Genomic DNA, 457944 nt, shown 5'->3' with positions numbered 1-457944 from the left:
TGTTGGCGATGTAATCGACCTTTTGCGTGCGCAGGTCGTGCAGCACCACTTCGGCATGGGGAAAGAACAGCGTGGCGATGGCATCGGCGATTGCCCGGAAGTTGTCCAGTGACAGCTCCTTCAGGGCCGGGTCTTTTTCGGGGGCATTCATACAGTAGGGCTCCGGGCGGCTTCAGCGCCCCGCATAACGGGGCTCTGAAAGTGTGACGCAATCGTGCCGGCACGTCACGTGAGGGCAATGATCAGCCCAGGCGAGCGGGGGAGAGCATGGCGGCGCTCAGGCCGAAGCGGCTCAGCTGCTCGGGCAAGGGGTGACCGCGCACCAGGGCGGCGCTGGCCTGGCCCATGGCCGGCGAGGTCTGGATGCCGTAGCCACCTTGTGCTGCAACCCAGAACAACCCTGGCACCTGCGGATCGAAACCGGACAGCAAGTCGCCGTCGCTGACAAAGCTGCGCAGGCCGGCCCAGGTGCGGGTCGGGCGGCGGATGGTCAGGGTCGTGGCTTCTTCGATCTGGTAAATGCCCATGGCAATGTCCAGCTCTTCAGGCTGCACGTCGTGGGGCTCCACCGGGTCGGCGTTGGCCGGCGAGCCGAGGAACATGCCGGCGTCGGGCTTCATGTAGAAGGATTCGTCGAGGCTGACCAGCATCGGCCAATGATGGATATCCACGCCCTCGGGGCCGGCGAAGATAAAGGCCGCGCGACGTTTGGGTTGCAGACCCAGTGGCTTGGCGCCGGCCAGTGCACCGATCTTATCGGCCCAGGCACCGGCGGCGTTGATGATGATCGGTGCGCTGAAGGTTCCAGTGCTGGTCTGAACTTGCCATTTGCCTTGGGCGTCGCGGCTCAGGTCCTGCACTTCGCAATCGGTGTGGACTTCACCCTGGTTGCGGCGGATGCCGCGCAGATAGCCCTGGTGCAGGGCATCGGTGTCGATGTCGCTGGCGGTCGGGTCGTAGATTGCGCCGTGGACTTTTTCCCGACGCAGGATCGGCAGACGCGTGCAGGCCTCATCGGCGCTAAGCAATTGCATCTCAGGTACCGTGGCTTTGGCACTCAGGTACTGATTATTCAATTCGGCCGCATCGCCGGTGAAGTCCACGGTCATTTCGCCGCGCGGGGTCAGCAGCGGGTGTTCGCAGAAGCCGCTGGGCGGGGCGTCGAAGAAGTCCCGGCTGGCTTGGGTCAGGGCGCGCACTTGCGGTGTGCCATAGGCGGCGGTGAACAGGGCCGCCGAGCGTCCGGTGGAGTGATAGGCCGGATGGGATTCGCGTTCGAGCACAACCACGCGACCGTGCTGCGACAGCCAGAATCCAGTGGAAGCGCCGGCAATCCCGCCGCCGATGATGATGAAGTCTGCGTGGCTCATGAACGTTTCCTGCTGATGGTTCGATGATTTCTGTAGGAGCCGGCTTGCTGGCGATAAGGACGTCGCGGTTGTTCAAGTAAAGCGCGGTGATGTTATCGCCAGCAAGCCGGCTCCTACAGGGGGTGTAGTCGTGTCAGTGCTGAAGACGATAGATGGCATTGGCCAGCGCAATGTCTTCTAGGCCAAGGCCGATGGAGCGGAAGAACACATGGCGATCGTAGTCTGGCCGCCGCACCTTTTCGCTGAGCAGGTCGGGCAGGTCACCGGCGATGGTGCTAGAGCTCCAGCCGTGTTGTTCACCGGCGATCAGCATTTCACCGGCCGAGCCCGGAGTGGTCAGGCGATAGTCGCAGAACACCTGCATGTCGTTGAGGCTCCGGGGCGGTACTTCGTGGGCACGCGGGGCGTTGGTACTGATGGAGGTGATCAGCGCCGGTTTGCTCAAGGTGGACGGATCGATCACCGGGCCTGCGGACGAGGTGCACAGCATGATCACATCGGCGTCGGCCATCGCGGCTTCGCGGCTTTCGGCGATGGTCAGGCGAGGATCGAGGTGGGTGATGTGGGCCTGTTCTTCGGCGCTGCTTTCGCGCAGGCCCGGCGAGTACAGGCTGATGCTCTGCCATTCGCGCAGGCCTTTCACGTAGTGCACGTGGGCCTGAGCTACTTTGCCGCTGCCGATGATCGCCAGGCGCTGGGCTTTGAGTGGCGCCAGGGCATCGACGGCCACGGCGGTGGTCGCGGCGGTGCGTGCGGTGGTCAGCTCGCCCGCATCGCACAACAGCAGAGGCTGACCGGTCTGCATCGACATCAGCAAGGTCCAGGCGGTGACCAGCGGCCCTTGTTCGCGCACGATGTAGGGTGACGTCTTGACCCCGTACACGCCATCTTCGGCCAGCACACCCAGGTAATTGATGAAATCGCCAGCGCCTTGTGGAAATTCCACCAACTGCTGCGCCGGCTGCACCGCTTGCCCGGCGGCCAAGTCGCGGAACAGTTTGCGCAGAATCTGCGGTACATCGACCTGGGCCAACAGCTCGCGGGCCTGAAGTTGGGTGATCACGTAAGGGGTGCTGGACATGGTCGGCTCCGGGAGCTGCTATTAAACTAATTTGTCCATTATGGACTTTTAGTTCTGTCTCGCAAGCGCTTGCCGATAAAAAGCCGATCCTGCACCTGCAGGAGCCGGCTTGCTGGCGATGACGGCGCATCAGCCGCCATTGCTGTTGAAGGTGAAACCGCTATCGCCAGCAAGCCGGCTCCTACGGGAAGGCTATGAATTTGGATCATAAAAAAAGCGCAGTCCGTTTCCGGCTGCGCCTCTTTTTGCACGTCGTCAATTAATGACGTTTGCGCTCAACTGCCCGCAATAGATGGGTCGGCGGGGTTTCACAGCTGATTTTGCGTCCCAGCTTTTCCTCGATGGACGGTAGCTGGTAGGAGTCGTCTTCACCGGCGAAGCTGATGGACACACCATCGGCACCGGCGCGACCGGTACGGCCGATGCGGTGTACGTAGTCGTCCGGGACTTCCGGCAGGGTGAAGTTGATCACGTGGCTGATGCCGTCGATGTGGATGCCGCGACCGGCCACGTCGGTGGCCACCAGCACGCGAATCTTGCCTTCGCGGAAACCTTCCAGGGTCTTGATGCGTTTGTGCTGCGGCACGTCACCGGACAATTGCGCGGCGTTGATGCCATCGCGCACCAGGCGTTCCTCGATGCGGCGCACTTCATCCTTGCGGTTGGCGAACACGATTACCCGCTCCCAACCGTTGTCGTTGACCAGGTTGTAGAGCAGTTTGTATTTGTCGGCGCCGGCCACTGCGTAGATGTGCTGCTCGACGTTTTCGTTGGCCACGTTGGTGACCTCGATTTCGACGATGGCAGGATCGGTGGTCCACTGTTTGGCCAGGTTCATCACGTCATCGGTGAAGGTCGCGGAGAACAGCAGCGTCTGGCGCTCGCTCTTGGGCGGAGTCTGGCGAATGATCTGGCGCACCTGCGGGATGAAACCCATGTCGAGCATGCGGTCGGCTTCGTCCAGCACCATCACTTCGACCATGTCCAGGTGCACGTCACCGCGCTGGTTGAAGTCCAGCAGGCGGCCCGGCGTGGCCACGAGGATGTCGCAGTGACGGGCTTCGAGGTGCTTGAGCTGCTTGTCGAAGTCCATGCCGCCAACGAATGTCATGACGCTGAGGCCGGTGTACTTGGTCAGGTCGGCGGCGTCCTTGGCGATCTGCACGACCAGCTCGCGGGTCGGGGCGATGATCAATGCCCGAGGCTCACCCATGTAGCGCTCTTTCGGCGGCGGGGTTTGCAGCAGCTGGGTGATGATCGAAATCAGGAACGCCGCGGTTTTGCCGGTGCCGGTCTGGGCGCGGCCGATGGCGTCTTTGCCGGCAAGGGTGAAGCCCAGCACCTGCGCCTGGATCGGCGTGCAGTACGGGAAGCCCAGGTCCTGAATGGCGTGCATCAGTTCGGGGGCGAGTTTGAAATCGTGGAAACGGGTTTTGCCTTCCTGGGGTTCGACGACGAAGTCTTCGAGCTTCCAGGGAATGATCGGCGCCTTGGGCTTGGGTTCGCGGCGCGGCTTGGCAGGTTTTGGGGCTTCACTGCGGGCCGGTTCGGCGATGGTGTCGGCGGCAGGAGCGGGTTTGGGTTCGCGTTTCGGTGCGGCGGCGGGAGCAGGGTGCCCGGCCTGGCTGGCGTCGTTGCGATGGCCGTGGGAAGGCGACGGCACGCTGGGGACTGGCGCGAGTTGCTCAGTCTCGCTTTTTCCGAACATTTTCTTGAGTGCTTTGAGCACGGTCATCTCATCAATTGGTTAAGGAATGTACGCCGGCCAGTGTAATGCAAGAAACGGGCGCGGCGTAGTGGGATGGATCAAAGGGCGCTTTTAAACAAAAACAGGCCTCTAAAACGTTTAACCCAGGCGTTCGGCGAGCCAGATACCGATGTCGCGAATTTCCTCGGGTAACACTTCATGGCCCATTGGGTACTCCTGCCATGTCACGGTGACACCATGCTGTTTCAGGTATTCGTAGGCCGTGCGGCCCATCGAGTTCTGGACCACGTCATCGTACTGGCCATGCAACGACAGCACGGGAATGCGCTGCTGGCTGGCGGACAGTTCAAGCGTTTCACTGAAGGTCGGTGCGTAAGTGGAGAGGGCCAGGACGCCCCCCAGCGGTCCCTGCCATTTCAGGAAGGCGGTGTGTAAGACCACGGCGCCCCCTTGGGAAAAGCCTGCGAGGAAGATCCGCGAGGCGTCTATTCCAACCGCTCGCTGCACATCGATCAGTTGGATGATCCGCTGCGCGGACTCTTCCAGTTGATCGCGGTTGATCGCGCGCGCCGGGCTCATGGCCAGAATGTCGTACCAGCTGGGCATCTCGTAGCCACCGTTGATGGTGACGGCGCAGGTTGGGGCCTGTGGCAGGACGAAGCGGGTGGTCAGCAACTTTTCCTGCAACGCTTCGGCCACCGGCAGAAAGTCATAGCGATCGGCGCCCAGGCCATGTAGCCAGATGACGCAAGCGTCAGCGGGCTTGACGGGTTCAAGAATCAGGGGCTCGGTCATGGCTGCTCCAAAAATGTGCGTGCGCTCTCAATCAGTGCGAGAGGTGAGAGCGCGTCGGGTTGATCAGTTACGAAGATGTCGCAAGGTTACAAGTTTTGCTATTGACCTGTCGCTTAACCGCTTAAGTGAAGGGTGTGGTACGGGCTTTGCTATAGGCAAGCTGGTACGAAAATCCCACATCTGTCGGTAACACTATCAGGCCATTTATGGCAGTGGGATAGCAAAAAATCCGGTGATGGATGTTCGCCAGTGGCCGCTACGGGCTTCGCGAACGTGAAAGGGCTACCGCCCGTTCGGCCGATTGGTGAGAAGTGAGTTGTCCATTATGTGGATTTTCTCCTACTAGACTCATGGCTACGGTCTCTACGTCGGTTGACCCCAAAACAAGCCAGCACGGGTCGACAACGCCTCAAAAGGGTGCGACAGGACTCACGCTCCGACACAACAAGAGCAAAAACTGGAGGTTTGAATGAAGATGTTGAAATCCACCCTGGCAGTCGTGACTGCAGCCGCAGTACTCGGCGTCAGCGGGTTCGCCCAGGCGGGTGCAACCCTGGATGCCGTGCAGAAGAAAGGATTCGTGCAGTGTGGCGTCAGCGATGGTCTGCCAGGCTTCTCGGTTCCGGATGCTACCGGCAAGATCGTAGGTATTGATGCTGATTACTGCCGTGCCGTTGCTGCTGCCGTCTTCGGCGACGCGACCAAGGTCAAGTTCAGCCAGTTGAACGCCAAAGAGCGTTTCACCGCGCTGCAATCGGGCGAAATCGACATCCTGTCGCGCAACACCACCATGACCAGCTCCCGTGACGCGGGCATGGGTCTGAAATTCCCTGGCTTCATCACCTACTACGACGGCATCGGCTTCCTGGTGAACAACAAGCTCGGCGTGAAAAGCGCCAAAGAGCTGGATGGCGCGACCATCTGCATCCAGGCCGGTACCACCACCGAGCTGAACGTTTCCGACTACTTCCGCGGCAACGGTCTGAAATACACCCCGATCACTTTCGACACCTCCGATGAAAGCGCCAAGTCGCTGGAATCCGGTCGTTGCGACGTGCTGACCTCCGACAAGTCCCAACTGTTCGCCCAGCGCAGCAAGTTGGCTTCGCCGAAAGACTACGTGGTTCTGCCGGAAACCATTTCCAAGGAGCCTCTGGGCCCGGTCGTGCGTAACGGCGACGACGAGTGGCTGGCCATCGTGCGCTGGGTTGGCTACGCCATGCTCAACGCCGAAGAAGCTGGCATCACCTCCAAGAACGTCGAAGCCGAAGCCAAGGGCACCAAGAACCCGGACGTCGCTCGTCTGCTGGGCACCGACGGTGAATACGGCAAAGACCTGAAAGTGAAGAAAGACTGGGTCGTGCAGATCGTCAAGCAAGTCGGTAACTACGGTGAAGTGTTCGAGAAAAACCTCGGCAAGAGCACTCCGCTGGAAATCGACCGCGGCCTGAACGCGCTGTGGAACAACGGCGGCATTCAATACGCACCACCAGTGCGCTGATGGTTCTTTCACCCGGCGGGCCAACCGCCGGGTGATGTTCTGTTCCATTATTTGCGGGGCACTACATGCAAAATTCAATCGGCGCACCAAAGCAGAGGTTAAGCCTCAGCGATCCGCGAGTGCGTGCGTGGGTATTTCAGATCATCACCATCGTGGCGGTGGTCTCCCTGGGCTGGTATCTGTTTGATAACACCCAGACCAACTTGCAACACCGGGGCATTACCTCCGGTTTTGACTTTCTGGAGCGCAGTGCCGGTTTCGGCATCGCTCAACACCTGATTGCCTACACCGAAGCGGACAGTTATGCCCGTGTGTTCGTGATCGGCCTGCTCAACACCTTGTTGGTGACCTTCATCGGCGTGATCCTGGCGACGATCCTCGGTTTCATCATCGGCGTGGCGCGCCTGTCGAAGAACTGGATCATCGCCAAGCTGGCGACAGTGTATGTGGAGGTTTTCCGGAACATTCCGCCGCTGCTGCAGATCCTGTTCTGGTATTTCGCGGTGTTCCTGACCATGCCGGGGCCGCGCAACAGCCATAACTTCGGCGACACCTTCTTTGTCAGCAGCCGTGGCCTGAACATGCCGGCCGCGCAGATGGCCGACGGCTTCTGGCCGTTCGTGGTCAGCATCGTCGTGGCCATCGTCGCCATCGTGCTGATGAGTCGCTGGGCCACCAAGCGCTTTGAAGCCACCGGCGAGCCGTTCCACAAGTTCTGGGTCGGCCTGGCCATGTTCCTGGCGATCCCGGCACTGTGCGCGCTGATCTTCGGCGCCCCGGTGCACTGGGAGATGCCGAAGCTGCAAGGCTTCAACTTCGTCGGAGGCTGGGTACTGATCCCGGAACTGCTGGCCTTGACCCTGGCGTTGACGGTGTACACCGCGGCGTTCATCGCCGAGATCGTGCGTTCGGGCATTAAGTCGGTCAGCCACGGCCAGACCGAAGCGGCCCACTCGCTCGGCCTGCGCAACGGCCCGACCTTACGCAAGGTGATCATCCCGCAAGCCCTGCGCGTGATCATTCCGCCGCTGACCAGCCAATACCTGAACCTGGCGAAAAACTCCTCGCTGGCAGCCGGTATCGGTTACCCGGAAATGGTGTCGCTGTTTGCCGGCACGGTGCTCAACCAGACCGGGCAGGCGATCGAAGTGATTGCGATCACCATGAGCGTGTACCTGGCGATCAGTATCAGCATTTCCTTGCTGATGAACTGGTACAACAAGCGCATTGCGCTGATCGAGCGGTAAGGAAAAGCGCATGACGACTCATACTTTCAAACCTGACATGCCGCCACCGAGCCGCAGTATCGGTGTCGTGGCATGGATGCGCGCCAACATGTTCTCCAGTTGGCTCAATACCCTGCTGACCCTGTTCGCGTTCTACCTGATCTACCTGGTGGTCCCGCCGCTGCTGCATTGGGCGATCCTTGATGCCAACTGGGTCGGCACCAGCCAGGCTGACTGCACCAAGAACGGTGCCTGCTGGGTGTTCATCCAACAGCGTTTCGGCCAATTCATGTACGGCTACTACCCGGTGGATCTGCGTTGGCGCGTGGACCTGACCGTGTGGCTGGCGGTCATTGGCGTGGCACCGCTGTTCATCTCGCGCTTCCCGCGCAAAGCGGTGTACGGGCCGGGTTTCCTGGTGCTGTACCCGATCATTGCCTGGTGCCTGTTGCACGGTGGCGTTTTCGGCCTGACCCAAGTGGCGACCAGCCAATGGGGTGGTCTGATGCTGACCCTGGTGATCGCCACCGTCGGTATTGCCGGCGCGTTGCCGTTGGGGATTGTCCTGGCACTGGGACGACGTTCGAAAATGCCAGCGATTCGTGTGGTCTGCGTGACCTTCATCGAGTTCTGGCGCGGCGTGCCGTTAATCACGGTGCTGTTCATGTCCTCGGTGATGCTGCCGCTGTTCCTGCCTGAAGGCATGAACTTCGACAAGCTGCTGCGGGCACTGATTGGCGTGATCCTGTTCCAGTCAGCCTACGTGGCCGAAGTGGTGCGTGGCGGTCTGCAAGCGATCCCTAAGGGACAGTACGAAGCGGCCGCGGCGATGGGCCTGGGCTACTGGCGCAGCATGGGGCTGGTGATTCTGCCGCAAGCCCTGAAGCTGGTGATCCCCGGCATCGTCAACACCTTCATTGCGCTGTTCAAGGACACGAGCCTGGTGATCATCATCGGCCTGTTCGACTTGCTCAACAGTGTCAAACAGGCCGCCGCCGACCCGAAATGGCTGGGCATGGCCACCGAAGGCTATGTGTTCGCCGCGCTGGTGTTCTGGATTTTCTGTTTTGGTATGTCGCGCTATTCCATGCATCTGGAACGCAAGCTCGACACGGGCCACAAGCGCTAAGTCGCTACCTTATTTAGGAAGTATTTCGATGAGCGAAGCAATTAAACAGCCTGTGAGCCCTGAAGGCATTATTCAGATGCAGGGCGTGAACAAGTGGTACGGCCAGTTCCACGTGTTGAAAGACATCAACCTTAACGTCAAGCAGGGCGAGCGTATCGTCCTGTGCGGGCCGTCGGGTTCCGGTAAATCCACGACCATCCGCTGCCTCAATCGTCTGGAAGAACACCAGCAGGGCCGCATCGTGGTCGATGGCGTGGAGCTGACCAACGACCTCAAGCAGATCGAAGCGATTCGTCGTGAAGTTGGCATGGTGTTCCAGCACTTCAACCTGTTTCCGCACCTGACCATTTTGCAGAATTGCACCCTGGCGCCGATGTGGGTGCGCAAGATGCCCAAGCGCAAGGCCGAGGAAATCGCCATGCATTATCTGGAGCGCGTACGCATTCCGGAGCAGGCGCACAAGTACCCGGGGCAACTGTCCGGCGGTCAGCAACAGCGTGTGGCGATTGCCCGCGCACTGTGCATGAAACCGAAAATCATGCTGTTCGACGAACCGACTTCGGCACTCGACCCAGAGATGGTGAAGGAAGTACTCGACACCATGATTGGCCTGGCCGAAGACGGCATGACCATGCTCTGCGTCACCCACGAAATGGGCTTCGCCCGTACCGTGGCCAACCGCGTGATCTTCATGGACAAGGGCGAAATCGTCGAGCAGGCGGCACCGAACGACTTCTTCGACAACCCGCAAAATGATCGCACCAAGTTGTTCCTGAGCCAGATCCTGCATTGATCGACGCTTGGCAGTGAAATAAACCCGGACTTGGTCCGGGTTTATTTTTGGCCATTAAAACATTCACTGACCCCCGTAGGCGCCGGCTTGCTGGCGATGGCGCCCGATCATTCGAGACCAGTGTGTCTGTCAGCCCGGAATCGCCAGCAATCCGGCGCCTACGGATATGTGTCGCGCTACAAGCTCGATGTCTGCGCCGCACCCCTGTAGGAGCCGGCTTGCTGGCGATGGCGCCCGACCATTCGACACCAGTGTGTCTGTCAGCCCGGAATCGCCAGCAAGCCGGCTCCTACGGATATGTGTTGCGCTACAAGCTCAATGTCTGCGCCATTCCCCTGTAGGAGCCGGCTTGCTGGCGATGGCGGCCGATCAGGCGACATCAATGAGGCTGGAGAAGAGCAAATCGCCAGCAAGCCGGCTCCTACGGATTTTGCGTGAATACGTTGTTCTCTTGGATCAAGTTGACTAACATGTCAGAAAATTCATCCTATGATTGGATGAAAGGGCGAATCCATGTCAGACATTGCTCCATTAGTGAAACGATCCCTGGTCGATCAGGCCCTGGATCAATTGCGTCAGCGCATCAACCAAGGTGTCTGGGTCGTTGGCCAGCGTTTGCCCACCGAGCCGGAGCTGTCAGCCGAGTTGGGTATCAGCCGCAACACCGTGCGCGAAGCCATGCGGGTGCTGGCGTTTTCCGGGTTGATCGAGATCCGCCAGGGTGACGGCAGTTACCTGCGGGCGGTGGTCGATCCGCTGGACACCTTGAAAGTGCTGTCGCAGTGCTCCCTGGAGCAGGCGCGCGAGACGCGGCACATCCTTGAAGTCGAGGCCATCGGCCTGGCCGCCTTGCGTCGAACAGAGGAGGACCTGGTGGCATTGCGCGAGGCATTGGGTGTCAGCGGTAGCCACTATCACGGCGATCTCGATACCTACATCGCCTGCGATCTGGTGTTCCACCGTCGCTTGGTGGACGCCGCGCACAACCCGACCCTCAGCGAGCTTTATCGCTATTTCTCCAGTGTCATCGGCGAGCAACTGCGCCATTGCCTGAACATCACCCCGCGCCGTCAGGAAGTGTTCGACCTGCACATCGAACTGCTCGAAGCCGTCGAGCAACGTGACCCGGAGCGGGCCAAAGCCTTGTCGAGGCAGTTGATCAATGAACCTTGAAACCGAGAACGCCATGTCCAGCCGCAACAGCCAGATCACCGAAGCCAAACGCCAGGCAGAGCTCGAAGAGTTACTGATCGACGCTGAAGCCGACGACGAACAGGTCCAGCAAAGTCACCCGGTTCTGCGCCGGCCGTGGCTGTTGCTGCTGGGGTTGATCCTGGTGGCGCTGAACTTGCGCCCGGCGCTGTCGAGCATGGCGCCAATGCTCAGCGAGGTGTCGAAAAGCCTCGGACTGTCGGCGTCGCAGGCTGGGTTGCTGACGACACTGCCGGTGTTGTGCCTGGGCTTGTTTGCGCCACTGGCCCCGGTTCTGGCGCGACGTTTCGGTGCCGAGCGCGTGGTGCTGGGTATTCTTCTGACCCTGGCGGGCGGGATCATTCTGCGCAGTTCATTTGGTGAAGTCGGCCTGTTCGCCGGCAGCGTGCTGGCCGGCGCCAGCATCGGCGTGATCGGTGTGTTGCTGCCGGGCATCGTCAAGCGCGACTTCCCGAAACAGGCGGGGACCATGACCGGTGTCTACACCATGGCGCTGTGCCTGGGGGCGGCGATGGCGGCGGGGGCGACCGTGCCGCTCAGTGAGCACTTCGATAAGAGCTGGGCGCTTGGCTTGGGGTTTTGGGTGATTCCAGCGCTGGCCGCCGCGATTTTCTGGCTGCCGCAAGTTGGCCAGAAACACGGTACGCATAACGTTGCCTACAAGGTTCGGGGATTGCTGCGTGATCCGCTGGCGTGGCAAGTCACGCTCTACATGGGCCTGCAATCGTCCCTGGCCTACATCGTGTTCGGTTGGTTGCCGTCGATCCTGATCGGCCGTGGCCTGACCCCGACTCAGGCCGGTCTGGTGCTGTCGGGTTCTGTGATCATTCAACTGATCAGCTCGCTGGCCGCCCCCTGGCTGGCCACCCGTGGCAAGGATCAACGCCCGGCGATCGTGATCGTCATGCTGATGACCCTCGGTGGTCTGTTCGGTTGCCTCTACGCACCGATCGAAAGCCTGTGGGGCTGGGCGATTCTGCTTGGTCTGGGGCAAGGCGCTACCTTCAGCCTGGCGCTGACCTTGATCGTGTTGCGCTCGAGGGACTCCCACGTGGCGGCCAACCTGTCGAGCATGGCTCAGGGCTTTGGTTACACGCTGGCATCCATGGGGCCGTTCGCGGTCGGTATCGTGCATGACTGGACCGGGGGCTGGAGCGCCGTGGGCTGGATCTTCGGGGTGATTGGCCTTGCCGCAATCGTAGCCGGCCTGGGTGCCGGGCGTTCACTGTACGTTCAGGTGGTCAGCGAAAAAGTCTGATCACAGGTAAACCACGTCCAGCGTCGCCGAACCGTCGAGATGCACCTCGGTACCCAGGTCCAATTCGGACGTGGGGGCGATCACTGTTTCGACAATTACTCGGCTTGTCAGGCTTTGGATGCCAATCGGGCCGGCGCTGCTGCCCGCAACGTCGGTGAATCCCAGATAGCTTCTGGCGCCAATCGGAATTGAGCGGCTGCTCGATGAACTCCAGGCCACCCCCCCGGTGGTGGAGTCGGTGCGATACACCTGCGGCCATTCATCCACCACCGTGCTGGCCGGATCGAAATTCAGCGAATACAGGCCAATTTTGTTGCCGCTGCTGTCGTGATTCAGGCCGTAGTAAATCTCGCTGTTGACGATGGCCGAGCCGTCGCGGTTGTCACGCATCAACAAGGCTAACCGCGCGGGACCGGTGCACTGGAGACTGAAATCGAGCGTCTGGTCCCGCAGTTTCGTGCGCTTGTCGAGGCTCAGGTCCTGGCGCGAAATTTTGCCGTAGTCGACCAGGCCGTTGTTCGACAGGCTGGGCGTGCAGGCGACGGGGGTGATGAGGCCGTTGACGGACAGGTCCACTGCAGAGGCAGCGAGGACGGTGGGGGCGGCGCTGATGAGCAACATGGTCGCGAATAAAGTGAAGTGCTTGTTCACGGATGAAAATCCTTTTCTTGGGGTTGCTTTGTTGATTGCCGGCATTGCCCAGGGTATGTATCCGGGCAAAGTCGGCTGCGCGTTACAGGTACTTCATTTCCAGGGTTGCCGAACCGTCCATTGCGACTTCGTGAGTCAAGTCCAGGCTGTCGGCTCGAGCGATGCGAGGTAAAACGTTCAGATGCATGTTCAGATCCTTGACCGCAATCGGCTTGGTCCAGTCATTGCTGGCGGCTACCGATAAGTAGTCACCACTCGCAAGCATCAGATAGTTATTCCAGGTAGCGCCATTATCCTTGGACGAAATCGTCTGCGCGGGTACACCGTCAGCCACTGCTGTATTAATAAAAAGAGAGTAATACCCCAGCTTTTGGGTTCCGTTGATCAAGCCCATTCCGAAAGTCCACGACGCACTACTTGAGGAGGAGCCATTTCTATTGTCGATGAGTTGAAGAGCAAGCAGGGTGCTGCTGGCACAATTCACGCCAAGCGTCAGAGTATGGTAATCGAGGCTGGTTTCGCTGGTGAGATTCAAGTCTTTGGATGAGATTTTTCCATAATCAACTACACCTCCATTGGATAGATTCGGCATACACGCTTGCGGAGTGATAGTCCCAGTGACGGTCAAGTCGGTGCTTGATGCCGCTAGTGCATAAGGCACCATGGTGATCAATACAGTGGTGGAGAGTGCTGCGAAGTACTTTTTCATCTTTGGTGCTCTTTCATTATTCGATGGTTTTCCCCCAGCACTGAACCGCTCACGCGTGCTGTCGTTGCGAGCGGTTCAGCGTTATGGCTTTAGAGGTATTTCATTTCAAAGGTGGCGGAGCCGTCGATAGTGACGTCGTCCGTTAAGTCAAGACCGTCGGCAGGGGCAATCCAGGTCTTGAGGCTAAGACCCATCACGAGGTTTTGTGCGGCAATCGGGACAAGGCCACCGACCTCGCTCGCCGATGTGATTTTGTTAGACGCTAGAGAAACCGCGCGAATCCAACTTGCCCCATTGTCAATCGACTCAATGGCTCCTGAACTTACACCGTCAGCAGTAACGGTCAGGATAACTGGCGCGTAGACGCCTATTCTTTGACCAGCCTGGGTCATTCCCACCCCAAAATTGATGCCGTCAGCGGCTGTTCCAGGTTTATTGTCGATACTATTAATCGCAAACAACATTGGCGCGTCACAATCGACGGTTAAGTCCATAGGGGTATCGGTTACCATTGTGTAGGTGGTCGGACTTAGGTCCTTCGCGCTGATTTTACCGATTTCGACCAGCCCGCCGGCGGACAAGCTTGGTGTACAAGCATTCGGTGTAATGGTGCCGGTGACAGTCAGGTCAACGCTCGACGCTGCCAGTGCAAACGGTGCAACGCTGATCAGTGCGGCGGCGGTAAGTGCAGCGAAGTAATTTTTTATCATTGGATGCGTCTTCATTTGAGAAAAGGTTTTTCTTGTCGAAGCTGAACCGCTCGCACAGGCTGCGTTGCGAGCGGTTCTGTGCTTTGGCTTCAGAGGTATTTCATTTCAAAGGTGGTGGAGCCTTCGAAGTTGACCTCGTCGGTCAGGGTCATACCGTCAGTCCTTCCGATCCAGGTCCTGATCTCCAAGTCCATCGTGACGTCTTTAGCAGTCAGCGGGATGGTAGGGGCAGAGGGAGCGCTGACCGAGAGGTACTGCGTGGCAGCCAGGAAAGGGGCGGCCACCCAGTTCGAGCCCTGGTCGGAGGATTTGATCGAGCGTGCGTCCTGCCCGTCCGCCAAAACGTTGAAAATATAGGGTATGTAGTGGCCGAGCTTTTCACCCGCCGGAGTCAACCCCAGCCCGAAATAAGGCGTGTCCATTGCTGTGTTGGGCCTGTTGTCAATTGCTTGCAAGGCGAATGTGGTCGGACCCTCGCATGCCACGCTCAGAGTTGTTCGCGGCCTTCCAATCTCGGTGTATTGAGTTGGCTTGAGGTCTTTTACTGAAATTTTTCCGAATTCGATGGTCCCTCCGTTAGGGAAGCTTGGCGTACAGGCACTCGGCACGATGGTGCCGGTGACAGTCAGGTCAACGCTCGACGCTGCCAGTGCAAACGGTGCAACGCTGATCAGGGCGGTGGCGGAAAGTGCTGCAAGGTACTTTTTCATTTTCTTACTCACTACGTTGGTTGTTTTCCTGCCTGTCCCGAGCGACTTGAACGCGCCCGGGCTCAGCAGGTTTGGGTTGGTTGTTACAGGTAAATAATCTCGATCGTCCCCGCGCCATCGAGGTGGATGGCGGAACTGAGGTCGAGGCCGTTAGTTGGGGCGATCACGGCGTCGACGGTGACGGTGGTATTGAGGTTTTGAACCATCACCGGTCCACCGTTGCTGCCAGCGCTGTCGGTAAAGCCCAGATAGCTGTTTTTGCCGATGGGAATCGGAGTGGAACTGGCGCTGCTCCATGCCACGCCACCTGTGGTGGAGTCGGTTCGATAGAGGCGCGCGTAGCTGTCGGCGCTGGCATCCGCTGGATCGACGTTCAGCGAGTACAGGCCGATCTTGTTGTTGCGGCTGTCCATGCCCAGGCCGTAGTAAATCTCGCTGTTGACCGTCGCCGAGCCTGAGCGGTTGTCGTGCATGATCAGCGCGAAAGAGGTGGGTGCGTCGCAGCTGACCCTCAACGTCAAGGACTTGGGCGGCAGGCGTGTGCTCTTGTCCGCGTTCAGGTCATTTTTGGACAGCGTGCCGAAGTCGACCATGCCGCCGTTGGACAGCATCGGTTCGCAGGCGGCCGGGGCGAAGCGGGCGCGCAAGGTTGCTTCGCGGGAGCGACCGGCAGCGATGGCGTCGAACACACCGCTCGCTTCCCAGGTCACCGCGTCACGCACCTGCATCCCTTGCTCCTGGACCCACGCTGTCACCTCAAGTTGTGCCGAGAAGCTGCGACCCTGCATGGGCACGCCAGCGTTCACCGGAACAACCCCATGATCAGGTCGCCAGATTAGGTTTGACGCGGTTTGTGCGGGGGACTGACCGACCCCGGCAATCAATCCGATGTCCACCGACTGACCATCGAGCACCGCGTCTCGAATACGCACCTGGTAGCTGCCGCGGTCGGCGAAGTGGAAGCGGTTGGCCGTCGCCGCCATGGCCCGATAAAACACACTCATGTCGACGGGGGCTGAACAACTCAGGGTCAGGCTCAAATGACGCTCGCCCAGGTTTCGCTCCGTTGATGCATCGGGGCGAACCGCTCGATTCATCAACCCGTAATCGAGCACCGGCTGGCTCAGGTTGAGCTGACAGTCGTCGGCAGAAGCCCAGGTGAGCGGCGTGAATCCGCTCAGCACCAGAGGGGCGAGGGTCACCAGCAAACAACGGGACAGGTTCATGAAGTCATCCTCAAAGGGCTCGGCACTTGGCGGGGGCGGTTTCGTAATACGCATTCGGGTCAGGCTCCGCCGGCAGTTCGAAAAGCAGTTCACAGCGCTCTATCCCCGGTGCGCTGATCCACAACGCAGGGATGTCGAGCACGTTGGGCAGAAAAACCTGACCGCCTTTCTGCACCAGCGTGACGAACTCGCCATCTTCGGTATTCACGACGGCGCCCATAGGCAGGGGCGCACCGTTGGCCGTGGTGACTTTGAGCAAGGCCCGGCGGGTCTTGTTGACGCCGAACTCGACCTTGTCGACGGCACCGCGACCGGCGGAAATCACCGCCAGGCCGTTGCTGATATCGGCGTTGCGCGGCAGGGTTTTGGTGTCGACTTCCACCGGGCTGCGACCGTAAGCCGACACCTGCGGCACCACCGCCTGACCTTGCCAGTCGGTCCACACCGGACCGCTCGGGGTCGAGACTTTGATGGCGCCCATGTCAGCCACCGAGAGCAGGGCGAAGGTGTCGCTCACCGGATAAGGCGAGAACGTCAGGCCACCGCCGTGCAACACCGCGCCACCCCGGGCACTGGCCTGATAGCTGGAGCGCTCCGCATCGCCTCGGGTGTAATTCAGGTCCAGCTGGGTGTAGCGCGGCAGCAGCGAAACGCCGGCGGTGGTCTGTACCTCCTTGTCGCGGGTGTCGTGTTCCACGCCGACCCGATAAGCCAGTTGGTCGTTGATCTGCTCACTCAAGCCCACGCCGCTGCGGTACTCGCCACCGGAGCTGCGTACCCAGGTGCGCGCCCGACGGTTTTCGCCCAAAGGAATACTGAGGTTCAGGTAGACGCTATCGTCATTGCCGTTGGCGCCGCTGACTTGCCACTCGGATGTCACCGAGACGGAAACACCACGGATGTTGGTGCCCCAGGAGGCGAGGGCGCGGCTGCTGCTTTGGCCATCGAATGAACTTGATTGGCTGAAGCCGCCGCTGAAGGCGCCGAGCCAGGGGTGGGACCATGACAGCGCAGCGCTTTGTTGGTCGCGGTAACGGGACTTGCTGTCGTCGCTGGTGTTATCGAACACCGCGTCTTCCAGTTCGCGGTAACCCAGGGTCCGGTAAGAACTGCCGGCGTTGAAGGCCCATCGTTCGCTTAACCGGTGCGATACGCTCAGGTCTGCCTGAAGCCCTTGGCTGGATTCCTTGCTGGCGTCGGCGCCGGTCAGCGTGGCTTGCACTTGAGTGTCGGGTGACGGCAGCAGACCCACCCCCACCCCCGCTGCGCGATAGTCTTCGGCACCGGTCATGCCTGCACTGAGCAACGCTTGCCGATGGACTGCACCGCTCCAACCGCCGCTGATCACCCACGGATCGCTACCGTGTTCATCGCCAATGTTGCGCACGCGACCGGCCGCCAATGAAAACCCCGGCGCCGGCAATCCGATACCGAGCATCGCGGCTGGGACGGTAAATGTGCGCTCGCTGCCATCAGCTTCCTTGACGGTCACTTCCACGTCGGAGCGGGTATTCAGGCGCCGCACATTGGTCAGTGCAAACGGACCGGCGGGCACCACTGTGGAATGAATCAGCGATCCGTTTTGCCGGACCTCGACCTGAGCCTGGCTGTTAGCGATGCCTTCAATGACTGCGCCCTGGCTTTCAACCTGCAAAGCCTGTTCATTGAGCACTTGCACGCCGGTGATCTGCGCACCGGCCAGCACCGGGTTGTAGAGATTGATCTGGCCGGCCTGCAGTACCGCTTCGTGGCTGGCGAACGTGCGTTGGGCATAGGCTGCGATGTGTGAGGTACGGGAGACGTCGTCCTGCCAGGTTTGTACCTGGCGGCTGCGCACGATCCAGTCGCCGGCATTGAAACCCAGTTCGGTGTTGGCCGAGGCGTAGCGACTGGAGTCAGCGCCGTAGTGACTCTGCAAACCGGTGACATCGTAATTGAGCAGGCCGGCGATGCCCCCGGTCTGATAGCCGGTGAAGTCCCGGGTTGTCGGGCGGATCGAGTCGGTTGGTACGATCAGCGACAGCGCCAGATTGGCAGGGTCTGGATCGATCACGGTTTGTGGCGCTGCGGCCAGAAAGTCGTGGCACTTGCCGTCATCCAGAATGCGATCGGGTACCGTCAGGTTGGCCTTGTCGAGCAGGGGACGATCAAAGCACAGTGCGCCCTGGCGATTGAACGTGGCATCCACACGTCCTCTGCGCTGACCATTGACGGAGAGTGTTACCGGGTGCTTTCCCGCCGTGAATCGCGGCGTCGCCATCAGCGAGGTGGCCAGCGCCGGATCGATGCCGCGCTGCAGCAGCGTGTTTTTGTCGAACGCGGCCAGCAACATGGGATCTGCCTGGGCGTCGAGCACCAGCAGCGTATTGGCCAGCAGCAATGCCGCTGTAGCCCGGCGCTGCAACTGATGAGGGCGAGCGTGCGGCCGAATGACAGGCATGGCTTCGCCACCACGGTAAATCGATACTGTGTTCATTGGGGTTCACTTGGGTTATGCCGGCGTGCTGGCCTGTTCGCTGTGGCTCAGATACACCTGGGGCAACGGCCGATGGCCGTCGCCTGGAACTTCAGCGCACTTCGTTCCTTCATTGCGCTGTCTGGGTGGTTTTCAGGATTTGATTGGCGCCTCGTAATGCGGCACCGCGAAGCCGTAGACCGTGGCCGGTTGTATTCGAATGGTGGTCGCAACGGCCCCCTTGACGGGCACGCTGAGTGTTTCGCCCGGCAGCACGTAGGTGCGCGGCAATAACGCGGAAGTTTCACCCGGCAGCAACAGCAGTTCCTGGGCCAGGCGCACCACGTAAGGCGTCGGGTTGTGAACGCTCAATTGATCTTTTTCCAGGCTCCAGGCCAGACCTGTCCATGGGGTGCGGTTTTGAGCCAGGCCTTTGGGATGAATGATCACCGGAAGGTTCTGCCGTACCGTTACGCCGACGCGCGCATGCCCGGCCTGAGCGGGCATGCGATCCTGCGGCATGCCTTCGAAAATCACCCGTTTCAGGCGTTGCGTGCTCAACGGCGTGGACGTTTGCAGGATGAATCGCACCAGTTGGCTCTTGGACGGTTCGACACGGGCCAACGGTGGGGTGACGAACAACAAAGGTTCCGTGTCTTCGGGAATGTCTTCCAGGGTGACATGCAACAAGGCCAGGCTTGCGTCGGTGTTGGTCACGGACACCGAAGCTTCGCCGTCGGCTTCGTTGACGATCACCACCGACGTGTCCGGTACCATGCCGTCGGCCAGGGCGCGGCTGCAGAACAGCACCACCAGCATCCCGAAAAAGACGCTCAGGTATCGAGCACCGTTGAAAAAAATCATGATTAAAAAGCCTGTGTCAAAGAAGCGATGAAAGGGAGCGTCAGCAGGGTTACAGGTACTTCAGGTCAAGCACGACGGCACCGTCTAACGGCACCTCCTGGTTGAGGGTCAGGAAGCTGGCGGCATTGATCGAGGTGTTGATGTGCAGGGTGGCGACCAGCAGTCGATGGGGCTCCGGCACCAGGGTGCCTGGCTTGGCGAAACCCATGTAGGTGTCCGGATAGGCGTTGTTTTCCGGGAACCAGGTCAGGCCCTGGTTGCTGGAGGCCAGCACCAGCGCGGGCTCACCGTCCGCCACCGCATTGCGCAAGTCCAGGCTGATTGTGCCCAGGCGCTCCTCTGGCGCATGGATGTTCCATCCCAGGCCGTATAAAAAACCGGGCCCCAGCGACGAGTCCGCCCGGCTGTCGACACCCACCAGTACGAAGAGCAGGGGAGCGTCGCAGTTCACGCTCACTTCCAGTTGCCGGCCGGGCAAGGGGCTCAGCTCGTGCTGATTCAAGCTGCGCGCCGGCACCTTGCCGTGGTCGACCAGGCCGTTGTCCGATAGCAGTACGTCGCAGGCGTTGGGGGTGATCTTGCCCATGACATTCAGTTCCACGTTGGAAGCTGCCAGCGCCACAGGCCGGACGCTGAGCAGGCAGAGTACGACGAGCATGTGTGAGGTCGCTTTTTTCATTTCGGTCTGAAGTCCTTGTCAGCACGGTGGAAGCGAGGGCGGCCCGGGTTTCCGGTGGTTTGCCGGATGTTCAGCCGCCCCGCGGGGTATCGGTGAATTACAAGTAACGCACAGTCAGGGTGACTGAACCGTCGATGGATACTTCGTTGGTCAGGGTCAGTTGATTGGTAGGGGCGATGTGCGACGCGATACGGAGGTCGGAAGTCCACGTCTGGAAGGGAATGGGGGTAAGGGTGCTGGTGTCGGCTACCGATATGATGCTGTTAGTTGCCAAGTCGGTACTGGCATACCAAGTCGAGCCACCATCCTCGGAAATGATAGTTCTGACCGTTGCGCCGTCGGCGATCGGTGTTGTCAACCAAAGACTCATGGCTCCCAGCTTTTCGTTGCCATTGATCAACCCCAGTCCGAACTTCGACGGGTCATTGCTGAAGGACGAGCCGTCGCGGTTGTCTTTGGCTTCAATGGCCGCAAGGGTCGCCGCGTCGCAGGTGAGCATGAATTGCACGGTTTTCGCCTTGAGCAATGTTGACTTGTCAGCGTTTAGATCCTTTGCAGAGATCTTGCCGTAATCCACCACCCCGCCATTGGACAGGCCGGGGGTACAGGCGCTCGGGGTAATGACCCCGGTAACCGTCAAGTCGACGCTGGACGCGGCGAAAGCGCTGGCACTGCCGGCCAGCAACATGGCGCCGAGGAGGATGTTGAGTGTCCTTTTCATGGTGTAACTCCTGAGTTTGGAAATAGTGGGTTTACAGATACTTCAGTTGCAACGTGGCGTGCCCGTCGATCGACAGTTCATCGACCAGGGTCAAATCGCTGGCCGGTGCAATGATGGTGAAGGCGCGCAGGCGCGCGTTCAGGTCCTTGATGGCGATAGGAGTACGTGGATCGTGGGGGGTGGCAAACGATGTCAGCCCGGCGTGGCCCAGGTAGGAAGAGGGCGCCCAGCTCGCGCCACCGTCGCGGGACATGATGGTCAGCACCGAAACACTGTCGGCCTGCGGCTCGAACACCCCGAACGCCACGCTGCCCAGTTTCTGGTCATCGTTGACCACCCCCAGGCCGTGGTACTCCGGCTTGATGGCGGAGCTGCCAGCGCGGTTATCCACTGTGGTCAGCGTGAAGAAGGTCGCGCCTTCACAATGCACCTCCAGTTGCATTTCTCCGGCTGGCAATCGGGTGGGCAGCAGCGGATCAAGATCCCTGGCCGTCAATTTGCCGTGGTCGACGATGCCGCCGTCCGACAATGTCGGGGCGCAGGCGCTGGGAGTGATGGTGCCTGTCACTGTGAGGTCAGTACTGGACGCGGCGAATGCCGGTGATGTTCCTATCAGCAGCAACGCTGCGGTCGGAAGGGATAAACGCTTTTTCATGTCTTGGCTTCGTTCCTTAAAGGAGGATTGTCGGGAGTCGCCTTGAGCGGTGAGGGCGCAATCTATCCATCGAGGTAGCCGAGTGAAATGCAACTAATACGAAAAGGAACGGAGCTCTGTACGAAAGAGCTTTTTTTGTCAGGAGGGGGGGGCTTCGTTGCGATGTCTGTAGTCCGTATCTGTGGTCTACGTAGTTTGAAAGTGTAGGAAGGCTCTTTTTGTTTTATAGGAGAAAATCCAGTTCCCTGTAATCACGGGATGAGGCGTTTTTGGGTGCGGAATTGGTCATTGTGATGGTGCGAGGAGGGCGCTATTTTTTCGCGCATTCCACTCACCAAACAGGATAAATCTGACAATGCGCGTAATCATCGCTGACGACCATCCTGTCGTTCGTATCGGCCTGCGGATGCTCATCGACCTGACCAGCAACTGTAATGTCGTGGGTGAAGCCGATGGCCCTGACAGCCTGTTGAGCGTGCTTTCCACCGTGCCTTGCGACCTCCTGATTACGGACTTTTCCATGCCCGGCAATCAGCACTCCGATGGGCTGAAGATGCTCGGCAGAGTGCGGCGTTGTTACCCGGCGATGCCGATCATCCTGGTCACGATGCTCTCCAACATCACCACGCTGAAGGTGGCGTTGGCCGAAGGCGTGATGGCAATCATCGCCAAAGGTGCGTCGGCGAAAGAGTTGCCTATGGCGATCAAAGCAGTGAGCGAAGGGCGGCGTTTCATCAGCGAGTCTTTACGCGTGGCGCTGCTTCAGTCGAAGGCCGACGCAGAGTCTGGTAGTCCGGTGTTATCGGCCAAGGAGCATGAAGTGGTGAGAATGCTTGCCAGCGGCATGACCGTCAGTGAAATTGCCGGCTACTTCAAGCGCAGTGTGTCGACGATCAGCAAGCAGAAAACCATGGCCATGCAAAGGCTGGGCATTTCCACGGACGTGGACCTCTTTGCGTATGCCCGGGACAGCGGCATGGTGCAATAGGCTTCAGCGCACCTGCGGGTATTCCCGTCACGAATGCCGGTAGTGTTCGGTGCGGATGTTGACTATCGTGCGGGCTATTTTTGAAAAACGTGCGTAACCCCAAGGAGCGTGTATGAGTGAGGCCCACAACGCAGTGATCACCCGATTCTACGAGGCGTTCCAGCGGCTGGATGCCGAAGCCATGTGCGCCTGCTACACCGATGACGTGGTCTTCAGCGATCCAGCGTTTGGCGAACTGCGCGGTCGTGATGCTGGCGACATGTGGCGCATGCTCACCACTCGGGCCAAGGACTTCTCCCTGACCTTCGACAACGTGCGCAGTGACGAACGCAGTGGTGGCGCCCATTGGGTGGCGACCTACCTGTTCAGCCAGACCGGCAATACAGTGGTCAACGACATCCAGGCACGTTTCGTTTTCCGCGATGGCAAGATTTGCGAGCATCACGACAGCTTCGATCTGTGGACCTGGTCGCGCCAGGCCCTGGGTTTCAAAGGCTTGTTGCTGGGCTGGACGCCACTGGTGCGCAACGCTGTGCGAGCGCAGGCGCTGAAGGGGCTGAAGGCATTCCAGGCCAGTCGCTGATAAGATCACGGCTTGTTTCCTTTCTAGCCTTGATCGCTCCATGACCACCGTCACCGAAAATCTTGTCGAAGCCGACTGCGCGGTGAGCAAGCCGTGGTTCGTCTACCTCGTGCGTGCGGCCAATGGTTCGCTTTATTGCGGGATCAGCGACGATCCCGTGCGCCGCTTCGCCAAACATCAAAGTGGCAAAGGTGCGCGCTTCTTTCTGTCCAGCCCTGCCATGGCGCTGGTCTATACCGAGCGTTGCCGCGACAAGAGTGATGCGTTGCGCCAGGAGCGACTGATCAAAAAACTCCGCAAAAGTGCCAAGGAATGTCTGGTGGCCAGTGCCGCCGCCGGCTTATCAATCTGACTGATCGGTTACCATCAGGCAGATCCGTATTCTGCTGATCGATTGCGCGTTAAGCTGAAGACTCCTTCTGAGTGCGGCGGAACCGAGCATGTCCGAGTTGATTCTTCATCATTACCCGACGTCCCCCTTCGCCGAAAAGGCCCGACTGCTGTTGGGTTTCAAAGGGCTGTCCTGGCGCTCGGTGAAGATCTCGCCGGTGATGCCCAAGCCCGATCTCACTGCCCTGACCGGTGGCTACCGCAAGACGCCGGTATTGCAGATCGGCGCGGATGTTTACTGTGATACGTCGTTGATTGCCCGTCGCCTGGAACAGGAAAAAGCCTTGCCGGCGTTTTTCCCGGAAGGTCAGGAAATGATCGCCGCGACCTTCGCTGCGTGGGCTGATTCGGTGGTGTTCCAGCATGCGGTCAGCCTGGTGTTTCAGCCGGAGTCGATCGCCGCACGTTTCGGTCATTTGCCACAGGAAGTGATCAAGGCGTTCCTGGCCGACCGTGCCGGGCTGTTCAGCGGTGGCAGCGCAACCAAGTTGAGCGCAGAGCAAGCGCGACACCAGTGGCCGACGATCATGTCGCGTCTGGAGCAACAGCTGCAACGCGAGGAGGGGGATTTTCTATTTGGCGAGCCGTCGATTGCCGACTTTGCCATGGCGCATCCGCTGTGGTTCCTCAAGGCCACACCCGTGACGGCGCCGCTGGTGGATCACTATCCGGCAGTGGCGGCCTGGTTGGCTCGGGTGCTGGGTTTCGGTCATGGGGCGTCGAGCGACATGAGCTCGGAAGAGGCGCTGGCGGTTGCACGTGATGCCATGCCAATTGCTGTGCCGGATGAGCAGTTTATCGATCCGAACGGGCTCAAGGCGGGTCAGCAGGTGGTGATTGCCGCGACTGACTACGGTGTTGATCCGGTGGCAGGAGAGTTGATGTTTGCTGGTCGTGAAGAGCTGATCTTGCGCCGTGAAGATGAACGTGGCGGGGTGGTGCATGTGCATTTTCCACGACTCGGTTTCCGCATCGACGCCCGCTGAAACACACACACAAACCTGTGGCGAGGGAGCTTGCTCCCGCTGGCTGCGTAGCAGTCCTTCTTTTGGGGTCGCTTCGCAACCCAGCGGGAGCAAGCTCCCTCGCCACAAGGGTTGTGTAAACCTGATGGATTATTTCAGTGCAGCCAGAATCCCATCCGGGTCATACCCGCGAATCAGCGTTCCATTCACATCGATGAACGGAATCCCGCCTCCGCCCAGCGCTTCATAGGCCTTGCGCGCTTCGGCGTCTTTCTCGATATCGAATTCCTTGTACGGAATGCCTTTCTGATCGAGAAAGCGTCGGGTCAGTTTGCAGTAGCCACACCATTCGGTGCTGTAGAGCACGACATTGGCCTTGGCCTGAATGTGCTCGGACACCACTTGCGAAGGATTGAACACCCGCTCGATCTTGCCCCAGTTCTGGTAAACCACGACCACCAGCAAAATCAGCAGGAATTTTTTCAACACGCTGCCGAGCATCAGTTGCGGCGCTTGAGCTGGTCAGTGAGCGAGGTCGGCAGGCCCTTGATGACCAGGGTCCCTGCCTCTTCGTCGTATTCGATTTTCGAGCCCAGCAGGTGCGCTTCAAAACTGATCGACAGGCCTTCGGCGCGACCGGTGAAGCGGCGGAACTGGTTCAGGGTGCGTTTATCAGCCGGGATCTCCGGCGACAGGCCGTAATCCTTGTTGCGGATGTGGTCGTAAAACGCTTTCGGCCGTTCTTCGTCGATCAGTTCCGACAGCTCTTCCAGGCCCATGGGTTCGCCGAGCTTGGCCTGGCTGCTGGCGTAATCCACCAGGGTCTTGGTTTTCTCCCGGGCGGAATCTTCCGGCAGGTCTTCACTTTCGACGAAGTCGCTGAACGCCTTGAGCAGGGTGCGGGTTTCGCCCGGGCCGTCGACACCTTCCTGGCAGCCGATAAAGTCGCGGAAATACTCCGAAACCTTTTTGCCATTCTTGCCTTTGATGAACGAAATGTACTGCTTGGATTGCTTGTTGTTCAGCCACTCGGACACGTTGATCCGCGCCGCCAGGTGCAACTGGCCCAGGTCCAGGTGGCGGGACGGGGTCACGTCCAACTGGTCGGTCACGGCAACGCCTTCGCTATGGTGCAACAGGGCAATCGCCAGATAGTCAGTCATGCCCTGCTGATAGTGCGCAAATAGCACATGGCCGCCCACCGAGAGGTTCGACTCTTCCATCAACTTTTGCAGGTGTTCGACCGCCACGCGGCTGAAAGCTGTGAAGTCCTTGCCGCCATCGAGGTACTCCTTCAGCCAGCCGCTGAAAGGAAAGGCGCCGGACTCCGGATGAAACAGGCCCCAAGCTTTACCTTGTTTGGCGTTGTAGCTTTCATTGAGGTCGGCAAGCATGTTCTCGATGGCGGCGGACTCGGCCAGTTCGGAGTCGCGAGCGTGGAGAACTGCGGGTGTGCCGTCGGGTTTTTTGTCGATCAGGTGGACGATGCAATGACGGATCGGCATGGGCTTCTCGGCTGGTTGAAGAGAGCAGGGCGAGCTCCCCGAAAAAGCGTCCAGTGTACCGTAAACTTCGAGCGTTCCCCTGTAGGAGCTGCCGAAGGCTGCGATCTTTTGCCTTTGATTTTTAAAAAAACAGGATCAAAAGATCGCAGCCTTCGGCAGCTCCTACATAGGGTTGAGGGGGCAATTGCGCGGCGACCGATGGCGCTTATGCGGTTTTTTCCCAATTTAGCGCAATAAAGCTGACCAAATGGGTAGCTAGAGGCGGATATTTCGCCGTCTCTGTGCTAGTTTTGCGCGGTCTTGCGCGAAGTCACTGCGTTAAGCGTGCAGTCAGCAAATGTCAGGTCGAACCAAACCCTGATTTCGGCATCTATAACCCGACTCGTCGTGGTTATCGCCGAGGGTGCCAGATCCAGAAGATCGGGCTCGATGGCTGACACTGCACTCTGCAATCCATATGAATTTGATAGGGAAGGAACACTAAATGGCTCTTACTAAAGACCAACTGATCGCCGACATCGCTGAAGCTATCGACGCGCCAAAAACCACCGCGCGTAACGCTCTGGACCAACTGGGCCAAATCGTTGCCGATCAGCTGGAAAACGGCGGCGAAATCACCCTGCCAGGCATCGGCAAACTGAAAGTGACTGAGCGTCCAGCCCGTACCGGCCGTAACCCTTCGACCGGCGCTGCCATCGAAATCCCTGCCAAGAAAGTGATCAAGCTGGTTGTGGCCAAAGCCCTGACCGACTCTGTGAACAAGTAAGACGCAGTGAAAAAAAACCGTGCACCGGAGCAATCCGGGCACGGTTTTTTTGTGCCTCAACTTCGTAGGAGCCGGCTTGCTGGCGATGACGGCGGTCCAGTCAACAATGAAGTGTCTGCCACACCGCCATCGCCAGCAAGCCGGCTCCTACAGGGGATTTGCGTCGCTCGCTTACTCACTCTTGCGTGTCCAGCGTTCGCGCCAAGCCTGTTGTTGCGCTGGGGGCTGGAACGTCCAGGCCACGAAACGGCTCTGCTTTTGGCCCTGGGACATTTCCACCACCTGGCTCTCCAGCGCACCGGCCTTTTTCAGCGCCGTCTGGATCGCGGGCAGGTTCGAGGCTTTTGAAACCAGGGTGCTGAACCACAACACCTGCTGACCCACCTGTGCACTCTCGCTGATCAGTTGCGTCACGAATCGCGCCTCGCCTCCTTCACACCACAACTCCGCTGCCTGGCCGCCAAAGTTCAGCACCGGCAGCTTGCGTTTCGGATCAGCCTTGCCCAGTGCGCGCCATTTGCGGCTGCTGCCTCGTGTGGCCTCTTCAAGGGAGGAGTGGAACGGTGGGTTGCACATCGTCAAGTCAAACTGCTCGGCGCTCTCCAGCAGGCCGAGCAAGATGTGCTTGCGGTTGCCCTGCTGGCGAACCTGGATGGCCTTGTTCAAACCGTTGGACTGGATGATGGCTTTGGCGGCGGCGATCGCAGTGGTGTCGATATCCGAACCGAGGAAGTGCCAACGGTAATCGCTGTGACCGATCAGCGGATAGATGCAGTTGGCGCCCGTGCCGATGTCCAGCACCTTCACTGATGCCCCGCGGGGGATTGTGCCGTCGTTGCCGGCTGCCAGCAGGTCAGCGAGAAAATGTACGTAATCGGCGCGCCCCGGCACCGGCGGGCACAGGTAGTCGGCCGGAATGTCCCAGTGGGCGATGCTGTAGAACGATTTGAGCAGCGCTCGGTTAAACACCCGCACCGCGTCCGGGCTGGCGAAGTCGATGCTTTCCTTGCCGTACGGATTGATGATCACGAACTTCGCCAGTTCCGGCGTGCTTTTGATCAGCGCCGGGAAGTCGTAACGACCCTGATGACGATTGCGCGGATGCAGGCTGGCCTTTTCACGCGGTTCCACGGTTTTGGCCGGGGTCGCGGCATCAGGCTTTTTACGCGCAGGTTTGGGTGTGCGAGGGGTGTTCATGGGCAAGGTCGATTCAGGTATGGCAAAAAGTGGCGGGCATTGTCCCATATTGATGCCAAGTACGCCGAACCCTGTAGGAGCGAGCATGCTCGCGATGGACGTCAACGATAACGTTGCAAGCCTGACACCCAGCGGTGCTCTCTGGTTCATCGCGAGCATGCTCGCTCCTACAGGAGGGGCGGGCATAAAAAAGGGAGGCCATTGCTGGCCTCCCTCTTTCATTGCGATTTGCCGTTACAGACTGGCAATCCGCGCATGCTGCTCGGCCAGTTTGCCCAAGGCTTGTTCAGCCTCGGCCAGTTTGGCGCGTTCTTTCTCGATCACTTCAGCGGGTGCCTTGTCGACGAAGCCCGCGTTCGACAATTTGCCGCCGACGCGTTGAACTTCGCCTTGCAGGCGCTGGATTTCCTTGTCCAGACGCGCCAGTTCCGCACCCTTGTCGATCAGGCCGGCCATCGGCACCAGCACTTCCATCTCGCCGACCAGCGCGGTCGCGGACAACGGAGCTTCTTCGCCGGCGGCCAGTACAGTGATCGATTCCAGGCGTGCCAGTTTCTTGAGCAGCGCTTCGTTTTCGGTCAGACGACGCTGATCTTCGGCACTGACGTTCTTCAGGAACAGCGGCAGCGGTTTACCCGGGCCGATGTTCATTTCGCCACGAATGTTCCGTGTGCCGAGCATCAGGCCCTTGAGCCACTCGATGTCGTCTTCGGCCGCCTGGTCGATGCGTGTTTCGTTGGCCACTGGCCAAGGCTGCAGCATGATGGTCTTGCCTTCGATACCGGCCAGCGGCGCGATGCGTTGCCAGATTTCTTCGGTGATGAACGGCATGAACGGGTGTGCCAGGCGCAGGGCGACTTCCAGTACGCGTACCAGCGTGCGGCGGGTGCCGCGCTGACGTTCAACCGGTGCGTTTTCGTCCCACAGTACAGGCTTGGAGAGCTCCAGGTACCAGTCGCAGTACTGGTTCCAGATGAACTCGTACAAGGCTTGTGCGGCCAGGTCGAAACGGAATTGATCCAACTGGCGGGTCACTTCGGCTTCGGTGCGTTGCAGCTGGGAAATGATCCAGCGATCCGCCAGCGACAGCTCGTAGGCTTCGCCGTTCTGGCCGCAGTCTTCGCCCTTGTCCAGTACGTAGCGCGCAGCGTTCCAGATCTTGTTGCAGAAGTTGCGATAGCCTTCGACGCGGCCCATGTCGAACTTGATGTCGCGACCGGTGGATGCCAGCGAGCAGAAGGTGAAGCGCAGGGCGTCGGTGCCGTAGCTGGCGATACCCTCGGCGAACTCCTCGCGAGTCGCTTTCTCGATCTTCTTCGCCAGTTTCGGCTGCATCAGGCCCGAAGTGCGTTTCTGCACCAGGGTTTCGAGCTCGATGCCGTCGATGATGTCCAGCGGGTCCAGGACGTTGCCCTTGGACTTGGACATCTTCTGGCCCTGGCCATCACGCACCAGGCCGTGAACGTAAACGGTCTTGAACGGAACTTGCGGGGTGCCGTCCTCGTTCTTGATCAGGTGCATGGTCAGCATGATCATCCGGGCGACCCAGAAGAAAATGATGTCGAAGCCGGTGACCAGTACGTCGGTGGAGTGGAATTTTTTCAGGAATTCGGTTTTTTCCGGCCAGCCCAGGGTGGAGAAAGTCCACAGGCCCGAGCTGAACCAGGTGTCGAGCACGTCGTTGTCCTGTTGCAGCGCAACGTCAGGACCGAGGTTGTGCTTGGCGCGTACTTCGGCTTCGTCGCGACCGACGTAGACCTTGCCTGACTCGTCGTACCAGGCCGGAATGCGGTGGCCCCACCACAGCTGACGGCTGATGCACCAGTCCTGGATGTCGCGCATCCACGAGAAGTACATGTTTTCGTACTGTTTCGGCACGAACTGGATGCGGCCGTCTTCAACGGCGGCAATCGCAGGTTCAGCCAATGGCTTGGTGGAGACGTACCACTGGTCGGTCAGCCACGGCTCGATGATGGTGCCGGAGCGGTCGCCTTTCGGCACTTTCAGGGCGTGATCGTTGACGCTGACCAGCAGGCCGGCGGCGTCGAAGGCGGCGACAATTTGCTTGCGCGCTTCGAAACGCTCCAGACCTGCGTATTCGGCAGGGATCTTGCCGTCGATGCTCTCGTTGAGCGTACCGTCGAGGTTGAACGCCTGGACCGCCGGCAGGACGTTGGCGTTCTTGTCGAAGATGTTCAGTAGCGGCAGGTTGTGGCGCTTGCCGACTTCGTAGTCGTTGAAATCGTGGGCCGGGGTGATTTTCACGCAGCCGGTGCCGAATTCAGGATCGCAGTAATCGTCGGCGATGATCGGGATGCGGCGGCCAACCAGTGGCAGCTCGACAAATTTGCCGATCAGGGCTTTGTAGCGTTCGTCGTTCGGGTTAACGGCCACGGCGGAGTCGCCGAGCATGGTTTCCGGACGGGTGGTCGCGACGATCAGGTAATCGTTGCCTTCAGCGGTCTTGGCGCCATCAGCCAGCGGGTACTTCAGGTTCCACAGGAAACCTTTCTCGTCGTGGTTTTCCACTTCGAGGTCGGAAATCGCCGTGTGCAGCTTGGTGTCCCAGTTGACCAGGCGCTTGCCGCGGTAGATCAGGCCGTCTTCGTGCAGGCGCACGAACGCTTCTTTAACAGCTTCGGAAAGGCCGTCATCCATGGTGAAGCGCTCGCGGCTCCAGTCCACGGACGAGCCGAGGCGGCGGATCTGACGGCTGATGTTGCCACCGGATTGATCCTTCCACTCCCAGACTTTCTCGAGGAATTTGTCGCGGCCCAGATCGTGGCGATTCTGGCCCTGGGCTTCGAGTTGACGCTCCACCAGCATTTGCGTGGCGATACCGGCGTGGTCGGTACCCGGCTGCCAGAGGGTGTTGCGACCCTGCATGCGACGGAAACGGATCAGGGCGTCCATGATCGCGTTGTTGAAGCCGTGACCCATGTGCAGGCTGCCGGTGACGTTCGGCGGCGGGATCATGATGGTGTAGGACTCGCCCGCGCCTTGCGGGGCGAAGTAATTTTCAGACTCCCAGGTGTTGTACCAGGAAGTTTCAATGGCGTGCGGCTGGTAGGTCTTATCCATGCGCGGCGGGACCCTATTGGCATTTATTCAGGAAAAGCCGATGAGTATAGCGGGGATAAAGTGTTACGCGTAGAGCGAGGGGCCAATGGATTGGGGAAAAATCGCGATTGGCTGGGGATGTGTTTTGTTTGTAAGGACGCCTTCGCGGGCAAGCCTCGCTCCTACGAGATCAGTGTCATACCTCAATTATGTGGTCGACACTGACCCTGTAGGAACGAGGCTTGCCCGCGATGGCTATCTATCAGGCAACCCGATTCAAATCGTTATGCCGCGTTTCCTTCAGGCACAGCACCGCGATCAAGCTCAGCACCGCCGCCCCGGACACGTACCCGCCGACATAGCTCAAACCACCCATCGCCACCAACTTCTGGGCAAAGAACGGTGCCGCCGAAGCACCGACAATCCCGCCCAGGTTGTAGGCCGCCGACGCGCCGGTGTACCGCACGTGAGTCGGGAACAGTTCCGGCAGCAGCGCACCCATCGGCGCGAAGGTCACCCCCATCAGAAACAGTTCGATGCACAGGAACAGTGCCACGCCCCAAGTCGAGCCCTGGGTCAGCAGTGGCTCCATCAGGAATCCGGAAAGAATCGCCAGCACGCCACCGATGATCAGTATCGGCTTGCGGCCGAACCGGTCACTGGCCCAGGCCGACAGCGGTGTGGCTGCGGCCATGAACAGCACGGCGAAGCACAGCAGGCCGAGGAAGGTTTCGCGACTGTAACCGAGCGTGGCCACGCCATAGCTCAGCGAAAACACGGTGGAAATGTAGAACAGCGCATAACACACCACCATCGCGCCGGCGCCGAGCAATACCGGTAGCCAATATTGGCTGAACAGTTCGATCAGCGGGATTTTCACCCGTTCCTGGCGGGCCACAGCGTTGGCGAACACGGGTGTCTCGTGGAGCTTGAGGCGCACATACAGGCCGACCATCACCAGCACGGCGCTGAGCAGGAACGGAATGCGCCAGCCCCAGGAACGGAACTGTTCATCGTTCAGGAGCATGGCCAGGGTCAGGAACAGGCCGTTGGCCGCGAGAAAGCCGATGGATGGACCGAGCTGCGGGAACATGCCGAACCAGGCGCGCTTGCCTTTGGGCGCATTCTCGGTGGCCAGCAACGCCGCCCCGCCCCATTCACCGCCCAGACCCAGGCCTTGGCCGAAGCGCAGCACACAGAGCAGGATGGGCGCCCAGGCGCCGATACTGTCGTAGCCCGGTAGTACGCCGATCAGCGTGGTACACACGCCCATCAACAGCAGAGAGGCTACAAGGGTCGATTTTCGACCAATGCGGTCGCCAAAGTGGCCGAACAGCGCCGAACCCAAGGGGCGGGCGAGGAACGCAATGCCGAAGGTGAGGAACGCCGAAAGCATCTGCGCCGTGCCGGAAGTCTGCGGAAAGAACACCGGGCCGATCACCAGCGCCGCGGCGGTGGCATAGACGTAGAAGTCGTAGAACTCGATGGCGGTGCCGATGAAGCTCGCGGTGGCTACGCGGGTGGCGGAGTTTGTCGGTTGCGCGGGTGTGGAGTCGCTGTAAGTCGTGCTGGTCGTCATGCGGTTATCCCTGACAGTCATGTGCCCCAGTGGAGCGAATTATTATGGTCGAACACCCAGGGATGTGGGTTTGCAGCGGGGTGCGGGTAGCACGGGTTAGAGCGGCTTGGGTAAGCGGCTCGATTATAGGAAGGAGGCTAACGAATCAACAAGGTCTGTAGGAGCCGGATTGCTGGCGATAGGGATTTCAAGCGCGCTATCGCCAGCAAGCCGGCTCCTACAGGGCCGGATTTCAGGCAACGGTTTTTGCGGTAGCTGTCTGCCAGATCAACACCCGCGTGACGCGATTGTCTTCTGTCTCAAGGATTTCCAGCCGATAACGGCCGATCTTCAGACACACCGCGCTATCGGGAATGGTTTCCAGTGCCTCGGTTACCAGGCCGTTGAGGGTTTTCGGGCCGTCGCTTGGCAGGTGCCAGCCCAGGCTCTTGTTCAGTTCGCGGATCGACGCGGCGCCATCGATCACCAGGCGCCCGTCGGCCTGTGGATGGATATGCGGATTGTTCATGCTTTGTTGGCTTTCGAATTCGCCAACGATTTCTTCAAGAATGTCTTCCAGGGTGACGATGCCGAGCACTTCGCCGTACTCGTCCACCACCATGCCCAAGCGTCGCTGCTGCTTGTGGAAGTTCAGCAATTGCAGTTGCAGCGGAGTGCTTTCCGGAACGAAATAGGGCTCGCGGCTGGCTGCCAGCAGCGCTTCGAACGTCAGGCTGCCATCGGGGAGCAAATGGCCGATTTGCCGGGTATTGAGCACTGCCTCGACCTGATTGATGTCACTGTGGAACACCGGCAGGCGCGTGCGCTTGTTCTTGCGCAATTGCTCAATGATCTCCTCGATGGGATCGTCGAGGTTGATCCCGTCGACTTCGCTGCGCGGTACCAGAATGTCGTTGACGGTGATGTTGTCCAGCGCATGGATGCCTGGCAGCGAGTGCGGGCGGCAGACGGCAGGTTCGCGATCGTCGTGACGCTCATTGGGCATTTCGTCTTCGCTCTGCTGCACGACTTTGACGGTGCGGGCGAACGGACGTATCAACAATTGGCTGATGGCGTTGAGCAACCAGGCTGCGGGGTAGATGATTTTCAAGGGCACTGGGAGCAAGGTGTTGCCCAAGGCCAGGATCGCATCCGGGTGACGGGCGGCGAGGGCGCGCGGCAGGTAGTCGGCGAACACCAGCACAATGGCGCCTGCACCGAGGCACGCGACCCATGGACCGTTTTCAGCCCAGGTGAATATCGCCAGCAAGGTGCAAATGACCACTACCAGCGTGCGGCACAGGGTATTGCAGAAGATCAGGCTATTGAGCGGGAAGCTCAGTCTGCCCAGTGGCTTGTCACTGGAACGCGAGGCCGTGCGTTTGGCCAGTACATGCAGGTGCGCGGATTCGATGGCAGAGAACAGCGCCGACCATAGAATCAGCAGAACCACTACTGCGAGCATCGGCCCTAAGGGCAAATCGTCCATTAATGCCGCCCGTCAGATGTGCAGGATGTATTCACGGACCAGCTTGCTGCCGAAATACGCCAGCATCAGCAGGCAGAAACCGGCGAGGGTCCAGCGAATGGCTTTGTGTCCGCGCCAGCCGAGGTGATTTCGACCCCAGAGCAGCACGCTGAAGACGACCCAGGCCAGGCAGGCCAGCAAGGTTTTATGCACCAGATGTTGCGCGAACAGGTTGTCGACGAACAGCCAGCCGGAGATCAGCGACATCGACAACAGCGTCCAGCCGGCCCAGAGGAAACCGAACAGCAGGCTTTCCATGGTTTGCAGGGGAGGGAAGTTCTTGATCAGTCCCGACGGATGTTTGTGCTTGAGCTGGTGATCTTGAATCAGCAGCAGCAAGGACTGGAACACGGCGATGGTGAACATGCCGTAGGCGAGGACCGACAACAGGATGTGGGCGAGGATGCCCGGCTCCTCGTCGATCACTTGCACCGTGCCGGCCGGAGCGAATTGCGCCAGCAGCGCCGTGATGGCGCCCAGCGGAAACAGTAGCACCAGCAGGTTTTCCACCGGAATCCGCGAGCAGGCCAGCAAGGTCAAGGCAATGACGGCGGCGGCGATCAGGCTCGAGGCGCTGAAAAAATCCAGGGCCAGGCCGACCGGGGTCAGCAGGTGGGCGAGCAGGCTGGCGCCATGGGCCAGCACGGCGAAGATGCCGAGCGTGACCAGCAGGCGTTTGTTGGCCTTGGCGCAGGAGGCCAGGCGAGTGCCCTGATAGAGAGTCGCAGCGGCATATAAGAAAGCGGCGGCGAGAGTGGTCAGCAAACTGGGTGACAAGGGGAGCATAAGTCCTGTTAGGCAAGCCCGAAAGTCGCTGAGTTTGGCATAGAACCCCTGCGGCACGAAAGACCGGGCAAGCTGACGGCGAGGTGTCCGCCAGGCGCAGTCTTCGCTATAATCCGCGACCTGCCCACGCCGCAGGCTCGCCGAGCACATGTTTAGTCCGGTTCGGGCCGCCATTATCCCGGTCTACACAGGGCCTGAAAGGATCGCGCAATGTTTGAAAACTTAACCGACCGTCTCTCGCAGACGCTGCGCCATGTCACCGGCAAGGCCAAGCTGACCGAGGACAATATCAAAGACACCCTGCGCGAAGTGCGCATGGCGTTGCTCGAAGCCGACGTTGCCTTGCCGGTGGTGAAGGACTTCGTCAATTCGGTCAAGGAACGTGCCGTCGGCACCGAAGTGTCGCGTAGCCTGACACCGGGCCAGGCCTTCGTGAAAATCGTCCAGGCCGAACTCGAAAGCCTGATGGGCGCGGCCAACGAAGACTTGAACCTGAGCGCTGTTCCGCCTGCCGTGATTCTGATGGCCGGCTTGCAGGGTGCTGGTAAAACCACCACCGCTGGCAAGCTCGCGCGCTTCCTTAAAGAGCGCAAGAAGAAGTCGGTCATGGTCGTGTCCGCGGACGTTTACCGTCCGGCGGCGATCAAGCAGCTGGAAACCCTGGCCAACGACATCGGTGTGACCTTCTTCCCGTCCGACCTGAGCCAGAAGCCGGTCGACATTGCCCAGGCGGCTATTAAGGAAGCAAAACTCAAATTCATCGATGTGGTTATCGTCGATACCGCCGGTCGCCTGCACATCGACGAAGAGATGATGGGCGAGATCAAGGCCCTGCACGCCACGATCAACCCGGTCGAAACGCTGTTCGTGGTCGACGCCATGACCGGTCAGGACGCCGCCAACACGGCCAAGGCCTTCGGTGATGCCTTGCCGCTGACCGGTGTGATCCTGACCAAGGTCGACGGCGATGCGCGCGGCGGTGCTGCTCTGTCGGTACGTGCCATTACCGGCAAGCCGATCAAGTTCATTGGTATGGGCGAGAAGAGCGAAGCGCTCGATCCGTTCCACCCTGAGCGTATTGCGTCCCGTATCCTCGGCATGGGCGACGTGCTCAGCCTGATCGAGCAGGCAGAAGCCACCCTCGACAAGGAAAAGGCCGACAAGCTGGCCAAGAAGCTGAAGAAGGGCAAGGGCTTCGACCTCGAAGACTTCCGCGATCAACTGCAACAGATGAAGAACATGGGCGGCCTCGGCGGCCTCATGGACAAACTGCCGAACATGGGTGGTGTGAACCTGGCGCAAATGGGCAACGCCCAGAGCGCGGCAGAGAAGCAGTTCAAGCAGATGGAAGCCATCATCAACTCCATGACCCCGGCCGAGCGCCGTGACCCTGAGCTGATCAGTGGTTCGCGCAAGCGTCGTATCGCCATGGGCTCCGGCACCCAGGTGCAGGACATCGGTCGCTTGATCAAGCAGCACAAGCAGATGCAGAAGATGATGAAGAAATTCTCCGCCAAGGGCGGGATGGCCAAAATGATGCGCGGCATGGGCGGTATGTTGCCCGGCGGCGGCATGCCAAAAATTTGAAAGAACTCGCCGGTCGTCGCACCGGCGCAGTCCCGCATGGACGCGGGATCTACAGTAAACCCGCATTCGGCGGGAGCTGACCGGCCGTTTTCAACGACGGCTCTATAGCAAATCTACATGGCGACCGATAGGCCGCCGGAAAAAGTCATTTGCAAAAGTCCGGATATTCCTTAGAATATGCGGCCTTTCGGGCCCCCATGCCCGCTGTGCCTTTAGATTTGCAGCACCGACTACAGGAACGATGTTCACATGCTAACAATCCGTCTTGCCCTTGGCGGCTCCAAAAAGCGCCCGTTTTACCACCTGACCGTAACCGACAGCCGCAACCCGCGTGACGGTTCCCACAAAGAACAGGTTGGCTACTTCAACCCTGTTGCCCGTGGTCAGGAAGTTCGTCTGTCCGTGAACCAAGAGCGCGTAGCCTACTGGCTGAGCGTTGGTGCACAACCTTCTGAGCGCGTTGCTCAGTTGTTGAAGGAATCTGCCAAGGCTGCGGCCTGAGCAATATGAACGCGACGCCAGCTGTTGCTGATGATTTGATCGTTATCGGCAAGATTTATTCTGTTCACGGCGTTCGCGGCGAAGTGAAGGTGTATTCCTTTACTGATCCGATCAAAAACCTGCTGAACTACAAGGCCTGGACGCTCAAGCGTGACGGCAATGTAAAGCAGGTAGAGCTGGTCAGCGGACGCGGGAACGACAAGTTCCTGGTCGCAAAGCTCAAGGGTCTCGATGATCGTGAAGAAGCTCGTCTTCTGGCCGGTTATGAGATCTGCGTGCCGCGCAACCTGTTCCCTGAACTGACCGACGGCGAGTACTACTGGTACCAGCTGGAAGGTCTCAAGGTCATCGATACCCTCGGGCAACTGTTCGGGAAGATCGATCACCTGCTAGAGACCGGCTCGAACGATGTCATGGTGGTCAAGCCTTGCGCTGGCAGCCTGGATGATCGCGAACGCCTGTTGCCCTATACGGAGCAATGCGTGTTGGCTGTCGACCTGGCCGCAGGCGAGATGAAGGTAGATTGGGACGCGGATTTCTAAGCGTGGCTAACTTGCGCGTAGAAGTGATCAGTTTGTTTCCCGAGATGTTCTCTGCCATCAGCGAGTACGGCATCACCAGTCGGGCGGTGAAACAGGGGCTCTTGCAGCTCACCTGTTGGAATCCGCGAGACTACACGACGGATCGACATCACACTGTGGATGATCGCCCATTTGGCGGTGGTCCGGGCATGGTGATGAAGATCAAGCCCCTGGAAGATGCTCTGGTTCACGCCAAGGCAGCCGCCGGGGAGGGCGCGAAGGTGATCTACCTGTCGCCCCAAGGCCGTCAACTGACTCAGTCGGCGGTACGCGAGTTGGCGAATCTGGATGCATTGATCCTGATTGCCGGCCGCTATGAAGGCATTGACGAGCGTTTTATTGATGCTCATGTCGATGAAGAGTGGTCGATTGGCGACTATGTACTGTCTGGCGGCGAGCTGCCGGCGATGGTCCTGATCGATGCGGTTACACGACTGCTGCCTGGAGCTTTAGGGCATGCGGACTCCGCTGAGGAAGATTCCTTTACGGATGGTCTGCTGGATTGCCCGCACTACACCCGACCGGAGGTGTATGCGGATCAGCGTGTTCCCGACGTATTGCTAAGTGGCAATCACGCGCACATCCGGCGTTGGCGTTTACAGCAGTCCCTTGGTCGGACCTTTGAACGACGCGCCGATCTTCTGGAAAGCCGCTCGCTTTCTGGAGAAGAGAAGAAGCTGCTCGAGGAATACATCCGCGAGCGGGACGATAGTTAACAACGTATCGATGGTAGATCCGACGATTTACCTTAGGAGCACAGCATGACTAACAAAATCATCCTTGCACTCGAAGCAGAGCAGATGACCAAAGAGATCCCTACCTTTGCCCCGGGCGACACCATTGTCGTTCAGGTGAAAGTGAAGGAAGGCGACCGTTCGCGTCTGCAAGCGTTCGAAGGTGTTGTTATCGCCAAGCGTAACCGCGGCGTAAACAGTGCATTCACCGTTCGTAAAATCTCCAACGGTGTTGGCGTAGAGCGTACTTTCCAGACCTACTCCCCGCAAATCGACAGCATGGCTGTTAAGCGTCGCGGTGACGTACGTAAAGCCAAGCTGTACTACCTGCGCGACCTGTCGGGTAAAGCAGCTCGCATCAAGGAAAAACTGGCTTAAGTCCAGCTTCCGATGCAGAAAAAAGCAGCCTACGGGCTGCTTTTTTGTTGCCTGTGATTTGTTCCGGACTCCGATTTTCTGTCCGACTCAAAATCGGATCATGGCTATCGCGGGCAAGCCTCGCTCCTACAGGATTGTGTTGAACACGGCACCGCAAATCGACGCAATCCCGTAGGAGCAAGGCTTGCCCGCGATTGCGATTCATCAGGCGCTTTCGATCTGCGGCTGAATCAACGCCAGCAACGTCCAGCCTGCCGACGGCGTCAACATGCTGTCCGGCGTCACCACATGCACCCAGCCAGTCGCATCGCGCATGAACAGCAGTGTCGCGCGATCGCCGTGCAGCGCCCGGTAATCGTCCCAGTCGAAGCCATCTTTCAATGTCGTGGTGTACAACTCGGCACCCTGGCTCATTTGACTGGCGAACTTGCCATAGGTCAGCGCCTCGCTGCCCAGTTGATTGGCTCGATGCTCCAGGCTGGTACGGTGCTTGTCGGAGCGACGGCTTTCCTGGCCGCTGGTCAGCCCGAACATCCGCTGATGGCCAAACTCGTGACGAAACCGCATCAACGCCAGCGTATTCATTTCGCCAGACGGTGAAAGCGCCAGCAAATGCCCGATCCCCACCAGGTCCAGATGCGCATCAGCATGTTGTGAGGCTGGATTGCCGAAGTAGGTGGGCAAGCCCTCCATGCGTGCTGCCCGGATATTTTCCCAGCTTGAGTCGGTCAGCAAAACACGGGTATCCAGCTGTTGCAGTGCTTTACCGAGGGTGCGTGCGGGGCCATTCGCACCGATGATCAGAAAGCCGCTGGGCGCCGGCTCCGCGACCTTCAGCAGGCGCGCCAGCGGGCGTGCCGTTGCACTTTGCAGCACCACGGTGCCGATAATCACCGCAAAGGTCAGTGGCACCAGCAACAGCGCGCCATCGTGCCCGATCTCGTCCAGGCGAATGGCGAATACGGCGGACACCGCCGCGGCGACGATGCCGCGCGGGGCAATCCATGACAGCAGTGCCCGCTCACGCCAGCTCAGGCTTGAGCCGGCCGTGCAGAGCAGCACGTTCAAGGGGCGTGCGATGAACTGAATGATCAGCAGCAGAATCAGCACCAGCGGCCCGAGGGCGATCAGCGCCTTCAGGTCCAGCCGTGCCGCCAGCAATATGAACAGCCCGGAAATCAGCAGCACACTGAGGTTTTCCTTGAAGTGCAGGATGTGCCGCACGTCCACACCTTTCATGTTGGCCAGCCACATGCCCATCAGGGTCACCGCCAACAGGCCGGATTCATTCATCACCTCGCTGGAGGCAATGAAAATACCCAGAACAGCGGCCAGGGACGCCAGATTATGCAAGTACTCTGGCAGCCAGTGCCGTTGGATGATTTTTCCCAGTACCCAGCCCCCAGCAATGCCGAACGAACTGCCGCACAGAATCACACCGCCAAAGGTGAGCAGGCTCTGCGACAGGCCGCTGTCGTCGGCACTGGCGATGATGAAGCTGTAGACCACCACGGCCAGCAGGGCGCCAATGGGATCAATGACGATACCCTCCCAGCGCAGGATGCTGGCGATCGACGCTTTCGGACGCACGACTCGCAGCATCGGCACAATGACCGTCGGCCCGGTGACCAGCGTCAGGCTGCCGAACAGGGCGGCCAACATCCAGTCGAATCCCAACAACCAATGAGTGGCCAGGGCGATGACGATCCAGGTTGAGAGGGCGCCGAGAGTCACCAGGCGCCGGACCACGCTGCCGACCTCGCGCCATTCCGACAAATGCAGGGTCAGGCTGCCTTCGAAGAGGATCAACGCCACGGCGAGTGACACCAGTGGCATCAACAACGGGCCGAACATTTCCTCGGGATCGAGCAAGTGCAAGGCAGGCCCGACGAGAATACCGGTCAACAGCAGAAACAAAATGGCTGGCAATTTCAGGCGCCAGGCCAGCCATTGACAGCCCAACGCCGCCGCACCAATCCCCCCCAACGCCAACAAAATCTGCTGTTCGCTCATTACCGCTCCCTGTTCCTTGAAATAGCGCGCTATGAAAGACTAGCGGTCGTTTTTAACGTCCATGCTGATTTTTGTGCGCAGGTGTCAATCTGCGCGATTTGAGTGCCCATGCCTGCCATCGATCATCCCCTGATAGACCAATTTCTCGATGCCCTGTGGCTGGAGAAAGGCCTGTCCGATAACACCCGCGATGCCTATCGCAGCGACCTCGCCCTGTTCAACGGCTGGTTGCAGGAAAAAAATCTGGAGCTGGCCAGTGCCGGTCGGGAATTGATCCTCGATCACCTGGCCTGGCGCGTGGAGCAAAACTACAAGCCTCGCTCCACCGCTCGATTTCTCTCCGGTGTGCGGGGTTTCTATCGCTATTTGTTGCGGGAAAAGCTGATCGCTGTCGATCCGACCCTTCGCGTCGATATGCCGCAACTCGGCAGGCCGTTACCCAAATCCCTATCGGAAGCGGACGTCGAAGCCTTGCTGGCGGCACCGGATTTGAGCGAAGCGATTGGTCAGCGCGATCGAGCCATGCTTGAGGTGTTGTACGCCTGCGGTTTACGGGTGACAGAGTTGATCAGCCTGACCCTGGAGCAGGTCAACCTGCGCCAGGGTGTGTTGCGGGTGATGGGCAAGGGCAGCAAGGAGCGACTGGTGCCAATGGGGGAGGAGGCGATTGTCTGGGTCGAGCGCTACCTGCGCGATGGGCGTGGAGAGCTGCTCGGCGGGCGCCCCAGCGATGTGCTGTTCCCCAGTCAGCGGGGTGAACAGATGACTCGCCAGACCTTCTGGCACCGGATCAAACATCAGGCCAAGGTCGCGGGGATCGGCAAATCGCTGTCGCCGCACACCCTGCGTCATGCCTTTGCCACGCACCTGCTCAACCATGGCGCCGACTTGCGAGTGGTGCAGATGTTGCTCGGTCACAGCGACCTGTCGACCACGCAGATCTACACCCACGTCGCCCGGGCGCGCTTGCAGGATCTGCACGCCAAACACCACCCTCGCGGCTGAGTGAAGACCCTTGTGGGAGCGGGTTACCCCGAAGTCTTGCGACAGGCGCATTCTGCCCCCACGAGCCTTATGTGATAGGCTTTGCCGGTTTGCACGATGGACGGTTATGACCCGGTGTTTTGCTACCGGCGTTCTGATCGTGCCATTTGTCCGCCTTCAGGAGTTCTCATGCGTCTGACCCAGATTTTCGCCGCCGCTGCCATTGCGTTGGTCAGCACCTTTGCCGTCGCCGATGACGCGGCCGACAAAGCCATCCGTAAAAGCCTGGAAGACCTCCAGCTCGAAGTGCCGGTAGAAACCATCACCGCAAGTCCGCTGCCCGGCCTATACGAAGTCAAGCTCAAGGGCAGCCGCGTGCTGTATGCCAGTGCCGACGGCCAGTATGTGGTGCAGGGCTACATGTTCCAGCTCAAGGACGGCAAGCCGGTCAACCTGACCGAGAAGACCGAGCGCCTGGGTATTTCCAAGCTGATCAATGAGATTCCGGTCGCTGAAACCGTGGTGTATCCGGCCATTGGCGAAACCAAATCGCACATCACCGTGTTCACCGACACCACCTGCCCGTACTGCCACAAGCTGCACGCCGAAGTGCCGGAGCTGAACAAGCGCGGCATCGAAGTGCGTTATGTGGCATTCCCGCGCCAGGGCCTCGGCTCGCCGGGTGACGAGCAACTGCAAGCAGTGTGGTGCTCGAAAGACAAGAAAGCGGCCATGGATAAAATGGTCGAAGGCAAGGAAATCAAGGCCGCCAAGTGCGATAACCCGGTGTCCAAACAGTTCGCCATCGGTCAGTCGATCGGCGTGAACGGTACGCCGGCCATCGTTTTGGCCGACGGTCAGGTCATTCCGGGCTACCAGCCTGCGCCACAAGTCGCCAAACTGGCGCTGGGCGCGAAGTAAATTCGCATCGTCACGGCAAGCCATGACGATCATGGTCCGGCAGCAACATCGCCGGGCCATTAATAGAGAGCCGCGATCCTGCGGCTGTTTTCACGGCCGGCCTTGCGTCGGCCGTTTTATGGGGAGTTCACAGTGAAACCGGTCAAAGTAGGCATCTGTGGGTTAGGGACCGTCGGTGGCGGTACCTTCAACGTACTTCAGCGCAACGCCGAGGAAATTGCTCGTCGTGCCGGGCGTGGGATCGAAGTGGCGCAAATTGCCATTCGCACGCCAAAGCCTCAGTTCCAAACGACCGGTATTGCGATTACCAACGATGTCTTCGAAGTGGCCACGAACCCTGAGATCGACATCGTCATAGAGCTGATGGGCGGCTATACCGTTGCCCGCGAGCTGGTACTCAAGGCCATCGAGAATGGCAAGCATGTGGTCACCGCGAACAAGGCGCTCATCGCCGTTCACGGTAATGAAATTTTCGCCAAGGCCCGTGAGAAGGGCGTGATCGTTGCGTTCGAAGCGGCCGTGGCCGGCGGCATTCCGGTGATCAAGGCGATCCGTGAAGGTCTGTCCGCTAACCGCATCAACTGGGTTGCTGGCATCATCAACGGCACCGGCAACTTCATTCTCACGGAAATGCGCGAGAAGGGTCGCACCTTCGAAGACGTGTTGGCCGAGGCCCAGGCACTGGGTTACGCCGAGGCCGATCCGACCTTCGACGTCGAAGGCATCGACGCCGCGCACAAACTGACGATCCTGGCGTCCATCGCATTCGGTATTCCGCTGCAATTCGACAAGGCTTACACCGAAGGCATCACCAAGCTGACCACCGCTGACGTGAACTACGCCGAAGCATTGGGCTACCGCATCAAGCACCTGGGCGTGGCGCGCAGCACCGCATCCGGTATCGAACTGCGCGTACACCCGACGCTGATTCCGGCCGATCGCCTGATCGCCAACGTCAACGGCGTGATGAACGCGGTGATGGTCAACGGCGACGCCGCCGGTTCGACCCTGTTCTACGGCGCCGGCGCCGGCATGGAACCGACCGCTTCGTCGGTGATCGCCGATCTGGTGGACGTGGTTCGCGCCATGACCTCCGACCCGGAAAACCGCGTACCGCACCTGGCCTTCCAGCCGGACTCGCTGTCGGCGCATCCGATCCTGCCGATCGAAGCCTGTGAAAGCGCCTACTACCTGCGCATTCAGGCCAAGGACCATCCGGGTGTACTGGCTCAGGTGGCGAGCATCCTGTCCGAGCGCGGGATCAACATCGAGTCGATCATGCAGAAGGAAGTCGAGGAACACGACGGCCTGGTGCCGATGATCCTGCTGACCCACCGCGTGCTGGAGCAGCACATCAATGATGCGATCGCCGCCCTGGAAGCCTTGGCGGGTGTGGTCGGTCCGGTGGTACGGATTCGCGTCGAGCACCTGAACTAAGCCGTTATCGTTCACCGGGCGTCGTAACAGGCGCCCGGCACTACGAACACTGTCCCAATGGAGTCAGTCATGCGTTACATCAGTACCCGCGGCCAGGCACCGGCCCTGAATTTCGAAGACGTCCTGCTGGCTGGCCTTGCCACCGACGGCGGTTTGTACGTCCCGGAAAACCTGCCACGCTTCACCCAGGAAGAAATCGCTTCCTGGGCCGGCCTGCCGTATCACGAGTTGGCTTTCCGCGTCATGCGCCCGTTCGTTACCGGCAGCATCCCTGATGCCGATTTCAAGAAGATCCTGGAAGAAACCTACGGCGTATTCGCCCACAACGCCGTGGCGCCGCTGCGTCAGCTGAACGGCAATGAATGGGTGCTGGAGCTGTTCCACGGCCCGACCCTGGCGTTCAAGGATTTCGCCCTGCAATTGCTCGGTCGCCTGCTCGACTACGTGCTGGAAAAGCGCGGTGAGCGCGTGGTGATCGTCGGCGCCACTTCCGGTGACACCGGTTCGGCTGCCATCGAAGGCTGCAAGCACTGCGAAAACGTCGACATCTTCATCCTTCACCCGCACAACCGCGTGTCTGAAGTACAGCGTCGGCAGATGACCACCATTTTCGGTGAGAACATCCACAACATCGCCATCGAAGGCAACTTCGATGACTGCCAGGAAATGGTCAAGGCGAGCTTCGCTGACCAGGGCTTCCTCAAGGGCACTCGCCTGGTGGCAGTGAACTCGATCAACTGGGCGCGGATCATGGCCCAGATCGTTTACTACTTCCACGCGGCCCTGCAACTGGGCGGTCCGGCGCGTTCGGTGGCGTTCTCGGTACCGACCGGCAACTTCGGCGACATCTTCGCCGGTTACCTGGCACGCAACATGGGCTTGCCGATCAACCAGTTGATCGTCGCCACCAACCGCAACGACATCCTGCACCGCTTCATGAGCGGCAATCAGTACGTCAAGGAAACCCTGCACGCCACCCTGTCGCCGTCCATGGACATCATGGTGTCGTCGAACTTCGAGCGTCTGCTGTTTGACCTGCACGGTCGCAATGGTGCGGCGATTGCCGGGCTGATGGACAGCTTCAAGCAGGGCGGTGGTTTCAGCGTCGAGCAAGAGCGCTGGACCGAAGCACGCAAACTGTTCGACTCGCTGGCTGTCGATGACGCACAAACCTGCGAAACCATCGCCGAGGTCTACGAGCAAACCGGTGAAGTGCTGGACCCGCATACTGCCATTGGCGTCAAGGCCGCACGGGAATGCCGCCGCAGCCTGGATATTCCGATGGTGATCCTCGGCACGGCCCATCCGGTCAAATTCCCGGATGCCGTGGAAAAAGCCGGTGTAGGAAAAGCGCTGGAGCTTCCTGTGCATCTTTGCGATCTGTTTGAGCGGGAAGAGCGTTGCACCGTGCTGCCGAATGACCTGAAAGCGGTACAGGCCTTCGTCAGCCAGCACGGCAATCGCGGCAAACCGTTGTAAATCAGACACCACCCTCCTGTAGGAGCAAGGCTTGCCCGCGATGGCGATCTCAAGGTCGCCATCGCGGGCAAGCCTTGCTCCTACAGGGGCACACCCTTCCTACCCGACAAACGCAACACCTCTGTTTTTTCCCTGTCATCTTCGCCATGCATGCTCAATCGACCAGAGACACAGGTCTGCCTGCACTCGGCATTCAGAACTTTCTTCTCGGGCTGGCGGTCATCTACTGTAGACACGCCCCAGACACTTCGTTTTCGGACTATTGAGTGGTGATCGAGATGGAAAGTATCAGTCTCTTGCTCGGTGAGGCTCTGAGCCCGTACCAAGTGACATTGACCCCGTCAGGCCTTCACGGCGAATGCCGGGTGACATTGAGCAATACGAGCGGCATCAAGGTGGTCGAGCGCGAGTTCAATCAGGCGCAGTTGACGGACAAGCGTTCACTGACCGATGTGGTCGATGGCTTGCACCGCGATGTGCTGATCGCCGAAGGACGCCTGGAGCCCTGTGTGATCGCGGCTTTACGCAATGCCGCCCAGGACAAGCTGATCGCCAGCCGAAATTGAATTTTCATTTGTGGGAACCTTCCTGCACCCACGTCAGTCAGACCCATTAACAGCAGGATCAAGCATTGTGCTCCGGTGCTTGTAGCTTGCTGCTACGGGTCTTTAGACAGGCCACGTTTAACCCCGAGTCGTTTCCCCACTTCTCGGGGTTTCTTTTTGCCTGGGATTTGTCAGTGCTTGGCCTGCTCCTCGAAAAACTGCCTTGAAGCTTCCAGGTATTCGCTGCGACTTTGCGGGTCAAGCCAGGCAGCGTAAGCCTCGCTAAGGTCATCACGAGGCAGGGCGCGCAACAGGTGATTGATCTCGAGGATTGCCTTTCGGCCTTGAGGGGTATCGGTACAGCCGATGTAACCGGACAGATACTTGCCAGTGCCGCGAATCGGGTAGAACAGCAATTCATCTTCGGCGATCCCGTGCTGCTCGGCCTGATAGCGGATTTCCGGTCGATAGCCCAACAGCAGTTGCAAGCGTCCGAGGCGTTGCATCTGCAACAGGCTGCCCAAGGCATCGTTGCCGTAATGGAGCGTCAGGACCTTGGGTGGTGCTTGTTTGAGCAGCGCATCGAGGAACTCGCCATAGTTGCGTTCGGCAACGATGCCCATGCTGACACTGCCCGTGGCGAGCAGGGCCGCCAGGTCTACCTCGCCGTCCTTGATGAAGGGTGTCAGAACGTCGCGATCAGCGCGCTTGACCGCCAAGCCATTGCTCATGGCACGAAAGACAGGAATGGAGAATGCAATCCAGCTTTCGCGCTCCTTGCTCCAGTTCAGTGCCGCATCGCAAACAAGGGCGGATTCGTGGAGCATCTGCAAGCCGCGCGCACGATTGACCTTCATCACGCTGTGTTGGTACTGCGGCATGCTGGCGATCAACCGTGATAACAACTGATCGATGACCCCCTGGCCTTTTTTCGGTCCGTCGAAAATGAACAGGGGCGGCAGATCACGCTTCAGCCAGAGCAGGGATTCCTTGGATTGGGCTGACGCGGGAGAGGCCAGAAAACTGATCAGCAGCATGCCCGCCAACGCGCACAATATCCGCCCGTTTAGGGGTGGGCGGTATGTGGGGCGCTGCGCAGGCAGACGTTTCAGCTCAGATGGCTCCGTCTTTGCGCAGCTGTGTGATCTGCGACGCATCATAGCCAAGTTCCTGGAGTACCTGAGCGTTGTGCTCGCCCAGTTGCGGCCCGACCCATTCACAATCACCGGGTGTCTCAGAGAGTTTCGGCACGATGCCCGGCATCTTGAAGTCTTTGCCATCGGGCAGCTTGGCCTGCAAGAACATTTCCCGGGCGAGGTACTGCGGATCGCTGAACATGTCTTCGGCGCTGAAGATTCGGCTGGCCGGTACATCGGCCTGATTCAGGTGCGTAAGAACCGCGTCCAGCGGCAATGAATTGACCCAGCGATCGATGACCCCGTAGAGCTCGTCGCGACGACTGTCACGCCCGTCGTTGCTGGCCAGCACCGGATCATTGGCCAGGTCTTCGCGGCCGATGATCAGCATGAAGCGTTTGAAGATCGCATCGCCATTGGCGCCGATTTGCACATGTTTGCCATCGGCGCTGGTGTGGATCGAGGAAGGGGTGATACCGGGCATGATGTTGCCGGTGCGTTCGCGGATGAATCCGAATAAGTCGAACTCCGGCACCATGCTTTCCATCATCGCGAAAATCGCTTCATACAGCGCCACGTCCACCACTTGCCCCTGGCCCCCATTGACCTCGCGGTGACGCAACGCCATCAGCGCGCCAATCACGCCCCACAGCGCGGCGATAGAGTCACCGATGGAAATGCCGGTGCGCACCGGTGGCCGGTCTTCGAACCCGGTAATGTAGCGCAAGCCGCCCATGGACTCGCCGACGGCACCGAAACCCGGCTGATCCTTCATCGGGCCAGTCTGGCCGAAGCCCGACAGACGGACCATCACCAGTTTCGGGTTGAGTGCATGCAAGGTTTCCCAGCCCAGGCCCAGTTTTTCCAGCACGCCGGGGCGGAAGTTTTCGATCAGGATATCCGCTTCACCCAGCAGTTTTTTGAGGATCGCCAAGCCTTCGGGGTGTTTCAGGTTCAGGGTCAGGGATTTTTTGTTGCGCGCCTGCACGAACCACCACAGCGAAGTACCTTCATACAACTTGCGCCATTTGCGCAGCGGATCGCCACCGTCCGGGGATTCAATCTTGATCACCTCGGCACCGAATTCAGCGCAGATGCGCGAGGCAAACGGGCCGGCAATCAAGGTGCCCAATTCAATGACTTTCAGACCTGAGAGCGGTTTGGCGGTGAGCGACATACGGGATCCTGTAGGACAAGAGACTGTGCGAATGCAGACTTTTAACATAGCCGACTGTCAGGCGCCCAAGGTAGATCGCCATCAATTCGATGATTGCCTGTCGCATCGGTTAGACTTGCCGCCTTTCCCCGTATCAAGAAGCCCGTTCATGGCCCAGCCGTCCACGACCTACAAGTTTGAACTGAACCTGACCGACCTCGACCGCAGCATCTACGAGAGCGTCAAGCAGACCATCGCCCGTCACCCTTCGGAAACCGAAGAGCGCATGACCGTGCGCCTCCTGGCCTACGCCCTCTGGTACAACGAGCAGCTGTCTTTTGGCCGTGGTCTGTCAGAAGTGGATGAACCGGCCTTGTGGGAAAAAAGCCTGGATGACCGTGTCCTGCACTGGATCGAAGTCGGTCAGCCGGATGCCGAGCGCCTGACCTGGTGTTCGCGCCGCACCGAGCGCACCAGCCTGCTGGCCTACGGCAGCCTGCGCGTCTGGGAAGGCAAAGTCATTCCGGCCATCAAAACCCTGAAAAACGTCAACATCGCCGCGGTGCCGCAGGACGTCCTGGAAACCCTGGCCAAAGACATGCCCCGCGTTATCAAGTGGGACGTGATGATCAGCGAAGGAACGATCTTCGTCACCGACGACCGCGGTCAGCACGAAGTCCAGCTGCAGTGGCTGGCGGGCGAGCGCGGCTGATCGCTCGCATTCGCCGCGTGTCATGCGGTTTTATCCCCTGTACTTGAGAGAAGCACCTGTCACCCCATGCGTATCGAACCTCGTCTGCTGCCCGAAACTTTGCCATTCCTCGGTGATATTCCACCGCTGCTGACCCGATTGTATGCCGCGCGGGGGGTGCAGTCCGAAGCCGAACTGGACAAGAGCCTGGCGCGGTTGATTCCGTTCCAGCAGCTCAAGGGTATCGAGGCGGCGGTGGATTTGTTGGTGGTGGCGCTGGAGCAGCGGCAGCGGATCCTGATCGTTGGCGACTTCGACGCCGACGGCGCGACGGCCAGTACTGTAGGCACGCTGGGTCTGCGATTGCTGGGGGCGGCGCATGTCGACTACCTGGTGCCCAACCGCTTCGACTATGGCTACGGCCTGACGCCGGAAATCGTCGCGGTGGCGCTGGAGCGCCAGCCACAGCTGTTGATCACTGTGGACAACGGCATCTCCAGCGTCGAAGGCGTGGCGGCGGCGAAAAAGGCCGGGCTCAACGTCCTGGTCACCGATCACCACTTGCCCGGCGATGAACTACCGCTGGCCGATGCCATCGTCAACCCGAACCAGCCCGGCTGCGAGTTCCCGAGCAAGGCGCTGGCCGGTGTCGGGGTGATTTTCTATGTGCTGATGGCCTTGCGCGCACGCTTGCGTAGCCTGGGCTGGTACGAAACCCGGCCTCAACCGAACATCGGCGAATTGCTCGATCTGGTGGCGCTCGGCAGTGTGGCCGATGTGGTGCCGCTGGATGCCAATAACCGGATTCTGGTGCATCAGGGCCTGGAGCGGATTCGTGCCGGACGAGCGCGACCGGGGATCAAGGCGATTCTGGAAGTGGCCAAGCGTGACCATGCACGCATCACCTCGACCGATCTGGGGTTTATCGTGGGTCCGCGCCTCAACGCGGCGGGGCGCCTGGATGACATGAGTCTGGGTATCGAATGCCTGCTTACCGAAGATGCCGGCCTGGCCCGGGAAATGGCCGCGCAATTGGACGGCATGAACCAGGATCGCAAATCCATCGAACAGGGCATGCAGCGTGAAGCGATGGCTCAGCTCAAGGATCTGCCGGTGGAATCGATGCCGTTCGGTTTATGCCTGTTCGATCCCGAGTGGCACCAGGGGGTCATCGGTATCCTGGCTTCGCGCATGAAAGAGCGCTATTTCCGTCCAACCATTGCCTTTGCCGATGCGGGGGATGGCTTGCTCAAGGGCTCAGGACGTTCAGTGCAAGGCTTTCATATCCGTGATGCGCTGAGCGTGGTGGCGGCGCAACATCCGAATCTGATCACCAAATACGGTGGCCACGCCATGGCTGCTGGCCTGACGTTGCCGGAAGCGAATTTCCCGCTGTTCGCCGAAGCCTTCGATGCCGAAGTGCGTCGCCAGCTGCGCGAAGAAGACCTGACCGGGCGCCTGCTGTCGGACGGTACTTTGGCGGTCGAAGAGTTTCACCTGGAACTGGCCCGCGCGCTGCGTCATGCCGGTCCTTGGGGGCAGCACTTTCCGGAGCCGCTGTTTCACGGGGTGTTCCAACTGGTCGAACAGCGCGTGGTGGGTGAGCGGCACTTGAAGGTAGTGCTCAGAAGTGAGTGCGGCTCGGTCAAGCTCGATGGCATTGCCTTTGGCATCGACCGTGACATCTGGCCGAATCCGACCATCAAGTGGGTGGAGTTGGCCTACAAGCTCGACGTCAACGAATTTCGTGGCAACGAGACGGTGCAACTGATGATTGCCCACATCGAACCGCGTTGACCCCTTCGCGGGCGAGCCTCGCTCCTACGGATACCGGTGACTCCTTCGCGGGCAAGTCTCGCGCCTACGGATATCGGTGACTCCTTCGCGGGCGAGCCTCGCTCCTACGGATATCGGTGAGCCCTTCGCGGGCAAGCCTCGCTCCTACGGATACCGGTGACTCCTTCGCGGGCGAGCCTCGCTCCTACGGATACCGGTGAGCCTTTCGCGGGCGAGCCTCGCTCCTACGGATATCGGTGACTCCTTCGCGGGCGAGCCTCGCTCCTACGGATACCGGTGAGCCTTTCGCGGGCGAGCCTCGCTCCTACGGATATCGGTGACCCCTTCGCGGGCAAGCCTCGCTCCTACGGATACCGGTGACCCCTTTGCGGGCGAGCCTCGCTTCTACGGATATCGGTGACCCCTTTGCGGGCTAGCCTCGCGCCTACGGATACCGGTGACCCCTTTGCGGGCGAGCCTCGCTTCTACGGATATCGGTGACCCCTTTGCGGGCTAGCCTCGCGCCTACGGATATCGGTGACCCTTCGCGGGCGAGCCTCGCTCCTACGGATATCGGTGACCCGTAGGAGCGAGGCTTGCCCGCGAAAGCAATTTCCCAGGCACCTGATCCCTCGGAACCCTCCATTGTCCCCCGATGTCGACTAGGCTCTAAGCACTGCTTGATTTTCCTTGTGACGTCTTGTCCAATTTTTTGCCCGCGGGGGCGGGTGCTGTGCCTTTTTCCTGTCACTCGTCGACTTTCAATCAGAACCCTGGAGCCTGACCACTGATTCGAGAGGTGCCCCATGAGTCTGCTGCTTGAACCCTACACCCTTCGCCAACTGACCCTGCTCAACCGCATTGCGGTATCACCGATGTGCCAGTATTCCAGTGTCGATGGCCTGGCCAATGACTGGCACCTGGTCCACCTCGGCAGCCGTGCCATCGGCGGGGCAGGGCTGGTATTCACCGAAGCCACGGCGGTCACCGCCGATGGTCGCATCACCGCGCAAGACCTTGGTCTGTGGAACGATGAACAGATCGAACCCCTGCAACGCATCACCCGTTTCATTGCCGCTCAGGGCGGCGTGGCCGGTATCCAACTGGCCCATGCGGGGCGCAAGGCCAGCACCTATCGGCCTTGGTTGGGCAAACATGGCAGTGTGAAACCTGCAGACGGCGGTTGGCTGCCGGTCGGTCCGTCACCGATTGCTTTCGACCCGGAACACACCAAACCCAAGCAACTTGAAGAAGGCGAAATCGCCGAGGTCATCCAGGCGTTCGTCGACGCTGCCAAGCGCGCACTCACAGCTGGATTCAAAGTGGTGGAAGTGCACGCAGCCCATGGCTACCTGCTGCATCAGTTTCTGTCGCCCCTGAGTAATCAGCGGCGTGACCAGTATGGCGGTTCATTCGAAAATCGTATCCGACTGGTGTTGCAAGTCACTGAGGCGGTGCGGGCGGTGTGGCCGCAGGAGTTACCGCTGTTCGTCCGGGTTTCGGCCACCGACTGGGTGGAGGACGGCTGGAACCCTGATGAAACCGTCGAACTGGCACGGCGTCTTAAAACCTTGGGTGTAGACCTGATCGATGTTTCGTCGGGCGGTACTGCCGTCAACGCAGAAATTCCAACCGGGCCCGGTTACCAGACTCGTTTTGCCGAGCGCGTGCGCAAGGAGGCGGAGATTGCCACCGGCACCGTCGGCATGATTACCGAGCCGGCACAGGCCGAGCATATTCTGCGCACCTGCCAGGCGGACATCATCTTCCTGGCTCGCGAGTTGTTGCGCGACCCGTATTGGCCACTGCACGCAGACGACGACCTCGGTGGTCGCAAGGCCGTGTGGCCAGCGCAATATCAACGGGCGACCCACCGTGATCAGCCCATCCACGAATCGGATCTACGCGACTGAGCGTAGCGATATTACCCCTGTGTAGGAGCTGTCGAGTGCAACGAGGCTGCGATCTTTTAAAGATCAAAAGATCGCAGCCTGCGGCAGCTCCTACACTGTTGAGCAATCAAGCCGCTTCGATCTTGCTGCGATTGCGTTCGACTTTACTCAAGTAATCCCTGAGCTTGTCCTGTTCCGCAGGGGTGGTAAACAAGCCGAGTTTGCTGCGACGCCACAGGATGTCCTGGGCGGTGGTGGCCCACTCTTCGCTGCACAGGTAATCGACTTCGCGGGTGTAGAGACCTCCGCCAATGTGTTCACCCATATCGTCCAGGCTTTGTACGCCTTCGAGCATGCGCCAGGTCCGGCTGCCGTAGGTGGTGGCCCAGCGACGAGAGATTTCGGTGGGAACCCAATCGTACTTGTCGCGGATCTGCGAGCTCAGGGCTTGCGGCGTGGTCATGTCTTCACCGCCCGGCAGGGCTTCATCGGCCGTCCAGCTCGGCAAAATACGTTGGAAGTACGGCGCCAGTTGCGCCAACGCCGACTCGGCCAATTTGCGGTAGGTCGTCAGCTTGCCGCCGAACACCGACAGCAGCGGTGCTTCTTCGCCGCTGCCCGACAGCGCCAGCGTGTAGTCTCGGGTGACGGCCGACGGGTTGTCGGATTCGTCGTTGCACAGCGGACGTACGCCGGAATAGCTGTGCAGGATGTCGTCGCGGCTGATCTGCTTCTTGAAGTGGGCATTGACCACTTTCAACAAGTAATCGGTTTCGCCTTCAGTGATCGCCACTTTGGCTGGATCGCCGGTGTACTCGCGGTCCGTGGTGCCGATCAGGGTGAAATGGTTCAGGTACGGAATGGTGAACACAATGCGCTGATCTTCATTTTGCAGAATGTGCGCATGTTCGCCTTCGTACAGCTTTGGCACGATCAGGTGACTGCCCTGGATCAGGCGGATGCCATACGGCGATTCCATTTTCAGGTCGTCACGGATGAACTTGGCCACCCACGGACCGGCTGCATTCACCAGCGCTTTGGCCCTGATCGAAAACAGGCTGCCATCGGCGCGTTCCAGGTGCAGATGCCACAGGCCCTTGGTGCGTCGTGCACTGACGCAACGGGTCTGGGTGTGGATATGTGCACCTTTTTCCCGGGCTGCCATGGCGTTCAGTACCACCAGGCGCGCATCGTCGACCCAGCAGTCGGAATATTCGAAGCCTTTGGTGATTTCGCTTTTCAGTGCGCTGTCCGGGCCGAACTTCAGGCTTTTCGAACCCAGGAGCTGTTCGCGTTTGCCGAGATTGTCATACAGGAACAGGCCGGCGCGGATCATCCACGCCGGACGCAGGTGCGGGCGGTGTGGCAGTACAAAGCGCATTTGCTTGACGATGTGCGGTGCCTTGGACAGAAGCACCTCGCGTTCGGCCAAGGCTTCGCGCACCAGGCGGAATTCGTAATGTTCGAGGTAGCGCAAGCCGCCATGGATCAGCTTGCTGCTGGCCGAGGACGTGTGGCTGGCCAGATCGTCCTTTTCGCAAAGGAACACCGAGAGACCACGGCCGGCGGCATCCGCTGCAATCCCCACGCCATTGATCCCGCCACCAATGACGGCGATATCGTAGACCTCGGCAAGAGGGGGCGCAGGCAAGGTAGAAGTGGGCATTGGCTAAGGCCTCGAAATTCTTTGATTTTTCTGTATTTGAATTCGAACATTAATGTTCATTTGCGAAAATACTAGCCCATAAAGACGCGCGCAGCCAGTCGACTTCGATTGAAAAAACTCATCGAAGGGCCGCGAAAGGAAAATATTCGAACATTGTGAAAAGCGGAGGAGGGAATTGCAGTGAGTTTTGTAGGAGCACGGCTTGCCGGCGATGGCGTACTCATGGTCGCCATCGCCGGCAAGCCGTGCTCCTACAGGGTGTTTATTCGCCCTTCGGGGTTAAACGACTTCCAACCGAATCTTGTGCTGATTCAACAACTGCGTCAGCGCCGGCACCGGTTGCTGATCGGTGACCAGGCAATCGATCAGGCTGATTGGGCCCAGGCGAATCATGGCGTTGCGCCCGAATTTGCTGGAGTCCGCCGCGAGGATCACCTGTCGGGCATTGGCGATGATCGCCTGGGACACCCGCACTTCCTGGTAATCGAAATCCAGCAGGCTGCCATCTTCATCGATGCCGCTGATGCCGACCAGGGCGAAGTCGACCTTGAACTGATTGATGAAATCGACACTGGCCTGACCGACCACACCACCGTCGCGACGCACATTACCGCCCGTCAGCAGGACATCGAAATCGTCCTTGGCGCTGAGCATCGAAGCCACGTGGAGGTTGTTGGTGATGATCTTCAGATGGCTGTGATTGAGCAGTGCGCGGGCGATGGATTCGGTGGTGGTGCCGATGTTGATGAACAGCGAGGCGTGATCGGGGATCTGCGCCGCAATGGCTTCACCGATGCGCTGCTTCTCATCGCGCATCTGATCGGCGCGCATGGCGTAGGCGGTGTTTTCCACGCTGGAATCGTAAGCCGCGCCGCCATGGTAGCGACGCAGCAGGTTGGACTCCGCCAGTTGATTGATATCGCGGCGGATGGTCTGCGGGGTAACAACGAACAGCGTGGCCATTTCCTCGATGCTGACATAGCCGCGCTCGCGGACCAGTTCGAGGATTTGTTGCTGGCGGGGAGGCAGATTCATGGGGCGTCCTTTGGGCTGCCGTGCAAAATTTGCCCATGATGCCGCAGGAATCGGCTCCCGACCAGTTACATACAGTTACCAGCCTGTGTGTCGGCTTATTCAGCCCCTTCCTGCGGCTCCCAGTCACGGGTGCGGCTGACGGCTTTTTTCCAGCCCGCGTAGAGTTTTTCTTTCGCGGCTTCGTCCAGCGTCGGTTCGAATCGACGCTCGATCACCGCTTTGCCACGCAATTCATCCAGGCTGCTCCAGAAGCCGCAGGCCAGGCCTGCCAGGTAAGCCGCGCCCAGAGCCGTGGTTTCGCGCATTTGCGGGCGCTCGACCTGGGTGCCGAGGATGTCGGCCTGAAATTGCATGAGGAAGTTGTTGGCGACCGCACCGCCATCCACGCGCAGTGCCTTGAGGCGTTCGCCGGCGTCCTGCTGCATGGCGTCGAGTACGTCGCGGGTCTGGTAGGCGATCGATTCCAGCGTTGCACGAATGATGTGATCCACGCGTACGCCGCGGGTCAGGCCAAACAGCGCACCACGGGCATAAGGGTCCCAGTACGGCGCGCCGAGACCGGTGAAGGCCGGGACCAGGTACACGCCGTTGCTGTCCTTGACCTTGTTGGCGAAGTATTCGGTGTCGTGGGCGTCGTTGATGATCTTCAACTCGTCACGCAGCCATTGCACGGTGGAACCGCCGTTGAACACCGCGCCTTCCAATGCATACGCCACTTCACCACGGGGGCCGCAGGCGATGGTGGTGAGCATGCCGTGAGTCGACTTCACGGCTTTGTCGCCGGTGTTCATCAGCAGGAAGCAACCGGTGCCGTAGGTGTTTTTGGCCTGGCCGGCCTCCACGCACATTTGGCCGAACAGCGCCGCCTGCTGGTCACCGGCGATACCGCCAATGGCGATGCCGCTTTTGGTGTGGCCATAAACTTGCGAAGAGGATTTCACCTGCGGCAGCATTTCCCGGGGGATATCCAGCACCTCCAGCATCTTCGCGTCCCACTCCAGGGTGTGGATATTGAAGAGCAGGGTGCGCGAAGCGTTGGTGTAGTCAGTGACGTGGACTTTGCCGCCGGTAAATTTCCAGATCAACCAGCTGTCGACGGTACCGAACAACAGCTCGCCGTTGCGTGCGCGCTCACGGCTGCCTTCAACGTGGTCGAGGATCCACTTGAGCTTGGTGCCGGAGAAGTAAGGGTCGGTGACCAGGCCGGTGGTCTCGCTGATGTATTGCTCGTGGCCATCACGTTTGAGCTGCTGGCAGATCTCTGTGCTGCGTCGGCACTGCCAGACGATTGCGTTGTAGATCGGGCGCCCGGTGTTCTTGTCCCAGACCACGGTGGTTTCACGCTGGTTGGTGATGCCAATGGCCGCGACCTGATCGTGATGCAGGCCGGCTTGCGCCAGGGCCTCGACCATCACGGCACTCTGGGTAGCGAAGATCTCCATTGGGTCATGCTCGACCCAGCCGGGTTGTGGGTAATGCTGTGTGAATTCGCGCTGTGCGGTGCAGACCACGTTCGCGTCGCGGTCGAAAATGATCGCGCGTGAGCTGGTCGTACCCTGATCGAGGGCAATGATGTAGTTCTTATTCTGGGTGTCGGTCATGTCGATTGCCTTGGACGAAAAAAGGGCTGAGGTCTGGCGCGCGATCTATTGGGCAGGATCATGCGCCAACGGTATCAAGAAATTCGCGGTTTGCCGTCAATGGCCGGTGTTGTGTCCTGTGTCGCAGGTACGGCGTTCGGCAGGTGGCGGGCGATGACTCCGCGATAAGCCGCGGCACCGAGGCAGGCGCCGACAATCGGCGCAAAAATCGGAATCAGGAAATACGGGATATCGCGCCCGCCAGTGAAGGAAATGTCACCCCAGCCGGCGAAAAAAGTCATCAGTTTAGGGCCGAAGTCACGGGCCGGATTCATCGCGAAGCCGGTCAACGGCCCCATCGAGCTGCCAATCACCGCAATCAGCAAGCCGATCAGCAGGGGCGCCAGTGGCCCTTTGGGCAGGCCATTGTTATCGTCGGTCAGGGACATGATCACGCCCATCAGAATGGCAGTGATGATGACTTCGACCAGAAACGCCTGGGACGTGGACAGGCTTGGATTGGGGAAGGTGGAAAACACCGACGCCAGTTCAAGGCTGGCTTCACTGCCGCGAACCATATGGTGAGTTTGTTCGAAATCGAAGAAGAGGCTGCTGTACAGCGTGTACACCAGCAACGCGCCGCAGAAGGCGCCGGCCACCTGAGCGAAGATATAGAGCGGCAGTTTGCGCTTTTCGAAGTCGGTGAAAATGCTGAGCGCAATGCTGACGGCCGGATTCAGATGGGCACCGGATACCCCGGCGGTCAGGTAGATCGCCATGCTGACACCGACGCCCCAGATGATGCTGATTTCCCACAAGCCAAAGCTGGCGCCCGCGACCTTGAGCGCGGCAACACACCCCGTACCAAAGAAGATAAGTAGCGCAGTACCCAGAAACTCGGCCATGCATTGGCTCGAGAGCGACGGTTGTTGTAAAGCAATAGTCATTGAAACCTCATTGTTTTTTTTGTCTGGCGCTTGCATTTCGATCAGTTCGAAGCGCGTTTTTCGCCGAGGCAGGATCCCCATCCTGTTCCCGGTTTACAGCTGGGTGCTGCGGTAGGACTTTTCGTACAGTTTCATAAACGAAAAAATATAGACAAGAAACGCTGCTGTCAAAGGTCGAAAGTGAACCGTTGGTCATAAAGAAACTATTCGTCTTGTGAATGATCTCGTTAAGGGGTGCGTGAATTCAGGTGCCTACGAGCTTTGGGGGCTGTGCCGCGATAGAGCCTTTTGTGGATCAATGTCCTAGAATCCGGCGCAGTATTTTTCTACTGCCGCCAAGTCTGGAGCTGTCATGACACCCGCATTGGATTTGCTGAAAAAGGTTCGGGCCGAACACCGAGTGCACAGTTATGAACATGACCCGAAGGCAGCGTCCTATGGGTTGGAAGCCGCCGAGAAGCTCGGGTTGGACCCGGCCCAGGTGTTCAAGACCTTGTTGGCGGCCAGTGAAAAAGGTGAGTTGCTGGTGGCGGTGGTGCCGGTGGGCGGGAGCCTGGACTTGAAAGCCCTGGCCCACGCGGCGGGTGTCAAGAAAGTCGAAATGGCCGATCCCGCGGCCGCACAACGTTCCACCGGGTATCTACTGGGCGGGATCAGTCCGTTGGGTCAGAAGAAGCGTTTGCGTACCTTCATCGACAATTCGGCCCAGCCCTTTGCGAGCATTTTCGTCAGCGCGGGACGTCGAGGGTTGGAAGTCGAATTGGCGCCCGCCGTGCTGGCCGAACACACCCAGGCGACGTTCGCTGATATCGGCCGTGCCTGAAGACTGACGCCTCCTGTAGGAGCGAGCATGCTCGCGATGGACGACAAGGCACCGCGGAGTATCAGGTACCCAGTGTTATCGTTCACGACCATCGCGAGCGAGCTCGCTCCTACACATCATGACAAAGGGAGAATGTTATGCAGCTTGAGTTTCACCAGGTCGACGCGTTCAGCGATCGTCCCTTCGGCGGTAACCCGGCCATGGTCTATCGGCTGGATGCCTGGCTCGCTGATGAATTGATGCAAAAGATCGCCGCCGAACACAACTTGGCCGAGACCGCTTTTGTCGTGCGCGAAGGACAGGGTTGGCACATTCGCTGGTTCACCCCGACGACTGAAGTGCCCTTGTGCGGCCACGCGACTCTGGCCAGCGCTTATGTTTTGTTTGACATCTACAAGGAGCCGGTCGAGCGCCTGGAATTTACCTGCAAGTCCGGTCCATTGAGCGTCAGTCGCGAGGGCGGGCGCCTGTGGCTGGATTTTCCGGCCATCGTCCCCTCGGAAGTGGGCGTGACCCTGGACGTCGAGCGCGCACTCGGTGTTCAAACCGTCGATGTGCTGGGTTCCAATGAGTTGTTTGTGGTGTTGGAGTCCGAGCAGGCCGTACTCGATTGCCAACCGGACATGGTTGCCCTGGCGAAGCTGCCCTGGTTGGGCGCCATCGTGACTGCCCGTGGCGGCAAGTACGATTTTGTGTCGCGCTACTTCGCGCCGGCCATCGGGATCAATGAAGACCCGGTGACTGGATCGACCCATTGCAGCCTTATTCCGTATTGGGCGAAGCGTCTGGGCAAGTCGAGTTTGACGGCTTACCAGTGTTCGACGCGGGGCGGTGAACTGTTCTGTCGCCTGGAAGGGGATCGGGTGAAGATTGGCGGGCATGCGACGCTGGTGGCCAGCGGTAAATTATTGCTTGGTTGATTTGCTTGTAGGAGCGAGGCTTGCCCGCGAAGGCGTCAAACCGGTCAATAATGATGTCGATTGTCGGTACGCCTTCGCGGGCAAGCCTCGCTCCTACAGGATTGGGGGGTCAGTTGGCGGTGCTGTACCGCCGAACACCGGATTCAACGAGCGGAATCTGCGCTGCCATGCTGCTGGAGGCCTGGAACAGCACTAGATGTTCCGCCGCCACGCGAATACCTACCTGTGCGCCAATCTGATGATCGACATGGCTCGGGAAGATCGACTCCAGCTGCGCGCCGGTCGGCATCTGCAAGCGATATAGCGTCGAAGCCCCCTGGAATGACTTGCCAGTGATCTTGGCCTTCAAGGCGCTGTCTGGCGCATAAACGATATCGTCCGGACGCAGCAACACGTCCACCGCGCCACCGACCGGCCAGGTGTAGGCACGGTTGCCGCGCAATTCGCCCAGTTCGGTTTGCACCGACTCCGGGCTGCTCAACTGGCCGCGAATGAAGTAACCCTGGCCGATGAAGCTGGCCACGTAAGGTGTCAGCGGTTCGTGGTACAGGTTGTACGGCGTGTCCCACTGTTCCAGCCGGCCTTCCTTGAACACTCCGACGTGATCGCTGACCGCAAAGGCTTCTTCCTGATCGTGGGTCACCAGAATCGCGCTGGTGCCACGGGTCTTGAGAATATCGCGCACCTCATGGCTGAGCTTGCGGCGCAGTTCACCGTCGAGGTTGGAGAACGGTTCGTCGAGCAGTAGCAATTGCGGCTCCGGCGCCAGGGCACGGGCCAGGGCCACACGCTGCTGTTGGCCACCGGAAAGCTCATGGGGAAAGCGCTTGCCGAGGTTTTTCAGGTTGACCAGTTCCAGCAGCTCTTCGACCACGCGATCCTTTTGCGGATGCTTGCGAATGCCGAAAGCGATGTTGTCGGCCACGCTCAAGTGCGGAAACAGCGCGTAATCCTGGAACACCATGCCGATGCGGCGCTTCTCCGGCGCAAGGGTGAACCCGGCGCTGGAGATCGTTTCGCCAGCCAGCTGGATATCACCTTCGTGCACCGGTTCGAAACCGGCAATGGCGCGCAGGGTGGTGGTCTTGCCGCAGCCGGAGGAGCCCAGCAGGCAACCGATGTCGCCGGCATTCAAATGCAGGTTGAGGTTCTGCACCACGCGCTGGTCTTGATAACCGCAGGCGAGGTTGCGCAGATTAAGCAGTAGTGGCTGGCTCATGCGTGGTGGTACGCCGGCTCGACCAGAAACTCAAGCAGGGCCTTTTGTGCGTGAAGACGGTTTTCCGCTTGATCCCAAGCCACTGAGCGCGGGTCGTCGAGCAGGTCGACGCTGATCTCTTCGCCACGGTGGGCCGGCAGGCAGTGCATGAACAACACGTCGTCGGCGGCCAGGTCGAGCAGGGCACGGTTGACCTGATACGGGGCGAACAGCTCAAGGCGCTTGGCGGTTTCTTCTTCCTGGCCCATGGAGGTCCAGACATCGGTGCTCACCAGATGAGCGCCGCGCACGGCATCTTTCGGATCGCGAACGACGGTTACCCGATCGCCAGCCTTGGCCAAGAACTCAGCGTTCGGCTCGTAGCCTTCAGGGCAGGCAACGCGCAACTGGAAGTCGAACTGGATTGCCGCTTCTATATAGCTGTTGCACATGTTGTTGCCGTCGCCGATCCAGGCCACGGTCTTGCCCTGAATGGAGCCGCGGTGTTCGAGGAAGGTTTGCATGTCGGCCAGCAACTGGCATGGGTGCAGGTCATCGGACAGGCCGTTGATCACCGGCACGCGCGAGTTGGCAGCGAATTCGGTCAGGGTGCTATGGGCAAAGGTACGGATCATGACGGCATCGAGCATGCTCGACATGACGATGGCGCAGTCGCTGATGGGTTCGCCACGGCCCAGTTGGGTGTCACGCGGGGACAGGAAGATTGCCTGGCCGCCGAGCTGGATCATGCCGGCTTCGAAGGAAATGCGGGTGCGGGTCGAGGATTTCTCGAAAATCATCCCGAGCACGCGATTTTTCAGGGGCTCGAACAGTACGCCGCGGTTACGCAGGTCCTTGAGCTCAACGCCTCGACGGATCACGCTGACCAGCTCTTCGGGCGTGCAATCCATCAGGGAGAGAAAGTGCCTTGCGCTCATCATTGACTACCTTTTTGCTACAAACCGCAGATGCTCAAAGCCTTGTTTAACGGAACAACGGGCGAGACCTGCGGCGTAAGCCGCACGGGGCGACGAAATAGGGGAAGGCGCGATCTTATAATTAAATGTCGCGTCTTACCAATAGGGCTACGGTTTTTAGGGGATTTCAGAGGGGCTACGGGATATTCGCTGTAGCACTTTTGAAGCCTGTTTCCTGACAGCAGCCAGGCATTTGTACACCGCGCCTGCGCCGCTTGGCAATCAAGAGGGGCGGTGGCGGGGTACTTGGGGTCGGTTTCTGACCTGTTATTCATTGTTCATCAACACGGTGTCCGGTCTGAAACATTTGCTAATGCAAAGTGCCCGCTTGGCCACGATTCAGTACCGGGCCGACGAGCACTGGCGGCTGATCGCGAATTGACCGGGATGCATGTCGCTCACGAGCAGATTGAAGCCCTCCAGCAAATCCAGTTGCAGACGCCACTCAGGTTGCCATCGAAGTGATCGACCGAGGTCATCTGTTGGCCTGATGGGCATCAATTCACAGCACGAACATCGCTGGCGCCGTCGCGGGGCAGGCGCCATAGTTTTGTTCCCGCGGCTGACATTGCCCGCCCAGAACAAGACAGAGACTGGCCATGACCAAGACTCTCCATCACCGTGCGTGCCACCTGTGTGAGGCTATCTGCGGCCTGACCATCGAAACCACCGAAGACGCCGGCAACGTACAGATCACCTCGATCAAGGGTGATCCCCTGGATACGTTCAGTCGCGGGCACATCTGCCCGAAGGCCGTGGCTCTGCAAGACATTCAGAATGACCCGGATCGCCTGCATCAGCCGATGCGTCGCGTGGGCAGCGAATGGCAGCCCATCGAGTGGGAGGATGCCTTCGAACTGGTGGCCGAACGCCTGGCGGCGATTCAGGAACGCCATGGGGCGAGCTCGGTGGCGGTCTACCAAGGCAACCCCAGCGTCCACAACTATGGGCTGATGACCCACAGCAATTATTTTCTCGGCCTGCTGAAAACCCGCAACCGATATTCCGCGACGTCGGTCGACCAGTTGCCCCATCACCTGACCAGCCATTTGATGTACGGGCACGGCTTATTGCTGCCGATCCCTGACATCGATCACACCGACTTCATGTTGATCCTTGGCGGTAATCCGCTCGCGTCCAATGGCAGCATCATGACCGTGCCGGATGTGGAGAAACGCTTGAAAGCGATTCAGGCACGGGGCGGCAAAGTCGTGGTGGTCGACCCACGTCGCAGCGAAACCGCGGCCATCGCCGATCAACATCTGTTTGTGCGTCCCGGTGGCGATGCGGCGTTGTTGTTCGGCCTGCTCAATACCCTGTTCGCTGAAGGCCTGACCCGTGACAGTCATTTGCCGGTGGACGGTCTTGATGAGGTGCGCGAGGCCGTCGCGGGATTCACCGCCGAAGCCATGAGCACGCTGTGTGCAGTGCCGGCCGAACAGATTCGCCAATTGGCGCGTGACTTCGCCCAAGCACCCACGGCGGTTTGTTATGGTCGCATGGGCGTTTCGACTCAAGCCTTTGGCACTGTGTGCCATTGGCTGGTGCAATTGATCAATCTGGTCACCGGTAACCTCGACAGTGTCGGCGGCGCCCTGTGCACCGAGCCGGCGGTGGACCTGGTGGCTTCCACTTCGGGGGGGCATTTCAATGTGTGGCAGAGCCGGGTTTCCGGACGCCCGGAGTACGCCGGAGAGTTGCCGGTGTCGGCGCTGGCCGAAGAGATGCTCACCGAAGGGCAAGGGCAGGTTCGCGCTCTGATCACCGTAGCGGGTAACCCGGTGTTATCCACGCCGAATGGCCGTCAGTTGGAGCAGGCGCTGGACGGGCTTGAATTCATGGTCAGTGTCGACTTGTACATCAACGAAACCACGCGTTACGCCGACCTGATCCTGCCGTCGACATCGGCATTGGAAAACGACCACTACGACACGACCTTCAATATGTTTGCGGTACGCAACGTGAGTCGTTTCAACCGGGCCATCCTGGCCAAACCTCAAGGTGCGCTGCACGACTGGGAGATTTTTGTCGGGTTGGCCAAGGCATTCGCCGCGAAGACCGGCAAGGAACTGAAGCCGACCGTTGCGCCGGCACAGATGATCGACCGAGGCCTGCGGATGGGGATGTATGGTGATGCCTCGGTGCACAAACTGTCGGTGGCGACCCTGTTCGATCATCCCCATGGCGTTGATCTGGGGCCACTCAAGCCCAACCTGGCGCTGCGTCTGAAGACCGACAATCAACGAATTCAGGCTGCTCCTGCCGTGATCCTTGCGGACCTGTCACGCTTTGCGGCGTTACAGACACCGGCTGCGGATGAGTTGTTGATGATTGGGCGCCGGCATGTACGCAGCAACAATTCGTGGATGCACAACTATCATCGCCTGGTGAAGGGCAAGCCCCGCCATCAGTTATTGATGCACCCGGATGATCTGGCCAGTCGCGGACTGAGCGACGGTCAGCGCGTGCGAGTCAGTTCGCGGGTCGGGATGATCGAAGTGGAAGTGCTGGGCAGTATGGATATGATGAAAGGTGTGGTCAGCCTTCCGCACGGTTGGGGCCATGCGCGACCGGGTGTGCAAATGACCATCGCCAGTGGCCAGCCGGGCTCCAGTGCCAATGACCTGACAGACGAATGCCAACTCGATGAACTGTCTGGCAATGCGGCATTTAATGGTGTTCCGGTGACCGTGGCGGCGGCTTGATCGTATCTGACGGAGAGACCGAGCATGGCGCTCGGCTTTCCGTTACAATGCGCCACCGTGCCGACCCATGAGTCGGAAAGTTCAGCCGAGGTGCTCCATGGATATCATCGAAACGATTAAAGAGCAGATTGCCAACAACACCATTCTGCTTTACATGAAAGGCTCGCCGAATTCCCCGCAGTGTGGCTTCTCCGCGAAAGCCGCGCAGGCTGTGATGGCTTGTGGTGAAAAGTTTGCGTACGTGGACATCCTGCAGAACCCGGAAATCCGCGCCAACCTGCCAAAGTACGCCAACTGGCCAACCTTCCCGCAATTGTGGGTGGCTGGTGAGCTGGTAGGCGGTAGCGACATCATGACCGAGATGTCGGCTGATGGTTCGCTGCAGGCGCTGATCAAAGACGCTGCCGCAAAAGCCGCAGCTGCAAAAACCGAAGCCTGATTTGCTCTTCGTAGGAGCGAGGCTTGCCCGCGAAGAACGATGACGCGGTTTTACAGATAAATCGAGTTATCGTTCTTCGCGGGAAAGCCTCGCTCCTACAAGGTCAAGCATAAAAAAGCCCCGCCTCTTCAAAAGAGAGCGGGGCTTTTTATTGCATAGAAGTTATTCGTCTTCACCCATCTGCGATTGCAGATAGTTCTCGAGACCGATCTTGTCGATCAGGCCAAGTTGGGTTTCCAGCCAGTCGATATGTTCTTCTTCGGACTCGAGGATATCTTCAAGCAGCTCACGACTGCCGAAGTCGCCAGCCTTTTCACAATAAACGATTGCCTCTTTAAGGTCGGCGTGACCGATTTTCTCGATGCGCAGGTCGCACTCAAGCATTTCCTTGGTGTGTTCGCCGATGTGCAGCTTGCCCAGGTCCTGGACGTTCGGCAGGCCTTCAAGGAACAGGATGCGCTTGATCAGCCTGTCGGCGTGCTTCATCTCGTCGATGGATTCGTGGTATTCGTGCTTGCCGAGCTTGTTCAGGCCCCAATCTTCATACATGCGTGCATGCAGGAAGTATTGATTGATTGCGACCAGCTCATTGGCAAGGATCTTGTTGAGATGCTGGATGACTTTAACGTCGCCTTTCATGGTGGGGTCCTGCCCTGTATTAGCTGTCTATAAACCAGAGTTTGAGCCGCACTATTAAGAGTGTCAAACCTAAGTTATTGAAACTTAAGTGAAAATTAATCGGAATAAGAATGTTTGTGTTCCGCGTCTAGAACCTAAGCAATTGATTTTCAGGCATAAAAAAACCGGACTTCAGTCCGGTTCTTTGAAATACGGTATTTATGCGGCGGTAAATTCTGCTGGATATGGAATCGCAGCCTGGGCCGTTTGCAGTTTGGTCAAAGTCTCGCGGACCACTTCCTTGGCGAGGCAGGCACATTTACCGCATTGACTGGCAACGCCGGTAGCCTGGCGGACTTCTTTGTAGCTGCAGCATCCTTCATAGATCGCATCGCGGATTTGGCCGTCGGTGACGCCAGTGCAGAGGCAAACATACATAAGTGAAGACCGTCGCTTGTTTATGTTTCGAATGCGATGGATCTTAATGTTAACGAGAATGATTGTCAAAGCACTTGATCAAGGCTTTTTCCCACGGCTGACGAACGGTTTTGGTTTGTAGTCCGGCTGGGCAATTCGCCATCGCGATTTTCACCTCTGGTGGAAAAACCGCTAAAGACAGTCCAAATACGCAGTGTATGATGACCGGTCTTTTCGAAAGGGGGTTGTGTCACAGGGCTGTCGCTTCAGGGTGGCAGGCTGGCGCAAACCCGGTTTTTCACGTTTCTACACCAGGAGATATCCAATGAGCGTACTCGTAGGCAAACAAGCCCCTGACTTCACCGTACCGGCCGTACTCGGCAATGGCGAAATCGTTGACAGCTTCACCCTGTCCTCGGCCATCAAAGGCAAATACGGCCTGGTGTTCTTCTACCCACTGGACTTCACCTTCGTTTGCCCGTCGGAGCTGATCGCTCTGGACAACCGCATGTCGGAATTCAAGGCCCGTAACGTTGAAGTGGTCGCTGTTTCGATCGACTCGCACTTCACCCACAACGCCTGGCGTAACACCCCGGTCAACAATGGCGGTATCGGCGAAGTTCGTTACACCATGGCTGCCGACATCAAGCAGGAAATCATGAAGGCTTACGACGTTCAGTCCGCTGACGGCGTGGCTTTCCGTGGCGCGTTCCTGATCGACGACAAAGGCGTTGTCCGTTCGCAGATCATCAACGACCTGCCGCTGGGCCGTAACATGGAAGAGCTGCTGCGTCTGGTCGACGCTCTGCAATTCCACGAAGAGCACGGCGAAGTCTGCCCAGCCAACTGGAAAAAAGGCGACAAGGGCATGAACGCTTCGCCAGAAGGCGTTGCGGCTTACCTGACCGAGCACGCTGCTGCTCTGTAAGGCACCTGCCAGATAAAAAAAACCGGCCCTTGAGGCCGGTTTTTTTATGGGCGGGATAAATGTGACCCCGCTTCTGTAGGAGCGAGCATGCTCGCGATGGTGGTTAACGTTAACGCGGGTAGTCTGACTTTCCGTGGTGTTCTTGCGACCATCGCGAGCAAGCTCGGCTCCTACAAAGAGCAAAAGCCAGCAGCACTCAATCGTCGAAATCTTCCCAGCCACCCATTTGTTTCCAGCGATTGACGATGCCGCAGAACAGCTCAGCGGTTTTCTCGGTGTCATAGCGAGCCGAGTGGGCTTCGCGACCGTCGAAATCGATATCGGCTGCCTGGCAGGCCTTGGCCAGTACCGTTTGGCCATAGGCCAGGCCGGCGAGGGTGGCCGTGTCGAAGCTGGAGAAAGGGTGAAACGGGTTGCGCTTCATGTCCAGGCGCGCAACCGCTGCGTTCAGAAAGCCCAGGTCGAAACTGCTGTTGTGTCCGACCAGAATCGCCCGCTTGCAGCCATTGGCCTTGAGCGCCTTGCGTACGCCACGGAAGATATCGTTCAGGGCTGCTTCTTCGCTCACGGCCATGCGCAGCGGGTGATCGAGCTTGATCCCGGTGAACTCCAGGGCTGCCGCTTCGATGTTCGCGCCTTCGAAGGGCTCGACACGGAAGAAGTAGGTGTGGTCAGGGTAAACGAAACCCTTTTCATCCATGGCGATGGTGGTCGCGGCGATTTCCAGCAGGGCGTCGGTGGCCGAGTTGAAACCACCGGTTTCTACGTCGACGACGACAGGCAGGTAACCACGGAACCTGGCAGCCATTGGATGGCGAGATCCGCCTCCGCCGCCATTACCGTCCTGTTCGTCGTCGAAATGGTCTTCACTCACGCGTGTTCCTCCAGCAGGCGCCAGCGCAGTTTTTCACCGGCGCGCAGCGGGATAACGGTCAACTCGCCAAACGGCAGGCTGGTTGGGGCGGTCCATTCTTCGCGAACCAGGGTGATGCGATCGGTGTTTACCGGCAGGCCATAGAAGCGTGGGCCGTTGAGGCTGGCGAAGGCTTCGAGCTTATCCAGTGCATTGCGCTGTTCGAAGGCTTCGGCATACATCTCGATGGCAGCAAAGGCGGTGTAGCAGCCGGCGCAACCGCAGGCGGCTTCTTTGGCATGCTGGGCGTGAGGCGCCGAGTCGGTACCGAGGAAGAACTTTTCGCTGCCGCTGGTGGCGGCGTCGAGCAAGGCTTCCTGATGCGTATTGCGCTTGAGAATCGGCAGGCAATAGAAGTGCGGCCGGATCCCGCCCACCAGCATGTGATTGCGGTTGTACAGCAGGTGATGCGCTGTGATGGTCGCGCCAACGTTGGCCGAAGCCGAGTTGACGAACTGCACGGCGTCAGCCGTGGTGATGTGCTCGAACACTACTTTGAGGGTCGGGAAACGCTCGACCACACGACGCATGTGCTCATCGATGAAGATTTTTTCGCGATCGAATACATCGACGTCGCCACGGGTGACTTCACCGTGTATCAACAAGGGCATTCCCACTTCAGCCATCGCTTCCAGTGCAGGGAAGATCTTGTCGATGCTGGTAACGCCGGAGTCCGAGTTGGTGGTTGCACCAGCCGGATACAGCTTGGCGGCGTGAATGAAACCGGTAGCCTTGGCTTCGCGAATTTCTTCAGGCTGGGTGCGGTCGGTCAGGTACAGGACCATTAGCGGTTCGAACCGGCTGCCAGCGGGGCGGGCAGCGAGGATCCGCTGGCGATAGCCATCGGCCTCGGTCGCATTGCGGACCGGTGGAACCAGGTTGGGCATGATGATGGCGCGACCAAAGGTGCGCGCAACATCCGCGACGGTATTGGTCAACACGGCACCATCGCGAAGATGAATATGCCAGTCGTCGGGACGCAGCAGGGTCAGGCGGTCGGACATGAGGGGATTCCAGGCGGGTCAAACTCCAGGGAATGCTACCGGAAAAGACACTTGCAGGCACTCGCTATCAAGTTTTGCCGCAAGCTTCCGATATCCAACAGGTATGCCGTTATCATTTGTGTGTCGGTCTTTTTGTTGTAGAAACCAGTGGAGCCTCCCGTGCGCCAGCGTTATTTAGCCTTGCTCAGTGTGTTTGCCTGCCTTCCCGCGATGGCGCTCACTTTCCAGACCCGTCTGGAGAGCATTGAGTGGACGGTCGAAGGTGACAAATTCGAATGCCGGCTGACACAGCCGATCACCGATTTCGGCTCGGGGCAGTTCGTGCGCCGTGCTGGCGAACAGGCAACGTTTCGCCTGAATGCATACAACGCCGTGATGGGCGGCGGTTCGGCCACCTTGCTGGCCGCGGCCGCGCCTTGGCAGCCAGGCCGAGGCGATATCAATCTGGGCACGGTGAGAATCGGCAGCGGCAATGTATTGTTCAACAGTTCACAGGCTCAGGCCGGCCGCTTGATCAGTGGTCTGATGGATGGACGCAGTCCGGTGGTTCGGCATTCCTCAGGTGATGGACGGGTGTCGGAGGTGCGCTTGTTGCCGGTCAGGTTCAACAAGGCGTTTGCTGACTATCAAGGTTGCGTCGCCAAACTCTTGCCGCAGAATTTCGATCAGGTGAAGCAATCCCAGGTCGGTTTCCCTGGAGGCGGTATCGATCTGGATGCGGCCGCCAAAGCCAGGCTGCAGGTGATGCTGGAATATATGAAGGCCGATCCGACGGTCAATCGTATTGAGCTCGACGGCCACTCCGATAACGGCGGCAATCGCCTGACCAATCGTGACTTGTCTCGCCGCCGGGCCCTGGCCGTCATGGAGTTTTTCAAGGCCAACGGTATCCAGGAGTCGCAGATCACTGTGCGCTTCCACGGTGAGAGTTATCCGCTGGTGCCCAACACCAGCAACACTAACCGCGCGAAAAACCGCCGGGTTGCGGTACGTTTGGAGCGAGGCGCACCACCGGAGCAAGTGGCCCCTCAATCCACCAGGCAGGCCACTTCGGCAACTTCATGACCGATTGGCCATCGTCGCGCCCTCGACATAATCTGTCGCTTCGTCGTCATAAGCTGTCGCGCCACTGTAAATTATTCTGCATGAGCGGTAGACTTCCCGGCTTTCCGTAGAACCCCGTGGAGTGATGGCATGGCGGACGTAAACAAGGTCGTTCTGGCGTATTCCGGCGGCCTGGACACTTCGGTGATCCTCAAGTGGCTGCAGGATACTTATAACTGTGAAGTGGTGACCTTCACCGCTGACCTGGGTCAGGGCGAAGAGGTCGAGCCAGCACGCGCTAAGGCTCAGGCCATGGGCGTGAAAGAGATCTACATCGACGACCTGCGCGAAGAGTTCGTACGCGATTTCGTTTTCCCGATGTTCCGCGCCAACACCGTTTATGAAGGCGAGTACCTGCTGGGTACTTCCATTGCTCGTCCGTTGATCGCCAAGCGCCTGATCGAAATCGCGAACGAAACCGGCGCCGATGCCATTTCCCATGGCGCCACCGGCAAGGGTAACGATCAGGTTCGTTTCGAACTGGGCGCCTATGCCTTGAAGCCGGGTGTGAAAGTGATCGCTCCTTGGCGCGAATGGGACTTGCTGTCCCGTGAAAAGCTGATGGATTACGCTGAAAAGCACGCGATCCCGATCGAGCGTCACGGCAAGAAAAAATCCCCTTACTCGATGGATGCCAACCTGCTGCACATCTCCTATGAAGGTGGTGTGCTGGAAGATACCTGGACCGAGCACGAGGAAGACATGTGGCGCTGGACCGTCTCTCCGGAGAAGGCTCCCGACAAGCCGCAATACCTGGAACTGACCTATCGCAACGGCGACATCGTGGCACTGGACGGTGTTGAAATGACCCCGGCTACCGTGCTGGCGACCCTGAACCGTATCGGTGGCGAACACGGTATCGGTCGTCTGGACATCGTCGAGAACCGTTACGTGGGCATGAAGTCCCGTGGCTGCTACGAAACCCCTGGTGGCACCATCATGCTGCGCGCGCACCGTGCGATCGAATCGATCACACTGGATCGCGAAGTCGCTCACCTCAAAGACGAGCTGATGCCCAAGTACGCCAGCCTGATCTACACCGGCTACTGGTGGAGCCCTGAGCGTCTGATGCTGCAACAGATGATCGACGCTTCCCAGGTCAACGTGAATGGTGTGGTACGCCTGAAACTGTACAAGGGCAACGTGATCGTAACTGGCCGCAAGTCGGACGATTCGCTGTTCGACGCCAACATCGCGACCTTCGAGGAAGATGGCGGCGCCTACAACCAGGCTGATGCAGCCGGCTTCATCAAGCTCAATGCCTTGCGTATGCGCATTGCCGCGAACAAAGGCCGCAAGCTGTTCTGATTGCTTTGAGCCTGTAATGGATTTGTGGCCTCGTCATCGACGGGGCCACAAACCTGAAAAAGATGCTTTTCTGATCCTGCAAAAAAACGGTCATTACGTCTGACCTGCCTGATACCTTCCCGCCTGTGAGTCACTGATTGGGTCTGCCTCACTGTTGGCAACTCTGATCGATGACCGTCACCCCATGTGAACTCAAGTTGTAGGCAACACAGAGGCTGCTGACACCGCGCTTTCTTGTCTGCCTGGAATATTTGAGTACGCGTTCTTTCAGCCAGTTGTCCGATTTCGTTTTCGTGAGAAACAGAATCACCTGTTGTTCCCGTGTCATTTGTATCCTCTCCAGCAAAGTGCCGAACTCCATTTTATTTTTCATCTGACGTGCATCGACGATGTGGAGGTCTTTCATCAGTTCGGGTAAGTGAATGTGATGCAGGTCTGACTGCGGGTGCCGTAAACCGAATTCCTTCGGTGGCGCCTGGGCGTTGCCGGGAGAGGAAGCAGGTCGCGAGTCACCCACTGAGGTCGTGTTTTCCTGCGGGTCAACAGTGTCCATCGCTTTCAGGAAGTGCTCATCCTTTTGAAAGTCCGAGGGCGAGTAAAGCGATCGATAATTGAAGTTGAGTGTGGCGAAGAATAAAAACAGCAGATAAAAAGGAAAGCTGATCAGGAACCAGACATAAATTTCTCTCTCCTGATCTTCCAAGAAGGGAAGAGAGAGGGCTGCCGATGTTTCAGACAGGGTTGCGAATATCGCAATTATTGTCATGGGGTTGGTGATTCTTTTTTTGAGTTTGATCATGTTTATTACTCATTGGTTTTTTGTTTGCTCGTTTGATTGGTGATGTTTGTTATTGGTATTCATGTTACGTCATTCATCTGTCTTGAGTGTCTGTATTATTTGACGCAGGTGTCGTGTTTTTTCTTGTGCGGTTGGCTGTTTTGTTTTTGGTGTTTCGTATTATTCATGATTGTTCGTGAATGTTTTTTTGCTGTAAGAATTAGTGGGTGCTCGGTGTGTGATCTTTCTGGTATTGATGTTGCGCTGGGGGTTTTGGTAGGCATAAGGGGGCGCAAAGTCGATTTACTCAAACTTTAAGCTTTGTTTTTTAGTTTCACGTGGATACAAAATAATGGTGAAAGCCGAAAGGCATTCCTGTGGAGACCGTTTTCACAGCGTTGTATTCGAGGGTGTTTTGTAGGATTAATCCGCGATTCTCGTAGGGAATGTCTCTCGGTGCAGGTCGCTGGGGGGGGCAGCATGCCATGGGTGAAACGACTAGGCTATTGTGCGGGCTCTAAAAATTCGAACAGCGAAAATTGGACTTGCCCATGAATAAAGTGCTGATCGTGGATGATCACCCCGTCATTCGTCTCGCGGTACGTATGCTGATGGAACGTCATGGCTACGAAGTTGTTGCGGAAACAGATAATGGCGTGGATGCATTACAACTTGCCCGCGAGCATATGCCGGATATTGTCATTCTGGATATCGGGATTCCGAAGCTGGACGGGCTGGAAGTTATAGCGAGACTTACTTCAACCTCCATGCCCATGAAAGTGCTGATATTGACTTCCCAGTCGCCAGGGCATTTTTCCATGCGTTGCATGCAGTCGGGGGCTGCCGGGTATGTTTGTAAACAGCAGGATCTCACCGAGTTGCTCAGTGCCATCAAGGCGGTTTTGTCCGGTTATAGTTATTTTCCCAATCAAGCTTTGCATACCGTGCGCGCCAGCCTGGGGAACGCCAGTGAAGCCGATATGGTCGATCGTCTGTCAGGGCGGGAGATGATGGTCTTGCAACAATTGGCCAGAGGCAAAACCAACAAGGAAATCGCCGATGGGATGTTTCTCAGCAACAAGACCGTCAGTACATATAAGACGCGCCTGCTGTTGAAGCTGAATGCACGCTCTCTGGTTGACCTGATCGAGCTGGCTCAGCGCAATGGGTTAGTGTGATTTTACATGGGGTAACGGTACGGGATGAACGGGCATCCATCGTGGTTCGGCACACAGTAAAAAGCCTCCGTTTCGGGAGGCTTTCAGATGTCATAAGTCAAAGTCGTAATCGGCCAATTGCTTCTGCAGTCGGCGCTCCTCCAGCAGATTGTCGATGGTACGGCGTTTGCTCAGGTTGGTTTTCGCTACTTCAACCACAGGTTCGGCATCATCGGCCTCACCTGGGGTGAAGTCGTCTTCTACATCCAGTTGCTCTTTGCCAGTGCTCATTTAGTTACTCCAGGCTAAGACTGCCTTTGGGGCTCCTTATATCGACAATCTCCCGGCGGGTAAAAAAGATTTTTTCAATCGATAAATCAATAAATCCAATAGTGTCTCAATCGTCCGAGGTCTTGTGCTTGTATTCGCACAAATCTTCTATCCGGCAACTGCCACAACGAGGCTTGCGGGCCAGGCACACATAGCGCCCGTGAAGGATCAGCCAATGATGGGAGTCGAGCAGAAACTCCTTGGGTACGAACTTCATCAATTTTTTCTCGACCTCGACCACATTCTTGCCAGGCGCAATGCCGGTGCGATTGCTGACCCGAAAGATATGGGTGTCCACGGCCATCGTCAGCTGACGGAATGCCGTATTGAGTACCACGTTGGCGGTTTTACGGCCTACGCCGGGTAGGGCTTCCAACTCCTCGCGGGTTTGCGGCACTTCGCCGGCATGCCGCTCCACCAGCAAGCGGCAGGTTTCGATCACGTTTTTGGCCTTGCTGTTGAACAGGCCGATGGTCTTGATGTATTCCGACAACCCCTCGACACCCAAGGCATGGATAGCCGCTGGGGTGTTGGCAACGGGGAACAGTTTTGCCGTGGCCTTGTTGACGCCGACATCGGTCGATTGCGCCGAAAGAATCACGGCGATCAACAATTCAAACGGCGAGGAATAGGCCAGTTCGGTCTTTGGTTCCGGGTTGTCTTCGTGCAGCCTGCGGAAAATTTCCAGACGTTTTGCGGCATTCATGGGCAGTGCTGTTCCTCGAAAACTGTCAGTGTGAAGGGGCAGGGCGGTGCCAGGCTTGCCAGGCGGCGATCAGCAATCCCAGCAGGATGAACCCGCCAGGGGCCAGTGTGGCCAGGCGCAAGCCTCCATCGGCGCTGAGCACCCAACCTTGCCAATCTGTTTGCGTCGCGAAAGTCAGCCACGGTAGGTGATTGCCGATTGTCCCGTTACCCATGAGCTCGCGCAGCAGGCCCAGGCCCACCATCAATACGCCGAACAGGCCACATAGGCGCAGTCGATCTTTTCGGGGGCTCTGGAAGAATCCAATTTGCTCCAGCACCACACATTGCAAGGCGATCAAGGCTGGATAGATCCCCATTTGTTGATGCCATTGCAGCGACCAGACTTGCGCGCCAAGTTCCGCACAACTGACCAAGGTAGTGGCGAGCAGTACACTTGCGAGCAGGTGTGTCGGCGGGAGCAAGCGCGATCGAACGACGGGCATGGCGAGGCCAAAAACACCGATCACTGCAATGAACATCAGATACAAGCCCAGACCATTGACCAGCGAACCCGTGGCGCCGATCAGCGGTGTGAGCATCAATGAGTTCTGCAGCAATGGCGTTTTACTCATGGGAAGCGCTCCCAAGCAGTTGTTGCCGGTGTTCATCGAAGTAGCGCAGCGCGTCGTGGGTCGCATTGATCACGGCTCTTGACGTGATGGTCGCTCCCGCAATCTGGTCGAATTGCCCCTGATCCTTATTCAACGCCCAGCCTTTGTCGTCCGGATCAGTTCGGGATTTGCCAGAAAACTGCTGAAGCCAGGCATTGGGCCAGCCGGCTATTCGCGCACCCAGCCCCGGCGTTTCCGTTTGCTTGAGGGTTTTCACGCCCGTCAGTCTGCCGTTAGCGTCGATAGCAATCAGCAGGTCGATGGCGCCTGCATAACCCACGGTTTGGCTGCGCAACAAAACGGCTTGCGTCTGGCCGGCCCTGGTTGCCCGATATCCCGCCAGCAGTGTGCTGGCGCCCAGGGTTGTATTCTCGAGCCTGAGCGGTTGTTCCAGCGGCTGATTGTCGTAGCTGCCAGCCGGCAGCAAATCCAGCAGATTGCGACTGTCGATCTGGCGTTGCTCAGCCGCGATCCGTGGCGCACCGCTGTGCTGGGCGAGCCACGTCAGGCCGATCCCGAGGGTGGCCAGTAACGCCAGGATGGCAATGCTCGACGCTCGGTTCATGGTGCAAGTCGCTCCTGCCTGGCGGTGACAAACCGCTCGAGTGCTGGAACACAAAGATTCATCAACAAAACGGCGAAGGCCACGCCATCCGGATAACCACCCCATGTCCGGATCAGATACGTCAGCAGCCCGACGCCCATGCCCAATAGCAGCCTTGCGCCAGGACTCCTGGCGCCGGACACCGGCTCGGTAATGATAAAAAATGCGCCCAACATGCTGGCGCCACTGAGCAGATGGAACAGGGGTGAGCCATGGGAGTCGGAGCCAGAACCGTTCCAGCACAACAGACTGATGGTGAATAGGCTGGCGAGCATTCCGACGGGTGCATGCCAGCTGATTACTCGCCGCTGTAGCAGAAACACGCCGCCGACGAGAAAGGCCAGGTTCACCCATTCAACACCGCGAGCGCCAAAGTGGCCGAATGCTGGGTTCGTCGAGAACAGTTCGTCCATCGTCAGGCTTTTGTTGATCCGCAGGCTGTCCAGTGCCGTGGCCCGGACCCAGGCGTCCGGAGCCTGTCCGAAACCGAAAACCTGTTGCACGCCACCCAACAGATCCATGCCGTGTGACGTGGGCCAATGGGTCATCTGTTGCGGAAACGCCACCATCACCAGAACGAAGCCGAGCATCGCCGGGTTGAACGGATTGCTGCCGACACCGCCATACAGGTGCTTGCCGAACACCATGGCAAGCGCGGCAGCACTGACGGTTAGCCACCACGGGCAATAGGGCGGCAAAGCCAGGGCCAAGAGCGTGGCACTGACGAGGGCGCTGCCGTCGCTCAAGGTCGGTTTGAGCGGCCGCTTGCGTAAACGTAGCACCGCCGCTTCAGTGGCCAGCGCACCGAAGCTCGCCAGCATGAGGTTGATCAATACTCCCCAGCCGTAAATCCAGAACAGCACCAGCATGCCTGGCAGCGTAGCCAGTAGTACCAGTTTCATGGCCTGCTGCAGGCGTAAGTCGACCGACTCAAGCGGTGGCATGGGCATCCACCTGGCGTTCGGCTTCGCTGACGGCTCGCTCCAGGGCTTGGACCTGCTCGGCAGGCGCTTCGGCGGCCTGAGCTTTTTTGAGTTCGGCGCGACGCATGGCCAACTGTATCTTTGCCCGATTCAGGTCGGCATTCTTTGCTGGCGCGGCGGCGGGCGCCGGAGCTGATGGTGCAACGCTTTCCAGCTGCGTCAGGGCCTGCTCGGCGGCTTCGAACTGTTGTTGTAGAACGATCAACTGCGACTGCTGTTCAAAGGTCGGTGGATGGCCAAAGGCCTTGAGCGACTTGGTCAGTTGCGCGCGACTCATCGCCAGATCGATCTTGGCTTTTTTCAATGCCGCATCGGCGTTGGCGGCCTTCTGTGCGCGAACGCGTTCAAGGGCGGCCTGCACCGGGTCGAGCGTCACTTCGCTGGGCTGGGCCGCACGTTGTGCACGGGCCTGGCGTTCGGCGGCTTTTTGCTGTTCTTCACGCTGCAGACGGGCGTTGCGTTGTTCAAAGCGGTGCCGTGCGTGATTGCGTTTGGCGGTGCGGGCCTGTTGTTCTTCGAGGCTTACGGCCAGACCTCCGACAATCGGCAACACCGTGGCCAGTGGCAGGGGGCGCATTTCGATGCAATCCACAGGGCAAGGCGCCACGCAGAGATCGCAACCGGTGCACTCATCAATGATCACCGTGTGCATCAGCTTGGCTGCACCGACAATGGCGTCGACCGGGCAGGCCTGGATGCATTTGGTGCAACCGATGCACTCGGCTTCGCGGATGTAGGCGATCTGCGCTGGAGCCGAACCACGGCTGGCATCCAACTCAAGCACCGGCACATTCAGCAGTTCGGCCAGGGCGTGTATGGTTTCGCTGCCACCGGGTGGACATTTATTGATCGGCTCGCCGCTGGCGATGCCTTCAGCGTAGGGCTTGCATCCGGGATGACCACACTTGCCGCATTGGGTCTGCGGCAAGAGGGCGTCGATGCGTTGAATCAGACTCATGTTTTGATCAGTCCGCTGAATCCGAGAAAAGCCACTGCAATCAGGCCGGCGCCGATCAGGTCGATCGGCAGGCCGCGAAAGGGCAGGGGGATATTGTTGTCGAGTGTACGTTGGCGCAAGTCGTTGAACAGGCTCAGTACCAGCCAGAAACCCAGCCCGGCCCCGAGACTCAGGGCTGTGGCCGCCAGAAATCCCTTGTCATCCTGAATATTGAGCAGCGCAACGCCAAGCACGCCGGCATTGCCCAACAGTAATGGCCAAAGCCCTTCAAACGAATGCTTCGGGCATACCCGGGGCAGTCCTTTGAGCAAGGGGGCGATCAGCAGCACGCTCAGGGGCACAAATACGAACAGGCGCAGCGACGTCAATTCCAGCGGCATCAGCAGCCAATGATAGAGCGCGTAACCGAGCATGCCGACAATCAGCATCAGGCAGGTTGTCGCGATGCCCAGGGCATGGACTTGCCGACGTTCACTGCCCAACAGCGGATCCACACCCAATGGCCAGTGCAACACGAGGTTGTTGATCAGGGCGGTGCTGATAAGTGTAAAGAGCAGTTCGGTCATGCGCTGTCTACCTGAAGCGTCCGCGTCCACACATCATTGGAAGCTACTGATTAAATCTGTAGGAGCTGCCGCAGGCTGCGATCTTTTGCTCCTGGAAAATCAAAGTCAAAAGATCGCAGCCTGCGGCAGCTCCTACCAGATGAGGGCAGGCTTGAGAGATAGTATGGGCCAGACATGAAAATCCCACAGTCGCGCCAGGAACGACTGTGGGATTGGTTCGCCGCTTTACCTTACTTGATCCGTTGACCCGGCTTGGCGCCGCTGTCAGGGCTCAGCAGGTAAATTTCTTCACCGCCAGGACCGGCTGCCATCACCATGCCCTCGGAGATCCCGAATTTCATTTTGCGGGGCTTGAGGTTGGCGATCATCATGGTCAGGCGACCATTGAGTTTGGACGGGTCTGGATAAGCGCTCTTGATGCCGGAAAACACATTGCGCTGCTCGTCACCGATATCCAGGGTCAGGCGCAACAGCTTGTCGGCGCCTTCTACGTGTTCAGCCTTGACGATCAGGGCGACGCGCAGGTCGACGGCCGCAAAGGTGTCGAACTCGATTTCCGGGGACAGCGGGTCCTTGGCCAATTCGCCATTGCCGGCAGGGGCTGTTTCGCCGGTGTCGGTCTGGCTGGCGGTCAGGTCTTCCTTCGAAGCGTCGGTCATGGCCTGCACCTTGACCGGGTCGATCCGGGTCATCAGCGGCTTGAACTCGTTCAACTGATGGTTGGCGAGCCAGAGGGTGTGGTCGTTCCAGGTCAGCGGTGCGACGTTCAGGAACGCCTCGGCATCGGCAGCCAGCAACGGCAGCACAGGCTTGAGGAAGATCACCAGTTGGCGGAACAGGTTGACGCCGGTAGCGCAAATGGCCTGGACTTCATCCTGCTTGCCTTCCTGCTTGTTCAGCGACCACGGTGCCTTGTCGGCGATCCAGGCATTGGCGCGGTCGGCCAGGGCCATGATTTCACGCATGGCGCGGGCGAAGTCGCGGGCTTCATAGGCGTCGGCGATGCCAGGCGCGGCGGCCAGGAACGCTTCGGTCAGCTCCGGCGCGGCGTTGGTGTCGACCATCAGGCCGGCATTGCCCTTGTGGATGAAGCCGGCGCAACGGCTGGCGATGTTGACGACTTTGCCCACCAGGTCGGAATTGACCTTCTGCACGAAGTCTTCGAGGTTCAGGTCCAGGTCGTCGACGCCACGGCTCAGCTTGGCCGCGTAGTAGTAGCGCAGGTATTCCGGCGACAGGTGATCCAGGTAAGTCCGGGCCTTGATGAAGGTGCCACGGGACTTGGACATTTTCTGGCCGTTGACGGTCAGGTAGCCGTGCACATTGATGCCGGTCGGCTTGCGGTAGCCCGCGCCTTCGAGCATGGCTGGCCAGAACAGGGCGTGGAAGTTGACGATGTCCTTACCGATGAAGTGATACAGCTCGGCGGTGGAGTCCTTGCCCCAGAACGCGTCGAAGTCCAGCTCCGGCGTACGGTTGCACAGGTTCTTGAAGCTGGCCATGTAGCCGATCGGCGCATCCAGCCATACGTAGAAGTACTTGCCCGGTTCATCGGGAATTTCAAAGCCGAAGTACGGCGCATCGCGGGAGATGTCCCACTGTTGCAGGCCGGCATCCAGCCATTCGGCGATCTTGTTGGCAACGGCGTCTTGCAGGGTGCCGCTGCGGGTCCAGGTTTGCAGCATTTCCTGGAAGTCCGGCAACTTGAAGAAGAAGTGCTGGGAATCCTTGAGCACCGGGGTGGCACCAGAAATAGCCGACTTCGGGTCTTTCAGGTCGGTTGGTGCGTAGGTCGCGCCGCATTTCTCGCAGTTGTCGCCGTACTGGTCTTCGGTGCCGCATTTCGGGCAGGTGCCCTTGATGAAGCGGTCGGCCAGGAACATTTTCTTTTCCGGGTCGAAATACTGCGTGATCGAACGCGTGGCGATGTGCCCGGCGTCGCGCAGCTTCAGGTAGATCTGGCTCGACAGCTCACGGTTTTCTTCGGCGTGAGTGGAGTGGAAGTTATCGAAGTCCACCAGGAAGTCGGCAAAGTCGGCGCTGTGTTCAGCCTGGACGTTGGCGATCAGTTGTTCCGGGGTGATGCCTTCCTTTTCCGCGCGCAGCATGATCGCCGAGCCGTGGGCGTCGTCGGCGCAGACATAGATGCATTGATTGCCGCGGTGCTTCTGGAAGCGCACCCACATATCGGTCTGGATATATTCCAGCATATGGCCGAGGTGAATCGAACCATTGGCATAGGGCAGGGCGCTGGTGACGAGAATCTTGCGTGGCTCGGACATGGGGCTCGGCTACTTGATGAAACGGAGGTCGGCCACTATAAAGCGCCGGCGCAGATTTTTCACCCTGTGAGCCCGTTTCATTGGATGAGTAACAAGGATTCATGCGCCGAACCATGGTCCGTAGGCGCACGGCTTGCCGGCGATGGCGTAGTCAAGTCAGCCATCGCCGGCAAGCCTGGCTCCTACAGATCTTTTCATCATCCCGCCCAGCGATCAGAACAGGTACGATATCCGCCATATTTCCCAGTCTTGTTACCGGAGTTGCCCATGAGCGCCGTCAATCGCGCAGCGGTGGAAGCCGTCCTTCGCCAATACACCGACCCTTATTTGAACCAGGATCCGGTCAGCGCCGGGTGCGTGCGCAACATCGACATCCAGGGTGATCGCGTCAGCGTCCAGCTCGAACTGGGCTACGCCGCCGGTCTGTTCAAGAGCGGCTGGGCGCAGTTGCTGCAAATGGCGATCGAAGGCCTGGACGGCGTGACGATTGCTCGCGTCGACGTCACCAGCGTGATTGCCGCGCACAAGGCCCAAGCTCAAGTGCCGGGCCTGGCCAACGTCAAGAACGTGGTGGCCGTGGCCTCCGGCAAGGGCGGCGTGGGCAAATCCACCACCGCCGCCAACCTGGCGTTGGCTCTGGCTCGCGAAGGCGCCAAGGTCGGTATTCTCGATGCCGACATCTACGGCCCGAGCCAAGGGATCATGTTCGGTATTGCCGAAGGCACCCGACCGCAGGTCAAGGACCAGAAATGGTTCGTGCCGATCCAGTCCCACGGTGTTGAAGTGATGTCCATGGCGTTCCTCACCGACGACAACACGCCGATGGTCTGGCGCGGACCGATGGTTTCCGGGGCCCTGCTGCAATTGGTGACCCAGACCGCGTGGGGCGACCTGGATTACCTGGTGATCGACATGCCGCCAGGCACCGGCGACATTCAACTGACCCTGGCGCAGAAAGTCCCGGTGGCCGGTGCGGTCATCGTCACCACACCACAGGACCTGGCCCTGCTCGATGCGCGCAAGGGCGTGGAGATGTTCCGCAAGGTCAACATCCCGGTACTGGGCGTGGTGGAAAACATGGCCGTGCACATCTGCTCCAATTGCGGACATGCCGAGCATTTGTTCGGTGAAGGCGGTGGGGTAAAACTCGCCAATCAGTATGGCGTCGAGCTATTGGCCTCGTTGCCGCTGTCGATGGTCATCCGCGAACAAGCCGATGGCGGCAAGCCAACGGTGATCGCCGAGCCGGACAGCCAGATCGCGATGGTTTACCAGGAACTGGCGCGGCATGTCGGCGCGCGGATCGTGTTGCAGGAAGCCGTGACGCCAGCGATGCCGAATATCAGCATCAGCGACGATTAAATAGCGACCTCTCTTCTGTAGGAGCACGGCTTGCCGACGATGGCGAATTCAAATCTGCCATCGCCGGCAAGCCGTGCTCCTACAGAACTATGGTGTTGCTTAAATCCGCAACCCGCCATCCATCTCCAGAATCCGACCGGTGTAGTAGTCGTTTTCGAAAATGTACGCCGCCGAATGGGCGATCTCTTCCGGTTTGCCCATGCGCTTGAGCGGAATCCCCGACGTCATCTTCTCCAACGCTTCCGGTTTCATGCCCAGGGTCATTTCGGTTTCGATGAAACCCGGTGCAATGCCGGCTACACGGATGCCATAGCGTGCCAGCTCTTTGGCCCAGGTCACGGTCGCCGCGGCGACGCCGGCCTTGGCGGCGGAGTAGTTGGTCTGACCGACGTTGCCGGCACGGGAAATCGAAGAGATATTGATGATCGCGCCGCTGTTGTTCAGCTCGACCATTTTCGCCGCGACTTCACGGGTGCACAGGAACACGCCGGTCAGATTGACATCGATGACCGCTTGCCACTGGGCCAGGCTCATCTTGGTCATCTCGCCGTCCTTGACTTTGAGCAGCAGGCCGTCGCGCAAGATACCGGCGTTGTTGATCAAGCCATGGATCGCACCGAAGTCTTGCGCGACTTGGTCAACCATGTGGGTCACTTGCTCTTCGTTGGCCACGTTGCACAGGTAGGCGCGGGCTTCGACGCCCTTGGCCTTGCAGGCTGCCACAGCGGCGTCGAGCTTTTCCTGATTAAGGTCGACCAGTGCCAGTTTTGCGCCTTTGGCGGCGAAATACTCGGCCATGGAGCGACCTAAACCCTGGCAACCGCCAGTGATAATGATTACTTTGTCAGTGAGTTGCATTCGCATGCCCCGGTGTCAGGTCTGAGTGGTTACCTTCAAGAGAGCCTCTCGATCTGCGCCTGATGTGGCTTGGCTGCACATGAGAACTGCCCCCGATGGCGAACTGAAACTTTCATCAGTCGCCCGTCCGTTTTTTTGACGGATTCTATATAAGGAGTCATAAATTGAGCGTTGAAGTTGCCAAGCATGCACGAGAATTGCTGCTCAAGGAATACCGTGGCGTCCTGTCGACGCTCTCAAAGGCCATGCCCGGTTTTCCGTTCGGCTCCGTGGTTCCTTACTGCCTGGACGAACAGGGCCGGCCGCTGATCCTGATCAGCCGCATCGCCCAGCACACCCACAACCTGCAAAAAGACCCGAAATGTTCTCTGCTGGTGGGCGAGCGCGAAGCTGAAGACGTGCAAGCCGTCGGGCGCCTGACCTACCTGGCCGAGGCCCAACGGATTGAGGACGAGGCCGCCATCGAAGCCGCAGCCGAGCGCTACTACCGTTACTTCCCCGATTCGCGCAATTACCACAAGGCCCATGATTTCGATTTTTGGGTGCTGCAACCGGTGCGTCACCGTTACATCGGCGGTTTCGGCGCCATCCATTGGGTCAACGACCTGACGCTGGCCAACCCCTTTGCCGGCAAGGCCGAAGTGAGCATGGTCGAGCACATGAATGCCGATCACGCCAAGGCCATTGCGCACTACGTCGACCTGGCGGGGCTGCCGAAAACCGTACCGGCGCAAATGGTTGGTATCGATACCGAAGGCATGCACCTGCGCATCGGCCAGGGCGTCTACTGGCTGCCCTTCCAAGCGCCTTGTAATACCCCGACACAAGTTCGCGAAGCCTTGGTTTTCCTGGCTCACGCCGAACAATGGCCGAAAAATGAAGTGGCCGACGCTTGAATTCACGAAACGGCGACGTCATCTAAGGTGAACTGGCAAGGCATTCTTGCGTTGAGGAACCATTTGATGCGCCCTTTTTTATTGCTCTTTCTACTGTTCCCGGTGCTGGAGCTGTTCGTATTCGTCAAGGTGGCAGGGGCTATCGGGTTTTTCCCGGCCCTGCTGCTGATCATTCTTGGCTCGATGTTCGGTATTTTCGTGTTGCGAGTTGCCGGACTGGCGACGGCACTGCGTGCCCGTGAAAGTTTGAGCCGTGGCGAACTGCCCGCGCAGACCATGCTCGAAGGTTTGATGCTGGCGTTGGCCGGTGGTTTGTTGATCCTTCCGGGCTTCATCAGCGACGTGGTCGGCCTGATCATGCTGCTGCCGATGAGCCGTCGCCTGTTGGCCAACAAGATGCGCCAGCGTGCCGAGGAACAGGCGATTCGCCAGCGAGCGTTCGCCGATGACCTTCAGCCCCGAGGTGGTCCTTCGCCGCGTGAACCGCTGGGTCGCGAGCCCAACGTGATCGAGGGCGAATTCGAACACCGAGATACCAAGTAACACCTTCGCGACACGGCACCTTCGGGTGCCGTGTTCGTTTGTGGGGAGTCGACCTGAAAATTTTTCGATCCCTGCCCTTGTAATAAGCTTATGCGCCCTTATGTAACGGTCACCGCAAGGTTTCTGGCAATCACGCCAGACAGACTTCCGCGTCTCGCTCGTCGAGCCGCACCCGGCGCCGCCGGACTTTGTTAAACCCGCCGGGACTACACCGGCCGATGAAAACCACAATTAGGAGAGATCGACAATGAAGCTTCGTCCTCTGCATGACCGCGTCGTCATCCGTCGCAGCGAAGAAGAAAAGAAAACCGCTGGCGGTATCGTCCTGCCAGGTTCGGCTGCTGAAAAAGCCAACCACGGTGAAGTTCTGGCTGTCGGCACTGGCCGCGTGCTGGAAAACGGTGAAGTGCGCGCACTGTCCGTGAAGGTGGGCGACAAGGTTGTGTTCGGTCCTTACTCCGGCAGCAACACTGTGAAAGTCGACGGCGAAGACCTGCTGGTAATGAGCGAGAACGAAATCCTCGCTGTTATCGAAGGCTGATTCCCCGCTCATTTTCCCGTTACTACAAAGTATTTAAGGAATATCGATCATGGCTGCTAAAGAAGTTAAATTCGGCGATTCCGCCCGCAAGAAAATGCTCGTTGGTGTCAACGTCCTGGCTGACGCGGTAAAAGCGACCCTGGGCCCGAAAGGCCGTAACGTGATCCTCGAGAAGAGCTTCGGCGCTCCGACCATCACCAAGGACGGCGTTTCCGTAGCCAAGGAAATCGAACTGGAAGACCGTTTCGAGAACATGGGCGCGCAACTGGTCAAAGACGTTGCCTCCAAGGCCAACGATGACGCAGGCGACGGCACCACCACCGCTACCGTTCTGGCTCAGTCGATCGTCAACGAAGGCCTCAAAGCCGTTGCTGCCGGTATGAACCCGATGGACCTCAAGCGCGGTATCGACAAAGCGACCATCGCGATCGTTAAAGAGCTCAAAGGTCTGTCCAAGCCATGCGCCGACACCAAGGCCATCGCTCAGGTAGGCACCATCTCCGCCAACTCCGACAACTCCATCGGCGACATCATTGCCGAAGCCATGGAAAAAGTCGGTAAAGAAGGCGTGATCACCGTTGAAGAAGGCTCGGGCCTGGAAAACGAACTGTCGGTTGTAGAAGGCATGCAGTTCGACCGTGGCTACCTGTCCCCATACTTCGTCAACAAGCCGGACACCATGGTTGCCGAGCTCGACGGCCCGCTGATCCTGCTGGTCGACAAGAAGATCTCGAACATCCGCGAAATGCTGCCAGTGCTGGAAGCCGTTGCCAAAGCTGGCCGCCCACTGCTGATCGTGGCTGAAGACGTTGAAGGCGAAGCCCTGGCGACTCTGGTTGTGAACAACATGCGTGGCATCGTCAAAGTTGCAGCCGTCAAGGCTCCAGGTTTCGGCGACCGTCGCAAGGCCATGCTGCAGGACATCGCCGTTCTGACCGGCGGTACCGTGATCTCCGAAGAGATCGGCCTGAGCCTGGAAAGCACCACCCTGGAGCACCTGGGTAACGCCAAGCGCGTAACCCTGTCCAAGGAAAACACCATCATCGTTGACGGTGCTGGCGTACAGGGCGACATCGAAGCGCGTATCGCTCAGATCCGTGCCCAGGTTGCCGAGACTTCCTCGGACTACGACCGTGAAAAACTGCAAGAGCGTCTGGCCAAGCTGTCCGGCGGCGTTGCAGTGATCAAGGTTGGCGCTGGTTCCGAAGTTGAAATGAAAGAGAAGAAAGCCCGCGTTGAAGACGCCCTGCACGCTACCCGTGCAGCCGTTGAAGAAGGCGTGGTGCCTGGCGGTGGCGTGGCCCTGATCCGTGCTCTGGAAGCACTGACCGAACTGAAAGGCGACAACGCTGATCAGGACGTGGGTATCGCCGTTCTGCGTCGCGCTGTAGAAGCACCGCTGCGCCAGATCGTTGCCAACTCCGGTGACGAGCCAAGCGTCGTGGTCGATAAGGTCAAGAACGGCGAAGGCAGCTTCGGCTACAACGCTGCGACTGGCGAATACGGCGACATGATCGAAATGGGCATCCTGGACCCAACCAAGGTTACCCGTTCGGCTCTGCAAGCCGCAGCTTCGATCGGCGGTCTGATCCTGACCACCGAAGCCGCTGTAGCTGATGCACCGAAGAAAGAAGGCGCAGCTGGCGGCGGTATGCCAGACATGGGCGGTATGGGTGGCATGGGCGGCATGATGTAAGCCAGCCTTACCCCGATACTAAAAACCCCGCCTGCGAAAGCAGGCGGGGTTTTTTATTGGGCATCATGAAATTCAAAGTCAAAAGATCGCAGCCTGCGGCAGCTCCTACAGATGTACACGATCAATGTAGGAGCTGCCGCAGGCTGCGATCTTTTGAATGGCTATCAGACGCCGACAGTGAGCTGGATTAACCGGCCCTTTCGCGGGCAAGCCTCGCTCCTACGGTCTTGAGTCGGTCGCGGTACTTGCACACGCTGTGGACTTGTAGGAGCGAGGCTTGCCCGCGAACAGGCCAGGTCAGGCGCTGACGGGTTTTTTATTGGGCATCATGAAATTCAAAGTCAAAAGATCGCAGCCTGCGGCAGCTCCTACAGATGTAGACGATCAATGTAGGAGCTGCCGCAGGCTACGATCTTTGGAATGGCTATCAGACGCCGACAGTGAGCTGGATTAACCGGCCCTTTCGCGGGCAAGCCTCGCTGCTACGGTCTTGAGTCGGTCGCGGTACTTGCACACGCTGTGGACTTGTAGGAGCGAGGCTTGCCCGCGAAGAGGCCAGGTCAGGCGCTGACGGGTTCTGTCTTGGTCACTCGTTCATCCTTGCCCGCCGGTCGATACAGAATCCAGTAATACGACCCCAGGCAAATCAGCCAGCAGAACACTGCCGTCCACACGTTGTGCGAAAAGAAGTGCGCGCCCTGCATCATTCGGCCAATGGAAAACACCGTTCCGAGGGTGAAAGCGAACACCAATGCCGCGCGAGCCAGTCGTGGGCGACGGTCGCGCAATACGAAAAACAGCGCAAACAAGGTGAAACCGGTCGCCGCATGACCGCCGGGCCAGCAGCGTCCAGGTTTATTGGTGTGTGGGCGAGGGCTGAGCAATTCACTGTAGGTTTCGTGTCCGCCGAATTGTTCGAGGCTCCACGGACATTGCACCGCCGTGACCGCTTTCATGGGCGTGACAAAAGACGTTGCCAGGCCTAGCGATAGCACGAGGCAACCTAATTCTCGTTTGAATGGTTTGAGCCTGGTTATGAAAAACGAACCGACAAAACCGAGAATGGCGAACACCGAAAAGGCGATGACCACTTGCTTGGCGCGGTCATGCAGGATGGTTTCGAGGAAGTAACTGTGTCGCCCGATAAAGTCCCCCGCGACCGGGTCATAGAAAAGGTTGGCCAAGTCCATGTCCAGCGAGGTCAGTTCGAGCAGGACCAGAATGATTGCCGTAACGGCGGGAATACCCAGGAACACCCATAAGTTGAGGGGGCGAGAGGCAGGGCGGACAACGGTTGATGACATGGTGGATCCTGGACAATGGAAAAAGCCCCGGGGCATCAGCCCGGGGCGATCCGGTTATCGTTCACTGGCTTGGTCGGCGCCCTCCTTGGGCACCCTCCAACCAAGCAGCTGTTGCTTGAAGCCATAACTGGCGGTTTGGTAATAGGTGATGGCACGGGTGATCAATGGGTCACTGGCGCTGGATTGTGATTCGCGACTTTCAGTCAAGGCTGCATCGTGACGACGCAATCCCTGGCGCGGGCTTAGGATCGCAAGGTCTTTACCGTCGAACAATCCCAAGTGCTGATAGTTGCCAACCACTACGCGTGGCGGTAGCGAATTATCCTGCAACAGATTACGCCCAAAGAACGTCGACTCATAATCCAGATTCAGCAGACCCAGCAAGGTGGGGGCGAGGTCGATCTGACTGGCCAGCTGTGCCGTCTCACGGGCCTCGATCAACTTCGGTGCATAAATGAATAATGGAATCTGGTAGTTGCTGATTGGCAGGTCTTCCTTACCGGCACTACCCGCGGTGTGGTCGGCGACGAAGACGAAAATAGTATTGTCGAACCAAGGTTTCTGACGCGCCTGATCCAGGAACTGGCCAATGGCGTAGTCGGTGTATTTCACCGCACCGTCGCGGCCGTTGCCAGACTTGATGTCGATCCGATTCTCCGGGTAGGTGTAAGGACGATGGTTGGAGGTCGTCATCAATTGCAGCAGAAATGGTTGTTGCTTGGCGTAGTCGGCGTCGGCCAGTTTGAGTGTCTGCTTGTAGAGGTCCTCATCGGCCATGCCCCAGGCATTTTTGAAATGAATCTCTGACTCATCGACGCTGCTCTGGTCGACAACGCGATAACCGTTGCCACTGAAGAAAGCATTCATGTTGTCGAAGTAACCGCGCCCGCCATAGACAAACACGCTGTCGTAACCCACGGCATTAAGCTGCTGGCCGAGGCTGGCGAAACCACTCTCACGACCCACGCGCTTGACGATCGAGCGCCCAGGAGTAGGCGGGATAGCCAGGGTGATGGCTTCCAGACCCCGATCGGTACGAGTGCCAGTGGCGTAGAAATTGTTGAAGTACAGGCTCTGCTTGCGCAGGGCATCCAGGTTTGGCGTCAGGTTGCGTTCGTCGCCGTTGCTGCCCATGTATTTGGCGCTGAAGCTTTCAATGGTGACCAGCACGATATTGGGCTTGCGTAGCGTGCCTGGGTTATCGATCTGTCGACGGATATCCAGCGGATCTTCCCCGATGAAACGGGCATTGGGTTCTTTCAGTTCGGCACGAATCTGTTGGGCGACGATCTCCGATGGCAGGGTGCTGTAGAACTGTGGATAGTCCAGTTCGTTATTACGGAAAGCGGCGAAAAACTGATAGGGGCCATTGCTTGCCAACTCGTTCTGATAGGCATTGCCGCCCTGGGCGCGCGGTGCGTCCTGGCTCAGCAGTTGCAAACTCAGGCCGGCGACAAGGAAAAGGCCCAAGGCACTGAGCAGGCGCCCGCGCAGCGGCGGTAAGGGTGCATCCAGCGCAGCATTGAAGGTTTTACGCAGTGCGAAGCTCAAGGCCACGGCCAGCACGGCGAGGATGCTCAGCAGCGTGCCGATCGGGTAAGACTCGAGCAGGTTGTTCAACACTTCGTCGGAATACACCAGGTAGTCGACGGCGATAAAGTTGAAGCGCACACCGAACTCATCCCAGAACAGCCACTCGGCGACGGCGGTGAAGAGCATTGCAAACAGGCTGACGGTGAGCAGTGCCTGAAGAAACCAGCGGTGTCCGCGGCGGCGCCACAAGGCAGACGGGCACAGCAGTAGATAAAGCCCCATGGGTAACGCTGCATAGGCAAGGAAACCCAAGTCGTAGAGCAGGCCAATACCGAACACTGACAAAAAGCCGCTGCCGGCCTCATCGAGATGGGTGAGGAGCAGAACGGTACGGGTCAGAAGAAAAATAATCAGCCAGCAACCGGTGACCAATAGCAAAAAGCGTATTGGCGCGGTCTTTAAAAAATCCATTATCTACTTTCCCTATTTATCGGGCGCGGGAGCATCAGCTATTCACTGTAGCCAAGGCGTGAATCGATAGTGAAAAACTTGTCAATCCAGCGCTTTGGTTGAGTGTATCGATTACTCGCGGGTCTTCCCCTAGCCGTGAGCCACACTTGGCCTTAAGCTGCGCGGGCCAAGACGGCCGTTTCTGTGTACGGAGAAGATGCCCATGCGAATTTTATTGGTTGAAGACAACCGCGATATCCTGGCCAATCTGGCCGACTACCTGGGGCTCAAAGGCTACACCGTGGATTGTGCGCAGGACGGCTTGTCGGGTCTGCACCTGGCGGCCACCGAGCACTACGATTTGATCGTGCTCGACATCATGCTGCCTGGCATTGACGGTTATACCCTGTGCAAGCGCCTGCGTGAAGATGCCCGCCGCGACACGCCGGTGATCATGCTCACGGCACGCGATCAACTGGATGATCGGCTGCAGGGCTTCAAGTCGGGTGCCGACGATTACCTTATCAAACCTTTTGCCCTGTCTGAACTGGCCGCACGCATCGAAGCCGTCATGCGCCGCACCCAGGGTGGTGGACGCCGTACCTTGCAAGTCGGTGATCTGAGCTATGACCTCGACACGTTGGAAGTTACTCGCGAGGGCCGGATGCTCAAACTCAACCCGGTGGGCCTCAAGTTGCTGGCGGTGCTGATGCAGAAAAGCCCACACGTATTGCGCCGCGAAATTCTCGAAGAAGCGCTGTGGGGCGATGACTGCCCGGACAGCGACAGCCTGCGCAGCCATGTCCATCAGTTACGCCAGGTGATCGACAAACCGTTCGCCAAACCCTTGCTGCACACCGTGCACGGTGTGGGGTATCGCTTGGCCGAGGGGCGTAATGGAGTTTAAACAGAGCCTTTCTCAGCGAATCATCATTGCCTTTGCGCTGATGAGCGCACTGGTGGCGGGCGCCTTTGCCATGGGCATTGTGGCGACTGTGCACCTGGTGGAGGAAAAGCTGATTTCAGCGGGGCTGGGCGGAGACTTGCAGCGTCTGTTGTTGATGGACAGTGTCTCGGACTGGAGTCATCGTCCTGAACCGGACCAGTTGTTTTACTTCAGCGGTGGACCGGGCGATTTTGAGTTGCCCAAGGATCTGCGGCACCTGGATCCGGGCTTTCACGAGGTGTTCCGCGAGCAGCTGTCGTATCACGCCATGGTTGAGGTCGTCGACGGTCGGCGCTATGTGCTGCTGCAGGATCAGAGCGATTTCGAAGAGCGCGAACGGGTACTGTTCGCCGTGGTGCTGGTGGGCTTTGTGCTCAGCCTGGCGCTGGCGGTTTTCCTCGGGTGGGTCCTGGCGCGCAAGGTCATGGCGCCGGTTGTGCGATTGGCCCGTCAGGTGCGTCATCGTGATCAATTGCTGGGTTTGGCGCCGCCTCTGGCGCCGGACTACGCCGCCGATGAGGTGGGCGAGCTGGCAGTGGCCTTCGACGTGACCCTCGGTCGCCTGCGTCAGGCGTTGACGCGGGAGCGAATGTTCACCAGTGACGTCAGTCATGAACTGCGCACACCGTTGATGGTGCTTGCCAGTTCCTGCGAACTGCTGCTGGAAAACCCCGGGATTGACCATCGCGGTCGCGCTCAGGTCGAACGGATCGCCCGCGCCAGTGAAGAAATGCGTGAACTGGTGCAAACCTTCCTGATGCTTGCTCGCGCTCAGCGCGAAGACGCCAGCATGTCACCCCAACAAACGTTGAGTGAAGTGGCCGACGGGTTACTCGGTCTATGGCGCACACCGATCCAGGACAAAGGGCTGAAGCTGATTTTCGAGCCTGGCACACCACAGGGCACGCGTTTTAACGCCACGTTCCTGCATGCGGTCATGGGTAACCTGCTGCGTAACGCATTGCACTACACGGAACAAGGCTTCATTCGACTGACGCTGTCGACCGACGGTTTTATGGTCGAGGACAGCGGTGTAGGTATTCCCGAAGACCAGCGCGAAGCGATGTTCGAGCCTTTTGTGCGAGGCAGCGAGAAGCGCGGTGAAGGCCTGGGCCTTGGGTTATCGCTGGTGCAACGAATCTGCGAGAACCAGGGGTGGAGCGTCAGCCTGACCCACATGGAGCCTAGCGGCTGTCGTTTTCAAGTGGAGCTGTATACGTCAAAAGCGAATTGACCGGCTGGAAAAAGCGCCTCCAGGCGGGGGTGCAACCTTGTAAAACCTCGAAATGATTTGGGGTTTTACACGACGATATTTTCACAACGGTATGACCTGACACTGACACGACGCTGCCTAAGGTGGTCGTCATCAGAAGTACAGGAGACCTAGGCGATGGCCGGCCCCATCAAACTTGATTTTTCCGAGAAATACGACGATCAGCACGCGCAACAGTACCTGATCAAACATCAGGATGGTGCCAGCCGTAAACTGTCCCACTGGCGTGACGAGCAACTGGCGCGTAAGGCACTGGCGCTGGTTGGCGAGCCGGGCCTGGTGCTTGATCTGCCATGCGGTGCGGGGCGTTTCTGGCCATTGCTAGCGGAAAAAACCAACCGGGTGATCATTGGCGCCGATAACTCCGAGTCGATGTTAAAGATTGCCATGCAGGCGCAACCGGCCGATGTGGTGAAACGGGTACAACCCTTGCACACGTCTGCATTCGACATCGCCTTGCCTGATAATGCCGTTGACAGCATTTTCTGCATGCGCTTGCTCCACCACATTGGTGAAGCCGAGCATCGACGGGTCATTTTGCGCGAATTCGAGCGCGTCACCCGTGACAGCGTGATCCTCTCACTGTGGGTAGACGGCAATTTCAAGTCGTGGAAACGCAAGCGTCTTGAACGTACGCGTGGGCAAGTCGGTTACCAAAATCGATTTGTGCTACCGGCTGCTACGGTAGAACAGGAATTTGAGGAGGCGGGTTTCCGTATTCAGGAACGTCTGGACTTTTTACCACTCTATGCCATGTGGCGAGTTTACGTATTACGCAAGAGGTAACAGGATGGCAGTGCAGTGTGCAGCAGGATCGGACGTTGTTTCCCAGGACCGTTTCGACTTTTTCTGGAATCAGCGGGGCGAATGGGTGGAAGAGCCCAATCTCCGTCGCGGAGGAGAAAGTGGCGTGGAGCGTGTCATGGGCAGTGATGGCCAACTGCTCTACGCCAAGCGCCAAACCGGACACACCTACCGCAGCCTGTTGCACCCGTTCGGTCGACCGACGGTGTTGCGTGAGCGTGATGCGCTCATGAGTGTTGGTCGGCTGGGTGTCAAAGTCCCGGAAATTGTTTTCAGCGGTGCACAGCCAGATCCCGTACACAAATGGCGCGCATTGCTGGTCACCCAATCACTGGACGGCTTCCTGGAGCTCGAACACTGGTATGCCGCTGGCGGTCGTGAGCGTCACGGCGAAGCGGTGCACGCGCGGATACTGAAGGAGCTGGCCGAGAACCTGGTGCGCATGCACAAGGGCCGTTGGCAACACAGTTGTCTCTATATCAAACATGTGTTCGTACGCGTAATTGGCGAGGGTGAGGCTGCTAAGATCGAGGTCGCTTTGATCGATCTGGAGAAATGTCGGCAGCGCTTGAGTGCCCGGCAAGCGGCAGCCCATGATATGAAGCAGCTACGTCGCCACTCGTCATTCAGCCCGATGGATTGGGAAAAACTCGTCTACTTTTATAAAACGGCGTTTGGCAGCGCCATCAAAGGTTTATAGCAATGAAACTCGAAGTTGCGCGAGGTTTGTTTTTGGTAGGAGCCTTGGCAGTCGCTTCACTGGCGGTGGCTGCCTGGGAGCAGCCGCGTATGCAGGTTCTTGGTTCAAGCAGTGGTGAACATTGTCCACTGCCACGGGTCGCCAAGGCATCGGCGGTGACCCATCCCGATAATGATTTATTGCTGTTCATTTTCGGACTCTCTCAAGGATTGAAGCCGCAAAGTTGAAAAGATTGAAGCCCAAATAAAAGGCCTCGCTGATGCGAGGCTTTTTTGTTGGCGATCACTCAACTCTTGCAAAAACCATTTTGGAAATGAGCTTTTGTGGCGAGGGGATTTATCCCCGTCCGACTGCAAAGCAGTCGTAAAGTCTCCACTCCGATTTTTGCAGGTCCATGATGGAAAAAATTTGGGGCCGCTTCGCAGCCCAACGGGGATAAATCCCCTCGCCACAAAGACACGCTCCCACAAAGTTAGGGGGCTTCTTTAGGCTTGTCGGGCTTTGCCAGCACGGTGTACACGCACGGCAGCACAAACAACGTAAACAGCGTACCAATCGACATCCCGGTCGCAATGACCGTGCCGATATCGAACCGACTCACTGCCCCCGCGCCCGTGGCGATGATCAACGGCACCATGCCGAATACCATCGCTGCGGTCGTCATCAAGACGGGTCGCAGGCGGATGGAGGCGGCTTCTTCCACGGCCTCGCGGGGCGTCAGGCCCTTGTCCTTGCGCAGCTGGTTGGCGAATTCGACGATCAAGATCCCGTGCTTACTGATCAGTCCGATCAGCGTCACCAGCCCGACCTGGGTGTAGATGTTCATGCTCGACCAGCCGAGGAACAGCGGGATCAACGCGCCGCAGATCGACAGTGGCACCGTCACCAGAATCACCAGCGGATCGCGGAAACTTTCGAACTGTGCCGCCAGCACCAGGAAAATGATGGCCAATGCCAGGGCAAAGGTGACCCACAAAGCACTGCCCTCCTGCACGTATTGTCGCGATGCGCCGGCATAGTCGATCGCGAACCCCACCGGTGCTTCCTCCCGGGCGATCTGGCGCACGGTATCAATGGCTTCGCCCATGCTGACCAGCGGTACGCCGGAAAGAATGGCGGAGTTGAGTTGCTGGAACTGGTTCAATTGCCTTGGCCGTGCCCGTTCCTTCACGGTGATCAGGGTCGACAGGGCCAGCAATTCACCCTGGGTGTTCCTGACGTAATAATTGTTCAGCCACTCAGGGTTATCCCGGAAGGGGCGTTCAACCTGGGCAATGACTTTGTAACTGCGACCTTCGATGGTGAAACGGTTGATTTCCGCTTCACCCAGCAGTGTTGCCAGCGTTCCACCCAGGTCCTGCATCGATACGCCCATCTGTGCGGCCTTGGCGCGATCGATATCCACCACGACTTCAGGTTTGTCGAACGCCAGGTCGACGTCGACGAAAGCGAACTTGCCGGAGTCCATGGCGCGTTTTTTCACCCGGTCCATCACTTGCAGCAACAACTCGTAGTCGTTGGCGGTGTTAATGACGAACTGAAACGGCAGCCCCTCGCCAGTGCCCGGTAACGACGGCAGGTTAAAACCGAAAACCTGCAGCCCCGGAATACCCGCAAGCTTGGCCTGAACCTGGGGCAGGATCTGCATTTGGGTCCGGCTGCGCTCGTTCCAGGGTTTGAGCAGGAAGCCGCCGATGCCCGATTGCACGCCGTTGAAGCCGTTGATCTGGAACGAGGAGTAGTACTCGGGAAACGCCTTGAAGATCGAGATGAACTCGTCGGTGTAGGTGTTCAGGTAGTCGAGGTTGGTCGGTTGCGGGGCGTTGGCCATCATGAAAATGATGCCCTGGTCTTCATCCGGTGCCAGTTCCGACTTGGTGAACTTGAGCAGCACCGGGATCAGGCACAGCACGATGACGGCAAATACCAACACCACTGGCCGAGTGTTGAGTGTGCCGTGCAGCAGGCGCTGGTAACGACGCTTGAGGTTTTCGAAAATCTGGTCGAGGCGATGGGCCAGGCCGCTCGGGTTTTCGTCATGTCGCAGCAGGAAAGCGCACATCATCGGCGACAACGTCAGGGCAACGATCCCGGAGATCACCACGGCACCGGCCAGCGTCAGGGCGAACTCCTTGAACAGGGCCCCGGTTAGCCCTGTCAAAAAGCCAATCGGCGCATAAACCGCCGCCAGGGTGATGGTCATCGATACCACCGGCATGGCGATTTCCCGGGCGCCTTCGAGGGCGGCATCCAGCGGCGTCTTGCCTTCCTCGATATGGCGGTGGATGTTTTCCACCACCACGATGGCGTCGTCCACCACCAGCCCGATGGCCAATACCATCGCCAGCAAGGTCAGCAGGTTGATCGAGTACCCCATCATCTGCATGAAGAACATCACGCCGATCATCGACAGGGGAATGGTGACCACCGGGATCACCACCGAGCGCAGGGCACCCAAGAACAGGAATACCACCACAATCACGATCAGCACCGCTTCGAACAGGGTTTTCACCACTTCATCGATCGAAGCCTGGATGAACAGCGTGGCGTCGTAGGCAATTTCCCCCTTGAGGTTTGGCGGCAGCTGGGCCTCAAGATCCGGCATGATCTTGCGCACTTCCTTGATCACGTCCAACGGGTTGGCCCCCGGCGTGGCCTTGATGCCGATGTACACCGAAGGCGTACCGCCGAAGGAACTGATGGTGTCGTAGTTTTCCGCGCCCATCTCGACCCGAGCGACGTCACGCAGCAGCACGCGACTGTCACCGTCGACCTTGAGCGGAATGGCCGCGAAGGCTTCGGCGGATTTGAGCTCGGTACTGGCGTTGATACTGGTGACCACGTACTCGCCTTTCACTTCACCGGCGGCGGAGAGAAAGTTGTACTGGCGCACCGCGTTGGTCACGTCGCTGGCACTCAAGCCAAAGCCGGCGAGCTTCACCGGGTCCAGCCACAGACGCATTGCAAACACCTGATTGCCGAGAATCTCGGCTTCGGCCATGCCGGGCAGGGTCGCCAGTTTCGGCTGGATGACCCGTGACAGGTAGTCGGTGATCTGCGGGTTGCTCAATTCCTTGCTGAAAAAGCTGATGTACATCAGCGCCGAGGCGTCGGCGGCTTCCTTGCTCAGGACCGGGTCTTCGGCGTCCTGGGGCAGCTGGTTCTTGACCTCGTTGGCCTTGGCCAGCAGTTCGGTGAACAACCGGTCGCTATTGGCACCGATGCGCGCGTAGATCGAAATCACCGAGAAGTTCTGCCGACTGACCGAGGTCATGTAGTCGATGCCTTCGGCGCTGGCCAGGCTTTGTTGCATCGGTTGGGTGATGTAGCCCTGGATGGTTTCGGCGTTGGCCCCGGGGTACGCGGTGGTCACCGTGATCAGGGCGTTTTCCATTTGCGGGTACTGACGCAGTGGCAACTTGCTCCAGGCCTGGAAGCCCAGCAACACAATCAGCAGGCTGACCACGGTGGCGAGCACCGGGCGGCGGATGAACGGATCAGTAAAAGCCATGGGAGGTTCCTTGATCAGTCAGCGCGCGGCTGGCTGTTCTTCTCGGCCAGCGTCTTGTCGTCGCTGATGGCGATGTGTGCACCGTTGTCCAGTTTGATCTGGCCAGCGGTCACGACCGTTTCGCCGTTTTGCACGCCTTTGGTGATCATCACCATGCCGTTGCGACGCTCGCCGGTTTCCACGAAGCGTCGTTCGGCGATCAGCACGGGTTGGCCCTTGTCATCTTTTTCCACACTGCCGTCTTCGGCTTTCTTTTGGGCGGCGACATAGACCGAGTTGCCATAGAGCGTGTAGGTGATCGCGCTTTCAGGCACGACGATGCGCCGTTGCGGGTCGGGCAAAATGACCTGCAAGCTGGCGAACATGCCAGGCAGTAACTTGCCATCGGGGTTGGCCAAGGTGGCGCGGACCTGCACGTTGCGCGTGCTGTTCTCGACTTTCGGGTTGATCGCAGTGATGGTGCCGGGAAATTCCTCGGTCGGAAAAGCCGCAACGATGATCTGCACCGGCTGGCCGACGGCAATCTTGGGCACCGACTGTTCGGGCACATAAAAGTCGACGTAGAGACTGCTGAGGTCTTGCAGGGTGGCAATCATGGTGCCGGTGGCGACGTAGTCGCCGACATCCACCTGACGAATGCCGATGGTGCCGCTGAACGGGGCGAGGATGCTTTTCTTGCCGAGTGCAGCCTTGAGCTGATTGACCGTGGCCTTGCTCTTTTTCAGGACCGCCGAGAGTCGGTCGAACTCACCCTTGGAAATGGCCTGGCTGCCGACCAGTTGGCTACCGCGGGTGTAATCCACCTGGGCCAGCCCCAGATCGGCCAGAGCGGTTTCGAGCAGGGCGCTTTCCACTGCACTGTCGAGGCGGACGATGGGTTGGCCGGCCTTGACCTTCTGCCCTGACTCGAACTGCACATCGACGACAGTGCCGTCGGTCTCCAGGCTCAGGTCCACGCCTTGCAACGCCTTGAGTGTGCCGACCGTGGGCAGGCGAGCCTGCCAGGGCCGTTCGATTGCCGTGGCCACGGCGACGCTGATGGGCGGTTTCGGTGCGGAAAAGCCCTGGATCATCGTGTAGATGGAGAAGGCTTTGTAGCCGGCCAGCACCAGCACGATCAGCAGCACAACACCCAACATGATCAGCATGCGGCGACGCAGCATAGTTCCAGTTCCTTGGAGAAATCAGGCGAGACAGTGGGGCACATTACCGCGACTGAGAAGGGTAATCCAACTGCCAGTTTTTACAGGTAACGAGGTATTAGATCGTGAAAACCCTGAAAAGATCGCAGCCTGCGATAGCACGCAAAACCTGTAGGAGCGAGCATGCTCGCGAAAAACGTCAGGTCAACGCGGCCATTCAGGCAGCCCGCGTCATCGTTGGCGTCCATCGCGAGCGTGCTCGTTCCTACACGGTCAGATGCAGATGGTTGTCCCAGAGCCCCGCCGGTAACTCCAGCGGTTTTGCAACAAGGTTTGTCTGGCGGCAATCGTAGTAACGGCATCGCCCCTGGCCCGAGGTCACGACAAAACCATCGGCCACTGCACCCACCCCGGCGCAATCGGGAAGGGGCGCGTCCAGGCGCACTTCGCCGCTGTCCAGGTCCCAGATGAAGAAGCGATTGCCCCGTGGCGCCGTCAACGCCACCAGGCGCAAGTCACTGTGCACCGCGACGCTTGCGGTGTAGTGCCCCATCGCTTGCAACTGGTGTTCGGGTACCGGGAACGCCACGAAGGGTTGGCCGGGGCGCTTGATCGCCAGCAGCTCCGAGCGCTCATGGGATGCCCCCATGAATTGCTGGCCGGCGACAATGGTACCGTCGCTGGCAATGCCCAGGTGGCGCACGCTGTTCATTTGCTGGGCGAGGGTTTCCTTGCTCAGCAGCGTGCCGTCGCGCTGCATCAGCACCAGGCTCGGCTCCATGGCGTTGAGGTTCATGTCGACGCGGCTTTCCGCCTCGGTGCGAATGCCGCCATTGGCCACCACCAGGGTTTCGCCGTCGGGCATCCACGACACCTGATGCGGGCCCAGGCCATGGGTGGAAATCTCGCCGCTGTGCACCAAGCGTTCACCTTCGAACTTGTACACACCGAGCAAGCCCCGACCGGGATCGGACGTGTCGTTCTCGGTGGCGTACAGCCAGTCGCCGCTCTTGTGAATCACCGCGTGACCATAGAAGTGCCGGTTCGGCCGGGACGTTACGGTTTGCAGCAGCGTACCGTCACGCAAGTCGATCAGGTAGCTCTCGGTCCCAGGACGACGAGCGACGAACAATGCAATCGGCAACGTCGGGTGGTTGATGATGTCGTGGCAGCGCTGGCCGACCTGGGTGGCAAACACCCGGGTGCCGTCCAGCCGATAACCGACGGCATAGTGATTGCCGTCGGTATCGTCCCGCGCCGAGAGCAACAACGGGCTCTGATCCTTGCGTTTGAACAGCGTCCAGCCGCCCAGCGTCACTGCTCCCAGCAGCAAACTACCTAAAGTCAGAGCCTGGCGTCGCAGCATGGCACTCGTCCTCATCAGTCACCGTCGTTGGCGTTGAAGCCCAGTTGGATGCCCAGCGCCTTGGCCAGATCGCTTTCGTGCAGGCGGTGGACGACGTTGAGGCTGTCATAGAGATCGTTGAGTTGCTGGCGACCGGCGTCGTCATTGAGCATTTCAGTCAACGAACGCTGGTTGCTGGCGAACAGTTTGAGCGATGCGGCGTAGGCGGCGTCGATCTTGTCGGCCAAAGGCTTCTGGTCGCTTGGCAGCAAGCCACGAATCCCTTTGTTGTCGACGCCTTCCCATACGGTTTTCGCGGCGGCAAGACTGGCTTCCATACCCGTCAGAGACGACTGACTGCGCCATGCATCAGCCTGGAACGGTTGTGGCACGCCCTTGGTCTGGCGCCCCATCGGCGTGCCGAGTTTTTTCTTCAGGCTGTCGAGGGCGGTGACCTGTACGCGCAGCAGGTCGGCGATGGCTTCGTGGGAGTCGGCATAACGCTGGTTGGGGAACTTGCTCAGCTGAGCCAGCATGCCGTCGGTGTTGTTCCAGGTTTTCAGAATCTCTTCGGCCAGTTGTTTCTGACGCTCACCGATGGCGACCAGCAACGGGCAGTACTTGGCTTTCTGCTCGGCGTTGGCCACATCAGGCTTGCTGTCGAACAGGATGTATTCGTAGGCCGACAGGCCTTGAACCACAACGCTGGACTTGGCCAGCTCGGCAGCATCGATCTGCGGCTGGGCCGTAACCAATTGTTCGACTTGACGGCCGACCAGGTTTTTCTTGTCCGGCCAGAACTGTATCTGCCACGAACGGTTACCTTCGGCCAGCGGACCGATCAGCAGCGGTTGCAACTCGGCCCAAGCTTTCTGCGCATGCAGGAAGTCGGTACGGGCGGTTTCCAGGGTTTCCTTGCCTTCGCAATAAGCGAGGGCGCTGACGGCCAGTTGGCGGTCCGCTTCAACCCAACGGGTATAGGTCGGCAGAATCACCGACTTGGCAATGGCCGCCGAGGTAACTGCCTGCGGGTCCTGTGGCGAACAGGCGCCCAAGGCGAGCGCTGCAAGGCTGGTGAACAACAATTTGGGACGAAACATGTCGGGCTCCCGCCGGTGGAATGGGTATTAAAGGGAATTCAGAAACGCCAGCAGCGCTGCACGCTGTTCGGCATTGAAAGTCAAAACCTGTTGCTGTGCCGCTTTCGCCTCGCCACCATGCCAGAGCACGGCTTCGAGCAGATTGCGAGCACGGCCGTCATGCAAATACTGGGTGTGACCACTGACCGCTTCGGTCAAGCCGATGCCCCACAACGGCGGGGTGCGCCAGTCGCGGCCACTGGCTTGGAATTCGCTACGGTTATCGGCCAGGCCGTCGCCCATGTCATGCAGCAACAGATCGCTGTAAGGGCGAATCACTTGATTGGCCAGCTCGGGCTCGGCGGCGTTGGCGGCGGTGGTGTATTTCGGTGTGTGGCAGGATTGGCATCCGGCCTGGTAAAACAAATTCTTGCCGGCCAGCACTTGCGGCGCGCCGACATCGCGACGTGCCGGGACCGCGAGATTGCGGGTATAGAACAGCACCAGGCGCAGGATGTTGTCGCTGACTTCCGGCTCGCCATCGGGGCCGTTGCCATTGGGGGCCTGTTTGCAGGCAGTCTGCGTGTCGGTGCAATCATCAAAGGGTCTCAGGCTGGTGGTGAGGCCCATGTCACCGGAAAACGCGTGGACATTTTGTTGATTGAGATTCGGTTGCCCGGCTTTCCAGCCAAAGCGCCCGAGGACGGTTTTTTGCTGTGCATCATCCCAGACCCGGTTCGGGCGACCGGCGATGCCGTTGTTTTCTTTCGCCTGCGCCTCGGCATTCGCCAGGATGGCCGCTTCCGGGATGGCTTCCAGCAGACCCAGGCCAATCATCGGCGGTGCCACCCGGGCTGAAAAACGGGTGTCGGGGTGCATCGGTCCATAGCCCAGTTGCGTGATGTTCAAGGTCGGTTTGCGCAGTTCGACTTCGGTGCCGTCCTTGAAGCGCACCGACACCGGTGTGTAATCAACCCGCACCTTGCCTTCCGGGACGACGCCAGGCACCGACATGTCCTGGAATTGCCCGCCGTAGACCGGCTCCGGCACCACGCCTTGTTGTTCGATGATTTTGGCGTAGGCAGGGGCATTGGGAATCGACAGGCGCACCAGCATCGACACCGCATTCTGTGCATCGGGCGCAGGCGGGTGACCACGGCCATCCTTGATATGGCAGCCCTGGCAGGCGTTGGTGTTGAACAACGGGCCAAGGCCATCACGGGCGGTGGTGGTCGACGGGGCGATCACCCAGGGGTTGCGAAAGAAACTGTTGCCGACACTGAAGTCCACGCGCCGCGAGGGCGGCAGGTTGGCTGATGGCAGCGAGAATGCGTTCTGATCGGTCTTGCGCACGGTCGCACTGCCCCCGGAGCGGGCTTCACCGGGTTCTGCCTTGGTAAAACGCGGGGCGTCATCGCAAGCACTCAGGCACAGGGCCAGAAACAGTGCGGACAAGCGAAGAGGCAGCGGGGGCATCAGACATCCTGCAACAGGGGCAAAATAAAGGCGCAAAGTCTAACAGGGGATGGGAATTTGAATAAGAGGAATTATCGTTTGCTTGATTTGGGGCACTACCTGCGAATCGCGATCCCCCGTAGGAGCGAAGCTTGCTCGCGAAAGCGGTGTTCCAGTCACCGTTACCGTTGAACATGACGTCGCCTTCGCGGGCAAGCCTCGCTCCTACAGTGGTCAGCGGGCATGAAAAAGGCGACCCGAAGGTCGCCTTTTTATTCAGCCAGCGTTGATCAGAATTCGTGATCAGCGTTGTCCGGGTTCAGGTCAGCGATGCCCAGTTTGCCAGCGGCCGCTTCGATCGAACCGGTCTGCTTGACCAGGGAAGCGATGGCGTCACGGACGATCTGGTTGCCAGCGGTGTTACCGGCAGCGATCAGTTGGTCGTAGTGCTCACCCTTGTTGGCGTGATCGACGATGACCTGCAGTTTGGCTTCAGTCGCGGCGAGGTCGGCTTTCAGCGCGGTGTCGGCAGCCGGGTCGGCCTTGGCCACCAGGGACGACAGGCTGGCGCCGGTCATCTTGGTGCCGTCGACGCGGGTATATTCGCCCAAGTACACGTTGCGAATGCCCTTGGCGTCGTAGAAGTGCGAGTTGTGGGTGTTGTCGCTGAAGCAATCCTGCTCGTCTTCAGGGGAGTTGGCTTCCAGGGAAACCTTCATGCGCTCGCCCGCCAGTTCACCCAGGGACAGGCTGCCCATGCCGAACAGCATTTTGCGCAGGCCGCTTTCAGCCGGTTCTGCTTCCAGGGTGGCGCGGTAGTTGTCGGCCACGTTTGGCTTCCAGTTACCAACCATTTCTTCCAGGTCGCTGACCAGCAGCTGGGTTACGGATTTCAGATAAGCGCGGCGACGATCGTTGTGACCGCCGGTTGCGCCTTTGCCTTCCAGGTAGTCCGACGCTGGACGGTTGCCGGCGCCAGGGCCGGTGCCGTTCAGGTCCTGGCCCCAGAGCAGGAATTCGATGGCGTGGTAGCCGGTGGCAACGTTGGCCTCGGAACCGCCCAGCTCGTTCAGGCTGGCGAGTTTTTCCGAGGTGATGTCTTTCACGTCGACCTTGTCTTCGCCGACCTGAATCTCGGTATTGGCGATGATATTGGCGGTAGCGCCCGGGTTACCCAGTGCGTGCTCGTAGGATTTGTCGACGTAGTCGATCAGGCCTTCGTCCAGTGGCCAGGAGTTCACCTGACCTTCCCAGTCGTCGATGATGGTGTTGCCGAAGCGGAATGCTTCGCTCTGCAGGTAAGGAACTCGGGCCGCGATCCAGGCAGCCTTGGCGGCTTTCAGGGTGTCGTCGTTCGGCTTGGCGAGGAAGGCATCGACGGCGGTTTGCAGGGTTTTCGCAGTGGATTCGGCATCGCTGTAAACCGCGAAAACCATGTCGGCGTAATGGGCGACAACGGCTTTGGCGGCGGCTTCATCGACCTTGCCGGCAGCGGCAGGTGCGGCGGCTGGCGTAGCCGGGGCAGTAGCAGTGCTGGCGGCTGGCGCAGGTGCGGCAGCTTTTTCTTTGTCTTTACCTTCGCCACAGCCGGCGAGGGAAATAGCGATGGCCAACAGACTGGCGGTAGCCAGAGGCATACGAATCATGGCGAACATCCTGCTTCGAGAGGGGTGGTATGGCGCGACCGGCGCGCAAAACTGCGACATAATGCAAATCTTTCGCATTATGTGTAAAGAGTTGTTCTTGGAAATATTTCTTATTCACAGGGTGAATGCTTTGACTCTGTAGGAGCGAGCATGCTCGCGATGGACGTGAACGATGATGCCGGGCATCTGGAAAAATGCGTCGCCTTCACCTTCATCGCGAGCGTGCTCGCTCCTACAGGTAAATCGGGGTTTACCAGATAGCGGCGTTACTGCGCTGGGCCTGTTTTAAGTAAGCGCCCAATTCCCTGGCCGGCAGGGGTTTGCTGTAGTGATAACCCTGACCTTCGTGGCAGCCTTCAGAGATGATGTACGCCTCCTGCTCGGCGGTTTCCACGCCTTCGGCAATCACCTGCATGCCCAGGCTCTTGCCCAACTGGATGATGGCGCGAACGATGGTCGCGTCATCGTCGTCATCGAGCAGGTCCTGCACGAAGCTCTTATCGATCTTGATCTTGTCCAGCGGCAGGCTTTTCAGATAGCTCAATGACGAGTAGCCCGTACCGAAGTCGTCGATTGCGATCAACGCCCCGGAACGACGCAGGCTGAGCAGGTGTTGTGCGGCGGTGCTGATGTCTTCCATCAGGCCGGTCTCGGTGACCTCCAGCTCCAGGCTGCGCGGCGGCAGGCGATACATCTGCAGCAGGTTGTTGACCACCCTTGGCAGTTCGGCGTGGTGCAACTGCACGGTGGACAGGTTCACCGCCATGCGCAGGTCGCTGAAACCCTGGTCGTGCCAGTCGCGCAATTGCTTGCAGGCCTGGTCCAGCACCCATTCACCAATGGCGATGATGGTGCCGTTCTGCTCGGCCAGGGGGATGAACAGGTCCGGTGGTACCAGCCCATGTTCCGGGTGTTGCCAGCGAATCAATGCCTCGACGCCCACCACCCGATGATCGCGATAGCTGATTTGTGGTTGGTAGACCAGATAAAACTGCTCGCGGGCCAGGGCATCGCGCAGGTCTTTTTCCAGCTCGCGACGGCGGCGCATTTCGGTGTCAACGCTGGCGATATAGAACTGATAGCGGTTGCGCGAGCGAGTCTTGGCCAGGGTCATGGTCTGCTCGGCTTTTTGCAGCAGCTTTTCGGTGCTGTTGCCGTCTTCGGGGAACAGGGTGATGCCAATGGTGGCACGCAGGCGAATTTCCTGGTGGTCGAGGGCGAATGCCGCTTCCAGGTCATCGAGGATGCTTTGGGCCAGTTCGGCGGCTTCGTAGGGCTGTTCGATATCGGCCTGCACGAGCGCGAATTGGTCGCCACCAAGGCGAGCGAGGGCGCCCAGGCGTCCACTGTGTGCCCGCAGGCGATCGGCCAGGGCCAGCAGCAACTGGTCGCCCGTCTGGTAGCTGAACTGCTCGTTGATGCCCTTGAAGTCATCAAGACCGACACAGAGCACTGCAACGCGACGTTGCAGCTTGCCGGCATCTATCAGGATCTTGTCCAGTTGCGATTGCAGTTGCTGGCGGTTCGGCAAGCCCGTGAGGAAATCGTACTGGGCCATACGCAACAGGCTGTTTTCTGCTTCGTGACGCAGATGGGTGTTGCGCTCGATGGATTCCAGCAACTGGTTGGCGGTGTTGATCCAGATGCCCAGCTCGTTTTTCTCATGCCCCTTGAGCAGGGGGATTTTGTGCTCGCTGGGGCGATCCGGATTGATTTCGGTCAGGTGCTCGATGATCCGCGACAAGGGTTTGGTCAGTAGCCAGTGGTAGACCAGATACAACACCAGCCCCATGGCCAGGGCGCGTAACACGCCGGAAATGAAGATGATGACCGAACTGACGATAAAGCCTTGCCCGTAGGTTGCCGTGTCGAGGGTGATGCTCAAGTCACCGTAGTACTCGCTGTACGGGCCGCGTCCGACCAATTGGGTGGTGAACGTGCGCTCCTTGCCCAGGATCAGGTCGGTCAGCCAGCGGCTGTTGGACTGCTGCAAGTCGCGGGATTTTTGCGCGAGCATGGCTTCATTAGGGTGGCCGATGGACGCCTGGCGTACGGCGTCGTCCTGAAACAGGCCTTCGATCACCTGCATGCCCATTTCCCGGTCCAGGCTATAGACGGCCTGGGTCGAGGGGTCGCGGAACATGTCGAGGATGCGTTCGGCATCGTTGGCGACGGCCTGGCGTGTTTTATAGGCATCGAAAACGATCTGTGCGCAGCTCAAGACTACGCCGACGATCAATGCCGACAGGAGCACGACCCGGAGCAACTTCACCGACAAGCTGTTCTTGAGTTCCAGCTTCAAAGGGTTATTCCTTGTTCCGTGCGGGTAGCATCAAGTTGCCATGAGTATTGGCAATCCCGTGATGGCAGTCAAAGGGACAATCATCCATGGGGAATTTTGCCTGCAGCTTGGCCGATATGCTGCTGTCCGGGTAATTGTCCGATTAGCACTGTGTCGGTTGTCGAGTCCTTCAACTTGAGCCGGATATGGAGATATTTTCCTTGGGTTGATGTTAGACGGCTGTGGGGTTGGGGCAAGGGGTTGAGGGCTGGTTTCATCGTCGGACATTGGCCCCCTTTGTAGATTCGCGCGATCTTTTTGACCTTGGCGGCTTTAGGGCCGACCAGGTTGTTGGTTGTTTGGGTGTATATCCATTGCTGCGGTAACGGCGGCTGGCGGTTTCGCCCTTACGGCGACTCACTTTTTTGACAAACGCCTCAAAAAAGTAAGCAAAAAAACGCTCGCCCCGAACGTACGGCCCCTCGCCGAGGCTCGGGGTTCCTTCGCTCCGGCATTCATCCGGGGGCATCGCCCTCCGGTTGGCTTCGCTGGCACCTACATGCGATGGGTTCGACTGCGTCGAACGGCGCTGCGCGCCAATCCCCGGATAAACGCCTCCACTCAGCCTCCCGAAGGGGCGGGTGGATCAAGATCAAAAGCTGCAGGCGAGCTGACACTCGGCCTGTTGAGTGGTGAAGAGCGGGGGGGGGACACCCATGTGCTTTGTGCCTGTGCCTTGTGCTTTGTGCTTTTGTAGGAGCGAGGCTTGCCCGCGATGGCGGCCTGACAGCCGACCTGTTACTCACGGATGTACACAATCCAATGTAGGAGCTGCCGAAGGCTGCGATCTTTTGATCGTGCTTTGAAAGATCGCAGCCTCGTTGCACTCGACAGCTCCTACAGGTCCGCAGGTGGGCACATGCCGGTGTGTGAGTTTGCCGCGAGCGACCTGACCTTTGAGGTTGTACTCCATCCAAATGTAGGAGCTGCCGAAGGCTGCGATCTTTTGATCGTGCTTTGAAAGATCGCAGCCTCGTTGCACTCGACAGCTCCTACAGGTCCGCAGGTGGGCACATGCCGGTGTGTGAGTTTGCCGCGAGCGACCTGACCTTTGAGGTTGTACTCCATCCAAATGTAGGAGCTGCCGAAGGCTGCGATCTTTTGATCGTGCTTTGAAAGATCGCAGCCTCGTTGCACTCGACAGCTCCTACAGGTCCGCAGGTGGGCACATGCCGGTGTGTGAGTTTGCCGCGAGCGACCTGACCTTTGAGGTTGTACTCCATCCAAATGTAGGAGCTGCCGAAGGCTGCGATCTTTTGATCGTGCTTTGAAAGATCGCAGCCTCGTTGCACTCGACAGCTCCTACAGGTCCGCAGGTGGGCACATGCCGGTGTGTGAGTTTGCCGCGAGCGACCTGACCTTTGAGGTTGTACTCCATCCAAATGTAGGAGCTGCCGAAGGCTGCGATCTTTTGATTGTGCTTTGAAAGATCGCAGCCTCGTTGCACTCGACAGCTCCTACAGGTCCGCAGTTGGGCACATGCCGGTGTGTGAGTTTGCCGCGAGCGACCTGACCTTTGAGGTTGTACTCCATCCAAATGTAGGAGCTGCCGAAGGCTGCGATCTTTTGATCTTGCTTTAAAGGATCGCAGCCTTCGGCAGCTCTCACACACACCCATAAAAAAAACCCGGCCAAAGCCGGGTTTTTTGACTGGCATTCAAGCTTAAGCGGTGAAGGTTTTGCCTTCGAACTGCTCAGCCACGAATTTCCAGTTGACCAGGTTCCAGAACGCTTCGACGTACTTAGGACGCAGGTTGCGGTAGTCGATGTAGTAAGCGTGTTCCCAGACGTCGCAGGTCAGCAGCGGGGTGTCGCCGTTGGTCAGCGGGTTGCCGGCGCCGATGGTGCTGGCCAGGGCCAGGGAACCGTCAGCTTTTTTCACCAGCCAGCCCCAGCCGGAACCGAAGGTGCCGATGGAGGTCTTGCTGAACTCTTCCTTGAACTTGTCGAACGAACCGAAAGCAGCGTTGATCGCTTCAGCCAGTGCACCGGTAGGTTGACCGCCAGCGTTTGGCGCCAGGCAGTTCCAGTAGAAAGTGTGGTTCCAGACCTGAGCGGCGTTGTTGAAGATGCCGCCCGAGGAAGTCTTGACGATTTCTTCCAGGGTTTTGCCTTCGAACTCGGTGCCTGGCACCAGGTTGTTCAGGTTCACGACGTAGGTGTTGTGGTGCTTGTCGTGGTGGAATTCCAGAGTTTCCTTGGAAATGTGCGGCTGCAGTGCATCGTGTGCGTAAGGCAGTGGCGGCAATTCGAAAGCCATGGTGGATCTCCTAATCAGGTCAGGTGCGGTGAGCGCAAGGCCGATCACGGGCGGCCAGACTAGCGCCGGTGAGTTTGTACTCTTTGCGGCGCAGGTCTCGGATCATAGCACCGGGGGGGCGGCATAACCACGCAACAACTGTGTGGAATAGAGGTTCCAGAGCCGTTTGGAATAACTCAGCCAGCCATGATCAGTTGCAGCGCTACAGCGAACATCATCACCGCCACCAAAAGATCGAGGATTCGCCATGTGCTGGGGCGGGCCAGCCATGGCGCCAGCCAGGCGGCACCGAGTGCCAGGGTGAAAAACCACAATAAGGAAGCACTGGCCGCGCCGACCACATAAGCGCCGGGCTCGGTTTGTTGCGCACCGAGGGAGCCGATCAACAAGACAGTGTCCAGGTAAACGTGGGGGTTGAGCAGGGTCACGGCCAACGCACTGAGCATCACTGCCCGCAGCGAACGAACGGTCTGATTTTCACCCTGTTGCAGGCTTTGTTTTGAAAATGCCCTGCGCAGTGCCTGACTGCCGTACCAAATCAAAAATACCGCGCCGCCCCAGCGGGCGACCGCCAACAGGGTCGGATTCTGCGCCAGCACCGTAGCCAGGCCGAACACCCCGGCAGCCACCAGGATTGCATCGCAGGCCACGCAGAATGCCGCTACCGGCAAATGGTGTTCACGCCGAAGGCTCTGGGCCAGGACGAAAGCATTCTGGGTGCCGATCGCCATGATCAGTCCGAAAGCCACCAACAGGCCGTTCACATAACTTTGCCACATGGTGATTACTCCGCGTTGGCTGCGAGGTCGCGCAGCACTTGCATGGCACGTTCGGCGTCGGCCTGGCCGACGAACAAATGGTCGTGGTAGTAGCCGGCGATCACATTGCAACTGATGCCGGCCTTGCCCAATGCCGTGGCGAAAGCGGCGGTCAGGCCGACGGCTTCGAGGGCCGAGTGCACGTTCAAGGTGATCCAGGCCGCGACGTAATCGAAACTGAAACCCGCACGTTCGGCGCAAGAGCGTTCGAGAATGACCGTCAGGCCCTCCTGTTCGCGAAAGCTGCCGATGATGTCCAGTCCTGTGGGTAACTGCCCGTCGCGCAGGGTGCAGAACACGTAGTCGCCGGCGTTGAGTTGCGGGCTCATGCTGCGCAGCAGCGTTGCCAATGAAGTTTCGCCAGCCATGTCGGTGTTTCCTGTTCAAAAGTTCTTGCTGGCCATTTTCCGGCAGGACGCTGTATAAGAAAAACCAATAGTGCTGATCGCTCATTAGGAAAACTGATGTTCGACTATAAATTGCTTTCTGCCCTGGCCGCGGTGGTCGAGCAGGCGGGTTTTGAACGGGCCGCGCAGGTGCTGGGTTTGTCGCAGTCGGCCATCTCTCAGCGCATCAAGTTGCTCGAAGCACGTGTGGGCCAACCGGTTTTGGTGCGGGGCACACCGCCGTCGCCGACTGAGATCGGCCGGCGTCTGCTCAACCATGTGCAACAAGTGCGTCTGCTTGAGCGCGACTTGCAAGGACTGGTGCCTGCGCTGGACGAAGAAGGTTTGCCGGAACGCCTGCGTATCGCGCTGAACGCCGACAGCCTGGCGACCTGGTGGGCACAGGCCGTGGGCGACTTTTGCGCAGAGCAACATCTATTGATGGACTTGATTGTCGAAGACCAGACGGTCGGCCTCAAACGCATGCGCGCAGGGGAAGTGGCTGCTTGCCTGTGTGCCAGCGAACGACCGGTGGCCGGCGCGCGCAGCGTGTTGCTTGGGGCAATGCGCTACCGGGCGTTGGCCAGCCCGGCCTTCATCGCCCGACATTTTCCACAGGGTGTGCGGGCTGACCAATTGGCGCGCACCCCGGCGTTGGTCTTTGGTCCGGATGATTTTTTGCAGCATCGCTATTTGGCGTCACTGGGGGTCGATGGTGGATTCGAACACCACTTGTGCCCATCGTCCGAAGGTTTTATCCGTCTCACCGAAGCCGGCCTCGGCTGGGGGCTGGTGCCTGAACTGCAGGTTCGCGAGCAACTGGAACGCGGAACTTTACTGGAGCTGTTGCCAGATAAGCCGATCGACGTGCCGCTGTACTGGCATCATTGGCGCAATGGCGGCCAGTTACTGGGCTTGCTCACCGATCAATTGGCGCGTGCGTCGAAGCAATGGCTGGTGCCGTTGGGCTGACGGGCAGCGTCAAGACACGCAAGCAATACGCAAAACGAAATATTCGGAGCAATACATGAAAATTCTGGTCACCGGCGCAAGCGGCTTCATCGGCGGGCGCTTTGCGCGTTTCGCCCTGGAGCAGGGCCTGGACGTGCGGGTCAATGGTCGCCGGGCCGAGGGTGTGGAGCATCTGGTACGCCGTGGCGCCGAATTCGTCCAGGGCGACCTGAGCGATCCCGAACTCGCACACAAGCTGTGCTCCGACGTCGAGGCGGTGGTGCATTGCGCCGGTGCCGTCGGCCTGTGGGGGCGCTATCAGGATTTTCATCAAGGCAACGTCCAGGTCACCGAAAACGTGGTCGAGGCCTGCCTGAAACAGCGGGTTCGACGACTGGTACATCTGTCCTCGCCGTCGATCTACTTCGATGGCCGCGACCACTTGGGCTTGACTGAAGAACAGGTGCCCAAGCGCTTCAAGCATCCCTACGCCGCGACTAAATACCTGGCCGAGCAAAAGGTTTTCGGCGCCCAGGAATTCGGCCTGGAAACCATCGCGCTGCGCCCGCGTTTCGTGACCGGTGCCGGTGACACGAGCATTTTCCCGCGCCTGCTGAACATGCAACGCAAGGGACGCCTGGCCATCATCGGCAACGGTCTGAACAAGGCCGATTTCACCAGCGTGCAAAACCTCAATGAAGCCTTGCTCAGCAGTTTGCTGGCCACGGGGTCAGCCTTGGGCAAGGTGTACAACATCAGCAACGGAGCGCCGGTTCCGTTGTGGGACGTGGTCAATTACGTCATGCGCAATATGGAAGTCCCACAGGTTACGCGCTACCGTTCCTTCGGCTTGGCCTACACCGTCGCCGCGCTCAACGAAGGCGTGTGCAAGGTATGGCCGGGCCGCCCCGAACCGACCTTGTCGCGACTGGGCATGCAGGTCATGAACAAAAATTTCACCCTGGACATCAGCCGCGCCCGGCATTATCTGGATTACGACCCCAAGGTCAGCCTGTGGACCGCCCTCGATGAGTTCTGCGGTTGGTGGAAGGCCCAGGACATTCGCTGAACGGCCCCACACTGAACCGGCTCTGGAGTTGAGGGTCAATCGGTGCGGCGGTGAGCGTTATACTCGCTGCATCAAGCCATCACCGTTTCACAAAGGTTGATTCAATGTCCATGCGTAACGATGCCAACGACGACTTCGATGTACCGAGCCTGCGTGCCGACAGCCTCGACGACGATGATTTTGTGCCCACCACGCGTACCTCCGTGCATTCGCGCCCTGCGCCCGTAGTCAAGGTTAAAAGTGCGAGCACCGGGCCATTGTGGGCACTGGTGGGCGCGTTATTTTTTGCGTTCGCAGGCTTGGCCTGGTGGAGTTTCCAGCAGATTTCGCTGATGGAGCAGCAACTGGTGGCGACCCAGGAAAGCTTCGCGCGCATCAGTGAGGAAGCGGCGGGGCGCTTGCAGGACATTTCCGGCAAGGTCGTGGCCAGCCAGACCAACGTCACCAGCGACAGCGAAGCCTTGAAGCTGCAAATCCGGCAGTTGGAAAGCAAATTGCTGGATCAGGGCAAGCAGCAGCAAGGCGTGGCGGGTCAGGCTTCGGACTTGGACAAACGCTTGGCGCAGATGACCGCGCAAACCACTGAACTGGACAAGCGCCTCGCTCAGATCACCACTCAAGGCACCGAGCAGCAGAGCGTCAACACGCAATTGCAGGCCCAGGTCAAAGTCTTGATCAGCGACGTGGCGGCGTTGAAAGCTGCCCCTGCGGACACTGAGAAATTCGACGCCCAGCTCAAAAGCCTCGGTGCCGACATCAGCGCCTTGAAGAAGCAAGGCAATCCGAGCGCCGCCATCGATCGACTGGAGCAGGAGGTCGTGATCCTCAAGAGCCAGCAGGACAATCGCCCTACGCCGGCTCAAGGCGCGACCAACACCGCGGAGTTCGACGCTTTCCGCAGCCAGGTCACCCGCAATATCAACACCCTTCAAGCGCAGATCCAGAACCTGCAACAGCAACTGCGCGCAAGGCAGTAAAAGTCAGGGAATGCGCTCCTACAGGCTGAATGTCCTATAAGCCCCATTGCCGTCTACGCTCTTGGAACACCAACAAGAGCGGGGGATGAGCAATGGGTTTTCTGCATAAGTTAGCCTGGCTGGGCGGCATGCTTGTGTTGTGCCTGGGCCAGGTTCAGGCCGCCGGGACGGAAAAGGCTGACAGTCAGGCCGCCATCGCCTTGCTGGAAAAAGCCCTGGCCTACTATCACGACAATGGCGACAAGGCCTTCGCCGCGTTCAGCCGCCAGGGCGAGTTCGTCGACAAGGATCGCTATGTGTTTGTCGTCGATACCAAGGGTGTGATGCTTGCCAGCGGCGGGCCATCGGCAGCGTTGATCGGCCGGGATGTGTCGCAGGTGCTTGAGCCGGATTTGCAGAAAACCTTCAAGGACGCCCTGAGAGTGCCGGAGGGCAATGGCATTCAACAGGCGGAATACCGCTGGCAGAACCGGGCCGATGGCAAGGTTGAGCGCAAGCACGTGTACTACCAGCGCGTCGGCCAGCGGATTCTCGCGGTTGGCTACTACCTGCCACGGGCGTCGGCGGAACAGGCCATGGCCTTGCTCAATAAAGCGGCCACCGACCTGGCCAAAGACGAGAAGGGCACCTTGACGGCAATCAACACCCTCAAGGGGGGCTATCTACAGGACGATTTGTACGTGTTCGTCGTCGATCTCGACACCCAACGTTTTATTGCCCACGGCACCAACCTGCGCTTGATCAACACCGATTTCGGCAAGCTCAAGGACCCGGAAGGCAAACCGGTGGGCGAGCCGATGCTGGCGCTGATGAGCAAGCAGGATTATGGCGAGTACGAATACCGCTGGAAGAACCCGGTGACCTTGAAGGTCGAGGACAAGCATGCCTACCTGAAGAAGGTCGGGCATTTCATGGTGGCGGTGGGGTATTACAGCCCTTGAGCTTGTGGTGTTTGGGCTGATGCCATCGCGGGCAAGCCTCGCTCCTACGGGACCTTATCGTGCCCGTAGGAGCGAGGCTTGCCCGCGATGCAGGCGACTCGGTCTGACTACCGAACCTTGTCTTCGCGCCCGCGCAACAACATGTTCGGCATGGCAATCGCCGCCGCCAGCCCCAACAGCGAAACCCCCGCGCTGACCATCAGCAAGTGCCGGAAGGTCAGCAGCAGTTCAGCGCGCAAGGCGTCCTGTGCATTTCCCGGGGCGGCATTCAAGCCGTCGAGCAAGACATTGCCCGAATGCCCCTCGTTGATCAGCGACGAACCGGCCAGGTGCGCGAAGCTCGAATCCTGCAACAGCGCCAGCAGCAATGCGGACATCAACGCCACGCCCACCGCACCGCCCAGCGAACGAAACAGGTTGGTGGTGCTGGTAGCGACCCCAATGTCCCGTTGTTCCACGGAATTCTGAGTGCCTACCAGCGAAGTCGGAAATTGCATGCCCGAGGCGATTCCGCTGAACAGCATGAACAGACTGCTCAACACAAAGGCCTGGGGCGGGCTGAAGGCCATGCCGAGGATCGAGATCGGCATCAGGATCGCACCGGTGAGAATCTGCGGTTTGTAGCGCCCGGTCACCGAGGTGCGGCGCCCGGCAAAATAGGCCCCAATCGGCAAGCCCATGGCCAACGGCAGCAGATGCAACGCGGCGCTGTCGGCCCCGGCGCCGGTCACGCTCTGGAAGCGCAGCGGCATCAGCACGATCAGCGAAATGGCCTGGAAACTGGTGAAGAAAATCGTGCACCAGCACAGCAGGGCATTGCGGTTGGCGAACAGGTGCATCGGCAGCAACGGCTCCGGTGCACGTCGCTCATGCCAGACAAATACCGCCAGTACCAGCAGGGCACATGCAAACAGACCGAGCACTTCGCTGCTGCGCCATGAATGCCCTTGGCCGACCTGAGTAATACCGAGCAACAGCGCGGTCAGGCCGATAATCATCAGCAGCGTGCCGAGGTAATCGATGACCGGCTTGCGCTGCGGAATGGGTAGCCCCACCAGATTACGCCGGGCTACCCACCAGGCACCGAGGCCCAGGGGCAGGTTGATCAGGAACACCCAGCGCCAGGACAGGTATTCGGTCATGTAGCCGCCGAGCACGGGACCGGCCACGCTGGCCACCGCGTACATGCTGCTGAAATACCCCTGGTAGCGACCCCGTTCGCGCGGCGGCACGATGTCGCCGATGATCGCCTGACTGACCGAAATCATCCCGCCGGCGCCGATGCCCTGGAGAATCCGCGCCAGCACCAGTTGTTCCATGCTCTGGGCCATGCCGCAGAACAACGACGCCAGGGTGAACAGGCCCATGCCGAACAGCATCAGCTTGCGCCGCCCGTACAGATCACCCAGTTTGCCGTAGATCGGCACCGCCACCGTCATGGCCACCATGTAACCGGAAATCACCCAGGCCAGCAGGCTGACGTCCTTGAATTGCGCGGAAATGGCCGGCATCGACACGGCGACGATGGTCTGGTCCAGGGCGCCGAGAAAAATCGCCATCATCAGGGCGACCAGTACGCTGCGAATGGCCGGTTTGGACGTTTCAGGTTGGTTGAGATTGGTCACGGGAGAACCTGCGGGCAGTGAAGGTCCCGCACGGGGTAAAGGCGAGCGGGGATGCTCGCCAGTGTAAGTCGGTAGGAAGCTATTCGATAGCCTCATAAGGAAGCCCGACGTAATTTTCTGCGATGGTTTTTCGACCGGCCTCCGAGTCGACGAAGTACGCGAGCTCCGACTCGGCGATGCGCTGGCTGAAGGCATCATGCTCGTCGAAACGGTGCAGCATCGAGGTCATCCACCAGGAAAACCGTTCGGCTTTCCACACCCGTCGCAGGCAGATTTCCGAGTATTTCCCCAATAAGTCGACACGGCCTTCGCGGTAGACCTTCAGCAGAATGTTGAACAAGGTACTGACGTCGCTGGCCGCCAGGTTCAAGCCTTTGGCGCCGGTGGGTGGGACAATGTGCGCGGCGTCACCGACCAGGAACATCCGTCCATACTGCATCGGTTCAACCACGAAGCTGCGCAGTGGCGCGATGCTTTTTTCGATGGACGGCCCGGTCACCAGGTTGTCGGCCAGCGCCTGCGGCAGTCGGGTCTTGAGTTCGTCCCAGAAGCGTTGATCGGACCAGTCCTGGACCTGTTCATCGGCCGGGACTTGCAGGTAATACCGGGTACGGGTCGCCGAGCGCATGCTGCACAGGGCAAAGCCTCGTTCGTGGCGGGCATAGACCAACTCGTCGTGGACCGGCGGGGTGTTGGCCAGAATCCCCAGCCAGCCAAACGGATAGACCCGTTCGAACACCTTCAGGCACTCGGCGGGAATCGATTGTCGTGCCACGCCATGGAAACCGTCGCAGCCGGCGATGTAATCGCAATCGAGGCGATACTGCTCGCCGTCCTTCTCGAACGTGACGAAGGGTTCGTCGGTTTTCATGCCATGGGGCACCACGTTGCTGGCCTGGTAAATCGTCTGCGCGCCGACCTCCCGACGAGCGGCCATCAGGTCACGGGTGACCTCAGTCTGACCGTAGACCATCACCGTTTTACCGCCGGTGAGGGTGTGCAGATCGATGTGCACCTGCCGCCCGTCGAGGGCCAGTTCGAAGCCGTCATGGACCAACCCTTCGGCGTCCATGCGTTGACCCACCCCGGCTTGGCGCAACAGCACTACCATGCCTTGTTCGAGGACACCGGCCCGGATGCGCCCGAGGACATAATCCGGTGTCTGGCGTTCGAGAATCAGGGTGTCGATACCGGCGTTGTGCAGCAATTGACCGAGCAGAAGGCCGGAGGGACCGGCACCGATGATAGCAATTTGGGTTTTCAGCATTTTCATTGTTGTTATGACTCGCAAGCTCCACGCGACCAGAGTCGGTGAATGATTTTTATGGATCGAGTGCTTGCATTTTTCCCTCGCGGGTCTGTCAATTGAAGGTGAAAACTGAGCCGATACCTGTACATTTTGCCAATTGGTGCGATTATCGCCCTTCATCTTTTCCGAGGCCTGGATTGAAGTGATGAACAAGCCTGACCTGCCTTCGATTCCAGTGTTCAAGCTCTACGGTGAAAGCCTGGATTGGCCAACCCCGGACTTGCTGCACTGTGAAACCATTTCCAAACGCAGCCGCGAACATCAATGGGAAATCAAACCCCACCGTCATGCCGATTTATGCCAGTTGCTCTTCGTTTTCAAAGGTCAGGCAGAGCTTGAAATCGAAGGCAAACGTACGCAACTGAACGAACCGGCGATCCTGGTCATGCCACCGCTGTCGGTGCATGGCTATCGTTTTTCCGAAGACGTCGAAGGATTTGTCGTGACCCTGGCCGCGCCATTGGTCGCCCATCTGCAGGCGCAACTGGGGAATTCGGTGAATGCCCTGGCCCAGGCTGAAAGTTACCCGGCTGGCAAGGACAGCGAGTACCTCAACAGCCTGTTTGCGGCCCTGCAAACCGAATACACCGGTCACCAGCCAGCGCGGGAAATGCTCATGCATTCGCTGGTCAGCGTGATCATGGTGTGGGTCAGCCGCCAGGTGATCCAGCGCCACTCGGCCAGCCAACGACCGCAGCGGGCCCGGGAATACCTCAACGGTTTCATTCAACTGGTGGAAGAGACCTATCGCCAGCACGTCAAGGTCGAAGACCTGGCCCATCGACTGGGCATTTCCGTGTCCCACCTCAATGGCACCTGCCGAGAGCTGGCAGGGCAGCCGGCGTTGCAGATCATGCATGAACGGCAGTTGTTGGAGGCCAAGCGTTTGCTGACGTACACCAGCATGACCATTTATGAAATGTCGGATGTGTTGGGTTTCTCTGACCCGACCAACTTCACGCGCCTGTTCCGACGCCGGGTGGGGATTTCGCCCAAGGCCTTTCGCGATCGCCTGAAGGCCGATCAGGACAAGCAGACCTGATCGTCAGCGCAGGGCGTTGAGGGTCGCGTTGTGGGGAATGCAGCGCTCGAAATTGCAGCTGGCGTATTCACGGGGCAGGTTACGCAACTGCTCCACGCGCCAAGCCGCTGCGCCATACAAGCCAAGCGTGACCGCGCAGGTGATGAAAATGGCGAGGTACCTTTTTGTTTTGGTGTTCATGGCATGGACCTCTGAACGAATACCCTTAGGTATTACTTTGAGCATAGGTCAGCGGGGGGGAGTTGCGTAGGAGCTGCCGAAGGCTGCGATCTTTTGATTTTGTTTTTCAATGGCATTGAGAAGACCAAGATCAAAAGATCGCAGCCTTCGGCAGCTCCTACAGGCCGATATCCCACGCGGGTTTCTCGGGAAATCTCTGCACCAGAAAATCCAGCACACTGCGCAATGCCGCCGGCATGTGCTTGCGTGAGGCATACACCGCGTACACGTTCATCTGCCGGGGCTCTGCCCGGGGCAGCAGGCGCACCAGTTCGCCGCTGTGGATGTGCGCCCCGGCCTGATAAGTGGGCAGCATCGCCACCCCGGCGCCGGCCATCGCCGCGCGCAGCAACGTGCTGGCTTCGTTGGCGCTGATGTTGCCCTGCACCGGCACTGAAACCTGCTCGCCGTCCTGTTCGAAATGCCAGAGGCTTTTGCCGAAGTAGGAGTGGGTCAGGCAGTTGTGCTGGCTCAGGTCCTCGACCCGCTGCGGCGTCGGATGCTCACGCAGGTAAGCGGGGGAGGCGCAGATCACCGAACGGCAAACGGTTAGCCTGCGTGCGATGAGGTTGGGGTCCAGGTCGCTGCTGGTACGAATCGCCAGGTCGATACGTTCGTCCACCAGATTCACCGTGCGGTCGAGCATCTGCAGGTCGATGCTGACGCCGGGGTAGCGTTTGACGTACGCCGCCATGGCATCGGCCAGTTGCGCCTGGCCGAAGGACGTACTGACGCTGATCCGCAACAGGCCGCGCGGCGCCTCGTCCGGCTCGCTGACGGCGGCTTTCATATCGGTGCTCAAGTCGAGCATCTGTCGACAACGGGGCAACACCTCGCTACCGGCGGCGGTCAGGCTCAATTTGCGGGTAGTGCGGTGCATCAGGCGCGCGCCGACCCAGTCCTCCAGTTCCGCCAGATACCGGGACACCACCGGTCGAGACAGTTCCAGATGATCGGCGGCGGCCGATTGGCTGCCTAGATCAACCACCGTGACGAACACTCGCATTGCTTGTAGACGGTCCATGATTTGCCCGATTTCAGAAACAAACTATGGTCAATAATCGCATTTTTTGTACTGAGTCAGGCAACTAAGCTCTGCTCCCATGTACCTCTGCCCCCCTGTAGGAGCGAGCCTGCTCGCGATGGTCGTCAACGATGACGCGTGCTTGCTGGTTAAACGCGTTGCCCTTGCGATCATCGCGAGCTTGCTCGCTCCTACAGGAGGCGGGTTTTCCATTCTGATATCGGTGTGAACAATGATCGGCTTTACCTCTCTCAAACGCGTTTTTTTGGCCACCGCCCTCGGCTTTGCTGCCCACGCCAATGCATCGACGCTTACGCTGGACGTCTACAACCCCGGCGACAAAGCGATTTTTCCGGTGACCTCGGTATTGGTCAGCGGTGAGAAGGACGCCATCCTGGTGGACGCGCAGTTCGGCAAATCCCAGGCCGAACAGGTGGTGGAAAAGATCCGCGCCAGCGGCAAGCAACTGACCACCATCTACATCAGTCACGGCGACCCGGATTACTACTTCGGCCTCGACACCCTGACCGCCGCATTCCCCAAGGCCAAAGTGCTCGCCTCGCAGCCGACCGTGGATCACATCAAACACACCGTCGATGGTAAACGTGCGTTCTGGGGGCCGAAGTTGGGGGCCGACGCGCCGGGCAAAACCATCGTGCCGGAGGTGCTCAAGGGCGACAGCCTGATGCTTGAAGGGCAGAAGTTGCAGGTGGTCGGTCTCAAGGGCAAGCAGCCTGATCGCAGCTTTGTCTGGATTCCGTCGATCAAAGCTGTAGTCGGTGGTGTGGTCGTGGCCGAAAACATCCACGTGTGGATGGCCGATACCCAAACCCCGCAGTCCCATGCCGATTGGTTGGCTACGCTGCATTCGATTGAAACCCTGAAACCTAACACCGTCGTGCCAGGTCACTACCTCGGTGAGAGCGCCCGATCCCTGGCTGCTGTGCAGTTCACTGCCGACTACATCAAGGCCTTCGACGAAGAAACCGCAAAGGCTAAGGACTCTGCCGCGCTGATCGCCGCCATGAAAAAACGCTACCCGACCCTGGGCGAAGAAAGCTCGCTGGAGCTGAGCGCCAAAGTCGCCAAGGGCGAGATGAAGTGGGGCGAGTGATTTTCTGTTGTCTCAGGATTACCTGTGGCGAGGGGATTTATCCCCGTTGGGTGGCGCAGCCACCCCCGAACATTTCAGAAGATCTGCGATGCCTGATTTGCGACTGCTTCGCAGCCGAACGGGGATAAATCCCCTCGCCACAAAAAGCAATTGCGCAGCAATTGATACGCACATTTAAGCCAACTGGAGAACGTCATGAGCAAAATCGTAATCATCGGTGCCACCGGCCGTGCCGGTAGCCAACTGCTGGAAGAAGCCCTGCGTCGCGGTCACAGCGTCACCGCCATCGCCCGCGATCCTTCGAAAATCGGACAGCGTGAAGGCGTCGTCAGCAAGGCTGTCGACGCTCTGGATGCTGCCGCGCTGCGAGCGGCAATCTCCGGGCACGACGTGGTGATCAGCGCGGCGCATTTCGCGACGCTGCCAGCCAGCGCCGTGATCGGGCCGGTGAAGCAGGCCGGGGTCAAACGCTTGCTGGTGGTGGGCGGTGCCGGTTCGCTGTTGTTGCCGGACAGCACGCGGGTGATCGACAGCCAGGGCTTTCCAGAGGCGTACAAGGCCGAGGCCAGCGCCGGTGCCTTGTTCCTGGAAAACCTGCGTCAGGAAAAAGAGTTGGACTGGACCTTCTTGTCGCCGTCGGCAGAGTTTGTCGAAGGCGAGCGCACCGGCGCGTTCCGGATCGGCCAGGATGATTTGCTGGTGAGCAGTGAAGGGCGCAGTTGGATCACGTTCGCCGATTATGCGATTGCAATGTTGGATGAAGTGGAATCGCCGAAGCATTCAAAACAACGGTTCACAGTCGGCTACTGACACGACATAGCCCCCATGTAGGAGCTGCCGCAGGCTGCGATCTTTTGATTTTTAAAAAACAAGATCAAAAGATCGCAGCCTGCGGCAGCTCCTACAGTGATGAGGTGTCAGCGCGATTGCGCCTGCTCCACCAACCACCCCATCAACTCGCGCAACTTCGGCGAAGGTGCGGGTTTTTCCGGGAAAACCAGGTAATACGCCAGCCCGGTTTTTACCTTCAGTTCGAAGGGCATGACCAGCCGTCCGGCATTCAGGTCATCGCCAATCAGCGACCAGTCGCCAATCGCCACACCAGTGCCCTGGGACGCCATCGACATCGCCAAGTCCAGGGTTTCGAAATGCTGGCCCTTGCTGATATTGGTCAAATGCACATTCGCTGCTTTCAGCCAGGCCTTCCAGTCCCGTTCATCGCGGGTGGGGTGCAACAACAAGTGTTGTTGCAGATCAGCCGGCGTCTGCAAGGCCAGAGACCCTTCGAGCATGGGGCGTGAACAGACGGGCGTCAGTTGTTCATCGAACAGCAGGCAAGACTCAAGGGAGGCGTCCGGCGGCGTCCCGTACATCACCGCCGCGTCGAATTGCTCGCGGTGAAAGTCCACGCCGTGCTTGACCGTGGTAGTCAGTTCCACCGGTACGTCCGGCCGCTCCTTTTGCCATTGCAGCAAACGCGGCAGCAGCCAGCGCATCACACAGGTCGGCGCCTTGAGTTGCAGGGTTTCGCGCTTCTCGCCGATCTGATCCACCGCCTCGTCGATCAGGCCGAAAATCTGCTGGACCCGTGGCAGCCACTCCCGGCCCTCGGCGGTCAGGTCCAGGCCTCGGGCCAGACGAACGAACAATTCATAACCGAGAAAATCTTCCAGCCCGGCGATCTGTCGGCTGACCGCGCCCTGGGTGATGTGCAGTTGCTCGGCGGCCCGGGTGAAATTGCAGCACTGCGCGGTAATCAGAAAGGTGTGCAGCGCCGGCAGAGGAGGCAGTCGTTTCATTGGGATCCAAGGTATGACGTGAGGACATGGCTAGTATGACTTTTTATCCATTGTTGAGGCTACGTGTCGCCCGTTCCAATGAGGCCATCCCTGGACCTGCCCATTCATCATAAATACTGCGCAGGCCCGGCGTCTCAAACGAACAAGAAGGGCAATGACATGGCGACGTGTGGCGAAGTATTGGTCAAGTTACTCGAAGGTTACGGGGTCGAGCAGGTGTTCGGCATTCCGGGCGTTCATACCGTGGAGCTGTATCGCGGGCTGGCCCGTTCGAGCATCAACCACGTCACGCCGCGCCATGAGCAAGGCGCCGGTTTCATGGCCGACGGCTATGCCCGCACCAGTGGCAAACCGGGTGTGTGCTTCATCATCACAGGCCCTGGCATGACCAACATCACCACCGCCATGGGCCAGGCCTATGCCGACTCGATCCCGATGCTGGTGATCTCCAGCGTGCAATCGCGCAGCCAGTTGGGCGGCGGTCGCGGCAAGTTGCATGAACTGCCGAACCAGAGCGCGTTGTGCGCTGGCGTCGCGGCGTTCTCTCACACCCTGATGTCGGCGTCCGAACTGCCGGGCGTACTGGCCCGTGCTTTTGCGTTGTTCCAGGCCGGTCGTCCGCGCCCAGTGCACATCGAAATCCCGTTGGACGTGCTGGTGGAAGACGCCGATGACCTGCTCGCCAGCCTGCCGGTGAGCATCGACCGCGCCGGTGCTGCACCGACTGCTGTGAGCCGCATGACTGAACTGCTGGCCGGCGCCCAGCGTCCGCTGATCCTGGCCGGTGGCGGTGCCATCGATGCCGCCGCCGAGCTGACCGAACTGGCCGAACTGCTGGACGCGCCCGTAGCGCTGACCATCAACGCCAAAGGCATGCTCGAATCCGCTCACCCGCTGCTGATCGGTTCGACCCAGAGCCTGGTCGCCACCCGTGCTCTGGTCGCCGAAGCCGACGTGGTGCTGGCCATCGGTACCGAACTGGCCGAGACCGACTACGACGTCACCTTCAAAGGTGGTTTCGAGATTCCCGGCAAGCTGCTGCGCGTCGACATTGACCCGGACCAGACCGTGCGCAACTACCCGCCGCACGTCGCATTGGTGGCTGACTCGCGCAACGCCGCCCAGGCCTTGCTCAGCGCCTTGTCGCACAAGTCGCTGGCCGAGCGCCGCAACGATTGGGGCCAGGTGCGCGCTGCCCGCCTGCGCGAAGAATTGGCGGCCAGCTGGGATGAGCCGACCCTGGCCCAGACCCGATTCCTGGAAACCGTCCTGCACGAATTGCCAGACGCCGTCTTTGTCGGCGATTCGACCCAACCGGTCTACACCGGCAACCTGACGTTCAACCCGGAGCGCCCGCGTCGTTGGTTCAACTCATCCACCGGCTACGGCACTCTCGGTTACGCCTTGCCGGCGGCGATTGGCGCCTGGCTCGGTGGCAGCACTAAAAACGGTGCACGCCCACCTGTGGTGTGCCTGATCGGCGATGGCGGCCTGCAATTCACCCTGCCGGAACTGGCCAGCGCCGTGGAAGCGCGTACTCCGGTGATCGTGCTGCTGTGGAATAACCAGGGCTACGAAGAGATCAAGAAATACATGGTCAACCGCTCCATCGAACCGGTGGGCGTGGATATCTACACCCCTGATTTCATCGGTGTCGCCAAGGCCCTGGGTTGCGCCGCCGAAGCGGTCAGCGATGTCGAGCACCTGCGCAGCGCCTTGCGTGCCGCCAGTGATCGTCAGGGCCCGACCTTGATTGAAATCGATCAGACCGCTTGGACTCAGGCGGTGTCGAAATGACTTTTCCAACCACGCTTGATGGGCTGTACATCGACGGTCAATGGTCGGCGGGCAATGAACACCTGCGGGTGATCAACCCGGCCACCGAAGCGCTGCTGACCACGGTCGTCGGCGGTGATGAGCACGCGGTCGAGCAAGCCGTCAGCGCGGCGACCAAAGCCTTCGCCGACTGGTCGAAAACCACTGGCGCCGAGCGCGGCGCAATCCTGCGCAAGATCGCTGCCGGCGTGTCGGCCCGTCGTGAGCGCTTGATGCACTTGCAGTCGAGCAACAACGGCAAACCGCAGTTCGAAGCGGCCATCGACGTCGATGACGTGATCGCCACCTTCGAGTACTACGCAGGTCTGGCCGAAGGGCTGGATGCCAAGCAGGACAGCACTGTCGAACTGCCGAGCGAAGACTTCAGTGCTCGTCTGCGCCGTGAACCCTGCGGTGTGGTCGGCTTGATCGTGCCGTGGAACTTCCCGATGGTCACCACCGCGTGGAAACTCGCCCCGGCCTTGGCTGCCGGTTGCTGCGTGGTGCTCAAGCCTTCGGAAGTGACGCCGCTGCCGGAGCTGGAACTGGCGGCGATCATCGCGCAAGCCGGGTTGCCGGCCGGTGTGTTCAACGTGGTGTGCGGCACAGGCCTGGCCGTTGGCGCGCCGCTGTCGGCAGACCCGCGCATCGCCAAGATCTCCTTCACCGGCAGCAATGCGGTGGGCGTGCAGGTCATGCAACGCGCAGCGGAAACCGTCAAAGGCGTGAGCCTGGAACTGGGCGGCAAGTCTTCGCTGCTGGTGCTGGCCGATGCCGACATCGACCTGGCTGTGGACGTAGCTTGCGGCGGTGGTTTCTTCAACGCCGGGCAAATGTGTTCCGCCACCAGCCGTGTGCTGGTCGCCGATGAACTGGCCGATGAATTCATGAGCCGTTTGAAGGCCCGCGCCGAAGCCATTCGCGTGGCCGATCCGTTCGACCCGAACGTGGAAATGGGCGCGCTGGTCAATCAGGCGCAGTACCAGCGTGTGCTCGGCCACATCGATCGCGGGTTGAGTGCCGGCGCCAAACTGGTGTGTGGCGGTAATCGTCCAGCGGATCTGCCGCGCGGATATTTCTTGCAGCCAACGATCTTCACCGACGTGCCCCTGGACAGTGCGCTGTGGTGTGAAGAGATCTTCGGCCCGGTGATCTGCGTACATCGTTTCAGCTCTGAAGCCGAGGCGATTGCCCTGGCCAACGACAGTCAGTTCGGTCTGGTCGCCAGTGTCGTCACGCGCAATGCGCAAACGGCGGATCGCGTCGCCAACGCCTTGCAGGCGGGACTGGTGTGGATCAACGCACCGCAAGTGATCTTTCCGCAGACCGCCTGGGGTGGCTACAAACAGAGCAGCATCGGCCGCGAATTGGGGCCGTGGGGCTTGCAGGCGTTCCAGGAAATCAAACACGTGATTCGCGCCGTTTGATACCTCTCCTGTAGGAGCGAGCATGCTCGCGATGGACGTCAACGATTACGTGGGGCAGCAGACAGCCCGTGTCGTCCATGCGCCTATCGCGAGCATGCTCGCTCCTACAAAGAGGCATGCGCTGATGTCATGGCTTCAATGAGTTTTTATCGATAGTCAGGTGTTTTACACGACCTCAGGATGAACCCGTCGGCTCAGCCAAAACCCCGTGAATAGGGGGGTAAACACTGAACCGACGCACAGATGCACGGTTGCTACCAGTCTCATACTTACAAAAATAAATGGGAGTCCGTAATGGGCGAGCACGATCTGAACAGACGTCAATTCATCAAGACCGTGGGCGTAGCCTCGGTTGCAGCAGCGGCCATGAGCATGCCGTTCATCAAGGCCAATGCCAGCGATACCCGCTTTGCCGGCAAGACCCTGAAACTGCTGACCTGGTCCGATGACACGGGCCTTGCAGCACTGCGCAACATCGCCGCGACCTTCGAAGACAAGTACGGTTGCAAGGTCGTCGCCGACCGCACCGGCAGTACTTCGGAAATGGTCGCCAAACTCAAAGCCGGCGGTGATCGTCCGCAGTACGACATCATCACCCTGGCTGGCGTCGGCGCCGAAGGTCTGGCCGCCGCCAACCTGCTGGAAAAACCCGACCTCAACCGTATTCCCAACCTGGTCGACGTACCGGAGAAATACCGCACCGGCGCCAATGGCCACGGAATCGGTTACCTGCTCTGGTGCAACAGCCTGGTCTACAGCACCCGCACCCAGAAAGAAGCGCCGACCAGTTACGCTTCCCTGTGGGACGCCGACCTGGCACCGAACATCTTCCTGCCGCCGCCGAACTGGACTGAGGCCATGGACCTGATCATCATCGCCGCCAAACTGGCCGGTGGTGACGAGCACAACATCGAGCCTGGCTTCAAGAAACTCGCCGAGCTCAAGGACCGCGTGGTGACCCTGGGTGAAAACCCGAACCAGATCGCCGAGCTGTTCCGCACCGGCTCCCTGGACATGGGTGGCTTGTACGCACCGGCCTTCTTCCCGAAACAGATTCGCGACCCGAACTACGGCCTGAGCGCCACCTTCGGCATGAAGGAAGGTTTCTACACCGACCTGATGCAGTCGGTGATGCCGAAGAACCGTCCGGGTGACACCGACATGGCCTACGCCTTCATCAACCACTCCCTGGACCCGCTGGTGCAGGGCAAGATGGCTGAAGACATCTACAACGGCCCGGTCAACGCCAAGGCGATCATCTCCGCCGAAGCACGCAAGAGCCCGTACATCCTGACGCCGGAGCAGATTGCCGAGAAGGCGATCATGCACGACAACGCCTTCCTGGCCACCGTGCATGACCAATGGATTCGTCGTTACACGGAAATCTTTTCTTCCTGATCTGAATCGCGGGGAGGTTCTTCGAACCTCATCGCGGGCAAGCCTCGCTCCTACAGGACCACCGCCATACCCGTAGGAGCGAGGCTTGCCCGCGATCGAGTGCGCAGCACTCGCCAAGATCTTCCATTGACGAGACCCTTGCTATGGAACACCAACCTCTGACCCATCCGGTGAGTGCCGCCCCCGTGCGCGCCGATCGGGGTGTTTCGCCGACGACGCGTGCCTGGTTTTTCCTCTCGCCGTCGATGCTGTTTCTGGGCGTGCTGATTGCCGCCAGCCTTTTGGTGCTACGCATGAGCGTGGGCACCAAGGGCGCGGAATGGTCCGGCTTCAGCCTGGCCAGTTACGCCCAGTTGCTGGAACCCTATTACCTCAAGTCCCTGCTGCTGACCCTGCGCCTGGCGCTGATCAGTGCGGTGATCGCAGTGCTGCTGGCAATCCCGGTGGCCTACACCATGTCGCGCCTGACGTCGCCGTTTGTGCGACGCATATTCCTTGCGGCGGTGTTGCTGCCGTTGCTGGTCAACCTGCTGCTGCAAAGCTATGGCTGGCTGGTGATTCTGGGGCCTGGCGGAATGCTCAATCAGGCGCTGATGGGCCTGGGCCTGATCAAGCGCCCGATCATGCTGCTCTACAACCAGAACGGCGTGTTGATGGGCCTGGTGCAAACCGCTTTCCCGCTGGCCGTGCTGCCGATTGCCAGCGCCATGCGCGGCGTCGCCCGCAGTTACGAAGAAGCCGCCGCGACCCTGGGTGCCAGTCGCTTGCAGGTGTTCCGCCAGGTGGTGTTGCCGATGAGTCTGCCGGGCATCATCACCGGCGCGACCCTGGTGTTCGCCTACAACGCCAGCAGTTTCGTGGTGCCGCTGCTGCTGGGTGGCCGTCGCGTGCCGATGCTGGCGGTAATGGTGCATGACCAGATCGCCCCGCTGATGAACTGGCCCGCCGCGTCGGCTGCCGGTGTGGTGTTGATCGTCACCACGCTCGCGATCATGACCTTGTCCGAATACATCACCGGCCGTCGCCGGCGCATGCTGGAGGCTTCGCAATGAGTACCCTGACCAACAAGCGCCAGTCGCTGCTGCCGGGTGAAACCGGCAAATTCGCCGGCACCCTGTCGGGCATCATCCTGTTTCTGGCGGTACTGCCGATCCTGACCATGATCGTCATGTCCTTCAGTGGCGCATCGAACCTCGACTTCCCGCCCAGCAGCTACAGCCTGCAGTGGTACAAGGCCGCCTGGCACACCTTCGTCTCGCCGGACGCCAGCGATGTGCTGAGCCTCGGCCAAGCCATGGCCACCAGCCTTTTGGTGTCGTGCCTGACCATGATCTTCGCCACGCTGATTGCCGTGCCGGCAGCTTATGCTCTGACGCGCTGCGAGTTCCGCGGCAAGGCCGTGGCGCTGCAACTGATGTCGTTGCCGCTGGTGTTTCCGATGGTGGTACTGGGCCTGGCGTTGTTGCTGGTGTTCGACAGCCTGCCGTTCCACATGACCACCTCGCGGCTGGTGATTGCCCACGTGATCCTGGCGCTGCCGTTCGTGGTGAAAAACTGCACGGCGGCCATGCTGTCCATCGGCAGTGAAGTGGAAGAAGCCGCGCAAATGCTCGGCGCTTCACCGCTGCGGGCGATTGTCGACGTGGTGGTGCCGTTGATGAAGTCGGGGATCCTGGCGGGCATGCTGCTGGCGTTCATCGTTTCGTTCAACGAATTCACCGTGACCTATTTTCTCTACACCATCGACGTGATGACCGTGCCGATCTGGATGTACAGCCGCACCGTGTCCTCGCTTGATCCCACCGTATTTTCGTTTGCCGTGCTGATCGTGCTGATCGACTTCGTCCTGATCTGGGCGTTGGAGAAGTTAGTCGGTGAAGGCGGCGTTTCGTTCTGATTTCTTGAGGTGATTTATGTCTGGTCTGATTCTGGAAAACGTCGAGAAACACTACGGCTCGGCCTGTGCGGTAAAAGATGTGAACCTGCATTTGCCCGAGGGCAAACTGGTGTGTTTCCTCGGCCCTTCGGGTTGCGGCAAAACCACGTTGCTGCGCATGATCGCCGGTCTTGAAACCCTGACCGGCGGCGAGATCCGCCTGGACGGCGAGGACATTGGCCGCACCCCGGCGCACCTGCGCAATTTCGGCATGGTCTTTCAGTCCCTGGCGCTGTTCCCGCACATGACCGTGGGCGAGAACATTGCTTATCCACTGAAACTGCGCGGGGTCAGCAAGGCTGATCAGCAGGCGCGGGTGGTGGAGTTGCTGGAACTGATCCAGCTGCAACCGATGATCGATCGTCCGGTGGCCAAGTTGTCCGGTGGGCAGCGTCAGCGCGTGGCAATTGCCCGGGCGATAGCCTCGCACCCGAAAATCCTCCTGTTGGACGAACCGCTGTCAGCGCTGGATGCCAAGCTGCGCGAGTCGATGCAGGTGGAAATCCGTCAACTGCAACAGCGCCTGAACATCACCACCATCATGGTCACCCACGATCAGCGCGAAGCCATGACCATGGCCGATATCGTTGTCGTGCTGGGTGAGCATCGAGTGCAGCAGGTGGGCACGCCGATCGAGATCTACCGTCATCCGGCCAACGAGTTCGTTGCGGACTTCATCGGCTCCGGCAACATCTTCCCGGCCACGGCGCTGGGCAATGGCAAGGTCAGCCTGCCGGGCGGCGATGCATTGGAAGTGCCGATCTGCAGCAGCATCGTGGTGGGAGAGAAGGTGAAGATGCTGATTCGCCCAGAAGACCTGCAACTGTCGGCGCCGCAGGCGACGGCGGGCAACCGCTTGTTGGGCAAGGTGACGTTCGTGCGTGATATCGGCGCGACCATCGAGACCACGGTGGAGTGTTCCGGGGTGTCGTTCACGGCGCTGAGCACGCCGTGCCAGGGGATTGGTTTGAGCATCGGGCATCCGGTGTCGGTGACCTTGCCGGCGGAGGCTTGTCGCGTTTTGGGTGCTTAGAACGCATAACCCATCCGTAGGAGCGAGGCTTGCCCGCGAAGAAGTCGACTCGGTGCATCTGACAAACCGCGTTATCGATCTTCGCGGGCAAGCCTCGCTCCTACAGGGGATGTGTGTCGCCTGTCAGACGCTTAGGCGCAATCGCGCCAGATCCCGCAGCGGCGGTGCGCCGAACAACCGGCTGTACTCCCGGCTGAATTGCGACGGGCTTTCATACCCGACTCGATATCCCGCCGCCGACGCCTCCAATCCTTCAGCCAGCATCAAGCGACGCGCCTCCTGCAAGCGCAGTTGCTTTTGATACTGCAACGGGCTCATCGCCGTCATCGCCTTGAAGCGGTGATGCAATGTCGACACGCTCAGGTTCACTTCCTTGGCCAGATCATCGATGCGCAGCGGCTGTTCAAAGTTGCCGTTGAGCCATTTGATCGCCTGGCTGATGCGATGGCTCTGACTGTTGGCAATGGCGATTTCGTACAGTCGATGGCCTTGCTGGCTGCGGAGCAGGCGATAAAGGATTTCCCGGCGGATCAGCGGCGCGAGCATGGCGATGTCTTTGGGGGTGTCGAGCAGCCGTGCCAGGCGCAGCACGGCGTCGAGCATCGCGCTGTCGAGGCGCTCTACATACAGCCCGCGTCCGGTTGGCCGGGTCGGTACGCCGATGGGCCCGGCGTCGGCAATCAGCGCGGTGATTTCCGCCGGGTCGATGTCCAGTCGCACGGCGAGGATCGGTTCTTGCGCCGAGACATTCACCACCCGACCGCTGAGCGGCATCGACACCGAGACCACCAGGTAATGCAGCGGATCGTAGTTGAAGTACTCGTCAGCCAGCCGAACTTCCTTGCGCCCCTGAGCCATGATGCACAGCGCCGGTTGCGCGAGTACCGGGGCGAACTCGTGGTTCTGGCTGTGGCGCGACATGAACAGTGAGTCGACAGCCGTGGCATAACTGCCATCTTCGGCGGTGTTGCGGCGAATGATGGCCGCCAGTTCCGCGCGCTGTTTCTCCATCTCGGCATCCAGCGGGTCTGGTTGCTGGTGTGACTGCTGGTGTGAAAAGTGATCGAGCGACGACATGCAAGGCATCCTCGTTTTGACGCATGGGGTAGTGAGCCGAGCTTAAGTTTGTGCAAGCGCGGGTGGTAGACACATCCTGCCTGATGCTTGCCTGATCCTGCACGGAGTTGCTCCCACACTGCGCGCAGAGGCCGTGCTTGAATCCAGATCAAACCCCTGTAGGAGCTGCCGAAGGCTGCGATCTTTAGATTTTATTTTTTAAGATCAAAAGATCGCAGCCTGCGGCAGCTCCTACACAAAACGCGTGTGGCAGCGGTTACACATTTTTACGGGTTGGCGATGCAGTCTCGCAGGATTGTGCAACGCGCCGGCAGAAATCGACTAACGACACAGGCGAATCGACCCTTAACCTTGGATCCTGTCGCAGCCCGTCCCTGGCTGCCACGCGACACCTTGGGAGGGTTGAACATGTCGAAGCAGATCCCCGTCAGTCATATGGCCTTTGTCCGGGCGTGCGCCGGGCGCTCGCAGGAACTGGGTGTGCGCCTGAGTGCGCTGATCGAGCCGTCCCGGGCCGCGCCAGGTTGCCTGAACTTTGCCTTGCAACACTCGCAATGCGATCCAGAGCTGTGGCTGGTTTCCGGTTTCTGGATCAATCAGCAGGCCATGACCGCTTACTTCAGTACCCCGGCCATGGAGGTGTTTGCCGAGCTGGTGCAGGAGTTGGTCGTCAACAGCCTGGATTTCCACACTTTCAAGGATGTGTCAGCAGCGCAAGCCCTCAACCAGTCCGGGGCGGCGGTACACAAACTGGCCGGTTGAGGGTTTAATGACAGCCTTCTCAACCAGCCAGGATGCGCGACATGGCACGCAAAGCCTTTGAAACCTTCGAAGCCGTATCAGCTGTAGTACCGGGCGAAGGCGGTTATCACGCCGCTATTGCCGTCAAGGCGTTGGGCGGTTCCGGCGCCCCGCGATTTCACAAAGTGCTGGAAGGGCAGGTTTTCAAGACTGCTCACGAAGCCGATGAAGCAGCCGCCAAAGAGCTGACCCGCCTCAAGAACGTCAAGGAAAATGCCGACCTGCTCTGGTAATTACCGGGCCGCTCCCGGTCGATACATCTTGAATAAAGCCTCAGGCCCCAGCTGGAAATAATCCGCCGGCCCGCCGCCGCGCAGAATCGGTTCTGCCGCGGCGGTGTCGTATACCCCATCTTTCAACAGCCATTTGGCGATGTGCACGGCGACCACTTCGCCGAGAATCAGCCAACTCGGCACCATGTTTCCATCCGCTCGCTGCAACTGAATGATCTGTGTGACCTTGCACTCGAAGGACACCGGGCTTTCAGCGACCCGGGGCACCGCAATGATTTTCGAGGCAACGGGGGTGAGCCCCGAAAGCTCGAACTCGTCCACTTCAGGCCCGACCATGGCGCAGCTCTGGTTCATCTGCTCGGCCAGGGGGCGGGTGGCCAGGTTCCAGGCGAACTCGCCGGTTTGCTCGATGTTGTTCAGGCTGTCTTTACGCCCGACGCTGGAAAAACCAATGATCGGCGGAATGTAGTTGAAGGCGTTGAAGAAGCTGTAAGGCGCCAGGTTCAGGTGGCCGTTGGCATCCTGTGAGGAAATCCAGCCAATGGGGCGCGGGCCGACGATGGCGTTGAACGGATCGTGGGGCAGGCCGTGGCCGTTGGCGGGTTCGTAAAAGTGGATGTCATCGGGCATGGGGGCATTCCTGGCGCTTTCGTGTGGCAGTCATGGTGCAAGGACCGACGACATTTTTCCAGCCAACAATGTTCCCCTGTAGGCGCTGCCGCAGGCCGCGATCTTTTGATCTTAAAAAACAAAGTCAAAAGATCGCAGCCTGCGGCAGCTCCTACCGGTTTTGTGACAGCCCGGATAGCGCGATTAGTCCGGCCTTTCGCCGGTGTGACAGATTTTTCATGAAGTGCTTACCCAATTTTCACCCGCTGATCTCCAGTCTGCGCACCGCGGCAAAACCCGAAGAAAACGCCGTCATGAAAACTGGAGCTCTATCCTCGATGAATAAACTTCCTCAAATCACCTTGGCGTTCTGGGTGATGAAAATCTGCGCGACGACTCTGGGGGAAACCGCGGGTGATTTGCTGTCGATGACCCTCAACGTAGGGTACGCCATCAGTTCTCTGATATTGATCAGCGTCTTTGTGCTGACACTGGTTACTCAGTTGATGTCCAAGACCTATAAGCCGGTGCTGTACTGGATCGTGATCCTGTCGACCAGCACGGCGGGCACCACGATGTCCGACTTCATGGACCGCACCCTCGAACTGGGCTACGCCACGGGCTCGATGATCCTGATTGCGATTTTGCTGGGGATTTTTGCTGCCTGGCGCCTCAGTGGCGATTCGCTGAACGTGACCAAGGTCCAGACGTTCCGTGGCGAGATGTTCTATTGGATGGCGATTCTGTTTTCCAACACCCTGGGCACTGCGCTTGGCGATTACCTGGCCGATGATTCGGGGCTTGGTTTCGCCGGTGGCGCGCTGTTGATCGGCTCGACCATTTTGCTGGTGGTGTTGCTCAAGTACTTCACGAAGATTTCGTCGGTGCTGTTGTTCTGGGTGGCGTTTGTTCTGACTCGACCGTTCGGCGCTACCTTGGGCGACTTCCTGACCAAGCCCCATGAGAAGGGCGGCCTGGATTTCGGCACCATCGGCTCGTCGCTGGTGTTGGCGGGGATTTTGGTGGTGATGATTGTGGGGGCTTCGATGGCGCAGAAGCGCTTCGGGAAACAGCCGGTTGCCGAGCTCTCCTGATCGACCGAGTTGCGGCCTTCGCGGGCAAGCCTCGCTCCTACAGGGACTATGCATTACCTGTAGGAGCGAGGCTTGCCCGCGAAGAGGCCGGTACTACCGACCTCGATATCGCTGTCAGTCAGTGACAATCCGCGAATGCTTCTGGGTGTCCTTCATGGTGACGTACACCAGCAACGACACGGCAATGCACGCGGTCACGTACCAGTAGTAGCCGGTTTCCATACCGATGCTCTTGAACCACAGGGCGATGTATTCAGCGGTGCCGCCGAAGATCGATACGGTCAGGGCGTACGGCAGGCCCACGCCGAGGGCGCGGATCTCGGTCGGGAACAACTCGGCCTTAACCACCGCGTTGATCGAGGTGTAGCCACTGACGATGATCAGCGCCGCCATGATCAGGAAGAATGCACCCCACCATGTCTGGACGGTGTGCAGTGTCATCAGGATTGGCACGGTGAAAATCGTACCCAGCACGCCGAAGGCGATCAGGATCGGACGACGGCCGATCTTGTCCGACAGGCCGCCGATGATCGGTTGCAGGCACATGAACAGGAACAGCGTGGCAGCGGAGATGGTGGTGGAGTCGGAAATGCTCATGCCGACGGTGTTCACCAGGTATTTCTGCATGTAGGTGGTATAGGTGTAGAACGCCAGGGTGCCGCCCATGGTCAGGCCGACCACGGTCAACAATTCCTTCGGATGGCGCAGCAAAGTGCGCATCGCGCTTTCCTTGGCCTTCTCTTTCTTGGTGAACGACTCGGTTTCTTCCATGCCGCGACGCAGGTACAACGCAACGACGGCACACAGCGCGCCGATGGCGAAGGGAATGCGCCAGCCCCAGGCATACAGCTGTTCGGTGGTCAGGGTTTGTTGCAGCACGATCAATACGCCCAACGCAATGAGCTGGCCGGAGATCAGGGTCACGTACTGGAAGCTGGAGAAGAAGCCACGACGCTCCTTGGTTGCCATTTCCGAGAGGTAGGTGGCGGAGGTGCCGTACTCGCCACCGACCGACAGGCCCTGCAGCAGGCGGGCGAACACCAGCAGGATCGGTGCGAAGATACCGATGGTTTCATAGCCCGGGCTCAGGGCGATCAGCAGCGAGCCGAAACACATCAGATAAACCGAGGCCATCAGCGCCTTTTTGCGCCCGACTTTGTCGGCGTAGAGGCCCATCAGCCAGCCGCCGATCGGACGCATCAAAAAGCCCACGGCGAAGATCGCAGCGGTGTTCATCAATTGTGCGGTGGAAGAACCGGCGGGGAAAAAGGTCTTGGCGAAGTACAGGGAGAAGGCGGCATAGACGTACCAGTCGTACCACTCGACCATGTTGCCGACAGAGCCGCTGAAAATCGATTTGATGCGACTGGCAGTGGTTCTTGGCTTGGCGGTCACGGCAGCCGACCCAAGGGGCAGGGCGTTGGAGTTATCCATTGAAGGATCCTTCATTTAATTGTTTTTGTGGAGCGCGGTTAAACGCAGCCTGCGGGGGCTATAGCAGGAGCTGTGCCAAGAGGGAGAGGGCCGGTTTAGAGGGGGTAAGTCGTTTTTGTGAGCGGAAATCCGCTTATTCATGGTGGGTGTTAAGCGGAAAACCGCCGAAAAGATCGCAGCCTTCGGCAGCTCCTACAGGATGTACGCCCATCCCATGTAGGAGCTGCCGAAGGCTGCGATCTTTTGGTCTTGAGGGGCAATTACAAAAACATCTCTCGGGTCAGCCCATGCCGCTGCATCTTTTCATTGAAGGTGCGACGCGGCAGTTGCAGTTCCTCGAGTACCGCTTTGACATCACCTTTATGTCGGGTCAACGCCGCGCGCAGGCACTGCGCTTCAAAGGCTTCCTGTTGCGCGGCCAGTGACTGCCCCGGCTCGATGCCGGCCGGTACAGGCTCGCCAAGCCCCAATACCTGGCGTTCGGCCGTGTTCGCCAGTTCGCGCACATTACCCGGCCAGTCGTGGTTCAGCAGATGACTGAGCTGTGGACCGCTCAAGGGTGAAAAGGCGCGGCCCAGACGCTCGGCGGCGTTGCGGGCAAAGGACTCGTACAGCAATGGAATGTCTTCGCGGCGCTCGCGCAATGGCGGCAGGCGCAGCTCGGCGACGGTCAGACGATAGGCCAGGTCCTCGCGAAAGCGCCCGGCCCGCGCTTCTTCGAGCAGGTCCGGTTTGGTCGCGGCGATGATGCGCAGATCCACGCGGATACTCTGGTTCGACCCCAGGCGTTCGAGCTTCTGCTCCTGCAACACCCGCAGCAATTTCACCTGCTGCGCCAGGGGCATGCTTTCGATCTCATCGAGAAACAAGGTGCCGCCGTCGGCGTATTCGAGCTTGCCGATGCGCTTGCCCTGGGCACCGGTGAAGGCACCGCTTTCGTGGCCGAATAGCTCGGCTTCAAACAGTTGCTCCGGGATGGCCGCGCAGTTCAAGGCGACAAAAGGTTTGTCGGCGCGGGGGCCGAAGTCGTGCAAGCAGCGGGCGACCAATTCCTTGCCGCTGCCGGTTTCGCCACGGATCAACACGTTGACCGGTAAGGTGGCCAGGTCCAGCACTTGCCCGCGCAACGTCTGCAAGCTGCGGGATACACCGAGCAGCGTGGCATCGAGCTTGGCGCGGTTATCGGCCTGTTCGTGCAGGGCACGGTTTTCCAGAATCAGACGGCGCTTGTCCAACGCCCGGCGCAGGCTGCCGAGCAGGGTGTCGGGGCTGAAGGGTTTTTCCAGAAAGTCATAGGCGCCATCGCGCATGGCATCGACGGCCATCGGCACATCGCCGTGGCCAGTCAGCAGGATTACCGGCAGGTCGGCATCGCGCCGCTGCACCTCGGCCAACAGCTCCAGACCGGTCATGCCGGGCATGCGCACGTCGCTGAGGATCACCCCGGCAAAATGCTTCGGCAACTGCGCCAGGCATTCGTCGGCACGGCTGAACAGTTGCACGTCGAACCCCGACAGGCTCAGCCATTGCTCCACGGCGCTGCGGATGCTGCTTTCGTCGTCAACCACCATCACAGAATTCAACATGAACCGTGGGCCTCCAGATCGATGGGCAAAGTCAGGGTGAATATCGCGCCATTTGCATGATTGTCGGCCGTCAGGCGACCGCCCGATTCGTGCACGATAGCGAAAGAAACCGCCAGGCCAATACCCAGTCCATCGCCCACCGGTTTGGTGGTGAAAAACGGATCGAACACCTTGGACAGGTTTTCTTCGGCAATGCCGCTGCCGTTGTCGATCACGCTCAAGCGCCACAGTTGTTCTTCGGCTTCGAGGCGGATTTCCAGGCGCTTGCAGGGTTTGTCCTGCATCGCATCCAGGGCATTGCGCAGCAGGTTGATCAGCACCTGTTCCAGGCGAATCGCATCGCCACGCACCCAGGCCGGACGCGTCAGATGCAGCACCGTGCTGACCTGTTCGTCGCGCATTCGCGTGTCGAGCAGGTGCAGCGACTGGTCCACCACCGCCGCCAGGTCCAGGCGCTCGCGCAAGCCGCTGGGGCTTTTGCGGGCGAAGGTTTTCAAGTGGCCGGTGAGGGCGGCCATGCGGGTCAACATGTCATCCACCGGTTTGAGCGCCTTGTACGCGTCATCGACCCGGCCGTGATCAAGCAGCAGCCGCAGCGTCGCGAGCTGCATGCGTTGCGCCGTCAGTGGCTGGTTGATTTCGTGGGCCAGTGCTGCCGACATCTGCCCGAGGGCGGCGAGCTTGGCCGACTGCACCAGGCCGTCCTGGGCGGTGCGCAGCTCGCGAGTGCGCTCTTCTACCAGTTGTTCAAGCTCCTCGCGGCTGCGCTGGCGCAACTTGGCCAGGCGCCAGCGCTGGTTGAGGAACAGCAACAGAAACACCAGGGTCAGCCACAATCCAGCACCCGCGAGTGCGGCATTGCGGCTGTCTTCGAAGGCGGCTTGCGGGCGGCGCAGCAGATGCAGCGTCCAGCCTTCGGCGGTGAGTGGCAGGGACTCCCACAGATAATCGGCTTTGCCATCCGGGCCGTTGACCCGTACCAGTTCACTGTTGTCGTCGAAGTGACGCAACGATTGGTACTCAAGTGGCGTCAGTGGCTGTTTGTTGTATTGGCGAGTGGCCTTGAGTTCGGCGCGGTCGCTGTCGCTCAGCGGTTTCAATTGGCGATAGCGCCAGCCCGGCTGGTTGGCGATGAAGACGATCCCGCGTGCGTCGCTGACCAGCAACGTGTCGCTACCCTGGCTCCACTCCCGTTCCAGTTCCGGAAACTCCAGTTTCACCACCATGGCGCCGAGAAACTGCCCGTCGTCGTTGGTCACGGCACTGGACAGGAAATACCCCGGAATACCGCTGGTCACCCCCACGGCATAAAACCGGCCGGTGCCTTGGGTGCGGGTCTGGTTGAAGTAGGGGCGGAAGCCATAGTTGTGGCCGACGTAACTGCTGGGCAGGCGCCAGTTGCTGGCGGCCACGGCGAGGCCGGTGCGATCGAGCAATTCCAGGGTCGAGGATTCGGCGGCGCCGTTGATTTTTTCCAGTTTGCGATTCAGCACGTCCTGTTGCGCGAGGCTGACCGGGCCTTTGAGCGCATCGCGTAATTGCGGGTCCAGCGCCAGCACCGAGGGCAGGGCACGGTAGCGCTCGATCAAGGTATGCAGGGATGTGGCGTACAGCGCCAATTGTTGATTGGCACGGGCGGCGTCGTCGACCAGGGATTGGCGCACGGTATGGCGCATGGCCAGGGTGGCGGCGATGGCGGCACCGGCGAGGATGACCAGGGTATAGAGCGTCAGGCGCAAGGGGCGGGATGACAGGAACATGCAGGCCTTACACATGGGGTACGGAGGGGGCGCACCATAGCATGAGCGTGTTGGCCTTTGTAGGAGCGAGCATGCTCGCGATGGATCTGAAATCACCGCGGGGTGTCAGGCTTTACGCGTTATCGTTGACGACCATCGCGAGCATGCTCGCTCCTACAGGGAATTGGGGGCAATAAAAAAGGCGACAGGGGATAAGCCCTGTCGCCTTTTTCGGTCAATCGAGGTGCTTACTGCACTTCGACGGCCAGGCTTTCACTGATCTTTTGCTGCCAGATGGCAGGACCGGTGATGTGTACCGACTCGCCTTTGCTGTCGACCGCAACGGTCACTGGCATGTCTTTGACGTCGAACTCGTAGATCGCTTCCATGCCCAGTTCGGCGAAGGCCACCACGCGGGATTTCTTGATCGCTTGCGCCACCAGGTAAGCCGCGCCGCCCACAGCCATCAGGTAAACGGCCTTGTGGTCCTTGATCGCGTCGATGGCGGTCGGACCGCGCTCGGATTTGCCGATCATGCCCAGCAGGCCGGTTTGCTCGAGGATCTGACGGGTGAACTTGTCCATCCGCGTTGCAGTGGTCGGGCCCGCTGGGCCAACCACTTCTTCGCGAACCGGATCAACCGGACCGACGTAATAGATGAAGCGACCCTTGAGGTCCACCGGCAGGGTTTCGCCCTTGTTCAGCATCTCGACCATGCGCTTGTGCGCAGCGTCGCGACCGGTGAGCATCTTGCCGTTGAGCAGGACGGTTTCGCCCGGCTTCCAGCTCTGCACTTCTTCCGGGGTCAGGGTGTCGAGGTTGACGCGACGGGCCGACGGACCGGCTTCCCAGACGATTTCCGGGTAGGCGTCCAGCGGTGGCGCTTCCAGCGACGCCGGGCCGGAACCGTCGAGCACGAAGTGCGCGTGGCGGGTGGCGGCGCAGTTCGGGATCATGCACACCGGCAGGGATGCGGCGTGGGTCGGGTAGTCCATGATCTTCACGTCGAGCACGGTGGTCAGGCCGCCCAGGCCCTGGGCACCGATGCCCAGCTGGTTGACCTTCTCGAACAGCTCCAGGCGCATTTCTTCGATGCGGTTCTGTGGGCCGCGAGCCTTCAGCTCGTGGATGTCGATGGATTCCATCAACACTTCCTTGGCCATCACCGCGGCTTTTTCGGCGGTGCCGCCGATGCCGATGCCCAGCATGCCCGGTGGGCACCAGCCGGCGCCCATGGTCGGAACGGTCTTCAGCACCCAGTCGACGATCGAGTCGGACGGGTTGAGCATGGCCATTTTCGACTTGTTCTCGGAACCGCCGCCCTTGGCCGCCACGTCCACTTCCACGGTGTTACCCGGAACGATGGAGTAGTGGATAACGGCCGGGGTGTTGTCCTTGGTGTTCTTGCGAGCACCCGCCGGGTCGGCGAGGATCGAAGCGCGCAGGACGTTTTCCGGCAGGTTGTAGGCGCGACGCACGCCTTCGTTGATCATGTCGTCCAGGCTCATGGTGGCGCCATCCCAGCGCACGTCCATGCCCACGCGGACAAACACGGTCACGATGCCGGTGTCCTGGCAGATCGGGCGGTGGCCGGTGGCGCACATGCGCGAGTTGATCAGGATCTGTGCCATGGAGTCACGGGCTGCCGGCGATTCTTCGCGCAGGTAGGCTTCGTGCATCGCCTGGATGAAATCCACGGGGTGGTAGTAGGAAATGAACTGCAGGGCGTCGGCAACGCTCTGAATCAGGTCGTCTTGCTTGATCACGGTCATGAGTCGCGCTCCTCTAAAAGACGGGAACATTCAATAAGGTGCTTGCAGCTTGGGTGCATCGGTCGGTTGCAAGCACCTTTCAAGGCACGCCGGGTATGCTGGCGCGACGCTAAAAAGGCGCGGCAGTATACCTCGCCTCGGTTCCCTACACACCCGCCGGGCGTCATTCGTTGGTCGCATAGATACATGTAACCGCTGTAGGAGCTGCCGCAGGCTGCGATCTTTTGATTTTGCTCCTGGCTTTGAACAGATCAGGATCAAAAGATCGCAGCCTGCGGCAGCTCCTACAGAGGCCAGTCATTCACCCGCAGAAAATCGATGGTCATTTATCGGCCACGCCACTAAAGTGACATACGGTCTGTAGAGTAGGACGCTCTACCAGCCTCCTTTCATTCGGTGAGTCAACGATTGACCCATAACGCCATCCAGCGCTTGCTAATCAAACGTTTTGCCCTCGCGGCCGGCACCTATGCGCTGGCATTGCTATTGGTGTGGCTGGCGTTTTTTACCGACCACTATGAAGACTCGCTGGCGGGCATGGCCATTGGCAGTGCGCTGGTGGTCATCAGCCAGGCGGCGCTGTTCGCGCTGTTTTATTCCGGCCGCAACCTGCGGTTTACCGACCCCAGTCTGACCGAAGCCCAAGTGATGTTGGGCCTGGGCTGGCAAACCTGGTTGATCGCCCATTTGGATGATGCGCGCGGGGCGTTCCTGGTTTTTTATGTATTGATTCTGTTGTTCGGGCTGTTTCACCTGTCCCGACGCGCATTCCTGCGCTGTGCCTTGCTGGTGTTCTTCAGTTTCAGCGCGATCACGCTGTGGGAGGCTTATCACTTCCAGCTGCCCGACCCGGCCCTGGCGGCCTTGCAGGTGTGCGTGCTGTTGATTGTCCTGGTCTGGCTGGTGCTCTATGCCGGTTATGTTCAGGACTCGCGCCATCGCATACGCCAGCGGCGTTTTGCCTTGCAGGCGCACCAGGACACGCTGCGCGGGATGATGCGTCAGCTCGAAGATCTGGTGGCCACCGATGAATTGACCGGCTTGTTCAATCGTCGACATTTCCTGCGCCTGGCCTCCCGTGAGCTCAATGCCATGGATGCTGGCGTCGTGCACGGCCTGGCGCTGATCGATCTCGACCATTTCAAACGCATCAACGACCTGCACGGTCATGCTGCCGGCGATCAGGTGCTGCAAGCCTTTGCCGGCGTAGCCACCGCTTGCCTGCGCGACGGTGACGTCCTGGCCCGCTACGGCGGCGAAGAGTTCGTGATCCTGCTGCCCGATTGCAATGCTGACAGCCTGACCTCCTGTTGCGAGCGGCTGCGCATCGCGTTCACCGATGTCGAGTTGATGGGGCTGAATGTTCGCAATCTCAGCCTGTCCGCCGGGATGACCTTGCTGGCGCCAGGGGACGACCTTGACGATGCCTTGCAGCGTGCCGATCAGGCGCTGTATCGGGCCAAACGCGACGGGCGCAACCGTTGTGCGGCGGCCTGGGAAAACGTCGATGCCTGAGGTGCGCGTCGGCGAACGAGTTTGGTCAGTCGCGGCGGGGAGTAATCTGCTCGATGCCCTGAATCAGAACGGCGTGGCAGTGCCCTATAGCTGCCGCGCCGGCAGTTGCCATGCTTGCCTGGTGCAATGCGTGCAAGGGCTGCCCAGCGACAGCCGTCCCGATGCCTTGAGCGTGGAGCAACGCCAGCAGGGCTGGCGCCTTGCGTGCCAGTGCCAGGTGGTCGAGGACTTGCAAGTGCACACCTTCGACCCGCAGCAGGACGGCCGCCCGGCGGAGGTTGCTGCCGTCGATTGGTTGAGTGACAACGTCTTGCGCCTGCGCCTGACCCCGCAGCGTCCGTTGCGCTACATCGCCGGCCAGCACCTGGTGTTGTGGGCAGGCAACGTCGCGCGGCCGTATTCCCTCGCCAGCCTGCCGGAAGATGACCGTTTTCTGGAGTTCCACCTCGATTGTCGCCGGCCGGGGGAGTTCAGCGATGCGGCACGTCAGTTGAAGATTGGTGATCCGATCCGTTTAGGTGAGCTGCGCGGCGGGGCCTTGCATTACGACCCGGATTGGCACACCCGGCCCTTGTGGCTGATGGCCTCCGGCACCGGGCTGGGGCCGCTGTTCGGCGTATTGCGCGAAGCGTTGCGTCAGGATCACCAAGGCGCCATCCGCGTCATTCACCTGGCCCATGATGCCAACGAGCATTATCTGGCCAAGCCCTTGCAAGCCATGGCCGCCAGCCGCCCGAACCTGAGTATTGAACTGTGGACTGCGGCCGAGCTGCCTGAAGCTTTGGCGCAACTGCGGCTTGTTTCCCGGCAAACCCTGGCCCTACTCTGCGGAGCCCCCGACAGTGTCGATGCCTTTGCTCGATGCTTGTATCTGGCGGGATTGCCGCGCAATCAACTGCTGGCCGATGTGTTCCTGCCCCGTGGTTGAGCGCTGATTTTTCATTGGGGTTGAAGAAGTCTGTGGCGAGGGAGCTTGCTCCCGCTCGAGTGCGCAGCGCTCGTCAGATGATGGGGCTGCTTCGCAGCCCAACGTCGGAACGCCGCCCGGAGCAAGCTCGCTCGCCACAGTAAACGCCCTCGGACAAGGACCTGCCATGACCGACGCCATCCTGATCGAACGCGAACGCGGCCTGCTGACCCTGCGCCTCAATCGCCCCGAAAAGAAAAACGCCCTGACCCGCGCGATGTACAGCCACTTGGCCGAGGCGCTGAAGCAGGCCGACTGCGACCCTGAAATCAATGCGGTGCTGATCACCGGTTCCAGTGAATGCTTCACGGCCGGTAACGACATCGCCGACTTCATCCAGCAACCACCGGGCAACCTCGACAGTCCGGTATTCCAGTTCATGCTCAATCTGTTCGAGTGCCGCAAACCGGTGGTCGCCGCCGTGGCCGGTGCAGCGGTGGGCATCGGTACGACGCTGTTGTTGCACTGCGATCTGGTGTACGTCAGCCGTGATGCGCGGCTGCGCATGCCGTTCGTCAACCTGGGTTTGTGCCCGGAGTTCGGTTCCAGCCTGATCCTGCCGCGTCTGCTCGGACAGACCAGGGCTGCAGAATTACTGCTGCTCGGCGAAGGCTTCAATGGTGAGCAGGCGGCCGCTTGGGGCATTGCGACCCAAGCTCTGGACAGTGGCGAAGAGGCCTTGGCCAGGGCGCGGGAGATGGCCCTGCGGTTCGAGTCCTTGCCGCCGGAGGCGGTGCGCATCAGCAAGCAATTGATGAAGGCCCCGGATCGGGAGTTGCTGAGAAAGGTAATAGAAGAAGAGGGCGCGTTGTTCACCCAACGGTTGCGTTCGCCGGAGGCGATGGCGGCGTTGGTGGGGTTTATCAACAGGCATTGAGTGTTGCGACGACCGATCTGACGCCTTCGCGGGCAAGCCTCGCTCCTACAGACGGAGGCGATCCCGTAGGAGCGAGGCTTGCCCGCGAAGAGGCCGGATCAGGCAGCACATCATCCAAAGGATCAGAAAAAAGAAAGCCCCGCCATTCACATGGCGGGGCTTTTGTCTTTCAGCAGCCGGTCACTCAGACCTGAGGATCGCCAACGTGCAGGATTTTCATGCCGTTGGTACCGCCAGTGGTGTGGTAACTGTCGCCCTTGGTCAAGATGACCCAGTCACCTTTCTCCACCACGCCACGCTTGACCAGCTCGTCGATGGCCTTCTGGCTGACTTCATTCGGTTTCAGCGAGGCCGGGTCGAACGGGATGGTGTACACGCCACGGAACATCGCCGCGCGAGCCTGGGCTTCGCGGTGCGGGGTGAACGCGTAGATCGGCACCGAGGAACGGATACGCGACATGATCAGCGGGGTGTAGCCGCTTTCGGTCAGCGCGATGATCGCCTTCACGCCCGGGAAGTGGTTGGCCGTGTACATGGTGGCCAGGGCAATGCTCTCGTCGCAGCGCTCGAACGTCTTGCCGATGCGGTGGCTGGAGGTCTTGCTGGTCGGGTGCTTTTCAGCACCGATGCAGATGCGCGCCATGGCCTGCACCGCTTCGAGCGGGTAGGCGCCGGCGGCGGACTCGGCCGAGAGCATCACGGCGTCGGTGTAGTCGAGCACGGCGTTGGCCACGTCGGACACTTCGGCGCGGGTCGGCATCGGGTTCTGGATCATCGACTCCATCATCTGGGTCGCAACGATCACTGCCTTGTTGTGACGACGTGCGTGCAGAATGATTTTCTTCTGGATGCCCACCAGCTCGGCATCGCCGATTTCCACGCCCAGGTCACCACGGGCAACCATTACGGCGTCGGACGCCTGGATCAGGTCATCGAGGGTTTCGTCGTCGGCCACGGCTTCGGCGCGTTCGATCTTCGCCACCAGCCAGGCAGTACCGCCGGCTTCGTCGCGCAGTTGACGGGCGTATTGCATGTCGGCGGCATCACGCGGGAAGGAAACAGCCAGGTAGTCCAGGTCCATCTCGGCAGCGAGCTTGATGTCGGCCTTGTCTTTTTCGGTCAGGGCCGGTGCCGTCAGGCCACCACCGCGACGGTTGATGCCTTTGTGGTCCGACAGCGGGCCGCCGATGGTCACGGTGCAGTGCAGTTCGGTGGCGGTGGCAGTTTCAACGCGCATCACCACGCGACCGTCGTCGAGCAGCAGCTCGTCGCCCACGCCGCAGTCCTTGACCAGGTCCGGGTAGTCGATGCCGACCACTTGTTGGTTGCCTTCGGTCAGCGGATGGCTGGTGGAAAAGGTGAACTTGTCACCAATCTTCAGCTCGATGCGCTTGTTGGCGAATTTGGCGATACGGATTTTCGGGCCTTGCAGGTCACCCAGCAGGGCGACGAAGCGGCCGTGCTTGGCGGCCAGGTCACGCACCAGCTTCGCGCGAGCCTTGTGCTCGTCGGGGGTGCCGTGGGAGAAGTTCAGGCGGGCGACGTCCAGGCCAGCCAGAATCAGCTGTTCGAGAACTTCCGGTGAGTTACTGGCCGGGCCAAGGGTGGCGACGATTTTGGTACGACGGACGGACATGCAAAGACTCCTGAGTTCAAGCGCTGAGTGAGGCTACTATGGTCCGAAGGTGTAGTCATTGTTCGTATGCACTACTTTTTTTTAAGAACTTTGTTTTTCCTTTCTTTATGGCGCGCGGCAACTTTGCGCCTGGCCGGCTGAAGATTTCCGCCCGGGGGTCGATATAGCGTTCAAGACAGGAGATCCCCCATGCGATTCATGCTTATTGCCGCCCTTGCCCTCTTCAGTGTGACGGGCTGCACCCGTTTTTCGATGGATCATCATTTGAACCTGGCCTATAGCGCCTATGACCGGGGCAACTGCGAGCAGGTCATGCTCGAATTGTCCAAAGTAGAGCGCGCCAGCCGTGCGCGGCCTTACGTGTGGCCGGAAGTGTCGATGATGCGCGGTCAATGCCTGGAACGGCAGAAAATGTTTATCGATGCCGCCCAGACTTACCAGTTCATCATCGCCGCTTATCCACAAAGCGAGTACGCCTATCGCGCCCATGCCCGCCTGGAAACCCTGGCGAGCCTGGGGCATTACCCGCTGCGCAGTTCCGCGGCAGTGCGCCCGACGCAGTTCTGATGCTGGTCGTCATCCAATAGCTGGCCGACCGGTGGCGGTGAGCTATAGTCCAATAGTTCGGTTTAGAGTTTTGTTTCTAAACCGACGCAACACCTGTGATCGGCAGGAGTAAGCGACAGCGGTTGACGGACTGTCGCACCAGGATCGGGGAGAGCGGGCCGTATCTGCCTGGGACTATCCGCCGGCAGGCCTGTTCCGAAGCATTAGTGCGGCCCTGCTTAAGGGCCTTGCGTAGCGAATTCAGCATGTTCACTGACCGCCGGATCGAGCGGCATCAACTGCCGTATTTTCTGAAAGTGTTCAACAGCATCACCGACAAACCCATTGGCTTTCTGGGCAATGTGTCCGAAGACGGGCTGATGTTGATCAGCCACTTGCCGCTGATGATCGGCGTGGACTTTGACTTGCGCCTGAAAATCCCCGCCAGCGAAGGCGGCCAACAGGTCATTGATCTGCGGGCGTGTTGTTTGTGGTGTCACGAAGATGCCACGCCTCACCATTACGACGCCGGGTTCAGCCTGCAATGGGCTCCACCGGAATATGGGCAATTGGTGCGGGCGTTGAAGCAGTATTTCAGTTTTCAGACGTTGTCGGCGTCTGCCTGAGCAGAGGTAACCGCGTGGCAAATGATGACCTGTAGGCGCCGGCTTGCTGGCGATGGCGTTCGTGAAATCGCCATCGCCAGCAAGCCGGCTCCTACAAGGTCATCTCGGGGTAATATCAAACACTCCCGCTACGTTTCCAGCTCAAATACTGCGTCACCAGCTGCGTACCCAGTTCACCGGGCCGCACATCCAGCACCGGAACACCATGGGCCCTCAAGCGCTCATGCAGCTCGGCCCGTGCATTCAAGAAATCCACCGTCCCGCAATAGACCAACGCCTCAGGCAAGGTCAGCACTGGTGTCTCCCTCAGGCTGTCGAGCACCTCTTCGCGCAGGCTGGCGACCAGCACCCGATGCTGCGTACTCAATCGTTTGAGCGCCGTGAGCAGCTCTTCATCGTCCTCGTCCCGCAGGTTGGTCAACAGCACCACCAGTGCCCGGCGTTTTTGTCGGGCGAGCAGTTGAGTGATGGCCGCTTGATAGTCGGCGCTGCGCTGGCTGCTGTTCAGGTCGTAGACGGCGTTGAGCAGGACATTGAGTTGCCCGCTGCCCTTGACCGGGGCGAGGTAGCGCGGTTGATCGCTGGCAAAGGTGCACAGGCCGACCGCATCACCCTGGCGCAGCGCAACGTAGCTCAGCAGCAGGCAGGCGTTGAGTGCGTGGTCGAAATGCGCCAACTCGCCGTCCTGGCTGCGCATGCGCCGGCCGCAGTCGAGCATGAAAATGATCTGCTGGTCACGTTCGTCCTGGTACTCCCGGGCAATCGGCGTGCGTTGACGGGCGGTGGCTTTCCAATCCATTTGCCGCAGGCTGTCACCCTCGCGAAACTCGCGCAGCTGATGAAACTCCAGCCCTTGGCCGCGGCGTTGACGCTGGCGCACGCCGAGCTGGCTGAGCCAGTTGTCCACAGCCAGTAATTGGCCACCGTAGAGGTGGGCGAAGTCGGGATAGATGCGGGTGTGACCTGCTACGTTCAGCAAGCGCTTGTTCGACCACAGGCCCAACGGGCTCGGCAGGTTGACTTCGCAGTGTTCGAAGCTGAAGTGACCGCGTTTGAGCGGGCGCAGGCGATAATCGACCTGGCTGCGTTGGCCGGGCTGCAATGGCACCGACAATGGCAAGTTTTCGAAACTCAGCCCGCCGGGCACATGGTCGAAGAGTGTCAAGTGCAGTGGTTGCGCAAAATCATGCTCAAGCTCCAGTTGTACTTCACTCCAGCGACCCAGGGCCAAGCTGCCGGGTAGGTGCCGTTGCAGGTGGGGCGAGGGCAAGCGTTTGACGCGCAGGGCATCGAGCAGTGCCAGGATCAGCAGCGCTAAAAGCAGACCCCAGTTGATTCGTGACAGTGAGGGCGGCACTGCGAAGTCCAACGCCTGCAAGGTGCCCAGCACGATGCCGATGGCCAGCAGTGCGGCGAGCCAGAGCAGCAGCAGGCGTGTGGGTTTCATTGCGTGACCCCCTGCAGGCAGATCAAGGGATCGCAGCCTTCGACAGCTCCTACAGGGTCGTGCGTGCGGCGTAGGAGCTGCCGCAGGCTGCGATCTTTTACCTGAATGACGATGGTCACAGGCGCGGTGCCGGTACTTGATCGAGCAGCTGTCGCAAGACTTGATCCACCTCCAGCCCTTCGATATCCAGCTCCGGCGCGATGCGCACGCGATGCCGCAGCACTGAGAGGGCACAGCCTTTTATGTCATCGGGAATCACGAATTCGCCGCCACGCAACAAGGCCTGGGCCCTCGCGCAACGCACCAGGGCAATCGAGGCCCGGGGCCCGGCACCCAGGGTCAGACCGGGCCAGCTGCGGGTCGTACGGGCCAGGCGTACTGCGTAATCGAGTACTTGATCGTCCAGCGGCAGGTCACTGGCGATACGCTGCAAGGCCAGCACATCCTTGGCCTGCAACACCGTGCGTAGCGGCTGCACGTCGAGCATGTCGGCGCGGGTCGAGCGACTGACCTGACGCACCATCTTCAACTCCTGTTCGGCATCGGGGTAGTCCATGCGCACCTTGAGCATGAAACGGTCCAGTTCGGCTTCCGGCAGCGGGTAAGTGCCTTCCTGTTCGATGGGGTTCTGCGTGGCCAGCACCATAAACGGTTGCACGATGGGCAGGGCACGGCCTTCGAGGGTGACTTGCCGTTCCTGCATGGCCTCGAGCAGCGCGGCCTGGGTTTTGGCCGGGGCGCGGTTGATCTCGTCGGCCAGCAACAGGTTGGTGAATAGCGGGCCCTTGCGCAGTTTGAATTGCTCGGTCTGCAAGTCGTACACCGCGTGCCCGGTGACGTCGCTGGGCATCAGATCAGGCGTGAACTGGATACGGGCGAATTCGCCACCGAAACAACGTGCCAGCGCCCGGACCAACAAGGTTTTACCCAGGCCCGGCACACCTTCGAGCAACACGTGTCCGCCGGCAATCAGTGCCGTGAGCACGTCGTCGATCACACTGTTTTGGCCGATCACGGCCTTTTGCAGTTCGCCACGGATCGCTTGAGCCAACTGACTGGCACGTTGTCGTTGCGTAGTGGCATGGCTGGCGGCAGCGGGCTCGATCGGTTCACTCGTCATAAGGCGTTCCTCAAGGTTTGCAGATGGGCGACCTGACGACTGAATTCAGCGCTGGTAAGCCGCTGCTTTGGTCGCGGGCTCATGGCCTGGCTGATAGCGCGTGTGGGTTGGCCGGTCAGGCGCGCAAGCACCAGCCATTGTTCGGCGACGCCGAGTTGGTCATAACCGGGGTGACGATGGCGGACACGGCGCAGAATGTCTTGCTGCAGCGCTTGCAAAAGACTGTGCTGGCCGTTTCGACGCAACATGAAATCGGCACTGGCGCGCAGATGCTCCTGCAGTTGCCGACGTGCTTTCGATGCCGGTTCTTGCAGTGGCCCGTGGCGCACGCCGGCGTGCCAGAAACCCAGGCCAATCAGGGCAATCAAGGCGACCAGCGCCTGAGGGAAATAACGCAGCAGCAACGTCCACAGGCTGTCGTGTTCAGTGTCATACAGCAGGGTTACGCGGGTGTCGGCGGTCAAATACCAGAGCAGCCAGGCGTTGTCATATCGGTCGATGGCCGGGGTTTTCCACAGGTCGGCATCGGTCACCACGATGATCGAACCGAGCCCGTGGTCGAGCTGCATCATGTGGGTGGCCTTGCCGCTGTTGGCCCAGGTCTGGGCCAGGTTTTTCGGGTCTTCCAGATGGAATGCGGTATCGAAGCTGGCGTAGGCCGGCGCGTCTTCGTCTTCCAGGTACAGCTTGGTCAGTTTCGGGTAGGGGTCATTGCCGTTTGCGTTTTCATTGTCGGGCGGCGAGTCCTTGAGATCTTTGCTCAAGAATTGGTGCAGTTGTACGCGGTCGAGCAGCAAGTCATTGCTTTGCCCGGCCTTTTCATCCCACAACGACTGGGCGACGAACAACAGCCGACCACCCGCCCGGACCCAGTTCATCACCTGATCGATCTGCCGTGGCGTCATGTTGTAGCGGTCCCCCAACAGCAACAGACTGTGCTGGCGCGGCTCCAGGCTGGGCAGGATGTCGAGGCTGTTGGCATGGCTGACGGACAGGCCCTGTTTGCGCAGGAAGTGTTCGGCGGCCAGGTAGGGATTGGCCTGGGCTTCGGGCGAGGGGCCGTGATCGACTTCAGCCTTGTAGGGCGTGGCCTTGAGGTACAACCAGAGACTCAGCGTCGCCAGCAGCACGACGATCAGTGCGCCGAGCATCAATGGCCAGGCGCGGCGGTTCAACGGTTTGCTCCCGGGCCGAACAGGGTGCGCCAGCCATCACACAGTTCCTGCTGCAAATGTGCGGCGGGCAGGCGGTGCCCATAGGCCATGTTCTGCCAGTGCCGAGTCAGGTTTTGGCTGAACATCAGCAGGGCCGGTTGCTGCAATTGCTTGACGCGCTCCAGCACCTGGCCTTCGGTGTCGGCGTCTTTGAGTGCGATGTTGAAGTCGTGCAGCAAATGGCTGAGCAGGGCACGATAGAGCAATCCCAGTGCTTCCCGGGGTTGGGTTTGCCAGAGGCTTTCGGCCGTGGCGGCGATGTCGGCGGGCAAGGTCTCGCGGTTGATGTCCAGGCCGAACGCCTGTTGCGGCATCGGTCGGGTGGCTTTTTTAGCCGTTGGACGACGGCTGACAAAGGCCTGTAACCCGTCGCGGTAGCGCCAGATCAGCAGGCCGACGGCGGCGATGACGGTGCCCCACAGCATGACCTCGATCAGGCTGGCAACGGCGCCGAAGCGCTGGCTGTTAAACAGCTCGAACAGCGCCTTCAGCCAACCCGGAGTGTTGTTCTCTTCCAATGTTTCAGGGCTGGCGTTGTCTTCGCCAAATCGATAACGGGTGACCGTTTCCTTGTTCTTGAACGGCGGTTGATCGAGGATTGCCTTGATGCTGTCCCGAGATGCCTGACTGGTCAGTGGCTGCTTCAACAAGCGTGGGCTTTCAGGTGAAGGGATTGGCTCTGCGGCCAAGGTGGGGTGCCCAGAGGGCATCATCAGGATCGCTGCCATTGCCAGGGCGACGGCGGCGCTGCTCAGGCGCTGGCGCAAGCGACGGAACACCAGTTCGATGTCCCAGGCTTCCAGCACGGTGCGCCGGTTCAGATAGAGGCTGAAACCGCAGGCCACGTAGATCGGTTCCCAAAGCACCAGCACCAACGCGTAAAAAGCGTTGGTCAGGTGCTCCAGCCAGTGCCAGTCCTGGGTCGCAGCGTTTATTAACGACTGCCAGCTCCAGTCGAGGGCCACCTGTTGCGGCAGGAGTAGATAGAACAGCACCATCAGCCCGATCCACAGGGCGGTTTCCAGGTGCACGCCAATCAACGTCAACCACCGTGCCGCGCCAGCGTCGCGTTGTAACAGCACCTGCAAACGCTGTTGCCGTGCCTCACCCGACAGGCCTTCGAGTTGCACCACGGGCAGCAGAAAGCTGCGAGTCAGGCTCAGCCGTCGCCAGGTCAGACTGGCCAGCAGTTGCGGCTTGAGCAATCGTGGCCATTGGTAAAGCGCCTGCTTCAATGTGGGCGTTTCACCGAAAATGGCCTTGGACAGGATGTACAGCGGCAGGCGCTCGAAGGCCGGTTTCAGCCACCAGAAGATGAACACGGCGAGGGAGGGCGACTCCCAGAACATCCAGGTCAACAGCCCGAACACTGGCAAGGTGACGATGGCCCAACTGGTCATCAGCAGTCGCCAGTGGCGCTGACTCAACAGCACCCCAAGGTCCATGGCTTCCCAGGTGGGGCGTGGGCGGATCACTACGCTGGCATCACTCAGGCGCATGACGAACCCGCCCGGCAAACAGCAGATAAACCGCGACCGACAGCCACAGCATCGCTCCGACCAGGTATTTGGTCATGGGGGCCGGTGTCGTCATCGACGACCAGTAGGCTTCGATGAATGCTGCGATCAGCAGGAACAGCATGACCCCGCAAATCAGCAGCACACTCTTGCGCGCGGCCAGGCGCAAGGCCTCGGCACGAGGCAAACGTCCCGGCGCAATCAAAGCCCAGCCCAGTTGCAAGCCGGCGGCTCCGGCCAGGGCAATGGCGGTCAATTCGAAGGCGCCATGGCCGATCACGAAGGACCAGAAGGTTTGCCCGTAACCGATTTGTGTCAGGTGCCCGGCCACTGCGCCGATCATCAAGCCGTTGAAGAACAGGAAAAACGCACTGCCCAGACCAAACAGCAAACCGCTGGCGAACGTCTGAAAGGCAATCCCGATGTTATGCATGATGTAGTAGCCGAACATCACCCAGTCCTCACTGGCTGCCCGTTGCGCCGAGCGACCCAGGTGACCGGCCTGCGGGTCGTACATGCTCTGCATTTCGCTGACCTGTTCGGCCGGGATCAGGTTGTAGATCAGGTCTGGAAAAAGATAAACCAGCCAGGCGAATCCGATCAGGCTGCCGAAAAACATCAAGCTGGCGGCGAGGACGAAGCGCCATTGCTCACGCACCAGCCGGGGGAAGTCCGCGAGGATGAAAGCCAGTACTTGGGGCCCCAGTCGGCTGCGGTGGCGGTACAGCTGTTGATGCCCGCGCAGGACGTGTTGTTGCAACGAGTCAATGAGAAAACTGCTGTAGCCGCGCTCCCGGGCCAATGCCAGATGTTGGCAGATGCGTCGGTAATCGCCGGGAAAACTTTCGGCTCCTTTGGCGTTTCGGTCCCGCTCCAGCCGCTCCAACAGGAAGGAAAACTGCTCCCATTCGGCCATGTGCCGATGTTCAAAAAGACTTTGCTTCATGCCGGACCCAACAGGCCGCGGGCGATGCCATTGAGTTCGGACACCGCTTGTGACGGAGGAACCTGCAACGGCTGCGCCAGGATCGATGCCAGTTCATTGACCCTGGCATTGGAGAGTTCGGCCTGGCGTTCGGCGAACCCGAGGATGGCGCGTTGCTCGCTCAGCGTCAGGTTAAAGGCTGGGCGGCGCGGCTGTGCGGGTGGGAGTTGTGGTCGCGTGAGCGGTTGTTCGCGGTAAATTACCAGCGTACCGGCGGCGATGTCGCCGAGGCGTTTGAAGGCAGGGTGTTGCAAGCAACTGATGGCCCCGAGGAAGTATCCGAAAGGCAGCAGATCGACAACGCGCAGCAGGTTGCGCAGCAGCGAAGCGGACCAGTCGATGGGGGTGCCATCGTCTTGCACCACGCACAGGCCCATCCACTGCTTGCCCGGTGAACGGCCCTGGTTGAGCACTTCAAACAGCACCATGTACCACCAGCTCACGCCAAAGATCAGCAGCGAGCCGAGCCCTGCGCCGAGTTTTCCCAGCATCGCCAGGGCAATGAACAGCACGCCGAGGATCAAGCCGCGCAATGCCAGGTCAATGGAAAATGCCAGCGCACGGACCATCAACCCGGCCGGACGCAGTGGCAAGTCGATGCCTTCCGGCGTTTCGACCTGATACCGCGTGTCCAGTGGCGGGGACAGCGATGCTTTCCTTGGCAGTGCTGCAGTCTCGAGCATGGGCAACCTGATGATGTGGCCTGATCGGGAAAGTCTCTTCACCCGATGCTAGCAGCCCTGCCGGGAAACACGACATCGCTGTGTCTTGCCATGTCATCAAACAGAGGTGATTGAATGACAAGATGACTGGCCGCAACAGGACATGAGCACCTAGACTTCGCCGATATTCTGTTCAGGAAACGCCTGTGACCTCCATCTTCTGGTACGACTATGAAACGACGGGCATTAACCCCCGTTGCGATCGCCCACTGCAAATGGCGGGGCTGCGTACTGACTTCGATCTCAATGAAATAGACGAGCCGGTCAACCTTTATTGCCAGCCCAGTGAAGACATCCTGCCGCACCCGGCAGCCTGTGCGATCACCGGTATTACCCCCGGCCGCTTGTCCGAACAGGGCCTGAGCGAAGCCGATTTCATGACCCGTGTGCACGCCCAACTGGCAGCGCCCGGCACCTGCGGCGCGGGTTATAACACCTTGCGTTTCGACGACGAGATGACCCGCTACAGCCTGTACCGCAACTTTTTCGACCCCTACGCGCGGGAATGGCAGGGCGGTAACAGTCGCTGGGATCTGATCGATGTGGTGCGTGCCGCGTATGCCTTGCGCCCCGAGGGGATCGTCTGGCCAACGGACGAGGAGGGCCGAGTCACGCTCAAGCTCGAACGTTTGACCGCCGCCAACGGTATCGATCACGGCAACGCCCACGAAGCCCTGTCGGATGTTCGCGCGACCATCGCCCTGGCGCGTTTGATCCGGGAAAAACAACCGAAGTTGTATGACTGGTTGTTCAAGTTGCGCAGCAAACAAAAGGTGCTGGATCAGATTCGCCTGTTGCAACCGATGGTGCATGTGTCCGGACGCTTTTCCGCTGCACGCCATTACGTCGGTGTCGTACTGCCCCTGGCATGGCACCCGCGCAACAAAAACGCGTTGATTGTCTGCGACCTGCACCTCGATCCACAGGGGTTGCTTGATCTGGATGCCGAGACCTTGCGCCAGCGCCTGTACACCCGGCGCGATGATTTGGCTGAAGGCGAGTTGCCAGTGCCGCTCAAGCTCATTCACATCAACAAGTGCCCGGTGGTGGCACCGCTGGCGGTACTTCGCCCGCAAGATCAGCAACGCCTGGGGCTGGATATGGCGCTGTATCGGCAGCGCGCACTGCGGCTAAGTGACGCTCCCCAAGTTTGGCAGAATAAAGTTCTGGACATGTATGCCCGGGAGGAATTTGCGTCCAGTCAGGATCCGGAGCAACAGTTATACGATGGTTTTATCGGCGACCGCGATCGGCGATTGTGCGAGCAAGTGCGGACGGTCGATCCGCAGCAATTAGCAAGAGAGAAATGGCTTTTCGATGATGAACGTTTGCCAGAGTTGTTGTTTCGATATCGCGCACGTAACTTTGCGGATACGTTGAGTTTCGAAGAGCAAGAGCGTTGGCGACTATTTTGTCAGAAGCGTCTGTCAGACGTGGAGTGGGGAGCACCCAATACCCTTGAAAGTTTTGTGGAGACTGCAGCCCAATTGGCGCTTACTGCGACTCCGTTCCAGCAAGAGGTGCTCGATGAGTGGCAGGAATATGTTCAGGAGTTGCGCAAGCGCTTGAATCTTTGAAATCGAAAATGAACGGAGCTGAACTCCGGACATAAAAAACGCCAGCGTTATGCTGGCGTTATTTTATGTCGCAAATCTGTCTGCGACAGGCAGTGCGGCTTAGCCCAGCAGGGTAGCCCAGCCTTCAACCACGTCACCGCCCCACTTGGCTTTCCACTCTTTCAGAGTCTTGTGGTTGCCACCTTTGGTTTCGATGACTTCGCCATTGTGCGGGTTTTTGTATTGTTTAACTTTGCGAGCACGTTTGGTGCCGGTAGTTTTTACTGCGCCGCCGCGTGGTGCCTTGGTTTTGGATTCTGGATCCAGCAAGGCGATGATGTCACGCAGGGACTTGGAGTATTCGCCCATCAGGGTGCGCAGTTTGCCTTCGAATTCCAGCTCGGTTTGCAGTTTGTCGTCTTGGGACAGGTTCTTCAAACGAGCTTGCAGCTCTTTAATAGCTTCTTCGGTGGCGCGATATTCGTTGATCAAGGACATGATTACTACCTTATGTAGAAAGCAGGATGGCAGGGGACAGTGCGGCAATAATAGTCAGGGTATTTCATCAAGTAAACATTAAAGCGGCGTTTATTTAATTTAATGACGGCCAATTCGCCCACTTTAGGTGTGCAGTTAAATAATTCGAAGCGGCTGCTACAGATGTTCACAATTCAATGCTGGAGATAGCAAGCAACACTGTCATGACACCGCCCTTGCGTGCTGGAAGAGCCCTCGACGACCATCGGGCAAGGCATTACGTGATCAATACTGCAGACTTGCTGCGCAATCGTTAGAATGGCGGCCTTTGCGAAGTTCTGGAGTTTCCCCCTCATGCGCACTTTTCGGCTGGTGATTTCTTGCCCGGACCGCGTCGGCATCGTTGCTAAAGTCAGTAACTTTCTGGCGTCACATAACGGCTGGATCACTGAAGCGAGCCATCACTCGGACAATCAGAGTGGCTGGTTCTTCATGCGTCACGAAATTCGTGCCGACTCGCTGCCTTTCGGTATCGAAGCCTTTCGCGAAGCGTTTGCGCCAATTGCCGAAGAATTTTCGATGGACTGGCGCATCACCGATACCGCGCAGAAAAAGCGCGTGGTGTTGATGGCCAGCCGCGAGTCCCACTGTCTCGCCGATTTGTTGCATCGCTGGCACAGCGATGAACTGGACTGTGAAATCGCCTGCGTGATTTCCAACCACGACGACTTGCGCAGCATGGTCGAATGGCACGGTATTCCCTACTACCACGTGCCGGTCAACCCGCAGGACAAGGAACCGGCCTTCGCCGAAGTTTCACGCCTGGTCAAACAGCATGATGCCGAGGTGGTCGTACTGGCCCGTTACATGCAAATTCTGCCGCCCGAGTTGTGCAGCGAATATGCGCATCAAGTCATCAACATTCACCACAGCTTCCTGCCGTCGTTCGTCGGCGCCAAGCCGTATCACCAGGCGTCCATGCGTGGCGTGAAACTGATCGGTGCGACCTGCCACTATGTAACCGAAGAGCTGGACGCCGGTCCGATCATCGAACAGGACGTGGTACGCGTCAGCCACAGCGACAGTGTCGAAGACATGGTGCGTTTCGGTCGTGACGTCGAGAAAATGGTGCTGGCCCGCGGTTTGCGTTATCACCTGGAAGATCGGGTGCTGGTGCACGGCAACAAAACCGTGGTGTTCTGATTCCGTCACGATACGGTTGAAAATCGAAGGGCCTGGGCGTTCAATCACTCCAGGCCCTTCGTCGTTTTGCATTGAGGACATCATGGCCGATCCACTGGACAAAGCTACCTCCAAGGCACCCGCGACATTGGGCGAGGGCTGCTTGAGCCGTTACGACCCGGATGACATGAGCCCGGAAGATGGAACCGAATTTCCGGGGGCGGCCGAGTTGTGGCAGCAGTTGCAGGATGAGTCCGACGACAAGGATGAGTCGGTCTGAAAAGATCGCAGCCTTCGGCAGCTCCTACATTGGAATACGGTCGATTGTAGGAGCTGCCGAAGGCTGCGAGCTTTCAAGCTTGTTTAAACTTCATCAACTTCTTGAGCAGCGGCCGACCCAGCATCAATAAAAACACCGGCCCACCCACCAGCAAATAAAAGTAATAGGTCACCGCTCGCCAGATCAGGATCGCCGCGGCTGCGGTCGATTTACCCACCATAGGCGCCAGCAGCGCCGCCGACGTCAGTTCGGCCGCACCGGCTCCTCCGGGTAATAAGCTGAACTGTCCTGCACTCAATGAGAGCATCTGGATCAGAAAGCTCCAGGCCCACTGCAAATCCGCTCCAAGCCCTCGCAACGCCAGATACAGCACGCTGTAACGCAAGATCCAATGCAGGCAGGTCAAGGCAAATACCTTGATCAATGTCTGAACGGGCAGCTTCAGTGTGTCGGAAAACGCTGCCAGAAAGTGCAGGAGCTTTCGTGCCCAGCACATTCGGGTGGTGGACTGGACGTTGATCCGAACGAGAAGTCGACCACTCAGTCGAATCAGCAAACGGTGGTAGCGGGCTGCGATCACGCAACAGACCAAGCCAGTGAAGATCGAGAGGGTACTGACGATCAGCAGCCATTCCATGCGCTGGCTGAGGTGTTGGAACAGCGCATAAACCAGGATTGCACTCAACGCGCAAAGGAAAAACAGCAGATCGCTCAACTGATCCATGGCAAACACGGCGCTGCCTCTGGCCGGACGCACGCCATTGCGCGCCAGCAACGCCATGATGGTCAGCGGTCCGCCGCTGCCGCCGGGGGTGGCGCAATAGGCAAATTCGGCGGCCATCACCACGCCAAGGCTTTTGACCGGGCTCACTTTGTCGCGCTGATCTCCCAACAGCAGCCGCAGGCGCACAGTGTTGACGATCCAGCACAGCAGGATCATGCCAAACATCACCAGCAACCCACTCCGTGGAAACGTGTTCAACCGCGACCAGGTTTCGTTGCCGCCCAACAACCAGGGAATCAGCACCGCCGCGAGCAGGCCGATCAACAGCACGATCGCGCGACTCACGCCACGCGTCCCATGCGGGTGTCTTGCAGAGCCAACCAGCGTGACTTGGTCATCGGCATACGCCCCTCATCCAGCAGACGTTTGAGGGTTTTCAGCCACCAGGTGCGTGAGAGTTCGTGCCGCATATCCACGGGGTGCAAGCCCAGCCGGATGACCGGCGCTTGCTGCCAACGCCGTTCGAGTTGATCGCTGACCAGCTTCGACAGACCACGGCGCCAGGCGCTGCGCGCACTCCAGACCAATCCGGGCGCCGCGAGCGGCGTGAAGTCCGGCAAGCGATAGAGGTGTTGCGCATCGCTGGTGTAGCGCAAGGGTAATTGCCGCAAGGCTTGCCGCGTACCTTCTCTCATCAGCCAGGCCGGCGCGACGAAGCCCTGCAGCGGCCATTGGTAACGCTCGAACACTTCAATACCAGCGTGCAGTCGAGCAAGCGCGGCATCGGGGGGCAGGCTGTAGAACTCAGCTTCGTGGGTATAGATCCGGCGCATGAACCAGTCCCGGGGATTACTCGCCGATGGTCCGTCATCGCAATGAAAGTAGCCATGCAGTGCCAGTTCATCACCCCGCTCGAGACGCTCGGCGAGCTGATGGCGAAATCCAGGATGGGCTTGCAGGGGGCTGTGCTTGTGGAAATCCGGCACCACCAGCAGGGTCATTGGCACATTGCCCAGTGCATCGACGGCTTCGACAAAGGGCTGGTAATCGGCCCAGGATTGCGGCGTCACGTCGTGCAGAACCAGCAGCAGGCTTGTTGAATTCATGATCTCAGCCATTGGCGACCCGGGGCCATTGGCTTCCGAGCACGGCGTGATAGTGGTTCAGCAGACTGTCGACCACCGTATCCCAGGCGTAAAACCGCTCGACATGACGTCGTGCGCGTTGACCGAGGGCTGCGCTGCCTTGGCTGAATAACTCGCGCACGGCATTCGCCATGGCTACCGGATCGTTGGGGGCACACAACCGGCCACATCGATCGGTGATGATCTCCTCGAACGCGCCGGCCGCCACGGCCACCACGGGAATGCCGCAGGCCATGGCCTCCAGAACCACCAGGCCAAAGGTTTCCTGGTCGCCGGCATGTAGCAATGCATCGGCACTGGCCATCAGGCGGGCTATTTGTGCAGCAGGGCAGAATTCATCGATGACGGTGACATTGCGCGGCACGCTGGTCGGCATCGATGAACCGACCAGCAGCAAGTGATAGCGTCGTACCAGGTGCTTCATGCATTCGAGCAGGACCGGCAAGTTTTTTTCCTTGGAGCCGCGCCCGGCAAAAATCAGCAGGTGAGTGCTGTCGTCCAGGCCCAGTTCGGTCCGCAAACCGACATCGCGGGCATCGGGATGAAACAGTTGCAAGTCGACGCCCAAAGGCTGCACGAAAACGTTCTTCACGCCCAGGCCGGTGAGTTTTTCCGCCATGACTCGACTTGGGGCCAGCACTCGGTCGAAGTTGCCGTAGAGTTTGCTGACATAGGCTTCGACGTTGGGGGTAACCCAGTGACCCATGCGGTTACTGACCAGCAGCGGCAGGTCCGAGTGATAGAAACCAATCACTGGCACATCCAGTTGCCGGCGCGCATCCAGGGCTGCCCACGCAGTGAGGTAAGGGTCGCCGACCTCGATCAGGTCGGGTTGCAGGTCGTGGAGGACATGGCGCCAGGGCGCGAGACGAAGCGGGAAGCGATAGCCCTTGCCAAAGGGAAGTGCGGGGGCCGGAACAGTGTAGATGCCATCCTTTTCACTGAAGATCGCTCCGGGGATCAGCAAGCTGTGGCGAATATTTGGCCTTGTGCACAGGCGATGATGCTTGGCATCCAGATACGTCCGCACGCCACCGCTGGCAGGGGCGTAGAACATGGTTATGTCCGCGATATGCACGATGAACATCCCTCCGGTCCGTTAATCTCCTTGGTTGACCTTAATGAAGAATAGATGTTCGGGTGGGGTTTTGCGGGTGTCAGGCAGGCATGTGGTGCCTGTGCGGGCTCCTTCGCGGGCAAGCCTCGCTCCTACAGGTTTTGTATGTGCAATTACATTTGGATATTGCGCAAAACATTGTGGGAGCGGGCTTGCCCGCGAAGGGGTCGGTCCTTGCGCTAGATACGGAAACTGCCGACCAATTGCTTGAGACGCGCCGCCTGCTGCTCAAGGTCGGCACAGGCACGCAGCGTCGATTGCAGGTTTTCCACCCCTTCCTGATTCAGCGTATTGATCTCGGTGATGTCGACATTGATCGACTCCACCACGGCGGTCTGTTCCTCGGTCGCGGTGGCCACCGACTGGTTCATGCCGTCGATTTCACCGATGCGCAGGGTCACGCTGCTCAGACGCTCGCCGGCCAGATTGGCGATTTCCACACTGTCCTGGCTGTGGCGCTGGCTGTCGCTCATGGTGCTTACGGATTCGCGGGCACCGACCTGCAACTCTTCGATCATGGTCTGTACCTGTTGCGCCGACTCCTGGGTACGGTGGGCCAGGTTACGCACTTCATCGGCCACGACCGCAAATCCGCGCCCGGCTTCGCCCGCCCGTGCCGCCTCGATGGCGGCGTTGAGCGCCAGCAGGTTGGTCTGCTGGGAAATACTGGTGATGACTTCCAGAATCTGTCCGATGTTCACGGTTTTGCTGTTGAGCGATTCAATGTTGCTGCTGGAAGCGCTGAGCATGTTCGACAGCTGATTCATCGCAAGAATGCTGCGATCCACGACTTGCTGGCCATCTTCGGCCAGGTTGCGGGCATCGCTGGCCTGATTCGACGCTTGCGCGGCGTTGCGGGCGATTTCCTGGGCGGCAGCGCCAAGCTGATTAATCGCCGCTGCGACGCTGCTGGTGCGCGAGGCCTGCTGGTCGGAGTTGAACATCGATGAGTTCGACGCCGCCACCACGCGCAATGCCACTTCGTTGACCTGCCCGGTGGCCGAGGACACCTCGCGGATCGAGCCGTGAATACGCTCGACGAAGCGGTTGAACGCGGTACCGAGCAAGCCGAATTCATCGTTGTTGACGATGGTCAGGCGTTTGGTCAGGTCGCCTTCGCCGTCGGCAATGTCGGCCATGGCGCGGGTCATGAGGTGCAGGGGTTGAATCAGGATACGGATCAGCATGCCGAGCAGGGCGATGATGATTACCACGGAAATGACCGTGGCAACGACCGCCGATGTACGGAATTCGCTGAGCATCGAGAACGCTTTGTCTTTGTCGACCGACAGGCCGATGTACCAGTTGACCGACGACAGCCCTTTGATCGGCGTGAACGTCACGATACGGGTTTTGCCGTCGACCTGAATTTCGCTGATTTTGCTGCTGATGGCTGGCGTATCCTGCGGATACACATCCTTGAGCGTTTTCATTGCCAGGGTTTTGTCTGGATGGACCAGGATCTTGCCATCCGAACTGACCAGGAAGGCATAACCCATCCCGTCGAAGTCCAGTGAATTAAGGCTGTCGGCGATCACTTGCAAGCTCAGGTCGCCACCGACGACACCGATGTTCTGTCCATCTTTGATCACACTGTCGACGATGGAAATGACCAATTGACCAGACGCCAGATCCACATAGGGTTCGGTCAAGGCCGAGTTGCTTGTGCCTTGCGCGCTCTTGTACCAAGGGCGGGCGCGTGGGTCGTAGCCATCGGGCATCTTGCTGTCTGGGCGGATGATGAATGTGCCGTCCTTGCTACCCAGGTAGGCGCCCATAAAGGTCGAGGTTATGGATTTTTGCACTAACAGCTGGGAGACGTTTTCGGGGGCAGGATTCAAGGCGACGGTTTGCGCCAGGTTTTCAATCAGCAGGGTCCGGCCGTTGAGCCAGGTCTGGATGTTGTTGGCAGTGACCCTGCCCATCTCCTGTAGATAATTGTCCAAGTCTTGGCGTATGGCGTTACGTTGCAAATAGTCGTTGTACAACGAGAACGAGGCAAAGGTGGCAATTACGATGAGCGCGGCGGCAAGCAGTATCTTATGACTGAAGCGCAGATTTTTGTTCATGGCTTGGGGTTCCGCTAAGGTCTTATATGCCGGAGGCGTGTTTTTACAGGTGCACGCGGCAAGGCATGGGTAAAAAGTGAATTTCCGTCTGTCCTTAGGGAAATATCCGACCGAGTTGTCAGACTGGTCTGTCGTAATGTCTATCGGCCGATCCTGACAAAGATTAACCATTGGGTGACCAAATGCCTGACTCACTGCAACTTGTTATCGGCGCCGATCTTTCCGGGCAGCCGATTTCCCAGGCCATGCGCCTGGCCAACCGTCACGGTTTGATCGCAGGTGCTACCGGGACCGGCAAGACCGTCACCTTGCAACGCATGGCCGAAGCCTTCAGCGATGCCGGTGTGGCAGTGTTCGCCGCCGATATAAAAGGTGACCTGTGTGGTCTGGGTGCTGCGGGCAACCCCCAGGGCAAGATCGCCGAGCGAATCGCCGGGATGCCTTGGCTGAACCACAAACCGGCGGCCTATCCGGTGACCTTGTGGGACATTCACGGGCAATCCGGCCACCCACTGCGCACGACCCTGAGTGAAATGGGGCCGTTACTGCTGGGCAGCCTGCTGGAACTGACCGACAGTCAGCAGTCGGCGCTGTATGCCGCGTTCAAGGTTGCGGACCGTGAAGGCTTGTTGTTGCTGGATCTCAAAGATCTGAAGGCGCTGCTCAATCACCTCAAGGACCACCCGGAACTGCTCGGGGATGATGCCGCGCTGATGACCACCGGCTCCAGTCAGGCCCTGTTGCGACGTTTGGCGACCCTTGAACAGCAAGGCGCAGAGGCGCTTTTCGGAGAGCCGGCGCTGCAGCTCGAAGACATTTTGCAACCGACCGGGGACGGCCGCGGGCGCATTCATTTGCTCGATGCCAGTCGACTGGTGCATGAGGCGCCCAAGGTCTACGCGACCTTTCTGCTGTGGCTACTGGCTGAACTGTTCGAGCAGTTGCCGGAGCGTGGCGACGCGGACAAACCGCTGCTGGCACTGTTTTTCGACGAGGCGCACTTGTTGTTCGCCGGCACGCCAAAGGCCTTGCAAGACCGCCTGGAGCAAGTGGTGCGGCTGATTCGCTCGAAAGGCGTGGGCGTGTATTTCGTCACGCAATCGCCGGGCGACTTGCCCGATGATGTGCTGGCACAGCTTGGGCTGCGTATTCAGCATGGCTTGCGCGCATTCACCGCCAAAGAACAGAAATCCTTGAGGGCAGTGGCCGACGGCTTCCGGCCGAACCCGGCGTTCGATGCCTTGTCGGTGCTGACTGAACTGGGCATTGGCGAGGCGTTGGTCGGAACCTTGCAGGACAAGGGCACGCCAGAGATGGTCCAGCGGGTCCTGGTGGCACCGCCGCAATCGCGGATCGGGCCACTGACCGAGGCCGAGCGCACGGTGCTGATTGGCGGTTCGCCGTTCAAGGGGCGGTATGACAAACCCATTGACCGCGAGTCGGCCTATGAAGTGCTGATGGGGCGCAAGGGCCTGGCGCCGGAAGCTGAAGCGGTACCCGACAAGCCGGCACCGCAGGAACCGAGCTTTACCGAGCAGGCCGGGGAGTTTCTGGGGACGGCGGCGGGGCAGGCATTGAAGTCGGCGATGCGCCAGGCGGCCAACCAATTGGGGCGGCAGTTGGTGCGCGGGCTGATGGGGTCATTATTGGGTGGAAGCAAACGCCGCTAAAAAGCCAAAGATCGCAGCCTGCGGCAGCTCCTACAAGGATCGGTGTAGGAGCTGCCGCAGGCTGCGATCTTTTGATCTTTTCTTAAACCTTGGGTCTGGCGTGGGCCGCCAACCGCTCCAGTGCCGCCCGCAGATTCGGATCGCTGATGCCATCGGCCGTAGCCTGAATGGTCTGCGCCGCATCGTTGGACAAATCCATGGTATGTCCGACAGCGCCACGTTGAACGGTGGGTGGCTGCACCTTGAACAGGATTCGCGTGAGGTTGGCGAACTCGTCAAACATCTGCAGTTGCCGTTGCAGGCGCTTTTGTTGGTAGCGCAGGCGCGTGGCCCAATGACCGTCAGTGACGATCAGCAATAAACTGCCCTCGCGCCACGACGCCACATGGCAGTGTTCGCGGGCGGCGGGTTGCAGTTGGCTTTCCAGCAGGCGTTGCAGATGGCCCAAGCGCTGGGCGTGGCCAAGAATGGCTTTGAGCGGCTTGGCTTCGCGAAGCAGGACGGCGGGTGCTCTGGCCGTGAGAGGGCGAAATGCCATGATCAGACACCTGAAGTAACAGAGCCGCCATGTTAGCAGAAAGCACCGCCTGCACCCGACCCATTGCTTTGCGCGCGATTTACCCATTAAATCAACCCATGACTTCTGCCTCGTATGACTTGAAGTTCAGCCATTTGCCCCTATTTTAAGTGAGCCCCGTCACAGCGCTGTGCCAGCATCGTGGAATAACGCCACTTTCCTCACCATCGTTTCCGGGTAGAATGCTCGTTCGCATGCGGCCATGAGGGCTGCACGGGCGACTCACGGGGCCGCCCTCCATCCCTTTAGTGTGGAAGATCCTGCCGATATGTTTGCGCCTTTGTTAAAGAAACTTTTTGGAAGCAAGAACGAGCGTGAAGTCAAACGCATGCTCAAGACGGTGCAACTCGTCAATGCCTTCGAAGAGCAAATGGTGGCCCTTTCGGACGATCAATTGCGTGCCAAGACAAATGAGTTCAAGGCTCGTATCGCCAAAGGGGAAACCCTCGACAAGCTGTTGCCCGAAGCCTTTGCGGTCGCCCGCGAAGCCGGTAAGCGCGTCATGGGTATGCGCCACTTCGATGTCCAGCTGATCGGCGGCATGACCTTGCATGAAGGTCGAATTGCCGAAATGCGTACCGGTGAAGGCAAGACCCTGGTGGCAACACTGGGCGTTTACCTCAACGCATTGTCCGGCAAGGGCGTGCACGTTGTGACGGTGAACGACTACCTGGCCCGCCGTGACGCCAACTGGATGCGTCCGCTCTACGAATTCCTCGGCCTGACGGTCGGCGTGGTCACGCCGTTCCAGCCTCCGGAAGAGAAGCGCGCGGCCTACGCCTCCGATATCACCTACGGTACCAACAACGAATTCGGTTTCGACTACCTGCGCGACAACATGGCGTTCAGCCTGGAAGAGAAATTCCAGCGCGAACTCAACTTTGCCGTGATCGACGAAGTCGACTCCATCCTCATCGACGAAGCCCGTACGCCGCTGATCATTTCCGGTCAGGCCGAGGACAGTTCCAAGCTGTACATGGAGATCAACAAACTGATCCCGCAGCTCGAGCTGCACATCGAAGAGGTCGAAGGCGAAGTCACCAAGGCGGGTCATTACACCGTCGACGAGAAGACCCGCCAGGTGGAACTCAACGAAGCCGGTCACCAGTTTGTCGAAGAGGCGCTGACTCGTCTGGGTCTGCTGGGTGAGGGCGAGAGCCTGTACTCGGCACACAACCTGCCGCTGCTGACTCACGTTTATGCCGGCCTGCGCGCGCACAAGCTGTTCCATCGCAACGTTGAATACATCGTGCAGGACGGTCAGGTCGTGCTGGTCGACGAACATACCGGCCGCACCATGCCGGGTCGCCGTTTGTCCGAAGGCCTGCACCAGGCCATCGAAGCCAAGGAACACCTGAACATCCAGGCCGAAAGCCAGACCCTGGCGTCGACCACGTTCCAGAACTACTTCCGTCTATACGAAAAACTGTCCGGCATGACCGGTACGGCCGACACCGAAGCGTTCGAGTTCCATCAGATCTATGGCCTGCAGGTTGTCGTCATTCCGACCAACAAGCCACTGGCCCGTAAAGACTATAACGACCTGGTGTTCCTGACTGCCGACGAGAAATACGCGGCCATCGTCAACGACATCAAGGAAAGCATGGCGGCAGGTCGTCCGGTGCTGGTGGGTACCGCGACCATCGAAACCTCCGAGCACATGTCCAACCTGCTCGTGAAGGAAGGTATCGAACACAAGGTTCTGAACGCCAAGTTCCACGAAAAAGAAGCCGAGATCATCGCCCAGGCCGGTCGTCCGGGTGCGCTGACCATCGCCACCAACATGGCCGGTCGTGGTACCGACATCCTGTTGGGCGGCAACTGGGAAGTGGAAGTCGCTTCACTGGAGAACCCGACGCCTGAGCAGATTGCCCAGATCAAGGCCGACTGGCAGAAGCGTCACCAGCAAGTGCTCGAGTCGGGCGGTTTGCAGGTGATCGCTTCCGAGCGTCACGAATCGCGCCGTATCGACAACCAGCTGCGTGGTCGTGCCGGTCGTCAGGGCGACGCCGGTTCCAGCCGTTTCTACCTGTCGCTGGAAGACAGCCTGATGCGCATTTTCGCCTCTGACCGGGTGAAAAACTTCATGAAGGCCCTGGGCATGCAGCCTGGCGAAGCGATCGAGCACCGAATGGTGACCAACGCCATCGAAAAGGCCCAGCGCAAGGTTGAAGGCCGCAACTTCGACATTCGTAAACAACTGCTTGAGTTCGACGACGTCAACAACGAACAGCGTAAAGTGATCTATCACATGCGTAACACGTTGCTGGCCGCCGACAACATCGGTGAAACCATCGCCGATTTCCGTCAGGACGTGCTCAACGCGACCGTCAGCGCGCACATTCCGCCGCAATCGCTGCCCGAGCAGTGGGATGTCGCCGGTCTGGAAGCTGCGTTGCAGAGCGACTTCGGTGTCGCGCTGCCGATCCAGCAATGGCTCGACGAAGACGATCACCTGTACGAAGAAACCCTGCGCGAGAAACTGATGCAGGAGCTCATGGCGGCGTACAACGAGAAAGAAGACCAGGCGGGCGCCGAAGCGCTGCGCACCTTCGAGAAGCAAATCGTTCTGCGTGTCCTGGACGACCTGTGGAAAGACCACCTGTCGACCATGGATCACTTGCGTCACGGCATCCACTTGCGTGGCTACGCCCAGAAGAACCCGAAGCAGGAATACAAGCGCGAGTCGTTCACGCTGTTCTCCGAGTTGCTGGATTCGATCAAGCGCGACTCGATTCGTGTGCTGTCGCACGTCCAGGTGCGTCGCGAAGATCCGGCCGAGGAAGAGGCGCGCCTGCGTCAGGAAGCCGAAGCACTGGCCGCCCGCATGCAGTTCGAACACGCCGAAGCCCCGGGCCTTGAGCATGTAGAGCCGATTGGGGAGGAGGTCGATGTGGCCCTCGCCACCGCACCGGTTCGCAACGAGCAGAAGCTGGGCCGTAACGAGCTGTGCTACTGCGGTTCGGGCAAGAAATTCAAGCATTGCCACGGGCAGATCCAGTAAACCCGTTCAAACGCTGAAATACCCGCGCCGCGACCGGCTCATGCCGTCGCGGCGTTTTGCCATTTAAACCACCGCGCTTGCTGACGCGGTGCAGACATCATCTAGTAAGGAGCGCATTCATGGCTGTTGGTCTTGGTCCTTTGCCAACGTTGCACCCGGTTGCCGGTTTTGAACTCGGTATCGCCTCGGCTGGTATCAAGCGCCCGGGGCGCAAGGATGTCGTGGTCATGCGCTGTGCCGAAGGCTCCACAGTCGCTGGCGTGTTCACCTTGAACGCCTTTTGCGCAGCTCCGGTCATCCTGGCCAAGCAGCGCGTGCAGGGTGCCGTACGCTACCTGCTGACCAACACCGGCAACGCCAACGCTGGTACCGGCGAGCCGGGCTTGGCCGCCGCCGAGCGCACCTGCGCCAAGCTGGCGGAACTGACCGGCGTCGACGCCAGTCAGGTGCTGCCGTACTCCACCGGTGTGATCGGCGAGCCGCTGCCGGTCGAGAAGATCGAAGGCGCGCTGCAAGCGGCCCTCGACGACCTGTCGGTCAATAACTGGGAAGCAGCCGCCACCGGCATCATGACCACCGACACCCTGCCCAAGGGTGCCAGCCGCCAGTTCCAGCATGACGGCGTGACCATCACTGTCACCGGCATCAGTAAAGGTGCGGGCATGATCCGCCCGAACATGGCGACCATGCTCGGCTACATCGCCACTGACGCCAAAGTCTCGCGTGATGTACTGCAAAACCTGATGCTGGACGGCGCCAACAAGTCGTTCAACCGTATCACCATTGACGGCGACACCTCGACCAACGACTGCTGCATGCTGATCGCGACCGGTCAGGCAGCACTGCCGGAAATCACCCGTGCCGAAGGTGAATTGTTCGCCAAGCTCAAGCAAGCGGTCTTCGAAGTGTGCATGGACGTGGCCCAGGCCATCGTTCGCGACGGTGAAGGCGCGACCAAGTTCGTCACCGTTGAAGTCAACGGCGGCGGCAATCACCAGGAGTGCCTGGACGTTGGTTACACCGTGGCCCACTCGCCGTTGATCAAGACCGCACTGTTCGCTTCCGACCCGAACTGGGGCCGCATCCTGGCCGCCGTTGGCCGTGCCGGCGTGCCGAACCTGGACGTGAGCAAGATCGACGTGTTCCTTGGCGAAGTGTGCATCGCCAGCCGTGGTGCCCGTGCCGCGACTTACACCGAAGCCCAGGGCGCAGCGGTGATGCAGCAGGAAGAAATCACCATCCGTATCGAACTGGGACGCGGCGATTGCAGCGAAACCATCTGGACCACCGACCTGTCCCACGAGTACGTGAAGATCAACGCCGAGTACCGGACGTAAGACCCCTTCGCGGGCAAGCCTCGCTCCTACGGGTACGATGCTGCTTCTGTAGGAGCGAAGCTTGCTCGCGAAGACGACTGACCAGACACTAAAAATGCCGGCCTGTCCCCCTCAAAAAAGGTCCCGAACATGTCCTTGCACCTGATCATCGGCGACAAACTGCTTTCCTCCTGGTCCCTTCGCGGCGCTTTGGCTCTCGACCTGACCGGCGCTTCCTATACCGAAGAACTGATCAAGCTGAACCAGCCGGACACCCGCGAGCGTCTGCTCAAGCATTCGCCGACCGGTAAAGTCCCGCTGTTGAAAACCGAGCACGGCACCATTGCCGACTCCCTGGCGATCGCCGAATATCTGGCTGAGCAATTCCCCGACAAAGGTTTGTGGCCCAAAGACACGGCTGCCCGCGCCCAGGCGCGTTCGGCCTGTGCGCAGATGCACAGCGGATTCTTTGGCATGCGCGGCAACATGCCATTCGACCTGAGCCATGACGCGCCGTTGGCCTCGGTTCCGGCCGATGTTCCGGCCGATGTTCAGGCCGATGTTCAGGCCGATATCGAGCGCATGTTGGCGTTGTGGGCTGAGTGTCGGGCTGCAGCCACCGAAACAGGTCCGTATCTGTTCGGTCGTGTAACCCTCGCCGACGTGTTCTTTGCACCTATCGCCGTGCGCCTGCGTACCTATCAGGTCAAGTTGTCGGCTGTCGACGCGGCCTATGTTGAAACCATCTACCAATGGCCGGCCTTCAAGGCCTGGCAGAAGGCCGGACTGGAGGAAATCGAGCGGTGAAACGCGTACACGTAGCGGCTGCCGTCATCCGTGATAGCAGTGGCAAAATCCTGATTGCCCGCCGTGCCGACACTCAGCACCAGGGCGGTTTGTGGGAGTTTCCGGGTGGCAAGGTTGAGGCTGACGAATCGGTCGAAACCGCGCTGGCCCGTGAACTGAAGGAAGAGCTGGGTATCGTGGTCAGCACTGCGCGGCCATTGATCAAGGTCCACCACGATTACCCGGACAAGCAGGTGTTGCTTGATGTCTGGGAAGTCTCGGCGTTCACCGGCGAGCCGCACGGCGCCGAAGGTCAGCCACTGGCCTGGGTGACCGCGCGCGAACTGTCGGGGTACGAATTCCCCGAGGCTAATCGGCCCATCGTCGCCGCGGCCCGGTTGCCCGAACAATACCTGATCACCCCGGAAGACTTGGAAGCACCGCAATTGCTGCGGGGGATTCAAAAGGCTATCGCCGGCGGTATCAAACTGATCCAGCTGCGCGCACCGAACGGTTATGACCCCAAGTACCGCGATCTGGCGGTGGATGCCGTGGGGCTGTGTGCCGGCAAGGCGCAGTTGATGATCAAGGGGCCGTTCGAGTGGCTCGGTGACTTCCCTTCAGCTGGCTGGCATATCACCTCTGCACAGTTGCGCAAGTACGCCGCTGCCGGTCGGCCATTGCCCGCATCGCGCTGGTTGGCGGCCTCCTGCCATAACGCCGAAGAGTTGGCACTGGCCGAGGAGATGGGGGTGGATTTCGTGACCTTGTCGCCCGTGCAGCCGACCCTGACCCATCCGGACGCACAGCCATTAGGTTGGGAACAGGCTTCGACCTTGATCGAGGGTTTTAGCCGACCGGTGTTCCTGCTCGGTGGCGTTGGGCCGGCAGAGGTGCAGAAGGCTTGGGCGGCGGGTGCCCAGGGTGTGGCGGGAATTCGGGCGTTTTGGCCTGAGGTTTGATCCAGCGCTGGATTGTCTGGCCTCATCGCGGGCAAGCCTCGCTCCTACGGGGTTTGTGTCGTTCACAAATATTGCGATCGACCCAAACCTCGTAGGAGCGAGGCTTGCCCGCGAAGGCGTCCTTACGTGCGCTGCTTAATTTTCCGGTTTCGCCGCCGGTTGCCACAAAATTTCCGCAATCCCCTGGCGCCGAGCTATCACCCGTGCCACGACAAACAACAAGTCCGACAACCGATTGATGTACGCCAGGCCAACTCCGGCCAAGGGCTCTACGGTATTCAAATGCTGACACCGTCGCTCGGCGCTGCGGGCCAGACTCCTGCAAACGTGAGCTTGGGCGATCAAGGCTGACCCCCCTGGCAGAATGAAATTCTCCAGCGGCCCCAGTTCCTCATTCCACACATCAATCGCTGCTTCCAGGCGTTCGATTTCTACGCTGTTCAACGCCTGATATTCCGGCATGGCCAGTTCACCGCCCAGGTCGAACAGCCGATGCTGGCAGGGCGCCAATACCTCGATCACTTCCTTGAGCCCCGGATGTTCGACGCTTGCAGCCGCCAGCCCGGCCAGCAGTACGCCCACCTGACTGTTCAATGAGTCGACCTCGCCGATGGCCTCGATCCGCGGGTGATCCTTGGGCACTCGGCGACCATCGCCCAGGCCGGTTTCGCCTTTGTCGCCGGTGCGGGTGTAAATCTTCGACAGGCGAAAGCCCATGGGTTACCTCGACAGTTGATTGAGTTCTTGAGAGACGACCGGGGTGCCGGTCAAGGGCAGGCGTAAGGTGAAACAGGTGCCTTGGCCCAGGGTCGACTGCACTTCCATTTGCCCCTTATGGTTGTTGGTGATGATGAAGTACGAGACCGAGAGGCCCAAGCCGGTGCCCTGGCCAATTTCCTTGGTGGTGAAAAACGGTTCGAAGGTCCGCTTGCGTACGTTTTCGCTCATGCCGATACCGTTGTCTTCCACCTGGATTTCCGCCCAGGGCGGATTGAGCCGGGTGCGCAGGATGATCCGCCCCGGCTCGCTGTCGTCTTCGCGCAGGTGGATGGCCTGGGCGGCGTTTTTCAACAGATTGAGCAGCACCTGTTCCAGTTCGTTGGCCGTGCCGGGCACCGGACCCAGCGCTGGATCGAACTGGCGAATGATAGCTTGGCCTTTGAAGTCGAAGCCGATCGCCAGGTCAAAGTCGTTGCCGGCGATCTCCACCGCTTGATCGATCAACGCCGGCAGGTCGCAGGGTGCCATTTGTCGGGTGCTGCGGCGGCTGAAGCTGAGCATGTGGGTGACGATCTTCGCCGCCCGGGCGCCAGCCTGTTGAATGCCATCGAGCAGCTGCGGCACTTCCCGCGCTTGCAGGTAGTCGTTGACGGTCGACAGCTCGATGCCGACCTGTTCGGCCTGTTCCAGGTTTTTCGGCAGATCGGGGGACAGGCGTCGGCGAATGTTTTGCACGTTGTGCAGGATGGCGCCCAGCGGGTTGTTGATCTCGTGGGCCATGCCGGCCGCGAGGCCGCCGACGGAGAGCATTTTCTCCGACTGCACCATCATTTCTTCCAGCGACAGACGTTGGGTGATGTCGTCGATCCGGATCACCACCCCACGCCCGGCACCGCCCATCAGTGGATAGAAGGTAAGGGCGTAATGTCGGGCGTCATCGTCCTTGACCCAGGTGACGCGCTCGATCTTGGCCACGGTGTGCTGTTCGACGGTTTGTTTGAGCTGCGGAAGAAACGGCTTGAGCGGCTCGAAAGCGAGGAAGATCGGCTGGTTCAGGGCTTCGTCCAGACGAGTGCCGGAGAGCGCGCTGGCTTCCTGGTTCCACTGCGTCACGTAGAGCTGTTCGTCGAGGGCGATCAGCGCCGAGGGCATGGAGTCGATGATGCTGTTGAGGTAGTTCTGGAATCCGGTGAGTTTTTTCTCGATCTTGCTGCGCACCTGGACTTCGAGCTCAAGCTTGCGGTTGGTGTGCCGGGTTTCCTCAGCCAGCCCCTGGGCCTGGTCATAGGCGGCCTGGGACTCATCCCGCGCCCGCTTGAGCTGCTGCTCCCGTGCCTCGATACGCGAGAGCATGGTGTTGAAGGCTTCGGCGAGGCTGCCGATTTCGTCGTGGTTGCCGCGGGAGGCGCGCAGGGCGTAGTTCTCCTCCCGGGTTACCTGGCGGGACAGTTCTTCGAGTTGATGAATCGGCCGGGTGATCAGGCGCTTGATCTGTCGCGCGATCACCAGCCATAGCAGCACACTGAAGATCAGGATGCCGAGGCTGGCGGTCAGGGTGCCGGTATAGAACGCCATGGGCAGTTCGCTGCTGGCCACCAATAGTAGATGCCCTGGGGCCGTGCCTGGACGGGGCAGGGTGATGACCTGGTTGCTGCGAAACTCGGTGGCTTGCCAGGCTTCGATGTGCCGGTAACGTTCCGGCAGGTTCAGGTGATCGCCATGCTGCAACTGCGCCAGACGCTCGCCCTTGCCGTCATACAGGGCCGCGGCACGCAGCGGTGAATAGCTGTTGAGCTCATCGAGCAGGCGTTGCGCGCTTTGTGGCGAAGCCAGTGCTTCGGAAATCAGGCTCGGATTGGACACCAGGCGGCCAATGGTTTGCAGGGCCTGGGGCGCCATGCTTTCCTGGGAGATGTAATACGCGGCGCTGATAAAGGTCAGGTTGGCGACCAGCAGGACGGTGGTCAACAGCACCAACAGGGCGGCCAGCAGTTTCTGGCCGACAGGAAGGTTTTCAAGGCGCTGGCGCAATGGCATCAGGTTTATCGCTGCAAAGGAACAAGTGGCCAGCGTAGCCGCTGCTCAGTCGCTGGGCAATCCAAGGCTGTCCAGGCGAGCGATCAGTCGCTGCTGTAACTGGTTGAGGTGTGGCAAGTTCAACTGGTGCCGGGTGGCGACTTTGCAGGCATGGCCCAACAAGTAGCTGATTTCGGTTCGGCGCCGGTTGCTGACATCCTGATACATCGACGAATAGTTGGCCGCGGTGGCATGGATCACCCGTTCGACTTCCTGTTGCAGGTTCTCGGCGGCAGCAGGCTGACCGCATCGCTCAAGCAGCTCGGTCAGTTCGCCGCAGAGGGTCGCGACCTCACAATGATGTTCCTGCAGTCCGCCGTTGCGGCACTCGTGCAGCACCGTCAATGGATTGATCGCACAGTTGAGTGCCAATTTGCGCCACAGACGGGTCAGGATGTCGGTGCTCCACTCATGGGGAATACCAGCATCGTTCAGGTCTTCCAGCCAGATCGGGGCGACGGGATGGCTGGCATCGCCCAGCCAGGTGAAGCCGTGGCCGGCAAACACCACGCGCCAGTCGCCATCACGGAAAGCGCCCTCGGTGCTGGAGGCGTAAATGCAGCGCGCCTGCGGCACCTGCGCCGCCACAGCGTCCTGACTGCCCAGGCCGTTCTGCAACAGAATCAGCTCGGCACCGGGTGCCAAGCGGGGCGCCAGTTGCGCTACGGCGTGTTCGGCGTCGTAGGCTTTGCAAGCGACCAACAGGCGATTGATCGGTTCTTGGTTGTCGGGGGTTTGGGCAGGCACCGGGTAGCGCCGGGCTTCGCCCTGTTCGACCAGTGTCAGTCCGCCAGTAGCCTCGTAGGTCTGTAAACGCGTAGCGTCGCGAACGATCAACCGTACCGGCACCTCGGCCCGTGCCAGGCGCGCGGCCCACAAGGTGCCAAGACTGCCGGCACCCAGGACATGCCAAGTGGTGGACATCAGCTTTTTGCTCTGTTTAACGCGCGCATGGACGGCTCGCAGTGAATGATGGGAAAGACCCGTTATAATCAGCGCGGATTTTTACCGCAAGCAGGCGTGCTCCATCGGTGCGCCTTTTATTTGGAGAAACTACATGCCGTCGTTCGACGTGGTATCCGAACTGGACAAACACGAAGTCACCAATGCGGTCGAGAACGCCGTCAAGGAACTCGATCGTCGCTATGACCTGAAAGGCAAGGGCAGCTTCGAGTTCAAGGAAAAAGACCTGACCGTCAACCTGACCGCTGAAGCCGATTTCCAGCTTGAAGCGATGATCGAGATCCTCAAGCTGTGCCTGGTCAAGCGCAAGATCGATGTGCAGTGCCTGGAAGTCAAGGACGCTTTTGCCTCGGGCAAGCTGATGAAGCAGGAAGCCGTCCTCAAGGAAGGTATCGACAAAGAGCTGGCGAAGAAGATCGTCGCTCACATCAAAGATGCCAAACTCAAGGTCCAGGCTGCCATTCAAGGTGAGCAAGTACGTGTCACCGGCAAGAAGCGTGACGATCTGCAGGAAGCCATTGCGGCGCTGCGGGCCAAGGAATTTGGCATGCCCCTGCAGTTCAACAACTTCCGCGACTGATACACACAGCGGGAACCTCTCGGCGTTTTCGGCGTCCGAGGCCCAAGTAACGGTAGAAACGGTCGACCCGAAAAAGGCTCGATCTTTTCTGCCGTTTATTTTTCGCGTGCCACGTGGCCGGAAAATCAGGAGAACGTAGATGGACTTGAATGCTGAAGTAGATAACCTGGTCAGGGTATCCCAGGCCTGGATCCCGATGATCATGGAGTACGGCAGCCGCGTGCTACTGGCGGTGATCACCCTCGCTATCGGCTGGTGGCTGATCAACAAGGTCACGCAGAAGCTCGGCGGTCTGATCGCCCTGCGTAATGCCGATCTGGCGCTGCAAGGGTTTATCAGCAGCCTGGCGAACATCATTCTGAAGATTCTGTTGATCGTCAGCGTGGCGTCGATGATCGGTGTGGAAACCACCTCGTTCGTGGCGGCCATCGGTGCGGCAGGCCTGGCCATCGGTCTGGCATTGCAGGGCAGCCTGGCGAACTTCGCCGGTGGTGTGCTGATTCTGCTGTTCCGTCCGTTCCGCATCGGCGACTGGATCGAGGCTCAGGGTGTAGCCGGTACTGTCGACAGCATCCAAATCTTCCACACCGTCCTGCGTACGGGCGATAACAAAACCATCATCGTGCCAAACGGTAACCTGTCGAATGGCATCATCACCAACACCAATCGTCAGCCGACCCGCAAGGTGGTGTTTGATGTGGGGGTTGATTACGAAGCGGACTTGCAGAAGGCCCGTCACGTATTGTTGGAATTGGCCAAAGATCCACGTGTTTTGGCTGAACCGGCACCTCAAGCTGTCATTTCTACCTTGGGTGATAGTTCGATCACTGTTTCCTTGCGCGTCTGGGTAAAGACAGCGGATTACTGGGATGTGATGTTCATGTTTAACGAACAGTCCCGTGATCGTTTGAAAAAGGCAGGTATTGACATCCCATTTCCACAGCGGGTTGTTCGTGTGGTTCAAGAGTCAGCAGTGCAGTGATTGATCTGTCCGTCCTTGTTTGACTTGTAGGTCAGGCAAGTTCTGCGTGGATCTGATCGATTGAATACACTGTTATCGCACCAACGAAAAAGGCCCATCCGAAGATGGGCCTTTTTTGATTACCGCGAACTAACTTTCTGCGATTACAGAATGTTGAGCGGGTAGTCGGTGATCAGGCGGAACTCAGAGATATCGCCTTCGCCTTCGTCGGAGTTGGCGGTGTGCCATGCTTGACGAATACGGAACGACAGATCTTTGGCTGGGCCGGATTGAATGACGTACTTGGCTTCCACGTTGGTTTCGTGGTGTTTACCGTCTGCACCGTACAGACCGGTGTAGGTGCTGTTCGATGGAGTGTTGGTACCGTCGATGTTCCAACCATTCACGTAACGGACCATGAAGCTCAGGCCTGGTACGCCGTATTCGGCCATTTTCAGGTCATAACGGGCTTGTACCGACTTCTCGCCAGGGGCGTTGAAGTCAGAGTACTGAATGGAGTTGGCGAGGAAAATCGAGTCGCCACCACGGTTGTTGTCACCCACACCGACGTAGTCGAACGGGGTGTCGCCGTTGACCTTCTGGAACGCCAGGGTCAGGGTGTGTGCTTTCAGGAACGAGTAAGCAGCAGCCAGGGAGTAGGCGGTGTTGCTGATGTCGCCTGCTTTAGCGTTACCGGTGTCTTTGGTGTTGTAGATGTTACCGTCGAAGTTGATCGAGTTGTCGCCGCCCAGTGCGAGGGTGTAGTTCGCGTTGGCGTAGTACTGGTTCCAGACGTCTTCGAGCTTGGCACCGTAGAGCGAAACACTCAGGTCTTCGTTGATGCCGTACTTGCCACCGAAGTAGTCGATGGAGTTGGCTTGCACGCCAGCGTAGGTAGCCCACAGGCTGCCGTCACGGCCGTTGCTGTCCTGGCTGGTCGCCGAGTAGAAGTGACCGCCTTCGAGGTCGAGGTCTTTGATTTCGCTGCTCTGCAGTTGGATACCGCTGGCAGTTTGGTGAAGGATACGGGAGCCGCCTACAGCGAACACTGGAGCAGTGCTTGGCTGCATGTCACCGATTTTCAGCTCGGTCTTGGAGATGCGGAACTTGGCGGCAGCGCCGGCTTTGCCCTGGCTGTTGTTGACTTCGCCATCATCGTCCACGGACATGTTGCCGGAACCAGCGTATTTGTCGGAACCGTCCAGTTTGATGGCCAGTTGGCCCCAAGCTTCAACGCCAACACCGATCAGGCCTTGGGTGTAGCCCGAGCTGAACACGCCCTGAATGCCCTGGGTCCAGTCTTTGTCGTCGGTTGCGCCGTTTTTCTTGTTACGGTTGTAGTAGTAGTTGCGAACCAGCAAGTCCAGCTTGCTGTCTTCAACGAAACCTTTGGCTTCGGCCTGGTCGCTTACGAAAGGTGCGGCTACTGCCAACTGAGTACTGGCTGCTGCTGCAACTGCCAGTGCGATCATGCTCCACTTCATCACGCGCATCGTGATTTGCTCCTTTGGTTTTTAGAAGAGTACTGCCGCTCCACCTGTTTTATTATCTGGGCGGCTCTTTCTTTTTGTGTCGGCGCAAACTTATATCACGCCGACAATATTGGCGATACTTGCGCATCTAACCTTTCAGCATCTTTACGACGGTGTCGTAATCAGCTTGCTAGATGTCGCAAATTTATGGCCTCGATGCAACCGGGCTGACAACTTTAGTGCTGTTTTTCTAGGCGGATGCATCGGTAAAAAGAGTCCCTGGTGAAACGTTTGAATCTCCATTGGGCTATCCTGCCACTGTTTTATTTAGTCTCAAGGCTTCCACTTCCAGCGGTGCCTCATAGACGATGTGGGTGTGAATGCAACAAACGTGCTCAAATCAGTAACCTGCCGAAGTTTTTTTCTGAAAGGCTGCCTGATGCTGCAAAAGCCTCATAAAACCGGGGGCTTCATCCTGCTGGTGCATGGGCTTGACTCCATTCTTTGCATCGTGTTGACCACCCTGTTACCGCTGCGTGACAACCAAAAATGTTACCGGTTCACCCCGCCAGTGAGTAATTGGCGGATGTTCGAAGGAGTCAGCGTAGACGCACTGTGCGGTTTTGGTGCAAAAAAATTCAATCGCTGTACTGAATTCATACAGATTGTCCTTTCTTGTAGGTGGAACGAATCGTTTCCGATTGGTCATTCCAGCGTTTTTGCACAAGGCCTTGGTGCCGTGATGGTGCATTTTCGTGGTGGGCGTCACATCTCGGGGCGAGTGGCTGGCCACTTGGTGTTGGTTTAGCGGGTTTTGCCCTTGCTTCGTCGTGAAGGCGGCCGGGTTCACAGGTATGCTGCCGTCCAGTCGCTTGGCGCACGGTCTCTCGAGTGGGGCGCTAAGCTTGAACATGATGGTCCGACAGGAGTGCGCGCAGTGTTCGCTTTAGATTCACGACTTCAACAAGACACCTTACTGATCGGCGATTTCCCGCTTTGCCGGTTGCTGTTGTCCAACGATTCGAACTATCCATGGTTCATCCTGGTACCTCGTCGCGACGATATCAGCGAGATATTTCAGTTGGATGTCGCCGATCAGCAGTTGCTATGGCAGGAAACGAGCGCGTTGGCAGAAACACTCAAGGATTCATTCGATGCCGACAAGCTGAATGTCGCAGCCTTGGGTAATGTGGTCAGTCAATTGCACATGCATGTGATTGTGCGCAAGCGCGAAGACGCCGCTTGGCCGGCTCCGGTCTGGGGCAGGCACCCGGCCAAACCTTACAGTGCCGAGCAGGTCGCCGCGATTCGCGAGCGACTGCGTCTGGTGCTGACCGAAGATTTCACGTTTCTGGAGGGTTGAATCATGAGCCTGGAAGAGCGCGTTACCGATCTGGAGAGTCAGTTGGCGTTTCAGGATGACACCATCCAGGCGTTGAATGATGTGCTGGCCGCGCAGCAGAAAGCCGTTGAGCGCCTTCAATTGCAAATCGCAGCGCTGCTCAAGCGCCAGGAAGAAATGGCTGGCCAGTTCGAGTCTTTCGAGGAAGAGGCGCCGCCACCGCATTACTGAAATGCAGGCACAAAAAAACCGCGAGCAATCAGGTTGCTCGCGGTTTTTTATTGCCTTGAATCAGCGTCGCGGCAGAGCAGCAATCACATCTTCGGCTTGCAGGCCCTTGTCACGATTCATGACGGAGAACTCCACGCGCTGGCCTTCGACCAGGACGCGGTGACCTTCGCCGCGAATGGCCCGGAAGTGCACGAAGATATCGTCGCCGGAGTCGCGGGAAATAAAGCCGAAGCCTTTGGAGGTGTTGAACCACTTGACGGTGCCGGTATCGCGGTTGCTCATGTCGTAGCTAGGCGTGGCGGCGGCGGGTGATGATTTGTAGAAGCCGATGGCCAGGTGCAGAACAACGGCGATCAGCGTTGCGACCAGGCTGAACAGAACGGCAGGTTGACCGGCAATCTCAGGCATGGGTGCAAGCAGCGTCAGGATTTGCAGGACGACCGCCAGGATCAGTAGCGCACTGACCAGGTTTTGCAGTTGGTGACGCGGACCTTTGTTCCAGTTGGGAATGACTGGAGCGAGGGTGAGGTTGAGCAGGCCGAACAAGGCCAGGTACAGCGCATCGGGTTGTTGCAGGTAAGGTACGGCTTCGGTTCGCAGGCTAGGGATGAAGGACAACAGCAAGGCTGCTGCGCCCATTAGCAGGTGGACGATTTTCAACATTTTGATTGACTCACGTTTAGACGGATCACAAGGAAGAGCTGATGGGGCACGGTTCGCTTCAGAACAAATAAGAAGAGGCGTTGAGCACGTATCCAGTATCAGCCTATGCGCAGCACCCGGAAAATAAGGGCGTCAGCGACACACCGCCTATTTAACAGCAAAGCTTGTGGCTACTCAAATCAAGGAGTCCAGCGGTGCGTCGGGGGCGATTTGTCGCAGGCCGGTGAGGTATCCAAGGCTGCGGGGCAGCAACAGGCTTGCTAGAGTGGTCCTGCACCTGTTGGATGAACTTCATCACCTTTAGGGGAAAAACATGGCAATCGATATCGGAATCAGTGAAGAGGATCGCAAATCCATCGTTGACGGGCTTTCGCGTCTGTTGTCGGACACTTATGTACTTTATTTGAAGACCCATAATTTCCATTGGAATGTCACTGGCCCGATGTTCCGGACCTTGCACCTGATGTTCGAAGAGCAATACAACGAGTTGGCGTTGGCCGTCGACTTGATTGCCGAGCGAATCCGCGCGCTCGGCTTCCCGGCTCCCGGCGCTTACTCCGTTTACGCGCGGCTGTCCTCTATTAAAGAGGAGGAGGGCGTGCCCTCAGCCGAGGACATGATCAAGCAACTGGTTGAAGGGCAGGAAGCGGTAACACGCACGGCGCGCGGCATTTTTCCGCTGCTTGAAAAGGTCAGTGACGAACCGACGGCCGATCTGCTGACCCAGCGCATGCAAGTTCACGAAAAAACCGCCTGGATGCTTCGCGCCCTGCTGGATTAGTAGTCAGTTGATGCGCGGATGATGCCTTGAGGGTGTTGTTCGCGCGTTGTCTTTGTCCGTCGAAAAAGCACCTGCCTACTGAGTGAGCTTTCGCCGTTCGGAGTAGGAAAATTCCGGGCGTAGGACGCTCTCCATGATCTGCCATCCGCTGTTGGCTTCTCCTACGCGGAGGGTCAAAAAGTCATCTGGATATAACTTTGCCCCCGCGGTTTTATAAGTGCGCAGGCCCTTATGGAAACCAAGGATGACAAAGGAGTGTCAGTGATATGGTTTATGACATCAGGCAAAAGGAAGCGAGGAACGGTGCGTTCAAGGGGATCAGAATTGATCCGTTTGTCAGTGAGTTCGATATGGGGCTGGTCCAGCCCTTGTCCCGGTCGGTGCGGTTGAATGGTTTCGCCACCTGCTTGCGGCTGGAGCAGGTTTACTGGGATATCTTGAGCGAAATGGCCAAGGTAAATTGCTGTTCGGTCAGTGCGTTGTTGTCTCACGTGGATCGCGAAGTGCATTTGCGTCACGGTGGGGTAAAAAACTTCAGCGCGCTGGTACGGGTGGTGTGTGTTGTGCATAGTCTCAAAGATGGTCGTTGCGAGGCCATGGCTCCGTCCCGGGGATGAAGGGGCGACGTGTCGATCTGTGCAGTCTTACGGCTGCACAGGCTGCATTTAATGGATATAATCCCGCTCTTTGCCGCAAAACCCAGCGTGTGCGGTAGCAATCTGATTGCCGAGACAACCCCATGCCGATGTACGATTACCAATGTGCTTCCTGTGGTCATCAGTTGGAAGCCATTCAAAAGATCAGCGATGCACCGCTGGTCGACTGCCCTGCATGCCAGGCACCTGAACTAAAGAAGATGCTGTCCATGCCGGGTTTCCGCCTCAGCGGTACCGGTTGGTACGAGACTGATTTCAAGACCGGCTCCAAGAAGAACCTGGCTGGCGGCGACAAAGCTGACTAGTGTCCATGCTCTGAGCCAACAGCCTTGAACTGAACCACACACGTGAGCGCTTGCATCGTCGGACATCCGACCATGTGCAAGGTCTCCAACCGAATGACGAATTACGAGAAGTGAAACCACGACCATGATGCGCAGCCATTATTGCGGCCAACTGAACGAAAGCCTGGACGGCCAGGAAATTACCCTTTGCGGATGGGTCCACCGTCGCCGTGACCACGGTGGGGTGATTTTCCTCGATATCCGTGATCGTGATGGTCTGGCCCAGGTGGTGTTCGACCCGGACCGCGCTGAAACCTTCGCCGTCGCCGATCGTGTGCGCAGCGAATACGTGGTCAAGGTCACTGGCAAGGTTCGCCTGCGTCCGGCCGGTGCCACCAACGCCAACATGGCTTCGGGCATGATCGAAGTGCTGGGCTATGAGCTGGAAGTGCTGAACGAAGCGGAAACCCCACCGTTCCCATTGAACGAGTTCTCTGACGTTGGCGAAGAAACCCGCCTGCGCTACCGCTTCCTTGATTTGCGTCGCCCGGAAATGGCCGAGAAGCTGCGTCTGCGTTCGCGCATGACCACCAGCATCCGCCGCTACCTGGACGAAAATGGCTTCCTCGACGTCGAGACGCCGATCCTGACCCGTGCCACGCCGGAAGGTGCTCGCGACTACCTGGTGCCAAGCCGTACGCACGCCGGTTCGTTCTTCGCCTTGCCGCAATCGCCACAGCTGTTCAAGCAACTGCTGATGGTCGCCGGCTTCGATCGTTACTACCAGATCGCCAAGTGCTTCCGTGACGAAGACCTGCGTGCCGACCGCCAGCCGGAATTCACCCAGATCGACATCGAGACCAGCTTCCTCGATGAAAAAGACATCATGGGCCTGACCGAAGGCATGATCCGCAACCTGTTCAAGGAAGTGCTGGGTCTGGAATTCGGCGATTTCCCACACATGACTTTCGAAGAGGCCATGCGCCGCTACGGTTCCGACAAACCGGACCTGCGTAACCCGCTTGAGTTGGTGGACGTTGCCGACCAACTCAAAGACGTTGAATTCAAGGTCTTCAGTGGTCCGGCCAACGATCCGAAATGCCGTGTAACTGCACTGCGCGTTCCGGGCGGGGCGAGCATGCCGCGCAGCAAGATCGACGACTACACCAAGTTCGTCGGTATCTACGGTGCCAAGGGCCTGGCGTACATCAAGGTCAACGAGCGCGCCAAAGGCGTCGAAGGCCTGCAGTCGCCAATCGTCAAGAACATCCCTGAAGCGGCCCTGAACGTGATCCTCGATCGCGTCGGTGCAGTCGATGGCGATATTGTGTTCTTCGGTGCAGACAAATTCAAAATCGTCAGCGAAGCCCTGGGCGCGCTGCGGATCAAGGTGGGTCACGACTTTAACCTGCTGACCTGCGAATGGGCACCGATGTGGGTCGTCGACTTCCCGATGTTCGAAGAGAACGACGACGGCAGCTTCACCGCTCTGCACCACCCGTTCACCGCGCCGAAGTGCACCCCGGCAGAGCTGGAAGCCAACCCGGCGACCGCACTGTCCCGCGCATACGACATGGTGCTGAACGGCACTGAGCTGGGTGGCGGTTCGATCCGTATCCATCGCAAGGAAATGCAACAGTCGGTCTTCCGTCTGTTGGGTATCAACGAAGCGGAACAGGAAGAGAAATTTGGCTTCCTGCTCGACGCCCTGAAATACGGTGCACCGCCACACGGTGGCCTGGCATTCGGTCTGGACCGTCTGGTAATGCTGATGACTGGCGCCCAGTCGATCCGTGAAGTGATCGCCTTCCCGAAAACCCAGAGCGCGGCGGATGTCATGACTCAGGCGCCGGGTCAGGTAGATGCCAAGGCATTGCGCGAACTGCACATTCGTCTGCGCGAAACGCCTAAAGCCGAGTAAGGCTGATCTGAAGGGCGCATCTTCGGATGCGCCTTTTCTTTATGGGTATGGTCGATATTTTTGTTTGCCGGCTGGCGCCTCAAGGCGCAGCGGGCAATGTTCCAAAGAGAATTCGGAGCGAGTTATGGCAGGTCATTCCAAGTGGGCGAACATCAAGCACCGCAAAGAACGTCAGGATGCCAAGAGAGGCAAGATCTTCACCAAGTGGATTCGTGAACTGACCGTCGCAGCCCGTCAGGGTGGTGGCGATCCAGGCTCCAATCCACGTCTGCGCCTGGCCTTGGACAAGGCCCTGGGTGCGAACATGAGCCGTGACATCATCGATCGCGCCATCGCTCGTGGCACCGGTGCTGCCGACACGGATGACGTGGTCGAGCTGACTTACGAAGGTTATGGGCCCGGCGGCGTGGCGGTGATGGTCGAGTGCATGACCGACAACCGCAACCGCACCGCGGCGGCAGTTCGCCATGCGTTCAGCAAATGCGGCGGTAACCTTGGTACCGACGGTTCGGTGGCGTACCTGTTCGAACGCAAGGGGCAGATTTCTTTTGCACCTGGCGTCGATGAAGACGCACTGATGGAAGCGGCCATGGAGGCCGACGCCGATGACGTGGTGACCAACGAAGATGGTTCCATCGACGTATTCACGTCGTTTGCCGGCTTCTACGCTGTACGTAACGCGCTGGAAGCAGCAGGTTTCAAAGGCACCGATGCGGAAATTGTCATGCTCCCGACCACCAGTGCCGAGCTGGATCTGGAAGGCGCGGAAAAAGTCCTCAAGCTGATCGACATGCTCGAAGACCTGGATGACGTGCAGAACGTCTACTCCAACGCCGATATCCCGGAGTCGGTAGCTGCTCAACTCGGTTGATGGCTTTGAAAAAAAGGTCGCAGAGTTCGGTGTGCTCTTCATGTAGGAGCTGCCGGAGGCTGCGATCTTTTGATTTTCAGCTTTTTATTTAAAAGATCGCAGCCTTCGGCAGCTCCTACACAGTTATCCTCAGGCCACCGCGATTTCTTTCTGCAGGCGTTATGACTTTAATTCTTGGTATCGACCCCGGTTCGCGCATCACCGGTTATGGCGTGGTACGCGATACAGGGCGTGGCTGCGAGTACGTGGCTTCCGGTTGTATCCGCACCGGTGCGGGCGAACTGTATGAGCGCCTGCAGATTGTCTATCGCGGGGTGCGGGAAATCATTCAGACCTACAAGCCTGTGACCATGGGCATCGAAAAGGTCTTCATGGCACGCAACGCCGATTCCGCGCTGAAACTGGGGCAGGCCCGTGGTGCCGCCATCGTGGCGGGCGCGGAAGAAAGCCTGGAGATAGCCGAGTACACCGCGACTCAGGTCAAGCAGGCGGTGGTCGGCACCGGTGCGGCCAACAAGGAGCAAGTGCAAATGATGGTCATGCACATGCTGAAACTGACCAGTAAACCGCAAATCGATGCCTCGGACGCCCTGGCGATTGCCATTTGTCATGCTCACACCCGTTCCAGTCTTCTGCCCCATGGCCTGGGGGCGGCACGCAGTCGTGGCGGGCGTCTGCGTCTCTGATAGCATCTGCAGTCAATTTTATGGAATAAGGGATTTGCGCCCGGGCTGGCGCAAAATCCTTGCTCTGTCAGTCGCTGGCCTTGTGCTGGCCAACGCTCAAGGATCTGTAACGTGATTGGACGCTTGCGCGGCACACTGGCTGAGAAACAGCCGCCGCACCTGATTCTGGATGTAAATGGCCTGGGCTATGAGCTTGAAGTGCCCATGACCACGCTGTACCGCTTGCCGTCGGTCGGTGAACCGCTGACGTTACACACCCATTTGGTCGTACGCGAAGACGCGCAGTTACTCTATGGCTTCGTCGGTAAGCGCGAGCGAGACTTTTTTCGCGAGTTGATCCGTCTTAATGGGGTGGGGCCGAAACTGGCCCTGGCCTTGATGTCGAGCCTGGAAGTCGACGAACTGATCCGTTGCGTGCAATCCCAGGACACCTCGGCGCTGACCAAGGTGCCGGGCGTGGGCAAAAAAACCGCCGAGCGCCTGTTGGTTGAACTCAAGGATCGCTTCAAGGCCTGGGAAACCGTACCCGCCATGTTCGCTCTGGTGCCGAACCAGCCGGACGGGCCTGCCCCGGTCAATACCGCCGAGAACGACGCGGTCAGCGCACTGATTTCCCTGGGTTACAAACCGCAGGAAGCCAGCAAGGCGATTTCCGCGATCAAGGAGAAAGGCTTGAGCAGTGAAGACATGATTCGTCGTGCCCTGAAGGGAATGATCTAAGTGATTGAAGCTGATCGTCTGATCGCTGCCACGGGTGGTCCCCGTGAGCGCGAGGAAGTCCAGGACCGGGCGATTCGTCCTGTCAGCCTGGCCGAATACATTGGCCAGCCGACCGTTCGTGAGCAGATGGAGTTGTTCATCCAGGCTGCCCGTGGTCGCAGCGAGTCCCTGGACCATACGCTGATTTTCGGTCCACCGGGGCTGGGTAAAACCACCCTGGCCAACATCATTGCCCAGGAAATGGGCGTCTCGATCAAAAGCACCTCGGGGCCGGTCCTTGAGCGTCCGGGGGATCTGGCGGCCTTGCTGACCAATCTTGAGCCGCACGATGTGTTGTTCATCGATGAAATCCATCGCCTGTCGCCGATTGTCGAAGAAGTGCTGTACCCGGCCATGGAAGATTTCCAGCTCGACATCATGATCGGCGAAGGTCCGGCTGCGCGTTCGATCAAACTCGATCTGCCGCCTTTCACCTTGGTCGGCGCGACCACGCGGGCGGGGATGCTGACCAACCCGCTGCGCGACCGTTTCGGGATCGTCCAGCGCCTGGAGTTCTACAGCAACGCCGATCTGTCGACGATTGTCAGTCGTTCGGCGAGCATCCTTGGCTTGCCGCTGGACCCCGAAGGTGCCTTCGAAATCGCCCGGCGTGCCCGTGGCACGCCGCGGATCGCCAACCGCTTGCTGCGCCGGGTGCGGGACTTCGCCGAAGTTCGTGCCAAGGGCCATATCACCAAATCTGTTGCCGATATGGCCTTGAACCTGCTGGATGTCGATGAGCGTGGCTTCGATCATCAGGATCGACGCCTGTTGCTGACCATGATCGAGAAGTTCGACGGTGGACCGGTCGGTGTGGACAGCCTCGCCGCGGCTATCAGCGAAGAGCGTCACACCATTGAAGATGTGCTGGAGCCCTATCTGATTCAGCAGGGCTACATCATGCGCACCCCGCGTGGTCGGGTGGTGACCCGGCATGCGTACCTGCACTTCGGCTTAAACATTCCGTCACGATTGGGTGAGATGCCCGTGGTAGACGAGTTCCTCGATGCCGTGGACGATTAATTAACTTTTGCGGGAAGATTTTTCGGGCATTGTGCTGTCCCAGGACCGTACTTTTGCGAGAAAGCCGCAGAACAATGAAAAACAGTTGCCTGGCCGGATTGGCAACCTGAGGAGTAAGCACTAGAGTATGCGCGCGCAAAACGGGCTTGAGCCTTTCGCACATCGTTGTCGCGTTTATTACGAGGACACCGATGCGGGCGGCATCGTGTATTACGTTAATTACCTCAAGTTTATGGAACGGGCTCGAACCGAGCGGCTACGAGAGCTGGGCTTTGCCCAGTCGCAGCTGGCAGGGGAGGACCTGTTGTTCGTCGTGCATTCCAGCGAAGCGCGCTATCACGCGCCGGCGCGACTGGATGACGAGTTGCTGGTAAGCGCTGAAGTAATCGAATTGAACCGCGCCAGCCTGCGCTTCAAACAGCAGGTCAGGCGGGCCGCGGATAATGCGCTGCTCTGCGAAGGGCAGTTTCTGGTGGCCTGTGTGCGCACCAACAGTTTGAAACCCCGGGCCATTCCCGAAGCTCTACGAGCGGCCTTTGCCGACGTGAGCGGCGCGGGTACACACTCAAAGCAGGAGATAAAGCGTGGAAGCTAACGTCGTCGACCATTCCTCCATGTGGAGCTTGGTCAGCAATGCCAGTATCGTTGTGCAACTGGTGATGCTGACCCTGGTAGCCGCATCGGTGACCTCATGGATCATGATCTTTCAGCGCAGCAACCTGCTGCGCGCCGGTCGACGTGCCCTGGAGAGCTTCGAGGAGCGCTTCTGGTCGGGCATCGATCTGTCCAAACTCTACCGTCAGGCGGGCAGCAACCCGGACCCGGATTCGGGTGTCGAGCAAATCTTCCGCGCCGGCTTCAAGGAGTTCTCCCGTCTGCGCCAGCAGCCAGGTGTTGATCCGGAAGCGGTCATGGAAGGTGTGGCTCGCGCCATGCGCGTTGCCATTTCCCGCGAGGAAGAAAAGCTTGAGCAGAGCCTGCCGTTCCTGGCCACCGTCGGCTCTGTCAGCCCGTACATCGGTCTGTTCGGTACCGTCTGGGGCATCATGAACTCCTTCCGTGGCCTGGCAACTGCCCAACAAGCGACTCTGGCCACTGTAGCGCCAGGTATTGCCGAAGCCCTGATCGCCACCGCGATCGGCCTGTTCGCCGCCATTCCGGCCGTTATCGCTTACAACCGCTTCTCCGCTCGCAGCGAAACCCTGCTGAGCCGCTACTACACCTTCGCCGATGAATTCCAGGCGATCCTGCACCGCAAAGTGCACACCAGCGAAGAATAAGCAGGTAATTTCCAATGGCTTTAATCGCTCGAGCCCGACACAAGCGCAAGCCGGTCGCCGAGATGAACGTGGTGCCTTACATCGACGTGATGTTGGTACTGCTGGTCATCTTCATGGTGACCGCGCCGATGCTCAATCAGGGCGTGAAAGTTGATCTGCCGAAGGTTTCCAGCGAAGCCTTGCCGCAGGACAACAACACCCAGGTCCTGACCATTTCGATCAAGGCTGACAAGACCTATTACTGGAATCTTGGCAGCGAAGTCGACACAGAGAAGCAACAAGACCGCGCCATGACCCTGCCGCAGATGACTGATGCGGTCACCAAGATCATCCGCGTCGGCAACGAAAGCGGCAAGCGTACCCAAGTCTTCATTCGCGGCGACAAGAGCGTCGACTATGGTGCCGTCATGGGTGCCATGGGCGGGTTGCAGAAAGCCGGGGTCGGTAATGTTGGCTTGATTACCGAGGCGCCCTGATGCAGCAACAGCGAGAGCCGTCCGCCTCGGAAAGCTACTTCTGGCCTAGTGTCTGGGCGATTGGCTTGCACGTGCTGGTGTTCGGCATGCTGTTTGTCAGTTTTGCCTTCACACCGGAGCTGCCGCCGGCCAAGCCTATTGTCCAGGCGACCCTGTACCAACTGAAATCGAAAAGTCAGGCAACCACCCAGACCAATCAGAAGATTGCGGGTGAGGCGAAGAAATCCGCCGCGCGCCAGACCGAAGAAGAGCAGTTGGAACAGAAGAAGGTCGAGCAGGAAGCGGTGAAGGCTGCGGAACAAAAGAAAGAAGAAGCGGCTCAAAAGGCCGAGGAAGCCAAGAAGGCCGACGAGGCGAAGAAAGCGGACGAGGCGAAAAAGGCTGACGAAGCCAAGAAAGCCGACGACGCGAAGAAAGCCGCCGAAGCCAAGAAGGCAGAAGAGAAACAATTGGCTGATATAGCCAAGAAGAAAGCTGAAGAAGAAGCCAAGAAGGCGGCTGAAGAAGAGGCCAAGAAAGCGGCTGCTGAAGAAGCGAAGAAAAAGATCGTCGAAGACGCGAAGAAGAAAGCCGCGGAAGACGCCAAGAAGAAAGCTGAAGCTGAAGAGGCGAAGAAGAAAGTCGCCGAGGAAGCGAAGAAGAAAGCTGCTGCCGATGCTGCGAAGAAGAAATCGCAGGACGCGGCGAAAAAGTCCGCCGAAGACAAAAAGGCCCAGGCCCTGGCAGATTTGCTTTCCGACACGCCACAGCGTCAGCAGGCCTTGGCCGATGAGCAGGGTGACGAAGTCGCCGGCAGTTTCGATGACCTGATTCGAATGCGTGCAGCGGAAGGCTGGGCTCGTCCACCTTCGGCCCGCAAAGGCATGACGGTTCAGCTGCAAATCGGCATGTTGCCGGACGGTACGGTGACTTCGGTCAAGGTGCTCAAGTCCAGTGGCGACGGTCCGTTTGACGCTTCAGCCGTAGCGGCAGTGAAGAATATTGGACGTTTGACGGAAATGCAGGGAATGAAGCCGAGTGATTTCGCTCCGTATCGTTCATTCAAGATGACATTCACACCTGAGGATCTAGCCCCGTGAGAAACCTCCTTCGAGGAATGCTCGTCGTGATCTGCTGCATGGCAGGGATCGCGATGGCAGATGAGAAAAACATTCTGGTCACCAGCGGTAGTGACCGGGCCACCCCGATCGCGGTTGTACCGTTCGGCTTCCAGGGCGGTAGCGTGCTGCCGGACGACATGGCTGAAATCATCGGTAACGACCTGCGCAACTCGGGTTACTACTCGCCTATTCCCAAGCAGAACATGATCAGCCAGCCAAGCCAGGCCAGCGAAATCATTTTCCGTGACTTCAAGGCGCTGGGTGCCCAGTACGTCATGGTCGGCAGCATCGTTCCGGCGGGCGGTCGCCTGCAGGTTCAGTACGCACTGTTTAACGTTGCCACCGAGCAGCAAGTGCTGACCGGTAGCGTGTCGGGTGGTGTGGATCAACTGCGTGACATGGCGCACTACATCTCCGACCAGTCGTTTGAAAAACTCACCGGTATCAAAGGTGCGTTCTCGACTCGTCTGCTGTACGTGACTGCCGAGCGCTTCTCCGAGAAGAACACGCGTTACACCTTGCAGCGTTCGGACTACGACGGTGCCCGCGCCGTGACCCTGCTGCAATCGCGCGAGCCGATCCTGTCGCCACGCTTTGCACCGGATGGCAAGCGCATTGCCTACGTTTCGTTCGAGCAGAAGCGTCCACGGGTGTTCATGCAGAACATCGACACCGGTCGCCGTGAGCAGATCACCAACTTCGAAGGCCTGAACGGTGCGCCAGCCTGGTCACCGGATGGCAATCGCCTGGCGTTCGTGCTGTCCAAAGACGGCAACCCGGACATCTACGTGATGAACCTGGGTTCGCGTCAGATCACCCGCGTCACCAACGGTCCTGGTATCAACACCGAGCCTTTCTGGGGTAAGGATGGGTCGACCATCTACTTCACTTCCGACCGTGGCGGCAAGCCGCAGATTTATAAAACCAGCGTGGGTGGCGGCGGTGCCGAACGTGTGACTTTCGTCGGTAACTACAACGCCAACCCGAAGCTGTCGGCAGACGAAAAGACCCTGGTGATGATTCACCGCCAGGACGGTTTCACCAATTTCAAAGTGGCGGCCCAGGATTTGCAGCGAGGTAGTGTAAAAATCCTCACTGATAGCACTCTGGACGAGTCGCCCACTGTCGCGCCCAACGGCACCATGGTAATCTACGCCACCCGCCAGCAGGGCCGGGGAGTCTTGATGCTCGTGTCCATCAATGGACGCGTAAGGCTCCCGCTTCCTACCGCACAAGGCGAAGTCAGAGAACCTTCCTGGTCCCCTTACCTGAACTGACGCGGCGCTTTACGTTTTACTTAACACACTGGGGTTCATTAGGAGTTTCACGATGGAAATGCTGAAGTTTGGTAAATTTGCTGCGCTGGCTCTCGCCATGGCTGTAGCTGTAGGTTGCTCGTCCAAGGGCGGCGACAATGCCGGCGAAGGCGCGGTAGATCCAAACGCTGGTTACGGCGCAAACACTGGTGCAGTTGACGGCTCCCTGAGCGAAGAAGCTGCCCTGCGCGCTATCACCACTTTCTACTTCGAATACGACAGTTCGGACCTGAAGCCAGAAGCCATGCGCGCTCTGGACGTTCACGCCAAAGACCTGAAAGCAAACGGCGCTCGCGTTGTTCTGGAAGGCAACACCGACGAACGTGGTACTCGTGAGTACAACATGGCACTGGGCGAGCGTCGTGCGAAAGCCGTTCAGCGCTACCTGGTACTGCAAGGCGTTTCCCCAGCTCAGCTGGAGCTGGTTTCCTACGGCGAAGAGCGTCCAGTTGCTACCGGCAACGACGAGCAGTCCTGGGCTCAAAACCGTCGCGTCGAACTGCGTAAGTAATTCGATATGCGAACGTGCCGTCGTGCTGTAACTGTTCTGGCTCTCAGCCTCGCGTCGCTTTCGGCGTGGGCTGCGGTTCCTGTGGTCGATAACGACTCCGGCAATGGCGGAAGCAGCTATCCGCCTGCAGGTTACGGTACGAACGGCGCCTATGCCGGGGGAGGGGTTTCGACCCCTGTCTCGGCACAGGGCGAGCTGTTCAACCAACTGCAATCCATGCAGCAACAAATCGAGCGCCAGCAAGGTGCAATCGAAGTGCTGCAAAATGATGTAGCGCGCATGAAGCAGGAAAGCCTGGAGCGATACCAGGATCTTGATCGGCGCATTGGATCCGGCGTTGCACCAGCCGCGACTCCAGAAAATTCTTCCACCGGTGGCGATTTGAATGCTCCCGGTGCAGCAGCGGGCGCAGCCGCAGCCGCGGGGGCGGCAGCCGCACAAGCACCTGCCGCGGGCAGCGAACCTGCAGATCCGGCGAAGGAAAAGCTCTACTACGACGCTGCCTTCGACCTGATCAAAGCCAAGGATTTCGACAAGGCCAGCCAGGCTTTCGCCGCCTTCCTGCGCAAATACCCGAACAGCCAATACGCGGGCAACGCGCAGTATTGGTTGGGAGAGGTCAACTTGGCCAAAGGCGATCTGCAAGGTGCAGGTCAAGCGTTTGCCAAGGTTTCGCAGCTTTACCCAAAGCACGCCAAGGTGCCTGATTCGCTGTACAAACTCGCTGATGTAGAGCGCCGCCTCGGTCACACTGACCGAGTCAAAGGCATTCTGCAGCAGGTGATATCCCAGTATCCGGGGACTTCCGCCGCTCAGCTGGCCCAGCGCGATCTGCAGAAAATGTAAGCCTGCTTGACCCGTTTCAAAGAAACCCGCGCTTGCCGCGGGTTTTTTCGTTAGAATTCACACCCTTTTTCTGAAACACGCTTTTTGGGATCTGCGCATTGTCGGGGTTCCTTGAAGTGCCTGACGGAGGCGGACAGCCTGTTTAGCTGTTACGCCCGTGGCGACTATGCAAGACACATTGAGAATCACCGAAGTTTTCTACTCGTTGCAGGGTGAAACTCGGACTGCCGGCTTGCCCACTGTTTTTGTGCGCCTGACCGGTTGCCCGTTGCGTTGCCAATACTGCGACAGCGCCTACGCGTTCACAGGCGGGACTGTCCGCACGCTCGACGATATCCTCGAGCAAGTGGCCGGTTTTCGCCCGCGCTATGTTTGTGTCACGGGCGGCGAGCCCCTGGCGCAACCTAATGCCATTCCCTTACTCAAGCGGTTGTGTGATGCCGGTTACGAAGTGTCGCTGGAAACCAGTGGTTCCCTCGATATCTCGGCGGTAGATTCCAGGGTCAGTCGCGTCGTCGACCTGAAAACACCAGGGTCGAAAGAAGCGCATCGCAACCGTTATGAAAACATTGAGCTGCTCACGCCCAACGATCAGGTGAAATTTGTCATCTGCTCGCGTGAAGACTATGACTGGTCCGTTTCCAAGCTGATCCAGTACGGTCTGGACCAGCGAGCCGGCGAAGTCCTGTTTTCGCCAAGTCACCATGATCTGAATGCTCGTGACCTGGCTGATTGGGTGGTGGCGGACAATCTGCCAGTGCGTCTGCAATTGCAGCTGCATAAATATCTTTGGAATGACGAGCCGGGGCGCTGAAATGACGGAACAACTGAACACTGCTCAAAAACGTGCGGTCATCTTGCTCTCGGGTGGCCTGGATTCGGCAACGGTCGTGGCCATGGCACGCGCCGAAGGTTACAGCTGCTACACCATGAGTTTCGATTACGGTCAGCGCTCTCACGCCGAGCTGTATGCGGCCGAACGTGTCGCCCGTGACCTGGGTGTAGTCGAGCACAAAGTGATTGGTTTGAACCTGAACGGCATCGGCGGTTCGGCACTGACCGACAGCAGCATCGATGTGCCGGAAGTGGCGGGGGAAGGCATTCCGGTGACTTACGTACCGGCACGCAACACAGTATTTCTGTCGCTGGCGTTGGGGTGGGCTGAAGTGCTCGGTGCGCGTGACATCTTTATCGGTGTGAATGCAGTCGACTACTCGGGCTACCCGGACTGCCGCCCGGAGTTCGTCGAGGCCTTCGAGCGTATGGCCAACCTGGCGACCAAGGCCGGCGTAGAGGGCCAGGGCTTCCGTATCCAGGCGCCGCTGCAAAACCTCAGTAAGGCACAGATCGTCCAGGCAGGCGTGAAGCTCGGTGTGAACTACGGTCTTACCGTTTCGTGCTATCAGGCCGATGATCAGGGCCGTGCGTGTGGTAAGTGCGACAGCTGCCGCCTGCGTGCGGAAGGCTTTGCAGCGGCCGGAATCAGCGACCCAACACCTTATTTTTGAATTATTTTAAAATAGGTGTTGAATAGTCCTTAAAAATCAGTATTATACGCGCCACCACACAGCGGGTCGTTAGCTCAGTTGGTAGAGCAGTTGGCTTTTAACCAATTGGTCGTAGGTTCGAATCCCACACGACCCACCATTTTCAAGCTGTTTTAAAAGTCTGGAAGGCCCACGAAAGTGAGGATTTCCGGATTTTTTTTTGCCCGCGATTTAAGTCCGCCCGATTCTGGGGCAGCACTGCACGACGCAGGTCAGAATCATCTTTTGCATCCTCGGGATATTCTGTAGCCTTGCGCAGCTTCAAAGCTGTCCGTGCCTGATGAATACTCACTTTCCCGGCGGTACCCTGATGGGTCCGGAGCCGGGTGTATACTCGACTTTCGCGCGAATGCGCCTGCAGGTCTTGCGAACATGACGCAGATTTCCGAACGCCTTCTGGTTCAAGCCCACCTCGATGCCAAGCAGCCCAAGCCGCTGACCGTCGATGAGGAAGCCTATTACCGTGCCGCCATCGCCGCCGAGCTCAAGGCTCAGGACGCGGTGTTGGTGGCTCACTTCTATTGCGATCCGATCATTCAGGCCCTGGCTGAAGAAACCGGTGGCTGTGTTTCCGACTCGCTGGAAATGGCGCGCTTTGGCAATGCTCATCCGGCCAAGACCGTGGTGGTCGCCGGGGTCAAGTTCATGGGCGAAACGGCCAAGATCCTCAACCCTGAAAAACGCATCCTGATGCCGACACTGGAAGCGACGTGCTCGCTGGACCTGGGCTGCCCGGTTGACGAGTTCTCCGCGTTCTGCGACCAGCATCCCGAGCGCACGGTAGTGGTCTATGCCAACACGTCGGCGGCGGTGAAGGCGCGGGCGGACTGGGTAGTGACTTCAAGCTGTGCGCTGGAGATTGTCGAAAGCCTGATGGACAACGGCGAAACCATCATTTGGGGGCCGGACAAGCATCTGGGCACCTATATCCAGCGCCAGACCGGTGCCGACATGCTGTTGTGGGACGGCGCCTGCATCGTTCACGAAGAGTTCAAGTCCAAACAGCTCGAAGACATGAAGGCACTGTATCCTGATGCAGCGATCCTGGTGCACCCTGAGTCGCCCACATCGGTGATCGAGCTGGCAGATGCTGTCGGCTCGACCAGCCAGTTGATCGCGGCGGCACAGACGCTGCCGAATAAGACCCTGATCGTCGCCACTGATCGTGGCATCTTCTACAAGATGCAGCAGTTGTGCCCGGACAAGGTCTTCATCGAAGCGCCAACGGCCGGTAACGGCGCTGCATGCCGCAGTTGCGCGCACTGCCCGTGGATGGCGATGAATACCCTTGAGCGGACGCTGAAGAGCTTGAAGGAGGGGGCGAACGAAATCTTCGTCGATCCGGCGCTGATTCCTCAGGCCATTCGGCCGTTGAAGCGTATGCTCGACTTCACCCAGGCGGCGCGGATGAAGTTGGCAGGGAACGCATAATAGCAAAATCAAAAGATCGCAGCCTTCGGCAGCTCCTACACGGTTAAGCGTAAACCCGTTGGAGCTGCCGCAGGCTGCGATCTTTTTTGTGGGCGTTACTTTTGTTTTTTCGGTATCCGCACAAGCCGGGTGTCGGAATACATGTCGTGCCAGCTGCGTTGCTGCTTGTCGAACAGCGACCAGAAAAATCCCAGGCCAACGCACAGCCATGAGGCGATCGACACCACAAAGCGCAGCAGCGCCTGCCACAGGCTGATCGCAGAGCCATCGGCATTCTGTACGCGGATGCCCCAGACCTGCATGCCCAGGGTCTGGCCGGAGTGGGTCCAGAACTTGGCGAAGAAGCCAAACAAAACGAACAGTAGAACGGTCGAGAGCAATGGGTCGCCGTCGAGCGCCCCGGACTCTGTGAGCGCGCGCATTTTGCCTTCACCGATGATCGCCATCTGAATCATCTTGTAGGCGCCGCTGGTGACGATCAGAAGGGCGGTGCACAGCAGGAAGTCATAGAACATGGCGGCCAGGCGACGACCCAGGCCAGCGGCAGGAAATTCGCCCTGGGGGGTTAGCAAGTGTTTCGACATGGCGGCTCTCGGCGGAAAAAGAAGCCATTTTACGGAATTGCGCGCACAAAAAAGCCCCTGATGTCAGCATCAGGGGCTTTTTCGTTACAGAAGATTAGCCTTCTGCTTGTACTTCGTCAGCCTGCATGCCTTTCTGGCCTTGCACAGCGATGAAAGTCACTTTCTGGCCTTCTTTCAGGCTCTTGAAACCGTTGCCCTGAATAGCGCGGAAATGCACGAACAGATCCGGACCGCTTTCTGGAGTGATAAAACCAAAACCTTTCTCGTCGTTAAACCACTTGACGGTACCGCTCTGACGTTGGGACATTTCTTATTTCCTTTGACGCTAAAATTAATGACAGTCTCTATCTCATGAGAGAGTACTGGGGCTGGGTTGCAGGAGAGTAAGAAGACGTCGAACGGGATGTAGCTAACTTGTAGGCTACTGCCCAGGTCACGATTCCAAGCGACCCATGCAAACACAGTGAACAAACTCTACGCCAACTACGGGAGAAAAAACAAGCCCCGCGAAGGCCCCGGTTTTCCTGTGTTCGCTGGCTTAGTCGGTTCACTAGTGCGGGCTTATACGATTACCTTGTTCAATTGTTTTCGAACGTTATAAGCCAAGTTCATATTCGAATGGAATGAAAGAGTGATGCACTATTTTATGGCGATTGCGTTACACATTAGTGCAGGCATAACGCAATCGCGTTACTTATAGAAACAGTCAATCAGCCGCGATAGTAGCGTTGTGGAACAAATGGCATTTTGCTTACAAGCAAAGGAACCTTTTTCCCACGAACAATTGCCCATACCGGTGTATCGATAGCGATATAAGCGCTGTCGAGATAACCCATCGCCAAAGGTCCGCCCAGGGTAGGCCCGAAACCGCCGCTGCAGACGCTGCCGATGATCTCGCCTGCTTCGTTGACGATCTCCGCGCCTTCTCGCACCGGGGTACGTTCTTGCGGCAACAGACCGACGCGCTTGCGGCTGACACCGTCCTGTTGTTGGGCGAACACGTTTTCAGCGCCGGGGAAGCCGCCAGCACGCGCGCCATCGGCACGACGCGGCTTGGAGATGGCCCACAACAGGCTGGCCTCGATCGGGGTGGTGTCGGTGTTCATGTCATGGCCGTACAGGCACAGGCCGGCTTCCAGGCGCAGCGAATCGCGCGCGCCAAGGCCAATGGCTTCGACTTCCGTTTCAGCCAGCAGGGCGCGGGCCAGGGCTTCGGCGTTGGCCGCTGGAACAGAGATTTCGTAACCGTCTTCACCGGTGTAACCCGAGCGGCTGACGAAGCAGTCCACGCCCAGCAGCTTCACGCGGGCGAACTGCATGAAGGTCATTTTTGCCACTTCCGGTGCCAGACGCGCCAGCACAGTGACCGCCGCAGGACCTTGCAGGGCCAACAGGGCGCGCTCTTCGAACAATGGCTCGATCTTGCACTGCTCGCCGATGTGCTTTTGCAGGTGCGCCAGGTCCTGATCCTTGCAGGCCGCGTTGACCACCAGGAACAGTTCGTCGTTACCCAGGTTGGCGACCATCAGGTCGTCGAGGATGCCGCCGGTTTCGTTGGTGAACATCGCGTAGCGCTGCATGCCCACCGGCAGGTCGACGATGTCCACCGGTACCAGGGTTTCCAGGGCCTTGGCGGCATTGGCGCCGGTCAGGCGGATCTGGCCCATGTGCGAAACGTCGAACAGGCCAGCCTGATCGCGAGTGTGCTGGTGTTCCTTCATCACGCCCAGCGGGTATTGCACGGGCATGTCATAGCCGGCGAACGGCACCATGCGCGCGCCCAGTTCGATGTGCAGTGCGTGCAATGGGGTTTTCAACAGTTGTTCGGTGGACATATTCAGCTCCTGAAAAAGTGCTTATGCAGATGAGCGCACGTCAGCACTCGATAATGTTGACCGCCAAACCGCCACGGGCGGTTTCCTTGTATTTGCTTTTCATGTCGGCGCCGGTCTGGCGCATGGTGCGGATGACCTTGTCCAGGGAGACGAAATGCTGACCGTCGCCCCGCATGGCCATGCGCACTGCATTGATGGCCTTGACCGAACCCATGGCATTGCGCTCGATGCAAGGCACTTGCACCAGTCCGCCAATCGGGTCGCAGGTCAGGCCCAGGTTGTGTTCCATGCCAATTTCCGCGGCGTTTTCCACTTGTTGGACGGTGCCGCCAAGGACTTCGCACAAGGCCCCGGCCGCCATGGAGCACGCCACACCGACTTCGCCCTGACAGCCGACTTCGGCACCGGAAATCGAAGCGTTTTCCTTGTACAGAATGCCGATGGCGGCAGCGGTCAGCAGAAAGCGCACCACGCCGTCATCGTTGGCTGTAGGAATGAAGCGCATGTAGTAATGCAGCACCGCCGGAATGATCCCGGCGGCACCATTGGTGGGCGCCGTGACAACGCGTCCACCGTTGGCGTTTTCTTCGTTGACCGCCAGGGCGTACAGGTTGACCCAGTCCAGCACCGACAGCGGATCGCGCAGGGACGACTCCGGGTTCTTGCACAATTGCCGGTACAACGCGGCCGCCCGACGTTTGACCTTCAAGCCACCGGGCAGGATGCCTTCGTTGCGGCAACCGGCGGCGACGCAATCCTGCATCACCTGCCAAATCTTCAACAGACCGGCGCGGGTTTCCGCTTCGGGGCGCCAGGCGCTTTCGTTGGTCAGCATCACCTGGCTGATGGACAGGCCGTAGGTGGCGCAGTGACCGAGTAGTTCCTTGGCGTTTTTGAAGGGAAAGGTCAGGGGGGTAGCGTCTTCGACAATGCGGTCGGCGCCCGCGGCATCTTCATCGACGACAAAACCGCCGCCTACCGAGTAATACTCGCGGCTGCGAATTTGCAGGCCCGCCGCGTCGAAGGCGCGAAAAATCATGCCGTTGGGGTGATAGGCCAACGGTTTGCGAATCATCGCCAGGTGTTCTTTCTCGTTGAACGCAATGCTGTGTTCGCCGAGCAAGTTCAAGCGCCCATTGCCACGGATGCTTTGCAGGCGCGCGGCGACGGTTTCGGTGTCTACGGTGTCGGGGTGTTCGCCTTCCAGGCCGAGCAGTACCGCCTTGTCGCTGCCATGGCCTTTGCCGGTAGCGCCGAGCGAACCGTAGAGCTCAACTTTGACGCAGTCGGTGGCCGTCAGCAGCCCTTCACGGCGCAAGCCTTCGGCGAAACGCGCTGCGGCGCGCATCGGGCCGACGGTATGGGAGCTGGAGGGGCCGATGCCAATCTTGAACAGGTCGAACACGCTTAACGACATGGTTGTTCTCCGGTTTCTTGTTATGAGGAGCACACCGAACCTGTAGGAGCATGGCTTGCCAGCGATGAACGATGACGCGGTTCATCAGATAGACCGCATAACGGCCATCGCGAGCAAGCTCTGCTCCTACAGGGTTAAGCGTAGTTCTTACGCGTCTTGATAGCTTTCGATCGACGGGCAAGCGCAGACCAGGTTGCGATCGCCGAACACGTTGTCGACGCGACCGACCGGTGGCCAGTATTTGCCTTCGATCAGCGAAGCAACCGGGTACACCGCCTGTTCGCGGCTGTACGGGTGCGACCACTCGCCGACCAGCTCCGCTGCGGTGTGCGGGGCGTTCTTCAGCGGGTTGTCGTCCTTGTCCAGGGTGCCGTTTTCCACCGCGCGAATTTCTTCGCGGATGCGGATCATGGCGTCGCAGAAGCGGTCCAGTTCTTCCTTGGATTCGCTTTCGGTCGGCTCGATCATCAGCGTGCCAGCGACCGGGAACGACATGGTCGGGGCGTGGAAGCCGAAGTCGATCAGGCGCTTGGCCACGTCATCGACGCTGATGCCGCTGCTGTCTTTCAGTGGACGCAAATCGAGAATGCACTCGTGGGCCACCAGGCCGTTGCTGCCGGTGTACAGCACAGGGTAGTGCTCTTCCAGGCGACGGGAGATGTAGTTGGCGTTGAGGATTGCCAGCTGCGAAGCGCGTTTCAGGCCGGCGCCACCCATCATGCGGATGTACATCCAGGTGATCGGCAAAATGCTCGCGCTGCCGAACGGTGCTGCGCAGACCGCGCCTTGCTTGTTCTCCATGTGAGCGTGACCCGGCAAGAATGGAGTCAGGTGCGATTTCACGCCGATCGGGCCAACACCCGGGCCGCCGCCACCGTGGGGAATGCAGAAGGTCTTGTGCAGGTTCAGGTGGGACACGTCGCCGCCGAACTTGCCTGGGGCGCAGAGGCCGACCATCGCGTTCATGTTGGCGCCGTCGATGTACACCTGGCCGCCGTTGTCGTGAATGATGCCGCAGATTTCGCGGATGCCTTCTTCGAACACGCCGTGGGTCGACGGGTAGGTGATCATCAGCGCGGCGAGGTGTTCGCGGTGTTCGATGGCCTTTGCGCGCAGGTCTTCGATATCAACGTTGCCGCGGGCATCGCAAGCGGTGACGACCACGCGCATGCCGGCCATTTGTGCGGTGGCCGGGTTGGTGCCGTGGGCCGACGACGGGATCAGGCAGATGTCGCGACGGTCTTCGCCACGGCTCTGGTGGTAGGCGCGGATTGCCAGCAGGCCGGCGTATTCACCTTGGGAGCCAGCGTTAGGTTGCAGCGAGATCGAGTCATAGCCGGTAGCGGCGCAAAGCATCGCTTCCAGTTCGTCGGTCAGTTGCTGGTAGCCGGCGCTTTGCTCGGCCGGGGCAAACGGGTGCAGGGCGCCGAACTCGGCCCAGGTTACCGGGATCATTTCGCTGGCGGCGTTGAGTTTCATGGTGCACGAGCCCAGCGGGATCATGGTGCGGTCCAGGGCCAGGTCCTTGTCCGCCAGCTTGCGCAGGTAGCGCATCAGCTCGGTTTCCGAGTGATAACGGTTGAACACCGGGTGGCTGAGGATCGGCGACTGGCGCACCAGAGCAGCCGGGAGGGTGCTTTCTACCGACGCGGCGAGGGCGGCGAAGTCCGGCAGCGCTTTGCCTGCGGCCAGCAGGGCCCACAGGGTTTCGACGTCGGCCTGGGTGCTGGTTTCGTCGAGGGACAGGCCCAGACGTTCGGCATCGACCACGCGCAGGTTGATCTTCTGCGCATGAGCCTGGTCGTGCAGCTTGGCGGTGTTAGCGCCGGTATTCAGGGTCAGGGTGTCGAAGAAGTGTTGCTGTTCAACGTTCAGGCCCAAGGTACTCAGGCCCTTGGCCAGAATCGCGGTCAGGTGATGCACGCGATTGGCGATCTGCGTCAGGCCTTTCGGACCGTGGTACACGGCGTACATGCTGGCGATGTTGGCCAGCAGCACTTGCGCGGTGCAGATGTTCGAAGTGGCCTTCTCGCGGCGGATGTGCTGTTCGCGAGTCTGCATCGCCAGACGCAGGGCCGGCTTGCCGAAACGGTCTACGGACACGCCGACCAGACGGCCCGGCATGTCGCGCTTGAACGCATCCTTGGTGGAGAAGTAAGCGGCGTGCGGGCCACCGAAGCCCAGCGGCACGCCGAAACGCTGCGCGCTGCCGATAGCCACGTCGGCGCCGAACTCACCCGGAGGCGTCAGCACGGTCAGGGCCAGCAGGTCGGCGGCGACGGCAACCAGAGCGTTGGCGGCGTGGAAGCGTTCGGTCAGTTCGCGGTAGTCGAAGACATCACCGTTGCTCGCCGGGTATTGCAGCAGGGCGCCAAAGAACGCGCTGACATCGGTCAGTTCACGCTCGTCACCGACCACCACGTCGATGCCCAGTGGCTCGGCACGGGTGCGCAGTACGTCGAGTGTTTGCGGGTGGCTATGCACGGAAGCGAAGAATTGATGGCTGCCCTTGTTCTTGCTCAGGCGCTTGCAGAAGGTCATGGCTTCGGCGGCCGCGGTGGCTTCGTCGAGCAGCGAGGCGTTGGCGATCGGCAGGCCGGTGAGGTCGCTGATCAGGGTCTGGAAGTTCAGCAGCGCTTCGAGACGGCCCTGGGAAATTTCTGGTTGGTACGGGGTGTAAGCGGTGTACCAGGCCGGGTTTTCCAGGAGGTTGCGCAGGATCGGCGACGGCGTGTGGGTGCCGTAGTAGCCCTGGCCAATGTAGGTTTTGAACAGTTGGTTCTTGCCGGCGATGCCTTTGATCATCGCCAGGGCGTCGGCTTCGCTCAGGCCGTCTTCCAGGCCGAGCACGCTGGTGCCCTTGATGCTGTCGGGAATAACGCTGGCGCTCAGGGCTTCCAGGGAGTCGAAGCCGAGGGTGTTGAGCATCGCTTGCTCGTCACCGGCGCGCGGGCCGATATGACGGGCGATGAATTCGTTCGAAGTCGTCAGGTTGACTTGGGTCATGTCAGTGTTCCTCAGGCGTCGGCTTGGGCTTTGATCAGACGGTCGTAAGCGTCCTGATCCAGCAGTTTGGCGACAGCCGATGCGTCGGCAGGCTGGAAGCGGAAGAACCAGCCTTCGCCCAGCGGATCTTCGTTGACCAGCTCCGGGGCACTGTCCAGCGCCGGGTTCACTTCCAGCACCTCACCGTCCAGAGGCATGTAAACGCCGCTGGCCGCTTTTACCGATTCCACGGTGGCAGCTTCAGCGCCTTGCTCGTAGGACTGCAGTTCAGGCAGTTGTACGAAAACCACGTCACCCAGCGCGTTCTGTGCGAAAGCGGTGATGCCGACTGTGACAGTGCCGTCAGCTTCGGTGCGCAGCCATTCGTGATCTTCAGTAAAACGCAATTCGCTCATGGAAAACTCCTAATGGGCCAGACTCGTCTGGTGGACGCGGTTGAATGCTTGGGCTATTGCCCTGATTTATGAGCGGATATGTAGCAAGAACGCGGCCAATGTTTATTTATTGTTATAAATCAATGAGTTAAGTGTATTTTTGGATTGAGCTAATCCATGGGTTGTAGCGAAATCGCTACAGCTGGGAGCGAAGATAAAAGCTGAAGTGGATCAAAGCCTTGCAAAGCGCAGGTCAGGCAGGGGTGTAGCGATATCGTTCCGCTGTAGCGCTTTCAGTACAGGTGGAGGTCGGTTTTGATGCGGGTGCAGCGCATCCGCGCGTAGGAGCTGCCGAAGGCTGCGATCTTTTGATTTTGTTTTTAAGATCAAGATCAAAAGATCGCAGCCTTCGGCAGCTCCTACAGGGAGGGGGTGTTGTTCAGGCCTTGTTGGGAATACCGTACTTGCGCAACCGGTGGGCGATGGCGGTGTGGGAGGTTTGCAGGCGGTTGGCCAGTTGCCGGGTCGAGGGGTAGCTGACGTAGAGTTTTTCCAGCAGGGTTTTCTCGAACTCTTCCATCGCCTGTTCCAGGCTGTCGACATCCTGGTCGCTCTGGCGTGCCACCGAGGTGCCGGCGATGTCGAGGTCGCCGATGTCAACCAGGCTGCTTTCGCAAATGGCCGCGGCGCGGAAAATCACGTTTTGCAATTGCCGCACGTTGCCTGGCCAACGGTTACCCAACAGGGCCGGATAAGTCCCCGGCGCCAGGCGGCAGACCGGGCGCTGGATCTGCGCGCAGGCCTGCTGCATGAAGTAGCGGGCCAACAGCAGAATGTCCTGGCCACGCTCGCGCAGTGGCGGGACTTCGACGTTGAGGACGTTGAGACGGTAAAACAAGTCTTCGCGGAACAGACCTTCGCTGACCATTTTTTCGAGGTTGCGGTGGGTCGCACTGAGAATGCGCACGTTGACCTTCACTTCGCGATCACCGCCCACTCGACGGAAGCTGCCGTCATTGAGAAAACGCAGCAACTTGGCTTGCAAGTACGGCGACATCTCGCCGATTTCGTCGAGGAACACCGTGCCCTGGTTGGCCAGTTCCATCAGTCCGGGTTTGCCACCGCGTTGCGCACCGGTGAAGGCGCCGGGGGCATAGCCGAACAATTCGCTTTCGGCGAGGTTCTCTGGCAGTGCCGCACAGTTCAACGCCAGAAACGGCGAGTTATGCCGCGCACTGATGGCGTGGCAGGCACGGGCCACCAGTTCCTTGCCGGTGCCGGTTTCACCCTGGATCAACAGCGGCGCATCGAGCGCCGCTACCCGTTTGGCCCGCACCTTGAGCGTGCGGATCACCGGTGACTCGCCCAGCAGTGCATCGAAACCTTCGGCGTGATCGTGGTGCAGCGCCGACAGGCGTTCACCAATGCGGTTGGGTTGATACAGGGTCAGCAGGGCGCCGGCATCGGTAATCGGTGTGGCGTCGAGCAACAAGGTCTGGCCGTTGACGGTGATTTCCCGTAGCGGCAAACGAAAACCGTGTTCGAGCAAGGTGTCGAGCAGGGCCGGGTCGGCGAACAGATCGGCGACACTTTCACCGGCCGGTTCGCGGCCGTACAGGGCAATCAACGCAGGGTTGGCCAGCAGCACCTTGCCCGCGCTGTCCAGTGCCAGCACCGGATCGGTCATGGCCGCCAGCAGCGCATCGAGCTGCAGGTGCCGACGCTGACCGGGCAGAATGTCGACCACCGTCATCGCCTGCACGCCGCGCACGCTGAGCAACGCATCGCGCAACTCTTCCAGGACGTCCGGGCTCAGGGTCGGGGCGTCGATGTAGACGTTGGGCGGGATCATTTCCACCGCATCCAGGTTGAGATTGCGCCCACCGAGCAGGGCCAGGACTTCCTGGGTGATACCGACGCGGTCGATGAAGCTGACGTGGATACGCATGGGGTGGTTCTGGATTCTGAAGTGCGGAGGGTGGCAAGTATGCCTTGGGGCGGGCGATTGGTGAAATCCTGCACACTGCGCACGCCGATGTTTTAACTGTGGGAGCGAGCCTGCTCGCGAAGAGGGAGTGTCAGTCGACATCAAGTTTGCCTGACAATCCGCTTTCGCGAGCAGGCTCGCTCCCACAAAGGATAATTTGGTCACATTGATCAATTTGAGGGGCACCATGAAACTGTCGCTGAAGTTTCAACCACCCTATGACTGGCCCGCCATGCTGGGCTTCCTGTCGGCGCGGGCGATTGCCGGGATGGAAGAGGTGGTCGAGGGTACTTATTCGCGCAGCATCGGCTTGAGGGGGATTCACGGCACCCTATCGATCACGCCTGAGGCGGCGGACTCACTGGCGCTGACCCTCGATTTTCCCGACCCGAGCGCCGTGCCCGAGATCGTCGCGCGCGTGCGGCGGATGTTTGACCTGGATACCGACCTCACCGCGATGCATCGGCACCTGAAGGCCGATCCGCTGCTGGCGCGGTTGATCGCCGAACGTCCAGGGCTGCGTGTGCCGGGGGCGTGGGACGGGCTGGAGTTGGCGATGCGTGCGGTGTTGGGCCAGCAGATCACAGTGACGGCGGCGATCAAGCTCGCGGGAAAATTGGTGGCGCAATACGGCGCGCCGTTGCCGTCGGCGCGAGGCGGTTTGAGCCATGTGTTTCCCGAGGCTGAAGTGTTGGCGGTGGCGGATCTCGCCGCATTGGGGATGCCCAAAAGCCGTGGTCGTACGTTGTCGGGCGTGGCCCAGGCGTTGCTGGACGATCCGTTGTTATTTGAGCCGGATCGGCAGGGGGGCGTGGCGCGGTTGCTGGGGTTGTACGGCATCGGTGACTGGACGGCGCAATACATTGCCCTGCGGCAATTGCGCGAGATGGATGGGTTTCCGACGGGGGATGTGGGGTTGATCAATGCGTTGGCGGCTTTGGAAGATGGGCCGGTGACGGCGCGGCAGTTGCAAGTGCGGGCTGAAGACTGGCGGCCGTATCGGGGGTATGCGGCGCAGTTGCTTTGGACGTCGTTGAGTCGGGTGGATTGAGTTTTGTGTTGATTGATCTGACGCCTTCGCGGGCAAGCCTCGCTCCTACAGGTCTTGCACTAAACCTGTAGGAGCGAGGCTTGCCCGCGAGGGCGATCTAAAGATCACCACCACTGCGCGCGATGGGAACCCAATTCGCATGCCGCAATCGCCCACTGCACTGGCGTCCCGGTGATCTTCAGCGGCACGTGCAACCGATGCGCCGGCCCCCAGGGTGTCTGCTCGACCAATATCCCCTGATCGCTTTCGTCCTCTGCTCGCAAAGGCTGATCGGTACCGGGCCCATGCTCGATCAACAACTTCGCCGTACGCGCCAACGACAGCCGCGCCGATCCACCACGCCCGTTGTTCAAACACTCCGCCAACAAACGGATCGCAGCGGCCGCCATCAAATACCCGGTGGCGTGATCCAGGGCTTGCACCGGCAAGGGCGTCGGCTTGTCCGCCAGCTTCCAATGCATGCCGGCGTCGGCAATACCGCTGCTCATCTGCACCAGGCTGTCGAAGCCGCGACGGTTCTGCCACGGGCCGCTCCAGCCATAGGCATTGAGGCTTACATCGATCAGGCCGGGGGCCAGTGTTTGTCGTTCGCTGACACCGTAGCCCAGACGTTCCAAGGCATCGGCGCGGTAACCGTGGAGCACGATGTCGGCGTCCTTGAGCAGGCTTTCGAACACACTTCGATCAGCTCTGTCCTGCAAGTCCAGGCGCGCACAGCGCTTGCCCAGGGTCATTTCCGGTATCACGCCCGGTTCGTTCCAGGTGGGCGGGTCGATCCGCAAGACGTCGGCGCCAAGGCCGGCGAGAAAACGACTGGCGACCGGTCCGGCCAGTACGCGGGTCAAATCCAGCACCTTGATTCCGGCCAGAGGCTGCGCCACCGAGCCTTGCCACGGTTTGGCGTTCTGTGGGTTGTGGGCGGTGAGCTGAATCAGCGGTTCGGCGTTCACGGCCTGACCCTGAGGGTGGGCTTGCCACTGCTCCCACGTGCGCATCTCGGCGGCGCACCCTCCGGCATCGACCACAGCCTGTTCCAGATCGTGCTTGGCCCACAGCTTCACTTTACTCGCCATCGCAGCACGGTCGGCACAGGCGCCCAGCACCGACTCGGCGGCGGCGCGGTGATGGGGTGCATTGGTGTGCAAGCGGATCCAGCCGTCCTTGGCGACGTAGTCACCGGCGATGGGGTCCCAGAGAGGCGGAACGCTCCAGCCCACGGGCCGCAACGAGCTGGAGAACCAGAAGGACGCCAGGCGTCGGTCGACGTCGAGGCCGGGCAAGCGTCCGGTTTGCTGGTGCAGCAGTTCGGCGGTGGCCTGGCCGGCAGCCGCGATGCTGGCACAGGCCAGGTCGGTGACGGCAAACGCCGAGGGCAGGGCGCCTGTGGAGGTGAATGGGATTGATGTGGGTGGCAAGCCGAGTGCGGCTTGAATGGACGTGAGTAGATCAGTCATCGAAGGCCCTCCGGAGCGAGAGGCCGAGCATAGATCAAAAAACAGCGTAATCGGATGAAAAACCCGTAGGCGCGAGGCTTGCTCGCGATGGCGTTGTGTCAGGCAGCAAATACGCCAATTGACACTACGCCTTCGCGGGCAAGCCTCGCTCCTACAGGGATGGTGGCTACACGCGGAACTGATCCATCAATTTCATTTGGTGAGTGGTCAGGTTGTTGAGTTGGCTGCTGATCTGCGCCGATTCGGTGGCCTGGCCCGTCAGGGTTTCGGTGACGGTACGGATCGCCGAGACGTTGCGGTTGACCTCCTCGGCCACGGCGCTTTGCTGTTCGGCGGCGCTGGCGATTTGCAGGTTCATGTCGCTGATCACGGTGACTGCATCGCTGATTTTGCTCAAGGCCTGAACCGCCTGCTGGATTTGACCGGCGTTGCTATGGGCCTGGGTCTGGCTCGAATGCATGGTGGCGACCACGCCACGGGTGCCGGACTGGATGCGCTCGATCACCAGGCGGATTTCTTCGACCGAGTCCTGGGTGCGTTTGGCCAGGTTGCGCACTTCGTCAGCCACCACCGCAAACCCGCGGCCGCTTTCGCCGGCACGAGCCGCTTCGATGGCCGCGTTCAGCGCCAGCAGGTTGGTTTGTTCTGCAACGTTGCGGATTACCTCCAGCACCGAGCCGATCTGCTCGCTGTTCACCGCCAGGGCTTCGACCTCCGTCACGGCCTTGCTGACTTCGTCCGCCAATTGATTGATGTCGCGGGTGCTGCGCTCAATGATCTGCATGCCATCTCGGGCCGACTGATCGGCACCCTTGGCGGCATTGGCCGCGTTCGACGCACTGTTGGCGACATCGTGGGCAGTGGCGCTCATTTCGTTGGACGCGGTGGCGACCTGATCGATCTCGCGGAACTGCAACTGCATGCCTTCACTGGTCTGACGGGCAATTTCCGAAGATTGGTCGGCGGTGCCTCGGGCGTCCGTGATGCTTTGCTTGATCTGCGCGATGGTCGGTTGCAGCTTGTCGAGAAAACGGTTGAACCAGCTGACCAGTGCGCCCAATTCATCCTTCTTGCTGTAGTGCAGGCGCTGGGTCAAATCACCGTCGCCGCTGGCAATATCCTTGAGCATCTCGGCCACGCTGTTGATCGGCCGGGTGACGCCGGATGCGGTGAGCCAGATCAGCAGCAGGCCGATCAGGCCGGCAATGATTGCAACGCCTATCGTCTGGATTGTACCGATTTGCCGGGCGTCTTCGAGTTGCCCTTGCAGTTTTACCGCGTCGGCCAGCAACGCTTGTTTTGGCAGGCCGATGACCACCGCCCAAGGCTTGGCGTCACTGATCGGGCTGACCGGGTTCACCGAGCGAATAAGGTCGCCCTGTTCGATAATCTTCGACTCACCGCCGCCGAGCAATTGCAGGATGTCTTTGCCTTGCGCACCGAGGGTATCGCCGATGTTCTTGCCCACTTTCGTCGCATCGGCGCTGAAAGCCGCCATCACGCCCGTGCCGGAGACGATCAGCATATGTCCGGCGCCGTTGAACAGCTCGCGCTGCGAGACGACCGCTGCCGCTTGCAGGGAGTCGAGGGCGATGTCGATACCCACCACGCCGATGGACTTGCCATCGACCAGCAGTGGCACGGAAATGGTGGTCATCAGCACTTCCTTGCCGCCGACGGTATCGGCGTATGGGTCGAGCAGGCAGGTGCGCTTGCTGTCCCGGGGGCAGGTGTACCAGACGTTGTAAGGCGTGCCGCTGAGGTTCAGGGTGGTCTTGGTCATGTCATCTTCGACCATTATCGTGTTCAGCGCTTCACCCCCGGCACGGCTCCAGTAAGTGGCGAAGCGGCCAATCTCGTTGGACTGGCGGGCGGCGTCACCGACGAACTCACTGTCCTTGCCGTCCAGGCCGTTGGGCTCGAATGCCAACCAGATGCCCAGCACCTTGGCGTTGCGCTCGAAGGCGGTTTTCAGGCTCTGATTCAACTCTTCACGCAGGGCACCGGGCTCAAGGGAGCGCTTGGTGGCCATGGTGCGCATGTCCTTGATCTGATCGGCCAGGGCGGTGACCACTGTCTGGGCTTCGCCGAAAGTCTTCTGCACCCGTACCGCTTGTTCGTCAGCCTCGGCCTGCAGCTGTCTCTGCACATTGACGGTGAGCATTCTGCTGCTGGAATCGCTGACCAGTTCATCATTCTGATTGGTCTGGTAGAGGTTCATACCCACGATCAACGTGACCACGCCAAGCAGGCACAGACCGGAGAGCAGGACGATTTTCAGGCGGATGGACAGTGAGTCGAACATAGGGCGAACTCGCGAATGGAGGATTGTTTGGCTGTGAGCCGTTGCGGCTCGACGCGCCAAATCCATTCAGCGCCGTTCAATTCCCATCGGCGTGGAGATGAGGTGCATGAATGGCAATCCGACGAGCGGTAGTGGTTGACCGTTTGCGCGGAAAAATGTGCCGAAAACTGGCCGAAAAACAGGGAAAGTCTCGGGAAGTATCAGGAGGGGTTGGGCAGTGATTCCGGCCGTGACCAGATCCAGAGATTGCCCAGGGTCATGCCGGCAATTGCCAGGTAAATCGGCCAGCCATGATCGAGCATCACCAGCATCAAGGTTGCACACAGCAACATGCTGACCGTGGCGCTGACCTTGGCTCGACGGGCAATGATCTTGCCGTTGCGCCAGTTGCTCAGAATCGGTCCGAACAGGCGGTGATTCTCCAGCCAGGCGCTCAAGCGCGGCGAACTGCGGGTGGCAGCCCAGGCGGCGAGCAGAATGAACTCGGTGGTCGGCAGGCCGGGAATGACAATGGCGATCAGGCCGATGCCGAGGCTGACATAGGCCAGCAGGCCGAAGAGCAGGCGGGTGAGTTTGGAGGTGGCTGGCATGGGCTCAGGCTTGATCGAGATTCACCTGTAGGAGCGAGCATGCTCGCGATAGAGGTCCAAACACCGAGGGGTGTCAGGCAGCCAGCGTTATCGTTGGCGACCATCGCGAGCATGCTCGCTCCTACAGGGAGGTGGGTTAGGCGAGTTCTGGGGCGTAAGCCTGTTCCAGCAACACAGTGAAGCGGTTGAAGGCATCGATGGCGCCTTTATCCAGCTGCGCTTCTTCCTCGGCACTGAGCTCCAGTTCATCAAGGGTTTTGACGAAGTTCTTCCAACCTTGTGCACGGCCGCCGGCCGGTTCGCCCAAGTGGCGGGCGCCGAAGGTTTCGCTCAAGCCCAGGCCCACGGCGCGCTTGATCAAAAACGCCGCGCCGAGCTTCGAGCCTTCGGAGACGAACAGCCAACCCAGGGCTTGAGCTTTGCCCGGATTCTTCACCGCACCGGTGACTGGCGCCGGCACTTCGGTGTCCAGGTCTGCCAGGTCCGCCTTGGCGGCGTCGGCACGGCAGCGCTCGGGCAGGTCGGAGACGATGGCAGTCAGTTCGGCATCGTTGTACAGCGCCACCAGTTCCGACTGGAACAGGTACTGCGCGACCACGAAACGGGCGAAGCTTGCCTGTGTTTCGAACGGTGCGTGGGCTTTGACCAGGGCATCGAGTTTGCTGTGGGGTTCGTGGGTAATCTGGTTCAGACGTTGCGAGCGCAAGGTTGGGCGTGCAGCGGTGTCCTGAGTGGTCATGGGGGAATCCTTGAGAAAAAAAGTGCCTGGTAACGAGACGAATGAGCAGGTGCCGGACAGTAAAAAAACCTCGCTGCGTGGCGTTCATCACACCGCGCAGCGAGGCTGTCCGGGTCAGATATCCCAGATCAAATTGACCGCGAAGTTACGGCCTGGCTGGGTCAGGCGATCGAGGTTGGCCGGTTGCGTCACCGAGGCTTCGCCGACGCTGTCGTAGCCACGCACGTCATCCCACAGCCAGTACTTTTTGTCGGTCAGGTTGTAGATGCCACCGCTGACGGTCACGTCGTCGGTCACCTTGTAGTACGCGCTCATGTCCAGCACGCCGAAGCCCGGGGTTTTGAACTGGCTGCTGACGCCGTCCGGCGATTTGAAGTTGCTGTCATCGACGCGATCCTTTTTCTTCACCAGGGTCCAGCTGAGCAGACCGCCATAGTTGTCCTGGTCGTAACCGAGGCCGAAGACGCCGGTCAGCGGGTTGACGCTGTTGAGCGGTTCGCCGTTGTCGTTGTTGCGACCGTAGGCGTAGGCCACCGAGCCCTGGGTGTAGAGGCCTTGCGGCGCACCGAAGGCGTCGAGGTTCAGGCGGCCCTTGATCTCGGCACCCTTGATGGTGGCGTGCTTGATGTTGGCGCTTTGGAAGGTCGGCTCGTCATAGCCAGGGGTCACGGCGTCTTCGTTGATGAAGTCGTGGTACTTGTTATAGAACACCGCCACGTCGAAGGAGCCCTGCTCGAAGTTGCCGCGCAGACCGGTCTCGTAGCTTTGGCTTGTTTCCGGCTCAAGGTTCGGATTCGGCTCCACGCGGTAGCCCGTGGTGGTGTTTTCGAACCGACCGTACAGCGCTTTGGCCGTGGGGGTGCGGAAGCCTTCGGCGTACTGGCCATACCAGGTGTAGTTGTCATTGAAGGCGTAGGTCAGGCCGAACTTGGGCGAGACTTTGTGCCAGGTCTTGTTGTCGTCGTTGACGGTGCCGCGACCGTCGGCGGCCACGGTGTTAAGGAATTCCTGGGTGATGTCCGGCTTGAGCTCGGTGTAGTCATAGCGCAGGCCCGGCAGGAAGGTCCAGTTGTTCCAACTGATCTGGTCCTGGGCAAACACGCTGTAGGTGTTGATGGTCGGATCCGGGAAGTCGCTGGATTTCTTCAACACGTCTGCGGTGCTGATCGCGCCGATGGCTGTGCAGCCGCGACCGACTGCCAGGCAAGTGCCGCTGCCGCTGCGCGAACCGGTGACCTTCTGCTGCTTGATCGTGGTGCCGTAGGTCAGCAGATGGTCGGTGTCGGCGATGCTGAAGGATTTATCCAACTGTGCGTCGAACACCCACTGCTTTTCTTCGTAGATCGTGTCCCGGGTACGCAGCACCTGGCGGGTGATCGGGAAGTAGAACTCCTCGGTGCTCTCATCGGTCTTGGCGATCTGGTGATTGAGGCTCCACTTGACGTTGTCCACCAGCAAGCTGTCGAGGGTGAAGCTGTGTTCCAGGCCAAAGCGCTCACGGGTGATGGTGTCGTTACCGGTGCGCCACTGGTACATGCCGCCAGGCAACACACTGGTCGGGATGGTGGGGGCACCCGCGTTGAACGGGCCGCCGTAGGCACTCTTCTGATCGGTGTCGCGGTCGTCCTTGTACTTCTCGTAGACCAGGCCCAGTCGTGCGTCATCCTGGTAATTCCAGCCGATTTTGGCCAGCACGTTGGTCGCCCGTACGTCTTCGGGGTTGGCGGCGGTGCGTGTCAGGCCGGTGCTGTTGTTGCTGCCGAAAGATTCGGTTTCGTGGCCGTCGCGCTGGCTGTAGTGCAGCAGACCGTCGAACTGATCGGCGCGCCCGGCGACGGTGGCGGATTTCAGCCAGCTGTCGTCGGCGGAGCTGTAGCCGGTCTTCAATCGTGCACCGACGTCCTGGCCGGGTTTGATGATGTCGTCCGGATCGAGGGTGAAGTAGCTGACGGCGCCGCCGATGGCGTTGCTGCCGTAGAGCACCGATGCTGGGCCGCGAAGGATTTCCACGCGCTTGATGATCTCCGGGTCGACATAGTTACGCTGAGTCTTGGCGTACGGACCGTTGAAGAAACCGTTGGGGATTTCAACGCCGTCAATCTGGGTCAGCACACGGTTACCGTCGATACCCCGGATGTTGTAGCCGCTGATCCCGCCACGGGTGCCGGCACCACCCACCGAGACGCCCGGCTCGTAGCGCACCAGATCCTTGATGGTATTGACGTTGCCGCGGTCCAGTTCTTCGCGGGTATGGACGGTGACGGTGCTGGGCACACTGTTGACGTCTTGCTCGTTACGCGTGGCGCTGATGGTCACCTGTTGCAGATTCAACGTGCCGGCGCTGGTGGGGCGTTCGAGCACGATGTTGTTGTTGCCCAGTTTGCGGTAGTTCAGGTGGGTCCCCACCAACAGGCGATCCAGGGCTTTTTCCGGTGGCAGCGACCCGCGCACACCCGGCGATGCCACACCCTCGGCCAGCTCCGCCGGCAAGCCAATCTGCCAGCCGGTCACGGCGGTGAAGTCATTGAGTGCCGAGACCAACGGTTGCGGTGCGATGGCGAACGAATAGTCGCCCATGCTGCGGCTCGGCTGTTCGGCGGTGGTGGCCATGGCAGGCGCGGTGCCGGCCATCAGAATGGCGGCGGTCAGCAGCGACAGCACGCGGGAAGGGGAAGAGGACTGGCGGGTGAGGCGAGAGGACATCGATAGCGCTCCGTGTCGCACGAATCTTTATAGGTGCTGATGGGCATCCAGAGATGCGAATCAATTGCATTGGCTATAACGAGACGTACGAGCTTCAGCTATCGAGTAAAAATAATTCTCATTTAGTTCAGGATGACCAGCGCCGGGTATTCCTTGAGCTTTGCCGAGGTGATGTGCGCCAGCGAGCGGACCACGTCCAGCGGCTGGTCGAGGCGGTAGTTTCCGGTGACGGCGACATCGGCCAACTGCTCATTGGTGTTGATGATCCAGCCCGGATAGTAACGACGAAGCTCCGCCAGCACCTGATTCAGCGGGCAGTTTTCGAACACCAGGCGACCCTGGACCCAGGCCAGATCAGTGGCGGCATCGAGCTTGGCCGGGCGGTCGAAACCGTTGGGGCCGATACGGATGCTTTCGCCGGCGGTCAGGCGCACTCGCGCGTCATCGCGGGTGGCACGCAAGTCGACATCCCCGCGTTGTACGCGAACCTGAGTCACGCCATCCAGGTAACGCACGGCGAAAGCGGTATCGCGAACGCTGGCGGTGACCGGGCCGGCATCGATCTCCAGCGGTTGGCCGCGATCGGGCTGCACCTCGAAAAACGCCTCGCCCTGATACAGGCGCGCCACCCGTTGCTGATCGTTGATGGTGCTGGAAAAAGCCGAGTTGGTGTTGAGCAGCACCTTGGAGCCGTCCTCCAGTTGCAGGCGTTGGCGTTCACCGACGACAGTCAGGTGATCGGCCTGCAGGCGCAGCGGCAGGTTACCGAAACTGAACAAGCCGAGGATCAGCACGGCAGCGGTGGCCAGGGGTTTCCAGTGTGGGCGAAGGCGCGTCAGGACGGTGACTTTGGCCGGGCGCGACGCCAGGCTTTGCGCGCATTGCGTGACTTGCGGGCCATTCCAGATCGCCTGGGCCGTGGCGAAGGCTTCGGCGTGCGCCGGGGAGGCGGCGAGCCAGGCGCGGAACTGGCGAGACTCTTCTTCACTCGGGCTGTCCAGCACGATCAGCCAGTCCATAGCCTGGTCCATCGCGTCTGCAGGGTCCTGCGCCGGGGAGGGCGAAGGGGAGCGGTGGGTGTCCGTCACGGTGTTTCCTCGGCAGTGTCTGTGCACGGCTGTTTTTTTAGTGAAGCGCAAAAGAGGGGCAAGGGTAGCCCTGATGAACAAAAGCGTCGAGACACGGGCGACTCATCGGCTGTTCGAGCGGTCGGCGACGCCGATGCAGATGCTCATGATCAGTTTCAGTTCCTTTTGCACGGTGCTGAGCGAGACGTCGAGCTTTTCGGCGATCTCCAGGTAGCTGTGGCCGTGCAGGCGGCTGAGGATGAAAATCTGTTGTTGGCGGGGGCTGAGTTGACCGAGGCGCACGTTCAAACGCTCCAGCAGTTGTTCGGCATGGGCGGCATCCTCGGCGCTGCTGGCGGGGGCGGCGACGCTTTGCACCACGTCCAGCGGCACGTCGTCGACCATGGTTCGCGAGTGGATGCGCCGCGCGCGCAAGTGGTCCAGCGCCAGGTTGCGTGCGGTCTGGAATACGAAGGGTTCCAGATGATCGATGGCTCGCTCGCTGAGCGCACGGGTCACCCGCAGGTAAGTCTCCTGCAGGAGATCCTCGGCGGTGCTGTGGTTGTTGACCATCCGCTCCAGCGTGCGCAGCAGGGACACTCGCTGGGTGATGAAGACGTCGTTGAAGCGCGATTGACTCACGGGAGGACCTGATCCATTTCGAGTTAATGATAATGCTTATCATCCACTCGAGTGGTCAAGTATTGATTTGTGAAGGATCAGGCACGGCCCTGCAAATATGTCGCGTAATCCGGAATCCGGTGCTCATGGGCCTGATCCATCAACGGGCTGCTGAGCAGGTAGTCGGCGCTGCATTCATTGCACGCCACGGGAATGTTCCAGACCGCCGCAACGCGCAGCAATGCCTTGATGTCCGGGTCGTGGGGTTGCGGTTCGAACGGATCCCAGAAGAACACCAGCATGTCCACCCGTTGCTCGGCAATTTGCGCGCCGAGCTGTTGGTCGCCGCCCAGCGGGCCACTGATCATGCTTTCCACGGGCAGATCGAGACGTTGTTGCAATAACAAACCCGTGGTGCCGGTGGCGACCAGTTCATGCCGGGCGAGCCGGTCTTTCTGGCGTGCGGCCCAGTCCAGCAAAAACACTTTGCAATGGTCATGGGCCACCAGGGCGATGCGTTTGCGCGCAGCGATGGTTTTTTCGGTAAAGCTGATGCCGATCATGGGTTGCTCCAAACGATGGCGATGACGCCATCACGTAGGAGCCAGGCTTGCCGGCGAAGAACGATAATGCGGTGTATCTGTAAAACCGCATTATCGTTCTTCGCCGGCAAGCCTGGCTCCTACGGGTGACAGCGGTGTCATGGGTGCAGGGTTACTCGGCGTTACACAGCGCCAGGCAGTTATCGAGCATGCGGTTGGAGAAGCCCCATTCGTTGTCGTACCAGGCCAGCACCTTGAGCAGCTTGCCGTTGGCCTTGGTGTGGTTGGCGTCGAAGATCGATGACAGCGGGTTGTGGTTGAAGTCGCTGGAAACCAACGGCAGGGTGTTGTAGCCAAGAATCTTCGAATGCTGGCTGGCCTGCTTGAGCAGTGCGTTGACTTCATCGGCCGATGCTTCGCGCTTGAGCTGTACGGTCAGGTCCACCAGTGACACGTTGATCACCGGTACCCGCACCGCCATGCCGGTCAGCTTGCCCGCCAGTTCCGGCAGCACCAGGCCGACCGCTTCGGCGGCGCCGGTCTTGCTCGGGATCATGTTCTGGGTAGCGGAACGGGCGCGGTACGGGTCGGTGTGGTAGACGTCGGTCAGGTTCTGGTCGTTGGTGTAGGCGTGGATGGTGGTCATCAGGCCGCTTTCGATGCCCAGTTCACGGTGCAGCACCTGGGCCACCGGGGCCAGGCAGTTGGTGGTGCACGATGCGTTGGAAATGATCTGGTGCGACTGGCGCAGAATGTCGTGGTTGACCCCATACACCACGGTGGCGTCGGCACCCTTGGCCGGCGCGGAAATAATCACTTTGCGTGCGCCGGCCGTAATATGCGCGGCGGCTTTGGCCCGGTCGGTGAACAAACCGGTGCATTCGAATACCACATCAATTTTTTCCGCGGCCCAAGGCAGGTCGGCCGGATTGCGAATGGCGCTGACCGCGATGCGGTCGCCGTTGACGGTCAGGCTTTCCTGGTCGTGCTGAACATCGGCGTCGAACGTGCGGTGAACAGTGTCGTACTTAAGCAAGTGCGCGTTGATCGCGCTGTCACCCAAATCGTTGATGGCGACGATTTGCAAATCCTGACGATAGCCTTGGGTATAGAGTGCGCGCAGAACGTTACGGCCAATGCGGCCAAAACCATTGATTGCGATTCGAAGAGTCATATGTCAGCGCCGCCGTCGTTTTGTTGTTGGAATTACAAGATTATTCGCAAAAAAATAGAAAACAAGCCTTTTTAGTGGCAATATTTTGTTCTATCTACAACGAGTGACCTGAATCAACTGGTCCAATTGGTCAACAAAACCGTCCGTCATCCCATCGACAACGGCTCTTGATCAGCATAGACAATCAGGTCGCCACATCCGTTAGCCTGGAGTTCTACACATGCATCCCCGCGTCCTTGAGGTCACCGAACGGCTTATCGCCCGCAGTCGCGCCACGCGTGAGGCTTACCTTGCACTGATTCGCGGTGCGGCCAGCGACGGTCCAATGCGCGGCAAGCTGCAATGCGCCAACTTCGCCCATGGCGTGGCCGGTTGCGGCAGCCACGACAAGAACAGCCTGCGGATGATGAACTCCGCCAACATCGCAATAGTTTCGTCATATAACGACATGCTCTCGGCGCACCAGCCGTACGAAGTCTTCCCCGAACTGATCAAAAAAGCCCTGCGCGAGATCGGTTCCGTCGGCCAGTTCGCCGGCGGTACCCCGGCCATGTGCGATGGCGTGACTCAGGGCGAGCCGGGCATGGAGCTGAGCCTGCCCAGTCGCGAAGTGATCGCGCTGTCCACCGCCGTGGCGTTGTCCCACAACATGTTTGACGGCGCGTTGATGCTCGGCATCTGCGACAAGATCGTCCCGGGCCTGATGATGGGCGCGCTGCGCTTCGGTCATCTGCCGATGATCTTTGTGCCGGGCGGGCCGATGGTCTCGGGCATTTCCAACAAGCAGAAAGCCGATGTGCGCCAGCGCTATGCCGAAGGCAAGGCCAGCCGCGAGGAACTGCTGGAATCGGAAATGAATTCCTACCACAGCCCGGGCACCTGCACCTTCTATGGCACCGCCAACACCAACCAGTTGCTGATGGAAGTCATGGGCCTGCACTTGCCGGGCGCGTCCTTCGTCAACCCGAACACGCCGCTGCGTGATGCCCTGACCCGTGAAGCGGCGCATCAGGTGACACGCCTGACCAAGCAGAACGGCAGCTACCTGCCGATCGGCGAAATCGTCGATGAGCGTTCGTTGGTCAACTCCATCGTTGCCCTCAATGCCACCGGCGGTTCGACCAACCACACCTTGCACATGCCGGCCATCGCCATGGCGGCGGGCATCCAGTTGACGTGGCAGGACATGGCCGACCTTTCCGAAGTCGTGCCGACCTTGAGCCACGTCTACCCGAACGGCAAAGCCGACATCAACCACTTCCAGGCGGCGGGCGGCATGTCGTTCCTGATCCGCGAACTGCTGGACGCCGGGTTGCTTCACGAGAACGTCAACACCGTGATGGGCCATGGCCTGAGCCGTTACACCATGGAGCCGTTCCTCGACAATGGCGAACTGGTCTGGCGCGAAGGCGTGACCGAAAGCCTCGATGAAACCATCCTGCGCCCGGTCGCCCGTGCGTTCTCGCCAGAGGGCGGTCTGCGGGTGATGGAAGGCAACCTCGGTCGCGGGGTGATGAAAGTCTCGGCCGTGGCTCTGGAGAACCAGATCGTCGAAGCGCCGGCCATGGTGTTCCAGGATCAGCAGGACCTGGCCGATGCGTTCAAGGCCGGTTTGCTGGAGAAGGATTTCGTCGCGGTGATGCGCTTCCAGGGCCCACGTTCCAACGGCATGCCGGAGCTGCACAAGATGACGCCGTTTCTCGGGGTGCTGCAGGATCGCGGCTTCAAGGTGGCGCTGGTGACCGACGGGCGCATGTCCGGCGCGTCGGGGAAAATTCCGGCGGCCATTCACGTCAGCCCAGAAGCCTATGTGGGCGGCGCTTTGGCGCGGGTGCAAGAGGGCGATATCATCCGCGTAGATGGCGTCAAAGGCACCCTGGAGATTAAGGTGGACGCCGAAGAATTCGCAGCGCGCACGCCGGCCAAGGGCCTGTTGGGCAACAACATCGGCACCGGTCGCGAGCTGTTCGGTTTCATGCGCATGGCCTTCAGCTCGGCGGAGCAGGGCGCCAGCGCCTTCACTTCTGCCCTGGAGACGCTTAATTGAAACTGGCTTTGGTCGGTGACATCGGTGGGACCAACGCACGGTTCGCGTTGTGGAAAAACCAGCAGCTGGAATCGGTCCAGGTGCTGGCGACGGCCGACCATGCCAGCCCGGAAGAGGCGATCAGCCTGTACCTGAGCGGGCTGGGTCTGGCGCCGGGGGCAATCGGTTCGGTGTGCCTGTCGGTGGCCGGTCCCGTGAGCGGCGACGAGTTCAAATTCACCAACAACCATTGGCGCTTGAGCCGCAAGGGCTTCTGCCAGACCTTGCAGGTGGATCAGTTGTTGCTGGTCAATGACTTCTCGGCCATGGCCCTGGGCATGACCCGTTTGCAACCGGGCGAATTCCGCGTGGTCTGCGAGGGCACGCCGGAGCCGATGCGCCCGGCGGTGGTGATCGGTCCGGGTACCGGCCTGGGCGTCGGCACCTTGCTTGATCTGGGTGAAGGACGTTTTGCCGCGCTACCGGGTGAGGGTGGTCACGTCGATTTGCCACTGAGCAGTCCGCGTGAGACTCAACTGTGGCAACACATCTTCAGTGAGATCGGTCATGTCAGCGCAGAAACCGCGTTGAGTGGCGGCGGCTTGCCACGGGTCTATCGGGCGATCTGCGCGGTGGACGGTCATGAACCGGTGCTCGACACCCCGGAAGCGATCACCGCTGCGGGGCTGGCGGGCGATCCGATTGCCCTGGAAGTGCTCGAACAATTCTGCTGCTGGCTCGGTCGTGTGGCCGGCAACAACGTACTGACCACCGGTGCGCGCGGCGGCGTGTACATCGTTGGCGGGGTGATTCCGCGTTTCGCCGATTTCTTCCTCGAAAGCGGTTTTGCCCGGTGCTTTGCCGACAAGGGCTGCATGAGCGATTACTTCAAGGGGATACCGGTGTGGCTGGTGACGGCGCCGTACTCCGGGTTGGTGGGGGCGGGGGTGGCGCTGGAACAGTCTTGAAACCGCGTCGTTCCCTTCGCGGGCAAGCCTCGCTCCTACGGAAATGCCGCGTCGGCGCCTTCGCGGGCGAGCCTCGCTCCTACGGAAACAGTGCAGCATCTTGTAGGAGCGAGGCTTGCCCGCGAAGAGGACCTCACAGACACCAAAGATTTACGCTCGATCAGGCATAATCCGCCCAATTCCAACAACAAGGACGCCTTCGAAGTGAGCTCAGTCAACAAATCGATTTTGTTGGTCGATGACGATCAAGAGATACGCGAGTTGCTGGACACCTACCTGACCCGCGCCGGTTTCCAGGTCCGGACCACGCCCGATGGCGCCGGATTTCGTCAGGCATTGAACGATGAGCCGAGCGATCTGGTGATCCTCGACGTGATGCTGCCGGACGAAGATGGATTCAGTCTGTGTCGCTGGATTCGCCAGCATCCCAAGCGTGCCCAGGTACCGATCATCATGCTCACCGCCAGTTCCGACGAGGCCGACCGGGTCATCGGCCTGGAGCTTGGCGCCGACGACTATCTGGGCAAACCCTTCAGTCCCCGTGAATTGCAGGCCCGCATCAAGGCCCTGTTGCGCCGTGCCCAGTTCGGTCAGGAGCGTAACGGCGGTGAAGTGCTGGCCTTTGATGACTGGCGGCTGGACATGGTCAGCCATCGGCTGTTTCACATCGATGGCGAAGAGGTGATTCTGTCCGGCGCCGATTTCGCCTTGCTGAAACTGTTCCTCGATCACCCGCAGGAAATCCTCGACCGCGACACCATTGGCAATGCCACCCGTGGCCGTGATTTGATGCCGCTCGATCGCATCGTCGACATGGCAGTCAGTCGCCTGCGCCAGCGTTTGCGCGACACGGAAAAACCGCCACGATTGATCCGCACCGTGCGTGGCAGCGGCTATCAACTGGCAGCCAATGTGGTTGTCAGCAATGGTCACTGAGCCCCTGCGCAAACTGGCGCGACGGGTGCCGATGCCGCGCTCGCTGCTCGGGCGCATGTTGCTGTTGACCCTGCTGGCGGTGTTGTTCGCCCAGACATTGTCGAGCGTTATCTGGGTCTCGCAATTGCGCGCCACCCAGCTTGAAGGCCTGGTCACCAGCGCCCGCAGTCTCGCCCATTCAATGACCGCCAGCGTCAGTTACTTCCGCTCCTTGCCGGTGGCGTTTCGACCATTGGTGCTCGATCAGCTGCGCAGCATGGGCGGTACGCGATTCGTGGTCACGCTCAACGACAAACCCCTGGGCATGGAAGTGCTGCCGATCACCCCGCGCAAGGCGGCGGTGATCAAAGCGGTGGATGAAGTGTTGCGTCAGTCGCTGGGGCAGGACACCGATATCTCTGTCACCTTCGTCAGTCCCGAAGACCTGAGGATTTTCAATGGCGGCCTTAAGCTCGATGAGTTGCCGCGCTCCTGGGCGCACTACGCGCTGACCCTGGAGCCGGTGAACCCGCCGGTGCTGGTGACGCAGATCCAGATGGCACCCGGCGAATGGTTGTACATCGCCTCGCTATTGCCCGAGCCCTACACCAGTCTCGAAGAGCAAGGCCTACCGGCGCAGCAGGTGTGGTTCATCGTCCTCACCAGCGGTTTCCTGTTGTTGTTCATTGGCCTGTTGGTGCATTGGCAGAGCCGGCCCCTCAAGCGCCTCGCGCGGGCTGCGAGGGACCTGTCGCTGGGTGCCGATGTCGAGCCGGTGGCCGACGGTGGCGGCAGTGAAGTGGTCGAAGTCGGCCGCGCCTTCAATACCATGCGCGAGCGCATCAGCCGCTACCTGACCGAACGCAGTCAATTGTTCAGTGCGATTTCCCATGACCTGCGCACGCCGATTACGCGGTTGCGGCTGCGGGTCGAATTGCTCGAAGACGAGACGCTGCAAGCCAAGTTCGGACGTGATCTGGACGAACTGGAGCTGCTGGTCAAAGGCGCGCTGCAATGTGTGAAAGACACGGACATCCATGAAAACATCGAGCAGGTGGACCTCAACTACGTGCTCGACTGCCTGGTGGAGCCGTACCTGGCGCCGAACGGCAACGGTCGCGTGACCCAACAAGGGCGGGCGCTGGCCACCTATCCGGGCAAACCGCTGGCACTCAAGCGCTGCATCGGCAACCTGATCGACAACGCCCTGAAATACGGACAGAACGCCCACCTGCACATCGATGACGACGACAGTGCGTTTGTGCTGCATGTCGACGACGAAGGCCCCGGTGTTCCGGAGCAACGGCTGGAGCAGGTGTTCGAACCGCACTTTCGTTTGGCGGGGCAGCAGCAGGGGTATGGATTGGGGCTGGGCATCGCCCGCAACATTGCCCATAGCCATGGAGGGGAAGTGAGTCTGCAGAATTTGCGCGAGGGTGGGTTGCGGGTGACCTTGCAATTACCCCGTACCATCGACTGACCCACAACACCCCCGTAGGAGCCGGCTTGCTGGCGATGGCGCCATCGAAAACACCATCGCCGTAGGAGCCGGCTTGCTGGCGATGGCTTCATTGAAAACGCCATCGCCAGCAAGCCGGCTCCTACAGGTACGTTTGTCACCATTTGGTGACATAACGCGCCCCCTTCGTTACAAGCCCACCCTGGCCCGTTGTTTAGACTGCCCCTCAGTCATAACAACAAAAAAGGCCACCTCATGGATCACTTCCAACCTGCTTTCAGCAGTTGGCTGACCGCACCCACCCATCAGCAATGGCTCGCCGCCGAGGGCTTGCGCCTGCTGGCGTTTGCCAAGGCTTCGAAGCTGCCTGAAGGCTTTGGCAATCTCGACGAACGAGGTCGCCTGCCGGCCGACGCGCAAGCCGAAACCATGAACACCGCACGCATGACCCACAGCTTCGCCATGGCCCATATCCAGGGCCAGCCAGGTTTCGCCGAGCTGGTGGACCACGGCATCCAGTCTCTGCGCGGACCGTTGCGCGATGCCCTGCATGGCGGCTGGTTCGCGGTGGCCGAACACCGCGACGGCAACACCGGCAAGAACGCTTATCTGCATGCCTTCGTGGCGCTGGCTGCCAGCTCCGCGGTGGTTGCGCAGCGGCCCGGCGCGCAAGCCTTGCTCGATGATGCGATCGACATCATCGACAGGTATTTCTGGAGCGAGGAGGAGGGCGCGATGCGCGAATCCTTCAACCGCGACTGGAGCTGCGAGGAAGCCTATCGCGGCGCCAACAGCAACATGCACGCCACCGAAGCCTTTCTCGCCCTGGCCGACGTCACTGACGATAACCGCTGGTTGTGCCGCGCCCAGCGCATCGTCGAGCGGGTGATTCACGGTCACGCCGCCGCCAATGGCTATCTGGTGGTCGAGCATTTCGACCGTGACTGGCAGCCACTGCGCGAATACAACCACGACAATCCCGCCGACGGCTTTCGACCTTACGGCACTACGCCGGGCCATGGTTTCGAATGGGCGCGGTTGCTGCTGCACCTCGAAGCGGCTCGGGTGCGGGCGGGGATGCTCACGCCGGGCTGGCTGGCCACTGACGCGCAAAAACTCTTCGAGCAAAACTGTTTGCACGGCTGGGATGTCGACGGCGCGCCGGGCATTGTCTATACCCTCGACTGGGACAATCGCGCGGTGGTTCGCCACCGCCTGCATTGGACTCATTGCGAAGCCAGTGCTGCGGCCAGCGCCCTGCTAAAGCGCACTGGCGATGTGCAGTACGAGCACTGGTACCGGCAGTTCTGGGAGTTTTGTGACCAGCATTTCATCGATCGCTGCGATGGCAGCTGGCACCACGAACTCGACCCGTTGAACCGCCCGAGCGCCGATATCTGGGCCGGAAAACCCGATCTGTATCACGCCTGGCAAGCGCTGCTGATTCCGCGCCTGCCCCTGGCGCCGAGCATGGCCACTGCGCTGGGGCAGTTGTCCCAGAGCGCTGCTGTATAAGCTGCTGTGTAACCATGTGGTGACATTCGCGCGTCCCTTCGTTACCTGCGAAGGGGCATCCCCTGTTTAGAATCCCATGCAGCGCAAGCACCAGACTTGCAACGCATAACAACAAGAAAGGTACTACTAGATGAATGCGATTTCTCGCCTCGCTACTGTCATTTCTCTCGCCTCCCTGGTTCCATTTTCCGCGTTCCCGATCAGTGCTCTTGCCGACGATGCCAAAGGCTCGGTGGAAGTCGTTCACTGGTGGACGTCCGGTGGTGAAAAGGCAGCGGTCGATGTCCTCAAGGCCCAAGTCGAAAAAGACGGCTTCACCTGGAAGGACGGCGCAGTCGCCGGTGGTGGCGGTTCCACGGCCATGACCGTTCTCAAGAGCCGCGCCGTAGCTGGTAACCCACCAGGCGTTGCCCAGATCAAGGGGCCGGACATTCAGGAGTGGGGCAGCACTGGCCTGTTGAGTACCGACACCCTCAAAGACGTCGCCAAGGCGGAAAACTGGGACGGCCTGCTGTCGAAGAAAGTCTCCGACACCGTCAAATACGAAGGCGATTACGTGGCCGTGCCGGTGAACATCCACCGCGTGAACTGGCTGTGGATCAACCCTGAAGTGTTCAAGAAAGCCGGGATCGACAAGGCCCCGACCACCCTCGAAGAATTCTATGCCGCCGGCGATAAGCTCAAGGCTGCCGGCTTCATCGCGCTCGCCCATGGTGGCCAGCCTTGGCAGGACAGCACCGTATTCGAAGACGTCGTACTGTCTGTGATGGGCGCCGAAGGTTACAAGAAGGCCCTGGTGGACCTGGATCAGAAATCCCTGTCGGGAGCTGAAATGACCAAGGCCTTCACCGAGCTGAAAAAGATCACCACCTACATGGACCCAAACCGCGCCGGTCGTGACTGGAACATTGCGGCCGCCGAGGTCATCAACGGCAAGGCCGGCATGCAGATGATGGGCGACTGGGCCAAGAGCGAGTGGACCGCGGCGAAGAAAGTCGCCGGCAAGGACTACCAGTGCGTAGCGTTCCCGGGCACCGATAAAGCCTTCACCTACAACATCGACTCGCTGGCCGTGTTCAAGCTCAAGGCCGATCGCAAGGGTGACATCGCCGCGCAACAAGACCTGGCCAAGGTCGCGCTGGGCACCGACTTCCAGAAAGTTTTCAGCATGAACAAGGGGTCGATCCCGGTCCGTACCGACATGCTGAACGAAATGGACAAGCTCGGCTTCGACGCCTGTGCCCAGACCTCTGCCAAGGACTTCCTGGCGGACGACAAGTCCGGCGGCCTGCAACCGAGCATGGCGCACAACATGGCCACGTCCCTGGCCGTGCAAGGCGCAATTTTCGACGTGGTCACCAACTTCATGAACGACAAGGACGCCGACCCGGCCAAGGCCAGCGCCCAGCTGGCGTCGGCGGTCAAAGCGGCGCAGTAATCCCCAGCACGAAGTAACCCCTGTAGGAGCAGAGCTTGCTCGCGATGACGGACTGACATTCAAAAGAGATGTCGACGGTTATACCGCTATCGCGAGCAAGCTCGGCTCCTACAAGGATCCGTGCCGTTCTCAAATTCTCTTCACTGGATTATCCCGATGAGCTCTGTGGCGGTTTTCAGCAAAGCCTCACCGTTCGATGCGCTGCAACGCTGGCTACCCAAATTGGTACTGGCGCCGAGCATGCTGATCGTGTTGGTTGGCTTCTACGGTTACATCATCTGGACGTTCATTCTGTCCTTCACCAACTCCAGCTTCATGCCGAGCTACAAGTGGGTCGGCCTGCAGCAATACATGCGCCTGATGGACAACGACCGCTGGTGGGTCGCGAGCAAGAACCTTGCGTTGTTCGGCGGTCTGTTCATCGGCATCAGCCTGGTGCTGGGCGTGCTTTTCGCGGTGCTGCTGGACCAGCGCATTCGCAAGGAAGGCTTCATCCGCACCATCTACCTGTACCCGATGGCGCTGTCGATGATCGTCACCGGTACGGCGTGGAAATGGCTACTCAACCCAGGGCTTGGCCTGGACAAGATGCTGCGTGACTGGGGCTGGGAAGGCTTCCGCCTGGACTGGCTGGTGGATCAGGATCGCGTGGTGTACTGCCTGGTGATCGCCGCTGTCTGGCAAGCCTCCGGCTTTGTCATGGCGATGTTCCTCGCCGGCCTGCGGGGTGTCGATCAATCGATCATCCGTGCCGCGCAAGTCGACGGTGCGAGCCTGCCGACCATCTACCTGAAGATCGTGTTGCCGAGCTTGCGCCCGGTGTTCTTCAGCGCCTTCATGATCCTGGCGCACATCGCGATCAAGAGCTTCGACCTGGTGGCGGCGATGACCGCTGGCGGCCCTGGCTACTCCTCCGACCTGCCGGCGATGTTCATGTATTCCTTCACCTTCAGCCGTGGCCAGATGGGCATCGGTTCGGCCAGCGCCATGCTGATGCTCGGCGCCGTGCTGACCATCCTCGTGCCGTACCTGTACTCCGAGCTGCGAGGCAAACGCCATGACTAATCAACTCGGCAAACAATCCCTGAGTTTCAGCCGTATCGCGATCTACGCCACCTTGCTTTTGGCTGCGGCGGTGTACCTGGTGCCGTTGGTGGTGATGTTGCTGACCAGCTTCAAAACCCCGGAAGACATTCGCACCGGCAACCTGCTGAGTTGGCCGGCGGTGATCGACGGCATCGGCTGGATCAAGGCCTGGGACGTGGTCGGCGGCTACTTCTGGAACTCGGTGAAAATCACCGTGCCGGCGGTGCTGATCTCGACCTTCATCGGTGCCATGAACGGCTACGTGCTGTCGATGTGGCGCTTCCGAGGTTCGCAGCTGTTCTTCGGCTTGTTGCTGTTCGGCTGCTTCCTGCCGTTCCAGACCGTGTTGTTGCCGGCATCGTTCACCCTCGGCAAGTTCGGCTTGGCCAACACCACCACGGGCTTGGTGCTGGTGCACGTGGTCTACGGCCTGGCGTTCACCACGCTGTTCTTCCGCAACTACTACGTGAGCGTGCCGGATGCGCTGGTCAAGGCTGCGCGGCTCGATGGTGCGGGCTTCTTCACGATCTTCTGGAAGATCCTGCTGCCGATGTCGATCCCGATCGTGATGGTCTGCCTGATCTGGCAGTTCACCCAGATCTGGAATGACTTCCTGTTCGGTGTGGTCTTCGCCAGTGGCGATGCCCAGCCAATTACCGTGGCCCTGAACAACCTGGTCAACACCAGCACCGGGGTCAAGGAATACAACGTTGATATGGCCGCCGCGATGATCGCCGGGCTGCCGACACTGCTGGTCTACATATTCGCTGGCAAGTATTTCCTGCGTGGGCTGACGTCCGGCGCGGTCAAGGGGTAGAAACATGGCAACTCTCGAATTACGCAACGTCAACAAGACTTACGGCGCCGGTTTGCCGGACACCCTGAAGAACATCGAACTGAAGATCGATGACGGGGAATTTTTGATCCTGGTCGGTCCGTCCGGCTGTGGTAAATCAACCTTGATGAACTGCATCGCCGGGCTGGAAACCATCAGCGGCGGCGCGATCCTGGTGGACGATGCCGACATCAGCGGCATGAGCCCCAAGGATCGTGACATCGCCATGGTGTTCCAGTCCTATGCGCTGTACCCGACCATGAGCGTGCGCGACAACATCGCCTTCGGCCTGAAGATTCGCAAAATGCCGACTGCTGACATCGACGAAGAAGTCGCACGGGTTTCCAAGTTGTTGCAGATCGAACATTTGCTCAGCCGCAAGCCCGGCCAGCTCTCCGGCGGTCAGCAACAACGCGTGGCGATGGGCCGTGCACTGGCACGGCGGCCGAAGATTTATCTGTTCGACGAACCGCTGTCCAACCTCGACGCCAAGCTGCGGGTCGAGATGCGCACCGAGATGAAACTGATGCACCAGCGCCTGAAAACCACCACGGTCTACGTGACCCACGACCAAATTGAAGCCATGACCCTGGGCGACAAAGTGGCGGTGATGAAAGACGGGATCATTCAGCAGTTCGGTACGCCCAAAGACATTTACAACAACCCGGCCAACCTGTTCGTGGCGAGCTTTATCGGGTCGCCACCGATGAACTTCATCCCCCTGCGCCTGCAACGCAAGGAAGGGCGTTTGCTGGCCTTGCTCGACAGCGGCCAGGCCCGCTGCGAGCTGCCGCTGGGCATGCAGGACGCCGGCCTCGAGGACCGTGAAGTGATCCTCGGCATCCGTCCGGAGCAGATTGTGCTGGCCGGCGCCGAGGCCAATGGATTGCCAACCATCCGCGCTGAAGTTCAGGTCACCGAGCCGACCGGGCCAGACACCCTGGTTTTCGTCAACCTCAACGACACCAAGGTCTGCTGCCGCATGGCGCCCGACGTTGCACCGGCGGTGGGCGAGACCCTGACCCTGCAATTCGATCCGGCGAAAGTGCTGCTGTTCGATGCCAAGACCGGTGAGCGACTGGGGGTTGCCGGTGTGCCGAAAGCCGAGAGTCACGCGGCCAACGTGGCTCAATTCAAAGGCCGCTAAAGATCAAAAACCGTAGGAGCCGGCTTGCTGGCGATCGCTATCCGACATTCAACATCGATATTGATGGTCGGGCCGCCATCGCCAGCAAGCCGGCTCCTACAGGGGGGAATCCGTGGCGGGTGGCCTGTCGCCGGTCACAACCGATGTAACCGCGTTAGTGAAGAAAAACTTAATAAAAATAAAACGAGGAAGTAGGGATGAAGAAGAACAACAACGCTCAGCTTATCTGTCAGTTATCAGCCGTTGCGGCCATGATGCTGGCCGGCAGCGTTCACGCGGCTGAAGCGTTCAGCGCCGATTCCGAATGGATGACCGGTGATTGGGGTGGCGAGCGGACCCGGCTGATCGAGCAGGGTATCGACATCAAGATGGACTATGTCGGTGAAGTGGGCGGCAACCTCCACGGCGGCTTTAACGACGACAAGACCGCGCGTTATGCCGACCAGTTTGGCCTGGGGGCGGCGCTGGATCTGCAAAAGCTGCTGGGCTGGGATAACACTCAAGCCAAGATCCAACTCACCAACCGTAACGGCGAAAACATCTCCAACGACCGTATCGGCGACCCGCGTGCCGGCACCTTGAGTTCCTCCCAGGAAGTCTACGGTCGTGGTCACATGGTTCGCTTGACCCAGTTGTGGATCAAGCACCAGTTCCTCGACGGAAAACTGGACGTCAAGGCCGGTTACTTCGGCGAAGGCGAAGACTTCAACACCTTCCCTTGCGAGTTCCAGAACCTGGCGTTCTGCGGTTCCCAAGTGGGTAACTGGGCGACCAACATCTGGTACAACTGGCCGGTCAGCCAGGCGGCGATCCGCGTGAAGTGGAATATTTCGCCCGAGTGGTATGCGCAGATCGGCGCCTACAACCAGAACACCTCGCAACTGGAGCATGGTAACGGCTTCAAGCTCAGCGGCAGTGGCACCAACGGCACCGTCCTGCCGGTTGAACTGGTCTGGCTGCCTAACCCTGGCAACCTGCCGGGCGAATACCGTGTCGGTTACTACAAGAGCACGGCCGACGCCGATGACGTCCGTAAAGACGATAACGGTAACGATGCGGCAACCAGCGGCAACGCCTTTCGCAGCCATGACAGCAAGCATGGCTACTGGTTCGTTGCTCAACAGCAGCTCACCACGCACAACGGCGACGCATCCCGCGGTCTGAACATCGCGGCCAACGCCACCTTCCACGACAAGGACACCAACGTCGTCGACAACTATCAGTCGCTGATGTTCGTGTACAAGGGGCCGTTCGATGCACGTCCGAAAGATGACATGGGAATCGGTTTCTCCCGTATCCATGTCAACGATGATGTGAAGAAAAACGCCGAGCTAACCAACGCCGCCAATGGCGTCACCCAGTACGAAGACCCGCTGTTCTCGCCGCTGCGCGAGACTGAGTACAACTACGAACTCAACTACGGCTTCCACGTCACCAACTGGCTGACCGTGCGTCCCAACCTGCAATACATCACGCATCCGGGCGGTGTGGATGAAGTGGATAACGCGCTGGTCGCGGGCCTGAAAATTCAGTCGGTGTTCTGACGCGGTTGCGATAAGCTCCTCACCATGTGCGCATTTTGCGGACAGCCATGGCTGTCCGCTTTTTTTTGTGTGGCGTGAGCGCGCTGTGATGAGGGCTTTTGTGGTGAGGGGATTTAGCGAAACGTCGCACCGCCCCTCTGGGCTGCACCGCAGCCCCCAAAAAATGGGACTGCTGCGCAGTCCAACGGGGATAAATCCCCTCGCCACAGTGGGTCACTGGGCGCAAAAGTAAATCAGTACACTCATGTTTTTCAGGACCGTGGCACATGCTTGAGCATCCGCTACAACGCTTCTTCAAATCCTTGCGCGAACGGCCGGTGTTTGCGTGGGAGCGCTATCAGAAGCGCGACGTGCTAGTGATCGATCATCCGCTGTGCCAGGCGGTGTTCAGTCGTCAGGGCGCGCAGTTGCTGCACTTTCAACCCAAGGGCCAGAAACCGTGGTTGTGGTGTGCGGCGAAGTGGCCGCAGGTCGGGGCCATTCGCGGTGGCGTGCCGGTGTGCTGGCCGTGGTATGGCCGTCATCCGAGCGAAAATGCCTGGCCGTCCCATGGCTGGGCGCGCTTGCTCGACTGGAAGTTGATCGACAGTACAAGCGACGACGATGGTGTGCGCCTGCACTGGCAGCTCGAGTTGTGCGACTGGCAGGTGGACCTGCACGCGCACCTGGGCGAGCGTATGGATCTGCGCCTGAGTACCGAGCATCACGACAGTTTGCCCTGTCAATTGAGCCAGGCTTTGCACGCCTACTGGCGTATTGGTGATGTCGGTGAGGTAGCGCTGTCTGGGCTCGATGGTGCGCAAGGTTACGACCAGTTGAGCCGGCAGGTTTGTCAGCAGGAAGGTGAGTTGCGGGTCGATGGTGGTTGCCAGCGGGTGTTCCAGCACGAGGGCGAATTGCAGCTTAACGACCACGCCTGGCAGCGGGCGTTGTGCATCGATACCGGCGAAACGGCGGACACAGTGGTCTGGCATCCGGGGTCGCGGCCGTTGTTGGGAGTGAGCTGGAATGAGATTTCGGAGTTTGTTTGTGTGGAAGCGGCGAGCGGCGGCACTGACAGCCTGTGCCTGAAGCCGGGAGAGAGGGCGCATTTGAGTTTGCAGGCGCGGGTTGGGGTGTGATTTTGCGGTGTTGCCGCTGACGCCATCGCGGGCAAGCCTCGCTCCTACGGGTTATTGGGTGTTCGCGAAATTCGCGTAATCCTGTAGGAGCGAGGCTTGCCCGCGATGAGGTCCGATCAGGCAATGAAAATGCCGGTCTAGTTGAACTCGTCACCCACCGGATACCGGCTGGCATTCAAGCTCTCCTTGATTTTGCGCAAGTGCGGCTGGAAATCCACGCCCCGACGCAAGGTCATGCCGGTGGCGAGCACGTCCAGCACGGTCAGTTGAATGATCCGCGAGGTCATCGGCATGTAGATGTCGGTGTCTTCCGGCAACGGAATGTTCAGGCTCAGGGTGCTGGCCTTGGCCAGGGGCGAGTTCTCCGCGGTCAACCCGAGCACCGACGCGCCGTTTTCCCGGGCGATGCGCGCCACTTCCACCAGCTCGCGGGTACGTCCGGTGTAGGAAATGATCACGAACAGCTCGCCGGTGTGCGCCACCGAAGCAATCATGCGTTGCATCAGCACGTCGGCATGGGCAGTCACGGCCAGGTTGAAGCGGAAGAACTTGTGCTGCGCGTCCAGGGCCACAGGGGCTGAGGCGCCGAGGCCGAAGAAGTGGATCTGCCGGGCCTGGATCAACAGGTCGACGGCGCGGCTGATCAGGTTCGGGTCCAGCGCCTGGCACGCGCTGTCCAGGGACGCGATGGCGCTGCCAAAGATTTTTTGGGTATAGGCTTCCGGGTTGTCGTCGGCCTCCACCGCGCGACTGACGTAGGCCGCACCGCTGGCCAGGCTCTGGGCCAGTTGCAGCTTGAGTTCGGGGTAGCCGCTGACGCCGAACGAGCGGCAGAAACGGTTGACCGTCGGTTCACTGACCGAAGCGGCCTGGGCGAGGGCGGCGATGCTGAACCGGGTGGCCTGCTGTGGGTTGAGCAGGATCACCTCGGCGACTTTGCGTTCGGCCTTGTTCAGCTCTTCAAGGCGATTCTGGATCTGCTCCAGTAAATTTCGCACGCGGTCCATATGGATTTCCTTGATTCACCTGCGCCGATAAGCGCACGGCTAATGCAAAAAGGGCCTTTGTAGCGGCCCGTAACGGTGGCCTATCCTACTGATGGCTCCGACCGACCACCACTCGGAATCTGTATTTTGCGAAAATGTTGTGGTTATTACTACATTTTCCCTTGAGTGATGCCTTGAAAAAAGGTATTTGTAGCTTAACTTGATAAAAGAACAAACATCATGCTCTCGATTACGGTTGAACCGTGCACCTTTGCCTTGTTCGGCGCCCTCGGCGATCTGGCCCTGCGCAAGCTGTTTCCTGCCCTTTATCAACTCGATGGTGCCGGTTTGCTGCACGAGGACACGCGGATTATCGCGCTGGCCCGTGAAGCTGGCAGCGAGCAGGAGCATTTGGCGTTCATCGCTGCCGAGCTGCGCCGCTACGTCGGTGCCAAGGAGCTGGATGAGGCCGTGGTCGAGCGTTTCCTCGCACGCCTGAGTTACCTGCACGTCGACTTCCTCAACGCCGAAGACTATGTCGCCCTCGCTGATGCGGCGGGCAGCGCGCAACGGGTCATCGCCTATTTCGCCACGCCAGCTGCGGTGTACGGTGCGATCTGCGAGAACCTGGCGAAGGTCGGCCTGGCGCAAAACACCCGCGTGGTGCTGGAAAAGCCCATCGGTTCGGACCTTGAGTCCTCGCGCAAGGTTAACGACGCCGTGGCGCAGTTCTTCCCGGAGAACCGCACCTATCGCATCGACCACTACCTGGGCAAGGAAACGGTGCAGAACCTGATCGCCCTGCGATTCGCCAACAGCCTGTTCGAAACCCAGTGGAACCAGAACTACATCTCCCACGTGGAAATCACCGTGGCCGAGAAGGTCGGTATCGAAGGGCGTTGGGGCTACTTCGACAAGGCCGGCCAACTGCGGGACATGATCCAGAATCACCTGCTGCAACTGCTCTGCCTGATCGCCATGGACCCGCCGGCCGATCTGTCCGCCGACAGCATTCGCGACGAGAAGGTCAAGGTCCTCAAGGCCTTGGCGCCGATCAGCCCGGAAGGCCTGACCACCCAGGTGGTGCGCGGCCAGTACATCGCCGGTTACAGCGAAGGCAAAGCGGTGCCGGGTTACCTGGAAGAACCCAATTCCAACACCCAGAGCGACACCGAAACCTTCGTCGCCCTGCGTGCCGACATCCGCAACTGGCGCTGGGCCGGCGTGCCGTTCTACCTGCGTACCGGCAAGCGCATGCCGCAGAAGCTGTCGCAGATCGTCATTCACTTCAAGGAACCGTCGCACTACATCTTCGCCCCCGAGCAGCGCCTGCAAATCAGCAACAAGCTGATTATCCGCCTGCAGCCGGACGAAGGCATTTCCTTGCGCGTGATGACCAAGGATCAAGGCCTGGACAAAGGCATGCAGCTGCGCAGCGGTCCGTTGCAGCTGAACTTTTCCGACACCTGGAGCAGCGCTCGCATTCCCGATGCCTACGAACGGTTGTTGCTGGAAGTGATGCGCGGCAATCAGAACCTGTTTGTCCGTAAAGATGAAATCGAAGCGGCGTGGAAGTGGTGTGACCAGTTGATCGCCGGGTGGAAAAAATCCGGTGATGCGCCCAAGCCGTACGCGGCCGGGTCCTGGGGGCCGATGAGCTCTATTGCACTGATCACGCGGGATGGGAGGTCGTGGTATGGCGATATCTGATTTGAAACTGCCTGCGGGCGTCAGCGCTCATTCGTTCAAGAGCCCCGTGCTCTTGGCCGAAGGCTTGGCACTGAACGTGGCCAAGCAACTGAGCGACGCGATCGAGGCCCAGGGCACCGCGACTCTGGTGGTGTCAGGCGGGCGTAGCCCGGTGGCGTTTTTCCAGCACCTGGCCAAGCAGGCGCTGGACTGGTCGAGCGTTGTGGTCAGCCTGGCCGACGAGCGCTGGGTGCCGATCGAGCACGCCGACAGCAATGCTGGCCTGCTCAAGAAGTACCTGTTGCAGGGGCCGGCGGCCAAGGCGCAGTTTCTGAGCCTGTACAGCGCCACCGCTAACCTTGAACAGGCGGCCGAACACGCCGATCGCTTGCTGGCCGAATTGCCGGCGATTGACGTGCTGGTGCTGGGCATGGGCGATGACGGCCACACTGCTTCGCTGTTCCCCAACAGCCCGAATCTGTCCGAGGCCCTGAAGGCCGACGGCAGCCGTCGTTGCTACCCGATGCTGGCGCCGACCGTGCCGCATCAGCGCCTGACCATGAGTCGCGCGCTGCTGGCTTCGGCCAAACACAAAATTTTGTCGATTTCCGGTCAGTCCAAGCTGACCACCCTGAGTTTCGCGCTGGCCGGTGACGATGTCGCCGAAATGCCGGTGCGCGCATTTCTGCAACCCACGTTAGAGATTTACTGGTGCCCATGAGCCAAGGAACAGCCGCTATGACAAACCCATCCCCGACCGTATCCATGGCGGATAAAGTTGCCCTGATCGACAGCCTCTGTGCCAAGGCGCGGATCCTGCCGGTGATCACCATCGCTCGCGAGCAGGACGTCCTGCCGCTGGCCGACGCCCTCGCGGCCGGTGGCCTGACGGCTCTGGAAGTGACCCTGCGTTCGCAGTTCGGCCTCAAGGCCATCCAGATCCTGCGCGAACAGCGTCCGGAGCTGGTGACCGGTGCCGGTACCGTGCTCGATCGCCAGATGCTGGCTGCGGCCGAGGCGGCGGGTTCGCAGTTCATCGTCACGCCGGGCATCACCCGCGATTTGCTGGAAGCCAGTGTCGCCAGCCCGATTCCACTGCTGCCAGGCATCAGCAATGCCTCGGGCATCATGGAAGGCTACGGCCTGGGTTATCGCCGCTTCAAGCTGTTCCCGGCGGAAGTCAGTGGCGGCGTCGCGGCCATCAAGGCCTTGGGCGGACCGTTCGGCGAAGTGAAATTCTGCCCGACCGGCGGCGTGGGTCCTGCCAACATCAAGAGCTACATGGCACTGAAAAACGTCATGTGCGTGGGCGGTAGCTGGATGCTTGATCCGGAGTGGGTCAAGAACGGCGACTGGGCCCGCATTCAGGAGTGCACCGCCGAGGCCTTGGCGCTGCTGGACTGATTGCTTCACCCTACACCTCGTTGTGTGCTTTACGGCTTTAACGGTGCGCTTGGTCGGTGCGCCGTTTTTTTTTGCCTGCGAAAAAGCGGTGGCACCTTCAATTCTGATGTCGACTGACCGGCCGTCATCGCGGGCAAGCCACGCTCCTACAGGTGAGGTGGTCGTACGCGAAGGGTCGGCCTGGCAATAACCCCTATAGGAGCGAGGCTTGCCCGCGAAGAACGATAACGCGGTGTGTCTGGTGGACCGCGACGCGACCATCGCGGGCAAGCCACGCTCCTACAGGTGAGGTGGACGTACGCGAAGGGTCAGCCTGGCAATAACCCCGGTAGGAGCGAGGCTTGCCCGCGAAGAACGATAATGCGGTGTGTCTGGTTGACCGCGACGCGACCATCGCGGGCAAGCCACGCTCCTACAGGTGAGGTGGTCGTACGCGAAGGGTCGGCCTGGCAATAACCCCTGTAGGAGCGAGGCGTGCCCGCGAAGAACGATAACGCGGTGTGTCTGGTGGACCGCGACGCGACCATCGCGGGCAAGCCACGCTCCTACAGGTGAGGTGGACGTACGCGAAAGATCGGCCTGGCAATAACCGCTGTAGGAGCGAGGCTTGCCCGCGAAGAACGATAACGCGGTGAGTCTGGTGGACCGCAGCGCGACCTTCGCGGGCAAGCGACGCTGCTACAGATCAGCGCAATTGCTTCAGCGCTGTGGCCAACCGCTGTATGTGCTCGGCGGTCGTGGTCAGCCCCGGTGTAATCCGGATGCACGGCCCGCATGCCGCACCGGTGCGCACTACGGTGAACAGGTTGTAGTCCTTGAGCAGTCGCTCGACCATCGTTTGCTGATCGGCCTGTTCGGTAAAGCGCATCGAGGTGATGCCGCAATACAGGCGCGGGTCGTCCGGCGTCAGGACTTCGATTCCTGGCAGTTCGCGCACCTCGCGCACCCACAGGTTGCGCAGGTAGTTCAGGCGTGATCCTTTGGCGGCCGGACCGCCCATGGCGTGATGCTCTTCGAGCACCAGTGGCAAGGTCATCAACGCGGGGATGTTCGGTGTGCTGTAAGGGGTGCGGCCGCGAATGTCAGTGACCGGGAAATGCATTTCGCCCATGTCCGGGTCGATGTCCACCAGGCGTTCAGGGGCGATATAGATAAAGCCCAGGGTCAAAGGCGCGCCGATCCATTTGTGCAGGTTGTAGGCGGCGAAATCGATTCCCAGCTCATTGAGATCGAATTCCAACTGGCCCAGCGCATGGGCGCCGTCGAGGATCACATCAATGCCATGTTCCTTGGCGGCAGCGGCAATCGCCTGCACGGGCATGATCAGGCCGGTGCGGTGAGTGACGTGGGTCAGGGCCATCAGCTTGAGTCGCGGGTAGCGCGCGAAGGTTTCGCGGTAAGTGGTCAGCAAACTGTCGAAACTGGCCGGGTGAACGTGCTCGATCTCGATCACCTCGACACCGCGATGTTTGGCCAGCCAGCGCATGGCGCCTTTGACGGTGTCGTATTCCAGATCGCAGAACAGCACCTGGTCGCCCGGTTGCAGGCGATTGTAGTTGCGGATCAACGACTGCAAACCATCGGAGGCATTGCGGGTGAGGGCGACGGCTTCGGTAGGTGCATCGATCAGTTTGGCCACCAGCGCCTGGATCTTCACACTCTCGCCTTGTTCGAAGCGCTGACGCACGTGAACGGAATTGCCGCGATTGATCAGTTCGATGTTGCGCTGATACTCCTCCACCACTGTGCGCGACATGCGTCCGAAGTAACCGTTCTCCAGATTGACCGGGCCGGGTTGCTGGTCGTAGCGGTCGGCAAAGGTTTGCCAGAAGGCTTCATCACGGGCACGGCGGGTGTTGTCGGGCATGGGGTTACTCGATCGGAGGCGGGAGGAGTGGATCAGTGGCGAGGAGCCGGTTTGCCATGTTTGGCGCGCAACGGTTCAAGGAGTTCCGATAAACCGTTGTGATCGATTTCATGCATCAGGGCCAGCAAACCACCCAGTTCTCCATGAGGAAAGCCTTCGCGGGCGAACCAGTTCAGGTAAGGCCCCGGCAAGTCCGCAATGATTCGCCCCTTGTATTTGCCGAAGGGCATCTCGCGGGTGATCAGCAGTTCGAGTTTTTCAGGGTTCATGGCTCAGTTGTCTTGATTCATCGGGTTTGGAAAATACAGGCATTCTGCATGCAGGCCAATTGACAGATCATGCAAAAGAAACGGATGCAGATTTTTTGAGTAAATCTAACTAGTTGAAATTAAACGAATAATTCATCTTTTATAGGCTGGCATGCGCTCTGCAATGAGTCAGTCATCTTTCATCAACCGCAAGGAATTGAAAAATGACCGACATGAATAAAGAAGCGATTGCTGTACTTAACGACCTGATCGAAACCAGCAAGGACGGACAGAAAGGGTTCAAGACGTGCGCTGAAGATATCAAACACCCTGAACTCAAAACCCTGTTCGTGCAACGCTCCAATGATTGCGCCACGGCTGCGGCGGAATTGCAGAGTGCCGTGCGTTCGATGGGTGGCGACCCGCAGACGTCCACCAGTGTCAGCGGTGACATGCACCGTCGCTGGGTCGACGTGAAGTCGATGTTCACCGGTAAGGACGAAGAGGCTGTGCTCAACGAAGCCGAGCGTGGCGAAGACCATGCGCTGAAGGCTTATCGCCAGGCCATGGAAAAAATCAGCAAGCACAACCTGGTGGGCATTCGTGACATCGTTGAGCGTCAGTATCACGGCGTGCAGCGTAACCATGATCAGGTAAAAGCCCTGCGTAACCAGGCGCGTGCGCGTTCATAAGCAAAATAAAAAATCGCAGCCTGCCGCATGCCCCTGTAGGAGCTGCCGCAGGCTGCGATCTTTTGATCTTGCCCTTTATTAATTTGAAGCCGCCAAAAGATCGCAGCCTTCGGCAGCTCCTACATGGACTGCGGCATCAGCCAATTGTGATTTCAGGCGGCTGAACCAGGGTCACACTCTGCTGCTTGCGTGGCGCGAGGATTTCCGCCTCACCAGCCACCACCAATTCATCACGCTGGTTAAATACGTTGGTAGCGATGCGCACGCGAAACTTCGGTAGCTTTTCCAGGATTTCCAGGCGTACCGTCAGGGTGTCGCCGATCTTCACCGGCTTCTGGAAGCTCATCTGCTGACCAATGTAGATCGTACCTGGCCCAGGCAACTCGCAGGCAACGGCGGCACTGATGAGTGCACCGCTGAACATGCCATGGGCGATGCGCTCCTTGAACATGGTGCTGGCGGCGTATTCGGCGTCCAGGTGCACCGGGTTGTGGTCGCCCGACATCGCGGCGAACAACTGAATGTCACGTTCTTCGACCTTCTTGCTGAAGCTGGCGGTCTGGCCGACTTCGAGCGCTTCGTAAGGGGTGTTGGTAACCTGGCTCATCTATCTGGACTCCTGTGACGAAAAAAGAGAATCACGAAAACTATTCGCTACGGTGGGGCCGAGGCGTGCTCAGGGTCCGGTGGATCCAGGCCAGCACGTCGGCGGTCACTTCATCGCGGTTGGTTTCGTTGAACAGTTCGTGCCGCGCCTGCGGGTAAACCGTCAGTTGCAAATTCTTACTGCCGGCTTTGCACAATGCGCCGGCCAGATCTTTCAGACGTTTGCCTTCGCTCACCGGATCACATTCGCCGCCGATCACCAGCAACGGCAGGCCCGGATCAATCTGGGCGAGATTGGACGCTTTGCTGATTTGCTGCAACCCACCCAGCAAATCGATCCACAGTTGATTGGTGCAGCGAAAGCCGCACAGCGGATCATTGGCATACAGGTCGACTTCTGCCGGATCGCGGCTGAGCCAGTCAAACGACGTGCGTGCGGGTTTGAACTTCTTGTTGAATGAGCCGAATGACAGCCATTCGATGAGGGCGCTGCGTCCCTTGGGACCCTGGCGCAGGCGTTCGAGACGGGCAATCTGGCGGGCCGCACGATAAAGCGCCACGGGCTGGAAGTTCGAGCCGCTGAGAATGGCGCCGTGCAGGCTGGCGCTGTGATGCAGCAGATAGGCTTGGGCGATGTAGCTGCCCATGCTGTGGCCCAAGAGCACGATGGGGGCGCCGGGATGTTGCTGGCCGATGTGCTGGTTGAGGCACGCCAGATCACCCACCACCTTGGCCCAACCGTCGTTATCGGCGAAATGACCGAGGGTTCCGTTTTCGGCAGTTTTGCCATGTCCGCGCAGGTCCGGGGCGTACACACCATAGCCGTGATCGCAGAGTTTTTCCGCCAGGCGCGCGTAGCGGCCGCTGTGTTCCGCCATGCCATGGGCCAGCAAAATAACCGCCCTGGGGCTGCCTGCTGGCAACCACTGGTTGATGAAAAGGCGGCTGCGGTCACTGGTGGTCAGCCAGAACGTGTCGTGGATCATCGCGATTCCTTTGCTGTGGGGCCTTTGTCACACACCTAATTGTAGGAGCGAGCCTGCTCGCGATGGTCGACTGAACACCGCGGGGTGCCAGACTGTCAGCGTCTTCGTTGACGACCATCGCGAGCGAGCTCGCTCCTACAGTGATTTCGTCGATCAAGTCATGGTTGCACTGTATAGCGCATCCTCCACCAAAACGTCCGATCAGGCTGCGCCACGGCGGCAAGATTCACGCTATCTATGACACCCGTGCGCATATTTGCCTGATTCGCCATAGCTGCTAGTGTCCGTGAAGCTCCGCTTTTCTGCGTTTCGAGCAACAAGGAAAAATGACAGAAAAGCGGCCCGGATAGGCTCAGGTAAAGAGGACAAGAACAATGCAACCTGATTTCTGGAATGACAAACGCCCGGCCGGTGTGCCCCTGGACATTGATGTCGCTGAGTACAAGTCGGTCATCGAGGTGTTCGAACGTTCCTGCAAGAAGTTTGCTGATCGCCCGGCGTTCAGCAACATGGGTGTCACCCTGACCTATGCCGAGCTGGAGCGCTACAGCGCAGCGTTCGCCGGCTACCTGCAAGCCCACACTGACCTGGTGCCGGGGGATCGCATCGCGGTGCAGATGCCCAACGTCCTGCAATACCCGATCGCCGTGTTCGGCGCCTTGCGTGCGGGGCTGATCGTGGTCAACACCAACCCGTTGTACACCGCGCGGGAGATGCGTCATCAGTTCAAGGATTCCGGAGCCCGGGCGCTGGTGTACCTGAACATGTTCGGGCAGAAAGTCCAGGAAGTGCTGGCCGACACCGATATCCAGTACCTGATCGAAGCCAGAATGGGCGACCTGATGCCTACCGCCAAGGGCTGGTTGGTCAATACCCTGGTGAGCAAGGTCAAGAAAATGGTCCCGGCCTATGCCTTGCCCCAGGCCATTTCGTTCAAGAGCGCGCTACGCCTGGGTAAAGGCCAGGGCATCAAACCGCTGAAGGTCGGCCTCAATGACATCGCCGTGCTGCAATACACCGGCGGTACCACCGGCCTGGCCAAGGGCGCGATGCTGACCCATGGCAACCTGGTGGCCAACATGCAGCAGGCGCGGGCCTGCCTCAGCCAGTTCGCCAAAGACGGCCAGCCACTGCTGCGCGAAGGGCAGGAGGTGATGATCGCGCCGCTGCCGCTGTACCACATCTATGCCTTCACAGCGAATTGCATGTGCATGATGGTGACCGGTAACCACAACGTGCTGATCACCAATCCGCGAGACATCGGTGGCTTCATCAAGGAACTGAAGAACTGGCGGTTCTCGGCGTTGCTGGGGCTGAACACACTGTTCGTGGCACTGATGGACCATCCGGAGTTCAAGACCCTGGATTTCTCCAGCCTCAAGCTCACCAACTCCGGCGGCACCGCGTTGGTCAAGGCCACCGCCGAGCGCTGGGAACAGCTGACCGGTTGCCGCATTACCGAAGGCTACGGCTTGACCGAAACCTCGCCGGTGGCCTGCACCAACCCCTACGGCGACAAATCGCGTATCGGCACGGTCGGCCTGCCGGTGCCGGGCACCACGCTCAAAGTCATCAACGACGAAGGGGTCGAGCAGCCACTGGGCGAGCGCGGCGAGCTGTGCATCAAGGGCCCGCAGATCATGAAGGGCTACTGGCAGAAACCCGAGGCGACCCACGAGGTGCTGGATGCCGAGGGTTGGTTCAAGTCTGGTGACATCGCGGTGATCGATCCGGATGGTTTTGTGCGGATTGTCGATCGCAAGAAAGACATGATCATTGTCTCGGGTTTCAACGTGTACCCGAACGAGATCGAGGATGTGGTCATGGCCCACCCGAAAGTCGCCAACTGCGCGGTCATCGGTGTGCCGGACGAGCGTTCGGGGGAGGCGGTGAAATTGTTCGTGGTGGCCCGTGAAGCGGGGGTCAGCCTTGAAGAGTTGAAGGCGTACTGCAAGGAAAACTTCACCGCGTACAAGGTGCCCAAGCACATTGTCTTGCGTGAGACCTTGCCGATGACGCCAGTGGGCAAGATTTTGCGGCGCGAGTTGCGGGATATTGCCTGATCGATAAATGGCCTATCCCTGTAGGAGCGAGCATGCTCGCGATGGACGTCAACGATAACGCGCCCTGTCTGAATGATCGCGTTGTCCGGACGTTTTTCGCGAGCATGCTCGCTCCTACAGTTTTTGAAGCCCCGGTTTTCGGGGCTTTTAGCGACATATAGGTTTTTTGCTCTAAAATGACCAGCTGTTGTTCTTGAGTCACAAAAGTGACCATAGAGGCTGCTTTTGGCTCTGGTCGACCCCATTTAAAGCTGCTACTCTCGGCGCGCTTTGTGACTTCTCGGCCTAGTAAAAAGCCAGACTCACCTGTAAACAAACACCAATAATAATCGCATCAAATGCGGTGCTGAATTCGCGTTGCTGAGGAGTGGGCTTCCATGAACGTAGACTTTTGGAAGGATAAGTACCCCGCTGGAATTGCTGCCGACATCAATCCAGACGAGTACCCGAATATTCAGGCAGTGTTGAAGCAATCCTGCCAACGCTTCGCCAACAAACCGGCGTTCAGCAACCTGGGCAAGACAATCACCTACGGTGAGCTGTACGAACTGTCCGGTGCCTTTGCCGCGTATCTGCAACAGCATACCGATTTGCAGCCGGGCGATCGAATCGCCGTGCAACTGCCCAACGTATTGCAGTACCCGGTGGCCGTCTTCGGTGCGATCCGCGCCGGGTTGATCGTGGTCAACACCAACCCGCTGTACACCGCTCGTGAAATGGAGCACCAGTTCAACGACTCCGGCGCCAAGGCCCTGGTGTGCCTGGCCAACATGGCGCACCTGGCCGAGACCGTCGTGCCGAAAACCGGGGTCAAGCACGTCATCGTCACCGAAGTGGCGGACCTGCTGCCACCGCTCAAGCGCCTGCTGATCAACAGCGTGATCAAGTACGTGAAGAAGATGGTGCCGGCCTATCACTTGCCCAAAGCCATCAAGTTCAACGACGTGTTGAGCAAGGGCCAGGGCCAGCCTGTGACCGAAGCCAATCCCGCCAGCAGTGATGTGGCGGTGCTGCAATACACCGGTGGCACCACCGGCGTGGCCAAGGGCGCGATGCTGACCCACCGCAACCTGGTGGCCAACATGCTGCAATGCAAGGCGCTGATGGGCTCCAACCTCAACGAAGGCTGCGAGATCCTGATCACACCGCTGCCGCTGTACCACATCTATGCCTTCACCTTTCATTGCATGGCGATGATGCTGATCGGCAACCACAACATCCTGATCAGCAACCCGCGGGACTTGCCGGCGATGGTCAAGGAACTGTCGAAGTGGAAATTCAGCGGTTTCGTCGGTCTCAACACGCTCTTCGTAGCCCTGTGCAACAACGAAGGCTTCCGCAAGCTGGATTTCTCCGCGCTGAAAGTCACCCTGTCCGGCGGCATGGCCCTGCAACTGGCAGCCGCCGAGCGCTGGAAAGCGGTGACCGGTTGCGCCATCTGTGAAGGTTACGGCATGACCGAAACCAGCCCGGTGGCGACCGTGAACCCGATCCAGAACATCCAGGTCGGCACCATCGGCATTCCGGTGCCGTCGACCCTGTGCAAAATCGTCAATGATTCGGGTGTCGAGCAACCCATGGGCGACATCGGTGAACTGTGCGTGAAAGGTCCGCAGGTGATGAAGGGCTACTGGCAGCGCCAGGAAGCCACCGATGAAATCCTCGACAGCGATGGCTGGTTGAAGACCGGTGACATCGCGCTGATCCAACCCGATGGCTACATGCGCATTGTCGATCGCAAGAAAGACATGATTCTGGTGTCCGGTTTCAACGTCTACCCGAATGAACTGGAAGACGTGCTGGCGACCCTGCCGGGCGTGCTGCAATGCGCAGCTATCGGCGTGCCGGACGAGAAGTCGGGCGAGGCGATCAAGATCTTCATCGTCGCCAAGCCGGGCGTGACCCTGACCAAGGAACAGGTGATGGAGCACATGCGCGCCAACGTCACCGGTTACAAAGTCCCACGCGCCGTGGAGTTCCGCGATGCACTGCCGACCACCAACGTCGGCAAGATATTGCGGCGTGAGTTGCGCGATGAAGAGCTGAAGAAGATCAACGCGAAGAAAGCCACCGCGTGATCAACAAAAAGCCCCGCAGATGCGGGGCTTTTTGTTGGCTATCAGGACACCGTGATCCTCTGTAGGAGCGAGCCTGTTCGCGATAAACGCCCAGACAACGCGGACATCCAGGCAGCCCGCGTCATCGTTGACGTCCATCGCGAGCATGCTCGCTCCTACGGGGCCGGGGGTTATTGACGGAACGGCGCGAAATTGACGTTGGTGCCCGCCGGGCGCATGTCCTGCAGGTACGAGTCCTTGTCCGCGCTCAGCTCCAGGCTCAGGGCCGCCTTGCGCTTGCCCTGGTTGCGCACCACCAGGCCTTCGAGCTTCTCGCGCAGGAACACCGTCGGCACTTTCAGGTGCAGCAGTTCGTCGGTCGCCGGGGTGTGCATCAGCAGGTGAATCCACTCGTACTGACCCACGGCCAGGCGCGACACCGGGATGTCGAACCACCAGATGTTGCGGTTGCGGTTCAGTTCGGTGAAGTGGCAGTTGTTGACGCCAAGCACAGCACCGCCGAGTTCCTGGTTTCTGCGGGCAATGGCCTGCTTTTTATCGAGTTTCATAACATTCCTGCGGGGATTGGATCGTCAGCGTCATCGCGCCGATAGGTAGCGCATTCTCGGGGGTTGCCGGGCAAACATAAAGCCCAACCTGCATTGAGCGATGAAATGCCCCGGGAAAATAAATGAAACTCCCCGCAAAAGCCCTCGGTCAACCTTGTGTAACGACTTTCCTCCCCTTGAAAGCGACGCAGGAGAATCACCATGGGCAGCACAAGCGATAAAGTGAAAGGCATGGCCAACGAAGCGGTCGGTAACGTCAAGCAAGGCGTCGGCAAGGCCACCGGTAATGACAAAATGCGCGCCGAAGGCGTGATGCAAGAAAAGAAAGGCGAGGCCCAGCAAGCGGTCGGTAAGGCCAAGGATGCGCTGAAAAAAGGTATCGACAAGGCTTGATCCTGTCTTTGACGAAACCACGCTGCGGCCATCCACGGATGGCCGTTTTTGTGTCAGCCTGAACTTGGGCGATGAAATTGTTTCAAAGTCGCCAGGTAGGCTACTTTGATGAAAGAAAACGGCCCCTGAGTCGCCACGACTTCAACCCAATCCTGTATGCGGCGAATGGAGACGCGAATGATTTTCCCGGACATGAGAGGCCTGCCACTGCACCGTGTGATGATGCGCACGGTTAGCGAGTTCCTCGAGGACGAGATGTCGACCTATGCCTCGGCGCTGGCCTATCAAATGCTGTTTTCGCTGTTTCCCTTCATCCTGTTCCTGATCGCCCTGATCGGCTTCCTGCACCTGCCGGATTTCTTTTCCTGGCTGCGCCTGCAATCGGAACTGGTGTTGCCGCCGCAGGCGCTGGAACAGGTGAACCCGGTGATCGACCAGCTTCAGCAATCCAAGGGTGGCTTGCTGTCGGTGGGTATCGTGATCGCCCTGTGGACCGCCTCCGCCGGCGTGCGCCTGATGATGAGTGCGATGAACGCCGCCTACGACGTAGTCGAAGGTCGCCCGGTGTGGAAGCGGTTTCCGCTGTCGATCATCTACACCGTCGGCATCGCCGGCATGCTGTTGGTGGCCGCCGCATTGATGGTGCTCGGGCCGCAGGTCATGAGCTGGATCGCCGAGCAGGTCGGCCTCGAATACTTCATCGTCACCCTGTGGTCCATTGCCCGCTGGCCGGCGATCGTGATCCTGCTGATGGTGGCCGTGGCGCTGATCTACTACGTGATGCCAGATGTCAAACAGGAGTTCCGCTTCATCACGCCGGGCTCGGTGCTGGCGGTGGTGGTGTGGATCATCGCGTCTCTGGGCTTCGGTCTGTACGTCAAGGAGTTCGCCAACTACAACGCCATGTATGGCAGTATCGGTGCGATCATCGTGCTGCTGTTGTACTTCTACATTTCCGCCGCGGTGCTGCTGCTCGGCGCGGAAATGAATGCAGTGATCGAGCACATGTCCCGCGAGGGCAAGGAGCCTGGCGAAAAAGTCGCCGGCGAGCATGGCCCTGCTTTTAAAGGGAAGCATGAAGAGAAACACCACGTTTCCGGACTGGGCCGTGATCACTCCAAGCCACCCACTGACGAAGTCATCAAATGATCCGTGAAATCCTGAAAATGGGCGACGAGCGCCTGCTGCGCATCGCCCCGCCAGTGCCCGCTGCAATGTTCGACAGCCCCGAGCTGTGGCAACTGATCGACGACATGTTCCAGACCATGGAAAGCGTCGGCGGCGTTGGCCTGGCGGCACCGCAGATCGGTGTCGACCTGCAATTGGTGATCTTCGGCTTCGAGCACAGCGAACGTTATCCGGACGCCGACGCCGTGCCGCAGACGATCCTGATCAATCCGCTGATCACGCCGTTGAGCCCGATCATGGAAGAGGGCTACGAAGGTTGCCTGTCGGTGCCTGGCCTGCGTGGCGCGGTGGATCGCTATCAACACATCCGCTACGAAGGGGTCGACCCCAAGGGCGAACCCATCGTACGCATTGCCTCCGGCTTCCATGCACGGGTGGTGCAACACGAATGCGATCACCTGATCGGCCGTCTATACCCGTCACGCATTACCGACTTCAGCAAGTTCGGGTATACCGAAGTGATGTTCCCGGATCTTGATCCCAACGCAGACGACTGACTCCACTCTAAAAAACACCACAAATCCCTGTAGGAGCTGAGCTTGCTCGCGATGACGGAGTGTCAGTCAGCATTGATGTGACTGGCACTCCGTCATCGCGAGCAAGCTCAGCTCCTACAGGGGGTGTGTCGTGTTTAGATTTTGGGTTCCAGGCCCATGGCAATCATCGGCTTGCTGCGGGCATAGCGGCTCAAGCGCTCGACCATGGCGTAAGGCATCGACGGATCGAAGGTGAAGCCACGATGCTCATAAAATCCGCGTAAATCCGGGTGGCAGAACAGCCACACCGGCAGATCGAGTCCCTTGACCGCTTCGGCAATCAGGGCCGCAGCAACACCTTGTTCGCGACAGGCCGGATCGACAAACAATCCCGTCAGCCAATGCCCTCCGGCCACCGGGCGCAAGCACAGCGCCGCGATGATCTCCTCACGCCTGGCGACCCACAATTGCGCGTCGCGCACCGCTTTCATCGACGATTGGTGGGCGCGATAAAACTTGTTCATCAACGGCCATAGCGACTCATCGAGCCGGGAGTAACGGGTGCTGTGCATGGGACTAAACTGTTGGAGGACAAGCGCGCGATTATAAGAGAACGCGCGCACCGGGACAGGTCAATTCCTGTCTTCGCACCCCTGGCGAGTGGAGTACGCATCATGGCCAAAGGTATCGAGTCAAAAAAAGAGCTGAAGAAAAAGCCGGCGAAAACCGCCATTGAAAAACGTGCCGACAAAAAGGCCAAAAAACTGAACGTGTTCGGCCATTGAAACCGTTTGACCCTGTAAGAGCTGCCGAAGGCTGCGATCTTTTGATCTTGTTTTTAAAGATCAAAAGATCGCAGCCTTCGGCAGCTCCTACAGGAAGCAGCAAAATAATCTGCAAGAAATGCCGGCGTCGTTGCACAGAAGGGTATTGGTCCCCGATCCGAGCAACGCCATGCCTCATTACTTCGATGACGTCCACCGAAAAGAAATCGATACCCTGCGTCAACGCTTCACCGCCCGTACCGAGTGGCCGACCTGGCTGCTGTTGATCGGCGTGTACGGCGCCTGGTTCGTCCTCATTCTGAGCAGCCATTCATTGGGCCTGTGGGGGAGCACGCTGCTGCTGATTCCCGTGGTGGTGCTCTGGCTGTCGGTGCAGCACGAACTGCTGCACGGTCATCCAACCCGTTGGCCTGCATTGAACAAAGTCATGGGCTACGCACCGTTCGCCGTGTGGTATCCCTACACGCTGTATCGAGACAGCCATTTGCTGCATCACCGCGACGAAGACCTGACCATCCCCGGCCGCGATCCGGAAAGCCGGTATTTGAGCGCCGAGCACTGGCAGCGCAGTTCCTTGTTCGAAAAAGGCGCGCATTGGTTGAACAAAACCGTGCTCGGACGCTTCGCTCTGGGTGCGCCACTGGCCTTGCTGGGGTTGGCCAGGGAGGAACTGCGACGGCTCAAGGCTTTTGAACGTCAGGCCTGGCTGATGTGGCTCAGCCATGGTGCGTTGACGCTGTTGATGCTGTTGTTCATCGCCCATTACAGCCTCTTGCCGGTGTGGCACTACCTGTTGCTGGTCAGCGTACCGGCGCTGTCGATTGCGATGATTCGCTCCTTCTATGAACATCGCCCGCATGCGGCACCGGAACAGCGCACCGTGCTCAACGAAGCGGCGTGGCCCTGGCGTTGGCTATTCCTCAACCTCAATTTGCACCTGGTGCATCACGACTTGCCGGGGCTGCCCTGGTACGACTTGCCCCGGGCCTATCGGGCGCGTCGCGCACAATGGCTGGCGCGCAGTGGCGGGTTTCTGGTGCAGGGCTATGGGCAGCTGTGGCGCGAACACGGACTGAAGGCGATTGATAGCCCGCGGCATCCGTTTCATTGATTGCAAACACATTCCCCTGTAGGAGCGAGCCTGCTCGCGATTGCGCCAGGTCAGTCGGCACCATTAGCGTCTGACGCGACGCTATCGCGAGCAGGCTCGCTCCTACAGGAGGATCATCGTTGCATGGGAATTTCTTGATGACTCAACACTTCGCCGAACTGCAGATGTATGTCGCCCCTGATTCTATCCGTCAGGCCAACGAGCGCTGGCTGGCGCGTATCTTCGAGCGACTGGGCGCCACACGCCGCAGCGCCGAGGGGTTGTCCTTGAAGGACCTGTGGCTGTCCCCGCACTTGCTGGTGACACAAACCTGCGGCTATCCGCTGATGACCGCGTTGCGCGGGCAGGTCCGGGTGCTCGGTCGCCCGCGCTATGAACTGCCGGACAGCAGCGGTGGCAACCATTGCAGCCTGTTGCTCAGTCGCGCCGATGACCCGCGGCGAACCTTGCCGGACTTTTTTGGCAGCCGTGGCGTGATCAACAGTGAGGACTCCAATAGCGGCATGAACCTGCTGCGCCAGCGACTGGCGCGGCTGCATCGCGACGGGCAATTTTTTGGTCAGGTCAGTATCAGCGACAGCCATCGCGAAAGCCTGCGTTGGTTACGTGAAGACTTGGCGGACCTGGCGGCCATCGACAGCGTGACCTTCGCCTATCTGGCACGGTACGCCGCAGAGGAGGTTGCCGGATTGCGGGTGGTGGGGCGCAGTGCCTTGAGCCCGACGTTGCCGTTCATCACCGCAGTGGGTGTGAGTGATGAGCAGGCTGAAGACATTCGGCGGGTGATGAATTTGGCCTTGGACGAGTTGCCGCAGGTGGCTGAAGTGCTGGGATTGCAGGAGGTGTTGGCGGCCAGCGAAAGCGACTACCAGATCGTTTTGGATTACCAGCAGCAAGCGCAGTTGTTGGGTTACGGAGTTTTGCGTTGACTCTAGATCCTTCGCGGGCAAGCCTCGCTCCTACAAGCGAAAGCAATCTGCCAAACACCACATTTTTATATTCTATAAATGAATAAAGAAATTAATTTTAAATATTATTAATGAATAAGGCTCCTTGCTAGGATCGCGTCACCGGACGACCGGACATTCAGCGACCCCTAACCTTGGAGCCTCTATGTCCGGCACCGACCTTTCCCATCGCAACGACATGGGCGGATTGTTCCGCGCTCATTACCCCTGGCTGTGTGCCCGATTGCGCCAGTATCTGGGCAGCGCCGCCAGTGTAGAAGACATCGCCGCCGAAGCCTTCGTGCAGTTGCTCGAAGCACCGCAATCGATATCGATCCGCGAGCCTCGCGCGTTGTTGACCACCATCGCCCGCCGCTTGATTTATCAACTGTGGCGCCGTCGCGACCTGGAGCGCGGGCACCTCGATCGGCTGCGGCAGGTTGATCAATCTTCAACGCCTTCGCCCGAAGAATTGGCGCAACTGACCCAGGCGCTGCAGGGCCTGGACCGCACGTTGGCGCGCCTGCCCGGCAAGGTCAGGGCCACCTTTCTATTGTCTCGGGTCGACGGCCTGACCTATCCGCAAATCGCTGCCGAACTGGGCATTTCCCTGAGGTCGGTCAGCGCCTACATGACCCGTTCCGAGGCCCTGTGCGCACGGCACAGCGCCAATCACTTGCTCAATCGCCATTTACAAGACAAGAGGTCCGCATGAGATCGATCAAAACCCTGCTCGGCAGTTCGTTGCTGGCCCTGAGCCTGATGGCTCACCAGGCACCGGCGGCGGAAAAAACCACGCCAATCCACTTCGGCGACATCACTTGGGAAAGCGGCAGCCTCATCACCGAGATCCTGCGGCTGATCGTCGAGAAAGGTTACGGTTACCCGACGGACACGCTGCCGGGCAGCACGGTCAGCCTCGAAGCGGCGTTGGCCAAGAATGACATTCAAGTGATCGGCGAAGAGTGGGCCGGGCGCAGTCCTGCGTGGGTCAAGGCCGCTGCCGAAGGCAAAGTGTTTGGCTTGGGCGACACGGTCAAAGGCGCCACCGAGGGTTGGTGGGTCCCGGAATACGTGATCAAGGGCGACCCGGAGCGCGGCATCAAACCCCTGGCGCCGGAGTTGAAGTCCGTGGCAGACCTGGCCCGGTACAAAGACGTGTTTCGCGACCCCGAAGACCCGACTCGCGGACGCTTCCTCAACAGCCCAACCGGTTGGACCTCCGAAATCGTCAACAGCCAGAAGCTCAAGGCCTACGACCTGACGCAAAGCTTCGTCAACTTCCGCACCGGCTCCGGCGCCGCGCTGGATGCTGAGGTGGCGTCGTCCATTCGTCGTGGCAAACCAGTGCTGTTCTACTACTGGTCGCCAACGCCGCTATTAGGCCGTTTCAAACTGGTGAAGCTCGATGAGCCGCCGTTCGATGCCCAAGCCTGGAAGACCCTGGCCGACGCCAGTAACCCAAATCCCAAAGGCACCCGTTCGATGCCGGCCAGCCTGGCCATTGGTGTGTCTGCGCCGTTCAAGGCGCAGTATCCGGACCTGGTGGCGTTCTTTGAAAAAGTCGACTTGCCCATCGATCTGCTGAACCAGACCCTGGGGCAGATGAGCGAAAAGCGGCAGAAGCCCCGTGAAGTGGCCGAAGCGTTTTTGCGTGAGCAGCCGCAGGTGTGGAAGGGCTGGGTGCCGGGGGAGGTGGCTGGCAAGGTGAGTGCCAGCCTGTAGTTCAGTGTTGCCTGTTAGATAGCTTTCGCGAGCAAGCCCGCCACACAGGATTTCCACGGACCTGTAGGAGCGAGCAGGCTCGCGATCCGCTTCACCCCATCCCCCCGGCTACCGCCGTCTTCATTCCCATTCTCAAACACCCATTCCAGAGCGGTTTTGGATCTAACCGCTGAACCGATTTTGTCCTCGATGATGGCCGACTAGTGGCCTTGCTTAGCCTTGATGGCTGTCTATGCTCACTCGTAACAAACTGTGTTGGTCGCAATCGCATGTCAGCGATTGAGGCCGTGAGAGTGCGCAAACCAAGGCACCGTCACCCAACAAAATGGACCGATCCGACAAATGGAATTGCTTATGAGCACGTTAGGGCTTGCCCGGCTCCGGGCGATCAAGAGAAGGATGCCTTGATGAGGACGTCGCTATAAGGACCCTCCGATTCAACATCAATTAATTACCTGACAAGTCCTTCTTTTGGAGGGCTGCGCGTACCTGTTCCTTGGAACGTAGTGGTGGATGGGAAAGACCCGTTACTTTCATTTATCGAAAGATCGCGCTTGAGGTGATACGACCATGTTCAACCTGCATAACAAGGCTGACCTGCTGGAAATCGAACGCTTCAGTTGCGCGCTGACCGAGGCCAATGCCAAGTTGGCTGCTATCAGTCGTTCGATGGCGATGATCGAGTTCACGCCGGATGGCATTGTCATCGATGCCAACGACAATTTCTGCAGTGTCATGGGTTACAGCGCTGAGGAAGTACGCGGCAAGCATCACCGGATTTTTTGCGAGGAGGCGTTTTACCGCAGTGAGGCGTACGCCAAGTTGTGGCGTGACCTGGCACGGGGTGAAGCGGTGAGCGGCACTTTTTCCCGATTGAACAAAAGCGGCAAGGAGATCTGGCTCGAAGCCAGCTACATGCCGGTGTACGGCCCTGATCGCCAGGTTCGCAGCGTGATCAAAGTCGCCACGGACATCACCGATCGGGTCAACAAGGAGCATGAAAACCAAAGCATGCTCTCGGCGATCAGTCGTTCCATGGCCGTGATCGAATTCACTCCACAGGGCAAGGTGATTAAGGCCAACGACAATTTCCTCAAGACCATGCATTACTCGCTCAACGAAGTCCTGGGGCAGCACCACAGCCTGTTCTGCCACCGCGCCGAAGCCGAGTCGTCGGCCTATAAAGCGTTCTGGGCATCGCTCAATCGTGGCGAATATCACTCGCACCGTTTTGAACGCAAAGACAAGCATGGTCATACCGTCTTTCTGGAGGCGTCCTACAATCCGCTGTTCGACGCCAAGGGTCGATTGTACAAAGTGGTGAAGTTCGCCAGCGACATCACCCGCCAGATGACCACCCTGCAAACGGCCGCGGAATCGGCCCACAGCACCTCGGTGCAAAACGACGCCTGCGCGCGCAAGGGGTCCGAGGTGGTGCAGCAGACGGTGCAGATCATTCAGGACATTTCCAAAAACTTGAACGAAGCGGCGCTGAGCATCGATGCGGTGAGCAAACAGTCGGACATCATCGGCACTATCGTGCAGACCATCCGTGGCATTGCCGATCAGACCAACCTGCTGGCGCTCAATGCTGCCATTGAGGCGGCCCGGGCCGGGGAGCATGGGCGAGGGTTCGCCGTGGTGGCCGATGAAGTGCGCAGCCTCGCGGCACGCACCAGCCAGGCGACCCTGGAAATTGTCGATGTGGTGCGCAAGAACCACGACTTGTCGGTGAGTGCGGTATCGAGCATGCAATCGAGCCTGAGCCGGACCGGGCTCGGGGTGGAACTGGCGAACGAGGCGGGGGAGGTGATCCTGGAAATCCAGCAAGGCTCGCGGCATGTCGTGGATGCCATCAGCCAGTTCAACTCGACGTTGCAGCTGAACTGACGCAACGCGAACCCGTAGGAGCGAGGCTTGCCCGCGAAGGCGTCATGGCAATCAACATCGATGTTGCCTGACACACCGCTTTCGCGGGCAAGCCTCGCTCCTACAGGGATGTGTTGTTCGCGATCAAAGCGACGCCAGGAATTTATCCACGACCTGCGCCTTATCCTGATCACCACTTTGTTGCGCTTTCTCTGCCTTGGCGATTTCTGCCTTGTCCTGCATACGCTGGGCGATTTCCTCGCCGATTGCTTTCTGCTTCTCAGGCGGCATGGCGTCGACTTCTTCCTGGGTCAGCCCCATCTCTTGCAGAATCGAATCGCGCATACGCTGTTCCGGGGTTTTGCTCATGTAATCCTTGAATTCGGAAGTGGCCGAGCCGTCCTTGATCCGATCCTTGGCATCATCCGGCAGCGACGGGTTGCCCGCTTGCAGATTCACGCGGGTCTTGGCGAATGCCTCGTCGACGTTGTCGCTGATGCGCGTGGCTTCGCTGACCTGTTGTGTGGCTTGCCCGGTGGCGGATTCCTGAACTTGCGTGTTTGGAACCTGCATGTTGTTTTGCAGGGCCTGGGTCATGACGCTTTGCAAACCGGCGGCGGCTTCGGCGGTGGGATCTTCACCGGGACGCTTGGGGAGGGGGGTGACCAGGTTTGATTTTGCACTGACCAACATGATGGGAAGCCCTTGTAGGTTATGGCGGTGCAGTGTGTTGAGCAAATACTGTGCCTTAGAAATAAATTATATAAAAATCAATAAGTTAAGTTAATTTTTGTAACGGCGAAGGTGAAGCATAGGCAAGCCTTTGCCGGCGGGCGGCAAGGCCTGGAGTCCCGTTTGTTCAAGGCAGGCCGTTGCAGCAGTGTTTGAGAAAACCGGCATGCTGGGCCAGGCGCTTGAAGTAATCATCGACGGCAGGGAGGTCGGGGCGCTCCATGGGCGTCATGAGCCAGCGATTGACGGACAACCCGATGACAATGTCGGCCAGGGTAAATCGGCTCCCGGTGACATAGGCCTGGGTGCTCGCCAGTTGATGTTCAAGGATGGCCATATTCTGACCCCAGCCACGAATGCCGACCTCCAGGCGATGCGGGTCCTGGAATTCCGGGTCTTTGCGCACCAGCGACATGAAGGCGTACACCCATGAGGCATTGAGTTCGATGGCCTGCCAATCCATCCATTGATCCACTTTGGCGCGGGCGGCCGGCTCGCTGGGCAGCAGCTCGCTGTGGTGATGGTGGTGCTTGCCAGCCAGGTAGCGGCAAATGGTGTTGGACTCCCACAGCACCCCGTTCTCATCGATGATCACCGGCACCTGCGCGTTGGGATTGAACCTGAGGAATTCCGGGCTGTGGGTCGAGGCAAAGCCGCTGCCCCAATCCTCACGTTCGTATGGCAACCCCAGCTCCTCGCACGTCCACAGGACTTTCCTGACGTTGATCGACGAGGCTTTGCCGAGAATTTTCAGTGCATGTTCCATGGAATGACTCCATCCAGAATGGCGTATAGACAAGTGTAGGAGCTGCCGCAGGCTGCGATCTTTTGATCTTGCCTTTAAAAAACAAAGCCGAAAGAACGCAGCTTGTCGCCACGACACCGATCAATCAGAACCGCAACTACGGTGTCGCGCGATTATCGCCATGCTGCTGGGTAAAGCCCCAGAAACACTTGTTTCAAGGGCGAGTCGGGCGTTGCCAACTGCTGAATATGCCTTGTCATCATGTCGCTCAGTACGGCTGTACAGGAGAACTCTTTGCCCATAAGTCGCGCCTGCCAATCGCTAAGGGTGCTGGGCCCAATGAGCGCTTTATCCAACTGCTGCACCTCATTCAGCAGGGCTGAGGCGTAGACCCTGAGCGCTTGCGGCGAGTCTGTCTCTGAACCAAACAAGGCACTTGAGCTGTAACGAGTAAACATCGTAGCCAGGACCAGCATCAAGCGCGCCCGATTTGTCTGAGTATCGTCAAGGCGCAGGGTATTCGCGGCTTGCCACAGCGCTTCCTGGTGCGCGGGCTGTAGATGTACACCGCCGTCATTTCCTTCTATCCCTGTCCAGAGTGCTGAAAAGTGCTCAGCCAATTCACGCTGTTGCAAGGGGCTCAATAACTTCTCGGATACTCGTTGGCACTGTTGGGCTTCAATAAAACGCTGAGCATGTGGCGAGCTGGCGAGGACCGTGTTGACCAATTGTCTGGCAACCTGACCACCGATAATGGACAGGTATTGCGCCTTCAGAAAGGGGCTTACGGCATAGGTCTGGTCGAGATCAGTCGGTGCCACATTGTCGAAAGCCGAAGCTGAGCTGTGGCGTTCAAATTGGTACAGCTGCTGTAGAGATACTTGCGTGCTTGTGGAACTAACCAGCTTTTGGAACTGGTCGGATTCGAGTGCCACTACGCGAAGGCCATCCTCGGCACTGAAAAGGTAAGTTTCATCCGACAGCCCCGGCTCTATCGCCTCGATTGCAGGTAAGGCTGTTTGGAGTATCGGATCGGCCAGGAGTCTCTGGCGCAATTGATTGGCGAGAAGCTGTTGCTCTACTTCATCCGGAGATTGGGTCGCAGCGTACAGTAACTGGTTGACTGCCCCTTGGTATTTGGGGGCAGCCCAATCCAGAGTGAGCGCCCGGTTTAGACGTTCCAGAACAAACGAAACATCCACTTCATTCGGATTCAGTAGTGCCTGGTTTTTATTTTCCATCCAGCGGGGCAACAACCGCTTGTCAATGAATCCGGCAATGGTCTCATCCTCTGCATAGGCCGGATTCCTTAACAGTACGTCGGCCAGCGAAGTCCAGGAGCCTTGCAGCTTTTCGTCGGGCAGCTTGTTGAGCTGTTCGATTACCATTGCCATGGCTGCAGTTCGCAGGGGTATGTATTCGTCCGGGATGCTGTCGATGGAGGTTAATACGCCATGACCATCATTGTTCAAATGATTGATGCGTCGATCAAACTCGTGTTCAGAAGATAAGCTCAGATGAATCGACAGCTCGGCGTCATCCAACCTGGCATTTTTAAAATTTGCGTAGACAAGGTCAACGTTCGTGAGCTTGGCGTGACTCAGGTTTGCGTTGGATAAGTTCGCATCGTCAAACCTGGTGCCGTGAAAAATTGCACCGCAGCAGTCAGCGTGTTCAATATTGATGGTTTCTAATTTGGTGTAACTCAGGTCAGCGTTCGTAAATTTCGCATTTGGCATGCTGCTGTCGCGAAATTCAGCATGTCGTATTGTTGTATCAATGAAGTTCACTGCTTGTGCGTTAAAGCTAAGAAATGCACAGCCGGAAAGATTCGATTGGTTGAACGTGTATTTGACTTCCTCTTTTGACGAAAATTGTGCCCCGCGCAAGTCTCGCTGGCTAAAGTCGGATAGTTGGCGCCAAGGTAGTTCAGATGTATCGCCTGTGCGGAGCATCCAGTTTTGTACCAAGGTCGGCAATTTATCGAATGAAGTTTGATCGGTGAATATTGACTCTCTCCTTAAGATTGGCTGCTGAATGGAAAGTTTAAAGAGGTCCTTGGTTAGTTTATTTAATAGTTGGGGGCGGTTATTCGAAAGCTCAAGCTTGAATATTGAGAGTAGCACTCTGGTTATTGAGTTGAGTTCGACACTGTATTCAGGTTTTTCTTTACCCGTTTCAGGAGTTGACAAGCTGTGGTGCGCGCAATTCAACCAGTCCAATAAATCGTAAATATCACCTTTTTGCTCTGAAGTAGCAGTCAGCTCATTGCGGTTCAGCGCTTTTTCGACATCTGTGAACCAAGGATTCATATTGTGCGGGACGTGGGGTTTTGGATCTGTAAATGCAGAGGGAGAGTTCTGTGTTTGTTCTAATTTTTGGCTGATTAACCCGCTTGGGGGCACACTTTCTCCGCCGCCAGGCGAGGGCGCGGAAGACATGAAAGAGCAAATGGCAGGTAAGGTCATAGGTATCCATCCGATTGGCAAGGCCGAAAACTGCTTTCGACCACTCTCTGCGTAGTGCCAGCGATGGAGCTATCACAAAGGGCTCTTTTCAAACAGAAGGCGGTGGTGCAGGAAACAATCCGTCCCAGACCGGACTTGAGCAGCCGCTGGGTGTGTTTTCCTGGAGTACCGGTTGCCTTATGAGCCAGCCTTGAAGCTGTTGGCCGATGAACACTGGGGTCGATTCGATGCATTCACCCTGGGGCGCGATTCTGGCCTGATCCACCGACACAAACAGTGGGCCCGGTAGATCGAACTGGGTCGTGGATCGGCTCTCAAGTCCCGTATCCTTGCGGGCAAAACATGAGTTCCTGCGACCGCTCCGGTCGGTTGTCATCACGCCGGCTTCTTCCAGATTGGCATGCCAGACATTCATGACAACAGCCGGCCCCTGATCTTTCGGGTGTGCGGCAAGGCAGCTTTTGATGGCCGGCATGAAACGAGGGTCGCTTAAAAAAACGCTCCAGTCGTCTGGCTCTGAGGCGTGCACCTGGGACATCAGCCCTGAGAGGGCCAGCAGTAAGGCCCCGGTGACTATCTTGCGCATTGTGTGTGTCCGCCTGAAAAGGAGAGGGGCGGATTCTGCACGCGTGGTTCGTGCGGGGCCGGGCAAAGGTGTTTCAAAATGCGGATAAGCAGACCAATGACCACCTGTGGTGAGGGGATTCATCCCCGTTGGGCGAGGGGGCTACTTGTGGCGAGGGGATTTATCCCCGTTGGGTTGCGAAGCAGCCCCGACATCAGGCGATGTGTTTTGTATGAAGGATCGCAGTGCCAGGACTTGGGGTTGCTTCGCAACCCAGCGGGGATAAATCCCCTCGCCACAGACAAAATCTTTGCCGACGGATCAGGTGCTTTCGCGCACCTTCAACTCAAACCCCATGTCTTGCACCGGTTTGGCCACGGTGTTGCCGGCCATCAGCGTCAGCATCTGCTCCGCCGCGCGGCGGCCAATGGCTTCGCGCGGGGTGCTGATGCTGCTCAGGCGCGGCACCATGTGGGCCGAGCCCGGCAGGTCGTTGAAGCCGAGAATCGCCACCTGCTCAGGAATCTTGATGCCGCAGCGCAGGGCTTCGAGCAGGGCGCCCTGGGCCAGGTCGTCGTTGCCGAAGAAGATGGCATCGACATCCGGGTGAGTGGCGATCATCTGCAGGAACAGCTCGCCGCCCAGGCCGACCGACGATGGGCGCGGCGTCAGGACTTCCAGGGCCGGGTCATACAAACCGGCCTTTTGCAGGGCGCGACGGTAACCTTCACCGCGCAGCAGCGTGCGCTGGTCGAGCTGCGCGCCAATGTAGGCCAGGCGCTTGCGGCCACGGGACAGCAAGTGCTCGGCGGCGGTTTCGCCGGCGGCCAGTTGCGAAAACCCGACGCAATTGAGCCCGTCAGCGCTGTCCAGTTCCATCATGTACACGCAGGGAATGTTGCTGGCTTCGATCATCCGTCGCGAACTTTCGGTGCGGTCGAAACCGGTGAGCAGCAAGCCACGGGGTTGATAGGCCATGTAGTTGCGCAGCAGGTTTTCTTCTTCATCGCGCGAATAGTGGAAGTTGCCGATCAGCACTTCGAAGCCCTTTGGGCGCAACACCTGATGAATGGCTTCCAGGGTGTCGATGAACAGCAGGTTCGATAGTGACGGCACCAACACCACCACCGAATGGCTCTGGGCGGAGGCCAGGGCGCGGGCGGCGGAGTTGACCACGTAATTGAGTTCACGGGCCGCGTTCTGGACTTTTTCCACCAGTTCCGTGGCCACTGTGCTCACGCCGCGCAAGGCGCGGGAGGCGGTAATCGGGCTGACGCCGGCCAGTCGCGCGACTTCATTCAGGGTAGGGCGGCCAGTGGTGCGCGTATTTTTATCGTTCTTGATTGAGGTCATCGACGGCTTGCCAAACAAAATTCAAGGCACTAAGGTAGCGCTGTCTCGATGCAGCTGCAAATGCGTGAGCGAGGGTTCGCCTGATCCTCGCTTTTTGGCGTTGAGAACGAACATGCTGCAACCCACAAAATGACAAGAAAGGCGTCGGCAACTCCTGCTTTTGGTCTAGTGTCATAACTGGCAAAGGTAGCGCTGTCTGCGCGCTGAGGTGTTACATGAATCATCCCATCACCGCCCTGGTCATCATGGGCGTTGCCGGTTGCGGCAAGACGTGCGTCAGCGAGGCCTTGTGCCAACTGAGCGGCGCCACTGCCATTGAAGGCGACTCTTTTCACCCTGCCGCCAATATCGAAAAGATGAGCGCGGGTATCCCCCTGAACGATGAAGACCGTGCCGGCTGGCTCGACAGCCTGTGCGATGAACTGCGCCGTGTCGACGCCCTGGGCCAGCGCCCGGTGCTGACCTGCTCGGCGCTCAAGCACATTTACCGCGAACGTCTGCGCAGCGCCTTGCCGGGCCTGGGTTTCGTGTTCCTTGAGTTGACCCCCGAAGTCGCCGCCGACCGTGTGTCCCATCGACCGGGCCACTTCATGCCGTCGACCCTGATCGACAGCCAGTTCGCCACCCTCGAATCCCCCGTCGGCGAACCGTTGACCCTGGCATTGGATGCTTCGACCCATAGCGTCGAGCAACTGGCGGTGCAGGCTCATGTCTGGTGGCAGGCGAACGGCCTGAAGCAAGCGGTATGAGTGTGCTTGCAAAGACAGCGCTGTCCTCGCGACTTCTGATTAACCCGCTTTAATAACAACAACAACCAGGAGACACCCCCAATGTTTGGCATGTCCCACGAGACGTTCCTGCTGCTCGATGCAGTGGTCACGGTGATCGGGCTTATCGTCCTGATTACCAAATTCAAGATCCACCCGTTCATTGCCCTGACCATTGCTGCCGCATTCCTCGGTCTGACCTCCGGCATGCCGATCGGCACCATCATCAAGGCCTTCCAGGACGGCTTCGGTGGCGTGCTCGGTTTTGTCGGGATCATCCTCGCGCTGGGCACCATGCTCGGCAAAATGATGGCCGAGTCGGGTGGGGCGGACCAGATCGCCCAGACCCTGATCCGCGCCTTCGGCAAGGACAAAGTGCAATGGGCGATGATGTTCGCCGCGTTCCTGGTCGGCATCCCGCTGTTCTTCGAAATCGGCTTCGTGCTGCTGATTCCGCTGGTGTTCATCGTTGCCCGTCGCACTGGCGTGTCGATCATCAAGATCGGTATCCCACTGCTGGCTGGCCTGTCCGCCGTGCACGGCCTGGTGCCGCCGCACCCGGGTCCGCTGCTGGCCATCGGCGTGTTCGGTGCCGACATCGGCAAGACCATTCTTTACGGCCTGATCGTGGCGTTGCCAACGGCGATCATTGCCGGTCCGATTTTCGGTACCTTCATTGCCAAGCACATCCCCGGCCATCCGAACCAGGAGCTGGTGGATCAACTGGCCCGCGAGTCAGATTCCGCCGACCTGCCGAGCTTCGGCATCACTCTGGTCACCGTGCTGTCGCCGGTGTTCCTGATGCTGCTCAAGACCTTTGCCGACGTGGTGCTGCCAGACGGCAACTTCTTCCGTACCTTTATGGACCTGATCGGTCACCCGATCTCGGCGCTGCTGCTGGCGTTGCTGTTGTCGCTGTACACCTTTGGCCACAAGCAGGGCATCGGTTCGCAACAGATCCTCAAATGGCTGGATGCGAGCCTGGCGCCAACCGCCGCGATCATTCTGATCATCGGTGCCGGTGGTGGCTTCAAGCAGATGCTGGTTACCAGCGGCGTGGGTGACGTGATTGGCCACATGGCCGTGGCTGCACAGATTTCGCCGATCCTGCTGGCCTGGCTGGTGGCGGCGGTGATTCGTATCGCTACAGGTTCTGCCACCGTGGCAACCATTACTGGCGCGGGCATCGTGGTGCCGGTGGTGGGAATGATTCCGGGGGTGAACCGTGAACTGCTGGTGCTGGCCACCGGTGCCGGCTCGCTGATCCTGTCCCATGTGAACGACGCCGGTTTCTGGCTGGTCAAGCAGTACTTCAACATGACCGTGGCGGAAACCTTCAAGACCTGGACCGCGATGGAGACCATTCTGTCGGTGGTGGGGTTGGGCTTTATTCTGTTGTTGTCGTTGTTCGTTTAAGCGATTCGCCAGACACAAAAAAACCGCAGCGATGCGGTTTTTTTGTGGGCGGATAATCCCCCTGTAGGAGCTGCCGCAGGCTGCGATCTTTTGATCTTGTTTTTAAAAGCAAAATCAAGAGATCGCAGCCTTCGGCAGCTCCTACAGGGAAGTGTGTCAGGCGTTGGATTTGGTGACGAGCCCATCCGCCCGGAACATCCCGCGAATCCCGCGCACGGCCTGGCGAATCCGGTCCTGGTTTTCGATCAGGGCGAAGCGCACGTGATCGTCGCCGTACTCACCGAAACCCACGCCCGGTGAGACGCAGACCTTGGCTTCAGCCAGCAGTTTCTTGGCGAACTCCAGCGAACCCATGTGGGCATAGGCTTCGGGAATCTTGGCCCAGACGTACATCGAGGCTTTCGGGTTCTCGACCATCCAGCCCAGTTCATGCAGACCCTTGACCAGCACGTTGCGCCGCTGCCGGTATTGCTCGGCGATGTCGAGCACGCATTGCTGGTCGCCTTCGAGCGCGGCAATCGCCGCCACTTGCAGCGGGGTGAAGGTGCCGTAGTCGTGGTAGCTTTTGATCCGCGCCAGGGCGTTGACCAGTTCCGGGTTGCCGACCATGAAACCGATGCGCCAGCCCGCCATGTTGTAGCTCTTGGACAGGGTGAAAAACTCCACCGCGATGTCCTTGGCGCCGGGCACCTGCATGATCGACGGGGCTTTCCAGCCGTCGTAGACGATGTCGGCGTAGGCCAGGTCGTGCACCACCAGCACATCGTATTGCTTGGCGAGGGCGATCACCCGTTCAAAGAAATCCAGCTCCACGCACTGGGCGGTGGGGTTGGACGGGAAGCCGAGAATCATCATCTTCGGCTTCGGGATCGAGCCGCGAATCGCCCGTTCCAGTTCGGCGAAGAAATCCACGCCCGGCACCAACGGCACCGAACGCACCTGGGCGCCGGCAATCACGGCACCGTAGATGTGGATCGGGTAGCTCGGGTTGGGCACCAGAACGGTGTCGCCCTGGTCAAGGGTGGCCAGCATCAGGTGCGCCAGGCCTTCCTTGGAACCGATGGTGACGATGGCTTCGCTTTCCGGGTCGATGTCGACCTCGTAGCGATCCTTGTACCAGTTGGAAATCGCCCGACGCAGACGCGGGATCCCCTTGGACGTCGAGTAGCCGTGGGTGTCTTCGCGCTGGGCGACGGTCACCAGTTTTTCGACGATGTGCGGCGGGGTGGCGCCGTCGGGGTTGCCCATGCTCAAGTCGATGATGTCTTCGCCACGACGACGGGCGGCCATCTTCAGCTCGGCTGTGATGTTGAAAACGTAGGGGGGGAGTCGATCGATGCGCGCAAAGCGGCGCGGCGAACCTTGTTCGGCCATTGTTGCCTCGGATAACGTAAGCGCCCGGAACCGTCCGAGCGACGCTGGTCACTGCGGTGACCTGTGGCGGAATGTAAGGGCAGGTGTGGCAGACTGTCCAGCCTCCATGTAAACAAATTTTTCCGAAGGAAGCGGTTCGATGGAATTTAGCAGTGGCTTCTTGCTGAGCCTTTCGCTGTGCCTGGACATCGGCGTGGCCAACATCGCGATGATCACGTTGGCGATGCAACGCGGCTATTTTCAAGGCTTTGCGCTGGGGCTGGGGACCTGCGTAGGCGATCTGATCTACGCCGTTCTGGCATTGGCCGGCATGACCGTTCTGCTGCAATACGAAACCGTGCGCTGGGTGTTATGGATCGGTGGTTCAGCCCTGCTGGTGTACTTCGCGGCGAAGATGATTTATTCGGCAATTCATCACGAGGCGCTGCTGGCCGAGACCGCCGAGGTCGGCCACAACTCCCATCGCAAGGAATTCTTTCGCGGGATCTTCCTCGCGATGTCGTCGCCCAGCGCGATTCTCTGGTTCGCCGCGGTGGGCGGCACCCTGATTGCCCGGTCCGGTGGCGGCGGCCCCCTCAGTTCGGCGTTGTTTCTTGGCGGGTTTCTCTGTGCCGGACTGCTCTGGTCCGCCGGCCTGTGCTTCGCCGCGAGCCACGGAGGCAAGCTGTTGGGCGACAAGCTGCTGCGTTATTCCTACCTGGCATCGGCGGCGATCTTCTGCTATTTCGCGGTGTACGTGATCCTATCTGGCTACAACGAGTTTGTCGGTGCCGCTGCCGCCCGGCAGTTGCAGGCCCTGTAAGTGGGCGAATCGGGTTTGACCTCTATACTCCCTGCCGAACCCACTTTTTCACTTCAGGAGTCGAGCCATGGATGAGCAAAAACGCGTCGAACTGGCAGAGCCTCGCTTCGAACACGGACACTTCCTGCTGATCGCAGGGCTAGGCGGACGATTTACCCAGCAAACCACCCAGGACATTCCCGCACTCTGGGAAAAATTCATTCCGCACATCGGCAATATTCCGGGGCAAAAAAGCGAAGTCACGTACGGCATCTGCTGCAACGCAGATGGCAAGGGCGGCTTCGAATACATCGCCGGTGTCGAGATCGCCAAGCTCGACGACCTTCCCGATCAATACCGCTGGGTTGAAGTGCAGCCGCAGCACTACGCGGTGTTTGAACACAAAGGCTCGCTGGATCAATTGCCGCAAACCTTTCAGTACATTTGGCACACCTGGCTGCCGCAGTCTGGCCGTGTGGCAGCGGATGCTCCGGAATTCGAACGCTACAGCGAAGACTTCAACCCGGCTCTCAAGACCGGCAAGCTGGAAATCTGGTTGCCCATCAAAGCGTGATCCCTCGCGTCGGGAGGCGGATCGGACGATTCGTCTCTCGATGTCATGCCCGGGCTGAATTATGATTCCCGGCTATTCCTCTGTTTGCGACCCGCCATGAACACCGTCATCCGTAACGTCACGCCTGCCGATCTGGACCGCTGCTACGCCATCGAAACCCTTGCCTACGAAGGTGACGAAGCCGCTACCTACGAGAAAATCGCCACCCGTATTGCCACCTGGCCCGAGGGGTTCATCGTGGCCGAGGTGGACGGCGTGGTGGCCGGCTTCATCAACTCCGGCGCGGCGTTCCAGGTGGAAATGTCGGACGAGGCGTTCAAGGAACTGATCGGCCACGACCCGGCAGGCCCAAACGTGGTGATCATGTCGGTGGTGGTGCACCCGGATTACCAGGGGCAGGGTTTGGCGAAGCGGTTGATGGGTGAATTCATCGAGCGCATGCGCGACATGGGCAAGGCGACGATTCATCTGATGTGCAAGGAGCGGCATATTCCGTTGTACGCCGGATTTGGCTTTGCCTACATCAAACCATCGGCCTCCGACCATGGCGGCATGGCGTGGCATGAGATGGTGCTCAATCTCTAAACGAAGTCCCGTGTAGGAGCTGCCGCAGGCTGCGATCTTTTGATTTTGACTTTTAAAAGCAAGATCAAAAGATCGCAGCCTGCGGCAGCTCCTACACGGGGCGGTGTTTCAGAAGATCAATCCCATCCGGCGCTCATAGCCAATCCGCCCCCTGTACGCCTCGCCGCTGTCGACAAAGCCGTACCGTGCATAGAGCGCAATCGCCGATTCATTGTCCGTATCCACCGACAACTCCAGCCCGCTGATTTCCGGCCAGGTCTGGCGCGCCATTTCGGGCAATGCTTGCAGGCAGGCCTTGCCGTAGCCCTTGCCTTGAGCCCGTTGGTCGACCTGAAGCGCGTGCAATGTAGCGCTATGCTCATTGGCCCAGGCCGGCAACACCGGCGGGCGCTTGAGCAACAGGAAGGCTACGGGAATATCGTCCGCCAGCAGGGTAAATCCCTTGACGCCTGGGCCGGGACGGGACAGCAACGTGTGTAAGGCGCCGTGAATATCGCCGGAAAACCTGATCTGCTCCGGGAGAACCTCTATCGCCTCGACCTGCTGGCGCTGCAGCGCAGTCAGGCTTTCGTAAGGCACGAGTCGGGCGGTCATGGGCGGGTCCTTGTTCCTGCACGAATGAGCTTCGGATTCTAGCGATTATGGTGCTTTGGAATTTTTTTATTTCACCTGTCGATTCGCCGGATCACCAGACGACTAAGGGTGACTTCACAATAAAAACCACGGAGAACCACCATGAGCGCAACCCATGAAATCCAGACCCTCATCGACAACTATCGTCAGGCGGTCGTCGCCAAGGATGTCGATAAAATCATGAGTTTCTATAGCGAGGACATTGTCTCTTTCGACGCGGTCAAGGCCCTGCAATTTCGCGGCAAGGCCGCCTACCGTGCGCATTGGCAGGCCTGTATGGAAATGTGCGCCGGCCCGCACAAGTTCGACTTCGACCACATGAACATCGTGGCCGACGAACACATCGCCTTCGCCCATTGGCTGGCCCACTGCGGCGGCACCAACGACAAGGGCGAAACCCAGGCCTGCTGGATGCGCGGTACCGCCTGCTATCGACGCGAAGCCGGGCAATGGCGCATCGTTCACGAACACTGGTCGGCACCGTTCGACATGCAAAGCGGCGCGGCATTGTTCAATCTGGAACCTTAAGTTGAACCCTTCGGTCAGGAGAGCGCGATGAAATATTTATGCCTGGTCTACAGCGATGAGCGCCTGCTGCATTCGCTGCCGGAGAGTCCCGACGACGCCGAGTGCATGGCCTATGCCGAGTCGGTCCAGGGCAGCGGCCGCATGGTTGCCGCCGAGGCTCTGGAGTCGGTGCAGACCGCCACCACCGTGCGCATGCGCAACGGCAAGTTGTCGATCACCGATGGCCCGTTTGCCGAAACCAAGGAGCAACTGGCCGGCTTCTACCTGATCGATGCCAAAGATCTGAACGAAGCCATCCAGGTCGCCGGTGACATCCCGGCGGCGCGGGTCGGCAGTGTCGAAGTGCGCCCCGTTCGTACATTGAATGTCTGACATGCCGGAGTCGGTAAAGGCGCAGGTCGAGCAGGTCTATCGCCAGGAATCGCGGCGCATTCTGGCGACGTTGATCCGCCTGCTCGGCGACTTCGACCTCGCCGAAGAGGCCTTGCACGAAGCGTTTTTCGTCGCCGTCGAGCGCTGGCAGCAAGACGGCGTACCGGACAACCCGCGCACTTGGTTGGTGTCCACCGGGCGCTTCAAGGCCATCGATGTGCTGCGCCGGCGTGCTCGCTTTGCCGCGTCACGCCCGCTGTTGATCGCGCAACTGGAGGCGCTGGAGCAGGCCGACTGGAGTGACGAAGACGTGGAAGACGATCGCTTGCGCCTGATCTTCACCTGTTGTCACCCGGCGCTGGCGGCGGACGCCCAGGTGCCGTTGACCTTGCGTGAAGTCTGCGACCTGACCACCGAGGAAATCGCCCGGGCGTTCCTTTCAGCACCCGCCACCATCGCCCAGCGCATCGTGCGCGCCAAGGCGAAAATCCGCGACGCGAAAATCCCTTATCAGGTGCCGTCCCTGGCCGAGCTTCCCGAGCGTCTGGACAGCGTGCTGCGGGTGGTTTACCTGGTGTTCAACGAAGGCTATTCGGCATCCATCGGTGCGCAAGTGACCCGCGAGGACCTGACCCGCGAAGCGATTCGCCTCGGTCGCTTGTTGATGGAGTTGCTGCCGGAACCGGAGGTCATGGGCCTGCTGGCGCTGATGCTGTTGCACGAGTCACGGCGGGTGGCCAGAACCTCTGCCAGCGGCGAGCTGATCTTGCTGGATGAACAGGACCGGACGTTGTGGGACTGCCAGATGATCGCCGAAGGTTGCGCGCTGGTAGAGCAGGCGTTGGGCTCCGGGACCTTCGGCCCGTATTGCCTGCAGGCGGCGATTGCGGCGGTGCATGCTGAAGCGCCATCGGTGGATGAGACCGATTGGGTGCAGATCGTCGGACTCTACGACGTGCTGTTGCGCGCCGTGCCGTCGCCAGTGATCGAATTGAACCGGGCGGCGGCGTTGGCCAAACGCGACGGGCCGCAGGCCGGGCTGACGCTGGTGGAGGCAATTCTGGATCGTGGAGAGTTGCTGGACTACCACTTGGCGCATTCGGCGCGGGCGGAGTTTTGTCGGCAGTTGGGACGGGTTGATCAGGCGCGGCAAGCCTATGAGCGAGCGCTGGAACTGACCCGGCAAGAGCCGGAACGGCGGTTTATCGAGGCTCGGCTTAAGGCGTTGGGATGATGTGATCTCACGGGCCTCATCGCGGGCACATTCAACATTGTTGGCGTCTGACACTCCGCCTTCGCGGGCAAGCCTCGCTCCTACAGGTTCAGGTCAGATTCAAATCGTGTGATCGACTCACTACTGTAGGAGCGAGGCTTGCCCGCGAACAGCAACACCGCTATTCCAGCATCTTGCCCAGCAACCAGCTCCCCGCCGGCCCCGGCGGATTCAACCGCGACCACAACGCATCCACATACACGGTTTTCGGCCAGCCGCGCACTGGCAGTTCCTGTAGCGATCCCGGCCCGAATCGCTCTACCAGCCAGCGCGGCAATGGCGCCCAGCCGAAGCCACCCTGAGCCATTTCCAGCAGCATCAAATAACTCGGCGCCGACCAGACACGCCCCTTCGCCCGGCTTTCATACGGATTGACGATCGTTGCCAGGCGCAATTCGCGGTGTTGTTGCAGCACGTCCTGATCAATGTGCGCCAGCGTGGCCAACGGATGCCGGGGCGAGACGAACAGGGCGATTTCCGTGCGTTCGTCCACCGTCGAATTGACCAGGTCCGGCGGGTAACTGTCCTGCATTTCGGCGAAGGCCACATTCGCTCGACCGCTCTGCACCAGCGCCACCAGGTCGTCGCATTCGGCGATCAGGCATTCGAGTTCAAGGTCCGGATAACGCTGCTCGAAGGCACTGAGTGCCGCTTCGAAACGGTCGGACTGGTAGGTGTCAGACAGCGCCACCGTCAGCTTTGCCTCGACGCCTTGGGACAGTTGACTGGCGGTCATTTCCAGACGCCCGGTGGCGGCCAGGATCTCCTCGGCCCGCTGCAGCATCACGTGCCCGGCCGGGGTCAGGGTGGGTTTACGGCTGCTGCGGTCGAACAACTCCAGGTTCAGATCGATCTCCAGGCTGGCCACCGCTGCGCTGATGGTCGACTGGCTACGGCCCAACTTGCGCGCCGCCGCGGAAAACGAGCCTTGGGTCGCGGCCTGGACGAACGCCTGCAACACTTCCTGAGAGGCCATGAACTATCGCCTTGATCGATGGTTATTGGTTATGAAGTATCGGTGTGATGACCGACCATGGCAACCATCGCTATTGAGGAGGTTGGTCATGAACATCAACAAATCCATCACCGAACGTATTTTTCAGGCCATCGGTTTCGAACTGCTGGCCATCCTGATCTGTACGCCGTTACTGGCCTGGATCATGGACAAGCCGATGCTGGACATGGGCGCCGTGACGATCGCCATGGCAGCGCTGGCCCTGGCGTGGAACGTGATTTTCAACGGGTATTTCGATCGTGTGCTCAAGCGCTTTGCCATTGCCCACAACGCCTGGACGCGGGTGGTGCATGCACTGTTGTTCGAAGGTGGCCTGGTGGCCCTGGGCGTGCCGCTGATTGCGTGGTGGCTGAACATCAGCCTGTTGGAGGCGTTCGTGCTGGATATCGGCGTGCTGCTGTTTTTCCTGCCGTATACCTACGTGTACCACTGGGTATACGACGTGACCCGTGCCCGCTTGGTCAATGCATAACCCTGTAGGAGCCGGCTTGCTGGCGATGGTGGCGCATCAATCAACATTAATGGCACCTGACGCATCGCTATCGCCAGCAAGCCGGCTCCTACGGGGGGCACTCAGAAAATTTGGGTGAACAGCCAGTACAGGCTGCCCGACAGCACAATCGCCGCCGGCAAGGTCAAAACCCAGGCCATCAGCAGGTTGCGGATGGTCTTCATCTGCAAGCCGCCACCGTTGGCGACCATGGTCCCGGCGACACCCGAAGACAGCACATGGGTGGTCGACACCGGCAAGCCGAACATGTCGGCGGCACCGATGGTCAGCATGGCCACGGTTTCCGCCGAAGCGCCTTGGGCGTAGGTGAGGTGGGTCTTGCCGATCTTCTCACCGACGGTCACCACGATGCGCTTCCAGCCCACCATGGTGCCCAGGCCCAGGGCGATGGCCACGGCGACCTTCACCCACAGGGGAATGAACCGGGTGGAACTGTCGATCTGCTGCTTGAACAATTGCAGCTTGTCGCTGGTATCGGCGTCGAAGTTGCCGACTTTGTTCTTGTCCATCAGGCGAATGGTTTCGCTGGTCAGGTACATGTCGTTACGCACGTTGCCCACGGCCTCGGCCGGTACTTTCGACAGCGAGCCGTAACTCTTGACCTGAGCACCGATGGAACCGGTCAGCGCGGCGAGCGCTGGCACCAGTTGTGGTGTCGCTTGCTTGTTGCGCACGTAGTCGGACAGCACCGGGCGTGGGTCAGCCGGGGCCGGCAGCGGTGCGCTTTTCACCAACGCTTGCTGGGTGACTTCAGCCACAGCGGCAAACTGCAATGCCTGATCCGCTGGCATGGTGCGGTTCAGCGCGTAAGCCATCGGCAGGGTGCCGACCAGGATCAACATGATCAGGCCCATGCCTTTTTGGCCATCGTTGGAACCGTGGGCGAAGGACACACCGGTGCAGGTCAAGATCAACAGACCACGAATCCACCAGGGAGGCGGCGTGTTGCCTTTGGGCGCCTTGTACAACGCCCGATTTTTCACAAAAGCGCGCAAGGCCAGCAGCAACAGCGCGGCACAACCGAAGCCGACCAGCGGCGAGAGCAGCAGCGCATAGCCGATCTTGATCGCCTGTGCCCAGTCCACACCGCTGGTGCCGTCGCGTCCGTGCATCAGCGCATTGGCCACGCCGACGCCGATGATCGAGCCAATCAGGGTGTGCGAGGACGACGCCGGCAAACCCAGCCACCAGGTGCCGAGGTTCCACAGGATCGCGGCGATCAACAGGGCGAAGATCATTGCAAACCCCGCGGATGAGCCGACTTGCAGAATCAACTCCACCGGCAGCAGGGCGATGATGCCGAACGCCACCGCACCGCTGGACAGCAGCACGCCGAGGAAGTTGAAGAACCCGGACCAGATCACCGCGAAATTCGGCGGCAGCGAATGGGTATAAATCACCGTGGCCACGGCGTTGGCGGTGTCGTGGAAACCGTTGACGAACTCGAAGCCCAGGGCAATCAACAGCGCCACGCCCAACAGCAGGAACGGCGTCCAGGTGGTGACTACGGTGCCGATGGCGTTCACATCGCGCATCAAGCTGTAGGCGGTGAACAACAGCCCCATGGCCAGTACCGCGAAGAAAATCACGAGGGTGAACAGGCCGGGTTTTTTATCGAGCTGCGGTTGACTGCTGCTGACGGGCGTCTGTGCGGCGGAGAAGGAGGGCGTAGCCATGCCGGACATTCCTGGAGAGGGGAGGAGTATTCGTCATGATCGTCGCGAAGTGTTACATAAAAGCTGCTCTGGATCAGGGTTTGGGTTTTTCCTGTAGCCACTGATCGGAAGATCACACATTCCTGTAGGAGCGAGGCTTGCCCGCGATGAATGATTACGCGGTCATTCTGTTACACCGCGTCGTCTCGATCGCGGGCGAGCCTCGCTCCTACAAGGGTTGTGTTCGTTCAATAATCGCGCCGTTTGCGAAACGCCCAGCGCCCGGCGATCACGGTAAAGGTCGCGACCAGCGCCACCAGGATCCAGAACCCTTCCGGGTCTTGGGAAAGCGGCACGCCACCCACGTTCATCCCGAAAAAACCGGCAATGATGTTGATTGGCAGCGCCAGCACCGTGACCACCGTCAGGGTGAACAGGGTGCGGTTGCTCTGCTCGTTGAGGTTGGCGGCGATTTCTTCCTGCAACAGCTTGATGCGTTCACCGAGGGCCGTCAGGTCGTTGATGATCAGCGCGAACTCCTCGGTGGATTTGCGCAGTTCCTTGACGTCTTCCTTTTGCAACCAGGGCGGCGGGCGGTTGAGTAGGCGCAGCAGCGAGCCCGGCTCCAGCGCCAGCAGGCGTTGCAGGCGCACCAGCACCCGACGGTTGGCGCCCAGTTCGGCGCGGTTGGTCGACAATCGCTGCGACAACAACTCGTCTTCCACCTGATCGACGCTCAGGCTGGTCTTGCGCACGATCTGGGTCAGCACTTCGCCCTGATCGCGCAGCAAGTGCACCAGCAATTCCAGCGGCGAACGAAAGCGCTCGCCGGCCTTCACCGACGAGCGCAACTTGTCCACCGAGTGCAATGGCTGCAGGCGCGCGCTGACGATCAGCCGACTGCGTACACAGACCCACAATGTCGAGACATCCGAGGAGACCATGCTGCTGAGGTTGAACACCACATCGTTGACGACCGCCAGCAACGCCGAGTCGACGTGCTCGATGCGGGTCGAGCGCGAGCCTTCATGCAAGGCTTCGAAAAACTCGTCGGGCAGTTCCAAGTGGCTTTTCATCCAGCGCTCGCACGCGGCATGGGCCAGGTTCAGGTGCAGCCAGAGGAATTGCTCTTCGTCTTCCGGTTGTTGCAGGCACTGCAAGGCCCTGGCCGAATCGATCTCCTGCCCGCGCTCGCCGGGACGGAAACTGAACCCGTACAGCAAGCCGAACAGATCCGGGTCGCGATGGCTTTGATCGATGCTGTGGTTCATGAGGACTCGCAAGGGGAGGCGCCTGTCGCGGGTTTTACAGGTTCACTTGAGCCCCATCATTGCAAGGCTGTTTGACGGTTTTGTGACGGTTGCGTGGCGAGCATGGCGTTTGTATCCGGGTTGAGGCCGAGTCGGTACACAGTCGATCTCAAGTGCTGGCATGCGATGTCGATGATGGGGGAAACCTGAACCCATATTGGAAGAGCGCCATGGTCAGCATCACCAACGTTACGATTTCGCCAACCCTTTCCACACCATCGACGACTTCAAGCTCGGCGGCCAATAGCGCCACTGAAGGCACCCCGGCGGCGACCACCACCGCTGCAACCCCCGACAGCGCAAAAGTGGCTGCCGGGGGCGCGCCGGCATCGGGTGACAGCAGCTCCAGCAGCAGCGAAGAATCCGATTCGGTGAAGGAGCTGCGCAAGCAGATCGCGGAGCTGCAAAAACAGCTGCAGGAGCAACAACAGCAACTGCAAGCGGCCCAGGCCAAGCGGGAGGATGATGCGGCCAAGGCCAGCGCCGTGGCGTCCGCCCAGTCGCAGGTCGCGGCGACGTCTGCGTCGTTGCAGAGCGCCGCCGCGGAGTTGTTGCAGGCGCTGACGGATTCTTCTTCCAGCACGTCGGGAGCGTTGGTGAGTACATCCGCCTGATCAATCCATCAGGCGCAAAAAAGCCGCACGAATTGAACTTCGTGCGGCTTTTTGCTGTGTGCATCAGTCGTCTTTTTTGTTTTTCAGGACTTCGCCGGTGGCGGCGTTCAGGTCCACGTCCCATTTAACGCCTTGGGCGTCTTTGAGTTCCACTTCGTATTCGTAGAGGGTGGTGTGGTTGTCCAGGTCGCTGTCAGTAATGGTTGCGCCCGGGTGCAGCTTCAACACGATCTGATTCAGCTCTTCCAGCGGCTTGATCTTGCCGTCCTTGACCAATTGAGGGATCTGATCGACTGGCACGTCTTTAGCCTGTGCCAGGCCGGCGGTGAGGGTCAGGGTGGCAGCGGCGAACAGGGCAGTCAGGGTTTTCATCGAGGGCATTCCTTGGGGGAGCTGTTTAAGTGAGCTCAGCTTAGTTGTGGCAACTTAATTCATCCTTAAATTCTCTTAACCGTATCGCCTTCAAGCGCTTCGCGGGCAAGCCTCGCTCCTACGCGGTTGCATATCGATGTGTAGGAGCGAGGCTTGCCCGCGAAGAATTCAACTCGGTTCCGGGTCAATACCCGTTGTTTTTCAACACCTGATCAACACTCGCTGCCGCCGGCCGTTTATAGAACTTCAACAGCTCACTGGCACGATTGGTGAAAATCCCATCGACGCCCGCATCCATGACCTTCTGATAGTCCACTGCCTCGTCGAGGGTGTAGACGTGCACCAACAGGCCCTGGTCGTGGGTGTACTGATTCATCCAGGGTTGCACCAGGTCCGCGTAACTCTGATCGCCACCGTGGGTCAGCGCCGCGGACGGGCCGGTGCCGATTGCGCCCTGAGCCTTGGCATAGTCGACCCAGCGCTGGAATTCGGCTTTGTCTTTGGGTTGTTGTTTGGCGTAGTACGCAGCCTTGTCCTTCTCGCCGGAATCGGTAAACGCCACCTTGGAGGCAGGCTCGATATTGCCCTCACCGACCCACAACAACAGGATCTTGGGCACCCGTGGCATTTCCTTTTGCAGCAGTTCGAGGCTGCTCTTTTCGAAGGTTTGCAGGATCACCTTGCCTTTGCCCTGGCCGACCGCCAGTTCGCTTTTGGCCAGTTTCGAGCCGGTCGGGCTCAACCAGCCACGGTCCTGAAGTTTCGTTTTCAGGTCGCGCTCGATACCGGGAAATTGCTTGGGCTCCTTGGTCTCGATGTACAGGCCGGGTTTGTGCAGCGGGTTGCTTTGGGCGATGTCGATGATTTCATCGAGGGTCAGGATTTTCAGGCCCGTGTAGGAAGGCCGCGCACGATCCGGGTACGCGGTGTTGAACCAGCTACCGGCATCCAGGGTTTTCAGTTCGGCCATGGTGAAAGCGTTGGCCGGGCTGTCTTTGCGCTCGGGGAACTTGATCGCGACGTCGGTGGTGCGTTGCAGGTTGTTGTCGTGAAGGGCGAACAGCACGCCGTCCTTGCTGCGTTGCAGGTCCATTTCCAGGTAGTCGGCACCCAAGTCGCGGGCCAGTCGATACGCGGCAGCGGTGGATTCCGGCGCGTCGAACGAGGCGCCACGGTGGGCAATCACTGCCGGGTGCGGGATGCCTAGTCGGGTGGCCCGCGCCGAGGGACTGGGCTCGCTCGCGGCCTGTACCTGGCCGAAGCTAAGCAGCAGGCTCAGCATCAACGCGCTTTTGGTGAAGGTGGCAGACATGGTCGAGATCCTTTCGCGAGGGTTTTCAAAGACGTCCCTTTTAACAACACAACGTTGCCGACGCTATCGCGAGACCGACATAAAGCTGTTTAAAGCTGATGTTCGTCAGCGTTTTTGTGTGTGTGTTTGCAGTAGGCTTGGCCGGTGCAAACTCCCCGGCAGAGGGACATCCCTTCGCACACCTTGCGTGTAAACCAACAATCACTTGTCGTGAGGTTTCCATGCGCATCACTTCCCAGCTCATTTGCCAGGCGGCTGACCAACTCAACGGCTTCGTGGGCCTCAATCGCAAGACGGGTCATTACATCGTTCGCTTCAGCGAGGACGCCTTCGGCATGGATGTGGCGGACGACGGCATCATTCCCACCCGTGAGTTCGTCTGGGTGCCCGGCCCGGAACAGACCATGACGCTTAAGCGTGAGTTGATCCAGTTGCTGCTGGATCAGAACATCGATGAGCGGATCAACATCAGTGAACCGCTGCGGGTGTACATGAACCGGCGGGATGTGCCGGAGATTTCGGCGGTGCGCAGGTTGGTGTCGGGCTCTTAGATTTGTGTGGTTTATTCGGGCCTCATCGCGGGCAAGCCTTGCTCCTACAGATTTATCTCGTACGCACATGGCGTGATCGACTGAAAACTGTAGGAGCAAGGCTTGCCCGCGATGGCGGCCTCAACAGCAGCACAAAACTTAAAGGTTGAACTCATACGCCCGCTCAACCTTGCACACCCGCGTATGACACCGCGCATACCAGGTCGACCGCCCCCGCTCGCGAATCGCACTGTGCTCGGGATGATGCTTCCACGCCAAAATCGCCGCCTCACTGCTCCAGTACGACACGGTGATCCCCAATCCATCCTCGCCCCGGGCTGACTCCACACCGAGGAACCCCGGTTGCTCACGTGCAAGCTCCACCATGCGCGCAGCAGCCTCGGCGTAACCCTGATCGCCCTCGGTGCGCAGCGAGGTGAAGATCACTGCGTAATACGGCGCGGCTGGCGTATGGGCGATCATGACCGCAGCTCCTTGCACGCTTCGACCAAGGCCCGCACCAGCGGCGGTAACGTGCCCTTGAGTGCTGCGCGTTCTGGTTGGAACAGTGTGGCGACAAAGAAGGGATGAGTGTGGAGTTCAACCGCTCGCAGACCTTGTGTCTCATCACGGCCAACGGCCTGAAGACCCTGCTGGAGCAATGCCTGCTCGAACTCAGGATTCACCCCGTAGTTGCAGCGATAGCCTTCACGAATTTCCGAGGTTTCATACGCTGTGGCGATCAACGAACCCTTGAGCAAGTGAATGCTGTCGGTGACTTCTACCAACGAACAGGTCAAAGGCGTGAGCAGGGCCCGCGATGCGTTGGGCGAAGTCTCCGCGTGCTCGGCATCCTCCCAGCCCAATACATGGCGGGCGTATTCGAGTACCGCGTGCTGAAAACCGCCGCAAGTCCCGAGAAAAGGTCGTTGATGTTCGCGGGCAAAACGAATCGCCTGTAACGCGCCGTCCCTGTTGCGATAGGGGCTGGCGGGAACACACCAGAAGCCGTCGTACTCATCGAACGGGGTGTTGGCGTTGATGCTGTCGGTGGCCAGCCATTGACCCTGTACGTTCAGGCCGCTGCGTTCGGCGACCATGTCGAGCGCCACGGGAATCGCCTGGTGGGCGGTGACTTGCGGGTCGTGATCGCCGATCAGGGCGATGCGGATGTCCGGGTGAGAAAACGTCGTGTCCATGTGGTTTTCCTTGTGTAAGCGATTGCTTTGTGGCGAGGGAGCTTGCTCCCGTTGGGTCGCGAAGCGGCCCCAAGTGCGACGACCGCTGCGCGGACGAACGGGAGCAAGCTCCCTCGCCACAGTTATTCAGGGCGTTGGATTGCCCGTTTCTGGCGCCCACTATAGATTGGCGTTCACGCATTCAATATTGGCGTTATTCCAAGTGATCAATGCAGCGACGCACTATCGATTGGACTACCCGGACCTGGCCCTGATTCTGGCTTTGGTACGCGGCGGCACGCTGGCCAGGGCTTCGCAACTGATGAAGGTTGATGTCTCGACGGTGTTTCGTGCCGTGCGGCGGCTGGAAGCCGCGCTGGGCCAGCCATTGTTCGAGAAAAGCCGCGCCGGCTATTTGCCCACCACGCTGGCGCAGTCCCTGGCCACGCAGGCGGAACGGGCCGAGCAGGCGCTTGAAGCGGCGCGCATCGGCGTGGAGCAGGGCGGTGAAGTTATTAGCGGCACTGTGAGGCTGACGTGCACGGATTCGGTCTTGCAAGGTTTGCTGTTGCCGGCGCTGGCGCGGTTCATGCCGAATTATCCGGCGCTGATCCTCGAACTCAGCACCTCCAACGACTTCGCCAACCTCAGCCGCCGCGATGCCGATATTGCCCTGCGCTTGACCCGCTCACCACCGGAGCATCTGGTGGGGCGACGTCTGGCAGAGGTTTCCTACCGGGTGTGTGCCAGTAGGCGTTACCTGCAATCGGTCGGTAGCGAAGACTTGGCTGCATTGACCTGGATCGCCCCGGACGACTTCCTGCCCGATCACCCGACGGTGGCCTGGCGCCGGCAGGCGTTGCCGGGTGTGATGCCAGGGTATCGCTGCAACAGCATGCTGTCGGTCACTGAGCTGGTGCGTGCCGGGTTGGGCGTGGCCGCGTTGCCGGACTTTTTGATTGGTGAAGGATTACAGGCGTTGGGCGAACCCTTGCACGGTTATGACACAGCGCTGTGGCTGCTGACACGCCCGGATTGTCGCGCGTTGCGCTCGGTTGTGGCGCTGTTCGACGAGCTGGGGCGGGCGCTGAAAATGGCGTGAAGGTGCTTGGACCTCTGCCTTATTTTTCAATCTAAACATTGTTTCATCTTTGCTCGGCAGCTATCGAGCGTTCGACCTCGCCAGTGACATTGTCACTATTTACAGCTGATAACACGCCAGAAACATATCCAGCGCCGATTCCACCACCGTGCTTTGCATCTCGGGTGACAGGCTCGGTTGTCCCATGGAAATCTGCGGCCAGAACGCGAAGGATTTGAGCAGTCCTTGAACCTGTTGCGCGGCAAAGTCAGGGGCGACCGCTTTGAGGCGCCCATCGGCCTGCGCGGCGCGAATCCACACCGTCAGGTTTTCTTCACGCTCACCCAGGCGGGTCACCATGCTCTGGGCGCGTTCGGGCGAATGGATGGTGGTGGCGATGGCCACTCGGGCCAGATCAAGCAAGTTGTCATCACCGAGCATTTGCAGTTTTGCGGTCAGCAAACGCTTTAATTGGTCGCGAAGCGGCAGGTCGGAGCAGTAGGGCGTTTCCTGTTCAGCGGTCACCCGAACCCATAATTGGTTGAGGATCTCGGCAAACAACTCGTCCTTGCTGGGGAAGTGGTTGTACACCGTGCGCTTGGACACGCCAGCCGTGGCGGCAATCTTGTCCATGCTAGTGATCTCGAAACCGTTGGCACGGAATTCGGCAATCGCCGCTTGAATGATGGCTTCGCGTTTTCGGTCGGTCAGGCGCTGTGGAGCTGTCATTAATTGGGCTTCGGCAAGGTTGGATGAAAAACTACACTTGGCAGTTTACTTGTGATCGGCTTTGATGCAACCTTGAAACTACACTGTGCAGTGTAATGTTTTGTTAATCCTGCACGGTGATAACTAGAGTTTCGGCTGATGCGTGCGTGCCTTGGCCATTTATCGTCCCAAAGCGGAAAATCGTGATACGAGCGGTTTTTCTGGAGTCATTCAGTCATGGCCAACTCAACTTCCTCGACGCAAAGCGCTGTCAGCTCCCAAGCGTCCCGTCAGACAGAAGGGCAATTCCGTAACCATGCGCCGTTCAAGCGCGAAGGCTTTCACAAGACTCTGCGCATCCTGTGGAACGTGATCTTCCACAAACCCCATGACACCCGTCCCAACGCACCGATCCCGGTGCAGCCCCTGACGCAGGCGGCGCTGATCGCCGCGCCAAACCACAGCGTCTATCGTCTCGGTCATTCCACCGTATTGCTTAAACTGCGGGACAAGTTCTACATCACCGACCCGGTCTTCGCCGAGCGCGCTTCGCCCGTGCAGTGGGCCGGACCGAAACGGTTTCACCAACCGCCGATCAGCCTGGAGCAATTGCCGCCGATTGAAGCGGTGATCCTGTCCCACGATCACTACGATCACCTGGACCATCAGGCAGTGCTCAAGCTTGCCGACAAGACCCAGTACTTTCTCACTCCGCTGGGCGTGGGCGATACCCTGATCAAATGGGGCATCGACGCTCGCAAGGTCCGGCAGCTGGATTGGTGGGAAGGTACTGAGGTCGACGGCCTGCGCTTCATTGCCACGCCGTCGCAGCACTTTTCCGGTCGCGGTCTGTTCGACGGCAACAGCACCCTCTGGGCCTCGTGGGTGATGATCGATGGCGACACGCGGATCTTCTTCAGCGGCGACAGCGGTTACTTCGATGGCTTCAAACGCATCGGTGAGCAGTACGGTCCGTTCGACCTGACCCTGATGGAAACCGGCGCCTATAACGTCGAGTGGCCGCATGTGCATATGCAACCGGAACAAACCCTGCAAGCCCACCTTGATCTTAAAGGTCGCTGGCTGCTGCCGATCCACAACGGCACGTTCGATCTGTCGATGCACGCCTGGTACGAACCCTTTGACCGCATCCTGGCCCTGGCCTGGGAACGCAGTGTGACGATTGCCACGCCGCAGATGGGCGAAGCCTTCAACCTGATGCATCCGCAACGAGGCGGGGCTTGGTGGTTAGCGGTCGAACAGCAGGTGTACGAGGATCAACGAAGCCTCGGCTGAAACTACAAACAGGTAGGAACCTTCGTACGAGAAGCGGCGATCTGTAATGACGGATAATTTCGGCCGCTTCTGTAGGCTGAAAAACCGGGTGAAATCATTCACTCGCTATCAGTCATAAGGACTTTTACATGGATGTAACGTTAAGCAGCTGCATGACGCGGCTGGCCGCCATTGCCCTGTTCTCAATGCTGGGCAGCGCAGCCTGTGCGAGGGTTCCGGATCCCGAAACCAGGCTGGAATATTTGAGTGTCGATGAAATCAATCAGCGCATGGATCGCGGCCAACTGAATTCCGTCACGCTGCTCCGACACCTGTTACAGCGGATAGAAAGGCTGGACAAAAACGGGCCGGCGATCAACGCGATCATCGAACTCAATCCCGATGCCTTGGCGATGGCCGAGGCAATGGATCAGGAACGAAAGGGCGGTTACATCCGGGGGCCAATGCATGGAATCCCGGTATTGCTCAAAGACAATATCGATACCTCCGATCAAATGCAGACCACTGCGGGTTCACCGGCCATGGTCGGTGAACCCGCCGCGAAAGATGCCTTCATTGTGGAACGCCTCAGGGCCAGCGGGGCGGTGATTCTTGGAAAAACCAATCTCAGCGAATGGGCACATTTTCGCGACCCAACGCTCCCCAGCGGTTGGAGCGGACGCGGCGGACAAACCAAAAATCCGCACCTGTTGAGTGGCGATCCCTGTGGTTCCAGTTCAGGCTCCGGCGCAGCCACCGCAGCAGGCTTTGCGCCGCTGGCCGTTGGCACCGAAACATCAGGCTCGATCATCTGCCCGGCGTCCTTCAATGGTGTGGTGGGCCTCAAACCCACGGTGGGGCTGTTAAGCCGCAGCGGCATCATCCCGGTTACTCACAAACTCGATACGCCCGGCCCTATGGCCCGCACGGTGCGCGATGCCGCACTTCTGTTGAACGCCATGGTCGGCAACGACGCTGCCGATCCGGTTGAAAAACCACATAACCTGGAGAAGGTGGACTTCACCGCAATGTTGCGTCCAAACGCACTGGCCGGGCGGCGCATCGGTTACCCCGCCAAGTTTGATAGCGGTAATTTGGCCCTACTGGCCGATCCCCAGTTTTCCCGAGCGTTGGAACTCATGCAGGCCGCGGGGGCAACATTAATCCCTGTGGAACTGGTTGACCCGCGTTCGAAACAGGTGGATGAGGCGTTCCACATGGGCATCAAGCGAGACCTGCCTCGTTACCTGGCGACTCGAACAGGCATTCCTGCCCAGACATTGGAAGACCTTGTGCTTTTGAATGCCGCCAACGTCGAGGGTCATAACCAGGACACATTGATTGCTGCGAGCAAGGTCGCCTTCGATGAGCCAACCTACAATCAGCTCTGGCAAAAAATTAAAAGTGAAAACGCCGCTGTGATCGACCAACTGCTGGCAACCCACCAACTGGATGCTCTCGTATCGGATGTCGAATCCCCTGCCTTGAATGTCGTACCGCTGGCGGGTTATCCCGGCATCATGGTGCCTTCCGGAATAGACGAAGACGGCGTTCCGACTTCGATTCTCTTCTACGGACCTCGCTGGAGCGATGCCAGGTTGCTGGCATTGGCATACGGTTATGAACAAGCGTCGCTTGCTTGGCGGGCGCCGATGTTCAAGCCATAACCATCACCCCTGTAGGAGCGAGCAAGCTCGCGATGGACGTGGACGATAACGCGGGCTTGCTGATGGAACGTGCTGCCCTCAAGTCCATCGCGAGCATGCTCGCTCCTACAGGGGGCGATGCTGATTACCGAATGTTTACTCCACCATCGCAAAATCCGCCCGCCCCACCGGATTCGGCGTCGATCCTTTCACATTCATCCCACGCCCCGGTGCGAACCCCGGGAAGAACACCAACCCCTCCGATTCAAACCGATACGCCAACGTCAACCGCGTGACATCCATCACCTCACGTTCCGCTTCAAAACGCTGAATGGCCTCCACCGATACCCCGGCCTCCCGAGACAACTCCTCCACACTCCAACCCAGCATCGCTCGGGCTTGGGCGCAGTGGGCCGGGGTGAATTGGAAGAGGGCGATACGCTCCAGGGTGATTTTCATCGCTTGAGAGGCCATGGTGTTCTCCGGACTCGGGGTGTTGATCCAAAATGTACTGTGTTTTTGTACAGTTGTTTTGGTTCCGGATCAAATTGATTTTTTGATTTGTGCGACTTTGTCCCGTTCAGCCAGACGGACGGCGGAGTCTTGGATTCGGTAAGCTTTTTTCGAAGGAGTGAGTTTTATGTCATCGATGATGCTTCACAGGTGCGCATCCTATGGGCTTGAATGGGTTGACGAGAGCGTACGGCAAGACTGACAACTGCCATCACCAGCCTTCTACCAGAGAATCAGGATGTTGATCTTCAACTGCAGCGAAGCGGCCAGTAACTTCTTCAGCCGTGTGCACAAAGGCAAGAAAATTACGCCAGTAGAAAAACCGCCATCGCCCGTCATCGAGGACGATGAGGTGAGTGAGCTCACCGAGCAGTGGCTGGTTCACGCCACCACGGTGCAACGCAAACATGTGCTGTACGTCATTCACGTGCAAACCCGTTATTGCATGATTTTCGCGGACGCGAAAAAGGCGGATGTCGAGGGTTTCATTCGACGTTTTGCGGACCGTTGGGTGGAGGGGCTCATCCGGCATGCCGGGAACCATGACATCCTGCACTGGGTTGATGCTGAGCAGATGATGGAGCGCTTCCAGGAGGGTTGCCGCGAGTACGTCTTTTACAAACGCAGTCATCGCGGTGCGCAAAAACATATCAATGAAATCTCATGGATTTTCGAAGACTGCGCCGCCGAATGGGGGACCTTACCTTCAGACGAGTTTTCTGCCGGACGCTTCGATGGCGATATGAATGACACCCCCCGAGGCAGCAAAGGCCACAAGGACTTTTACTACCCGGATGAGGAAATGGTCGCTCATTGGTTGCACCGTTACTGCGGGCTTGATGAGTCAGGGGTTAATGCTGCCCTTGAACGACGTAGGGAAGTGAAGCGGGAAATACGGGCGTTCGAAGTTGAACTCAGACGCCAAGAGCAATGAGCGATTGAGAGATCGTTGGAGGTCCTAACCTTCCAGTCCCGGTGCCTCCCGCACAACCAAGTGATCCAGGTTCTCGATGTTGGCACTGAACACCCCGAACGTCTGCTCGGGGTTTTTCTTGCTCGGCACCTGCTTCAGCTCCGGCGTCGCCCCATAAAAGAAGCAATACAACTCCCGCCCACTGTCGATGGCATGCTTGATCTCCGCCAGAAACGCCTTGCGCTTGCGATAGCCCTCGATCAGCTTCTTGCTCAGGTAAACATTGACCGAATACGGCTTCTTCTCGAACCAGACCTTCTTCTCGAAATCGATGCGAAAACTCTGGGTGTAGTCCTTGATTTCCTTGATCCGGCCCCAGTAAATCAGCCCCTTGTTGTCTTGCAGATACTCGATCTTCTTGAAAAACGCGCTGTAGGTTGCGGTGTGCTCGCCGATCTTCAACGGCATGCGCTTGAGCAGTTCCTTGTCCTCGAAATTCGAGACAAAACACTCCACCGGATGGGCGAAAACATGGGTCTTGTCCGGTGCCGAATCCTGGGCGGAAGGCTCGACACTACTGTCCGCGGGATATGTTGTCGGCTCCTCCCTCACAACGTCCGACACGATCTCCGAGCTGTGGGACTTGCGCACATACTGACGCCGAGTCAGTAACAACTCCGACGGAAAATGCTCCTCACGCCCGTCATCCGTTTCCGTCTCCACATCTGACGCCGTCGACTTCAAGCTCCCATAAGCACACCCCTCGACATGCCGCGTACTCGGCAGGTTCTTGAAATGGGGCGTGCGCACATAGTTCACATTCTTGGCGTTAAACGTCCCCAGCTCATTTGCTGAGTTAAACGCCAAACGACAAGCATCGTTGGGGCACTGGAAATGCTCCTGGGCGGAATCGAACGCCACCGTCTCGTCGAAATTGAGATCGCGTACGTCGTAGATCGACAGCTTGTCGTCGAGGCTGAGGCAGTAGGCGAGGTCGAATTTCATGGAAGGACTCGGGTCCGTGAGGGGAAGGGTATTAATAGCGGGAGGTCGGACGAGTTGCACTCACTGTTTTCAACACCCCCAAAATCAGTGACAACCCACCAAACCTGTAGGAGCGAGCATGCTCGCGATTCCCAAACCCACCACAACCATCAAGCCATCCACCAACCCGTGGCGAGGGGATTTATCCCCGCTGGGCCGCGAAGCGGCCCCAAAACCAGTAAACACTGAACATCAGATAAACCGCGATATGCTGGATGGCGCTTGCTGCGCAGCCGAACGGGAGCAAGCTCCCTCGCCACAGGTTTTCTTTGGTTTTCTTCAACTATCACTGCTGGTTAGAAACAGTGTTAGGTTGTCCGGGAGTGATATGGCGCAGGTGTGCTCGATTGCATTTATTTGTTTTTCCGTCAGTTCGTAGTCATATAAATAATCTTCTTCACTTTCCCAGTTCATTAATGCTGCTAGCTCGTCGCTGAGAATCGTCAGTGTTTTTTCGTATGAAGCAAAATCATCTCCGTCGCGTACTCCCATAATTTTGTGCTTCAAGGTTCAATCCTCCGTGTTGGATCTGCAGGTTTGTTCTGAAATCCTGAGTTATGGTCGAACTCACCCAAATGTTTCCCGCGCTTGTTGTATTTCTCCAGTGCACCGTGCTGAAAGTCCCATTCGTAAATCGTGCCTGATTCGTCCTTCCAGCGAGGGCGTAAACCACCACCCTTCATACGCGTTTTAGGTGGGGCCCATTTTGCACTTGGGAACGCGGGTAGTGCGCCCGGTTTTGGGTGGTACTTGTGAGAGATGCTAACAACAACATAAACCGGCCTAACCCCCGACCCCACCGGAAACACCAGAATGAAATCCTTGTACTCCGGCGGGTAGATCGGGTTCACGATGATCGCGTCAGCGTGTTTGTTCGGCGGAAAGACCCATATGTGCGGCGCTTGCGGAGCGGCTTCCAGTTTCGGAATGCCAAGGATGTCGGCGCCGTCGACGGCCGGGGTCCAGATCAGTTCGATACCTTCACCGAGATCGGCGACGTACTGGCTGCCGCGGGGCGCGATCTGCACGACAGCGACCATTTCCCAGTCAAGGTTCTTGCCGGTGTAGAAGGCGTAGCCCTTGAGGCTGCCGTCGGCTTGCTGTTCGACCTGCAGGCGCATGCGCGAGCGGGCCTGCTTGAGGGCACGGAGTTGCTCTTCGGTGTAGAGAGCGCTGTCGCCTAGGCTGGGTGTCCAGAACACGGCGACAAGGCCGGCCAATGCAGCCGTTGTCGCAGTACCGAGCGCAGCGGCGGCGCCAAGGGTCGGAGTGCGCAGTGCAAGCCGGCCAACACCCAGCGCAACAGTCGAGCCGCTGATCGTTTGCAGATTCAGCAGCCCTTCATCGTCGACCTCGCGAGCACCGAGCCAGGCGATTTCGCCGTAGTCACTGAGGCTGTCGGTGGGCACCATACCCGAGGGATTGGCATAGCTGATAATCGCGTCCGGCAGCTTGCAGGACTTGGCGAAGACGCAACCGTGAGGCGTGATGGTTTGTTTTTCCTCGACCACGTCACGACGGCGCATGAAGGCTTCTTGCCTGGCGAGCATGGCGTCGTAGTCAGCTTGCAGGGCGTCGAACACGGCCATTTCATCGGCCGTCATGTAGCGGTAATTGACGTGATGGCCATCGCCGGAGGGCGGGGTTTGAATCAGGGGGAGGTGCTTGTTGCGAGCCACTGACTGTCCTTGTGAGTTCGTCCATCGGCAGCCCCGGATCAGGGCTGCGCGACGTTAACGAGCGGGACGGTTTGTGGCTGTAGGACGGGGCTTCGATGACGGTAGGCGTTGTCTCTGATACTCAGGATCGCAGAGCAATGCTCCTACGGCTCATTGGTTTTATAGGCTTGAGAGTGTTGTCAGTAGTTGCCTGTCATCAAACTGTGGCGAGGGGATTTATCCCCGTTGGGTCGCGAAGCGGCCCCAAAACCAGCAAACGCAGTACATCAGATCAGCCGATTTGCTGGATGGCGCCTGCTGCGCAGCCGAACGGGAGCAAGCTCCCTCGCCACAGGATTTGTTCGTTTACTTACTCACGTTCCAACCGTTTCACTTTTAAATAAAGCGAAGTGGTGAACGCCTCTCGATCGCTCGAATGGTGACAACGGCGATGACAGTTCGGACACAGCGCAACAGCATTGCTTGGCCTGTCTGAGCCGTCTTGTGCCAAATGCTTAACGTGATGAACCTCAAGAAACGGCCGGCCATCCTTTTCGAACGGAGCCGGTTCGCCACACCCTTCGCATTTGCCTTCCGCCTGTTGGCGAACCCAAGCTCTGACTTCTGGGTCGCGAAAATATGACTTCCCGTTGGACGTCGTTTGAACAGGTTTCTCAATCCCCTTCGGTTTAACTTTGATCGGTTGCCGTTCAAGCTTGGCTGCTCGTCGCTCCAGAGTTGCCTCGTCCGCAGTCGGGGCAAAATCTTCGGGAACTGAAGGCTCTAAAGCATTGAGTGCTTCGCGAATGCTAGTTGCAACATTGGCGCCGACATTTCTAGCGGGTTTATAGCCCTCAATACGAGCCCGCCCGAGTTCAACCAATACGGTAGAGATGTTCTGCATTCGAAACTCAACCGAGCCTTTGGTCCGACCAGCTAATGCCCCTTCGCGCAGTACCCGATTTTCGTAAGCCTTGTTGATCGCCTGACCATTCTGTTCGCGAGACAGCATGCTGAGGTAGGCATCGACCGCCGCTTGAATCTCTGCGGCACTCCAATCGCTGTTGCTCTTTTCCGTATCCATACAATCGCCGAGGGTTGAGTTCCCACGGACGATACTGAGTGGCCATCACGGCTGTCTACGAAAATTCCTACATAAAAAAACGACAAATCTCACGAGTCCCCCTACAAACGCATCACCTAGCTATCGGGCGCTTCGACGGCTGAATCGCCTGCACAACTTTCCGCCACCAAGGTTTTGCCGCAGTTACTTGCCGTTGCGTCTGGTCGTTCAACCAAAACGGCATGTCCCGCAACCGAATCCAACCCTCATCCTGCCAATGCAGCAAGCTCAGCGACATCTCCGGCCAATCCAACACACTCAACATCGGCCTATCCGAATTTCCCGGGGACTTTGCATCGCGTAGGGCCGGCACCACCTGATGGGTCAACCACTCACGTAGTAATCGATTCCCAGGAATGTAGTGATACACCAGCAGTGCATACACACCGGACTCGCTGAGCATCAGCTGTTGTTCTGATTTACGGAAATACTCAATCCAACAAATGTGACGCTGGTCCTTATCCAGCTTGCTGACCGTGCGATCGCTCAGATGGACACCCATCAATCGGCCGACATCGCGGGCGCAGAACCAGACTTGGTTTTCGAGGAGGAGGGCGTGAAGGGGGAGGTTATGGCGAGTGAAGATTGTCGGGCTGAAGGATTCCTGCACGACCGGCCGTTGTGGGTTTTCTGCAGGCATATCCTTGACCTCTACGTGCGAAGTTGAAGAGGGCCGGAACCCGACGTAGAGGGATCTATGAAATCCCAACAAACTGTTCCTTTTGCACATAGCGCATTTGTGGCTGATGTCAGCATGCGTTCGATGTGATGGAAGTCAGTTTCTACGTTGGGCGTTTCTTAGGCACCTGCACAAATCTTAGGGCGGCTTGAAGTGGCCCTCAATACAGATCGTGCTGGAGTTTTTGTAGGAGTTTTAGTCTCTGGTGAGATTGTAAGTAGGCGTTTTCTTACCCAATAAAAAGCCCCGATCAGATCGGGGCTCTTAGAGGTTCGATTTGCCGATTTACATCGTCAAATCGCGGCTTGTTCTGGAATCAATCCCAGCTCAACGCACCACCGGTTTGGTATTCAATTACACGAGTCTCAAAGAAGTTCTTCTCTTTCTTCAAGTCCATGATCTCGCTCATCCAAGGGAACGGGTTAGTGGTCCCTGGGTACTCTTCCTTCAAACCAATCTGCGACAGACGACGGTTAGCGATGAACTTCAGGTAGTCCTCCATCATCGCCGCGTTCATGCCCAACACGCCACGAGGCATGGTGTCACGAGCGTATTCGATCTCCAGCTGAGTACCTTGCAGAATCATCTGGGTCGCTTCTTCCTTCATCTCGGCATCCCACAGGTGTGGGTTTTCGATTTTGATCTGGTTGATCACGTCGATGCCGAAGTTCAGGTGCATGGATTCGTCGCGCAGGATGTATTGGAACTGCTCGGCGACGCCGGTCATTTTGTTGCGACGGCCCATGGAGAGGATTTGGGTGAAGCCGCAGTAGAAGAAGATGCCTTCCAGAACGCAGTAGTAGGCGATCAGGTTGCGCAGCAGCTCTTTGTCAGTCTCGACGGTGCCGGTGGTGAATTTCGGGTCGGAGATCGAACGGGTGTATTTGAGGCCCCAGGTGGCTTTTTTCGCGACCGATGGGATCTCGTGGTACATGTTGAAGATCTCGCCTTCATCCATGGCCAGCGATTCGATGCAGTACTGGTAGGCGTGGGTGTGGATCGCCTCTTCGAACGCCTGGCGCAGGATGTACTGGCGGCATTCCGGGTTGGTGATCAGGCGGTAGACGGCCAGGACCAGGTTGTTGGCGACCAGGGAGTCGGCGGTGGAGAAGAAGCCGAGGTTGCGCATCACGATGCGGCGCTCGTCGTCGGTCAGGCCTTCCGGGTTTTTCCAGAGGGCGATGTCGGCGGTCATGTTGACTTCTTGCGGCATCCAGTGGTTTGCGCAGCCGTCCAGGTATTTCTGCCAGGCCCAGTCGTACTTGAAGGGCACGAGCTGGTTGAGGTCGGCGCGGCAGTTGATCATACGCTTTTCGTCAACGGCGACACGGGCGGAAGCGCCTTCGAGTTCGGCGAGGCCTTCGGCGACGTCGAGAGAATCCAGGGCGGCTTTGGCGCGGGCCACGGCGGCGGAGTCGGCAGCGGTCACGGCACGAGCTTCCAGGGCGGCGGCACCGCCGGCGCTGTCGAGACGGTCCATGGTGGCTTCAGCGGCGTGGCCGGCGTTTGCGCTCTTGGCCACTACTTCCGTGTCTTCTTTGTCGAATTCGTCCCAGCTCAGCATGACGTGTCGTCTCCTGCGTGAGGGCCAGATTGCCCGTGTGAAATGTGATGGTCTGGTTTTTCACACGGCGTACTGGCCGCGTTGGATAGCGTTTTTTGCAGCGGTTACACGCAGGCAAATAAACATAATTTTGTACGGGGTCCGAGAGCCATTGGCGGGCGCAGGAATCGGTGAGGACTCCGGCCGGGGCTTCAGACTGGCTGTCATCCCTGTAAGGGAATATTGCAGGCCCGTTTAAGGCGGCATTATAGGGAAATTTTTACGGCCGTGGTGGGGCGAATCCGCGCATGGAGCGGCCGAGAGGGCAGGTTTTTCGGTCAGAGCGAGGGTTTATGGGGCTTTGGCGAGAGCAGATTTTTTTTCGAAAAAATGGCTTGACTGCGTGATTGCTTAAAAAATGAGCGAAAAAAGGCATTTTTTACTACATCTTGTGTTTTGAATCGCTTTTCGACGACTCCAGACACAACTGAGCCCGACCGAAGTCGGGCTGAAATCGACCTTTAGCGCTAGAAGCAAAGGTGGCCGATTCGGTGCAGTCTGATCAGCCGCCGGAGCAGCCGTTACCCATGACGCTGTAGCGCAGAATATGGCGCTGACCCTTGGAGTCGTCATATTCCATTTTCGCCGGGACGACTTCGCAAACACTCGGAACTTCGCTCATGGAGATAACTTTGGCGATGTCCAGGTTCATTGAGTAAGTGTATTCCTCGATGGCGGGTTGTTGCTGCGCGACATCAGTCTGGACCTCGTCTGCCATGGCGGTTGCGCACAGACTGCTGAGGGCCAGTACCAATAAAGCTTTCATTTAAGTTTTACCTTTTTGAGGGCGAAGGGGGTCACGCAACCTTTTTAAGGTTGCGTGTGGAACTGCACTACTGGGTTTTGGGTTAACTGCCTTCGTGGGGGCTGTAACTGCGTTAACTCAGGTTGCCGGGTTGGCGAGGCGAATTTTAGGCGTGGGGGTGGCATTCATATAGGCGTGGTTTTGATAAACACCTTTGACAGATCCTGTAACAATCCCCAGAAGACCACCGGTAATCGCCTGTGTAGGAGCTGCCGAAGGCTGCGATCTTTTGATTTTGTTTTTTCAGCACCATTGCAAAGATCAAAAGATCGCAGCCTGCGGCAGCTCCTACAGGGGAGGGTGGTGGTGGGGGATTCAGGGCAATTTGTATGGGCTTGTTACTACCATCGTCGAATGGTTCTATAGGCACCGCCCGGCTAAAACAGTGGCCATACAAAAACAACTATTCCACCGAGGTAAGAAAGATGAGTGCGGCTTCTCTGTATCCCGTTCGTCCCGAGGTTCTGGCCAATACGCTGACTGATGAAGCGACCTACAAGGCCATGTACCAGCAGTCGGTCGTCAACCCGGACGGTTTCTGGCGCGAGCAAGCCAAGCGCCTCGATTGGATCAAGCCTTTCACCACGGTAAAGCAAACCTCCTTCGACGATCACCATGTCGACATCAAGTGGTTCGCCGACGGCACCCTGAACGTTTCCTACAACTGCCTCGACCGTCATCTGGCCGAGCGCGGCGATCAAGTCGCGATCATCTGGGAAGGGGATGACCCTTCCGAAAGCCGCAACATCACCTACCGCGAACTCCACGAACAAGTCTGCAAGTTCGCCAACGCCCTGCGTGGCCAGGATGTGCACCGCGGCGACGTGGTGACCATCTATATGCCGATGATTCCCGAAGCCGTGGTCGCCATGCTGGCGTGCACCCGGATCGGCGCGATTCACTCGGTGGTGTTCGGCGGTTTCTCGCCGGAAGCCCTGGCCGGTCGCATCATCGACTGCCGCTCCAAAGTGGTGATCACGGCCGACGAAGGCATCCGTGCCGGCAAGAAGATCCCGCTCAAGGCCAATGTCGACGACGCCCTGACCAACCCGGAAACCAGCAGCATCCAGAAAGTCATCGTGTGCAAGCGCACCGGTGGCGATATCAAGTGGAACCAGCACCGCGACATCTGGTTCGAAGACCTGATGAAAGTGGCTGGCACCGTGTGTGCGCCAAAAGAGATGGGCGCCGAAGAAGCGCTGTTCATCCTTTACACCTCCGGCTCCACCGGTAAGCCGAAAGGCGTGCAGCACACCACCGGCGGCTATCTGTTGTACGCGGCCATGACCCATGAGCGCGTGTTCGACTACCGTCCGGGCGAAATCTACTGGTGCACCGCTGACGTCGGTTGGGTCACCGGCCACAGCTACATCGTTTACGGCCCGCTGGCCAACGGCGCGACCACGCTGTTGTTCGAAGGTGTGCCGAACTATCCGGACATCACCCGGGTGGCGAAAATCGTCGACAAGCACAAGGTCAACATCCTCTACACCGCACCGACCGCGATCCGCGCCATGATGGCTTCGGGCACCGCCGCCGTTGAAGGCGCCGATGGCAGCAGCCTGCGCCTGCTGGGTTCGGTGGGCGAACCGATCAACCCGGAAGCCTGGGAGTGGTACTACAAGAATGTCGGCAAGTCTCGTTGCCCGATCGTCGATACCTGGTGGCAGACTGAAACCGGCGGCAACATGATGAGCCCGCTGCCGGGCGCCCATGCCATGAAGCCGGGTTCTGCGGCGCGTCCATTCTTCGGTGTGGTGCCGGCGCTGGTGGACAACCTGGGCAACATCATCGAGGGCGAGGCCGAGGGCAACCTGGTGATTCTCGATTCGTGGCCAGGCCAGGCCCGTACCCTGTACGGCGACCACGACCGCTTCGTCGATACCTACTTCAAGACCTTCCGTGGCATGTACTTCACGGGTGACGGCGCGCGTCGCGATGCCGATGGTTACTACTGGATCACCGGTCGAGTGGACGACGTGCTCAACGTGTCCGGCCACCGCATGGGGACTGCCGAGATCGAAAGCGCGATGGTCGCCCACCCGAAAGTCGCCGAAGCGGCGGTGGTCGGTGTGCCGCACGACATCAAAGGGCAGGGCATCTATGTCTACGTCACCCTGAAAAATGGCGAAGAGCCGAACGAGCAACTGCGCCTGGAACTGAAGAACTGGGTACGCAAGGAAATCGGCCCGATTGCTTCGCCGGATGTGATCCAGTGGGCGCCTGGCCTGCCGAAGACCCGTTCGGGCAAGATCATGCGCCGGATCCTGCGCAAGATCGCCACCGCGGAGTACGAAGGCTTGGGCGATATCTCCACCCTGGCTGACCCGAGTGTGGTGCAGCATTTGATTGATACGCACAAGACGATGAATGTGGCGTAAGTAGCGTTCGGCGTTATCGAAGCCCTGCCAGGTGTTGCGCCTGGTGGGGCTTTTTTGTGCCTGAGGGTTTTGCATGGATTGGGCGGGCCCCATCGCGGGCAAGCCTTGCTCCTACAGAGTCGGCGTCGTGTCGAAGGGTGAAGATCGACGCAAAACCTGTAGGAGCAAGGCTTGCCCGCGATGGCGGCCCATCTGACGCTGCATAAACATCAGCCAATAATTATCGGCTTCCCCTGTCAGTGCTTTCCCACTGTTACCCGACAGCTTTCAAGTTACTGAATGTGTAACCGCCTGCGCCGATGCGGGGCATTGGGAAACGCAAAATGCCAGCCATGGCGCATTTCAGGTGCTCAAAAAAATAACACCCCACGCCAAGCTTGCCGGATTAGAAGGGTTTGCCAATAATAGGCCCACAATTTGCTACATGTATCGGTTCACTGTCTTTTGCCTTTGCATGAATTTGCAGGGCTGTCAATGTGCCTAAATGGCATTCTCGGTGCTTCTGTAACTAGTTGTCGCATTGAAGAAATATCGGCCTCGGGCCTGTCGTTAGAATGCCGATCATTCGCTCGTCGTTGCCTGTGTTGAAAATTCGCACGCGCAATGTAGGACGCAGCAACGCTTTCCGGTTCCACTCATTCGCATATTGGGCTGTCGCTCACTCTGCCGTTTTAGCCCTTTTCCGATGGAGTCCCAAGATGAAGAAACTCGTGCTGCTTGGCGCCCTGGCACTGTCCACCGTGCTGTCCCTGCCAACCTTCGCCGATGAAAAACCTCTGAAAATCGGTATTGAAGCGGCTTACCCTCCATTCGCCTCCAAAGCACCGGACGGCAGCATCGTTGGCTTCGACTACGACATCGGCAATGCACTGTGCGAAGAGATGAAGGTCAAGTGCGTGTGGGTCGAGCAAGAGTTCGACGGTCTGATCCCGGCACTGAAAGTGCGCAAGATCGACGCGATCCTGTCGTCCATGTCGATCACTGAAGACCGCAAGAAGTCCGTGGACTTCACCAACAAGTACTACAACACCCCGGCCCGCCTGGTCATGAAGGCCGGCACTCAGGTCAGCGATAACCTGGCCGAACTCAAGGGCAAGAACATCGGCGTGCAACGTGGTTCGATCCACGAGCGCTTCGCCCGCGAAGTCCTGGCCCCGCTGGGTGCCGAGATCAAGCCATACGGTTCGCAGAACGAAATTTATCTGGATGTGGCCGCCGGCCGCCTCGACGGCACCGTGGCAGACGCTACGCTGCTCAATGACGGTTTCCTGAAAACCGACGCTGGCAAGGGTTTCGCCTTCGCCGGCCCGGCGTTCACCGACGTCAAATACTTCGGTGACGGTGTCGGTATCGCCGTGCGCAAGGGTGACAAGGCCGAGCTGGACAAGCTCAACGCTGCCATCGCGGCCATCCGCGAAAACGGCAAGTACAAGCAAATCCAGGACAAGTACTTCGACTTCGATATTTACGGCAAGTAAGTACGTCGCATCGACCCGTCCGAAATGGCGCAAGCAACAGGATCTCTGAGGTTTGCGCCATTTTTTCATCCCAACTTTCGAGGACCTGAATCATGTTGAAAGGCTACGGGGCTGTCATCCTCGATGGCGTTTGGCTGACGCTTCAGCTCGCCTTGTCGTCCATGGCCCTGGCCATTGTCCTGGGCCTGATCGGCGTGGCGCTGCGCCTGTCGCCGGTGCGTTGGCTGGCCTGGCTGGGCGATTTGTATGCCACGGTGATCCGCGGGATTCCCGATCTGGTGCTGATCCTGCTGATCTTCTACGGCGGCCAGGACATGCTCAACCGCGTCGCGCCAATGCTGGGCTATGACGAATACATCGACCTGAACCCCTTGGCCGCCGGTATCGGCACCCTGGGCTTCATCTTCGGCGCGTACCTGTCGGAAACCTTCCGTGGCGCGTTCATGGCGATCCCCAAGGGGCAGGCCGAAGCCGGCATGGCCTATGGCATGAGCAGTTTCCAGGTGTTCTTCCGGGTGATGGTGCCGCAGATGATTCGCCTGGCGATTCCGGGGTTCACCAACAACTGGCTGGTCTTGACCAAGGCTACCGCGCTGATTTCGGTGGTGGGGCTGCAAGACATGATGTTCAAGGCCAAGCAGGCGGCCGATGCCACCCGTGAGCCTTTCACCTTCTTCCTCGCAGTGGCGGCGTTGTACCTGGTGATCACCAGCGTCTCGTTGCTGGCACTGCGTCACCTCGAGAAGCGCTACTCGGTAGGCGTAAGGGCGGCTGAGCTATGATCTTCGACTACAACGTCATTTGGGAGGCCTTGCCGCTGTACCTCGGCGGCCTGGTGACCACCCTCAAGCTGCTCGCGCTGTCGCTGTTCTTCGGCCTGCTGTGTGCGTTGCCGCTGGGCTTGATGCGCGTGTCGAAAAACGCCGTGGTCAACATGACGGCGTGGCTCTACACCTACGTGATCCGCGGCACGCCGATGCTGGTGCAGCTGTTTTTGATCTACTACGGCTTGGCGCAATTCGAGGCCGTGCGCGAAAGCTTCCTGTGGCCCTGGCTGTCCAGCGCGACCTTCTGTGCTTGCCTGGCTTTTGCGATCAACACCAGCGCCTACACCGCCGAAATCATCGCCGGCAGCCTGCGCGCCACGCCGAACGGTGAAATCGAAGCGGCCAAGGCCATGGGCATGTCGCGGGTCAAGATGTACAAGCGCATTCTGCTGCCGTCGGCCCTGCGCCGGGCGCTGCCGCAGTACAGCAACGAAGTGATCATGATGCTGCAGACCACCAGTCTGGCGTCCATCGTGACCCTGATCGACATCACCGGTGCCGCGCGCACGGTCAACGCCCAGTTCTACCTGCCGTTCGAGGCGTACATCACCGCCGGCGTGTTCTACCTGTGCCTGACCTTCATTCTGGTGAAACTGTTCAAACTGGCCGAACGCCGTTGGTTGGGCTACCTGGCCCCGCGGAAGCACTGATATGGAACGCATCGATCATGTATTGCCGTGGAGCCATCTCGGCAGTGAGCGTCAGGTTTCGGTGTTCCGTTTCGGCGCTGGCGAGCGCAAGGCCTACATCCAGGCCAGCCTGCACGCTGATGAACTGCCGGGCATGCGCACGGCCTGGGCGCTGAAAAAGCGTCTGGCCGAACTCGAAGCCCAAGGCTTGCTCAATGGTGTGATCGAATTGGTGCCAGTGGCCAACCCACTGGGCCTCGGTCAGCTGTTGCAGGGCAATCATCAGGGGCGTTTCGAGGCCGGCAGCGGCAAGAATTTCAACCGCGATTTCGTTGAGCTCAGCGCGCCGGTGGCCGCTCGACTCGACGGGCATCTGGGCGATGATCCGCACGCCAACATCCGTTTGATCCGCCAGGCCATGAGCGATCACCTGGCGGCATTGCCAGAAGCGAGCAGCCAGTTGCAGGGCATGCAACGCGTCCTGCTCAGCCACGCTTGCACCGCCGATGTCGTACTGGATCTGCATTGCGATGCCGAAGCGGCACTGCACATGTATGCCTTGCCGCAGCATTGGCCGCAGTGGCGCTCACTGGCCGCGCATCTGGATGTGAAGGTCGGTCTGTTGGCGGAGGACTCCGGCGGCAGCTCGTTTGACGAGGCTTGTTCGTTGCCATGGCTGCGTTTGTCGCGTCTGTTCCCGGAGGCGCAGATTCCCTTGGCGTGCCTGGCGACTACCCTTGAATTGGGCGGTCAGGCCGACACCGGTCGCTTAGAGACCGAGGCATACGCCGAAGGCATTCTGGCGTTCCTCGCCGAGCAGGGCCTGATCAGCGGCGACTGGCCTGCACCTGCACAGGACGCGTGCGAAGGCATGCCGTTCGAAGGCACCGAATTGTTGTTCGCGCCGCATCCGGGCGTGGTGAGTTTTCTGCGTAAACCCGGCGAGTGGATCGAGGCCGGTGACGAAATTTTCGAAGTGATCGATCCGCTGGCGGATCGGGTCAGCACGGTGTGTGCTGGTACGTCCGGGGTGCTGTTTGCCATTGAACGGCTGCGTTATGCCCAACCCGGTTTCTGGCTGGCCAAGGTGGCGGGGCGCGAAGCGCTGCGTCACGGGCGCTTGCTCAACGACTGACTGACTGCTTTTTGTGAGAACCGACCGCATGTACAAACTTGAAGTCCAAGACCTGCATAAACGCTATGGCAGTCACGAAGTGCTCAAGGGCGTGTCCCTGAAAGCGGCGGCTGGCGATGTGATCAGCATCATCGGCTCCAGTGGCTCCGGCAAAAGTACCTTCCTGCGTTGCATCAACCTGCTGGAGCAGCCGCACGCGGGCAAGATCCTGCTCAACAATGAAGAACTGAAGCTGGTGGCGAACAAGGACGGCGCGCTGAAGGCTGCCGACCCGAAACAGCTGCAACGCATGCGTTCGCGCCTGTCGATGGTGTTCCAGCACTTCAACCTGTGGTCGCACATGACTGCGCTGGAAAACATTATGGAAGCGCCGGTTCATGTGCTGGGCGTGTCCAAGGCTGAAGCCCGCGAAAAGGCCGAGCACTACCTGAACAAGGTTGGCGTGGCGCATCGCAAGGACGCCTACCCGGGCCACATGTCGGGCGGCGAACAGCAGCGCGTGGCGATTGCCCGTGCGCTGGCGATGGAGCCGGAAGTGATGCTGTTCGACGAACCGACTTCGGCTCTCGATCCGGAGCTGGTCGGCGACGTATTGAAGGTGATGCAGGCCCTGGCCCAGGAAGGCCGGACCATGGTGGTGGTGACTCACGAAATGGGTTTCGCCCGTGAAGTGTCGAACCAATTGGTGTTCCTGCACAAAGGTGTCGTCGAAGAAAGCGGCAACCCGCGTGAAGTGCTGGTGAACCCGCAATCCGAACGCTTGCAGCAATTCCTGTCGGGTAGCCTGAAGTAATCGGGGGTGCCGTTGCGCACCGCGATGGTGCATGCTTCGCAGTCAAAAGGCTGGCCCCTATCCCCTGTAGGAGCCGGCTTGCTGGCGATAGCGATAGGTCTGTGCCAGGAATGCAAGCTGGCACACCGCAATCGCCAGCAAGCCGGCCCCTACGGGTTTTAAGATGTGCGTTCATTTACGGGCTAGCATTGGCCCATGCCTTCATCACTGTTCTTCGCTTCGGATCGCTTGCCCATGACTGCCCATCGAATTGGTTTCCTGATTTGGCCCAGCACTAAAGCACTGACGCTTGCGCTGGCTGAGGAGGCCTTGCGTGTTGCTCAGCGTGTGCATCCGGACGTGGTTTACGAACTGTCGTTCTTGCAAGCCGAGCCGTCGACCGAAAGCGCCTGGCAATTGCCTGGTGAAGCCTGGACCGGCAAGCTCGAAAACTTCCAGAAACTGTTCCTGCTCGCCGACGAGCCACCGACCACGCTGGCGCCGGCGCTCAGCAGTGCGCTCAAGCAACTGGTGCGTTCCGGTTGCGTGATCGGTGGCCTCTCGGCCGGTGTCTATCCCTTGGCGCAACTGGGTTTGCTCGATGGTTATCGCGCCGCCGTGCACTGGCGTTGGCAGGACGATTTTGCCGAGCGTTTCCCGAAAGTCATCGCCACCAGTCATCTGTTCGACTGGGATCGCGATCGCCTGACCGCGTGCGGCGGTATGTCGGTACTCGACTTGCTGCTGGCGGTGCTGGCCCGTGATCACGGCGCGGAACTGGCTGGCGCGGTGTCGGAAGAGTTGGTGGTCGAGCGCATTCGCGAAGGCGGCGAGCGTCAGCGTATTCCGTTGCAGAATCGCCTCGGTTCCAGTCATCCGAAACTCACCCAGGCGGTGTTGTTGATGGAGGCCAACATCGAAGAGCCGCTGACCACCGACGAAATTGCCCAGCATGTCTGTGTGTCCCGTCGACAGTTGGAGCGGATCTTCAAGCAGTACCTCAACCGTGTGCCGAGCCAGTACTACTTGGAACTGCGCCTGAACAAGGCCCGGCAGATGTTGATGCAAACCAGCAAGTCGATCATCCAGATCGGCTTGTCCTGCGGCTTCTCCTCGGGGCCGCATTTCTCCAGCGCCTACCGCAACTTCTTCGGCGCAACGCCGCGGGAAGATCGCAACCAGCGGCGCAGCAGCAGCCCGTTCGAATTGTCATCGGTGCCCTCCGAGCGCGGCTAACCTTCCTTCCCTGTGTAGGAGCTGCCGAAGGCTGCGATCTTTTGATCTTTTAAAAGCAAGATCAGAAGATCGCAGCCTCGTTTCACTCGACAGCTCCTACATAGCTCCTGCGGGAGTTGGTAAATCAAATCCCCTCCAAGCCTGCCGTTAACTGCCTCGTACAGTTAAACTGCGCCTTTGCGACCCTATATGTCGCATTGCCGTAAACCCGGGAAAAACCGGGGTTTGCGCTATAAGAAGTTGTCGCTTGGCGGCAAGGCTAGGCTGAAAACTGTCCTTACAATCCCCCCATCGCTCGCCAGTTTCAGGCGAGTGTTTTCTCTTCAGGAGACTCCGATGTCCGTTGAGCACGCTGCGGTACAACGCGCCGATTTCGACCAGGTAATGGTTCCCAACTACGCGCCTGCCGCCTTTATTCCGGTACGTGGCGAAGGCTCCCGCGTCTGGGACCAGTCCGGCCGCGAGCTGATCGACTTCGCCGGCGGGATTGCCGTTAACGTATTGGGCCATGCACACCCGGCACTTGTCGGTGCCTTGACCGAGCAAGCCAACAAGCTGTGGCACGTGTCCAACGTGTTCACCAATGAGCCGGCCCTGCGCCTGGCCCATAAGCTGATCGACGCCACCTTTGCCGACCGTGCTTTCTTCTGCAACTCCGGCGCCGAAGCCAACGAGGCCGCTTTCAAGCTGGCCCGTCGTGTCGGTCACGATCGTTTCGGCAGCGAGAAGTACGAAATCATCGCCGCGCTCAACAGCTTCCACGGCCGTACTCTGTTCACCGTGAACGTTGGTGGTCAATCGAAGTACTCCGATGGCTTCGGTCCGAAGATCACCGGCATCAGCCACGTGCCGTACAACGATCTGGCCGCGCTGAAAGCCGCCATTTCCGACAAGACCTGCGCTGTGGTGCTGGAACCGATCCAGGGCGAGAGCGGCGTGATCCCGGCTGAACTCGAATACCTGCAAGGTGCTCGTGAGCTGTGCAACCAGCACAACGCGCTGCTGATTTTCGACGAAGTGCAAACCGGCATGGGCCGTACCGGCCATCTGTTTGCTTACCAGCACTACGGCGTGACGCCGGACATCCTGACCAGCGCCAAGAGCCTGGGCGGCGGTTTCCCGATCGCAGCGATGCTGACCACTGAAGACCTGGCCAAGCACTTGGTCGTCGGCACCCACGGCACCACCTACGGCGGCAACCCGCTGGCATGTGCGGTCGCCGAAGCGGTGGTCGATGTGATCAACACCCCTGAAGTGTTGGCGGGCGTGAAGGCCAAGCATGACAAGTTCAAGGCACGCCTTGAGCAGATCGGTGAGAAGTACGGCCTGTTCACCAAAGTCCGCGGCATGGGCTTGTTGATCGGTTGCGTGCTGAGCGATGCCTGGAAAGGCAAGGCCAAGGACGTCTTCAACGCTGCTGAACAAGAAGGTCTGATGGTGCTGCAAGCCGGTCCCGACGTGGTGCGCTTCGCGCCGAGCCTGGTGGTGGAAGATGCGGACATTGACGAAGGCCTGAACCGCTTCGAACGCGCTGCGGCAAAACTGACGCAAGCCTGATAGACCCTTCGGCGCCTGACATATCAGGCGTCGAACCCAATTTTTATGCCGGGCCCCGATGTTCTGTAGGAGCGAAGCTTGCTCGCGATGGTGTGTCAGCCACCTTGATGTCGACTGACACACCATCGCGAGCAAGCTTCGCTCCTACAAGGGTTCGGTTTATTTCCTCAACAAGAGTTTTGAAAAAGGAGTGACACCATGCTGGTGATGCGCCCCGCGCAAATGGCTGATCTGGGCGAGGTACAGCGTCTGGCTGCGGACAGCCCGATTGGTGTCACTTCCTTGCCGGATGACGTTGACCGCTTGAGCGACAAGATCGCCGCGAGCGAAGCCTCGTTTGCCGCCGAAGTGAGCTTCAACGGTGAAGAAAGTTATTTCTTCGTTCTGGAAGACACCGCCACCGGCAAACTGGTGGGCTGCTCGGCCATCGTGGCCTCGGCCGGTTATTCCGAACCGTTCTACAGCTTCCGTAATGAAACCTTCGTGCACGCCTCCCGCGAGCTGAAGATTCATAACAAGATTCACGTGCTCTCCCAGTGCCACGACCTGACCGGCAACAGTTTGCTGACCAGCTTCTACGTGCAGCGCGAGTTGGTGGGGTCGCCATGGTCCGAGCTCAACTCCCGTGGGCGCCTGCTGTTCGTGGCCAGCCACCCGGAGCGCTTCGCCGATTCGGTGGTGACCGAGATCGTCGGCTACAGCGACGAAAATGGCGACTCGCCGTTCTGGGATGCCATCGGCCGCAACTTCTTCGACCTCAACTACGCTGAAGCCGAGCGTCTGTGCGGCCTGAAGAGCCGTACCTTCCTGGCCGAGCTGATGCCGCACTACCCGATCTATGTGCCGCTGCTGCCGGACTCCGCTCAGGAAGCCATGGGCCAGGTGCACCCGCGGGCGCAGATCACCTTCGACATCCTGATGCGCGAAGGCTTCGAGACCGATCACTACATCGACATTTTCGACGGTGGCCCGACCTTGCACGCTCGCGTCTCGGGGATCCGCTCGATTGCCCAGAGCCGCGTGGTGCCGGTGAAAATCGGCGAGCCGGTCAAAGGCGTCGGACGCCAATACCTGGTGGCCAATGCCCAGTTGCAGGATTACCGCGCGGTCATGCTCGAGCTCGATTACGCGCCGGGTAAACCCGTGACCCTGGACCTGGAAGCGGCCGAAGCCTTAGGGGTCGGCGAAGGTGCCAGCGTGCGCCTGGTGGCGGTTTAACGCCTGCGTCAAAAAATGCCTGAAAGCAGCGAGTTTCACGGGTGGCGCAAGCGGCCCGTTTGAGGAGATAGCATGATCGTTCGTCCCGTACGCAGCAGCGATTTACCCGCTCTGATCGACCTGGCCCGCAGCACCGGCACCGGTTTGACCACCTTGCCGGCCAACGAAGAGCGCCTGGCCCATCGGGTCGGTTGGGCCGAGAAGACCTTCCGCGGCGAAGCGGGGCGAGCCGATGCGGACTATCTGTTCGTGCTCGAAGATGATGACGCTCGCGTGGTGGGCATTTCCGCCATCGCCGGCGCTGTCGGCCTGCGTGAGCCTTGGTACAACTTCCGGGTCGGGCTGACAGTCAGCGCTTCGCAAGAGCTGAACATCTATCGCGAAATCCCGACGCTGTTCCTGGCCAACGACCTGACCGGCAACTCTGAGTTGTGCTCGCTGTTCCTGCACGCCGATTACCGCAGTGGCCTCAACGGCCGCATGTTGTCCAAGGCGCGGATGTTGTTCATCGCCGAGTTCCCGCAACTGTTCGGTAACAAGATCATCGCCGAGATGCGCGGTGTGTCCGATGAGGCTGGGCGCTCGCCGTTCTGGGAGAGCCTGGGCCGCCACTTCTTCAAAATGGAATTCAGCCAGGCCGACTATCTGACCGGCGTGGGCAACAAGGCATTCATCGCCGAACTGATGCCGAAATTCCCGCTGTACACCTGCTTCCTGTCGCCGGATGCGCGCAATGTGATCGGTCAGGTACACCCGGACACCGAACCTGCGTTGGCGATGCTCAAGAGCGAAGGTTTCAGCTATCAAGGCTACGTCGACATTTTCGACGCCGGTCCCGCGATCGAGTGCGAAACCGGCAAGATCCGCGCCGTGCGCGACAGCCAGGCGTTGGTACTGGCCATCGGCACGCCGGGCGACGACGCCACGCCGTTCATTATTCATAACCGCAAGCGCGAAGACTGCCGGATCACCGCCGCACCCGCGCGCTTCGCCGCCGGCACGCTGGTGGTCGATCCGCTGACCGCCAAACGTCTTCAACTCAACGCCGGCGATCAGGTGCGCGCCGTTCCGTTGTCTGCTGCTCGGGAGTCGAAATAATGAAGTCGCTATACATCGCAGGTGAATGGCTGGCCGGTCAGGGCGAAGCCTTCGAGTCGCTGAACCCTGTGACCCAGCAAGTGCTGTGGTCCGGTCAAGGCGCCACCGCTGCCCAGGTTGAATCGGCTGTGCAAGCCGCACGTCAGGCTTTCCCGGGCTGGGCTCGTCGGACCCTGGAAGAACGCATTTCGGTGCTGGAAGCCTTTGCCGCCGCTCTCAAGAATCGCGCCGATGAACTGGCTCACGCCATCGGTGAGGAAACCGGCAAACCCCTGTGGGAATCGGCGACCGAAGTCACCAGTATGGTCAACAAGATTGCGATCTCGGTGCAGAGCTATCGCGAGCGTACCGGCGAGAAGAGCGGCCCGCTGGGCGACGCCACCGCGGTCTTGCGTCATAAGCCACACGGTGTGGTGGCGGTGTTTGGTCCTTACAACTTTCCGGGTCATTTGCCGAACGGTCATATCGTTCCAGCGCTGCTGGCGGGCAACAGTGTGCTGTTCAAGCCCAGCGAGCTGACGCCGAAAGTCGCCGAACTGACGGTCAAGTGCTGGATCGAAGCCGGCCTGCCAGCGGGCGTGTTGAACCTGCTGCAAGGCGCTCGCGAAACCGGTATCGCCCTGGCGGCGAACCCTGGGATCGACGGTCTGTTCTTCACCGGCTCCAGTCGCACCGGTAATCATCTGCACAACCAGTTCGCCGGTCGCCCGGACAAGATCCTCGCGTTGGAGATGGGTGGTAACAACCCGCTGGTGGTCGATCAGGTCGCCGATGTGGATGCCGCTGTTTACACCATCATTCAGTCAGCGTTCATTTCTGCCGGTCAACGCTGCACCTGCGCACGTCGCTTGCTGGTGCCGCAAGGTGCCTGGGGCGATGCGTTGCTGGCGCGTCTGGTGGCGGTCAGCTCGAGCCTTTCGGTCGGTGCCTTCGATCAGCAGCCGGCGCCGTTCATGGGCTCGGTGATTTCCCTTGGCGCGGCCAAGGTGCTGATGGATGCCCAGGAGCATCTGCTGGCCAACGGTGCGGTGGCCCTGTTGGAAATGACCCAGCCTCAGGCTCAGGCTGCATTGCTGACCCCAGGCATTCTCGACGTGACCGCCGTGGTCGAGCGCCCGGATGAAGAGCTGTTCGGCCCCTTGCTGCAAGTGATCCGCTACGCTGATTTTGAAGCGGCCATTGCTGAAGCGAATGACACCGCTTACGGCCTGGCGGCGGGTCTGTTGTCGGACTCCGAAGCGCGCTATCAGCAGTTCTGGCTGGAAAGCCGCGCCGGTATCGTCAACTGGAACAAGCAACTGACCGGTGCCGCGAGCAGCGCGCCATTCGGCGGCGTCGGCGCCTCGGGCAACCACCGCGCCAGTGCCTACTACGCGGCCGACTACTGCGCGTACCCGGTGGCCTCGCTGGAGACGCCGAGCCTGGTGTTGCCGAGTGCACTGACTCCGGGCGTACGGCTTTCTTAAATAGCGTTATTGAATGCGTTGGAAGGTCCTGCGGACCTTATCGCCAGCAAGCCGGCTCCTACAGTGAACGTGTGCTCTTGTAGGAGCCGGCTTGCTGGCGAACGACCGCGAAGCGGTCGCCTGCGATCTTGCAGATGTCATTGATAAAAACAGATTCGTGGAGCCTCGCTGATGAAATCCTATGAAGTCAATTTTGACGGTCTAGTGGGGCCGACCCATAACTACGGCGGTCTGTCCTACGGCAACGTCGCGTCCCAGAGCAACAGCCAGCAGTCCTCGAACCCGAAGGAAGCCGCGCTGCAAGGCTTGGCGAAGATGAAAGCGCTGATGGACATGGGCTTTCAGCAAGGCGTGCTGGCCCCGCAGGAGCGCCCGGACGTGGCTGCACTGCGTCGCTTGGGCTTCAGTGGCACCGACGCGCAAGTGATCGAGCGTGCCGCCAAAGACGCGATGCCGTTGCTGGTGGCCAGTTGCTCGGCGTCGAGCATGTGGGTCGCCAATGCCGCCACCGTCAGCCCAAGTGCCGACACCGCTGATGGTCGCGTGCATTTCACCGCCGCCAACCTCAATTGCAAATACCACCGCAGCATCGAGCACCCGACCACCAGCCGCGTGTTGGGGGCGATGTTTGCCGACCAGAAGCACTTCGCGCATCACGCCGCCTTGCCGGCCGTGGCGCAGTTCGGTGACGAAGGTGCGGCCAACCACACCCGTTTCTGCCGTGAGTACGGCGAAGCTGGCGTCGAGTTCTTCGTGTTCGGCCGCAGTGCGTTTGATACCCGTTACCCGGCACCGCAGAAGTACCCGGCGCGCCAGACCCTTGAAGCCTCCCAAGCCGTCGCGCGCTTGCACGGCTTGAAAGAAGACGGTGTGGTCTACGCCCAGCAGAACCCTTCGGTGATCGATCAGGGCGTATTCCACAATGACGTGATCGCCGTGGGTAATGGCGAAGTGCTGTTCTATCACGAGGACGCGTTCCTCGAGACCGAGCAGATGCTGGCCGAGTTGCAGAGCAAGCTCGCCAAGGTCGGTGGGAAATTTCAATCGATCTGCGTACCGCGTTCTGCAGTCACCGTCGAAGACGCGGTTCGTTCCTACCTGTTCAATAGCCAATTGCTGTCGCGTCCTGACGGCTCGATGCTGTTGATCGTGCCGGAAGAATGCCGTGGCAACGAGCGTGTCTGGCAATACCTGCAAGGTTTGACCAGCTCCGGCGGGCTGATCCGTGAAGTGAAGGTGTTCGATCTCAAACAAAGCATGCAGAACGGCGGCGGCCCTGCTTGCCTGAGGTTGCGCGTGGCGCTCAACGAAACCGAACTGGCGGCGGTCAATCCAGGGGTTATCATGACGGCACCGTTGTACGGCACGTTGACCGAATGGGTTAACAAGCACTATCGCGACCGCATGACCGAAAACGATCTGGCGGACCCGCAATTGCTGCTTGAGTGCCGGACGGCACTGGATGAACTGACGCAAATCCTTAAACTGGGCGCGGTTTATCCATTCCAGATCAATTGATCGACGGTGTGCTGTCGGGCACGACAGCGCACTGCATCATCTCCAATGAGAGCGTAATCACATGAGCGACAAACTGCAGCTGATCCTTGAAGACACCGACGGCACGCAACTGGAAACTTCCTGCACCCGCGTCGCGGTCATGTGGCAAGGCAAAGAGCTGTGGATCCAGCAGGACGGCCGCGGCCAACTGCTGATCGGCGTGGACGTCGAAGAAGATGACGAGGAGTACGCCAACCTGCTGCTGCGCCCATTGGCGACTAACCTTGTAAGTCTGCAACTGGAGATGGAACCGGCTGACCTCGGCGACGAGGAGCACGTTCACGGCCCGGATTGCAATCACGACCACTAAGGAAATCGCTCTATGCTCGCCCTCGGCAAACTGCTTGAACTGACCCTCGCCGGCCGTGAACCGGCGGAGAAGACTCAACTGACTGTCGAAGGCGTGCGCATGCGCTGGTTGAGCGAGGGTGCGCTGGAAGTCCGGCCGCCCGAAGCGCGTGACAATGGCCTGGATCTGCTGCTGTCGGCAGGGATCCATGGCAACGAAACAGCGCCGATCGAATTGCTCGACCGGCTGTTGCATGACATCGCACGCGGCGACCTGAAGCCGCGTGCACGTATTCTGTTCCTGTTCGGCAACCCCGAAGCGATCCGCAAGGGCGAGCGTTTCGTCGAGCAGGACGTCAATCGGCTATTCAATGGCCGCCACGAACAAAGCAGTGGCTCAGAAGCGTTGCGCGCCTGTGAATTGGAGCGCCTGGCTGCCAGCTTTTTCAGCCTGCCGGGTCGCCAGCGCTTGCACTACGACCTGCATACCGCCATCCGTGGCTCGAAAATCGAGCAATTCGCGCTGTATCCGTGGAAGGAAGACCGCCAGCACTCGCGCCTGGAGCTGGCTCGCCTGCGCGCCGCCGGCATGGAGGCGGTGCTGCTGCAGAACAAGCCGTCCATCGTTTTCAGTTCCTACACCTACGACAAGCTCGGTGCCGAGGCCTTCACCCTCGAACTGGGCAAGGCGCGGCCATTTGGGCAGAACGCCGGGGTTAACGTATCCCTGCTGGAAACCCGGTTGAAACAGATCATCGAAGGCACCGAACCGCAGGCGACCGAGCAAGCCCTGGACGGTTTGCAGCTGTTCAGCGTGGCACGGGAAATCATCAAGCACAGCGACAGCTTCCGCTTGAACTTGCCAGTGGACATCGAAAACTTCTCGGAGCTGGAAGTGGGGTATTTGTTGGCCGAAGACATCGCCAATACCCGCTGGATCATTGAGGAGGAGGGCGCCCGGATCATTTTCCCGAACCCCAAGGTGAAGAATGGCCTGCGAGCGGGCATCCTGGTGGTGCCGACCAGCGACGAAAACCTGGCCTGATATTAAAGCTTGGCCTTGTAGGAGCGAGGCTTGCCCGCGAAGGCGATTTCATTTTCAACACTATGTTGAATGTTAAATCGCCTTCGCGGGCAAGCCTCGCTCCTACAGGGGATTTTTTGTTTAGACGGCTACCGCACGCGGCTCGGTGCGACGCAGGTTACGAATCTTCTGCAGCGTATCGGCACAGGTCTTCGCCGCTTCCTGACCCTTGTGCACGAAATGCTCGAAGAAGAACTTCTGGTGTTCTTCACCAGCATGGAAGTGGTGCGGGGTCAGGGACACCGAGAACACCGGCACTTCGGTTTCCAGTTGCACCTGCATCAGGCCGCTGACGACCGACTGGGCGACGAACTCGTGACGGTAGATCCCGCCGTCCACCACCAGGGCTGCCGCGACGATGCCGGCGTAACGACCGGTCTTGGCCAACAGCTTGGCGTGCAGGGGCATTTCAAAGGCGCCGCCAACTTCGAAGAAATCGATGTCGGACTCTTGATAACCCTGGGCAATCATTTCGGCGACGAAGCCTTTACGGCTCTGGTCGACAATGTCCTTGTGCCAGCACGCCTGGATGAACGCGACGCGCTCGCCGTGATGGTGTTTGCTTTTGCTGTCGATTGCGGTGGGTTGCATGTTCTGACTCCTGTTTGTGTAAAAAACAGGGCGTTATGAATCGAAGGGGATTTCAGGGTACGCACGCTCGCACGAATGCTGCGCAAGGCCCATCGGCAACAATCCCGTTCTCTCTTCATCCGGACTATGACCGTCGGCCCCGGAATCACACCGGGTCTGCTGACCTTGCTGTCGCCACCGCCGAAGCCGTGTTGCCACCAAGCGCTCGCGGGCTATGCGCATTGCGCGCAATTACCGCCGGTGGGGAGTTGCACCCCGCCCTGAGAACGTTTTCGCCGCCAGAATGTTTGGCGGCGCAGTGTTTTTATCACATATTTCCTACCTGCGCATGGATGCTTTCAGATGATTGCCATCGATTTTTTCGCTGGATTGATCAGCCTTTTCCTTGCTTAAGGGTTGATTATTCGCTGGCATGACCGCAGTAATTCCTACCTGAAAGGGATTTCCCCTGCTAACCGAGGCCAGATTCATGAGCGTTATCGATCTTCGCAGCGACACCGTCACTCAGCCCACCACTGGCATGCTCGATGCGATGGCCGCAGCGGCCACCGGGGACGACGTTTACGGTGAAGACCCGACGGTCAATCGTCTGGAAGCCGAGCTTGCCAATCGCTTGGGTTTTGCCGCTGCGCTGTTTGTCCCCACCGGTACCATGAGCAACCTGCTGGGTTTGATGGCCCATTGTGAGCGCGGCGACGAGTACGTCGTCGGTCAGCAAGCCCACACCTACAAATACGAAGGGGGTGGTGCGGCGGTGCTGGGGTCGATCCAGCCGCAGCCTCTTGAGGTACAGGCCGATGGTTCGCTGGATCTGGCACAGGTTGCCGCCGCGATCAAACCGGACGATTTCCACTTCGCCCGCACTCGGTTGCTGGCGCTGGAAAACACCATGCAGGGCAAGGTCCTGCCTCTGGAGTATCTGGCCCGAGCGCGCAGCTTTACCCGTGAACACGGCTTGCAACTGCACTTGGACGGTGCGCGCCTATACAACGCGGCGGTCAAGCTCGGTGTAGATGCCCGCGAGATCACCCAGCATTTCGATTCCGTCTCGGTCTGCCTGTCAAAAGGCCTGGGCGCGCCGGTTGGCTCGGTGTTGTGCGGTTCGACGCAGTTGATCGCCAAGGCGCGCCGTCTTCGCAAGATGGTCGGCGGTGGCATGCGTCAGGCCGGGATTCTGGCGGCGGCAGGCTTGTATGCGCTGGATAACAACGTTCAGCGTCTGGCCGATGACCACGCCAACGCTCAATTTTTGGCCGAAGGCCTGCGTGCGGCAGGTTATGAAGTCGAGCCGGTGCAGACCAACATGGTTTACGTGAACATGGGCGACCAGGCTGAGGCGATCAAGGCCTTTGCCGCCGATCGAGGGGTCAAGCTCAGTGCCGCCGCTCGTCTGCGAATGGTGACGCACATGGACATCAGTCGCGAACAAATCGAGCAGGTCGTCGCGACATTCGTCGACTTTTCGCGTAAGTGATAGCGTTAGCCGTCCAATTGACCGTTTCTATCGTATAAACACGCTGTACCCCGCGCGCAGGGCCGATATAATGCGGCCCTTTGCCGTCGTTTCGTCTGTTGACGTTTCGAACAGGCCTTTGGCCGCAGCCTCCGTGGAAGAACCTAATGAAAAGCGCAGAAATCCGTGAAGCCTTCCTTCGCTTCTTCGAAGAGCAAGGCCACACCCGTGTAGCCTCCAGCTCTTTGATTCCGGGCAACGACCCAACCCTGCTGTTCACCAACGCGGGGATGAACCAGTTCAAGGACTGCTTCCTGGGCCAGGAAAAGCGCGCGTACACCCGCGCCGTCAGCAGCCAGAAATGCGTGCGCGCCGGCGGCAAGCACAACGACCTGGAAAACGTCGGTTATACCGCTCGTCACCACACGTTCTTCGAAATGCTGGGTAACTTCAGCTTCGGCGATTACTTCAAGCGCGACGCCATCACCTATGCCTGGACCTTCCTGACTTCCGACAAGTGGCTGAACCTGCCTAAGGAAAAGCTCTGGGTCACCGTCTACGCCAGCGATGACGAGGCGTACGACATCTGGACCAAGGAAATCGGCGTTCCGGCCGAGCGCATGGTTCGTATCGGCGACAACAAGGGCGCGCCGTACGCTTCCGACAACTTCTGGACCATGGGCGATACCGGCCCTTGCGGTCCTTGCACCGAGATTTTCTACGATCACGGTGCCGACATCTGGGGTGGCCCACCGGGCTCGCCGGAAGAAGACGGCGACCGCTACATCGAAATCTGGAACAACGTGTTCATGCAGTTCAACCGCACCGCCGACGGCGTGTTGCACCCGCTGCCAGCGCCGTCGGTGGACACCGGCATGGGCCTGGAGCGGATCAGTGCCGTGCTGCAGCACGTTCACTCGAACTATGAAATCGACCTGTTCCAGAGCCTGCTGAACGCATCGGCCAAGGCCATCGGCTGCACCAACGACGCTCAGGCTTCCCTGAAAGTCGTGGCTGACCACATCCGTTCCTGCGGTTTCCTGATTGCCGACGGTGTGCTGCCGTCCAATGAAGGTCGCGGCTACGTGCTGCGCCGGATCATTCGTCGCGCTTGCCGTCACGGCAACAAGCTGGGCGCCAAGGGCAGCTTCTTCTATCAGATCGTTGCGGCCCTGGTCGCCGAGATGGGTGAAGCCTTCCCTGAGCTGAAATCCCAGCAGGCGCACATCGAGCGCGTGCTGAAAGCCGAAGAAGAGCAATTCGCCAAGACCTTGGAGCAAGGCCTGAAGATCCTCGAGCAGGATCTGGCCGAGCTCAAGGGTGACGTGGTACCGGGCGACGTGGTGTTCAAACTCTACGACACCTACGGTTTCCCGATGGACCTGACCGGCGACATCGCTCGCGAGCGCAGCCTGACCATCGACGAAGAAGGTTTCGAGCGTGAAATGGAAGCCCAGCGCGTCCGTGCACGTTCCGCCAGCTCTTTCGGCATGGACTACAACAGCCTGGTGAAGGTTGATGTCGACACCGAATTCACCGGTTACCACGCCACCAGCGGTTCGGCGAAAGTCGTTGCTCTCTATAAAGATGGGCAGTCGGTCAATGTATTGAATGAAGGCGAAGAAGGCGTTGTGGTGCTCAATCAGACTCCGTTCTATGCCGAATCCGGTGGCCAAGTCGGCGACTGTGGCTATCTGCAGGCCGGGGCTTCGCGTTTCGAAGTGCGCGATACCACCAAGACTGGCGGTGCTTTCCTGCATCACGGTGCCCTTGTCCGTGGCAGCCTGTTGATCGGTGCGCCGGTGGAAACCCACGTTGAAGCCGACGTGCGTCACGCCACTTCGCTGAACCACTCGGCCACTCACTTGCTGCACGCGGCATTGCGCAAAGTGTTGGGCGATCACGTTCAACAGAAAGGCTCCTTGGTGGACAGCCAGCGCCTGCGCTTCGACTTCAGCCACTTCGAAGCGATCAAGCCTGAACAGCTGAAAGCACTGGAAGACATCGTCAACGCCGAGATTCGCAAGAACTCCGCCGTTGAAACCGAAGAAACGGATATCGAAACCGCCAAGCAGAAAGGCGCCATGGCGCTGTTCGGCGAGAAGTACGGCGACAACGTGCGCGTGCTGAGCATGGGCGGCGATTTCTCCGTCGAGCTGTGCGGCGGTATCCACGCCAACCGTACCGGCGACATCGGCCTGCTGAAAATCATCAGCGAAGGCGGTGTGGCTTCGGGTGTGCGTCGTATCGAGGCTGTCACTGGTGCCGCGGCACTGGCTTACTTGAATGCGGCGGAAGAACAACTCAAGGAAGCGGCCAGCCTGGTCAAGGGCAGCCGCGACAACCTGATCGACAAGCTGTCGGCTGTGCTGGAGCGCAACCGCCTGCTGGAGAAACAACTCGAGCAGTTGCAGGCCAAGGCAGCCAGTGCGGCGGGCGACGATCTGTCGGCGCAAGCGCTGGACGTCAAGGGCGTGAAAGTGCTGGCTGTGCGTCTGGATGGCCAGGATGGCAAGGCGCTGCTGGCGCTGGTCGATCAGCTGAAAAACAAACTCGGCCGCGCAGTGATCCTGCTCGGCAGTGTCCATGAGGATAAGGTCGTACTGGTTGCAGGCGTAACCAAAGACCTGACTGGCCAACTCAAAGCCGGTGATTTGATGAAACAAGCCGCTGCGGCAGTGGGCGGGAAGGGCGGTGGTCGTCCAGACATGGCGCAGGGCGGCGGTACCGACGCTGGCGCACTGGATGCTGCACTGGCGCTGACCGTTCCATTTGTAGAGCAGGGTCTATAAGGCAGCGTGTCCGGCCCGCAGTCTAGTGGCGGGCCGCAACGCTGTTTGAGTGTTTATTTGGGCGCCCTTCATGGGCAGAGGCGGCTTTGAAATGGCTTTGATCGTACAGAAATTTGGAGGCACCTCGGTCGGCACTGTCGAGAGAATCGAGCAGGTCGCCGACAAGGTTAAGAAATTCCGCGATGCCGGCGATGACCTGGTGGTTGTGCTGTCTGCAATGAGCGGCGAAACCAACCGTCTGATCGATCTGGCCAAGCAAATCAGCGGTGACGGCCAGCCGGTTCCTCGCGAGCTGGATGTGATCGTTTCCACCGGTGAGCAGGTGACGATTGCCCTGTTGGCCATGGCGCTGATCAAGCGTGGTGTGCCAGCTGTGTCCTACACCGGCAATCAGGTACGGATTCTGACGGATAGCGCGCACAATAAAGCGCGTATCTTGCAGATTGATGACCAGAAGATTCGCGGTGATTTGAAAGCGGGTCGCGTGGTGGTTGTCGCCGGTTTCCAGGGCGTCGACGAGCACGGCAACATCACCACTCTCGGTCGTGGCGGTTCCGACACCACTGGCGTAGCGCTGGCGGCAGCCTTGAAGGCTGACGAGTGCCAGATCTACACCGACGTCGACGGCGTCTATACCACCGACCCACGCGTGGTGTCCGTGGCCCAGCGCCTGGACAAAATCACCTTCGAAGAGATGCTGGAAATGGCCAGCCTCGGTTCCAAGGTGCTGCAGATCCGTGCGGTGGAATTCGCCGGCAAGTACAACGTCCCGCTGCGCGTACTGCACAGCTTCAAGGAGGGTCCGGGCACCCTCATTACTATTGATGAAGAGGAAACCATGGAACAGCCGATCATTTCCGGCATCGCCTTCAACCGCGATGAAGCCAAGCTGACCATCCGTGGCGTGCCAGACACCCCGGGCGTTGCGTTCAAAATTCTCGGCCCGATCAGCGCCGCGAACATCGAAGTCGACATGATCGTGCAGAACGTTGCGCACGATAACACCACCGACTTCACCTTCACCGTGCACCGCAATGACTACCAGGCCGCCCAGGGCGTGCTGGAAAACACCGCTCGTGAGATCGGTGCCCGTGAAGTCGTTGGCGACACCAAAATCGCCAAGGTATCGATCGTCGGCGTTGGCATGCGTTCTCACGCAGGCGTAGCCAGCCGTATGTTCGAATCCCTGGCCAAGGAAAGCATCAACATCCAGATGATCTCGACTTCGGAAATCAAGGTTTCCGTGGTGATTGAAGAGAAGTATCTGGAACTGGCTGTGCGCGCCCTGCACACGGCTTTCGATCTGGACGCACCGGCCCGCCAGGGCGAGTGATGCGTTCGCCAAAGGGCGCGGTCTGACCGCGCCCTTTGTTTTTGAATGGCGTGACCCCCCGAAGCTGTTCTTTTGCTCGCGTTAGTCAATACTCTGGCATGTAGGCCTCGACCGAACCGGTTGTAGGCTTTTTGCCTTTTTTTTGCAGACTGTTGTCCCTGAAATGAAATGCGTGAGGAGAAAGGTATGCTGATTCTGACTCGTCGGTGCGCAGAAAGCCTGATTATTGGTGATGGCGAAATCACCGTGACCGTGCTCGGCGTCAAAGGAAATCAAGTGCGTATTGGCGTGAATGCCCCCAAAGAGGTGGCTGTCCACCGCGAGGAAATTTACCTGCGCATCAAGAAAGAGAAGGACGAAGAACCAACTCATTAATTTTTATCGTTTTTTATGTTTGCAAACGGGGAAGAAGCTGGTTAATATACGCCCCGTGTTGCGGAGAGCTGGCCGAGTGGCCGAAGGCGCTCCCCTGCTAAGGGAGTACACCTCAAAAGGGTGTCGGGGGTTCGAATCCCCCGTTCTCCGCCATTATTTTCGTAGTACGTTGTAATCTGGCTTTTTCGGTAAGTTGTTGAAATTACTAGAAAAAAGAGCTTTACAAAAAGATTCAACGGCCTATAATGCGCGGCAACAAATGCACTCGTAGCTCAGCTGGATAGAGTACTCGGCTACGAACCGAGCGGTCACAGGTTCGAATCCTGTCGAGTGCACCATTTAAGAGTTGTTTGCAGTGATGTGAATGGCTTGGCTTCAACCAGTTGTGATCTGGTATAAAAACACAAATGCACTCGTAGCTCAGCTGGATAGAGTACTCGGCTACGAACCGAGCGGTCACAGGTTCGAATCCTGTCGAGTGCACCATACAACAGAAAGCCCGCATTTATTGCGGGCTTTTTGCCGTCTGGGATTTGGCTTTTCCTTTCGTGCATCCTCTCTCATCGAATTCAATGTGTGCGCTGCGACCTCGCTTGGTTTCGTAGCGGTAGCTTGTGCTTGAGTTCCGAATGCTGATCTTGTCTGGCTTGCCGAGAGCGCTTTCCACATCTTTTTGGGTCATGCCCGCGATAATCCGCTGATTGATGATTGCTTCGCGCCGCTCTTTGGCGTCGATCAAGTTTCCGCATTTGTCTTCTGCCCTGCCGACGACGGTTAGGCCCTTCCTTTCAAATTTTGTGTCTGATGTTGGGCGAAATTCAGCTTCGGGCATTAGAGTTGTCATTGTGCTGCCTGGTGTGAATGTGCGGACCTCCTGGAGCGATAGGCTTTCGCTGGTCTTGCAGCTCAGCGTAGTGAAGGTGATGTGCCCATTGGTTGCCTCGCATCGGTGAACGGTCGTGGCAAAAGCCCAGGCAGGGCAGAGCAGGGGGATGAGTAAATGGCGACGCATGTTCGATGGCATCGAGTGTCCTCCGTGACGGTTGTTCTCAAGCGTAGCTTTCACATTTTTCCACTGCGGTGTGTTTTCTTTTCGGGATGAGTCGTCGCAGTTCAAGCGTCAGGAGGCTGCTCAAGTTTGTCTTGCAAGCGCTTGTTTCAGCCGCGATTTTTTAACATTTAAAACCATCAGGCGGTGTATCATTGCGCCCGTCAGCCCCGCCGGGGCTTGTGGAATACCTCCATGGACTTACCCAGTAGTTACTCAGTAAAACGTTTTTCCAATCATGAATTGACTGATTGATCCTTCCGGCGTACTCCACTGCTGGGAGTGGAGTTCGCCTATGTCTGAAATTGAAGTAAAGAAAACGCAGGAAAGCTTGCAGGACCGCCTCGCTCAAGTCGTTGAGTTGCTGCAGCGCCAGCGAGTGGTTGAAGACCTGACGCACCGTCAGGAGGGTCCGCATCACGACCTGGTCGAAAACCTGGTTCATCGGCAAAACCTTGTTGAGTTGCAACGCAAGCTCGATGACCTGCACTCCGCCGACGTCGCCTACATCCTTGAAGCCTTGCCGCTGGACGATCGTCTGACGCTCTGGCAATTGGTCAAGGCCGATCGAGACGGCGATATTCTTCTTGAAGTATCTGACTCGGTCCGTGAAACCCTGATCGCCGACATGGACGATCACGAGCTCTTGGCTGCGGCCAAGGACATGGATGCCGACGAACTTGCTGACTTGGCTTCCGAGCTGCCGCGAGATGTCGTCCACGAGTTGATGGAGACGCTCGACCAGCAACAACGCGAGCGCGTGCGTTCGGCTCTGTCCTATGACGAGGATCAAGTCGGTGCGTTAATGGATTTCGAGATGGTGACGATCCGTGAGGATGTCAGTCTTGAAGTGGTGTTGCGTTACTTGCGTCGTCTCAAGGAGTTACCAGGTCATACCGATAAACTGTTTGTAGTCGATTACGACGGTGTCCTCAAGGGCGTACTGCCGATCAAGCGTCTGCTGGTCAACGATCCGGATAAACAGGTTTCTGAAGTCATGGCCAGTGATCCGGTGAGCTTTCATCCGGATGAAGAGGCCTACGATGCCGCTCAAGCGTTCGAGCGTTACGATCTGATTTCCGCACCTGTGGTCGACAAGAATGGCAAATTGATCGGCCGTCTGACAATCGATGAAATGGTCGACCTGATTCGTGAAGAGAGCGAAAGCGAAGTTCTCAACATGGCGGGTTTGCGTGAAGAAGAAGATATTTTTGCGTCAGTCTGGAAATCTCTGCGTAACCGCTGGGCCTGGCTGGCAATCAACCTGATTACCGCATTTGTAGCATCTAGGGTGATCGGATTATTTGAGGGGTCTATTGAAAAGCTCGTGGCGCTTGCGGCGTTGATGCCGATTGTCGCGGGTATCGGTGGCAACTCTGGTAACCAGACGATCACCATGATCGTTAGGGCCATGGCGTTGGACCAGGTGAGCACAGGCAATACTTCGCGACTTATGCGTAAGGAGTTGGCGGTCGCTTTGATCAATGGTGTGATCTGGGGTGGTGTGATCGGCGTTGTTGCCTATCTTCTTTATGGCAGCTGGTCTTTGGGGGTGGTGATGACCGCCGCCATGACGCTTAACTTGTTGCTGGCAGCATTGATGGGGGTCTTGATTCCAATGACGCTTGCGCGACTTGGGCGCGATCCCGCGATGGGGGCCAGTGTAATGATCACTGCCATGACTGACAGCGGAGGCTTCTTTATTTTTCTCGGGCTGGCGACAATCTTCCTGCTCTGACTCTCTTCATTCTAAGCCCGCCATCCGGCGGGCTTTTTTATGGCTGAATTTCAGGCAAAAAAAAGCCAGCGATCAGGCTGGCTTGAGCTTTCGGAGAGAGTCAGGACGCGTCAGCGGCCATCTCTGCATCATGGGCAATAAGTGAAACGAGGGCGTTTTGCTGGCGGTGAGAGAGTTGGCGGAAGCGTTGCAGCAATTCGCGTTCGTGTAATGAAAGCTCGGGACTGTCCAGTCGCATGCTGAGTTCTTCGCCTAGGGCGCCTTCCTGAATAAGGCTTTGCTCAAGGCGCGCGATGATTTCGGAGTTCATGCTGCGATGATGATTGCGAGCCACCTCGGCAATGCGTTCACGCATTCCGTCTGGCAGACGTACGACGAACTTGTCAGCCGTACGGCTGGAATAAATTGCCTGTTTCAATGGGCGCATATATTTAACCGGTTAGTTCAGGGGAGCGGTTCTCGGGATTGGCCGCAGGATGTCTGATACGACAAGCGCTATGGCCAAATGTTCAACCTGAATTGAGAGAGGCCTGCATCATGCCTCAAAACAGCCATATCATTGGCGTCAATTCTGTGACAAATATGGACTGGGTAAAGGCGTTATGCCAGCACCAATTATCAGAAATGCGGACTGGTTTGGAAAGCTGGCTAATCCGTATCGCTGACCGCGTCCTCTGCCTGGCTGAAATTTCAGGCGGGCATTTCATGCGAGTCGATCACTGTGCCTTTCCCTTTATAGGATAGTGGCAAATGGCCGATTTACTAGAGCAGGGTATGTGGTCCAGGTCATTTAGGAAGGGGGTGGGGGATTTTTTCATCAGGGCTGGGTTGAGGGCTTTCGAGACGTATCTGACGGCTGTTTTTTTCTGCGTGACGAGGGGGGAGGTGCCTTCTGGTTTACTCGGTAATTCTTCTCTGGCTCTTAGGTCTATGTGCCTACACTTAAAAAGCCTATGGATGACATGACAAAGGCGGGCGTGCCCGTTAACATGCACGCCGTCTATCGCTCTGTGTATTCTCGCGGGCAATTTGTGTCTCAGTAGCTCAATTGGATAGAGCATCCCCCTCCTAAGGGGAAGGTTGGCAGTTCGAACCTGCCCTGGGACACCACCTTTCTGGATCTTTAGCCTCCTCCTTTTCTCCCTATTTCTATCATCGGCTGCTCTGAACTGCATTTTGTCTATTCTTGATTCCTTCTATCTATATAGACGGAGGGTGATTCTTGTCTTTTACGCATTATTTGTAGAAAAACCAAATCAGGGCTTGACGGCAGATTCTAGAGGCCTATAATTCGCCCCACTTCCGGCGCAGTCGAAACGGAAAACTCCTTGGTAAACAATGAGTTACGCAGTTTTCGACGGCAGGTTGCTTCAGGTCATCGAAGTCGAAAGGAAGTTGAAAAAGAGGTGTTGACAGCAGCGAGTAACGCTGTAGAATTCGCCTCCCGCTGACGAGAGATCGAAAGCGCAAGTGGTTGAAGTTGTTAAGGAAATCCTTGAAAACTTCTGAAAATAATCACTTGACAGCAAATGAGGCTGCTGTAGAATGCGCGCCTCGGTTGAGACGAAAGATCTTAACCAACCGCTCTTTAACAACTGAATCAAGCAATTCGTGTGGGTGCTTGTGGTATCAGGCTGCTAGTCAACAGATTATCAGCATCACAAGTTACTCCGCGAGAAATCAAAGATGTAACCAACGATTGCTGAGCCAAGTTTAGGGTTTTCTCAAAACCCAAAGATGTTTGAACTGAAGAGTTTGATCATGGCTCAGATTGAACGCTGGCGGCAGGCCTAACACATGCAAGTCGAGCGGATGAAAGGAGCTTGCTCCTGGATTCAGCGGCGGACGGGTGAGTAATGCCTAGGAATCTGCCTGGTAGTGGGGGACAACGTCTCGAAAGGGACGCTAATACCGCATACGTCCTACGGGAGAAAGCAGGGGACCTTCGGGCCTTGCGCTATCAGATGAGCCTAGGTCGGATTAGCTAGTTGGTGAGGTAATGGCTCACCAAGGCGACGATCCGTAACTGGTCTGAGAGGATGATCAGTCACACTGGAACTGAGACACGGTCCAGACTCCTACGGGAGGCAGCAGTGGGGAATATTGGACAATGGGCGAAAGCCTGATCCAGCCATGCCGCGTGTGTGAAGAAGGTCTTCGGATTGTAAAGCACTTTAAGTTGGGAGGAAGGGTTGTAGATTAATACTCTGCAATTTTGACGTTACCGACAGAATAAGCACCGGCTAACTCTGTGCCAGCAGCCGCGGTAATACAGAGGGTGCAAGCGTTAATCGGAATTACTGGGCGTAAAGCGCGCGTAGGTGGTTTGTTAAGTTGGATGTGAAAGCCCCGGGCTCAACCTGGGAACTGCATTCAAAACTGACAAGCTAGAGTATGGTAGAGGGTGGTGGAATTTCCTGTGTAGCGGTGAAATGCGTAGATATAGGAAGGAACACCAGTGGCGAAGGCGACCACCTGGACTGATACTGACACTGAGGTGCGAAAGCGTGGGGAGCAAACAGGATTAGATACCCTGGTAGTCCACGCCGTAAACGATGTCAACTAGCCGTTGGGGACCTTGAGTCTTTAGTGGCGCAGCTAACGCATTAAGTTGACCGCCTGGGGAGTACGGCCGCAAGGTTAAAACTCAAATGAATTGACGGGGGCCCGCACAAGCGGTGGAGCATGTGGTTTAATTCGAAGCAACGCGAAGAACCTTACCAGGCCTTGACATCCAATGAACTTTCCAGAGATGGATTGGTGCCTTCGGGAACATTGAGACAGGTGCTGCATGGCTGTCGTCAGCTCGTGTCGTGAGATGTTGGGTTAAGTCCCGTAACGAGCGCAACCCTTGTCCTTAGTTACCAGCACGTTATGGTGGGCACTCTAAGGAGACTGCCGGTGACAAACCGGAGGAAGGTGGGGATGACGTCAAGTCATCATGGCCCTTACGGCCTGGGCTACACACGTGCTACAATGGTCGGTACAGAGGGTTGCCAAGCCGCGAGGTGGAGCTAATCCCATAAAACCGATCGTAGTCCGGATCGCAGTCTGCAACTCGACTGCGTGAAGTCGGAATCGCTAGTAATCGCGAATCAGAATGTCGCGGTGAATACGTTCCCGGGCCTTGTACACACCGCCCGTCACACCATGGGAGTGGGTTGCACCAGAAGTAGCTAGTCTAACCTTCGGGGGGACGGTTACCACGGTGTGATTCATGACTGGGGTGAAGTCGTAACAAGGTAGCCGTAGGGGAACCTGCGGCTGGATCACCTCCTTAATCGACGACTCAGCTGTACCATAAGCTCCCACACGAATTGCTTGATTCATTGAAGAAGACGATAGAAGCAGCCCGAAATTGGGTCTGTAGCTCAGTTGGTTAGAGCGCACCCCTGATAAGGGTGAGGTCGGCAGTTCGAATCTGCCCAGACCCACCAATTTTGTGTGGGAAACGCCTGTAGAAATACGGGGCCATAGCTCAGCTGGGAGAGCGCCTGCCTTGCACGCAGGAGGTCAGCGGTTCGATCCCGCTTGGCTCCACCACTACTGCTTCTGAAGTAAGAGCTTAGAAATGAGCATTCCATCGAGTGATGGTGAATGTTGATTTCTAGTCTTTGACTAGATCGTTCTTTAAAAATTTGGGTATGTGATAGAAAGATAGACTGAACAGCACTTTCACTGGTGTATGTTCAGGCTAAGGTAAAATTTGTGAGTGACTCTTAAGAGTTTTGCGAATTTTCGGCGAATGTCGTCTTCATAGTATAACCAGATTGCTTGGGGTTATATGGTCAAGTGAAGAAGCGCATACGGTGGATGCCTTGGCAGTCAGAGGCGATGAAAGACGTGGTAGCCTGCGAAAAGCTTCGGGGAGTCGGCAAACAGACTTTGATCCGGAGATGTCTGAATGGGGGAACCCAGCCATCATAAGATGGTTATCTTGTACTGAATACATAGGTGCAAGAGGCGAACCAGGGGAACTGAAACATCTAAGTACCCTGAGGAAAAGAAATCAACCGAGATTCCCTTAGTAGTGGCGAGCGAACGGGGACTAGCCCTTAAGTGGCTTTGAGATTAGCGGAACGCTCTGGAAAGTGCGGCCATAGTGGGTGATAGCCCTGTACGCGAAAATCTCTTAGTCATGAAATCGAGTAGGACGGAGCACGAGAAACTTTGTCTGAATATGGGGGGACCATCCTCCAAGGCTAAATACTACTGACTGACCGATAGTGAACTAGTACCGTGAGGGAAAGGCGAAAAGAACCCCGGAGAGGGGAGTGAAATAGATCCTGAAACCGTATGCGTACAAGCAGTGGGAGCAGACTTTGTTCTGTGACTGCGTACCTTTTGTATAATGGGTCAGCGACTTATTTTCAGTGGCGAGCTTAACCGAATAGGGGAGGCGTAGCGAAAGCGAGTCTTAATAGGGCGTCTAGTCGCTGGGAATAGACCCGAAACCGGGCGATCTATCCATGGGCAGGTTGAAGGTTAGGTAACACTGACTGGAGGACCGAACCGACTACCGTTGAAAAGTTAGCGGATGACCTGTGGATCGGAGTGAAAGGCTAATCAAGCTCGGAGATAGCTGGTTCTCCTCGAAAGCTATTTAGGTAGCGCCTCATGTATCACTGTAGGGGGTAGAGCACTGTTTCGGCTAGGGGGTCATCCCGACTTACCAAACCGATGCAAACTCCGAATACCTACAAGTGCCGAGCATGGGAGACACACGGCGGGTGCTAACGTCCGTCGTGAAAAGGGAAACAACCCAGACCGTCAGCTAAGGTCCCAAAGTTATGGTTAAGTGGGAAACGATGTGGGAAGGCTTAGACAGCTAGGAGGTTGGCTTAGAAGCAGCCACCCTTTAAAGAAAGCGTAATAGCTCACTAGTCGAGTCGGCCTGCGCGGAAGATGTAACGGGGCTCAAACCATACACCGAAGCTACGGGTATCACTTAGGTGATGCGGTAGAGGAGCGTTCTGTAAGCCTGTGAAGGTGAGTTGAGAAGCTTGCTGGAGGTATCAGAAGTGCGAATGCTGACATGAGTAACGACAATGGGTGTGAAAAACACCCACGCCGAAAGACCAAGGTTTCCTGCGCAACGTTAATCGACGCAGGGTTAGTCGGTCCCTAAGGCGAGGCTGAAAAGCGTAGTCGATGGAAAACAGGTTAATATTCCTGTACTTCCGGTTATTGCGATGGAGGGACGGAGAAGGCTAGGCCAGCTTGGCGTTGGTTGTCCAAGTTTAAGGTGGTAGGCTGGAATCTTAGGTAAATCCGGGATTCTAAGGCCGAGAGCTGATGACGAGTTACCCTTTGGGTGACGAAGTGGTTGATGCCATGCTTCCAAGAAAAGCTTCTAAGCTTCAGATAACCGGGAACCGTACCCCAAACCGACACAGGTGGTTGGGTAGAGAATACCAAGGCGCTTGAGAGAACTCGGGTGAAGGAACTAGGCAAAATGGCACCGTAACTTCGGGAGAAGGTGCGCCGGTGAGGGTGAAGCACTTGCTGCGTAAGCTCACGCCGGTCGAAGATACCAGGCCGCTGCGACTGTTTATTAAAAACACAGCACTCTGCAAACACGAAAGTGGACGTATAGGGTGTGACGCCTGCCCGGTGCCGGAAGGTTAATTGATGGGGTTAGCTAACGCGAAGCTCTTGATCGAAGCCCCGGTAAACGGCGGCCGTAACTATAACGGTCCTAAGGTAGCGAAATTCCTTGTCGGGTAAGTTCCGACCTGCACGAATGGCGTAACGATGGCGGCGCTGTCTCCACCCGAGACTCAGTGAAATTGAAATCGCTGTGAAGATGCAGTGTATCCGCGGCTAGACGGAAAGACCCCGTGAACCTTTACTATAGCTTTGCACTGGACTTTGAATTTGCTTGTGTAGGATAGGTGGGAGGCTTTGAAGCGTGGACGCCAGTCTGCGTGGAGCCATCCTTGAAATACCACCCTGGCAACTTTGAGGTTCTAACTCAGGTCCGTTATCCGGATCGAGGACAGTGTATGGTGGGTAGTTTGACTGGGGCGGTCTCCTCCTAAAGAGTAACGGAGGAGTACGAAGGTGCGCTCAGACCGGTCGGAAATCGGTCGTAGAGTATAAAGGCAAAAGCGCGCTTGACTGCGAGACAGACACGTCGAGCAGGTACGAAAGTAGGTCTTAGTGATCCGGTGGTTCTGTATGGAAGGGCCATCGCTCAACGGATAAAAGGTACTCCGGGGATAACAGGCTGATACCGCCCAAGAGTTCATATCGACGGCGGTGTTTGGCACCTCGATGTCGGCTCATCACATCCTGGGGCTGAAGCCGGTCCCAAGGGTATGGCTGTTCGCCATTTAAAGTGGTACGCGAGCTGGGTTTAGAACGTCGTGAGACAGTTCGGTCCCTATCTGCCGTGGACGTTTGAGATTTGAGAGGGGCTGCTCCTAGTACGAGAGGACCGGAGTGGACGAACCTCTGGTGTTCCGGTTGTCACGCCAGTGGCATTGCCGGGTAGCTATGTTCGGAAAAGATAACCGCTGAAAGCATCTAAGCGGGAAACTTGCCTCAAGATGAGATCTCACTGGAACCTTGAGTTCCCTGAAGGGCCGTCGAAGACTACGACGTTGATAGGTTGGGTGTGTAAGCGCTGTGAGGCGTTGAGCTAACCAATACTAATTGCCCGTGAGGCTTGACCATATAACACCCAAGCAATTTGACTACTCGAAAGAGCATCAGATTGCGGTGTGTGAAGACGCAATGAACCGAAAGTTCGCGTAACTCGCAAATCACCGAAAGCTGTCACATACCCAATTCGCTGGAACGTCGCAAGACGGCCCGGCTCAAGAATTTCTTGACGACCATAGAGCATTGGAACCACCTGATCCCATCCCGAACTCAGAAGTGAAACGATGCATCGCCGATGGTAGTGTGGGGTTTCCCCATGTGAGAGTAGGTCATCGTCAAGATTAAATTCCGAAACCCCTATCTGCGTATGCAGGTAGGGGTTTTGTTTTGCCCGCAGGAAAGTGACGCGATTGGAACTTGCGCCACTTCCTAAACAGGCTGTATCACGAGACAACAGCGTGATTACACGCTTGTACCTTCAAGAGAACGCTACTACTGGCCGATAACCTTTCAGGTCAAAGCGATCTTCACTTCTCGCAGTTTTAAATCGTTATTGCAGTTCAAGAGAAATCGCTTGATAGCCTATGGCTACTGGCTATCATCTGCGCGCCGGAAGGGGCGATGAAGCTGATCTTGTTCATGTATTGGCCTTTCGGTTCTTCTTCTTAAATTGCCTGGAAATCTTCGATGCTGTCGTATCACCAAAAGAGTTTTCTGATCGTCGATGATTTTTCGGATTTCCGCAGTTCCGTCAGGTCCATGCTGCGGGAACTGGGTGTCAAGGATGTGGATACGGCCGACACCGGCGAGCAGGCGCTGAAAATGTGTTCGCAGAAGTCCTACGATTTCATCTTGCAGGATTTTCACTTGGGGGATGGCAAGAAGAACGGTCAGCAGGTGCTCGAAGACCTGATGATTGAGAAGTTGATCAGCCATGAAAGTGTGTTTGTCATGGTCACGGCAGAAACGAGTCAGGCCATGGTACTCAGTGCGTTGGAGCACGAGCCCGACGCTTATCTGACCAAGCCCTTCAACCGTTCCGGGCTGGCTCAGCGCCTTGAACGCCTGGAGCAGCGCAAGACCCTGCTCAAGCCAATTCTGCAGGCCCTGGATCGTGGAAAGCCGGTCGAAGTGCTCAACGCCTGTATTGCCCTGTGCAAGCAAGATATCCGTTACTCGCCCTTGTGCCTGCGTTACCGGGCCGATGCACTGCGCGACCTGAATCAGAATGAGGCGCTGGAGCGACTTTACGACAGCATCATTGCCGATCGACCTCTACCTTGGGCGTTTGCCGGACTAGGCAAGTTGCTGTTCAAGCGTGGTCAGGTTGCGCAAGCCAAAGGGGTCTATGAGAAGGCGCTAAAAGTCTTCCCGATGATGCCTGCACTCTACGACGGCATGGCGGATGTTTTAGTTGCCGAAGGCGATACCAAGGCAGCCCAGAAAGTATTGGAAGAGGCGATTCGCCTGTCACCATTGGCTGTGCGCCGTCAGGCACAGTTGGGCAAATTGGCGATGGCTAACGAAGATTTCGACACCGCCTCCAAAGCTTATCGCCAGGCTGTCAACCAGGGTGCTCAATCGCGCTTCAAGGACGCTGAAAGCAACCTTGGACTGGCCCATGCCTTGATCAGCAAGGGGAGCGAAAAAGGCTTGGATACCCGGACTCGACTTGAAATCAATACAACGCTCAGTGCCGTGGCCAAGGAAAATCCTACTGACCCCGGACTGCAAATCCGTGCACGGTTAATGAAGGCCACAAGCCTATTGCTTAACGATGCCGAGACAGCTGAAAAGCTGACCGAACAGGCATTGATGCGCCTCGATGGTATGGAGCAGTTCATGAGTGCCGAGGCGGCGTTGTTGGTTGCCAAGCAGTTGCAGATGTTGGGACAGGCAGAGGCTGGCACATCAATGCTTAAAAACTGTGCGGAAATTTACGGCGACGATCCGGCGGTCATGAAGGACATCGCGAAACTTACGGATGACCCGAGCATCCTCAACGCAAGCAATGCGGCAGCAGATCTCAATCGACAGGGCGTGCGCGTGTACAAGACCGGTCATCTGGTCGAAGCCCGTGACGTGTTCCGCAAAGCCCTGGCGCTGCAGCCGAAAAACATCAGTATCGCACTGAACATGGCACAGGCACTGCTGCATGGCACCGACACCAGTGTACCTTCGGCCGAACTCGAAGAATGTCGCGCTTGCCTGAAAATGGTCGGTTTGATGCCCGATACCGATGCGCGTTATCCGCGTTATCAAAAGCTCAAAAGCAAGGCGTTTGGCGAATGAACGACAATCAGCAGACCCTGGATTTCTCCACGGTGATCGCCTCCACTGTGCATGACATGAAAAACTCGTTAGCCATGCTGATGCAAGCCCACAGCCAATGGCTATCGAGCCTGCCTGACCCGGCACGGCATACCCCTGAGCAGGGGGTGATCGAGTTCGAGTTTGCTCATCTCAATGGCATGCTCGTGCAGTTGCTGGGGTTGTACAAGTTGGGTGTCAATCAGATGCCGTTGCAGCCGGCCTACCACGAACTGGATGACTTCATCGAAGCGCAGTTGGCCTGCCATCAGGATGTATTCGCCAGTCGTGGCATAGCGGCGACCTTTGAAGTCGACCCTATGAGCCCTCTGGGTTTCTTCGATCGAGAGTTGATCGCTTCCGTTTTGGCAAACAGTATCAACAATGCCATTCGTTATGCTCATCACGCCGTGTTGGTCAGTGCCAGTGACGAAGCCGGGCAACTGGTGTTGACCATCAATGACGATGGCGAAGGTTATCCCGCCCAAATGATCGAGCATCAATCGGATTACGTTCAGGGCATCAATCACAGCAGTGGTAGCACCGGACTGGGATTGTACTTTGCAGGACGGATTGCAGCATTGCATCAACGCAATGGCATCGGCGGGCGTACTGAAATCAGCAATGGCGGCCCGTTGGGCGGCGGTGTCTTCCGTCTCTATCTGCCTTGATTGTATTGCCTTGATTTGAAGCTTTTTGTTTGACGTTGCTTGATATCCCGAACACGTGGAGCCTATTTTGTACGGGTCGCCGTTCGCGGCTCGCACAATAACAAGGATTGCGTCATGACAAGCGATGGCCTGAGTTCATTCGCGGAGCGTTTGACGGGCATTGATGAGATTGAATGTGTTACGCCGGATTTGAATGGCGTGCCACGGGGTAAAGTGATGACCGCCGAGGGTTTCCTCGAGGGGCGACGTTTGCAGATGGCTCGAGGTGTGCTGCTGCAATGCATCATGGGCGGATATCCGCCAGCACGCTTTTACGGCAGCGATGACGGCGACCTTGCGCTAGTTCCTGATCCGGTGCAAATACATTCCTTGCCTTGGAGTAAGCAACCACGCGCCTTGGCCATTTGCGATGCGGATGAGCTGAGCGGCGCAAGCTCCAATCTGTCGACCCGTGGCCAACTCAAGGCGGTTATCAAACGCTACGAGACGCTTGGCCTGTCCCCGGTGGTAGCGACAGAGCTGGAGTTCTTTGTCTTCGCGCCCAACCCCGACCCGATGCAACCCTTCCAGCCTCCGGTTGGCCTGGACGGTCGACGCGAAGACGGCCATTGCGCGTTCAGTGTCAGTTCCAACAATGGCTTGCGGCCGTTTTTCAGTGAAGTCTACGAATGCATGGCGGCATTGGGTCTGCCTCGCGATACCTTCATGCATGAGATGGGTGTCAGTCAGTTTGAGATCAACCTGTTGCACGGTGATGCGTTGTTGCTCGCCGACCAGACATTCTTGTTCAAACATTTGCTGAAAGAAGTCGCGCTCAAACATCACCTTTCTGTGGTCTGCATGGCCAAGCCATTGGCACATACGCCAGGCAGTTCGATGCATATCCACCAGAGCATTGTTGAAACAGCAACGGGACGGAATGTGTTCAGTGATGAGGCGGGTCAGCCGACGGAGACTTTCCGCCATTTCATCGGTGGACAGCAGGCGTGCATGGCGGATTTCACCGCACTGTTTGCCCCTAACGTGAATTCGTATCAGCGCTTGTGCCATCCCTATGCATCACCGAATAATGCCTGCTGGTCCCATGACAATCGGGCGGCGGGTTTGCGCATTCCGGCCAGTGCGCCGGTTGCCCGTCGGGTTGAAAACCGTTTGCCGGGCGCCGATGCCAATCCGTATCTGGCCATTGCCGCCAGTTTGGCCGCAGGGTTGTATGGCATCGAGAACAACGTGGAGCCAAGCGAGCCGATTCAGGGTGAGTTTCAGGTCCCGGACTATCTTTCACTACCCTGTACCTTGCACGCTGCCCTTGAGCGTCTGAAACGTAGCCAACTGGCGAAGGAACTGTTCGGCAGCGAATTTATCGAAGGCTACATCGCTTCCAAGACCATGGAGCTGGCCAGTTTCCATGATGAAATTACTCCCTGGGAACGGCGTGTTCTAGCAACCCAGGCCTGACGCATCATCCATCTCGGGCTATCGTTTCGGTAGTTCGATTTCTCACCGCAAGGAGCCGCTCGGAACGCCGATGCGCCAAATCTGGAAACCTTTTCGAGCACTGTATTTCGCCTCGCTGATGATGCTGATCGGCTCCGGCTTGCTGAGTACTTACCTGGGCTTGCGCCTGGCGGCCGATCATGTCGACAGCCTGTGGGTCGGTGCGTTGATGGCTGCCAACTATTTCGGCCTGGTGCTGGGCGGCAAGATCGGTCATCGGTTGATTGCCCGTGTCGGGCACATTCGTGCCTACTCGGCCTGTGCCGGGATCGTCGGTGCGGCGGTGCTTGGGCACGGTCTGATTGACTGGCTACCAGCCTGGATATTCCTGCGGGTGATCGTCGGTCTGGGCATGATGTGCCAGTACATGGTCATCGAGAGCTGGCTTAACGAACAGGCTGAAGCTTCGCAGCGCGGTACCGTCTTTAGCGGTTACATGATCGCTTCGTATCTGGGGCTGGTGTTGGGGCAACTGATTCTGGTCATGCACCCGGGACTTGGCCTGGAGCTATTGATGCTGGTCGCCCTGTGCTTTGCATTGTGCCTGGTGCCTGTAGCGCTGACGCGGCGGATTCACCCGGCGCCGCTGCATCCGGCGCCTATGGAGCCACGTTTTTTCATCAAGCGCGTGCCGCAATCGCTGAGTACCGTGTTGGGGGCCGGTTTGATCATTGGCTCGTTCTACGGTCTGGCGCCGTTGTATGCCTCGCAGCAGGGGTTGTCCACGGAGCAGGTCGGTCTGTTCATGGGCAGCTGCATTTTCGCTGGGCTGGTAGTGCAGTGGCCGCTGGGCTGGTTGTCCGACCGTTATGATCGAGCCTTATTGATTCGCTGTTTTGCCTTGGTCTTGGCGCTTGCTGCGCTACCACTGGCGGTTCTGCAACAGGTGCCGTTAGAAGTGCTGTTTATCGCCGGCTTCGTCTGTTCGCTGGTGAAGTTCTGCTTGTACCCGTTGGCCGTCGCGTTCTCCAATGACCACGTCGAAGCCGATCGTCGAGTGTCTCTGACGGCCATGTTATTGGTGACCTATGGCGTAGGTGCCAGCATCGGGCCATTGGCGGCTGGGGTGCTGATGAAGTTGTTCGGCAGCCACATGCTGTATGCCTTCTTTAGCTTCTTCGCGTTGGTGCTGGTGTGGCGAATTCGCCCCAAAGCGGTGACCAATCTGCATCAGGTAGACGATGCGCCGCTGCATCACGTGGCCATGCCGGACAGTATGTCGAGCTCGCCGCTGGTCGCATGCCTTGATCCGCGAGTCGATGAGCAGGTGGTTCAGGATCAGATGCAGAATTCGGTGCCTCCTGAGCCTGAGACTGAGCCGGAGGAGCAATCCGATAAGCCCCCGGAGGATGATCCGGATTCAGGCAGGGAGCAAAGTTTCTCTGAAGCAAGGCCGTAGCGTACAGGCATAAAAAAACGGGCAGTCACCGCAAGGGACTGCCCGTTTTTGTTGGGGCGTTGTATCAGAAGTCGTCTTTGTCGAAGCGCCGTGCTTCGCGTTGCAACTGATAGACAAACCGCTCGACCTGCCGTTGCACCAGCCCGCTCATGTTATGGAAGCGAACACCGGCGAAGGTGGTGGAGATTTTTTCTTCGAAATGAAGGTAACGCAGCTCGACCGGCGCCATCATCTTGCCAAACGGCAGGGCGGCCATGAAGCGTTCATAGACCTGGCCCAACTGCAGGCTGCCTGTGATGTCGCCAGCGAAGCGCAATTTGCAGCCAGTGGCAGAGATGTCCAGCAATTTTCCGTCGATCGGTGTTTTTAGCTTGTCGCCAGCCAATTCGACATCGACCAGTTGCGCCAGCTTCAACGCTGCACGAAACGCATTGCGGCGTTGGTGGTAGACCACTTCATCGGGCAGGTTGCCACGGTAGCAACGACTTCCGCCGGATTCATCGATGGTCAGCGGGCCGTTGCTTTCCCAGGCAATGCGTACGCCTTCATGGAAGCCTTCGACCTTGAACGGTTCGCCAGCCAACAGGTAGCGTTCGCCGTCGCGGGGAATCATTTCGTCGAGGGCGATCATGTTGCTGTCACGGTCAATGTCTACCAGATAACTCTGGAAGCGCTGACTGCGCTCGTGGAACGTGATGATCAGCGGGTCATGGCTTTCTTGCAGTTGGCGAAGGTTGCCGGAGATTTCCAGAGGCGTGCTGAGCACCTTGGGTGGCTGCGGAGCATCGTCCGCATTTAAGGCATTGGACACGGTTAATCAATCTCCAGACAAATTTTGACTACGACTAGCCAGCATTTTGCCAGCATGTTACGTGTCTTGGTAGAGCGGGCTCATCAATGGGATCAAGCCTGACTGAGAGGGCGCGGTTTCACAAGCTTGGAAAATGTTCCGCTGGCGTCATAGAGCGCTGGAGGTTCACCGCCGGTAAGGATTTTCAGCTGAGTGGCCGTGGCGGCTTGCTGCACCCGTATCAACTGGCCATTGTTGGCATTGGCGGCCTGACATTGGGCCAGGAGGTCGGTCAGTACATCGCTTTGCGCCAGCAGCGATTCACCCACGCTCGATTGGCTGGCCAGTTGTTCCAGGCCACTGCGGTCGGTGGGCAGGTTGAGGCTGGCGAGGAGTTCGCTGCGCTTGCGGCCATGCTGTTCGAGCAAAACGATCAATGCCTGTTTTTGCGCCAGAATGTCTTCGAGCAGGTACATATCGCGACCATGCAAGGCGAGGGATTCGGTACGCAATAGCTCCAACAGTTGTTGCGTAGGAGCAAAATCGTCGGTGATCAGTTGCAGTAAATTAGTGTCGTGCATGGCTGGCCTTGGGTTTTAAGCGTCCAAAAGCCTGGCGCGGGCCGAGGCCTAGCGCTGGGCTTCGAAGTTGAGCAGTTTGCTGGCTACACGGTTGCTGTCGACTTTATAGCTGCCATCGGCAATCGCTGCTTTCAACTCGGCCACACGGGCTTTGTCGACGACAGGCTGATCGCGCAGCGTATCAGTGACCTTCTGCAACTGTTGAGCCTCATTGCTGAGATGTACCGATTCCCCGACTGTAGCGGTACCGACCTGTTCGGCCGGGGTATTCAGCGGCGCGGATTTGCCGGCATCGGCGGCTTCCTTGGCAACGCTGGTACGTGTACTACCTGTAAGTGACGAGGAGCTGTTCAAACGGCTGAAATCGATAACCATGATAAAAAAACCTCTGGGAATTTGGACGCTTGCCATGTTTTCGGCCATTCCCTAAAAAACTTTAGGCCCATTTATCGTTGAACTCGCGCGCGTCAGCGCTTGCCCGGCATGGGGCACAGTTTAGGGAACAGCCATGGTCGGCGCCACATTTCACGAACAGAGAATCTTGTATTACTCCCCTACATGGAAACTTCCACCTGCCCTGGCGCGGTGACTTGCGCCTTGATGACCCGTTGGGAGTTGAGGTTTTTGACTCGAATCTGTTCGCTCATGCCGCCATTGGACAGCGCCTCACCGGGCATGCGCACGCTGAGCGTGCCGCTACGGGCCGTAATGACCACTTGATCACCCTTGCGGATGACCTCCGCCTGCTCGAGGTGCACCAAGGTGATGACTTGATCGGCGACCATTGGTCGGGTAAGTCGTTGCCCGATGGCCTGATCCAGAGAGGTCAGATAGCCCTGGTTGATCGCGCTGATATCGCGTTCGCGCAGAATCACATCTTCAGGTTCGACAATTCCAGCACGCCGCAAGGGGCGTGAGGTGGTCACGACATCGCGAAACAGGCGCACTTGAGCGGGTACGAAGACGGTCCACGGAGAGCTGCCTTCACAGCGAACCTTGACCGTAACCCGCCCCAGCGGCTTGGCCGGACTCTCCAGCGAAGCTGTCAATTCCTTGTCGCACATCGGCATGCGCAGGCGGGGATCGAGCTGGTTGACCTGGATTTCGTAGCGACCTTGCGTTTGACTCGTCGCCAGATAGTCCTCTACGGTGAATTCAAGAAAGCCCTGAGTGACGCCGATAAGCATGTCAGGCAAGGTGACAGTATCGGCGAGGGCAGAGCCACCCGCATTGAAAAAGCAAGCGGCCGCCAGAACACCCAGCCATTTACGGCAAAGTGTGGTCGGGCGTCGAGAAAATGTCGGTTCTATGTTCATACGAAGATAAAAAGCAAGCGCCGTGCCGTTTAGAGATGAATGTGCGTCGCAACAACACTTAGCGTTGGTGTAGGAGTCTGGGCATGGCTGGTGTAATGGATTCGGTGAACCAGCGCACGCAACTGGTGGGGCAGAATCGCCTTGAGCTGTTGTTGTTCCGTCTCGACGGCCAACAGCTGTATGGGATCAACGTATTCAAGGTTCGAGAGGTGCTGCAATGCCCTCAACTGACGCTGATGCCCAAGTCCAGTCCCGTCGTGTGCGGCGTGGCGAACATCCGAGGGGCGACCATTCCGATCCTGGATTTGGCAATGGCAACCGGTTCGGGGGCTTTGAAGGACAAGAACAACCCGTTCGTGATCATCACGGAGTACAACACCAAGACCCAGGGATTCCTGGTGCGCTCGGTCGAACGCATTGTCAACATGAACTGGGAGGAGATTCATCCGCCACCCAAGGGCACCGGCCGCGATCACTACCTGACAGCCGTGACGCGGGTCGACAATCAGTTGGTCGAAATCATCGACGTCGAAAAGGTGCTGGCGGAAGTGGCGCCGACACCGGAAGCGATTTCCGTGGGCGTGGTGGACGTTGAAACCCAGCACAAGGCGCTGTCGCTTCGAGTGTTGACGGTCGATGACTCCTCGGTGGCGCGCAAGCAAGTCACGCGCTGCCTGCAAACGGTCGGCGTCGAAGTGGTGGCGTTGAACGACGGTCGGCAAGCGCTGGACTACCTGCGCAAACTGGTCGACGAGGGCAAGAAGCCGGAAGAAGAGTTCTTGATGATGATCTCCGACATCGAGATGCCGGAAATGGATGGGTACACTTTGACGGCCGAGATCCGCAACGACCCTCGCATGCAAAAGCTGCATATCATTCTGCATACTTCGTTGTCGGGCGTGTTCAATCAAGCGATGGTCAAGAAAGTCGGAGCCGACGACTTCCTGGCCAAATTCCGTCCCGATGACCTGGCGTCCCGGGTCGTCGACCGGATCAAAGCAGCAGACATCAGCTAGGGGCGTTCGGCTCCTGGTCAACAACGCGATTTAAGAGGCGGCAGCATTGTCTACGGGTAATTTGGATTTCGAACAGTTCCGGGTATTCCTGGAAAAAGCCTGTGGCATTTTGCTCGGTGAAAACAAGCAGTACCTGGTCTCCAGCCGTCTCAACAAACTGATGGAGCAGCAAGGTATCAAGTCCCTGGGTGAGTTGGTCCAGCGCATCCAGACCCAGCCGCGCAGCGGGTTGCGCGAGATGGTGGTAGATGCGATGACAACCAACGAAACCCTGTGGTTTCGTGACACCTATCCGTTTGAAGTCTTGAAGAACAAGGTGCTGCCAGATGCGATCAAGGCCAGTCCCGGCCAGCGTCTGCGGATCTGGTCGGCGGCGTGCTCGTCGGGTCAGGAACCTTATTCGCTGTCGATGTCTATCGACGAGTTCGAGCGAGCCAATGTCGGACAATTGAGGATGGGGGTGCAGATTGTGGCCACCGATTTGTCCGGCACCATGCTGAACAACTGCAAGACCGGCGAATACGACAGTCTGGCCATTGGTCGCGGTCTGTCACCTGAGCGCCTGCAGCGCTATTTCGATCCGAAAGGGCCGGGACGGTGGGCGATCAAGGCGCCGATCAAGAGCCGGGTGGAGTTCCGTTCCTTCAACCTGCTGGACAGCTATGCGAGCCTCGGCAAGTTCGACATCGTGTTCTGCCGTAACGTGCTGATCTACTTCTCTGCCGAAGTGAAGAAGGACATCCTGTTGCGCATCCATAGCACGTTGAAGCCGGGTGGTTATCTGTTCCTCGGTGCTTCCGAGGCGCTGAACGGATTGCCGGATCATTATCAGATGGTGCAGTGCAGCCCGGGGATTATTTACCAGGCCAAATGATTTGCTGTTGGCAATACAAAAAAAACGGGAGTCCTCAAGGACTCCTTTTTTATGCCTGGCACTTTTGCATCACGTAGGAGCTGCCGAAGGCTGCGATCTTTTGATTTTGTTTTTTGAGTAACAAGATCAAAAGATCGCAGCCTTCGGCAGCTCCTACCAGTACATGGGTGTCTTGGAGTGAAGCGGCAGAAAAGCGGCATCCGGCGGAAACAGGTTGCCGCTTTTCTGGCATTGCCGCATTGCCATCGTCTGCAAAGCCCCGGTTTACCGGGCTTTGTTGGTTTGGCATGGCGCTTGCTAAGTTCATCGTACGAAAAATCAGGTCACCCGAAGGTTTCCCGACATGAGCATCAGCTTCGATAACGCGCTCGGCATTCACGAAAAGGCGCTTAACTTCCGCGCCCAGCGTGCCGAAGTTCTGGCCAACAACATTGCCAACGCCGACACCCCGAACTACAAGGCACGGGATCTGGAGTTCTCCAAAGTATTGGAGGCACAGAACGATAAGGCCAAAAACGGCACGTTCGCCTTGAACATGACCAACAGCCGTCATATCGAAGCCGAAGGCCTGAGTAATGGCGACGAGTCGCTGATGTACCGCACGCCGATGCAACCTTCGATCGACCAGAACACCGTGGATGCTCAGCTTGAACAGTCGAACTACGCGGAAAACTCGGTCAACTTCCAGGCCAGCTTCACCCTGCTCAACAGCAAATTCAAAGGGCTGGTATCAGCCCTTCGCGGAGAGTAAGTCATGTCTCTATCCAGTGTTTTCAACATTGCCGGTAGCGGCATGAGTGCCCAGACCACGCGTTTGAACACCGTCGCTTCCAACATCGCCAACGCCGAGACGGTCTCATCAAGCATCGACCAGACCTACCGTGCGCGTCACCCAGTGTTCGCCACCATGTTCCAGGGTGGCCAGAGCGGCGGCAGCGATTCGCTGTTCCAGAACCAGGACGCCGCCGGTCAAGGTGTGCAGGTGCTGGGCGTGGTCGAAGACCAAAGCAACCTTGAGGCACGCTACGAACCGAACCATCCGGCTGCCGATGCCAAGGGCTACGTCTACTACCCGAACGTCAATGTGGTGGAAGAAATGGCCGACATGATTTCCGCGAGCCGTTCGTTCCAGACCAACGCTGAAATGATGAACACCGCCAAAACCATGATGCAGAAAGTCCTGACCCTCGGTCAGTGATAAGGGGCGACTCAGATGAGTGTTTCCGATACCACCAGTGGCTTGAGCCTCAACGACATTCTGGCCAACTCCTCGATCAAGACGACCAAGGATACTGACAGCCTGGCGTCGGCCGCGAGCAGTGCCACCGGTAACAAGGCCTTGGGCAAGGATGCGTTCCTGCAATTGCTGGTGACGCAACTGAAAAACCAGAACCCGCTGGAGCCTCAGGGTAACGGCGAGTTCGTGGCGCAATTGGCGCAGTTCAGTAGCCTGGAAGGCATCACCACGCTCAACGATACCGTGAGTGGTATTGCCGGTAGCTTCGGGTCATCCCAGGCACTGCAAGCCTCGTCGCTGGTGGGCCGCTCGGTTATCGCGCCGGGTGACAAGGCCGTGGTCGACACCACCAAAGGCATGACCGGGGAGGTTGTACTGCCGCAATCGGTGGCTGATGCCACGTTGAAGATTACAAACAAGGACGGCACTGTCGTTCGTACCATCGACCTGACCGATCAGAAAGCAGGCAACGCCAGCTTCACTTGGGATGGCAAGGACGACGCCGGCAACGTGGTGCCAACTGGTACCTACACCTTCGCTGCGAACACCACCATCGATGGCCAGGGCGTGGCGTTGGTGACTAACCTGCCTGCCACCGTCAACAGCGTGACCATCAGCCAGACCGGCGGTGAGTTGATGCTCAATCTGGCCGGGCTGGGCAGTGTCGCCCTGTCCAAAGTGAAAACCATTGGTATATAGAGCCGGCTAACGCGGCATAAAGGAGTGGAATATGTCTTTCAATATCGGCCTTAGCGGTCTCTATGCAGCCAACAAGCAACTGGACGTAACCGGCAACAACATCGCCAACGTGGCAACCGTCGGTTTCAAATCGTCCCGTGCGGAATTCGAAGATGTGTACTCGGCGTCCAAGCTGGGTACGGGCAGCAAGACTATTGGTAACGGCGTCCGCCTGGCCAACGTTTCCCAGCAGTTCACCCAGGGCGACATCAGCAACACCGGCAACGTACTGGACATGGGGATCAACGGCTCCGGCTTCTTCGTGTTGAACAACAACGGTTCGCTGTCCTATACCCGTGCCGGTACGTTCAAGGTCGACAAGGATGGCTACGTCACCAATACCGACGGTACCTCGCGCCTGCAAGGTTATGGCGTGGATGCCAATGGCAAGATCGTCAATGGCGTGCTGACCGACCTGCGCATCGACACCTCCAATCTGGCACCGAAATCCACCACTTCGGTTTCGTCGACGATCAACCTGAACTCTACGTCTGACGTCATCGATGTGGCGGCTAACCCATTCGATCCGAGCAAGACAGCATCCTTCACCAAGCAATTCAGTACCCCGATTTTCGATACTCAGGGCAACCAGCACACCATGGACCAATACATGGTCAAGACGGGGGCTAACACCTGGGACACCTACACTCTGATCGATGGTCGCAACCCGGATGGCAGCGATCCTACTGCTGCGGCAACCCCGCCAGTCGCCTCGACCATGTCCTTCGATACCAGCGGCAAGCTGGTTTCGGTCAGCACGCCGAACCCGCCGGGCGCCCCAATCGTCAGCCCTGATTTGAAAATCACTAACTGGACTCCGGGTACAGTGACCAACGGTGTATGGGCAGCCAACGGCGCCTCCGCCGACCCGGCGGGCGTGACCATTGCCATGGCCAACACCACGCAATTCAACGCTGACACCGCGCGTTCGATCCCTTCGCAGAACGGCTACGCCACCGGCCAGATCACCAACCTGACCATCGATGGTAGCGGTGTGTTCCTGGCCAACTTCAGTAACAATCAGACCAAGCCAATCGGTCAGTTGGCATTGGCCAGCTTCACCAATGAGCAAGGTCTGCAGCCAGTAGGCGGCACCAGCTGGAAAGAAACCTACGCCTCGGGTATTCCAGGCTACGACGCAGCGGAAACCGGGACGCTGGGCTCGATCGCTTCCAACTCCCTGGAAGAGTCCAACGTCAACGTGACCAACGAACTGGTCGACCTGATCAAGGCGCAGAGCAACTACCAGGCAAACGCCAAGACCATCTCCACTCAAAGCACCATCATGCAGACCATCATTCAGATGACCTGATGCGGGCTGGCTGAAAGCGCTATCCAAGAGGCCCCTCGAAAGAGGGGCTTTTTTGTGGCTGTCAGATTAAAAGATCGCAGCCTCGTTGCACTCGACAGCTCCTACATTGAAATGCGATCACTGTAGGAGCTGTCGAGTGCAACGAGGCTGCGATCTTTTGACTTTATATGGGGCAAAAGAAAACCCCCGATAATCCAGAGGACTGATCGGGGGTTCAGGTCAGCGCCTTCCGGCGCCTACCGGCTCAGCTTATTGGCAAGCTTCGCAATCCGGCTCGTCGATGGCGCAGGCCTTCGGTACTGGAGCTGGACCTGCTGGAGCGGCCAGGACCGAGTCATCACCGTGGTTGCCGCCGGCGGAGACCGCGTTGAGCTTGCCGGTGTTGATGGTCGACTTCTCGGTGCTGGTCGCGGCCAGGGCACGGAGGTAGTAAGTGGTTTTCAGACCACGGTACCAGGCCATGCGGTAGGTCACGTCCAGCTTCTTACCCGAAGCGCCAGCGATGTACAGGTTCAGCGACTGAGCCTGGTCGATCCACTTCTGGCGACGGCTTGCTGCGTCGACGATCCACTTGGTGTCCACTTCGAACGCGGTCGCGTAGAGCGCTTTGAGCTCTTGCGGGATGCGCTCGATCTGCTGCACGGAACCGTCGTAGTACTTCAGGTCGTTGATCATGACCGAGTCCCACAGACCGCGCGCCTTGAGGTCGCGAACCAGGTATGGGTTGATCACGGTGAACTCGCCCGACAGGTTCGATTTCACGTAGAGGTTCTGGTAGGTCGGTTCGATCGACTGCGAAACGCCAGTGATGTTGGCGATGGTCGCGGTCGGTGCGATGGCCATGATGTTCGAGTTACGAATGCCTTTCTGTACACGGGCGCGAACCGGTGCCCAGTCCAGGGTTTCGTTCAGGTCGACATCGATGTACTTCTGGCCACGGGCTTCGATCAGGATCTGTTGCGAATCCAGCGGCAGGATGCCTTTGGACCACAGCGAACCCTGGAACGTCTCGTAGGAGCCACGCTCGTCAGCCAGGTCGCAGGACGCCTGGATCGCGTAGTAGCTGACCGCTTCCATCGACTTGTCGGCGAACTCGACGGCAGCATCGGAACCATAAGGAATGTGCTGCAGGTACAGCGCATCCTGGAAGCCCATGATGCCCAGGCCGACTGGACGGTGCTTGAAGTTGGAGTTCTTCGCTTGCGGCACCGAGTAGTAGTTGATGTCGATCACGTTATCGAGCATGCGCACAGCGGTGTTCACGGTGCGTTGCAGCTTGGCGGTATCGAGCTTGCCGCCCACGATGTGGTTCGGCAGGTTGATCGAGCCCAGGTTGCAAACGGCGATCTCGTCCTTGTTGGTGTTCAAGGTGATCTCGGTGCACAGGTTCGAGCTGTGGACCACGCCGACGTGCTGCTGCGGGCTGCGCAGATTGCACGGGTCCTTGAAGGTCAGCCATGGGTGGCCGGTTTCAAACAGCATGGACAGCATCTTGCGCCACAGGTCTTTGGCCTGGATGGTTTTGAACAGCTTGACCTTGCCCGGGTACTCGGTCAGGGCTTCGTAGTACTCGTAGCGCTCTTCGAAGGCCTTGCCGGTCAGGTCGTGCAGGTCCGGCACTTCGGACGGCGAGAACAGGGTCCACTTGCCGTCATCGAAGACACGCTTCATGAACAGGTCAGGGATCCAGTTGGCGGTGTTCATGTCGTGGGTACGACGGCGGTCATCACCGGTGTTCTTGCGCAGCTCGATGAACTCTTCGATGTCCATGTGCCAGGTTTCCAGGTAGGCACACACAGCGCCCTTGCGCTTGCCGCCCTGGTTAACGGCAACGGCGGTGTCGTTGACTACTTTCAGGAACGGCACGACGCCCTGGGATTTGCCGTTGGTGCCCTTGATGTACGAACCGAGCGCACGCACCGGCGTCCAGTCGTTGCCCAGGCCGCCGGCGAATTTCGACAGCATGGCGTTGTCGTGGATCGCGTGGTAGATGCCCGACAGGTCATCCGGCACGGTGGTCAGGTAGCAGCTCGACAGCTGTGGACGCAGGGTACCGGCGTTGAACAGGGTCGGCGTCGAAGCCATGTAGTCGAAGGACGACAACAGGTTGTAGAACTCGATGGCACGGGCTTCGCGGTCTTTCTCTTCGATCGCCAGGCCCATGGCCACGCGCATGAAGAAGATCTGCGGCAGTTCGAAACGCACGCCATCCTTGTGGATGAAGTAACGGTCGTACAGGGTTTGCAGGCCCAGGTAGGTGAACTGCTGGTCACGCTCGTGGTTGATCGCCTTGCCGAGTTTTTCCAGGTCGAAGCTGGCCAGCTCAGGGTTCAGCAGCTCGTACTCCACACCCTTGGCGACGTAGGCCGGCAGCGCCTTGGCGTACAGGTCGGCCATTTCGTGGTGAGTGGCGCTCTCGGCAACGCCGAGGAAGCCCAGGCCTTCGGCACGCAGGGTGTCCATCAGCAGGCGGGCGGTCACGAACGAGTAGTTCGGCTCACGCTCGACCAGGGTGCGGGCGGTCATTACCAGTGCGGTGTTGACGTCGTTCAGGGCTACGCCGTCGTACAGGTTCTTCAGGGTTTCGCGCTGGATCAGTTCGCCGTCGACTTCCTCCAGGCCTTCGCACGCTTCGGTGACGATGGTGTTCAGGCGGCCCATGTCCAGCGGCGCCAGGCTGCCGTCGGCACGGGTGATGCGGATCGATGGGTGAGCGTTGACTGCTTGTTCGGCCGGGGTGTGGGCAGCACGCTCCTTGGCGCGGGAGTCACGGTAGATCACATAGTCGCGAGCCACTTTTTGCTCGCCGGCGCGCATCAGGGCCAGTTCGACCTGGTCCTGGATTTCTTCGATGTGGATGGTGCCGCCCGATGGCATGCGACGCTTGAAGGTGGCGGTGACCTGTTCGGTCAGGCGGGCAACGGTGTCATGGATTCGCGACGAAGCGGCAGCGGTACCGCCCTCAACTGCGAGAAACGCCTTGGTGATGGCGACGGTGATCTTGTCATCGGTGTAAGGAACGACAGTGCCGTTACGCTTGATCACGCGCAGTTGGCCAGGCGCGGTGGCGGACAGATCCGAATTCGAATCAGCGGCCTGCGGCAAGGTGCCCTGCGGGTTCTCGCGAGTTGTGTCGGTTTGCATGGGGGATTGTCTCCACATTCTCTATGTTTGTTTGGGCACCTTAACGATGCCCACCGTTCTGTCCTGAAAGCACTACAACCGACGTAGCGTCGGGCATAACAACTTCGAGACAGTAGGAAAAAGGCTCATGATGCCGCTTCCTTGCCGAAGTCTTTGACAGCGAGCCTGAGCTCGAAGCCGGATTCCTTTCAGGGGTGCCAGTTATGACTGCAACACCCGTACCGTCCTGGCCGTTCTGGCCTGAAAAAAACGGTGCCATCCGCACGTGCGGTTTGGGCTTGTAAAATCGTGCTTGGTTCAACCATGAACAGGCAATAAAGCGCTTGAGTTCAAGGTCTGAAATGTGGTTGGGCTTTTAAGTCAAAACCCTACATGTAGGGTTTTTTTTGCGCCGAGCTACAAGATAATGCGTTTTGGAGGGTGTTGCAATGTACTACCTGTGGATAAACCTGTGCGTAAATTGTGTGTGACAGAGCCAATCGGCGTGTAGGCCGCGATGCTGCTGGACCGAGCCTTTTTTCATCATTTTTCAAGGATCGAAAACGGTCGGATGGATTTTTAAGGGCGCGAACCCTATCACAAAAAACCGCCCTGTCCGAACGCATTTACCGGCTTGTGTTCTGTGCGGGCGACGTTTATACAATCGGCCTGCATGCAGTCAATCTAACCACCCCCATCATTACAAAAAGACGGGTGGACCCTTCCTTATTAGTGTTATCGAGAAACAGAGGTCATCCGTGGAGCAAGAAGCCTGGCAGGTATTGATTGTCGAAGACGACCAGCGTCTTGCCGAACTGACCCGTGATTACCTGCAAGCCAATGGATTGCGTGTGTCGATCGAGGGCAATGGAGCCTTGGCGGTGGCGCGCATCATCAAGGAGCAACCGGACCTTGTGATCCTCGACTTGATGCTCCCTGGTGAAGACGGCCTGAGCATTTGCCGCAAGGCTCGCGATCATTATGACGGCCCGATCCTGATGCTGACCGCACGCAGCGACGACACCGACCAGATCCTCGGCCTGGACCTGGGTGCAGACGATTACGTGTGCAAACCGGTGCGCCCGCGCTTGTTGCTGGCGCGCATCCAGGCGTTGTTGCGACGCAGCGAAGCGCCGGAGGCCGCCCCGGAAAAACAACGGCGTCTGCAATTCGGCCCGCTGGTAGTGGACAACGCGCTGCGCGAAGCCTGGCTGAGCGACAACGGCATCGAACTGACCAGCGCTGAGTTCGATCTGCTTTGGCTGCTGGTCGCCAACGCCGGACGAATTCTTTCGCGCGAAGAGATTTTCACCGCGCTGCGGGGTATCGGCTATGACGGCCAGGACCGCTCCATCGACGTGCGTATCTCGCGTATACGCCCGAAAATCGGCGATGACCCGGAGCACCCGCGGCTGATCAAGACCATCCGCAGCAAAGGTTACCTGTTCGTTCCCGAGGCCTGCGTAGACCCGTCCCTGTGAACTCGATCTTCCTGCGTATCTATGGTGGCATGTGTGCCGCTCTGGTACTGGTAGCGGTACTTGGCGTGTTGGCGTTGCACATGCTCAATCAGGTGCGTAGCGAGCAATACCGCGAGCGGCTGGCCCACGGCACATTTTCGTTGATGGCCGATAACCTGCAACCGATGAACCAGACCGAGCGGCACCGGGCGTTGCTGGTGTGGGAGCGTCTGTTGGGGATTCCGCTGGCGCTGAAAACATTCAACGAGACCGACCTCGACCTCACCCAGCGTACCCGTGTGCTGCGGGGGCAGGCGTTGGTGGAACAGACCGGTCCGCATGCGGCAAAGGTTTACCGCCTGGTCAGCGACAAGGAACAGCTTGTGCTCACGGGTGAAGTTCAGCAGATCAGTGAGCAATTGGCCCGTGCGACGATTTACCTGTTGGTCGACGAGCTTGTGCGCTACCCGGTGGGCGAGCAACCGGTGCGCCTGGCGCAATTGAAGAAAGACAAGGGCTTTGGTTTCGACTTGCGGCTGGTCACGGTGCAAGACGCCGACATGGACGAAGATCAGAGTCGTCGGATCTCTGAAGGCGACACGGTGATGGCCCTGGGCAAGGGCGGTGATTCGATCCGGGTGTTCGCCGGCATGGTCGGCACGCCATGGGTGCTGGAAATCGGCCCGCTGTACCAGATGAACCCTTATCCGCCGGAGTGGCTGGTGTTGATCGCGGCATTGGGCCTGACCCTCATCGGTTTGATCGTCTACCTGCTGGTGCGTCAATTGGAGCGGCGCTTGCGCGGCCTGGAAGCCGCGGCCACGCGCATCGCCAAGGGCAGCCTGGAAACTCGCGTGCCGACACGTGGCGCGGATTCCGTGGGACGGTTGGCGTCGGCGTTCAACGGCATGGCCGAGCATCTGCAGCAACTGCTGGCGATCCAGCGTGAGCTGGTGCGTGCCGTGTCCCATGAACTGCGCACACCAGTGGCGCGCTTGCGCTTTGGTCTGGAAATGATCGGTTCGGCCACCACCCCGCAAGCCTTGGAAAAATACTGCGAGGGCATGGATCACGACATCGAGGATCTCGACCGACTGGTGGATGAGATGCTGACCTATGCGCGGCTGGAACAAGGCTCGCCGGCCCTGAATTTTCAGCGTATCGACCTGGACGCGCTGGTCAATCAGGTGATCGAGGAGCTGGCGCCGTTGCGTGCCGATGTCAACGTGCAGCGAGGCTTGTGCCTGTCAGCCGCCGATTGTGACGATGCCTGGGTTGAGGCCGAGCCGCGTTACCTGCATCGAGCCTTGCAGAATCTTGTCAGCAACGCCATGCGCCACGCGCATTCACGGGTGACCATCAGCTATCAGGTGGGACAACAGCGTTGTCGTGTGGATGTCGAGGACGATGGGCCAGGCGTGCCGGAGGCGGCCTGGGAGAAAATTTTCACTCCGTTCCTGCGCCTGGATGACAGCCGTACTCGCGCTTCAGGGGGGCACGGATTGGGCTTGTCCATTGTTCGACGCATCATCCATTGGCATGAAGGGCGAGCGTTGATCGGCAAGAGCAAAAGCCTGGGCGGCGCTTGCTTCAGTCTGAGCTGGCCAAGGAATCAGGAGAGACGTTGAGTTATCTTTTGCCTGTTCAGGCCTCATCGCGAGCAAGCTTTGCTCCTACAGGTTTTGTGCCCACCACACACGATTCGTAGGAGCAAAGCTTGCTCGCGATGGCGTCTTCGGAAGCACTGAAGATTTTCAGGCTTTGATACTGACCAGGCTCAACAACTGCCCATCCTGCACCCCGAACTGCGCCTCCAGTTCGGTACCGTTACGCCATTCACTCGACAAGTCAGTCAACAACCGCAATCGCACTTCACCGACTTCGGTCCATTCCAGCACCTCGGCGTGTTCAAAGTAGAAGCGTCGCTGGACGATCGGGTACAGCGCCTTGAACAGGCTTTCTTTCACCGAAAAGGTCAGGGTCACCAGCAGTGCCAGTTGATCGCGACGCCCGGCGGCCATGCGCGCGAGCTCGGGCGGGGTGAGGATTTCTCCGGCCAGACGTTCGGCCCGTTCGGCATTGAGCAGGTTTTCCAGGTCCATGCCCAGAGCCCGCCAATGGTTTTTCCTGGCGACGATGGCGGCGGCGCGGCCGGTGCTGTGGGTGATCGAGCCGCTGATGTGCGCGGGCCAGACGGGGGCTCGGTCCTCGCCGATCGCCGGGCTGACGTTCAAGCCCTCCAGCTGTTGCAAGGCCGCCCGTGCGCAAATCCGCCCGGCGAGATATTCAGCCTGGCGCTTGGCGACAGAGCGCTGGATGCTCGCTGGCGCCTCAATGGCGCTTTGCTGGAAATCATTGCTGTGCAATTGCGAAGCATCGAAGTGGGTACTCAACAGCACCGTATCGGGCAGCACGAATGGTAGCGGCCAATGGGCATCGAGGGGTGTGCAGCAGGCGGGCAGGGCGGGGACGGAATTCATGTCGGGCATTTTGCCGGGTTGCCTCCTGACTGGGTAGGGCTTAAGGCTCTTGTGGCGAGGGGATTTATCCCCGCTCGGCTGCGAAGCAGTCGCAAACCTGAAGGCCGCAGTTTCCCAGCTGAAACGCGGTAGCAGGTTTTGGGGCCGCTTTGCAGCCCTACGGGGATAAATCCCCTCACCACATAAACCCTTTATCACAGGGTTTAACTGATCAGCTAAAGATCTTCTTGAAAAACGCCTGCATATCCGCCCACGACTTTTCATCCGCCGCTTTGTTGTAACCAATGTCCGGCCCGCCGTGATCACCATGGCTCAAGCGATCGGCGTCAGGATTGCTGAAGCCATGCTTGGCGCCGTCGAGGCTGACGAACCTGTAGTCAGCACCGGCCTTGTCCATCTCGGCCTTGAAAGCGGCAACGTTCTGCGGTGTCACCATACTGTCCAGCGCGCCATGCTCGACCAGGATTTTCGCTTTCACACTGCCCGGCGTCGCAGGCGCCTGGGTTGCCAGCGCGCCATGGAAGCTCACCACCCCGGCGAGCGGCACACCTTGGCGCGCGGCATTAAGCACAACCGCCCCACCGAAGCAGTAACCAATGGCCGCCACTTTATTCGGGTCGGTTTGCGGCTGTTTCTTCAACAAGTCGAGCCCGGCCAGAAAGCGCGCGCTGGACGCCGCACTGTCTTGGGTGGCGGCCTGCATGAACGCCATGGCGTCCTTGGGGTGCTCGGTGTTCTTGCCATCGCCGTACATATCGATGGCCAAGGCGCTGTAGCCCAGGGCGGCCAAGTCGCGGGCGCGGCGCTTGGTGTAGTCGTTGAGGCCCCACCATTCATGCACCACCACGACTCCTGGGCGCTGGCCTTTTATCGCGTCGTCGTAGGCGTAATAACCGATCAGTTTCGTACCGTCGGCACTTTGGTAAGGGATTTCCTGGGTTTTGATGGCGGCCTGACTAAGTCCGCTCAGGGCCAGCAAGAGGACAGCGAGAAATACACGCATGATTGGATCTCCTGTTTGATGTCGGTCGGAACAAACGGAACGGGTTGATTCAGCTTAGGTTCAGATTGCGTTCAGGGGGAGTTCAGGGCATGGCCCGTAACCTTGCCGCTACCCAATAGCGAACAGCGCATGAGGTCACTCCCTATGACTGGCTTGAAAAACCTGATTCTGGCGTTCACCGTCCTGGGCGTCAGTGTTGCTGCCCATGCTACGGACGATAACGGCAGACTTATCTCTGGGCAGACCGGCGATAAAGTCAAAAAGTCCGGCGTCCTGAAATACTCCAACGTGGGTGGCCTGGTCGCTCATGACAGTGCCTGGGGCATGCATCTGGCCTCGCAAGGCCGCCAGCACGATTACTACGCCACGTATGACAACGTGTCGGTCTCGCACAATGGCATTAAACTTCGTCAGGAAGACCTCAAAGGCCGCTACGATTTGACCTATCTGACCGCTTTCAGTGAACAGTCGTGATATTAGTCATTGAGGCGCGCGCGGCTTTGGAGCTTTTGAGTTGCAGGAGAGCGTTATGAAATTGCTGGTCGTCGAAGATGAAGCGCTGTTGCGCCATCACCTGCAAACCCGCCTCACGGAAAGCGGCCATGTGGTCGAGTCCGTGGCCAATGCGGAGGAGGCGTTGTATCAGACCGAACAGTTCAACCATGACTTGGCGGTGATCGATCTCGGCCTGCCGGGCATGAGCGGGCTCGATCTGATCCGTCAGCTGCGTTCGCGGGGCAAGACGTTTCCGATCCTGATCCTCACTGCGCGCGGCAACTGGCAGGACAAGGTCGAAGGCCTCGCCGCCGGTGCCGACGACTACGTGGTCAAGCCGTTCCAGTTCGAAGAGCTTGATGCCAGGCTCAATGCATTGCTGCGCCGCTCCAGCGGTTTCACCCAATCGACCATCGTCGCCGGGCCGTTGTTGCTCGATCTCAATCGCAAGCAGGCGTCCCTCGACGATCAACCGCTGGCGCTGACGGCCTATGAGTACCGCATCCTCGAGTACTTGATGCGCCATCACCAGCAAGTGGTGGCCAAGGATCGCCTGATGGAGCAGTTGTATCCCGATGACGACGAGCGCGATCCCAACGTGATCGAGGTACTGGTCGGTCGACTGCGACGCAAACTCGAGGGAACGGCCGGGTTCAAGCCCATCGATACCGTTCGCGGCCTTGGCTACCTGTTCAATGAGCGCTGCACTTGATTCGTTCGCTTCGTGTTCGATTGATGCTCGCCGCCACACTCCTGGCGGTGTTGTTCATGCTGGCGTTGTTGCCGGCGATGCAGGGCGCGTTCAGCCTGGCGTTGCAGGACTCCATTGAGCAGCGCCTGGCGTCCGACGTGACGACGCTGATCTCCGCGGCCCGGGTAGAGAACAACCGCCTGGAAATGCCGGCACAATTGCCCGACGAGCGCTTCAACCTCACCGATAGCCGTTTGCTCGGTTATATCTACGACCGTGAAGGTCACCTGGTCTGGCGTTCCAAGGCCACTCAAGAAGAGCACATTAATTACAAGCCACGTTACGACGGGCGCGGAAATGAGTTCGCGCGGATCAGTGAAGCCAATGGCCAGGAATTCTTCGTCTATGACGTCGAGGTCAAGCTGCTGGGCGGCAAAAGCGCGGCGTTTAGTATTGTCGCGCTGCAACCGGTTCGCGAGTACGAACAAACCCTCGAAGGCTTGCGGGAAAATCTCTATCTGGGCTTCGGCGCGGCTTTGCTGGTGCTGCTGGCGCTGCTCTGGATCGGCCTGACCTGGGGCTTGCAGGCATTACGCCGTCTCAGCCAGGAATTGGACGAAATCGAAAGTGGTCACCGCGAAAGCCTCAGCGAACAACATCCTCGTGAGCTGTTGCGCCTGACAGGCTCCCTGAACCGCTTGCTGTACAGCGAGCGCGAACAGCGCAGCCGTTACCGGGATTCTCTCGATGATCTGGCACACAGCCTGAAAACCCCGCTGGCGGTGTTGCAGGGGGTCAGTGAAGACATGGCGCAACGGCCCGAAGATCGCGATCAGGCCTGGGTGCTGCAAACCCAGATCGAGCGCATGAGTCAGCAAATCAGCTATCAATTGCAGCGCGCCAGCCTGCGCAAAAGTGGCCTGGTGCGTCATCAAGTGCGCCTGCGCCCGGTGCTGCAAAGCCTGTGCGACACGCTGGACAAGGTCTACCGTGATAAACGCGTGCGGGTGGTGCTAGACCTGCCGGAGGAATGTTACGTACCCATCGAGCAGGGGGCCTTGCTGGAGATGATGGGCAACCTGCTGGAGAACGCCTATCGGCTTTGTCTGGGCGAAGTTCGCATCAGCGTGCGGCAGATGCTCAGTGGTATTGAGTTGTGCGTCGAGGACGATGGCCCCGGCGTACCACCTGACCAGCGTGCACGTATCCTGCAAAGGGGTGAGCGCCTGGATCGCCAGCATCCCGGGCAAGGCATTGGCCTGGCGGTGGTCAAGGACATCATCGAAAGCTACAGCGCCAAGCTGACCTTGGGTGATTCGCCTTTGGGCGGGGCGGCGTTCAGGATTCAGTTTCCGGTGGCTTGATAGAAAAGATCGCAGCCTTCGGCAGCTCCTACAAGGTTTTGTGTCCGCCCCTAATGCTCCTGCGCCCGATACATCCCCGGTGTCAGCCCCGTCCACTTCTTGAATGCCCGATGAAACGCCGAAGGCTCGGAAAACCCCAGCTGCTCGGCGATCTGCTGCAAGGGTAGGTCGTTGCGGCTCAGGTGATAGATCGCAATGTCCCGGCGCAGATGGTCCTTTAACGCTTGAAAACTGGTGCCTTCATCGCGCAGATGCCGACGCAGAGTCTGAGGGCTGATGTGCAGGTGAGCGGCCACGGCTTCCAGGTCTGGCCAAGGGGCATTGTCGCGACTGAGTAAACGCCGCAACTGGCTGCTCAGGCTATGGCCGTCATCCGGTCGCGACAGCAGATCGGCTGGCGAACGCTGAAGGTAATGTTTGAGGGTGCGCTCATCCTGTAGCAACGGCATCTCGAGATAACGGCGGTGGAACAGCAGGCTGCTTTGCCCCGTCGCCTGCGTTGTTGTGGCGAAGACCAGAGGGCAGGAGAACAACAATTCATATTCCGCCCCGTGATCCGGTCGCGGATAACTGAACGAGGCCTGCTCCAGGCGAATGCGCTGGCCGATCAGCCAGCTGCCGAATCGGTGCCAGATGACCAATAGATATTCCGTGAGGAAATGGTCCGGATCCCAGAGCTGCGAATCGTCCAGGCTCAGTCGAATCATTTCGTCTTCGCGTGTCAGGCTCAGGCGCGGGGCATCAGGGAATAGGCTATAAAACAATAAGCCGCGTTTGAGTGCCCTCTCCAGAGTGCGGCAATGAATCACTGCATGGCACATCATCGCGAAGCTGCCCGATTTGCTCGGCGCTCGTCCGAACCCCAGGTATTCGTCGTCCAGTGCCATCCAGAGGGCCTGGATCAGTTGGGTGAACTGCTCTGGCGCGATGCGCGCCCGCGGCTCATCGAGCAACTCGGGACTGATCCCCAATTGCTGCAACAGACCCGAGTAATCGTGGCCTCTACGTTGCGCGCCGCGCAGGGCTGCACGGGCGAAATGACTGGCGATGGTGCGTTCGCGCATAAAAAGCAAATCCATCCATTGAGCGACGGATGGTAGCTGCGGTTTCAGCAGGCGAACAAGGCGGATATCCGCCAAATTGCAGGATGTGTTTTGGCTGATGGGCGGAAATCCGCCACTGCGTTGTAACGGTTTAGTGACGAAAAAAACCTGTAACCCCTGATGTCAAAGGGCTTGCAGCGGATTCACGGAAGGTGGCACGGGCTTTGCGATACAAGCGGTAGATGTCTGCCGTCGCGCAGCTCGAAAAAACAAATCCCTCCAGTGCAGGAGGGTTCGCAAATGAGGTGCGAAGGCAACAGATGGATGTTGTCGGCGCGTACTCTTGAGGAACTTTGCAATGACGACTCGTCAGCCACTGTACAAATCCCTGTATTTCCAGGTGATCGTTGCAATTGTCATCGGTATCTTGCTCGGTCACTACTATCCACAGCTCGGTGTGGCGGTAAAGCCACTGGGTGACGGGTTCATCAAGCTGATCAAAATGATCATCGCCCCGATCATCTTCTGCACCGTCGTCAGCGGTATCGCTGGCATGCAGGACATGAAGTCGGTCGGCAAGACGGGCGGTTACGCACTTCTGTATTTCGAAATCGTTTCGACCATCGCTCTGCTGGTCGGTCTGGTGGTGGTCAACATCGTTCAGCCGGGTAACGGCATGCACATCGATGTGTCCACGCTGGACGCCTCTAAAGTCGCGCAGTACGTTGCAGCGGGTGCTGATCAAAGCGTCATCGGCTTCCTCCTGAACGTGATCCCGAGCACTATCGTCGGCGCGTTCGCCACAGGCGATATCCTGCAAGTACTGATGTTCTCGGTGATCTTCGGTTTCGCCCTGCATCGCCTGGGTGCCTACGGCAAGCCGCTGCTGGACTTCATCGATCGTTTCGCTCACGTGATGTTCAACATCATCAACATGATCATGAAGCTCGCGCCAATCGGTGCCTTCGGTGCCATGGCCTTCACCATCGGTGCCTACGGTGTCGGCTCGCTGGTGCAGTTGGGTCAACTGATGGCCTGCTTCTACATCACCTGCCTGCTGTTCATCCTGATCGTGCTGGGTTCCATTGCCCGCATGCACGGTTTCAGCGTGCTGAAAATGATCCGCTACATCCGTGAAGAACTGCTGATCGTGCTGGGTACTTCTTCTTCGGAATCGGTGCTGCCACGCATGCTGATCAAGATGGAGCGACTGGGCGCGCAGAAATCCGTCGTGGGCCTGGTGATCCCGACCGGTTATTCGTTCAACCTCGACGGTACCGCGATTTACCTGACCATGGCCGCCGTGTTCATTGCCCAGGCCACCGACACCCACATGGACATCACCCATCAGATCACCCTGCTGGTGGTCCTGCTGCTGTCCTCCAAAGGTGCCGCCGGTGTGACCGGTTCGGGCTTCATCGTACTGGCCGCCACTCTGTCCGCGGTCGGTCATCTGCCGGTTGCCGGCCTGGCGCTGATCCTCGGTATCGACCGTTTCATGTCCGAAGCCCGTGCCCTGACCAACCTGGTCGGTAACGCCGTTGCCACCATTGTTGTGGCCAAATGGGTCAAGGAGCTGGACACCGACGTTTTGCATGCCGAGCTGGCTTCGGGCGGTCGCGGTATTGCCGATGAGCCTAAAGACGATGTATTGGGCCACGTCGAAGGGGTAACCCCAACGAACGCCAAGTAAGCCTTGTCGTAATGAAAAACCCGCTTCGGCGGGTTTTTTTGCCTGCAATTTGAGCGCAACGGTCAGCGTAACTGGCGCATAAGGTGATTGCTGCAAGTCGATCGGCTGCCTAGGCTGTGGGCATCGTAAAGGGAGAACGCTCATGCTCGGTCCACTGGCATCACTCAAGGTTCTGGATTTCTCGACACTGCTGCCGGGGCCATTTGCCTCGTTATTGCTGGCGGACATGGGCGCCGAAGTGCTGCGCATCGAATCGCCGACCCGCATGGACCTGCTGCGCGTGCTGCCACCCCACGATCAAGGTGTATCGGCCAGCCACGCCTACCTCAACCGTAACAAGCGCAGTCTGGCGCTGGACCTGAAACAGCCTGAGGCGCTGGAGGTGATCAAGCAGTTGCTGCAGGACTACGACATCGTGCTGGAACAATTTCGCCCCGGCGTCATGGAACGCCTGGGTTTGGGTTATGACGCCTTGAAGGCGATCAATCCGAAGCTCATTTACGTGTCGATCACCGGTTACGGCCAGACCGGCCCCTACAAGGACCGCGCTGGTCATGACATCAATTACCTGGCGCTGGCCGGGTTGGCGAGCTATACCGGCCGCGCCGACAGCGGTCCGTTGCCCTTGGGGGCACAGGTGGCGGACGTGGCTGGAGGTTCGCTGCACGGCGTGATCGGACTGTTGGCGGCGGTGATCGCCCGGCAGCAAACAGGGCAGGGGCAGCATCTGGATGTCAGCATGACCGACTGCGCGTTCAGTCTGAACGCCATGGCCGGAGCCGGATACCTGGCCTGTGGTGTCGAGCCGGGACGGGAAGAACAGGTGCTCAATGGCGGCAGCTTCTACGACTATTACCGCTCGCGGGATGGGCGCTGGCTCTCGGTGGGCAGCCTGGAGCCGGGCTTCATGAAGCCGTTGTGTGTGGCGTTGGGGCTTGAAGAGCTGGCGAGCCTCGGTCTTTCGCCGCAACCGACGCAACAGAAGAGGCTTAAGGACGCACTGAAAATCGAGTTCGAAAAGCATGACTATGCCGAACTGTGTGCGCTGTTTGCCGAGCTGGATGCCTGTGTCGAACCCGTCCTGAGCCTGGGTGAAGCGGTACGGCATCCGCAACTGCGGGCGCGAGAAGTGGTGACCCAGGTGCCACGCGGCGATGGGTCGAGTCAGGCGCAGATTGCGTGCCCGTTGAAGTTTTCAGAGGGGTTGCCGCAGCCAAGGCATGTTGGGGCTGCATTGGGGGAGCATACCGATCAGGTGTTGGGGGAGTTGGGGTATGGTGGCGAGCAAATTGAAGCGTTGCGGCGTGCCAAGGTGATTCTCTAGCGTCAGTACCGGCCTCATCGCGGGCAAGCCTGCTCCCACAGTATCGGAATCGTTCACACATGTTGTATTCAACGCCGAACCCTGTAGGAGCGAGGCTTGCCCGCGAAGACGTCCTTATTAACCCCCCAAATCCAACTACTCGACCCGCATCTCCCCACTGAACACCAACGTACTGCGACACCGCCGACACAAATACCGCCGCCCCTGTCTCACCAATCCATGACGCTGTGCCGAAAACGGGAAATCGCTGTCCGGACATGGGCATTTGTAGATGTAACGGGTCACGCTACGCCGCTTGACGTCGTAGGTGTGGCAACGATTGGGCGGTAATTCGTACACGCCGCGCATAATCAACTGCCACTCTTCGCCATGGGGCTGGATGCGGTCGCCGAACAGTTGATGGGCGATCAGGTGCGCCACTTCGTGGGCCACGGTCTGCTTGAGAAAGTCTTCGGTGTTTTCCCGGTACAACTGCGGATTGAAGCGCAGTAAGTTCTCGTGCAAGTGCGCGACACCGGCTTTTTGCCCACGCAGCTTGAGGCTCACCACGGGGCGCTTGAAAGGTCGCTTGAAAAAGGATTCGGCTTGTTGGAAACAGTCTTCGACGCGGGTATTGAGTTGCTCGGGCATGCTTGATGGATCTCCAGAGGCGTCGAGTATGCCGCAACCCCCGAACCTTGCGAATCGCCCAAGCGCTGAATGGTCGTTGTCGCCTCTGTTTTCACGCATTAAAAGGCCGCCTTGCGGCGGCCTGTGTTGGCAGATCTAGTTTTTGGGTGGTGAGTTGCTAATTAGTGTAGACCGGCCCCACGCCGAGTCCCCAGACAATGACAGTAAAGGCCATGATGGCCACCAGCACCACCAGGCCTACGGCGAGCACCGAACTGGAAAACAGAAAGCCCTCGTCAGTTGGAATGTTCATGAAAGTCGGTAACCCGACATACAACAGGTAAACGGTGTAGCAGATCGCGGCGGTGCCAACGATCATTCCCAGCCACAGGTGTGGATACAGCGCCGCCAGACCGCCAATGAACAGCGGTGTTGCGGTATAGGTTGCAAATGCAATGCAGCGGGAGAGGCTCGGGTTGGCGTCATAGGTGCGAGCCATCCAGTGGATGAACGCGCCCATTACCGCAACGCCACCCAGCATCGCCAGGTACGACATGATCGACATCCATAGTGCGCTTTCCATCGTCAACATCACCGGTGCCCGGCTACCAATCACCCAGCCGACCTTCGTGGTGCCGATGAACGCGGACACAGCGGGGATCGCCGCCAGAATCAGCGTGTGAGTCAGGTACATGTGGCTGATGCTTTCCTCTTGGTCGCCACGGATATCTTTCCATTCTTGGTCAGGGTGGGTGAAGAGCCCCACTACGTGATGGATCATGCCAGTCACTCCTCTTGTTTTTACCATCGCCCCCCAGCGGAGCGCCTACAAGCCAATGAGGCCGAGTAAGTCATAGGTCTGGATTTGTATGCGACCTTATGACGCAGTATAGGAAGGAGTTAACCTCACAAGGTGAGGGGGCTTAGAGCAAATTGCGCTGTAAATGACTCAGGTAATCGCGGTTGCATCTGTAGGAGCTGCCGAAGGCTGCGATCTTTTGATTTTTAAAAACAAGATCAAAAGATCGCAGCCTTCGGCAGCTCCTACAGGGACCCGAACATTCAGGAGGGTTGGCGATCCGTCGGGGTCCTTCGCCCCGGCGGTGTTTTTGCGTAAAATGCCCGCCTTTCGTCACACCTCACGGATTTCGCGTCATGGGCACTCTTACGGTCAACCAGAACAAACTGCAAAAGCGCCTTCGCCGTCAGGCCGGTGAGGCTGTCGCTGATTTCAACATGATTGAAGACGGCGATAAGGTCATGGTCTGCCTGTCCGGCGGCAAGTTATAAGCAAAGATTATTTTGTAAACCAGGAAACTCGTCAATTTTTGGCTTTAAAGCCTGCCGTATATCAGTTATCCCTTCCTCTAATTTGACAAAGCTCTCTCTCGTACTAATCTTCATTGACAGGTTATTGGACGAGGTATTTTGTCAATGAAAGTCAGACAATACCAATATAATTCGCTACCTTTCGTGTCCATAGTCGATGATTCGGATTGTCCGATTGACCCGTATGTTTCGTGTTATCTGAATGGGTCACTGTCTTCTAAAGCGCCAAATACAAGGCTTAGATACGCGAATGAATTGTTGTTCGTGCTTCAGTTCTTTTTTGAAAAAAAGATAAATCTTCCGGCGCGAGTTGCGTCTGGAAAGTTGATATCACACAAAGAGTACATGCAGTTTTATGACGCGTGTTGTTTAATCAGGAATGTGGTTGACTCAAGTTTAGGGATAAAACAGTTTCGATCAAGCGATAAACACCTCCGTAATGTTATTGTCGCCAATCAGAAAGGGATGGCGAAGGTATCAAATGAGACTTTGCAAGGACGCATCAGACGGCTGAGATACTTTCTTAAATGGTTGTTTGAACAGTTCCATGGTGTATACGGGGTTGAAGAACAACTGAATGATCGTTTTGATAAGCTGATTTCCAAAATTAAACTAGATGAAGAAGGTCTTGGGCGAAATTACGGACAAGAAATAAAGGATGCTGACGAGTCTGTGATTCCTGATGAGCTTTTCACAAAATTATTGGAAATGATAGAGCCTTCTTCACCTAATAATCCATTCAAAGGATCAAGAATTAGAAATTACTTAATAGTTAAGTTGTTAATTCGCGGAGGTATCAGGAGAGGCGCGCTAGCGAAGTCCAAGGTCTCAGACTTTCATTTCTACGGGACTTATGATCAGGTATCTGTATACCGCTCGGGAAACGACCCGACGGACTCTCGTACAGAAAAACCCAACCAAAAGACTAAGGCGCATCTGGCTACGGTTGGTCAAGATTTAATGTTACATGTTAAATTCTATATTGATCATGTTCGGTCAAAGTTTTCTCTGGCTCAGTATCATGATTTTTTATTGATCAGTGAAAATGATTCTAAAGGAACTGCAGGCCAACCACTTTCCTTAAAATCGATAAACTCAATATTTCAGACAATTTCTAAGGCTTTGGGGTTTCATGTCCATCCCCATATGCTCCGCCATAAATGGAATGAGCTTTATGATAAAGAGGCTGATCGTGCTGGAATTGATCCAGTTCTTCGTGAAGACGTTAGAAAATATGCGATGGGGTGGTCGCAAAATAGCACAATGGTCGACGTATATGATGATAAGCGCTTGGCGCTTGTAGCAAGGGAACTGTCGATAGCGCATCAGCAACGTATGGCGCAAAAAAAGTGAAGCACTTAAACGAATCGAAATCGACAAATGAAGCTGATAAAGTGCCTTCATTTTTTTCAGCCAAGTCTGGGTTGATGGTTAATGCTTTAGATGACGAATGGGTAATACTCCCAAATACAGGGAAAGGAGCGCGGGTTAGCGTTGGTTGGGTTCATACTTCCGATATGACAGAAACTGACAAAGAGTTAATTTTGGATGTGTTTGTCTATTACGTAAGAACCAAGGCTGCAAGCACCGCATGGGGAGTTGTTACCAATATAAGACCATTTATCTTGGGTGGCATACCTTCGTTAGATAAAGTTAAGGCGTTATGGAGTGGGTTGAGTACGCATAAGAAAAAGGCTCTTAATCAGTTTTTTGGTACTTTATCAAAAATGGGACATAAGAAATTTCATGGGTACCACAAATTCACAAGAGAGCATTTAGATAAAACTAGCGTTAATCCACTTGACTTGTCTACAGGTGCTTTTAACGGTGTAGAGTTTGATTCGCTGGCGAAGAAAATTAATCAAAACCTTCAGCGATTTAAGTGGAGTGTTGAGCAAGAGCTTTCCTTTTACCAGTCATCGATGCGTTATGGTGTTCTCAAAAATATGGTGACGACTAAGTTGTTGGTATCCATTGTACGTCGGCCAATCCAGATTGCGCTTTTGAAATGGTCCGATTTGATTCCCTCAGGTTCAAGTTTTCACGATTCGGCAATACGTAGTGTGGACGAGATAGGCAGCTTGGGGGGAGAGACGCTTCAGCTTAGGGTGTACATCGTTAAGTCTACGGGAATGCTTTTTTCACGGGAGCGTCCCGAGAGATATCCATTATATATTTCTGAAGAGTTAGCAAAAGTGCTAATTGAGTTTAAGGGAATAGTTTTCAAGGGGCTCAAGCTACTCATGACATCATCGAAGATTGACGTTGATGATATAGAGCTTCTGAAGTTAATGAACGATATTCCTATGTTTCCAGATGTAAGCCTTTTTTCTTTGGAAGTAGAGTCTCTAGACTTCTTAAAAAGTCTTTTTTCCTCCCGCTCAACTGCCTACCATGTATCGGAATCGACCATCACAAATGCCATCAGGTGCGTTCGTCCCAACTCTGATCGCGTAGCGGATTGTATAGCTAGTTCTAATAGGGTTCGTCATACCGTATTAACTCGAGGTGCACAAGATGGACTTTCCGCTGCACAATTGGCCAAAATAACCGGTGTAACTGTGCCAGCTGCACGGCACTACATCGACTTGGATTATAAGTCCAGACGGGAGATTGACTCAAAATATATAGGCAACGAATTTCTTATGGCTGCGTTTAGCGGCTCCTTAGCTTTGACCCAGGAAAGAGATGAAGTCATAGTTGACCATAATTTCAACCCTGTCGGTGGGGCGCGAAATGAGCGTGTATGCCATAATTGTTCCACAGTTATGGGGCGGCCATTGGGCTGTTATGGGTGTCCTAATTTCCGTCCAATACTTGAGGCAGATCACAGGTCAGTCTTAGAAGCGGCGGAGGATAAGCTTACGGTAAATCGTAGCGCCTTACTCAATCCTCTTCATACTCGAAGCATTGAAAAGCTCGAGCGGCAGATTGTTTGGGTTAAATTGACTATTTCCGTGTGCGATGAGACTCTTGCCAGGCAGCGCTCAATAGATGATTAATAAATATTTAGACAGATTGGAATCACTAATCTGTTTGTATCGTGAATCGGAATTCGTACAATTTGAGGGCCCTGGTGGAGAGAAGGCAGATTTCGATGATTTAATCTGGCACCACATCGATCCAAATAGCGGACGCTATAATAGGTTCCTCTGCGGAAAACATGGAAAAAAGGGTAAAAATTGCGGTAACCTGCCTAGCGATGCTCTACCTTACCCATATAGTTATTTGATAAAGATTTGGGTTATCGAAACAACCAATACGAATTTGTCTGTCAGTGAAAAAAAAGCTCGAACATCTGCCGCCAGAAAGATGTTGTCACGGATGGATGGCGATCTTTATGTTCAATCGGAGTCTTCAGTTCGCAGTCTTTTCTTAGGAAGTAGAACTGTTGACCGTCTGCGCCCATTTTTAGATTTCTGTGCTGATAAGGGATTGATGAGAAAGATTGATTTACAGGGTGTTGATGATCGAGACAGAACTGGGCATGCAAGTTTAGATAAGAAGCTGGAGAAACTTCCTGATATCAGTGCAGTTGTAGCCTTGGGTAATATTTTTTCAACAGTATTCGAGCATGTTGATGAAAAAGGAACTGTTCTCCCAGGTAAGGACGTAATGATCCATGATGCAATGGTTTTAACTTTTACCCTTCTATCTCTTGCATCACCTAACCGTACCTCTGCTGAAATTCCAGTTCTGCCTAAACAAGCACTTCAGTCTCACTCAGAGGGCGATGGGGATCCCGTTTATTATCTTAATTGGATTGGAAGCAAAGGATACAAAAATAATCGGAATCACGTACTTTCTGCGCTTGCTGAGCCAATTAACAAAGCCGTTAACTATTTTTTCAATGCTTGTGAGCCCGCCAGAATACTGTGCAGATTTTATGAAAAGCCTTCTGATAGTTGGAAAAGGTTGCTTGGGGATTTCGAGATTGAAACGGAGTTAAAGAAAAACTTGTCTCTGACTCAACAACCAAATCTTTTTACACTGGGCTATGCACTAGGCTTTTATGGTGTAGATGATTGTGTTCCGGTACTAAAGAAAGGGGCGGATTTATCGAGTACTAATGCCAAACACAGAGGTCGTTTTTTTGAAAATAAACCAATTTTTTCTTTGAGGCCTGATGATCAGTTATCTGTATCGAATTCTAAGAAGACTAAATTATCTGCTTTACCCTATCTATTCGGGTATACACAACTTCCAGAGCTATTTGTTGATAAAGACGTCGTCACGGTGGAAGAGGTGCAAAATTGGTGGGTGTCTTTTTATAGGAAAAAAATTCTACCCGAGTTTCCTCTTTCTTTCTCTACGGGTGAATCGAGCATTAAGCTTAAAAATGCTATGTTTTGCTTCTTGGGAGGTTGGTTTTATGGAGATTCAAAAAACTCAGGGGGAGGTGGAAAGATACTTCAGAAAACGAATTACGCAGTTGTCCCTTTGGCCTCATTAGGAAGCTCCATTTTAACTCGACTTTGTCCCCATGGACGTATGGATTCGCTTTTCGTTGACTATGGGTATTCCTCAGAGATACGGCTGACTCCAAATCAGTTGCGCCACCTAACAAATACTCTCGCTGATTTAAGTAATATTCCAGTTGAAATTATTACTGCTTGGTCAGGTAGGACAGATTCTGAGCAAACTCATACTTATATCCATACAAGTGATGACATAAAAGCAAGCCGAGTAAGCGCGATAGTAAATCCGCCTGAGTTCGACAAAAGTACAATTAGAACTTATTCTAAGGAGCAGCTTGCAACGGTTACGAATCTACCTGCTTCGATTACCTCGACGGGACTTTGTAGTCAAAATCTAAATGTAAATCCCTGCAATTATTTGAATGATTTCGTCTCCCAGTGTTTTCTTTGTCCAGAGGCTTGTTATATTGCAGGTGATGAGAGTGCTATCGAGCTTTTTGAGAAAGATTTAGGGTTTCAAAATGCGCGGTTAGATTCGGTGGCGGGTGATATTCGTTTGTCAGCTTCTTCGGCAATGAAAAGATGGTTTGTTATCCATTCTAGAAATGTACGAGTTCTTTCAATGTTGATTGATCTTATGAAAAGATGCTCCGTAGGTACAACAATTCGCTACTCTAACAAAGATTCTGAATTCAATTTGATTGATTTAAATACGAAGGTCATAAAAAAAATTGCATGTGCGCTCCCCGATTATGAGGCGCGTTTAAGAAGTTTGATCAAAGATAAAGCTCCGAACTCTAATACGGATACCAACCCTCAGTTACGTTCACTTTTGTCTACTTTTGGTCTGAATAATAAGGAGAAATGACGTGGTAGAACCAAAAATTTCTGCCCAGGCACAACGTAAGATAGAGATTATGCTGACCAAATGGACGGGTAAACTCACTTGGGAAGCACTGGTAACACGGGTAGAGCTTGAGCTTGCAATAAAAACGACAAGGCAAACTCTATGTACTTATGTGGGAATAGCTACATCATACAAAAACAAGAAAGCTCTACTTAGAGGCGCATCACCCTCGCTTTACACAAAAATAACAGCTTCTGATGTGGAGTTGGTTGAGCAGATAGAACACCTTAAGGCTGAGGTTGAAGTGCTAAAAAAAAATAATGCTGAGCAACTCCGAATGATTGAAAGGATGCTACTGAATGCAGAGACAATTCCCAATATAGATCTATATGCTTTAGTAAAGAGAAGGCCTGAAGAAATACAAAAGGACTAAAGTGTAAAATATTTATATTGTAATATATCTGTTTTATGTGACTTTTAGTGTGTGGCGAGCTTTTTATTTAGTAGGCTTAGTTGGTTGGATTTTCATGGTCAATCAAGTTTTTTGTCATTTAACATCTCATCTTTCATAAGTTTTCTACGGTAATAGTTCCGCTGGGCCACATCCAAGGCATTCGGCAATTTGGTACAGCTTTTCGACCGTAATATTGACTTCGCCCCGCTCAATTCGACCCATGTAGCTTCGATCAACTTGGCAAATCAGTGCGAAGAAGTCCTGCGATAGACCTTTTGCTTTTCTCGCTTGCCTGATCTTTTTCCCCAGTTCTTTCGCCAGATTCCCCATAGCCGCCTCGAATCACATGAGGAAAGACTATCGAGCGTTTGCGGACGAATCAGCCACGGACTATAATCCGTATTTTTGTTTAAAGGTCATTGAGGCGCCTGCATGAAACAAGATTTATTCGAATTCGACAGGCAGCTCCATTTCCTGCTTTGCGAGCATTTTTCCAGGGAATTCACGACCCGTCAGTTGAGAGACGCGTATGCGGCACTCCTTCCACCCTCAAGCTTTCGGCTCGCGGATGTACGCGTTTATGTTTATGAACAGATCCGAAGGTTGATTCGCGTTGGCTGGGTGGAAATGGCAGCGCAGCGCCAGAAGAGGGATCAGGTGTTTTGTATTCTGGAGATGCCCTTACGGCTGCAGCTCGTACTGGTTGATGGGAGCTTCTCCATGACTGTCGATTCTCTCGACGCTCCAGCTGATGAGGGAAGAGAAACACCATGCTCCGTGCCTAGCTCAAAGGAAAGGCAAGATGACCGGACCCTCCTTCAAGTGATGCTTAAGGAGACCCGGCTTGATCTGCTCTCGTCCTTGGGGGAGACCGAGCGGTACAAGCAGTTGTTTGAGGAGATTCCTCATTTGAAGGGTCGTTTTGAAGGGGTATACCTGGAAGCTCGCGATAGGAGCTCAAAGCTCCTTGGTCACGTTCGTGCAATCGAGAATACGCTTAAGGCGATTTCAGCCGCATGAACTCTACTCTCAGGTCATGGCAACACGACTGTATTACGTTGGCTGTACAGCACTACACCCAGCAACCTCATTTTTTTTGCCAAGCGACTCCAGGTGCCGGCAAGACGAAAATGGCAGCGGAACTGGCAAGGCAATTGCTGCAGCAAGACAAGATAGATTTGATTCTCTGCTTTGCTCCGTCACGGCAAACCATGGATGGATTTCAGAGAACATTCTCCTCCGTTTTAGGGAAGCGCTTGGATGGATTGATAGGTGCCGTCGGTGCTGCTTGCACGTACCAAGGAATGGAGTATCGAGATGCGGCGTTCTGGAAGCTGTTCGACGACTACAGGGTGTTCGCAGTTTTTGATGAAATCCATCACTGCGCCGGCCATGACTTGCTGTTAAGCAATGCATGGGGTCAGCAGATTGTTCAAAGGATTCAAGATCGCGCCACTTTCACTCTTGCCCTCTCAGGGACACCTTGGAGGTCTGACCAGAAAGCCATCGCGCTTGCTCGATATTCTCAGCCAGATGGGGTGTTGATCTGTGATTACCGATATGGTTTGCAGGAGGCAATCGCCGACGGCGTATGTCGGTCGCCGCGCATAGTCGTGTTGGATAACAACATGGTGAGATTAACTGAAACGCTATCCACAGAAGGCACCGTCACGACGTATCCGAGTATTGCCAAGCTACTCTCTGAGTCACCCGTGTCTTATGAAGATCTGCTGTTTCATGACGATATATTGCGGCAGATTCTGTCGTTAGGGTGTACAAAACTCTGCGATATCCGTGAGCGAAATCCGGAAGCCGGCGGCCTGGTGGTTGCGACAAACATTGAGCACGCTCATCACATAGCTGAGCTTATGCGTACCCAGGGAGAGGTGTGTCAGGTCGTGACCAATAAGACGCCAAACGCGCAGCAGGTCATCGATGATTTTCGACGCGGTGGCTGCACCTGGATTATTGCGGTTGGCATGATCAGCGAGGGGACGGACATACCCAGGCTGCAGGTTTGTTGTCATCTAAGTCGTATACGTACCGAACTGCACTATCGCCAGGTGTTGGGCAGAATCCTCAGGCGCTCAAGTGATGCGGATGAAAAAGCTTGGCTATATGTTCTCGCGGAACCAGCGCTCCAGCAGTACTCGGAGCGCTTGGCCGATGATCTGCCCCATGATCATGCCGTATTGAGTGTCGTGCGAGCTTCGGATTTTGAGTGCGATGACGAGATTGGCGACGGTCCTGAAGATCCTAGCACTATTGAAATCGCCATTTTAGGAGGTTCAATGGGCGGCGCCTTTTCTCGAGAGGGGGGCGATGACGCAATATCGATTCCTGGCTCATATGAGCCTGCATTGTATGAGCTCAACTTTTCGCAGCACTACCGAACTCAGCTTCTCAGTGTGTATTGAGCGCGTAGGGAGATCAACGAAGCCGTGCTTGGAAAAGCTCGGCTTCGGCCTCCCCTGAATTGGCCTAGCGGGCGACAGCGGCCTCCTAAAGCTCGTTTGGCGAGCGACAAAGCACTGTTTTGCCACCAATCTGAGAAGCCTGTCGTGCGAAAACAGAAAAACAAACGTAAGAAAAAGAAATTCATCAAGTCGTTGATGGCCAGCAAAATCACTTGTGAGGCGCGTGAATTGCTCGAAAGGCGTTCATCTCGCGCGAGTCGATTCCTGGATGCGATATTGGATGTCGATGCTGATCAATAGCTCGCATCACTTTCAAGGAGCGATGCGGATCGGAAGTTATACCGATAAATGGGGAGTATGGGGTGGCTATGTCTGCGAAAGATTTGCGTGCGAAGGCATACCATTCTTACCGAGCCCGCTTGGAGGTGGTCGTCCGTATTCCTTCAGCCGCGTCAGACCAAGATATCCACGAAATGATTAGGGTCGGCTTCCCGACCTGCAGCCTTGAGTCGTTTCTCAAATACTGCGGTGCAAGCCTTCTCGATTGTTCGGGCTTCATCTCTTCGGTATTGGCTGATGAGAATGCACCCGGTGGTCAGCGACTGAGTGCGAAAGATAGTGCGCATCTGTTTCGCATCGCACACATCGTCGCGCTCTCAGAGGTAATTTTCGGCAATGACGATAAGGCTCGGCGTTGGTTGATGTCTCCGAAGGAGAGTTTTTCTCACGCTACGCCGATAGCAATGCTTTCCAATATCCAAGGTGCTCAGGCAGTGGAGCAGGTGCTAATTCAAGCTGTTGAAGGGATTTATTTTTGACTCATTGATACTTAACTGATGATCTCAGCATGTGGAGGCTGATATGACAATGCCGTTTGAACGGACCAGGTCTGTGGCACAAACTCATGATTTTTTAAGGGAGCTTGCCCGCGATACAGACGTGCCGGGTCACATTAGAAAGAATGCTCAGTTTCTTTTGCGCCACTTTCCCACCAAGCGCGACGTTCTGCAGGCTGGCTGGATTGAAGAGCAAGCAAGTAATTTAGCGATAGGTACGCTTGGTCCCGTTTTTTGCTCATCAACTGAAGACTGGTAGTTGCGTAGTCTGTTAGGAACTAAGGCGCTTATTTCTGACATTGAGGCGGCCCCGAATGTCTGTCGCGGAAACGATATCAAACCGAATCAAACATATGAGGAAAGGCCGGCCATTCGCGGGTTCTGTATTCTCTCAGGTTGGGACGCGCACGTCTGTCGACAAAGCTCTTTCAAGGCTGGTGCAGGCGGGGAAGCTAGAGCGCGTAATCCGCGGTATTTACATGCGGCCTAAGGAAAGCAAAATCTTTGGGCGTGTTCGGCCCAGCCCGATTCAGGTAGTTAAAGCATTGGTTAGGCGACGTGGAGAAAAACTCCAGATCCACGGGGCAGAAGCTGTCCGACGTTTGGGTATCAGTACTCAAATGCAAGTTCAACCAGTCTATTACACGAGCGGTTCGACCCGTGAGATTCGAATTGGGAGTGCTGTGGTTCGCCTGCAGCACGTCTCCAGCGAGCACTTACAAGAAGCTGGTACGAGGGTAGGCGTGGCGCTCGTCGCGTTGCTCTACCTTGGGAGGAAAGAAGCTTCCATGTTGGTTATTCAGAGGATCTTACGATCATTGAGCCTTGAAGAATTCAGAAAGCTCCAGGCCTGTAGTAAACCGGAATGGATGCAGTCAGCATTGGAACGGGCTGCTAAAGACGTTGAGTGGCAACCTACGAAATTGCGCTCTACTTGACTATCCGCAGCGACAAATCCGATTCAATGACCCGACCGCCGTTTCGGGCCAGTTCGACTCGCTGCGCATGAGTTAGGTATTTACCAATCTAGTAAGCAATTCCGTGTTGTATGGCGACCGGGAACAGCCAGTCTAGGTGACCCTGGCCCGTGAAGCCCAGAGTGTCTGCTTCACGGTGAGGAGCTTCGGCTACCCCATCCCTGACCCTTTATAAGCTCCTTCAGTCCAGAAAATCGGACAATGAGGTGTCAGTTTAGCTTCCCCCAGACGGACGTCCGGACAATTCAAAACATTAGGTCCCAAAGTAGTTTCGCTTCAAGACTCTCAGCCTTTTTTGTTGCAGGTATCAATCAGCCACTCGCGAAAAGCCACGATCTTGGGCGAGTTTCTCTGCGTGTGTCGATAGCAGAGAAAATGCACCTCGCGCATGACCGGTTGGCAATCCTCGATGGCATACCTAACCAACGTGCCTCTGGCCAGTTCCTGTTCGGCAAACCGTACGCTTTCCAGTGCCAATCCTAGGCCATCCACCGCTGCCGCCAACGCCAGTGCGCCACGGTCAAATGAAGGTCGGTGCATGATTTCTGCAATGGGCTTGCCGTGCTGTCGGAAGAAGTCGTGCCATGAGAGTGGATTGAGTTGCGACTCGATCAGTGGAATGGAGGAGAGTTCGTTAAAACTGATCTCCGTCCTGCCGCCCATCAGTGCCGGTGCCCCCATCGGGCAACACTCTTCGACCCCCAGGCTCTCTACGCAGATGTCCGAGCTTTTGAGCGCAGCGCCGTAGGCGATCACCATGTCCAGTTCAGGATGTTTGTGTAGATCGATCGGTGTGGCACTGGAAGAAAGGTTGAGTGTGAATTGAGGGTACTGGGCGAAGAAATCTGTCAGGCGCGGACCCAGCCATTTGCTGGCGAAACTGGGGGAGCAATGGACGGCCAGTTTCTCCGTCTCTGCAAAGGGCCGAAGCTCGGTGCAGATTTGATCGATCGAGTCGAAGGCCGGTTTGATGACGCTGAACAAACGTCGGCCTTGGTTATTCAGTTCCAGATGCCTGCTGTGACGGATGAATAACGGGAAGCCGAAGTAACTTTCGAGGCTTTTGATTTGGTGACTGACAGCAGACGGCGTCTGGTGCAGTTCGGCGGCGGCAACGCTGAAGTTGCCGTGTCGGGCGGCTGCTTCAAAGGCTCTCAAGGCAACCAAGCTGGGACGATTACTCATTATTTTCACCCTGTGAAATTATTTCACAGCGCAGTGAAATAGCATCGTTTGTTCCCCTTTTCAAGCTTTGTGAAGGTAGAGCCTCCAACGAAAACAATTAGGGTTGCCCAGATGAACATCAGCGTCAAACAACCAGACAGCGGCTTGACGAATGCAAAGAACCGCATCTCGATTTATCAGCCAGAACAGGAAGGCCTGATCTATCCGGAGGTGCCCGAATTCAATAACCATGCCGAACATCGCAAGCACCTCAAAGAGCGTCTGGTCGCCGCCTGCCGCGCCTTTGCCTTGCAGGGTTACGACTACGGTTTCGCCGGCCACCTGACGGTGCGCGATCCGGAGTTTCCAGAGCTGTATTGGACCAATCCGATGTGCGTGCACTTCTCACAGGTCAAGGTTTCCAACCTGATCCTCGCCGACCATAACGGCAAGATTGTCGAAGGTGAATACGCCATCAATCGCGCCGGCTTCGTGCTGCACGCCAATGTCCATGAAGCCCACCCTCACATCGTTGCGATGTGTCATGCCCATACCGTCTACGGCGGAGCCTGGGCCAGCACTGGTTTGCCGCTGGAGCCGATCACCCAGGACGCGGCGGCGTTCTTTGAAGATCAGTTGGTGATTACGGCAGAAGCCGGCGCCGTGGCGGTCAAAACCGACTCTGGCAAATCCATCGCGTCGCTGTTCGGCAAGCACAAAGCCATCCTCCATCAAAACCACGGCCTGCTCACCGCCAGCACCCACAGCATCGAAAGTGCCGCGTTCTGGTTCATCGCGCTGGAGCGTTGCTGCCAGCAACAACTGATGGTGGCGGCAACCGGCATCAAGCCGAAACTGGTCACCGATGAGCGAGCCCGCTTTAGCCGTGAGAACGTCGGCAGCGACTACATTGGCTGGCTGCACTTCCAACCTATCTGGGGGCAATTGCTGGAAACCCAGCCAGACATGCTGGATTGAAACCTCAGTCACTCAACGTATTGACGATTTTGCACCCCTTGCAGCGTCCACAAGACCGGCAAGGGGTGAGACGCGAGCCTTATAAATTTAACAATGCTTGGAGGCGTCCTCATGAACACCCTTGCCGACCGTGCCCAGCCACTAACAGGAACACTAATAAATGCGGAAGACCTCATCTATAAAAAGGTGATGTTCCGACTCATTCCGTTCCTGTTTCTCTGCTATGTATGCTCCTATCTCAACCGTATTAACGTAAGTTTTGCCAAGCTACAAATGGCTCAAGACCTGGCCTGGAGCGATGCCGTTTATGGCCTCGGCGCAGGCATGTTTTTCATTGGTTACTTTGCTTTTGAAATTCCAAGCAACATCATCATGTACAAGGTTGGAGCCCGGCGCTGGATCGCACGGATCATGGTGACCTGGGGGTTGATCTCCGCAGCCATGATGTTCGTCAACACTCCGACGCAGTTCTACGTCATGCGGTTTTTACTGGGTGTTGCTGAAGCCGGATTCTTTCCCGCGATCCTCCTTTACATCTCCCAATGGTTCCCATCATCCAGAGGCGCCAAGGTCACAGCGCTGTTCATGGCGGCAATTCCAATGTCTGGTGTGATCGGTGCCCCGCTTTCCGGCTGGATCATGCATTCCCTGAGCGGAGTACAAAATCTCGCTGGCTGGCAGTGGCTGTTCATACTGGAAGGGCTGCCGACAATTATCGTGGGTATATTCGCTTACTTTTATCTTACCGATAGAATCGAGGATGCTCACTGGCTCAGCGAAGAGGACAAGAAGGTTCTCCGTCACAACATCGACAAGGAATCTACAGGCAAGCACCTTCACCGCATGATGGATGGGCTTAGAGACCCCAAGATATGGCTGTTGAGCTTTATTTATCTGTTCTTCACCATGGGATTATATGGCGTCAGCTTCTGGCTCCCCACGCTTATACAGGCTTCTGGTGTCACCGATTCGATGCATCTCGGACTGCTAACTGCGATCCCCTATGCGTGCGCTGTGGTCACCATGATTCTGGTAGGCAGGAACTCGGATCGTTTGAGAGAACGTCGCTGGCACCTGGCCGTACCTGGAGTACTTGCAGCGATAGGCTTCCTAATCAGCGCTTCGTTCCAGTCAGATATCCTGATCAGTCTCCCAGCGTTGTGTCTGGCGACAATGGGCGTAATGACCACTATTTCGCAATTCTGGACATTACCACCTGCAATCCTCACAGGCGCCGCAGCTGCTACGGGTATTGCATTAGCCAACTCCATAGGTAGTGCCTCGGGTTTCATCAGCCCCTTCATCATGGGCACGATTAACGCGGCCACACACAGCACCAGCGCGGGAATCATTATGCTCTCCGGCGTTCTAGTCGGTGGATGCCTACTCGTGTTTCTAGTCCCTAAAAAACTGCTGACTTACAAATAATATTTGAGGCCCTCTTTCAGAGGGTCTCTTATTTCTCCACCGTCAGCCGCTCATTTACTTGCCTCCTCAAACCACTACTTCCCGGATCTCAACCTGATCCTGGCAATGTGCCGTGCCGAGACGAAACACATGAGAACGATTCATTTACTGGGACTCTGCGCAAGCTTGCGGCGTGAGTCGAATAACGCAGTTATTTTGCGCACCATGGGGGATGAGTTGATGTCGCCTAACGCCTTTCTGCACATCCATCCTCTGCAGGATCTCCCGCTGTACAACGGTGATCATGATGTAGACGAGGTACCTGCACCGGTCGTGGCGTTGCGCGACGCCGTCAATCGTGTCGAGGGGGTGATACTGGCCTCGCCCGAATACAGCCACGGAATGTCAGGCGTGATGAAAAATGCCTTGGACTGGTTGTCCAGCCCTGTGCGCACATCGCCACTGACAAACAAACCGACCCTTACGTTGACGAGTTCGCCTGATTTCATCGGTGGCGCCCGGGCCCAGCAGCAACTCATAGAAACCTTATGGGCGATCAAAGCAGCCCTTGTACCTTACCCTCCCATAGTCATTACCAATGTGGAGGCCAAAATACGCGATGGACGTCTAACGGATTTGGCGACACGTGCATTTCTGGCTCAGGGAATTAAATCAATGGAGCAGTTGCTCCGAATGGATGCTCCGAAGCCAATGCTTACTTGGGCGTAGCCGCTCAGAAATAAGCAATGCTGTGGGGGATATTTAATATCCGCCCTATGCCAGGCGCCATATAGCAAGTTCTTTTTTCTATGTAGCAAATAAAGCCATAAAAATAATAACGGAGCCTTATAAGTGAGTAAAAACAATAATGCTGCATATATAGTGTTTCTCGGTATCGCCCTAAGTGGTAAAGCACATGCTGATTTTGTAAGTGACAGCAAGGCCAACTTAGGAATAAGGAACTTCTATTTTAGTAACGACAACCGTGATGGTACCGCTGCTCCTTCGAAAACCGAAGAGTGGGCGCAAGGTTTCATGCTGGATTTCAAATCGGGCTATACCGATGGTTTGCTTGGCTTTGGTGTCGATGGCCTGGGGCTGTTGGGAGTTACGTTGGACAGCGGCAGAGGACGGCACGTGGGCAGCACCATGATCCCCTCCGACAATGATGACCGTGCCGTCGACGAATGGAGTCGACTGGGGCTGACCGGAAAAGTCAAAATGTCGAAAACAGAACTTCGCTACGGCACCTTGATTCCAAAACTTCCAATTTTGGTCGCCAACGACGGACGCCTGCTTCCCCAAACCTTCGAAGGCGGGCAGATTACCTCGAGTGAATTCAAGGATCTAACTCTGACCGGCGGTAGAATCGAACATGCGACAGGTCGTGGCTCAACCGATCAAACAGGGCTGGCTGTGGCAGGCGGCACGCGAGAGAGCAACCAGTTCGACTTCGCAGGTGGCGACTGGAAACTCACCAAAGATCTGACCGCACAGTACTACTACGCAAAACTCGAAAACTACTACAACCAGCAGTTTTTTGGACTGACTCACACGCTTCCGATCTCGGACAATCAATCGCTGAAAACCGACTTGCGTTACTTCAAAACAGACGCGTCAGGAAGGAACAGTGCCGGCACCGCGGGCTACAAAATTAGCGGTTTCACTAGCGATGGGGATGGCGAGATCGACAACCGTACCTGGAGTGCCGCGTTGATTTATACCCTGGGAGGACACGCTATCACTGCAGGGTACCAACGCGTATCGGACGGCAGCAACTTCACTCAACTCAGTCAGGGCAGCCTAGTAGATAAGGGCGCCGGTGGAGCAAGCTTGTATCTGTATACGGATCGCCTGATCCAAAGCTTCACCCGCGCTGGCGAGCGCACAGCTTTCGGTCAGTACGCTTATGACTTCGCCGCTTTGGGTTTCCCTGGTCTGAAAGCGTCGATCGTGTACCTCTCCGGTGAACATATCAAGACAACATCCGGCGACAACCAGAAAGAGTGGGAAAGAGACATCAGCCTGGATTATGTCCTTCAGTCGGGGCCGCTCAAAGGTGTTGGATTCGGCTGGCGTAACGGTAAATCCAACAGCGACGCGGCTCGTAACCAAGATCAGAACCGAGGTTTTGTCAGCTATAGCATTCCGCTTATGTAACTAGATCCTGCGTGGCTAGTGCCCCGACTCGCAAGCAACAAGTTGTTTCCTCCGAGGAGCACCGTCGCAACCATAATCATTTCCCATTCTTCGCCGTCGCTGCGATTGGTTTGGCCTAGCAGCGGTGGGCGATGAATGCCTTGAAGGCCATGAAGCTTCGCGAAAATGACCTCGGCGAAATTGCACTCCACTTGACCACCCGCTTGCACTCCACTTGACCACTCATTTGCATTCGTTCTGACCACCGATTGCATCGGATTTGACCTGCACGCCTGGTAACCATGATCGGCATGGAGCGGCCACTCAGGCTAATGGACTGTATACATCGTTCCATCCACGCGGCTACGGTTCGCGTAAGGTGGGAGCTCTCAGAGCGTTTGCGCAAAATGCTTATCCAAGCCACTTTGCAACTGACACCTTTGCTCGGGGAGTAAAACATGGATGACTACGAAGAACACGACGAGGAAATTCCTTACCAGAACCCTGAAGACATTGGTCAGATGGCGATCTACTCGGCTCTAAACGGCTTGGTGTTCTTCGCAAACAATCTCGACTTCAGCAATCAAGCGATGAACCTCACGATTGTGGATGAGTTCATCATGGATCTTGAGTACGGATACCTTCGTAGTAAATTCGATGAGACAAACACACCTTACCAATCGATGTTCCTGTCTGCGCAGTCGCAGATGTGGATTTTCTCTGCTTACGAGCTGATGCGCACATGGCGCGAGAAAATCAGTAAGTACCTCAAAGCAGCAGACAATAGTGGGCTGCCGCTCAAGCTGAAGGAACTGCAGAAGCCCATTGGCTACGAGAACTACACGATCCAAAAACGCATAGATGAAATCAACCTGCTCATCGAGAATCCAGAGCTCGTTGAGACGATGAGGGTTGACCTAAAGCGTACTCAGATGCTGTTCATTCAGATCGAGCTCCTGCGAATGTCGCTCGCTAAACATCAAATGAGAAAGCGACCCAGTGCATCCGTCCTCACACCTACTGTAGGGTACATGAATCGCTGGTGTGGCTCCTTGGAGTACCAGATCAACAGCGGCCAAGTGATCTTGTGCAATCTGAGCCGCAGAGACATTGCGGAGGGGATTCGAGCAATACCAGCAATGACCGTCCCCTCCGACGAAGACCTCAACTCATTCGAAACTGCGATGCGCGGGCTTAATGATGACGTAGGCTGACTGCTTTTCCAGATTGATCACATTCATGTGCGCAACCTAACGCAGGAATGGCTCTCGATGCGTATCTAGCGTTCCAGGTCCAGGATGAGCCAGTTGAACTTGACGCTGGATACGCATACCGGCTTGTATGCACCAATACTGATTCGCAGAGGATGTGGGTACGGTGGGCAGGGGAGGAAATAACGGGGTGGCCAAGCATTTGCCGGCCACCACTATTGTCATTCAGAGATCGAGCAGCAGCGTACCGCTCGTTGCACGAGATACACAGCAGGTAAGAAAATCGGGTCTCTCGCTGTCATCGAGTATGAAATCCTGATGATCTACTACACCCGCCAGGTAGCGCACCTTGCATGTCCCGCACAATCCAGACTGGCAGGACGTTTCCACGAGATACCCGGCATTGTTCAGAGCCTCTGCCAGGCTCTCACTCGGCCCTACTTCCAGTTTCTCACCGGTGCTAGCGATCTCGGCAATGAACCCCCCGACAATCGAACACTCTTCAGTTTCCTTCTTGACCGGTGCCTTGAAATGCTCGAAGTGCACCGATCCGCTCGGCCAATGCTCTGAAGCCTCTTTGCATGCCTGCATGAAGCCCCCAGGCCCGCAGTAGTAAAGGTCGCATGCACCTTCCGGGTTTTTCAGGATCGAAGGGATGTCCAGCTTATTGCTGGGATCGCCACCATCGAAATGAAAACTGACGCGGCCAGATTTCGCTAACCCTTCGAGCTCCGCTTGAAACGCTGCGTATTCCGGCCCTTTGGCGCAGTAGTACATCTGGTATTCAATGTTTTGTGCTTCAAGTTGATGCGCCATCGACTTCATCGGCGTCACCCCGATGCCGCCAGCGAGAAGCACGACTTTGGCTGATCCTGGGTGTAACTCGAAATTATTCCTGGGTACGCTGACACGAACCCGGTCACCAACCTTGATGGTTTCATGGACAGCCGCAGATCCACCGCGACCGTTTGGATCCTTCAACACCGCGATCATGTAGCGATGTCTCTCTGATGGAGAATTGCACAGCGAATACTGACGAATAACGCCACTGCCGACGTGAACATCGATGTGCGCGCCGGCAGTGAATGGAGGCAAATTGGAACCGTCGGGAGAGACGAACTCGTAAGAGTTCACTCCGTTCGCTTCCATCCTGATTTGTTTGACCACCAGCTCCAGATGCGTTGCGGCAGTGTTATCAACTATTGCGTTCATACCTCACCTCGGCATTGCGCTTACGGCTTCCGGGATAAAACCTATCCCGGAAGCCGATGTGGGCTTTCTTGTTATTTTTTGAAGCTTTGCTCGAGTTGCTCAAGCCGCTCTTTGACGAATGTGGCCCGGTCGACACCTTTCAACTGATCGGCTTCGGTAAGAATTGCCACTGTTTCCTTGGCAAGGCGACGGCGGTTGGCAACCTCCTGCTCCACGGTATCGGCGATTGGCATTTCAAAAACGTTGCCGGTGCAATAGCTGTTGGGAGCCCCGTTCATCGAACGCAACCATTCGGCGAAACCGTGCGCGCCCGCTGCCGGATTGGTTCCGCGAATAGCGTCACGGAGCATTTTGCGGAATGCATAAACGCCGGCATCGAACTTGGTGGGGTTTTCCAGTTTGTGTACGGCAATAGGCCGCTGGGAGATGATCGCCTCATAATCACCAGGCGCGTATTGAGCGTCCTTGTAGATCTCACGTTCACGGTGATTCGTCGGGATCGGAGGAAGATCTTCCAGCTTGTACTTGCCGAAGCGCTCAGGCCTGCGCATGGCAACTTGGCCTTCTAGGAAGTCGATGGTCTCGTAACCCACCATGCTCTTGTCACCAATGCCACGCGTATCGATACCTGGCCCCATCACGCGCCAGCCCATCATCTTGCTGTTCTCGTCGTCGACTGGAACAGTCCACCGGACAATATGGAATCGACTAAAGAGTTTTTTCGCCGAACCATCTTCGGAGGTGTACGCATGCAAGCTCAGATTGGGCAGTACCTGATGTTGGATGCGCAGGAACATCTTGTCGTCATTCACACGACGTGCGCCGGCACAGGCCAGGCTTCGGCCTTGGTGCACAGGAATGAATTGCATGTCAGGCGCTACTTCCATGGAGGCTGCGCCGACCTCATCGAAGGTCGTGCCTTGGAAGTTCTTGTTCACTACGTTTTTGGCTGAGTGCAAGGCGGTAGGGTGGAAATTGTCTGCCGCGTTATCTTGAACTTGCATCCAATTGCAATGTTGGAAGTTGCTATACGGAACCAGCTCATCACCTTCGGCGACGGTGAAGTTCTCTTCCCATTCAGGGAACGGCGGCTCCTCATCTGGAGGGCCCATGTAGGCGAACACCAGGCCATGTCGCTCGAACGCTTTGTACGCGCCTTGGCGAATTGAGCAGGCATATTTTTCGGCTTCTTTTTCCTCACCCGCGGGGAAAGGAACGTGTAGGCAGGCGCCGTCGACGTCAAACACCATGCCGTGGTAGCAGCACTTGATACCGCGCTCTTGGATAGCGCCATATTCCAACGACGCTCCACGATGGCAGCAGTGGGCATGCAGAAGACCGATCTGGCCACTGCCATCACGGAACGCGACCAGCTCTTCACCCATGATTTTCAGGAAACGAGGGGTATCTGTCAGCTCTAGCGCCATACAGACCGGGTGCCAGAAGCGGCGCAGGTATTCGCCCATCGGCGTACCGGGGCCGGTTTCGGTTAGTTCGGGATCGTGTCCGGGCACATTATTAGTGTGGTACCCACCATAGGCGATGAGCTTCTTGGCAATGGGTGCACTTGCGCCGGTGGATTGTTTGGCTTCGTGCTGTTCGAATTTCTCGGTCATGACCTTGTCTCCGTTTTGTTTTTGTTTGAGCTCAGGCTACGGAACTCTGTATACAGATGTTTTGAACGCAATGGCGCTAAGCGAACTGCTTTTGAAGGTCGAGTGCTTTCCTCTTAATCAATCAGTTATGAGCTTGATCCACCAAGGCAGACGCTTTGATCCAGGGCATCATTGCTCGCAGTTGTTCACCAACGATTTCGATAGGATGGCGTTTGAGCTGATTTCTGCGTGCCGTCAGCAGCGAGTTTCCGGCCTTGCTCTCAAGAATGAATTGCTTGGCGTATGAGCCGTCCTGGATGAACGCAAGGACGTCGCGCATGGCCTGCTTGGTCTCGGGGGTTACGATCTTCGGCCCAGAGATGTACTCCCCGAATTCCGCGTTGTTGGAAATGCTGTAGTTCATGTTGGAAATGCCGCCTTCATAGAGCAGGTCGACAATCAGCTTCAGCTCATGCAGGCATTCAAAATAGGCGAGCTCAGGTGAATAACCGGCCTCCACCAGCACCTCGAAACCACCCTTGATCAGCTCCACCGCACCGCCACATAGAACCACCTGCTCGCCGAAAAGATCGGTCTCGGTTTCTTCGCGGAAATCGGTTTCGATAATGCCGGCCTTGCCGGAACCGATCGCCGAGGCGTAGGCCAGTGCGAGGTCTTTCGCGAGGCCGGAGACGTTCTGCGAAACCGCGATCAGAGCAGGAACACCACCTCCGGCGGCGTACGTTGAGCGCACGGTGTGACCGGGTGCCTTGGGCGCAACCATGAACACATCCAGATCGCTGCGCGGTGCCACTTGCCCGTAATGAATGTTGAAGCCATGGGCGAAGACCAGTGCTGCACCTTCCCGGATGAAAGGTTGCACTTCCCGGGTGTAGACCTCGGCAATCGACTCGTCCGGGATAAGGATCACCACCAGGTCTGCACCTTGCACGGCCTCTCTGACTTCCATGACCGGCAACCCGGCTTTTTCCGCCTTGTTCCATGTACTGCCGCCAGCCCGCAGCCCGACAACTACGTCGATACCACTGTCACGCAAGTTCAACGCTTGCGCATGCCCCTGCGATCCGTAACCGATGACAGCTACCCGTCGGCTTTCCAGCAGAGCCAGGTCGGTATCTTTGTCATAGAACACTTTCATTGGTAATCCTCTTCTGTCTTCGATATTCTGTCTTCTACATACTGTGTTCTGTATACAGATAACTCATTCTTGGCCTGGCTCACAAGAATGTCAATACACCCGTTGGAATCATTTTGGAGAACATGGACAATGAGCGTCGCTATCAAGCCACCGAAGGCTCCACTGACCGCTATGACAACGAAGCTGCAGAGAATCCAAGCGCGCCCCGACTATGTAGACGAGGTCTACAAGGCGCTGCTCGACGCAATCAGTGATGGAACGATGGCGCCGGGTGTTCGTTTCACGCAGGAAGAGATTGCCGAGCAAATGAACGTTTCACGTTCTCCTGTCTTGCAGGCCATTCGTCTGCTAAAAAAAGACGGACTGGTTCAGGACGCTCCCGGCAAAGGAGTTTTGGTTACGCCGCTGACAGTGGCCTCGATCCGAAACCTCTACCTGATCCGGGGCGCGCTGGACAACTTGGCCGCGAAAATGGCCGCAGAAAATCGCCATCAGATGGACCCGAAAATCATTGAAACGGGTCGTCGCGTATCCCGCGGCAAGGACCTTAAGGCGATGGTCGATGCCGACGTCGCCTTCCACCACGACATCTACGCCGCGTCAGGAAACCCACTGATCGCCGAGAGCGCGCAGGTCTATTGGGTGCACCTGCGTCGCGCGATGGGCACGGTGCTGCAGTCCTCCGCCTCCCAGCGTGAGTCCATCTGGGACGAACATGAAGCCATCGCCAAGGCCATCGCTGAAGGTGATGCGGTGAAAGCCGGAGAGCTGTCGGACCTGCACACCACCAAGGCACGCGAATACCTGGCCTCCCGCCTGGATGAGTACCTGGGACAGGGTGACGCTCATTCCCAGTGAGCTGACGTTGAACGCCCTGATCTAACACCGTCCGACATAACGATTCGGCGCCGATACGGGTACGCCCGCGGCGCCTCGCGGCTTAGCGATTCAACCCCTTCACATGAAGGGCTGGACGCTTTTGCGCGACTCTCCCGTTGAGTTCCAGTCACCACACATGTGAGTTATCCGGCCAATGGCCTCTGTTCTGAACATCATCCTTCCTGTCTTCGCACTTATTCTCAGTGGCTTCGCCTGTCGGCGGCTGGGACTTTTAGGGCCCAATGCGGCCACGGAAATCAACCGCATGGTGGTCTGGTTATGCCTGCCGGCCTTGCTCTTTGAAGCCATGGCCACAGTCGTATGGGAGCAGATCTGGCAGCCCGGATTCATCGCCACTTATGGGCTATCTACGATCGGTTTATTCTGCCTGACACTGGTGTGGCGCTTGCGACGCTCTGGCAATCTAGCCGATGCCAGCGTACTGGGGCTGAGTGCGTCCTATGCAAACGCTGGGTACATGGGTATTCCGCTGTGCCTACTGGTGTTCGGAGAAGCCGGCATGGAACCGGCCCTAATCGCTTGCCTGGTCGTGGTCTGCATCCTGTTTTCAATCTCGGTGGTCTGCATCGAAGTGAGCCTGCAGAATGAGAAGAACCTCTTCAAAGCGGTAGGCAAGGTAGGTTTGGCCCTGGCCAAAAATCCCATCGTGGTTGCACCGATACTGGGTGCGCTCTGGACGGCGACTGCGCAGCCATTGCCTACCGCTCTGCATCAGTTGCTCAAAATGCTGTCCGCCGCTACGGGGCCGTGTGCACTGGTTTCACTTGGACTGTTCCTCGCTCATCGACATAAGGGCAAAAAGGAGCGAGGCATGGGGCTGGTGCTCATCAAGCTGATTGCCCATCCACTGATAACCTGGGTGCTGGCGTTTTACGTATTCCGCTTGCCATTGATGTGGGCACAAGCCGCTCTTCTCCTGAGCGCCCTGCCTACCGGTACGGGGCCATTCATGCTTGCTGAGTTTTATCGCCGCGACGGTTCGTTGGTGTCCAGCACAATTTTGATATCGACCCTCGGTTCGCTAATCACCTTGTCGGCGTGCCTGTACTTCATTGGGAGCTAGGTTTTTTATAGGAGACCTAGAGAAATCCGGCGAGCCTACTGATCAGATACAGCTCGGTGAGCCATAGCTACCTTACTGAGCATATTCACTTCCCGAGAGGTTATCTGATAGCGCCTACGCCGAATTGCCCCAGGTGCCGAGATGTCGGTGACCCAGCCTGTTCCTAGCAAACCATCGCCTTTGCTGGATTTGCTTAGATTTGGAGGCAGGTCAGTCTCCCGATGTTTCTGACGTGAGGAAGTACGTCTTGTAGTCGGTATATCCCTTCGCTCCAATCACACCATAGAACGTGGAGTGATCGCTTGGTGCGAGTGGCCAACCGTTTTGCATCCGCTCGACCAAGTCCGGGTTGGCGATGTACGAGGTGCCGAAGGCGATTAGGTCATGATTGCCATTCTGCAGCTCGGCTTCTGCCAGCTGTGCGTTGAATCCACCGGCGCCGATGATTGTGCCTTTGTAAAGTGAGCGGAAGTGCTTGTAGAAGCCTTTCGGGAACGGCACTGCATCCAGCGTTGGTTGGTAGTTCAAGTGGACGAAAGCCAGTTCACGCTCGTTCAGCTCCGAGGCGATACTCTTCCAGGTAGCCTCTTCCTCTGGGTATGGACGCAGATCGTACAGACGTCCAAACGGTGAGATCCGTACACCTACGCGGAAACCGCCAATGGCATCTGCGATAGCATCGACAGTCTCCAGCAGGAATCGCTGACGGTTCTCGATTGACCCACCGTATTTATCGTTACGTGTGTTGATCTGGCTGCTCAGGAACTGGTCGAACAGGAAAGCGTTAGCGGCCATCAGCTCGACGCCATCGAATCCAGCTTCCACCGCGCGTAACGCCGAAGCAACGAAGTCCTCGGTGACACGGTGAATCTCGTCGATGCTCAATGCACGCGGGACGCTGGGGGCAACAGGACCAGCAACGCCAGGTGCGGTCCACGCGTAAACCGTAGTACCTACAGCCGGTTCGGCACTCGCCGAGACCGGTGCCACGTTGCCAGGCTGCAGCGACACGTGGGACATTCGACCAACATGCCACAGCTGGGCAAAGATCTTGCCGCCTTTGGCGTGCACGGCATCAGTCACTTCGCGCCAGGCGCGAGTCTGTTCATCGGTGTAAATTCCAGGGGTGTACAAGTAACCACGGCCTTCGTCAGAAATCGGCAGGCCCTCCGTGATGATCAGGCCGGCTGAGGCCCGCTGCGCGTAGTACAGCGCAGTCAGTTCTGTCGGGACGTTGTCTTCCGTCCGGGTCCGGGTCATTGGGGCCATGACTACCCGGTTAGCCAGTTCCAGGCTGTCCAGATTGTATGGAGAAAACAGCTTTTTCATGTGCAACCTCTACGAGCGAATAACTGATTCAAACGGCTTGCTTAGCTGGCCACGACTTCGAGTTTCGGCACCATACGGATCGCCTTGGAGAAGTTGGCGAGGTTCACGGAAGTCTTGGTGACGATGCGGTGCAGCTCCTCCACTTTCTCGGAAGGGGCATCGGTGTGGATGCGCACGACGTAGCTCATTTCGTCGAAGCCGGGGTTAACGCTTTCGTCCAGCCCCAAGAAACCGCGCAGATCAAGCTCACCATGGGTCTCGATTTCAAGGTTGTGGATGGTGATGCCCATAGCCGAGGCATTAACGACATAACCCACGGAGAGACATGCGTTTAGAGCGGAAATCAGCAGTTCCTGCGGGTTTGGGGCAGAGTTGGCACCCAGCAGTTCCAGTGGCTCATCAGCCGCGATCTTGATGTCACGTGGGTAGTCGGTACCGCTCAGGTGGAAGCGGTCGACGGTGGCCACGGTGCGGGTTTGATGCTCCCACTTGGTTTTGACCTTAAAGCGTGCGTGACGCTTGGATGGATCTTCAGCGACGCCCTGTGCGAAGGCTTGCAGAGCTGCGATATCAATGCCGTTGAGATGCTTGTCCATAGTCGAATCCTCTTAAAGTCATGAGTAAATAATCAGAAATTCAAGGCGGCCGAGGGCGATAACCCTGTCAGTGCGTGCAGCCGGAAATGGAGCAGCTGGATGCAGCGACGGCTTCTTCATCACTCGAAAGTTCTTCAACTGCTGCGCGGAGCACTTTGGTAAACACTGCGGGATCCTGAGCGCCGGAGATGTGCCGGCTGCCATTGATCACGAACAGTGGTATGCCGGTTCCAAAGATGTTGGCCGCGGCTTCATCACTGCGAATTGCGGCCTCTGTCGAATCGAATCCATGAAGATCAGATGCGCCCACCTCCGTCGCCAGATCTCGCAGGACCCGTTCATTGAAGATGTCCTTACCTTCGGTGGTTCCAGCCAGGTAAAGCCGCTCGATAAAGCGGGCTTGCAGCGTCGGATCAGAGATGGCCTTTGCGTACTGGTGAGCTGCGGAGGTGTCCCCGAAGCGCATGAGGTCAAACCGGTAGTCCAACCCTTCAAGCGAAGCATTTACTTGTACGGCCTTCATGAACACGTCCGCTTGTGCCTTGCTGCCGGTTTTCCGCACCAGTGCCTGGCTAAACGGGATCGGGTTCAAGCCATTGGCCAATCGATAAGCGCGAGGCACGATTTCAACTTCATGCCCAAGTGCATCAATGGCCTTTTCCAGGCGCTTCTTTGCTATCCAGCACCAGGGACAGACAAAGTCTGACCAGATCTCAACCGTAATTTTCTTCATGGAATCTCCTCTCATCTGCCTCTGCTGGATAATCTGCGAAAGCCCCCTCAGCTCTGAGGTTTGCTGTCCATGGCATCCAGGACGTGAGTGCTGTACACCACCGCCGCACCGGCGTTCAGGTTCACTGCCACAGCGAGGGCTTCGGTAACTTCCTCGATGGTGATGCCGAGCTTCTTTGCTTCCGCAGCGTGAAACGCGATGCAGCCGTCGCAGCGAGTGGTGACAGCGACAGCCAGAGCGATCAGCTCACGGGTCTTGGCATCGAGGTGATTGGTTTTGTTGCCAGCGTTACCGAGCATTGCCGCGCCACGCATGGTGTCAGGCGAATGTTTGCCGAACTCTTTCAGGCGAGCACTTACATCGGTGATGGTTTGTTGCCAGTTAGGCATGCTAGACATGATTACCACCCTACTAGTTGATAGGTTTGATTTGCCAAAAAATGGACCGACGCAGGTCGCGTATCGGCCCCTTGTATGCAGTGATCAGTACTCTGCAATCATCCGAATTACAGCCATATTCACAGTCTCACTGCTCTTGGTAGCCCAGTTGATGAAGCTTGACCCTTCAAGAATGCTGAGCAACAGGTGAGACTTCTCTCTGGATCCGCGCCCTTGGGCTAACTCTCCAGCAGCAATGCCTTCGTCTATCACTCTGGCCAACCAAGACAACTGCACGTCGAAGAATCGCTGTGTCAGACGTTGAAGCCCATCGGGCAATGCAGCCATTTCTGCGGCCAGCGCACCACACAACGGCAACAGACCACCTTCAGTACTGGAGTAGAAGAGCACATAGAATGCGTTGAGCCTTTCAATTGCACCTTTCTGATTGATCTCGATACGCTCGAACTCAGCCTGCACTCGCGAGACGTACTCTTCGACGATCGCGATCCCCAGGTCTTCCTTTGTCGGGAAGTGGTAGTGAATGCTCGCCTTGCGAATACCGACAGCATCTGCGAGATCGGCGTAGCTGAAAGCCGCATAGCCTCTCGTGCGCATGAATCCTTCAGCGGCTTGAATTAACGCATCCCGTGTTGCCAGTGTCATACATTCTCCTACCTTCATCGCTCGACCAGAAAAGAGCGATTCCGGCCATTACGCAGCGAGTTTACTTCCCTTGCTTTCGGGCAGCCATGACTCCACCGTCCACATCCCAGACTGCACCCGTCACCCAGGACGTCTTATCGGAGAGCAGGAACACGATGGACTCAGCCACATCACGCGGCGTGCCGTTGCGACCCAGTGGGTGGAAGTTGTGGAAATCATTCAGCGCACCAGCCAGCTGATCGCCGGGGATGAAACGCTCGAAGATTTTGGTTTCGACAATGCCTGGGCTGACCGAGTTGACTCGAATACCATGCTGGGCCAACTCACCTGCTGCGTGAGTGGTCAGGGCATCCAGACCCATCTTGGCCATGGAATAGGCCGAAGCCGGAACACCTTCAACAGCCTGGCGGGCTGCTACAGCGGTGACATTTACGATCGAACCAGGTTTACCTTGAGCGACCAACTGCGCCGCCACCTGACGCGTCAGGAAGAAGACGGCACGGTTCAGGTTGAGGAAGTTGTCGTAATCCTCAAGCGAGTGCTCGATAAATGCCTTTGGATAGTAGATGCCCGCAGAGTTGACCATCAGATCAATGTCCCCGTGGCTTGCGGCCAGCTTTTCGATCAGCGCCTGGACGCTGGCAAAATCAGTCAGATCTACCGCGTAGGCAGCGACTTTGTCTTCTCCCGCAACGGCAGCGAGTTGTTGGCGTGCAGCTTCGGCTTTTTCCGGGCGGTTGCCCACAATCACCACCGTACCGCCTTGTTCGGCGACCATTTGTGCGGTTTCGAGACCGATACCACTCGTACCACCTACTACCAAAAGCTTGCGACCTTTGAACTGCATAATGATGTCCTCTGTTTGTTTACCTACCAACTAGTAGGTAGATTATGCTTCGGACCAAAAGGTGTCAAGCTACCGCCTATCGCTGCAGGTAAAGGGGCGAGCTCTATAGACCTAAGGTGGGCTAACACCCGTTTTTTTACTGAGATGACGAAGTGGTTGGTTGAGTTCTATCGCTGGAAGGCAGGACTGCCCCGTACCGTCCTGATGTCCACTCTGGGTTCCTTGTCGAACCTAACCGGTCTGATGATCTGGATGAGCGCTAGGGCTGCAGGCGCTTGAGGTGCACGGCTGAAGGTTGAGCGGGGATGAGCGGAGCAGAGTATGAGGCTTTGCGGGTCTGGTTGATGATCCATCCTTTGACCCGCTCAAGCGGATCCAGCCTCAAACAAGTGGTGAACCTCGATGCCTATCTATTTCATCTCGCATCGATTGGAGCATGCTCGAAGCGTGGCCTGAGCGCCAAATCAGGTGAGTCTTTACACGAGCCACCTTTGGCGGGAGGGGAAGCGCTCTGACCAAGGCTTCTATCTGTACCGCCTTTAATACAGAAAGCGGCATGATCGCTACTCCTGTGCCGGCTGCGACACAAGCAGCAATGGCATGATATGACGCCAGCTCCAGGAATTTACACGGGACTATCTCACAGGTTTTCAGCCATTCCTCCAGTATCCGTCGGTAGGAACAGCCGCTGGCAAACGCGATGATAGTCGAGCCTTCGAGATCACGTGCATTAGCGACGGTACTGTTCTTGGCTACGATCAGAGCAAGTTCTTCAACAAAAGCTTCCTCGGCATCAAGGCCTGCAGTGGTGAACGGATCCGATACGAATGCTGCTTCTACATCCCCTCGGTGGACCTGAGCGATCAGCGCATCAGATGAGCCTGAAACCAATTCCAGCTGCACCTCGGGGAAACGTTCGTGATAACTCGACAGCAGCGGAGGAAGCCTCGCCGCGGCAGTGCTTTCCAAGGTACCTATCCGGAGTGTGCCCTGCAAAGTACCGCGTTTGAGGGCTGTTTCAGCCTCTGTAGACAGTCTGAGCAGCTTTTCAGCGTACTGATGAAGAACCTTGCCTTCTTCGGTTGGGATCAGCTTGCCGCCTGTGCGGTGAAAGAGCGCTACGCCTAGCCGCTCCTCTAGATTTTTCACCCGAGTGGTGATGTTGGACTGCACCCGATTCAGCTGGGCCGCCGCGTTAGTGATACCACCGTAGTCCACCACAGCTTTGAAGATCTGCAGGGAGTCCAAGTCCAGATTTCTCAATTCAAGAATCCTGTATGCCGATTATTCATTTTTTGAGAACTTGTTCGCAGCATACACTTCGCCTAGGTCAGGGGCGCAGCACTTGATGCCCCCCGTTCGTCAATGAGTCTGCTTGAGGCTGGAGAAAGTCCTATGCGTAAGATCGGTCTGATTGGTGGCATGAGCTACGAAGGGGCTGCGGTGTACTACCGGGCGTTAAACCAAGGCATCAACAAACGTCTGGGGGGGTTGCACTCTGCTCAAGTGCTGCTGCACTCAGTAGATTTTCAAACCATTGTCGACAAGCAGAAAGCCGGGGAATGGGAGCAGGCTGGACAGCAACTGGCTGACGTGGCCCGAACCTTAGAGAAAGCAGGTGCCGACTGCGTAATGATTTGCGCTGTAACCATGCACCTGGTTGCGGATGCTGTGGCCGCAGCAACGACGCTTCCCTTCATCCACATCGTTGATGTCGTCGCTGCCCGGCTGAAGGCGTCTGGACATCATAAACCGCTGCTCATTGCTACCCGCTACACCATGGAAAACGGCTTTTATCCTGCGCGGATGGCGAAGCATGGAATCGAGGTTTTGGTCCCTGATAGTGATGGCCGAGGTTTTGTTCACGACATCATTTTCAACGAGCTCAGCCTCGGGATTGTTCGGGAGGAGTCGCGAGCAGTGCTTCTCGCACTGATCGAAAAAGCGAAGGGAGAAGGCGCCGATTCCGTCATCTTCGGATGCACCGAAATTTGCCTGATTCTGGAGACAGACAAAGTTCCGCTTCCGGCTTTTGACTCGACTGCCATCCATGTCGAGGCGGGAATCGATTTTGCCTTGGAATCGTGATTTAGCTCGAATGCTCGCGTATCCAAGCAAGCGCTGCGTCCGCCGTGTAGCTGGCCGCGTTGGAAGTAGGCGCCTCGCAGTGCCATGCCGCGATGCGCACGACATAACTAAAAAGCTGCGAGGCTAACCTGTGGTTCCGAGACCGCGTCCAGTGCTGGGCGGGTCAGCCTCAGAAAACTTCTAGAGGGTATTGGGTAACGATTCGAACCTGATTAATGTCACCATCGGCTTGCGCCGAGTTAGCACGGTGAGTGGTCTGCATGACCGTAAACGAGAGGTCCTTCGCGGGTCCGCTTTGCACCACATATTTCACTTGGATGTCGCGCTCCCAGTGCTTGCCCCCATCTCCCAACGCCGCGTAGTAAGCGTAAGCCCCGTTGGGGTCGACTTTGGAGTTGTCGATGTTCGAGCCGCGGATATAACGGGTCATGAAGCTCAGTCCAGGTATTCCTACCGAAACAAAGTCAAAGTCGTACCGGGCTTGCCAAGACCGCTCGTTAGGGGAGTTGAAGTCGGTGAGGAAGACAGAGTTCGCCAGGTAGATTGAATCTCCGCCGCCCAGGTAGTCGAATGGCTGATCGCCATCGATGCGTTGGTAGGCGAGCATGAACGCATGCGCTCCAGTCTTGAGTCGGGCGTAGCTGCTCCAGCTGTCCGTATCGATCTTGCCAGCACGGGCGCTACCCTGATCCCGGGTGCGATAGAGGTTGGCACCGAGGTCCAAGGCATTCTGGTCATCAAGCATGAAAGTCTTTGATAGTCTGACGTATGTCTGGTCCCAGACGTCGTCGAACCGCGCATGGTACAAACTAAATAGCCCATTACCTGCAAAGGTGTAGTCGCCGCCAAAGTAGCTTGCGGAGCCATATGTCGTGCCACCGTATTCCGTAGACAGCTCTCCGTCGTGGTCGGTGCTCGCCTTGTTTCGAGTGGAATGCAGGCGACCGCCCTGAAGCGTCAGGCCTTCGATTGACGTGTTTTGAAGAGACGCGCCACGGAAGCTTTGTGGCAGCAGGCGCGAATCACCGTATTGGAAAACTGGGGTGACTGGGAAAAGATCCCCCACTTTGAGTTCTGTATCGAAGGCTCGAAGCTTGAGGGCTCCACCGGCAGCGGAATAGTCATCAGCGGCCTCGTTCTGGCTATTGAGTGGTAGCAGCCCCGTGCCTGAGGTGCCTTTGCCGCTGTCTAGTTTGATGCCGAGCAGTGCATGAGCGTCAACGCCGATGCCGACGGTGCCTTCGGTATACCCGGATTTGAAGAAGCCTTGGAAGCCTTGCGCCCATTCTTCGCGATAGCTTTGCTGACGGCCGTTAAACAAACCGTCGTCACGGCTGCGATAATCTCGATTGAAATAGTAATTACGGTTGATTATCTCGAGGGAGCTTCCCTCAACAAAACCCTCTTCCGGCTTAGTTTCAGTAGCCGCCAGAAGTGGAAAACTGATCATGAACAATGCGGTGCAAAGTCCGCGCTGAGTGTAAGAATGGGGCACGGTGATAGACCTCTGATTGTTTATTTTATTAGAGGGAACGGGAGTGTTATTTAAGTGCGTACTACGCTTGGCCTTGAAATAAGGCGGTATACCGCCACCAGGGGCAGAATTGATCCGCGCTAACCTTCAATCTTTTTTACGAGAAAACAACGGCAGCCTGCTGTAGTCCATATCGGCCTTAATCGCGATTGAAGTAGTAATTGCGGTTGATTGTTATGAGAGAGCTTCCTTCAATCAAAACCTGTTCAGGCTTTGCTTCAGTGGCCATCAAAAGAGGGGGGCTAATTATGAGCAATGCAGCGCAAAGTCCGCTTTGAGTGTAAGCATGGGACACAGTGATAGACCTCTGATTGTTAATTTTATTTAGAGGAGTGGCGGTTTTATGTAAGTGCTTACTGCGTTTTTACTTCAAGTAAGGTGGTATGCCGCCGTTAGGGGCGGCAATTATTCGCGCTCTTCAACTCCCTTTATGAGAAAATAAAGGTAACCCGCTGTAGCCCATATCGGCCTTGAGAATGCGCCCAGTCTCACTTTCAGTGATGTAGAGCGTGTTGCGGTCGCCGTCTCGCACACCGAATGCGCAATTGGTCGTCATGAGCCCAGCGCAGGACTGGATGCGGTGTATCGGTTGTCCAAGCCTGTCGAAGACCCAGACCACTCCAAGACCGGCATGACAAACATAGAGATTACCTTCGGCATCTACGGCGATACCGTCTGGTCCAGCCAGGCCGCCCGAAAGTTGGACAAAGATGCCCACCTTATTGATAGAGCCGTCGGGCAACACCGGCACTCGCCAGATGGCGTTTCCTCGTGTAGCGGCAACATAAAGAATGCGTTCGTCCGGACTGAAGGCTAATCCGTTGGGACTTGGTACGGTACCGAGCATGCGGGTCAGGTCATGCCCTTTGTTCATGTACACACGTCCCGTTGGATCGTGGAGTCCGGTAAGGCCTTGATCGGTGAACCAAAGTGAGCCGTCGGAGTGGAAAGTCAGGTCATTGCAGCCTTTGAAGCCTTCGCCATGTGCTCTTTGGAGGTGAGGGCGCACATGCCCCGATGAAGGGTCGAGGATCATGATCCCCTGACGATAGTCAGCGATGTAGATGGACCCGTCGGCATGTATGGCAAGGCCGTTCGGCTCGCCGTCGTACTCCGCCACTAACTCTATGGCCCCTTCTGGAGAGGCGCGGAAAATTTGTCCGTATGGAATGTTTACGAAGTAGAGGTTGCCCTGGGTGTCGAAGGCCGGGCCTTCAATGAAATTGGGCGTCGGAGTGCCATGGCGCATCACCCTTACCCATTCAGACGAACGCTCTTCCGTGCGATAGCGGCTGGGGAGTTCGGCGAAAACCGTCGTCTCGATTACAGGGGGGGCAGCGAACATAGAATGGTCTCCGATATTAAAATTCTTGTGCGGTGATACGAAACGATGACGAATGCTGCAGCAAATTGGGCTTACAACCTAGCAACCAGACTTCTTGGTGACGACCCAGACCGCACGCTGCGGGCTGGGTCATGTGGCGTTACGCAGGAATAGTCACTTGCCCTTCAAGGATCAGCGACTGCATGGCCTTCCCATGTCCGTCCACGCGCAATGACACTGCTATGCCGCCGCCAAGCGCTCCATGCATTACAAAATTCAGCGCTCGGGTACCAGGTAATTCGTAGCGTTGGATCTCACCCGTAACTAGCCCAGCGTAGAGGTCCCGGACCATTTCGATGGTGACTTGCTCGCGAATTACTTCCCAGTGTTCAGGCTCGTAGGGGATAAGCGAGACATTGGCGATGTCGCCTTTGTCTCCTGAGCGGGAAAAAGCAATTTCTCGCAGCGAAACCTTCCGGCTATTTTTGTAGGTCGTCATCTCAGGTCTCCAGGTAGGTGATGCTGGTGCGGATTCGATCGGCTGGCAGGTACACTGGATAAACCCCAAGAACGGGCTCTACCCGGCGCATTACACCGCCCCCACCAGCAGGCCCTTCAAGGAAGAGCCGCTCCACTTCGAGAGAGATGTTTTCGGCGGCCTCACGGGTCTCGCAGCGAGCGGCTACGCGCAGGCGCACGTCAGCCAGCTCGGCAGCATCGATCTGACGGAAGCTCTCGCCAACCATCGTATTAATGCCGTGTTTGTCGGTGCGGAGCTCGTGGACTACGTCACCCATCTGGGCAATACGCTTGTGAATAATCTGTTCAGCCAGTTCCGCTCGTTGCAGGCAACCGGCGGCGGCATACGAAATTTCAGCGACTACCTTGAAGCCCATGTCGACGGCCACCAGCACCTTGGCCATTTCAGGACGTGGGTTGCCTTTTGCGCCCGTGACTTCAACACGATCTGGACCAACCAACTTTGCAGTGACCTCAGTAAAGTCCGCAACGATGTCCAGGTTTGTATAGGCGGCTGGATCGTGCACTTCATACGAGACTTGTGCCGCCACGATGTGCTCATCAACGCGACCGCCGGTGCCCTCAAGCTTTGTCACGATTGCTGATCCGTCGCGGACCTCTGCGTACGGGTAGGGCAGATCGCCAAGGCCATCGACCACCCGATAAGGAGGGTCTGCGAAGTATCCGCCTGTCACATGGGTAGAACACTCCAGGAGATGCCCAACCAAGGTGGCATGCGCCACTCGGTCCCAGTCATCAAGCGACCATCCGAGAGCATGGCAGACAGAACCGACATACAGTGACGGGTCCGCCAGGCGCCCACCAACGACCCAGTTTGCGCCATTTTGTAACGCCTCAAGAACTTCCTTGGAGCCCAGATAGGCGTTGGCAGAACTGACGCGGGATCCAAGCTCGCTAACACGTTGACCCAGTTCTTCGATCATTGGATCGAGTTCACGGATCTGGGTGAGGACGTCATCGCCGGAAATCGCAGCCACCTTCAGCCCGCGGTAGCCCATCGCGGTCAATTTCTCATGGACGATTCGAGCGCCGGCTTCCACGTTCGCGGCGCCAAAGCTACCAACGATGCGCAGGCCCTCCGCTACAAACGGGGCGAATCGCTCAAGGATTTCTTCAAGGCGGCTGTCGTAGCCCAGGGTTGGATCCCCGAGGCGGCGCAGATGTGCCATGGCTAGGGTGCGCTCGGCTAAAGCGTCAAAGCACAGGTAATCAATTTTCCCGCTTCGAGCTAGCTCAAGCGCTGGCTCCAGCCGGTCCATTGCAAAGCCAGAACCGCAGCCAATGCGAGCGACCCCGTCACTAATCTCATTCAGCATGTTCTTTTCCTTATCAATGAAGAGACATGACCAAGGCCGTCGCGATAACGCTCAGCACAGAAGTGCTGATTGCCTTCGGAGGATGCGAAGTGCATGCAATATCGTGCTTTCTCTTGATCGACCTCAGACCTCAAAGCCATGATTGCATGCAATCGCTGGGGTATCAAGCCATTTTATCGGCTTAATAGAGCAATATTGTATGCGATCCTAATGGGTAGGCGACAAACAGCATACAATCGAGCTAATGTATGGCTGCCTTCCTGGGTCTAGATAGCAACTGCTGCCGTCTAGCCTGGTGTTACGCCGAATTGCTGCCGAGTAGGAAGGTGATCTGGCGGAAACCGGCACGGCCAAATCACGTCGCTAGGTGAAATTGCGTCTTGGTGAAAGCGCGGATGTCTGATTTCTGCAGTTTCGGATCGATTGGCTGATACGGTGCACTTTTCACTGCGCAAAGGCAGGTTAGGATCATCAATTTCACGGGGAGCCGACCACGGGGTCGAAAATAAATGACAGAGGAAATCATGATGGAAGCGGGCATGTCGCAGGATCAGTCAGTGATCGCTACCGATCCCAACGTCGGGGCTCAGAACCTTTATGACAGCATTCGCAATTCGATCCTCCGCGAGGAGTTTCCAGCGGGTCATCACCTCGCCGAGGGTAAATTAGCTCGACAGTGGGGTGTCAGCAGAACCCCAGTCCGCGTCGCGCTTGCAAGACTGGAAGGTGATGGTCTAATCAAAACTATCCCTAACCGGGGTGCTTTTGTTACGGGTTGGACAAATGCGGACCTTGAAGAAATCTACGCGATACGCATCCGCTTGGAACCGCTGGCTTGCCGGATGGCGGCTGGTCAGATGTCCACTTCAACCCTCGATCATTTGGACGGCGTTGCAGCGAAAATGATTCGACTTGCCCAAGAGGCGCAGCCGGGGTGGGTGGATGAGTGCACTGCGCTGAATGCGGAGTTGCACGACGCTATTCTGCAGGCGTCAGGTGCCAACCGCCTTATTTCGATAGTCCGTGCCATGACTGAAGTCTTGGTCGTGCGCCGCACAATAAAGCTGTATCCGCGTGAGGCACTGCTGCTTAACTTCAATCAGCACATTCAGATTCTACAGGCCATACGAGAAGGCGATGGCGCATGGGCTGAGGCCTTGATGACCGCCCATATTCTTGGCGGTCGCCATGCCATTTTTAGCGGCAAACAGATTCAGAACTGATCCATCACCATGCCTTGAGGCTAGCTCAGTACCTCTGAGGCATCGCTTGTATTAGCTACAAGCGATGCACAGAGGCATCTCAGGTCCTAGGGTCGTTCCGACTCGTCATTTGGTCCGCGATATAGTCCGCAATCACCGTCGCAATTCGCTCATCCTGGTCGAGTGGCCCGCCGGATACCCCGACTCCGCCCGCTATCTTTCCGCCGACGAATACAGGCATACCGCCTTTGAACATAACCAAAGGCTTGATATGGCTGGTTTCCAGACCGTACAGAGGTTGCCCCGGTACAATCAGTGGCAGCAGAGCATCTGATGCCGATTCGAGCGAAACGGCGGCATAGGCTTTACCGCTGGAAGCCTCGATGCTGACCAGGCGGGCTCCATCCAGTTTGGCAAAAGCCACCATATTCCTCCCCGCATCTAGCACCGTGACGGTATACGGTTCTTCTGCTTCGGGGAGCCATTGAGAATGCGCGTGGCGGATGGCGTCTGCAGCTATCTTGTAGGGTATGTTCATTGAGGATCCTCTTTAGAATTCAAGCCAAATTGCATGCTGCACGGGATACCAGGGCGCGATCATGGCGCTTGAACCAGCCACAGGTTTCTCGCGTAAATAGAGCAGTGATGACGAAGCCCAGCAACATGAGTCCTGACATGAAATAGAGTGCGGTGTGATAACCGGTGATTTGACCGAGTCCACCACCTAGATCAATGATTCCACCAATCACGTAAGGCCCGATTCCTCCGATATAGACTCCCGCGTTTACGATTGAAATGGCAGTCCCTGCCGCTCCCTCTTCGGCGGAGTCGAATGCAATGGCGTAGATGACGGTATAAGGCGCATTCAAAACCAAGCCAGCTACCGCTTGGATAAGGAGCAAGGTGCCTAGGCCAGATGAGGCGAATTGAAAAAGAAGCAACGCACCTGACAACCAGACGAAGATGAGCATCAAGCAGAATTTTCGACCTAGACGATCAGAGAGCCAGCCCCACGCAATTTGGCCAATTCCGCCAGTGATGGTGAACAGCACGCTATAAGCGATAGCGTCCGCAACGCTGTAGTTGGCAACAAAGGTCAGATACTGAGGCAGCCAAAAGCTCAGTCCGAAAAAGCCCACGATCGCAAGCAACGATGCCACGGAGATCGCTAGGATGTTGGGGTTCCGGATTGTATTTTTGAAGCGATTGGGCTGATGAGCATTGTTAACCGTCTCCGGATTCAAGGGAGGCGTTTCGCCTGCGGCCTTGATGTCTGCATGAAGTTTCTCGTATCGCTGCTTAGTACAAAAAATCCAATAAGCACCAAAGGCGACGATTACTGGAATGGGGAAGAGAAGGAAAACCAACCGCCAGTTCTCGTCACCGAATGTAGTAAGCAGCCAACTGATGGCGAGCCCACCTATAAGGGTCCCCCACGGGGAGGCCGTATGGTGGAGCCCTAGCGCGAAGCCGCGTCGCTGCTCTGACCACCATTCTCCGAGTGAGGTGACTTCCACGGATTCGCCCACACCGCCGATCATGTGCGATATGACCTGGAGAATCATGAATGACAACAGCGAAGCGCTCAGGAACGATACGCCACTCAGGAATGTGAACAGCGTGTAACCAATGATGATCGCTAGGTGCCTATATTTTCGTTTCCAACCATGACCGCCCTTATCGGCCCAAACCATACCTGGTATTGCAAGCAGCGCCGTCGAAACAGTAACAATAGTGGTATAAAAGCCGGCATCACTAGCACTTAGACCAAACTCGCGCGTCAACATCGGTAGCACACCGTAAAAAAGCATGCGCGAGTTCATGTCGAGAGCGAAGATAATCCAAAGTAAGATGAGTGCATGCCAAGAACCTCTTGGTGCTGCACCTCGAGCTTTGAGCGTGCTGACTGCAGATAGGCTTGTCATTGGCCTTCTCCTGGTTCATAACTTGGTTTGTTTTTGTTGTAAGTATTTTTGGGCACAGTCAGGCGCTCCTCGCATATAGCGTCAGGGCGATATATTGGGTAATCTGATCTCACATGCCGTATACAAGTGAGATCAGTTAGTCGTTGCGGTTGAAGCCGTCAGAGTTATGCTGCTGATTTATTAAGTTTGTAGTCCTCCTTAATAAGGTCGGCACATTTTTCGCCGATCATAATTGAAGCCGCATTCGTGTTGCCTGAAGTTATATTTGGCATGATCGACGCGTCCGCAACGCGAAGACCCTGAAGCCCGTGGACACGCAGCCTGTTATCGACAACTGCTGCTCTATCGCTTTTAGGTCCCATCCGGCACGTCCCACAGTGGTGATATGCCGATACTGCCGTTTCGCGGATATGCTCCAGAATTTCTTCATCAGTCTGGCAAGTTGCGCCAGGGAAAGTCTCGGCGACAATGAAAGGTCTAATGGCGTCGGTGTCGAACAATCGCCGCATGTATCTGAAGCCTGCGACGGCGGCATCCTGATCGCCTTTGGTCGCCAGATAGTTGACCTTGATCGCAGGCATGGCCAACGGGTCAGCACTTGTGATGTGCACATAACCAGTACTTTCTGGTCGATGCTGGTTAGAGATCGCCTGCACACCAGGGAACTTCTGCAAGCTACCAGTCGAGACATCGTTGGAGAACGCGCCGAAATGGATCTGAATGTCTGGTTGCTCCAGTTCAGGCTTCGTTTTGACGTTTGCGCCGATGGCGAAGGGAGGCCATGCGAACGGTCCGCCATGGTCGATTAGATATCGAACCATTCCGAATGCCTGCTGATGAAGCTTGCCGAGTTGATCATTGAGCGTAATCGGCTTGTTCACACGGTGCATGATCTTCGAGCACATGTGGTCCTGAAGATTCTCGCCAACGCCCGGAAGATCTACCTCGACCTTGATCCCCAGTTTCTGCAGTCGAGCGGCTTCACCGATCCCGGAGAGTTCCAGCAATTGTGGGGATTTAATGGCTCCAGCGCTGAGGATTGTCTCCCGCGCCCGGGCTTCGTGGGAGCTCCCAGCACGTTGGTATCGAACGCCTGTCGCGCGGCCATTTTCGACGATAACGCCGGTTACCACCGCATCCGTAATAATGTGGAGATTGCTTCGGTTTCTGTTCGGATGCAGGTAGGCAGTAGAGGTCGAAACACGTTCTCCGTCGCAGGTGGAAACGTCATAGTATCCAATCCCAAACTGCTGAGCGCCATTGAACCCATCATTGCGCGGTAGCCCGAGTTCCAATCCACCGGAGACTACCGCTTCGTTCAGCTCATTCCGCCATCCATTGGAACGGATTTTCATCGGACCGAAGTGCCCTCGGTATTCCGAGTCGCCCTGATCATATGATTCCAATTTTTTCATGTATGGAAGGAGGTCGGCATATCCCCAGCCAGGATTGCCTGCATCACGCCAATCGTCGAAATCCTGTCGATTTCCGCGGATGAAAACCATGCCGTTGATTGAGCTGCTTCCACCCAGCGTTTTTCCACGCGGCACGAAAGCTTTCCGGCCATTGATCCCTTCTTCTTCTTCTGTTTCGTACATCCAGTTGTACTTCGGATTCTGGAACAACCGAACGAAACCGACAGGCATTTTTAAGAAAATGTTTTTATCTTCGGGGCCTGCTTCCAGAAGAAGGACCTTTGAGTCTGGATTCTCGCTAAGCCTTGCAGCGATGACTGCACCGGCTGAGCCAGCACCTACTACTACAAAATCGTAAATAAGCTTGCTCATGGCAGCCTCTTGATCGTGTCGTCGCAATAATTATTCTTGTCACTAATGCGCAACAGCAGCTTGTTTTTATTGAATCAAGTGTTTCTTAGATCAACCCGCCGTCCACGACGATTGACTGACCCGTGATGTAGCTGGACTCATCCGATGCCATGTGTACGTTGACCTGAGCGATCTCTCTTGGATGAGCTTGTCGCTGAAGCGGTACGCTGACACTTAGCATGGCGTCTCTGGCCGCTTCACCGCCCAGGGTCTCAATTACTGGGCCATTGAATGACGTGTCGGTCCAGCCAGGGCAAACCACGTTCACTCGGATGTTGAAATTGCCAAGCTCCATCGCCAAAGCACGCCCGAAGCTAACGATCGCCCCTTTGGACGCAGAGTAAGCGGTCATTTTCGGCCCGCCACGATGGGCCGCAGTCGACGCGACCAAAACTATGGAACCGGAGCCTGCTTCACGAAGGTGAGGGATTGCATACTTGGCCGTCAAAAACGCGCCGGCAGCATTGACCGCCATGATGCGGTTCCAATCCTCAAGGCTCATCACTTCTGCGCATCCAGACAGCTGCATACCGGCACAGTTGATGACCGCATTGATGCCGCTTGCCTTTGCTGCTTGATCGAAGACGTTGCGGACATCGTCTTCTTTCGAGACGTCGCAAGACACAAATGCAACCCGGCCAGAGAATTCCGCAGCTAAATCAGCGCCTTTGCCAGCATTCAGATCAGCTGCGGTGACATAGGCACCTTCCTCTACGAGCAACCGGACGGTTTCGTAACCAATCCCGGAAGCTCCCCCGAACACAACTACATGTTTACTGCCCAGTCGCTGAGACATTGCAACTCTCCTGTGTATACCATTATCAATGGTAAACCCGATTTACTGGGCTTAATAGCCCGTACATGGTCAGGATTGCATACCATTTTGAAAATGTACACGAGTTTTCCGCTTCGGACCTCACACTGATCGACAGGCTGCAGTCGGATGCTCGACCTGCTATACGTTGCCGCCGGTTAGGCCCAATGGGGGATACGAGATATGTGGTTCACCGGCACGGGCCAGGTGCACTGTTCTCGCCGGCCCCACAGGCGCCCGTGAGCAGCGCGAACGACACCAGATAGACCGCGGTTCCCACTTGATGCACGGCCTCGGCCACTTCGGGCGTTACCCGATCCGCCGAATCCATCGCCGCCAGATATCGATCAATGCTGTGTTCGATCTGCTGCATGCGTGCCTTCACTTTGCCCTGAGTGAAGTTGCGGTCGCGATTATTGACGGCTTTGAATTTGCTGCCGTCGATGGCGATGATCGATTGGGAGAAGAGATTGAGGTTGAAACAAAGCACCAAAAATTGCCGGCAGACACTGCGAATAGCCTTGCCGTTGTCTTTGCGAAAGTCAGCGATGGTTTTGAAATCTGGAGCCAAATGCCCCGTCAGCCACATCAACTCGACGTTACGCTGGGCCTCACGCTCAAGCCGGCGGGTGGACTGAATCCGATTGAGATAGCCGTAGATATAGATCTTCAGCAAGATCGCAGGATGGTAGGCCGGATGCCCCGTGGCAGCAGGATCAACGCCTTCAAACCCAAGTGCACCCAGGTCGAGTTCATCGACGAAAACGTCGACCACGCGCTCTGGATTTTCTTCGGCTACGTAGTCGTCCAGACACTCCGGCAGCAACGTGACGTGCGTCCGAGCCTCACCTTCAATGAAGCGCTTCATGATCGTCCCCGCCACGATCTCGACGATCCGAAGGTTAGACAATCGCAGGCGTTTTCACACAGCCTGGACCCATAGCTGCCGGTCAGCAATGGCTAAAAATGGCCGTTTTCTGCCTGTGGCGACCGGCTGAAAACGGCCAAAAGTTGTCCTTCAGGGGGGGGGCAGGAGTCGGCCAAAATGGGATGCTTAAGTTGAATTCTTCTACACTTTAAAATCGAAAGGGGCAGCATTGGGGCCTTTGCCAGTTGAACCTGCTTCGGCATCTCGCCCCAATTAGTTAGGTGCAGCACCGGACGTGCTACCCATAAGATATGCTGAACATGTGGATTCTAAATCGGTCTTGTTGTAGCGAGCACGCCAAGCATGGATTTACCCGCGTGGTGCTTCTCAACGACTTCACCTACTTTTTCCTTACCAAAACCAATTAGTGCACCGCTGGCTACGCCCGCGAGCGCAACTGCCGGAGCACCTACGGCCAGGAGCGGGGAGAGTAAGGGAAGCATGACCGCCGATGCGACCAGTCCCGCGCCTAAGATGCCGCCTGTAAGGATCGCCGCTTTCTTCGGCGTGTACTTTGATTCAATATCCTTAAGACTCTTACGTTGCCGCTGCACCAGCGAAGCGAGGCCGTGGCTGACCTCTTTGATCATTTCATTCGTATCAATTGGGCCGGCGGATGCCAGTTGACTGGTGTATTTATTTAGTTCCTCTCGGAGCCACCGGTGTTCATTATTCGAAATTAGCTGAGCAAGAGTCGTTACAGGAATATTAGCGAGCCAGGATAGGCTGTCATCCTGCACCGCATGGAGCGTCTGAAGCGCCTGATCAGAAATAACATTTTTTGAACGGAGATCTCTTGCGTTTGCTTGGGCGATCTTTTCGAAATAGTGCCAGTGAACAGGCTGCGACAGAAGTGCCTGCGCCCCAAGCTCACTTGAATTCTCAAATAAATGGTATTGAGGACGTAGTCTTTCTAAGACGCCATTGAGGAGCAGTAGGCCGATGGGCATTCGTTTCATTTGATCTAAAATATGGAGCGAGCGCTTGCCCTCAAGCTCAACGAGATACTTGCTCGCCGCTTCGCTGGCGCTGAGTTGAATGCCGGGAGCCGCACCTGGTGGGACAAACAAGCCAGATGGCATCAGCGCCTCAAGGAATGCAGTTTCTTGTTTTCTTGAATATTCGAAGAGTTCTTCCATTGATTGAATCTGCCCGTGGCAAAATGGGGAGATCAACCGAATCGCCAACTGCTCAAAACCCATCTTGGTATGTGCATCGTTTCGCTCCAAGACCTCCTCAAAACTTGGAAAAATAAAAACAGCTGGCACGGGAAGCTTTGCATCTACTAGCGGGCGCAATTGCAGTATATGGAAGAGCTGAATGGCCAGTTGCAAGTATGCAGCGTTCAGGTTTAGATCTGAGCTTAAGAATGGATATATAGGATCCGGGATCAACTGTGTGTCTGCATAAAGTCCGGTTATGCGAACTGCATTGAGTGCGGATGGCCCAAAGTGACGCTGCCCACCCGTAACCAACCTCATTCCACCAAAATTCTTTGCTTGCTGGTAAATATTGGCGGAGTGACGATTATAGAATTCACCCAACTCATCCATTGCTTGGTTTACGGAGTTGGCGAATACGTCTGACTGATATTTAACACGCCACATCATCCGTTGTTTGATCTCGTCCTCGTCTTTGACCAAGTCGACCGAACGGCATATCAATGCAGCAAATAACGAACTGAAAAGGGCAAATAGTTCGGCTTGAACTTCGTTTATGGCAGTTGCTGGCTGATGGGCTTTATCCTTTAACGCTTCTGCTCTCTGTATCGACAGCGCTGCGCCAAAACTCTTTGCCATCAGTACGGTCTCTGTAGATAAACCTTTCGTATCTACCAATCCAGTAACCGTCAAAGGGGCAGCCAATAGCTCATCCGCATGGAATTGTAACGATGGAGGAAATTTCAGCTTCCCCTCTCTCATTGCCTTCCATACATCCAGAAGTCGCTGTGCAGTTTCGGGGCTGTCAAAACTGTTCATGATTTTTCTCAAATGACATTCTATGTTATTTAGTGATAGTGATTGTTCGTCGGTATAACATCAATATCAGCTTGGCGCTACCTATTTGCGGTTTAGTTCATTGACTGCTTATGGCTGATTGCAACTAGGCCACCTACGTCAGTTATGGGCCGATTAGCGACCAATTCGCATTGCGACTGACCCACCCTTGTCCTCCCTAAACCTGGAGGACAAGCCATGAACACTATCGCTTTACATCGCCATCAGCCTTGGAACAAGGGAAAGCTTGTAGGGCAGAAAGCACCGCTCCGAGTCAAAGATATCTGGGCCATTCGGGTCAGACTTCAGCTCGCGGAGAAGACACGGGATCTGGCTCTCTTCAACTTGGCCATCGATAGCAAACTGCGTGCCTGTGACTTAACCAAGCTGCGAGTACGTGACATTGCGCATGGGGAGCATGTTTCGTCACCGGCCATCGTGATGCAGCAGAAAACTCAACATCCAGTGCAGTTTGAAATTACTGAGCAAACACGAACAGTACTGGAGGCTTGGATGCGTCAGGCGCATCTTCGCAGTGAAGACTTTCTGTTCCCGACGCGATTGCATAACTTATATCATCTCTCCACTAGGCAATACGCTCGAATAGTCAAAGCATGGGTAACAGCCATTGGACTTGACCCGACGATGTACGGTACCCACACGCACGGCGAACCAAGTCTTCGTTGATCTATCGCAGGACCAAGAACTTGAGGGCAGTTCAACTCTTGCTAGGTCTTACGAAACTCGAAAGCACTGTCAGGTATTTGGGCATCGAGGTAGACGATGCTTTAGAAATGGCAGAGCAGACTGAAGTCTAATCCTCCACTGCGACGGTCTGGGCCAGACCGTCACTTTCCGACTCATTGTCGCTTGGGTCCTGGAATTTCACGATTGTCCGCACGGACTCATTCATAAGTGACAGGCCTCTCTGTGCTAATGGGTGAGCTTCCATCCCACTCCAGCATATCCCTGGTGACAGCTTTTTACCCAGAGCGGCTCTTGCCAGAGGAAACTCAGAAGCGCTTTAGTGCGGAACAATGGCTAGCTTATGTGAGGCTCGTACTCATCATCGTAGTGTGCGTACTCCGAGCACCTATCACATAGAGCCCCATTCTCCGCTTCGTAGCCCTCTAGGGAGGTGTGGCACCCGGAGCACTTCGGCGGCTGATAAGTGTAGCCACAGAGATGGCAATGCCCTTCGGATAGATCGAACATCGGAGCGCCGCAACTACCGCAGTCCGTGATGATTTCCTCGTCGTCGAACGGGTTCTCTCGGGTGGTTCGTAACTCCTCTTCCATCAACTCAATGAACGAATCTGACTGGTTGCATGCGAGGCAGTTGTATCGGAACTCCGAGTAGTCGAAGGGCACACCAGCCTGGAGGTCTTCCCGGTTAGGCTCAAGCAGCGGGGAACCACAGGCAGGGCATGAGCAAGCCTTGAACAACTCGCGGGTATGCGCCATGACGCCCAGGTCTTCCCACTGGCGCCGTACCTCCTCCAGATTGTGGGCAAAGAACTGGTGATTTCTCAGCATGACTTCCCAGGTCTCGCCTAGCAAGGCTGCCGGATTCTCTGATAGCTCGTGTGTAATGAAGTCCCGCAGGAGTGGGAACAGATCGAGCAAGAATTTATTGATCTCCTCCAGGGGATGCTTGGGGTGGAGGTGTTCCAGATCGTTCCGGCACCGTTGCAGAGTATTCACGGCTGTCCAATCAGTGCGGATGCCAAGACCCTCAAAGTGCAGTTCAATGTCTGCTACGTCGATTGTCTTGTTTCGTTCAAGCTCGGGACGCCACTCGATTACGCCATCTTGGTCACGGCAGGGTTTGAATTTCCTTGCCTTGTAGATGAGGCTGGCCGCATGTTCGGGAGAGTCCGCGAGCATTGCAATCCTGTACTTGAACAGCAGCAAAACCCCTGCGAAGAGGTTACGAGCGGATGAAACGGCTCGGAGGGGGTTCCCGTCATCACCCTGCGTGAGCTGGTAATCCTCAATCCCTAGCTGAATGGACGTTACAGCATTTTCCAGAACCTTCGCTCTATCCAGCGTAGGTACGCCCTTACCCGACATCGACCTTTTCTCCCTGAGCACCCCTTGGCGCAATAGGGGACGCACAATACCCTAATCCCATTACAACAAAAATAGGTGCCCCCAGGCGCGTCCTGGGCTGCCCTACGGCTGTGCCTTGGCTCGCTCCTGCGTGGGCCAAAGGAGTTACTTTGCCGTATGGCTGACCGTGTTAACGTCCACCCCGCCCAGGAGGATTTTCGAAAGTTCATCTACCTGGTGTGGAAACAACTCAACCTACCCGAACCCAGGCATGCTGGGAACAGAGCCGCTGCGCGAATTGGCCAGCGGCTCTGCGTGCCATCGCCGAGTGATCCGAGGGAAGCAGGGTTACACCCTCGGATCGCATGACTGCTACTCGTCCGAGCCATCTGTCTCGGCGAACAAGAATTTTCCGATGTACCAAACAGACCGCCCAACGTTGTGGATAAGCTGTTCTCCTTGCCGTAAGGGCGAGTTTTCTTCATCGATGCCCGCCAGCTTGATCGCGTCAGTGACCTTTGAGCCAGTCGGGTGTGCATCTCCCACTCGCATATCATAAGCACCGGCAATCTCAGCAAACACTCGCTTGGCTTTGGCGTCTCCAATTTTCTCCGCTAAAATACTTTGGAGTAATTTGTTTGAGCCGAGCTTGGCTTTTTCTTCGTGTGTAGAAAGTTTGCGTAGCTCGGTTATGTTGAGCCTGTCCGAGAATACGCGAATGATGTCCTTGGCTAGCCTGAGCAGGGACGCTCTGTCTTTGCTGGCAAACCTGGATATTTGCTGACCTGCTTCGAAGTCATCAATGTCGTGGCTGAACAGAGATACATTATATTTATCTCTAAAGCTGTCTTCCAGAAGTCTCATGCTTCCAAAAAACATTTCTTCAACAGCATGTGTAGATGCTGGTTGCGCTTTCATCTGTGCTTCAAGCAACTCATTTGATACTTTACCTTCAGGAGCTACATTATGCGCTGCCCAAACATGCTGCTCCCATGAGGCGAGGCGAGCGATGTCGTAAGCATATACGGTGATCAGATCAGAGCTGTTGATTCCAAAATGAGTTTTATATCCTGACGTGGAATGAATAGCTCCAGTTTCAGCGGTGTACCATGCCAGCTTGAATCCTCGATTGTTCAGAAGCTCGGTAACAACGCTGGACCGAAACCACAGCCAGCGACCCACGTCCTCGTTATCAAGCTCTGCTGACCTCATTCGCGTTCCATCGGTTTCCACGATGAATTGCGGTAGATTTGGATCCGCATCTCCACGAACGCGCTGACTTTTGGATTGGTGGTCTATCCACTCCTCACGCCAAAACTCCCCCTCTACCCGTACACCTTCATAGCCTCCACGGTGCCCATTTGAACTCTCATGGTCAGTGTTCGAGTCATTCTCAGGCCCCATCACAGGGGCGTCTTCATCCTCATCTACGTCAGTTCGCCAGGCTCGAAACATCGCCCAGCTTCCCCCAAAGACGTCATCAAGCTTGCGAATGATTAGGGTGAATTTGCCATTATCTCTTTCCTCATTGTGAGGCTGAAGATTCGAATATGCGCTGTCTTCTAATACAGGGACGTTTTCTACCCTCTGTCGGTAGTATGCAAGGCGAAGCGAAAGGTTCCTGGCTGCTAGATAATCAAGTAGAAACTCCCTTTTGATTTCTATCTGACGGTATTCGCCATCTTCACTCACGGTCTCGCGGGCCACGACAACGAAATTTTCTTCTGGTCTAACCCAATTGTCACCTTCTTTGATCAGGCGCAGCGCAACCACCAGGTCAGGGCTCAAAATCCATTTTCTACCACCGACAACAAGTTGCGGGTGTTCATAAATTAAGTTAATGCCTATTGGTTCTTTATCGTTGTATTGATACTGATCTATGGACGCATAATACCCATCTTCGTATGCATATGGCGCGACAGTGTGCCCAATGCCTATGTCGCTCCATCCAAGACGTTCTTCAACCAGCTGGCGATGCTCTGGCGGGAATGCAACGGAGCCGCAGCCGAAATATTCACTGACATGACCTACGTCTTTTACATCCCTTTTCTTGCTCTCAACTGACGCTCTCAAAGGAACCCACGCCGCGTTAGAAAAGGCCCTACGGGTTTCCTTGGTTTGCAGAATCCACTCTTCACTCATGGTTGAATTTCCGGTTTTAGTGATAGCACATTGTGAGTAAGCAGCGGCCTTCGCCCTGGCCTCACGACAGTATGGTCTGCGCAGCCCCTCGCTCGCTTACCTTAGCTCGGTTTACCAACCACTTTGGGTGGTTTTTCGAATGTCGCCCCCGTCAACTTTGGGTCGAAATCGGACCAAGACGAGCGTCCGCTTCTGGCCGATCTCAGCCCGTCGCCACCGTCAGCTTTGGGTTGGTCTCTACCGGCCATGTGCACAAACCGTGCTGGTCAAATCCAATGCAATTGGGTGGGCAAGTTTGTGCAATTGCCCATTAAGGCGACTACTCCTCAGCTAGACCGTAGCGGCTGAGATGTGGTGCTGCAAAGATGTTGCGCCATTGCTGACCATCAGGTCGAGCGAGACCAGAGTAAGGCTGATGATCTAATGCTGCCTGCCTCGATGTCCGAGAACAGTGGTTTGTCCATCACAACAAAGCAGATCCGCTCCAGATTTTTGAGACCCGCCATCGCTCGGAGGTAGCTCGATTCCCGTACCAGTTTTTACATCGGTCAACACTCTGGAGATGGGCTTCGCATAGGGCCAGGACGGCTGACGTGTTCTGCGGCATCTCACTATGGCCATGCGTTTCAAGTGACATAAATCTGTAGTACACGGTGTATAGATCCGACACCTCCGCCTCTTTTGCCTGTTCCTCAACCTGCAACGCCGTATTGTCCGCTTGGTGATCCATCCGATAATGGCTCGATCTCAACGCTTCACCCGATGCAAATGGTGGTGCTTGCCTGTCGCCATGGTGGGGCGGCGGGGCCAACCTGGCATGTCGCGCCCTAGTCAAGCTGAATGCAGTCGTTGGTCAGGGCCCCCTTAAAAGGCAGGCATAATCTTGTTATGATGCAGCTAACTCAGATGTCGTTCGCTTTACCTCTGTATCGAGTTTTAAGCGCGTAGATTGGATGCGAAGTGCGTGGCCAGAATATTTATTTTGTGTTGAGCTTTTCTGTGTTTGGTAGTGATGGTAGTTAACCACATCGATAAGTTAAAAGTGGCATGAGAGATACGGGTGTGGCCATTTTTGTATAAGTCTCTAAATTATTTGTCGGAAATAGTGTCATGATGATAGATGAAGGTACAGCGCAAATAAATAAAGCTGCTGAGCTACGTCGTAAAAAGCTGCGCGGTAATGTCGGAAAGGCCGTAGTAGATTACGCCATGATCGAAGACGGCGACAAAGTTATGGTTTGCGTGAGTGGCGGAAAAGATTCATTTGTGATGCTCGAAGCTCTATTGCACTTGCAGCGAGTTGCACAAATAAAATTTAGTGTCGTTGCTGTAAATCTTGACCAGAAACAGCCTGGCTTCCCTGAGCATATCTTGCCTGAGTTTTTCGAAAGTAAAGGTATTGATTATTATATAATTGATAAAGATACTTATTCTGTAGTCAAGCAGAAGGTGCCTGAAGGCAAAACGACTTGCTCTCTTTGCTCTCGACTCAGAAGAGGTACGCTTTATAGTTTTGCAGAGGAAATAGGGGCTACTAAATTGGCGCTTGGACATCATATGGATGATATGGTTGAAACTTTGTTTCTCAACATGTTTTTCCAAGCGCAGATGAAAGGGATGCCTCCTAAGCTTCTTAGTGACGATAAGAGGAATATAGTTATTCGGCCGCTCGCATATTGCAGGGAAAAAGATATAGCGAAGGTAGCTATTGATAGCGCATATCCGATAATTCCGTGTAATCTCTGCGGCTCTCAGGAGAATCTCCAGAGGAAAAAGGTTAAAGCTATGATTGCAGAGTGGGACTCGGTAAATCCTGGCTGTGTGGAAAATATTTTTCACAGTTTACAAAGCGTAAGTCCTTCCCAGATGGCCGATCGGAATCTATTCAATTTTATAGATCTATCTATTGACAGGTCGGGAGACCGGCCGGAATACAAATTTGAAGACGCAACGGTTTCATCCTCCAGCGTTGAAAATTGGATAAATGTGGTCCAAATTTTGTAAAGATCAAAAGTCGATTTTTGGGGTCGGGAAGGGTTTTTTGGTGTCGTATATCCAGAAAATTTACATTATCGATTTTTTTTGTAAAACATGTTTTTCTGAAAGCTCAGTGAAATCAAGAGGTTATGCCATGGTTATGCTGTCTGTTGGGTCTACCTTAGGCTATAAGGAAAAGACAGCTACACCATGCTTGATGTGCTGATGCACTTGCAGAAGGTCGCACCGATCAAATTCGAGATCGTGGCCGTGAACATGGACCAGAAACAGCCGGGTTTCCCTGAGCATGTGCTGCCGGCCTACCTGAAAGAGCTGGGCATCGAGTATCACATTGTCGAGAAAGACACTTACTCGGTGGTCAAGGAGCTGGTTCCGGAAGGCAAAACCACTTGTTCGCTGTGCTCGCGCCTGCGTCGCGGTACTCTCTACACCTTTGCCGACGAAATCGGCGCGACCAAAATGGCCCTCGGCCATCATCGCGACGACATCGTCGAGACGTTCTTCCTGAACATGTTCTTCAACGGTTCACTCAAGGCCATGCCGCCGAAACTGCGGGCCGATGACGGTCGCAACGTGGTAATCCGTCCGCTGGCCTACTGCAACGAAAAAGACATCCAGGCGTACTCTGACTTCAAGCAATTCCCGATCATTCCGTGCAACCTCTGCGGTTCCCAGGAAAACCTGCAACGTCAGGTGGTCAAGGAAATGCTTCAGGATTGGGAGCGCAAGACACCGGGGCGTACCGAGAGCATCTTCCGCAGCTTGCAGAATGTGATCCCGTCGCAACTGGCGGACCGCAACCTGTTCGACTTCACCAGCCTCAAGATCGACGAGACGGCGGCTTCGCGCTTCGTCAACGTGGTCAACCTCTGATCAAACTGTAGGAGCCGAGCTTGCTCGCGATAGCGGTGTGTCAGCCAACATTTGCGTTGAATGACACACCGCTATCGCGAGCAAGCTCGGCTCCTACAGGTTTTTCGTTTATTCCTCAGGAGAGGGCATGCGCGACTACAAGTGGCTGAACGAATACTGTTTGAACCGCTTCGGTTCGGCGGCTGAACTGGAAGCCCATCTGCCCGTTCCCAAAACCCCGGCGCAATTGCGTGACATCACCGACGATCGCTACCTGTCGACCATGGCACTGCGTGTGTTCCGTGCCGGCCTCAAGCACAGCCTGGTGGATGCCAAGTGGCCGGCCTTCGAAGAAGTCTTCTTCAAGTTCGACCCGGAAAAAGTCGTGTTGATGAGCGCTGAACACCTGGAGCGCCTGATGCAGGATGCGCGGATCATCCGCCACCTGGGTAAGCTCAAGAGCGTGCCGCGCAATGCGCAGTTCGTGCTGGACGTGGCCCATGAAAAGGGCAGTTTCGGCGCGATGATCGCCGATTGGCCCGTGACCGATATTGTCGGGTTGTGGACTGTGCTGAAGAAACGCGGCCATCAATTGGGCGGCCTGTCGGCGCCACGTTTTCTACGAATGGTCGGCAAGGACACCTTTGTGCCGAGCTACGACGTGGTGGCGGCGTTGAATGCACAGAACATCATCGACAAGGTGCCGAGCAGCCTGCGCGACCTGGCGTTGGTGCAGGATGTGTTCAATCAGTGGCATGAAGAAAGCGGCGGGCGGCCGATGAGCCAGATCTCGATGATGCTGGCCTACACCGTCAATCACTGAGCATAAAAGATCGCAGCCTTCGGCAGCTCCTACAGAAACACGCGATCCCATGTAGGAGCTGCCGAAGGCTGCGATCTTTTAATCAGGCGACGGAGGGTTCGCCTTCACCCGCCAGCTTGCGATTCAGCTGATACCGCCACCGCACATACAGCAGCGCCGAGCAGAACACCGCCAGGCTCGCGCCCATCTCCAGCAAGCCGAAGATCTGCCGGTTCGGGTCATACGCGGCCAATGCACCCTTGATGAAATACAGGTTCACCACAAAACACATCCACGAATGCCCGCGCGGGTTGCCGATAATCATACCGGGCGCCAACACCAGCAGCGGCACCAGTTCGATCAGCAAGATCACCCAAGGCCGGGCACCGTGCAGGTCGGCGACCAGCAGGTAGTAAATGCACAGCAGTCCCACCAGCCCGAAAAAGCACAGCAGACTGATCACGCGCATGGCCCGGACACGGGGTTCAAGCCATTCGATGGCGGGCAGGATCTTCGGCTTCTTGGCCACCCTCAGCCCTCCAATTTCTGTGCAGTCTTGGCCAGGCGCATACCCAGCGCGCGGCACAGTGCGACTTCGTGCGCGTCCAGGCCGCTCTTGCCATCGGCACCGGCGTGATGGCTGGCGCCATACGGTGTGCCACCGCCCTGGGTTTCCAGCAGCGCCGACTCGCTATAGGGCAGGCCGGTAATCAGCATGCCGTGGTGCAGCAGCGGCAACATCATCGACAACAACGTGGTTTCCTGGCCACCGTGCAGGCTCGCGGTAGAGGTGAACACGCCGGCTGGCTTGCCCACGAGGGCGCCGGTCAACCACAGGTTGCTGGTGCCATCAAGGAAGTACTTGAGCGGCGCCGCCATATTGCCGAAGCGGGTCGGACTGCCGAGCGCCAAACCAGCGCAATTTTTCAGATCGTCGAGGCTGGCGTAGAGCGCGCCCTCGTCCGGAATGTCCGGTGCCACGGCTTCGCATTCGGTGGAAATAGCCGGCACGGTACGCAAACGGGCTTCAAGACCGGCCTGTTCCACGCCACGGGCAATCTGTCGGGCCATTTCGTTGGTCGAACCGCTGCGGCTGTAATACAGCACCAGAATGTACGGCGCACTCACGGCAGCAACTCCAGGATTTGCTCCGGTGGGCGGCCGATGACAGCTTTGTCGCCGACTTCGAGAATCGGTCGCTCCATCAGTTTCGGGTTCACCGCGATGGCGGCGATCAGTTGCGCTTCACTCAGGTTGCTGTCCGCCAGGTTGAGGGTTTTGTACTCGTCCTCGCCAGTGCGCAGCAGTTGTCGGGCGCTGATGCCCAGTTTGTTCAACAGGCTCTGAATTTGTGCGGCGTCCAGCGGGGTTTCCAGATAGCGAACCACGGTCGGTGTCAGGCCACGGGCTTCGAGCAGTTCGAGCGCACCGCGGGATTTCGAGCAGCGCGGGTTGTGATAAAGCGTCAGATCGGTCATGAGCGGGTCGCATCTTGTGTAAGGTGGCAGCTATTCTAACTGTGCAGCGCGCAATCCAGAACCTTGGGAGGCAATGGGTCGCGGCCGTATTCTTTTTTCGACAAGGATCACGACATGACAAGGCGACTGGCAGCGGCATTGGCGATCATTGGAACGTTGATGCTGGGGGGCTGCGGTAACGACTACGGGATCGATCAGAATGGGCAGAAAGTCGCTGCCGAGCGCCTGGACAAGCAATGGCTGGTGCTCAATTACTGGGCCGAATGGTGTGGGCCGTGCCGTACCGAAATTCCTGAGCTGAACCATTTGGCCGATCAGCTCAAGGACAAGAAGATCGGTGTGTTCGGGGTCAACTTCGACAATGTGCAGGGCCAAGAGCTCAAGAGCGCCAGCGAGAAACTCGGCATCAAGTTCACCGTGCTGGCGCAGGACCCTTCCGAGATTTTCGATCTGCCACGCAGCGAGGCATTGCCGGTGACCTACATCATCGACAACAAGGGTAAGGTGCGGGAACAGTTGATGGGCGAGCAGACGGCGGCGGGGGTGATGGCGAAGCTGGAGGCGTTGCAGGCTAAAAACTAAAGCAAAAGATTGAAGCTTCTGTAGGAGCACAGCTTGCTGGCGATGGCGTCCTTGAGGCTGCCATCGCCAGCAAGCTGTGCTCCTGCGTGAATCGGGGCTCAACCCTCTTCAAGCCACCAGCGCAGTGGTGCGCCTTCAGCAGGCCAGAAGCGCATCTGCTCGACCTCCGAGACGTCCCAGCTCTGCACCTGTTCCAGCGCTTGAAGGAAGCGTTTTTCCTGCTCCATCAACGCCGGCGCGCAGAGTTTGCGGGTGCTGCCGATCTTGCCGAAGCTCAACTTGTTGCCTTCCAGCGTGTACGGCGCAAACCAGTGGTTGCAGCCACCGTTACCGTAAGCGCGCCCGTCGTCACCCAGGGTGATGGTCAGGTGGCTGTAATCCATCAGCGGGCGTTCGCCGATCCACTCCAGGATATAGCTGCGGTTTTGTTGCAATTGCACCGGTTCGGCGGCGCAGCCCACAAGGCCAGCGCCCACCATCGCGGACAGAGCGAGGCGTTTCATCACGCAGGCTCCTGGCATTTCGGGCAAAGGTGTTTCTCGTCGATGGACTTCCAGCCCAACTCGGCAATCCGCGCATTGGCGGCAGGCTTTTCGGCCTTGTTGCCCAGTTTGGCGTCGACCGCGAATTCGAAACTCAGCTCCTTGGCGCAGCTGTCGCAGTTCACCTTCCAGGTATGGATCGCCAGTTCGCCAAATACCGGGCCACTGGCCACCGCGACCCATTGGCCGGGCGGGTTGATCAAGTGGCGAACCGTTTCGACGGTCAGGCGCATGGACAAGTCCTTGGCACCTTTGAGGGTCACGACCAGCACGTCATTGTTGCGAATCGAGCCGCCGTTGCCGGTGACTTGATAACGCCCTGGAACCAGGGCGCGGCATTCGGTGAGGGTGTGTTGCGGGTTCATCAGGCTGTAGCGGAAATCGTGTTCGACCATGGGTCCTCCAAATATGCGCGATATGCTAGCACGGGCATACGCGCAGCATGGCGCGGGCAGATGACCTTCGATCAGGTTCAGTCGCCCTCTATACGATTCTCGGACTTGCCCGCCATCCAGGCTGCGATGTTGTGCAAGGTGGTCGCGGCAATCGCGCCCAGTGCTTCACGGGTCAGAAAGGCCTGGTGGGCGGTGACAATAACGTTGGGGAAGGTCAGCAATCGCGCCAGGACATCGTCTTGCAAGGGCAGGTCGGAACGGTCCTCGAAGAACAATTGTGCTTCCTCTTCATAGACGTCCAACCCCAGATACCCCAGTTGTCCATCTTTCAATGCGTCGATCAGTGCGGGTGTATCCACCAGGCCGCCGCGACCGGTGTTGATCAACATTGCACCGGGTTGCATGCGCGCCAGCGATTCACTGTTGATCAAGTGTCTGCTCTTTTCGTTGAGCGGGCAGTGCAGGCTGATGATCTGCGATTCGGCCAGCAGTTGCGGCAGGCTCATGTAGCGGGCGCCCAAGGCTTCGACCTGCGGGTTGGGGTAGGGGTCGTAGGCGAGCAATTGGCAGCCGAAACCGTTCATGATTTTGGCAAAGGTCGCGCCGATCTGCCCGGTGCCGACCACGCCGACGGTCTTGCCCACCAGGTCGAAGCCGGTCAAGCCATGCAGGCTGAAATCGCCTTCGCGGGTACGGTTGTACGCCCGGTGCAATCGGCGGTTCAGCGCCAGTACCAACGCCACTGCGTGCTCGGCCACTGCGTGAGGCGAGTACGCCGGTACACGCACCACCGCCATCCCCAGGCGTTTTGCTGCCGCGAGGTCGACATGGTTGTAACCGGCCGAACGCAGGGCGATCAGGCGTGTACCGCCAGCGGCCAGGCGTTCGAGCACTGGGGCGCCGAGGTCATCATTGATGAAGGCGCAGACCACCTCGTGTTGTGCCGCCAGCGCCACCGTATCCAGGCTCAGGCGCGCTGCCTGAAAGTGCAGCTCGATGCCGGCCGGCAGGTCGGCGGCAAGAAAACTGTCGCGATCATAGGTCTGGCTGCTGAAAAGTATCGTGCGCATGTGTTCTCCCTGAAAACTCACGTCTTGGCGTTCACACCGATGTAGGAGCTGCCGAAGGCTGCGATCTTTTGATCTTTAAAAAAAAGAAAAATCAAAAGATCGCAGCCTTCGGCAGCTCCTACATTAGCTGCTTACAGCGGCTGATGCCTTGCGCTGCATCAGGCATTGATACGCGCCTGGGCCGCCAGGCGGTTGATCGCCCGGTCGAGTTCTTCCAGGGCGCCAAAGGCTTTAGGATCCTGTTGCTTGAGCAGGGTTTCGCTGCGTTGGCAGGCAGCCCGCAGTTGCGGCACGCCGCAATAACGGGTGGCGCCATGCAGGCGATGAACGCGCTCGATCAGCGCGTTATGGTCACGGCTTTCCTGTGCCTGGCGGATCGCTTCGCGGTCGGCCTCCAGCGATGCCAGCAGCATTGCCAGCATGTCTGCGGCCAAGTCGGCCTTGCCGGCGGCCAGGCGCAAACCTTCTTCGTGATCCAGCACCTGCAGCTCAAAGCCGCTGCCGTGACTGTCGCCGGGGCGTTCCGGGCTCTGGTTGCGCAGTGCCAGACCGCTCCATTTCAACACCACTTGTGCCAGTTGCCGCTCGCTGATCGGCTTGGTCAGGTAGTCGTCCATGCCGCTTTGCAGCAAGGCGCGTTTTTCGTTGGCCATGGCGTGGGCGGTGAGGGCAACGATCGGCAGCGGGGTGCAGTGCCGTTCGCTTTCCCACTGGCGGATCGCTTCAGTGCTCTGGCGACCGTCCATGCCGGGCATTTGCACGTCCATCAACACCAGATCGAACGTCTCGCTCTGGACTGCTCTGATGGCGGCGTAACCGCTTTCCACCGCAAGCACCTTGGCGCCCATGTCTTCGAGCAGGGTTTGCACCAACAGCAGGTTGGCCGGGTTATCGTCGACGCACAGTACTTTCGGTGCGCGACTGGACACCGGTTCTCCGGGTTCGTTGCGGGCCTGGCGCGGGTTGACCAGATCAGACAGCGCACGCCGCAACTTGCGCGTGCAGGCCGGTTTGGCCTGGAGCTGGCTGTGCGGGTTGGGCACCGAGAGGTGGAACAGGGTCTGTTCCGTGGTCGGACACAGCACCAGCACTTTGCAGCCCAGGTGTTCGAGGTCCCAGATGGACTGGTTGAGGCGTTCCGGTGGCATGTCGTTACTGGTGACGCCCAATACCGCCAGGTCAATCGCCTGATCGGTCTGGTGGGCGCCTGTCACGCCATTGGTCAGGCTTTCCAGGGTATTGAAGGCTGTCACGGCCAGGCCACAGTCCTCCAGTTGATGTTGCAAGGCCTGGCGAGCCAGCTCATGGTTTTCCAGCACGGCCACGCGGCGCCCGGAAAGGGGCGGGCCGGGCAGGTCTTCGGCGTCGTCACGGGTTTTCGGCAAGTTCAGGCTGATCCAGAACTCCGAACCTTCTCCCGGCGTGCTGTCGACGCCAATCTCGCCCCCCATCTGTTCGATCAGCCGCTTGGAAATCACCAACCCCAGGCCTGTACCGCCGGGTTGTCGCGACAGCGAATTGTCGGCCTGACTGAAGGCCTGAAACAGCGCGCGCACGTCCTGGTTCGACAGGCCGATGCCGGTGTCCTGGATGCTGATGCGCAGCTGCACGCTGTCTTCGTTCTCCTCTTCGAGCATGGCGCGGGCCACGATGGTGCCCTCACGGGTGAACTTGATGGCGTTGCTGACCAGATTGGTGAGGATCTGTTTGAGCCGCAGCGGATCGCCCACCAGCGACAGCGGCGTGTCGCGGTAAACCAGGCTCACCAGTTCCAGCTGCTTGGCGTGGGCGGCCGGGGCGAGGATGGTCAGGGTGTCCTGCAACAGGTCTCGCAGGTTGAACGGAATGTGGTCGAGCACCAGTTTGCCGGCCTCGATTTTCGAGAAATCGAGGATCTCGTTGATGATCCCCAGCAAGCTGTCGGCGGACTTTTCGATAGTGCCCAGATAGTCGAGCTGGCGCGGGGTCAGCTCGCTTTTTTGCAGCAGGTGAGTGAAGCCGAGAATGCCATTGAGCGGGGTGCGGATTTCGTGGCTCATGTTGGCGAGGAACTCGGATTTGATCCGGCTTGCCTCCAGGGCCTCCTTGCGCGCCAGGTCGAGTTCGATGTTCTGGATTTCGATGGTTTCCAGGTTCTGGCGTACGTCTTCAGTGGCTTGGTCGATGCTGTGCTGCAGTTCTTCCTGGGCATTCTGCAGGGTGCCGGCCATGCGATTGATGCCGGACGCCAACTCATCCAGCTCGTGGCTCCCGAGGGGTGGCAGACGTGTTTCCAGATGACCATCCTTGAGTTGGGCCACGGCTTGCTTGATCTGGCTCAATGGCCGATTGATCGTGCGGCCCATGCGCAAGGCCAACAGCGCCGCCCCACACAGCCCCGCAGCGATCATCATCAAGCTGGCGAACAGGCTGCGGTAGCCGCGCAGCAACATGCCGTTGTGGGACAGTTCGAGTTCGACCCAACCCAGAAGGCGGTCGGCTTCATCGGGAATCAGGTCACCGGCCAGGTTGCGGTGTTTGCCGAACACCGGCAGCAGATAACGTGTCGCATCATTGCCACTGCGGCGCAGCATCTGCGAGCCGTCGCCCAGTGGCGCCTGATTGAGCATGGTCGGTCCGGCGTGGGCCAGTGGCGTGCGGTCTGGCGCGAGGAAGGTCACGGCACGTACATCTGGTTGTTCCAGGGATTCGGTGGCAATGCGCTCCAGCAGTTCGGTGTTCTTGTGCCCCATGGCCGGCGCCACCAACGGCGCCAGTTGCTCGGCGAGCATTTCGCCACGCTGCAGGAGTTGGGTTTGCAGGTCCGATTGCTGCATCCAGGTAAAATAGCCGCCCAGGACCAACGCCATCAGGCTGGTCGGCAACAGGGTCAGCAACAGCACTCGGCCTTTAATTCCCAGTTTTTTGAGCACGCCTCTCTCCTGCATCCGGCTATCAATAGAGCTGCACATGCGTCCGGCACGCGCCACTTGCGCAGTGTAGCGATTTGAAGGCGGGCAATCTTCGTAAAATTGATGCCGTCATTCGTCGCCCGGATCAGCACTTTCAAACCCGGATCGGTCCCTTGGCTTGCCCCGGGCGGCGCAATCTTGAATAATTGTCAACTGAGAATTATTTGCAGATACTCATGACTCCCAACGCCGCCACCCATCCCCGAATCCTGTCCATCGAAGACGACCTCGTACTCGGTGCCTATGTTCACGAGCATCTGGGCCGCAGCGGCTTTCAGGTGACCTGGTGCCAGAACGGCCAGGAAGGGTTGGACGCTGCCCGCCGGCAAGCCTTCGATGTGGTGCTGATGGATATCCTGTTGCCCGGTCTGGATGGGCTTTCGGTGCTGACGCAATTGCGCCAGAGCCATTCCACTCCGGTGCTGCTCATGTCAGCACTGGGCGCCGAAGCGGATCGCATCAGCGGTTTTCGTCTGGGGGCCGATGACTACCTGCCAAAGCCCTTCAGCATGGTCGAATTGCGGGTGCGTATCGAAGCGATCTTGCGCCGGGTGGCGTTAGATCGCCGGCCGACGCCGGTAGCCCTTGCCCCGACAGCGGACAGCCTGCGTTTCGACGATGAGCTGTTCGAGGTCTTTTATGGAGGTCAGGCGGCCGGCCTGACCCGCAGTGAATACCGACTGCTGGAAACACTGCACCGCAACGACGATGAAGTCTTGAGCAAAGCCTTCCTTTATCAGCATGTGCTGCAGCGGGGGTATGCGGCCCATGATCGTAGCCTGGACATGCACATCAGCCAGATTCGCCGCAAGCTCAAGGCCATCGGCTATACCGAGCGCGAAGTACGCACGGTGTGGGGCAAGGGCTACATCCTGAGTGTTGGCGATGAAATGTAAGTTGCCGGGGCGGTATTCGCTGTTCTGGAAGCTGGCCTGCCTACTGGTGGCTTTTTGTCTGCTGATGATCTGGCTGAGCTGGTCCTGGGGCCGGTACATGGAGGAGCGCAACCAGTTCCTGTCGGACGACGCCCGTCGCACACTGACACGCTACGCCGCTGAAGCCGAGCAGGCATGGCAACGGCGTCAGCGCGAGGGCGTCGATAGCTGGCTGCAAGGCATGCAACGCCGGGAAAAGAGTTGGGTCGGTGTTATTGGCGGTGATTTGCAGTCCCTGAGTAGCCAGGCGCTGACGGACAAGGAAATCGAACACCTGACCTTCTTGCGCGGCCTGGATTGGTCCATCCACAAGAAAGGCCGGCCGTGGATGCGTGTGCCGTTTCCCCGTGATCCGTCTGCCGGCAGCCTGGTGATCGAACTGCCCGCGCGCTTTGTCCCTGGGCACTATCGAGTGTTCTGGCGCGTGATTACCAACGGTGTGATTCCGGGACTGTTCACCTTGTTGCTTTGTGTGGGCCTCTATCGGTTGCTGGTGATCCCGCTCAATACCCTGCGCGAGCAGGCCAATGCCTGGCGTGCCGATCAGTTGAATGTTCGATTGTCGAGCCGTACGACCAATCGTTCTGATGAACTGGGTGAGCTGGGCTGGGCGTTCGACCACATGTCCGAACGCCTGCAAAGTACCGTGGCGCTTCAACAGCAATTGCTGCGCGACCTGTCCCATGAGTTGCGCACACCGCTGAGCCGCTTGCGGGTGGCCAGTGAAAGCGAGCAGGGGTTGGACGCCTTGCGCGAGCGAATCGGCCGTGAGGTCGATGGCATGCAGCGGCTTGTAGAAGACACTCTGCAACTGGCCTGGCTCGACACCGAGCGCACCCGTTTGCCTGACGAAGCGATCCAGATCCAGGTCTTGTGGGAAATGCTCACGGAAAATGCCTGCTTTGAAAGCGGCTGGCCGCAAGGGCAATTGCAGTGCTCGGTGGATTCGTCCTGCTGGGTGCGCGGTCACCTCAATACCCTGGCCCAGGCCTTGGAAAACATGCTGCGCAACGCGATTCGTCATTCGCCCAGGGGTGGAGTGGTCACGCTGGGCGGGCGGCGCGATGGCAAATACTGGCATCTGTGGCTGGAGGATCAGGGCGGCGGCGTGGCGGAGTCTGATCTGGAGCGAATCTTTCTGCCCTTTACCCGCCTCGATGGTTCGCGCCCGGGGGATGGCGGGTTTGGATTGGGGTTGAGTATTGCCAGGAATGCCGTGCAACGGCAGGGCGGAGAGCTTTGGGCGCAGAATACCGGGAGAGGGCTGCGGATGAACATGCGATTGTTGGCCGACGACAGCGGCGCGAGTGATGACGCCTTCGCGAGCAGGCTCGCCCGCGAAGAGGCCCACCTAACTACGACGCTCTGATTTTGCCAGAGCGTTCCCGAGATTCTGTACGACATTTCCCAAAGGGTATCACCGGTCATTTCAAGCATTCTTGACGGTTTAAGCTCACGCGTTTTCCCATGTTCAAGGAGCCAGGCATGACCGTACCCCAAGTTCCCGATAGCAAAACCGACGCCCGTTTCAATGAAGTGCTTGCATTGATTCAAAGTGCCAGGCGACAGGCCATTCAGGCGGTCAACACCCAGTTGATAGAGTTGTACTGGCAGGTTGGGGCTTACATCAGTCGTAAGTTGGAGAGGGCCGAATGGGGCGATTCCGTGGTGGGTCAATTGGCCGAGCATTTGGCTCAGACTCAACCGGGGCTGCGTGGGTTTACTCGACCCAATCTGTTTCGCATGCGTCAGTTCTACGAGACTTACCGGGGCGACGAGAAAGTCTCACCACTGGTGAGACAATTACCCTGGACCCACAATCTGGTCATCTTCAGCCAGAGCAAACTCCCGGAAGAGCGGGAGTTTTACTTACGAATGGCTGTTCAGGAAAAATGGTCGAAGCGTGAGCTGGAGCGCCAGTTCAAAGCAGCACTGTTTGAACGCAGCGTGACCCAACCGGCAAAAGCCTCCGCCGTTCTGAAACAAACCCACCCCTCGGCACTTGAGATATTCCGTGACGCTTACATGGTCGAGTTTCTCGACCTGCCCGGTGTCCACGCCGAAACTGATCTGCATCAGGGCTTGCTGGCGCGTCTCAAGGCGTTTTTGAGCGAGCTGGGCCGCGACTTCTGCTTCGTCGGCTCCCAATACCCAATACAAGTCGGCGGGCGTGATTTTGCGCTGGACTTGCTGTTCTTCCACCGCGGTCTTAACTGCCTGGTGGCCATCGAACTCAAGGTAGGGCGTTTCGAACCGGAGTATCTGGGCAAGTTGGGTTTCTACCTGGAAGCGCTGGATCGCGAAGAACGCAAAATCCATGAGAACCCTGCAATCGGTGTCTTGCTCTGCGCCAGCAAGGAAGACGAAGTCGTCGAGTACGCCCTTAATCGCAGCCTGTCGCCAGCGCTGATCGCGGAGTATCAAGTCCAGCTACCGGACAAACAGTTGTTGCAGGCCAAGCTGCATGAGTTCTATGCCTTGAATGTCGCACTAGCAGACGAAGGCTGAACCAGCCGCTTATTCCCATAAACCATAAGCACCACACTTTGCGTGATATGGCCTTGCGAGGTTTGCCGGTATGATAGGCGCCCCCGCAGTCTGGATTGCGAATACGCCATGACCTTGCAGTACCCAACCATCGCCGATTGCGTCGGCAACACTCCGCTGGTCCGTTTGCAGCGCCTGCCCGGCGAAACCAGCAATACCCTTTTGCTCAAGCTCGAAGGGAACAACCCGGCGGGTTCGGTCAAGGACCGTCCGGCGCTGTCGATGATCACCCGCGCCGAGTTGCGCGGGCAGATCCACGCCGGCGATACGCTGATCGAAGCGACCTCGGGTAACACCGGGATCGCGTTGGCCATGGCTGCCGCGATCAAGGGTTACAAGATGATCCTGATCATGCCGGACAATTCCAGCGCCGAACGCAAGGCGGCCATGACTGCTTACGGCGCCGAGTTGATCCTGGTCAGCCAGGAGCAAGGCATGGAAGGCGCCCGCGATCTCGCCCAGCGTATGGAAGCCGAAGGTCGTGGCAAGGTGCTGGATCAGTTCGCCAACGGTGACAACCCAGAAGCGCACTACACCACCACCGGCCCGGAAATCTGGCGTCAGACCGAGGGCACCATCACCCATTTCGTCAGCTCCATGGGCACCACCGGTACCATCATGGGCGTCTCGCGCTACCTGAAAGAGCAGAACGAGAACGTGCAGATCATCGGTCTGCAACCGATGGAAGGTTCGGCGATTCCGGGTATCCGTCGCTGGCCTCAGGAATACCTGCCGAAGATCTACCAGGCCGACCGCGTGGACCGGATCGTCGACATGGCCCAGAGCGAAGCTGAGGACGTGACCCGTCGTCTGGCCCGCGAAGAAGGCATCTTCTGCGGCGTGTCGTCCGGTGGTGCGGTGGCCGCGATGCTGCGTCTGTCCAAAGAAGTTGAAAACGCGGTGATCGTCGCGATCATCTGCGACCGAGGCGACCGCTATCTGTCGACCGGCATTTTCGACGCGCCCAACTGATGGCCAAGCATGAGAGAGGCCTGCGCTTCCAGCCCACGGGTGGCAGCAAGGCCCCGCAAATCCCGACCGGAAAAAAGCAGCGCCTGACCATCGAGCGCCTGGCTAACGACGGTCGCGGGATCGCGTTTTTTGAAGGTCGCACCTGGTTCGTCATCGGCGCTTTGGCCGGTGAAGACGTCGAGGCGCGGGTGCTTGGTGCCCACGGTAAAGTGGTTGAGGCGCGCACCGAGCGGGTGTTCAAGGCCAGCGAGCTGCGACGCCCGGCGCCGTGTGCCCATGCCGGTCGCTGTGGTGGCTGCAGCGTGCAACATCTGCCTCATGACGAACAACTCGCCCTGAAACAGCGCATGCTCGCCGAGCAATTGTCCAGGGTCGCCGGTGTCGAGCCCGAAGAATGGGCCGCGCCCTTGAGCGGTCCGGAATTCGCTTACCGTCGTCGTGCCCGGGTCGCGGTGCGCTGGGACGTGAAGGCGAAAAAACTCGAGGTCGGTTTTCGCGCCGCCGGCAGCCAGGACATTGTCGCTATCGATGAATGTCTGGTGCTGGTACAACCCTTGCAACCGATCATGGCTCGCTTGCCGGAAATGCTGCGGCGCCTGAGCAAGCCACAGGCGCTCGGGCATGTGGAATTGTTCAGCGGTTCGTCGCTGGCGGTGTTGCTGCGGCACATGGCGCCATTGTCCGATGCCGATCTGACGATCCTCAAGGAATTCTGCGCGTTCCATGAAGCCCAGCTGTGGCTTCACGGTGAGGGCGAACCTCAACCGGTCGAGGCTGGTCAATCCCTGGGGTATCGTCTGGAACAGTGGAACCTGGATCTGGCGTATCGCCCCGGGGATTTCGTCCAGGTTAATGCCGGCGTCAACGAGGCGATGGTTGCCCAGGCGTTGCAATGGCTGAAACCGACTGCGAATGAGAGAGTGCTGGACTTGTTCTGCGGTTTGGGCAACTTTGCCTTGCCGCTGGCGCAAACCGTTCGCGAAGTGGTGGCGGTGGAGGGGGTGCAGGTGATGGTCGAGCGGGCGGCCGCGAATGCCGTTAGCAACAATCTGCATAACGTAGAATTTTTTCAGGCCGATTTATCCCAGCCTTTGACCGATGCCGAATGGGCGCGCGAAGGCTTTTGTGCGGTACTCTTGGACCCACCGCGTGACGGTGCTTTCGAGGTGGTGCGCAAGCTAAAATCCCTGGGCGCCGAGCGATTGGTGTACGTGTCGTGCAACCCGGCAACGCTGGCGCGCGATACGGTCGAATTGATCAAGCAGGGCTACCGGTTAAAACGTGCCGGGATTCTCGATATGTTTCCTCAGACGGCACATGTCGAAGCCATGGCGTTATTTGAAGCGAGCTAGGATGGCTCGTCTGGTCCGACTGGCCCGCCCGTGCAGCCGCGCACCAGCCCTACGTGGGCGCACGGGCAACGAAGGTCAGCGATTCTGACGCATTGAGTCTGCGTCGTAGGGAAGGTAAGCAAGATGGTACAGGTGAGAGCACACCAGCCGATCAACACGGACGGCAGTATCAATCTCGAGGCTTGGCTCGATCATGCGGTCAGTGTCGATCTGGCACTGGATCGCGAAGCCTTGAAAGAAGCCTGTGAGTACGCTCGCGAGGCCGAACAACAAGCCAATGCGGCGAACAATTTGTGGTCCGAAGGAAACTCCAGTTTCCGCTACGGCCTCGAGATCGCCGAGATCCTCGCCGACCTCAAGCTCGATCAGGATTCGCTGGTCGCCGCGGTTCTGTACCGTGGCGTGCGTGAGGGCCAGATTCCGTTGCCGGCCGTCAGCCAGCGATTCGGTCCGGTGGTGGCCAAACTCATCGACGGCGTGCAACGCATGGCGGCGATCAGCGACAGTCTGAGCCCCCGCAAATCCATGGTGATGGGCACTCAGGGCCAAGTGGAAAACCTGCGCAAGATGCTGGTGGCCATGGTCGACGACGTTCGCGTCGCCCTGATCAAACTGGCCGAGCGTACGTGCGCGATCCGCGCGGTGAAAACCGCCGATGACGAAAAGCGCAACCGCGTGGCCCGTGAAGTCTTCGACATCTACGCGCCCCTCGCTCACCGTTTGGGTATCGGTCATATCAAGTGGGAACTGGAGGATTTGTCCTTCCGCTACCTTGAGCCTGACCAATACAAACAGATCGCCAAGTTACTCCACGAGCGGCGGCTGGATCGCGAGCGTTTCATCAGCGACGTGATGAGCCAACTGAAAAACGAACTACAGGCCACCGGAGTCGACGCCGACATCAGCGGCCGGGCCAAACACATCTATTCGATCTGGCGCAAAATGCAGCGCAAGGGCCTGGAATTCAGCCAGATCTACGACGTACGCGCCGTTCGCGTGCTGGTGCCGGAAATGCGCGACTGCTACACCGCGCTCGGTATTGTCCACACCCTGTGGCGACACATCCCGAAAGAATTCGACGACTACATCGCCAACCCGAAAGAGAACGGCTATCGCTCGCTGCACACGGCGGTGATCGGCCCTGAGGGCAAGGTGCTGGAAGTGCAGATCCGCACTCATGCCATGCACGAGGAAGCGGAACTCGGTGTTTGCGCGCACTGGCGCTACAAGGGCACCGACGTCAAGTCCGGTTCCAATCACTACGAAGAGAAAATCTCCTGGCTGCGTCAGGTGCTCGAATGGCACGAAGAGCTGGGTGATATTGGTGGTCTGGCCGAACAGCTGCGGGTCGATATCGAACCGGATCGCGTGTACATCTTTACCCCGGACGGTCATGCCATCGATCTGCCGAAGGGGGCGACACCGCTGGACTTCGCTTACCGCGTGCACACTGAAATCGGTCACAACTGCCGCGGCGCCAAGATCAACGGGCGCATCGTACCGCTCAACTACAGCCTGCAAACCGGTGAACAGGTCGAGATCATCACCAGCAAGCACGGCACCCCGAGTCGCGACTGGCTGAACCCGAACCTGGGTTATGTCACCACGTCACGGGCGCGGGCGAAGATCGTGCACTGGTTCAAGTTGCAGGCGCGCGATCAAAACGTCGCGGCCGGTAAAACCCTGCTTGAACGCGAGCTCAATCGCCTCGGTCTGCCGGCGGTGGATTTCGACAAGCTGGCCGACAAGGCCAACATGAAAACCGCCGAGGACATGTTTGCCGCCTTGGGTGCCGGCGATTTGCGCCTGGCACAACTGGTTAACCTGGCGCAGCAACTGGTCGAACCAGAGCGGGGCAACGAACAGCTGGAGCTGATACCGCGCAAGGCCACCGGTTACAAACCGGGCAAGCGTGGCGACATCCAGATCCAGGGCGTCGGCAACCTGATGACCCAGATGGCGGGCTGCTGCCAGCCGTTGCCGGGGGATGCCATCGTCGGCTACATCACCCAGGGTCGTGGCGTGAGCATTCACCGCCAGGATTGCGCCTCGGTGCTGCAACTGGCCGGACGCGAACCGGAGCGGATCATCCAGGTCAGCTGGGGGCCGGTGCCGGTGCTCACTTATCCGGTGGACATCATTATCCGTGCCTACGACCGTTCGGGTTTGCTGCGTGACGTTTCCCAGGTACTGCTCAACGAGCGGATCAACGTATTGGCAGTCAACACCCGCTCGAACAAGGAGGACAACACCGCGTTGATGTCCCTGACCATCGAGATTCCGGGGCTGGATGCGTTGGGTCGGTTGCTGGGGCGGATTTCCCAATTGCCGAACATCATCGAGACGCGGCGTAACCGTACGCCCTGAAATGCACACAGCCGCTGGTGCAACCGAACCTGTAGGAGCTGAGCTTGCTCGCGATAGCGTTATACCTGACACACCGTCATCGCGAGCAAGCTCAGCTCCTACAGGTCGCAAAACGAGATGACTGATGTACACCCTTGAAGATCTATTACACCTGATGAACCGCCTGCGCGATCCGCAGTACGGTTGCCCGTGGGACATCAAGCAAACTTACGCCACCATCGTCCCGCACACCCTTGAGGAAGCTTACGAAGTCGCAGACGCCATCGAGCGTGGTGACTTTGAACACTTGCAGGGTGAGCTGGGTGACCTTCTGTTTCAGGTGGTTTATTACAGCCAGTTGGCCCGGGAAGAAGGGCGTTTCGAATTCGATGGTGTGGTCGACAGCATCACCCGCAAGCTGATCCGCCGTCACCCGCACGTGTTCCCCACCGGTGACCTGTACGCGCCGCTGGATGTCCCGCGTCTGAGCGAAGAGCAGGTCAAACAACGATGGGAGCAGATCAAGGCCGAAGAACGCGCCGAGAAATCCGCTGCGCCACAACAGTTGTCTTTGCTCGATGATGTTCCCGCCGCCTTGCCGGCGTTGTCCCGCTCGGCCAAATTGCAAAAGCGCGCAGGGCAGGTCGGCTTCGACTGGCCAGATGCCTTACCGGTCCTCGACAAGGTCCGTGAGGAGCTCGATGAAATACTCGAGGCAATGGCCGACAACGACTCTGAGGCGATTGCCGATGAAGTCGGCGACCTGCTGTTTTCCGTGGTTAATCTGGCGCGGCATCTCAAGGTTGATCCGGAAACCGCGCTGCGTGGCGCCAACAGCAAGTTCGAGCGACGCTTCCGTTTTATCGAACAGGCATTGCGCGACACCCACCGTCCCATGGAAGATTGCACCCTCGAAGAGTTGGACGCCCTGTGGGGCGAAGCCAAACGCCAGGAAAAGAATGTGTCCAGCTGCGGTTGAGCAGTGGCCTAAGTGAGTAATAAGTACCATGAGCATTTCCCTTCGCGACCAGTTGCTCAAAGCAGGGCTGGTCAACCAGAAGCAGGCCAAGCAGGTCAGCAAAGAGAAACAGAAACAACAGCGCCTGGCCCACAAGGGCCAGATCGAACTGGATGATTCCCAGCAGCGCGCAGCCCAGGAGGCCCAGGCCGAGAAGGTCAAGCGCGACCAGGAGCTCAACCGCCAGCAGCAGGAAAAAGTCGAGGCCAAGGCTCGTGCCGCGCAGGTCAAGCAATTGATCGAAGCCACACGCCTGCCGAAGTTGACGACCGAGGACTACTACAACTTCGTCGACGACAAGAAGGTCAAGCGCATTTCGGTGAACACGCTGATGCGCAACAAGCTCAGCAACGGTTCGCTGGCCATCGTGCATCACGCCGGTGGCTACGAAGTCATCCCGCGCGAAGCGGCCCTGAAGATTCAGGAACGTGATCCACAACGCATCGTGCAGATGAACGTCAAGACCGAAGAGGTCGCTGTTGAAGACGATCCGTACGCGGCGTACCAGATTCCTGACGATCTGATGTGGTAAGCCATACAGACTCGCAATAACGGCAAACCCCGCTCATGGCGGGGTTTGTCGTTTTCAATGCTGTCATTGCGTATGTGGATGGCTCAGGCGGACTGGCGTTCCCGTAGTTGTTCCAGTGTTTCCAGTTCGGCCTTGTAATTGTGGGCGTCTTTCTCGGAGTGGAACATCCCGACCAGCAGGTCCTGTTGGTGTACATCCCAAATCCGGACACCGGCGGCTACGCCTTCGTGTGATATGCGTGAATCGTCGCGTTCAGTTACTTTTACAGTCATCTGCTAGCTCCAATCTCTGTTATCTGCAGCAAGGCATGTGCAGGACTCTGTTATAGGTTTTGTTAGCCTGCTAAGTAAATGCTCGAGATTGGAAAGGGTTTTTTACAAAAATGGAAACAATCCTGCAGCCCGCGTAAACCGCGACATTACGTCGCAGGGTGTTCGGTTCCATGACAAAAGCTTCATGTTCGTATGACGAATCATAGGATTTGAATCAGCACTTGTAGGAGCCAGGCTTGCCGGCGAAAGCGATCTCCCGTACGCCTTCGCCGGCAAGCCTGGCTCCTACGAAAAGCGATTGGCGGTACGACATTTTTCAGGCAAAAAAAACGCCCCGAACCAGTCGGGGCGTTTTCATGTGCGGCTCAGCGGCGGGGAATTACTTGCCCTGCCAGCGCTTCAGTACCAATGTGGCATTGGTGCCACCGAAACCGAAGCTGTTGCTCATCACGGTGTCGATCTTGGCGTTTTCCTGGGTCTTGGTCAGCACCGGCAGGTCGGCCACTTCCGGGTCCAGCTCGTCGATGTTGGCCGAGCCGGCGATGAAGTTGCCTTCCATCATCAGCATGCAGTAGATCGCTTCGTGAACGCCGGCGGCGCCCAGGGAGTGACCCGACAGGCTCTTGGTGGAGCTGATGGCTGGCGCCTTGTCACCGAACACTTCACGCACACCTTTCATTTCCGCGACATCGCCAACCGGGGTCGAAGTGCCGTGGGTGTTCAGGTAGTCGATCGGGGTGTCGACGGTGGACAGCGCCTGCTGCATGCAGCGGATCGCGCCTTCGCCACTTGGGGCAACCATGTCGTAGCCGTCGGAAGTCGCGCCGTAGCCAACGATTTCCGCGTAGATCTTCGCACCACGGGCCAGAGCGTGCTCCAGCTCTTCAACCACGACCATGCCACCGCCGCCGGCGATGACGAAACCGTCACGGTCGGCGTCGTAGGCGCGGGAGGCTTGTTCCGGGGTGTCGTTGCGCTTGCTGGACAAGGCGCCCATGGCGTCGAACAGGAACGACTGGCTCCAGTGCTCTTCTTCACCGCCGCCAGCGAACACGATGTCCTGCTTGCCCATCTGGATCTGTTCCATGGCGGTACCGATGCAGTGAGCACTGGTGGCGCAGGCAGAAGCGATGGAGTAGTTCAGGCCCTTGATCTTGAACGGGGTGGCCAGGCAAGCGGAAACGGTGCTGCTCATGGTCCGCGTTACACGGTATGGGCCGACGCGCTTCACGCCTTTTTCGCGCAGGATGTCCAGCGCTTCCATTTGGTTCAGTGTCGACGCACCACCGGAACCGGCAATCAGGCCGGTACGCGGGTTGGACACTTGCTCTTCGGTCAGGCCGGAGTCGGCGATGGCGTCTTTCATGGCCAGGTAGGCATAAGCCGCAGCGTGGCCGACGAAGCGATAAATCTTGCGATCGATCAGTTCTTCAAGGTTGAGGTCAATGGAGCCGGAAACCTGGCTACGCAGACCCATTTCGGCATATTCCGGGTTGAACCGGATGCCAGGGCGGCTTGCACGCAGGTTAGCGGAGACGGTCTCTTTGTCATTGCCCAGGCACGAAACAATGCCCAGACCAGTGATAACGACGCGGCGCATGCGGATAACCCTTAGAAGTTGTCAGTGGAGGTGAACACGCCAACCCGAAGGCCTTCGGCGGTGTAGATTTCGCGACCGTCGACAGTGACCGAACCGTCGGCGATGGCCAGGTTCAGCTTGCCCTTCAGGACGCGCTTGATATGAATGTTATAGGTGACTTTCTTGGCGGTCGGCAGGACCTGGCCGAAGAATTTCACTTCGCCCGAACCCAGGGCGCGACCGCGGCCCGGCAGGCCTTGCCAGCCGAGGAAGAAGCCAACCAGTTGCCACATGGCGTCGAGGCCCAGGCAGCCCGGCATCACCGGATCGCCTTCGAAATGGCAGGCAAAGAACCACAGGTCCGGAGTGATATCCAGTTCGGCGACCAATTCACCTTTGCCGTACTTGCCACCCTCTTCGCTGATCAGGGTGATGCGATCAACCATCAGCATATTCGGGGCGGGCAGTTGCGCGTTACCTGGGCCGAACAGCTCACCGCGACTGCAGCGCAGCAGGTCTTCCCGGGTAAAGGCGTTTTGTTTGGTCATGCGAGCTCCTCAATAGTCCCATGCGGCAGGTGGGGCAAATCTTCCCGGCCGATCGAAGCGTTCATGCCTCGAACCGGCAGCCTACTCATAGACTATTGCGTTGTGGTGAAAGTCACAGCGCCAAGGACATGAAAGTACACTTGTGCACTGAAATTTTTATTCAAGCCCGTTTTCGGGCCTGTTCGGGTGCCTAAGACTGCCGCACTTTCGTCTTTCACGCCAGTCGCAGATGCTCGAAAGGCCTGTGCTACTGCACCCATCGATGCAGAATTTGCTGAAGATCATTGCGTTTGAACGGCTTGGCCAGGTAATCGTTCATCCCCGCCGACAAACAGGCTTCGCGATCACCCTGCAAGGCATTGGCGGTGAGGGCGATGATCGGCAAGTCGGTGCAACCGGGTAGTTGGCGAATCTGTCGGGTGGCCTCGTACCCGTCGATGATCGGTAATCGACAGTCCATCAGGATCGCTTCGAAAATCAGGCTCTCGGCACTGCGCACCGCCTGTGCGCCATCGACGGCGACGCTGACAGTAAAACCCAGGCTGCGCAGCATGGCTTCTATCACCGTCTGATTGACCGGGTTGTCTTCGACCAGCAGTACATTACGGCCGTCGCCATCGCCACTACCATTCGCTGCCCGCGGCGCAAGCGCAGGCAGTGGCTGTTGATAAAGCGCCAACGGGATTTCCAGTGTGAACACCGAACCATATCCCTCTTCGCTCTGGGCGCGCAGTGTCCCGCCCATGCGTTCGGCGAGTGTGCGGGCAATCGGCAAGCCCAGGCCAGTGCCGCCGTAACGTCTTGAAATAGAACTATCGGCTTGCTGAAACGCGTTGAACATCAATTCCAGACTTTCGGCCGCAATGCCGATGCCACTGTCGCGAACGGTGCAGGTGAACCACAACAGTTCGTGGTCCAGTGATTGCCATTGCGGTTCGATGGACACGCGGCCCTTTTCGGTGAATTTCAATGCATTGCCGATCAGGTTGACCAGGATCTGCCGGATTCGCGTTGGATCGCCCTGAACCTGCAACCCCCGCATATCTTCTGGAACCTGCAGTTGCAGATCGAGCCTGCGTTGCGCCGCGCTGTGCTGGAACGATTGCGCACAGGTGGCGATCAAGTCGGCGAGGTTGAACGGAATGTGTTCCAGCTCCAGCTCCGATCGTTCGATGCGCGAAAAATCCAGAATATCGTTGATCACCTTGAGCAAATGCTCGGTGGACTCTGAAGCCAGCGCCGCGTACTCCACCTGCTCCGGCGTCATCTCGGTGGTTTCCAGTAACTGCAACATGCCCAGAACGCCATTCATGGGCGTGCGCAGTTCGTGGCTCATCATCGCCAGGAAGTCCGACTTGGCGTTGTTGGCCTTTTCTGCCTCTTCGCGGGTCTGGATCAACTGCGCCATGGCCTGGTGTTGTTCACGGCTGGCCTGTTCCAGGCCCTTGGCAAGGTTGTTGATGTGCTGCGACAGGGCCCCCAGTTCGGTGTCATCGACAATGGGCAACGGTGTTTTGTAGTCGCCGTCCTGGATCGCCTTGACCGCATTGCCGATATCGCGGATCGGCTGCGACAGGCTGCCAGCCAGTCGTCGGGCGAGGACGAAGGTAAACAGCAGGGCGAACAGCGCCAGAATCCCGGCCTTGAGCAGGATTTCCTGCTGGCGCTGGTTGAAAGCATCGTTGGACAAACCGACGATCACCCGACCCAGGTAATCCTCGGCGGGGGCGCCGTTGGCGACTTTGCTGTCCTGGAAAAAATCATTGTGCAGCGGTATCCGTTGCAACCTCACGGGTGCCTGGAACACTTCGACTTGATGTGGGTGGGCATGGTTGGCCGAGGGTTGCTCGACATACACCAGAATCCGGCTGGCACTGTCCTGTATTTCCAGAAATCGCACGTTGGGCGTGGCAAGCGTGGCCTTGAGCAGGCTTTCCAGCACCTCGTTGTTGCCGGAAATCACGCCATATTCGGTAGCCGGCGCCAGTTGGTTGGCGATGAGTTGACCGGTGTGGGTAAGCTCCTGGCGCAAATCCTGGATTCGCACAAACGTAAAGAAGCTGATCAACAGTAAAGTCAGCAGCAGGGCGGGGCCTAGGCTGATGAGCTGGGTCCGGGTGTTGATATCCCAGCGGCGACGGAAGGTCATGGGCGGCGTTCTCTTTCAGCCAACAGTGTTGCGACAGACGCTTCGTTAATCTGTTCAATACCTAATGAACGAGCCACCTGTGGGTTGCTTGAGACTTTGAAGCGAGGCGAGTAGTAGGTGCGTGGCCACGTGTCGGGCGGCTGGTCGAGCAGTTCATCGAGAATGGCCAGCCAATCGCTCTGATCGCTGTAAGTGCTGGCCAAGCTTCCGGCCTTGACGAACCCTGCGTTGGGACCGATCAGTGCCAACTGTCGCGAATAGCTGCTGAGCAGCAGGTTTTTGGCGGTTTTCGGGTTGTACAGATCAGGATCATCCAGACCCAGCAACACATCGCTGTTGTTCAGCACCGATTGCAATGGACGGCTGTCTTGGATGTTATCCCAGCGCTCAGTCACCACCTCAAGCCCCAGCGGAAGGGCGGCCCGGCGCAATTCGTTCAACAGGAATTCGCTGTGACTGTCGTACAGCACACCGACCCGCTTGACCTGGGGCAGGAGGATTTGGGTCAAGCACAATTGGCGCTCCAAAGGCGGATCGCTCCAGAGCAGGCTGAGGTGCGGGGGCAGGTGTTCACCCAGACGCTGCCGTGCTTGCAGACGACTGATGCGCAACACCAGCGTTGCCGGTCCTTGGGGGTCTTGCAGGCGCCAGTCGAAGCTGGGCAAGTCGAGCAGAATCAAACGGATGTCGCCCGCCAGTTTGCTCGGCATCGGCAAGTCGGACAGGGGCTGGAAATGAACGTGATCGTCAGGGCGCATTTCGCGCAAAGCCTGGATGAAGGATTGCACGCCGGGGCTGTCGTCGGCACCGGTCAATAGAATGTCTTCGGCGTTGGCCGACAGGCTGCTCATCCAGCCAGCAACTAACAGGCACAGCATCGCCAGCAGGCGGCCAACACCTGCTGTCTTGCGAGGCTGACGATAGGCCATCTTAAAACACCAGCTCCGCGCTGAAGTACATCACACGACGCTCGTCATAGTTGTTGTCGATGAACGTGGTGGGTTGATTGTCGAGGCGCTGCTGGAGCACGCCGGCCAGTTCCAGGCGGGCCTTGCCCAAGCCAATGCGTTTGGCGATACGTGTGTCGAGCCGCTCGAAGCGGTAACCGTTCAACGCGTCGTCGCCATAGTAGAAAAGTGCGCTGTTCCAGCCCTGGCCCCAGTCCCGCAGCCAGCCGGCGGAACCGCTGTTGCGCGCGGTCTGTTGAGTATCTTGCCGATTGCTCGTGTCCGCATCGACGTAGGCATAGGTCAGACGCAGTCGGTCGGCACTGCCGATTCGCCAGTCGAGTTGGGTTTCCGTCCCGGAAAAGCGTGCCTGGTTGCTGTTACTGGCGATGTACTGATTGTTGCGCAGCGGTTCGCTGATCATGCCGGTGATTTCGTCGTAGAACAGCTTTACATCGACCGCCAGTCTCCACTCGGCAAAGTAGCCGTTGTAGCCCAGTTCCCGGGAACGCATGTGTTCCTGGTCGAGATCGCCAGGGCCGCGTGTCCTGACGAAGTAACGGGCGCTGGACTGCCCATACGCCAGGGGACGCAGGTGGGTGACCTGATAACTCCAATCAACACTGTTCTCGAACATGTCCGGTGAGCGGATGACTTCGGAATACACCGCACGCAAACCGTGGCGCGGGTTGATCAGATAATTGACTGCCACCCGCGGGGTCAGCGAGCTGCCGATCAATTGTGTGTCTTCGAACATGGCGCCGCCTTGCAGCAACCAGTGTTCGCTGGCGCGCCACTCGAGTTGGCCGAATGCCCGCCAGGTGGTGTCGTCGAGGGTGCCATTGAAGTAGGTCTCGGAATCTGCCCGGTCGTAACGATAGTTCAAGCCGCTGACCAGTCGCAGGCTATCGGAAAGGCTTAGGGTGTCCTGCAGTTCAAGGTCGTAGCGTGTCTCTCGGGTGCTTTGGTCGATATCACCGCAAACAGTCTGCCGGGCGCCGTTGCGCCATTGGTCGAGGACCTGATTGGCCAATGCCTGTTGGCCAGGATCGCCGGCGGGTGCACCAGGGCCGGTGAAATGCGCGATGTTGCGTGCCAGGCGTTCGGTGTAGTTCGGGTTGAGCTGCCACAGTTCGGTCAGTTGCGGGCTGAACGAGACCTCGGCATCACAGGCACGCCAGGTTTGCTGGCGGTCCCAGTGCTGGGCCGAACCCTGGATGTACAGGTTGTGATCGGGATCGATGTCGAAGTTCCAGCGCAACGAACCGGCGTAGTCCTTGGCGCTGACGTCGGAATTTTTCCCCGAACGGGTAATCCCGGAAAACACCGGACGGTAGGTATACGGACGCTGATTGCTGCCTTCTTTAGCATTCAATTGCCAATCGATACTCTGCCGCTCGTCGAGTGCCTGGCTGACGGCGAGGTTAAAGCGGTTCAAGCGGCGACTGTCAGGGTAATCAACGCCATTGCGGTCGGTGTCGAAGCCATCGTCCTGCTGGCCAGACAGGGACAGGCGAAGGTCGCCATCATCCCAACCCACACCCTGGCTGGCATAAAAGTCGTCGATGCCACGCTGGCCACGGGTGATTTTCATCCGCGTGCCGAGGCTGTCAGCCGGATGACGGGTGATGATGTTGACGACCGCCATCAACGCATTGGCACCATAACTGACGGTGTTGGGGCCGCGGAAAACCTCAATACGCTCAATGTCTTCCATGGCCACGGGAATGTCGCTCCAGTCCACTGTAGCCAGGCCTGCACGGTAGACTGAGCGGCCATCGATCAGCACCTGCATGCGTCGCGCTTCGGTGACACTGGTGCCGTGATAGTTCACGGTCGCCTGATTACCGCTGATGTTGCCGACCATCATGCCAGGCACCAACCGCAGCACTTCGCTGATGTCACGGGCGCCGCTGGCGGTAATCAAGGCGTTATCGATCACAGTCATGCTTCCGGGGACCGCGGCCGGGGATTGTTTCAGGCGCGTGGCCGTCAACACTTTCGGCAGCGGATCGCTGTCGAGGAACAAGTCTTCGGCCAACAACGGCGAGCTGAAAACCAGCGCCAGAACCAGCGGCGAGCGGGGTGAAGGCGATGCCAATGACACAACACTTCCTTGTTATTAATCGATGGCGCGCATGTTAACCGAGCCGAATGACTTTTCCAGTCACGATGTCAGCACTTTCCTCGGTTTTGTTGGACTTCTTCACTCATGCACGGGTAATTGACGCGGGGGCTGGCCGCCACTGGGGCGCTCCGTATAATGCCGGGATTGCCACTGGTATGGATTAACGGATTGCATATGACTGAACAGCGCCCGATCGCGGTCCTGGGAGGCGGAAGTTTTGGTACCGCCGTGGCTAATTTGCTGGCCGAAAACGGACATCAGGTCCTGCAATGGATGCGTGACCCCGAACAGGCCGAAGCCATTCGGATCAATCGCGAGAACCCGCGTTACCTCAAAGGCATCAAGATTCTGCCCGGCGTGACGGCGGTCACTGACCTGCAAGCCACCCTGCGAGCTTGCGAGCTGAGTTTTGTCGCGCTGCCCTCCAGCGCCTTGCGTACGGTGCTGGCACCGTACGCCGAGCTGCTGCGTGGCAAGATGCTGGTGAGCCTGACCAAGGGTATTGAAGCCCACACCTTCAAACTGATGAGCCAGATCCTCGAAGAGATCGCCCCACAAGCGCGCATTGGCGTGTTGTCCGGGCCGAACCTGGCGCGTGAAATCGCTGAACATGCGCTGACCGCCACCGTGGTCGCCAGTGAAGACGAAGCACTCTGCACACGGGTTCAAGCCGTACTGCATGGCCGTACCTTTCGCGTCTACGCCAGCGCCGACCGTTTTGGCGTGGAGCTGGGCGGAGCGTTGAAAAACGTCTATGCGATCATCGCCGGCATGGCCGTGGCGCTGGACATGGGCGAAAACACCAAGAGCATGCTGATTACCCGGGCGCTGGCCGAGATGACTCGCTTTGCAGTGAATCAGGGCGCCAACCCGATGACCTTCCTCGGTCTGGCGGGCGTGGGTGATTTGATCGTGACCTGCTCGTCGCCCAAAAGCCGCAATTATCAGGTCGGCTTTGCCTTGGGCCAGGGGTTGAGCCTGGAAGAGGCGGTCAATCGTCTGGGTGAAGTGGCCGAGGGTGTGAATACTCTCAAGGTGCTCAAGGCCAAGTCCCAGGAAGTCGGTGTGTACATGCCGCTGGTCGCCGGGCTGCACGCGATCCTGTTCGAAGGGCGCACGCTTGAACAGGTGATCGGGTTGCTGATGCGCGGCGAACCGAAGACTGACGTCGATTTTATTTCCACCAGCGGCTTCAACTGAGCCTTCAACGCAACAGGAACGGAGCGAAACATGAGCGATCAAAAAGTAGAAGCCAAATACGAATCCATCCTGCTGCGGGTGTTGTGGATGATCGTTTTTGTGCTGGTCTGGCAAGTGGCGCAGTTCATCCTCGGCGCCGTGGTGCTGGTGCAATTGATCTATCGTTTGATCTATGGCGCCCCGAGCGCCAGCCTGATGAATTTTGGCGACAGCCTGAGCCAGTTTCTGGCGCAGATCGGTCGTTTCGGCAGTTTTCACAGCGACCAGAAGCCTTGGCCGTTCGCCGATTGGCCAACGCCGCGTACGCCGGAAGGTGAAGCGCCGCACGTCGTGGCGCCGGCCCCGCATCCGGCCCGAGATGAGGAACCCAAGCTATGAAACTCTGGGTATTGCGTCATGGTGAGGCCGTACCGCACGGGTCCACGCCCCACGATTCGGAGCGGGAACTGACGGCCAACGGTCGTGAAGAGGTACTGCGTGCCGCGGCCAACCTGGTTGGCCAGCCATTAACAGCGATTTATGCCAGTCCTTACATGCGAGCGCAGCAGACCGCGCACCTGGTGAAGGATGCCTTGGGGTTCGAGCCGGAAATCCGCACCGTCGAGTGGCTGACCCCGGATTTCGATCCCGACCGGGTCACCGATCAACTGAAGTCAGTGAGCAATGTGCTGCTGGTGTCTCACAACCCTCTGGTGGGGAACTTGATCAGCTACTTGCAACACGGCGCAGGACATCCGCCAGAAAGGGTCAGGACTGCGGGCCTGGCCGAGCTTGAAAACAACGAATTGTTGATTGGAGCGATGAAGCTCAACAGCATCAAGCGCCCGTAATCGCACCTGTTTTTGTCTTTGCTTTTGATTCTGTAGGAGCAAGGCTTGCCCGCGATGGCGATCTTGAACACGCCATCGCGGGCAAGCCTTGCTCCTACGGGTCTCATTGTGTTTGAAAAATTGTATGAAATAGCTAACCAAGCACTTGCTTGGTTGGCTACGCTTGCTCCACAACAAAAACAAAGGAGCGAGTCGCATGTCTGCTGCTTTTCGTTTGCCGCTGGACGTTTTCTACGAGCGTGAGGCCCGTCATCCCCGCCAACGCTTCATGGTCCAGCCCATCGGCGGTGGGCAGGTCGAAACCTTGACCTGGGCCGATGTCGGTCATCAAGCCCGCTGCGCGGCACATTGGCTGCGGGCGCGGGAATTGCCCCAGGGCAGTCATATCGCCTTGATCTCGAAAAACTGCGCACACTGGATCATTGCCGACCTGGCGATCTGGATGGCCGGGCATGTGTCGGTGCCGCTGTACCCCAACCTCACCGCCGAGTCCGTGGCCCAAGTGCTGGATCACTCGGAAGCGGCGCTGGCGTTTATCGGCAAACTCGATGATTGGACCGGCATGTCCCGCGGTGTCAGCCCAGACCTGGTAACCATCAGTTTGCCGCTGCATCCGCCGGGCTCCTTCGATTTCAGCTGGGCCGATCTGCAGCGCAGTTCCCCGATCCAGGACGACCCCAAACCCGCCGCCGATCAACTCGCGACCATCATCTATACCTCCGGTACCACCGGCATGCCCAAAGGCGTGATGCACAGCTTCGGCAATCTGGGATTCGCCACCACTCACGGTACACAGCTGTTCGGCCTGAATGAGTCGGATCGGCTGCTGTCGTATCTACCTCTGTGTCACGTTGCCGAACGCATGTTCGTTGAACTGGCGTCGATCTATACCGGACAAACCGTATTTTTTGCCGAAAGTCTTGACACTTTCCTTGATGATTTACGGCGTGCACGCCCGACGGCGATGTTTGGCGTACCGCGTATCTGGACCAAGTTCCAGATGGGTGTTTACAGCAAGATCCCGGCAAAACGCCTCGACTTCCTGCTTGGCTTGCCGATCCTTGGCAAGAGAGTCGGTCACAAAGTGTTGGCAGGGTTGGGGCTGGATGCCTTGCGGGTCGCTTTGTCGGGCGCAGCGCCTGTGCCGCTGACCTTGTTGCGTTGGTATCAGAAGCTTGGGCTCGATGTGTTGGAGGTCTACGGCATGACCGAAAGCTGCGGCTATTCGCACATCTGCCTGCCGGGTCAGTACAAGGAAGGCTGGATCGGCAAACCATGCCCGGAAGTCGAAGTGCGGATCGACGACGCGGGTGAGGTCCAGGTGCGCAGTGGTGCGACCATGCTCGGGTATTTCAAGGAGCCGCAAAAAACCGCCGACACCATCACCGAGGACGGCTTCCTGCGCACCGGCGACAAAGGCGAGCAAGACGCTGAAGGCAACCTGCGCCTGACCGGGCGCCTGAAGGAAATTTTCAAGACCAGTAAAGGCAAATACGTGGCACCGGCGCCTATCGAAAATCGCCTGGCGGTGCATTCGCGTATCGAGCAGGTCTGCGTGGTGGGTGATGGCTTGAGTGCACCGTTGGGTTTGTGCGTGCTCTCGGCGGTGGGGCAACAGGACGCGGGGGGAACCTCGCGCGCCGGCCTCCACTCCAGTCTGGAAAAACTGCTGGAAGAGGTCAACGGTGCCCTGGATAAACACGAACGCTTGCGGCGCCTGGTGGTGGTCAAGGACAGTTGGGCCGTGGAAAACGGCTTCCTCACCCCGACCCTGAAGATCAAGCGCAACGTGATCGAAGCCGCCTACGGTGCCCGCTTCGAAGAGTGGAGCGAGCGCAGCGAAGCCGTGCTGTGGCAGGATTGAGACACGAATCAAACCGACAAGGAAAATCTGCGATGAGTCTGTGGCGTACCGCTCCCAATATTGAACAGTTGAATGCCCTCCAGAAAAACACCATCGGCGAAGTGCTGGATATCCGCTTCGAAGCCTTCGATGAAGCGTCCTTGACCGCGAGCATGGTCATCGACCACCGGACCCACCAGCCTTATGGTTTGCTGCATGGCGGCGCCTCGGTGGTGCTGGCCGAAACTGTTGGTTCCATGGCCAGTTTCCTGTGCATTGATTCCAGCAAATACTACTGCGTGGGCCTGGAAATCAACGCCAACCATCTTCGCGGCTTGCGCAGTGGAAGGGTGACGGCGGTGGCGAAACCGATCCACATCGGCCGCACGACCCATGTCTGGGACATCCGTTTGACCAGCGATGAAGGCAAGGCCAGCTGTGTATCGCGCCTGACCATGGCAGTCGTACCGCTGGGTGAAAACCCACCGGCACGTTGATACGCAACCCTGTAGGAGCGAGCCTGCTCGCGATGGTCGTCAACGTTAACGCTGGGACCCTGACACCCCGCGGCGCCCATGAGTCCATCGCGAGCGTGCTCGCTCCTACGGGTCAAGAATCTGTATCACCATGGCCGGACTGTCATCATTCCTGTCAGTTACGGTCATTGCTGTAGGACACGGTCTTACGGACAATCAACGCTTGTTCTCGCTCACGGATTTGCCGGTTATGTCGCAACAGATATTTTTCGCCCACGCCAATGGATTCCCGTCGGGCACCTACGGCAAATTGTTCGCGGCGCTGGCGCCCGAGTACCAGGTGACGCATCTGGAGCAGCATGCCCACGACCCGCGTTTCCCGGCGGATGACAACTGGTACAACCTGGTGGATGAACTGATCCATCACCTGCGGCAACAAGCACAGCCGGTGTGGGGGGTAGGACATTCTTTTGGCGGCGTGCTGCATTTGCACGCTGCGTTGCGTTGTCCCGAACTGTATCGCGGCGTGGTCATGCTCGATTCACCAGTACTGACCCGGGCTGATCAGTGGGTGATTCGTGCCGCCAAGCGCTTTGGCTTCATCGATAAATTGACACCTGCCGGCCGTACGCTGGGGCGGCGGGAAGAGTTCGCCGATCTCGAGAGTGCCCGTCGTTATTTCGCCGGTAAATCCCTGTTTCGCGGCTTCGATCCGGAGTGTTTCGACGCCTACCTTCAATACGGTTTGCAGCCGGTCGGCGACAAGTTGCGCCTGCGTTTCGATCCTGCCACGGAAATCAGTATCTATCGTGGCGTGCCCCACACCAGTCCTGGCCGTACCAGGCAGTTGAAAGTGCCGCTGGCGCTGGTTCGCGGGCACGAGAGCCGGGTGGTCATGCGTCATCACGCCAGTTCGGTCGGGCGCATGCCGCGGGGTGAGTCCCTGACCATGCCCGGTGGCCACATGTTTCCACTCGAACGCCCCCATGACACCGCTGCGCTGCTGAGAAACCTGTTCAGTCGCTGGGACAGTCGCCAGAGGGATTGCGCATGAGCAACGTCTTCGAAGAAGTACGCCTGAGCCTGCCGCATATCGAACTGGCCGCACACTTGTTCGGCCCTGAAGACGGTTTGCCGGTTATCGCCCTGCATGGCTGGCTCGACAACGCCAACAGCTTCGCCCGACTGGCGCCGAAGCTCAACGGCTTGCGCATCATCGCACTGGACATGGCCGGGCACGGTCATTCCGGGCATCGCCCGGCCGGTGCCGGCTATGCAATGTGGGACTACGCCCACGATGTACTGCAAGTGGCCGAGCAGTTGGGCTTGAAGCGGTTTGCCCTGATAGGGCACTCCATGGGGGCGATCGCTTCCTTGATCATTGCCGGCTCGCTGCCCGAACGTGTCACTCATCTGGCGTTGATCGATGGCGTCATTCCTCCTACAGACAAAGGCGAAAATGCTGCCGAGCGCATGGGCATGGCCCTGCAGGCGCAGCTGGATCTGCGGGAAAAGCGCAAGCCGGTCTACAGCACTCTGGAGCGGGCTATCGAGGCGCGGATGAAGGGGCTGGTGGCGGTCAGTCGCGAGGCCGCCGAACTGTTGGGCCAGCGTGGCTTGATGCCGGTGCCGGGGGGATACACCTGGCGCACCGACAACCGTCTCACGCTGCCATCGCCGCTGCGCCTGACCACTGAACAAGCCATGGCTTTCGTCCATCGCGTCACGTGTCCGGCAAAACTGGTGGTTGCCGCTGACGGCATGCTCGCCAAACATCCAGAATTGCTGGAGCGTCTACCCTTTAGCCGTGAACAGCTGCCAGGTGGCCATCATTTGCACTTGAATGACGAGGCCGGTGCCGATCTTGTCGCAGACTGTTTCAATAGGTTCTTCACCGTTCCTTGACTTGCGACAGGCAACTGTCGAGGCTGGGCGGGTTGAAATGGGAGACAACCATGATGGATCCATACACCGCTGCGCCCCTCAATCACCTCAAAGTCACTTCTGATGACGCCAGTACCGTCAAAGGTGCCCAGGCCATGCCGATACGATGAGCCTATCGATGCGTTATCTCAGTCTGTTGGCGCTGTGCAGTTTCAGTTCCTTGTCCTTTGCCGCTGATATACCAGGCAGCCAGGACCTACCTATCGTGCCGCGCATGGTCGATGCGCAGATCGTCGACTATCGCCCCTCCACTGAACTCGAGCGGATCTATCCCTTGGGTTCTATTCGCAAGATCAGCGGCCAGTTACGCTTCGATGGCCAGGTCAGTGCGCGTGGCAATGCCACGTCGGTGACTTACGAGTTGCCACCGGAGCATTCGGCAACGCAAGCCTTCACCGAAGCCCGGGAAGCCTTGCAGAAGCAGGACGCCCAGCTGCTGTTCTGGTGCCAGGCCCGCGATTGCGGTGAAAGCAGCCTGTGGGCCAACGAAGTATTCGGCAACGCCAAGCTCTACGGTGCCGACAATGAACAGGCGTATCTGCTGTTGCGTCTGGCGGCACCGAAAGACAACACATTGGTTGCGCTCTACAGCATCACGCGCGGCAACCGCAAAGCCTACCTGCACGTTGAACAATTCGATGCCGCCGCGCCCTTGGGCGATTTGCTGCCAACCTCCGCGACTCTCTTGCGCGAACTCAAAAGCACCGGCGAACTCGACTTTCCCAAACTGACCAGTGCGCCCGATGACACCTGGTTGCGATTGATCTCCCGTGGTCTGAACCTGGACACGACATTGCGGGTCAGTGTTTCTGGGCCGAATGCCGAAGCCTGGCGCCAGGCCTTGATCGACCAGGGCGTGCGTGCGGCGCGGATGGAAACCGGCAGCGTCGAGGGCTCTGGCCTGCATATCCAGCTGCTGCGATAAGCTTTATCAGGCGAACGTTTTTCTGGTGTTCGCCTACTCTTTTGCTGACTGATTTATTCGAGACTTTAGATGATCAATAACGATCGGCTATTGGTGCAGATCCTGCTCCTGGTGCTGTTTGGAGCGAGTTTCTGGGTGATGGCGCCGTTCTGGTCGGCGTTGTTCTGGGGGGCGGTGTTGGCGTTTGCCAGTTGGCCTTTAATGCGACTGCTGACCCGTTGGCTCAATGGTCGTGAGTCCCTGGCGGCGGCGGTATTGACCGTAAGCTGGATGGTGCTGGTGGCAGCGCCATTGGTGTGGCTGGGGTTCAACCTGGCGGACCATGTGCGCGATGCCGTGGCGTTCATCAAGGATGTGCAGGTCGAGGGCCTGCCAGAAGCACCGGTCTGGCTGGCCAGCATTCCATTGGTGGGCGCCCGACTGACGACGATCTGGAACAGTGTCGATCAGCAAGGCGCGGCGATGATGGTGTCGCTCAAGCCTTATTTAGGTCAGGTCGGCAACTGGTTGCTGGCACGCAGTGCGCAGATTGGCAGCGGCATTCTCGAACTGACCTTGAGCATTGTCTTCGTGTTTTTCTTCTACCGCGACGGGCCGCGGCTGGCGGCGTTTGTCCAGAGTTTGCTGGAGCGCTTGATCGGCCACCGTGCCCGCTATTACATCGATCTGGTGGCGGGCACGGTACAGCGAGTGGTCAATGGGGTGATCGGCACGGCGGCGGCCCAGGCCATTTTGGCGCTGATCGGCTTCCTGATTGCCGGAGTGCCGGGGGCGCTGGTGCTCGGTATTGTGACGTTCCTGCTGAGCCTGATTCCGATGGGGCCGCCGCTGGTATGGATTCCAGCCACGGCCTGGCTGGCCTGGAAAGGCGAGTACACCATGGCGGTTTTCCTCGGCATCTGGGGCACGTTCATCATCAGCGGCGTGGACAACGTCCTCAAGCCTTACCTGATCAGTCGTGGCGGGAATCTGCCGTTGGTGATTGTGCTGCTGGGAGTGTTTGGCGGTTTGATCGCGTTCGGCTTCATCGGCCTGTTCATTGGTCCGACGTTGCTGGCGGTGGCGTACAGCTTGTTGACCGACTGGAGCAAGAGTCAGAAGCGGGTCGAAGACCGTCGCTGATTCCAGGTGGGATGGCGCAGAGGATGAAAACAGACTCGCGTTGGTCTGGCGGACGGATGATGGGGACCGTCAGACCAACGCCAGGCTGTAAAGGCGATCCGGGCTTCCTTGCCCGACTCGTGTAGCGGGGAAATCAGAACTTGGCTTCGGCATCCAGTTGCAGGGTGTTGATGTCCGAATCTTTCTTGTTGATGTTGGCGTTGGTCTGGTCGGAGGTCGCCAGGAAGTACGTAGCACCCAGGGCGAAGTTTTTGTCCAGCTCGTAGCTCACTTTCAGCTTGCTGCCGCGCGAACCGGTGAAACCGTTGGCGAAGTCGGAGTCGGTGAAGGCACCTACAACCGAGTTACGCTGCACGTCGCGGTAGTTGTAGTCGATGGCGAAGCCGTAGACCTTGGTCTTCACGCCGGTTAGCCAGCCAGTGTCCTGATCGTTGCTGGCATCCTTGTTGTTGACGTACTGGCCGTACAGCGAGAGTGGTACTGCCAGGCCGCCGATGTCCAGCTGACCAAAGCCTTCGTACAGTTTGAATTGCTCGTTCGGGCTGTTGCCGTTGATGGCCAGTTGACCCGGGATCACGCCGGCAACCGGGGTGATGTTGTCGTCGTTGTCGTAGCCGTAGACGCTGCCACCCAGGGTCATTTTCAGGTTGTCGGTGATGGCAAAGCGCGCGCCCAACTGACCGGCGTACAGGCGCAGGTCGTGTTTGAACTGCACGCCCTCGCCATCGACGTTGTCCTTGAGGGTGTAGTGACCGGCGCTACCGAACAGTTCGGTGTTGCCGCTCAACGGGTACTTGTAAGAGAGAGACAGACCTTCCGGGCTGATGTCGCTATCCCAGATGATGTCGCCCATGCTCACCCATTGCTGTGGCATCTTGCCGCCAACGATGTGCAGGTTCTTGATGGCGTCGGGGTGGTAGTCGACGTAACCCTGGTCCAGCCAGATCTGCTTCTTGTCGAAGTAGTTGTCCAGGCTCTGGTTGGTGGAGCGTGGGTCATCGTTGTTGCCGGTGGCGATACGGATACCGGTATCAACCTGCGGGTTGATTTCGGTGTAGGCACCCAGGCGGGCACGAATGCGCTGGCGGTTCTGGTCTTTGTTGTTCGGGACACCGTCGTTTTGCACGGTTTCCTGACGGAAACGCACGTCGCCCTTGAATTGGGTCTTGGCGGCCCAGGCGAGTTTCTGGTCGAAAGTGCTCAGCTCATTGGTTTTCTTCGCAGTTGCTGCGATTTGCTCGTTGGTCTCTTGCTGAGCCTGACGGGCGATTTGCTGTTCTTTCTGATCGCGGGCCAGTTCGGCTTGCAGTTCGCTGTACTGAGCGTTGGTAATCGAGCCGTTAGCCTTGAGCATGTCGAGCAGTTTGGCGTCGACTGCGGCACTGGCCGGAACACTCATGGCCAGCAGCAGACCACCACACAGGGCTGCCGCAGTTTTCGTGGAAGCAAGACGCATATCAATCTCCGAAGATGAGAGTGGATGACTGAGTCATCCAGGGCACAACCGACCATTGATGGACGGAAAACAGTGACCGGGCTATAACCCGGCGCTCTAAAAACAGGCGCAAGTATCGCGATGGTTTATGACAGGGCAGTGGCAATGTGATGTCATGTCGGTGACGATACAAAGTCTTCGCGAACTATTGAGATAGAGCGCTGTCGTCGATTTTCGGGTGTGTAATGCGGGGTGATGGGTGATACTCGCGGGGTTTTCACGCCATGAATGAGTGAGAGTGGTGATGCCGTTGCAACGCCTGCAAAGCCTGTCCGAAATTGCCCCGAATACGTGGGACGCCCTGGTGCCCGAGACGCAGCCGTTCCTGTGTCACGCCTTCCTGAGTGCGCTGGAAGACAGTGGCAGTGTTGGCCCCCATTCCGGCTGGCAGCCCGAGCATTTGCTGCATATCGAGGGTGACCGGCTGATCGCCGCATTGCCCAGTTACCGTAAATGGCATTCCTACGGCGAATACGTGTTCGATCACGCTTGGGCCGATGCCTGCGAACGCGCTGGCATTGATTACTACCCCAAACTATTGACCGCCGTGCCGTTCAGCCCTGTCAGCGGTCCGCGTTTGCTGGCAGCCAATGTCGAGGACGGTTTCGAACTCTTGAAAAGCCTGCCGGGCTATCTGGAGATCGAACAGCTCTCCAGTGCCCACATCAACTTCACCGATCCCTTCACCGATGCCGCATTGGCCGAACAACCGGGTTGGCTGCAGCGCATCGGCTGTCAGTACCATTGGCAGAATCGTGATTACCGGGATTTCCAGGATTTTCTCGACGCCCTGAGTTCGCGCAAGCGCAAGCAGATGCGCAAGGAGCGCGAGCAAGTGGCGGGGCAGGGATTTGAATTCGAATGGCTGGAAGGCCGGCAGTTGACCCAGGTGCAGTGGGACTTCGTCTATGCCTGTTATGCCAATACCTATGCGGTACGCCGGCAAAGGCCCTACCTGACGCGGGATTTTTTCAGCCTGCTGGCTGAGCGCATGCCGCAATCGATTCGCGTGGTATTGGCCAAACAAGGCTCACGGCCGGTGGCGATGGCGTTCAGTCTGGTGGGGGGCGACAGCTTCTACGGTCGTTATTGGGGATGTCTGGCAGAGTTCGATCGCCTGCATTTCGAGACCTGTTTCTACCAGGGCATGGACTACGCGATTGCCAACGGTTTCCAGCGCTTCGACGCCGGTGCCCAGGGCGAGCACAAATTGATTCGCGGCTTCGAACCGGTGATCACCCATTCCTGGCATTACCTGCGGCATCCGGGGTTGAAGGCTGCGGTCAAGGATTTCCTGCATCAGGAAAGAGCAGGTGTGCTGGCGTATGCCGAAGAGGCGAGGACGGCATTGCCTTATCGCCAATCCTGAATTCACACATCCCTTGTAGGAGCGAGGCTTGCCCGCGATGGCGGCGTGTCTTTTGATAGTTTCTTCGAATTTAATGGCGCTTCGCGGGCAAGCCTCGCTCCTACATCTGAAATTGTGGTGAACATTGGATCTAGTCGATCCCGACAAACCCACCCGTCTGATGTGCCCACAACCGCGCATACAACCCGCCCAGTGCCAGCAGTTCGGCATGGCTACCGGTTTCCGCAATCTTGCCGTTCTCCAGCACCACCAATCGGTCCATCCGGGCGATGGTCGAGAGCCGGTGGGCGATGGCAATCACGGTTTTGCCCTGCATCAGCGTTTCCAGGCTTTCCTGGATAGCCGCTTCGACTTCCGAGTCCAGCGCCGATGTCGCCTCGTCCATGATCAGTATCGGCGCGTCCTTGAGCAGTACCCGGGCAATGGCAATCCGCTGACGCTGGCCCCCGGAGAGTTTCACCCCGCGTTCACCGACATGGGCATCGAACCCGAGGCGGCCTTCGGCGTCCGACAATGTGGGAATGAACCCGTCGGCCCGCGCCTTGTGAACTGCCTCCCAGAGCTCGATATCGGTGGCATCGGGCTTGCCGTAAAGCAGGTTGTCGCGGATCGAGCGATGCAGCAGAGACGTGTCCTGGGTGATCATGCCAATGCGCTCGCGCAGGCTCTCCTGGCTGACGTCGGCTATGTTCTGGCCATCGATGAGTATGCGCCCGCTTTCTACGTCATAGAGGCGTAGCAGCAGATTCACCAGGGTCGATTTACCGGCCCCGGACGGGCCGATCAGACCGATTTTCTCGCCGGGCTTGATGGTCAGGTTGAGGTCGTCGATGACCCCGCTGTGTTTGCCGTAATGGAAGTCCACGTGTTCGAAACGCACTTCGCCACGGCCCACGGCCAATGGTTCGGCCTGGTCGCGGTCGGTGACGCTGACCGGCTGGGAAATGGTCTGCAGGCCATCCTGAACCATGCCGATGTTTTCGAAGATTCCGGTGACCACCCACATGATCCAGCCAGACATGTTGACGATCCGGATCACCAGACCGGTGGCCAGGGCAATCGCGCCCACGGAGATCAGCGATTGCGTCCACAGCCACAGCGCCAGGCCGGTGGTGCACACGATCAACAGGCCGTTCAGGCTGGTGATGACCACGTCCATGCTGGTAACGACACGGCCGGCCATCTGGGCTTTTTCGGTCTGTTCCTTGATGGCTTCGCGGGCGTACTGCTGCTCATAGTTGGTGTGGGCAAACAGCTTCAGGGTGGTGATGTTGGTGTAGCCGTCGACGATCCGCCCCATGAGTTTGGAGCGCGCATCGGAGGACCTCACCGAGCGGTCCTTGACCCGTGGCACGAAGTAATAGAGGGAGCCGATGAAGGCGGCGATCCAGGTCAGCAGCGGAATCATCAGGCGCCAGTCGGCTTCGGCAAACAATACCAGCGAGCTGATGGCGTAGATCAGCACATGCCACAGGGCATCGACCGCCTGTACGGCGGAATCGCGCAAGGAATTGCCGGTTTGCATGATGCGTTGGGCGATGCGCCCGGCGAAGTCGTTCTGGAAGAAATTCAGGCTCTGCTTGAGCACGTAACTGTGGTTTTGCCAGAGGATCATGCTGGTCATGCTGGGGCTGAGGGTCTGGTGCACCAGCAAGTCATGCAGGCCGACGAACACCGGGCGCAGGATCAGCGCCACCACCACCATCCAGGTCAGTTCGAGGCCATGCTCTTTGAAAAAATCGGCGTTGGGCGTGCCCTGGGCCAGGTCAATGATGCGGCTCAGGTAACTGAACAGCGCCACCTCGACCAAAGCGGCGAACAGGCCAACTACCAGCAGGGCGGCGAAGCTCGGCCAGACCTGCTTGAGGTAATAGGTATAGAAGGGCCAGACCCGATTCGGCGGAGCGGCTGTCGGGGCATCGCGAAAGATGTCGATCAGTTTTTCAAAACGACGATAAAGCATCGGCTTTCCACCCGCGAACGGGCACTCCTTTAAACGGTTTGAGCGTTGCCGGCGAAACCGGCAACGGCTCGGACATCCCTGTCCAGCTTAGTCTCAGTCGATACGCTTGGCCGACTTGATGAACACCGGATCGGCCGGCACATCCTTCATGCCGCTGCGCACGGTGGTTGGCGAATTGACGATGATGTCGACCACGTCCATGCCCTTGACCACTTTGCCAAACACCGCGTAGCCGTCACCCTGGTCCAGGAAGTCGTTGTCCTTGACGTTGATGAAGAACTGGCTGGTGGCCGAATCCGGCACCGAGGTACGGGCCATGGACAAGGTGCCACGCACGTTGACCAGGCCATTGCTGTGCTCGTTCTTGATCGGTGCCTTGGTTTCTTTCTGCTGCATGGTTTGAGTGAAGCCGCCGCCCTGGACCATGAAGCCTGGAATTACTCGGTGGAAAATCGTGTTGTTGTAGAAGCCGCTGTCCACGTAATCAAGGAAGTTTTTGGTACTGATCGGGGCTTTGACCGGGTCCAGTTCGATTTCGATCTGGCCGTTGGTGGTTTCCAGCAAAACATGTGGCGCCTTGGCAGGCGTTGCCGCCATCAGGTTGGCGGCAAACAGAACGGAGCCAGCTACGAGGGCGATTTTTTTCAGCATGGGTCAGTGATCCTGAGTGGGGTGGTTTCAACGGTGGTGAGGAAATCCAGCAGTGTCTGGTTGAAGCGTTCCGGCTGATCCAGTGGGGTGGCGTGACGCGAGTCGGCGATCACCACCAGCCGCGCATCGGGCAGTAGTTTTACGTAGTTTTCCTTCAGCGAGACCGGTGTGTAGTCACGGTCGGCGCTGACGATCAGGGTTGGACAGGAGACTTTCGAAAGTCGTTCCTGAACCCCCCAGCCAACGATGGCATTGAAGCTGGCGAGATAAGCATGTTTGTCGTTTTTTGCCCAGCGTTCGGCCATTTTTTGACGTAAGTCAGCCTGCTCTGGTTTGGGGAACAATTTACCCCCCAAGGCCTTGCCGATGGTGCGCAGGCTGAGGGCATGCATCAGGCTCCAGCGCTTGAACCACTGCCAGTAATCGTCGCGGCTGCGCAACTTGACCTCAGGCGCGCTGTTGACGATACACAGGCTCTTGAGCAGTTGCGGTTGATCCACGCCCAGCTGGAAGCCGATCATGCCACCCATGGACAGGCCCACGTAATGAACCGGGCCAAGATTCAGGTGCTCGATCAGTGCGACCAGATCGGCACTGAACCCGGCAATGCTGTAGCGCTCCCGGGGTTTGTCCGAGCGTCCGTGGCCGCGTACATCGGGGACGATCACCCGGAAGCGCGCTGCCAGTGCGGGGATCTGTTTTTCCCAGTCCAGGGTGCTGGAACCCAGGCCGTGGACCAGCAGCAGCGGCGTGCCGTGGCCATATTCCTCATAGTGCAGGTTGCAACCTTCGTGTTCGAAATAGGCCATGCATACACTCCTTGTCAGGCTTGTTCAGGGGCGGCGAAAGGTGCGTCCAGCGGCGCGGTGTCGAAGGTGCGCAGCAATTCGACGAGAATCTGCGTCGCCGGGCCCAAGGGTTTGTCCTTGTTCGAGTACAGGAAAAAACTCGGGTTACGGCTGCCGCCCTGATCCAACGGTAGCAGCTTGAGTGTACCTTCCCTGAGTTCTCGTTCGATCATGTGCCGTGGCAACCAGGCGAAGCCCAGGCCACTGCTGACGAATGTGGCGGCGGTGGCCAGGCTGCCGACGGTCCAGCGTTGTTCGGCACCGAGCCAGCCGACGTCCCGTGGCTGTTGGCGACCGGAGTCGCGGATGACCACTTGCAACTGGCTTTCCAGATCCTGGAAATTGAGTTCGCGGTTGAGGCGGTGCAAGGCGTGTTCGGGGTGGGCGACCGCAACGAACTCGACATCGCTCAACTCCGCGCCCAGATAACCGGGAATGCTGAAACCGCTGATGGCCAGATCGGCCACGCCCTCGAGCAGTACTTCTTCCACGCCCGACAACACTTCCTCACGCAGACGCACCCGGCAGCCACGGCTTTGCGGCATGAACGCGGTCAGGGCGCGGACGAGGCGGGCGCTAGGGTACGCGGCATCGACCACCAGGCGTACTTCTGCTTCCCAGCCCTGTTCCATGTGGTGGGCCAAGTCCTCCAGCTGGCTGGCCTGTTTCACCAATTGCCGTGAGCGGCGCAGCAATACGCCACCGGCTTCGGTCAGCACTGCTTTACGGCCATCAATGCGCAGCAACGGCACGCCGAGTTGGTCTTGCATGCGCGCCACGGTATAGCTGACTGACGATTGCGAGCGATGCAGCGCTTCGGCGGCCTGGGCGAAACCACCGTGGTCGACCACGGCCTGAAGCGTTCGCCATTGATCAAGGGTCACGCGGGGCGCTTTCATGAGGGGCTCCTGTTGTCCTAAGCTGCGCAGTTCTTATTGGAGACTGCTGCATGAAAAAATTCTGTTTAATGTTGCTGGCGATGTTGCCGCTGACTGCCTTTGCCTACCCGATCGACGTTCAAAAAGAACTCAATGGCCTGAAGATCGACTACACCACCTACGCCTCCGATTACGACATGGGCTCGATCACCGTGAACAACTACGGAGATATCGCTGCCGAGTGCGCGGTGGTGTTTCGCAATGGTCCTGAATCCCCCAAGACCCGCAGGATCAATCTGGATGCCGGCAAAAGCGCGGACCTTTCAGCCAAGTTCAATCGCAAAATCATCAAGCTGTACATCAGCATGACCTGCAAGCCGAAATGACATCCAGCGGAGCAGGCCAACTGACCATGCTCCGCTTATAAACGAATTTATTGATCGGTTATAGCAGTTTTTTGCGCTTTTTGATCGATTAGATCCTGTTTAACCTTCACTCCATCGACCTACAGCATTCTCAGATGGAGCCTACATCCCATGTCCCGTGTTCTGATCATCGAAAGCAGTGCCCGTCAGCAAGACTCGGTTTCCCGTCAACTGACCCAGACCTTCATCAATCAGTGGAAAGCGGCGCATCCGAAAGACGAGATCACCGTTCGTGACCTGGCCGTCAATCCGGTGCCGCATCTGGACATCAACCTGTTGGGCGGCTGGATGAAGCCGGCTGATCAGCGCAGCAACATCGAGCAGCTTTCCCTGGAACGCTCCAACCAACTGACTGATGAACTGCTGGCCGCTGACGTGCTGGTCATGGCTGCGCCCATGTACAACTTCGCGATTCCGAGCACTCTCAAGGCCTGGCTCGACCATGTGTTGCGGGCCGGCGTGACCTTCAAGTACACCGAAACCGGTCCTCAGGGCTTGCTCAGCGGCAAGCGTGCCTACGTCCTGACCGCTCGTGGCGGGATCTATGCCGGCAGCACCGCGGACCATCAGGAACCTTACCTGCGCCAGGTCATGGGCTTCATCGGCATTCACGACGTGACGTTCATCCACGCCGAGGGCATGAACCTGGGCGGTGACTTCCAGGAAAAAGGCCTGAACCAGGCAAACGCCAAGCTGTCGCAGGTGGCCTGACGTTAATCGCCAGATAATCACTGGATGGTCTAGTGACCTGGCGCAACCCTTCAAGCCTGTACGCGCATCGAACCTCCCTTTGCACTTATTGCTCCTGAGTGCTGTTGCCCGATTGAACGCTTTAGCGAGATCGGGCTTTTTTTTGCCTGCAAATTTTGTGGGTACGCAACCTGTAGGAGCCGAGCTTGCTCGCGATGGCGGTGGATCAGCCGCATTAATGTCGATTGACACTCCGTCATCGCGAGCAAGCTCGGCTCCTACAGGGTTCAGTGTGTAGCCTGACGTCGCGATAAGTGGCAAAACCCGCTATCGTCGCCGCCATTCGAAACGAGGCGAGCATGGGCTATCTACTTTTTGTCACGCTGATCCAGGCGTTTTCCTTCAGTTTGATCGGCGAATACCTGGCCGGTCATGTCGACAGTTACTTTGCGGTGCTGGTGCGCGTGTTGCTGGCGGGGCTGGTGTTCATTCCGTTGACGCGCTGGCGCTCGGTGGAGCCGGCCTTCATGCGCGGCATGTTGCTGATCGGCGCGTTGCAGTTTGGCGTGACCTACGTCTGCCTGTACTTGAGCTTTCGCGTGCTGACGGTGCCGGAAGTGTTGCTGTTCACCATCCTCACGCCGTTGCACGTGACCCTGATCGAGGATGCACTGAACCGTCGTTTCAATCCCTGGGCATTGATCGCCGCGCTGGTGGCAGTGGCGGGCGCGGCGGTGATTCGCTACGACCGTATCAACCCGGACTTCTTCATGGGGTTCCTGCTGCTGCAACTGGCCAACTTCACCTATGCCGCCGGACAAGTGCTTTACAAGCATCTGGTGGCGCGACACCCGAGCGACCTGCCGCATTACCGGCGCTTCGGCTATTTCTATCTGGGTGCATTGGCGGTGGCACTGCCGGCGTTCCTGCTGTTCGGTAAACAGAACTTCTTGCCTGAAGCGCCGCTGCAATGGGGCGTGCTGCTGTTCCTCGGCCTGGTCTCGACGGCGCTGGGGCTGTACTGGTGGAACAAAGGTGCGTGCCTGGTCAATGGCGGGACATTGGCGGTAATGAACAACCTGCATGTGCCGGTCGGATTGCTGATCAATCTGCTGATCTGGAATCAGCATGAGGAGTTGGGGCGGTTGTTGCTGGGCGGGTCGGTGATTCTGTTGGCGGTGTGGATCAGTCGACTGGGTATACGCAAGATCGCAACCGCACACTAACCCTTTGTAGGAGCGAGCCTGCTCGCGATGGTCGTCAACGAAAACGCTGGGAGCCTGGCACCCCGCGGCGTTCTTGAGTCCATCGCGAGCAGGCTCGCTCCTACAGTTGTTGTGGTCACATCATCCTTCAAAAGTGCCCCAGTTTCAGCGGGTACTCGATCACGATGTAAATCCGGTCGATGTCATCCCCCGCCTGAGCGCTATTGGCCCTATGCGTCACCTGGGACACCTGCACGGATAAATCCTTGGCCGGGCCAGATTGCACGACGTAGTGCAGGTCGATATCCCGCTCCCAATGACGCCCGCCATCGCCTTGTTGTGGCACGAACTGACCGATGTCCGGATCGAACGGGTTATACCCGCCACCTTGCGGCGCGTGCGTGCCGTTAATGCCGCGGCCGGTGACGTAGCGGGTCATGAATTTCAATCCGGGAATACCGAAGGCACCCAGGTCGAGGTCGTAGCGAGCCTGCCAGGAGCGTTCGCCGGGGCCGTTGAAATCGGCGTATTTGATCGAGTTGGCGAGGTAGATCGAGTCGCCGCCGACAAAGTCGAAGGGCGTATCGCCATGGATTTTCTGATAGGCCAGGGTGAAGCCTTGGGCGCCGACGGTGTATTTGCCGGACAGACTATAGGCGGTGTTATCGATCGCGCCGGCCACAGCCTTGCCGTAATCCCGTGTGTGATAAACATTGCTGTCGAGGAAGAGCCCGGATTGCTTGAGGTGCAGATTGGCGTAGTACTGGTGCCAGGTTTCGCTCAACTCGGACGCGTACAGGCCGCCGCCCATCGGTTGATCTTCGAACAACTGGGCACCTAGCAAACTGATGCCCCCGGTCCGGGTGCTGACTCCGTAGCCCGAGAAATCACCTTTGCCGGTCGAGGCGTCCTGATTCTTGAAAGCGGTGAAGCGCCCAGCCTGCCAGTGCAGGTTGTCGATTTCACGGCTGTCGAGCAGAAAACCCGTGGCGTATTCCGGTTGCAGGCGTTTGTCGGCGGTGTCGAACACCGGGGTTTCCACGGTCATTTCGCCGTAGGCCAACGTGGTTCGGGAAGTGCGCAGTTTCAGCGCGCCACCGGCGCTGGAATAGTCGCTCTCACTGCGACCTTCTGAATCCTGCGGCAGCAAGCCGGTACCGGAATGCCCTTTACCGCCATCAAGTTTCAGGCCGAGAAAACTGTGGGCGTCGACGCCGAACCCGACGGTCCCCGTAGTAAAGCCGGAGGCAAAGGAGGCGATAAAGCCTTGGGCCCATTCCTGTTTGTAGTTCTTGTTCGCCGGGGAGGGCGATCGATAGTCGCTCTGCAGGAAGAAGTTTCGACCCAGCAGGTCGACGGTCGACCCCTCCACAAAGCCTTCAGACAAAGGCTCGGCAGCCATGGTTGTGCCGCAGGTGCCAGTCAGCAACAGAGACAACCAGAGTCGAGTCGCCTGATATGCAGTACGCATGCTATGCCTCGCGGATGTGGATCGAGGTAGCGTGGTGCATTTTACGCAGGCGGGATTGGATGGCTGTGCTGTTTACATCAGTTGTTTTTCAGCGGCCGGAATGTGGCTCGCCCCCAGCACAGCCGGCAACAGCCCAGCCCGCAGATCCGTACCACTGGGCTGCTGATAAAGGCTCAAACCAAACTCCGGCAGCACCGCCAGCAAGTAATCGAAGATATCCCCCTGGATTCGCTCGTAATCGGCCCACGCCGTGGTACGGGTGAAGCAGTAGATTTCCAGCGGGATGCCTTGGGCCGTGGTTTGCATCTGCCGAACCATACAGGTCATGTTCGGCTGGATTTCCGGGTGGCTCTTCAGATACGCCAGCGCATAGGCGCGGAATGTCCCGATGTTGGTCATGCGTCGACGGTTGGCCGACATGGCCGCGACGTTGCCCTGGGCTTCGTTCCAAGCCTTGAGTTCGGCTTGTTTGCGAGTGATGTAGTCCGTCAGCAGATGTACTTGGGACAGTTTTTGTTCTTCATCATCGCGCACGAATCGAACGCCGCTGGCGTCGATGAACAGGCTGCGTTTGATCCGTCGTCCACCGGACTGTTGCATGCCGCGCCAGTTCTTGAACGACTCGGACATCAGGCGCCAGGTCGGGATCGACACGATTGTCTTGTCAAAATTCTGCACCTTCACGGTGTGCAGGGTGATATCCACCACATCACCATCGGCGCCCACCTGAGGCATCTCGATCCAGTCGCCAACCCGCAACATGTCGTTGCTGGTCAACTGCACACTGGCAACGAATGACAGCAGCGTGTCCTTGTAGACCAATATAATCACTGCCGACATGGCGCCCAGACCCGACAGCAACAGCAGCGGCGATCGGTCGATCAGCGTCGCGACGATGATGATCCCGCCGAATATGTACAGGACCATCTTCGCCAGTTGCACGTAGCCTTTGATCGAACGGGTGCGGGCGTGTTCGGTGCGGGCGTAAATGTCGAGCAAGGCATTGAGCAGCGCGCTGACCGCCAGCATCAGAAACAGAACGGTGAAGGCCATTGCCACGTTGCCGAGGAAGGTCAACGCGGTTTTACTCAGCTCCGGCACCAGGTGCAGGCCGAACTGGATCACCAGCGACGGTGTCATCTGCGCCAGGCGCTGAAATACTTTGTTATGTCGAAAGTCGTTGACCCAGTGCAAGGCAGGCTGGCGACCGAGCATTTTGCTGGCATGCAGGATCAGATAGCGTGCCGCTCGTCCGAGCATCAGGGCTATGACTAAAAGCAGGACCAGCGCCAGGCCGGCTTGCAGCAGCGGGTGCCGTTCAAGGACGCCCCAAAGGTCTTGGGCGTTGAGCCAGAGCTGTTTGATATCCATGGTTAGAAACGATTCTTCTGTAAGACGCGAGGGGCGATTAGAGCATTTAAGACGCTTTGTATTACGCCCGATGACAAATCAGGCAACAAAAAAGCCACTGTTTGCGCTCGATTGCATAAAGAAACTCGGCCTTCGCGCTCGAAACCGTTACCCTATGCAGCTGATTTTTTGCATTTCTTCGAGGTAGCACCCGTGTTTTCCGAATTCGCCCTGCACGAACGCCTGCTCAAAGCCGTGGCCGAACTGAAATTTGTCGAGCCAACGCCTGTGCAAGCAGCGGCCATTCCGCTGGCGCTCCAGGGGCGTGACCTGCGGGTGACTGCGCAAACCGGTAGCGGCAAGACCGCTGCTTTTGTTCTGCCGATCCTCAACCGCCTGATCGGCCCCGCCAAGATCCGTGTCAGTATCAAGACCCTGATCCTGCTGCCGACCCGGGAGTTGGCCCAGCAGACCTTGAAAGAAGTTGAACGTTTCTCGCAGTTCACCTTCATCAAGTCCGGCCTGATCACCGGCGGTGAAGACTTCAAGGTCCAGGCCGCCATGCTGCGCAAGGTGCCGGACATCCTGATCGGTACACCGGGCCGGATGATCGAGCAACTCAACGCTGGCAACCTCGACCTGAAAGAAGTCGAAGTACTGGTGCTGGACGAAGCCGACCGTATGCTCGACATGGGTTTCGCCGAAGACGTGCAGCGTCTGGTGGACGAATGCCCGAATCGTCAGCAGACCATGCTGTTCTCCGCCACCACCGGTGGTTCGGGCCTGCGCGAAATGGTCGCCAAGGTGTTGAACAACCCTGAGCACTTGCAGCTCAATGCGGTCAGCCAACTGAACGAGACCACTCGTCAGCAGATCATCACCGCTGACCACAACCAGCACAAAGAACAGATCGTCAATTGGCTGCTGGCCAACGAGACCTATCAGAAGGCCATTATCTTCACCAACACCCGGGCCATGGCCGACCGCATCTACGGCCGACTGGTGGCACAGGAATACAAAGCGTTCGTGCTGCACGGCGACAAAGACCAGAAAGATCGCAAGCTGGCGATTGACCGTCTGAAGCAGGGTGGGGTGAAGATTCTGGTGGCGACCGACGTTGCCGCTCGCGGTCTGGACGTCGATGGCCTGGACCTGGTGATCAACTTCGACATGCCGCGCAGTGGCGACGAATACGTACACCGTATCGGTCGTACCGGTCGTGCCGGCAACGATGGCTTGGCCATCTCGCTGATCTGCCACGGCGACTGGAATCTGATGTCGAGCATCGAACGCTACCTCAAGCAGAGCTTCGAGCGCCGCACCATCAAGGAAGTCAAAGGCACCTACGGCGGGCCGAAAAAGGTCAAGGCTTCGGGCAAGGCTGCCGGTGTGAAGAAGAAAAAGACCGACGCCAAGGGTGACAAGAAAAAAGTCGCCGCCAAGACCCCGACCAAGCGCAAGAGCGCCAACCGTCCAAAGGCCGACGCCCCGTCGCTGGTCAGCAAGGACGGCATGGCCCCGCTCAAGCGTCGCAAGCCAGAGGCGCCGGCGGCTGAGTAAGCGCTGGAGCTGAATAAAAATGCCCGTATCGCAAGATACGGGCATTTTTGTTTAGATGTCGTATAGACCTGAGGTAGTGATTTTCATGCTGGTGATTTCCAACAACGTGCAGTTGCCGGATGCCGAGATCGAGTTGACCGCCATTCGTGCCCAGGGCGCCGGTGGACAGAACGTCAACAAGGTCTCCAGCGCCGTGCATTTGCGCTTCGACATCCCGGCTTCGTCCTTGCCCGAGTTCTACAAGGAGCGACTGCTGGCGCTGCGCGACAGTCGCATCACCAGCGACGGCGTGTTGATCATCAAGGCCCAGCAATACCGGACCCAGGAGCAAAACCGTGCTGATGCGCTGGAGCGTTTGGTCGAGTTGATCCTCAGTGCCACCAAGGTCGAAAAGAAGCGTCGCCCGACCAAGCCGACCCTCGGCTCGAAGACCCGGCGTCTTGAAGCCAAGAGCAAGCGCGGCAATATCAAGGCCGGGCGCGGCAAGGTTGATTTCTAGCGGGCTTCCCTGTGCTTCGGTGCTTGCCGGTACAGGTAAATGCACAGTATCAAGCTACTGAGAGCCGCCAACGCGGCGAACAGGAAGATCGAAGCAAAACCAAATCCCGCCGCCACCGCGCCGGCCAGTGGCCCGGTGATCCCCAGCGACAAATCGATGAACAGTGAATAAGCGCCGACCGCCGCGCCGCGACTGGAGGCGGGCACCAGATTGACGGCTTCGACTCCCAGCGCAGGAAACACCAGGGAGAAGCCGAAACCGCTCAGCGCAGCGCCCGCCAATGCCCAATGGGCGTCCGGTGCCAACCACAACAGCAACAGGCCCAGGGTTTCCACCGACAGGCAGGCAATCGCCACGCGAAAACCGCCCAGGCGGTTGATCAGATTGCCGAACAACAGCCGGGCACCGATGAAACTGGCGCCGAACAGGCTCAAGCACAACACCGCGTTATCCCAGTGTTGAGTGGCGTAATACAAGGTGATGAACGTGGCGATGGTACCGAAGCCGATGGAGCCCAGTGCCAGCCCGCAGCCGTGTGGCAGGACTCGCCCGAGCACGTGCATGAACGGCAAACGTTCGCCGACAACGATGGGGGCGGCGGTTTTTGGCCAGGCCAGCAGCAGACCGAGCAGAGCCAGCAACACGATGCTCACGCCCATGCTCCACAACCCCAGCAGATTGACCAGCCACACGCCCAGTGGTGCGCCGACCGCCAGTGCGCCGTAACTGGCGATGCCGTTCCAGGAAATGACCTTGGCGGTATTCGCCGCACCAACCCGGCCAATGCCCCAGCCAATGGAGCCGGAGCCCACCAGGCTTTCCGCGCTGCCCAGGACCAGTCGGCCGATAAACAGGCTGATCAGGCTCAACGTCGGCAGGCTTTGGGTCCAGGCCGAAACCAGCATGAACACGCCACTCAGGCCACAGCCGGCCAAGCCGTACATCACCGCCAGTTTACTGCCCTTGTTGTCGATGATTTTCCCGGCGTAGGGGCGGCTGAGCAGGGTGGCGAGGTATTGCACACTGATCACCAGCCCCGCGATCACCGCGCCGAAGCCCAGTTCGCTATGGACGTAACCGGGCAATACCGCCAGGGGAATGCCGATGTTCAGATAGCCAATAAAGGTAAACAGGACGATGGAAACAACTTGCAGCGTGACCGCCAGGGGGCGCTGGTTTTCAGACATGGGGAGAGGTCCACGGGAAAGCAGGATTAGATAGGCTGCTTATGATAACGGCGCGAGCGTTCGTGGGTGGTGAAAAAGTAAAACTATTTGCCGGGCGGGGTCGTCAGGGCTTGGCAGGCGCCACCAGTTGTGTGGTGACCAATGCAGCCAATGCATTTTCTTCACTGCCGAAACGTGCCAGCAAGGCGGCTTGTTTCTCGGGGGAAAGACGATTCCAGATCTCGATCATCTTCTCGGCGGTGCCGATCAGAACGCTGGCTTGTTCTTCGTTGAATTCGTCGGTCATGGCAGGCTTCAAGATTCAGGCAGTGTGGAAAGCGCATGTTAGCGCTTTCCACACGGTCTGTACGGCGGGTGTTTCAGTCTTCGCTGTCAGCCTTGCGGCTATCAGTGGCTTCTTTCGGCTGGGGCTGTTGGGCACCGGCTTGTTGCGTGGTCGTCTGCTCAGGTACGTGCAGGCTTGGGAAGGGGAGATTAGGAATCTCGTGCATGGTTGCGCTCCTCGCTAAGTCTGTTGATAGATCTGGTAGATCCGCGCTTTCAAAAAGCCTGGGAAGGATACAGCACTGGAAATGACAAACAGACTTTTATATCCATTTGTTTCGACGGGCGGGATTGTCTAGACAGGTAAGTAATAGCCGAGCAGAAACAACTGTAGGAGCGAGCCTGCTCGCGATGGTGTATCAGGCAAAGATGTTTCGACTGACACACCATCGCGAGCAGGCTCGCTCCTACAAGGGGTCTTGCGGTGTTTTGGAACGTTACTGGCAGACCTTGGCAATCGCCTCGGCCAGCAGATCCAGGCGCGTCGCATCAATCCCCGCCACGTTCGCCCGGCCTGTGCCGACCATGTACACACTGTGATGATCGCGCAGTTGCTTGACCTGCTCCGGCGTCAGTCCGGTGTAGGAAAACATTCCGCGCTGCACGCCAATGTGCGCAAAGCGTTCGCGTAAACCATGGGGTTCAAGTGCTTCCAGCAGACCGCTGCGCAGCTGGGCAATGCGCAAGCGCATGGCCTCCACTTCGTCAGTCCACAGCTGTTTGAGCTGCGGGTCGCCGAGAATGGTCGCTACCACGGCGGCACCATGGTCCGGCGGTGTCGACCACAGGTTGCGGGCGATGTTGGCCAATTGGCTGCGAATATCCACCAGCTTCTCGGCGGTTTTCGCGCAGACAATCAGCGCACCGGTGCGGTCGCGGTACAGGCCGAAGTTCTTCGAGCAGGAACTGGTAATCAGCACTTCCGGCAGCTCGGCAGCGAACAACCGGGTCGACCAGGCGTCTTGCTCCAGCCCATCGCCAAAGCCTTGGTAGGCGAAGTCGATCAGCGGCAGCAGTTCACGGCGACGCACCACATCCAGCACCCGACGCCAGTCGTCATGGGACAGATCGAACCCGGTCGGGTTGTGGCAGCAGGCGTGCAGCAGCACCACGTCGCCCTTGGGCGCTTGTTCGAGCGCCGCGAGCATCGCCTCGACGTCGAGACGGTTGTTGCTGCCCACGTACGGGTAATGGCTGACCTTGACCCCGGCCGTGGCGAAAATGGTTTCGTGGATCGGCCAGGTCGGATTGCTCAACCATACGCCACGGCCCGGCAGGCACTGGGCGATGAAGTCCGCGCTCAAGCGCAATGCACCGGTGCCGCCCGGGGTCTGGGTGGCGCCGGCACGTTTATCGCGGATCAGTGTGGAGTCGGCGCCGAGCACCAGCTCATTGATGACCTTGCCGAACGCTGGTTCGCCATGGCCGCCAATGTAGGTCTTGGTGCTTTGGCCATCCACCAGCCGCGCCTCGGCCAGCTTCACCGACTCAAGAATCGGTGTCAGGCCTTGGGCATCCTTGTAGACACCGACGCCAAGGTCGAACTTGCGCGGGTTCGGATCCTGCGCATAGGCCTCCATCAGGCCGAGGATCGGATCGCCGGGCACCCGGCCAATGGCGTCGAAATGCATTACTTGCGTCCTTCTGCAGTCTTGGCCACGTCGTCAGTGCGTGCGGCCATGATGAAGTCGTTGCGGTGCAGGCCCTTGATCGAGTGGCTCCACCAGGTCACGGTGACTTTGCCCCACTCGGTCAGCAGGCCAGGGTGGTGACCTTCGGCCTCGGAGATCTCGCCAACAGCGTTGGTGAACGCCAGGGCGTGCTTGAAGTTTTTGAACAGGAAGACTTTTTCCAACTGCATGATGCTGTCGCGTACTTCGATGTTCCAGTCCGGGATCTGCTTGATCAGCACCGGCAGTTCTTCGTCGCTGACTTGCGGGGCATCGGCGCGGCAGGCTTCGCAGTGGGCTTGGTTCAATGTGGACATGATGGGTTCCTGAATTCGAATAAATGGAAATCAGCTGTCAGGGTTACCACGCTAAAGCAAAGCGCGGCGTTCTGACAGACTCACTTGATCGTAAAAACGGCGGGTCACGCCGCTTTGGGTTTTGGCGGAAACTTCGGTGCGTGCAAGCCCATCTGCATGGCTTGCTTGACCATGCCCATGATGTCTTCGTGAGCCAGGTCGAACAGGCGCTTGAGGTTCGGCAGAACGAAATACAGGGGCTGCAGAATGTCGATGCGGTACGGCGTGCGCATGCACTCCAGCGGATTGAATGCCTGATGCTCAGGCACGTCCGACAGGCAGTATTCGGTTTCTTTCGGTGAGGACAGGATGCCGCCACCGTAGATGCGATGGCCTTGCGGTGTTTCGAGCAGACCGAACTCGATGGTCATCCAGTACAAGCGCGCCAGGTACACGCGTTCTTCCTTGGAAGCCTTGAGGCCGAGTTTGCCGTAGGTGTGGGTGAATTCGGCGAACCAGGGGTTGGTCAGCAGCGGGCAGTGGCCAAAGATCTCATGGAAGATGTCCGGCTCTTGCAGATAGTCCAGTTCTTCGCGGGTACGAATGAAAGTCGCCACTGGAAACTGCTTGCTGGCGAGCAATTCAAAAAAGGTCTGGAAGGGAATCAGTGCGGGAACACGGGCGACTTGCCAGCCGGTGGTTTCACCGAGGACTTTGTTGATCTCGCCCAGTTGTGGAATGCGGTCGTGGGGCAGACCGAGTTTTTCGATACCGTCCAGGTATTCCTGGCACGCACGCCCTTCGATCACTTTCAGTTGGCGAGTGATCAGCGTGTTCCACACTGCATGTTCTTCTGCGGGGTAGTCGATAAAACCTTGCGCATCGGGCTCACGAGCCACGTATTGCGTCTGCTTCATACTGCTCTCCTGCGAGGGGGATTCGTTCTTGTTATGTACGGCTATGGACTTAGGAATACCTCAAGGATTGCGCTGTTGCAGCAGGTGGCTCCCGCGTTGGGTAGGAAAATTCGCTGAATTTCGTAAAGTATTCGTTACGTATTGGCCTTCGTTGCGCAGATGTTGAGGTTTCCGGGTTTGAAAAGTCTCGCGCCTGTCACATAATCTTGACGACTATCTAAGCGCCTCGGCAGAAAATACGCCTGAGGCACTGACAAAACCTGTGGGAGCGAGCCTGTTCGCGAAAGCGGTGTAACGGTCAACATGTTCGTCGCCTGACACGCCGCCTTCGCGAGCAGGCTGCTCCCACAGGTTGCGTACCTCACTCACTGTTTTTTCGGGCCTTTTTCATGCGCATCAAAGTCCACTGCCAGAACCGCATCGGCATCCTGCGTGACATTCTCAATCTGCTGGTGGAGTACGGCATCAACGTTGCCCGCGGCGAGGTGGGCGGTGAACACGGCAATGCGATCTACCTGCACTGCCCCAATCTGATCAACCTTCAGTTCCAGGCACTGCGGCCGAAATTCGAGGCGATCGCCGGGGTCTTTGGCGTCAAGCGCGTAGGCCTGATGCCCAGCGAGCGTCGGCACATGGAGCTCAATGCCTTGCTGGGCGCCCTGGAGTTTCCAGTGCTGTCGATCGACATGGGCGGCTCCATCGTGGCGGCCAACCGTGCCGCGGCGCAGTTGCTTGGCGTGCGTGTCGATGAAGTGCCGGGCATTCCACTGTCGCGCTATGCCGAGGATTTCGATCTACCGGAATTGGTGCGTGCCAACAAATCTCGAATCAACGGACTGCGGGTCAAGGTCAAGGGGGACGTATTTCTGGCCGACATCGCCCCGCTGCAATCGGAACATGACGACAGCGAAGCCATGGCCGGTGCCGTACTGACGCTGCACCGCGCCGACCGGGTGGGGGAGCGTATCTATAACGTGCGCAAGCAGGAGTTGCGCGGCTTCGACAGCATCTTTCAAAGCTCGAAAGTGATGGCGGCGGTGGTGCGAGAAGCCCGGCGCATGGCACCGCTGGATGCGCCGCTATTAATAGAAGGCGAAACCGGGACCGGGAAAGAGTTGTTGGCGCGCGCCTGCCATCTGGCCAGTCCACGGGGGCAATCGCCGTTGATGGCGCTCAACTGCGCCGGACTGCCGGAATCCATGGCCGAGACCGAATTGTTCGGCTATGGCCCCGGCGCCTTTGAAGGGGCGCGGGCCGAAGGCAAGCTCGGGCTGCTGGAGCTGACGGCGGGCGGCACGCTGTTTCTTGACGGCGTGGGAGAGATGAGTCCGCGTTTACAGGTGAAATTGCTGCGCTTCTTGCAGGACGGTTGCTTCCGGCGTGTCGGCAGCGATGAAGAGGTTTACCTCGATGTGCGGGTGATCTGCGCGACCCAGGTCGACCTGTCCGAGTTGTGCGCACGCGGCGAGTTTCGCCAGGACCTGTACCACCGCTTGAATGTGTTGTCGCTGCACATTCCGCCGCTGCGCGAATGCCTCGACGGTTTACCGCCGCTGGTGGAGCACTTCCTCGATCAGGCCAGCCGGCAGATCGGTTGTCCGTTGCCCAAGCTGGCACCGGCGGCCATGGACCGGCTCAGTCATTACCATTGGCCGGGCAACGTCCGGCAGCTGGAAAACGTTTTGTTCCAGGCGGTTTCCCTGTGCGACGGCGGGACCGTCAAGGCTGAACACATTCGATTGCCGGACTACGGCGTGCGCCAGCCCCTGGGTGATTTTTCCCTGGAGGGCAGTCTGGAGGAGATTGTCGGTCGGTTCGAAAAGGCAGTGCTGGAAAGCTTGTATTCCGAGCATCCGAGCAGCCGACAATTGGGCAAGCGGTTGGGGGTTTCCCATACCACCATTGCCAACAAGTTGCGTGAGTATGAGGTGGGCAAGGACAACAACTGAAAATCGTGGCCCCGTAGGAGCGAGCGATGCGGCGACCCGACTTGCCCGCGAATCGAGCAACGCGGAGTTTCAGTAAGACCACATTATTGTTCTTCGCGGGCAAGCCTCGCTCCTACAGGGGCTGCGATCTTTTGAGCTATTGCCGCGAAGCGGCATGACACCGCCGGTTTTTCGTCTCTGGTACATTCCCTCTAATCCCCTCCAATTCCCTCAAGCCCTTTGTTTACCGGCCCTGGCGCCGCCCAAAACAAGTTGGTCTGCAAATTGCTTATGGCTCAGCAGTACAGCAGTGGGCGGCAAACGTCCGGCAGGCAGAGGAAAGAGCGTGGACAAGTACCTTTATGTGGCAATGACCGGCGCCAGCCAGAATGCACTGGCGCAAAAGGCTCATGCCAACAACCTGGCGAACATCTCTACCAACGGTTTCCAGAAAGACCTGGAGCAGGCGCGTTCGATGCCGGTGTTCGGTGACAGCTTTCCGGCGCGTGCCTTTGCGATGTCGGAGCGTCCGGCCACCGATTTCTCTCCGGGCTCACTGGTGGAAACCGGTCGCGACCTCGATGTCGCCGTGCAAGGCAACGGCTGGTTGGCGGTGCAGAACCCCGACGGCGGTGAAAGCTATGTGCGCACCGGCAGTCTGGTGGTCGATGCCCTCGGCGTGCTGCGCGCCGGCAATGGCATGCCGGTGATCGGCAATGGCGGTCCGATCGCCGTGCCGCCCGAGCAACAGATCGAAGTGGGCGAGGACGGCACCATCAGCATTCGTGCGATGGGCGAAGGTCCTCGCGTGATGGCGGAAGTCGACCGCATCAAGCTGGTCAATCCGGATATCAAGAACATGACCAAGGGTCTCGACGGCTCGATTCACACCAAGGACGGTCAACCGGCGCAAGCCGATGCCAACGTCAAACTGGTGTCCGGATTTCTCGAGTCGAGCAACGTCAATGCCGTGGATGAGATGACCTCGGTTCTGGCTCTGTCCAAGCAGTTCGAACTGCACATCAAGATGATGAACACCGCCAAAGAAGACGACCAGGCCATGGCTCGGGTCTTGCAGATCAGCTAATTATCAGAACGTCGCGCCGTAAAACAGGCGCACGAGGAGAATCGAATGCTTCCGGCTCTATGGGTTGCCAAAACCGGTCTGTCCGCCCAGGACACCAACCTGACCACCATTTCCAACAACCTGGCCAACGTGTCGACCACGGGTTTCAAACGTGACCGCGCCGAGTTCCAGGACCTGCTCTACCAGATCAAGCGTCAGCCAGGCGCCCAGTCGACCCAGGACAGCGAACTGCCGTCGGGTCTGCAATTGGGTACCGGTGTGCGCATCGTCGGCACCCAGAAAAACTTCAACGCCGGCAGCCTGCAAACCACCGAGCAGCCGCTGGACATGGCCATCGACGGCCGCGGTTTCTTCCAGATCCTGCAACCGGACGGCACCACGGCTTACACCCGTGACGGCACGTTCCACCTGGACTCCAATGGCCAGATCGTCAACGCCAGCGGCTTCGCCCTGGAGCCGGCCATCGTCATTCCAAACGATGCCCAGACCTTCACCGTGGGCAAGGACGGCACCGTGTCCGTCACCGTGGCCGGCAACCCGGCTTCCCAGGTGATCGGTAACTTGCAAACCGCCGACTTCATCAACCCGGCCGGCCTGCAGGCGGTGGGCAACAACCTGTTCCTGGAAACCGCCGCCAGTGGCGCGCCGCAAGTCGGCACCCCGGGCCTGGCCGGTTTCGGTACCACGCTGCAGAACACCCTGGAAACGTCCAACGTCAGCACCGTTGAGGAGATGGTCAACATGATCACCACCCAACGCGCCTACGAGATGAACTCCAAGGTGATCTCCACCGCCGACCAGATGCTCTCGTTCGTAACGCAGAATCTGTAATCCAGTCTATGTGGCGGCCTTGTAGCCGCCTGCTACACCGTGAGGTAAGGGTCATGAAACGCATCGTCTCTGTTCTGGCACTGAGTGGGATCACCGCGCTCGCAGGCTGTGTGCCCGCGACGCCCAAGCCCAATGACCCTTACTACGCCCCGGTGTTGCCGCGCACGCCGCTGCCGGCTGCGGCGAACAACGGCTCGATCTATCAGGCTGGGTTCGAACAGAACCTCTACAGCGACCGCAAGGCGTTCCGGGTCGGTGACATCATCACCATTACCCTGAATGAGAAGACCCAGGCCAGCAAAAACGCCAACTCGCAAATCGACAAGAACAGCAAGACCGGCATCGGCCTGACCTCGCTGTTCGGCTCCACGCCCAACACCAACAACCCGTTTGGCAGTGGCGACCTGAGCCTGGAAGCAAGCTATGAAGGCAGCCGCGCAACCAAGGGCGACAGCAAGGCCGCCCAGGGCAACACCCTGACCGGCTCGATCACTGTGACCGTCGCTGACGTATTGCCCAACGGCATCATCGCGGTGCGCGGTGAGAAATGGATGACGCTCAACACCGGTGATGAACTGGTACGCATCGCCGGCCTGGTTCGGGCCGATGACATCGCGACCGACAACACCGTGTCGTCGACCCGGGTTGCCGATGCGCGTATCACCTATTCGGGCACCGGTTCGTTTGCCGATGCGAGTCAGCCAGGCTGGTTCGACCGTTTCTTCCTCAGCCCGCTGTTCCCTTTCTAGGTGGCTTTCAAGTTGAGCATGTTGAATCTGAAAAGCATCATGATGGCCGCCGTTCTGTTGTCGACGGCCTTCAATGCACACGCCGAGCGGCTGAAGGACATCGCCAGCATTTCTGGTGTGCGTTCCAACCAGTTGATCGGTTACGGCCTGGTGGTCGGGCTTAACGGCACCGGCGACCAGACGACCCAGACGCCATTCACACTGCAGACCTTCAACAACATGCTCTCGCAGTTCGGCATCAAGGTGCCGCCGGGATCGGGCAACGTGCAATTGAAGAACGTCGCGGCGGTGTCGATCAGTGCCGATCTGCCGGCGTTCGCCAAACCAGGTCAGCAGGTCGACGTCACCGTTTCGTCCATCGGTAACTCCAAGAGCCTGCGCGGCGGTACGCTGTTGCTGACGCCGCTCAAGGGTATCGACGGCAACGTCTATGCGGTGGCTCAGGGTAACCTGGTGGTCGGCGGTTTCGATGCCGAAGGCCGCGACGGTTCGAAGATCACGGTCAACGTTCCGTCGGCGGGTCGCATCCCTGGCGGTGCGTCGGTCGAGCGGTCGGTGCCCAGTGGTTTCAACCAGGGCAACAGCCTGACCCTGAACCTCAACCGTTCCGACTTCACCACCGCCAAGCGCATCGTCGACAAGATCAACGACATGCTCGGCCCTGGCGTGGCCCAGGCCATCGACGGCGGTTCGGTTCGCGTGACGGCGCCACTGGATCCGAGCCAGCGTGTCGACTACCTGTCGATCCTGGAAAACCTCGAAATCGATCCGGGCCAGGCGGTGGCGAAAGTCATCATCAACTCCCGTACCGGCACTATCGTGATCGGTCAGAACGTCAAGGTTTCCCCGGCCGCCGTCACCCACGGCAGCCTGACCGTGACCATCACCGAAGACCCGATCGTCAGCCAGCCAGGTCCACTGTCTAACGGCCAAACGGCCGTGGTGCCGCGCTCGCGGGTCAACGCCCAGCAGGAAGCCAAGCCGATGTTCAAGTTCGGCCCAGGCACCACCCTCGACGAGATCGTGCGTGCGGTGAACCAGGTCGGCGCGGCGCCGGGTGACTTGATGGCCATCCTCGAAGCACTGAAACAGGCCGGTGCCTTGCAAGCCGACCTGATCGTGATCTGAGGACGGCAACCATGGACATGTACAAGAGCGGGCGGGTCAGCAGCAGCGATTCGGGATCGTTTTCCGACCTGAACCGACTGAACCAGCTCAAGGTCGGCGACAAGAACAGTGACGCGAACATGCGCAAGGTGGCGCAGGAGTTCGAGTCGCTGTTCCTTGGCGAGATGCTCAAGTCCATGCGCTCGGCCACCGAAGCGCTGGGCAAGGACAACCCGATGAATACGCCCGAGGCCAAGCAGTATCAGGAAATGTACGACCAGCAGTTGGCCGTTTCCATGTCCCGCGAAGGCGGTGGTATCGGGCTGGCGGACGTGCTGATGCGCCAGATGTCGAAGAACAAGCCTTTGGCGCCGGGCGAGGCCGCAACTTTGTCCGCCGCCAAACAGGAAGCCGCGAAAGCTGCCGCGCAAACACCGGTGGCTGCCGGTACCGTGGCTACCAACGGGCCGCTGTCGCGGGTCAATGGCGAGCGTCCATTGTGGGCCTCGCGCTCGGTCAAGGCGCCGACAGGCGAGGGCGAGCATCGCAATGACATGGCACTGATCAATC

413 protein-coding genes, 7 tRNA genes, 3 rRNA genes, 11 pseudogenes and 1 riboswitch (2 of these 435 cut by a window edge) are annotated in these 457944 nt (G+C 58.2%); of the genes and pseudogenes, 236 read left to right on the top strand and 198 right to left on the bottom strand.

From position 1 onward, the window contains the following. The 5 genes from ABTV22_RS24615 to ABTV22_RS24595 all read right to left on the bottom strand — a co-directional run. Nucleotides 1–151 carry the 5' end (the start) of a helix-turn-helix transcriptional regulator gene (locus ABTV22_RS24615; RefSeq protein ID WP_433737008.1) on the bottom strand. 491 nt of this gene lie to the left of the window's left edge, so the window shows 151 of its 642 coding nt (coding positions 1–151); its start codon is at nucleotides 149–151; its stop codon lies off the left edge, out of view. Nucleotides 152–242: 91 nt separating this feature from the next. Then, nucleotides 243–1370, bottom strand: coding sequence for an NAD(P)/FAD-dependent oxidoreductase (locus ABTV22_RS24610; protein ID WP_433737007.1), 1128 nt, complete (start codon nucleotides 1368–1370; stop codon nucleotides 243–245). Nucleotides 1371–1503: 133 nt separating this feature from the next. Next, complete coding sequence (locus tag ABTV22_RS24605) at nucleotides 1504–2451, bottom strand: ornithine cyclodeaminase family protein (RefSeq protein WP_433737006.1); 948 nt, start codon at nucleotides 2449–2451, stop codon at nucleotides 1504–1506. A 259-nt stretch (nucleotides 2452–2710) separates the two neighbouring features. Then, nucleotides 2711–4186: an ATP-dependent RNA helicase RhlB gene (gene rhlB, locus ABTV22_RS24600; protein WP_433737005.1), complete on the bottom strand. Its 1476-nt coding sequence runs from the start codon at nucleotides 4184–4186 to the stop codon at nucleotides 2711–2713. A gap of 111 nt (nucleotides 4187–4297) precedes the next feature. Next, on the bottom strand, nucleotides 4298–4954 hold the full coding sequence (locus ABTV22_RS24595) for an alpha/beta hydrolase (RefSeq protein WP_433737004.1): 657 nt from the start codon (nucleotides 4952–4954) through the stop codon (nucleotides 4298–4300). 469 nt (nucleotides 4955–5423) lie between these two features. Here ABTV22_RS24595 and ABTV22_RS24590 point away from each other — a divergent pair, with 469 nt between their 5' ends. The 6 genes from ABTV22_RS24590 (at nucleotide 5424) to ABTV22_RS24565 (ending at nucleotide 12073) form a co-directional block, all read left to right on the top strand. Continuing rightward, entirely contained in the window at nucleotides 5424–6455 is a 1032-nt protein-coding gene (locus tag ABTV22_RS24590; RefSeq protein ID WP_433737003.1) for an amino acid ABC transporter substrate-binding protein, read from the top strand. A gap of 65 nt (nucleotides 6456–6520) precedes the next feature. After that, nucleotides 6521–7702, top strand: a complete 1182-nt coding sequence (locus tag ABTV22_RS24585; protein WP_433737002.1) for an amino acid ABC transporter permease — start codon at nucleotides 6521–6523, stop codon at nucleotides 7700–7702. Between the two features lie 10 nt (nucleotides 7703–7712). Beyond that, nucleotides 7713–8810, top strand: coding sequence for an amino acid ABC transporter permease (locus tag ABTV22_RS24580; RefSeq protein WP_433737001.1), 1098 nt, complete (start codon nucleotides 7713–7715; stop codon nucleotides 8808–8810). A 28-nt stretch (nucleotides 8811–8838) separates the two neighbouring features. Then, the gene (locus tag ABTV22_RS24575) at nucleotides 8839–9603 is read left to right on the top strand and encodes an amino acid ABC transporter ATP-binding protein (RefSeq protein ID WP_003178331.1); all 765 of its coding nucleotides are present in this window, start codon (nucleotides 8839–8841) and stop codon (nucleotides 9601–9603) included. A 513-nt stretch (nucleotides 9604–10116) separates the two neighbouring features. Next, entirely contained in the window at nucleotides 10117–10776 is a 660-nt protein-coding gene (locus ABTV22_RS24570) for a FadR/GntR family transcriptional regulator (RefSeq protein ID WP_433737000.1), read from the top strand. Continuing rightward, entirely contained in the window at nucleotides 10766–12073 is a 1308-nt protein-coding gene (locus ABTV22_RS24565) for a CynX/NimT family MFS transporter (protein ID WP_433736999.1), read from the top strand. Before ABTV22_RS24570 ends, ABTV22_RS24565 begins: the two co-directional genes overlap by 11 nt. Here the strand turns inward: ABTV22_RS24565 and ABTV22_RS24560 are convergent, their stop codons facing one another. The 10 genes from ABTV22_RS24560 to ABTV22_RS24515 form a co-directional block, all read right to left on the bottom strand. Further along, on the bottom strand, nucleotides 12074–12694 hold the full coding sequence (locus ABTV22_RS24560; RefSeq protein WP_433741502.1) for a DUF1120 domain-containing protein: 621 nt from the start codon (nucleotides 12692–12694) through the stop codon (nucleotides 12074–12076). A 112-nt stretch (nucleotides 12695–12806) separates the two neighbouring features. After that, nucleotides 12807–13433 (bottom strand): DUF1120 domain-containing protein, encoded by a 627-nt coding sequence (locus ABTV22_RS24555; RefSeq protein WP_433736998.1) that lies wholly within the window; start codon nucleotides 13431–13433, stop codon nucleotides 12807–12809. A gap of 89 nt (nucleotides 13434–13522) precedes the next feature. Further along, a complete protein-coding gene (locus ABTV22_RS24550) occupies nucleotides 13523–14143 on the bottom strand; it encodes a DUF1120 domain-containing protein (protein ID WP_433736997.1) in 621 nt (206 codons plus the stop codon). 89 nt (nucleotides 14144–14232) lie between these two features. Next, complete coding sequence (locus tag ABTV22_RS24545; RefSeq protein WP_433736996.1) at nucleotides 14233–14853, bottom strand: DUF1120 domain-containing protein; 621 nt, start codon at nucleotides 14851–14853, stop codon at nucleotides 14233–14235. Between the two features lie 83 nt (nucleotides 14854–14936). Beyond that, nucleotides 14937–16079 (bottom strand): DUF1120 domain-containing protein, encoded by a 1143-nt coding sequence (locus ABTV22_RS24540; RefSeq protein WP_433736995.1) that lies wholly within the window; start codon nucleotides 16077–16079, stop codon nucleotides 14937–14939. A gap of 10 nt (nucleotides 16080–16089) precedes the next feature. Then, nucleotides 16090–18555 carry a fimbria/pilus outer membrane usher protein gene (locus ABTV22_RS24535; protein WP_433736994.1) on the bottom strand — a complete coding sequence of 822 codons (2466 nt, stop codon included), beginning with the start codon at nucleotides 18553–18555 and terminating at the stop codon, nucleotides 16090–16092. Between the two features lie 132 nt (nucleotides 18556–18687). Further along, a complete protein-coding gene (locus tag ABTV22_RS24530) occupies nucleotides 18688–19353 on the bottom strand; it encodes a fimbria/pilus chaperone family protein (protein ID WP_433741500.1) in 666 nt (221 codons plus the stop codon). Between the two features lie 94 nt (nucleotides 19354–19447). After that, a complete protein-coding gene (locus ABTV22_RS24525; RefSeq protein WP_433736993.1) occupies nucleotides 19448–20056 on the bottom strand; it encodes a DUF1120 domain-containing protein in 609 nt (202 codons plus the stop codon). 118 nt (nucleotides 20057–20174) lie between these two features. Further along, nucleotides 20175–20798, bottom strand: a complete 624-nt coding sequence (locus ABTV22_RS24520; RefSeq protein ID WP_433736992.1) for a DUF1120 domain-containing protein — start codon at nucleotides 20796–20798, stop codon at nucleotides 20175–20177. Nucleotides 20799–20829: 31 nt separating this feature from the next. Next, complete coding sequence (locus ABTV22_RS24515) at nucleotides 20830–21453, bottom strand: DUF1120 domain-containing protein (protein ID WP_433736991.1); 624 nt, start codon at nucleotides 21451–21453, stop codon at nucleotides 20830–20832. Nucleotides 21454–21808: 355 nt separating this feature from the next. Here ABTV22_RS24515 and ABTV22_RS24510 point away from each other — a divergent pair, with 355 nt between their 5' ends. The 4 genes from ABTV22_RS24510 (at nucleotide 21809) to ABTV22_RS24495 (ending at nucleotide 24400) form a co-directional block, all read left to right on the top strand. Further along, nucleotides 21809–22441: a response regulator gene (locus ABTV22_RS24510; RefSeq protein WP_433736990.1), complete on the top strand. Its 633-nt coding sequence runs from the start codon at nucleotides 21809–21811 to the stop codon at nucleotides 22439–22441. 112 nt (nucleotides 22442–22553) lie between these two features. Further along, nucleotides 22554–23024: a nuclear transport factor 2 family protein gene (locus ABTV22_RS24505; RefSeq protein WP_433736989.1), complete on the top strand. Its 471-nt coding sequence runs from the start codon at nucleotides 22554–22556 to the stop codon at nucleotides 23022–23024. A gap of 40 nt (nucleotides 23025–23064) precedes the next feature. Next, nucleotides 23065–23376 (top strand): GIY-YIG nuclease family protein, encoded by a 312-nt coding sequence (locus ABTV22_RS24500; RefSeq protein WP_433736988.1) that lies wholly within the window; start codon nucleotides 23065–23067, stop codon nucleotides 23374–23376. An 88-nt stretch (nucleotides 23377–23464) separates the two neighbouring features. Beyond that, complete coding sequence (locus ABTV22_RS24495) at nucleotides 23465–24400, top strand: glutathione S-transferase family protein (protein WP_433736987.1); 936 nt, start codon at nucleotides 23465–23467, stop codon at nucleotides 24398–24400. 129 nt (nucleotides 24401–24529) lie between these two features. Here ABTV22_RS24495 and ABTV22_RS24490 read toward each other — a convergent pair whose 3' ends face one another. Then, nucleotides 24530–24880 (bottom strand): glutaredoxin family protein, encoded by a 351-nt coding sequence (locus tag ABTV22_RS24490; protein WP_433736986.1) that lies wholly within the window; start codon nucleotides 24878–24880, stop codon nucleotides 24530–24532. Then, complete coding sequence (gene yejK, locus ABTV22_RS24485; RefSeq protein WP_433736985.1) at nucleotides 24880–25884, bottom strand: nucleoid-associated protein YejK; 1005 nt, start codon at nucleotides 25882–25884, stop codon at nucleotides 24880–24882. The genes ABTV22_RS24490 and yejK overlap by 1 nt, the downstream gene beginning before the upstream one ends. A gap of 484 nt (nucleotides 25885–26368) precedes the next feature. Here yejK and ABTV22_RS24480 point away from each other — a divergent pair, with 484 nt between their 5' ends. After that, on the top strand, nucleotides 26369–26650 hold the full coding sequence (locus tag ABTV22_RS24480; protein ID WP_110964745.1) for an HU family DNA-binding protein: 282 nt from the start codon (nucleotides 26369–26371) through the stop codon (nucleotides 26648–26650). Between the two features lie 171 nt (nucleotides 26651–26821). On the opposite strand, the gene rlmF is transcribed toward ABTV22_RS24480, so the two are convergent. The 5 genes from rlmF to ABTV22_RS24455 form a co-directional block, all read right to left on the bottom strand. Next, nucleotides 26822–27847, bottom strand: coding sequence for a 23S rRNA (adenine(1618)-N(6))-methyltransferase RlmF (rlmF, locus tag ABTV22_RS24475; protein WP_433736984.1), 1026 nt, complete (start codon nucleotides 27845–27847; stop codon nucleotides 26822–26824). 234 nt (nucleotides 27848–28081) lie between these two features. Next, nucleotides 28082–30928, bottom strand: a complete 2847-nt coding sequence (locus tag ABTV22_RS24470) for a valine--tRNA ligase (protein ID WP_433736983.1) — start codon at nucleotides 30926–30928, stop codon at nucleotides 28082–28084. A 241-nt stretch (nucleotides 30929–31169) separates the two neighbouring features. Next, entirely contained in the window at nucleotides 31170–32486 is a 1317-nt protein-coding gene (locus ABTV22_RS24465) for an MFS transporter (protein ID WP_433736982.1), read from the bottom strand. A gap of 232 nt (nucleotides 32487–32718) precedes the next feature. After that, a complete protein-coding gene (locus tag ABTV22_RS24460; protein ID WP_433736981.1) occupies nucleotides 32719–33954 on the bottom strand; it encodes an HlyC/CorC family transporter in 1236 nt (411 codons plus the stop codon). A gap of 12 nt (nucleotides 33955–33966) precedes the next feature. Continuing rightward, nucleotides 33967–34779 (bottom strand): cytochrome C assembly family protein, encoded by an 813-nt coding sequence (locus tag ABTV22_RS24455; protein ID WP_433736980.1) that lies wholly within the window; start codon nucleotides 34777–34779, stop codon nucleotides 33967–33969. Nucleotides 34780–34989: 210 nt separating this feature from the next. Between ABTV22_RS24455 and ffh the strand changes: the two genes are divergently transcribed. The 5 genes from ffh to rplS all read left to right on the top strand — a co-directional run bounded on the left by ffh (nucleotide 34990) and on the right by rplS (nucleotide 38560). After that, a complete protein-coding gene (gene ffh, locus ABTV22_RS24450; RefSeq protein WP_433736979.1) occupies nucleotides 34990–36366 on the top strand; it encodes a signal recognition particle protein in 1377 nt (458 codons plus the stop codon). Nucleotides 36367–36615: 249 nt separating this feature from the next. Then, entirely contained in the window at nucleotides 36616–36867 is a 252-nt protein-coding gene (gene rpsP / locus ABTV22_RS24445; RefSeq protein ID WP_007972721.1) for a 30S ribosomal protein S16, read from the top strand. A 5-nt stretch (nucleotides 36868–36872) separates the two neighbouring features. Then, the gene (gene rimM / locus ABTV22_RS24440; protein WP_433736978.1) at nucleotides 36873–37409 is read left to right on the top strand and encodes a ribosome maturation factor RimM; all 537 of its coding nucleotides are present in this window, start codon (nucleotides 36873–36875) and stop codon (nucleotides 37407–37409) included. Between the two features lie 44 nt (nucleotides 37410–37453). Beyond that, nucleotides 37454–38164, top strand: a complete 711-nt coding sequence (gene trmD, locus ABTV22_RS24435) for a tRNA (guanosine(37)-N1)-methyltransferase TrmD (RefSeq protein WP_433741498.1) — start codon at nucleotides 37454–37456, stop codon at nucleotides 38162–38164. Nucleotides 38165–38209: 45 nt separating this feature from the next. Continuing rightward, nucleotides 38210–38560, top strand: a complete 351-nt coding sequence (rplS, locus tag ABTV22_RS24430; RefSeq protein ID WP_003175895.1) for a 50S ribosomal protein L19 — start codon at nucleotides 38210–38212, stop codon at nucleotides 38558–38560. A gap of 204 nt (nucleotides 38561–38764) precedes the next feature. Here the strand turns inward: rplS and ABTV22_RS24425 are convergent, their stop codons facing one another. Continuing rightward, on the bottom strand, nucleotides 38765–40573 hold the full coding sequence (locus ABTV22_RS24425) for a cation:proton antiporter (protein WP_433736977.1): 1809 nt from the start codon (nucleotides 40571–40573) through the stop codon (nucleotides 38765–38767). A gap of 108 nt (nucleotides 40574–40681) precedes the next feature. Here ABTV22_RS24425 and xerD point away from each other — a divergent pair, with 108 nt between their 5' ends. From xerD to ABTV22_RS24400, 5 genes are all read left to right on the top strand, one after another. Continuing rightward, nucleotides 40682–41578 (top strand): site-specific tyrosine recombinase XerD, encoded by an 897-nt coding sequence (gene xerD, locus ABTV22_RS24420; protein WP_433736976.1) that lies wholly within the window; start codon nucleotides 40682–40684, stop codon nucleotides 41576–41578. 168 nt (nucleotides 41579–41746) lie between these two features. Continuing rightward, nucleotides 41747–42478 carry a DsbC family protein gene (locus ABTV22_RS24415; RefSeq protein ID WP_433736975.1) on the top strand — a complete coding sequence of 244 codons (732 nt, stop codon included), beginning with the start codon at nucleotides 41747–41749 and terminating at the stop codon, nucleotides 42476–42478. Nucleotides 42479–42610: 132 nt separating this feature from the next. Continuing rightward, the gene (locus ABTV22_RS24410) at nucleotides 42611–43915 is read left to right on the top strand and encodes a homoserine dehydrogenase (protein WP_433736974.1); all 1305 of its coding nucleotides are present in this window, start codon (nucleotides 42611–42613) and stop codon (nucleotides 43913–43915) included. Between the two features lie 69 nt (nucleotides 43916–43984). Continuing rightward, nucleotides 43985–45394 (top strand): threonine synthase, encoded by a 1410-nt coding sequence (thrC, locus tag ABTV22_RS24405; RefSeq protein WP_433736973.1) that lies wholly within the window; start codon nucleotides 43985–43987, stop codon nucleotides 45392–45394. 278 nt (nucleotides 45395–45672) lie between these two features. After that, the gene (locus tag ABTV22_RS24400; RefSeq protein ID WP_433736972.1) at nucleotides 45673–45960 is read left to right on the top strand and encodes a DUF3509 domain-containing protein; all 288 of its coding nucleotides are present in this window, start codon (nucleotides 45673–45675) and stop codon (nucleotides 45958–45960) included. Between the two features lie 170 nt (nucleotides 45961–46130). Here the strand turns inward: ABTV22_RS24400 and ABTV22_RS24395 are convergent, their stop codons facing one another. Together ABTV22_RS24395 and ABTV22_RS24390 are read right to left on the bottom strand one after the other, a co-directional pair. Next, nucleotides 46131–47099: a TIGR02285 family protein gene (locus tag ABTV22_RS24395; protein ID WP_433736971.1), complete on the bottom strand. Its 969-nt coding sequence runs from the start codon at nucleotides 47097–47099 to the stop codon at nucleotides 46131–46133. After that, nucleotides 47053–48252 (bottom strand): CaiB/BaiF CoA transferase family protein, encoded by a 1200-nt coding sequence (locus ABTV22_RS24390; protein WP_433736970.1) that lies wholly within the window; start codon nucleotides 48250–48252, stop codon nucleotides 47053–47055. The genes ABTV22_RS24395 and ABTV22_RS24390 overlap by 47 nt, the downstream gene beginning before the upstream one ends. Nucleotides 48253–48400: 148 nt before the next feature. Here ABTV22_RS24390 and ABTV22_RS24385 point away from each other — a divergent pair, with 148 nt between their 5' ends. From ABTV22_RS24385 to ABTV22_RS24375, 3 genes are all read left to right on the top strand, one after another. Next, nucleotides 48401–48943, top strand: a complete 543-nt coding sequence (locus tag ABTV22_RS24385) for a YaeQ family protein (protein WP_433736969.1) — start codon at nucleotides 48401–48403, stop codon at nucleotides 48941–48943. A gap of 66 nt (nucleotides 48944–49009) precedes the next feature. Then, nucleotides 49010–50719 (top strand): single-stranded-DNA-specific exonuclease RecJ, encoded by a 1710-nt coding sequence (gene recJ / locus ABTV22_RS24380; protein ID WP_433736968.1) that lies wholly within the window; start codon nucleotides 49010–49012, stop codon nucleotides 50717–50719. Nucleotides 50720–51504: 785 nt separating this feature from the next. After that, nucleotides 51505–52611 (top strand): NADH:flavin oxidoreductase/NADH oxidase, encoded by a 1107-nt coding sequence (locus ABTV22_RS24375; protein WP_433736967.1) that lies wholly within the window; start codon nucleotides 51505–51507, stop codon nucleotides 52609–52611. A 106-nt stretch (nucleotides 52612–52717) separates the two neighbouring features. Here the strand turns inward: ABTV22_RS24375 and glpD are convergent, their stop codons facing one another. From glpD to ABTV22_RS24355, 4 genes are all read right to left on the bottom strand, one after another. Then, nucleotides 52718–54256, bottom strand: a complete 1539-nt coding sequence (gene glpD, locus ABTV22_RS24370) for a glycerol-3-phosphate dehydrogenase (protein ID WP_433736966.1) — start codon at nucleotides 54254–54256, stop codon at nucleotides 52718–52720. A 279-nt stretch (nucleotides 54257–54535) separates the two neighbouring features. Continuing rightward, the gene (locus ABTV22_RS24365) at nucleotides 54536–55291 is read right to left on the bottom strand and encodes a DeoR/GlpR family transcriptional regulator (RefSeq protein WP_433736965.1); all 756 of its coding nucleotides are present in this window, start codon (nucleotides 55289–55291) and stop codon (nucleotides 54536–54538) included. A gap of 95 nt (nucleotides 55292–55386) precedes the next feature. Further along, nucleotides 55387–56892 carry a glycerol kinase GlpK gene (gene glpK, locus ABTV22_RS24360; RefSeq protein ID WP_433736964.1) on the bottom strand — a complete coding sequence of 502 codons (1506 nt, stop codon included), beginning with the start codon at nucleotides 56890–56892 and terminating at the stop codon, nucleotides 55387–55389. Between the two features lie 74 nt (nucleotides 56893–56966). Continuing rightward, a complete protein-coding gene (locus ABTV22_RS24355) occupies nucleotides 56967–57818 on the bottom strand; it encodes an MIP/aquaporin family protein (RefSeq protein ID WP_433736963.1) in 852 nt (283 codons plus the stop codon). A 352-nt stretch (nucleotides 57819–58170) separates the two neighbouring features. Here ABTV22_RS24355 and ybaK point away from each other — a divergent pair, with 352 nt between their 5' ends. Beyond that, nucleotides 58171–58641: a Cys-tRNA(Pro) deacylase gene (gene ybaK, locus ABTV22_RS24350; protein ID WP_433736962.1), complete on the top strand. Its 471-nt coding sequence runs from the start codon at nucleotides 58171–58173 to the stop codon at nucleotides 58639–58641. 137 nt (nucleotides 58642–58778) lie between these two features. Further along, nucleotides 58779–59561, top strand: a complete 783-nt coding sequence (locus ABTV22_RS24345; protein WP_433736961.1) for a PhzF family phenazine biosynthesis protein — start codon at nucleotides 58779–58781, stop codon at nucleotides 59559–59561. A 109-nt stretch (nucleotides 59562–59670) separates the two neighbouring features. On the opposite strand, the gene ABTV22_RS24340 is transcribed toward ABTV22_RS24345, so the two are convergent. Then, complete coding sequence (locus ABTV22_RS24340) at nucleotides 59671–60780, bottom strand: ABC transporter ATP-binding protein (protein ID WP_433736960.1); 1110 nt, start codon at nucleotides 60778–60780, stop codon at nucleotides 59671–59673. Continuing rightward, complete coding sequence (gene argF, locus ABTV22_RS24335) at nucleotides 60777–61697, bottom strand: ornithine carbamoyltransferase (protein ID WP_433736959.1); 921 nt, start codon at nucleotides 61695–61697, stop codon at nucleotides 60777–60779. Before argF ends, ABTV22_RS24340 begins: the two co-directional genes overlap by 4 nt. A gap of 638 nt (nucleotides 61698–62335) precedes the next feature. Here argF and ABTV22_RS24330 point away from each other — a divergent pair. Both ABTV22_RS24330 and grxD read left to right on the top strand, forming a co-directional pair. Further along, nucleotides 62336–64441, top strand: a complete 2106-nt coding sequence (locus tag ABTV22_RS24330; protein ID WP_433736958.1) for a molybdopterin oxidoreductase family protein — start codon at nucleotides 62336–62338, stop codon at nucleotides 64439–64441. Between the two features lie 97 nt (nucleotides 64442–64538). Continuing rightward, entirely contained in the window at nucleotides 64539–64880 is a 342-nt protein-coding gene (grxD, locus tag ABTV22_RS24325; RefSeq protein WP_433736957.1) for a Grx4 family monothiol glutaredoxin, read from the top strand. Between the two features lie 162 nt (nucleotides 64881–65042). Here grxD and bfr read toward each other — a convergent pair whose 3' ends face one another. Further along, entirely contained in the window at nucleotides 65043–65519 is a 477-nt protein-coding gene (bfr, locus tag ABTV22_RS24320) for a bacterioferritin (RefSeq protein WP_433736956.1), read from the bottom strand. Between the two features lie 198 nt (nucleotides 65520–65717). Further along, nucleotides 65718–65936: a bacterioferritin-associated ferredoxin gene (locus ABTV22_RS24315; RefSeq protein WP_093226494.1), complete on the bottom strand. Its 219-nt coding sequence runs from the start codon at nucleotides 65934–65936 to the stop codon at nucleotides 65718–65720. A 304-nt stretch (nucleotides 65937–66240) separates the two neighbouring features. Here ABTV22_RS24315 and ABTV22_RS24310 point away from each other — a divergent pair, with 304 nt between their 5' ends. Next, nucleotides 66241–66843: a peroxiredoxin gene (locus ABTV22_RS24310; protein ID WP_007971324.1), complete on the top strand. Its 603-nt coding sequence runs from the start codon at nucleotides 66241–66243 to the stop codon at nucleotides 66841–66843. 196 nt (nucleotides 66844–67039) lie between these two features. Here the strand turns inward: ABTV22_RS24310 and rnt are convergent, their stop codons facing one another. Together rnt and pyrC are read right to left on the bottom strand one after the other, a co-directional pair. Beyond that, nucleotides 67040–67717 (bottom strand): ribonuclease T, encoded by a 678-nt coding sequence (gene rnt, locus ABTV22_RS24305; protein WP_433736955.1) that lies wholly within the window; start codon nucleotides 67715–67717, stop codon nucleotides 67040–67042. Next, complete coding sequence (gene pyrC / locus ABTV22_RS24300) at nucleotides 67714–68760, bottom strand: dihydroorotase (RefSeq protein ID WP_433736954.1); 1047 nt, start codon at nucleotides 68758–68760, stop codon at nucleotides 67714–67716. Before pyrC ends, rnt begins: the two co-directional genes overlap by 4 nt. A 159-nt stretch (nucleotides 68761–68919) precedes the next feature. On the opposite strand from pyrC, the gene ABTV22_RS24295 reads away from it, so the two are divergent. Together ABTV22_RS24295 and ABTV22_RS24290 are read left to right on the top strand one after the other, a co-directional pair. After that, complete coding sequence (locus ABTV22_RS24295) at nucleotides 68920–69825, top strand: flagellar protein MotY (protein ID WP_433736953.1); 906 nt, start codon at nucleotides 68920–68922, stop codon at nucleotides 69823–69825. 129 nt (nucleotides 69826–69954) lie between these two features. Next, nucleotides 69955–71172 (top strand): argininosuccinate synthase, encoded by a 1218-nt coding sequence (locus ABTV22_RS24290; RefSeq protein WP_110964710.1) that lies wholly within the window; start codon nucleotides 69955–69957, stop codon nucleotides 71170–71172. A gap of 148 nt (nucleotides 71173–71320) precedes the next feature. Here ABTV22_RS24290 and ABTV22_RS24285 read toward each other — a convergent pair whose 3' ends face one another. Beyond that, on the bottom strand, nucleotides 71321–71971 hold the full coding sequence (locus ABTV22_RS24285; RefSeq protein ID WP_433736952.1) for a hypothetical protein: 651 nt from the start codon (nucleotides 71969–71971) through the stop codon (nucleotides 71321–71323). A 530-nt stretch (nucleotides 71972–72501) separates the two neighbouring features. Between ABTV22_RS24285 and ABTV22_RS24280 the strand changes: the two genes are divergently transcribed. After that, complete coding sequence (locus ABTV22_RS24280; protein WP_433736951.1) at nucleotides 72502–73128, top strand: response regulator; 627 nt, start codon at nucleotides 72502–72504, stop codon at nucleotides 73126–73128. A 90-nt stretch (nucleotides 73129–73218) separates the two neighbouring features. On the opposite strand, the gene ABTV22_RS24275 is transcribed toward ABTV22_RS24280, so the two are convergent. The 8 genes and pseudogenes from ABTV22_RS24275 to metG all read right to left on the bottom strand — a co-directional run bounded on the left by ABTV22_RS24275 (nucleotide 73219) and on the right by metG (nucleotide 80188). Further along, nucleotides 73219–73398 carry a PA3496 family putative envelope integrity protein gene (locus tag ABTV22_RS24275; RefSeq protein WP_433736950.1) on the bottom strand — a complete coding sequence of 60 codons (180 nt, stop codon included), beginning with the start codon at nucleotides 73396–73398 and terminating at the stop codon, nucleotides 73219–73221. A 106-nt stretch (nucleotides 73399–73504) separates the two neighbouring features. Continuing rightward, the gene (gene nth / locus ABTV22_RS24270) at nucleotides 73505–74143 is read right to left on the bottom strand and encodes an endonuclease III (RefSeq protein ID WP_433736949.1); all 639 of its coding nucleotides are present in this window, start codon (nucleotides 74141–74143) and stop codon (nucleotides 73505–73507) included. A gap of 25 nt (nucleotides 74144–74168) precedes the next feature. Next, nucleotides 74169–74756 carry an Rnf-Nqr domain containing protein gene (locus ABTV22_RS24265; protein WP_433736948.1) on the bottom strand — a complete coding sequence of 196 codons (588 nt, stop codon included), beginning with the start codon at nucleotides 74754–74756 and terminating at the stop codon, nucleotides 74169–74171. Further along, nucleotides 74749–75360 (bottom strand): RnfABCDGE type electron transport complex subunit G, encoded by a 612-nt coding sequence (locus ABTV22_RS24260; protein ID WP_433736947.1) that lies wholly within the window; start codon nucleotides 75358–75360, stop codon nucleotides 74749–74751. Before ABTV22_RS24260 ends, ABTV22_RS24265 begins: the two co-directional genes overlap by 8 nt. Then, nucleotides 75357–76343, bottom strand: a complete 987-nt coding sequence (locus tag ABTV22_RS24255; protein WP_433736946.1) for an RnfABCDGE type electron transport complex subunit D — start codon at nucleotides 76341–76343, stop codon at nucleotides 75357–75359. The genes ABTV22_RS24260 and ABTV22_RS24255 overlap by 4 nt, the downstream gene beginning before the upstream one ends. A gap of 601 nt (nucleotides 76344–76944) precedes the next feature. After that, nucleotides 76945–77319: pseudogene (gene rsxB, locus ABTV22_RS24250) on the bottom strand (electron transport complex subunit RsxB); the annotation flags it as partial. Between the two features lie 17 nt (nucleotides 77320–77336). Beyond that, complete coding sequence (locus ABTV22_RS24245) at nucleotides 77337–77906, bottom strand: electron transport complex protein RnfA (protein WP_433736945.1); 570 nt, start codon at nucleotides 77904–77906, stop codon at nucleotides 77337–77339. 230 nt (nucleotides 77907–78136) lie between these two features. Continuing rightward, complete coding sequence (gene metG, locus ABTV22_RS24240; RefSeq protein WP_433736944.1) at nucleotides 78137–80188, bottom strand: methionine--tRNA ligase; 2052 nt, start codon at nucleotides 80186–80188, stop codon at nucleotides 78137–78139. A 267-nt stretch (nucleotides 80189–80455) separates the two neighbouring features. On the opposite strand from metG, the gene apbC reads away from it, so the two are divergent. Next, nucleotides 80456–81550: an iron-sulfur cluster carrier protein ApbC gene (apbC, locus tag ABTV22_RS24235; RefSeq protein WP_433736943.1), complete on the top strand. Its 1095-nt coding sequence runs from the start codon at nucleotides 80456–80458 to the stop codon at nucleotides 81548–81550. A 99-nt stretch (nucleotides 81551–81649) separates the two neighbouring features. On the opposite strand, the gene ABTV22_RS24230 is transcribed toward apbC, so the two are convergent. Beyond that, nucleotides 81650–82408, bottom strand: coding sequence for an SDR family oxidoreductase (locus tag ABTV22_RS24230; RefSeq protein WP_433736942.1), 759 nt, complete (start codon nucleotides 82406–82408; stop codon nucleotides 81650–81652). Nucleotides 82409–82572: 164 nt separating this feature from the next. On the opposite strand from ABTV22_RS24230, the gene ABTV22_RS24225 reads away from it, so the two are divergent. The 4 genes from ABTV22_RS24225 (at nucleotide 82573) to groL (ending at nucleotide 86084) form a co-directional block, all read left to right on the top strand. Continuing rightward, nucleotides 82573–83304 carry a HugZ family protein gene (locus ABTV22_RS24225; RefSeq protein WP_433736941.1) on the top strand — a complete coding sequence of 244 codons (732 nt, stop codon included), beginning with the start codon at nucleotides 82573–82575 and terminating at the stop codon, nucleotides 83302–83304. 66 nt (nucleotides 83305–83370) lie between these two features. Further along, nucleotides 83371–83847, top strand: a complete 477-nt coding sequence (locus ABTV22_RS24220) for an FxsA family protein (protein ID WP_433736940.1) — start codon at nucleotides 83371–83373, stop codon at nucleotides 83845–83847. A gap of 247 nt (nucleotides 83848–84094) precedes the next feature. Beyond that, entirely contained in the window at nucleotides 84095–84388 is a 294-nt protein-coding gene (locus tag ABTV22_RS24215) for a co-chaperone GroES (protein WP_427577009.1), read from the top strand. Between the two features lie 49 nt (nucleotides 84389–84437). Then, nucleotides 84438–86084, top strand: coding sequence for a chaperonin GroEL (gene groL, locus ABTV22_RS24210; protein ID WP_433736939.1), 1647 nt, complete (start codon nucleotides 84438–84440; stop codon nucleotides 86082–86084). A 560-nt stretch (nucleotides 86085–86644) separates the two neighbouring features. On the opposite strand, the gene ABTV22_RS24205 is transcribed toward groL, so the two are convergent. Both ABTV22_RS24205 and ABTV22_RS24200 read right to left on the bottom strand, forming a co-directional pair. Continuing rightward, the gene (locus tag ABTV22_RS24205; RefSeq protein WP_433736938.1) at nucleotides 86645–87388 is read right to left on the bottom strand and encodes a phosphatase PAP2 family protein; all 744 of its coding nucleotides are present in this window, start codon (nucleotides 87386–87388) and stop codon (nucleotides 86645–86647) included. A gap of 54 nt (nucleotides 87389–87442) precedes the next feature. Then, entirely contained in the window at nucleotides 87443–89392 is a 1950-nt protein-coding gene (locus ABTV22_RS24200) for an LTA synthase family protein (protein ID WP_433736937.1), read from the bottom strand. Between the two features lie 202 nt (nucleotides 89393–89594). On the opposite strand from ABTV22_RS24200, the gene colR reads away from it, so the two are divergent. The 5 genes from colR to ABTV22_RS24175 all read left to right on the top strand — a co-directional run bounded on the left by colR (nucleotide 89595) and on the right by ABTV22_RS24175 (nucleotide 93321). After that, nucleotides 89595–90278, top strand: coding sequence for a two-component system response regulator ColR (gene colR / locus ABTV22_RS24195; RefSeq protein ID WP_128605482.1), 684 nt, complete (start codon nucleotides 89595–89597; stop codon nucleotides 90276–90278). After that, entirely contained in the window at nucleotides 90268–91551 is a 1284-nt protein-coding gene (locus ABTV22_RS24190) for a sensor histidine kinase (protein WP_433736936.1), read from the top strand. The genes colR and ABTV22_RS24190 overlap by 11 nt, the downstream gene beginning before the upstream one ends. A 156-nt stretch (nucleotides 91552–91707) precedes the next feature. After that, nucleotides 91708–92376 (top strand): class I SAM-dependent methyltransferase, encoded by a 669-nt coding sequence (locus ABTV22_RS24185; protein ID WP_433736935.1) that lies wholly within the window; start codon nucleotides 91708–91710, stop codon nucleotides 92374–92376. 4 nt (nucleotides 92377–92380) lie between these two features. Then, nucleotides 92381–93094, top strand: coding sequence for a lipopolysaccharide kinase InaA family protein (locus ABTV22_RS24180; RefSeq protein ID WP_433736934.1), 714 nt, complete (start codon nucleotides 92381–92383; stop codon nucleotides 93092–93094). A gap of 2 nt (nucleotides 93095–93096) precedes the next feature. Continuing rightward, the gene (locus ABTV22_RS24175; protein WP_433736933.1) at nucleotides 93097–93321 is read left to right on the top strand and encodes a hypothetical protein; all 225 of its coding nucleotides are present in this window, start codon (nucleotides 93097–93099) and stop codon (nucleotides 93319–93321) included. Nucleotides 93322–93566: 245 nt separating this feature from the next. Here the strand turns inward: ABTV22_RS24175 and ABTV22_RS24170 are convergent, their stop codons facing one another. From ABTV22_RS24170 to ABTV22_RS24125, 10 genes are all read right to left on the bottom strand, one after another. Next, nucleotides 93567–96605, bottom strand: coding sequence for a multidrug efflux RND transporter permease subunit (locus ABTV22_RS24170; protein WP_433736932.1), 3039 nt, complete (start codon nucleotides 96603–96605; stop codon nucleotides 93567–93569). A 14-nt stretch (nucleotides 96606–96619) separates the two neighbouring features. After that, a complete protein-coding gene (locus ABTV22_RS24165; protein WP_433736931.1) occupies nucleotides 96620–97768 on the bottom strand; it encodes an efflux RND transporter periplasmic adaptor subunit in 1149 nt (382 codons plus the stop codon). A gap of 244 nt (nucleotides 97769–98012) precedes the next feature. Further along, nucleotides 98013–99113, bottom strand: a complete 1101-nt coding sequence (locus ABTV22_RS24160) for a DUF1513 domain-containing protein (protein ID WP_433736930.1) — start codon at nucleotides 99111–99113, stop codon at nucleotides 98013–98015. A 14-nt stretch (nucleotides 99114–99127) separates the two neighbouring features. Beyond that, nucleotides 99128–100192 carry an imelysin family protein gene (locus ABTV22_RS24155; protein WP_433736929.1) on the bottom strand — a complete coding sequence of 355 codons (1065 nt, stop codon included), beginning with the start codon at nucleotides 100190–100192 and terminating at the stop codon, nucleotides 99128–99130. A gap of 27 nt (nucleotides 100193–100219) precedes the next feature. Then, nucleotides 100220–101647 carry a di-heme oxidoredictase family protein gene (locus ABTV22_RS24150; protein ID WP_433736928.1) on the bottom strand — a complete coding sequence of 476 codons (1428 nt, stop codon included), beginning with the start codon at nucleotides 101645–101647 and terminating at the stop codon, nucleotides 100220–100222. A gap of 269 nt (nucleotides 101648–101916) precedes the next feature. Continuing rightward, a complete protein-coding gene (locus tag ABTV22_RS24145) occupies nucleotides 101917–103272 on the bottom strand; it encodes an imelysin family protein (RefSeq protein ID WP_433736927.1) in 1356 nt (451 codons plus the stop codon). A 250-nt stretch (nucleotides 103273–103522) separates the two neighbouring features. Then, nucleotides 103523–105574: a putative bifunctional diguanylate cyclase/phosphodiesterase gene (locus tag ABTV22_RS24140; RefSeq protein ID WP_433736926.1), complete on the bottom strand. Its 2052-nt coding sequence runs from the start codon at nucleotides 105572–105574 to the stop codon at nucleotides 103523–103525. Between the two features lie 1702 nt (nucleotides 105575–107276). Continuing rightward, on the bottom strand, nucleotides 107277–107873 hold the full coding sequence (locus ABTV22_RS24135; protein ID WP_008022038.1) for a superoxide dismutase: 597 nt from the start codon (nucleotides 107871–107873) through the stop codon (nucleotides 107277–107279). A gap of 176 nt (nucleotides 107874–108049) precedes the next feature. Further along, complete coding sequence (locus ABTV22_RS24130) at nucleotides 108050–108652, bottom strand: LysE/ArgO family amino acid transporter (protein ID WP_433736925.1); 603 nt, start codon at nucleotides 108650–108652, stop codon at nucleotides 108050–108052. A 5-nt stretch (nucleotides 108653–108657) separates the two neighbouring features. Then, nucleotides 108658–109059: an ACT domain-containing protein gene (locus ABTV22_RS24125; protein ID WP_433736924.1), complete on the bottom strand. Its 402-nt coding sequence runs from the start codon at nucleotides 109057–109059 to the stop codon at nucleotides 108658–108660. A 96-nt stretch (nucleotides 109060–109155) separates the two neighbouring features. Between ABTV22_RS24125 and ABTV22_RS24120 the strand changes: the two genes are divergently transcribed. The 4 genes from ABTV22_RS24120 (at nucleotide 109156) to ABTV22_RS24105 (ending at nucleotide 113015) form a co-directional block, all read left to right on the top strand. Further along, nucleotides 109156–110049: a LysR family transcriptional regulator ArgP gene (locus ABTV22_RS24120; RefSeq protein ID WP_433736923.1), complete on the top strand. Its 894-nt coding sequence runs from the start codon at nucleotides 109156–109158 to the stop codon at nucleotides 110047–110049. A gap of 55 nt (nucleotides 110050–110104) precedes the next feature. Then, nucleotides 110105–111097 (top strand): NAD-dependent epimerase/dehydratase family protein, encoded by a 993-nt coding sequence (locus ABTV22_RS24115; protein WP_433736922.1) that lies wholly within the window; start codon nucleotides 110105–110107, stop codon nucleotides 111095–111097. 104 nt (nucleotides 111098–111201) lie between these two features. Then, nucleotides 111202–112074: an ATPase gene (locus tag ABTV22_RS24110; protein ID WP_433736921.1), complete on the top strand. Its 873-nt coding sequence runs from the start codon at nucleotides 111202–111204 to the stop codon at nucleotides 112072–112074. Nucleotides 112075–112166: 92 nt separating this feature from the next. Then, nucleotides 112167–113015 carry a cache domain-containing protein gene (locus ABTV22_RS24105; protein ID WP_433736920.1) on the top strand — a complete coding sequence of 283 codons (849 nt, stop codon included), beginning with the start codon at nucleotides 112167–112169 and terminating at the stop codon, nucleotides 113013–113015. A gap of 107 nt (nucleotides 113016–113122) precedes the next feature. Here ABTV22_RS24105 and ABTV22_RS24100 read toward each other — a convergent pair whose 3' ends face one another. Continuing rightward, nucleotides 113123–114640 (bottom strand): MDR family MFS transporter, encoded by a 1518-nt coding sequence (locus ABTV22_RS24100; RefSeq protein ID WP_433736919.1) that lies wholly within the window; start codon nucleotides 114638–114640, stop codon nucleotides 113123–113125. Between the two features lie 79 nt (nucleotides 114641–114719). Then, a complete protein-coding gene (gene pobA / locus ABTV22_RS24095) occupies nucleotides 114720–115904 on the bottom strand; it encodes a 4-hydroxybenzoate 3-monooxygenase (protein ID WP_433741496.1) in 1185 nt (394 codons plus the stop codon). 190 nt (nucleotides 115905–116094) lie between these two features. On the opposite strand from pobA, the gene ABTV22_RS24090 reads away from it, so the two are divergent. Then, on the top strand, nucleotides 116095–116991 hold the full coding sequence (locus tag ABTV22_RS24090) for a helix-turn-helix domain-containing protein (protein WP_433736918.1): 897 nt from the start codon (nucleotides 116095–116097) through the stop codon (nucleotides 116989–116991). A gap of 3 nt (nucleotides 116992–116994) precedes the next feature. Here ABTV22_RS24090 and ABTV22_RS24085 read toward each other — a convergent pair whose 3' ends face one another. Continuing rightward, nucleotides 116995–117171 carry a hypothetical protein gene (locus tag ABTV22_RS24085; protein WP_433736917.1) on the bottom strand — a complete coding sequence of 59 codons (177 nt, stop codon included), beginning with the start codon at nucleotides 117169–117171 and terminating at the stop codon, nucleotides 116995–116997. A gap of 157 nt (nucleotides 117172–117328) precedes the next feature. Continuing rightward, nucleotides 117329–118234, bottom strand: a complete 906-nt coding sequence (locus ABTV22_RS24080) for a LysR family transcriptional regulator (protein WP_433736916.1) — start codon at nucleotides 118232–118234, stop codon at nucleotides 117329–117331. Nucleotides 118235–118466: 232 nt separating this feature from the next. On the opposite strand from ABTV22_RS24080, the gene ABTV22_RS24075 reads away from it, so the two are divergent. Further along, nucleotides 118467–119348, top strand: coding sequence for an MBL fold metallo-hydrolase (locus tag ABTV22_RS24075; protein ID WP_433736915.1), 882 nt, complete (start codon nucleotides 118467–118469; stop codon nucleotides 119346–119348). 195 nt (nucleotides 119349–119543) lie between these two features. Next, nucleotides 119544–120158, top strand: coding sequence for an NAD(P)-dependent oxidoreductase (locus ABTV22_RS24070; RefSeq protein ID WP_433736914.1), 615 nt, complete (start codon nucleotides 119544–119546; stop codon nucleotides 120156–120158). Between the two features lie 107 nt (nucleotides 120159–120265). On the opposite strand, the gene ABTV22_RS24065 is transcribed toward ABTV22_RS24070, so the two are convergent. Further along, nucleotides 120266–121147 (bottom strand): LysR substrate-binding domain-containing protein, encoded by an 882-nt coding sequence (locus ABTV22_RS24065; RefSeq protein ID WP_433736913.1) that lies wholly within the window; start codon nucleotides 121145–121147, stop codon nucleotides 120266–120268. Between the two features lie 159 nt (nucleotides 121148–121306). Here ABTV22_RS24065 and ABTV22_RS24060 point away from each other — a divergent pair, with 159 nt between their 5' ends. From ABTV22_RS24060 to ABTV22_RS24035, 6 genes are all read left to right on the top strand, one after another. Then, complete coding sequence (locus ABTV22_RS24060; protein WP_433736912.1) at nucleotides 121307–122944, top strand: 5-guanidino-2-oxopentanoate decarboxylase; 1638 nt, start codon at nucleotides 121307–121309, stop codon at nucleotides 122942–122944. After that, nucleotides 122941–124389, top strand: coding sequence for an aldehyde dehydrogenase family protein (locus tag ABTV22_RS24055; protein WP_433736911.1), 1449 nt, complete (start codon nucleotides 122941–122943; stop codon nucleotides 124387–124389). Before ABTV22_RS24060 ends, ABTV22_RS24055 begins: the two co-directional genes overlap by 4 nt. A gap of 294 nt (nucleotides 124390–124683) precedes the next feature. Continuing rightward, nucleotides 124684–125787, top strand: a complete 1104-nt coding sequence (locus tag ABTV22_RS24050) for an extracellular solute-binding protein (protein ID WP_433736910.1) — start codon at nucleotides 124684–124686, stop codon at nucleotides 125785–125787. A gap of 143 nt (nucleotides 125788–125930) precedes the next feature. Further along, nucleotides 125931–126839, top strand: coding sequence for an ABC transporter permease (locus ABTV22_RS24045; RefSeq protein ID WP_433736909.1), 909 nt, complete (start codon nucleotides 125931–125933; stop codon nucleotides 126837–126839). Then, entirely contained in the window at nucleotides 126836–127684 is an 849-nt protein-coding gene (locus ABTV22_RS24040) for an ABC transporter permease (protein WP_433736908.1), read from the top strand. The genes ABTV22_RS24045 and ABTV22_RS24040 overlap by 4 nt, the downstream gene beginning before the upstream one ends. A gap of 16 nt (nucleotides 127685–127700) precedes the next feature. Then, nucleotides 127701–128756, top strand: a complete 1056-nt coding sequence (locus ABTV22_RS24035) for an ABC transporter ATP-binding protein (RefSeq protein ID WP_433736907.1) — start codon at nucleotides 127701–127703, stop codon at nucleotides 128754–128756. Between the two features lie 123 nt (nucleotides 128757–128879). On the opposite strand, the gene ABTV22_RS24030 is transcribed toward ABTV22_RS24035, so the two are convergent. Beyond that, a complete protein-coding gene (locus ABTV22_RS24030; RefSeq protein ID WP_433736906.1) occupies nucleotides 128880–129833 on the bottom strand; it encodes an AraC family transcriptional regulator in 954 nt (317 codons plus the stop codon). 408 nt (nucleotides 129834–130241) lie between these two features. Here ABTV22_RS24030 and ABTV22_RS24025 point away from each other — a divergent pair, with 408 nt between their 5' ends. Further along, nucleotides 130242–130595 (top strand): antibiotic biosynthesis monooxygenase family protein, encoded by a 354-nt coding sequence (locus ABTV22_RS24025; protein ID WP_433736905.1) that lies wholly within the window; start codon nucleotides 130242–130244, stop codon nucleotides 130593–130595. Between the two features lie 41 nt (nucleotides 130596–130636). Continuing rightward, a complete protein-coding gene (locus ABTV22_RS24020; protein WP_433736904.1) occupies nucleotides 130637–130867 on the top strand; it encodes a hypothetical protein in 231 nt (76 codons plus the stop codon). Here ABTV22_RS24020 and ABTV22_RS24015 read toward each other — a convergent pair whose 3' ends face one another. Continuing rightward, on the bottom strand, nucleotides 130868–131497 hold the full coding sequence (locus tag ABTV22_RS24015) for a flavin reductase family protein (RefSeq protein ID WP_433736903.1): 630 nt from the start codon (nucleotides 131495–131497) through the stop codon (nucleotides 130868–130870). 317 nt (nucleotides 131498–131814) lie between these two features. On the opposite strand from ABTV22_RS24015, the gene ABTV22_RS24010 reads away from it, so the two are divergent. After that, nucleotides 131815–132570, top strand: a complete 756-nt coding sequence (locus ABTV22_RS24010; RefSeq protein WP_433736902.1) for a COG4705 family protein — start codon at nucleotides 131815–131817, stop codon at nucleotides 132568–132570. Between the two features lie 114 nt (nucleotides 132571–132684). Here ABTV22_RS24010 and ABTV22_RS24005 read toward each other — a convergent pair whose 3' ends face one another. The 4 genes from ABTV22_RS24005 to ABTV22_RS23990 form a co-directional block, all read right to left on the bottom strand. Then, complete coding sequence (locus ABTV22_RS24005; RefSeq protein WP_433736901.1) at nucleotides 132685–134004, bottom strand: MFS transporter; 1320 nt, start codon at nucleotides 134002–134004, stop codon at nucleotides 132685–132687. Between the two features lie 260 nt (nucleotides 134005–134264). After that, nucleotides 134265–135590, bottom strand: coding sequence for a sigma-54-dependent transcriptional regulator (locus ABTV22_RS24000; RefSeq protein WP_433736900.1), 1326 nt, complete (start codon nucleotides 135588–135590; stop codon nucleotides 134265–134267). Further along, nucleotides 135584–137350, bottom strand: coding sequence for a sensor histidine kinase (locus ABTV22_RS23995; RefSeq protein WP_433736899.1), 1767 nt, complete (start codon nucleotides 137348–137350; stop codon nucleotides 135584–135586). The genes ABTV22_RS24000 and ABTV22_RS23995 overlap by 7 nt, the downstream gene beginning before the upstream one ends. Before the next feature lie 227 nt (nucleotides 137351–137577). Beyond that, nucleotides 137578–139101, bottom strand: coding sequence for a fumarate hydratase (locus ABTV22_RS23990; RefSeq protein ID WP_095193134.1), 1524 nt, complete (start codon nucleotides 139099–139101; stop codon nucleotides 137578–137580). A gap of 408 nt (nucleotides 139102–139509) precedes the next feature. On the opposite strand from ABTV22_RS23990, the gene ABTV22_RS23985 reads away from it, so the two are divergent. From ABTV22_RS23985 to ABTV22_RS23975, 3 genes are all read left to right on the top strand, one after another. Beyond that, nucleotides 139510–140616 carry a diguanylate cyclase domain-containing protein gene (locus tag ABTV22_RS23985; RefSeq protein WP_433736898.1) on the top strand — a complete coding sequence of 369 codons (1107 nt, stop codon included), beginning with the start codon at nucleotides 139510–139512 and terminating at the stop codon, nucleotides 140614–140616. Continuing rightward, on the top strand, nucleotides 140609–141544 hold the full coding sequence (locus tag ABTV22_RS23980; protein WP_433736897.1) for an iron-sulfur-binding ferredoxin reductase: 936 nt from the start codon (nucleotides 140609–140611) through the stop codon (nucleotides 141542–141544). The genes ABTV22_RS23985 and ABTV22_RS23980 overlap by 8 nt, the downstream gene beginning before the upstream one ends. A gap of 166 nt (nucleotides 141545–141710) precedes the next feature. Next, nucleotides 141711–142460 carry an enoyl-CoA hydratase-related protein gene (locus tag ABTV22_RS23975; RefSeq protein WP_433736896.1) on the top strand — a complete coding sequence of 250 codons (750 nt, stop codon included), beginning with the start codon at nucleotides 141711–141713 and terminating at the stop codon, nucleotides 142458–142460. A gap of 184 nt (nucleotides 142461–142644) precedes the next feature. Here ABTV22_RS23975 and pyk read toward each other — a convergent pair whose 3' ends face one another. Then, entirely contained in the window at nucleotides 142645–144096 is a 1452-nt protein-coding gene (gene pyk / locus ABTV22_RS23970) for a pyruvate kinase (protein ID WP_433736895.1), read from the bottom strand. A gap of 189 nt (nucleotides 144097–144285) precedes the next feature. Between pyk and ABTV22_RS23965 the strand changes: the two genes are divergently transcribed. Then, nucleotides 144286–144663 carry a tetratricopeptide repeat protein gene (locus ABTV22_RS23965; protein ID WP_433736894.1) on the top strand — a complete coding sequence of 126 codons (378 nt, stop codon included), beginning with the start codon at nucleotides 144286–144288 and terminating at the stop codon, nucleotides 144661–144663. A gap of 245 nt (nucleotides 144664–144908) precedes the next feature. Further along, complete coding sequence (locus ABTV22_RS23960; protein WP_433736893.1) at nucleotides 144909–145268, top strand: PilZ domain-containing protein; 360 nt, start codon at nucleotides 144909–144911, stop codon at nucleotides 145266–145268. A 115-nt stretch (nucleotides 145269–145383) separates the two neighbouring features. Here ABTV22_RS23960 and ABTV22_RS23955 read toward each other — a convergent pair whose 3' ends face one another. The 6 genes from ABTV22_RS23955 to ABTV22_RS23930 form a co-directional block, all read right to left on the bottom strand. Further along, a complete protein-coding gene (locus ABTV22_RS23955) occupies nucleotides 145384–146715 on the bottom strand; it encodes a DUF58 domain-containing protein (RefSeq protein ID WP_433736892.1) in 1332 nt (443 codons plus the stop codon). 115 nt (nucleotides 146716–146830) lie between these two features. Next, nucleotides 146831–147835 (bottom strand): AAA family ATPase, encoded by a 1005-nt coding sequence (locus ABTV22_RS23950; protein WP_433736891.1) that lies wholly within the window; start codon nucleotides 147833–147835, stop codon nucleotides 146831–146833. Then, nucleotides 147832–149010, bottom strand: coding sequence for a DUF4350 domain-containing protein (locus ABTV22_RS23945; protein ID WP_433736890.1), 1179 nt, complete (start codon nucleotides 149008–149010; stop codon nucleotides 147832–147834). The genes ABTV22_RS23950 and ABTV22_RS23945 overlap by 4 nt, the downstream gene beginning before the upstream one ends. After that, complete coding sequence (locus tag ABTV22_RS23940) at nucleotides 149007–150548, bottom strand: DUF4129 domain-containing protein (protein WP_433736889.1); 1542 nt, start codon at nucleotides 150546–150548, stop codon at nucleotides 149007–149009. The genes ABTV22_RS23945 and ABTV22_RS23940 overlap by 4 nt, the downstream gene beginning before the upstream one ends. After that, nucleotides 150535–151512 carry a stage II sporulation protein M gene (locus tag ABTV22_RS23935; RefSeq protein ID WP_433736888.1) on the bottom strand — a complete coding sequence of 326 codons (978 nt, stop codon included), beginning with the start codon at nucleotides 151510–151512 and terminating at the stop codon, nucleotides 150535–150537. Before ABTV22_RS23935 ends, ABTV22_RS23940 begins: the two co-directional genes overlap by 14 nt. Continuing rightward, complete coding sequence (locus tag ABTV22_RS23930; protein ID WP_433736887.1) at nucleotides 151509–152234, bottom strand: RDD family protein; 726 nt, start codon at nucleotides 152232–152234, stop codon at nucleotides 151509–151511. Before ABTV22_RS23930 ends, ABTV22_RS23935 begins: the two co-directional genes overlap by 4 nt. A 185-nt stretch (nucleotides 152235–152419) precedes the next feature. On the opposite strand from ABTV22_RS23930, the gene sbcB reads away from it, so the two are divergent. Then, a complete protein-coding gene (gene sbcB, locus ABTV22_RS23925) occupies nucleotides 152420–153850 on the top strand; it encodes an exodeoxyribonuclease I (RefSeq protein ID WP_433736886.1) in 1431 nt (476 codons plus the stop codon). Nucleotides 153851–153949: 99 nt separating this feature from the next. On the opposite strand, the gene mvaT is transcribed toward sbcB, so the two are convergent. After that, complete coding sequence (mvaT, locus tag ABTV22_RS23920) at nucleotides 153950–154327, bottom strand: histone-like nucleoid-structuring protein MvaT (RefSeq protein ID WP_007933316.1); 378 nt, start codon at nucleotides 154325–154327, stop codon at nucleotides 153950–153952. 333 nt (nucleotides 154328–154660) lie between these two features. On the opposite strand from mvaT, the gene purU reads away from it, so the two are divergent. Further along, nucleotides 154661–155509: a formyltetrahydrofolate deformylase gene (gene purU / locus ABTV22_RS23915; RefSeq protein WP_433736885.1), complete on the top strand. Its 849-nt coding sequence runs from the start codon at nucleotides 154661–154663 to the stop codon at nucleotides 155507–155509. Between the two features lie 82 nt (nucleotides 155510–155591). After that, entirely contained in the window at nucleotides 155592–155768 is a 177-nt protein-coding gene (locus ABTV22_RS23910) for a hypothetical protein (RefSeq protein WP_433736884.1), read from the top strand. 73 nt (nucleotides 155769–155841) lie between these two features. Here ABTV22_RS23910 and ABTV22_RS23905 read toward each other — a convergent pair whose 3' ends face one another. The 5 genes and pseudogenes from ABTV22_RS23905 to ABTV22_RS23885 all read right to left on the bottom strand — a co-directional run. After that, nucleotides 155842–156837, bottom strand: a complete 996-nt coding sequence (locus ABTV22_RS23905) for a lysylphosphatidylglycerol synthase transmembrane domain-containing protein (protein ID WP_433736883.1) — start codon at nucleotides 156835–156837, stop codon at nucleotides 155842–155844. After that, nucleotides 156834–157598, bottom strand: a complete 765-nt coding sequence (locus tag ABTV22_RS23900; RefSeq protein ID WP_433736882.1) for a DUF2334 domain-containing protein — start codon at nucleotides 157596–157598, stop codon at nucleotides 156834–156836. Before ABTV22_RS23900 ends, ABTV22_RS23905 begins: the two co-directional genes overlap by 4 nt. 4 nt (nucleotides 157599–157602) lie before the next feature. After that, nucleotides 157603–158724: a glycosyltransferase family 4 protein gene (locus ABTV22_RS23895; RefSeq protein ID WP_433736881.1), complete on the bottom strand. Its 1122-nt coding sequence runs from the start codon at nucleotides 158722–158724 to the stop codon at nucleotides 157603–157605. A 209-nt stretch (nucleotides 158725–158933) separates the two neighbouring features. Continuing rightward, nucleotides 158934–159698 carry a methyl-accepting chemotaxis protein gene (locus tag ABTV22_RS23890; RefSeq protein WP_433741494.1) on the bottom strand — a complete coding sequence of 255 codons (765 nt, stop codon included), beginning with the start codon at nucleotides 159696–159698 and terminating at the stop codon, nucleotides 158934–158936. 141 nt (nucleotides 159699–159839) lie between these two features. Then, nucleotides 159840–160679 (bottom strand): annotated as a pseudogene (locus ABTV22_RS23885) (HAMP domain-containing protein); the annotation flags it as partial. Nucleotides 160680–161005: 326 nt separating this feature from the next. Here ABTV22_RS23885 and ABTV22_RS23880 point away from each other — a divergent pair. Continuing rightward, nucleotides 161006–162493 carry a helicase HerA-like domain-containing protein gene (locus ABTV22_RS23880; RefSeq protein WP_433736880.1) on the top strand — a complete coding sequence of 496 codons (1488 nt, stop codon included), beginning with the start codon at nucleotides 161006–161008 and terminating at the stop codon, nucleotides 162491–162493. A gap of 82 nt (nucleotides 162494–162575) precedes the next feature. Here the strand turns inward: ABTV22_RS23880 and ABTV22_RS23875 are convergent, their stop codons facing one another. Continuing rightward, nucleotides 162576–163031, bottom strand: coding sequence for a DUF721 domain-containing protein (locus ABTV22_RS23875; RefSeq protein ID WP_433736879.1), 456 nt, complete (start codon nucleotides 163029–163031; stop codon nucleotides 162576–162578). A 307-nt stretch (nucleotides 163032–163338) separates the two neighbouring features. On the opposite strand from ABTV22_RS23875, the gene secA reads away from it, so the two are divergent. The 4 genes from secA (at nucleotide 163339) to ABTV22_RS23855 (ending at nucleotide 169138) form a co-directional block, all read left to right on the top strand. Beyond that, nucleotides 163339–166074: a preprotein translocase subunit SecA gene (gene secA / locus ABTV22_RS23870; protein ID WP_433736878.1), complete on the top strand. Its 2736-nt coding sequence runs from the start codon at nucleotides 163339–163341 to the stop codon at nucleotides 166072–166074. 119 nt (nucleotides 166075–166193) lie between these two features. Continuing rightward, nucleotides 166194–167411, top strand: coding sequence for a bifunctional glutamate N-acetyltransferase/amino-acid acetyltransferase ArgJ (argJ, locus tag ABTV22_RS23865; protein WP_433736877.1), 1218 nt, complete (start codon nucleotides 166194–166196; stop codon nucleotides 167409–167411). Between the two features lie 129 nt (nucleotides 167412–167540). After that, nucleotides 167541–168197 carry a glutathione S-transferase family protein gene (locus tag ABTV22_RS23860; protein WP_433736876.1) on the top strand — a complete coding sequence of 219 codons (657 nt, stop codon included), beginning with the start codon at nucleotides 167541–167543 and terminating at the stop codon, nucleotides 168195–168197. After that, entirely contained in the window at nucleotides 168194–169138 is a 945-nt protein-coding gene (locus ABTV22_RS23855; protein WP_433736875.1) for a Nudix family hydrolase, read from the top strand. Before ABTV22_RS23860 ends, ABTV22_RS23855 begins: the two co-directional genes overlap by 4 nt. Nucleotides 169139–169273: 135 nt before the next feature. Here the strand turns inward: ABTV22_RS23855 and ABTV22_RS23850 are convergent, their stop codons facing one another. Genes ABTV22_RS23850 through ABTV22_RS23840 form a run of 3 tightly spaced genes read right to left on the bottom strand, consistent with a single transcriptional unit; the run spans nucleotide 169274 to nucleotide 172858 of the window. Beyond that, nucleotides 169274–169855 (bottom strand): cob(I)yrinic acid a,c-diamide adenosyltransferase, encoded by a 582-nt coding sequence (locus tag ABTV22_RS23850; protein ID WP_433736874.1) that lies wholly within the window; start codon nucleotides 169853–169855, stop codon nucleotides 169274–169276. A gap of 3 nt (nucleotides 169856–169858) precedes the next feature. After that, the gene (locus tag ABTV22_RS23845) at nucleotides 169859–171895 is read right to left on the bottom strand and encodes a sensor histidine kinase (RefSeq protein ID WP_433736873.1); all 2037 of its coding nucleotides are present in this window, start codon (nucleotides 171893–171895) and stop codon (nucleotides 169859–169861) included. Between the two features lie 45 nt (nucleotides 171896–171940). Next, nucleotides 171941–172858: a putative 2-dehydropantoate 2-reductase gene (locus tag ABTV22_RS23840; protein WP_433736872.1), complete on the bottom strand. Its 918-nt coding sequence runs from the start codon at nucleotides 172856–172858 to the stop codon at nucleotides 171941–171943. A gap of 133 nt (nucleotides 172859–172991) precedes the next feature. Between ABTV22_RS23840 and ABTV22_RS23835 the strand changes: the two genes are divergently transcribed. Both ABTV22_RS23835 and ABTV22_RS23830 read left to right on the top strand, forming a co-directional pair. After that, nucleotides 172992–173477, top strand: coding sequence for a YajQ family cyclic di-GMP-binding protein (locus ABTV22_RS23835; RefSeq protein WP_096509333.1), 486 nt, complete (start codon nucleotides 172992–172994; stop codon nucleotides 173475–173477). A 139-nt stretch (nucleotides 173478–173616) separates the two neighbouring features. Further along, on the top strand, nucleotides 173617–174459 hold the full coding sequence (locus ABTV22_RS23830) for a mechanosensitive ion channel family protein (protein WP_433736871.1): 843 nt from the start codon (nucleotides 173617–173619) through the stop codon (nucleotides 174457–174459). A gap of 143 nt (nucleotides 174460–174602) precedes the next feature. On the opposite strand, the gene ABTV22_RS23825 is transcribed toward ABTV22_RS23830, so the two are convergent. Then, on the bottom strand, nucleotides 174603–175931 hold the full coding sequence (locus ABTV22_RS23825; RefSeq protein WP_433736870.1) for an OprD family porin: 1329 nt from the start codon (nucleotides 175929–175931) through the stop codon (nucleotides 174603–174605). Between the two features lie 355 nt (nucleotides 175932–176286). On the opposite strand from ABTV22_RS23825, the gene ABTV22_RS23820 reads away from it, so the two are divergent. The 3 genes from ABTV22_RS23820 (at nucleotide 176287) to ABTV22_RS23810 (ending at nucleotide 177483) form a co-directional block, all read left to right on the top strand. Further along, on the top strand, nucleotides 176287–176718 hold the full coding sequence (locus ABTV22_RS23820; protein ID WP_433736869.1) for a hypothetical protein: 432 nt from the start codon (nucleotides 176287–176289) through the stop codon (nucleotides 176716–176718). 129 nt (nucleotides 176719–176847) lie between these two features. Next, on the top strand, nucleotides 176848–177273 hold the full coding sequence (locus ABTV22_RS23815; protein ID WP_433736868.1) for an HIT domain-containing protein: 426 nt from the start codon (nucleotides 176848–176850) through the stop codon (nucleotides 177271–177273). 3 nt (nucleotides 177274–177276) lie between these two features. Further along, nucleotides 177277–177483 (top strand): SlyX family protein, encoded by a 207-nt coding sequence (locus ABTV22_RS23810; RefSeq protein WP_433736867.1) that lies wholly within the window; start codon nucleotides 177277–177279, stop codon nucleotides 177481–177483. A 60-nt stretch (nucleotides 177484–177543) separates the two neighbouring features. On the opposite strand, the gene ABTV22_RS23805 is transcribed toward ABTV22_RS23810, so the two are convergent. Beyond that, nucleotides 177544–178146, bottom strand: a complete 603-nt coding sequence (locus tag ABTV22_RS23805) for a cold shock domain-containing protein membrane protein (RefSeq protein ID WP_433736866.1) — start codon at nucleotides 178144–178146, stop codon at nucleotides 177544–177546. Between the two features lie 313 nt (nucleotides 178147–178459). Here ABTV22_RS23805 and ABTV22_RS23800 point away from each other — a divergent pair, with 313 nt between their 5' ends. From ABTV22_RS23800 to nadA, 19 genes are all read left to right on the top strand, one after another. Further along, nucleotides 178460–178927, top strand: a complete 468-nt coding sequence (locus tag ABTV22_RS23800; protein ID WP_433736865.1) for a Dps family protein — start codon at nucleotides 178460–178462, stop codon at nucleotides 178925–178927. A 266-nt stretch (nucleotides 178928–179193) separates the two neighbouring features. Then, nucleotides 179194–179544 (top strand): ribbon-helix-helix domain-containing protein, encoded by a 351-nt coding sequence (locus tag ABTV22_RS23795; protein WP_433736864.1) that lies wholly within the window; start codon nucleotides 179194–179196, stop codon nucleotides 179542–179544. 122 nt (nucleotides 179545–179666) lie between these two features. Further along, the gene (locus ABTV22_RS23790; protein ID WP_007977333.1) at nucleotides 179667–179888 is read left to right on the top strand and encodes an FmdB family zinc ribbon protein; all 222 of its coding nucleotides are present in this window, start codon (nucleotides 179667–179669) and stop codon (nucleotides 179886–179888) included. 124 nt (nucleotides 179889–180012) lie between these two features. Beyond that, nucleotides 180013–181788 carry an aspartate--tRNA ligase gene (aspS, locus tag ABTV22_RS23785; protein WP_433736863.1) on the top strand — a complete coding sequence of 592 codons (1776 nt, stop codon included), beginning with the start codon at nucleotides 180013–180015 and terminating at the stop codon, nucleotides 181786–181788. Nucleotides 181789–181912: 124 nt separating this feature from the next. Next, entirely contained in the window at nucleotides 181913–182659 is a 747-nt protein-coding gene (locus ABTV22_RS23780; RefSeq protein WP_433736862.1) for a YebC/PmpR family DNA-binding transcriptional regulator, read from the top strand. 161 nt (nucleotides 182660–182820) lie between these two features. Then, nucleotides 182821–183345, top strand: coding sequence for a crossover junction endodeoxyribonuclease RuvC (ruvC, locus tag ABTV22_RS23775; protein ID WP_433736861.1), 525 nt, complete (start codon nucleotides 182821–182823; stop codon nucleotides 183343–183345). Nucleotides 183346–183456: 111 nt separating this feature from the next. Beyond that, on the top strand, nucleotides 183457–184065 hold the full coding sequence (ruvA, locus tag ABTV22_RS23770) for a Holliday junction branch migration protein RuvA (RefSeq protein WP_175388409.1): 609 nt from the start codon (nucleotides 183457–183459) through the stop codon (nucleotides 184063–184065). Next, nucleotides 184066–185127, top strand: coding sequence for a Holliday junction branch migration DNA helicase RuvB (ruvB, locus tag ABTV22_RS23765; protein ID WP_433736860.1), 1062 nt, complete (start codon nucleotides 184066–184068; stop codon nucleotides 185125–185127). A gap of 127 nt (nucleotides 185128–185254) precedes the next feature. Beyond that, nucleotides 185255–185722 carry a tol-pal system-associated acyl-CoA thioesterase gene (gene ybgC, locus ABTV22_RS23760; RefSeq protein ID WP_433736859.1) on the top strand — a complete coding sequence of 156 codons (468 nt, stop codon included), beginning with the start codon at nucleotides 185255–185257 and terminating at the stop codon, nucleotides 185720–185722. Continuing rightward, nucleotides 185712–186407 carry a protein TolQ gene (gene tolQ, locus ABTV22_RS23755; RefSeq protein ID WP_095193175.1) on the top strand — a complete coding sequence of 232 codons (696 nt, stop codon included), beginning with the start codon at nucleotides 185712–185714 and terminating at the stop codon, nucleotides 186405–186407. The genes ybgC and tolQ overlap by 11 nt, the downstream gene beginning before the upstream one ends. 23 nt (nucleotides 186408–186430) lie before the next feature. Continuing rightward, nucleotides 186431–186883, top strand: coding sequence for a protein TolR (tolR, locus tag ABTV22_RS23750; protein ID WP_162634961.1), 453 nt, complete (start codon nucleotides 186431–186433; stop codon nucleotides 186881–186883). Next, nucleotides 186883–187962, top strand: a complete 1080-nt coding sequence (gene tolA, locus ABTV22_RS23745) for a cell envelope integrity protein TolA (RefSeq protein ID WP_433736858.1) — start codon at nucleotides 186883–186885, stop codon at nucleotides 187960–187962. The genes tolR and tolA overlap by 1 nt, the downstream gene beginning before the upstream one ends. Before the next feature lie 17 nt (nucleotides 187963–187979). Further along, nucleotides 187980–189260 carry a Tol-Pal system beta propeller repeat protein TolB gene (gene tolB, locus ABTV22_RS23740; protein WP_433741492.1) on the top strand — a complete coding sequence of 427 codons (1281 nt, stop codon included), beginning with the start codon at nucleotides 187980–187982 and terminating at the stop codon, nucleotides 189258–189260. 52 nt (nucleotides 189261–189312) lie between these two features. Beyond that, complete coding sequence (gene pal, locus ABTV22_RS23735; RefSeq protein WP_003178634.1) at nucleotides 189313–189810, top strand: peptidoglycan-associated lipoprotein Pal; 498 nt, start codon at nucleotides 189313–189315, stop codon at nucleotides 189808–189810. 6 nt (nucleotides 189811–189816) lie between these two features. After that, complete coding sequence (gene ybgF, locus ABTV22_RS23730; protein WP_433736857.1) at nucleotides 189817–190656, top strand: tol-pal system protein YbgF; 840 nt, start codon at nucleotides 189817–189819, stop codon at nucleotides 190654–190656. Between the two features lie 166 nt (nucleotides 190657–190822). Beyond that, nucleotides 190823–191470, top strand: a complete 648-nt coding sequence (gene queE, locus ABTV22_RS23725) for a 7-carboxy-7-deazaguanine synthase QueE (RefSeq protein WP_433736856.1) — start codon at nucleotides 190823–190825, stop codon at nucleotides 191468–191470. A 1-nt stretch (nucleotide 191471) separates the two neighbouring features. Further along, nucleotides 191472–192164 (top strand): 7-cyano-7-deazaguanine synthase QueC, encoded by a 693-nt coding sequence (queC, locus tag ABTV22_RS23720; protein WP_433736855.1) that lies wholly within the window; start codon nucleotides 191472–191474, stop codon nucleotides 192162–192164. A 63-nt stretch (nucleotides 192165–192227) separates the two neighbouring features. Beyond that, nucleotides 192228–192303, top strand: a tRNA-Lys gene (locus ABTV22_RS23715). 272 nt (nucleotides 192304–192575) lie between these two features. Beyond that, the gene (nadA, locus tag ABTV22_RS23710) at nucleotides 192576–193634 is read left to right on the top strand and encodes a quinolinate synthase NadA (RefSeq protein WP_433736854.1); all 1059 of its coding nucleotides are present in this window, start codon (nucleotides 192576–192578) and stop codon (nucleotides 193632–193634) included. Between the two features lie 95 nt (nucleotides 193635–193729). On the opposite strand, the gene ABTV22_RS23705 is transcribed toward nadA, so the two are convergent. The 7 genes from ABTV22_RS23705 to ABTV22_RS23675 all read right to left on the bottom strand — a co-directional run bounded on the left by ABTV22_RS23705 (nucleotide 193730) and on the right by ABTV22_RS23675 (nucleotide 202798). Then, a complete protein-coding gene (locus ABTV22_RS23705; RefSeq protein WP_433736853.1) occupies nucleotides 193730–194218 on the bottom strand; it encodes an RDD family protein in 489 nt (162 codons plus the stop codon). Between the two features lie 94 nt (nucleotides 194219–194312). Beyond that, nucleotides 194313–194525: a cold-shock protein gene (locus ABTV22_RS23700; protein ID WP_007931076.1), complete on the bottom strand. Its 213-nt coding sequence runs from the start codon at nucleotides 194523–194525 to the stop codon at nucleotides 194313–194315. A gap of 403 nt (nucleotides 194526–194928) precedes the next feature. Beyond that, nucleotides 194929–196053 carry a glycine cleavage system aminomethyltransferase GcvT gene (gcvT, locus tag ABTV22_RS23695; protein WP_433736852.1) on the bottom strand — a complete coding sequence of 375 codons (1125 nt, stop codon included), beginning with the start codon at nucleotides 196051–196053 and terminating at the stop codon, nucleotides 194929–194931. A gap of 40 nt (nucleotides 196054–196093) precedes the next feature. Next, the gene (locus ABTV22_RS23690) at nucleotides 196094–197470 is read right to left on the bottom strand and encodes an L-serine ammonia-lyase (RefSeq protein WP_433736851.1); all 1377 of its coding nucleotides are present in this window, start codon (nucleotides 197468–197470) and stop codon (nucleotides 196094–196096) included. Nucleotides 197471–197617: 147 nt separating this feature from the next. After that, complete coding sequence (gene gcvP / locus ABTV22_RS23685) at nucleotides 197618–200476, bottom strand: aminomethyl-transferring glycine dehydrogenase (protein WP_433736850.1); 2859 nt, start codon at nucleotides 200474–200476, stop codon at nucleotides 197618–197620. An 11-nt stretch (nucleotides 200477–200487) separates the two neighbouring features. Further along, on the bottom strand, nucleotides 200488–200871 hold the full coding sequence (gene gcvH / locus ABTV22_RS23680; protein ID WP_433736849.1) for a glycine cleavage system protein GcvH: 384 nt from the start codon (nucleotides 200869–200871) through the stop codon (nucleotides 200488–200490). A 418-nt stretch (nucleotides 200872–201289) separates the two neighbouring features. Beyond that, a complete protein-coding gene (locus ABTV22_RS23675; RefSeq protein WP_433736848.1) occupies nucleotides 201290–202798 on the bottom strand; it encodes a sigma-54-dependent transcriptional regulator in 1509 nt (502 codons plus the stop codon). Between the two features lie 226 nt (nucleotides 202799–203024). Between ABTV22_RS23675 and ABTV22_RS23670 the strand changes: the two genes are divergently transcribed. Beyond that, nucleotides 203025–203888, top strand: coding sequence for a DNA-3-methyladenine glycosylase family protein (locus tag ABTV22_RS23670; RefSeq protein WP_433736847.1), 864 nt, complete (start codon nucleotides 203025–203027; stop codon nucleotides 203886–203888). 104 nt (nucleotides 203889–203992) lie between these two features. Here ABTV22_RS23670 and ABTV22_RS23665 read toward each other — a convergent pair whose 3' ends face one another. The 10 genes and pseudogenes from ABTV22_RS23665 to gap form a co-directional block, all read right to left on the bottom strand. After that, nucleotides 203993–205342: a CoA transferase gene (locus tag ABTV22_RS23665; protein WP_433736846.1), complete on the bottom strand. Its 1350-nt coding sequence runs from the start codon at nucleotides 205340–205342 to the stop codon at nucleotides 203993–203995. A 166-nt stretch (nucleotides 205343–205508) separates the two neighbouring features. Continuing rightward, nucleotides 205509–206036: pseudogene (locus tag ABTV22_RS23660) on the bottom strand (methyl-accepting chemotaxis protein); the annotation flags it as partial. A 378-nt stretch (nucleotides 206037–206414) separates the two neighbouring features. Beyond that, a pseudogene (locus ABTV22_RS23655) lies at nucleotides 206415–207374 on the bottom strand (PDC sensor domain-containing protein); the annotation flags it as partial. Between the two features lie 473 nt (nucleotides 207375–207847). After that, the gene (locus ABTV22_RS23650) at nucleotides 207848–208237 is read right to left on the bottom strand and encodes a YbaN family protein (protein WP_433736845.1); all 390 of its coding nucleotides are present in this window, start codon (nucleotides 208235–208237) and stop codon (nucleotides 207848–207850) included. Nucleotides 208238–208373: 136 nt separating this feature from the next. Continuing rightward, nucleotides 208374–208976 carry a biliverdin-producing heme oxygenase gene (locus ABTV22_RS23645; RefSeq protein WP_433736844.1) on the bottom strand — a complete coding sequence of 201 codons (603 nt, stop codon included), beginning with the start codon at nucleotides 208974–208976 and terminating at the stop codon, nucleotides 208374–208376. A 114-nt stretch (nucleotides 208977–209090) separates the two neighbouring features. Further along, nucleotides 209091–211679: a TonB-dependent receptor gene (locus ABTV22_RS23640; protein WP_433736843.1), complete on the bottom strand. Its 2589-nt coding sequence runs from the start codon at nucleotides 211677–211679 to the stop codon at nucleotides 209091–209093. 122 nt (nucleotides 211680–211801) lie between these two features. Then, nucleotides 211802–212767 (bottom strand): FecR family protein, encoded by a 966-nt coding sequence (locus tag ABTV22_RS23635; RefSeq protein ID WP_433736842.1) that lies wholly within the window; start codon nucleotides 212765–212767, stop codon nucleotides 211802–211804. Between the two features lie 102 nt (nucleotides 212768–212869). After that, a complete protein-coding gene (locus ABTV22_RS23630; protein ID WP_433736841.1) occupies nucleotides 212870–213388 on the bottom strand; it encodes an RNA polymerase sigma factor in 519 nt (172 codons plus the stop codon). A 77-nt stretch (nucleotides 213389–213465) separates the two neighbouring features. Further along, nucleotides 213466–213930 (bottom strand): methylglyoxal synthase, encoded by a 465-nt coding sequence (locus ABTV22_RS23625; protein ID WP_433736840.1) that lies wholly within the window; start codon nucleotides 213928–213930, stop codon nucleotides 213466–213468. Nucleotides 213931–214081: 151 nt separating this feature from the next. Next, nucleotides 214082–215083 carry a type I glyceraldehyde-3-phosphate dehydrogenase gene (gene gap, locus ABTV22_RS23620; protein ID WP_433736839.1) on the bottom strand — a complete coding sequence of 334 codons (1002 nt, stop codon included), beginning with the start codon at nucleotides 215081–215083 and terminating at the stop codon, nucleotides 214082–214084. 220 nt (nucleotides 215084–215303) lie between these two features. On the opposite strand from gap, the gene edd reads away from it, so the two are divergent. The 11 genes from edd to ABTV22_RS23565 all read left to right on the top strand — a co-directional run bounded on the left by edd (nucleotide 215304) and on the right by ABTV22_RS23565 (nucleotide 229137). Then, nucleotides 215304–217130 (top strand): phosphogluconate dehydratase, encoded by a 1827-nt coding sequence (gene edd, locus ABTV22_RS23615; RefSeq protein WP_433736838.1) that lies wholly within the window; start codon nucleotides 215304–215306, stop codon nucleotides 217128–217130. After that, on the top strand, nucleotides 217127–218077 hold the full coding sequence (locus ABTV22_RS23610; protein ID WP_433736837.1) for a glucokinase: 951 nt from the start codon (nucleotides 217127–217129) through the stop codon (nucleotides 218075–218077). Before edd ends, ABTV22_RS23610 begins: the two co-directional genes overlap by 4 nt. Nucleotides 218078–218281: 204 nt before the next feature. Then, complete coding sequence (locus ABTV22_RS23605) at nucleotides 218282–219013, top strand: response regulator (protein WP_433736836.1); 732 nt, start codon at nucleotides 218282–218284, stop codon at nucleotides 219011–219013. Next, on the top strand, nucleotides 219003–220472 hold the full coding sequence (locus tag ABTV22_RS23600; protein ID WP_433736835.1) for an ATP-binding protein: 1470 nt from the start codon (nucleotides 219003–219005) through the stop codon (nucleotides 220470–220472). Before ABTV22_RS23605 ends, ABTV22_RS23600 begins: the two co-directional genes overlap by 11 nt. A 234-nt stretch (nucleotides 220473–220706) precedes the next feature. After that, nucleotides 220707–221966 carry an AGE family epimerase/isomerase gene (locus ABTV22_RS23595; RefSeq protein WP_433736834.1) on the top strand — a complete coding sequence of 420 codons (1260 nt, stop codon included), beginning with the start codon at nucleotides 220707–220709 and terminating at the stop codon, nucleotides 221964–221966. 130 nt (nucleotides 221967–222096) lie between these two features. Further along, the gene (locus ABTV22_RS23590) at nucleotides 222097–223404 is read left to right on the top strand and encodes an ABC transporter substrate-binding protein (protein ID WP_433736833.1); all 1308 of its coding nucleotides are present in this window, start codon (nucleotides 222097–222099) and stop codon (nucleotides 223402–223404) included. 156 nt (nucleotides 223405–223560) lie between these two features. Beyond that, entirely contained in the window at nucleotides 223561–224469 is a 909-nt protein-coding gene (locus tag ABTV22_RS23585) for a carbohydrate ABC transporter permease (protein ID WP_175379644.1), read from the top strand. Next, on the top strand, nucleotides 224462–225307 hold the full coding sequence (locus tag ABTV22_RS23580) for a carbohydrate ABC transporter permease (protein WP_433736832.1): 846 nt from the start codon (nucleotides 224462–224464) through the stop codon (nucleotides 225305–225307). The genes ABTV22_RS23585 and ABTV22_RS23580 overlap by 8 nt, the downstream gene beginning before the upstream one ends. Nucleotides 225308–225311: 4 nt before the next feature. Next, a complete protein-coding gene (locus ABTV22_RS23575; protein ID WP_433736831.1) occupies nucleotides 225312–226472 on the top strand; it encodes an ABC transporter ATP-binding protein in 1161 nt (386 codons plus the stop codon). 197 nt (nucleotides 226473–226669) lie between these two features. Further along, nucleotides 226670–228016 carry a carbohydrate porin gene (locus ABTV22_RS23570; protein ID WP_433736830.1) on the top strand — a complete coding sequence of 449 codons (1347 nt, stop codon included), beginning with the start codon at nucleotides 226670–226672 and terminating at the stop codon, nucleotides 228014–228016. A gap of 266 nt (nucleotides 228017–228282) precedes the next feature. Continuing rightward, a complete protein-coding gene (locus tag ABTV22_RS23565) occupies nucleotides 228283–229137 on the top strand; it encodes a D-hexose-6-phosphate mutarotase (RefSeq protein ID WP_433736829.1) in 855 nt (284 codons plus the stop codon). A gap of 137 nt (nucleotides 229138–229274) precedes the next feature. Here ABTV22_RS23565 and ABTV22_RS23560 read toward each other — a convergent pair whose 3' ends face one another. Then, nucleotides 229275–230135 carry a MurR/RpiR family transcriptional regulator gene (locus tag ABTV22_RS23560; protein ID WP_170948639.1) on the bottom strand — a complete coding sequence of 287 codons (861 nt, stop codon included), beginning with the start codon at nucleotides 230133–230135 and terminating at the stop codon, nucleotides 229275–229277. Nucleotides 230136–230363: 228 nt separating this feature from the next. On the opposite strand from ABTV22_RS23560, the gene zwf reads away from it, so the two are divergent. From zwf to ABTV22_RS23545, 3 genes are read left to right on the top strand one after another with little or no spacing between them, the layout of a single operon-like run. Continuing rightward, complete coding sequence (zwf, locus tag ABTV22_RS23555) at nucleotides 230364–231833, top strand: glucose-6-phosphate dehydrogenase (protein ID WP_433736828.1); 1470 nt, start codon at nucleotides 230364–230366, stop codon at nucleotides 231831–231833. Then, on the top strand, nucleotides 231820–232533 hold the full coding sequence (gene pgl / locus ABTV22_RS23550; protein WP_433736827.1) for a 6-phosphogluconolactonase: 714 nt from the start codon (nucleotides 231820–231822) through the stop codon (nucleotides 232531–232533). Before zwf ends, pgl begins: the two co-directional genes overlap by 14 nt. A gap of 17 nt (nucleotides 232534–232550) precedes the next feature. Beyond that, on the top strand, nucleotides 232551–233216 hold the full coding sequence (locus ABTV22_RS23545; RefSeq protein WP_433736826.1) for a bifunctional 4-hydroxy-2-oxoglutarate aldolase/2-dehydro-3-deoxy-phosphogluconate aldolase: 666 nt from the start codon (nucleotides 232551–232553) through the stop codon (nucleotides 233214–233216). 685 nt (nucleotides 233217–233901) lie between these two features. On the opposite strand, the gene ABTV22_RS23540 is transcribed toward ABTV22_RS23545, so the two are convergent. Further along, nucleotides 233902–235083 carry an aminotransferase class V-fold PLP-dependent enzyme gene (locus ABTV22_RS23540; RefSeq protein ID WP_433736825.1) on the bottom strand — a complete coding sequence of 394 codons (1182 nt, stop codon included), beginning with the start codon at nucleotides 235081–235083 and terminating at the stop codon, nucleotides 233902–233904. A gap of 32 nt (nucleotides 235084–235115) precedes the next feature. Further along, on the bottom strand, nucleotides 235116–235352 hold the full coding sequence (locus ABTV22_RS23535; RefSeq protein ID WP_065259339.1) for a DUF3820 family protein: 237 nt from the start codon (nucleotides 235350–235352) through the stop codon (nucleotides 235116–235118). 203 nt (nucleotides 235353–235555) lie between these two features. Between ABTV22_RS23535 and ABTV22_RS23530 the strand changes: the two genes are divergently transcribed. Next, nucleotides 235556–236023 (top strand): ferritin-like domain-containing protein, encoded by a 468-nt coding sequence (locus tag ABTV22_RS23530; protein WP_433736824.1) that lies wholly within the window; start codon nucleotides 235556–235558, stop codon nucleotides 236021–236023. 136 nt (nucleotides 236024–236159) lie between these two features. Here ABTV22_RS23530 and ABTV22_RS23525 read toward each other — a convergent pair whose 3' ends face one another. Further along, nucleotides 236160–236630, bottom strand: coding sequence for a MaoC family dehydratase (locus ABTV22_RS23525; protein ID WP_433736823.1), 471 nt, complete (start codon nucleotides 236628–236630; stop codon nucleotides 236160–236162). 40 nt (nucleotides 236631–236670) lie between these two features. Then, entirely contained in the window at nucleotides 236671–237615 is a 945-nt protein-coding gene (locus ABTV22_RS23520) for an alpha/beta hydrolase (RefSeq protein WP_433736822.1), read from the bottom strand. Nucleotides 237616–237989: 374 nt separating this feature from the next. Between ABTV22_RS23520 and fadD2 the strand changes: the two genes are divergently transcribed. Beyond that, nucleotides 237990–239678 (top strand): long-chain-fatty-acid--CoA ligase FadD2, encoded by a 1689-nt coding sequence (gene fadD2, locus ABTV22_RS23515; RefSeq protein WP_433736821.1) that lies wholly within the window; start codon nucleotides 237990–237992, stop codon nucleotides 239676–239678. Between the two features lie 377 nt (nucleotides 239679–240055). Next, a complete protein-coding gene (gene fadD1, locus ABTV22_RS23510) occupies nucleotides 240056–241756 on the top strand; it encodes a long-chain-fatty-acid--CoA ligase FadD1 (RefSeq protein WP_433736820.1) in 1701 nt (566 codons plus the stop codon). A 170-nt stretch (nucleotides 241757–241926) separates the two neighbouring features. On the opposite strand, the gene ABTV22_RS23505 is transcribed toward fadD1, so the two are convergent. Further along, nucleotides 241927–242304 carry a hypothetical protein gene (locus ABTV22_RS23505; protein ID WP_433736819.1) on the bottom strand — a complete coding sequence of 126 codons (378 nt, stop codon included), beginning with the start codon at nucleotides 242302–242304 and terminating at the stop codon, nucleotides 241927–241929. Nucleotides 242305–242505: 201 nt separating this feature from the next. Here ABTV22_RS23505 and ABTV22_RS23500 point away from each other — a divergent pair, with 201 nt between their 5' ends. The 3 genes from ABTV22_RS23500 (at nucleotide 242506) to def (ending at nucleotide 244382) form a co-directional block, all read left to right on the top strand. Continuing rightward, complete coding sequence (locus ABTV22_RS23500; RefSeq protein WP_433736818.1) at nucleotides 242506–242697, top strand: CsbD family protein; 192 nt, start codon at nucleotides 242506–242508, stop codon at nucleotides 242695–242697. A gap of 177 nt (nucleotides 242698–242874) precedes the next feature. After that, nucleotides 242875–243846: a YihY/virulence factor BrkB family protein gene (locus tag ABTV22_RS23495; RefSeq protein WP_433736817.1), complete on the top strand. Its 972-nt coding sequence runs from the start codon at nucleotides 242875–242877 to the stop codon at nucleotides 243844–243846. Beyond that, nucleotides 243843–244382, top strand: coding sequence for a peptide deformylase (gene def, locus ABTV22_RS23490; RefSeq protein WP_433736816.1), 540 nt, complete (start codon nucleotides 243843–243845; stop codon nucleotides 244380–244382). Before ABTV22_RS23495 ends, def begins: the two co-directional genes overlap by 4 nt. Nucleotides 244383–244516: 134 nt before the next feature. On the opposite strand, the gene ABTV22_RS23485 is transcribed toward def, so the two are convergent. After that, entirely contained in the window at nucleotides 244517–244933 is a 417-nt protein-coding gene (locus ABTV22_RS23485) for a GNAT family N-acetyltransferase (RefSeq protein WP_433736815.1), read from the bottom strand. Nucleotides 244934–244945: 12 nt separating this feature from the next. Here ABTV22_RS23485 and ABTV22_RS23480 point away from each other — a divergent pair, with 12 nt between their 5' ends. The 7 genes and pseudogenes from ABTV22_RS23480 (at nucleotide 244946) to ABTV22_RS23450 (ending at nucleotide 250819) form a co-directional block, all read left to right on the top strand. After that, a complete protein-coding gene (locus tag ABTV22_RS23480; protein WP_433741547.1) occupies nucleotides 244946–245146 on the top strand; it encodes a hypothetical protein in 201 nt (66 codons plus the stop codon). A gap of 169 nt (nucleotides 245147–245315) precedes the next feature. Continuing rightward, nucleotides 245316–246257, top strand: a complete 942-nt coding sequence (locus ABTV22_RS23475) for a fatty acid desaturase (RefSeq protein ID WP_433736814.1) — start codon at nucleotides 245316–245318, stop codon at nucleotides 246255–246257. Between the two features lie 137 nt (nucleotides 246258–246394). Next, on the top strand, nucleotides 246395–247186 hold the full coding sequence (locus ABTV22_RS23470) for a phosphate/phosphite/phosphonate ABC transporter substrate-binding protein (RefSeq protein ID WP_433736813.1): 792 nt from the start codon (nucleotides 246395–246397) through the stop codon (nucleotides 247184–247186). A gap of 184 nt (nucleotides 247187–247370) precedes the next feature. Then, complete coding sequence (locus ABTV22_RS23465; protein ID WP_433736812.1) at nucleotides 247371–247919, top strand: sigma-70 family RNA polymerase sigma factor; 549 nt, start codon at nucleotides 247371–247373, stop codon at nucleotides 247917–247919. Then, nucleotides 247916–248929, top strand: a complete 1014-nt coding sequence (locus ABTV22_RS23460) for an ABC transporter substrate-binding protein (protein WP_433736811.1) — start codon at nucleotides 247916–247918, stop codon at nucleotides 248927–248929. The genes ABTV22_RS23465 and ABTV22_RS23460 overlap by 4 nt, the downstream gene beginning before the upstream one ends. A gap of 570 nt (nucleotides 248930–249499) precedes the next feature. Then, nucleotides 249500–250222 (top strand): annotated as a pseudogene (locus tag ABTV22_RS23455) (PAS domain-containing protein); the annotation flags it as partial. 57 nt (nucleotides 250223–250279) lie between these two features. Beyond that, a complete protein-coding gene (locus ABTV22_RS23450) occupies nucleotides 250280–250819 on the top strand; it encodes a methyl-accepting chemotaxis protein (RefSeq protein ID WP_433741490.1) in 540 nt (179 codons plus the stop codon). Nucleotides 250820–250942: 123 nt separating this feature from the next. Here the strand turns inward: ABTV22_RS23450 and ABTV22_RS23445 are convergent, their stop codons facing one another. From ABTV22_RS23445 to ABTV22_RS23425, 5 genes are all read right to left on the bottom strand, one after another. Continuing rightward, nucleotides 250943–251491, bottom strand: coding sequence for a hypothetical protein (locus tag ABTV22_RS23445; RefSeq protein WP_433736810.1), 549 nt, complete (start codon nucleotides 251489–251491; stop codon nucleotides 250943–250945). A gap of 166 nt (nucleotides 251492–251657) precedes the next feature. Then, nucleotides 251658–252296: a glutathione S-transferase family protein gene (locus tag ABTV22_RS23440; RefSeq protein ID WP_433736809.1), complete on the bottom strand. Its 639-nt coding sequence runs from the start codon at nucleotides 252294–252296 to the stop codon at nucleotides 251658–251660. Nucleotides 252297–252448: 152 nt separating this feature from the next. Beyond that, nucleotides 252449–254743, bottom strand: coding sequence for a pentapeptide repeat-containing protein (locus tag ABTV22_RS23435; protein ID WP_433736808.1), 2295 nt, complete (start codon nucleotides 254741–254743; stop codon nucleotides 252449–252451). An 88-nt stretch (nucleotides 254744–254831) separates the two neighbouring features. Continuing rightward, entirely contained in the window at nucleotides 254832–255329 is a 498-nt protein-coding gene (locus tag ABTV22_RS23430; protein WP_433736807.1) for a hypothetical protein, read from the bottom strand. A 300-nt stretch (nucleotides 255330–255629) separates the two neighbouring features. Next, the gene (locus ABTV22_RS23425) at nucleotides 255630–256661 is read right to left on the bottom strand and encodes a LacI family DNA-binding transcriptional regulator (RefSeq protein ID WP_433736806.1); all 1032 of its coding nucleotides are present in this window, start codon (nucleotides 256659–256661) and stop codon (nucleotides 255630–255632) included. Between the two features lie 215 nt (nucleotides 256662–256876). Here ABTV22_RS23425 and ABTV22_RS23420 point away from each other — a divergent pair, with 215 nt between their 5' ends. Continuing rightward, a complete protein-coding gene (locus ABTV22_RS23420; RefSeq protein WP_433736805.1) occupies nucleotides 256877–257410 on the top strand; it encodes a gluconokinase in 534 nt (177 codons plus the stop codon). An 81-nt stretch (nucleotides 257411–257491) separates the two neighbouring features. Continuing rightward, nucleotides 257492–258844: a GntP family permease gene (locus ABTV22_RS23415; protein WP_433736804.1), complete on the top strand. Its 1353-nt coding sequence runs from the start codon at nucleotides 257492–257494 to the stop codon at nucleotides 258842–258844. Nucleotides 258845–259000: 156 nt separating this feature from the next. Here the strand turns inward: ABTV22_RS23415 and alaC are convergent, their stop codons facing one another. Beyond that, nucleotides 259001–260218, bottom strand: coding sequence for an alanine transaminase (gene alaC, locus ABTV22_RS23410; protein ID WP_433736803.1), 1218 nt, complete (start codon nucleotides 260216–260218; stop codon nucleotides 259001–259003). Nucleotides 260219–260357: 139 nt separating this feature from the next. On the opposite strand from alaC, the gene ABTV22_RS23405 reads away from it, so the two are divergent. From ABTV22_RS23405 to ABTV22_RS23395, 3 genes are all read left to right on the top strand, one after another. Further along, nucleotides 260358–261020: a LysE family translocator gene (locus ABTV22_RS23405; protein WP_433736802.1), complete on the top strand. Its 663-nt coding sequence runs from the start codon at nucleotides 260358–260360 to the stop codon at nucleotides 261018–261020. Nucleotides 261021–261087: 67 nt separating this feature from the next. Next, nucleotides 261088–261573, top strand: coding sequence for a GyrI-like domain-containing protein (locus ABTV22_RS23400; RefSeq protein ID WP_433736801.1), 486 nt, complete (start codon nucleotides 261088–261090; stop codon nucleotides 261571–261573). 96 nt (nucleotides 261574–261669) lie between these two features. Beyond that, nucleotides 261670–262158, top strand: a complete 489-nt coding sequence (locus tag ABTV22_RS23395) for a GNAT family N-acetyltransferase (RefSeq protein ID WP_433736800.1) — start codon at nucleotides 261670–261672, stop codon at nucleotides 262156–262158. Between the two features lie 108 nt (nucleotides 262159–262266). Here ABTV22_RS23395 and ABTV22_RS23390 read toward each other — a convergent pair whose 3' ends face one another. Further along, a complete protein-coding gene (locus ABTV22_RS23390) occupies nucleotides 262267–262752 on the bottom strand; it encodes a GNAT family N-acetyltransferase (RefSeq protein WP_433736799.1) in 486 nt (161 codons plus the stop codon). Nucleotides 262753–262893: 141 nt separating this feature from the next. Here ABTV22_RS23390 and ABTV22_RS23385 point away from each other — a divergent pair, with 141 nt between their 5' ends. From ABTV22_RS23385 to ABTV22_RS23375, 3 genes are read left to right on the top strand one after another with little or no spacing between them, the layout of a single operon-like run. After that, on the top strand, nucleotides 262894–263319 hold the full coding sequence (locus ABTV22_RS23385) for a YybH family protein (RefSeq protein ID WP_433736798.1): 426 nt from the start codon (nucleotides 262894–262896) through the stop codon (nucleotides 263317–263319). 27 nt (nucleotides 263320–263346) lie between these two features. Further along, nucleotides 263347–263691: a YciI family protein gene (locus ABTV22_RS23380; RefSeq protein WP_433736797.1), complete on the top strand. Its 345-nt coding sequence runs from the start codon at nucleotides 263347–263349 to the stop codon at nucleotides 263689–263691. Between the two features lies 1 nt (nucleotide 263692). Then, the gene (locus ABTV22_RS23375) at nucleotides 263693–264925 is read left to right on the top strand and encodes an RNA polymerase sigma factor (RefSeq protein WP_433736796.1); all 1233 of its coding nucleotides are present in this window, start codon (nucleotides 263693–263695) and stop codon (nucleotides 264923–264925) included. A gap of 160 nt (nucleotides 264926–265085) precedes the next feature. Here ABTV22_RS23375 and ABTV22_RS23370 read toward each other — a convergent pair whose 3' ends face one another. Continuing rightward, nucleotides 265086–265940, bottom strand: coding sequence for a LysR family transcriptional regulator (locus ABTV22_RS23370; protein ID WP_433736795.1), 855 nt, complete (start codon nucleotides 265938–265940; stop codon nucleotides 265086–265088). Nucleotides 265941–266028: 88 nt separating this feature from the next. Here ABTV22_RS23370 and ABTV22_RS23365 point away from each other — a divergent pair, with 88 nt between their 5' ends. Beyond that, the gene (locus ABTV22_RS23365) at nucleotides 266029–266451 is read left to right on the top strand and encodes a multidrug/biocide efflux PACE transporter (RefSeq protein WP_433736794.1); all 423 of its coding nucleotides are present in this window, start codon (nucleotides 266029–266031) and stop codon (nucleotides 266449–266451) included. Nucleotides 266452–266552: 101 nt separating this feature from the next. Here the strand turns inward: ABTV22_RS23365 and ABTV22_RS23360 are convergent, their stop codons facing one another. Beyond that, nucleotides 266553–268166, bottom strand: a complete 1614-nt coding sequence (locus ABTV22_RS23360; RefSeq protein WP_433736793.1) for an inorganic phosphate transporter — start codon at nucleotides 268164–268166, stop codon at nucleotides 266553–266555. A 227-nt stretch (nucleotides 268167–268393) separates the two neighbouring features. Next, nucleotides 268394–269416 (bottom strand): transporter, encoded by a 1023-nt coding sequence (locus ABTV22_RS23355; RefSeq protein ID WP_433736792.1) that lies wholly within the window; start codon nucleotides 269414–269416, stop codon nucleotides 268394–268396. A 209-nt stretch (nucleotides 269417–269625) separates the two neighbouring features. Between ABTV22_RS23355 and ABTV22_RS23350 the strand changes: the two genes are divergently transcribed. Continuing rightward, a complete protein-coding gene (locus ABTV22_RS23350) occupies nucleotides 269626–270069 on the top strand; it encodes a hypothetical protein (protein ID WP_433736791.1) in 444 nt (147 codons plus the stop codon). 63 nt (nucleotides 270070–270132) lie between these two features. On the opposite strand, the gene ABTV22_RS23345 is transcribed toward ABTV22_RS23350, so the two are convergent. Then, complete coding sequence (locus tag ABTV22_RS23345) at nucleotides 270133–270441, bottom strand: PepSY domain-containing protein (RefSeq protein WP_433736790.1); 309 nt, start codon at nucleotides 270439–270441, stop codon at nucleotides 270133–270135. A gap of 184 nt (nucleotides 270442–270625) precedes the next feature. Beyond that, complete coding sequence (locus ABTV22_RS23340) at nucleotides 270626–271753, bottom strand: glycerophosphodiester phosphodiesterase (RefSeq protein ID WP_433736789.1); 1128 nt, start codon at nucleotides 271751–271753, stop codon at nucleotides 270626–270628. Nucleotides 271754–271974: 221 nt separating this feature from the next. On the opposite strand from ABTV22_RS23340, the gene ABTV22_RS23335 reads away from it, so the two are divergent. Beyond that, nucleotides 271975–272304, top strand: coding sequence for a DUF2025 family protein (locus tag ABTV22_RS23335; protein ID WP_433736788.1), 330 nt, complete (start codon nucleotides 271975–271977; stop codon nucleotides 272302–272304). 138 nt (nucleotides 272305–272442) lie between these two features. Here the strand turns inward: ABTV22_RS23335 and ABTV22_RS23330 are convergent, their stop codons facing one another. Together ABTV22_RS23330 and ABTV22_RS23325 are read right to left on the bottom strand one after the other, a co-directional pair. After that, entirely contained in the window at nucleotides 272443–272766 is a 324-nt protein-coding gene (locus tag ABTV22_RS23330; RefSeq protein ID WP_433736787.1) for an antibiotic biosynthesis monooxygenase family protein, read from the bottom strand. Beyond that, the gene (locus ABTV22_RS23325; protein ID WP_433736786.1) at nucleotides 272763–273482 is read right to left on the bottom strand and encodes a CTP synthase C-terminal region-related (seleno)protein; all 720 of its coding nucleotides are present in this window, start codon (nucleotides 273480–273482) and stop codon (nucleotides 272763–272765) included. The genes ABTV22_RS23330 and ABTV22_RS23325 overlap by 4 nt, the downstream gene beginning before the upstream one ends. Before the next feature lie 139 nt (nucleotides 273483–273621). Between ABTV22_RS23325 and ABTV22_RS23320 the strand changes: the two genes are divergently transcribed. Next, a complete protein-coding gene (locus ABTV22_RS23320) occupies nucleotides 273622–274563 on the top strand; it encodes a LysR family transcriptional regulator (RefSeq protein WP_433736785.1) in 942 nt (313 codons plus the stop codon). Nucleotides 274564–274662: 99 nt separating this feature from the next. Here the strand turns inward: ABTV22_RS23320 and ABTV22_RS23315 are convergent, their stop codons facing one another. Then, complete coding sequence (locus tag ABTV22_RS23315; RefSeq protein WP_433736784.1) at nucleotides 274663–275271, bottom strand: TetR/AcrR family transcriptional regulator; 609 nt, start codon at nucleotides 275269–275271, stop codon at nucleotides 274663–274665. Between the two features lie 216 nt (nucleotides 275272–275487). Here ABTV22_RS23315 and ABTV22_RS23310 point away from each other — a divergent pair, with 216 nt between their 5' ends. Both ABTV22_RS23310 and ABTV22_RS23305 read left to right on the top strand, forming a co-directional pair. Then, nucleotides 275488–276546, top strand: coding sequence for an MBL fold metallo-hydrolase (locus tag ABTV22_RS23310; protein WP_433736783.1), 1059 nt, complete (start codon nucleotides 275488–275490; stop codon nucleotides 276544–276546). A 128-nt stretch (nucleotides 276547–276674) separates the two neighbouring features. Beyond that, nucleotides 276675–278192, top strand: coding sequence for an amidase family protein (locus tag ABTV22_RS23305; protein WP_433736782.1), 1518 nt, complete (start codon nucleotides 276675–276677; stop codon nucleotides 278190–278192). A 135-nt stretch (nucleotides 278193–278327) separates the two neighbouring features. Here ABTV22_RS23305 and ABTV22_RS23300 read toward each other — a convergent pair whose 3' ends face one another. Then, entirely contained in the window at nucleotides 278328–278645 is a 318-nt protein-coding gene (locus tag ABTV22_RS23300) for a helix-turn-helix domain-containing protein (RefSeq protein WP_433736781.1), read from the bottom strand. A 277-nt stretch (nucleotides 278646–278922) separates the two neighbouring features. On the opposite strand from ABTV22_RS23300, the gene ABTV22_RS23295 reads away from it, so the two are divergent. Next, nucleotides 278923–279618: a DUF6933 domain-containing protein gene (locus ABTV22_RS23295; protein WP_433736780.1), complete on the top strand. Its 696-nt coding sequence runs from the start codon at nucleotides 278923–278925 to the stop codon at nucleotides 279616–279618. Nucleotides 279619–279642: 24 nt separating this feature from the next. Here the strand turns inward: ABTV22_RS23295 and ABTV22_RS23290 are convergent, their stop codons facing one another. The 7 genes from ABTV22_RS23290 to ABTV22_RS23260 all read right to left on the bottom strand — a co-directional run bounded on the left by ABTV22_RS23290 (nucleotide 279643) and on the right by ABTV22_RS23260 (nucleotide 286470). Beyond that, complete coding sequence (locus ABTV22_RS23290) at nucleotides 279643–280602, bottom strand: hypothetical protein (RefSeq protein ID WP_433736779.1); 960 nt, start codon at nucleotides 280600–280602, stop codon at nucleotides 279643–279645. A 318-nt stretch (nucleotides 280603–280920) separates the two neighbouring features. Continuing rightward, entirely contained in the window at nucleotides 280921–281148 is a 228-nt protein-coding gene (locus ABTV22_RS23285) for a pyocin S6 family toxin immunity protein (protein WP_433736778.1), read from the bottom strand. After that, entirely contained in the window at nucleotides 281145–282320 is a 1176-nt protein-coding gene (locus ABTV22_RS23280; protein WP_433736777.1) for a colicin E3/pyocin S6 family cytotoxin, read from the bottom strand. The genes ABTV22_RS23285 and ABTV22_RS23280 overlap by 4 nt, the downstream gene beginning before the upstream one ends. A 349-nt stretch (nucleotides 282321–282669) precedes the next feature. Beyond that, nucleotides 282670–283383, bottom strand: a complete 714-nt coding sequence (locus tag ABTV22_RS23275; protein WP_433736776.1) for an HNH endonuclease — start codon at nucleotides 283381–283383, stop codon at nucleotides 282670–282672. A gap of 112 nt (nucleotides 283384–283495) precedes the next feature. After that, entirely contained in the window at nucleotides 283496–284062 is a 567-nt protein-coding gene (locus ABTV22_RS23270) for a BRO-N domain-containing protein (RefSeq protein WP_433736775.1), read from the bottom strand. Between the two features lie 355 nt (nucleotides 284063–284417). Continuing rightward, nucleotides 284418–285665 (bottom strand): ribonucleotide-diphosphate reductase subunit beta, encoded by a 1248-nt coding sequence (locus ABTV22_RS23265; protein WP_433736774.1) that lies wholly within the window; start codon nucleotides 285663–285665, stop codon nucleotides 284418–284420. A 541-nt stretch (nucleotides 285666–286206) separates the two neighbouring features. After that, nucleotides 286207–286470 (bottom strand): DUF2790 domain-containing protein, encoded by a 264-nt coding sequence (locus tag ABTV22_RS23260; protein WP_433736773.1) that lies wholly within the window; start codon nucleotides 286468–286470, stop codon nucleotides 286207–286209. Nucleotides 286471–286934: 464 nt separating this feature from the next. Between ABTV22_RS23260 and acs the strand changes: the two genes are divergently transcribed. The 14 genes from acs to astE all read left to right on the top strand — a co-directional run bounded on the left by acs (nucleotide 286935) and on the right by astE (nucleotide 303196). Continuing rightward, nucleotides 286935–288890, top strand: coding sequence for an acetate--CoA ligase (gene acs / locus ABTV22_RS23255; protein WP_433736772.1), 1956 nt, complete (start codon nucleotides 286935–286937; stop codon nucleotides 288888–288890). Between the two features lie 698 nt (nucleotides 288891–289588). Then, nucleotides 289589–290368, top strand: a complete 780-nt coding sequence (locus tag ABTV22_RS23250) for an ABC transporter substrate-binding protein (protein WP_433736771.1) — start codon at nucleotides 289589–289591, stop codon at nucleotides 290366–290368. 92 nt (nucleotides 290369–290460) lie between these two features. Continuing rightward, on the top strand, nucleotides 290461–291150 hold the full coding sequence (locus ABTV22_RS23245) for an ABC transporter permease (RefSeq protein WP_433736770.1): 690 nt from the start codon (nucleotides 290461–290463) through the stop codon (nucleotides 291148–291150). Then, the gene (locus ABTV22_RS23240) at nucleotides 291147–291845 is read left to right on the top strand and encodes an ABC transporter permease (RefSeq protein ID WP_431760309.1); all 699 of its coding nucleotides are present in this window, start codon (nucleotides 291147–291149) and stop codon (nucleotides 291843–291845) included. The genes ABTV22_RS23245 and ABTV22_RS23240 overlap by 4 nt, the downstream gene beginning before the upstream one ends. A 1-nt stretch (nucleotide 291846) precedes the next feature. Continuing rightward, nucleotides 291847–292959 (top strand): M14 family metallopeptidase, encoded by a 1113-nt coding sequence (locus ABTV22_RS23235; protein WP_433736769.1) that lies wholly within the window; start codon nucleotides 291847–291849, stop codon nucleotides 292957–292959. Nucleotides 292960–292987: 28 nt separating this feature from the next. Then, nucleotides 292988–293752 (top strand): ABC transporter ATP-binding protein, encoded by a 765-nt coding sequence (locus ABTV22_RS23230; protein WP_007971015.1) that lies wholly within the window; start codon nucleotides 292988–292990, stop codon nucleotides 293750–293752. A 234-nt stretch (nucleotides 293753–293986) separates the two neighbouring features. Continuing rightward, the gene (argR, locus tag ABTV22_RS23225) at nucleotides 293987–294967 is read left to right on the top strand and encodes a transcriptional regulator ArgR (protein WP_433736768.1); all 981 of its coding nucleotides are present in this window, start codon (nucleotides 293987–293989) and stop codon (nucleotides 294965–294967) included. 336 nt (nucleotides 294968–295303) lie between these two features. Then, nucleotides 295304–296524 carry an aspartate aminotransferase family protein gene (locus ABTV22_RS23220; RefSeq protein ID WP_433736767.1) on the top strand — a complete coding sequence of 407 codons (1221 nt, stop codon included), beginning with the start codon at nucleotides 295304–295306 and terminating at the stop codon, nucleotides 296522–296524. Nucleotides 296525–296722: 198 nt separating this feature from the next. Next, complete coding sequence (gene aruF / locus ABTV22_RS23215) at nucleotides 296723–297742, top strand: arginine/ornithine succinyltransferase subunit alpha (RefSeq protein WP_433736766.1); 1020 nt, start codon at nucleotides 296723–296725, stop codon at nucleotides 297740–297742. Between the two features lie 72 nt (nucleotides 297743–297814). Further along, nucleotides 297815–298840 carry an arginine N-succinyltransferase gene (gene astA / locus ABTV22_RS23210; RefSeq protein WP_433736765.1) on the top strand — a complete coding sequence of 342 codons (1026 nt, stop codon included), beginning with the start codon at nucleotides 297815–297817 and terminating at the stop codon, nucleotides 298838–298840. Further along, nucleotides 298837–300306: a succinylglutamate-semialdehyde dehydrogenase gene (gene astD / locus ABTV22_RS23205; protein WP_433741488.1), complete on the top strand. Its 1470-nt coding sequence runs from the start codon at nucleotides 298837–298839 to the stop codon at nucleotides 300304–300306. Before astA ends, astD begins: the two co-directional genes overlap by 4 nt. A gap of 171 nt (nucleotides 300307–300477) precedes the next feature. Continuing rightward, on the top strand, nucleotides 300478–301824 hold the full coding sequence (gene astB / locus ABTV22_RS23200) for an N-succinylarginine dihydrolase (RefSeq protein ID WP_433736764.1): 1347 nt from the start codon (nucleotides 300478–300480) through the stop codon (nucleotides 301822–301824). 61 nt (nucleotides 301825–301885) lie between these two features. Beyond that, nucleotides 301886–302173 carry a topoisomerase II gene (locus ABTV22_RS23195; protein WP_433736763.1) on the top strand — a complete coding sequence of 96 codons (288 nt, stop codon included), beginning with the start codon at nucleotides 301886–301888 and terminating at the stop codon, nucleotides 302171–302173. Between the two features lie 12 nt (nucleotides 302174–302185). Beyond that, complete coding sequence (gene astE / locus ABTV22_RS23190; protein ID WP_433736762.1) at nucleotides 302186–303196, top strand: succinylglutamate desuccinylase; 1011 nt, start codon at nucleotides 302186–302188, stop codon at nucleotides 303194–303196. A gap of 120 nt (nucleotides 303197–303316) precedes the next feature. Here the strand turns inward: astE and ABTV22_RS23185 are convergent, their stop codons facing one another. Further along, on the bottom strand, nucleotides 303317–303826 hold the full coding sequence (locus ABTV22_RS23185; RefSeq protein ID WP_433736761.1) for a 6,7-dimethyl-8-ribityllumazine synthase: 510 nt from the start codon (nucleotides 303824–303826) through the stop codon (nucleotides 303317–303319). A gap of 102 nt (nucleotides 303827–303928) precedes the next feature. After that, a riboswitch (FMN riboswitch) is annotated at nucleotides 303929–304098 on the bottom strand. A gap of 197 nt (nucleotides 304099–304295) precedes the next feature. Here ABTV22_RS23185 and ltaE point away from each other — a divergent pair. The 7 genes from ltaE (at nucleotide 304296) to ABTV22_RS23150 (ending at nucleotide 310265) form a co-directional block, all read left to right on the top strand. Then, nucleotides 304296–305300, top strand: coding sequence for a low-specificity L-threonine aldolase (gene ltaE / locus ABTV22_RS23180; RefSeq protein ID WP_433736760.1), 1005 nt, complete (start codon nucleotides 304296–304298; stop codon nucleotides 305298–305300). Between the two features lie 146 nt (nucleotides 305301–305446). Continuing rightward, entirely contained in the window at nucleotides 305447–308071 is a 2625-nt protein-coding gene (gene alaS / locus ABTV22_RS23175; RefSeq protein WP_433736759.1) for an alanine--tRNA ligase, read from the top strand. Nucleotides 308072–308162: 91 nt separating this feature from the next. After that, nucleotides 308163–309404 carry an aspartate kinase gene (locus tag ABTV22_RS23170; protein ID WP_077045934.1) on the top strand — a complete coding sequence of 414 codons (1242 nt, stop codon included), beginning with the start codon at nucleotides 308163–308165 and terminating at the stop codon, nucleotides 309402–309404. A gap of 186 nt (nucleotides 309405–309590) precedes the next feature. Next, nucleotides 309591–309779, top strand: coding sequence for a carbon storage regulator CsrA (gene csrA, locus ABTV22_RS23165; RefSeq protein WP_010226667.1), 189 nt, complete (start codon nucleotides 309591–309593; stop codon nucleotides 309777–309779). A 62-nt stretch (nucleotides 309780–309841) separates the two neighbouring features. Next, a tRNA-Ser gene (locus tag ABTV22_RS23160) sits at nucleotides 309842–309932 on the top strand. 108 nt (nucleotides 309933–310040) lie between these two features. Further along, a tRNA-Arg gene (locus ABTV22_RS23155) sits at nucleotides 310041–310117 on the top strand. 71 nt (nucleotides 310118–310188) lie between these two features. Then, a tRNA-Arg gene (locus ABTV22_RS23150) sits at nucleotides 310189–310265 on the top strand. A 19-nt stretch (nucleotides 310266–310284) separates the two neighbouring features. On the opposite strand, the gene ABTV22_RS23145 is transcribed toward ABTV22_RS23150, so the two are convergent. Beyond that, the gene (locus ABTV22_RS23145) at nucleotides 310285–310803 is read right to left on the bottom strand and encodes a cell envelope protein SmpA (RefSeq protein ID WP_433736758.1); all 519 of its coding nucleotides are present in this window, start codon (nucleotides 310801–310803) and stop codon (nucleotides 310285–310287) included. A gap of 319 nt (nucleotides 310804–311122) precedes the next feature. On the opposite strand from ABTV22_RS23145, the gene mgtE reads away from it, so the two are divergent. Next, the gene (gene mgtE / locus ABTV22_RS23140) at nucleotides 311123–312565 is read left to right on the top strand and encodes a magnesium transporter (protein ID WP_433736757.1); all 1443 of its coding nucleotides are present in this window, start codon (nucleotides 311123–311125) and stop codon (nucleotides 312563–312565) included. A gap of 100 nt (nucleotides 312566–312665) precedes the next feature. Here mgtE and ABTV22_RS23135 read toward each other — a convergent pair whose 3' ends face one another. After that, nucleotides 312666–312992, bottom strand: coding sequence for an Arc family DNA-binding protein (locus tag ABTV22_RS23135; protein ID WP_003178899.1), 327 nt, complete (start codon nucleotides 312990–312992; stop codon nucleotides 312666–312668). A 606-nt stretch (nucleotides 312993–313598) separates the two neighbouring features. Here ABTV22_RS23135 and ABTV22_RS23130 point away from each other — a divergent pair. From ABTV22_RS23130 to ABTV22_RS23085, 10 genes are all read left to right on the top strand, one after another. After that, nucleotides 313599–313675: transfer RNA gene (locus ABTV22_RS23130), tRNA-Arg, on the top strand. 633 nt (nucleotides 313676–314308) lie between these two features. Further along, nucleotides 314309–315845 (top strand): 16S ribosomal RNA (locus ABTV22_RS23125). Nucleotides 315846–315925: 80 nt separating this feature from the next. Then, a tRNA-Ile gene (locus tag ABTV22_RS23120) sits at nucleotides 315926–316002 on the top strand. 30 nt (nucleotides 316003–316032) lie between these two features. Next, a tRNA-Ala gene (locus ABTV22_RS23115) sits at nucleotides 316033–316108 on the top strand. A gap of 243 nt (nucleotides 316109–316351) precedes the next feature. Next, nucleotides 316352–319243: ribosomal RNA gene (locus tag ABTV22_RS23110) — 23S ribosomal RNA — on the top strand. Nucleotides 319244–319396: 153 nt separating this feature from the next. Next, nucleotides 319397–319512, top strand: a 5S ribosomal RNA gene (gene rrf, locus ABTV22_RS23105). The 16S, 23S and 5S rRNA genes sit together here with 2 tRNA genes alongside, the layout of an rRNA operon. A gap of 346 nt (nucleotides 319513–319858) precedes the next feature. Further along, complete coding sequence (locus ABTV22_RS23100) at nucleotides 319859–321463, top strand: response regulator (RefSeq protein WP_433736756.1); 1605 nt, start codon at nucleotides 319859–319861, stop codon at nucleotides 321461–321463. Beyond that, nucleotides 321460–322152, top strand: a complete 693-nt coding sequence (locus ABTV22_RS23095) for a sensor histidine kinase (RefSeq protein WP_433736755.1) — start codon at nucleotides 321460–321462, stop codon at nucleotides 322150–322152. The genes ABTV22_RS23100 and ABTV22_RS23095 overlap by 4 nt, the downstream gene beginning before the upstream one ends. A gap of 216 nt (nucleotides 322153–322368) precedes the next feature. Next, entirely contained in the window at nucleotides 322369–323610 is a 1242-nt protein-coding gene (locus tag ABTV22_RS23090; protein ID WP_433741486.1) for a glutamine synthetase family protein, read from the top strand. A gap of 70 nt (nucleotides 323611–323680) precedes the next feature. Continuing rightward, nucleotides 323681–325048: an MFS transporter gene (locus ABTV22_RS23085; RefSeq protein WP_433736754.1), complete on the top strand. Its 1368-nt coding sequence runs from the start codon at nucleotides 323681–323683 to the stop codon at nucleotides 325046–325048. Between the two features lie 64 nt (nucleotides 325049–325112). On the opposite strand, the gene ABTV22_RS23080 is transcribed toward ABTV22_RS23085, so the two are convergent. The 4 genes from ABTV22_RS23080 to flgA form a co-directional block, all read right to left on the bottom strand. After that, the gene (locus ABTV22_RS23080; protein ID WP_433736753.1) at nucleotides 325113–325859 is read right to left on the bottom strand and encodes a flagellar brake protein; all 747 of its coding nucleotides are present in this window, start codon (nucleotides 325857–325859) and stop codon (nucleotides 325113–325115) included. Nucleotides 325860–325951: 92 nt separating this feature from the next. Continuing rightward, nucleotides 325952–326419, bottom strand: a complete 468-nt coding sequence (locus ABTV22_RS23075) for a flagella synthesis protein FlgN (protein WP_433736752.1) — start codon at nucleotides 326417–326419, stop codon at nucleotides 325952–325954. A gap of 48 nt (nucleotides 326420–326467) precedes the next feature. Continuing rightward, complete coding sequence (gene flgM, locus ABTV22_RS23070) at nucleotides 326468–326794, bottom strand: flagellar biosynthesis anti-sigma factor FlgM (protein WP_433741484.1); 327 nt, start codon at nucleotides 326792–326794, stop codon at nucleotides 326468–326470. A gap of 179 nt (nucleotides 326795–326973) precedes the next feature. Continuing rightward, a complete protein-coding gene (flgA, locus tag ABTV22_RS23065) occupies nucleotides 326974–327735 on the bottom strand; it encodes a flagellar basal body P-ring formation chaperone FlgA (protein ID WP_433736751.1) in 762 nt (253 codons plus the stop codon). An 83-nt stretch (nucleotides 327736–327818) separates the two neighbouring features. Between flgA and ABTV22_RS23060 the strand changes: the two genes are divergently transcribed. Together ABTV22_RS23060 and cheR are read left to right on the top strand one after the other, a co-directional pair. Next, nucleotides 327819–328751 carry a chemotaxis protein CheV gene (locus tag ABTV22_RS23060; protein ID WP_015096472.1) on the top strand — a complete coding sequence of 311 codons (933 nt, stop codon included), beginning with the start codon at nucleotides 327819–327821 and terminating at the stop codon, nucleotides 328749–328751. A gap of 46 nt (nucleotides 328752–328797) precedes the next feature. Continuing rightward, nucleotides 328798–329625, top strand: coding sequence for a protein-glutamate O-methyltransferase CheR (cheR, locus tag ABTV22_RS23055; protein WP_433736750.1), 828 nt, complete (start codon nucleotides 328798–328800; stop codon nucleotides 329623–329625). Nucleotides 329626–329674: 49 nt separating this feature from the next. Here cheR and ABTV22_RS23050 read toward each other — a convergent pair whose 3' ends face one another. Next, a complete protein-coding gene (locus ABTV22_RS23050; RefSeq protein ID WP_433736749.1) occupies nucleotides 329675–329914 on the bottom strand; it encodes a hypothetical protein in 240 nt (79 codons plus the stop codon). Between the two features lie 54 nt (nucleotides 329915–329968). Between ABTV22_RS23050 and flgB the strand changes: the two genes are divergently transcribed. From flgB to flgE, 4 genes are read left to right on the top strand one after another with little or no spacing between them, the layout of a single operon-like run. Beyond that, nucleotides 329969–330376, top strand: a complete 408-nt coding sequence (flgB, locus tag ABTV22_RS23045; RefSeq protein ID WP_433736748.1) for a flagellar basal body rod protein FlgB — start codon at nucleotides 329969–329971, stop codon at nucleotides 330374–330376. 3 nt (nucleotides 330377–330379) lie between these two features. Next, nucleotides 330380–330823 (top strand): flagellar basal body rod protein FlgC, encoded by a 444-nt coding sequence (flgC, locus tag ABTV22_RS23040; RefSeq protein WP_007937507.1) that lies wholly within the window; start codon nucleotides 330380–330382, stop codon nucleotides 330821–330823. Nucleotides 330824–330838: 15 nt separating this feature from the next. Further along, complete coding sequence (flgD, locus tag ABTV22_RS23035) at nucleotides 330839–331561, top strand: flagellar hook assembly protein FlgD (RefSeq protein ID WP_433736747.1); 723 nt, start codon at nucleotides 330839–330841, stop codon at nucleotides 331559–331561. 31 nt (nucleotides 331562–331592) lie between these two features. Continuing rightward, nucleotides 331593–332912, top strand: a complete 1320-nt coding sequence (gene flgE, locus ABTV22_RS23030; protein ID WP_433736746.1) for a flagellar hook protein FlgE — start codon at nucleotides 331593–331595, stop codon at nucleotides 332910–332912. 249 nt (nucleotides 332913–333161) lie between these two features. Here the strand turns inward: flgE and ABTV22_RS23025 are convergent, their stop codons facing one another. Continuing rightward, nucleotides 333162–336056, bottom strand: a complete 2895-nt coding sequence (locus ABTV22_RS23025; protein ID WP_433736745.1) for a ribonucleoside-diphosphate reductase subunit alpha — start codon at nucleotides 336054–336056, stop codon at nucleotides 333162–333164. Nucleotides 336057–336793: 737 nt separating this feature from the next. Here ABTV22_RS23025 and ABTV22_RS23020 point away from each other — a divergent pair. Both ABTV22_RS23020 and ABTV22_RS23015 read left to right on the top strand, forming a co-directional pair. Next, on the top strand, nucleotides 336794–337516 hold the full coding sequence (locus tag ABTV22_RS23020) for a response regulator (protein ID WP_433736744.1): 723 nt from the start codon (nucleotides 336794–336796) through the stop codon (nucleotides 337514–337516). Continuing rightward, entirely contained in the window at nucleotides 337513–339123 is a 1611-nt protein-coding gene (locus tag ABTV22_RS23015) for an ATP-binding protein (protein ID WP_433736743.1), read from the top strand. The genes ABTV22_RS23020 and ABTV22_RS23015 overlap by 4 nt, the downstream gene beginning before the upstream one ends. 126 nt (nucleotides 339124–339249) lie before the next feature. Here the strand turns inward: ABTV22_RS23015 and ABTV22_RS23010 are convergent, their stop codons facing one another. Next, complete coding sequence (locus ABTV22_RS23010; protein WP_433736742.1) at nucleotides 339250–339975, bottom strand: 4'-phosphopantetheinyl transferase family protein; 726 nt, start codon at nucleotides 339973–339975, stop codon at nucleotides 339250–339252. A gap of 211 nt (nucleotides 339976–340186) precedes the next feature. Beyond that, the gene (locus ABTV22_RS23005) at nucleotides 340187–340978 is read right to left on the bottom strand and encodes a dienelactone hydrolase family protein (RefSeq protein ID WP_433736741.1); all 792 of its coding nucleotides are present in this window, start codon (nucleotides 340976–340978) and stop codon (nucleotides 340187–340189) included. A gap of 144 nt (nucleotides 340979–341122) precedes the next feature. Between ABTV22_RS23005 and ABTV22_RS23000 the strand changes: the two are divergent. The 3 genes and pseudogenes from ABTV22_RS23000 to ABTV22_RS22990 all read left to right on the top strand — a co-directional run. After that, nucleotides 341123–341425 (top strand): annotated as a pseudogene (locus ABTV22_RS23000) (hypothetical protein); the annotation flags it as partial. 82 nt (nucleotides 341426–341507) lie between these two features. Then, nucleotides 341508–342185 carry a response regulator gene (locus ABTV22_RS22995; protein WP_433736740.1) on the top strand — a complete coding sequence of 226 codons (678 nt, stop codon included), beginning with the start codon at nucleotides 341508–341510 and terminating at the stop codon, nucleotides 342183–342185. Next, nucleotides 342182–343528: an ATP-binding protein gene (locus tag ABTV22_RS22990; RefSeq protein WP_433736739.1), complete on the top strand. Its 1347-nt coding sequence runs from the start codon at nucleotides 342182–342184 to the stop codon at nucleotides 343526–343528. The genes ABTV22_RS22995 and ABTV22_RS22990 overlap by 4 nt, the downstream gene beginning before the upstream one ends. A 50-nt stretch (nucleotides 343529–343578) precedes the next feature. Here ABTV22_RS22990 and ABTV22_RS22985 read toward each other — a convergent pair whose 3' ends face one another. Then, complete coding sequence (locus tag ABTV22_RS22985) at nucleotides 343579–344592, bottom strand: AraC family transcriptional regulator (protein WP_433736738.1); 1014 nt, start codon at nucleotides 344590–344592, stop codon at nucleotides 343579–343581. 337 nt (nucleotides 344593–344929) lie between these two features. Here ABTV22_RS22985 and ABTV22_RS22980 point away from each other — a divergent pair, with 337 nt between their 5' ends. Together ABTV22_RS22980 and ABTV22_RS22975 are read left to right on the top strand one after the other, a co-directional pair. Next, the gene (locus tag ABTV22_RS22980; protein ID WP_433736737.1) at nucleotides 344930–346264 is read left to right on the top strand and encodes a dicarboxylate/amino acid:cation symporter; all 1335 of its coding nucleotides are present in this window, start codon (nucleotides 344930–344932) and stop codon (nucleotides 346262–346264) included. Between the two features lie 142 nt (nucleotides 346265–346406). Then, a complete protein-coding gene (locus ABTV22_RS22975; RefSeq protein WP_433736736.1) occupies nucleotides 346407–347588 on the top strand; it encodes a CaiB/BaiF CoA transferase family protein in 1182 nt (393 codons plus the stop codon). Between the two features lie 135 nt (nucleotides 347589–347723). Here the strand turns inward: ABTV22_RS22975 and ABTV22_RS22970 are convergent, their stop codons facing one another. Continuing rightward, on the bottom strand, nucleotides 347724–348218 hold the full coding sequence (locus ABTV22_RS22970; RefSeq protein WP_008074985.1) for a SprT family zinc-dependent metalloprotease: 495 nt from the start codon (nucleotides 348216–348218) through the stop codon (nucleotides 347724–347726). A gap of 157 nt (nucleotides 348219–348375) precedes the next feature. Continuing rightward, the gene (locus tag ABTV22_RS22965) at nucleotides 348376–348978 is read right to left on the bottom strand and encodes a Yip1 family protein (protein ID WP_433736735.1); all 603 of its coding nucleotides are present in this window, start codon (nucleotides 348976–348978) and stop codon (nucleotides 348376–348378) included. A gap of 374 nt (nucleotides 348979–349352) precedes the next feature. Here ABTV22_RS22965 and ABTV22_RS22960 point away from each other — a divergent pair. From ABTV22_RS22960 to ABTV22_RS22940, 5 genes and pseudogenes are all read left to right on the top strand, one after another. Beyond that, nucleotides 349353–349481 (top strand): annotated as a pseudogene (locus ABTV22_RS22960) (tRNA 2-thiocytidine(32) synthetase TtcA); the annotation flags it as partial. 309 nt (nucleotides 349482–349790) lie between these two features. Further along, on the top strand, nucleotides 349791–350879 hold the full coding sequence (locus ABTV22_RS22955; protein ID WP_433736734.1) for a site-specific integrase: 1089 nt from the start codon (nucleotides 349791–349793) through the stop codon (nucleotides 350877–350879). After that, nucleotides 350876–352528, top strand: coding sequence for a hypothetical protein (locus tag ABTV22_RS22950; protein ID WP_433736733.1), 1653 nt, complete (start codon nucleotides 350876–350878; stop codon nucleotides 352526–352528). Before ABTV22_RS22955 ends, ABTV22_RS22950 begins: the two co-directional genes overlap by 4 nt. Further along, the gene (locus ABTV22_RS22945) at nucleotides 352521–354812 is read left to right on the top strand and encodes a hypothetical protein (RefSeq protein ID WP_433736732.1); all 2292 of its coding nucleotides are present in this window, start codon (nucleotides 352521–352523) and stop codon (nucleotides 354810–354812) included. Before ABTV22_RS22950 ends, ABTV22_RS22945 begins: the two co-directional genes overlap by 8 nt. Before the next feature lies 1 nt (nucleotide 354813). Next, nucleotides 354814–355224 (top strand): hypothetical protein, encoded by a 411-nt coding sequence (locus ABTV22_RS22940; protein ID WP_433736731.1) that lies wholly within the window; start codon nucleotides 354814–354816, stop codon nucleotides 355222–355224. A 144-nt stretch (nucleotides 355225–355368) separates the two neighbouring features. Here the strand turns inward: ABTV22_RS22940 and ABTV22_RS22935 are convergent, their stop codons facing one another. Beyond that, complete coding sequence (locus ABTV22_RS22935) at nucleotides 355369–355575, bottom strand: helix-turn-helix domain-containing protein (RefSeq protein WP_433736730.1); 207 nt, start codon at nucleotides 355573–355575, stop codon at nucleotides 355369–355371. A gap of 102 nt (nucleotides 355576–355677) precedes the next feature. On the opposite strand from ABTV22_RS22935, the gene ABTV22_RS22930 reads away from it, so the two are divergent. The 5 genes from ABTV22_RS22930 to ABTV22_RS22910 all read left to right on the top strand — a co-directional run bounded on the left by ABTV22_RS22930 (nucleotide 355678) and on the right by ABTV22_RS22910 (nucleotide 359436). Next, nucleotides 355678–356265, top strand: coding sequence for a hypothetical protein (locus tag ABTV22_RS22930; protein ID WP_433736729.1), 588 nt, complete (start codon nucleotides 355678–355680; stop codon nucleotides 356263–356265). After that, nucleotides 356262–357662: a DEAD/DEAH box helicase gene (locus ABTV22_RS22925; RefSeq protein WP_433736728.1), complete on the top strand. Its 1401-nt coding sequence runs from the start codon at nucleotides 356262–356264 to the stop codon at nucleotides 357660–357662. Before ABTV22_RS22930 ends, ABTV22_RS22925 begins: the two co-directional genes overlap by 4 nt. Nucleotides 357663–358030: 368 nt before the next feature. Continuing rightward, nucleotides 358031–358480, top strand: coding sequence for an antitoxin Xre/MbcA/ParS toxin-binding domain-containing protein (locus ABTV22_RS22920; protein WP_433736727.1), 450 nt, complete (start codon nucleotides 358031–358033; stop codon nucleotides 358478–358480). 43 nt (nucleotides 358481–358523) lie between these two features. Beyond that, on the top strand, nucleotides 358524–358757 hold the full coding sequence (locus ABTV22_RS22915; protein ID WP_433736726.1) for a BPSL0761 family protein: 234 nt from the start codon (nucleotides 358524–358526) through the stop codon (nucleotides 358755–358757). A 55-nt stretch (nucleotides 358758–358812) separates the two neighbouring features. Beyond that, nucleotides 358813–359436 (top strand): DUF6088 family protein, encoded by a 624-nt coding sequence (locus ABTV22_RS22910; protein ID WP_433736725.1) that lies wholly within the window; start codon nucleotides 358813–358815, stop codon nucleotides 359434–359436. A gap of 324 nt (nucleotides 359437–359760) precedes the next feature. On the opposite strand, the gene ABTV22_RS22905 is transcribed toward ABTV22_RS22910, so the two are convergent. Further along, the gene (locus tag ABTV22_RS22905) at nucleotides 359761–360660 is read right to left on the bottom strand and encodes a LysR substrate-binding domain-containing protein (RefSeq protein WP_433736724.1); all 900 of its coding nucleotides are present in this window, start codon (nucleotides 360658–360660) and stop codon (nucleotides 359761–359763) included. 111 nt (nucleotides 360661–360771) lie between these two features. On the opposite strand from ABTV22_RS22905, the gene ABTV22_RS22900 reads away from it, so the two are divergent. The 5 genes from ABTV22_RS22900 to ABTV22_RS22880 all read left to right on the top strand — a co-directional run bounded on the left by ABTV22_RS22900 (nucleotide 360772) and on the right by ABTV22_RS22880 (nucleotide 366377). After that, nucleotides 360772–361617, top strand: a complete 846-nt coding sequence (locus ABTV22_RS22900) for a class II aldolase/adducin family protein (RefSeq protein WP_433736723.1) — start codon at nucleotides 360772–360774, stop codon at nucleotides 361615–361617. Nucleotides 361618–361728: 111 nt separating this feature from the next. Beyond that, nucleotides 361729–363045 (top strand): MFS transporter, encoded by a 1317-nt coding sequence (locus tag ABTV22_RS22895; protein ID WP_433736722.1) that lies wholly within the window; start codon nucleotides 361729–361731, stop codon nucleotides 363043–363045. A 129-nt stretch (nucleotides 363046–363174) separates the two neighbouring features. Further along, nucleotides 363175–363753, top strand: a complete 579-nt coding sequence (locus ABTV22_RS22890) for an NADPH-dependent FMN reductase (RefSeq protein ID WP_433736721.1) — start codon at nucleotides 363175–363177, stop codon at nucleotides 363751–363753. A gap of 123 nt (nucleotides 363754–363876) precedes the next feature. Continuing rightward, entirely contained in the window at nucleotides 363877–365184 is a 1308-nt protein-coding gene (locus tag ABTV22_RS22885; protein ID WP_433736720.1) for an OprD family porin, read from the top strand. A 437-nt stretch (nucleotides 365185–365621) separates the two neighbouring features. Beyond that, the gene (locus ABTV22_RS22880) at nucleotides 365622–366377 is read left to right on the top strand and encodes a hypothetical protein (protein WP_433736719.1); all 756 of its coding nucleotides are present in this window, start codon (nucleotides 365622–365624) and stop codon (nucleotides 366375–366377) included. Nucleotides 366378–366599: 222 nt separating this feature from the next. Here ABTV22_RS22880 and ABTV22_RS22875 read toward each other — a convergent pair whose 3' ends face one another. The 3 genes from ABTV22_RS22875 to ilvC form a co-directional block, all read right to left on the bottom strand. Next, nucleotides 366600–367586, bottom strand: a complete 987-nt coding sequence (locus tag ABTV22_RS22875; protein WP_433736718.1) for a PDR/VanB family oxidoreductase — start codon at nucleotides 367584–367586, stop codon at nucleotides 366600–366602. A 71-nt stretch (nucleotides 367587–367657) separates the two neighbouring features. Further along, on the bottom strand, nucleotides 367658–369202 hold the full coding sequence (locus ABTV22_RS22870) for a Rieske 2Fe-2S domain-containing protein (RefSeq protein ID WP_433736717.1): 1545 nt from the start codon (nucleotides 369200–369202) through the stop codon (nucleotides 367658–367660). 121 nt (nucleotides 369203–369323) lie between these two features. Further along, a complete protein-coding gene (gene ilvC, locus ABTV22_RS22865) occupies nucleotides 369324–370340 on the bottom strand; it encodes a ketol-acid reductoisomerase (RefSeq protein ID WP_433736716.1) in 1017 nt (338 codons plus the stop codon). Between the two features lie 129 nt (nucleotides 370341–370469). Here ilvC and ABTV22_RS22860 point away from each other — a divergent pair, with 129 nt between their 5' ends. Then, nucleotides 370470–371198: a GntR family transcriptional regulator gene (locus ABTV22_RS22860; RefSeq protein ID WP_433736715.1), complete on the top strand. Its 729-nt coding sequence runs from the start codon at nucleotides 370470–370472 to the stop codon at nucleotides 371196–371198. A 175-nt stretch (nucleotides 371199–371373) separates the two neighbouring features. Further along, nucleotides 371374–372303 (top strand): AEC family transporter, encoded by a 930-nt coding sequence (locus ABTV22_RS22855; RefSeq protein ID WP_433736714.1) that lies wholly within the window; start codon nucleotides 371374–371376, stop codon nucleotides 372301–372303. Between the two features lie 210 nt (nucleotides 372304–372513). Here ABTV22_RS22855 and ABTV22_RS22850 read toward each other — a convergent pair whose 3' ends face one another. The 7 genes from ABTV22_RS22850 to ABTV22_RS22820 all read right to left on the bottom strand — a co-directional run bounded on the left by ABTV22_RS22850 (nucleotide 372514) and on the right by ABTV22_RS22820 (nucleotide 378114). Next, on the bottom strand, nucleotides 372514–373632 hold the full coding sequence (locus ABTV22_RS22850; RefSeq protein WP_433736713.1) for an alkene reductase: 1119 nt from the start codon (nucleotides 373630–373632) through the stop codon (nucleotides 372514–372516). Nucleotides 373633–373673: 41 nt separating this feature from the next. Continuing rightward, a complete protein-coding gene (locus ABTV22_RS22845; protein WP_433736712.1) occupies nucleotides 373674–374228 on the bottom strand; it encodes an OsmC family protein in 555 nt (184 codons plus the stop codon). Between the two features lie 67 nt (nucleotides 374229–374295). Then, a complete protein-coding gene (locus tag ABTV22_RS22840) occupies nucleotides 374296–374961 on the bottom strand; it encodes a DsbA family oxidoreductase (protein WP_433736711.1) in 666 nt (221 codons plus the stop codon). Between the two features lie 47 nt (nucleotides 374962–375008). Then, nucleotides 375009–375350 carry a carboxymuconolactone decarboxylase family protein gene (locus tag ABTV22_RS22835; RefSeq protein ID WP_433741483.1) on the bottom strand — a complete coding sequence of 114 codons (342 nt, stop codon included), beginning with the start codon at nucleotides 375348–375350 and terminating at the stop codon, nucleotides 375009–375011. Between the two features lie 93 nt (nucleotides 375351–375443). Continuing rightward, nucleotides 375444–376004 (bottom strand): TetR/AcrR family transcriptional regulator, encoded by a 561-nt coding sequence (locus tag ABTV22_RS22830; protein WP_433736710.1) that lies wholly within the window; start codon nucleotides 376002–376004, stop codon nucleotides 375444–375446. Between the two features lie 61 nt (nucleotides 376005–376065). Next, the gene (locus ABTV22_RS22825) at nucleotides 376066–376851 is read right to left on the bottom strand and encodes an SDR family NAD(P)-dependent oxidoreductase (protein WP_433736709.1); all 786 of its coding nucleotides are present in this window, start codon (nucleotides 376849–376851) and stop codon (nucleotides 376066–376068) included. Between the two features lie 381 nt (nucleotides 376852–377232). Next, entirely contained in the window at nucleotides 377233–378114 is an 882-nt protein-coding gene (locus tag ABTV22_RS22820) for a LysR substrate-binding domain-containing protein (protein WP_433736708.1), read from the bottom strand. A gap of 132 nt (nucleotides 378115–378246) precedes the next feature. Between ABTV22_RS22820 and ABTV22_RS22815 the strand changes: the two genes are divergently transcribed. Beyond that, entirely contained in the window at nucleotides 378247–378939 is a 693-nt protein-coding gene (locus tag ABTV22_RS22815; protein ID WP_433736707.1) for an aspartate/glutamate racemase family protein, read from the top strand. Nucleotides 378940–379108: 169 nt separating this feature from the next. Here the strand turns inward: ABTV22_RS22815 and ABTV22_RS22810 are convergent, their stop codons facing one another. The 4 genes from ABTV22_RS22810 to ABTV22_RS22795 all read right to left on the bottom strand — a co-directional run bounded on the left by ABTV22_RS22810 (nucleotide 379109) and on the right by ABTV22_RS22795 (nucleotide 383653). Then, on the bottom strand, nucleotides 379109–380389 hold the full coding sequence (locus ABTV22_RS22810; RefSeq protein ID WP_433736706.1) for an OprD family porin: 1281 nt from the start codon (nucleotides 380387–380389) through the stop codon (nucleotides 379109–379111). 502 nt (nucleotides 380390–380891) lie between these two features. Continuing rightward, nucleotides 380892–381818 carry an SMP-30/gluconolactonase/LRE family protein gene (locus ABTV22_RS22805; RefSeq protein ID WP_433736705.1) on the bottom strand — a complete coding sequence of 309 codons (927 nt, stop codon included), beginning with the start codon at nucleotides 381816–381818 and terminating at the stop codon, nucleotides 380892–380894. A 139-nt stretch (nucleotides 381819–381957) separates the two neighbouring features. After that, on the bottom strand, nucleotides 381958–382296 hold the full coding sequence (locus ABTV22_RS22800; RefSeq protein WP_433736704.1) for an AtuA-related protein: 339 nt from the start codon (nucleotides 382294–382296) through the stop codon (nucleotides 381958–381960). 1 nt (nucleotide 382297) lies between these two features. Then, nucleotides 382298–383653, bottom strand: a complete 1356-nt coding sequence (locus ABTV22_RS22795) for an acyclic terpene utilization AtuA family protein (RefSeq protein ID WP_433736703.1) — start codon at nucleotides 383651–383653, stop codon at nucleotides 382298–382300. Between the two features lie 509 nt (nucleotides 383654–384162). Here ABTV22_RS22795 and ABTV22_RS22790 point away from each other — a divergent pair. Then, nucleotides 384163–384876, top strand: coding sequence for a GntR family transcriptional regulator (locus ABTV22_RS22790; RefSeq protein ID WP_433736702.1), 714 nt, complete (start codon nucleotides 384163–384165; stop codon nucleotides 384874–384876). Nucleotides 384877–384955: 79 nt separating this feature from the next. Here ABTV22_RS22790 and ABTV22_RS22785 read toward each other — a convergent pair whose 3' ends face one another. From ABTV22_RS22785 to ABTV22_RS22760, 6 genes and pseudogenes are all read right to left on the bottom strand, one after another. Continuing rightward, nucleotides 384956–385393 carry a GlcG/HbpS family heme-binding protein gene (locus ABTV22_RS22785; RefSeq protein ID WP_433736701.1) on the bottom strand — a complete coding sequence of 146 codons (438 nt, stop codon included), beginning with the start codon at nucleotides 385391–385393 and terminating at the stop codon, nucleotides 384956–384958. A 19-nt stretch (nucleotides 385394–385412) separates the two neighbouring features. Next, complete coding sequence (locus ABTV22_RS22780) at nucleotides 385413–386780, bottom strand: MFS transporter (protein WP_433736700.1); 1368 nt, start codon at nucleotides 386778–386780, stop codon at nucleotides 385413–385415. A gap of 164 nt (nucleotides 386781–386944) precedes the next feature. After that, nucleotides 386945–388567, bottom strand: a complete 1623-nt coding sequence (locus tag ABTV22_RS22775) for a GMC family oxidoreductase (RefSeq protein ID WP_433736699.1) — start codon at nucleotides 388565–388567, stop codon at nucleotides 386945–386947. 85 nt (nucleotides 388568–388652) lie between these two features. Continuing rightward, nucleotides 388653–389402 (bottom strand): SDR family NAD(P)-dependent oxidoreductase, encoded by a 750-nt coding sequence (locus ABTV22_RS22770; RefSeq protein ID WP_433736698.1) that lies wholly within the window; start codon nucleotides 389400–389402, stop codon nucleotides 388653–388655. A gap of 310 nt (nucleotides 389403–389712) precedes the next feature. After that, nucleotides 389713–390288, bottom strand: a pseudogene (locus ABTV22_RS22765) (transposase); the annotation flags it as partial. 329 nt (nucleotides 390289–390617) lie between these two features. After that, complete coding sequence (locus ABTV22_RS22760) at nucleotides 390618–392327, bottom strand: hypothetical protein (RefSeq protein ID WP_433736697.1); 1710 nt, start codon at nucleotides 392325–392327, stop codon at nucleotides 390618–390620. A 216-nt stretch (nucleotides 392328–392543) separates the two neighbouring features. Here ABTV22_RS22760 and ABTV22_RS22755 point away from each other — a divergent pair. After that, nucleotides 392544–393163: pseudogene (locus ABTV22_RS22755) on the top strand (tyrosine-type recombinase/integrase). Nucleotides 393164–393386: 223 nt separating this feature from the next. Here the strand turns inward: ABTV22_RS22755 and ABTV22_RS22750 are convergent. Together ABTV22_RS22750 and ABTV22_RS22745 are read right to left on the bottom strand one after the other, a co-directional pair. After that, nucleotides 393387–394418: a hypothetical protein gene (locus ABTV22_RS22750; protein WP_314641351.1), complete on the bottom strand. Its 1032-nt coding sequence runs from the start codon at nucleotides 394416–394418 to the stop codon at nucleotides 393387–393389. A gap of 351 nt (nucleotides 394419–394769) precedes the next feature. Beyond that, nucleotides 394770–396539 carry a hypothetical protein gene (locus ABTV22_RS22745; RefSeq protein ID WP_433736696.1) on the bottom strand — a complete coding sequence of 590 codons (1770 nt, stop codon included), beginning with the start codon at nucleotides 396537–396539 and terminating at the stop codon, nucleotides 394770–394772. A gap of 1110 nt (nucleotides 396540–397649) precedes the next feature. On the opposite strand from ABTV22_RS22745, the gene ttcA (ABTV22_RS22740) reads away from it, so the two are divergent. The 3 genes and pseudogenes from ttcA (ABTV22_RS22740) to ABTV22_RS22730 all read left to right on the top strand — a co-directional run bounded on the left by ttcA (ABTV22_RS22740) (nucleotide 397650) and on the right by ABTV22_RS22730 (nucleotide 400212). After that, complete coding sequence (gene ttcA, locus ABTV22_RS22740; RefSeq protein WP_433736695.1) at nucleotides 397650–398543, top strand: tRNA 2-thiocytidine(32) synthetase TtcA; 894 nt, start codon at nucleotides 397650–397652, stop codon at nucleotides 398541–398543. Nucleotides 398544–398708: 165 nt separating this feature from the next. Beyond that, nucleotides 398709–399410, top strand: a pseudogene (gene ttcA / locus ABTV22_RS22735) (tRNA 2-thiocytidine(32) synthetase TtcA); the annotation flags it as partial. A gap of 127 nt (nucleotides 399411–399537) precedes the next feature. Then, entirely contained in the window at nucleotides 399538–400212 is a 675-nt protein-coding gene (locus tag ABTV22_RS22730; RefSeq protein WP_433736694.1) for a DNA-3-methyladenine glycosylase I, read from the top strand. Between the two features lie 82 nt (nucleotides 400213–400294). On the opposite strand, the gene ABTV22_RS22725 is transcribed toward ABTV22_RS22730, so the two are convergent. The 3 genes from ABTV22_RS22725 to arsC are packed head-to-tail and all read right to left on the bottom strand — an operon-like array spanning nucleotide 400295 to nucleotide 401669. Next, nucleotides 400295–400720 carry a DUF2069 domain-containing protein gene (locus ABTV22_RS22725; protein WP_433736693.1) on the bottom strand — a complete coding sequence of 142 codons (426 nt, stop codon included), beginning with the start codon at nucleotides 400718–400720 and terminating at the stop codon, nucleotides 400295–400297. Nucleotides 400721–400722: 2 nt separating this feature from the next. Then, a complete protein-coding gene (gene wrbA / locus ABTV22_RS22720) occupies nucleotides 400723–401319 on the bottom strand; it encodes an NAD(P)H:quinone oxidoreductase (protein ID WP_008054817.1) in 597 nt (198 codons plus the stop codon). After that, nucleotides 401316–401669, bottom strand: a complete 354-nt coding sequence (gene arsC / locus ABTV22_RS22715) for an arsenate reductase (glutaredoxin) (protein ID WP_433736692.1) — start codon at nucleotides 401667–401669, stop codon at nucleotides 401316–401318. The genes wrbA and arsC overlap by 4 nt, the downstream gene beginning before the upstream one ends. A 114-nt stretch (nucleotides 401670–401783) precedes the next feature. Here arsC and ABTV22_RS22710 point away from each other — a divergent pair, with 114 nt between their 5' ends. Beyond that, entirely contained in the window at nucleotides 401784–402251 is a 468-nt protein-coding gene (locus ABTV22_RS22710) for a TlpA disulfide reductase family protein (RefSeq protein WP_433736691.1), read from the top strand. A gap of 98 nt (nucleotides 402252–402349) precedes the next feature. Here the strand turns inward: ABTV22_RS22710 and ABTV22_RS22705 are convergent, their stop codons facing one another. The 4 genes from ABTV22_RS22705 to ABTV22_RS22690 form a co-directional block, all read right to left on the bottom strand. Further along, a complete protein-coding gene (locus ABTV22_RS22705; protein WP_433736690.1) occupies nucleotides 402350–402754 on the bottom strand; it encodes an META domain-containing protein in 405 nt (134 codons plus the stop codon). Then, nucleotides 402754–403188 carry a hypothetical protein gene (locus ABTV22_RS22700; RefSeq protein ID WP_433736689.1) on the bottom strand — a complete coding sequence of 145 codons (435 nt, stop codon included), beginning with the start codon at nucleotides 403186–403188 and terminating at the stop codon, nucleotides 402754–402756. The genes ABTV22_RS22705 and ABTV22_RS22700 overlap by 1 nt, the downstream gene beginning before the upstream one ends. A gap of 77 nt (nucleotides 403189–403265) precedes the next feature. Next, a complete protein-coding gene (locus ABTV22_RS22695) occupies nucleotides 403266–404258 on the bottom strand; it encodes a 2-hydroxyacid dehydrogenase (RefSeq protein ID WP_433736688.1) in 993 nt (330 codons plus the stop codon). 158 nt (nucleotides 404259–404416) lie between these two features. After that, complete coding sequence (locus ABTV22_RS22690; protein WP_433736687.1) at nucleotides 404417–407170, bottom strand: response regulator; 2754 nt, start codon at nucleotides 407168–407170, stop codon at nucleotides 404417–404419. 215 nt (nucleotides 407171–407385) lie between these two features. Between ABTV22_RS22690 and ABTV22_RS22685 the strand changes: the two genes are divergently transcribed. The 8 genes from ABTV22_RS22685 (at nucleotide 407386) to ABTV22_RS22650 (ending at nucleotide 416911) form a co-directional block, all read left to right on the top strand. Continuing rightward, complete coding sequence (locus ABTV22_RS22685; protein WP_433736686.1) at nucleotides 407386–408105, top strand: response regulator transcription factor; 720 nt, start codon at nucleotides 407386–407388, stop codon at nucleotides 408103–408105. Next, on the top strand, nucleotides 408095–409513 hold the full coding sequence (locus ABTV22_RS22680; protein ID WP_433736685.1) for a histidine kinase sensor domain-containing protein: 1419 nt from the start codon (nucleotides 408095–408097) through the stop codon (nucleotides 409511–409513). The genes ABTV22_RS22685 and ABTV22_RS22680 overlap by 11 nt, the downstream gene beginning before the upstream one ends. A gap of 116 nt (nucleotides 409514–409629) precedes the next feature. Continuing rightward, nucleotides 409630–410652: a PDDEXK nuclease domain-containing protein gene (locus tag ABTV22_RS22675; RefSeq protein ID WP_433736684.1), complete on the top strand. Its 1023-nt coding sequence runs from the start codon at nucleotides 409630–409632 to the stop codon at nucleotides 410650–410652. A 108-nt stretch (nucleotides 410653–410760) separates the two neighbouring features. Next, a complete protein-coding gene (gene cysM, locus ABTV22_RS22670; protein WP_433736683.1) occupies nucleotides 410761–411663 on the top strand; it encodes a cysteine synthase CysM in 903 nt (300 codons plus the stop codon). After that, nucleotides 411663–413015, top strand: a complete 1353-nt coding sequence (rlmD, locus tag ABTV22_RS22665; protein WP_433736682.1) for a 23S rRNA (uracil(1939)-C(5))-methyltransferase RlmD — start codon at nucleotides 411663–411665, stop codon at nucleotides 413013–413015. The genes cysM and rlmD overlap by 1 nt, the downstream gene beginning before the upstream one ends. A 123-nt stretch (nucleotides 413016–413138) precedes the next feature. Next, nucleotides 413139–415382 carry a GTP diphosphokinase gene (gene relA / locus ABTV22_RS22660; RefSeq protein WP_433736681.1) on the top strand — a complete coding sequence of 748 codons (2244 nt, stop codon included), beginning with the start codon at nucleotides 413139–413141 and terminating at the stop codon, nucleotides 415380–415382. 124 nt (nucleotides 415383–415506) lie between these two features. Then, a complete protein-coding gene (gene mazG / locus ABTV22_RS22655; RefSeq protein ID WP_433736680.1) occupies nucleotides 415507–416340 on the top strand; it encodes a nucleoside triphosphate pyrophosphohydrolase in 834 nt (277 codons plus the stop codon). A gap of 28 nt (nucleotides 416341–416368) precedes the next feature. Next, a complete protein-coding gene (locus tag ABTV22_RS22650; RefSeq protein WP_433736679.1) occupies nucleotides 416369–416911 on the top strand; it encodes a DUF2058 domain-containing protein in 543 nt (180 codons plus the stop codon). Nucleotides 416912–416994: 83 nt separating this feature from the next. Here the strand turns inward: ABTV22_RS22650 and ABTV22_RS22645 are convergent, their stop codons facing one another. From ABTV22_RS22645 to ABTV22_RS22620, 6 genes are all read right to left on the bottom strand, one after another. After that, nucleotides 416995–417183: a hypothetical protein gene (locus ABTV22_RS22645; protein ID WP_433736678.1), complete on the bottom strand. Its 189-nt coding sequence runs from the start codon at nucleotides 417181–417183 to the stop codon at nucleotides 416995–416997. Between the two features lie 379 nt (nucleotides 417184–417562). Then, nucleotides 417563–418783, bottom strand: coding sequence for a beta-ketoacyl-ACP synthase I (gene fabB / locus ABTV22_RS22640; protein WP_433736677.1), 1221 nt, complete (start codon nucleotides 418781–418783; stop codon nucleotides 417563–417565). Nucleotides 418784–418794: 11 nt separating this feature from the next. Then, on the bottom strand, nucleotides 418795–419310 hold the full coding sequence (fabA, locus tag ABTV22_RS22635; RefSeq protein WP_003179264.1) for a 3-hydroxyacyl-[acyl-carrier-protein] dehydratase FabA: 516 nt from the start codon (nucleotides 419308–419310) through the stop codon (nucleotides 418795–418797). Nucleotides 419311–419557: 247 nt separating this feature from the next. Then, on the bottom strand, nucleotides 419558–421459 hold the full coding sequence (locus tag ABTV22_RS22630; protein ID WP_433736676.1) for an ATP-binding protein: 1902 nt from the start codon (nucleotides 421457–421459) through the stop codon (nucleotides 419558–419560). Beyond that, nucleotides 421456–422388: an ABC transporter substrate-binding protein gene (locus ABTV22_RS22625; protein ID WP_433736675.1), complete on the bottom strand. Its 933-nt coding sequence runs from the start codon at nucleotides 422386–422388 to the stop codon at nucleotides 421456–421458. The genes ABTV22_RS22630 and ABTV22_RS22625 overlap by 4 nt, the downstream gene beginning before the upstream one ends. 1 nt (nucleotide 422389) lies before the next feature. Next, nucleotides 422390–424513: a TonB-dependent receptor plug domain-containing protein gene (locus ABTV22_RS22620; protein ID WP_433736674.1), complete on the bottom strand. Its 2124-nt coding sequence runs from the start codon at nucleotides 424511–424513 to the stop codon at nucleotides 422390–422392. Between the two features lie 195 nt (nucleotides 424514–424708). Here ABTV22_RS22620 and ABTV22_RS22615 point away from each other — a divergent pair, with 195 nt between their 5' ends. The 9 genes from ABTV22_RS22615 (at nucleotide 424709) to ABTV22_RS22575 (ending at nucleotide 432874) form a co-directional block, all read left to right on the top strand. Then, on the top strand, nucleotides 424709–425734 hold the full coding sequence (locus ABTV22_RS22615; protein ID WP_433736673.1) for an NAD(P)H-dependent glycerol-3-phosphate dehydrogenase: 1026 nt from the start codon (nucleotides 424709–424711) through the stop codon (nucleotides 425732–425734). 30 nt (nucleotides 425735–425764) lie between these two features. After that, entirely contained in the window at nucleotides 425765–426112 is a 348-nt protein-coding gene (locus ABTV22_RS22610) for a DUF4389 domain-containing protein (RefSeq protein ID WP_175389180.1), read from the top strand. Further along, nucleotides 426109–426564, top strand: coding sequence for a phosphohistidine phosphatase SixA (gene sixA / locus ABTV22_RS22605; RefSeq protein ID WP_433736672.1), 456 nt, complete (start codon nucleotides 426109–426111; stop codon nucleotides 426562–426564). Before ABTV22_RS22610 ends, sixA begins: the two co-directional genes overlap by 4 nt. Before the next feature lie 196 nt (nucleotides 426565–426760). After that, nucleotides 426761–428428 (top strand): AMP-binding protein, encoded by a 1668-nt coding sequence (locus ABTV22_RS22600; RefSeq protein WP_433736671.1) that lies wholly within the window; start codon nucleotides 426761–426763, stop codon nucleotides 428426–428428. Between the two features lie 32 nt (nucleotides 428429–428460). Next, entirely contained in the window at nucleotides 428461–428904 is a 444-nt protein-coding gene (locus ABTV22_RS22595; protein ID WP_433736670.1) for a hotdog fold thioesterase, read from the top strand. Nucleotides 428905–429133: 229 nt separating this feature from the next. Beyond that, nucleotides 429134–429937 carry an alpha/beta fold hydrolase gene (locus ABTV22_RS22590; RefSeq protein ID WP_433736669.1) on the top strand — a complete coding sequence of 268 codons (804 nt, stop codon included), beginning with the start codon at nucleotides 429134–429136 and terminating at the stop codon, nucleotides 429935–429937. Then, nucleotides 429934–430788: an alpha/beta hydrolase gene (locus ABTV22_RS22585; protein WP_433736668.1), complete on the top strand. Its 855-nt coding sequence runs from the start codon at nucleotides 429934–429936 to the stop codon at nucleotides 430786–430788. Before ABTV22_RS22590 ends, ABTV22_RS22585 begins: the two co-directional genes overlap by 4 nt. Before the next feature lie 157 nt (nucleotides 430789–430945). Then, nucleotides 430946–431752, top strand: coding sequence for a DUF4892 domain-containing protein (locus tag ABTV22_RS22580; RefSeq protein ID WP_433736667.1), 807 nt, complete (start codon nucleotides 430946–430948; stop codon nucleotides 431750–431752). A 69-nt stretch (nucleotides 431753–431821) separates the two neighbouring features. Further along, the gene (locus tag ABTV22_RS22575) at nucleotides 431822–432874 is read left to right on the top strand and encodes an AI-2E family transporter (protein WP_433736666.1); all 1053 of its coding nucleotides are present in this window, start codon (nucleotides 431822–431824) and stop codon (nucleotides 432872–432874) included. Between the two features lie 133 nt (nucleotides 432875–433007). Here the strand turns inward: ABTV22_RS22575 and ABTV22_RS22570 are convergent, their stop codons facing one another. After that, a complete protein-coding gene (locus ABTV22_RS22570; protein WP_433736665.1) occupies nucleotides 433008–434330 on the bottom strand; it encodes a putative porin in 1323 nt (440 codons plus the stop codon). Nucleotides 434331–434613: 283 nt separating this feature from the next. Here ABTV22_RS22570 and ABTV22_RS22565 point away from each other — a divergent pair, with 283 nt between their 5' ends. After that, the gene (locus tag ABTV22_RS22565) at nucleotides 434614–435738 is read left to right on the top strand and encodes a GNAT family N-acetyltransferase (RefSeq protein ID WP_433736664.1); all 1125 of its coding nucleotides are present in this window, start codon (nucleotides 434614–434616) and stop codon (nucleotides 435736–435738) included. 130 nt (nucleotides 435739–435868) lie between these two features. On the opposite strand, the gene ABTV22_RS22560 is transcribed toward ABTV22_RS22565, so the two are convergent. The 4 genes and pseudogenes from ABTV22_RS22560 to ABTV22_RS22545 all read right to left on the bottom strand — a co-directional run bounded on the left by ABTV22_RS22560 (nucleotide 435869) and on the right by ABTV22_RS22545 (nucleotide 440099). Continuing rightward, nucleotides 435869–437701 (bottom strand): ABC transporter ATP-binding protein, encoded by a 1833-nt coding sequence (locus ABTV22_RS22560; RefSeq protein WP_433736663.1) that lies wholly within the window; start codon nucleotides 437699–437701, stop codon nucleotides 435869–435871. Nucleotides 437702–437794: 93 nt separating this feature from the next. Further along, nucleotides 437795–438352 carry a peptidylprolyl isomerase gene (locus ABTV22_RS22555; RefSeq protein ID WP_433736662.1) on the bottom strand — a complete coding sequence of 186 codons (558 nt, stop codon included), beginning with the start codon at nucleotides 438350–438352 and terminating at the stop codon, nucleotides 437795–437797. A gap of 3 nt (nucleotides 438353–438355) precedes the next feature. Beyond that, a pseudogene (locus tag ABTV22_RS22550) lies at nucleotides 438356–439161 on the bottom strand (alpha/beta fold hydrolase). A gap of 14 nt (nucleotides 439162–439175) precedes the next feature. After that, nucleotides 439176–440099, bottom strand: a complete 924-nt coding sequence (locus tag ABTV22_RS22545; RefSeq protein WP_175389166.1) for a LysR family transcriptional regulator — start codon at nucleotides 440097–440099, stop codon at nucleotides 439176–439178. 50 nt (nucleotides 440100–440149) lie between these two features. Here ABTV22_RS22545 and ABTV22_RS22540 point away from each other — a divergent pair, with 50 nt between their 5' ends. From ABTV22_RS22540 to ABTV22_RS22530, 3 genes are all read left to right on the top strand, one after another. Then, the gene (locus ABTV22_RS22540; RefSeq protein WP_433736661.1) at nucleotides 440150–440464 is read left to right on the top strand and encodes a 3-phosphoglycerate kinase; all 315 of its coding nucleotides are present in this window, start codon (nucleotides 440150–440152) and stop codon (nucleotides 440462–440464) included. Nucleotides 440465–440614: 150 nt separating this feature from the next. Continuing rightward, complete coding sequence (locus tag ABTV22_RS22535) at nucleotides 440615–441214, top strand: FMN-dependent NADH-azoreductase (protein ID WP_433736660.1); 600 nt, start codon at nucleotides 440615–440617, stop codon at nucleotides 441212–441214. A gap of 338 nt (nucleotides 441215–441552) precedes the next feature. After that, nucleotides 441553–442419 (top strand): carboxylate/amino acid/amine transporter, encoded by an 867-nt coding sequence (locus tag ABTV22_RS22530; RefSeq protein WP_433736659.1) that lies wholly within the window; start codon nucleotides 441553–441555, stop codon nucleotides 442417–442419. A 127-nt stretch (nucleotides 442420–442546) separates the two neighbouring features. Here ABTV22_RS22530 and ABTV22_RS22525 read toward each other — a convergent pair whose 3' ends face one another. Further along, a complete protein-coding gene (locus tag ABTV22_RS22525) occupies nucleotides 442547–443800 on the bottom strand; it encodes an OprD family porin (protein WP_433741481.1) in 1254 nt (417 codons plus the stop codon). A 141-nt stretch (nucleotides 443801–443941) separates the two neighbouring features. Further along, nucleotides 443942–445240, bottom strand: a complete 1299-nt coding sequence (locus ABTV22_RS22520) for a mechanosensitive ion channel family protein (protein ID WP_433736658.1) — start codon at nucleotides 445238–445240, stop codon at nucleotides 443942–443944. Between the two features lie 192 nt (nucleotides 445241–445432). On the opposite strand from ABTV22_RS22520, the gene ABTV22_RS22515 reads away from it, so the two are divergent. Both ABTV22_RS22515 and arfB read left to right on the top strand, forming a co-directional pair. After that, nucleotides 445433–446779, top strand: coding sequence for a DEAD/DEAH box helicase (locus ABTV22_RS22515; protein WP_433736657.1), 1347 nt, complete (start codon nucleotides 445433–445435; stop codon nucleotides 446777–446779). 85 nt (nucleotides 446780–446864) lie between these two features. Further along, nucleotides 446865–447278, top strand: a complete 414-nt coding sequence (gene arfB, locus ABTV22_RS22510) for an alternative ribosome rescue aminoacyl-tRNA hydrolase ArfB (protein WP_433736656.1) — start codon at nucleotides 446865–446867, stop codon at nucleotides 447276–447278. Here arfB and ABTV22_RS22505 read toward each other — a convergent pair. From ABTV22_RS22505 to phhA, 6 genes are all read right to left on the bottom strand, one after another. Then, complete coding sequence (locus tag ABTV22_RS22505) at nucleotides 447275–448465, bottom strand: MFS transporter (protein WP_433736655.1); 1191 nt, start codon at nucleotides 448463–448465, stop codon at nucleotides 447275–447277. The genes arfB and ABTV22_RS22505 overlap by 4 nt on opposite strands. A 103-nt stretch (nucleotides 448466–448568) precedes the next feature. After that, nucleotides 448569–448751 carry a hypothetical protein gene (locus tag ABTV22_RS22500; protein WP_433736654.1) on the bottom strand — a complete coding sequence of 61 codons (183 nt, stop codon included), beginning with the start codon at nucleotides 448749–448751 and terminating at the stop codon, nucleotides 448569–448571. A gap of 73 nt (nucleotides 448752–448824) precedes the next feature. Beyond that, complete coding sequence (locus ABTV22_RS22495; RefSeq protein ID WP_433736653.1) at nucleotides 448825–448956, bottom strand: hypothetical protein; 132 nt, start codon at nucleotides 448954–448956, stop codon at nucleotides 448825–448827. Between the two features lie 270 nt (nucleotides 448957–449226). Next, nucleotides 449227–450420 (bottom strand): amino acid aminotransferase, encoded by a 1194-nt coding sequence (locus ABTV22_RS22490; protein WP_433736652.1) that lies wholly within the window; start codon nucleotides 450418–450420, stop codon nucleotides 449227–449229. After that, the gene (locus tag ABTV22_RS22485) at nucleotides 450420–450776 is read right to left on the bottom strand and encodes a 4a-hydroxytetrahydrobiopterin dehydratase (protein ID WP_110964415.1); all 357 of its coding nucleotides are present in this window, start codon (nucleotides 450774–450776) and stop codon (nucleotides 450420–450422) included. Before ABTV22_RS22485 ends, ABTV22_RS22490 begins: the two co-directional genes overlap by 1 nt. A gap of 104 nt (nucleotides 450777–450880) precedes the next feature. Further along, the gene (gene phhA, locus ABTV22_RS22480) at nucleotides 450881–451672 is read right to left on the bottom strand and encodes a phenylalanine 4-monooxygenase (RefSeq protein WP_433736651.1); all 792 of its coding nucleotides are present in this window, start codon (nucleotides 451670–451672) and stop codon (nucleotides 450881–450883) included. 389 nt (nucleotides 451673–452061) lie between these two features. Between phhA and ABTV22_RS22475 the strand changes: the two genes are divergently transcribed. The 6 genes from ABTV22_RS22475 to flgJ all read left to right on the top strand — a co-directional run. Continuing rightward, nucleotides 452062–453621 (top strand): sigma-54-dependent transcriptional regulator, encoded by a 1560-nt coding sequence (locus ABTV22_RS22475; RefSeq protein WP_433736650.1) that lies wholly within the window; start codon nucleotides 452062–452064, stop codon nucleotides 453619–453621. 325 nt (nucleotides 453622–453946) lie between these two features. Next, nucleotides 453947–454687, top strand: a complete 741-nt coding sequence (locus ABTV22_RS22470; protein ID WP_077045755.1) for a flagellar basal body rod protein FlgF — start codon at nucleotides 453947–453949, stop codon at nucleotides 454685–454687. A gap of 45 nt (nucleotides 454688–454732) precedes the next feature. Further along, complete coding sequence (gene flgG / locus ABTV22_RS22465) at nucleotides 454733–455518, top strand: flagellar basal-body rod protein FlgG (protein WP_433736649.1); 786 nt, start codon at nucleotides 454733–454735, stop codon at nucleotides 455516–455518. A 53-nt stretch (nucleotides 455519–455571) separates the two neighbouring features. Continuing rightward, the gene (flgH, locus tag ABTV22_RS22460; protein ID WP_433736648.1) at nucleotides 455572–456267 is read left to right on the top strand and encodes a flagellar basal body L-ring protein FlgH; all 696 of its coding nucleotides are present in this window, start codon (nucleotides 455572–455574) and stop codon (nucleotides 456265–456267) included. Nucleotides 456268–456285: 18 nt separating this feature from the next. Further along, nucleotides 456286–457395 carry a flagellar basal body P-ring protein FlgI gene (locus ABTV22_RS22455; protein ID WP_433736647.1) on the top strand — a complete coding sequence of 370 codons (1110 nt, stop codon included), beginning with the start codon at nucleotides 456286–456288 and terminating at the stop codon, nucleotides 457393–457395. An 11-nt stretch (nucleotides 457396–457406) separates the two neighbouring features. Continuing rightward, nucleotides 457407–457944, top strand: partial view of a flagellar assembly peptidoglycan hydrolase FlgJ gene (gene flgJ / locus ABTV22_RS22450; protein ID WP_433736646.1) — the beginning only. Its footprint extends 758 nt past the window's final position; 538 of the gene's 1296 nt are visible here — the first part of the coding sequence; its start codon is at nucleotides 457407–457409; the stop codon falls past the right edge of the window.

This window comes from Pseudomonas putida, from assembly GCF_050990305.1.
Lineage (GTDB): Bacteria > Pseudomonadota > Gammaproteobacteria > Pseudomonadales > Pseudomonadaceae > Aquipseudomonas > Aquipseudomonas putida_AH.
The sequence above is the reverse complement of the archived record's forward strand: the minus strand, read 5'-3'. Positions and strand labels throughout refer to the sequence as shown.

Excerpts from the sequence above, each read along its gene's own strand:
- ABTV22_RS24455 (WP_433736980.1), bottom strand. The coding sequence starts at position 34,779 with ATGCTCCCCTTGTCACCCAGTTTGCTGACCACTCTCGCCGCCGCTTTC.
- ABTV22_RS22730 (WP_433736694.1), top strand. The coding sequence starts at position 399,538 with ATGCGCGACTACAAGTGGCTGAACGAATACTGTTTGAACCGCTTCGGT.
- ABTV22_RS22615 (WP_433736673.1), top strand. The coding sequence starts at position 424,709 with ATGACTGAACAGCGCCCGATCGCGGTCCTGGGAGGCGGAAGTTTTGGT.
- ABTV22_RS23860 (WP_433736876.1), top strand. The coding sequence starts at position 167,541 with ATGTCCTTGCACCTGATCATCGGCGACAAACTGCTTTCCTCCTGGTCC.
- ABTV22_RS23370 (WP_433736795.1), bottom strand. The coding sequence starts at position 265,940 with ATGGCCTCTCAGGAAGTGTTGCAGGCGTTCGTCCAGGCCGCGACCCAA.
- ABTV22_RS24330 (WP_433736958.1), top strand. The coding sequence starts at position 62,336 with ATGACCAAGACTCTCCATCACCGTGCGTGCCACCTGTGTGAGGCTATC.
- ABTV22_RS23240 (WP_431760309.1), top strand. The coding sequence starts at position 291,147 with ATGATCTTCGACTACAACGTCATTTGGGAGGCCTTGCCGCTGTACCTC.
- ABTV22_RS24075 (WP_433736915.1), top strand. The coding sequence starts at position 118,467 with ATGATCGGCTTTACCTCTCTCAAACGCGTTTTTTTGGCCACCGCCCTC.
- nadA (WP_433736854.1), top strand. The coding sequence starts at position 192,576 with ATGACGCAGATTTCCGAACGCCTTCTGGTTCAAGCCCACCTCGATGCC.
- ABTV22_RS24205 (WP_433736938.1), bottom strand. The coding sequence starts at position 87,388 with ATGTCATCAACCGTTGTCCGCCCTGCCTCTCGCCCCCTCAACTTATGG.
- fabB (WP_433736677.1), bottom strand. The coding sequence starts at position 418,783 with ATGCGCCGCGTCGTTATCACTGGTCTGGGCATTGTTTCGTGCCTGGGC.
- ABTV22_RS22675 (WP_433736684.1), top strand. The coding sequence starts at position 409,630 with ATGACCGTACCCCAAGTTCCCGATAGCAAAACCGACGCCCGTTTCAAT.
- groL (WP_433736939.1), top strand. The coding sequence starts at position 84,438 with ATGGCTGCTAAAGAAGTTAAATTCGGCGATTCCGCCCGCAAGAAAATG.
- ABTV22_RS24490 (WP_433736986.1), bottom strand. The coding sequence starts at position 24,880 with ATGCTCGGCAGCGTGTTGAAAAAATTCCTGCTGATTTTGCTGGTGGTC.
- ABTV22_RS23930 (WP_433736887.1), bottom strand. The coding sequence starts at position 152,234 with ATGCTCGAGACTGCAGCACTGCCAAGGAAAGCATCGCTGTCCCCGCCA.
- argF (WP_433736959.1), bottom strand. The coding sequence starts at position 61,697 with ATGAGCGCAAGGCACTTTCTCTCCCTGATGGATTGCACGCCCGAAGAG.
- ABTV22_RS23185 (WP_433736761.1), bottom strand. The coding sequence starts at position 303,826 with ATGCAACCCACCGCAATCGACAGCAAAAGCAAACACCATCACGGCGAG.
- ABTV22_RS24595 (WP_433737004.1), bottom strand. The coding sequence starts at position 4,954 with ATGACCGAGCCCCTGATTCTTGAACCCGTCAAGCCCGCTGACGCTTGC.
- nth (WP_433736949.1), bottom strand. The coding sequence starts at position 74,143 with ATGAATGCCGCAAAACGTCTGGAAATTTTCCGCAGGCTGCACGAAGAC.
- ABTV22_RS24465 (WP_433736982.1), bottom strand. The coding sequence starts at position 32,486 with ATGACGACCAGCACGACTTACAGCGACTCCACACCCGCGCAACCGACA.
- ABTV22_RS22910 (WP_433736725.1), top strand. The coding sequence starts at position 358,813 with ATGTCTGTCGCGGAAACGATATCAAACCGAATCAAACATATGAGGAAA.
- ABTV22_RS23545 (WP_433736826.1), top strand. The coding sequence starts at position 232,551 with ATGACAAACCCATCCCCGACCGTATCCATGGCGGATAAAGTTGCCCTG.
- ABTV22_RS23385 (WP_433736798.1), top strand. The coding sequence starts at position 262,894 with ATGAGCGCAACCCATGAAATCCAGACCCTCATCGACAACTATCGTCAG.
- ABTV22_RS24285 (WP_433736952.1), bottom strand. The coding sequence starts at position 71,971 with ATGATCAAACTCAAAAAAAGAATCACCAACCCCATGACAATAATTGCG.
- ABTV22_RS23995 (WP_433736899.1), bottom strand. The coding sequence starts at position 137,350 with ATGTTCCTGTCATCCCGCCCCTTGCGCCTGACGCTCTATACCCTGGTC.
- mgtE (WP_433736757.1), top strand. The coding sequence starts at position 311,123 with ATGTCTGAAATTGAAGTAAAGAAAACGCAGGAAAGCTTGCAGGACCGC.
- ABTV22_RS23235 (WP_433736769.1), top strand. The coding sequence starts at position 291,847 with ATGGAACGCATCGATCATGTATTGCCGTGGAGCCATCTCGGCAGTGAG.
- ABTV22_RS23790 (WP_007977333.1), top strand. The coding sequence starts at position 179,667 with ATGCCGATGTACGATTACCAATGTGCTTCCTGTGGTCATCAGTTGGAA.
- ABTV22_RS24220 (WP_433736940.1), top strand. The coding sequence starts at position 83,371 with ATGCGCCCTTTTTTATTGCTCTTTCTACTGTTCCCGGTGCTGGAGCTG.
- ABTV22_RS22760 (WP_433736697.1), bottom strand. The coding sequence starts at position 392,327 with ATGAACAGTTTTGACAGCCCCGAAACTGCACAGCGACTTCTGGATGTA.
- ABTV22_RS23575 (WP_433736831.1), top strand. The coding sequence starts at position 225,312 with ATGGCAACTCTCGAATTACGCAACGTCAACAAGACTTACGGCGCCGGT.
- ABTV22_RS23010 (WP_433736742.1), bottom strand. The coding sequence starts at position 339,975 with ATGAATTCCGTCCCCGCCCTGCCCGCCTGCTGCACACCCCTCGATGCC.
- yejK (WP_433736985.1), bottom strand. The coding sequence starts at position 25,884 with ATGCCGATCCGTCATTGCATCGTCCACCTGATCGACAAAAAACCCGAC.
- ABTV22_RS23390 (WP_433736799.1), bottom strand. The coding sequence starts at position 262,752 with ATGACCGCCCGACTCGTGCCTTACGAAAGCCTGACTGCGCTGCAGCGC.
- ABTV22_RS22815 (WP_433736707.1), top strand. The coding sequence starts at position 378,247 with ATGCGTAAGATCGGTCTGATTGGTGGCATGAGCTACGAAGGGGCTGCG.
- ABTV22_RS22700 (WP_433736689.1), bottom strand. The coding sequence starts at position 403,188 with ATGGTCGAACACGATTTCCGCTACAGCCTGATGAACCCGCAACACACC.
- ABTV22_RS24190 (WP_433736936.1), top strand. The coding sequence starts at position 90,268 with ATGGAGTTTAAACAGAGCCTTTCTCAGCGAATCATCATTGCCTTTGCG.
- ABTV22_RS23830 (WP_433736871.1), top strand. The coding sequence starts at position 173,617 with ATGGACTTGAATGCTGAAGTAGATAACCTGGTCAGGGTATCCCAGGCC.
- ABTV22_RS23675 (WP_433736848.1), bottom strand. The coding sequence starts at position 202,798 with ATGCGTATCCACGTCAGCTTCATCGACCGCGTCGGTATCACCCAGGAA.
- csrA (WP_010226667.1), top strand. The coding sequence starts at position 309,591 with ATGCTGATTCTGACTCGTCGGTGCGCAGAAAGCCTGATTATTGGTGAT.
- ABTV22_RS24310 (WP_007971324.1), top strand. The coding sequence starts at position 66,241 with ATGAGCGTACTCGTAGGCAAACAAGCCCCTGACTTCACCGTACCGGCC.
- ABTV22_RS22710 (WP_433736691.1), top strand. The coding sequence starts at position 401,784 with ATGACAAGGCGACTGGCAGCGGCATTGGCGATCATTGGAACGTTGATG.
- def (WP_433736816.1), top strand. The coding sequence starts at position 243,843 with ATGATCCGTGAAATCCTGAAAATGGGCGACGAGCGCCTGCTGCGCATC.
- flgH (WP_433736648.1), top strand. The coding sequence starts at position 455,572 with ATGAAACGCATCGTCTCTGTTCTGGCACTGAGTGGGATCACCGCGCTC.
- ABTV22_RS23965 (WP_433736894.1), top strand. The coding sequence starts at position 144,286 with ATGCGATTCATGCTTATTGCCGCCCTTGCCCTCTTCAGTGTGACGGGC.
- zwf (WP_433736828.1), top strand. The coding sequence starts at position 230,364 with ATGCTCTCGATTACGGTTGAACCGTGCACCTTTGCCTTGTTCGGCGCC.
- ABTV22_RS23700 (WP_007931076.1), bottom strand. The coding sequence starts at position 194,525 with ATGTCCCAACGTCAGAGCGGTACCGTCAAGTGGTTTAACGACGAGAAA.
- ybgF (WP_433736857.1), top strand. The coding sequence starts at position 189,817 with ATGCGAACGTGCCGTCGTGCTGTAACTGTTCTGGCTCTCAGCCTCGCG.
- ABTV22_RS23580 (WP_433736832.1), top strand. The coding sequence starts at position 224,462 with ATGACTAATCAACTCGGCAAACAATCCCTGAGTTTCAGCCGTATCGCG.
- aruF (WP_433736766.1), top strand. The coding sequence starts at position 296,723 with ATGCTGGTGATGCGCCCCGCGCAAATGGCTGATCTGGGCGAGGTACAG.
- purU (WP_433736885.1), top strand. The coding sequence starts at position 154,661 with ATGCGCACTTTTCGGCTGGTGATTTCTTGCCCGGACCGCGTCGGCATC.
- ABTV22_RS22930 (WP_433736729.1), top strand. The coding sequence starts at position 355,678 with ATGAAACAAGATTTATTCGAATTCGACAGGCAGCTCCATTTCCTGCTT.
- astE (WP_433736762.1), top strand. The coding sequence starts at position 302,186 with ATGCTCGCCCTCGGCAAACTGCTTGAACTGACCCTCGCCGGCCGTGAA.
- ABTV22_RS22840 (WP_433736711.1), bottom strand. The coding sequence starts at position 374,961 with ATGAAGAAAATTACGGTTGAGATCTGGTCAGACTTTGTCTGTCCCTGG.
- flgD (WP_433736747.1), top strand. The coding sequence starts at position 330,839 with ATGAGTGTTTCCGATACCACCAGTGGCTTGAGCCTCAACGACATTCTG.
- mvaT (WP_007933316.1), bottom strand. The coding sequence starts at position 154,327 with ATGTCCTTGATCAACGAATATCGCGCCACCGAAGAAGCTATTAAAGAG.
- ABTV22_RS23935 (WP_433736888.1), bottom strand. The coding sequence starts at position 151,512 with ATGAAGCAAAGTCTTTTTGAACATCGGCACATGGCCGAATGGGAGCAG.
- ABTV22_RS22595 (WP_433736670.1), top strand. The coding sequence starts at position 428,461 with ATGAGTCTGTGGCGTACCGCTCCCAATATTGAACAGTTGAATGCCCTC.
- ABTV22_RS24085 (WP_433736917.1), bottom strand. The coding sequence starts at position 117,171 with ATGAACACCAAAACAAAAAGGTACCTCGCCATTTTCATCACCTGCGCG.
- ABTV22_RS22565 (WP_433736664.1), top strand. The coding sequence starts at position 434,614 with ATGCCGTTGCAACGCCTGCAAAGCCTGTCCGAAATTGCCCCGAATACG.
- ABTV22_RS23825 (WP_433736870.1), bottom strand. The coding sequence starts at position 175,931 with ATGCGCGTGATGAAGTGGAGCATGATCGCACTGGCAGTTGCAGCAGCA.
- ABTV22_RS24230 (WP_433736942.1), bottom strand. The coding sequence starts at position 82,408 with ATGCAACTCACTGACAAAGTAATCATTATCACTGGCGGTTGCCAGGGT.
- ABTV22_RS24395 (WP_433736971.1), bottom strand. The coding sequence starts at position 47,099 with ATGATGCGTCGCAGATCACACAGCTGCGCAAAGACGGAGCCATCTGAG.
- gcvH (WP_433736849.1), bottom strand. The coding sequence starts at position 200,871 with ATGAGCGAATTGCGTTTTACTGAAGATCACGAATGGCTGCGCACCGAA.
- ABTV22_RS24610 (WP_433737007.1), bottom strand. The coding sequence starts at position 1,370 with ATGAGCCACGCAGACTTCATCATCATCGGCGGCGGGATTGCCGGCGCT.
- ABTV22_RS22870 (WP_433736717.1), bottom strand. The coding sequence starts at position 369,202 with ATGACCGAGAAATTCGAACAGCACGAAGCCAAACAATCCACCGGCGCA.
- ABTV22_RS24090 (WP_433736918.1), top strand. The coding sequence starts at position 116,095 with ATGAACAAGCCTGACCTGCCTTCGATTCCAGTGTTCAAGCTCTACGGT.
- ABTV22_RS23295 (WP_433736780.1), top strand. The coding sequence starts at position 278,923 with ATGTTGATCTTCAACTGCAGCGAAGCGGCCAGTAACTTCTTCAGCCGT.
- ABTV22_RS24340 (WP_433736960.1), bottom strand. The coding sequence starts at position 60,780 with ATGAGCCAGCCACTACTGCTTAATCTGCGCAACCTCGCCTGCGGTTAT.
- ABTV22_RS23095 (WP_433736755.1), top strand. The coding sequence starts at position 321,460 with ATGAACGACAATCAGCAGACCCTGGATTTCTCCACGGTGATCGCCTCC.
- alaC (WP_433736803.1), bottom strand. The coding sequence starts at position 260,218 with ATGGCCGAACAAGGTTCGCCGCGCCGCTTTGCGCGCATCGATCGACTC.
- ABTV22_RS23505 (WP_433736819.1), bottom strand. The coding sequence starts at position 242,304 with ATGAAACTCGATAAAAAGCAGGCCATTGCCCGCAGAAACCAGGAACTC.
- ABTV22_RS22805 (WP_433736705.1), bottom strand. The coding sequence starts at position 381,818 with ATGTTCGCTGCCCCCCCTGTAATCGAGACGACGGTTTTCGCCGAACTC.
- ABTV22_RS24125 (WP_433736924.1), bottom strand. The coding sequence starts at position 109,059 with ATGGCTGGCGAAACTTCATTGGCAACGCTGCTGCGCAGCATGAGCCCG.
- ABTV22_RS22455 (WP_433736647.1), top strand. The coding sequence starts at position 456,286 with ATGTTGAATCTGAAAAGCATCATGATGGCCGCCGTTCTGTTGTCGACG.
- gcvT (WP_433736852.1), bottom strand. The coding sequence starts at position 196,053 with ATGTCCACCGAACAACTGTTGAAAACCCCATTGCACGCACTGCACATC.
- ABTV22_RS24175 (WP_433736933.1), top strand. The coding sequence starts at position 93,097 with ATGAAACTCGAAGTTGCGCGAGGTTTGTTTTTGGTAGGAGCCTTGGCA.
- ABTV22_RS23640 (WP_433736843.1), bottom strand. The coding sequence starts at position 211,679 with ATGTCCTCTCGCCTCACCCGCCAGTCCTCTTCCCCTTCCCGCGTGCTG.
- ABTV22_RS22650 (WP_433736679.1), top strand. The coding sequence starts at position 416,369 with ATGAGCATTTCCCTTCGCGACCAGTTGCTCAAAGCAGGGCTGGTCAAC.
- ABTV22_RS22645 (WP_433736678.1), bottom strand. The coding sequence starts at position 417,183 with ATGACTGTAAAAGTAACTGAACGCGACGATTCACGCATATCACACGAA.
- gap (WP_433736839.1), bottom strand. The coding sequence starts at position 215,083 with ATGACTCTTCGAATCGCAATCAATGGTTTTGGCCGCATTGGCCGTAAC.
- glpK (WP_433736964.1), bottom strand. The coding sequence starts at position 56,892 with ATGACCGACACCCAGAATAAGAACTACATCATTGCCCTCGATCAGGGT.
- flgC (WP_007937507.1), top strand. The coding sequence starts at position 330,380 with ATGTCTCTATCCAGTGTTTTCAACATTGCCGGTAGCGGCATGAGTGCC.
- ABTV22_RS24375 (WP_433736967.1), top strand. The coding sequence starts at position 51,505 with ATGAGTCTGCTGCTTGAACCCTACACCCTTCGCCAACTGACCCTGCTC.
- ABTV22_RS24535 (WP_433736994.1), bottom strand. The coding sequence starts at position 18,555 with ATGAACACAGTATCGATTTACCGTGGTGGCGAAGCCATGCCTGTCATT.
- ABTV22_RS23260 (WP_433736773.1), bottom strand. The coding sequence starts at position 286,470 with ATGAAAGCTTTATTGGTACTGGCCCTCAGCAGTCTGTGCGCAACCGCC.
- ABTV22_RS24130 (WP_433736925.1), bottom strand. The coding sequence starts at position 108,652 with ATGTGGCAAAGTTATGTGAACGGCCTGTTGGTGGCTTTCGGACTGATC.
- ABTV22_RS24060 (WP_433736912.1), top strand. The coding sequence starts at position 121,307 with ATGGCGACGTGTGGCGAAGTATTGGTCAAGTTACTCGAAGGTTACGGG.
- ABTV22_RS22925 (WP_433736728.1), top strand. The coding sequence starts at position 356,262 with ATGAACTCTACTCTCAGGTCATGGCAACACGACTGTATTACGTTGGCT.
- ABTV22_RS24070 (WP_433736914.1), top strand. The coding sequence starts at position 119,544 with ATGAGCAAAATCGTAATCATCGGTGCCACCGGCCGTGCCGGTAGCCAA.
- rimM (WP_433736978.1), top strand. The coding sequence starts at position 36,873 with ATGAACGCGACGCCAGCTGTTGCTGATGATTTGATCGTTATCGGCAAG.
- ABTV22_RS23495 (WP_433736817.1), top strand. The coding sequence starts at position 242,875 with ATGATTTTCCCGGACATGAGAGGCCTGCCACTGCACCGTGTGATGATG.
- ABTV22_RS23360 (WP_433736793.1), bottom strand. The coding sequence starts at position 268,166 with ATGGCTACGCCCTCCTTCTCCGCCGCACAGACGCCCGTCAGCAGCAGT.
- ABTV22_RS22590 (WP_433736669.1), top strand. The coding sequence starts at position 429,134 with ATGTCGCAACAGATATTTTTCGCCCACGCCAATGGATTCCCGTCGGGC.
- ABTV22_RS23955 (WP_433736892.1), bottom strand. The coding sequence starts at position 146,715 with ATGAAACCCACACGCCTGCTGCTGCTCTGGCTCGCCGCACTGCTGGCC.
- rplS (WP_003175895.1), top strand. The coding sequence starts at position 38,210 with ATGACTAACAAAATCATCCTTGCACTCGAAGCAGAGCAGATGACCAAA.
- ABTV22_RS23875 (WP_433736879.1), bottom strand. The coding sequence starts at position 163,031 with ATGGCATTTCGCCCTCTCACGGCCAGAGCACCCGCCGTCCTGCTTCGC.
- ABTV22_RS22475 (WP_433736650.1), top strand. The coding sequence starts at position 452,062 with ATGCGCATCAAAGTCCACTGCCAGAACCGCATCGGCATCCTGCGTGAC.
- ABTV22_RS24495 (WP_433736987.1), top strand. The coding sequence starts at position 23,465 with ATGTCCGAGTTGATTCTTCATCATTACCCGACGTCCCCCTTCGCCGAA.
- ABTV22_RS23810 (WP_433736867.1), top strand. The coding sequence starts at position 177,277 with ATGAGCCTGGAAGAGCGCGTTACCGATCTGGAGAGTCAGTTGGCGTTT.
- ABTV22_RS23600 (WP_433736835.1), top strand. The coding sequence starts at position 219,003 with ATGGTCACTGAGCCCCTGCGCAAACTGGCGCGACGGGTGCCGATGCCG.
- ABTV22_RS23060 (WP_015096472.1), top strand. The coding sequence starts at position 327,819 with ATGGCTGGTGTAATGGATTCGGTGAACCAGCGCACGCAACTGGTGGGG.
- apbC (WP_433736943.1), top strand. The coding sequence starts at position 80,456 with ATGAGCGCCGTCAATCGCGCAGCGGTGGAAGCCGTCCTTCGCCAATAC.
- ABTV22_RS23840 (WP_433736872.1), bottom strand. The coding sequence starts at position 172,858 with ATGTCCACCACTTGGCATGTCCTGGGTGCCGGCAGTCTTGGCACCTTG.
- ABTV22_RS24540 (WP_433736995.1), bottom strand. The coding sequence starts at position 16,079 with ATGAACCTGTCCCGTTGTTTGCTGGTGACCCTCGCCCCTCTGGTGCTG.
- astB (WP_433736764.1), top strand. The coding sequence starts at position 300,478 with ATGAAATCCTATGAAGTCAATTTTGACGGTCTAGTGGGGCCGACCCAT.
- grxD (WP_433736957.1), top strand. The coding sequence starts at position 64,539 with ATGGATATCATCGAAACGATTAAAGAGCAGATTGCCAACAACACCATT.
- ABTV22_RS24585 (WP_433737002.1), top strand. The coding sequence starts at position 6,521 with ATGCAAAATTCAATCGGCGCACCAAAGCAGAGGTTAAGCCTCAGCGAT.
- ABTV22_RS24505 (WP_433736989.1), top strand. The coding sequence starts at position 22,554 with ATGAGTGAGGCCCACAACGCAGTGATCACCCGATTCTACGAGGCGTTC.
- ABTV22_RS23950 (WP_433736891.1), bottom strand. The coding sequence starts at position 147,835 with ATGACGAGTGAACCGATCGAGCCCGCTGCCGCCAGCCATGCCACTACG.
- ABTV22_RS23245 (WP_433736770.1), top strand. The coding sequence starts at position 290,461 with ATGTTGAAAGGCTACGGGGCTGTCATCCTCGATGGCGTTTGGCTGACG.
- ABTV22_RS22520 (WP_433736658.1), bottom strand. The coding sequence starts at position 445,240 with ATGGATATCAAACAGCTCTGGCTCAACGCCCAAGACCTTTGGGGCGTC.
- ABTV22_RS23350 (WP_433736791.1), top strand. The coding sequence starts at position 269,626 with ATGGTCAGCATCACCAACGTTACGATTTCGCCAACCCTTTCCACACCA.
- acs (WP_433736772.1), top strand. The coding sequence starts at position 286,935 with ATGAGTGCGGCTTCTCTGTATCCCGTTCGTCCCGAGGTTCTGGCCAAT.
- ruvC (WP_433736861.1), top strand. The coding sequence starts at position 182,821 with ATGACTTTAATTCTTGGTATCGACCCCGGTTCGCGCATCACCGGTTAT.
- ABTV22_RS23195 (WP_433736763.1), top strand. The coding sequence starts at position 301,886 with ATGAGCGACAAACTGCAGCTGATCCTTGAAGACACCGACGGCACGCAA.
- rpsP (WP_007972721.1), top strand. The coding sequence starts at position 36,616 with ATGCTAACAATCCGTCTTGCCCTTGGCGGCTCCAAAAAGCGCCCGTTT.
- ilvC (WP_433736716.1), bottom strand. The coding sequence starts at position 370,340 with ATGAAAGTGTTCTATGACAAAGATACCGACCTGGCTCTGCTGGAAAGC.
- ABTV22_RS23485 (WP_433736815.1), bottom strand. The coding sequence starts at position 244,933 with ATGCACAGCACCCGTTACTCCCGGCTCGATGAGTCGCTATGGCCGTTG.
- tolA (WP_433736858.1), top strand. The coding sequence starts at position 186,883 with ATGCAGCAACAGCGAGAGCCGTCCGCCTCGGAAAGCTACTTCTGGCCT.
- ABTV22_RS24160 (WP_433736930.1), bottom strand. The coding sequence starts at position 99,113 with ATGCTGCGACGCCAGGCTCTGACTTTAGGTAGTTTGCTGCTGGGAGCA.
- ABTV22_RS22985 (WP_433736738.1), bottom strand. The coding sequence starts at position 344,592 with ATGCGCGAACGCACCATCGCCAGTCATTTCGCCCGTGCAGCCCTGCGC.
- ABTV22_RS22965 (WP_433736735.1), bottom strand. The coding sequence starts at position 348,978 with ATGATCCATCACGTAGTGGGGCTCTTCACCCACCCTGACCAAGAATGG.
- secA (WP_433736878.1), top strand. The coding sequence starts at position 163,339 with ATGTTTGCGCCTTTGTTAAAGAAACTTTTTGGAAGCAAGAACGAGCGT.
- ABTV22_RS22895 (WP_433736722.1), top strand. The coding sequence starts at position 361,729 with ATGAACACCCTTGCCGACCGTGCCCAGCCACTAACAGGAACACTAATA.
- ABTV22_RS24135 (WP_008022038.1), bottom strand. The coding sequence starts at position 107,873 with ATGGCTTTCGAATTGCCGCCACTGCCTTACGCACACGATGCACTGCAG.
- ABTV22_RS23250 (WP_433736771.1), top strand. The coding sequence starts at position 289,589 with ATGAAGAAACTCGTGCTGCTTGGCGCCCTGGCACTGTCCACCGTGCTG.
- ABTV22_RS23665 (WP_433736846.1), bottom strand. The coding sequence starts at position 205,342 with ATGACTGATCTACTCACGTCCATTCAAGCCGCACTCGGCTTGCCACCC.
- ABTV22_RS24290 (WP_110964710.1), top strand. The coding sequence starts at position 69,955 with ATGGCGGACGTAAACAAGGTCGTTCTGGCGTATTCCGGCGGCCTGGAC.
- ABTV22_RS24040 (WP_433736908.1), top strand. The coding sequence starts at position 126,836 with ATGAGTACCCTGACCAACAAGCGCCAGTCGCTGCTGCCGGGTGAAACC.
- queE (WP_433736856.1), top strand. The coding sequence starts at position 190,823 with ATGCAAGACACATTGAGAATCACCGAAGTTTTCTACTCGTTGCAGGGT.
- ABTV22_RS24315 (WP_093226494.1), bottom strand. The coding sequence starts at position 65,936 with ATGTATGTTTGCCTCTGCACTGGCGTCACCGACGGCCAAATCCGCGAT.
- ABTV22_RS23230 (WP_007971015.1), top strand. The coding sequence starts at position 292,988 with ATGTACAAACTTGAAGTCCAAGACCTGCATAAACGCTATGGCAGTCAC.
- alaS (WP_433736759.1), top strand. The coding sequence starts at position 305,447 with ATGAAAAGCGCAGAAATCCGTGAAGCCTTCCTTCGCTTCTTCGAAGAG.
- ABTV22_RS23900 (WP_433736882.1), bottom strand. The coding sequence starts at position 157,598 with ATGAATTCAACAAGCCTGCTGCTGGTTCTGCACGACGTGACGCCGCAA.
- ABTV22_RS23325 (WP_433736786.1), bottom strand. The coding sequence starts at position 273,482 with ATGGACACGACGTTTTCTCACCCGGACATCCGCATCGCCCTGATCGGC.
- ABTV22_RS23400 (WP_433736801.1), top strand. The coding sequence starts at position 261,088 with ATGGATGAGCAAAAACGCGTCGAACTGGCAGAGCCTCGCTTCGAACAC.
- ABTV22_RS23570 (WP_433736830.1), top strand. The coding sequence starts at position 226,670 with ATGAAGAAGAACAACAACGCTCAGCTTATCTGTCAGTTATCAGCCGTT.
- ABTV22_RS24510 (WP_433736990.1), top strand. The coding sequence starts at position 21,809 with ATGCGCGTAATCATCGCTGACGACCATCCTGTCGTTCGTATCGGCCTG.
- rlmD (WP_433736682.1), top strand. The coding sequence starts at position 411,663 with ATGGCCAAGCATGAGAGAGGCCTGCGCTTCCAGCCCACGGGTGGCAGC.
- ABTV22_RS23645 (WP_433736844.1), bottom strand. The coding sequence starts at position 208,976 with ATGACCACTCAGGACACCGCTGCACGCCCAACCTTGCGCTCGCAACGT.
- ABTV22_RS22555 (WP_433736662.1), bottom strand. The coding sequence starts at position 438,352 with ATGCTGAAAAAAATCGCCCTCGTAGCTGGCTCCGTTCTGTTTGCCGCC.
- ABTV22_RS24265 (WP_433736948.1), bottom strand. The coding sequence starts at position 74,756 with ATGAGTAAAACGCCATTGCTGCAGAACTCATTGATGCTCACACCGCTG.
- ABTV22_RS23380 (WP_433736797.1), top strand. The coding sequence starts at position 263,347 with ATGAAATATTTATGCCTGGTCTACAGCGATGAGCGCCTGCTGCATTCG.
- ABTV22_RS23835 (WP_096509333.1), top strand. The coding sequence starts at position 172,992 with ATGCCGTCGTTCGACGTGGTATCCGAACTGGACAAACACGAAGTCACC.
- ABTV22_RS23365 (WP_433736794.1), top strand. The coding sequence starts at position 266,029 with ATGAACATCAACAAATCCATCACCGAACGTATTTTTCAGGCCATCGGT.
- ABTV22_RS22490 (WP_433736652.1), bottom strand. The coding sequence starts at position 450,420 with ATGCATTTCGACGCCATTGGCCGGGTGCCCGGCGATCCGATCCTCGGC.
- ABTV22_RS23375 (WP_433736796.1), top strand. The coding sequence starts at position 263,693 with ATGCCGGAGTCGGTAAAGGCGCAGGTCGAGCAGGTCTATCGCCAGGAA.
- bfr (WP_433736956.1), bottom strand. The coding sequence starts at position 65,519 with ATGAAAGGCGACGTTAAAGTCATCCAGCATCTCAACAAGATCCTTGCC.
- ABTV22_RS23980 (WP_433736897.1), top strand. The coding sequence starts at position 140,609 with ATGCCTGAGGTGCGCGTCGGCGAACGAGTTTGGTCAGTCGCGGCGGGG.
- tolB (WP_433741492.1), top strand. The coding sequence starts at position 187,980 with ATGCTCGTCGTGATCTGCTGCATGGCAGGGATCGCGATGGCAGATGAG.
- ABTV22_RS22485 (WP_110964415.1), bottom strand. The coding sequence starts at position 450,776 with ATGTCCACATTGAACCAAGCCCACTGCGAAGCCTGCCGCGCCGATGCC.
- ABTV22_RS24150 (WP_433736928.1), bottom strand. The coding sequence starts at position 101,647 with ATGCCCCCGCTGCCTCTTCGCTTGTCCGCACTGTTTCTGGCCCTGTGC.
- ABTV22_RS23850 (WP_433736874.1), bottom strand. The coding sequence starts at position 169,855 with ATGGGCTTTCGCCTGTCGAAGATTTACACCCGCACCGGCGACAAAGGC.
- pgl (WP_433736827.1), top strand. The coding sequence starts at position 231,820 with ATGGCGATATCTGATTTGAAACTGCCTGCGGGCGTCAGCGCTCATTCG.
- ABTV22_RS24145 (WP_433736927.1), bottom strand. The coding sequence starts at position 103,272 with ATGATTCGTATGCCTCTGGCTACCGCCAGTCTGTTGGCCATCGCTATT.
- ABTV22_RS23650 (WP_433736845.1), bottom strand. The coding sequence starts at position 208,237 with ATGCCAGCCACCTCCAAACTCACCCGCCTGCTCTTCGGCCTGCTGGCC.
- ABTV22_RS22800 (WP_433736704.1), bottom strand. The coding sequence starts at position 382,296 with ATGACGACCTACAAAAATAGCCGGAAGGTTTCGCTGCGAGAAATTGCT.
- ABTV22_RS23135 (WP_003178899.1), bottom strand. The coding sequence starts at position 312,992 with ATGCGCCCATTGAAACAGGCAATTTATTCCAGCCGTACGGCTGACAAG.
- ABTV22_RS24550 (WP_433736997.1), bottom strand. The coding sequence starts at position 14,143 with ATGATAAAAAATTACTTCGCTGCACTTACCGCCGCCGCACTGATCAGC.
- flgB (WP_433736748.1), top strand. The coding sequence starts at position 329,969 with ATGAGCATCAGCTTCGATAACGCGCTCGGCATTCACGAAAAGGCGCTT.
- xerD (WP_433736976.1), top strand. The coding sequence starts at position 40,682 with ATGCCTGCCATCGATCATCCCCTGATAGACCAATTTCTCGATGCCCTG.
- ABTV22_RS24530 (WP_433741500.1), bottom strand. The coding sequence starts at position 19,353 with ATGCTGGTGGTGCTGTTCTGCAGCCGCGCCCTGGCCGACGGCATGGTA.
- ABTV22_RS23300 (WP_433736781.1), bottom strand. The coding sequence starts at position 278,645 with ATGGCCTCTCAAGCGATGAAAATCACCCTGGAGCGTATCGCCCTCTTC.
- ABTV22_RS24425 (WP_433736977.1), bottom strand. The coding sequence starts at position 40,573 with ATGAGCGAACAGCAGATTTTGTTGGCGTTGGGGGGGATTGGTGCGGCG.
- ABTV22_RS23395 (WP_433736800.1), top strand. The coding sequence starts at position 261,670 with ATGAACACCGTCATCCGTAACGTCACGCCTGCCGATCTGGACCGCTGC.
- mazG (WP_433736680.1), top strand. The coding sequence starts at position 415,507 with ATGTACACCCTTGAAGATCTATTACACCTGATGAACCGCCTGCGCGAT.
- ABTV22_RS23145 (WP_433736758.1), bottom strand. The coding sequence starts at position 310,803 with ATGCCATCGAACATGCGTCGCCATTTACTCATCCCCCTGCTCTGCCCT.
- phhA (WP_433736651.1), bottom strand. The coding sequence starts at position 451,672 with ATGAAGCAGACGCAATACGTGGCTCGTGAGCCCGATGCGCAAGGTTTT.
- ABTV22_RS24215 (WP_427577009.1), top strand. The coding sequence starts at position 84,095 with ATGAAGCTTCGTCCTCTGCATGACCGCGTCGTCATCCGTCGCAGCGAA.
- ABTV22_RS24045 (WP_433736909.1), top strand. The coding sequence starts at position 125,931 with ATGGAACACCAACCTCTGACCCATCCGGTGAGTGCCGCCCCCGTGCGC.
- astA (WP_433736765.1), top strand. The coding sequence starts at position 297,815 with ATGATCGTTCGTCCCGTACGCAGCAGCGATTTACCCGCTCTGATCGAC.
- ABTV22_RS24575 (WP_003178331.1), top strand. The coding sequence starts at position 8,839 with ATGAGCGAAGCAATTAAACAGCCTGTGAGCCCTGAAGGCATTATTCAG.
- ABTV22_RS24275 (WP_433736950.1), bottom strand. The coding sequence starts at position 73,398 with ATGAGCACTGGCAAAGAGCAACTGGATGTAGAAGACGACTTCACCCCA.
- ABTV22_RS22900 (WP_433736723.1), top strand. The coding sequence starts at position 360,772 with ATGAACATCAGCGTCAAACAACCAGACAGCGGCTTGACGAATGCAAAG.
- ABTV22_RS23085 (WP_433736754.1), top strand. The coding sequence starts at position 323,681 with ATGCGCCAAATCTGGAAACCTTTTCGAGCACTGTATTTCGCCTCGCTG.
- ABTV22_RS24030 (WP_433736906.1), bottom strand. The coding sequence starts at position 129,833 with ATGTCGTCGCTCGATCACTTTTCACACCAGCAGTCACACCAGCAACCA.
- ABTV22_RS23090 (WP_433741486.1), top strand. The coding sequence starts at position 322,369 with ATGACCGCCGAGGGTTTCCTCGAGGGGCGACGTTTGCAGATGGCTCGA.
- flgE (WP_433736746.1), top strand. The coding sequence starts at position 331,593 with ATGTCTTTCAATATCGGCCTTAGCGGTCTCTATGCAGCCAACAAGCAA.
- ABTV22_RS24590 (WP_433737003.1), top strand. The coding sequence starts at position 5,424 with ATGAAGATGTTGAAATCCACCCTGGCAGTCGTGACTGCAGCCGCAGTA.
- ABTV22_RS24260 (WP_433736947.1), bottom strand. The coding sequence starts at position 75,360 with ATGAACCGAGCGTCGAGCATTGCCATCCTGGCGTTACTGGCCACCCTC.
- ABTV22_RS24480 (WP_110964745.1), top strand. The coding sequence starts at position 26,369 with ATGGCTCTTACTAAAGACCAACTGATCGCCGACATCGCTGAAGCTATC.
- ABTV22_RS22560 (WP_433736663.1), bottom strand. The coding sequence starts at position 437,701 with ATGCTTTATCGTCGTTTTGAAAAACTGATCGACATCTTTCGCGATGCC.
- metG (WP_433736944.1), bottom strand. The coding sequence starts at position 80,188 with ATGTCCGAGCCACGCAAGATTCTCGTCACCAGCGCCCTGCCCTATGCC.
- ABTV22_RS23220 (WP_433736767.1), top strand. The coding sequence starts at position 295,304 with ATGTCCGTTGAGCACGCTGCGGTACAACGCGCCGATTTCGACCAGGTA.
- ABTV22_RS23535 (WP_065259339.1), bottom strand. The coding sequence starts at position 235,352 with ATGAACCCTGAAAAACTCGAACTGCTGATCACCCGCGAGATGCCCTTC.
- ABTV22_RS22920 (WP_433736727.1), top strand. The coding sequence starts at position 358,031 with ATGTCTGCGAAAGATTTGCGTGCGAAGGCATACCATTCTTACCGAGCC.
- arsC (WP_433736692.1), bottom strand. The coding sequence starts at position 401,669 with ATGACCGATCTGACGCTTTATCACAACCCGCGCTGCTCGAAATCCCGC.
- flgA (WP_433736751.1), bottom strand. The coding sequence starts at position 327,735 with ATGAACATAGAACCGACATTTTCTCGACGCCCGACCACACTTTGCCGT.
- ABTV22_RS23420 (WP_433736805.1), top strand. The coding sequence starts at position 256,877 with ATGAATCATCCCATCACCGCCCTGGTCATCATGGGCGTTGCCGGTTGC.
- rhlB (WP_433737005.1), bottom strand. The coding sequence starts at position 4,186 with ATGACCGTGCTCAAAGCACTCAAGAAAATGTTCGGAAAAAGCGAGACT.
- ABTV22_RS23025 (WP_433736745.1), bottom strand. The coding sequence starts at position 336,056 with ATGCAAACCGACACAACTCGCGAGAACCCGCAGGGCACCTTGCCGCAG.
- cysM (WP_433736683.1), top strand. The coding sequence starts at position 410,761 with ATGACCTTGCAGTACCCAACCATCGCCGATTGCGTCGGCAACACTCCG.
- fadD2 (WP_433736821.1), top strand. The coding sequence starts at position 237,990 with ATGCAACCTGATTTCTGGAATGACAAACGCCCGGCCGGTGTGCCCCTG.
- ABTV22_RS22825 (WP_433736709.1), bottom strand. The coding sequence starts at position 376,851 with ATGCAGTTCAAAGGTCGCAAGCTTTTGGTAGTAGGTGGTACGAGTGGT.
- ABTV22_RS22970 (WP_008074985.1), bottom strand. The coding sequence starts at position 348,218 with ATGCCCGAGCAACTCAATACCCGCGTCGAAGACTGTTTCCAACAAGCC.
- ABTV22_RS22835 (WP_433741483.1), bottom strand. The coding sequence starts at position 375,350 with ATGCCTAACTGGCAACAAACCATCACCGATGTAAGTGCTCGCCTGAAA.
- ABTV22_RS23340 (WP_433736789.1), bottom strand. The coding sequence starts at position 271,753 with ATGTCTGCCACCTTCACCAAAAGCGCGTTGATGCTGAGCCTGCTGCTT.
- ABTV22_RS22785 (WP_433736701.1), bottom strand. The coding sequence starts at position 385,393 with ATGAACATACCCTACAAGATAGCTGCAGACGCCATCCGCCACGCGCAT.
- thrC (WP_433736973.1), top strand. The coding sequence starts at position 43,985 with ATGCGTTACATCAGTACCCGCGGCCAGGCACCGGCCCTGAATTTCGAA.
- ABTV22_RS24055 (WP_433736911.1), top strand. The coding sequence starts at position 122,941 with ATGACTTTTCCAACCACGCTTGATGGGCTGTACATCGACGGTCAATGG.
- ABTV22_RS24255 (WP_433736946.1), bottom strand. The coding sequence starts at position 76,343 with ATGCCACCGCTTGAGTCGGTCGACTTACGCCTGCAGCAGGCCATGAAA.
- ABTV22_RS23670 (WP_433736847.1), top strand. The coding sequence starts at position 203,025 with ATGAAACTGTCGCTGAAGTTTCAACCACCCTATGACTGGCCCGCCATG.
- ABTV22_RS23990 (WP_095193134.1), bottom strand. The coding sequence starts at position 139,101 with ATGACCGTGATCAAGCAAGACGACCTGATTCAGAGCGTTGCCGACGCC.
- ABTV22_RS23405 (WP_433736802.1), top strand. The coding sequence starts at position 260,358 with ATGGAATTTAGCAGTGGCTTCTTGCTGAGCCTTTCGCTGTGCCTGGAC.
- trmD (WP_433741498.1), top strand. The coding sequence starts at position 37,454 with ATGTTCTCTGCCATCAGCGAGTACGGCATCACCAGTCGGGCGGTGAAA.
- ABTV22_RS22680 (WP_433736685.1), top strand. The coding sequence starts at position 408,095 with ATGAAATGTAAGTTGCCGGGGCGGTATTCGCTGTTCTGGAAGCTGGCC.
- ABTV22_RS24050 (WP_433736910.1), top strand. The coding sequence starts at position 124,684 with ATGGGCGAGCACGATCTGAACAGACGTCAATTCATCAAGACCGTGGGC.
- ABTV22_RS22505 (WP_433736655.1), bottom strand. The coding sequence starts at position 448,465 with ATGTCTGAAAACCAGCGCCCCCTGGCGGTCACGCTGCAAGTTGTTTCC.
- ABTV22_RS23585 (WP_175379644.1), top strand. The coding sequence starts at position 223,561 with ATGAGCTCTGTGGCGGTTTTCAGCAAAGCCTCACCGTTCGATGCGCTG.
- ABTV22_RS22545 (WP_175389166.1), bottom strand. The coding sequence starts at position 440,099 with ATGAAAGCGCCCCGCGTGACCCTTGATCAATGGCGAACGCTTCAGGCC.
- ABTV22_RS23795 (WP_433736864.1), top strand. The coding sequence starts at position 179,194 with ATGGTTTATGACATCAGGCAAAAGGAAGCGAGGAACGGTGCGTTCAAG.
- ABTV22_RS24345 (WP_433736961.1), top strand. The coding sequence starts at position 58,779 with ATGCAGCTTGAGTTTCACCAGGTCGACGCGTTCAGCGATCGTCCCTTC.
- ABTV22_RS22775 (WP_433736699.1), bottom strand. The coding sequence starts at position 388,567 with ATGAGCAAGCTTATTTACGATTTTGTAGTAGTAGGTGCTGGCTCAGCC.
- flgM (WP_433741484.1), bottom strand. The coding sequence starts at position 326,794 with ATGGTTATCGATTTCAGCCGTTTGAACAGCTCCTCGTCACTTACAGGT.
- ABTV22_RS23975 (WP_433736896.1), top strand. The coding sequence starts at position 141,711 with ATGACCGACGCCATCCTGATCGAACGCGAACGCGGCCTGCTGACCCTG.
- pal (WP_003178634.1), top strand. The coding sequence starts at position 189,313 with ATGGAAATGCTGAAGTTTGGTAAATTTGCTGCGCTGGCTCTCGCCATG.
- ABTV22_RS23005 (WP_433736741.1), bottom strand. The coding sequence starts at position 340,978 with ATGCGTGTATTTCTCGCTGTCCTCTTGCTGGCCCTGAGCGGACTTAGT.
- ABTV22_RS24280 (WP_433736951.1), top strand. The coding sequence starts at position 72,502 with ATGAATAAAGTGCTGATCGTGGATGATCACCCCGTCATTCGTCTCGCG.
- ABTV22_RS23500 (WP_433736818.1), top strand. The coding sequence starts at position 242,506 with ATGGGCAGCACAAGCGATAAAGTGAAAGGCATGGCCAACGAAGCGGTC.
- ABTV22_RS22880 (WP_433736719.1), top strand. The coding sequence starts at position 365,622 with ATGGATGACTACGAAGAACACGACGAGGAAATTCCTTACCAGAACCCT.
- ABTV22_RS22855 (WP_433736714.1), top strand. The coding sequence starts at position 371,374 with ATGGCCTCTGTTCTGAACATCATCCTTCCTGTCTTCGCACTTATTCTC.
- ffh (WP_433736979.1), top strand. The coding sequence starts at position 34,990 with ATGTTTGAAAACTTAACCGACCGTCTCTCGCAGACGCTGCGCCATGTC.
- ABTV22_RS24500 (WP_433736988.1), top strand. The coding sequence starts at position 23,065 with ATGACCACCGTCACCGAAAATCTTGTCGAAGCCGACTGCGCGGTGAGC.
- rlmF (WP_433736984.1), bottom strand. The coding sequence starts at position 27,847 with ATGAACACCCCTCGCACACCCAAACCTGCGCGTAAAAAGCCTGATGCC.
- ABTV22_RS23895 (WP_433736881.1), bottom strand. The coding sequence starts at position 158,724 with ATGTTCATCGTGCATATCGCGGACATAACCATGTTCTACGCCCCTGCC.
- ABTV22_RS23450 (WP_433741490.1), top strand. The coding sequence starts at position 250,280 with ATGACCACCCTGCAAACGGCCGCGGAATCGGCCCACAGCACCTCGGTG.
- ABTV22_RS24520 (WP_433736992.1), bottom strand. The coding sequence starts at position 20,798 with ATGAAAAGGACACTCAACATCCTCCTCGGCGCCATGTTGCTGGCCGGC.
- ABTV22_RS23345 (WP_433736790.1), bottom strand. The coding sequence starts at position 270,441 with ATGAAAACCCTGACTGCCCTGTTCGCCGCTGCCACCCTGACCCTCACC.
- ABTV22_RS24565 (WP_433736999.1), top strand. The coding sequence starts at position 10,766 with ATGAACCTTGAAACCGAGAACGCCATGTCCAGCCGCAACAGCCAGATC.
- ABTV22_RS24560 (WP_433741502.1), bottom strand. The coding sequence starts at position 12,694 with ATGTTGCTCATCAGCGCCGCCCCCACCGTCCTCGCTGCCTCTGCAGTG.
- ABTV22_RS24570 (WP_433737000.1), top strand. The coding sequence starts at position 10,117 with ATGTCAGACATTGCTCCATTAGTGAAACGATCCCTGGTCGATCAGGCC.
- colR (WP_128605482.1), top strand. The coding sequence starts at position 89,595 with ATGCGAATTTTATTGGTTGAAGACAACCGCGATATCCTGGCCAATCTG.
- ABTV22_RS23845 (WP_433736873.1), bottom strand. The coding sequence starts at position 171,895 with ATGCCATTGCGCCAGCGCCTTGAAAACCTTCCTGTCGGCCAGAAACTG.
- ABTV22_RS24155 (WP_433736929.1), bottom strand. The coding sequence starts at position 100,192 with ATGTTTCGTCCCAAATTGTTGTTCACCAGCCTTGCAGCGCTCGCCTTG.
- ABTV22_RS22695 (WP_433736688.1), bottom strand. The coding sequence starts at position 404,258 with ATGCGCACGATACTTTTCAGCAGCCAGACCTATGATCGCGACAGTTTT.
- ABTV22_RS23540 (WP_433736825.1), bottom strand. The coding sequence starts at position 235,083 with ATGCCCGACAACACCCGCCGTGCCCGTGATGAAGCCTTCTGGCAAACC.
- ABTV22_RS23330 (WP_433736787.1), bottom strand. The coding sequence starts at position 272,766 with ATGATCGCCCATACGCCAGCCGCGCCGTATTACGCAGTGATCTTCACC.
- ABTV22_RS23415 (WP_433736804.1), top strand. The coding sequence starts at position 257,492 with ATGTTTGGCATGTCCCACGAGACGTTCCTGCTGCTCGATGCAGTGGTC.
- ABTV22_RS23595 (WP_433736834.1), top strand. The coding sequence starts at position 220,707 with ATGGATCACTTCCAACCTGCTTTCAGCAGTTGGCTGACCGCACCCACC.
- ABTV22_RS23960 (WP_433736893.1), top strand. The coding sequence starts at position 144,909 with ATGTTCACTGACCGCCGGATCGAGCGGCATCAACTGCCGTATTTTCTG.
- ABTV22_RS23100 (WP_433736756.1), top strand. The coding sequence starts at position 319,859 with ATGCTGTCGTATCACCAAAAGAGTTTTCTGATCGTCGATGATTTTTCG.
- ABTV22_RS22500 (WP_433736654.1), bottom strand. The coding sequence starts at position 448,751 with ATGACCGACGAATTCAACGAAGAACAAGCCAGCGTTCTGATCGGCACC.
- ABTV22_RS23880 (WP_433736880.1), top strand. The coding sequence starts at position 161,006 with ATGCCTGACTCACTGCAACTTGTTATCGGCGCCGATCTTTCCGGGCAG.
- argR (WP_433736768.1), top strand. The coding sequence starts at position 293,987 with ATGACTGCCCATCGAATTGGTTTCCTGATTTGGCCCAGCACTAAAGCA.
- ABTV22_RS22795 (WP_433736703.1), bottom strand. The coding sequence starts at position 383,653 with ATGCTGAATGAGATTAGTGACGGGGTCGCTCGCATTGGCTGCGGTTCT.
- ABTV22_RS22540 (WP_433736661.1), top strand. The coding sequence starts at position 440,150 with ATGAAAAAATTCTGTTTAATGTTGCTGGCGATGTTGCCGCTGACTGCC.
- ABTV22_RS24355 (WP_433736963.1), bottom strand. The coding sequence starts at position 57,818 with ATGACTATTGCTTTACAACAACCGTCGCTCTCGAGCCAATGCATGGCC.
- ABTV22_RS22890 (WP_433736721.1), top strand. The coding sequence starts at position 363,175 with ATGAGAACGATTCATTTACTGGGACTCTGCGCAAGCTTGCGGCGTGAG.
- ABTV22_RS22905 (WP_433736724.1), bottom strand. The coding sequence starts at position 360,660 with ATGAGTAATCGTCCCAGCTTGGTTGCCTTGAGAGCCTTTGAAGCAGCC.
- ABTV22_RS23910 (WP_433736884.1), top strand. The coding sequence starts at position 155,592 with ATGGCCGATCCACTGGACAAAGCTACCTCCAAGGCACCCGCGACATTG.
- ABTV22_RS22535 (WP_433736660.1), top strand. The coding sequence starts at position 440,615 with ATGTCCCGTGTTCTGATCATCGAAAGCAGTGCCCGTCAGCAAGACTCG.
- ABTV22_RS24525 (WP_433736993.1), bottom strand. The coding sequence starts at position 20,056 with ATGCTCGTCGTACTCTGCCTGCTCAGCGTCCGGCCTGTGGCGCTGGCA.
- ABTV22_RS24545 (WP_433736996.1), bottom strand. The coding sequence starts at position 14,853 with ATGAAAAAGTACCTTGCAGCACTTTCCGCCACCGCCCTGATCAGCGTT.
- ABTV22_RS24245 (WP_433736945.1), bottom strand. The coding sequence starts at position 77,906 with ATGACCGAACTGCTCTTTACACTTATCAGCACCGCCCTGATCAACAAC.
- ABTV22_RS24470 (WP_433736983.1), bottom strand. The coding sequence starts at position 30,928 with ATGGATAAGACCTACCAGCCGCACGCCATTGAAACTTCCTGGTACAAC.
- ltaE (WP_433736760.1), top strand. The coding sequence starts at position 304,296 with ATGAGCGTTATCGATCTTCGCAGCGACACCGTCACTCAGCCCACCACT.
- ABTV22_RS24515 (WP_433736991.1), bottom strand. The coding sequence starts at position 21,453 with ATGAAAAAGCGTTTATCCCTTCCGACCGCAGCGTTGCTGCTGATAGGA.
- ABTV22_RS23890 (WP_433741494.1), bottom strand. The coding sequence starts at position 159,698 with ATGTTCAACTCCGACCAGCAGGCCTCGCGCACCAGCAGCGTCGCAGCG.
- ABTV22_RS24580 (WP_433737001.1), top strand. The coding sequence starts at position 7,713 with ATGACGACTCATACTTTCAAACCTGACATGCCGCCACCGAGCCGCAGT.
- ABTV22_RS24200 (WP_433736937.1), bottom strand. The coding sequence starts at position 89,392 with ATGGATTTTTTAAAGACCGCGCCAATACGCTTTTTGCTATTGGTCACC.
- ABTV22_RS23335 (WP_433736788.1), top strand. The coding sequence starts at position 271,975 with ATGCGCATCACTTCCCAGCTCATTTGCCAGGCGGCTGACCAACTCAAC.
- ABTV22_RS22585 (WP_433736668.1), top strand. The coding sequence starts at position 429,934 with ATGAGCAACGTCTTCGAAGAAGTACGCCTGAGCCTGCCGCATATCGAA.
- ABTV22_RS23290 (WP_433736779.1), bottom strand. The coding sequence starts at position 280,602 with ATGAAATTCGACCTCGCCTACTGCCTCAGCCTCGACGACAAGCTGTCG.
- ABTV22_RS22945 (WP_433736732.1), top strand. The coding sequence starts at position 352,521 with ATGATTAATAAATATTTAGACAGATTGGAATCACTAATCTGTTTGTAT.
- ABTV22_RS22525 (WP_433741481.1), bottom strand. The coding sequence starts at position 443,800 with ATGGCTGCCGAGCCTTTGTCTGAAGGCTTTGTGGAGGGGTCGACCGTC.
- ybaK (WP_433736962.1), top strand. The coding sequence starts at position 58,171 with ATGACACCCGCATTGGATTTGCTGAAAAAGGTTCGGGCCGAACACCGA.
- ABTV22_RS23305 (WP_433736782.1), top strand. The coding sequence starts at position 276,675 with ATGGATGTAACGTTAAGCAGCTGCATGACGCGGCTGGCCGCCATTGCC.
- ABTV22_RS22780 (WP_433736700.1), bottom strand. The coding sequence starts at position 386,780 with ATGACAAGCCTATCTGCAGTCAGCACGCTCAAAGCTCGAGGTGCAGCA.
- ABTV22_RS23050 (WP_433736749.1), bottom strand. The coding sequence starts at position 329,914 with ATGCCAAACCAACAAAGCCCGGTAAACCGGGGCTTTGCAGACGATGGC.
- ABTV22_RS24185 (WP_433736935.1), top strand. The coding sequence starts at position 91,708 with ATGGCCGGCCCCATCAAACTTGATTTTTCCGAGAAATACGACGATCAG.
- ABTV22_RS23520 (WP_433736822.1), bottom strand. The coding sequence starts at position 237,615 with ATGATCCACGACACGTTCTGGCTGACCACCAGTGACCGCAGCCGCCTT.
- ABTV22_RS24170 (WP_433736932.1), bottom strand. The coding sequence starts at position 96,605 with ATGGCTTTTACTGATCCGTTCATCCGCCGCCCGGTGCTCGCCACCGTG.
- flgG (WP_433736649.1), top strand. The coding sequence starts at position 454,733 with ATGCTTCCGGCTCTATGGGTTGCCAAAACCGGTCTGTCCGCCCAGGAC.
- ABTV22_RS23430 (WP_433736807.1), bottom strand. The coding sequence starts at position 255,329 with ATGCGCAAGATAGTCACCGGGGCCTTACTGCTGGCCCTCTCAGGGCTG.
- ABTV22_RS24365 (WP_433736965.1), bottom strand. The coding sequence starts at position 55,291 with ATGAATCTGCCTCCCCGCCAGCAACAAATCCTCGAACTGGTCCGCGAG.
- ABTV22_RS23315 (WP_433736784.1), bottom strand. The coding sequence starts at position 275,271 with ATGACAGCTCCACAGCGCCTGACCGACCGAAAACGCGAAGCCATCATT.
- ABTV22_RS24390 (WP_433736970.1), bottom strand. The coding sequence starts at position 48,252 with ATGTCGCTCACCGCCAAACCGCTCTCAGGTCTGAAAGTCATTGAATTG.
- ABTV22_RS24555 (WP_433736998.1), bottom strand. The coding sequence starts at position 13,433 with ATGAAAAAGTACTTCGCAGCACTCTCCACCACTGTATTGATCACCATG.
- ABTV22_RS23690 (WP_433736851.1), bottom strand. The coding sequence starts at position 197,470 with ATGTCGTTAAGCGTGTTCGACCTGTTCAAGATTGGCATCGGCCCCTCC.
- ABTV22_RS23565 (WP_433736829.1), top strand. The coding sequence starts at position 228,283 with ATGCTTGAGCATCCGCTACAACGCTTCTTCAAATCCTTGCGCGAACGG.
- ABTV22_RS22770 (WP_433736698.1), bottom strand. The coding sequence starts at position 389,402 with ATGTCTCAGCGACTGGGCAGTAAACATGTAGTTGTGTTCGGGGGAGCT.
- ABTV22_RS23310 (WP_433736783.1), top strand. The coding sequence starts at position 275,488 with ATGGCCAACTCAACTTCCTCGACGCAAAGCGCTGTCAGCTCCCAAGCG.
- ABTV22_RS24415 (WP_433736975.1), top strand. The coding sequence starts at position 41,747 with ATGCGTCTGACCCAGATTTTCGCCGCCGCTGCCATTGCGTTGGTCAGC.
- sixA (WP_433736672.1), top strand. The coding sequence starts at position 426,109 with ATGAAACTCTGGGTATTGCGTCATGGTGAGGCCGTACCGCACGGGTCC.
- ABTV22_RS24400 (WP_433736972.1), top strand. The coding sequence starts at position 45,673 with ATGGAAAGTATCAGTCTCTTGCTCGGTGAGGCTCTGAGCCCGTACCAA.
- ABTV22_RS23780 (WP_433736862.1), top strand. The coding sequence starts at position 181,913 with ATGGCAGGTCATTCCAAGTGGGCGAACATCAAGCACCGCAAAGAACGT.
- argJ (WP_433736877.1), top strand. The coding sequence starts at position 166,194 with ATGGCTGTTGGTCTTGGTCCTTTGCCAACGTTGCACCCGGTTGCCGGT.
- ABTV22_RS22995 (WP_433736740.1), top strand. The coding sequence starts at position 341,508 with ATGAAATTGCTGGTCGTCGAAGATGAAGCGCTGTTGCGCCATCACCTG.
- ABTV22_RS22580 (WP_433736667.1), top strand. The coding sequence starts at position 430,946 with ATGCGTTATCTCAGTCTGTTGGCGCTGTGCAGTTTCAGTTCCTTGTCC.
- ABTV22_RS22935 (WP_433736730.1), bottom strand. The coding sequence starts at position 355,575 with ATGGGGAATCTGGCGAAAGAACTGGGGAAAAAGATCAGGCAAGCGAGA.
- ABTV22_RS23705 (WP_433736853.1), bottom strand. The coding sequence starts at position 194,218 with ATGTCGAAACACTTGCTAACCCCCCAGGGCGAATTTCCTGCCGCTGGC.
- ABTV22_RS22600 (WP_433736671.1), top strand. The coding sequence starts at position 426,761 with ATGTCTGCTGCTTTTCGTTTGCCGCTGGACGTTTTCTACGAGCGTGAG.
- ABTV22_RS24605 (WP_433737006.1), bottom strand. The coding sequence starts at position 2,451 with ATGTCCAGCACCCCTTACGTGATCACCCAACTTCAGGCCCGCGAGCTG.
- ABTV22_RS23625 (WP_433736840.1), bottom strand. The coding sequence starts at position 213,930 with ATGATCGGCATCAGCTTTACCGAAAAAACCATCGCTGCGCGCAAACGC.
- ABTV22_RS24110 (WP_433736921.1), top strand. The coding sequence starts at position 111,202 with ATGTCCATGCGTAACGATGCCAACGACGACTTCGATGTACCGAGCCTG.
- ABTV22_RS23275 (WP_433736776.1), bottom strand. The coding sequence starts at position 283,383 with ATGGATACGGAAAAGAGCAACAGCGATTGGAGTGCCGCAGAGATTCAA.
- ABTV22_RS24460 (WP_433736981.1), bottom strand. The coding sequence starts at position 33,954 with ATGGACGATTTGCCCTTAGGGCCGATGCTCGCAGTAGTGGTTCTGCTG.
- ABTV22_RS24115 (WP_433736922.1), top strand. The coding sequence starts at position 110,105 with ATGAAAATTCTGGTCACCGGCGCAAGCGGCTTCATCGGCGGGCGCTTT.
- ABTV22_RS22625 (WP_433736675.1), bottom strand. The coding sequence starts at position 422,388 with ATGGCCTATCGTCAGCCTCGCAAGACAGCAGGTGTTGGCCGCCTGCTG.
- ABTV22_RS22705 (WP_433736690.1), bottom strand. The coding sequence starts at position 402,754 with ATGAAACGCCTCGCTCTGTCCGCGATGGTGGGCGCTGGCCTTGTGGGC.
- recJ (WP_433736968.1), top strand. The coding sequence starts at position 49,010 with ATGCGTATCGAACCTCGTCTGCTGCCCGAAACTTTGCCATTCCTCGGT.
- ABTV22_RS24165 (WP_433736931.1), bottom strand. The coding sequence starts at position 97,768 with ATGCTGCGTCGCCGCATGCTGATCATGTTGGGTGTTGTGCTGCTGATC.
- ABTV22_RS23530 (WP_433736824.1), top strand. The coding sequence starts at position 235,556 with ATGACCGACATGAATAAAGAAGCGATTGCTGTACTTAACGACCTGATC.
- ABTV22_RS24015 (WP_433736903.1), bottom strand. The coding sequence starts at position 131,497 with ATGCCCGATGACATCCACTTTTACGAACCCGCCAACGGCCACGGCCTG.
- ABTV22_RS23270 (WP_433736775.1), bottom strand. The coding sequence starts at position 284,062 with ATGCCTGCAGAAAACCCACAACGGCCGGTCGTGCAGGAATCCTTCAGC.
- aspS (WP_433736863.1), top strand. The coding sequence starts at position 180,013 with ATGATGCGCAGCCATTATTGCGGCCAACTGAACGAAAGCCTGGACGGC.
- ABTV22_RS24065 (WP_433736913.1), bottom strand. The coding sequence starts at position 121,147 with ATGAAACGACTGCCTCCTCTGCCGGCGCTGCACACCTTTCTGATTACC.
- ABTV22_RS22570 (WP_433736665.1), bottom strand. The coding sequence starts at position 434,330 with ATGCGTCTTGCTTCCACGAAAACTGCGGCAGCCCTGTGTGGTGGTCTG.
- ABTV22_RS22750 (WP_314641351.1), bottom strand. The coding sequence starts at position 394,418 with ATGTCGGGTAAGGGCGTACCTACGCTGGATAGAGCGAAGGTTCTGGAA.
- ABTV22_RS24005 (WP_433736901.1), bottom strand. The coding sequence starts at position 134,004 with ATGGATAACTCCAACGCCCTGCCCCTTGGGTCGGCTGCCGTGACCGCC.
- ABTV22_RS23425 (WP_433736806.1), bottom strand. The coding sequence starts at position 256,661 with ATGACCTCAATCAAGAACGATAAAAATACGCGCACCACTGGCCGCCCT.
- ABTV22_RS24025 (WP_433736905.1), top strand. The coding sequence starts at position 130,242 with ATGTCGAAGCAGATCCCCGTCAGTCATATGGCCTTTGTCCGGGCGTGC.
- ABTV22_RS23525 (WP_433736823.1), bottom strand. The coding sequence starts at position 236,630 with ATGAGCCAGGTTACCAACACCCCTTACGAAGCGCTCGAAGTCGGCCAG.
- ABTV22_RS24000 (WP_433736900.1), bottom strand. The coding sequence starts at position 135,590 with ATGTTGAATTCTGTGATGGTGGTTGACGACGAAAGCAGCATCCGCAGC.
- ABTV22_RS23805 (WP_433736866.1), bottom strand. The coding sequence starts at position 178,146 with ATGTTGAAAATCGTCCACCTGCTAATGGGCGCAGCAGCCTTGCTGTTG.
- edd (WP_433736838.1), top strand. The coding sequence starts at position 215,304 with ATGCATCCCCGCGTCCTTGAGGTCACCGAACGGCTTATCGCCCGCAGT.
- ABTV22_RS22850 (WP_433736713.1), bottom strand. The coding sequence starts at position 373,632 with ATGAAAAAGCTGTTTTCTCCATACAATCTGGACAGCCTGGAACTGGCT.
- ABTV22_RS22980 (WP_433736737.1), top strand. The coding sequence starts at position 344,930 with ATGACGACTCGTCAGCCACTGTACAAATCCCTGTATTTCCAGGTGATC.
- glpD (WP_433736966.1), bottom strand. The coding sequence starts at position 54,256 with ATGCCCACTTCTACCTTGCCTGCGCCCCCTCTTGCCGAGGTCTACGAT.
- ABTV22_RS23800 (WP_433736865.1), top strand. The coding sequence starts at position 178,460 with ATGGCAATCGATATCGGAATCAGTGAAGAGGATCGCAAATCCATCGTT.
- ABTV22_RS23470 (WP_433736813.1), top strand. The coding sequence starts at position 246,395 with ATGACTCAACACTTCGCCGAACTGCAGATGTATGTCGCCCCTGATTCT.
- ABTV22_RS22495 (WP_433736653.1), bottom strand. The coding sequence starts at position 448,956 with ATGCACGAGATTCCTAATCTCCCCTTCCCAAGCCTGCACGTACCTGAG.
- ABTV22_RS23435 (WP_433736808.1), bottom strand. The coding sequence starts at position 254,743 with ATGACCTTACCTGCCATTTGCTCTTTCATGTCTTCCGCGCCCTCGCCT.
- ABTV22_RS24105 (WP_433736920.1), top strand. The coding sequence starts at position 112,167 with ATGGGTTTTCTGCATAAGTTAGCCTGGCTGGGCGGCATGCTTGTGTTG.
- fadD1 (WP_433736820.1), top strand. The coding sequence starts at position 240,056 with ATGAACGTAGACTTTTGGAAGGATAAGTACCCCGCTGGAATTGCTGCC.
- ABTV22_RS23940 (WP_433736889.1), bottom strand. The coding sequence starts at position 150,548 with ATGCGCCTGAGTGATGCCAGCGTAGTGATCCGCCCACGCCCCACCTGG.
- ABTV22_RS22845 (WP_433736712.1), bottom strand. The coding sequence starts at position 374,228 with ATGGACAAGCATCTCAACGGCATTGATATCGCAGCTCTGCAAGCCTTC.
- ttcA (WP_433736695.1), top strand. The coding sequence starts at position 397,650 with ATGATGATAGATGAAGGTACAGCGCAAATAAATAAAGCTGCTGAGCTA.
- ABTV22_RS24385 (WP_433736969.1), top strand. The coding sequence starts at position 48,401 with ATGGCCCAGCCGTCCACGACCTACAAGTTTGAACTGAACCTGACCGAC.
- ABTV22_RS22745 (WP_433736696.1), bottom strand. The coding sequence starts at position 396,539 with ATGAGTGAAGAGTGGATTCTGCAAACCAAGGAAACCCGTAGGGCCTTT.
- ABTV22_RS22875 (WP_433736718.1), bottom strand. The coding sequence starts at position 367,586 with ATGAACGCAATAGTTGATAACACTGCCGCAACGCATCTGGAGCTGGTG.
- ABTV22_RS23355 (WP_433736792.1), bottom strand. The coding sequence starts at position 269,416 with ATGAACCACAGCATCGATCAAAGCCATCGCGACCCGGATCTGTTCGGC.
- ABTV22_RS22685 (WP_433736686.1), top strand. The coding sequence starts at position 407,386 with ATGACTCCCAACGCCGCCACCCATCCCCGAATCCTGTCCATCGAAGAC.
- ABTV22_RS24080 (WP_433736916.1), bottom strand. The coding sequence starts at position 118,234 with ATGGACCGTCTACAAGCAATGCGAGTGTTCGTCACGGTGGTTGATCTA.
- queC (WP_433736855.1), top strand. The coding sequence starts at position 191,472 with ATGACGGAACAACTGAACACTGCTCAAAAACGTGCGGTCATCTTGCTC.
- ABTV22_RS23590 (WP_433736833.1), top strand. The coding sequence starts at position 222,097 with ATGAATGCGATTTCTCGCCTCGCTACTGTCATTTCTCTCGCCTCCCTG.
- ABTV22_RS24180 (WP_433736934.1), top strand. The coding sequence starts at position 92,381 with ATGGCAGTGCAGTGTGCAGCAGGATCGGACGTTGTTTCCCAGGACCGT.
- ABTV22_RS24035 (WP_433736907.1), top strand. The coding sequence starts at position 127,701 with ATGTCTGGTCTGATTCTGGAAAACGTCGAGAAACACTACGGCTCGGCC.
- ABTV22_RS22860 (WP_433736715.1), top strand. The coding sequence starts at position 370,470 with ATGAGCGTCGCTATCAAGCCACCGAAGGCTCCACTGACCGCTATGACA.
- ABTV22_RS23170 (WP_077045934.1), top strand. The coding sequence starts at position 308,163 with ATGGCTTTGATCGTACAGAAATTTGGAGGCACCTCGGTCGGCACTGTC.
- ABTV22_RS23075 (WP_433736752.1), bottom strand. The coding sequence starts at position 326,419 with ATGCACGACACTAATTTACTGCAACTGATCACCGACGATTTTGCTCCT.
- ABTV22_RS22790 (WP_433736702.1), top strand. The coding sequence starts at position 384,163 with ATGACAGAGGAAATCATGATGGAAGCGGGCATGTCGCAGGATCAGTCA.
- pyk (WP_433736895.1), bottom strand. The coding sequence starts at position 144,096 with ATGTCCGTCCGTCGTACCAAAATCGTCGCCACCCTTGGCCCGGCCAGT.
- ABTV22_RS24010 (WP_433736902.1), top strand. The coding sequence starts at position 131,815 with ATGAATAAACTTCCTCAAATCACCTTGGCGTTCTGGGTGATGAAAATC.
- pyrC (WP_433736954.1), bottom strand. The coding sequence starts at position 68,760 with ATGTCCGACCGCCTGACCCTGCTGCGTCCCGACGACTGGCATATTCAT.
- ABTV22_RS23440 (WP_433736809.1), bottom strand. The coding sequence starts at position 252,296 with ATGGAACATGCACTGAAAATTCTCGGCAAAGCCTCGTCGATCAACGTC.
- ABTV22_RS22915 (WP_433736726.1), top strand. The coding sequence starts at position 358,524 with ATGACAATGCCGTTTGAACGGACCAGGTCTGTGGCACAAACTCATGAT.
- ABTV22_RS23475 (WP_433736814.1), top strand. The coding sequence starts at position 245,316 with ATGCCTCATTACTTCGATGACGTCCACCGAAAAGAAATCGATACCCTG.
- ABTV22_RS22530 (WP_433736659.1), top strand. The coding sequence starts at position 441,553 with ATGGGCTATCTACTTTTTGTCACGCTGATCCAGGCGTTTTCCTTCAGT.
- ABTV22_RS23265 (WP_433736774.1), bottom strand. The coding sequence starts at position 285,665 with ATGCTGAGCTGGGACGAATTCGACAAAGAAGACACGGAAGTAGTGGCC.
- arfB (WP_433736656.1), top strand. The coding sequence starts at position 446,865 with ATGCTGGTGATTTCCAACAACGTGCAGTTGCCGGATGCCGAGATCGAG.
- fabA (WP_003179264.1), bottom strand. The coding sequence starts at position 419,310 with ATGACCAAACAAAACGCCTTTACCCGGGAAGACCTGCTGCGCTGCAGT.
- ABTV22_RS24120 (WP_433736923.1), top strand. The coding sequence starts at position 109,156 with ATGTTCGACTATAAATTGCTTTCTGCCCTGGCCGCGGTGGTCGAGCAG.
- ABTV22_RS22830 (WP_433736710.1), bottom strand. The coding sequence starts at position 376,004 with ATGACACTGGCAACACGGGATGCGTTAATTCAAGCCGCTGAAGGATTC.
- ABTV22_RS22810 (WP_433736706.1), bottom strand. The coding sequence starts at position 380,389 with ATGATCAGTTTTCCACTTCTGGCGGCTACTGAAACTAAGCCGGAAGAG.
- ABTV22_RS23465 (WP_433736812.1), top strand. The coding sequence starts at position 247,371 with ATGTCCGGCACCGACCTTTCCCATCGCAACGACATGGGCGGATTGTTC.
- ABTV22_RS22610 (WP_175389180.1), top strand. The coding sequence starts at position 425,765 with ATGAGCGATCAAAAAGTAGAAGCCAAATACGAATCCATCCTGCTGCGG.
- ybgC (WP_433736859.1), top strand. The coding sequence starts at position 185,255 with ATGCGCGCGCAAAACGGGCTTGAGCCTTTCGCACATCGTTGTCGCGTT.
- ABTV22_RS24020 (WP_433736904.1), top strand. The coding sequence starts at position 130,637 with ATGGCACGCAAAGCCTTTGAAACCTTCGAAGCCGTATCAGCTGTAGTA.
- relA (WP_433736681.1), top strand. The coding sequence starts at position 413,139 with ATGGTACAGGTGAGAGCACACCAGCCGATCAACACGGACGGCAGTATC.
- ABTV22_RS22630 (WP_433736676.1), bottom strand. The coding sequence starts at position 421,459 with ATGACCTTCCGTCGCCGCTGGGATATCAACACCCGGACCCAGCTCATC.
- ABTV22_RS23460 (WP_433736811.1), top strand. The coding sequence starts at position 247,916 with ATGAGATCGATCAAAACCCTGCTCGGCAGTTCGTTGCTGGCCCTGAGC.
- ABTV22_RS22575 (WP_433736666.1), top strand. The coding sequence starts at position 431,822 with ATGATCAATAACGATCGGCTATTGGTGCAGATCCTGCTCCTGGTGCTG.
- ABTV22_RS22975 (WP_433736736.1), top strand. The coding sequence starts at position 346,407 with ATGCTCGGTCCACTGGCATCACTCAAGGTTCTGGATTTCTCGACACTG.
- ABTV22_RS23445 (WP_433736810.1), bottom strand. The coding sequence starts at position 251,491 with ATGTTGGTCAGTGCAAAATCAAACCTGGTCACCCCCCTCCCCAAGCGT.
- gcvP (WP_433736850.1), bottom strand. The coding sequence starts at position 200,476 with ATGACCCAAGTCAACCTGACGACTTCGAACGAATTCATCGCCCGTCAT.